This window comes from Mumia sp. zg.B21 (genome assembly GCF_019550855.1).
Lineage (GTDB): Bacteria > Actinomycetota > Actinomycetes > Propionibacteriales > Nocardioidaceae > Mumia.
In genome coordinates this window covers 337226-789957 of record NZ_JAHWCJ010000002.1, presented here as the reverse complement: position 1 = coordinate 789957, position 452732 = coordinate 337226, and the positions used below count along the sequence as shown (strand labels likewise).

The window sequence follows — 452732 nt, the reverse complement described above, 5'->3', positions numbered from 1 at the left end:
GCGCGGCATCCACCGCCACGTCGTGCGCTTCGTCCGCGTCGACGGCGCCGTGCTCGTCGTGAAGGAGACGACCGAGCACTACGCGCGCCGCGAGTACGGGCTGCTCCGTCACCTCGTACGCCTCGACCTCCCGACGGTGGAGCCGGTCGCGGTGGTGACCGGACGCACGGCCAGGGACGGTTCGCCGCTGGGCGCGGCGCTGGTGACGGCGCACCTCCCGCACTCCCTCCCGTACCGCTCGCTGTTCGAGCACCCGTTGTCCGAGAACACGCTCGACGCCGTCATCGACGCGCTGGTCGTCCTGCTCGTACGTCTGCACGTGGACGGGTTCTTCTGGGGGGACTGCTCGTTGTCCAACACGCTGTTCCGCCGCAGCGCCGGCGAGTTCGCGGCGTACCTCGTCGACGCCGAGACCGGCGCGTTGCACGACACCCTGTCCGACGGGCAGCGCGGCGAGGACCTCGACCTGGTCCGTACGAACACCTTCGGAGAGCTGCTCGACCTGCAGGCCGGCGGGCTGCTCGACCCCAGCGTCGACCCGCACGCACTGGTCGACCACATCGTCGAACGGTACGGGGAGCTCTGGGAGGCGCTGACCGGCGTGGAGGAGTTCGGCCTCGACGACATGTGGCGCATCGAGCAGCGCATCGAGCAGCTCAACCAGCTCGGATTCGACGTCGACGAGCTCGACATCGTCACCGACTGGGACGGTGACAGCGTCCGCATCCAACCCAAGGTTGTCGAGCCCGACCACCACGCCCGACGACTGCAGGGCTTGACCGGCCTCGACCTCGAGGAGGCGCAGGCCCGGCGCCTGCTCAACGACCTCGACGCCTTCACCGGTGCGCACCAGCTTCAGCAGGAGGACGCGATGGTCGTCGCGCACCGCTGGCTCACCGAGGTGTGGGAGCCGCTCACGCGGATGATCCCCGACGAGTACCGCGACGTCGTCGAGCCGGCGGAGTTCTTCCACGACGTGCTGGTCCACCGGTGGCACCTCTCGCAGCAGGCGGGGCACGAGGTCGAGATCTTCGAGGCCGCGGAGGACTACGTAGGCACCCAGCTCGCGGGCCAGGTGGCCACCATCCGCGCCGCGTCGGGAGGCGCCACCTCCCCGTGACGTCGCGCGGGGACGCCGACGCATACGTCGCACGACGGCGGGTACCTGTGCGGCCGTCCCCCCGTCATGAAGGAGCAGCGATGACACGTCCCGACAGCCCTGACCGAGAGAGCCACCGCCCCACGGTCGACGACGTCGACCCGTCGGTCCTCGCGGTGAACTCCACCCCCGACACCGTCCGTACGCACGGCAACATGGACGAGACCGAGGTCGTCCAGCGCGGTGACGGAGCGGTCGGCCCTGTCGACGACCTCGCCGACGTCCCCGAGGACGCCGAGCCGACCGACGTCACCCCTGCGGGTGAGGTCGACCCGGAGAACCTCTCCGGAGACGTCGACCCCGACACGGGCGATCAGCCCACCGCCTGAGCGGCAGCACGGCCGGCCGTACGCCCGGAGAAGAGGCACCCTCCGAGGAAGGTGCCCTCGAGCGCGCGGTAGCCGTGCACGCCACCTCCGCCGAACCCGGCGACCTCGCCGGCGGCGTACAGGCCCTCCAGCACGGAGCCGTCCTCACGCAGGACGCGCGCCTCGAGGTCGGTCTCCAGACCGCCCAGCGTCTTGCGCGTGATGACCCGCAGCCGGACCGCGATCAGCGGTCCGGCTGCGGGGTCGAGGATGCGGTGCGGCGCCGCCGTACGGATCAGCCTGTCGCCGCGGTACGCCCGAGCTCCGCGCAGCGCGACGACCTGCATGTCCTTGCCGAACGGGTTGTCGATCTCGCGGTCGCGCGCCTCGATCTGCCGCCGCATCGCCGCCGGCTCGAGCAACGGCTCGGGCGTCAACTTGTTCATCCCGTCGACGAGGTCCTCGAGCGTGTCGGCGACGACGAAGTCCTCGCCCCGCTGCTTGAACGCCTCCACCGGCGCAGGAGCGCCGGGCCGCACCCGTGACAGCACCGCACGGACGTCGCGTCCGGTGAGGTCGGGGTTCTGCTCCGACCCCGACAGCGCGAACTCCTTCTCGATGATCTTCTGCGTCAGCACGAACCAGCTGTGGTCGTAGCCGGTGGTCCGCAGGTGCTCCAGCGTGCCCAGGGTGTCGAACCCCGGATAGAGAGGCACAGGGAGGCGGTTGCCGCGCGCGTCGAACCACAGCGACGACGGGCCGGGCAGGATGCGGATGCCGTGACCGGGCCAGATCGGGTCCCAGTTCTTGATGCCCTCGACGTAGTGCCAGCCGCGGTCGGGGTTGATCATGTGCGCACCGGACTCGATCGCGATCTGCTGCATGCGCCCGTCGACGTAGGCGGGGACACCGGTGAGCATGTCCTCCGGCGGGTTGCCCAGCCGTTCGGTCGGCCACGTCCTGCGGACCAGCTCGTGGTTGCCGCCGATCCCGCCGGAGGTCACCACCACGGCCTGGGCGGACAGTGCGAAGTCACCGTCCACGGTGCGGTTGCTGGCCACGCCACGAGGGGCTCCGTCGGGGGCGAGGACGGCACCGGTGATCCCGGTGACGGCACCGTCGGTGATGGTCAGACCGTCGACGCGGTGACGGAACCGGAAGGTGACCAGACCCTTGGCCACTCCGTCCCGGACCCGTCGCTCGAACGGCTCCACCACTCCAGGACCGGTGCCCCAGGTGATGTGGAAGCGCGGCACCGAGTTGCCGGGGCCCACCGCGCCATAGCCACCTCGCTCCGCCCAGCCGACGACGGGGAAGATCTTGAGGCCCTGCGCGCGAAGCCACGCCCGCTTCTCGCCCGCGGCGAAGTCGACGTACGCCTCCGCCCACCGTCGCGGCCAGGTGTCCTCGGGCCGGTCGAAGCCGGCGTTGCCCATCCAGTCCTGGAGCGCCAGCTCGTGAGAGTCCTTGATGCCCATGCGGCGCTGCTCAGGGGTGTCGACGAAGAAGAGTCCGCCGAACGACCAGAACGCCTGGCCGCCGAGGTTGGCCTCGGACTCTTGGTCGACGAGGATCACCCGCTTCCCCGCGTCGACCAGCTCCGCGGTGGCGGCGAGCCCGGCCAGACCCGCCCCGACGACGATCACATCAGCATCCATGCTGCTCATCGTACGGTCGAGATATGGGTCGGCGGGACGTCGCTGACGATCACGCGACCGCCGCTAGCGACCGCTCAGGCGCGACCGTCGGTGGCGACCAGCTTGGGTCGCCGGTCCTGGTCGGGATCGAGCACGGCCGCCATCCGGTGGTAGGTCGCTCCTTCGCGGTGCCGCGACTGACGGTCCAGGGTCAGACCGAGCGCCACGTGCGCCCATCCGCTCGCGGGCTCGAGCTCGATGAGGCGACGGAACGCGTCCTCGGCCGGCCGGAGCAGCGCCGCGGCGAAGTAGGCACGCCCCAACAGCTCCCAGGCGGCCGCGCTGTCGGGGGCTTCGTCGACGACACCGGTCAGCATCTTGATCGCTTCGCGCGGATGGCGGTTGGCCACCATCTCCTCCGCGTGGCGGAAGCGGTCGTACAGCGGCATCTCGGCGATCATCGCATCGTTGAAGATCGGCTTGATGGTCAGGGGACGGAAGTCCTCGGTCATGCTGGCGCACCTCCTCGAGGCGTCGGTGTCACCCCTCCCAACGGCGCGACACGCGGCGTCATTCCCGAGGCTACGCCGAGCTCCTGGTCCCTCAGGTGATGTCGCGCCGGAGCGTCGTCCATCGACCGATCGCGGCGAGCACGACGCCGTACGCGAGGAACACCAGAGCGCCCGCCCAGCGGTCGAGCAGCTCCGACATGCCCAACGACGCGTAGGTGCTCGCTCCCACCAAGGCCTCCGACGCCGCGCCCGGGAGGAACTTCGCCACACCCTCGAGCGCGTCGACAGCACTGAACCCGACGCGGAGGATCGGCTCTACGAACTGGGTGAACGCGAGCACGACCACGATGGCCGCGACCTGGTTGGTGATGAGGCTCCCGACCCCGACACCGACGAATGCCCAGATCGCCAGTGCCACGACCGACAGGGCGATCGGAGCGAGGACGTCCCCCTCCGTCAGGAACGCGCCGTCACCGCGCAGGGAGAGGATCGGTGCGCCGCCCGCCACGCTGGCCGCCGTGCCGACCACACCGAACGCGAGTCCGATGACGGCGGCCGACACGAGCTTGGCGCCGAGGAAGACACCGCGGCGAGGATCGCCGAGCAGCGATGGCGTGATCGTCTGGTAGCGGAACTCCGACGTCATCGACATGGCCCCGGCGAGCAGGGGGAAGACGTATCCGAGCCCGTTGCCGAGCGTATAGACGGTCAGCGCCGCGTCCACACCCCCGACAGGCGCCGTCCCTCCTGTCGGCGCGAGCGTGAGCGAGAACGCCATCACCACCGCGAGGAAGGCCATGTAGGCGGCCATGATCACGAGCAGCACCCACCAGAGGCGGGTGGTCGTCCACTTCCGGAGCTCGGAGGTGAGCGCGGCCCTCATGCGGCCACCTCCGCAGCCGCGGGAGCGCCGGTCGAGGTGGGCGTGCCGTCCTGGCCGGTGAGCGACAGGAACACGTCCTCCAGCTCGACCTCGCGCTGTGTCAGCGTGTGCAGCTCGACGCCGGCGCCGAACGCGGCCGCACCGACCTCCGCCGCGCTCACCTGGGAGACATTGAAGCCGCGAACGCCTTCGCGTGACGCCGGGGCGTACGACCACCCTCGGTCGTCGAGGACCGCACGCAGCGCCTCGGCATCAGGGGAGACGACCTCGACGTGCCGCACCGCCATCGCCGCCAGCTCGGCCAGCGGGGAGGCGTGCACGAGCCTGCCCTGCGCGATGATCACCACGTCGTCGACGGTCTGCTGGACCTCCGACAGCACGTGGCTCGAGACGAGAACCGTACGGCCCTCTCCGGCGAAGAACCGCAACAGCTCGCGGAGCCACCGGATGCCGCCGGGGTCGAGGCCGTTGGCCGGCTCGTCGAGGATGAGAACGGGAGGGTCGCCCAGCAGTGTGGTCGCGAGCGCGAGCCGCTGGCGCATGCCGAGGGAGAACCCGCCGACGCGGCGGTCGGCCGCGTCCGCGAGGCCGACCATGGCGAGCAGCTCGCGGCACCGGGCGTCGGACACACCCATCGACGGTGCGAACACCCGCAGGTGGTCGAGCGCCGTCCGGCCCGGATGGAAGCTCGCGGCCTCCAGCGCGGCCCCGACAACCCGGCCGGGACGCTCGAGGTCGGCGTAGCGCCGACCGTCGATCGTCGCGCTTCCGGACGTGGGCGCCACGAGGCCGAGGAGCATCCGCAGCGTGGTGGTCTTGCCGGCTCCGTTGGGTCCGAGGAACCCGGTGACCGCGCCTGGCCGGACCTCGAAGGTGAGGTCGTCCACAGCGCGAACGGTGCCGAAGGTCTTGGTGAGACGGTCGACGGAGATCATCGCCGACCACGGTATCCGACGTCGGTGGTCGGCCGACCACCCCCTCGGGGTCTAGGCTCGCCGGTCATGAGCCAACCGGTCGATCGCCCCCAAGCGAGCCCTACGAAGCCGATCCCCACCTCCGACTCACGTTCCTACGACGCCGACCCCTACGGCCCGTCCTCCTCCGGATCCTCGTCCACCGACGGGGACGACACCCCCCGCCGCGGCGGTGCAGCCCGCCACGTCGTGAGCCTCCTGGCGGGACTCCTCCTGCCCCCGGTCGCGATCGTGGGCTTCGACTGGGCGTTCGGCCGCTACTGGTTCGATGCGACCAACTTCCGCTCCTTCAGCGACGGGGAGACGTGGCCGTTAGCGGTCGCGGCCGTCTCCGGCCTCCTCCTGCTCCTGACCGCCGCGGCGGGACGGCTGTCACCGGTCGGACCGATGATCGCCGCTGTCCTGTACGGCGCCGTCCCCGCCGCTGTGATCGTCCTGGCGCGCGAGGAGATCTTCCGTGCCGCCGCTGAGATCCGTGACTGGGACTGGCTCTATTCGCAGCCGCTGGTCAACCTGCCGCTCTACGGCTTCGTGCTCTTCCCCACGATCGCCGCACTGCTCCTGGGCACCGCGATCGCCTCTGCCGGTCGCCGGCGCTGACCGCCCGCACCACCCCGTACGCCCGACGCACGCGAGGCCCCGACCACCAGGTGGTCGGGGCCTCGCGTCGTGACGGCGGGTGTCGGGTCAGTCCTGGATGATCCAGGTGTCCTTGGCGCTGCCGCCCTGCGAGCTGTTGACGATGAGGCTGCCGGGGCCGGCGACGCGGGTCAGCGCGACCGGGACGGCCTTGACCTGACCCGGCTCGGTGCCGGTCACGTGCACGAACACGCGCAGATCGACGTGGCGCGGCTCCAGCCGGCCGTGGTCGAGCGTCGGGTGCGAGCTGAGCGCGACCGTCTCCTGCGCGACCCAGCCCTCGGTGTCACGGGCGATCTCCTTGCGCCGCCGCACGATCTCGCCCTGCGAGGCGAGCGGACCGACGAGCACGCCGTGACCGCCGTAGCCGTCGACGGGCTTGGTGACCAGCTCGTCGACCCGCTCGAGGACGATCTGCCGCTCGTCGTCGTCATCGGTGCGGTACGTCGGCACCGACTCGATGAGCGGACGCTCGTCGAGGTAGTAGCCGATGAGCTCGGGGACCACGCGGTAGGTCGCCTTGTCGTCGGCAACCCCGTTGCCCGGAGCGTTCGCGAGCACCACGGCTCCCGCCGCGGCCACGTCGATGATCTCGGCACCGAGCGCCCGACCGTCCTCCGTCGTCAATTCGCCGAGCTCCTCGTCCAGCCGGACGTAGATCCCGTCGACCGCGCGGTCACCGTCGACGAGGCGTACGCGGCCTTCACGGACGACGAGGTCCTCGCTCGTCGCCAGGATGAGACCGCCCTCCTTGGCGAGACGCTGGTGCTCGTACCACGAGACGCTGGACGGTCCGGTCGCGAGCAGGACGAGGGCGCCCTCGTCCCCCGCGCCGACACCGGCACGCTCGACGCAGGCCCGCAACGTCTGGCCGACCATCGGCAGCGACGCACGAGGATCGATGAGACCGGCCGGTCGCGGCATGTCCGGGACCACCGTGTCGAGCATCTCCCGCGCCGCGGCCGCATAGGCCAGGCCGCTGGGGTTGCGCAGGTTGTCCTCGAGCACCTGCCATTCGCCGCGGTCGTTGCGCACCAGGTCGAAGCCCATGATCGGCGCCCGCACCACCGCCTGCGGCAACCGGGTCCCGTCCTCGCGCCACCCCGGGCAGGAGTGGAGATCGGCTTCGGCCACGACGCCGTGAGCGAGCGCCCGACCCGGGCCGTACACGTCCTGGAGGAACATCTCCAGTGCGCGAGCGCGCTGCTCGAGGCCCTCGCTGAGCATCTCCCACTCGTGGGCGTTGATGATCCGCGGCACCAGGTCGACCTCGAACCGGTTGGTCTCGCCGTCGAGGACGACCGTGAGGCCCTCGTCGTCCGACCAGGTGTCGCGCTGGTGCTGGAGCTTCTCGAGGTCCTCGCGGCTCCGGTCGCGGATGTAGGCCATCACGTCGCTGTAGACGGGCCGCGGACGCGACCCGAGCCCGATCACCTCGTCACCGGCACGGGCCGGGTAGGACCGCAGTGCCGGAACCTCCGGCGGCAGCCCCGACGGCGGACCGTGCGTCTCGGCGACGACCTGGTCCATGACGTCGTCCAGCGACCCGCTCTCGGCGAAGGCGGCACGCTGACGGTCCGCCGAGGTGCCCTGCGCCAGGGTCCGCGCGGCGAGCTCGGAGACCTCGTCGTAGTCGCCGAGCTCCTCCAGCGCCGGGCGCAGTCGCTCGATCAGCGACCGGACCACGCCCGGGGCGGGGACCCGCTCGGCGTGCGTGCTCGGATCGAGCAGGCTGCCCGCCAGGCCCGCGCGGGCAGCCTGCCAGGTTGCCGCGCGCTGCAACGGCGCTGGCACCGGCGTGTACGGAACACCGTGCTCGATGTCGAGCTCGGCGGCCCGCACCATCGCGCGGAAGAGACCGGCGATCAAGATCGCGTCGTCCACCACCGGGCACGCGTCGGCCACCCGCAGCTCGAGCGTCGGCGCGTGCGACGACGGACGGACGTCGAAGTAGGCCATCTTGGCGTCGGCGATCACGCCGCTCGCGACCAGGTCGTCGAGGAGCGCCTCGTACTCCTTCGCCGACCCGAGCGGTGGCAGGGCCCCGGTGGTGGGCCAGCGCCCCCAGAGGATCGTGCGCATGCTCGCGTAGCCGGTGTCCTGCTCGTTCCAGTAGGGCGAGCTGGCCGAGAGCGCGAGCAGGGTCGGCAGGTCGCGGCCGATCCGCTGCGCGATGTCGATGGCGACGTCACGGTCGGAGACGCCGACGTGGATCTGCGTCCCGCAGATGAGCTGCTCGTTGACGAGCAACCGGTACTCCTGCTGCATCCGGCCGAACCGGCCGGTGGCGGTCAGCCCGAAGTCCTCGTCGTAGGAGGACCGCGGGGCCGTGCCGACGGCGGCGACGCCGATTCCCTCTGACTCGGCGACCGTGATCAGCTGCTTGCGCAAGGAGATGAGCTCCTCGCGAAGCCCCGCGAGACCCGTCACCACGTTGGTGTTGGTCTCGATCGTCGACCGCTGGAGCTCGGCCGAGAAGTTCTCACCCGGCAGCCGGGACAGCAGCCGCGGCGCGGATGGCGACAGCGTCCGGCTCTCGCGGTCGATCAGATGAAGCTCTTCTTCGGCCCCTAGTGTCAGCTCAGCAGTCATCCCTTAAACGTACGGGTTCCAGACGAGCGATAACGATTGCCGTTGCCCGAGCGGACCGTCGCTAAACCTGCCGACGCTGGTCGATCGCGTACAACGCGATGCCGGCTGCGACGCCCGCGTTCAGCGACTCCAGCGACGACGCCATCGGGATCGACACGAGCACGTCGCACGTCTCCGACACCAAGCGGGAGAGGCCCTTGCCCTCGCTCCCGACCACCAGGACGAGCGGGCCGTCGGCGAGGTCGAGATCGGGCAGGGAGACGTCGCCGTCGGCCGAGAGACCGGCGATCATCAGGCCTTGCTCGGCGTACGCCTTGAGCTGCCGTGTGAGATTGGTCGCCCGGGCCACCGGCACCCTTGCCGCGGCACCGGCGGACGTCTTCCATGCCGAGGCCGTCATGGATGCTGTGCGCCGCTCCGGGATCACCACCCCGTGTGCGCCGAAGCCGGCGGCGCTGCGGATCACCGCTCCCAGGTTGCGCGGGTCGGTGATGCCGTCGACGACGATGATCAGCGGCACCTCACCTGCCTCCTCGGCGGCGGCGAGCAGGTCGTCGGGGTGCGCGTACTCGTAGGGCGGGAGCTTGGCCGCGACGCCCTGGTGCACCGCGCCTTCGGTGAACCGGTCGAGCTCGGCCTTGGTCGCGTCCAGGATCGACAGGCGCTTGTCGACGGCGAGCGCGAGGATCTCGGTGATGCGGTCGTCGCGGTCGATGCCCTCGGCGACATAGAGCGTGCTCACCGGCACGTCGGCGCGCAGCAGCTCGACCACGGAGTTGCGTCCGGCTGCCCACTCGCTGGAGTCCCCGCGCTTGCGGGGTGCGGGCTGACGGCGCTTGTCGGCGGCGCGCGCCATCTTGTACTTCTTGTGGTTGGGTCGCTCCTCGGCCTTTGGGGTCGGCCCCTTGCCCTCAAGACCCCGGCGGCGGTGGCCGCCGGTCCCGACCGACGCACCCTTCTTGCCCTTGTTGATCGCGCCCCGGCGCTGGCTGTTCCCGGCCATCAGCTCACTGGTCCCTTGTTCGTCGCGTGGTCCCCGCCGACGGACCAGCGTGGTCCTGCGGGGGTGTCCTCGACCTCGACCCCAGCTGCCTTCAGCTGGTCGCGGACACGGTCCGCGGTGACGAAGTCCTTCTCTGTCCGGGCGGTCGCCCGCTGCTCCAGCAGCGCCTCGACGAGCGTCCCGAGTGCGGCGTGAGCCGCACCGGCGCCGTCTCCGCCGTCGTCCCACTGCGACGCGTACGGGTCGAGCCCCAGCACGTCAAGCATGCGCCGTACCGCCGAGAGCGTGCTCACCAGGGCATAGCGCTGCTCGTCGCCGGCCGCGAGCTGCTTGTTGCCGTCGCGGACCAGCTCCTGGACCTGGGCGAGCGCTGCGGGCACCGCCAGGTCGTCGTCCATCGCCTCCGCGAAGCCCGGCGTGACCGCACCGCCGAGCTCGCGCAGGTCGGTGCTGGCCCCTGTCGCCTCGGTCGCCCGGCGGACGAAACCCTCGATGCGCTGGTAGGTCGTCGCAGCGTCGGCGAGCGACTCCTCGGTGTAGTCGATCTCGGAGCGGTAGTGCGCGGCCACCAGGTAGTAGCGCACGTCGACCGGCCGGAAGCGCTTGACCACCTCGCTCACCAGCAGGGAGTTGCCGACCGACTTGCTCATCTTCTCGCCCCCGATGCGGACGAGCTGGTTGTGCATCCAGGACCGGGAGAACGGCATGCCGGCCGCTCGGGCCTGAGCGAGCTCGTTCTCGTGGTGCGGGAAGCGCAGGTCGATGCCGCCGCCGTGGATGTCGAACTCGGGGCCGAGGTACTTCGTCGCCATCGCCGAGCACTCGATGTGCCAGCCGGGGCGGCCACGACCCCACGGCGAGGGCCACGACGCCGTCTCCGGCTCCCCCTCCTTGTGCCCCTTCCAGAGCGCGAAGTCGCGCGGGTCGCGCTTGCCGCGCGGGTCGGCGTCCTCGGCGTCGCGCATGTCGTCGAGCTTCTGGTGCGACAGCTCGCCGTAGTCGGGCCACGAGCGCACGTCGAAGTAGACGTCGCCCGAGCCGTCTGGCGCGGCGTAGGCGTGGCCGCGGTCGATCAGGGTCTCCACGAGCTCGATGATCTCGGGGACGTGCCCGGTCGCGCGGGGCTCGTACGTCGGCGGGAGGCAGCCCAGCACGTCGTAGGCGGCGTGCAGGGCGCGCTCGTTCTCGTAGGCGACGGCCCACCACGGCCGGTCCTGCTCGGCGCCCTTGACGAGGATCTTGTCGTCGATGTCGGTGACGTTGGCGACCAGCGTGACCTCGAGGCCCTCGTGGGTCAGCCAGCGCCGCAGCACGTCGAAGGCCACCTCCTTGCGGATGTGGCCGAGGTGTGGCGGGCCCTGGACCGTGAGCCCACAGTGATAGATGCCGACCCGTCCGGGGACGAGGGGCTCGAGGGCGTGGGTCTGCATGGTCGCAGAGTCGTAGAGGCGCACGGTCACGCTGACCAGAGTAGTGGCTTGCCCTGATCCGACTTAGCATCGATCAATGCGCAACCGTACGGTTCGTACCTCGCTCGTCCTCGCCAGCGCCCTGACCAGTGCCGGCCTGGTGGCGGGCACCATGACCGCCCCGGCGCAGGCCGCGGCCCCGCGCATCGCCTCGCAGCGGTGGACGACCTCGGGGCAGCTGTCGACCGGGAGCACCGCCGGCACGAGCGTCAGCGGTGGCGCAGTGCGGTTCTCGCGTGCAACCGGCCGCACCAGGCTCGCCGGGCGCACCTACGAGAAGGCCCGCTGGACCTCGGCCTGGTCGTCGACCGGTTTCGGTGCCGACGAGGTGGTGCCGTCCTGGAACGCGCGCACCCCCGGCAGGTCCGCCCTGATCGTCTCCGTGCGGGTGCGGACGACGAACGGGCGCACCGGGAGCTGGGACACCCTCGGACGGTGGGCAGAGAAGGAGAGCACGGTCCGCCGCACGTCGGGGCCGGCCCAGTCCGACGACGTCGCCCGTGTCGTGACCGATGCCGTCCGGGCGAACGGGAGCGCGCGCGTCGCGGCCTGGCAGGTGCGCGTCACCCTGCTCCGCCCGGTGAGGTCGAGGGCGAAGCCTCGCCTGCTCTCGGTCGGCGCCGTCGCGTCGGCCGCGGCGAGGTCGGCGAGACCGGTGTCGGCGACCACGATGAGGCGGACGGTCGAGCTCGCCGTCCCGCGGTACTCGCAGATGGTGCACCGCGGTCAGTACCGCCAGTACGACGGAGGCGGAGCCGCGTGGTGCTCCCCCACCTCGACCACGATGGTCCTGCGCAGTCTGGGCAGAGGGCCGACGAAGGCGCAGTACGCGTGGGTCCGACGCGGGATCAGGCAACGCTTCGTCGTGCACGGCGCCCGCCGGACGTACGACGTCCGCTACGGGGGCACGGGCAACTGGGGCTTCAACACCGCTTATGCCGGCACCCGGGGTGCCGACGCGTTCGTCGCGCGACTGTCCTCGCTGCGCGACGCCGAGGCGTTCGTGAGGGCGGGGATCCCGTTGGTGGTGTCGGTCGCCTTCGGCCGTGGCGGTCTGACCGGTGCGCCGATCCGCTCCACCGCCGGCCACCTCTTCGTGATCCGCGGGTTCACCGCCACGGGTGACGTCATCGTCAACGACCCTGCCGCTCCCCGGGTCTCGAGCGTCCGGCGCGTGTATCGCCGGGCCCAGCTCGAGCGGGCGTGGCTGCGCGGCAGCGGCGGCACGGCGTACGTGATCCGGACGGGCAGGGCGCTGCCGACGATCACCGGTCACCGCTGGTGAGGACGAGCCGGTACGACGCGACGGGCATGGCGCCGGCCAGCGTGGGTAACGATCGGCCATGACTGAACAGGACAGGATCACCGCCATCCAGGCCGTCGTCGACCGCGTGACCTCGTGGCAGGACGGCGCGACCGAGGGCACGGTCGAGGACGAGCTGCGCCGCGGCGTCGAGGAGGTCGGCGTCGAGATCAGCGACGACGAGATCCGGCGTCTCGCCGACGTCATCCAGGACCGTCACGGGGCGGTCTCGGCGGCCGAGGTCCTCTCGGCCGGCTGACCCGAGGGGCGCGCGGCCCGCCGGTCGCCCGCTCGACCGGACGGCGCGCGATGATGGCCCCATGGCGCACTCCCCGATCCCCCGCGTCGGCACCGGCACCGACGTCCACGCGTACGAGGCCGGACGACCCATGTGGTGCGCCGGACTGCTGTGGCCCGACGAACCGGCAGGACTCGCGGGGCACTCCGACGCCGACGTGGTCGCTCACGCCGTGTGCGACGCCTTGCTCGCAGCGTCGGGACTCGGCGACCTCGGGAGCAACTACGGGACGTCCGATCCGGAGTGGGCCGGCGCCTCCGGCGTCGCGTTCGTCACCGAGACCGCCCGCAGGGTCGTCGACGCCGGGTTCACGATCGGCAACGTGAGCGTCCAGCTCGTCGGCAACCGACCCAAGGTCGGGACGCGGCGCGACGAGGCGCAGCGGGTGCTCTCGGACGCCGTCGGAGCGCCGGTGAGCGTGTCCGGGACGACGACCGACGGGCTCGGTCTCACCGGGCGCGGAGAGGGTGCCGCGGCGATCGCCACGGCGATCGTCATCCCCGTACGGTGATGCACACCTCGGCAAATCCATTGACGAGACGCACCGGATAGAGCGCGAGTCTGGTCATCGGGTCGTCGATGCAGACGCCGGTCTCGAGGTCGAACAGCTCTCGACCCGCCGGTGCGGCCAGGAGGGTCCGCCCGTCTCGCTCGACGACCAGGCCCCGGGCCATCGTCTGGGTCCCGGAGTAGGGATCGCGGTTGCCGACGGCACGAAGCTCTCGCTCACCGGTCTTGAACAGCGCCACCTGCTTGCCGCGGACGAGTGCGGAGACACCGATGCCCACGACGAGCTCTCCCGCGTCGCACACCTTGACCCAGGTCGCCACTCCGCCCGACGTCGCCATGCCGCGACGCTAGGCAGCGCGGGTTTCGTACCGGTTACGGCACGCAACAGCCGGAATAAGAAACGCCGTCGCACGACGAAGCCGCTGCCATAGTCACGGCAGCGGCTTCGTCACGAGTGGTCGAGGACCACGATCAGGTCAGGACGCAAGCACCTCGTCGAGCAGCGTCTCGGCCTTGTCCTCGTTGGTGTTCTCGGCGAGCGCGAGCTCGGAGACGAGGATCTGACGCGCCTTGGCCAGCATCCGCTTCTCGCCTGCCGAGAGACCCCGGTCGCGTTCGCGGCGCCACAGGTCACGCACGACCTCGGCGACCTTCATCACGTCACCGGAGTGCAGCTTCTCGAGATTGGCCTTGTAACGACGGGACCAGTTGGTCGGCTCCTCCGCGTGCTCCGCCCGAAGCACACCGAAGACCCGGTCCAGCCCCTCCTTGTCCACCACGTCGCGCACCCCGACCAGGTCGAGATTGCACGCCGGCACCCGTACGACGAGATCGTTCTGGGCGACGATGCGCAGCACGAGGTACTGACGCTCTTCGCCCTTGATCGTGCGGACTTCGATGTCCTCGATGACCGCCGCACCGTGATTGGGGTAGACAACCGTTTCGCCAACAGTGAAAGTCATATGTCCATAGCCCTTTCTTAGGTGACTAGGGTAACACGGGGAACCACAGCCCTCCGGATCGTTTCTGCAGGTCAGGAGCCTCATCGGGACTTGACAAAGTCTCGCCGGAGTGGCAGTCGAGGGTGTCCGCACGACCTCGTCGCACGGCCCGGGCGGCCCGCGGATACGCTGGGTGCGTCGCCGCGCACCACCTGGTCGCGCTCGTAGGAATGAAGAAAGGGTCGGGCTGTGCTCACTCGCTCCCGCCGTGCTCTCGCCACCGCCGTCGTCGGCGGACTCGCTGTCCTCCTCGCAGGATGTGGCACCGGCTTCGAGGCACAGACCAACTCCGTCTACGAGGCCAGCGTCGGCACCGACGACCGCTCGAGCGACGTCCAGGTGCTCAACGCGCTCTTCGTGAAGAACGAGGACGGCTCCGGGACGCTGTCAGCCGGCCTGGTCAACCAGGCGCTGAAGGCCGACCGGCTTGTCGAGGTCGAGGTCAGCACGCTCGACGGCACACCGGTCGACGTCACCTTCGACGGTCCCGTGCCGGTCCCGGCCCGCCGTCTGGAGACGCTCGGCACCAAGCCTCAGGTGGTCATCGAGGGCTCGGAGCTCTTCGCCGGCCAGTTCCTCGTGATCACCTACACGTTCGCCAACGCCGGTGACGTCGACATGCAGCTCCCCATCGTGACCCGGATCCCGATGTATGACTCGGTGGCCGAGCCGGGCGCGAGCACCCCCACCAGCCCCGCCACGCCGAAGGCGTCCTCGGCCGTCGACCAGGACACCCCCGGCGAAGAGGACGAGGGCGCCGGCACCGACTGAGGTCGGGTCGCTACTGCGCGACCTGGTCGCGGAGCCACGCGATGTCGTCGCCGGTCTGGTCGTCGGCGTGGGTCTCGATGATGACCGGCGCACCAGCCGAGCGGACCACGTCCACGAGCAGCTCCGGCGGGATCGTCCCTGCCGTCAGGTGAGCGTGGCGGTCGGCTCCTGAGTCGAAGGCGTCGCGGCTGTTGTTGCAGTGCACGAGGTCGATCCTGCCCGTCACCGCCGTGATCCGGTCGACGATGCCCTCGAGCTCGATGCCGCCCGCCCAGGCGTGGCAGGTGTCGAGGCAGAAGCCCCACGAGTCTCCGGCACCGCCGGCCTGGATCGCCTCCCACGTCCGCTCGATCCGCTCGAACCGTCGCGCCATCGAGTAGTCGCCTCCCGCGGTGTTCTCGAGAAGCACCGGCACCTTGGCGTCGATCGCCTCGACGGCCTTGCGCCAGTTGTCGAACCCCTTGTCGAGGTCGTCCTCGGACTCGACGTAGCCACCGTGGAGGATCACCCCCGCGGCACCGATCGCGGCGGCACCGTCGACGGCGTTCTGGACGAGCTTGCGGCTGGGGATGCGCACGCGGTTGTTGAGGCTCGCCACGTTGAGCAGGTAGGGAGCGTGGACGTAGAGCGGGACGTCTCGCGCCGCCGCGTCGTCACGGAGCCCGTCGGCGCCGCCGGCGTACTCGTACTTCGGCCACTTCCAGCTCTGCGGGTCGCCCAAGAACATCTGGGCGACGTCGGCGCCGACCCGGTCGACGTCGTCGAAGGGGTGGGCCTGGTCGACGTGGGTCCCGATCCGTGTCTTCATGCGATCAGCCTAGGGGCCACCACGGACGTCGCGCCTCGTGCGGCAGAGCAGCCGGCCGCCGGCCATCGGCGTCCTAGACGTCGTACTTGTATCCCAGCCCTCGCACCGTCACCAGCGTCGAGGGGCGTGACGGATCGGGCTCGATCTTGGCGCGGAGCCGCTTGACGTGGACGTCGAGCGTCTTGGTGTCGCCGACGTAGTCCGAGCCCCAGACGCGGTCGATGAGCTGACCCCGCGTGAGCACCCGCCCGACGTTGCGGAGAAAGAGCTCCAGCAGCTCGAACTCCTTCAGGGGCAGCCGGACCTCGTCGCCGTCGACGGTGACCACGTGCCGGTCGACGTCCATCCTGACCCGGCCCACCTCGAGGGCGGTGTCATCGGCGGCACCCTGGTCGGCGCCGCGGCGGAGGACCGCCCGGATCCGGGCGACCAGCTCGCGAGGGCTGTACGGCTTGGTGACGTAGTCGTCGGCGCCGAGCTCGAGACCGACCACCTTGTCGACCTCGGAGTCCTTGGCGCTCACCATGATCACCGGCACCGACGACGACGCACGGAGCTTGCGGCACACCTCGGTCCCGCTGATGCCGGGGAGCATGAGGTCGAGGAGGACGATGTCGGCTCCGGTGCGGTCGAACTCCTCGAGCGCCGCGTAGCCGTCGGTCGCGACGGCCACCTCGAAGCCCTCCTTGCGCAGCACGTACGACAGCGCGTCGATGTAGCTCTCCTCGTCCTCGACGACGAGCACTCGGGTCATGGGCGTGCCTCCTGGGCGGACGGGCGTACCGGGGTCTGGGCGTCGGACGAGGCGGATGCGTCGTCGTCGAGGTCGCGCGTGCGGGCCGCGGCCGGCAGCACCAGCGTGAACGACGAGCCGTGGCCGGGCTCGCTCCACACCTCGACGGCACCGGCGTGGCTGGCGGCGACGTGCTTGACGATCGAGAGGCCGAGCCCCGTGCCACCCGTGCTGCGCGCCCGTGCCGGATCCACGCGATAGAAGCGCTCGAAGATCCGCTCGATCTCCGCCTGGGCGATGCCGACGCCCTGGTCTCGCACGGCGATGCGGACCTCGTCGTCGACGCGAGCGGCGTCCACGGTCACGCTCGTGCCCTCCTCGGAGTACGCGATGGCGTTCTCGACCAGGTTGTTGACCGCCTGGAGCAGCTGCTCGCCGTCACCGTGGACGTACAGGTCGTCGGCACTGCGGACGGCGACGTCGATCCCCCGGGCCTCCGCGTCGACCGCGTTGCGCTCCACCGCCGCGGCGACCAGCGTCGCGACGTCGACCTCGTGCGGGTCTTCGACCAGGGCGTCGCCCTGAAGGCGGGAGAGCTCGATGATCTGCTGGACGAGGCGGGTGAGGCGAGCGCCCTCGCGCTTCATCCGTCCGCTGAACCGGACGACCGCCTCCGGGTCGTCGCGAGCCTCGCCGACGGCCTCGGCCAGCAGGTTGAGCGCCCCGACCGGGGTCTTGAGCTCGTGACTCACGTTGGCCACGAAGTCGCGGCGGATCATCTCCACGCGCCGCTCGGAGGTCCGGTCCTCGACGAGCACGAGCACCAGGCGCGAGGTGAGCGGAGCGACCCGGACGAGCACGTGCCGCTGACCGCCGCGTCCCAGCCCGAGGGCGAGCTCCTCCGTACGGACCTGACCGTCGCGCCGGACGAGCCGGACCATGTCGCGGAGTGTCTCGTGCTCGAGGCGGGTGTCCTGGAGCAGACCCATGGCGTGCGCCGGGGCGGAGGCCCTCACCACCCTGTCGGCGGCGTCGACGATGACCGCCGACGAGCGCAGGACGGCAAGGACGGCCTCGGCGCCGGCCGGGACCTCGGGCTCGGGCCGGGCCGGGATGTGCTCCTGCTGCCGCTCGCTGTAGCGCCACGCCCACAACACCCCGGCCCCCATCAGAAGGCCTACGGCGGCGCCGAACGCGAACGCGATGTCCGGTTCCACACCTCGATCGTACGCAGGGGCCCTGATCCTTGATGAACGTGCGGGGCGACCGACGGGGTCGTTCGTCCAGAGTTCACCGCTCGTTCATCGCAGGTCGGTGACGGTTCACCTGGACTCCCTAGGGTCCGAGCATGCGCGACTTCTATGACGACCGGCTGGATGCGCTCGACGCCGACCTCGTGGCGATGACCACGGCGGTGCGCTTCTCGCTCGCTCGGGCGAGCGCGGCCCTCCTCGACGGGGACCTCGGCGCGGCCGAGCTGGTCATCAGCGGAGACGCGGTGATCGACGCCGCCCGTGAGTCGTGCGAGAGCGATGCGATCTCCCTGCTCGCGACTCAACAGCCGGTGGCCACAGACCTCCGTCGCGTGGTGGCCGGGTTGCGGATCGCCGGTGACCTCGAGCGCATCGGTGACCTCGCCGTCCACGTCGCGGAGCTCGCCCGCATGCGCATGCCGGAGCTGGCGGTCCCTGCGGAGGCCCGACCGACGGTGGCGGAGATGGCCCGGGTCGCCGGCGGCATGCTCGAGTCCGTCGCGATCGTGCTCGGAACCCACGACCTCGACGCCGCGGCCGCGCTGCTCTCGGCCGACGACGAGATGGACAGTCTCTATCGGACGATGTTCCACCGGCTGCTCGGCGACGGCTGGACCGGTGGGGTGGAGTCGGCGGTCGACGTCGCGCTCCTCGCGCGCTACTACGAGCGGACCGGCGACCACGCGGTCTCGATCGCGCGCCGCGTTGTCTACCAGGTGACCGGCGAGGTGCCTCAGGTCTGAGCGTCGGGTCCTCCGCAACCGTCGGCGGTCAGCGCATGCCGATGATGGTGTAGAGCGCGACCAGGCCGAGCACCACGATGCAGGCTCGGAGCAGCAGCGACGGGAGACGCCGCCCGATGCGGGCGCCGAGGTACCCGCCCACCAGCGAACCCGCGGCGACCAGTCCGACGGCGGTCCAGTCGATCGGGTGCGTCCCACCGCCCCAGGTGGCGACCACCACGTACGTCGTCGCCGAGACCACGTTGACCCCCAGCACGAGCACGTTCTTGAGCGCGTTCATGCGCTGCAGCGCCAACGGCACCAGCATCCCCAGGAGCCCGATCAGGAGGATCCCCTGGGCAGCGGCGAAGTAGCCCCCGTAGATCCCGCACGCGAACACCGTGACCAGCGCGGCAAGACTGCGCGGCCGGCTCATCGCGTCGAGCGCGACCTCGTCGACGCCGCTGGCCTCGCGCCGCGCCTTGAGCCACCTCTGGAGCGGCGGCTGCGCGACGACCATGACCAGCGCCACCACGAGCAGCACCGGCACCACCGCGATGAACGTGTCCTCGGGAAGGTTCAGCAGCAGGTACGCCCCGACGAGCGAGCCGAGGAGGGAGGCGGGCAGGAACCTTCTGACGAGGAAGCCCTGCCCGGCGAGCTCTCGCCGGTAGCCGAACGAGCCGGTGATGTTGCCGGGCACCAGGCCCACCGCGTTGCTCATCGTCGCCGTCACCGGCGGCACCCCGAACGCCACGAGCGTCGGGAAGGTGATCAGGGTCCCCGAGCCGACGATCGTGTTGATGACACCCGCGCCGACCCCCGCGAGGAGGACCAGCGCCATCTCGACGCCGGACAGGTGTCAGCGCCCCTGGTTGGCGACCGCCTCGGCCGCGGCGCGAGCCGCCTCCGGGTCGAGGTAGCGGCCGCCCTTGGTGAGCGGCCGCATGTCCTCGTCCAGCTCGTACAGCAGCGGCATCCCGGTCGGGATGTTGAGGCCGACGACGGCCTCCTCGGACATGTCGTCGAGGTGCTTCACGAGCGCCCGCAGCGAGTTGCCGTGCGCCGCCACCAGGACCGTCCGCCCCAGCCGCAGGTCGGGGACGATCGCGTCGTACCAGTACGGGAGGAACCGGTGGAGCACGTTGGCGAGCGCCTCCGTACGCGGCCGGACCTCCGGAGGGAGATCGGCGTAGCGGACGTCGTGGAACTGGCTGAACTCGGCGTCCGCGTCCAACGGCGGCGGCGGCACGTCGTACGAGCGCCGCCACTTCATGAACTGCTCCTCGCCGAACTCCTCCAGCGTCGCCTTCTTGTCCTTGCCCTGGAGCGCCCCGTAGTGGCGCTCGTTCAGCCGCCACGACCGCCGCACCGGGATCCAGTGGCGGTCGATGCCGTCGAGGGCGATCTGGCCGGTGCGGATCGCGCGGCGCAGCAGCGACGTGTGCATCACGTCGGGGAACAGACCGGCCTCGGCCATCAGGAGTGCCGCGGCGCGGGCCTCGGCCTCACCCTTCTCGGTGAGGTCGACGTCGACCCAGCCGGTGAAGAGGTTCTTCTTGTTCCACTGGCTCTCGCCGTGGCGCAGCAGGACGAGGGTGTAGGCACTCATGCGCTCACCCTAGCGACGACGGCTCCGCCCTGAGCGGAAGACCTTGCCGCCCGGGCGCGCGATCGGCCAGGCTCGAGACATGCGCCTGCTCATCCTCGGAGGGACCCACCACGTCGGCCGCGCCGCCGTCGAGGCCGCGCTGGCCCGTGGCCACGACGTCACCACCGTGACCCGGGGCACCAGCGGATCGCCCGCGCGGGGTGCCGACGCCCGGTACGCCGACCGCCGCGACGCCCGAGCCTTCGCCGACGCGCTCGCCGGTGAGACGTGGGACGCCGTCCTCGACACCTGGTCGGACGAGCCGAGCGTGGTGCGTGACTCCGCACGGCTGTTGGCCGATCGCGTGTCGCACTACGGCTACGTCTCCAGCCGGTCGGTCTACGCCTGGCCGCTCGTGCCGGGGGCCGACGAGAGTGCTCCTGTCGTCGACGGCGATCCCGACGCCACCACCGCCGACGACTACGGGGCGGCGAAGCGAGGCGCCGAGCTTGCGGTCCTCGACGCGTTCGGCGACCGTGCGCTGCTGGCGCGGGCGGGGCTGGTGATCGGCCCGTACGAGGTCGTCGGCCGCCTTCCCTGGTGGCTGCGGCGAGTCGCTGCGGGCGGGGACGTGCTCGCTCCCGGCCCGGGCGAGCGACCGCTCCAGTACGTGGACGGACGGGACCTCGCGGGGTGGATGCTCGACCGCGCCGAGACAGCCGGCCGGGGCGGCGAGGGTGGAGGCACGTACAACGTGGTCAGCCCTCCCGGGCACACCACGACGCGTGAGCTGCTCGAGTCGTGCCTGGCCGTGACGGTGGCGGACGCGACCCTCGTCTGGGTGCCGGCCGAGGTGCTCCTGGAGGAGGGTGTCACCGGATGGGTGGACCTACCGATCTGGGTGCCCCCGACCGGGGAGCTGGCCGGGCTGCACGACGGTGACATTTCGGCTGCCCACGCGGCCGGGCTGCGGTGCCGGCCGGTCGAGGAGACGGTCGCGGACACCTGGACGTGGTTGCGAGCCGAGGGTCCGACGGCGTCGCCTCACCCCGAGCGCCAGCCTGCGGGGATCGACGCGGAGACCGAGGCGCGGATCCTCGCGCGGGTGCGGGGCTGAGCGGGCCTGAACGGGCCGCACGGCACCGTCAGCCCTGGGCCGAGTCCTTCTCGAGCAGATGACGGAACGCCTCCAGGTTGCGCGTCGACTCGCCGCGCGAGAGCCGCCACTCCCACTCCTTGCGGATCGAGCTGGCGAACCCGAGCTCGAGGATCATGTTGAACGAGTCGTCGGCGTAGGTGAGCACCGATCCGAGGACGCGGTCGACCTCGTCCTCGGTGATGGCGTGCAGCGGGAGGCGGCCGTCGAGATAGATGTCGCCCGCGCTGTCGACGGCGAACGCCACGGCGTACATCCGCAGGTTGCGCTCGAGGAGCCAGCGGTAGACGGCCTCGTGGTTCTCGTCGGGGCGACGCGCGACGAAGGCGTGGATGCCGAGTGCGTGGTCACCGACCTCGAGACGGCAGGTGGTCTGGAGCTTGCGGACGCCGGGCAGCGTGACCTCGAAGACACCCGGCCGGAACTCCGTGTGCTCGAGCTCGGCTGCTGCCAGAGCGCTCCTGATCGTCGCGGCGACCGCCCATGGCGCGCCGTGCTCGTCCGGCTCCGTACGACCGTCCACGGCGTCCCCTTTCGCTGCGTTACTGACCGACGGCGGTCGGCAACGGCAGAGGCTGGCCGACCGCGTCCTCGTAGACCGCGAGCGTACGCTCGGCCGTCACGTCCCAGCCGAAGCGCCGCGCGTGGTGCACGGCGGCCTCCCGCATCGAGGCGTGCAGTCCCGACTGGTCGAGGACCTGGGCGAACGCCGCCGCGTAGTCGACCGGCTCGTGCCCGTCGACCAGCAGCCCGGTCACACCGTCGTGGACGGCGGTCGTCAGACCACCGACCTTGGCCGCCACCACCGGGGTGCCGCACGCCTGCGCCTCGATCGCGACCAGGCCGAAGGACTCGTTGTGCGAGGGGACGCAGACGATCGACGCCGCGGCGTACCAGAGCGCGAGCCGGTCCTGCGCGACCGGCGGGACGAACCGGACGCGGTCGGAGATGCCGAGTGCGGCAGCGAGCTCGAGGAGGACGGTCGGCCGGTCGATCCCGCTGCCGGAGGGCCCTCCCACCACCGCGACGACGGTGCGGTCGCGACGAGCGCCCGCCATCAGGTGCGCGGCGGCCTCGAGCACGACGTCGGGGGCCTTGAGCGGCTGGATACGGCCGGCGAACAGGATGACGTCGGCGTCCTGCGGCAGGCCCAGGGCCACCCGTGCCGCGACCCTGTCGGTCGGCCGGAAGCGGTCGAGGTCGACGCCGGGATGGACGACCGAGACCCGCTGCGGGTCGGCGGCGTACCGCGTGACCAGCTGGTCGCGCTCGTCGGCGGTGTTGGCGATCAGCCGGTCGGCGGAGGCGACGAGCTGCTCCTCCCCTGCCACCCGACCGGCCGGCTCGACGAGGTCGCCGACCGCGAGGTTGGCGTTCTTGACCTTGGCCATCGTGTGCATCGAGTGGACCAGCGGGACACCCCACCGGTCGGCGGCGACCTGCCCCACCTGGCCGGACAGCCAGTAGTGCGAGTGCACGACGTCGAACCACCCGGCCGGCCGCGTGGCCTCGGCGCGCAGGACGTCGCGGGCGAACGTGCACAGCTGGGCCGGGAGGTCCTCCTTGGGAAGCCCTTCGAACGGACCCGCCGGCACGTGGCGGACCGTGACGCCCGGGAGCGCCTCTGTGACCGGAGGCTGCTCGGAGGACGTCGCCCGGGTGAAGATCTCCACCTCCACCGAGCGGGCAGCCAGCTGACGCGCCAGCTCCATCACGTACACGTTCATGCCGCCGGCATCGCCGTTGCCGGGCTGCTCGAGCGGCGACGTGTGCGCCGACACCATGGCGACACGACGGACGTGGAGGGCTGTCACGCCTCCATCCTAGGCAGGCGTTCCAGGCCCCGAGCGGGACTCCCCGCACCGTCGGAAGCCCCCCGTGGCAGCATCTGAGGCATGCAGGAGAGCACCGCCGAGAACCGGCGCACCGCGGTCGTGACCGGAGCGAGCAGTGGGATCGGAGCCGCCACCGCTCGGCGTCTGGCCGCCGACGGCTTCCACGTGCTCTGCGCGGCCCGCCGCGCCGACCGGGTCGAGGCGCTGGCCAATGAGATCGGCGGCACCGCAGTCGTGTGCGACGTCACCGACCAGGCGTCGGTCGACGCGCTGGCCGCAGCGGTCGGTCCCGAGCTGGCCGTCCTGGTCAACAACGCCGGTGGCGCCGTCGGCCAGGAGCCGATCGAACGGACCAGCCCCGAGGCGTGGCAGCAGATGTACGACTCCAACGTCATCGGCACGCTGCGGGTGACCAAGGCCCTCCTCCCCGCACTGCGCGCCAGCGGCGCGGGCACCGTCCTCAATGTCGGATCGATCGCCGGCCACCTCGCGTACGAAGGGGGCGCCGGATACACGGCGGCCAAGCACGGTGTCGCGATGATCACCGAGACGCTGCGCCTCGAGCTCAACGGCGAGCCGGTCCGGGTCACGGAGATCGCGCCGGGGATGGTGCACACCGACGAGTTCTCTCTCGTCCGCTTCGGCGGCGACCAGGCGCGGGCCGAGGCCGTCTACGAGGGGGTCGCGGAGCCCTTGACCGCCGACGACGTGGCCGACGCGATCAGCTGGATGGTCACGCGCCCGCAGCACGTCAACATCGACCTCATGGTCATCAAGCCGATCGCGCAGGCGGCGCCGTGGAAGGTCTCACGCACCTGAGCCGGTGACGCGAGGAGCCCCTCGTAGGCTTCTCGTACGCGCCAACGCCGTCGCGACCCCGAGAGAGGTGCCATGCCCGTCGAGCGACTGATGCCGAGCGAGGAGTCCGAGGACCTCATCGCTCTGACCCGAGCGATCGTCGACAAGGAGCTCCGTCCCCGGGTGGACCAGGCCGAGCGCACCGCGACCTTCCCCCGCGAGGTCTTCCGGACGCTCGGACAGGCCGGCCTGCTGGGCCTGCCGTACCCCGAGGAGTACGGCGGCAGCGGGCAGCCGTACGAGGTCTACCTGCAGGTGGTCGAGGAGATCGCCACCGCGTGGGCGTCGGTCGGTGTCGGGACCAGCGTGCACGCACTCTCGTGCTTCGGGCTGTTCACCGCGGGCACCGACGAGCAGAAGGCACGGTGGCTCCCGGACATGCTCGGCGGCGACCTGCTCGGCGCCTACTGCCTCTCAGAGGCGCACGCCGGCTCGGACCCGGCAGCGATGCGCACCCGCGCGGTGCGCCACGGCGACGAGTACGTCATCGACGGCGCGAAGGCGTGGACCACCCACGGGGGCGAGGCCGACTTCTACAAGGTCATGGCCCGGACCTCCGAGGGCGGTCGCGGGATCTCCTGCTTCCTCGTGCCCGCAGACACGCCAGGGCTGTCGGTCGACAACCCCGAGGACAAGATGGGCCTCATGGGCTCGACCACCGCGACGATGCTCTTCGACGGAGTCCGCGTCCCGGTCGAGCGCCGCCTCGGCGCCGAGGGTCAGGGACTTCCGATCGCGCTGGCCGGGCTGGACTCGGGCCGCCTCGGGATCGCCGCGGTGGCGACCGGCGTTGCGCAGGGCGCGCTCGACGTCGCGCTGGCGTACGCGCGAGAGCGCGAGACCTTCGGCAAGCCGATCATCGAGCACCAGGGCCTGGCCTTCCTCCTCGCCGACATGGCGGCCGCCGTCGAGTCGGCCCGCGCGACGTACCTCGCCGCAGCGAGGCTCAAGGACGCTGGGCGCCCGTTCCGCACGCAGGCGTCGATCGCGAAGCTCGTCGCCACCGACAACGCGATGAAGGTGACCACCGACGCCGTCCAGGTGCTCGGCGGCGCCGGCTACACCAAGGACTTCCCCGTCGAGCGCTACATGCGCGAGGTCAAAGTCATGCAGATCTTCGAGGGGACCAACCAGATCCAGCGGCTCGTCATCGGCCGCGACCTCGCACGCTAGGAGAGACATGGACCTCGTCAACACCGCCGCCGTCGTCACCGGTGGAGCCTCGGGCCTCGGTGCCGCCACCGTGGCTGCCCTCGCTGAGCGCGGCGCCACGGTCTTTGCCCTGGACCTCGCGGGCTCGATCGAGAACGCCCCTGCGGTGGAGGGCGTCACGTACGTCGAGACCGACGTCACCGACCCCGCCTCGGTACGCAACGCGGTGACCGCCGCGACCTCCGGCGGCGCCCCGCTGCGGACGGTCGTGAGCTGCGCAGGGATCGGCCCCTCGGCGCGGATCCTCTCCAAGCGCGGCCCGCACGACCTCGACCTCTTTGCCAAGGTCGTCCAGGTCAACCTCGTCGGTTCCTTCAACGTGATGACCGTCGCCGCCGAGGCGATCGCGGCCACGGAGGCCGACGAGGACGGCCAGCGCGGGGTCATCGTCAACACCGCGTCGATCGCCGCGTACGACGGTCAGATCGGCCAGGCGGCGTACGCGGCGTCCAAGGGCGGCATCGTCGGGCTGACGTTGCCCGCCGCGCGTGACCTGGCGCAGTACGGGATCCGGGTCTGCACCGTCGCCCCGGGCATCGTCGACACCCCGATGCTCGCGACCGTGTCGGACGAGTTCCGCGCCGGTCTCGCCGCCGGCGTGCCGTTCCCGCAGCGGCTCGCGAGGCCGTCGGAGTTCGCCGACCTGGTGACGATGATCGTGGAGCACGACTATCTGAACGGCGAGGTCATTCGGATGGACGGAGCCCTGCGGATGGCTCCTCGCTGACCGCCGCCGAGTCCGCGGGGGTCTCCGCGCCCTCTGGGCCCACCGGGGTCTCCGCGGGACGACGCCGTGGCAGGAACGCCACCGGGATCAGCGCGAGCAGCAAGAGCACCCAGGCGACCCAGAAGGTCTGCGCGAACGCCTCACCGGCGTCGGCGAGGACCGCGTCCACGGCGGCCTGACCACCCAGCTGCGGGATGATCTCCGGGTTCTGCCAGGAGCCCACCACGGCGTACCAGATGCGCTGTGTCGGCAGCCAGGCCGTCAGCAGGACCGACATCACGGCGACGCCGACCGAGCTCGCGATCTGCTGGTTGATGTTGATGAGTGTCGTCCCGCGCGCGACCTCCTGGTGGGAGAGCGTCTTGAGGGCCGAGGTGAACACCGGCATCATCGTCGCGCCCATGCCGAGACCCATCACGAACAGCGCGGCGATGATCTTCCAGTAGGCGGTCTCCGAGGTGATCTGAGTCAAGGGGAACAACCCCACGAGGATCCCCAGGAACCCGAACGGGACGATCCGCCCCACCGGGATCCGGTCGACGAGCCGGCCGGCGATCGGCATCGTGAGCATCGCGCCGATGCCCTGCGGCGCGACCAGGAGACCGGCGTCGAGCGTCGACTCCCCGCGGACCTGCTGGAAGTAGGTCGGGACCAGCAGCAGGCTCCCGAAGAACGCCGCCACGAACAGGAACATCACGATCACCGAGATGGTGAGGTTGCGGTGTCTGAACAGCCGGAGGTCGAGCAGCGGGTGCTTCGGGCGGAACGAGTGCCGGACGAAGGCCAGCATGAGGGCCGCGCCGACGACCATCGGGATCCAGACCCGCGTATCGGCGACCGTCCCCTTCTCCGGGATCGAGGAGACGCCGAACAGGAACAGCGCGAGCCCGGGCGACAGCAGCAGCATGCCGAGGAAGTCGAACGACTCCGACGGCTCCGGCCGGTCTCCCGGCAGGGCGAACCACGCGTAGACGAGCGTCGCCGCTCCGATCGGGAGGTTGATCAAGAAGATCCAGTGCCAGCTCGCGTGCTCGATGAGCCAGCCGCCGACGATGGGGCCGAGGATCGGACCCAGGAGCATCGGGATGCCGAGGATCGCCATCAACCGACCCATGCGGTGCGGGCCGGCGGCACGGGTCAGGATCGTCATCCCGAGGGGCATGATCATGCCGCCGCCGAGGCCCTGGAGGACCCGGAAGGCGATCAGGGTGTTGATGTCCTGAGCAGCCGCGCAGAGCACCGAGCCCGCGGTGAAGAGGGCGATGGCGGCGATGAAGAGCCTCTTGGTGCCGAACCGGTCGGCCGCCCACCCGGTCAGCGGGATCACGGTCGCCAGAGCGAGGGTGTAGGCAGTGACGGTCCACGCGACGTGCGAGTACGCGAGCGGGTCGGCCGCCGAGCCGAACTCTTGCTGGAACGTCGGCAGGGCGACGTTGACCACCGTGATGTCGAGGATCGACATGATCACCCCGAGGATCACCACTCCGGCGATCTTGAGGACCGCGGCGTCGATGTTCTCCGGGTAGTCGGGCGTCTGCGAGGTCGAGCGCTGCGTGTCGGTCATGTGGTCTGCCTTCCGTGACAGGTCGGCACCCCCCGGTGTCGCACCGTCCACAGTGACCCCTGGCACCGACAGATGTCATCGGAATTTGCGGAGAGCGAACACGAGAGCCACGTCACACCGGGCCGGATGGAGCGACCGTTGTGCCCCTCTCGGTAAGATGGACGATGCTCCGCGCCGTGCGTACTGTCCGGCGCCTCTCCCACGCAAGGACCGAACGCCAGCGCATGCCCATTCGCTCTGACCTCCGCAACGTCGCCATCGTCGCGCACGTCGACCATGGCAAGACCACTCTCGTCGACGCGATGCTCCAGCAGCAGGGCACCTTCGACGAGCACCACCAGCTGGCAGAGCGCGCGATGGACTCCGGTGACCTCGAGCGCGAGAAGGGCATCACGATCCTCGCCAAGAACACCGCGGTGGAGTACGCCGGCCCGGGCGCGCCCGAGGGTGGCGTCACCATCAACATCATCGACACCCCGGGGCACGCCGACTTCGGTGGCGAGGTCGAGCGCGGGCTCTCCATGGTCGACGGCGTGGTCCTCCTCGTCGACGCCTCCGAGGGTCCGCTGCCGCAGACCCGCTTCGTGCTCCGCAAGGCGCTGCACGCCAAGATGCCGGTCGTCCTCGTCGTCAACAAGGTCGACCGTCCCGACGCCCGCATCAGCGAGGTCGTCGAGGAGGCGTACGAGCTGTTCATGGACCTGCTCGACGACTCCACCGATACCGAGGCGCTCGACTTCCCCGTCGTGTACGCGTCGGCGAAGGCCGGACGCGCCTCGCTCACCCAGCCCTCGGACGGCGGTCTGCCCGACAGCGAGGATCTTGCCCCGCTGTTCCAGACGATCCTCGACACCGTCCCCGCCCCGACCTACACCGAGGGCGCCCCTCTCCAGGCGCACGTCACCAACCTGGACGCCTCGCCGTTCCTCGGCCGTCTCGCGCTGATCCGCGTCCACGAGGGCACGCTGCGCAAGGGCACTCAGGTCGCGTGGTGCAAGCGCGACGGCTCCGTCGACCGGGTGAAGATCACCGAGCTGCTCCGGACCCAGGAGCTCGAGCGTGTCCCCGCCGAGGAGGCGAACCCCGGTGACATCGTCGCCGTCGCCGGTATCCCGGAGATCATGATCGGTGAGACGCTCGCCGATCCGGACGACCCGAAGCCGCTCCCCCTCATCCAGATCGACGAGCCGGCGATCTCGATGACGATCGGCACGAACACCTCGCCGCTCGCCGGTCGCGAGAAGGGCACCAAGGTCACCGCTCGCCTCGTCAAGGACCGCCTCGAGCGTGAGCTGGTCGGCAACGTGTCGATCAAGGTGCTCCCGACCGAGCGCCCGGATGCCTGGGAGGTCCAGGGCCGTGGCGAGCTGGCGCTGGCGATCCTCGTGGAGCAGATGCGCCGCGAGGGTTTCGAGCTCACCGTGGGCAAGCCCGAGGTCGTCACCCGCATCGTGGACGGCAAGGTCCACGAGCCCGTCGAGCGGCTGACGATCGACTGCCCTGAGGAGTACCTCGGCACCGTCACGCAGCTCCTCGCCGTCCGCAAGGGCCGCATGGAGCAGATGACGAACCACGGCACCGGCTGGGTCCGCATGGAGTTCCTGGTCCCGGCGCGCGGCCTGATCGGCTTCCGTACGGAGTTCCTCACCGACACCCGCGGCACCGGCATCGCGCACCACGTCTTCGAGGGGTACGAGCCGTGGCTCGGCGAGATCTCGACGCGCCCGAGCGGATCGCTCGTCGCGGACCGCGCCGGTGCGGCTTCGGCGTACGCGATGACGAGCCTGCAGGAGCGCGGCGTGATGTTCGTCGACCCGACGACCGAGGTCTACGAGGGCATGATCGTCGGCGAGAACAGCCGCGAAGACGACATGGACGTGAACATCACCAAGGAGAAGAAGCAGACCAACGTCCGCTCCGCCACCTCCGACAACTTCGAGAAGCTGATCCCGCCGCGCAAGCTGTCGCTGGAGCAGAGCCTGGAGTTCTGCCGTGAGGACGAGTGCGTCGAGGTCACGCCGTCGAACGTCCGGATCCGCAAGGTGATCCTGGACGCCGGCGAGCGCGCCCGGTCGAAGCGCCGCGGCCCCAAGGGCTGAGGCTCTGACGCTCCACGTCAACGGGTGGTGAATGCACCCCCGTTGACGTGGACCGTCTGGCCCGTGATGTGGCGAGCGCCGGCCGAGGCGAGGAAGAGCACGGTCTCCGCGACGTCGGCGGGCAGCCCCGCACGCTTGTCGTGCGTGGCGTTGACGAGCGCCGCGTGGCGCTGCGGTGTGAGCCGACCTTTGAAGTAGCCCGTGTCCTCGATGTAGCCCGGGGACACGCAGTTGACGGTGATGCCCCGCGGGCCCACCTCCCGTGAAAGGCCTGCCGTCCATGCCTGGACAGCCGCCTTCGCGACCCCGTACGAGGTGCTGGCGTACTCCGCGCCGATCGACCCGACGTTGACGACCGCACCGCCTGGACGCATCTCGCCGAGGACGGCGGTCGTCACGAGCACGGTGCTCCGCAGATTGGTGTCGAGGTTCGTCCGCCAGGCGTCGGCGACGTCGTCGAGCCTGGGGTGATCCACACCCTGCCGGTCGAAGTCGGCGTTGCCACCCGACATGTTCACCAGCACGTCGACCGAGCCGCCGACGTCACGGACGAGCGTCTCGACCTCCTCCGGCCGCGTGGGGTCGCAGACGACCGGACGAGCGCCTGACCTCTCGACCGACGCGACGAGCCGCCCTTCGTCCCGCCCTGTGACGACGACCCGGTCACCGATCTCGACGCAGCGTCGCGCCAGCTCCTGTCCGATCCCTCCAGATCCCCCGGTGATCAGCACGTCTCGTGGCATCCGCTGTCCTTCCTCGCTATGTTTAGACCTAAACATAGCGAGGAGCAGCCATGAGCGAAACCGGGGAATCGCCCCTGGACGATGTGGGTCCACTGTCGGCGGAGGAGATCGCCCGAGCATGGGAGCGCGAGCTCCCTGGCGTCGCCACCTCGTCGATCCTCCTGCTCACCCCGCTCTGGCGGGTGGCCAAGCTGCTGGCCGACCAACGTCGACGGACGCTCCGAACCCTCGGCATGGACGCCGGCACCCTGGACCTCGTGAGCACGCTGCGACGGTCAGGGCCGCCGTACTCGCTCACGACGCGACAGCTCGGCGAGCAGTCCCTCGTCACGGCAGGGGCGATCTCGCAGCGAGTCGCACGCGCCGAGGAGGACGGACTCGTCATCCGCGAGCCGTCGGCCGCGGCACGGCGGGCCGTCGCCGTCACACTCACGTCGGCCGGGCACGCCGAGGTGGAGCGCGTCGTCGCCTCGCTGCTGGCACACGAGGAACGCATCCTCGAACGTCTCACGCCCGCTCAGCGCGCAGCCCTGGAGGACGGTCTCGCCTCCCTGCTCGACGACCTGCTCGGCGACGACCCCACCGAGCCCGCCTAACCGACGCCCCGTGGCCTGAGCTGGACGCTGATGCGCGGCCCGACGGGCTTCGACGTCTTGGGGATCGCGTGCTCCCAGGTGCGCTGACACGACCCACCCATCACCAGCAGGTCGCCCGACCCGAGGGTGAAGGACAAGGAGCTGCCGCCACCACGCGGTCGCAGCGCGAGCCTCCGGGGCGACCCGAGGGACAAGATCGCCACCATCGTGTCCTGCGTACGACTGCGACCGATGCGATCGCCATGCCAGGCGACGGAGTCGCGGCCGTCGCGATAGAGGCACAGCCCGGCCGTCGCGAAACGCCCCCCGAGCTCCGTCTCGTAGTGGTCGCCGAGCCGCTCACGGGCCTCGTCGAGGGCCGGGTGCGGCCAGGCGCTGCGCTCACCGAACCACGCCAGGAGCCGAGGCACCGCGACGACGCGTTCGTACATCTCACGCTCGTCAGCACGCCACGAGACGGTGTCGTGGAGATGCGCGAAGAGGTCGTCGGCGCCGTCCACCCAGTGAGGGCGGACGTCGACCCAGGCGCCGTCCGCCAGGTCGTGGCGCACAACCTGACCCTTGAGCGGACCCAGCGTGGGCTCGTCGGCGGAGTCGAAGAGCGAGCCCTGGAACTGCACGGACATGGCCCCAGCGTACGCCAACCGTCGAACACGTGTTCGACGGTGGCGTCGTACGGCGGGTCTCGCCGCCCCTCAGCGTCCGCTGACCTGCTGGAGCGCGGGACGCGCGTCGGCCAGATAGACGAGAGCCGCCACGATCCCGGCGAGGTTGAGGATGCCGATGGGCTGCCAGATCAGCAGGTTCGCCACGAGGGCCAGCGCGAGCAGGATGACCCAGAACGGCTTGGTCTGCTTGTCGGCCGCAACGAAGGCCTGCGGCGAGCGCGAGACCGCGTCGACAACGGCGAACCCCTTGGCCGCGATCATCAGCACGGTGATGATCAGCTCGACGAGGCTCTGGACGGCGAAGAGATCGAACACCCCCCGAGCGTAGCCCGTCGGAGCGCGTTGCCGTCAGCCGTGGACGCGCTCCGACGACACGTCAGCGACCGTCGCCGGCCGTCCCCGGGCCGGCCGGAGTCGACGGCGCCGCCCTCTTGACCGGCGTCTTCGTGGCAGCCGACGGCGTCGACGGCGCCTTCTTCGCCGTGGAGGACTTCTTGGCGGGGACCTTCTTCGTCGGGGAGGCCGTCGCGGGCGCGGCCGGCGCCGTCTCGGCTGCCGCCTTCTTGGCGGAGGCGGACTTCTTGGCCGTCGGTGCCTTCTTGACCGCCGGGGACTTCTTTGCCGCGGCCTTCGCGGCCGTCGTCGCGGTCGGCGTCGACGAGGCCTTCTTCGCGGTCGGCGTCGTCTTCTTCGCCGGGGACTTCTTTGCCGTGGGCGTCGTCTTCTTCGCCGCGGGCTTCTTCGCCACCGGCGTCTTCTTCGCCGTCGACGTCTTCTTGGTTGTCGACGTCTTCTTGGTTGTCGACGTCTTCTTGGCCGCGGGAGCCTTCTTGGCCGCGGGAGCCTTCTTGACGGCCGGCGCCTTCGTGGCCGACGCCGCCGCAGCGGCGGCGGTCGGGGCGTCACTCGCCTTCGTGGCCATCGGCGTCTCGCTGGTCACCGTGGCCTTGGACGCACGCTCGGGCGCACCGTCGGTCTGCGCGCCCTTCTTGCCCAAGGGCGAGCCGGAGGCGACGTCGGCAGCCGCGTTGCGGGCCACAGCGGCCAGCATGACGACGAGCTCCTTGACGTCGTCGGCGATGTCCTCGAGCTTGTGCTCGATCCGGTCCTCGAGGTCGTCGAAGATCTCCTCGACGTCGACGTCCTTCAGGCGGCCCATCGTGTCGAAGTAGAGCGCGCCGGCCTGGCCCGGGAGGGCCCTGGCATCGGCCTCGATCCTCTTCTGCACGTCATCGAGGTCGAGCTCGCCGAGCTGCGCGAGGAGCGACGCCGCTGCGGACTGCGCCTGCCCGACGAAGGCCAGCGCCTGGAGGGGAAGGCCCATGACGGTCTTGGTGATGGTGTCCTGGATGCTCATGATGGGGTCTCCTGGGTCTTGGTTCGGTCGGTCCCGTCGTCTGGCGCGGCCGACGTCGTCGGCGAGTCGCCGACGAACGAGCGGTAGATCTCGAGCAGCGCTCGGCGCTGAGGCTCCTCGAGCCGAGGATCGGTCGCGATCGCCGCCTCGACACCTCCGCCGCTCACGGAGTCGTCGGGGTCGAGCAGCCCTGCCTGCACGTAGACCGACTCGGCCGAGATGGCGAGGGCCTTCGCGATCTGCTGGAGCACCTCGGCCGAGGGCCTGCGCAGTCCACGCTCGATCTGGCTCAGATACGGGTTCGAGACGCCGGTGAGGTCCGCGAGCTGCCGCAGCGACAGCTGCGCCTGGCGACGCTGCTCACGCAGGTAGCCGCCCAGGTCCTCCACGGTCTTGCCGACACTGATCCTTGCCACCCTTCCATCGTGCTTGCAAGAGCAAGCAGATGCAAATGCCCGGCGTCGATGATGGGTCCCGATGCCGCGTGAAACAATCGCCGTCGTGAGTGACGCGCAGTGGACCCCCGACGCACGGGAGCTCGCCGATCTCGAGCTCGTTCTGCTCGGTGCGTGGCCTGCCGACCGCCGGCTCGACGTCGCGGTCCCGGACGAGGTCCACGGACCCGTCGAGCTTCTCGATCCCGAAGGCCTTCCCCTGGCGACCTACGACCGGGAGTCGCGCACCGTTCGAGCCCTGGCCCGTCCGACCTACGGCGCCTTCCGCCGGCTGCACCTCGCTCCCGCCGACGTCCGTGCCGAGCACCCGCACGCGATCGCCGTCCTCGTCGAGCAGCCTCTGACCGTCGACGACGTCGAGGCGGTCGTCGACGCCGAGGAGCGGACCGGACGCCGCGCCGTGCTGATCGTCCGCACCGGCCCCGACCCGCGCCGTACGCTCACGGCACCCGCACTGGTGAGAGCCGCACTCGCCGCCCTCCCGGACCGTCCGGTCGTGGCGGTGGCGCTGGCCCGTCGGCCCGAGCCGACCGACGACGCCGACCTCACCGCCGCCGTCCTCCGCGCCTACGCCGACGAGGTGCTCGCCGTCACGGGCACAGGTCGGCTGACCGACCGGGTCGCTGCCATCGTCTCCGCCGACCAGCCGCCGTTGGACGAGCGAGGCCTCGTCGTCTTCTTCACCGGCCTCTCGGGCTCAGGCAAGTCGACGATCGCCCGGGCCCTGTACGACCTGGTTCTCGAGGACGGTCGTCGTACCGTCACCAGCCTCGACGGGGACGTCGTGCGCCACCACCTCAGCAAGGGTCTCGGCTTCTCCAAGCAGGACCGCGAGACCAACATCGCGCGCATCGGCTGGGTGGCTGCCGAGATCGCGCGCCACCGCGGCGTCGCGATCTGCTCACCGATCGCTCCGTTCGACGCCACGCGCAAGCAGGTACGTGCCATGGTCGAGGAGGCCGGTGGCTCGTTCGCGCTCGTCCACGTCGCGACACCGCTCGAGGAGTGCGAGCGTCGCGACCGCAAGGGCCTGTACGCCAAGGCCCGTGCCGGAGCCATCCCGGAGTTCACCGGCATCTCCTCCCCGTACGAGGTGCCGGACGACGCGCTCGTCTCGGTCGACACCACCGGCCGGACCGTCCCCGACGTCCTCGACGAGGTGGTGGGCGCACTCGTCGCCGCCGGTCTGTGGGACGGCCGCGCATGACCGACATCGTCACCTACGGCGCGCTGTCGATCCTCGCTGTGAGCTTCGGGGTCGGCATCGTCGTCGGCCTCACCGGGATGGGCGGCGGAGCCCTGATGACGCCCGCGCTCATCTTCCTCGGGATCAACCCCACGGCGGCGGTCGCGAACGATCTCGTCGCCGCCTCCGTCAACAAGTCGGTCGGAGCCGCCGTGCACGCGCGCGAAGGCTCGCCCAACTGGAGGCTGGCCGGCTGGCTCATGCTCGGCTCGGTCCCCACGGCCGCCGCGGGCGCCTTCATCATCGAGGCGGTCGGGGGCGCGGGCGACCAGACGGCGTTCGTCAAGACGGCGATCGGCGCCGCGCTCGTCCTCACCGCGGCGACCTACACGCTGCGCTCCTTCCTCAACGTCCGGGCCGTCCGTCAGGGCCGCCCGGCGTCCACCGACGACCCCACGCTGCGGCCGGTCCCGACGGTGCTCGTCGGCGCCGTGGGCGGGCTCCTGGTCGGCGTGACCTCCGTCGGCTCCGGCTCGTTGATCATGGTCTCGCTGCTGCTGCTCTATCCGGCACTCACCGCCGTACGCCTCGTCGGGACCGACCTGGTCCAGGCCGTGCCGCTGGTCCTCTCCGCCGCGATCACGCACGTCCTGATCACCGGGGTCGACCTCGAGGTGCTGGTGCCGCTGATCCTCGGAGGAACGCCCGGCACCTATGTCGGCGCGCGCATCGCCAACCGCGTCCCCCAGGGCATCGTCCGCCGCGGCATCGTCGTCGTGCTGACACTGACGGGCCTGACCCTGCTCGGTGTCGACCCGGTCGCGGTCGGTCTCATCGCGGCGGGGATGGTGATCCTCGGGCCGATCGCCTGGGCGCTGCTCCGTGACCGCATCGGCGTGCCCGAGGGCGTCGACCTCTTCGCCGAGAAGCGCGACGTCGACCGGGCTCGCCGTACGAACGAGGAGACTCGATGATCCTGTACCTGGCGCTGGGCGCCGTCCATCTCGCCCTGGTGGCGGTCGACGACGGTCTGGCCACCTCGGTGACCAAGGCCCTGCTGATGCCCGCGCTCGCCCTGTGGGTCTACCGTGCCGGCGGTCCGCGGCTGCTCCTCGCGGCGCTCGCGTTCTCCTGGGTCGGCGATGTCGCGCTCGAGGTCGACGGGCTGTTCGTCCTCGGGATGGCGGGCTTCGGCGCCGCTCACGTCTGCTACGTGACCTGGTTCGTCCGCCAGGGCGCCCTGCGCGGCCTGCGACGGCGCTGGTGGGTCCCCATCGCGGGTCTCGCCGCCTGGGCGGCGGCGATCGGAGTGCTGTGGGGCCCGCTCGGCGAGGAGGAGCCGGCGCTACGGATCCCGATCGTGGTCTACTCGCTGCTCCTCACCGCCACCGCCGTCACAGCGTTCGGCATCAGCCGCGCGGCCGGCGTCGGTGGTGCGCTGTTCCTTCTCTCGGACACCCTGATCGCCATGGGTCTCGCCGACGTCGCGCGGCCCGAGCCCGCCGGCGTCTGGATCATGCTGACCTACCTCGCGGGCCAGCTCTTGCTCGCCGTCGGTATCGTCCGTCACGACCGCCCGAAGGGCGTCCGCGGCCAGGATGCGGCGCCGTTCTCGGTGAGGGAGGAGCGGTCGGTAGGATGATTTCTTCGCTCCGCGATCGAAACCCCCAGGAACGACGGGAGAACCCCTGGTGACCCCCATGCATGACTACCGGCTGAGCCAGCTCGACCAGCTGGAGGCCGAGTCGATCCACATCTTCCGCGAGGTCGCGGCGGAGTTCGAGAAGCCCGTGCTGCTGTTCTCCGGCGGCAAGGACTCCATCGTGATGCTCCGTCTCGCCGAGAAGGCCTTCTACCCGGCCCGGATCCCGTTCCCCGTGATGCAGGTCGACACCGGGTTCGACTTCCCCGAGGTCCTGGAGACCCGTGACCACTGGGTCGAGCGGTTGTCCCTGCGGATGATCGTCGCCTCGGTCGATCAGGCCATCGCCGACGGCGTCGTCGTGGAGGACGGCAAGACCAGCCGCAACCGCCTCCAGATCGGCACGCTGCTCCACGCCATCGAGGAGAACGGCTTCACGGCCGCGTTCGGCGGTGGCCGCCGCGACGAGGAGAAGGCCCGCGCCAAGGAGCGCGTCTACTCCCACCGCGACGAGTTCGGCCAGTGGGACCCCAAGAACCAGCGTCCCGAGCTCTGGAGCCTCTACAACGGGCGCATCTCCGAGGGCGAGCACATGCGGATCTTCCCGCTGTCCAACTGGACCGAGCTCGACGTCTGGCACTACATCCACCGCGAGAAGATCGAGATCCCGTCGATCTACTTCTCGCACAAGCGCGAGGTCGTCGAGCGCGACGGCATGCTGCTGTCGGCCGGCGACCACCTCACGCTCAAGGGCAGCGAGGCCGCCGAGGAGCGCCTCGTACGCTTCCGCACGGTCGGCGACATGACGCTCACGGGCTGCGTGGAGTCGGCGGCCGCGACCACCGCCGAGATCATCGACGAGATCGCCATCGCCCGTGTGACCGAGCGCGGCGCGACGCGCGGCGACGACCGCTTCAGCGAGGCAGCCATGGAAGACCGCAAGAAGGAGGGCTACTTCTGATGGCCGCCACCGTCACCGAGACCCCCGAGACTTCCCTCCCCCGCATGGACCTCCTGCGTTTCGCCACCGCAGGCTCCGTCGACGACGGCAAGTCGACGCTGATCGGGCGCCTCCTTCTCGACTCCAAGGCGATCTTCGAGGACCAGCTCGAGGCGGTCGAGCGCACCTCGCAGGACAAGGGCTACGACTACACCGACCTCGCGCTGCTCACCGACGGCCTGCGCTCCGAGCGCGAGCAGGGCATCACGATCGACGTGGCCTACCGCTACTTCGCGACCCCGCGGCGCAAGTTCATCATCGCCGACACCCCGGGCCACGTTCAGTACACCCGCAACATGGTCACCGGCGCCTCGACCGCCGACCTCGGCCTGGTGCTCGTCGACGCCCGCACCGGCCTGACCGAGCAGAGCCGTCGTCACGCGGTCATCCTCTCGCTGCTTCGCGTCCCCCACCTGGTCCTCGCGGTCAACAAGATGGACCTCGTCGACTACGACCAGACCGTGTACGAGAAGATCCGCGACGAGTTCGACACGTTCGCGGCCAAGCTCGCGATCCCCGACCTGACGGTGATCCCGATCTCGGCGCTCCAGGGCGACAACGTCGTCAAGCGTAGCGACAAGATGCCCTGGTACCAGGGGACGTCGCTTCTCCACCACCTCGAGAACGTGCACGTGTCCTCCGACCGTGACCTCGTCGACACCCGGTTCCCCGTGCAGTACGTCGTGCGTCCCAAGTCCGACGAGTTCCACGACTACCGGGGCTACGCCGGCCAGGTCGCCGGCGGTGTGCTCAAGCCGGGCGACCAGGTCCAGGTGCTCCCGAGCGGGTTCACGACGACCATCGAGGCGATCGACCTCTTCGACCAGCCGGTCGCCGAGGCTTTCCCCCCGATGTCGGTGACGGTCCGTCTCTCCGACGACCTCGACGTGTCGCGAGGCGACATGATCTGCCGCCCGCAGAACGCTCCGACGCCCACGCAGGACATCGACGCGATGATCTGCTGGATGACCAACACCCCGCTGCGCCCGCGTCAGAAGCTCGCGATCAAGCACACGACCCGCAGCGCACGCGCCATGGTCAAGGAGGTCCAGTACCGCCTCGACATCAACACGCTGCACCGTGACCTGGAGACCGGAGAGCTCGGTCTCAACGAGATCGGCCGCGTCAAGCTGCGCACCACGGCACCGCTGTTCGCCGACCCGTACGAGAAGAACCGCACGACCGGTTCGTTCATCCTGATCGACGAGGCCACGGGCATCACCGTCGGTGCGGGGATGATCAACGGCTGACGGCGACCGCCGCACGGGCGAAGGCCCGGCCAGGAGAGATCCTGGCCGGGCCTTCGTCGTGTCGCGGGGTGTCGTCCGATCAACTCACGGGGCGTAGGCCTGGACGACGGTGCCCGTCCCCCGGACGTGCACGGCACCGGCGTCGTCCGGCACGAACGCCGACCGAGCGGGCGTCAGCGTCAGGGAACCGCTGGTGGCCTCCGCGGTCACGGTGCCGTCGACGCACAGGACGATGCGCGGACCCGTCCCCGGGAGCAGCGTCTCTGCCGTGCCGTCGACCGTCGCCACGGCGAGGGCGAACTCGTCGACCTCGGGGGCGAAGAGGCGAACGCCCGCCTCCTCCTTGGGGGTGAGGACGTGGGCCTCGGCCATGCCCATCCGGACGCAGTCGACGAGCGCCTGCGGCTCGATGTGCTTGGTCGTCAGCCCGGCACGGAGGACGTTGTCGGAGCCGGCCATCACCTCGACGCACGTCCCGCTGAGATAGGCGTGCAGCACGCCGACCTCGACGAACGCTGCCTCCCCGGGCGCCAGGCGGACCCGGTTGAGCAGCGCGGCGACGACGAGGCCGGGATCACCAGGGTGGTGCTGGGCGAGCTCGGAGACGGTCTCGTAGGCACGTCGACGGTCGAGACCTGCGGCGTACTTCTCCTGACACTCCGCGACGAAGACGTCGAGCTCCTCGGCCGCCGGGCCCATCCAGGGGGACAGCAACCGCCCCACCATGCGGACCAGACCCGGGAAGCCGGGGTCGGCGCCGAGCTCGTCGTTGAGGCGGCGGGCGAGGGGCGACTCGAGCCCTTCGAGCACGTGCCAGACCTCGGCGGTCGGGCGGAACGCGATCAAACCCTCGAACGGGGTCAGCGCATAGACCATCTCGGGCTTGTGGTACGGGTCCTTGAAGACGCGGTGCGGAGCATCCAGCGCGACACCGCGCTCGTTCTCGCGGGCGAAACCTCGCTCGGCCATGACGGCCTCGGGATGGACCTGCAACGAGAGGGGCTTGTCGATCGCCAGGATCTTCAAGAGGTACGGGAGGGGCCGCCCGACGACCTCGCTGAGCGGGACGGCGGCGCCGCCCTCGACGGCGACCGTCGACTGGCCGAGGGGATGGGTGCCCATCCAGAGCTCGGCCCACGGGCTGCCGTCAGGCTCTTCGCCCAGCATCCTCGGGAGGACGGTGGGCGATCCCCAGTCGTAGTGCTGGACGACGGTGCCAAGAGCGTGCATCGCCTACCCCTTGCGTCGTGGCGTCCTGGCCGAGCGTACTGGTCCCTTGCCCGCGCTGTCCCAGGATCGACCACCACCGCTGCGACGGCCCCCGCCGCTGCCACCGGCGTGGCCGCGTGCGCCTCGGTCGCGCTCGAGGTTGATCAGCTCTCCGCCGATCCGCGTCCGGCTCAGTGCGCTCTCGGCGCCGCTGGGCAGCGGGTCGGGCAGCTCCACCAACGAGTGGTCGAAGCGGATCGAGATGTTGCCGAAGTCGGACCGGCCGAGCCCGCCCTCGTTGGCCAGCGCGCCCATGATCGACTTCGGGGTAGCGCGCTGACGCTTGCCGACGGCGAGCCGGTAGACGGCCATGCCGTCCGGCGTCGGCCGCTGGGGCCGCTCCGGGCGCTCGCTGCGGTCAGCTCGGTCGCGTCCTCGGTCGCGTTCGCTCAGGACGATGTCGTCCTTGGCGTCGAGCAGGAACGACCGTCCCTCGTGGGCGCGGACGGCGAGTGCCGCCGCGACGTCGAGCGGGTCCACTCCGGTGGACGCGGCGTACTTGCCCACGAGCCCGCGGAAGAGGTGCACGTCCTTGGTCGCGAGGGCGTCGGTGATCGCCTCCTCGAACTGCTCGACCCGGCGGGCGTTGACCTGCTCGGCGGTCGGGATGTCCATCGGCGTCACCGGCTGACCGGTGGTGCGCTCGATGACACCCAGGAGGCGACGCTCGCGCGGGGTGACGAAGAGGACGGCGTCACCGCTGCGGCCAGCACGACCCGTACGACCGATCCGGTGCACGTACGCCTCGGGGTCGTGCGGGATGTCGTAGTTGATGACGTGGCTCACGCGGTCGACGTCGAGGCCGCGGGCCGCGACGTCGGTCGCCACGAGGATGTCGAGCGAGCCGTTCTTGAGCGCGTTGACGGCACGTTCACGCTGCGCCTGCACCAGGTCGCCGTTGATGGCCTGCGCCGTGTGGCCGTACGCCCGCAGCTGCTCGGCGAGCTCCTCGGTCACCTGCTTGGTCCGGACGAAGACGATGACGCCCTCGTGCGGCTCGACCTCGAGGAAGCGGGCGAGAGCGTCCAGCTTGCGGAAGTGCGGGACCAGCAGCCAGCGCTGGCGCACGTTCTTGGCGGTGACCGTCTTGGCCTTGACCCTCACCTCGATGGGATCCTTGAGGTACTGGTTGGCCAGACGGCGGATCGTCGACGGCATCGTGGCCGAGAACAGCGCCACCTGCTTCGTCGTGGGCGTGTCGCGCAGGATCCGCTCGACGTCCTCGGCGAAGCCCATCTTGAGCATCTCGTCGGCCTCGTCGAGGACGAGGTAGGAGATGGTCGTCAGGTCGAGGCGGCCGCGCTCGAGGTGGTCGATCACGCGACCGGGCGTGCCGACGACGACGTGCGCGCCCTTGCGGAGCGCGGCGAGCTGCTCGGTGTAGCCCGCCCCACCGTAGACGGGGACGACGTTGAGGCCGGGCAGGTGCTTGGCGTACGACGCGAACGCCTCGGAGACCTGGAGCGCCAGCTCACGGGTCGGGGCCAGCACGAGTGCCTGCGTGTCGCGTCGGGACACGTCGATGCCGGACAGGATCGGCAGCGCGAAGGCAGCGGTCTTGCCGGTGCCGGTCTGCGCCATGCCGATGATGTCGCGGCCGGCGAGCAGCGGGGGGATCGCCTCGGCCTGGATGGGGGACGGCGATTCGTAGCCGACGTCAGCAAGGGCGCGGACCAGCCGCTCGTCGTCGAGAAGGTCAGCAAAAGAAGGGTGCGCATCGAGTGGCGCGGATTCAGTCATAGCCAATCAAGTCTATGGGCCGGGCACGCCGGACCACGAATCGGGCGGGTGTGATATCGGACGTGCGTCGGGGCGCGGCTGACTACGGCCGGCCGAGACCCCGGTAGGTCCAGCCGGCCTCGCGCCACTGGATCGGGTCGAGCACGTTGCGTCCGTCGACCACGACGGCACTGCGGACCTGCTTGGCCAGGGCTGCCGGGTCGAGCGCGACGTACTCGCGCCACTCGGTGAGCAGGAGGACGAGGTCGGCGCCGTCCACGGCCTCGTCGACCGACGGCACATAGGTCAGCTCGGGGTGCAGGCGCCGCGCGTTGTCGATCGCGTGGGGGTCGGTGACACGCACCTCGGCGCCGTGGACGTGCAGGCGCGCTGCCACGTCCAGCGCGGGCGAGTCGCGGACGTCGTCGCTGTTGGGCTTGAAGGCGGCACCGAGCACGGCGATCGTACGGCCGGTGACGGCGCCGTCGAGGACCTGGCGCGCGATCTCGACCACCCTGTCGCGGCGACGCAGGTTGATCGTGTCGACCTCGCGGAGGAAGGTCAGTGCCTCGTCGGCACCGAGCTCGCCAGCGCGTGCCATGAACGCGCGGATGTCCTTCGGCAGGCAGCCGCCGCCGAACCCGATCCCGGCGTTGAGGAACTTGCGTCCGATGCGGTCGTCGTGGCCGATCGCGTCGGCCAGTGCGGTCACGTCGGCTCCGGCGACCTCGCACAGCTCGGCCATCGCGTTGATGAAGGAGATCTTGGTGGCCAGGAACGAGTTGGCGGCCACCTTCACCAGCTCGGCGGTCGGGTAGTCGGTGACGACCAGCGGCGCACCCTCGGCGAGCGGCGCGGCGTACACCTCGTCGAGGACGGCCCGCGCCCGCGCGCCGGCGGCGCCCTCCGGCAACCCGTAGACGATCCGGTCGGGGTGCAGCGTGTCCTCGACGGCGAAGCCCTCACGCAGGAACTCCGGGTTCCAGACGAGCGTGGCCTCGGGCTGCACCTGCGCGATCCGGGCGGCGATCCGGGCCGCCGTGCCCACCGGCACCGTGGACTTGCCGACGACCACGTCACCCGGTGCAAGGTGCGGCAGCAGGCCCTCGATCGCACTGTCGACCTGGCTGAGGTCGGCCGCGTTCTCGCCCGCGCTCTGGGGCGTACCGACGCACACGAAGTGCACCCTGCTCCCGGCGACGGCCGCGGGGTCGGTCGTGTAGCGGAGCCGGCCGGTGTCGCGCTGCTCGCTCAGGAGGTCCTGGAGTCCGGGCTCGAAGAACGGCGCACGCCCGGCCGAGAGGTCCTCGACGATACGGGTGGCGATGTCGACTCCGGTGACGTCATGACCCATCCGCGCCAGGCACGACGAGGTGACGGCGCCCAGGTAGGAGCAGCCGATGACCGAGATACGCATGCGGGGACCCTAGCAAGCGGTCTCAGAGCGCCGGACGCACGTGCAGGCCGATCTCGGGGTCGACCAGCGCCTCCTGCGCGGCGGGGACACCGTCGACGAGGAGCGTCTCCTCGACGGGCACGTTGCGCTTCACGACGGCGAGGGCGATCGGCCCGAGCTCGTGGTGACGCGCCGTCGACCCGACGAATCCGACCCGTCGCCCGTCCAGCTGGACCTCGGCGCCATGGGAGGGCAGGTGCTCGGCCGAGCCGTCGAGGTGCAGCAGGACCGCACGGCGGGGCGGGCGACCGAGGTTGTGGATCCGGGCGACCGTCTCCTGTCCGCGGTAGCAGCCCTTGTCGAGGTGCACCGCCTGCATGAGATCCGACGTGCCGGTGGCGGCGTCGTACTGCCACCCGTACTCGTTGGGGATCGACTTGTCGTCGGTGTCGAGCCCGGGACGCGGCACACCGGCGGCGATCCGCAACGCCTCCCAGGCCCAGGTGCCGGCAGGTGTCCCGTACGTGTCAGGCGCCGACGCCAGCTCGGCCCGCGGGATCACGGCGTACCGGAGGCCGGACAGCCCGAGGACCGCGTGGGTGCCGGTGGCGAGCGTGACATCGACCCGCATCATGAACCGCATCGAGTCGAGGTACGCCGCCAGCGCGGCGCCGCGACCGGGCTCGGTGTGCGCCACGAAGGTCTCACCGTCGTCCACGCCGTGGAAGGCGTGCTCCACCCGGCCCTGGGGTGACAGCACGAGCGCCTGCGTGGGCGTGCCGGGCGACAGCCGGTCGAAGGCCTGGGTGGTCAGCGAGTGCAGCCAGCCGAGCCGGTCAGCGCCGGTGATCGTGAGGACGTCGCGGTGGGACAGGTCGACGAACGCCTGTCCGGCCTCGAGGGCTCGCTGCTCGGGGCTGATCGCTCCGTAGTGGGCTGCGACGCCTCGGTCGACGCCGTCGCCCTCGACCGCGCCAGGCAGATCGAGGAGGGGACTGCGATAGGTCGGTGCGTCGACGTCAGACACGCTTGAGCTGCCCCCAGAGGTGGGACTGCATGGGTTGCCCCTGTGCCGCCATGTCGTAGGCATACATGAGGTCGCCCTCGACGAGCCCGTACATCCGCTGGCCGGCGGTGTACTCCTTGGCCGTCGGCGTACGGACGACCGCGTCGGTCTGCAGAGTCAGGCGAGGACCGTCCAGCTCGCCGAAGTAGATCTCGACGAAGCCCGTCGGGTGCGCGAGGAGCAGCTCGACCGGCCCCTTGGCCTTCTCGATCGGCCCCCCGGGACGGAGGAAGCCCGTCTCGAGCGCCCCCGGCCGGACGCGCTCGCCCGACTCGTCGGTGATCCACGTCTGGCTGAAGTAGTGGAGGAACGGACGGCCGTCGTGCGCGAACGCGACGTCCTGCTCGAAGGAGAACGACTCGATCGTCGGATAGTCACCCCGGCCGTTGCCGTGCCACTGCCCGAGCAACCAGGCCAATCCGAGGATGTCGGGGTGCAGGTCCTCGGGAATCTCGAACGGCATGCCGCCAGTCTACGTGCGACCGGCAGCCCCTCCGTCACACTGTGCGGATGCGTGCGGTGATCCAGCGAGTCAGCTCTGCGTCGGTCCGGGTCGAGGGGAAGGTCGTGGGCGCGATCGAGCGCCCGGGGCTGGTCGTCCTCCTCGGTGTCACGCACGTCGACAGCCCCGACGACGCCGTCGCGCTGGCCGCCAAGACGTGGGGCCTGCGGATCCTCCGCGGGGAGCGCTCGGCCTCCGACCTCGCCGCTCCCCTCCTGGTCATCAGTCAGTTCACGCTGTACGCCGACGTCCGCAAGGGCCGGCGACCGTCGTGGGGAGATGCGGCGCCGGCGCCGGTCTCCGAGCCGCTCTACGAGGAATACTGCCGCGCGCTGCAGGAACTCGGGGCGCACGTCGAACGTGGAGTGTTCGGAGCGGACATGGCGGTGGAGATGATCAACGACGGCCCGGTGACGTTGATCCTCGACAGCGCCGAGATGCGCCGAAGATGAGACATCGCCTGGGCTGATGACCTTTCATGGGGCACAATGAGCGAGACCGCAGCCCCGGCCGTCCGCTTGGGCTGCGCTGTGCTGGACAGGGAGAGGGATGAGCGACTACGACGGCGCCGGGAAGCGACGCGGCGAGAAGCCGCGCGGTTGGCTGCGCCGGCACTGGATCGGCGCGTCCGTCGCCGCAGTGCTCTCCGTGGTGCTCGTCGGCGGCGCCACGTACGCGTACGGGTTGATGACCAACCTCGACAACATCGACACCGTCAAAGGGCAGGCCTCCATCAAGGAGAAGAACCGCCCCGACCCCGCCCCCGGCGAAGCCCTCAACATCCTCGTGCTGGGCGCCGACGCCGAGGCCGACGGCAACAAGAACAAGTCGTCGATCAAGGCCGACCTCGGCGCGGACGGGCGGTGGAAGGACGGCAGGATCCACCGCAGCGACACGATCATGGTCGCCCACATCTCCGCCGACCGTAAGAAGGTCTCGGTCATCTCGATCCCCCGCGACTCCTGGGTCACGATCTACGACGAGGAGGGTGAGCCACGCGGCGAGAACAAGATCAACGCCGCGTTCGCCGACTACGGCCCGTCGGGCGCGATCGCGACGGTCGAGAACTTCACCGACCTGCGTCTGGACCACATGGTGATCATGGACTGGGACGGCTTCCAGGACATGACGGCAGCTGTCGGCGGGGTTCGGGTCTACATCCCCGAGACGTTCTACGACTCCTCCCAGAAGGTGGAGTGGAAGAAGGGCTGGCACAACCTCAAGGGCAAGCGGGCCCTCCAGTACGTGCGCACCCGCTACGGGCTCACCGACGGCGACTTCGGCCGCATCAAGCGCCAGCAGAACTTCATCCGTCTCCTCCTCAAGGAGATGATGAGCGGGACCAACGTCAGCAACCCGATCTCGCTCCAGAAGACGGTCGAGTCCGTCGCCGCGAACCTCACGATCGACGAGAACTTCACGACCTCCGACATCACCGGTCTTGCTTTGGCGCTGCGCGGCGTCAGCGTGGACGACGTCGACTTCCTCACCGTCCCCCTCGGATCGCCGTCGACACGCAACCTCGACAACGGCATGAACGTGGTCAACCTCGACGAGGAGAAGGGCGAGGAGCTCTGGCGCATGGTCCGCAACGACAAGGTCAAGAAATATCTTCGCCTCAACCCCGACGCCGCCAAGCTCGGCAGCGAGACCGAGGTCAGCTGAGCCAGCCGCCCTTGCGAGGCAGCTCCCGACGTACGACGAAGCCCCCGCCCGAGATCCGGTGCGGGGGCTTCGTTGTGCCGTACTGTCAGGCCGCCTCGATCGTCACCTCGATGTCGACGGCGCTCCCACGCTGGGCCTTGACCTGGCGGTCGACCGAGCGCGCGCGCGGCGCGAGAGTGCGCAGCGTCCACTCGCCGGGAGCGGCGAAGAACCGGAACTGGCCGGTCTCCGACGTCGGGACCTCGGCGGTGAACTCGCCGGTGGCGTCGAGCAGCCGTACGTAGGCGTTGCCGACCGGCTCGCCGGACCTGGTGACGATGCCCTGGATCACGGACTCCTTCGCGAGGTCGACCCCCTCCAGGCTGGGGCCGCCGCGGGTCGCGCCGCACACGGGCTCAGGCCTCGCCGGGCTCGTCGCCGAGCGCGACGGGCACGCCGATCAGCGAGCCGTACTCGGTCCAGGAGCCGTCGTAGTTCTTCACGTTCGGGATCTCGAGGAGCTCCTGGAGCACGAACCACGTGTGCGACGAGCGCTCGCCGATGCGGCAGTAGGCGATGGTGTCCTTGCTGCGGTCGAGGCCGGCCTCGGCGTAGAGCGCCTCCAGCTCCTCGTTGCTCTTGAAGGTGCCGTCGTCGTTGGCTGCCTTGCTCCACGGGACGTTGCCGGCCGTGGGGATGTGGCCGCCGCGCTGGGCCTGCTCCTGCGGGAGGTGGGCAGGAGCGAGCAGGCGCCCGGCGAACTCGTCGGGGCTGCGCACGTCGATGAGGTTCTGGACGCCGATCGCGGCGACGACCTCGTCACGGAAGGCGCGGATGGAGGTGTCCTGCTCCGAGGCGGTGTAGGACGTCTTCTCGCGGGTCGGGATCTCCTTGACGAGCTCGCGGCTGTCGAGCTCCCACTTCTTGCGGCCCCCGTCGAGCAGCTTGACGTCCTGGTGGCCGTACAGCTTGAAGTACCAGTAGGCGTAGGCCGCGAACCAGTTGTTGTTGCCGCCGTAGAGCACGACAGTGTCGTCGTTGCTCACGCCACGCTCGGACAGGAGCGCCTCGAACTGCTCCTTGCTGACGAAGTCCCGACGGACCGGGTCCTGCAGGTCGGTCTTCCAGTCGAGCTTGATCGCTCCGGCGATGTGGCCCTTCTCGTAGGCCGTCGTGTCCTCGTCGACCTCGACGAGCACGACGTTCGGGTCGGACAGGTGCTCCTCGACCCAGTCGGCGGTGACGAGCGCGGTGTCGCGGCTCATGGGATACCTCCACGGTTGGTGTGACGCTGGATGGGTGGTGCTGATGAGTCGTGCAGTCAGGCCCGCTGCGGCGAGACCCGTCGGACGATGAGGTACATCTCGCAGCCGAGGCAGAAGCCGGTGACGGCGTTGAGCAGCGCTGCTGCCAGCGCAAAGCCGACGGCGACCGCGGCGACCGGTGCGGCACCGACGAGCGAGGCGACGAGGGCGATCAGGGTGAAGACGAGCCCCACCGACTGGGCGAAGCGCGGCGGGCGGGCGTCCTCGGTCTCCGTCGGAGCGCCGATGCGGGGCCGTACGAGCCGCGCGAACAGCTGGGCGTACGGCGTGCCCGCCGGTCCCACGAGCACCCCGAGGGCGAAGACGAGGGCCTGGAACGCGATCAGCACCGTCGCGAGCGACGAGCCGATCGTCACGAGAGCGACCGCGAGGACGGCCGCGGTGATCGCGGCGGAGAAGCGTTGACCCCGCGGGTCGACCACTCCGTGAAGACCGGCATCGGGGCCGGCGGTGGGAGCAGCTCGACGCGGGGTGGTCGACGAGGTGTGAGACATGGAGACTCCAGGCGCAGAACGGTGCCGCACGGGCGGCGGACAGGTGGGTTCGTTCAGCGCATGCGACACAGCGCCGAGCGCACGCGGCAGTTGTCGACTGCCCGTCGCCTGGTCAGGTGTGTCGTGGGAGGCATGCCGCAAGAGTAGGCGGCGATCCCCCACCGGTCACTTTCCCGTCCAACAAATGAGACGGCTATCCATCATCCGAGACACGCGTCTTTGTGACGCTGTCGAGAACCGCCTCGATCTCAGTGACCCGTGGGACGCCGGAGGCGCGACCGACGACCGCGCCGTCACGGTCGAGGACGAGCACCGTCGGAGTACGCAGGATGCCGAGGCGGCGTACGAGGTCGAGGTGAGACTCGGCGTCGACGTCGACGTAGGCCACGTCGTCGCGCCCGTCGGCCACCCGAGTCAGGAGCACCCGCGCCGCACGGCACGGAGCACAGAAGGCACTCGAGACCTGGACCAGCGTGGCAGCCTCTCCCAGTCCGGAACCGATGTCGGCAGCGGTGAGCACGGCAGGCTCGGCCGGGGCGGGAGCACCATCGACCGGAGGCGTCGGTGCCACCGGCCCGGCGGCACGGACACGCCCGTCGCGGCGGTGGCGGAACAGCGCGAAGGCGCCGGTGACGATGAGCACGACGACGAGGACGGAGACTCCGAGGGGCACGTTCCAAGAGTACGGACCTCCCGTTGAACCCGTCCTCCCTCGGGCGCCGGACCGGCCGTCCGATCAGATACCCGCCCAGACCAACGACGCGACGAACACGACCGGACCGGCCAGCGCGATCGGCGCGGTCACCTCCATCGCCCACCGCGCAGGAGGCAGCGGGCGCCACCGGCGACCCACCGCACCTCCGGCGAGCACCGCACCGGCGATCGCCAGCGCGGCGATCCCGCCCACCAGGGCGTGGGCACCCTCGAGAGAAGCGAGCACGATGCCGCTCAACGCACTCAGCGCGAGCGCCCAGACCTGGGTCACCGGTCGCATCCGAACCGACCGGTCGGCGAGGACCATGATCACGGTCACGACCGCCGCGACGACGATCGCCGGACGACCGACCGGTGACAGCGCCGCCGCCAGCCAGCCCGTCGCCATCAGAGCGATCGTGCCTGTGACGACGACCTCTCCGAGTGCAGTGACGACATCGGGTCGCGGAGGCGGACGACGGAGCTGACCGAGGAGGGCCGCCAGCACCAGCACGGGGAAGGCGATCCCGACACCCGCGAGGGAGCCCCCAGCGACGGACGCGCTCGCGGTCGCCACCGTTCCCGCCGCACCCGAGATCGTCGTGGGTGCGAGGGTGACGACCGCCGCGGCCAGACCCGCCAAGGCGATCGGCGCCACCTTCGGCGACCGCGCGGGGGCGCGGGTGACGCCGGCCGGCGGAGGGGACGCGGCCAGCACCAGCTGCACCAGGAGCACCGCACCCGCCACCACGACGGGTCCGGCGAAGTCGGCGAGCACCAGCAGAGCGACCAGCGCGCACGTGACCACCCAAGGCGCGAAAGCGGTCAGCCCGAGGGGCGAGCGTGCTTCCTCGCGAACGCGACTCACGTGCGGTCGGTCTCGGGCCGACCCGCGCCGCCGGCGAAGGGCGGGAGCAGCTCGAGTCGTCCGCCGGGCCCCACCGTGACGGTGGCCGGATCGGCACTCCCGAGGGGCTCTTCGCCGACCAGGACCGAGCAGATCTCCAGCACGCGCATGAAGCGCTCGTTGCCGGCGTGCAACGCCCTCACGGCGTCGAGGACCTCGGCCACGGTGCCGGGATCGACCTCGTCCACCTCGCGGCCAGCAGCGGCACGCGCAGCGGCCCAATAGCGGACGGTGACGCTCGAACTGCTCGCGGCGCCGCGGTTACCGGCTGTTGATGCATCCGACACGTCGTCTATTGTGAGGCAAGCAATGAAGCCCTGGGCAGAGCCCTGGGCTTTCTTTGTATCCGCAGAAGGGTTACGCGATGTCCACCTTGCTCCTGCTGACACCGAGTACGCAGTCCTCCATCGAAGTACTGCCTGCGCTGGCGCTCCTGCCCCACCACGTCAAGATCCTCCCGCCCGAAGCCAGCGCGCTGCTGGATGCGCCGTCGTGCGACGCCGTCCTCATCGACGGGCGCACCGACCTGGCCCAGGCCCGCGGGCTCACCCGTCTCCTCCGCACCACCGGCATGGACGCCCCGCTGGTGCTCATCGTCACCGAGGGTGGGCTCGCCGTCGTGGCCGCCGACTGGCGCATGGACGACGTCGTCCTCACCACCGCCGGCCCGGCCGAGGTCGAGGCCCGTCTGCGACTGGCGATCGGGCGGGTCGCAGCCGAGGCGGGCGGCGAGCCCGACTCGCACGTCATCCGCTCCGGCGGGCTGACCGTCGACGACGTGACCTACACCGCGCGTCTCGACGGCCGCTCGCTCGACCTCACGTTCAAGGAGTTCGAGCTCCTCAAGTTCCTCGCTCAGCACCCCGGTCGCGTCTTCACCCGGCAGCAGCTGCTCCAGGAGGTGTGGGGGTACGACTACTTCGGAGGGACCCGGACCGTCGACGTGCACGTGCGCCGGCTGCGCGCCAAGCTCGGCCCCGACAACGAGACACTGATCGGGACCGTGCGCAACGTCGGCTACCGCTTCGTGGCGCAGTCGCGCGACCGTCGCGACGCCGGCACGACCGCGAGCTCCGACGCCGGCTCGGGCGACGACGCCGAACGTCCACGAGCGGGAGCACGGCACACCACCGCCCGTTGACCGGAAAGGACGGAGCATGAGCGCACGCCGTACGGCGTCGGACCTGGTCGAGCTCGTCCTCGACGCCGACTCGTTCGCGTCGTGGGACTCTCCGATCGACATCGGCCGCTGGCCGGATGCCTATCAGCGTGAGCTCCTGCGGGCCGCCGAGCGCTCCGGGCGCGACGAGTCGGTGATCACCGGCCGGGCCACCGTGAGGGGTCGACCGGTCGCCGTCGTCGCGAGCGAGTTCCGCTTCCTCGCGGGCTCCATCGGCGAGGACGCGGCCCGCCGCATCGTCCACGCCGTGCGCCGGGCGACCGAGGAACGCATCCCCGTCCTGGCCACCACCGCCTCGGGCGGCACGCGCATGCAGGAGGGGACGCCGGCCTTCCTCCACATGATCGACATCTCCCGCGCGATCATGGACCACAAGGCAGCGGGGCTCCCGTACCTCGTCCATCTCGGGCATCCCACGACCGGTGGCGTCTTCGCCTCGTGGGGCTCGCTGGGCCACGTCACCGTCGCCGAGCCCGGCGCTCTGGTCGGCTTCCTCGGCCCGAAGGTGTACGAGGTGCTCCACCACCGCCCGTTCCCCGAAGGCGTCCAGACCGCCGAGAACCTCGCGCACCACGGCATCCTCGACGCCGTCGTGACCGCGGAGGATCTCCCCGCACTGGTCGACCGCACGCTCGGGATCCTCGTCGACCCGCCACGACCGGCCGGCCTCCCGCGGAGGGAGCCGGTCGCGACCGGGAGCGGCGACACCTGGGCGGCCATCGAGCGCACCCGGGCACCGGGACGCCTCGGTGTCCGCGAGGTGCTGCGCGTCGGTGGTGAGGACACCATCCGCCTCCAGGGCACCGACGAGGGCGAGCGCGACAGCGCGATGATCGTCGCCCTGACCCGACTCGACGGAGAGCCGTGCGTGGTCGTCGGTCAGGACCGCCAGGCGCAGGCGCGGGCGCCGATGGGTCCCGGCGCGCTCCGCGAGGCCAGACGCGGGATGCGGCTGGCCGAGGAGCTCGGTCTCCCGCTCGTCTCGTTCATCGACACCCCAGGCGCTGACCTGTCCAAGGCCGCCGAGGAGGGTGCGATCGCCGGCGAGATCGCGCGCTGCATCGCGACGATGGCGACGATGGCGGTGCCCACGGTCGCCGTCCTGCTGGGCGAGGGCTGCGGGGGCGGGGCGCTCGCACTCTTCCCCGCCGACGTCGTGGTCGCCACCCAGAGTGCGTGGCTCTCGCCGCTGCCACCAGAGGGCGCGTCCGCGATCGTCCACGGCGACGCCGACCACGCCGCGGAGATGGCGACGGCTCAGCGTGTGTCCGCCGCCGACCTCTTCACCGCAGGAAAGGTGCAGGTTCTCGTGCCCGAGCTCGATTCCGACAGCGGGGACGCCAAGAGCCTCGCCATCGCCGTCGCCGCCGAGGCGGCCACCCAGCTCCGGGTGCTCCGTGCAGGCTCCGGCACAGGACCACGCCGATGACCGCCGCGGTCGACCCCCGTGTCGCGCTCGCTGAGAGGGTGGCTGCCGCGGACGGCGTGTCCCCGCTCAACGAGGCGAGCCGGATAGCGATCGCCACCGGCGAGCCACCGCGCGTCGACCATGCGACCCGTGACGGTGACGACCTCGTCGGTGTCGCGTACGCCGCCGGGGACGCGCCCGTCGAGGTGTTCGTGGATCCCCACCACCGTCGGCACGGCGTCGGTGGCGCGCTCCTCGACCGTCTTCTGAACGAGGGCGAGAGCCGCTTCTGGGCTCACGGAGACCTCCCACCAGCGCAGGCCCTCGCTCGCAGCCGCGGCCTGGGGGTCGTACGCACGCTCGTCGTCCTCGAGCGGACCACCGCCGATCCGCTGCCCGAGGAGCGCGGCATCGACGGGGTGACGATCCGGCCCTGGCGAGACGAGGACACCGCAGGACTGGTCGCCGTCAACGCTCGCGCCTTCGCGATGCACCCGGAGCAGGGTGCGATGGACGAGGCCGACTTCCGAGCGCGGGCCACCCTGCCGTGGTTCGACCCGGCCGGGCTGTTCGTCGCCGAGCGTGACGGACGGGTCGTCGGCTTCCACTGGACCAAGGTGGACCCGCCGGCCATCGAGGGCGGCGAGGTCGGTGAGGTGTACGTCGTCGGCGTCGACCCGTCCGAGCAGGGGCACGGGCTCGGCAAGGCACTGACGCTCCGAGGACTCCACCACCTCACCGGGCTCGGACTGGCACGGATCGACCTCTACGTCGAGGGCGACAACACCCCTGCGCTCGCCACGTACCACGGGCTGGGCTTCACCGAGAGCGCTCGCGACGTCCTCTACGGTCGCAGCCTCTGATCCGCGTCGTGCGGCCGCACCGCTTGGGGGCGAGTGCCAGGGTGGATGAATGACCGCGTCGCTGGAGCCCAGCGCCTCCTACCTCGTCCGCCGCGCCGGGCTGGTCGACGTGACCCATGCGGCCAGGCTCCTCGAAGTCTCCGCTCCCGCGCTGGACATCGACGGCGACGGCACCGTCGACGGGCCTCCCGACCCCCAGGTCGCGGCGGTCGTCACCCGGCTCGCCCTCAGCCATCTCGTGCTTCAGCAGGGCAAGCTGTGGGTGGCCGAGCGCGACGGCGTCCTCCAGGCCGCGACAGTCTGGATGCCGCGCCACGAGGTCCGTCTCGGAGCGGTCGGGCTCTCCGAGGGCCTTCGCGAGACCGTTCGGCTCGAGCTCGACGCCGCCACCGTCCACGCGGCGCTCGATCCCGGAGAGGACGTCCGCGAGGCGCTGGGCGCGGCGGAGACCACCGTCGCCGACATGCTGAGCCGAGTCGCGCCGGACGTCGTGCTCACCACGCTGGCCGTCGTCCCCGACCTCGGTCCGCACGAGCGTGCCGACATCCTTCAGGCCTGCATCACGGCCGCGTTGGAGGAGACCGACGGCGTCGCCGCCGCGATGACGCTGCTCACCGAGCACGTCGCCGTCCTCGAGGCGTCGGGGTTCGTCCGCGTCGCCGAGGTGACGGTCGGCGCCGGTCACCGGCTGTGGGTCGGCACCAGCCGCTGATCCGCGTCACCCGCTCGTCGCTGGTGCGTGGCACGATGCGGGAATGGCCGAAGTCCTTCCCCCACCCGCCATCGTCGAGGAGCACCCGAGCTCGCCGGACTCGTTCGACGTGGACCCGCCGTTCGTCGACCACGGACCGGACCTGCCCGACGACCGGCTCAGCGATCGGGAGCTGTCGTGGCTGGCCTTCAACCAGCGGGTGCTCGAGCTGGCCGAGGACACGTCGGTGCCGCTGCTTGAGCGCGTACGCTTCACTGCGATCTTCTCGGGCAACCTCGACGAGTTCTTCATGGTCCGCATCGCCGGCCTCAAGCGACGGCTCGCGGCGGGCCTGGCATCACGGCGCGCCAGCGGCATGCAGCCCCGCGAGGTGTGGTCCGCGAGCCTGCAGCGCAGCCGCGAGCTGATGTCTCGGCAGGGCGCCCTCCTGACGGAGGAGCTCACGGAGCGGCTCGACGAGCGAGGGATCGCGCTCCTGCACTGGGACGACCTCGAGCCGGACGAGCGCGACGACGCCTCGCGCGTCTTCCGGGCCCGGGTCTTCCCGGTGCTGACCCCGTTGGCGGTCGATCCCGCCCATCCCTTCCCCTACATCTCGGGTCTCTCCCTCAACCTGGCCGTCGTCATGCGCAACCCGGTCACCGGCAAGTCGCACTTCGCCCGGGTCAAGGTGCCTCCGATCTTCGACCGCTGGGTGACGGTCGGTCCTGCCCGGTTCGTGGCGCTCGAGGAGGTCATCGCGGCACACCTCGACGCGCTGTTCCCCGGGATGGAGATCACCGGGCACCACGCGTTCCGCGTGACCCGCAACGAGGACCTCGAGGTGGAGGAGGACGACGCCGAGAACCTCCTCAAGGCGCTGGAGCAGGAGCTGCTTCGCCGGAAGTTCGGTCCGCCCGTGCGCCTCGAGGTCGAGGACACGATGGACGACCACGTGCTCGAGCTGCTCGTGACCGAGCTCGACATCAGCCCGGACGAGGTCTTCCGGCTCCCGGCTCCGCTCGACCTGGCCAGCCTGCACCAGATCGCCGACCTCGACCGGCCCGAGCTGCAGTTCGAGCCCTTCGTGCCCGCGACGCACCCCGATCTCGCCGAGGTCGAGACGTCCAGTCCCGTCGACATGTTCGCGGCGCTGCGCCAGCACGACGTGCTGATCCACCACCCGTACGACTCGTTCGCGACGAGCGTCCAGCGCTTCGTCGAGCAGGCCGCGGCGGACCCGCGCGTGCTCGCGATCAAGCAGACCCTCTATCGGACCTCCGGCGACTCCCCCATCATCGACTCGCTCATCGACGCCGCCCGGGCGGGCAAGCAGGTGCTGGTCCTCATCGAGATCAAGGCGCGCTTCGACGAGCAGGCCAACATCCGCTGGGCACGCAAGCTGGAGCGTGCCGGATGCCACGTCGTCTACGGCCTGCTGGGGCTCAAGACCCACTGCAAGCTGTGCCTGGTGGTGCGCGACGAGCCGGACGGGCTGCGCCGCTACGCGCACATCGGCACCGGCAACTACAACCCCAAGACGGCCCGCCTGTACGAGGACTACGGCCTGCTCACGACCGACACCGACATCGCCGACGATCTCACCGACCTCTTCAACAACCTGTCGGGCTACTCCCGGCGGGAGTCCTACCGCGAGCTGATGGTGGCTCCTGCCGGCGTGCGTTCCGGCATCGTGGACAGCATCGAGCGCGAGATCGAGCACCACCGGGCCGGACGCCCTGCCGGGATCAGGATCAAGGTCAACTCGATCGTCGACGAGGAGGTCATCGACGCGCTCTACCGGGCGTCGCGTGCGGGCGTCGGGGTGGAGATGGTCGTCCGGGGCATCTGTGCCCTGCGGCCCGGTGTCCCGGGGATGAGCGACAACATCGTCGTGCGGAGCATCCTCGGGCGCTTCCTCGAGCACAGCCGGCTGTTGTGGTTCACCAACGGCGGCGACCCGCAGGTCTGGATCGGCTCGTCCGACCTGATGCACCGCAACCTCGACCGCCGTGTCGAGGTGCTCGTACGACTCGACCGGCCCGAGCACATCGCCGAGATCGGCAACGTCCTCGACCTGTCCATGGACCCGGGGACCGACGCGTGGAACCTCGGCCCCGACGGCACCTGGAGCCGCGCCACCTCGCCTGACGGTCCGCTGCGTGACCTGCAGCAGACGCTGATCGAGCGCACTCGCGCCCGCCGAGCCCGAGCGCGTGCGGAGGCGAAGGCCAGGGCTACGGCCGGCGGTCTGGTGTGAGCCGCCCCGTGCGCATGTCCGCCGGCGCCGTCGTGTGGCGGCCGGCCGGCTCCCGTCCCAAGGACGGGCTCGAGATCCTCCTCGTCCACCGCGCGCGCCACGACGACTGGAGCATCCCCAAGGGGACCGTCGAGCGCGGCGAGCTCCGACCCACGACGGCGGTCCGCGAGGTCGAGGAGGAGACCGGCGTCCTGGCGCGGTTGGGTGTGCCGTTGATGGAGCTCGAGTACGAGTTCGCCAAGGGCCGGCTCAAGAACGTCGCCTACTGGTCGGCGACTCCGGTCAGCGGAGACGCCGACACTTACGTGCCCAACAAGGAGATCGACGGCGTCGCCTGGGTCACGCTCGACAAGGCGCCGAAGCGGCTCTCGTACGACACCGACCGGGCGGTGCTCGAGGCCTTCGGTGAGCGCGTCGGGTCCGACGCCCACCGGACGCGGACGCTGGTGGTGGTCCGCCACGCGCAGGCCCGCTCGCGCAGCCGCTGGCGCAAGGAGCCCCTCGTCCGCCCGTTGACCGCGGCAGGCAGGCGTGAGGCCGGACGGCTCCGGCCCGTCCTGTCGGCGTACGGCGTGCACCACCTGCACTCGAGCGGTGCCCTTCGCTGTGTGCAGACGCTCGAGCCCTACGCCGACGCCACTCACCGTCCCATCACCGTCGACCACCGACTCGACGAACCGCGCGACGGCGGCCCGGCGAAGCAGCGGCCGGTGACGGAAGCGATGGCCGAGGACGTCGAGCACGGGCGCCCTGTCGCGGCCTGCGGCCACCGGACGGTGATCCCGCGCATGCTCAAGGCGGTCGGGGTCGACGCCGACGCGCTCAGCGCGGGGCCTCTGCCTCTTGCGGGGCTGGTGGTCGTCCACCATCGCCGCGGCGAGGTGCTGGCGACCGAGCGCCACGTGCTGCGCTGATCACGAGGCCGGTGGCGGCGACGCCGACGGCGAGGGCCGCGACCGGGGCGAGGGCGTCGACCCCGCGGTTCTCCAGCAGCCACGCTCCGGAGGCAGCACCGGCGGCGATCCCGAGGTTGAGCGCGGTGACGACGACCGCCCCCGCGGCGCCGCGTGCCGCCGGTGAGGCGATCCGCATCACGGTCGACTGGAAGACCGGCGGGAACAGCCCGATCATCGTTCCCCAGACCCCGACGACCACCAGGGCGACCGCGGTGCTCGTGTCGAGCGCCGTGATCGCGAGCACGGTGATCGCGAAGGCGATCGCGGTCCCCGGGAGAGCCGCCGTCGGGAACCGGTCCGACAGCGGCCCGGCGATCGCGAGCCCCAGCGCCCCTGTGGCGCCGAACAGCGCGAGCACGCCGCCGAGGGCCGCGGAGTCCATGCCCGCGACGCGCGTCACGAGGGGACCGACGTAGGTGAACACCTGGAAGTGACCGACGAGCACCAGCGCGCCCAAGGTCGCGGTGACGGTCACGCGGACGAGCGAGCGGTCGCGACCTGCGGGCACGGCGCCTGCGGGCACGGGTATCTTGCCCGGGGCGGCACCTGGAGAAAGCACCGTCACGAGAGCGAGCGAAGCGACGACGAGGAGGACACCCGCGCCCACGAGCACCGCCCGCCAGCCGACGAGCTCGGCGGCCGCCGTACCGAGCGGCACGCCGACGACGCCCGCTGCGGTCGGTCCGACGAGGACGACCGACACCGCCTTCCCGATGTGCCGCTCGTCGACGAGCGACGCGGCGTACGGCACGAGCAGAGCCCACAGCAGGCCGTGCGCACCCGCGGCCACGACCCGGGCGACGACCAGCGGCCCGTACGCGGGAGCCGTCGCCGCAAGGAGAGCCGCGCCGGCACTGACCAGCACCGCGCCGAGCATCACCCCGCGGCGAGGGAGCCTGCGGGTGAGTCGCTCGAGGGGGAGGCTGAGGGCCGCGACGGTGAGAGCCCAGGCCGTGACGAGCAGTCCGATCCGGCCCCGCGAGACCCCGAGGTCATGAGCCATCGAGGGCAGCAGTCCGGCAGGGAGCAGCTCGATGGTGACGGTCGCAAAGCCCGCGCCGGCGAGGGTGAGCAGCGCCGCCCAGGTCTTGCGGGTCATGTCCGGAACATGTGTCGTCGTCTGTGTCATGCTCGGACCGTAAACCTTGACATTTATGTCAAGGTCAAGCCCGACGATGAAGGGAATCACGATGCGCGTGGGAGAGCTCGCCGAGCTGACAGGGGTGGCCCCCCGGATGCTGCGCTACTACGAGGAGCAGGGCCTCCTCGTCCCGCCGCGCCAGGACAACGGATACCGGTCGTATGGAGAGGAGCACGTCGAACGCGTCAGGTCCATCCGCAGCCTGATCGCCTCCGGCCTCCCCACCCGGCTCGTGCGGGTCGTCCTCGACGTCGAGGCGCTCGCCGACGACGAGCTCTCGCCTTCCTGCACCCGACAGGTCGCCGAGATGCTCCATGCCGAGATGCGCTCGCTGGAGGACAAGATCGCCTGCCTGACCAAGAGCCGGGACACCGTGGAGCGCTATCTGCAGCGCACGCGGCACGGCGACCTCGCGGGCGTCGCAGAACCCGCCTGACGCCGACGGCCGCCGGACGGCGCCCGAACTCGTCAGGCAGCGTTCACCTGCGGTTCACCTCCGTCCGCCTGCCGCTTCACCTCTGCTGCCTAACGTCACCAGCGACACCACAAGTCTGGACATGACGTTTCCCAGAGAGGGAAGAACACCGTGAACCGCACCAAGCTCCGCGCCGCTGCGCCCCTGGCGCTCGCCGCGACCGTGGCCCTGGGCCTCTCCGCCTGCGGGGCGGGCAACGAGGCCGGGGCCGACGACTCCACCACCACCAGCGAGCTCAGCGGCACGCTCAACGGTGCCGGCGCCAGCTCGCAGGAAGCGGCCGTCGCCTCGTGGAAGCAGGGCTTCCAGACCGCGAACCCCGACGTGACCGTCAACTACGACCCCGCGGGTTCAGGGGCCGGCCGGGAGCAGTTCCTCGCCGGCGGAACCGACTTCGCCGGGTCCGACGCGTACCTCGACGACGAGGAGCTCGCGGCCGCGGAGAAGCGCTGCAGCTCCGACGTGGTCGAGGTCCCGACCTACGTCAGCCCGATCGCGGTCATCTACAACCTGCCGGGCGTCGACGGCCTCAAGCTCTCACCCGACACGCTCGGCAAGATCTTCGCGGGCACCGTCACCACGTGGGACGACGCGGCCATCAAGGCCGACAACCCCGATGCCGACCTGCCCTCGTCGACGATCACGCCGGTCCACCGCTCCGACGACTCGGGCACCACCGAGAACTTCACCGCCTACCTGGCGGCGGCGGGCCCTCAGGGTTGGACCGCAGGCGAGGTCGAGACCTGGCCGCTCAAGGGCGGAGAGGGTGCGCAGGGCACCTCCGGAGTCGTGGCCGCCGTCCAGGGCGGCGAGGGCACGATCGGCTACGCCGACGCGAGCCAGGCCGGTGACCTCGGCGTCGCCTCGCTGAAGGTGGGCGAGGAGTACGTCGGTCCCAGCCCGGAGGCCGCCGCCAAGGTCCTGGAGGCCTCGAAGCAGAAGGAGGGCCGCGGCGACACGCACATCGTGATGGACATCGACCACACCACCACCGAGTCCGGGGTCTATCCGGCGGTCCTGCTGTCGTACCAGATCGCGTGCCTCGAGTACGACGACGAGGCCAAGGCCGACCTCGTCAAGGGCTGGCTGTCGTACGTGGCGAGCTCCGACGGCCAGAAGGCCGCCGCCGAGGGCGCCGGCTCAGCGCCGCTCACGAGCGCGCTCGAGCAGCGCATCACCGGCATCGTCGACGGAATCTCGGCGAAGTGACTCTCCTGCGGGTGGCCGCCCGAGCCGGGGGGTCGGGCGGCCACCCGCAGGACGCTCGCCATCGTGACCACCAGAGGACCAGTCCGTGAGCGAAACCTCCACCCCGTCCCCGTCGCGGGACACCACCGACACCGGGCCGGCTTCCGACCGGGTCGGCGACCGCGTGTTCCTCGGGATCTCCCGTGGCGCCGCCCTGACGATCCTGGCCATCCTCGCCGGCGTCGCGATCTTCCTGACCGCCGAGGGGATCCCGGGGATCACCGCATCGCCCGACGAGGTCAAGAGTGGCGAGTCGTTCCCGTCGTTCGTGCTCCCCCTGGTCTTCGGAACCCTGTGGAGCGCAGCGCTCGCGCTGGTCATCGCAGTCCCCCTCGCCGTCGCGGTCGCGCTGTTCGTCACCTACTACGTCCCTCGTCGGCTCGGGCAGACCCTCGGGTACGTCATCGACCTGCTCGCCGCCGTACCCTCCGTCGTCTTCGGCCTGTGGGGCATGCGGGTCCTCGCCGGACAGCTCGTCGGCCCGTACGAGTGGCTCGAGAGGACCCTGGGTTTCCTGCCCTTCTTCGCCGGGCCGGCATCGGCCACGGGGCGGACGATCCTCACCGCGGCGGTCGTCCTGGCCGTGATGATCCTGCCGATCGTGACCGCGATCGCCCGGGAGGTCTTCCGCCAGACACCGGTCCTCCTGGAGGAGGCGGCGCTCGCGCTCGGCGCGACCCGCTGGGAGATGATCCGTACCGTCGTCCTGCCTCACGGCCGCTCCGGCATGATCGGCGGCGCGATGCTCGGACTCGGCCGCGCTCTGGGCGAGACGATGGCGGTCGCGATGGTCCTCTCGGCCTCCGGTGTCATCACCCTCGACCTCATCAGCTCGACGAACCCGAGCACGATCCCCGCCAACATCGCGCTCCAGTTCAACGAGGCCTCCGGTCTGACGGTGAACGCGCTGATCGCCTCCGGCCTGGTGCTGTTCGTCATCACCTTCGCCGTCAACTTCGCCGCCCGCGCCGTCGTGAACCGGCGCAAGGAGTTCTCGGGAGCACACGCATGAGCACGAGGAACCGCAGCGGAGACACGCTCGCACCTCCACCCTCACCGCAGCGGGACGAGGCAGCCCTCGCGCTGCGCGGCTGGCACCAGCCACGGCTCCCGCGCGGAGCCGGTTGGTACGCCGCGGCGCTGGCGGTCGTCGTCGCCTCCGCCCTGCAGGCCGGCCTCGGCCTCCCGCTCCTCCCCTCGCTGCTGACCGGCTGGGCGGTGCTCGGGATCGGGCTGCCCTCGCTCTCTCGTGCGGTCGAGGGTCGCCGCAAGGCGGTCGACCGGCTGGTGTCCATCATGGTCTCGAGCGCGTTCGTGCTGGCCATGGTGCCCCTGGTCTCGATCCTGTGGACCGTCGTGAAGAACGGGCTGCCGGTCCTGTCCTCGGAGTTCTTCACCTACTCGATGCGCAACGTCGTCGGCGAGGGCGGCGGCATCTACCACGCCGTCTGGGGCACGGTGCTCATCACCGCCGCCGCAGCGGTGATGTCGGTCCCGCTCGGGCTGCTGACCGCGATCTTCCTCGTCGAGTACGGCGGTGACGGTCGGCTCGCGAAGGTGGTCCGCTTCCTCGTGGACGTGATGACCGGCATCCCGTCGATCGTCGCGGGACTGTTCGCCTATGCATTGTTCGTGGTGTTCTTCGGACCCGGCGTCCGGATGGGGATCGCCGGCGCCGTGGCGCTCACCGTGCTGATGACCCCGGTCGTCGTCAGGTCGTCGGAGGAGATGCTCCAGCTCGTCCCGCACGAGCTCCGGGAGGCGGCCTACGCGCTCGGAGTGCCGAGATGGCGCACGATCGTCAAGGTCGTCCTGCCGACCTCAATGGCCGGCCTCGTCACCGGGGTCACGCTGGCCGTCGCCCGCGTGATCGGCGAGACGGCACCGCTCCTCATCACCGTCGGCATCACCGACTCGTCGAACTTCACCCTGTTCGACGGGCGCATGGCGACGCTCCCGGTGTTCACCTACAGCTCCATCATGAGCCCCGGCGTCCCGCCGGAGCCCTCCATCGCTCGGGCCTGGGGTGCCGCACTCGTGCTGATGCTGATCGTGATGGTGCTCAACCTCGTGGCCCGACTCGTGACCTACTTCTTCTCCCCGAAGGGCAAGCGATGAGCATGCGATCAGTACTCCGTGACTCCGTCCCGACTCCGGTTCCGACTCCGGCCGTCACCGCCGTGGGCGGTGGATCCCGTCGGCCGGCGATCGGCATCGACGTCGAGGACCTCGACATCTACTACGGCGACGTCCAGGCGGTGCGCGGGGTGACACTGGCGATCCCGGCCCAGTCGGTGACCGCCGTGATCGGCCCGTCGGGCTGCGGCAAGTCGACGTTCCTGCGGTCGTTGAACCGCATGCACGAGGTCGCACCCGGCGCCCGGGTCGACGGCACCGTCCGCGTGGACGGGCGCGACCTGTACGCCGCCGGCGTCGACCCGGTGCTCGTGCGCCGGGAGATCGGGATGGTCTTCCAGCGACCGAACCCGTTCCCGACGATGTCGATCCGTGACAACGTGCTGGCCGGCGTACGCCTCAACGGCGGACGGCTCAAGAAGGACGCCGCCGAGGCGGTCGTCGAGCGGTCGCTGCGCGGCGCGAACCTCTGGGACGAGGTCAAGGACCGGCTCAACCGCCCCGGCGCCGGGCTCTCCGGCGGACAGCAGCAGCGGCTCTGCATCGCCCGCGCGATCGCGGTCGAGCCGCAGGTGCTCCTCATGGACGAGCCGTGCTCCGCCCTCGACCCGATCTCCACCAGCGCCATCGAGGACCTGATCGGGCAGCTCAAGAGCGAGTACACGATCGTCATCGTCACGCACAACATGCAGCAGGCGGCGCGGGTGTCGGACGAGACCGCCTTCTTCAACCTCGCGGGGGTGGGTGAGCCGGGTCAGCTCGTCGAGTCAGGAGCGACGACGAAGATCTTCTCCAACCCCGACAACCCGTCGACCGAGGCCTACATCACGGGGCGCTTCGGCTGACGGATGGCGTACACGCGACAGCGCCCCTCCGACGTGACGTCGGAGGGGCGCTGTCGTTGGACGGCGGTGCTGGGAGGCCGCTAGGGCAGGAACAGGCTACCGACGCCGTACGTCGCGGCCGCGACGGCGGCGGCCGCCGGGATCGTGACGATCCAGGCCAGCACGATGCCGCGGGCGACGCCCCACCGGACGGCGCTGAACCGCTTGGTCGCGCCGGCACCCATGATCGACGACGTGATCGTGTGGGTGGTCGAGACCGGCGCGTGCAGGCCGATCGCCATCACGTAGAGCACCGCTGCGGCGGTGGCCTCCGCCGCGAAACCGCGAGCGGGGTCGAGGTGGATGATGCGGCGCCCGAGCGTACGCATGATCCGCCAGCCACCGGAGTAGGTACCGAGCGAGATCGCCGTGGCAGCCCCGACCTTGACCCACAGCGGGATCCCGTCGTCGGCAGCCGCGTAGCCGCCGGCCAGCAGCGCGAGGAACATGACGCCCATCGTCTTCTGCGCGTCCTGCAGCCCGTGCCCGAGCGCCATCGCCGCCGCGGAGACGGTCTGGGCGAACCGGAAGCCCCGCATGGTGCGGTGCGGGTTGCGGTTCCGGAAGATCCACATGATCGACAGCATCAGCAGGAAGGCGCCGGTGAAGCCGACCACAGGTGAGATCACCATCGGGATCGCGACCTTGTCGACCACCGTGGCCCACTCGACCGTGCTCGCCGAGGCGATGCCCGCCCCGACGAGACCACCGATCAGCGCGTGCGACGAGGACGACGGGAGCCCGAAGTACCAGGTGATGAGGTTCCAGACGATCGCGCCGACGAGCGCGGACAGGACGACGGTGAGGCCGTGGTTGCCCTGCCCCTCCACGCCGTCGGCGATGATGCTGCCGACCGTGTCGGCGACCTCGGTCCCGAGGAACGCTCCGATGAAGTTCATGATGGCGGCCATCACCAGGGCGACACGCGGCGTCAGTGCCCGGGTGGAGACCGATGTCGCGATGGCGTTGGCCGCGTCGTGGAAGCCGTTGGTGTAGTCGAAGATCAGCGCGACGCTGATCACGAGGATCACCATGACCAGGGTGAGGTCCACCCTCAGGACTCCTTGACGGCGATCTGCTCGACCGTGTTGGCCACGGACTCCAGGGCGTCGACGGCGTCCTCGAGGGACTCGACCACGTCCTTGAGCTTGAGGACCTCGAGCGCCTTGTACTCGCCGGAGAAGAGCTTGGCGAGGATGCGGCGGTAGTCGCGGTCCGCCTGGTTCTCGAGTCGGTTGATCTCGATCCAGTACTCGGACAAGTCCGTCATGGTCCGCAGTCGCGGCATCGCCTCGGCGGTCAGCTCGCACCCGCGCTGGATGACCTCGACCATCGACGCCATCCGGGACGGGAGGGAGTCGAGCTCGTAGAGGACCACGAGGTCGCCCGCCTCTTCGATGAAGTCCATGACGTCGTCGAGGCTGCTCGCGAGCTTGTAGATGTCCTCGCGGTCGAAGGGAGTGACGAACGTCTGGTTGACGCGGTTGATGATCGCGTGGGTGGTGTCATCCGCGGCGTGCTCGACGTCGCCGAGCTGCTTGGCGACCGCATCACGGTCTGCCGTGACGTCCAACATCTGCGCCAGCAGGTTGCTGCCGTCCACGAGGTGGCCGGCAAGCTCAGTGAAGAGGTCGTAAAACGACGTTTCGGTCGGTCGGATTCGCAACCGCACGACAATGCTCCCGTCAGGGGGTGGGTGGGCCGGATCAATGGTAGAACCTTGCCCCTACTCCCGCGCACCTCGCCCCGCGTCCTCATCCATCTCCCGGTCAGCAGCAGACCCGGGCCGAGCAGGTCGATCAGGCGCAGCGGCGGCGGGGCCGGACCCCGAGGATCTCGTCGACCGCCTGCTGGCTCAACGGCCCCGCGGCCTCCGACGCGGCAATCATCAGATTGCTCGTCATCTCGATCTCGTCGAGCACATCCTGGTCGCGAAGCCGGACGTCCAACGGCTCAGGTGTAGCCACTACGGCCTCCTCGCAGAACTAGAACGGCAGTACGACTTAGGCTAAGGGCATCCCGACGGGTTCGTCGAATGATCGCCAAATCCACAGAAAGTCTACGGACCGCGTACGCGCGAGACGAGGAATCGAAACGGTGCCGGTCAGGCATCGAGCACCGCGGCCACGAGGTCGACGTTCTCTGGCGCACCTCCGCCGCCGCCCGCGAGGAACCGACGGCGGGTGTAGCTGTAAGCGATACCGCGTCGGGGGTCGGCGAACGCCTGAGCGCCGACGGCCCCGCTGTGTCCGAAGCTGTCTCGCCCGAGGCGGGGGTACCGCACGGCCTGCGCTTCGAACCCGAGCAGAAAGTGGTCCTGCTCGCCGGTGACGAGATCGACGCCGGCACTGTGCGGCTTGGTGAACTCGCCCAAGGTCTCCGGCCTCAGCAGCGGCGGACGATCGTCGACCTCGCTGATGGCTGCCGCGTACATCCGGGCGAGCCCGCGGGCGTTGCCGACGCTGCCTGCTGAGGACGGGCCGAGGGCGCGCACGGCACGGGTGTTGGCGAGCTCGACGAGATCGGTGGGGGTGTTGAAAGCGATGCCGGTGAGGCTGTGCGGGTCAGGCAACGGCTGCTGCTCGATCGCCGGCAGCACCGGCAGGTAGCGCGACTCGAGCTCGAGCGGCAGGCCGAGGAAGAAGTCCAGTCCGTACGGCTCGCGGACGCGTTCCCGGTACAGCTCTTGGATCGACTGTCCAGTTGCCCGACGCACGACCTCGCCGACGAGCGCGCCGAGGACGAACGCGTGGTAGCCGTATGCCGTCCCAGGTTTCCAGTACGGCGCTTGGCCGGCCAGCCGCTCAGCGAGGAGGCGGTCGTCGGCCAGCTCCTCGCTGGTGAGTCCTCCGTCGACACCGATGAGACCAGCGCGATGGGTCAGCAGCTCGCGAAGGGTGATGTCGACCCCCAGCTCGGGCCAGTAGTCGCCCACGCGACGGTCCAGCTCGAGGACGGCGTCCTGCACGAGCATCGCGACGACGAGATGCACCGCACCCTTGCCCGAGGAGAACAAAGCCAGCAACGAGTCCCCAGACAGCCCTGTCCACAGATCGACGACCTGCCGCCCGTCCTTGTAGACCGCGAGCTGAGCCTCCAGGCCGGGCTCGCGGACGGCGACGATCTCGAACGCATCCCGCACTTGGCCGAAGCCCGGAGCCGCCGTCCCTTCGATCACCGGCACGACGGTATAGTCACCGAAACGAACAGTCAAGATAGGTGACTACCTGAGGTGAGGCGGCGTGACACGACGGAGTGAGCTCAAGGAAGCCAGCCCGGACCTGGGCATCTTGTCCAGCCGCCTGCTGTTCGCGGTCCAGGACGAGCTCTTCGAGAACCTCGCGGTTCAAGGCCACCCCGAGCTACGCCCCCGCCACGGCGCCGTCCTCGCCTACCTCGACGAGGAAGGCAGTCGCGCGACCGAGCTGGCGCACCGTTCCGGCCAGCACAAGCAGGTCGTAGGAAAGCTCGTCGACGAGCTCGAGGCCCTCGGCTATGTCGAGCGTCGGCCAGACCCGACAGATCGTCGCGCCAAGCTCGTCGTGCCGACAGCACGGGGCCTCGACGAGATGACCCGCTCGGACGCGATCCTCGCGTCCATCGATGCGCGGCTTGCGGCGACGGTCGGAGCCGACGCGTACGAGACGTTCAAGCACACCTTCGAGCAGCTGACCACCGACCAACGTGCTCGATCGCGTCTTCGTGGAGAGTAGGTGGAGAGACCCACCTCAGCGGCGCCTACCATCCACGACATGACGTCGCACAGCTCGCCCCAGCCCGTGGATCGCGTGCTCGAGCTGGAGCGAGAGCTCCAGACGCCGGCCTGCCGAGCCGAGGAGGCTCGACTCAGGGAGCTCCTTGCCGCCGACTTCCTGGAGATCGGGGCATCCGGTCGTCGTTGGGATCTCCACAGCACCCTGGCCATGCTGCGCGACGAGAGTGTCGAGGGCGATCGTGCCGACATCAGGCTCACCGGTCTCACCGCCCGGACACTGGCCCCCGGCATCATCCAGGTCTTCTGGGAGTCCGAGAGGGGCGGGCAACGCGCGCGCCGTACGTCGATCTGGTGCGAGCGTGCGGGCAGATGGCAGCAGGTCTATCACCAGGGCACCCCCGTCAGGCACCAGGTCTGATCTGCAGGGGTGCAGATCAGACCCGGTTCTGGGTGGGCCCCCAGGGGATCGAACCCTGAACCCGCGGATTAAAAGTCCGCTGCTCTGCCGATTGAGCTAGAGGCCCGAAGGATCAGAAGGGCCCGCGCGCTGCCACTCGCCAGGGCTGATCCTTGGGGCAAGTATGGCCCACTCACGTTGTCCCGGCGGCCGTGGTCTGGCAGGAAGGGCGGCACCGGCTGCCCGGTGGCAGACTCGGGACATGCCCACCGTCCTCGTCTCCGGCGCCGGCGGTCCGGCAGGGTCCTCGCTCGGCCAGCAGCTCGCCGGTCGTCTCGTCCGCGGCGAGGAGACGGTCTCCGTCGGTGTCGACCTGACGGCCCTCGACGGTACGGCGTTCTCGCGTACGGCGGCCGTGGCGCGCGCCGACGATCCCGCGTACGCACCGACCATGCGCTCGATCGTCGAGCAGGTCCGTCCCGACCTCGTGATCCCGACCGTGCAGGACGAGCTCCCGCAGGTCTCGGTGCTGCGCGACGTCCTCGTCGCCGCTGCGGCGCCCGGCGCCTCGGTGGTGGTCGCCGGAGCGCTCGCGTCCGCGCTGGCCGCGGACAAGCTCCTCACGATGTGGACCCTTGCGGCCGCCGGGGTTCCGGTCCCCGCCCACGCCGCCGCCTCGGAGCTCGACGACGCCGCGGCAGCCGTCGCCTGGGCGGGCGGGCCGGTCGTGGTCAAGCCCCGCGTGTCGCGGGGCGGGCGCGGGGTCACCGTCGTCGAGAACCCGTCCGACCTGGACTGGTCCGACGCCGGCGCGGGCTGGATCGTCCAGTGCTTCGTCGACGGCCCCGAGTACGCGCCACAGGTCTACCGGTCGCCGCTGACCGGACGGTCGACCGTCGTCGTGCTCGAGAAGACCCTCCTCAAGGAAGGGCGGGTGGGCAACGCCGCCGGTGCGATCCGCGCCCCAGACGGTCAGGCGGCCGAGGTCGCCGCGGTCGCCGTCGCCGCGGTCGAGGCTCTTGACCTCGTCGGGCCCGTGGACATGGACGTACGTCTGGACTCGACCGGCTCGCCGTACGTCCTCGAGGTGAACGGGAGGTTCGGGGCACTCTCCGCCCACGCCCCCGAGCTGCTCGACCTCGTCCTCGACGAGTGGCTCCGTCCGCCGTGACCGCCGTTCTCGAGGGGATCGCCGTTGTCGTGGCCCTGACGGTCCTCGCAACCGGGGCCGTCCGCCTCGCCCTCGTCCCCTTCGCCGTGGTGTTCGAGCTGCGCCGCCCCGGACACGACGACACCGTGCCGCTCGTGGGGACGACGATCTTCGAGGAGCCGCCGTTCGTCAGCGTGATCGTGCCGGCCTACAACGAGGGGGTCGTCCTCGACAACTGCCTGCGCTCGATCGCACGCAGCACCTACGACCGCTACGAGATCATCTGCGTCGACGACGGGTCGACCGACGACACGTTCACGAGGGCCACGGCCGTCGCGGCCGACGTCCCGCAGCTGACCGCGCTGACCCAGGCCAACCGGGGCAAAGGGGCCGCCCTCAACACCGGGATCGCGCACTCGAAGGGATCCGTGCTCCTTCTGGTGGACGCCGACGGCCTCTTCCAGCCGCACACCATCGACCGGATGCTCAAGGGATTCCGAGACGACCGCGTCGGCGCCGTCTGCGGCAACGACCGGCCCGTGAACCTCGACCGGGTTCAGACCAGGTTCCTCGCGCTCATCAGCCACCTCGGGACGGGCCTCATGCGTCGCAGTCTCGACGAGCTGCACTGCCTCCCGATCGTCTCGGGCAACATCGGGGCGTACCGACGAGAGGTGCTCGACATGGTCGGGGCCGTCCGTGAGGACACCGTCGGCGAGGACCTCGAGCTGACGTGGCGGGTGTACGGCGCCGGCTACCGCGTCGCCTTCGCCCCCCACGCCCTCCTCTACGCAGAGTCGCCGTCGACACCCCGCGCCCTGTGGCGACAACGGGTCCGGTGGGCGCGCGGCCTCCTGCAGGTCACTCGGCTGCACTGGCGCATGATCGCCAACCTTCGATTCGGGGCGTTCGGGGCCTACCTGCTGTTCAACACCGTCACGCAGATCGTCGTGCCGTTCCTGCAGGTCCTCGGTGTTCTCGTCATCGCTGCACCGGCGCTGACCGGCGAGATCGCCACCCCGCCGACGGAGCTGTGGGACCTGTTGATCCTCGTCGGCCTGCCCGGCTCCGTCGCGCTGCTGATCCTCGCTGTCGCTCTCGACCGCACACCGCGTGATCTCGAGTACGGGTGGACACTCCTGGCCTGGCCTCTCTACTCCAGCGTGATGACGCTGGTGATGATCCGCGCTGTCTGGCTCGAGCTGAAGGGGGCCGAAAACCGATGGAACAAGCTCGAACGCACGGGGACGGTGTCGGTGGCCGGCCTCGTCGACGACCCTCCTTGGACCTCCTCCTGACCAGCCTCGTCGTGATCGGCACAGTGGTCGCGCTGTTCGTCACACGCCCCTGGTCCGATGACGACTCCTCACCCCGGTCGCCGCTGCGGGCGGCCAGCGCCCCTGAGGAGACCCGCTCGATCAGCATCGACTTCGGCATCGTCACTGATCCGGACACCGACTGGGACGAGGTCTCGGAGCGGCTGGCCTCGGTCGACGCGACGACGGTGGAGGTCAACGCCGGTCGGGTCGAGTTCACGGCGTTCGACTGGGCTGCTCACCCGGAGGCAGCGGCCGAAGCGGGGACCGACCACGTCGCCGTCGCCGCGCGCGGACTGCGCGAGTCCCCCGAAGGAGGAACGCGTCAGCTGAACCTCATCGTCGACGCGTTCGTCCCGAAGTGGATCCAGGAGGACCCCTCGATCGCGGGAGTCGGTGCGGACGGGAAGCGGTCACGCTATGCGGCCTCGGCCTGGCAGCTGGCCAGGGGTGAGGTCGGCGACCGCCTGGTGGACTACGTCGAGGCGCTCGCCGAGCGGTACGACCCGCCGTTGATCGAGATCACGGAGCTGCTGATCTTCGACACGTTCGGCGCCGACGATCTCGCGCTCTACCGTGAGATGACCGGCCAGGCGGACTGGCCCCGTACGTCGACCGGTGCCCTCGACACCTCGGCGCCCGAGCTGGGGCGCTGGCGGTCCCAGGTCCTTGCCGGCCTGTTGAGCCGGATGCGAACGGCGCTCGACCGCGTCCAGGAGGACGGCGCTCCCATCGAGCTCGGCCTGGACGTACGGGTCAACTGGGACGACCCCGCTGCCGGCCGGCCCGACAGCGGACAGGACTACGAGATCCTGATCGCCGAGGTTCCTGAGCTGCGCCTCCAGCTGTGGACCTACATCGGCAGGCCCGCGCGACCCGCCGGCGACATCGAGACCCTGACCGCGGCGTTGCGGGCCGCGGGCTACGACATGTCGCGGCTCATGCCCTCCATCGGGTTGTGGACCGCGGGGCCGCAGGTGCCCCTTCCCCAGACCATCAGCGCCGACAGGCTCGGTGAGGCGGTGCGGTCGGCCGTGACCAACGGGATCACGGCGGTGAACGTCACTCCCTACTCTCTGATCACTCCTGAGCAGTGGGAGGCCCTGGCGCAGGCGTGGGCGGGGGGCTGACGTCCGGCAGGTCGACCGTGATCGACGTCCCCACGCCCGGTGCACTCTCGATCGACATCGTCCCGCCGTGGGCGTCGACGATCGCCTTCACGATCGACAGGCCGAGACCGAGACCGCGGACACGCAGACGTCGTGCGGTGTCGGCGCGGTAGAAGCGCTCCGTCACGTGAGCGACGTCGCCAGCGCTCATGCCCGGACCCTCGTCGGCAACCGTGAGCCGCACCCCCGTCTCACCGGAGCCCGTCCTGAGCGGGCGGAGCGTCACCCGGACCGTCGCGCCGCGCTCGGAGGCCTTGACGGCGTTGCTGACGAGGTTCTCGACGACCTGGCCGAGCCGCTCGGCATCGGACAGGACGGGGACTGCGGCCGGTGCGTCGACCGTGAGGACGACACCTGCCGCGTCCGCGGCAGGAAGGAGGTTCGCGACCGAGCGCTGAACGACCTGTACGGCATCTGTCGGCCCGGCGTCGAGCGCGAAGGTCCCGGCGACCATGCGCACGCTGACCAGCAGGTCCTCGACGAGCCGCAGGAGACGCTGCGCGTTCCGCTCGATCACGGCGACGGATCGGCTCTGGTCGGGCGTGAGCTCGCCTTCGTCGGACCGCAGGATCTCGACGTAGCCCATGATCGACGCGAGCGGGGTGCGGAGCTCGTGGCTGACCAGCCCGATGAACTCGTCCTGAAGCCGCTCGGCCTCCCGGCGCTGGGTGAGATCCGTCGCGATGATCAGGTAGCCGTACGGTCGACCCTCGTCGGAATGCGGGCGTCGCGTCACCGTGACGTCTGCTGGCACGGTCGTGCCGTCGGGGCGGGCCAGGACCCAGTCACGGTGCTCCGGGCGTCCTTCTGCCGCGTCTCCGAGGACCACATGCAGCAGGTCGGCAGAGGTCGTACCGTACCCGCGCTCGACCGCCGCGGAGCGCAGCTCGTCGGCCTGGAAGATCTCCGTCACCGGGGCCCCGAGGAGAGTGGCCTCAGCGCTGCCGAACAGGCGTCGCGCTCCCGGGTTGGCGAAGACGATCGTGCCGTGCTCGTCCAGGGCGATGATCGCCTGCTCCGTGGCGGCCTCGATCACGCTCGCGAGGAGCGCACGGGACTCCTCGAGTCGCTGGGTGAGGGCCTCGAGACGGTCGCGGTTCGCCTCGAGGCGACTCAACGTCACGTCCTGCTCGCGTCGCAGCGCTTCCAGGGCGGCGGTCCGCTCTCGGAGCTGCCGTGTGGTGGACGACAACCAGGCGGCCACCACGAACGTGCACCCTGTCACGACGAGGACATGGAGCCCCGGCGAAGCCCCGCGATAGGCCACGAGGCCGGTGAACGCCCCGAACGCCGTCAGTCCCATGGCAGCCACGATGGCGATGACGACTCCGCGCGACCCAGGCTGGATCGCCAGGTTGGCGACCGGCACGAAGTAGAGCACGACCGTGACCAGCTCAAGACTCTGAGTCACCCCGTACTGGAACAGGGTCAACGAGACGAGCTGCACGAGGGGGAAGACGTAGTTCCACGGGCTCGGCCAGTGGTGCCGCCGACCGTAACCCGCGACGAGCTGCGTCGACAGGACCAGCGTCGCCGAGATGACGACGAGGAGGGGGGCGTCGAACGGGCGACGCTGCAGCGCGGCGTCCAGCAGCACGGCAAGGTAGAGCAGGGTGAACGGCAGCTCGCGGGATGCGACCGTCACCGGCTCGAGCCCGAGGCGCCCGAACCACTTCCGGCTGCTCGCGGACGGGCTCACCCGTGCTCCTGACCGTGTTCGGAGGTGACGAACTCGGCGGCACGCACGGTCTCCAGCGGCTCCACCTCACGGGCAGGGCTGAAGCGCGACCAGTAACGAGCGGTCGCACGCACGAGGTCCGGCGCCATGTAGTCGCGGTGGCTCTGCGACGCGTACGCCGCCAGCATGCGCAGCTTGGTCTCGACGAAGCCCTCGACGTCGATGAAGCGATTCGGTCTGAAGTCGACGGTGCTCGACGGGCTCTCGAAGCACCAGAGGCCGGGCACCGACCGCGCCGCCACCTCGACGGCCTGGAACACCGCGCGGTGGTCGAGATGCCGGTCGTGGGGGCCGTGGGTGTAGACACGCTGCGGCTCCACGTCCGCCACGACCTCCTCGATCGCGGCGGTCACCCCGCTGGCCGGCTCGATGCGGGTGTCCGCGAACGGGAGGTGGACGAGGCGCGCACCGATCACGGCGGCGGCGTCGGCGGCCTCCCTGCGACGGACGGCGGTGTCCCCGCCCACCCCACCGCGAGACAACGTGAGGATGACGACCTGGTCCCCGGCGGCCGCGTGTGCGGCGAGCGTGGCCCCGACCCCGATCTCGACGTCGTCGGGATGGGCGCCGACGGCGAGCACGGTGATGTGTGACCGAGTGCGGGCCACTCTGCTCTCGGAGGCGAGCTCCTGGGCTCGTGAGGCGAGGTCCGCGGGCGCGATCGGCTTGACCAGGAACTCGTCCGCGTCGTTGCGCAGCGCCTCGACGGCGTAGGAGACGACGCCGTGCGCGGTGAGGATGATGACGGGGACGCCAGGGGCGAGCTCACGCACCATGGGCAGGATGTCGAGACCCGAGCGACCGGGGAGCTCGATGTCGCTCACCACCACGTCGAACGATCCCACCTGGAGCGCGGCGAGCGCCTCGTCCGCGTCGCCCGCGACCACCACCTCCATGCCGGCGAACCGCTGAAGCGCGATGCGAGCAAACTCGGCCGCATCGGGCTCGTCCTCGATCACCAGTGCGCGCAGCGGGTTGTCGACGTCCACGAGGCCCCCTCGATGGTCCCGGTCTGTCAGCAAACCTAGACCGAGGGCAACGCCTGCGCGAGCGGCGGCGAGGCCCCTGAGCGCCTAGGCTGCCTCCGTTGTCCGGCAGAGGGAGACCACGTCATGTCCATGCTCCGCAGAGCCGTCGTCGTGCCGCTCGTCGCGGCCCTCTCCGTCGCCGGCCTCGCTGCGGTCGGGTCGCCGGCCGAGGCCGCTGACCCTGCCCCCACCTACTACGTCTCGCTCGGTGACTCGCTGGCCACCGGATACCAGCCCGACACCGGGACGGACGAGCCGGCGGTCGCGTACACGAGCCGCCTCTACGAGGTCCTCGCAGCTCGCGAGCCCGGTCTCGTGCACATCAGACTCGGATGCAGCGGCGAGACGACGAAGTCGTTCGTCGACGGCCTCCCAGACCTGCGCAGCACACCCTGCGACTACTCCGGGTACGACGCCACCAGCCAGCTCGAGGCGGCGACGAGCTTCCTCGCCGCGCACCGCGGGAAGGTGACGTACGTGTCGCTCGGGATCGGAGCCAACGACATCCATCCGTGCGTGCCCTCCAGCGGCGCGATCGACGCCGGCGCCCTCGAGTGCCTCACCACGGGGATCACGCGGGTCGGGACGAACGTCGCGCTCATCGATGCCGCGCTCCGCGAGGCCGGGGGCAGCACGCCGCGCTACGTCGGCATGACCTACTACAACCCGTTCCTCGCGGCCTACGTCAACGGCAACAAGCCCCTCGCGACGATCTCCGTGTCCGTCGCGAGCCAGCTCAACGCGGCGATCAGCGGCGCCAACGCCGCCCACGGGTTCGTGACCGCCGACGTCGCGGGGGCGTTCTCCTCCGCCGAGGGCAGGACGATCACGTTGCCGCCGCCCTTCGGAGACGTGCCACTCAACGTCGCCCGTGTCTGCCAGTGGACCTGGATGTGCACCCCGTACACCGACATCCACGCCAACGACACCGGTCACCAGGTGATCGCCCGGGCCTTCGTCGCGGCGCTGGCTCCCTCGACCGCTCCGCCGCGGCCGCCCGTCGTCCGGCCGCCGGCGAAGGTCACCACCCGCACGCAGGCGCGGGTGATCGGCAAGCACCGCATCTCTCGCACCAAGCGCGCCCGGATTCGGGTCCGCGTGGTGACTGCTGACGGCCGCAGGCTGGGCGGCCGACTCGTCGTACGAGACGGGAAGCGCAGGCTCAAGGTCGTCAGGATCGGTGCGAGCGGCCGGCGCGTCGTCCGCCTTCCTCGGCTGAAGAGGGCCGGCAAGCACCGCATCACCGTCACCTACAAGGGCTCGTCGACGACGCGGGCCAGCCGCTCGAAGCCGGTACGGATCACCGTACGGCGCTGACCCGGCGCCGACGTGCGGACGACACCGCGTTCAGTCCCGAGTGCTGAACGCGGCGTCGAACGCGGCCTCGGGGGCGTCGAAGAGGTTGCGCTTGACGAACGCGAGCGCCTCCGGAGCCCCCAGGAGCCGATCCATGCCCGCGTCCTCCCACTCGATCGAGACCGGGCCGTCGTAGCCGATCGTGTTGAGCATCCGGAAGCACGCCTCCCACGGGACGTCGCCGCGACCGGTCGACACGAAGTCCCAGCCGCGCCGCGGATCGGCCCACGGGAGGTGCGATCCGAGACGGCCGTTGCGTCCGTTGCCGACCTGCTTCTTCGCGTCCTTGCAGTCGACGTGATAGATCCGGTCCTTGAAGTCCCACAGGAACCCGAGCGGGTCGAGGTCCTGCCAGACGAAGTGCGACGGGTCCCAGTTGAGTCCGAACGCCTCCCGGTGTCCGATCGCCTCGAGCGTGCGGACGGTGGTCCAGTAGTCGTACGCGATCTCGCTCGGGTGCACCTCGTGGGCGAAGCGGACACCCTCGGCGTCGAACACGTCGAGGATCGGGGTCCACCGGTTCGCGAAGTCGTCGTACCCGGCGTCGACGAGCGCCGCCGAGGCAGGCGGGAACATCGCGACGTACTTCCAGATCGACGACCCGGTGAACCCGACGACCGTGTCGACACCGAGCATCCGCGCAGCGCGAGCGGTGTTCTTCATCTCCTCGGCCGCACGCTGACGTACCCCTTCGGCATCGCCGTCGCCCCAGATCCGGTCGGGCAGCATGTCCCGGTGCCGCTGGTCGATCGGGTCGTCGCAGACCGCCTGGCCCTTGAGGTGGTTGGAGATCGCGTAGACCTTCAGCCCGTACTTGTCGAGGAGGTCGAGCTTGGCCTGGACGTAGCCGTCCTCCTCCACCGCCGCCCACGGGTCGAAGTGATCGCCCCAGCAGGCGATCTCGAGGCCGTCGTAGCCCCACCCCGACGCCAGCCTGGCGACCTCCTCGAACGGCAGGTCGGCCCACTGGCCGGTGAAGAGCGTGATCGGTCGCGTCATGGTGCCTCTCCTTCGTGCGGAACCTTCTGCTGACGAGAGTCGTCCTCGGAGCTGGCCTCCACGGCAGCCAGCACACGCTGCACCGCGAGCCCGTCGGCGAACGAGGGCCGCGGCTGCTCACCGGCGGCGATGGCCTTGACGAGGTCGACGACCTGATGGGTGAAGCCGTGCTCGTAGCCGAGCCCGTGACCTGCCGGCCACCAGGCGGCGACGTACGGGTGGGTGGGTTCGGTGACGACGATCCTCCGGAAGCCGGCTGTCTCGGCGGAGTCGGAGGCGTCGTACAGGTGGAGGACGTTCATCTCCTCGAAGTCGAACGCGAGCGCTCCACCGGACCCGCTGACCTCGATCCGGAGCGCGTTCTTGCGGCCGGTGGCGAAGCGGGTCGCCTCGAAGACGCCGAGCGCACCGTTGTCGAAGCGGGCGGTGAACGCGGTCGCGTCGTCGACGGTGACGGGGCCGCGTTCGGCCGCGGCGCTCCCGGTGCCTCCCAGCGTGCCGTGGTCACCCGCGACCGGACGCGTGTCCACGAAGGTCTGAAGGACCCCGCTGACGGCGCTGATCCGTGCCCCGGTCACGAACTGGGCCGCGTCGACGATGTGCGCACCGATGTCGCCGAGCGCGCCCGAGCCGGCGAGCGACTTGTCGAGCCGCCAGGTGAGCGGGCTGTCGGGGTCGACCAGCCAGTCCTGGAGGTACTGCGCGCGGATGTGGCGGATGGTGCCCAGGCGCCCCTCCTCGACGAGCCGCCGGGCGAGCGACAACGCCGGCGTACGGCGATAGGTGAAGCCGACCATCGCGAACACCCCGTCCTGCGCGGCCTCCGCGGCGACGCCCGCCATCAGCTCGGCCTCGTCGACGGTGTTGGCCAGCGGCTTCTCGCACAGCACGTGCTTGCCGGCGCGGAGCGCCGCGACGGCAATCTCGGCGTGCGTGCTGCCGGGTGTGCAGATGTCGACGACGTCGATGTCGTCGCGCTCGACCAGCGCGTGCCAGTCGGTCTCGACCGACTCCCATCCGAAGCGGTCGGCGACCGCCCGGGCGGCTGCCGCGTCACGCCCGCACAGGGCGCGCAGACGCGGCGTGAGCGGGAGGTCGAAGAAGGCCGGAGCGGTGCGCCAGGCCTGCGAGTGCGCGGCGCCCATGAAGGCGTAGCCGACCTGGCCGACGCGAAGCTCACGGGGCGTTTCTGTCATGGGGTTCCTTCGTCCGAGGGGTGGTGCGAGGAGCTGTGGTGCGCCCTGGCGAGGGCACAGGGCGCACCACCGTCGGTCAGGACTCGAACGCCGAGTCCATGTAGTCGTCGACGTTGTCCTTCGTCACGATCGGGGCCGCCAGCTGGATGACGCGCGGCACCTCCACCTCGGCGAGGTCCGACATCGAGCGGCCCTGCGCGATGAGTCGTGCCAGCTTGATGCCGTCGGCACCCTGGGTCGACGGATAGATGACGGTCGCCTTGAGGACCGTATCGTCAGCCTCGATCGACCGCATCACGTTCGCCGAGCCGGCCCCGCCGACCATGACGAACTCGTCCCGCCCGGCGTTGTCGATCGCCGCCAGCACGCCGACGCCCTGGTCGTCGTCGTGGTTCCACAGGAAGTCGATCTTGGGTGCGGCCTGGAGCAGGTTCGCGGCGGCGCGCTCACCGGACTCGACGGTGAACTCCGCCGCGACCCGGTTGGAGACCTTCAGACCGCAGTCCTTCAACGCGTCAGCGAACCCGCGCGAACGGTCCTGGGTCAACGGCAGGGAGTCGATGCCGGCGATCTCTGCGACCACCGCGCCCTTCTTGCCGCCGGCCTCCTCGCAGATGTAGCGACCAGCCGAGACCCCCATGCCGTAGTTGTCGCCGAGAACGGTCGAACGCGCTGCGTTCGGCGAGTCGAACTCGCGGTCGACGTTGACCACCGGGATCCCCGCCTCCATCGCCCGCGTGGCAACGTCGGTCATCGCCGCACCGTCGAACGGGAGGAGGACGATCGCGTCGACCTTGTCGTTGATGAAGGTCTCGACCTGGGAGATCTGCAGGTTGACGTCGTTGGTGCCCTCGGCGTTGATCAGCTCGACGTCGTCGAACGCCTCCGCCTGCTTCACGGCTGCGGAGGTGATCGCCCCCATCCAACCGTGGTCGGCCGCGGGGGCCGAGAAACCGATGCGCACGGTGTCGCCGGTCTCGGCGTTGTCGCCGGCTCCGGCGTTGGCGACGCTCTCGGTGTCGTCGTCGCCGGAGCTGTTGGTGCAAGCGGTCAAGGTCAGCGACGTTGCGGCGAACACGCCGGCGATCGCCAGCAGCCGTCGGCGCGGGGTGGTGGTGGACATGCCGTCTCCTCGGTGGGGTTAGGTGCTGCGGTTCGCCAGCCGCTGCTGGAGCAGCACAGCGACGACGATGATCACGCCCTTGGCGACGGCCTGGACGGACGTCGACAGGTTGTTGAGCGTGAAGACGTTGGTGAGCGTGGTGAAGATGAGGACGCCGAGCAGCGTGCCGACCACCGTGCCGCGGCCGCCGCTGAGGAGCGTCCCTCCGATGACGACCGCCGCGATGGCGTCGAGCTCCCACATGAGTCCGTGGGTGGAGGACCCGGTCTGCGTCCGTGACATGAGCATCACGGCGGACACGCCACAGGTGGCGCCGAGCAGGGCGTAGAGATAGACGGTGTGCCTCTGGACCTTGATACCGGCCAGGCGTGCGGCCTCGACGTTGCCGCCCACGGCGAACGTGCGGCGCCCGAACGTCGTGCGGTTGAGGAGGAACCAGCCGAGCACCACGATCACCGCGAAGACGTAGACGATCACCGGCACACCCAGCGGCCGGGCTCCGAGCGCGTCGCGGAACGCCTCGTCGCGGACGATCTGGGTCTTGCGGTCGGCGATGATCTCGGCGAGCCCTCGAGCGCTCGCCAGCATCGCGAGGGTGGCGATGAACGGCACGATCTTGCCGTAGGCGATGAGCACTCCGTTGATGACGCCGCACGCGATGCCCACGCCGACCGCCGTCGTGACGATGACGATCCAGCCGACGTCCTCGGCCATCGCCTGGGTGCCGGTGGTCGACGCCCACACCGAGGCCAGGGCGACGATCGCACCCACGGAGAGGTCGATGCCTCCGCCGGTGATGACGAAGGTCATCCCGATCGCGACCACGCCGATCGCGGAGGCGAGGCTGAGGACGGTGATGATGTTGTTGGTGCTCGCGAAGCGGTCGCCCGCCGTGACGAGGCCGACGACGCAGAGCGCGACCAGGGCGACCACGAGGCCGAGGTTGCGGGCGATCCCGAGGGACCGCGTCCGCGTCTCGGGAGCAGCCGCGGCCTCCTGCGTGCTCCCGGTCACCGATGAGGTACTCACGCGGCGTCACCTTTCGATTCGTTGCCGGTCGGTTCGTTGCCGGTCGGTTCGTTGCCGGAGAGGATGCGGTCGAGCACGGCGTGGGCGTCGAGATCGTCCGCCGGACCGGCGTGCACGATGCGGCCGTCGGCCACGACCATGACCCTGTCCGAGAGCCCGAGGACCTCGTCGATGTCGCTGGAGACGACGATCACGGCGACCCCGTCGTCGGCGAGCCGGCGGATCAAGCCGTAGATCTCGCTGCGTGCGCCGACGTCCACACCCCTGGTCGGCTCGTCCAGCAGGAGGACTCGGCACGATCGCAGCAGCCACCGGGCGAGGACGACCTTCTGCTGGTTGCCGCCCGAGAGCGTCCTGGTGACGCGGTCCGGGTCGTCGGGGCGCAGGTCGACCGAACGCGCGGCAGCGTGCGCCGCCGTACGCTCCGCGGACTCACGCGTGACCCCCAGCCGGGAGAAGCGCGGGAGGGTGCCAAGGGAGATGTTGCGGTAGACCGCCTCGTCGAGCACCAGCCCCTGCGACTTGCGCTCCTCGGGACAGAGCCCGAGACCCGCACCGACCGCGACATCGACCGACCCGGGACGCAGGCGGCGTCCGTCGACGGTGACCGAGCCACGCTGAGCTCGCCGTGCGCCGTACACGGTCTCGACGATCTCGCTGCGCCCCGCACCGACGAGCCCGGCGAAGCCGAGGATCTCGCCGGGCCGGACCTCGAACGAGACGTCCTCGAACTCACCCTCGCGACCGAGCCCTTCGACGACGAGCAGCGGGTCGGCGTCGGGCAACGGCGTCGTACGGCGGGGGAACTCGGCCGAGACGTCGCGGCCGGTCATCAGGGTGATCAGCTCGGCGGTCGGGGTCTCGCCTGCCGGCAGGTCGGAGGCGACCGTACGTCCGTCCTTCAGCACGGTGAGCCGGTCGCCGATGCGGCGGATCTCCTCGAGGCGGTGGGAGATGTAGATGATGGCCTGGCCGGACGCACGGAGCTCCTCGATGACCCGGAACAGCCCGTCGACCTCGTCGGGGTCGAGGACAGCGGACGGCTCGTCCATGACGATCACCCGCGCCCGACGTGAGAGCGCGCGTGCCATCGACACGATCTGCTTGCCTGCTGCCGACAGGCTGCCTGTCTCGCGGGACGGCCGGATCTCGGGGTGACCGAGCGAGGTCAGCAGGTCGCGTGCGGCCCGGTGCGAGTCACCGACGCGGGAGAAGCCGAGACGCGTCTTCTCGTGGCCGAGGAAGATGTTGTCGGCCACGCTCAGGCCGTCGACAAGGTCGAGCTCCTGATAGATCGTCGCGATGCCGGCCGCGAGCGCGGCTTGCGGGTCCCCGAAGGTGACGGCGTCCCCGTCCATCACGATCTCGCCCTCGTCGGGCGTGTAAGCACCCGCCAGGACCTTGATCAGCGTGGACTTGCCCGCGCCGTTCTGCCCGAGGAGGCAGTGGACCTCTCCCGCACGCACCACCAGGTCGACGCCGTCCAACGCGCGAACGCCAGGGAACTCCTTGACGATCCCGGTCAGCTGGAGCAGGGGCTGCGACATGCGCGTGATGCTAGTCACACCTAATGACGGCCGTCAACCAAAAGTCAGGGTTTTGCCGACAGGCTTCTGTCGGGCTTGACTACATAAGTCGACGTGGGAGACTACGGCCCATGGATTCGTTCGCGCCTCAGACGGGCTCGGCGTCTGCCGCCAGCGCGGTCTTCCAGCTCATGCGCGACGGGCAGGCACGGACGAAGGCCGAGATCGCGGAGGCCACCTCGTTGGCGCGCTCCACCGTCTCGGCGCGGCTCGACCTCCTCCTCGCGGCTGGGCTCCTGATGCCCGTCGGGGAGGCAGCCTCCACCGGAGGGCGTCCGCCAGCGCGCTTCGCCATGAACACCGACTCGTACGCCGTGCTGGCGGTCGATCTCGGCGCCAGCCACGCGACGGTCGCGCTGTCGGACCTCGCGGGCACGGTGCTGGGTGAGGCCACCGTCACCAGCGACATCACCGAAGGCCCCGCGGTCGTGCTCGACAGGGTCGTCGAGCTCGCGAACGAGCTGCTCTCGACGCTCGGCATGAGGTCGTCCGCCCTCGCGGGCATCGGGGTCGGCGTCCCCGGCCCTGTCGAGCACTCGACCGGCCGACCCGCGAACCCGCCGATCATGCCGGGCTGGCACGGCTTCGACATCCCCGGCTACCTGGCCGCGGCCTTCCCCGTCCGTGTCCGGGTGGACAACGACGTCAACGTGATGGCGCTCGGCGAGCACACCGCTCACTGGCCGGAGACCGACGACCTCCTCTACGTCAAGGTCGCCACCGGCATCGGATCGGGCATCATCTCCAACCGTCGACTCGTCCGCGGCGCCCTGGGCACCGCGGGCGACCTGGGGCACGTCCAGGTCAGCGGCAGGGGTGAGGACGTCAGCTGCCGCTGCGGCAACCTCGGATGTCTCGAGGCAGTCGCCGCCGGCCCTGCGATCGCCAAGCACCTCGCCGAGCTCGACATCGGGGTCGAGACCCCCCGTGACGTGGTCGCGGCCGTCGAGCGCGGCGAGATGGAGGCGGTGCGAGCCGTCCGCGAGGCCGGGCGCGCGATCGGCAGCGTCCTCGCCACCTGCGTGAGCCTGCTCAATCCCGCCGTGGTCGTGGTAGGCGGTTCCCTGTCGGCGACCGGGGAGTATCTCCTCGCCGGGATCCGCGAGGTCGTCTACCAGCGCTCCCTGCCGCTGGCCACGCACCAGCTGCGCATCGTCAGCTCCTCGCTGCACGGGCGGGAGGCCGTGCTGGGCGCAGCCGCCATGGTGCTCGAGGACGTGCTGTCACCGCAGTCGGTCGACGGGCTTGTCGAGCAGCGCAGCCGAGCCAGCGCCTGACCCGGCACCCGCCCGCGGGTGCCGGGGTCAGAGCGCGGTCGCGCCGCTGAAGACACCGGTGAGCGCATCCTCCGCGGCGCCGGTCGCGGCGGCACGCAGCCCCAACGCGCTCAGCAGAAGGTCGAGAGACGCGTGCGGCGCTGCCGTCACGCGCTCCTCGACCTCGCGCACCGCAGCAGGGAGCAGGTACGGCGCGAGCGGGACGAAGTAGCCACCGAGCACCACAGCATCGGGGTCGAGGATGTTCGCCACGGCGGCCACGCCCCTGCCGAGGACCGCACCCACGCCTTCGAGCGCCGCGGCCGTCCCCACGTCCGACTCGGCACGCCGCGAGATCAGCTCCGCCACCTGGAGCGGTGTCCCCTCGAAGGCGAGGCCGGTGGCCGACAGCACGGCGCGCAGCCCGACCGAGGCCTCCCAGCACCCCCGACGGCCACAGCCACAGCGTGCCGCCGGGTCGCCGAGCGGGATGTGGCCGACCTCGCCCGCGAACCCCGACGTCCCCCGTACGATCGCGCCGTCCCTGATCACGCCCGCGCCGATGCCGACGGTGCCGGTGACGTACACCGACTGCCCCAGCCCGACCGTCGCCCCGCGTCGCGCCTCGGCGAGGGCAGCACAGTTCGCGTCGTTCTCGACCACCACGGGAAGCCCGGTCACCGCCGCCATGTCGGCCGCGACCGAGCGGCCGCGCCACCCGAGGTTGGGCGCCATCGCGACGACGCCGGCGCGCCGGTCGACCAGACCGGGCACGGCGACCGTCGCGCCGACGACCCGAGCCCCAGAGCCGCCGAGCTCCGACGCTGCCTCGCGGGCGAGCGCGACAACGACGTCGTAGGGGTCGCTCGTGCCGACGGGGACGGTGCGCTCGAGACGGACGGCGCCGCCGAGGTCGATGGCGACGGCGGACACGTAGTCGACGTTCGCCTCGAGGCCGAGCCCGACGATCGTGGAACCGGTCAGCGCGACCGGTCGACCGGGTCTCCCTCGGGAGACCGAGACGGCCTCGGACTCGCTGACGTAGCCGCCGTCGACGAGCCCGCCCACGATCGCCCCGACCGTCGCCTTGGCCAGCCCGGTCCTGCGCGCCAGCTCGGTCCGCGTCGCGGCACCGTCGTGCCGCAGCGAGCGGAGCACGGCCGCGGTGTTCTGCCTCCGCAGATCCTCGGTCGCGACGAGGGTCACCCGCGGATCCCGTAGAGGTGCTCGAGGGCGAGCTGGTCGAGGTGCTCGAACGCTGCTCCACGCACGGCGAGCGCATCCGGGTCGGCCAGCTCGGCCTGCTCGAGCTCGCGCCAGCCCTCGCCCTCCTCCAAGGTCGGGACCGCCAGCTCGGGCAGCCGCGCGGCCGCCAGGGCCTCCTGTACGTCGGGGTCGGCGCGGAAGGCGCGGACCTTGTCACGCAGCACGAGGTAGTTCGTCATGCATGCGGCCGCGGCGACCCAGACTCCGTCCTCGTCCTCGGTCCGTGGCGTCTTGAAGTCGAAGTGCACCGGCCCGTCGTACCCGCCGGTCTCCAGCGCGTCGACGACCCAGAACGCCCCGCGGGCGTTCCCCGCGCCGAAACGCAGGTCCTGGTCGTAGCGCGGCCCGTGCTGACCGTTGAGGTCGATGTGAAAGAGCTTGCCGTGCCACATCGCCTGGGCGTAGCCGTGGGCGGCGTTCATGCCCGCCATCTCCTCGTGGCCCACCTCCGGGTTCACACCGACGTTCTCGGACCGGTCGAGCGTCTCGATGAACGCGAGCGCGTGCCCGATGGTCGGGAGGAGGATGTCGCCGCGCGGCTCATTCGGCTTGGGCTCGATCGCGAAGCGCAGGTCGTACCCGCGGTCGTGCACGAACTCGCCGAGCAGGTTGAACGCCTCGCGATAACGATCGAGCGCTGCGGCGACGTCCTTGGAGGCGCCCGACTCGGCACCCTCGCGGCCGCCCCAGCAGACGTAGACCTCGGCTCCGAGCTCGGCCGCGAGATCGATGTTGCGCATCACCTTGCGGATCGCGAAGCGACGGACGTCGCGGTCGTTGGAAGTGAAGGCGCCGTCCTTGAAGACCGGGTGGGAGAAGAGGTTGGTGGTGGCGGTGGTGACGGCCAGCCCTGTGTCGGCCAGGCCCTTCTTCCAGCGCTCGACGATGCGTGACCGGGTGTCGTCGTCGGACCCGAACGGGATCAGGTCGTCGTCGTGGAAGTTCACGCCGTACGCACCGAGTCCGGCCAGCTTCTCGAGGGCGTGCACCGGGTCCATCTCGGCTCGGGTGGGATCGCCGAACGGGTCGCGGCCCGGATAGGCGACGGTCCACAGGCCGAAGGAGAACTTGTCCGCTGGGGTGGGTGTCGGGATCGTCATGATGGCCTCTCGGGTCGGTCGGGATCGGTCAGGTCCACGCGGCCGTTCGGTCGCGCAGGAGGGCATACGTCTCGCGGACATGGGGGGTCGGGTCTGCTTCGAGCACGGCGGTCGTCCCGGGCTTCCAGTCCGGCGGCTGCGCGGCACCGCTGAGGGCCCAGGCCGCCTGTCGTGCGGCTCCGAGGGCGACGTACTCCGCGGGAGCGAGGACGTGCACCGGCCTGCCGAGGATCGCGGGGGCGAGCGCCTGGACCGCGGGGTTGCGCGCCGCGCCTCCGACGAGCAGGAGCCGACCGTCACCGCCACCCACGCGGGCGCAGAGGAGGTCGACGGCGTCGGCGAGCGAGCACAGCAGCGCCTCGACCGCCGCGCGTGCCAGGTCCTCGCGGGTCGTGTCCGGGCGCAGCCCGGCCCAGAGCCCTGTCGCGCGCGGGCGGTCGGGCGTGCGTTCTCCGCCGTAGTACGGCGACAGCGTGACGCCGTGCGCGCCGGACGGCGCAGCGAGCGCGAGCCGGGCGAGCTCGGCGTGGTCGACGGCAAGGAGCTGCGTCTGAAGGTCGAGGATCCCGGCCGCGTTCATCGTGGTCGCCATCGGGAGGTAGCGGCCCGTCGCGTCCGCGAACCCGGTCACCGCACCGGTGCCGTCAGCGACCGGAGTCTCGGTGACCGCCGACGCCACGCCGGACGTGCCGATCGAGACGACGACGTCTCCGGGCAGGAGACCGAGACCGAGCGCGGCACCCATGTTGTCGCCCGTCCCCCCGGCCACCACGGTCCCGTCCTCGTACGCCGCCGTTCCGTCGGGGACGACTGTCGGCAGGGCCACGTCGTGCCCGAGCGCCGCCGCCGCGAGGTCATGACGCCACCTGCTCGTCCGCGCGTCGAAGTAGCCCGTGCCCGAGGCGTCACCGCGGTCGGTGAAAGGTTCCGTACGCCGCCCGGTGAGGTGCCAGGAGACGTAGTCGTGCGGCAGCAGCACCGACTCGACCCCCGCAGCGTCGTCCGGCCGCTCGTCACGGAGCCAGCGCAGCTTGGTGGCGGTGAACGACGCGACGAGCACGCTGCCGACGGCGTCCGCGCACGCCTGCGCGCCGCCCATCTCCGCCACGAGCTCCGTCGCAGCGTCGGCGGACCGGGTGTCGTTCCACAGGAGGGCGTCATGGACGGGTGCACCCTCGGCGTCGAGCGCGACCATGCCGTGCTGCTGGCCGGCGACCGCCACCGCGGCAGCCGTTCCGAGCCAGTCCCCGACCGCGTCGTCGCACGCCTCAAGCCAGCGGCGCGGGTCGACGGCGGTCCCGGCCGGGTGCGGCACGGAACGTTCCGCGAGGACCGCGCCGTCGTGGGCGTCGACGAGGACGGCCTTGGTGGACTGGGTCGAGGAGTCGACGCCGACGACGGTGCTGTGAGCCACGTCACCCTGTTTAATATGAGTCGTGAACTAATGTCAAGGATCGCGTCCCCGGCTCGTTGTCGCGGGCGGAGACCAGGCCGGTCGGGCGTCGGTGAGAATGGAGCCATGACTGACTCGACCCCCACCGTCTGGAACGCAGCCGGCGACTACACCGACATCCGGTACGAGACCACCGACGACGGCATCGCCAAGATCACGATCAACCGGCCCGAGGTCCACAACGCCTTCCGGCCGCAGACGATCATCGAGATCTCGGACGCCCTGACGGTGGCCCGCGAGGACGAGTCGGTCGGCGTCATCATCCTCACCGGCGCGGGCGACAAGGCGTTCTGCTCCGGAGGTGACCAGCGCGTCCGCGGCGACTCCGGCTACAAGTCCGACGCCGGCGCGACCGGCCGCTTCCACGTCACCGACCTGCACGTGCAGATGCGCCGGTGCCCCAAGCCGATCGTCGCGATGGTGGCCGGGTGGGCCATCGGTGGCGGACACGTGCTCCACGTCGTCGCCGACCTCACCATCGCCGCCGACAACGCCCGCTTCGGCCAGGTCGGCCCGAAGGTCGGCTCGTTCGACGGCGGCTTCGGCGCGAGCTCGCTCTCGCAGCTGGTCGGCATGAAGAAGGCCAAGGAGATCTGGTTCCTGTGCCGCCAGTACGACGCCCAGCAGGCCCTCGAGATGGGCATGATCAACACGGTCGTGCCGCTCGCCGACCTCGAGGCCGAGACCGTCCGCTGGTGCCGCGAGATGCTCGCACTCTCGCCGTACGCGCTGCGGCTGATGAAGGCCAGCTTCCACGCGGCCGAGGACGGCTACGCCGGCATCCAGCAGCTCGCCCACGACACCAACCTGCTCTTCTACGGCAACGACGAGGCCAAGGAGGGCCGCGAGGCGTACAAGGAGAAGCGCACGCCCGACTTCACCCAGTTCCCCCGCCGCGCATGAGCCCCTCAGTGCGCGTCGAGGACATGGCCGGTATCGAGCCCGCCCTCGCCCTCACCGTCCCGCCGGAGTTCGAGGACGAGAACGGGCACGTCAACATCCGCCACTACTTCGACCTGCACGTACGGGCTGCCGATCGCACGTTCGCGGCGCTCGGTGTCGACGACGGCTATCGGGCCGCGCGCGGCATGAGCGTGTTCAGCATCGACCACCGCGTCCGCTACCTGGACGAGGTGCTCGTGGGCCAGGACGTCGCGGTGTACGTCCTGTTCCTCGCACGCGCAGCCAAGACCGTGCATGGAGTCCAGGCGCTCTTCAACGCCGGCACGGGCGCGCTGGCCAACACCTTCGAGTTCGTCGAGGGACATGTCGACCTCGCGCAGCGCCGTACCGCGCCGTGGCCCGCCGACGTGGCCGCGCGCATCGACGCCGCGATCGCCGACGGCAAGGCGTGGCCGGCGCTCCCACACGAGCCGGGGCTCGGTCTGCGCTGAGGTCGGCGCGGAACCGCTCAGTCCGCGGTCTGCACAGCCGCCACGCGCACAGCCTCGGCGACCCGGGTGTGGACCTCGGGATGGAACACGCTCGGGATGATGTAGTTGGCGTTGAGCTCGTCGTCGGAGACGGTCGCGGCGATCGCCTCCGAGGCCGCGAGCAGCACGTCGGTGCCGATGCCATGGCTCTGCGCGTCGAGGAGCCCGCGGAACACCCCGGGGAACGCCAGCACGTTGTTGATCTGGTTGGGGTAGTCGGACCGACCGGTGGCGACGACCGTCGCGTGCGCCCGCGCGAGGGCCGGGTCGATCTCCGGCCTCGGGTTGGCCAGCGCGAACACGATCGCGCCGTCGGCCATCGACTCGACGTCGTGCACGGAGAGGACGTCGGCCGCCGAGACACCGATGAAGACGTCGGCGCCACCGACGACGTCGCAGAGGGAGCCCGTCACCCCGCGAGGGTTCGTGTGAGAGCTGATCCAGCCCAGCTGTCCCGCGAGCCCGGGGCGCCCGCGGTGCACGACGCCGTCGATGTCGCACACCACCACGTCCTCGGCACCGGCCTCCAGGACGAGCTTGAGGATCGCCGTCCCTGCGGCACCCGCCCCCGACATGACGATGCGGACCTGCGAGAGGTCCTTGTCGACCACGCGCAGCGCGTTGCGCAGCGCCGCCAGCACGACGATCGCCGTCCCGTGCTGGTCGTCGTGGAAGACGGGGATGTCGAGCCGCGCCCGCAGACGGTTCTCGATCTCGAAGCACTTCGGCGCGGCGATGTCCTCGAGATTGATTCCCGCAAACCCGGGCGCGATCGCGGCGACAGTCTCGACGATCGAGTCCACGTCGTGGGTGTCGAGGCACAACGGCCAGGCGTCGATGTCGGCGAACGTCTTGAAGAGCGCCGCCTTGCCCTCCATCACCGGCAGCGCGGCGTACGGGCCGATGTCGCCGAGGCCGAGCACCGCGGACCCGTCGGTCACGACCGCGACCGCGTTGCGCTTGACCGTGAGCCGCCGTGCGTCCTCCTTGTCGCGGGCGATCGCCTCGCTGATCCGCGCGACGCCGGGCGTGTAGATCATCGAGAGGTCGTCGCGGGTCCGCAGCGGGTGCTTCGTGGCGACCTCGATGACTCCGCCGAGGTGCATCAGGAACGTGCGGTCGGAGACCTTCTTGACATCGGCGTCACCGATCGACTCGAGGGCGGCGACGACCCGGTCGGCATGGTCGGTGTCCGACGTCGCGATCGTGAGATCGATGCGGAGGACCTCGGTATGGGAGCCCGTGACGTCCAGTGCTGTGACGACGCCGCCCGCCTTCTCGACGACGGTGGTGAGGTCACTGACCGCGGATCCCCCGGCCGGGACCTCGAGACGGACGGTGATCGAGTAGGAGACGCTCGGTGTGGATGCCACAGATCAAGATTCGCACACCGCCTCAGGAACCTGAGGAGCACCTCATGTTCGAGGCGGCTCGCCCGACGCTCAACCCACGCGACGACCCGTCATCTCCTCGATCGCCAGCCCTAACAGCACCGACTGGTGGATGCCGACCCACGGGTCCAGCTCCATCTCCGGCGGCATCGAGGCCTCGTCGACGCGCCACAGCGGCCCCCGCACCTTCACGCTCCAGCCCGTCTGCGACAGGCGGTCGAGGTACGTCACGAGGAACGCGACTCCCTGCGACCCGACCCCTCCCTCGGCCAGCGTGCCCTCCTCGCCCGTGCGGATGAAGATGGTGTCGCCGAGCAGCCGGTAGTTCACGGGAGTCATGTCGAGGCTGCCACGCGAGTGGTACGCGATGTGGCCAACCCGTGCCGTCCCGAGCAGCTCCCGCGTCTCTTCGGCGCCGAGCGTCGTGAGCGGTCCGTTGGTCATCAGGCCACCTCCTGGGAGTTGCCTCAGTCTACATCCGCGGGCGCGTCCAGAGGCCGGGCCGTACGCCGACCACCGACGCGACGGAAGGGGTCGGTCAGGCCGGAGTCGTGCGCATCGACATGGCGTCCAGCAGCGGCGCGGAGGCGTAGCCGTCACCTTCCACCACCGGCGCCGCGTCGGTAGTGTGCGAGACATGAGCGACCTGTGGGCAGAGCGGCGCCCGGTCGAGGTCGGCGGACTGACCTTCGACGTCGCGTTGACAGGCCCCGAAGACGGTGTGCCGGTGGTGCTCCTCCACGGCTTCCCGCAGACGGCCGACTCGTGGCGCTCGGTCGCTCCACGGCTCGCCCGGGCCGGCCTGCGCCTGATCGCCCCCGACCAGCGGGGATACTCCCCTGGCGCGAGGCCCTCAGAGGTCGCGGCGTACGCCGTCCCTCACCTCGTCGACGACGTCATCGGCCTGATGGGCGAGCTTGGGTACGACTCCGCGCACGTGGTCGGCCACGACTGGGGAGCAGCGGTGGCGTGGTCGCTCACCGCGCACCATCCGGAGCGGGTGCGGAGCCTCGTCGCCCTGTCGGTCCCTCACCTCGCCGCCTACGGGTGGGCGCTGGTGAACGACGACGACCAGCGGGAGCGCGCGTCCTACATCGGGCTCTTCCGGCAGCCCGGCAAGGCCGAGGACCTGCTGCTGGAAGACGACGGGCGACGGTTGCGTGCGATGTTCGGCGACGCCATGCCGGAGGAGCACATCGCGACGTACGTCGGCGTGCTGAGCGAGCCGGCGGCCCTCACGGCCGCGCTCTCGTGGTACCGCGCGATGGGGCGCGATCTCGGCGCGACGCCTCCGGTCACGGTGCCCACCACCTACGTGTGGGGCGACGACGACTGGGCCCTCGGAGCGGCAGGGGCCCGGCGGTGCGGGGAGCACATCCACGCGGAGTACCGCTTCGTCCCGGTCGCGGGCGCCTCGCACTGGCTGCCCGAGGAGCAGCCCGAGCTGGTCGCCGACGAGATCGTGGCGCGCGTGCGGGCCTGACGCTCCGGATCAGGTCCGCTCGTCGCGGGCACGCTCGGCCGCGTCACGGTGGTCGATCTCGGACTTGAGGTCGCGGACGCGCCGGCCACGCGTTCGGTTCTCGCGCGTCAACCAGGCCAGGCCGACGAACACGAGTGCGGCGATGATGGCGCCCCACAACGACGCCGCGCGGAACCCGGGACCGTCCACGTCCAGGATGCGTTCGCCGGCGTGGGCACCGCTGCTGGTGCCCAGCACGATCGAGAGCGTCATGAGGTTGGGAAGCGCGAGCACGAGGGCGACCGCGATCACGACGGCCTTCCAGTAGCCCTTGATCCACCTCCGCGTGATCGCCTGCCAGGCGACGAGCAGGGGCACCAACGTGAACACGATCCCGAGGAAGAGGCCCCAGACCGTGCCGGCGGTCAGGCTGCCGTCGACCCGCCGTCCGATCCACTGCGCCCACCACCGCGGCACGAAGGCGGCGAGACCGTAGCCGACCGCGACCGCCAGCACCGCGACCGCGAGCACCAGGAGGACGTTGCGCAGGGTCTGCTGGCCGTACGACTTCCAGCCGTCGGCGCCCGTGCCTCGGCGGTCGGCCGATGCCTGAGTCGCCGAGGTCTCTCCGTCTCGCGAGGTCGCCACGTCTCCAGGATGGCACCGATCGACCCGGTCGGCCGGACGCTCGAACCAACCCGCGAGTAACATGACGTCACACGTGTGACGTACGGCACATCCTCGGCCGAGGTGCGTCACCGGGAAGGACACGATGAGCGCGCACGACACCGTCCCGGCCGCTCAGGTGGTCCCGCTGGGACGGGACGGCCTCACGGTGGTCGAGAAGCCGCGCCGCAGCAAGCGCGCACTCTTGCTCTCGAGTGCCCTGCGGGTCACCGTCAAGCCGGCGCTCTCGGTGTGGGCCCACGCGCCGGGTGCGCCGTGGCCGACGGGCCTTCTCGAGAGAGCCGCAGCGTTCCTGCCGAGCCCGCGGCACACGACGGTGGAGGACGTACGGCTGACGCGGTGCGACGCGGAGCTGATCCGGGCGGACGGCGCCGAGGACGACGAGCACGCGATCCTCTACCTCCACGGCGGCGCCTTCCTGGTGGGCGGACTCAACACCCACCGCGGACTGGCGGCCCGCCTCGCCGCCACGAGCGGCGGCGCCGTGCTCAACGTGGGCTACCGGATGATGCCGAAGCACCCAGTCAGCCACGCCGTGGAGGACGGGCTCGCCGGCTACACCTGGCTGCTCGACCAGGGCTACGCGCCCGAGCGGATCGTGATCGCCGGGGACTCGGCCGGCGGATACCTCGCCTTCGCCGTGGCGCTGGCCATCCTCGAGTCGGGCCTGGAGTCCCCCGCCGGCCTGGTCGCGATGTCACCCGTGACCGATCTCGATCCCGAACGCACGCTCGACCAGCCCGGCCGCCCGTCGTGCGCGCTGTTCTCGCAGTCGACGTGGCGGGGGTTCCTCCGGCTGGTCGACATGGTCGAGAACGCGCTGGTGTCGGACCTGCTGAAGCCGGCATCCTCCTTGGTCGACGCCGACCTGCGTGGACTCCCGCGCACTCTCATCCAGGTCGGGTCGGACGAGCTCGTGCTCCCCGACGCCCAGCTGATGGCGATCCGGCTCGCCGACTCCGACGTGGAGGTGGAGCTGCAGCTGTGGGAGGAGCAGGTCCACGTCTTCCAGGTCGCCGTGGGGCTGGTGCCTGAGGCCCGCGACGCCACCCGCGAGGTCGGTCGGTTCGTGCGGTCGGCCTGTCGGCAGGCTGAGGCCGCCACCACACCGGGGCGGCCGTCCGCACGGCGAAGCGGCGGCACCGCCGCAGGGCGGGCCGCCGCTGAACGCCAGCCGTCAGGCGCCTGAGTCGGCCGGCCCCGGAGTGGCGTCGTCGCCACCAGGAGCGGTCGGGCCACCCTCCGGAGCAGTGCCGCGGGGCGCGCCCCGGTCACCACGGGAGCCGCCGCCGTCGCGGTCCCCGTCGAGGCAGCCTCCCTTCCCCGGGCCGTCCTCTCCATCAGGACGGGCTCCGTCAGGAGCCGTGCCGTCAGGGCGGGCTCCGTCAGGAGCGGTGCCGTCAGGAGCGGTGCCGTCAGGAGCGGTGCCGTCCTGACCGTGGCCCTGGGGGCCGCCGTCACCGCGGAAGTCACCACGGTCCTGGTGCATCCCGTAGCCGTTGGCGACGCCCGGGTCGGCCTGGCCCCCGTCGTCGGCGGACGCGCTCCCGATGGCCATCCCGCCGAGGAATCCGAAGCCGCACAGCGCAACCCCGGCGATCACCGCACCGATGCGCGTGCGGTTGTCCAGCTTCTTCCACCCGGCGGGCTTCGAGGTCGGGGTCGCGGCGGCCGTGGATCCCTCCTGGGGCTCCTCGGGGCCGAGTCGACGCGTGTCGTCGTTCATCGTTCTTCTCTCCTTCGTTCTCTATGAGGCCTGGACCGACTCGTTCAGTCCTGGCCGGTGGTGAGGTCGTAGACGGTCGTCCCGTCCACGCTCTGGGCGGCGAAGTTCTCGCTCACCCACGTCTTGATCTCCGTGTTCGCGCCACCGCCGTGGCCGGTGCCTGCGACGTAGTAGTGGATCTGTCCGTCGGCGACCCACTCCTGGAACTGGGCGAGCGTCGGGAAGCTGTCGGTCCCGTTGAACCCGCCGATCGCGAGCACCGGTTCGCCGGAGGCGAGCTGGAGCGGCGCGGCGCCGTTGGCGGTCTGCGCCGCGGCGGCCCACCGGTAGTCGCCGTCCTGCAGGAGCTCGACCAGCTCGTCGCTGACACCGGAGGTGCCCCCGCCACCCAGGAAGCTCGCGCCGCCCCCGCCGGGTCCACCGGGTGCACCGCCCGGTGGTGCACCGCCCGGTGGTGCACCGCCCGGTGGTGCACCGCCCGGTGGTGCACCGCCCGGCGCACCACCAGGTCCTCCACCAGGTCCTCCACCAGTCGACGGCCCCGCTGCCACGATCGAGCCGGTGTGCGCGCTGCCGATGGTGGCGGCAGCCGACGCGGCGGGTGCCGCGAGAGAGGCCACCGCGACGAGGACCGCCGTGGTGAGGGCGAGCCGCCGCGTGGCGTCACGGGTGAGTGTGAGCTCGTACCCGACGAGGAGCAGCGTCGCGCCGAGCACCGCGGCTCCGACGACGACCCACCGCAGCCACGGCAGGAACGTCGGGGTGTCGACGAGCAGACGCCACTGCCAGAGACCGGTGAGGAGGACAGTCCCGGCGAGAACCGTGCGCGGCAGCAGCTCGGTACGGCGCCGCCACAGCAGGACGGTCCCGGCACCGACCAGCGCGGCGACGGCGGGCGCGAGCGCCACGGTGTAGTAGCTGTGGATGATGCCCTGCATGAGGCTGAACGTCAGCCCCGTGACGAGGAGCCAGCCGCCCCACACGGTGGCGAAGGCGCGGGTCCGATCGGTCCGGGCCGCCCGCCACGACACCGCCAGCAGGACGACCAGCGCCACGAGCGCAGCCGGAAGCAGCCAGCTCGCCTGGGTCTGCATCTCGGGGCTGAACAGCCGCCCGAGGCCAGGCGTGCCCCACATGGAGCCGACCGAGCCGGCTTCGTCACCGCTGAGCCGGCCGAGGCCGTTGTAGCCCAGCGTCAGCTCGAGGATGCTGTTGGTGGTCGACCCGCCGATGTACGGGCGTGCGGCCGCGGGCCAGAGCTCGACGGCGAGCACCCACCACCCGGCACCCACGACGACCGAGCCTGCTGCGGCGACGAGGTGGAGCAGCCGGGTGCGCAGCTGCGCCGACCCCGCGACGCCGTACGCGAGCGCGAGCCCCGGCAGGACGAGGAACGCCTGCAGCATCTTGGTCAAGAAGGCGAAGCCGATCAGCAGACCGGCGAGCACCAGCCAGCGCAGCGCCTTGTCGGCGTCGATCGCCCGCGTCACCGCCCAGGCGGCGGCGACCATCAGGAAGACGAGCAGGGCGTCGGGGTTGTTGAACCGGAACATCAGCGCCGCCACCGGCGTCGTCGCCAGCACGGCACCGGCGAGCAGGGCCGCCGAGGCACCGAACCAGCGCTTCACCGACGCGTACAGGACGGCGACGCTCGCAACGCCCAGCAGCGCCTGCGGGAGCAGCATGCTGAACGAGCTGAACCCGAGGAGGCGCACCGAGAGCCCCATCAACCACAGCGAGGCCGGCGTCTTGTCGACGGTGATGCCACCGGCGGCGTCGAGCGCGCCGAAGAACCACGCCTTCCAGCTCTCGGAGGCCGCCTGCACCGCCATCGAGTAGTACTCGTTGGCGTAGCCGTTGACCGAGAGGTTCCAGCAGTACGCCACCGCGGTCGCGACGAGCAGCAGGACCAGCAGCGCTCGGTCGCGGGTCCACCAGCGGCCCGGTCGGACGACCGTGCTCATGCGACGCTCCTCTCGTTCGTGAGGACGGCGCTCCCCGGACGCACCGGGGTGGGAGCCGGGTCGGGGTGAAGGTCGGACAGGTGCGTCGCCTCGGCCCGGCGACCGGTGCCGAAGACCCAGCGGTCCAGGAGGACGAAGCGCAGCACGGTCGCGCAGACGTTCGCGAGCGTGAGCACGCAGACCTCCATCAGCGGGGTGTGTGCCAGCCCCGCGGTCAGCGCGAGGGCCGACGCCGTGAGCGCCCATCCGCACGCGAAGGCGACCAGACCTTGGAGGTGGTGGCGAGCGAGCCCCACCGCGCCGACCACCTCGTACGTGAAGCGACGGTTGAGCGCCGTGTTGCCGATCGCCGTGGTGACGAGGGCGACGAGGTTCGCGACCTGCGCGGTGGTGATCTCGCGTGCCAGCAGGAAGAGGACCGCGTAGGCGATCGTGCTGATCACGCCCACGATGCCGAACCGGATCATGCGGATCCCGACCGGCGTGCCGACAGGCGGACGGGCGAAGCGGCGGCGGACCGGTTCGAGATCGAGCGCACCGGTCGTCAGGCCGCGGACCATGCGTCCGACGCCGAGGAGGTCGTCGCGGACGGTCGAACCGATCGCGACCCTGCTGTCGGAGTCGTCGACCCAGTCGACCGGCACCTCGGCGATCCGGAGACCGGCGCGCTCGGCGAGGACCAGCAGCTCGGTGTCGAAGAACCAGCCGGTGTCCTCGACGTACGGGAGCAGCGCCTGCGCCACGTCGGTGCGCACGGCCTTGAAGCCGCACTGCGCGTCGCTGAAACGGGCGCCGAGAACCGTCCGGAGGATCACGTTGTAGCCGCGCGAGAGCACCTCGCGCTTGACTCCGCGGACGACCCTCGCGCCGCGCCTGAGCCTCGTCCCGATGGCCACGTCGGAGTGGCCGGACAGCAGCGGCGCGACCAGCGGCATGAGCGCACCGAGATCGGTGGACAGGTCCACGTCCATGTACGCGACCACCGTCGCGCGGCTCTGCGACCAGACCGTGGCCAGTGCCCGTCCACGACCCCGCTCGGGGATCCGGACGAGTTCGACGTCGTGGACCGTCGCCGCGAGGCGCTCGGCAACCTCCGCCGTACCGTCGGTGCTGCCGTTGTCGGCGATCACGACCCGGCTGGCGTACGGCACCTCCGCGTCGAGGTAGTTGCGCAGCCTGCGGACGCTCCGCTCGAGGACGTGGGCCTCGTTCAGCACCGGGACGACGATGTCGATCACGGGAGAGGTCTCGTTCATGTCTTCGACGATCGCGCCGCGACCTCACGATCGGCTGCGACCAGCCTGGGAGGTTCCTGTGAGACGAACGCTGAGCGGACGAGCGCTCAGCCAGCGAGCGGGATGCGGACGGTGAACGTCGCGCCCTCGCCCGGCGCGGTGTCGAGGCTGACCGTTCCGCCGTGCCCCGCGACCAGGGCGGAGACGATGGCGAGGCCGAGCCCTGAGCCGCCGGCTGCGCGACTGCGCGTCTCGTCGGCACGGTAGAAGCGGTCGAAGACGTGCGCCGCCTGGTCGGCGGTCAGTCCGGGCCCGTCGTCGGACACCGTGACGACGCCGTCGTCACCGTCCACCGCCGCGCCCAGGCGGAGGCCGGCCTCGGGAGGCGTGTGGACGAGCACGTTGCTGACGAGGTTGCCGACGACCTGACGGAGCCTGGCCTCGTCGCCCTCGACCACCACCGGCGGGCCGGGAGCGGGACCGGCGACGGCCCGGTCGGGCTGCACGGCCCGGGCGTCGACGGCCGCGTCGCGCACCAGCTCGCGCAGGTCGACCGGGTCGTGCCGCAACGGCCGTTCCTGGTCGAGCCTCGCCAGCAGCAGCAGGTCCTCGACGAGCACGCCCATCCGGTCCGCCTCCTGACGGATCCGGCTCATGAACCGGTCGGTCGTGGCCTGGTCGGCCGCCGCGCCCTGGCCGTACAGCTCGGCGAACCCGCGGATCGAGGTGAGCGGCGTCCGCAGCTCGTGGCTCGCATCGGCGACGAAGCGTCGCATGCGTCGCTCGGACTCCTCGGCCCGCCGTGCCTCCTCCTCGCGGCTGCGTACGGCTGCCTCGATGTGGCCCAGCATGGTGTCCAGCGACGCCGAAAGAGCGCCCACCTCGGTGCGTGGGTCGAGTCCCGTGTCGACCCGGGCGGCCAGGTCTCCCGCGGCGATGGCCTGCGCGGTCGCCTCGACCTCGGCGAGCGGCCTCAGGCTGCGGCGTACGACCCACGAGCTGACGACGGCGAGCGCGAGGAGCACGACCCCTGCGATCGCGGCCTCGATCCAACGCAGCTCCCTCAACGTCGCCGTGACCTCGTCCAGCCCCATCGCCACGGCCACGTAGCCGCCGTCGTCGGTGTCCTCGTACAGCACCCGCCACCGGTCCTTGCTCCCCCGCGACCCGACCGTCGTGGGCTCACCGGTCGTCACGTCACCGGGATCGGCGAGGTCCGGATAGTCGTCGGTGTCGAGACGCGGGTCGGCCAGGACCGTCACCGTTCCGTCGGCGTCCCACCGAGCCACGAAGAACTGCGACGGGAGGTTCCGTTCGACGCCGCCCTGAGGTGGCCGTCCGCCGGGGTCGCGGACATCGCTCATCCGCCGCGCCTCGCTCGTCAGCTGTTGGTCGACGCGGTCGGTGAGGGAGCGCTCGAGCACCAGGTTCGTCGCGAGCGCGCTGAGCGCCAGTGCCAGCAGCACCATCACGACCACCACGGCGACGAGCTGGACGCGCAGAGGCTGGTCGCGCCAGCGGAACGGGTTACGCGCGCGGCGCTCGCGGGCCGAGACGGCCGTCATCTCGGGCGCCGCAGGACGTACCCCACCCCGCGGACCGTGTGGATCAGATGGGGCTCGGTGGTGTCGAGCTTGCGTCGCAGGTACGAGATGTAGGTCTCGACCACGTTGCCGTCACCACCGAAGTCGTAGTTCCAGACGTGGTCGAGGATCTGCTGCTTGCTGAGCACACGCCCCGGGTTCATGAGCAGGTAGCGCAGCAGCTTGAACTCGGTCGGGGACAGCTCGACGAGCTCCCCACCCTTGCGGACCTCGTGGCTGTCGGTGTCCATCTCGAGGTCGGCCATCCGGAGCAGGGAGTCCGGCGTCTGCCGACGGCGCGTACGGCGCAGCACCGCGCGGACCCGCGCCACGAGCTCGTCGAGGCTGAACGGCTTGGCGAGGTAGTCGTCGCCGCCTGCGGTCAGGCCGTTGACGCGGTCAGCGGGCGTGTCCCGTGCGGTGAGGAAGATCACCGGGACGTCGCGCCGGTCGGCCCGCAGCCGCCTGATGACCTCGAAACCGTCGACGTGCGGCATCATCACGTCGAGCACCACGAGGTCGATCGTCGGGTCGGCGGCCACCATCTCGAGCGCCTTCTGGCCGTCGGTCGCGGTGTCCACCGTGAAGCCGGCGAACCGCAGGCTGGAGGCGAGCAGGTCCAGGATGCTCTCGTCGTCATCGACGACGAGGAGCCGCGCCGGGGTCTCGTCTGGGGTCATCCCTCCCGAGTGTGACCCGACTCTCTTGGGCGTGCCTGGTGAGCCGCTGTGAGATCTCTGTGAGCGGCGCGCCGAGCCGGGACCTGGGACCGACCCTTAGAATTGGCCCCGAGGCGAAAGGAGGCGGGTCGGATGGGATTCATCGTGAGCATCATCGGGTTCTTGGTGATCGGCCTGGTCGCAGGCTTCCTGGCCCGGGCCATCGTCCCCGGCAAAGACTCCATGTCTCTCCTCCAGACGCTCCTGCTCGGCGTGGTCGGTTCCGTCGTGTTCGGCGTCATCCTCGGGCTCATCCCTCTCTGGGACCGCGACAAGGGCTTCGGCCCCGCCGGGTGGATCGGGTCGATCATCGGCGCCGTCCTGACGCTCATGGTCTACAACCGCGTCGTCAAGAAGAACGCGGCGAGCTGATCTCGTCCTGATGCTCGTCGTTCTCCTGGTCCACCTGGTCGCCGCGGCGTTGGCGCCTGCCCTCGTCCAGAGGATGGACCGCTACGCCTTCCCGGTTCTCGCCCTCGCGCCCGGGGGGACGTTCGTCTGGCTCCTCTTCCAGGCCCCCGAGGTCACCGGACCCGACCCGACGACGCTCACCGAGACCTACGAGTGGGTTCCGACGATGGGGCTCGAGATCGCCCTGCGCCTCGACACCCTCAGCTGGACCCTCGCCCTGCTGGTCACCGGCATCGGCGCGCTCGTCCTCGTCTACTGCACGTGGTACTTCAAGGCGTACGACCCGGCGCTGTGGCGGTTCTCCGGCGCGTTCACCGCCTTCGCCGGCTCGATGCTCGGCCTGGTGCTCTCCCGGGACGTCCTGCTCCTCTACGTGTTCTGGGAGCTCACGACCGTCTTCTCCTACATCCTCATCGGGCACAACCCCGAGCGCGTGGCCAACCGGCGTGCCGCGATGACCGCGTTGCTGGTCACGACCTTCGGCGGCCTGGCGATGCTCGTCGGCTTCATCATGCTCGGCCAGAGCGCCGACTCCTACCGCATCGACGAGATCATGACGCTCGCTCCCTCGGGAGCAGCCACGACGACCGCAATCGGGCTCGTTCTCGCCGGCGCCCTCAGCAAGTCCGCGCTCATCCCGTTCCACTTCTGGCTCCCCGGCGCGATGGCGGCCCCCACCCCGGTGAGCGCCTATCTGCACGCGGCCGCGATGGTCAAGGCCGGCGTCTTCCTGGTGGCCGTGATGGCACCGACCTTCGCCGACACGTCGTTGTGGCGGCCGACCCTTCTCGCCCTCGGCGTGCTGACGATGATCGTCGGCGGTGTCCGGGCGCTCGGGCAGCACGACGTCAAGCTGCTCCTCGCCTACGGCACCGTCAGTCAGCTGGGCTTCCTGGTCGCCGTCGTCGGACTCGGCACCCGCGCCGCGGCGCTCGCCGGAATCGCGATGGTCGTCGCCCACGCCCTCTTCAAGGCAGCGTTGTTCATGGTCGTCGGCATCGTCGACCACTCCGCGCACACCCGCGACCTGCGCAAGCTCTCTCAGCTGCGCTCGGCGATGCCGTGGCTCTTCGGCTTCACCGTGATCGCTGCGGCATCGATGGCGGGCATTCCGCCCATGCTCGGCTTCGTCGCCAAGGAGTCGATCTACGCGGCGTTCGTCGACGTGGTCGCGACCGGGGACGGCACCGGCATCGGGCCGTTCGCCGGCTCGGTCGTGCTCGCCGGACTCGTCGGCGGCTCCCTCCTGACGATGGCCTACTCCCTGCGGTTCGTCTGGGGCGTCTTCGGCGACAAGCCGGGCGTGGACCGGCCGGCCGACCTCGTACGCGTCCCAGTGGGCTTCGCGGCGCCGACCGCCCTGCTGGCCGTCGCCTCCGTCGTCCTCGCGTTCTTCGGACACCGCCTCACCGAGCTCTGGTCGGGCTACGACCACCTCTTTCCCGCCGGCGAGCACCACGCCGAGCTCGCACTGTGGCACGGCCTCAACCCCGCGCTCGGGCTCTCGGCAGTCGCCGTGCTCGGAGGTATCGCGCTCTTCGTGTGGCAGCAGCGCACCAGCGTCGTCCCCCGCGCGGCCTGGATGCCGTCGGCCGAACGCGCGTACGAGGCCGTCATGCGCGGCACCGACCGGCTGGCGGTCGAGGTCACGGGCCGTACGCAGCGAGGCTCGCTGCCGTTCTACCTGGGCTCCATCCTGGTGATCGTGCTTCTCGTGCCTGGGAGCCAGCTCCTCCTCAACCGCACCTGGACCGACGATCTCGTCTGGTTCGACTCCGCGGCCCAGGCGGTCGCCGCGGTCCTGATGGCCACGGCAGCGGTGCTCACGGTCCGGTCTCGCCGTCGGCTCAAGGCGGTCCTCCTCGCCGGGGTCTCCGGCTACTGCACGGCGATGCTCTTCCTTCTGCACGGCGCCCCGGACCTCGCTCTGACGCAGGTGCTCGTCGAGACGGTCACGCTCGTGGTGTTCGTCCTGGTGCTGCGGCGGATGGCGCCGTACTTCTCCGACCGTCCCTTCACACGCGCGCGCTGGCTGCGTGTCAGCATCGGCGCTCTCTCCGGGATCTTCGCCTCCGCGATCGCGCTCGCGGCGGCGGGAGTGCGGGTCGGCGAACCGGTCTCGGTGACGTTCCCGGAGGAGGCGGTGACCTACGGAGGCGGCAAGAACATCGTCAACGTCACCCTCGTCGACATCCGCGCCTGGGACACGATGGGCGAGCTGTCGGTCCTCGTGGTCGCCGCGACCGGCGTAGCGTCGCTGATCTTCCTCATCACCGGTCGCGGTGGCGCACAGAGCCCCGCCAACCCGCTGCCGTCGGACGAGTCCACCGGACGGTGGCTGCGCGCCGGCAAGACCCTGTCGGACGAGCGCCGCTCGGTCATCTTCGAGATCGTCACCCGGCTGGTGTTCCACACGATCATCCTGTTCTCGATCTGGCTCGTGTTCGCCGGCCACAACGGCCCTGGTGGTGGGTTCGCCGGTGGACTCATGGCCGGGCTGGCGCTGATGGTCCGCTACCTCGCCGGCGGCCGCTTCGAGCTCGACGAGGCGGCGCCCGTCGACGCCGGACGCGTCCTCGGGCTCGGACTCTCGACCGCGACCGCCGCCGCGCTCGCTCCCCTCCTCTTCGGTGGCCAGGTGCTCCAGAGCGCGATCGTCAAGTTCCACGTCTTCGCGATCGGCGACATCAAGCTGGTGACGTCCCTCTTCTTCGACATCGGCGTCTACCTCGTCGTGTTCGGTCTGATGCTCGACGTCCTGCGCAGCCTCGGCGGCGGCGTCGACGCGGACGCGGAGGACGACCTCCCCGAGCTGCCCGGTTCGTACGCCGACAACGAGACCGCTCCGATGACGGGAGGTGTCCGATGACCGTCAACATCGTCCTCATCGTGGTCATCGGAGTGACCTTCGCGTGCGGTGTCACCCTGCTCCTCGAGCGGAGCCTCACCCGGATCGTCGTCGGCACGCTGCTCGTCGGCAACGCCGTCAACCTGATCTTCATCGTCGCCTCCGGGGCGCCCGGGCGGGCCCCGATCGTCGACGAGAGCGACCCCTCTCCGATGAGCGACCCGCTCCCGCAGGCCATGGTGCTGACGGCGATCGTGATCACGCTCGGAGTGGCGGCATTCCTGCTCGCGATGGCCTACAGGTCGTGGCAGCTCGAGGGCCACGACGAGGTGCAGGACGACGTGGAGGACCGCCTCATCATGCGGTTGGCCGACCTCGACGAGGCGTCGCAGTCGTACGAGGAAGGCACCGGTGACCCGGACGAGGAAGGCGCCGACACCGAGGGGGCGCAGCGATGACCGCCGACTCCGCGATGTCCTTCCTCATCCCGCTGCCCGTCGTGCTGGCGCTCTTCGGCGCCGGCCTCTGCCTCGCCCTCGGCCAGAACGCCCGCGCGCAGCGGGTGATCAGCTTCGTCGTCCTCTCGGCGATCGTCGTGATCGCCGCGACGCTGCTGTGGGCGGCCGACCGTGACGGCCCGCAGGTCGTGTACGTCGGGGGCTGGCCGGCACGGATGGGCATCGTCCTCGTCGCGGACCGGTTGTCGGCGCTGCTCCTGCTCGTCTCGGCGATCGTGACGCTGTCGGTCCTCGCGTACTCCGTCGGTCAGGGCATCATCGAGTTCGGGCGCGAAACCCCGCTCTCCGTCTTCTACCCCACCTACCTGGTCCTCGTCGCAGGGGTCTCCAACGCGTTCCTCTCCGGCGACCTCTTCAACCTCTACGTCGGCTTCGAGGTGCTGCTGGCGGCCAGCTACGTGCTCATCACGCTCGGGGGCACGGGTCCACGAGTGCGCGCCGGGACCACGTACGTCGTCGTGTCCGTGCTGTCGTCGATGCTCTTCCTCATCGCCATCGCCGGGGTCTACGCGGCGACGGGCACCGTCAACATGGCCGACCTCGCCGTCAAGCTCCAGCAGGTCCCGGAGGGTGTGCGGATCGTGCTGCAGCTGATGCTGCTCACGGCGTTCGCGATCAAGGCGGCGGTCTTCCCGCTGTCGGCGTGGCTTCCCGACTCCTACCCGACCGCTCCCGCTCCCGTCACGGCGGTGTTCGCCGGCCTGCTGACCAAGGTGGGCGTGTACGCGATCATGCGCGTGCAGACGCTGCTCTTCCCTGACAGCCCGCTGTCGGACCTGCTGCTGTGGGCGGCCCTGCTCACGATGCTGATCGGCATCCTCGGCGCGATCGCCCAGTCCGACATCAAACGTATGCTCTCGTTCACCTTGGTCAGCCACATCGGCTACATGGTGTTCGGAGTCGCGATCGCCTCCGACCTCGGGCTCGCCGGCGCGATCTTCTACATCGTCCACCACATCACCATCCAGACGACGCTCTTCCTCGTCACCGGTCTCATCGAGATCCGCGGAGGCTCGACGTCCCTCGAGCATCTCGGCGGGCTGGCCAAGGCGGCGCCGGTGCTCGCGCTGATGTTCTTCCTGCCCGCGATGAACCTCTCGGGGATACCGCCGTTCTCCGGGTTCCTCGGCAAGGTCGCACTCGTGCAGGCAGGCGTCGACCGCGCCGGCTGGCTGGCCTACCTGGTGGTCGCCGCGTCCATCGTGACGAGCCTGCTCACGCTGTACGCGATCGCCAAGACCTGGAACCGCGCCTTCTGGCGACCCCGCGCCGAGGAGCCCGACGACGTCGGCGAGTGGGTTCCCAGCACGGGCACGAAGTCGGGCGAGCCGTGGGGTGACACCGTCACCGTCACCTCCGTACGCTCCCTCCCGCGCGCCATGGTCGCGCCCACCCTGACGCTCGTCGCACTCGGGACGGCGCTGACGCTGGTCGCCGGACCACTCTTCGGGATCACCGAGCGCGCGGCCTCCGAGCTGCGGGACCGGACGCCGTACATCCAGACGGTCCTCGACGACGGCAGCACCCCCGACGACGCGGCGGCGGTGACGCCGTGAGTCCTGACACCTCCCGTCGTCGGCAGGCCCGGATGGCGCTCGAGTGGCCGGTCATCTCGTGGTTGACCCTCGTCTGGGTCCTGCTGTGGGGCGAGTTCAGCGTCGGCAACATCCTCGCCGGGCTCGCGATCTCCGTGGCGATCATCCGGGTGTTCCCGCTGCCGCCCATCGACTTCGCCGGCCGGGTGCATCCCTGGCGTCTCGCCGTGCTGATCTATGCGTTCTTCCGAGATCTCGTGCTGTCGAGCATCCAGGTCGCGAGGGTCGTGCTGCGGTTCGGCCACCAACCGGTCAACTCCGTCCTCGTCGTGCCGATGCGTACCCGCAGCGAGCTCGCGCTCATGCTCACGTCCGAGATCGTGTCGCTGGTCCCCGGAAGCCTTCTCATCGAGATCGCCCGCGAGGACTGGACGATCCAGATCCACGTCCTCGAGACCCTGAGCCTCGACGACGTCGAGGCCGCACGCCAGCGGGTGTGGGCCGAGGAGGAGCGTGTCGTCCGGGCGCTGGGCAGCGCCGAGGACATCGCCCGCATCGAGCAGCCGCCGCCGGCTCTGCCCGCCCACATTCGCCGTGCCACGACTAACGGAGCTGAGCCGACATGACGTGGATGACCGTGGTCGCCTGGATCGCCGGCGGCATGCTCGGGCTCGCCGCGCTGCTCTGCGTCGTCCGCGCCGCACTCGGGCCGTCGATGCCCAACCGTGCGGTCGCGATCGACGTGCTCGTGGCCGTCCTCGTCGGAGGGCTCGGCGTGGAGGCTGCCTACAACCGTCACACCGACACGCTGCCGATCCTGGTCGTTCTCTCGCTCGTCGGCATGGTCGGCTCCGTGAGCATCGCGCGATTCGCCACCGGCGACGAGCCCGACGAATCTGACGACTCCGAGCGTTCGGACGGCACCGGCGGCGGAAGCGGCGGCGGTTTCGCCGGAGGGATGCCGGTGTCGCGATGAACCTCGATCTGATCCGCGACATTGCCTCGGCGTTCTGCCTGCTCGTCGGCGCCTTCATGGCACTCATCGCCGCGATCGGCATCATCCGCTTCAACAACCTGTTCAGCCGGATGCACGCCGCCACCAAGCCGCAGGTGCTCGGCCTGCTCCTCATCCTGATCGGCATCGCGCTGCGGATGGAGCACTGGAGCGACCTCGGCCTGCTCGTCCTCGTCGCGGCCTTCCAGCTGCTCACCGCCCCCGTCGCCGCGCACATGCTCGGCCGAGCCGTGTATCGCACCGGTGACAAGGAGCCCGACGAGCGGCTCGTCGACGAGCGCCTCTCCGAGGACTAGCCCGCGGCCAAGGGCTGAGGCGAGTCGTCAGCCCTCCGAGCGCGCGACGTCGAAGTAGTTGCCGTCCGGATCGGCCATCGTCACCCAGCCGAAGTCACCCATCGTGTGGGTGTCGACCTTCTCCGCACCGGCGGCCTCCAGTCGCGCCACCTCGGCGTCGACATCGTCGGCGACCAGGTCGAGGTGAAGCTTGTTCTGGCCGGGTGTCGGGCGCTCGACCTTCTGGAAGCCGAGCCGGGAGGGGTTGCCGGGCGCCGCCACGACCACGAACGAGCCGTCGTTGTCGGCTTCGATCTCTCCCCCGAGCTGCTCTGCCCACCAGCCTCCGAGGGCGAGGGCATCGGTCGTGTCGACGGTGATCATGGCCAGGTTCAGTGTCATGCACCCACGCTAGTGGGCGGCAGGGACATCGGCCGACGGTCAGGACGCGCGGACGCAGCGAGCGACGTACCGTCCGTCGACGATCTCGATCCCGTGCGTCTCGTGCTCGAACCCGGGGAAGCGGCGGTCGAACTCCTCCAGCGCGCGCAGGTACGCGAGGAACGGACTGTCGTCGTGGCCCGCAGACTCACCCGGCATCACCAACGGGATCCCGGGCGGGTACGGGACGAGCCCGATGGCCAGCGTCCGTCCGGCCAGCTGGTCGAGCGGGACGGCGTCCACCGTCCCGCGGACCACGTGGGCGTACGCCTGCGCGGGCGTCATCACCGGATCCGGGTGGGTGCCGAAGGCCTCGGACTGCACCGACAGCATCCCCGTCTGGACGATCGTGGCGTGCTGCTCCCTGGCCAGGTCGCTCAATCCCATGCCGGCGTAGCGGCGCGGGTCCTGGGCGTACGTCGCGGGCAGCACCTGCTCCAGCGGCCGGTTCGCGTCGAGATCCCGTTTGAAGGACATCAGCGTCGTGACGAGGGAGCCCCACTTGCCGCGCGTCACTCCGATCGAGAACAGCAGGAGGATCGAGTAGGACTGGGTCTTCTCGACCACGATCGACGCCTGCTGCTCGAGGTAGGCCGCCAGGATCGGCGCCGGGACCCCGAAGTCCGCCATGGTCCCGTCGGGTCGGACACCGGGCGTCACCACGGTGACCTTGATCGGGTCGAGCATCGCGTAGCGGTCGGGGAGGTCGAAGCCGTGCCAGTCCTCGCCCGCACGCAGCAGCCACGGCTCCGCCGATCCGCACAGCCACTCCTCGTCGGCGTCCTCGAAGCGGACCTTCGACCCGTCCGACAACGTCACCGTCTCGGGCTGCCACGGCACCAGCGCCCAGTCGTCCTCCGGCGTCTCGGCGGCGACGCGCGCGAGCGTACGCCGGAACGAGACCGCCTCCTGGATCGAGATCCCGGTCAGCAACGGGCCGCCACGACCCGACATCATCGCTGCGGACACGTCGTTCGACGCGATGATCGCGTACAGCGGCGACGTGGAGGCGTGCATCATGTAGGCCTCGTTGAAGAGGTCGTGGTCCACCGGGTTGCGGCCGTTGCGGACGTGCAGGTACGACGCCTGCGACAGTGCGGCCAGGAGCTTGTGCGTGGACTGCGTTGCGAAGGTCGTCGGCGCGTCCGCGGCACGCTCCCCGGTGTGCATCGCGAAGCGCTCGGCATAGATCGGGTGGAACGCCGCGTAGCCGTACCACGCCTCGTCGAAGTGGAGCCGGTCGATGTGCTCGCCGAGCGTCTGCTCGACGGTCGGCACGTGGTAGAGCAGGCCGTCGTACGTCGAGTTGGTGATCATCGCGATCGCCGGCCGCACCGACGCGTCCGCGACCAAGGGCGACTCCGCCAGCTTGGCGGCGACCGCCTCGCGGGTGAGCTCGCTCGGCGGAACGGGCCCGATGATGCCGAGGTGGTTGCGGGTGGTCGTGAGATAGACCGGCACGCCGTGGGTGAGCGTCGCGGCCTGCTCGATCGACTTGTGCGCGTTGCGGTCGAGGACCATCACGTCGCCAGCCACGACCGACGCCTGGTGCAGGACCCGGTTGGAGGTGGAGGTGCCGTTGGTGACGAAGTAGGTCATGTCCGCGCCGAAGATCGTGGCGGCCCGGCGCTCGGCCTCGCCGATCGGACCGGTGTGGTGGAGCAGCGACCCCAGCTCGTGGACGGACACCGAGAGGTCGGAACGGAACGTCTGCTCGCCGAAGAACTCCCAGAACGCCCGGCCCGCGGGCGAGCGGAGGAACGCGGCGCCGCCCTCGTGCCCCGGGGTGTGCCAGGAGTACTCGTGCTTGCGCGAGAACGCGACGAGCGCACCGAACATCGGAGGAAGGACGTCCTGCCGGTAGCGCTCGGCGGCGTTGCGGATGCGCCCGGCGATCCACGAGGGGGTGTCGTCGAGGAGATAGATCAGCTGGTCGACCTCGCGCAGGACGGCGGTGTCGAGCGAGTCGGCGCCGCGGGTCCCTGTCATCACGAACACGGGAAGGTCGCTGTTGCGTGCCCGGACCCCGGCCAGGAACGAGGTCAGGTGGTCGGGGTCGACGTGGGCCTCGTGCTGGTCGGAGTCACCGCCGGCGTCGGCGATCACCGCGCAGAGCGAGGCATCAGAGGCGATGCGGAGGACGGCGTCGTCGGGGCTCGGCGCGAACTCGGTCCGTACGTCGATCCGCTCGAGCTCCTGCACCACGCGGCGGAGCATCTCCTCGTGGGCGGTGGAGGTCTGGGGGCGTTCGTCCACGATGAGGACCTTCAGGGTCCGCGCGGTCATCGACCCCTCAGCCAGTTCCCTCACCGAAAATCCTCCCGCTCTGTGCCGTACCTCCGCAAAATACTACGTTCCGACCACGACAAATCGAACGACAGGGTCTCATATCCGTACGCATGCAGAGCGGGGCTCCGCCGTCGGCCTGTCCTCGCCGCCGGGTACGGTCGTCCTCATGCGGATCGCCACGTGGAACGTCAACTCCATCCGTTCGCGCATCGACCGCGTCACTGCGTGGCTCGAGCGCAGCGACGTGGACGTGCTGGCGATCCAGGAGACCAAGTGCCGTGACGACCAGTTCCCCGAGCTGCCGCTGCTGGCGGCCGGCTACGAGGTCGCGCACCACGGCCTGTCGCAGTGGAACGGCGTCGCGATCATCTCGCGCGTCGGCCTCGAGGACGTGCAGACCGGCTTCGCCGACATGCCGACGTGGGGTGACCCCGCTGCCGCCGAGGCGCGTGCGATCTCCGCGGTCTGCGGCGGCGTACGCGTGTGGTCGCTCTATGTGCCCAACGGTCGCAAGCTCGATGATCCCCACTACGTCTACAAGCTCGAGTGGCTCCGCCAGCTCCGCGACGACGCCGCCGGCTGGCTCGCGGACGATCCGCAGGCGCAGATCGCCCTGACCGGCGACTGGAACATCGCCCCCCACGACGACGACGTGTGGGACATGGCCAAGTTCGAGGGCAGCACGCACGTCTCCAAGCTCGAGCGAGAGGCGTTCGCCGCGATCGAGGACGCGGGCTACTCCGACGTCGTCCGCCCGCACACGCCCGGGCCTGGCGTCTACACCTACTGGGACTACACCCAGCTGCGCTTCCCCCGACGCGAAGGCATGCGGATCGACTTCGCCCTGTGCTCCCCGGCGCTCGCGGCTCGGGTCACCGGCGCGTCGATCGATCGGCAGGAGCGCAAGGGCAAGGGCGCGTCCGACCACGCCCCCGTGGTCGTCGACCTCGCCTGACCCGCCCACGGGTCACTCTCTTGCGCTCGCGGGTCACCCTCTTGCGCCCGCGGGTCACCCTCTTGCGCCCGCGGGTCACTATCTTGCGCCCGCGGGTCAGTGTCCGAGCAGGTCGGGCCGCGCACCTTCGTACGGAGCACGCCAGACATCCTTGCCACCCAGGGTCCCGACCTCCTCCCAGCCAGCCGCACGGAGCAGGTCGTCTTCGACCACGTCGGGGAAGCGACGGGGGTCGATGACATAGCGGTAGCGCGGCGGATCCACGCGATGGTGCAGCACCAGGCGTACGGCGCTCAAGAATCCGAGGTGCTCGGCGACCCAACCGCGACTGGCCTGGTCCTCGAACCAGACCTCCAGCCGCTCAGTCCCGCGTACACGGAGTGGGACGAGCCACCATGCTCGCGTGTCACCAGTCATGGCTCCATGGTGACCCGCGAGCGCCAGACAGTGACCCGCGAGCGCCAGGGAGTGACCCGGGAGCGCCAGGGAGTGACCCGCGGCCGCCCGAGGGGTCGGTCAGTCCTGCAGGTAGGCGAGGACGGCGAGGATGCGGCGGTTGTCGTCGGCGGAGACCGGGAGGTCGAGCTTGGCGAAGATGCTGTTGGTGTGCTTCGCGATCGCCTTCTCGGTCACGAACAGGCGCGCCGCGATCGCCGCGTTGGAGCGGCCCTCCGCCATCAGGCCCAGCACCTCGCGCTCCCGGTCGGTCAGACGGTCCACCGGCCGGTTGGCGGCGGCCTTGGACAGCAGGGTCGACACGACCTCCGGGTCGAGCACCGTGCCGCCGCCGGCCACCTGATGGACGGCGTCGACGAACCGATCGACATCGGCGATCCGGTCCTTCAGCAGATAACCCACGGCCCCCTCGCCCGACGACAGGAGCTCACGCGCGTACAGCTGCTCGACGTACTGCGACAGCACGAGCACCGGCAGCCCCGGCCGCGCCGCGCGCGCCTCGATCGCCGTCCGCAGCCCCTCGTCGGTGAACGTCGGAGGCATCCGTACGTCCACGACCGCGACGTCCACGTCGACCTCGCGCAGCGCCTTCGCCAGCGACGGGGCGTTGTCGACCGCGGCGACGACCGTGAAGTCGTTGGCCTCGAGCAGGCGCGTCAGGCCGTCCCTGAGGAGGGCGAGGTCTTCGGCGATGACAACGCGCACGGCAGCTCCATGGTGACGACGGTGGGTCCCCCGGCGGGGCTCTCGACCACCATGGTGCCGTCGAAGGCGGCCAAACGGCGAGCGATTCCGTCAAGCCCCGTGCCGCCGGCCGGGTCAGCACCGCCTCGGCCGTTGTCGGCCACGACCGTCCGCAGCCGCTCGCCGTCGTGCGCCAGGTCCACCGAAGCCGCGGTGGCACCGGAGTGCTTGACGACGTTGGCGAGCGCCTCGGCGATCGCGAAGTACATCGCCGACTCCACCGGCTCGGGCGCCCTTCCGGGCACCACCGCGGAGAACGACGTCGGGACCGCCAGATCGAGCATCAGCGCCTGCGCCGCTCCGACGAGCCCGCGGTCGGCCAGCACCGGCGGGTGGATCCCGCGGACGACCGAGCGCAGGTCACCGAGAGCCGACGTCGTGGTCAGCCGCGCCTCCTCGATCAGCCGGGAAGCCGCCTCCGGGTCGGTACGCATCAGCTGCTCGGCCAGCCCCAGGCTCATCCCGAGCGACACCAGCCGCGCCTGTGCACCGTCGTGCAGGTCGCGCTCGATGCGCCGCAGCTCGGCAGCGGAGTGGTCGATCGTCTCCGTACGAGACGCCGACACCTCGGCCAGCCTCTTCTCGAGCTCGGCGCGCGTCGGCGACAGAAGCGCGAGGTCCATCCGCGCACGCAGGCGGCTCACCGGCGGCGTGACGAACCACCAGGCCAGGACGCACAGCGCAGCGGGCACCCACATCGCGAAGGACGACGCCACGTCGTGGACCTGCACGAGACGCCAGTCCATGTCGAAGACGCCAGCGGGAGTCACCGCGTAGATGAAGGGGAAGATCAGGAACCACACCACACCCAGCAGCAGCACCACCGGGACCCACGAGAGGACCCATCCCACCGTCACCGAGGCGTACGACCAGCCGAGGTCACGCCATCGCGCGGGGTCTCGCGCCCAGTCCTTCACGACGACGTTGACGCCGTGCGACTCGCGCTGGTGGTACGGGCTGAGCACCGAGGTCCGGAGGACCTGGGTCGCGAAGTAGCGGTGCACGTTGGCGAGCTGTCGCAGGAACGGTACGAACGCGGCGAGCGCCGCGAGCCCGATGCCCAGCACGCCGAGCGGGATCGCGACCGTGACCACGATCAGCGTGATCAGCGTCGGGATCCCGAGCACCAGGTAGACGAGGGCGAGCCCGGTCAGCGCGAACCGTGACGTGCGCCGCGATCCGGCGTACGACTCGGGTGCACCCGTGGGCAAGCTCATCATGACTCCTGGGTCCGCTGTCGTGGCCATGCTCCCACTGTCGGTCAGAGGGGCGCCGCAGACAGTGGACCTAGCACCACCACGGTCCGGGGTCTCGCACCCGTGATCGGGAGCACGCGAGGCGGAATCGTCGTCGACGAACGATCCGGACGATCCGAGAGGCCATCATGACGACCACCGCACCTCTTCCGCACAGGCGAGCAAGCAGCCCCACACGCCGCTCGCCGGTCGTGCGGGTCGCCCGTTGGAGCGCGACCCACCCGTGGCGCGCGCTCACCCTCTGGTTGACGCTGGTCGTCGGCGCGATGGCGCTGATGGCCGTCGTGCCGACGCAGAGCATGTCCGACGACGACTACGGCGTCGGCGAGTCGGGGCGCGCGGCGGAGATGATCCGCGACGCGAACCTGGAGAGCGCCCCGGGCGAGGTCGTCCTGGTCACCGCCGAGAGCGGGGCGCTGGAGCGTACGGCCGCCGATCAGGCGTACGAGTCGCTGCGCGCCGGCGCCGAGGGCGTCGCGCACGTCGACGCCGTCGGGCCACCGACGTGGTCCGAGGACCGCTCCGCGATGCTCGTGCCGCTGACGTTGGAGAAGGGTGTCGACGACCTCGACGCGACGGTGGAGTCGTTGCAGGCCTCCACCGCCGAGGTCGCGGAAGCCAACCCCGGGCTCGACATCGCCCAGACCGGTGGGGAGTCGATCGGCACCCAGGTCGACGAGCGCGTCGGCGAGGATCTCGGGTCGGGCGAGGCACGCAGCCTCCCGATCACGCTGCTGATCATGATCGTGGCCTTCGGCGCCCTGACCGCTGCCCTGATCCCCGTGGCACTCGCGTTCTCGTGCGTGCTGACCGCGATGGGCCTGTACGCCGTAGCCTCCGCCCTGATCCCCGACTCGGGGACCGTCGCCAGCGTGATCCTCATGATCGGGATGGCGGTCGGCGTGGACTACTCGTTGTTCTACCTCAAGCGCGAGCGTGAGGAGCGTCGCAAGGGTGCGGGCACGATCGACGCGATCGAGATCGCTGCTGTGACCTCGGGTCGTGCCGTCGTGGTTGCCGGAGTCGCGGTGATCGTCGCGATGTCGGGTCTCTTCCTGACCCGTGACACCGTCTTCGCTGGACTCGCGGTCGGGGCCATCCTCGTGGTGGCTGTCGCGATGGTCGGCTCGGTGACGGTCCTGCCGGCGTTGCTGGCCAAGCTCGGCCGGTGGGTCGACCGGCCACGGATCCCCCTGCTGTGGCGGCTGAACCGCCGTATCGGCGAAGGCGGGATCAGCAAGCGCCTCATCCGTCCCGTCCTCGCCCGCCCCAAGACCTCCCTGCTGGTCTCGGTCGGTCTGCTGCTCGCGCTGTCCGCGCCGGCGCTGGGGATGAAGCTGCACGAGGGGACGATCGACACCCTGCCGCAGGACCTGCCGGCCGTGGCGACGTTCCAGACGGTGCAGGAGCACTTCCCGGCGGAGCGCCCCTCCGTCGAGATCGTCGCGCGCTCCGACGCGGACGCCACGGAGGTCGGCCGGGCACTCGACGATCTCGCGACTCGCGCCCAGGCGGAGGGGCTCGCCTCGGACGCCGAGCCGGTGGCGGTGTCCGCGGACGGACGGACCTCGGTCCTCCGACTGACCGCCGCCGGGGCCGACGGAGAGCAGGCGAACGAGGACGCGGTCTCTGAGCTCCGCGACACGGCCGGTCCCGCAGCCTTCGACGACCTCGGCCGGGTGGAGTGGGCGCTCGGGGGTGACGTGGCCGCCACGATGGACAGCCAGGACAACCAGCGTGGCGCCTTGCCGCTCGTGGTCGGGTTCGTGCTCCTGCTGACGCTGGTGATGATGGCTGTCGTGTTCCGCAGCGGGGCGGTCGCACTGCTCACGACGGGGCTCAACCTGTTGTCGGTGGGCGCTGCCTTCGGCGTGATGACGCTCGTCTTCCAGAACACGTGGGCCGAGGGTCTGCTCGACTTCACGTCACCGGGCTTCGTGGTGGACTGGGTGCCGCTCTTCTGCTTCGTGGTCCTGATCGGACTCTCGATGGACTACCACGTGTTCGTGATGAGCCGGGTCCGTGAAGGGATGCGGCGGGGACTGTCGACACGGCTCGCCGTCGAGTACGGCGTGCGCGAGACCGCGAGCGTCGTCACGAGTGCGGCGGCCGTGATGGTGTCGGTCTTCGCGGTGTTCGCGACGCTGTCGATGCTGGAGATGAAGCAGATGGGCGTCGGGCTCTCGGTGGCGATCCTGGTCGACGCCACGATCGTCCGGCTGGTCCTGCTCCCTGCGGCGCTCGTGCTGCTGGACAAGCGCCTGGGCTCGCTGCGCCGCCCTGAGCGGACGCGGGAGGTGGTGCCCGCTGCATGACCCGATCGGCTGACACGCATCGACATCGCGACCATCGGGGGTCGCGATGTCGTTGCGTACGGCGTGGGTGCCGGTCAGCTCCCCCAGGTCGGCCGGAGCGGGAAGTCGATCTGCCCGGTCGGGGAGGTCTTGGTCGCGAGCACGTGGTGCAGCTGGATCGAGTTGCGGTCGAACCCGAGCCGGGATCCGGCCATGTAGAGACCCCACACCTTGGCGGTCGCGACACCGACCTCGGCGACCGCCTCGTCCCAGTTGTCGCGGAGGTTGTGGTTCCACTCGCGCAGGGTCATCGCGTAGTGCAGCCGGAGGTTCTCCTCGTGCTGGACCTCGAGCCCGGCATCTTGCACCTCGGTGATGATGCGGCCGGACCCCGTCAGCTCGCCGTCGGGGAAGACGTAGCGGTCGATGAACTGCCCCGCCGTCGCTCGTGTGCGGTTGTCCGGTCGCGTGATGCAGTGGTTGAGCATCCGCCCGCCGACCTTGAGGTGGTCGCGGATGAAGCCGAAGTAGGAGGCGTAGTTGTGGACGCCGATGTGCTCGGTGAGACCGATCGAGCTGATCGCGTCGAAGCCGCCCTCGGGCACGTCGCGATAGTCGGAGAACCGCACCTCCGCGAGGTCGGAGAGGCCTTCACGGGCGATGGCCTGCTGCGCCCAGATCGCCTGCTGCTCCGACAGGGTCGCGCCGATGACCTTCACGCCGTAGTGCTTCGCCGCATGGCGCACCATGCCGCCCCACCCGCAGCCGATGTCGAGCAGACGCTGGCCCGGCCGGAGGTCGAGCTTGCGGCAGACCAGGTCGTACTTCTCGAACTGAGCCTCCTCGAGCGTCGAGTCGGGCTTGGGGAACACCGCGCACGTGTAGGTCATCGACGGGCCGAGCACCAGCTCGTAGAACCGGTTGGACACGTCGTAGTGGTGGTGGATCGCCGCCGCGTCGCGGCTCTTGGTGTGCCGCAGGCCCTCGACCGCTCGGCGCCACCGGGGCAGGTGCTCCTGGGGCGGCGCCGGCGGCGGGACCAGGTGCGAGAGGCCGAGCGCCTTGACGACGCGGAACGTCTCCGCGGCCGACGGTGCCCGCAGGCGCGTCTTGTTCTGCAGGTGGACCAGGGCGTCGTACGGGTCACCCGGGTGCACACCGTCGAGCTCGAGGTCACCGCTGACGTAGGCGCGCGCGAAGCCGAGGTCGCCGGGCGCGCTCATGATGTAGGACAGGCCCCGCTCGTTGACGATGCGGACGGTGATCGGCGCGTCTGCCGGGCCCGCGTTGCTGTCGTCGTAGCCTTCGAACCGGAACGAGAGCTCGCCGGGCACGAGGCGCTCCACGGCCTCGCCCAGTGTGATCGAGGACTTGGCAAGAGTGGTCATCGACGTTTCACCGCTTTCTCGTACAGGCCGGTCAACCGGTCCTTGGGGTCGTACACCGCCTTCACCTCGGTGAGATGGGGCACGTTGTAGAGGTCTGCGAAGGTCTCGGCGTCGTAGAACGCCTCCGAGTAGAGCGACTTGTGACCGCCGAGCGCGTGGACCTTCTCCTCGACGCGACGGTTGACCATGCCCGCCGGCGCGTCCGCGGGCACGGCGACGGTGCCCCAGAACCCGACGTTGACGTAGGTCGTGCCGGGCTCGAGCGGATAGAGCGGCCAGCGGGTCGCGCTGCCCGGGCCGTCTGGCTCACGGAGCCGCAGCGGGCACAACCAGACCGGGCGCATCCCCACCTCGGCGTCGAACCACGCGAGGAACTCCGCCAGCCGGTCCACGGGGACCTCGATGTCCTGGATGACCCGCTCTCGCTTCTCGACGCCGTTGCGCTTGAGACGGTCGAGCCGGTGCGCGAGGCCGTAGCGCGTGTCGAGACCGACCATCTTCTGGTAGACGTCGCTGCGCCGGCGATTGCGGGGCCACAGGCGCCGCAGCGTCGGGTTCTGGGCACCGAACGCGCCGCTGCACCAGAACCAGTCGGTGTCCCACCGCCACAGGTAGTCGTGGGCCGTGAGCGCGTCGCTGCTGCGCTCACGCACCGAGCGGTAGTAGATCTGCTGCCCGGTGTAGTCGCTGACCGCCTGCGGCTCGTCGGTCATCTCGGCCAGCGTCAGATAGATCTCGCCAGGGCTGAACGCGGTGCCGTCTATCGCGTCGACACGCACGCCGTCGTGGCTGCGCTCGCCGACGATGCGGCTGATCGCGGCCGCGGCCGACGTCGGGTCGTCGAAGCGGAGGTGCCGGAGCCGGACCCAGCCCGGGACCTTCTCCAGCGGGATGCGGATGCGGGTGGCGTAGCCGAGCGTGCCGTAGGAGTTGGGGAAGGCGAGGAACAGGTCGCTGTGCTCCTCGCGGCTGCACGTGACGACCTCCCCCGCCCCGGTGAAGACGTCCATCTCCAGCACGGACTCGTGCGGGAGTCCGTGGCGGAACGACGTCGCCTCGATCCCGAGTCCGGTGACGGCACCGCCGAGGGTGATCGTGCGCAGCTGCGGCACGACGTACGGCATGAAGCCGCGCGCGAGCGTCACCGCGACGAGGTCCTCGTAGGTGCACATGCCCTGTACGTCGGCGGTTGCGACTCCCGTGGCGGCGTCGATGTCGACGCTGATCACCCCGCCGAGCCCGCTGACGTCGAGCCCGGGTGCGTCGGAGGCGTCACGAGGTCGGAAGAGGTTGGTCGTGCGCTTGGCCAGCCGGACGGGCGAACCGTCGGGGATGGAGCCGTATGAGGCCCTGAGCCTGCGCACCGCGTCGTCGTGGGCATGTTGTCCGACCAGATCGCTCACGGTGATCACCCTAGGCACGACCACGGACGGTCGCCACGTAAATGTCCGTAACGTCCGACCGGTGACACCGGCGGCGCCGTGCGCCTACGCGAGGAACCGCAGCGCGGCGACGTACCCCTCGAACCCGAGCCCGACGATGACGCCCGTCGCGACCGCGGAGAGGTACGAGTGGTGCCGGAACTCCTCGCGGGCGTGCACGTTCGTGATGTGCACCTCGACCATCGGGGCTGTGAGCATCGCCGCCGCGTCGCGGATCGCGACCGACGTGTGCGTCCAGGCGCCGGCGTTGATCACGACGGGGTGGCCGGCGTCGGCAGCGTCGTGCAACCACCCGATCATCTCGGCCTCGCTGGCGGTCTGGCGTACGTCGACGGTGAGGTCGAGCTCGGCCCCCGCCGCGTGGCACAGCGCGACGAGGTCGTCGTACGTGCGGTCGCCGTAGACGGCGGGCTCCCGCGTCCCGAGCCGGTCGAGGTTGGGGCCGTTGAGTACGAGGACGGTGGCCATCACGCTGCTCCTGGGTCGGTGCTGGGACGGAGGTGCCACGCCAGTATCTCCGACGGCGTGACCCCCTTCACACGCAGCGGCCCCTCGCCCGTCGCCCGGAGCACGTCACCGTGCTCCAACGTCTCGCCGGCCGCCTCGACCCGGCCACGGGTCACGTGCAGGTGGACGAGGCCGTCCTCGGGCAGGTCGACGACGTCACCGGCGTCCAGCAGCGCCGCGTGCAGCATCACGCCGTCACGCACCCAGAGCACGTCGAGGAGATACCCTCGCGCCCCCTGGAGGTCCCACTGCCGGTACGCCGGCGGTCCCGGACGAGGGTCGGCGAGCTCGGCGTCGGACGGGGCGAGCATCATCTGGAGGAAGTGCAGCGGCTCGGTCGTCGAGTGGTTGCGCTCGGTGTGCTCGACCCCGGCACGAGCGCTGATGTGCTGGACCTCGCCCGGTCGCAGCACGCCGCGGGCACCCATGGAGTCCTCGTGGGCGAGGGCGCCGGCCAGGACCCAGGTCACGATCTCGACGTCGCTGTGGCGGTGGCTGTCGTAGCCGGCCCCGGGCTCGAGCCACTCCTCGTTCACCGCACGCAGCGGTCCGAACGCGACGTTGTCGGCGTCGTAGTGGTCTCCGTACGAGAAGCTGTGGCGTGTCGTGATGCCGTCGCGACGCGACGTGTAGCGCTCGTCGCAGCGGATCACACGCACGTCCCGTCCCGCCGCGCCACGGCGGCCGCGGCGGCGGAACATCCTCACGCGTACCCCAGCTCGTGCAGCCGGTCGTCGTCGATCCCGAAGTAGTGCGCGATCTCGTGCGCGACCGTGATGCCGACCTCCTCGACGACGTCCTGCTCGGTGTCGCAGATCGCGAGCGTCGGGTTCCGGTAGATCGTGATGCGGTCGGGCAGGACACCGCCGTATGCGCTGGTCCGCTCGGTGACCGGGATGCCGTCGTAGAGGCCGAGCAAGGTCGGGTCGTCGTCGGGCGCGTCGTCCTCGATGAGGAGCACGACGTTCTCGAGGAGCCCGGTGAGGTCCGGTGGCAGCTCGTCGAACGCCCGCTCGACGAGCTCGGCGAAGCGGTCCGGCGACATGTCGATCACGGGTCCAGTCTGCCTGAGGGCCCCAGGTCGACGTCACCGGCTTTGGCGGCCGGAGGACGCTGCCCGTACGATGAACCGTCCGCGCCGTCGTGCGCGTACGCCCTCATCGTCTAGTGGCCTAGGACGTCGCCCTTTCAAGGCGGTAGCACGGGTTCGAATCCCGTTGGGGGCACCATCGCTCGGAGTTCAGGCGGTGCGTGCGGGGAGTCCGACCCCGGTTTTGGAGTCGTCCGAACCGTCCGCTAAAGTGGTGCTCGCACCGCTGAGCGGTGACAACTGAAGATGGCCCTGTAGCGCAGTTGGTTAGCGCGCCGCCCTGTCACGGCGGAGGTCGCGAGTTCGAGTCTCGTCAGGGTCGCCAGCACGAAGGGTCCGAGCCGTCAGGTTCGGGCCCTTCGTCGTTATTCCGCGAGCGTACGGACCGTGATCGGCATGCGGCGGCTGCGGCGCAGGTTGCCCCGCAGCACAGAACGCAGCCCTCGGCCGAGGATCGTCGGGACCGTCAGGTCGACGTGGTCGTCGCGGTCCCCGACCACCAACGGCACGATCGGCGCCGCCGCCAGCTCCGGCACCTGCCCCCACAGGCCCACGACCCAGGGCAGTGCGGCGACTCGCTGTTCCATGCCCGGGGTGACGGTCACCTCGCTCAGCATCTCCGTCCTCACCAGACCGGGGTCGAACCCGTGCACCCGCACCCCGGCGCCCGCGATCTCCGAGCGCACCGTCCGGGTGTACTGACGGTTCCACGCCTTCGACGTGGCGTAGGCGTTCTGCCACGGCACCGGCTTGGTCGAGCCTTTGCCCCACACGTTGACCACGTGGCCGCGGCCCTGTTCGAGCATCGTGGTCACGGCCGTCCGGGTGCCGTGGTGGACCGCACGGATGTTGACGTCGACGATCCGGTCGAAGACGTCGACCGGCGTCAGGTGGGTCGGACCGTAGATCCCTGAGACACCTGCGTTGTTGACCCAGACGTCCAGGCCACCCCACTCCAGCGCTCGGTCGCGGATGCCCTCGACCGCGGCGAGATCGGTGACGTCGGCCTCGACGCCGACGGCCTCGACGCCGCTCTGTGCCAGACGGCTCACGGCTTCGGGGACACCGCTGCCCGGCAGGGACGCCACGACGACGCGAGCACCCGCCCGACCGAGGGCGTCGGCGAACCCGAACCCGAGACCGCGCGAACCGCCGGTCACGACCGCCACCTGACCACTGAGCGGCCGACCTGCGGACGCGCCCACGCTCTCCGTACGACGTCGTGGCATCTGACCTTCCTCACGCTTCAGCCGATGGTGGCACGAACCACACTGGTTTGAGGATGAAACTGAAAATGCCACTCGTTTCACGACACATGACCGTGACCCTCCCCGAGCTCGCGCTGCCCCGAGCCGCGCAGGACCTCCTCTTCCGCGAGGCCCGCACTGCCAACGCCTTCACCGACGAACCCGTCACCGTCGACGAGATCCGCGCCGTGTACGACCTGGTGAAGTTCGGGCCGACGGCGATGAACTGCCAGCCGCTGCGGATCACTCTGGTGACCGACGGCGAGGCCCGCCAGCGCCTGCTGCCGCACATGTCGGAGGGCAACCGAGCCAAGACCGGCGCCGCGCCTCTGGTCGCGATCCTCGCGGCCGACGTCGACTTCCACGAGACCCTTCCCGAGGTCTTCCCGCACGCGCCCGGCATGCGCGACGCGCTCGAGCCGGTCGCCGACCAGCGGGAGTCGATGGCCAGGCTGAGCGCCGGCCTCCAGATCGGCTACTTCATCGTGGGCGTGCGCGCCGCCGGCCTCTATGCCGGCCCGATGACAGGCTTCGACGCCGCGGGGGTCGACAAGGAGTTCTTCGACGGCACCGGTCTCAGGTCGCTCGTGATCGTCAACATCGGTCATCCCGCCGAGGACGCCTACCGCGATCGCCTGCCCCGCCTCGACGCGGCCAGCGTGGTCACTGTCGCGTGACCTGACCGGGTGATCCGGACCGCGCCTCGCCTTGTATAGTGGTGCGCGCCCGGGTCACGCCGGGCTGCTTCTTGAGGCGAGAGCCCCGAGGAGACAGACGGCCAGGTAGCTCAGTTGGTACGAGCGTCCGCCTGAAAAGCGGAAGGTCGCCGGTTCGACCCCGGCCCTGGCCACCCACGACCGCAGATCTCGCCCAGCGAGCTGCGGTCTTCTGTTTATCCGGGTGCGCGCACCGCTGCCTCGACGAGGATCCGCGCAGTGGCCTTCGCGTCGTCGGCCGTGGCTGGGGAGCCCGTGATGGGTGCCATCACCATCGCGCCGTTCGCGACGAGGGCGAGAAGGACCAGGCTCGTCTCGACCGCCCCGGGATCGACCAGATCCCGAGATCCATCTGCTCGACGCCGGCCACTTCGCGCTCGAGACGCATCTCGAGGAGATCGTGATGTTGACCCGTCCGTTCCTGCAGGAGGCGGCCGCGCGCGAGCGCTGAGCGTTCGTGGCGGTGGCAGGGCAGTCCTTCCGGGCGGACGATGGCGTCATCGGTGACATCCGCGCCGGTGCCGACCTTCGGGAGGACGAGACGATGACCACCACCACAGCGCCTGTCGTCGTAGGCGTCGCTGCGAGCACCATGGACGACGACGTGCTCCGCTTCGCCGTCGACGCCGCCGAGCGACGGGGCGTGCCGATCCTCCTCGTCCACGCGTACAACCCGGACTACCACGCCGCCAGCCCGGTGATCCCGGAGAACGATCGGCGCGAGGTCGCCAACCAGCTTCTCGCCGAGACCTTCGACCGGTTCAGCAAGATCGCCGGCGACCGGGTGGAGATCCTCACCCTGCTCGCCGAGGGCGGGACCGTGGGCGTGCTGCTGAGGGCGTCGTCGGAGGCCTCGCTCCTCGTCCTCCGACGACGTGACATATCGGCGCTCGGCCGGGTCTTCACCGGCTCGATCATCAGCGGGGTCGCTGCCCGAGCCGCATGTCCCGTCGCGATGGTGCCGGCGGGCTGGCACGCGGGCGAGGCGCGCGGCCGGATCGTGGTCGGGATCGACGAGACCGCCATCTCCGCGGAGGCCCTCGACCTCGGGTTCGATCTTGCGCACGTGCGCGGCGCGAGGCTCACCGTGCTGCACGCCTGGCGGGCGCCGACGTTCTACGACGACGTGATCTTCGCCCGGACCAGCGAGCAGTCGTGGCGCGAGGCGGCACGGCTCCGACTGGAGGAGACGGTGGCGCCCTGGGTCCAACGCCACGGCGACGTCACGGTCGACGTGGTGGTCGAGTACGAGCGGCCCGCGACGGCACTGGCACGGGCGAGCGCCGAGAGCGACGTGCTCGTCGTCGGACGCCGGACCCGGCCTCTGCCTCGGGGGGTCGCCCTCGGATCGGTGACGGGCGCGCTGATCCGTACCACCGCATGCCCGCTCGTCGTGGCACCGCTCGCGGGAGACGCCGAGCCGACTGCCGCCGAGGGGACGTCCTGATCCCCGGCCCTGTGACGGCCTCGCGATCAGGAACGAGAGACGACGCCGGACGCGGCGTACGCCAGCCCGATCGACGTCGCGTCCTCGGCGAGCGCCGCCGGCAGGTCCGGCTTGCCGGTCCGCGCCCAGGCCTGGCGCCAGGCGTTGCCCGCGTACGACCCGGCGAGCGCCGCCGCGGCACCGGCCACAGTGGACGGGACGACCGGGCCCTTGCCCGTGCGTGCGATCTGGAAGCCGGCGAGTCCGCCCGCCGCGACTCGGCCGGCCAACGGAGCGAGCCGGAGCCTGCTCGGTGTCTGCGGCAGCTTGTCGACGACCAGCTCGCTGGCGATGCCCGCCAGGACCAACCCGCGTGACCATGCCGAGTGCTTGCTCGACAGGCGTGTCACGGCAGGGCCGAGCGTCGATCGCCCTCCGCTGGCCAATCCGGCGATACCGCTCGCGAGCAGCAGTGCACGGGAACTGGGTTGCTGAGACACGTCGGTTCTCCTCGCTCCTGCGGCAGCGGGTCCCCCGACCCCTCTGCCGCAACGGTGTGGCGCGGCTCTCCGGCCGCCCCGGCTAGCTGGCTTGGCTCTCGTCGTCGGGACCGAACCCCTCGGCGAGGAGGCGCCGAACCTCCGCCTCGCGGAAGCGGCGGTGTCCGCCTAGGGTACGGATTGAACTGATCTTGCCTGCTTGTGCCCAGCGGGTCACGGTCTTCGGGACCACGCGGAACAGCGCGGCAACTTCGGACGGCGTGAGAAGGCGTTCCGCATCGGGGGAGTGCGAATCCATGGCTGAATGATGCCAAAATGCACCCATCCATGCCGAGGGGTGTCGCCGAATCCGTACCGAGGTGTAACCGAACGGGCAACATCGGGACGTTTCGCACCCGCCCGGACGTCAACTCCGCGCCCTCCTACAGTGGAGAGCACAGCACGAGGAGGTTGGCGTGGACGGTCCACAGGTGATGTCCCCCTTCGGCGGTGGCCACGAGCAGGTCGTGTTCTGCCAGGACGAGGCGAGCGGGCTCCGCGCGATCGTGGCGCTGTCCTCGACCGCGCTCGGACCCGGACTCGGTGGCACCCGCTTCTACCCGTATGCCGATGAGCAGGCGGCGCTCGCCGACGTGCTCGCGCTCTCCAAGGCGATGGCGTACAAGGCCTCGTTGGCCGGGCTCGACCTCGGCGGCGGCAAGGCCGTGATCATCGGCGACCCGCACCGTGACAAGTCCGAGGAGCGACTCCGGGCGTACGGCCGGTTCGTCGAGTCGCTCAACGGCCGCTACTACACCGCCTGCGACGTGGGCACCTACCCCGAGGACATGGACGTCATCGCCCGCGAGACGTCGTACGTGACCGGACGGACCACCGAGCACGGCGGAGCGGGCGACTCGTCCGTGCTGACCGCCTTCGGCGTCTTCCAAGGCATGCGCGCGGGTGCCGAGTTCGTGTGGGACACGCCGTCGTTGTCGGGTCGCCGCGTCGGCGTCGCCGGTGTGGGCAAGGTCGGCCGACACCTCGTCGCTCACCTCGTCGAGGACGGCGCAGACGTCGTCGTCACCGACGTCGATCCGGCCGCCATCGAGGCCGTACGGTCGGCGCACCCGTCCGTGCGGGTGGCGGCGGACACCGCAGCGCTGGTCCGCGAGCCGCTCGACGTCTATGCCCCGTGCGCGCTCGGAGGAGCCCTCGACGACGAGACGGTCGCGACGCTCAGTGCGCGGCTCGTCTGCGGCGGCGCCAACAACCAGCTGGCCCACGCCGGGACCGAGGAGCTGCTCGCGCAGCGCGACATCGTGTACGCGCCGGACTACCTCGTCAACGCCGGCGGGCTGATCCAGGTCGCCGACGAGCTCGAGGGCTTCTCGTTCAACCGGGCCAGGGCACGAGCGGCCCGGATCTACGCGACCACGCTCGACGTCCTGCACCGGGCGAAGGCCGAGAGCGTCGCGCCGTCCACAGCGGCCGACCGCATCGCGGAGCAACGCATGCGCGAGATCTCCCGCCTGCGGGGCGTCTGGCTGCCCTGACGCCCCGCAGTCTCAGGCGTCGTCGTCGATGCGCAGGGCGTGCTTCACGCGGTGGGCCAGCCTCCGGCGGGGCGTGACCGCGTTGGAGCGACCGCGCTTCCAGTAGCCCGAGATGTCGGCCGTGGAGCCGTTGACCAACCCGTGCTCCTTCGCCCAGCGGCGTACCGGCTTGAGCAGTCCGGCCTCGCCTCCGGCCCACAACGTCCAGGGCTCGTCGGCGGGAAGGTCCAGCCCGGCGAGGAACGGCTCGAACCCCCGGTCGGCCACCTCCGGGTCGTCCTCGTGCAGCCAGGTGACCTCGACGCCCTCACGGACAACGAGGTCCTGCTCCTCGGCGGCGTCGGGGACGAGGAGCGCCACCCGTGCGCGGACACCGTGCGGAAGCTCCTCCACGATGCGGGCCGCGGCCGGCAGCGCCGTGTGGTCGGCCAGCACGACTCGGTAGGCGAAGGCGGGCGGCGCCACGTAGCCGGCTCGCGGTCCGGCGACCCACAACCGGTCGCCGGGCTGGACGGACTCAGCCCAGTCGGAGGCGAGTCCGCCGGGGTGGACGACGAAGTCCATCCAGACCTCGCCGCGCTCGCGATCGAAGCGGCGGACGGTGTACTCGCGCGTCGGCGGGAAGGGCTTCGGCCAGTGCAGGTGGTCGCCGTCGGCCACGGGTGCACGGGTCATCCCGGTCTCGGGGTCGGGGAACACGAGCTTCACGTGCTCGTCGGGTGCCCGGGCCTCCCACCGCGCGAGATCGCCGCCGAGAACCAGGCGCACCATCCGTGGCGTGAGCTGGTCACGTCGAAGGACCTCGAGCTCCTGGATCCCGATCGGGTGGTCCAGCAGCGTCAGGGTCGGGCCGGCGAGCGTCGGGGTGTCACCGTGCCGCGGCATAGGCCTTAGCCGCCTTCTCGATGTCCTCGGCCTGACGCTGGGCCGCCTCGAACGTGTAGATGGTGCCCGAGGTCAGCGGGTACGCGTGCCCTGCGCGGGCAGCCGGCAACCGGGTGAACGAGGGCATCGCGATCAGCTTCTGGTTCTCCGGGTTCACCGAGCCGTCGAGGTTCGCGTCGTAGAGCAGGACCTTGGACTCGGCAAGACTCGGCAGGTTCTCGGTCGCGAGCTCGGTGACGTAGCGGTCGGGGTTCTCGGTGTAGTCGGCGTTGTAGCCGAACCCGGCGGCCTGGAGACGTTCGTACGTCAGCGACTTGCTGGTCTCGACGAAGAGGACACCCTCGGAGAAGCCGAGCGACGTCGCGTTCGCGTCGGCGAGCGCGTCACCGTACTGCGTCTTCACGTCGGCGAGCGTGGCGTCGAGCTCCTTCTCACGCGCGTCATAGTCGGACGACTTCCCGACGAGGTCGGCGACGGTGGGGTAGTTGTCCCAGACGTCGGTCGGCTCCGCGATCTCGAGGATCACCGTCGGTGCGATCTCCTCGAGGTCGCCGTAGTCGACGCCGAGTCCCCCGTTGTCCATGCCGATGATCAGGTCGGGATCGGCTTCGATGACCTTCTCGATGTCGATCCCGTCGAAGCTGCCGACGGCCGGGGTGTCCTTGACCTCGGCGAACTGCTCGGCCGGGATCTCCTCGGCCACCAGCTCGCCCTCCAGCTGTCCGACGGGCTTCACGCCGAGCTCGGCGAGCATCGCGCCGGTGCGCCACAGCGCGACGACCCTCTTGGGCTCGACCGGGATCTCGACCTTCTTGCCGGTGAAGGTCGACTCGACCGTCCGGGTCTCGCCCTCGTCCCCGCTGGCTTCCTCGTCGCTGCCACCACAGCCCGAGACGGTCAGGGCGGTAGCCGCCACCATCGCAGCTGCTGTCCTGAGGGAAGACCTGACGCGCATGTTGCTCCTTCTGTCGACCAGCACGGCCCCGCCTCCTGACGAGGTGTTGGTGAGGCTAACCTAAGCATGTGGTCGTGCTCACTCCCGGGTCGGACGTCGGACGGCGTACGGCAGTGATGCTGGCGCTGGTCGCGGCGACCGTCGCGGTGGCGGCCCTCAGCCTCGCGGTCGGCAGTCGCAGCATCGGGATCGGCGAGGTCCTGGGGGCGCTCCTCGGCCGCATGGACTCCGACAACGCCACCGTCATCACCTCCCAGCGACTGCCCCGTACCCTGCTCGCCCTGGTGGCCGGAGCCGCCCTCGGCGTGGCCGGCGCACTGATGCAGGGCCACACCCGCAACCCGCTCGCCGAGCCCGGGCTCTTCGGGGTGAACGCCGGCGCGACGTTCGGTGTGGCCGTGCTCGTCTTCGCGCTGGGCGTCCAGTCCTCGGTGGCCACGGTCGTCGCGGCGTTGGTCGGCGCGGGCGCGGTGTCCACGATCGTCTTCCTGCTGGGGCTCGGCAGCCTCCGCAGGGGCGCGATGGTGATGCTCGCGGTGCTGGGGACCACGATGGCCGCACTGCTGAGCGCGCTGACTGCAGCGCTCATCCTGCTCGACAGACAGACGCTCGACGTCCTGCGCTTCTGGGAGGTGGGCGCCGTCTCGAACCGCGACCTCGAGCTCGCCGGTCCACTGCTCGTGGTGGTCTGTGCCGGGTTCGTGCTGGCGACGGCGAACGCCTTCTCGCTCAACGCCCTCACGCTCGGCGAGGACGTCGCGCAGGCGCTCGGCACGCGGGTACGGCGGAGCCGCGTGGTCGGCATCGTGGCGGTGACGCTCCTGGCCGGGGCTGCGACGGCGGTGTGCGGTCCCCTCGCGTTCGTCGGGCTCGTCGCGCCGCACGCCGCGCGGTTCCTCAGCGGCCACGACTACCGCTGGCTCGTCCCGTACGCGGGGCTGGTCGGGGCCGTCGTGCTGACTGCCGCCGACACCGTGGGCCGCGTCGCGGCGCCGCCCGGTGAGCTGCAGGCGGGTGTCGTCGTGGTCCTCGTGGGGGCGCCGTTGTTGATCGCGATCACGCGGCGTCGAAGGTTGGTCGCGCTGTGAGCGCGCGTCGGGACAGCGCTGTGAGCGCGCGTCAGGACAGCACTGTGAGCGCGCGTCGGGGTGTGGGTGTCCGGATCGGGCCGTTCGGCGTCCTGGTCCGCCGACGTGCCGTCGTCTGGACCGCGATCGTCACCATCACCCTTCTCGCGGTCACCGTCCTGGCGGTCCTCACCGGCACGCTCGACCTGCCTGCGTCCCGGGTCTGGGCGGCGCTGACGGGACGCGGATCGTCGGTCGATCACCTCGTCGTGGTCGACCGGCGGCTGGTCCGCGCCGTCACCGCGATCCTGGTGGGCTTCGTGCTCGGCCTGAGCGGTGCCCTCACGCAGTCGGTCACACGCAACCCGATCGCGACGCCGGACCTGCTCGGGGTCACGGCCGGGGCGAGTGCGGCCGCCGTCCTGCTGATCACACAACCCTGGCTGGTCACGAGCGTCACGGGCACCGCCTCCGCGACGCTGGTCGCGCCGGCCGCGGTCGTCGGCGGCCTGCTCACCACGGCGATGATCGTGGCGCTCGCCTGGAGGGGCGGGTTCGACGGGATGCGGCTGATCCTCGTCGGGCTCGGCGTCAACGCGATCGCGCTGGCGATCGTCTCGTGGGCGTTGATGCGTGCCGATCTGCACAGCGCGGCCGTCGCGTCGCGCTGGCTCACCGGGTCGCTGGCAGGCGTCCGGGTCGAGGACGTCTGGATGCTGCTCGCCGTGGTCGCGGTGGCGACGGCCTGCAGCACCGTGCTCTCCCAGGACCTGTCCGCGCTGCGCCTCGGCCGCGACGTCGCTGCGTCGCTCGGCACCCGCACCGCCCGGTCCGAGGCGTACGCGATCGCGTTGGCGGTCGTCGCGGTCTCGGCGGCCACCGCGGTCGCCGGCCCGATCGGGTTCGTCGCGTTCGTCGCCCCCCAGGCGGCGCTGCGCGTGTTCGGGACGGCAGGCCCGACGCCGTTGACGAGCGGGATGGTCGGCGCTCTCGTCGTCCTGGTGGCCGACCAGACGGCCCAGCGCCTCCCCGTCGAGCTTCCCGTCGGCGTCCTCACCGCGGTGATCGGGGCGCCGGCGCTCATGTTCCTGCTCGTCCGCTATGTACGGAGATCCAGTGTCTAACCCCCTGCGCGCCGAGGGCGTGGTCGCCGGGTACGGCAGCCGTGACGTCCTCCACGGGATCACCTTCGACGTGCCCCAGGGGCAGGTGACGACGGTGATCGGGCCGAACGGGTGCGGCAAGTCGACCTTGCTGCGCACCCTCGCCGGCCTGCTTCGCCCGACGCGCGGCCGGGTCCTGCTCGATGGCGCACCGGTCTCGTCGATCCGTCCTCGCCACCTGGCGCGTCGGTTGGCGGTGCTCCCCCAGAGCCCGACCGCCCCCGAAGGCATGACGGTGGCCGACCTGGTCGCGCGAGGACGACAGCCGCACCAGCCGTGGTACAGGCAGTGGTCGGCCGAGGACGACAGCATCGTGGCGGCGGCGATGTCCGCCACGGGCGTCGACGACCTCGGCGACCGTCCGCTCGACGAGCTGTCGGGAGGCCAGCGCCAGCGCGCGTGGATCGCGATGGCGCTGGCTCAGGACACCGACGTGCTCCTGCTGGACGAACCGACCACCCACCTCGACCTCGCGCACGCCGTGGAGGTGCTCGACCTCGTGGTGCGGCTGCGCCGAGACACCGGGCGAACGATCGTCGTCGTCCTGCACGACCTCAACCTCGCGGCTCGCTACAGCGACCACCTCGTCGTCGTCGACGATGGGCGCATCGTCGCCCAGGGTCCCCCGTCCGACGTCGTCGACCCGGCGCTGCTCGCCAAGGTCTTCGGCCTGGAGGCGCACGTCTTCTCCGACCCGTACGACGCCCTCCCTACCGTCGTCCCGGTCCGGCGTGGCTAGCCCGGGGGTGCCGCCGACCGGTGCTCGGCTGATCCGACGGATGCTGCGGCGCCACCGTGGCCGCCTCGTCCTCTCCTACACGCTGCTCAGCATCTGGCAGGTCTGCGAGGCCCTGGTCCCCGTCGCGATCGGCCTCATCATCGACCGAGCGATCGCCCCGGGGGACCTGACCGCGTTCGTCGTCGGAGCGATCGCGCTCACCGTGCTGATGGGTGTGCTGAGCCTGTCGTACCGATTCGGTGCGCGACTCGGGTTCGGAGCGGTGCAGCGCGAGCAGCACGCGCTGCGGCTGGAGATCTTCGACCACGTCCTCGATCCCGACGGCGCCCGCACGGGCCTGCTGGCCGGCGAGACGGTGTCCGTCGCGACCGGCGATGCGTTGGCTGTGTCGACCGTCGTACGCCAGCTCGGGTATGCGGTGTCGGCGCTCGTCGCCACCGCTGCGTCGGCGATCTATCTCCTGTGGCTGGACGTGGCGCTCGGGCTGCTGGTCCTCGTCGGCGTGCCGCTGATCGTCGCGGCGTCCCAGCTGCTCAGCCCGGTGATCGCGCGACGCTTCGGTGCCGAGCAGGCCGCCGTCGCCGGCGCGTCCGGGATGGCGACCGACCTGATCCAGGGGATGCGACCACTGAAGGGCGTCGGCGCCGAACGGGTCGCAGCGGAGCGTTATCGACGGTCCAGCCGGTCCGCGGAGCGGGCCGCGCTGCGGACCGTCCGCGGCTGGGGCGCCCTGTCGGCTGCGACCACCGGACTGAGCGGTCTGCTGCTCGCGGCCGTCGCGCTGCTGGCCGGCAGCCGCGCTCTCTCAGGAGAGCTGTCGCTCGGTGAGTTCGTGGCGATCGTCGGCCTGACACAGTTCCTCGCCGAGCCGGTCTCCCAGCTGGGATGGCTCGGCGCCGACGCGGCACGTTCGTACGCCTCAGCACGACGCATCGCCGACGTCCTCGCGACACCTCGGCTCGTCGGCGAGGGCGGCAACGCTCCCGAGCCGCCGTACGCCCTGGAGCTCAACCACGTCTCCGCCGGCCCGTTGCGCGACCTCGTGCTCAAGGCGGCACCCGGAGATCTTGTGGGAGTCGTGGTGGACGACCCCGGCGCCTCTGACGCGATGGTGTCGGTGCTCACCGGCGAGCGCGTGCCGGACTCGGGGGCGGCCCTGCTCGGCGGAACGCCGGTCTCCAGCCTGGGGACCCGTGAGCGCCGGTCGGTGCTGCTCGTCGCCGCCCACCGCGTCGACCTCTTCGACGGCTCCGTACGGTTCAACGTCGACCCGCACGGGCGCCACGACGACGACGCCCTCACGAGGATCTTCACCGCCTCGGCCGCCGAGGACCTCGTGACCGCCCACCCGGACGGGCTCGAGCGACGGGTCCGGGCCAGCGGCTCACTCTCGGGTGGGCAACGGCAACGCATCGCCTTCGCGCGTGCCCTCGCCCACGACACACCGGTCCTGCTCCTCCAGGACCCGACGAGCGCGGTCGACTCGGTCACCGAGGAGGCCATCGCGCGCGGCCTGCGCGCCACTCGCCACGGCAGCAGTGCACCCCGGACGACGGTGGTCATCACGTCGAGTCCGTCGTTGCTGGCACAGGCCGACCACGTCGTCCTCGTCCTCGACGGGCGCACCGTCGCCACCGGCCCCCACACCCAGCTGCTCGAGCGCGCTGACTACGTCGAGGCGGTGCTGCGATGACCTCACCACGTCGAGGCGGTGCTGCGACTCGGCACCTGCTCCCCGTCGCCGACCGCGCCGACACCGCACGGCTCGCGTGGAGCCTGCTGCGACGACGACGGCTGCCTCTGACCGCGGCCGCAGCAGGCTTCGCACTCGCAGGGCTGCTGGGTCTCGCGGCCCCGTGGGTGCTCGGCGACCTCGTCGACGTGATCCGCAACGGCGGCGAGGTGACGGACGTGGTGCGCGCGGCCGTTGTCGTCGCGGGCGCGGCAGTGCTCGGCGGGGCGGCGTCCGGGCTGGCGATCATCGGTCTCGGGCACGCGGCCGTGCCGGCGTTGGCGCGGCTGCGTGAAGACGTGGTCGCGCGCGCTCTCGAGCTCGACCCGGAGCACGTGGAGGAGGCCGGCGCCGGGGACCTCCTCGCGCGGGTCAACGACGACGTCCGCTCGGTGACCCAGTCCTTGGACGAGGCGCTGCCCATCACGATCGAGTCCGCCGTCGCGATCGGCTTCACCACGGTCGGTCTCGCCGCGCTGGACTGGCGCCTCGGGCTCGCCGGCCTCTGTGCGATGCCGTTCTACGTGATGGGCCTGCGCTGGTACCTCCCGCGCTCCGCGCCGCGCTACGCCGAGGAGCGGGTGGCCCAGAGCGAGCGCGCCGAGGCGCTGCTGTCGGGCCTGCACGGCTCGCGCACGCTCCGGGAGATCGGGTACGAGCGGGCCTGGGCAGGTCACGTCGCCGACCGCTCTCAGCGCGCGATGAGTGTGTCGATCGGCGTCTTCGGGATGCTCACACGGTTCTTCGGGCGGACCAATCGCGCCGAGCTCGTCGGCCTGCTCCTCGTCCTCGGGACCTCGTTCGTGCTGGTCCGGTCCGGTCAGGTCACCGTGGGCGCGGCGACCACGGCAGCGTTGTTCTTCCACCGACTCTTCAATCCGATCGGCGGGCTCCTCCTGACCTTCGACCAGGTGCAGGCCGCGGGGGCGTCGCTCGCCCGCCTGGCCGGGCTGGCGCGGCTCGCCCCGGCCCCGACCGCGGACGTTGCCCCGAGCACGACGCTGCCCGGTCTGCGGCTCGAGGCGATCCGTCACCGATACCCAGACGGTGACGACGTCCTCCACGACGTCGACCTCCGCGTCGAGCCGGGCGAACGCGTCGCCCTCGTCGGAGCGACCGGGGCGGGCAAGAGCACCCTCGCACTCATCGCCGCAGGACATCTGGCCCCGACCTCGGGCTCACGTGCGCTCGGCGGCACGGCGTACGAGGAGCTGGGATCCGACGGCGTCCGTGCTCGCGCCGCGCTCGTGACCCAGCAGGTGCACGTGTTCGCCGGCACCTTGCGGGACAACCTCAGCCTCGCCGCACCGGATGCCGACGACGACCGCCTCCGCGACGCGCTGACGCGCACCGGCGACTCGGGCTGGGTCGACGCACTCGAGGACGGGCTCGACACGGCCGTGGGCGGCGACGGCCACGCCCTCACCCCGTCACAGGCTCAGCAGGTCGCGCTCGCGCGCGTCGTGCTCGCCGACCGACCCGTGGTCGTCCTCGACGAGGCGACCGCCGAGGCCGGGTCGTCAGGCGCACGACTCCTGGACCGCGCGGCCGACGTTGCCCTCGCGGGACGGACGGCGCTCGTCGTGGCGCACCGCCTCAGCCAGGCCGCGGCCGCCGACCGGATCGTGGTCCTCGACCGCGGGAAGGTGGCCGAGGAGGGAACCCACGCCGAGCTGCTCGCCCGCGAAGGGACCTACGCGGCGCTGTGGGCGTCGTGGTCGCAGTCTTGACACAGACGACGCAGCCCACGGAACTGGCCGCGGGCTGCGTCGACGACGATCAGGTCGTGGGGCGAGGCTCGCTGTCTGCGAAGTCGGCGTACTTCTCGAGAAGCTCGGGGTCCGGCTCTTCGGTGGGCCCGTCCGGCTCGCCGTGGAGCTCGCGCTGCAGCTGGTCGAAGTCGGTTTCGAGCGTCTGATACTTCAGGTTGCGTGCAACCTTCGTCTGCTTGGCTTTTGCACGGCCGCGCCCCATAGGGTCCGACCCCCTCGCGAAGTCTCGGAATGTGGTCTCTCGTAGCGCTAAGGCTACCTGTTCAGGACAAGGATGCGCGAACCGACCCGGCGGCTCGGCACCGGCATTCCGGGTGCGACGAGTCGAGGGTGATGTAGATCACACTACGCGGTAGTCACCGACCAGCTCGACCTCTCCGCCGGCTTCGTCCAGCACCTCTCCGCACTGCCAGGCCTCGACCCCCTGCTCGGCCAGGACCTCGAGGGCGCGCTCTGCCACGTCCTGCGCGACCAGGGCCACCATCCCGACGCCCATGTTGAGCGCCGACTCGAGGTCGGGGCGCGTGACGTCGCCCAATCGACCGACCAGGTCGAAGATCGGCGCCGGGCTCCAGGTCCCCCGGTCGACCCGTACGGAGAGATCTTCGGGCACCACCCGGGCCAGGTTGGCCGCGAAGCCGCCGCCGGTGATGTGCGACATCGCGTGCACCTCCACCGACGCCGCCAGCTCCAGGCACGGCTTGGCGTACAGGCGCGTCGGCGTCAGCAGCGTCTCGCCGAGCGTCCCGCCGAGCTCGGGCACCTCGCGCTCGAGGTCCCAGCCGGCGACGTCGAAGAAGACCTTGCGCACCAGCGAGTAGCCGTTGGAGTGCAGCCCCGACGAGGCCATCGCGATCACGGCGTCTCCTGCCGCGACCTTGTGAGCGCCGAGCAGCGACTCGGCCTCGACCACGCCGGTCGTCGAGCCCGCGACGTCGTACTCGTCAGGCCCCAGGAGCCCGGGGTGCTCGGCAGTCTCGCCACCGAGGAGCGCGCAGCCTGCCTCCTCGCACGCCTGGGCGATGCCCTTCACGATGGCGGCCACCCGCTCCGGCACCACCTTGCCGGTGGCGATGTAGTCGGTGAGGAACAGCGGCTCCGCGCCGCAGACGACGAGGTCGTCGACGAGCATGCCGACGAGGTCGTACCCGATCGTGTCGTGGACGTCCATGCGCTGAGCGATGACCACCTTGGTGCCGACGCCGTCGGCGGAGGTCGCCAGCAGCGGGCGGTCGTAGCGCTTGAGCTGCGAGGCGTCGAAGAGCCCGGCGAACCCGCCGATGCCTCCGAGCACCTCAGGGCGGCGGGCCTTCTCGACCCACTCCTTCATCAGCTCGACCGCGCGGTCGCCGGCCTCGATCGAGACTCCGGCGCTGGCGTACGACGTCACGTGCGACCCTCCGTCGCTAGGGGTTGACCATGGTGACGGAGACGCGGTCGTCCGCGCGCTCCGGCTCGAGCAGGTTCTTGCCGACCAGGCTGCCCTCGGGCAGCGGCACGGGGTACTCGCCGTCGAAGCACGCGCGGCACAGGTCGTTCTTGGGCACGTTGGTCGCGTCGACCATCGCCTCGAGCGAGATGTAGGAGAGCGAGTCGGCGCCGATCGAGCGCCGGATCTCCTCCACCGAGATGCCGTTCGCGATCAGCTCGGCACGCGTGGCGAAGTCGATGCCGTAGAAGCACGGCCACTTGACCGGCGGGCTCGAGATGCGGACGTGGACCTCGGCGGCACCGGCCTCGCGCAGCATCCGCACCAGCTGACGCTGCGTGTTGCCGCGAACGATCGAGTCGTCGACCACCACGAGCCGCTTGCCCGCGATCACGTCGCGCAGCGGGTTGAGCTTGAGGCGGATGCCGAGCTGGCGCAGGCTCTGGCTCGGCTGGATGAAGGTGCGCCCCACGTAGGAGTTCTTGACGAGCCCGTGCCCGAACGGGATGCCGGAGGCCTCCGCGTAGCCGATCGCCGCCGGCGTGCCGGACTCCGGCACCGGGATGACCAGGTCGGCCTCGACCGGTGACTCCGCAGCGAGGCGGCGGCCGATCTCCGCGCGCACCGAGAACACCCGCTGCTCGGAGATCTGGGTGTCGGGTCGGGCGAGGTAGACGAACTCGAAGACGCAGCCCTTGGGCTTGGCCTCGGCGAAGCGGTGCACCCGCAGACCGTCGGCGTCGATCGCGACGAACTCGCCCGGCTCGATCTCCCGGACGAACGACGCGCCGACGATGTCGAGCGCGGCGGTCTCCGACGCGGCCACCCAGCCCCGGTCGAGCCGGCCGAGGACCAGCGGCCGGATCCCCTGGGGATCCCGCGCGGCGTACAAGGCGTCGTTGTCCATGAAGACCATCGAGAACGCGCCCCGCAGCATCGGCAGCACCTCGAGTGCCGCCTGCTCGAGCGAGAGGTCCTCGTACGAGGCGAGCAGCGAGGCCATCACGGCGGTGTCGCTGCTCGCAAACTCACGGACGCGTCCGACGAGCTCGCTGCCGGACTCCGCCGTGCGCTTCTCGAGGAGGTCGGCGAGCTCGGCGGTGTTGGTGAGGTTGCCGTTGTGCGCGAGGGCGACCGAGCCGTGCGCGGTGGGCCGGAACGTCGGCTGGGCGTTCTGCCAGACGCTCGCACCCGTCGTCGAGTAGCGGGTGTGGCCGACGGCGAGGCTGCCCTGCAGCGACTCGAGCGTCGCCTCGTCGAAGACCTGGGACACCAGCCCCATGTCCTTGTAGACGAGGATCTGCGAGCCGTTGCTGACCGCGATGCCCGCCGACTCCTGCCCTCGGTGCTGGAGGGCGTAGAGCCCGAAGTAGGACAGCTTGGCGACTTCTTCACCTGGAGCCCAGACTCCGAAGACACCGCAGGCGTCCTGGGGGCCGACGTCGTGGGGGTCCAGGTCGTGGGTCAGACGACCGTCTCCGCGAGGCACGGCACCAGTGTAGGCGCCAGCCGCCAATGCGCCGCATCCGCGACCCCGGCATTCTCGTGGCATGAACTCAGACCGCGTCCACGCCGTACGCACCATCGATGCCTCAGCCGCACGGATCTTCGCCCTTCTCGCCGACCCGCACTCCCACCCGTCGCTGGCCGGCGCCGAGGACGTGGTGGAGGTCGTCGACGTCACCGACGTCCCGCTGCGCCTCGGGTCGGAGTTCCAGATGCGCATGCGCCGCGGCGGCGTGCCGTACACGACCACCAGCGTGGTCGTCGCCTACGTGGAGAACCAGACCATCGCCTGGCGGACGACCATGCTCGGAGGCCTGCTCGGCGGGCGGGTCTGGCGCTACGACCTCGAGGTCGTCCCGGCCGGGACGATCGTCACCGAGACGTGGGACGTGTCCGAGGACCGGCAGAGGTGGCTCCTGCGCCGGGGCAGCCTCGCGGAGACGACCCAGCGCCAGATGACGCGGTCCCTCGACCGCCTGGCCGGGCTGCTGGCCCGAGACTGAGGGCCGTCAGCGCTTCTTCGGGCGGTCCCAGTAGACGAAGAACAGCGCGATGATCAGGAGGGGGATGCCGACGGCGATCGCTCCCACGAGCGGCTGGGGGAGCATTCCGGCGGCAGAGATCTGGGCGAGGGACACGTCTTCCAGGGTACGAGGCGCCAACGAAGCCCTGTCAGGTGGGCCTTGCCCTCGCCTGTGACCCGTGTCACAGTCATGCCACTGTCCGCCGACGCGCACTGCGCCGCACCGAGGAGTCAGCCATGACTGCGTCCCCTCCGCCCCCGACCTTCTTGGACGACCGGGTCGCCTACTGGGCTGAGACCACACCGGACGCCGACTGCATGGCGTACGGGGAGCGCTCGTGGACCTTTGCCGAGTTCGACGAGCGCATCCGCCGTGCCGCCGGCGGCCTGCGCGACCTCGGCCTCGGACGCGGGGACGTGGTGGCCTTCCTCGACAAGAACCACCCGGCGTGCGTCGAGGTCACCCTCGCGGCGGCGTCTCGCGGCATGGCGACCGCGGTCGTCAACTGGCGGCTGGCCGGCGACGAGCTCGACTACACGATCAACGACTCCGGCGCCCGGGTGCTCTTCGTCGGGACGGAGCTGGTGCCGACGATCGAGCTGATCCGAGACAGGCTCCCGATGGTCGAGCAGATCATCCAGGTCACTCCCGACGGCGCGGAGGCGGACGAGTACGAGGGGTGGTTGGCCGCGTCGCAGCCGGCTGGCCCCGCCCCCGACCGCGGTCCGGAGGACACCTCTCTGATCATGTACAGCTCGGGCACGACCGGCCGACCCAAGGGCGTCATGCTCAGCCACCGCGCGATGGTGGCCCACACGATCAACTCCCACGACGGCTGGGAGCTGGACCCGGGCGACATCAGCCTCGTCGCGATGCCGCTCTTCCACGTCGGCGGCACCTCGTACGTGCAGTTCGCACTGCACGACGGCTTCCCGAGCATCATGACCCGTGAGCCCGACCCTGTGTCGCTGGCGACCGCCATCATGAAGGGCGCCAACTCCGCCTTCCTCGTCCCCGCCCTCGCGCAGATGGCGCTGGCGGGCGGGCCCGAGGCGATCGCGCTGTTCGGCAAGCTCAAGTTCTTCACGTACGGCGCCGCGCCGATGCCGTTGCCGCTCCTGCGGCGAGCGATGGAGGCGTGGCCGGACACGAAGTTCATGCAGGTGTACGGCCTCACCGAGGTGTGCGGCGTGATCACGCACCTGCTCCCGGAGGCGCACCTCGATGCCGAGCACCCGGAGCGGCTGCTTTCGGCCGGTGTCCCGATCCCCGAGGTCGAGACGCGGGTGGTCGACCCGTTCACGCTCGAGGACGTCCCGGAGGGCGAGCCGGGTGAGCTGTGGTTCAGGACCCCGCAGCTGATGAAGGGGTTCCACAACCAGCCGGAGGCCACGGCCGAGGTGATCACGGAGGACGGATGGTTCCGGACCGGTGACGTGGGCCGCTTCGTCGACGGCTACGTCTATGTCGAGGACCGGATCAAGGACATGATCGTGAGCGGCGGCGAGAACGTCTACTCCCCGGAGGTCGAGCGGGTCCTGACCGCGCACCCGGCCGTGGCCGAGGTGGCGGTGATCGGCGTCCCGGACGAGCGGTGGGGCGAGACGGTGAAGGCGGTCGTCGCGTTCCGCGAAGGCGAGTCGGTGACGCCAGACGAGCTGATCGCGTTCACCCGCGAACAGCTCGCAGGCTTCAAGTGCCCGACCTCGATCGATGTCGTGGACGTGCTGCCGCGCAACCCCTCGGGCAAGATCCTCAAGCGCGACCTGCGCAAGTCGTACTGGCCGGAGGCGGGCCGCCAGATCTGATGGAGCGCGAGGCGGGCGCACCTCCCGACAGAAGGATCCGACGTTTCACCCCAAGGAGGGCGAAACGTCGGATCCTTTGTGAGGTCGAGCGGGGGCCGAGAACGCAAAAGGTCCCGACATCGCGGTGCGGGGGCAACCGCGATGCCGGGACCTGGTCAGGCGGAGACTACTTCTTGACCTTGACGGCCTTCGTCTTCTGCGTGACCGTCTTGTAGCCCACCTTGGTGTAGGTGACCTTCACCGAGATCTTCTTGCCCTTGAAGGACTTCTTGAGCTTGAGGGTCTTGCCCTTCGCGCCCTTGATCCTCTTGCCGTTCTTGAGCCACTGGTACTTGACCCGCGCTCCGGCAGCCTTGCCCGGCTTGACCTTGAGCTTCTTGCCGACCTTGGCCTTGCCGGTGATCTTGGCCTTGCCCTTGACGGCGAGGGTGCCCGCGGCGACCTTGCCGACGTTGACGGTCGTCACGCGAGTGACGTAGCCCGCCCTCTTCGCCGTCGCCCGGACGGCGACAGCCTTGCCGAGGTCAGCAGGCTTCACGACGTACGCGGAGCCCGCGCCGGCGGCCCTGCCACCGACCAGCCACTGGTACGAGACGCTGCTCGCCGGGTTGGTGGTGCCACCGCTGGCGGTCAGACGCTGTCCGACGGCGACCTTGCCGGCGGCCTTCAGCGCCGCGACGGGCGCGAGCGTGCCGGGCGGGGTGACGTCGACCGATGCGATCGTCGGAGCAGCGCCGCTCACCGCGCAAGGAATCGCGGCATCGGTCGGCTTATGTCCGCTGTAAACAAGGGACACGTTCATCGCGAAGTCGGCCTTGCCGAGCTTGACCTCGACATCACCACCGGAGGTTGTCGGAATGGCGGGGAGGGTGATCGTGCCCGGCCAAACGAGGGGCCCTGTAGCCGGCACGACGAGGCTCGCAGCAGGGAAGGTGATCTTCGCCGGCGTTGCGAGCGGGACGCCGTTGACCAAGACCGGAGCGGTAGCACTCGCGGTGTGGAACTTCACAGCCGCAGGGCCTCGGACGAAGTTTGTCCAGGTGTCCCCCCAGGCCACCTCCACCGGACCGTTGAGGCTAAGCGGAATCCCGGTGTTGATGGTCGCAGGTGCGGTGATGTCGACGGCCAGCTTCGCGTCCATCGACTGCCCATAGGCGGTGCACATGTAGTTGGTCGTGCTCGGAGCAGCGTGTGCCGCGGTCGCGGGAAGCGCAGCGAGCGCCCCTGCGACAAGTGCACCTGCCGCGATCATGCCCGCCCCTCGGCGAGCCGGAGTCGTCTTCATGTCTTCTCCTTCCGCGGCCACCTCTTGCAGCGACCGTTAAGAAGAACGTAGAGCGAAAACGGCGAAAGATATATAGTTACGGATATATCTTCTCAAAGGGTGGGCGGGCGTCGAGCCTCCGCAAGCTTCCCCAGCAGCAGCGTCTCCGCCACGCAGACCCGCGTGAACTCGCCCAGGTGCAGGCCTTCGTCGATGCCGTGCGCGCGGGTGTCGGGGTCCTCGACCCCGGTGACGAGCACCGCCGCCCCGGGGTAGCGCTCGGCGAACTCCGCGATGAACGGGATCGATCCCCCGACGCCCATGTCGATCGGCTCCACGCCGTCCCACGCCTCGCGGAACGCCTCCCGAGCCGCGTCATAGGCGGGTCCGGTCGCGTCGACCTCGTACGCGTCGCCGCGGTCGTTCGGCGTCACGGTGACCCGAGCACCCCACGGCGCGTGCGACTCGAGATGCGCGACGAGCGCGTCCATCGAGGCGTCGGGGTCCGAGCCGGGAGCGATGCGCATCGACACCTTCGCCCGGGCTCGCGGCACGAGCGTGTTCGACGAGTCCGCCACGGTCGGCGCATCGATGCCGATCACGCTGATCGCCGGCTTCGCCCAGAGCCGGTCCACCACCGATCCCGTGCCGATCTGCTCCACCCCGGGCAGCACGCCCGACTCGGCAGCGAGCCGGTCTGCCGGATACTCCACCTCGGCCGCGGTGGTCGCGTGCAGTCCCGCGACGGCGACCTCGCCGGAGTCGTCGTGCAGCGTGGACAGCAGCTGCGTCAGCACCATCAGCGCGTCCGGGAAGACGCCGCCCCACATCCCCGAGTGGACGGAGTGCTTCAGCGTCTCCACCTCGACGACGCAGTCGACCAGGCCACGCAGCGTCGTCGTGAGCGCCGGCGTACCGATGTCCCAGTTGCTGGAGTCGGCGATGACGATGACGTCCGCGGCGAGGCGGTCGCGGTACGTGTCGAGCAGCGCGCCGAGGCTCGCAGACCCGGACTCCTCCTCGCCCTCGACGAACACGGTGGCCCCGACGGGCGGCTTGCCGTCCCAGGCCCGGAAGGCCGCCAGGTGCGCAGCGATCCCCGCCTTGTCGTCGGCCGCGCCCCGGCCGTACAGGCGCTCGCCACGCTCGGTCGGCTCGAACGGCGGTGACGTCCACGCGTCGGGGTCGCCGGTGGGCTGGACGTCGTGGTGCGCATAGAGGAGCACCGTCGGAGCGCCCTCAGGGGCGGGATGGTTGGCGATGACCGCCGGCCCGCCACCCGCCTCCACGACGTCGACCTCCGCGAACCCCGCGTCGCGCAGCAGTGCCGCCACGGCGTCGGCGCTGCGCCGTACGTCCCCCGCCCGCGCCGGATCGGCGCCGACCGAAGGAATCCGCACGAGATCCCCCAGATGCGCGAGGACCGAAGGCATGATGCTGTGAAGTCGTTGCACCGCTGCAGGGCTCATGCCCGCACCATACGGGGGATCATGTCTACACTCGCCAGCCGTCTCCGTGGCGCCTCCACGCGCCGGATCGGCGTTGCCGCCACAGGTCTCGCTCTCGCCGCAGGACTGCTCGCGCCGGCCCTCGCTGCCGCCCCAGCCTCAGCGGTCGAGGCTCCAGGAAGCTTCACCGGATTCGCGTTCGACGCCTGCACGGCGCCGACGCAGGCCCAGATGGACGCGTGGTGGGTCTCGTCCCCGTACGCCGCCGTCGGCGTCTACATCTCCGGCTCGTCACGTGCCTGCGCCCAACCCGCGCTGACCCGCAGCTGGGTCACGACGCAGGCCCGCCGGGGCTGGCGCCTTCTCCCGCTCCACGTCGGGAGGCAGGCTCCCTGCTACAGCGGCAGGAAGCAGAAGATGTCGATCAACCCGACGACCGCGCGGGCCCAGGGCGTCGCGGCCGCCAACGAGAGCGTGGCGTCGGCCAAGGCACTCGGCATCGGACGGAAGCGGGTCCTCTACCTCGACATCGAGGCGTACTCCATCGCGAACTCCGCGTGCAACACCGCCGTCGTCAGCTTCGTCGACGGGTGGGGCTCACGACTCGCTCAGCACGGCTACCGCTCGGGCCTCTACTCGAGCGCCTCGGCGGCCATCGCCGCGATGAACCGGCTCCGCGTGGCCCAGGTCGACAACTACCACTACCCCAATCACCTGTGGTTCGGCTGGTACAACGGCAAGGCCAACCTGGCCGCGGAGCCGTACCTCGACGACCGCTACTGGGCCAGGGGCAAGCGGATCCACCAGTACGTCGGCAACCGGGTGAGTCGCTACAACGGTGTCGCCATCAACATCGACCGCAACTACCTCGACGTCGGCGCGGGGTCGCGGGCGACCAAGCCCCGGGCACAGTGCGGCACGCACAAGATCCAGAGGTACCGGGCACTGCGGCCCCAGCAGCGCCGCCCCACCCTGACGCCTGCCGCGAAGTGCCTGCTCCGTCAGAACGGCTACTTCAAGGGATCCACACGCGGACCGGTCCACGGCGCCAAGTCGCAGCGTGCCGTCAAACGGTTCCAGGCCGCCCGGGGATGGAAGCAGACCGGCGTGGTGTCGCGTCGGACGTGGGTCGCGCTGCTGTCGAACGGGAAGGCCGCGCCGGTCCTCAAGCGCGGCTCGAACGGCAAGCACGTCTATCGGCTGCAGCGCTCGCTGACAGCGGCCCTCGGACGTCCCGTCCCCCGCAACGGACTGTTCGACGCGACCACCCAGCGGGCCGTCGTCGCCTACCGCACGAAGGTCAAGCTCCCGAGGTGGGCGACCGCGGAGCCCCGGCTGTGGGCCTCCCTGCGCGCCGGCAGACGCTAGCGCTCAGACCAGCGGGAGGTAGGGCGAGAGGTTGCTGCGCTCGCCCGAGGCGCGGACCTTGCCCGCGGAGACCGCCTCCGCCCACGTCGTACGCCCGGTGGCGAGGGCGATCCACGTCGGCGCGTCGGTCTCCACGACCGCCGGAGGCGTGCCGCGGGTGTGCCGAGCGCCCGGGATCACCTGCACGGCGGCGTACGGAGGGACCCGCACCTCGACGCTGTTGCCGGGCGCCCGCTGGTCCAGGACGGCGAGCAGGTGCTTCGTCGCCGCGCGTAGGTCGTCCGGCGACACCTGCTGGCTGCCGGTGGTCGCGAGGTCCAGCCGCGCCGCCACGGCGTCCCAGGCCGCCGGGTCGAGGGGCTTCAGTCGTCGCGCCACCCCGTCAGCCCCAGACCTCGGAGACGGCGCGGGCGATGGTCGCGGCCTGGTCGCGTCCTGCCCGCGCGGTGCGGGCCCGGGACGCGGGGTCGAGGACGTTGCGCCCGATCGCCCGACGCGAGGCGAGGTCCGGCGCGATGATCGTGTGGACGGCGTCCGATCCGGAGAGCTGCGACGCCGCTCGCCTCCAGGTCGGGAGCTCGACCGCGACCGGTGTCAGCGCCACCACGCGGTCGTAGTGAGCGGCCAGGTCGGCGTTCGACGACGACCTCGTGCCTCCGTCGATGTAGCGGTGGCCGTCGATCGTCACCGGCGCGAAGACACCGGGGACGGCACAGCTCGCCGCGATCGCGCGGGCCAGCGGGACCCCGTCCTCGCGGCTGAACGTCCGGAAGGCGCCGGTGTCGGCGTCCACCGCGGTCACCCGCAGCTCGCGCGCCGGCCACTCCTGCGACACGAGCCGGTCGCGGATCACGGCGACGCGCTCCTCCTCCGTCGCGACGCGACCGGCAGCGGCCTCGCTCACCGCGTACGCGCCGAGGCGCCGACCGAGCGCCTCGGCATCGCGTCCGCTGCGCAGTCCGAGGACCACCCACCGTGCGGTCACGTTCCAGCCGATCGACGACGCGGGCTCGGGGCCGTACGTGCCGAGCGGGGAGAGCTGGCGTTCGTACATCGCCTCGGTCGTCGCACCGTTGGTCACCTGCGCCCCGACCACCGATCCCGCCGAGGTGCCGAGGACGAGGTCGGCGCCGGTGAGGTCGACACCGGCCTCGATGAGGCCGTGCAGCAGTCCGATCTCCCAGGCGATGCCGGTGATCCCGCCGCCACCGAGAACGAGCGCGCGTGTGGTCACCGCGCCATTGTGCAGGAGAGAGCCTCGACGCGCTGCGCTCGCTGAACCTGCAGGGCGGATCTAGCGTGAACAGATGCGAGCACTCCAGTACGTCGAGATCGGCAGTCCTCCTCGGGTCGTCGAGGTGGAGACCCCTGAGCCAGGGCCCGGCGAGATCCGGCTGAAGGTGTCGGCCGCCGGGGTCTGCCACTCCGACGAGTTCGTGATGAGCCTGCCGGCGGAGGCCTACACCTTCGGGCTGCCGCTCACGCTCGGCCACGAGGGGGCCGGCACCGTCGACGCGCTCGGGGAGGGAGTGACGAACGTGGCGCTCGGCGACTCGGTCGCGGTCTACGGCCCCTGGGGCTGCGGACGCTGCCACGCCTGCTCGCGCGGTGCGGAGAACTCCTGCCCGTACGCCGTCGAGCTCGGCATCGCGCCGCCGGGGCTCGGAGCGCCCGGCGCGATCGCGGAGTACATGATCGTCGACGACGTACGACACCTCGTCCCTCTGGGCGACCTCGACCCTGTGCGCAACGTGTCGCTGACCGACGCGGGCCTGACGCCGTACCACGCGATCCGCACCGCCATGCCGAAGCTCGTCGGGGGCAGCACGGCCGTGGTGATCGGCGCCGGCGGCCTCGGACACGTCGCGATCCAGATCCTGCGTGCGCTCACCGGCGCCCGCGTGATCGCGCTCGACGTCAACGACGAGAAGCTCGCCCTCGCCAAGGAGGTCGGGGCCCACGAGGCGGTCCTCTCGAACGATGAGGCACCGGAGGCGATCAAGCGGCTCACCGGCGGTCTCGGCGCCGAGGCCGTCTTCGACTTCGTCGGCGCTCCGGCCACCGGCGCGATCGCGGCGGCGTCGGTCGCACTCGAGGGCGACGTGCAGCTCGTCGGTATCGGTGGAGGCGCCGTGCCCGTCGGATTCGGGGTCACCCCGTACGACGCCGCGTTCCGGGCGCCGTACTGGGGCACCCGGTCCGAGCTCATCGAGGTCTTCGAGATGGCACGCCGCGACCAGCTCCACGTCGAGATCGAGACCTACTCGCTCGACGAAGCACCCCAGGCGTACGAGCGTCTGCACGCCGGAGAGATCCGAGGGCGTGCCGTGGTCCTGCCGAACGGCTGAGGCCGCTATGCCAGCAGGGCCGCGATCGCCAGGATCGTGAGGAACGAGAGCACGGTGGTCGCGAACACGACGTCGCGCACGACCGCCACCGACCGGTCGTAGCGCACCGCGGTGACGAACACGTTCTGCGCCGTGGGAAGACCCGCGACCACCACCACGGCGAGCAGGGCGCTGCCGTCGAGACCGAGGGCGAAGCGCGCGACGAGGTAGGCGACGAGCGGCTGGACGGCCAGCTTGAGGACCGTCAGGATCGCCACCTGGGCGCCGGCGCCGCTCGCGCCGGGTTTCGGCCCCAGCCGCAGCGAGATGCCGAACGCGATCAGCATCCCGGGGATGGCGAGCCCGGCAAGCAGGTCGATCGGGTCGGCCACCCACCTCGGGACCGGCACGCCGGTGAGCGCGACCACCACCCCGACGACCGCGCCGACCGTGAGCGGGTTGCGGAAGGGACGCGACAGCACCGTCAGCACCGTCGGTCGCTCCATCGACTCCGACTGGTCGAGGACGACGAACGCCAGCGGCGCGAGGACGAGCAGCTGGAGGAGCAGCGCACCGGCGACCGCGGACGCGTCACCCAGCACGTAGATCGCGATCGGGAGGCCGAGGTTGCCGGCGTTGACGTAGCCCGCACAGAGGGCGGCCAGCGTGGTGTCGGCCCACCCGCGACGCCACCGCCACCGCGCGAGCACGAGAGCGACCAGCGCCACCGCCGCGACGCTCGCCGCATTCGCGACCAGCGCCTTCGACAGCGCACCGCCGACGTCGGTGTCGGCGAGGACCGAGAACAGCAGCGCGGGGCTGCCGACGAAGAACACCAGGCGCGAGAGCATCCACTGGTAGTCCAGCGTCACCACCCCGAGGTGCGCGAGGACGAAGCCGACCGCGATCACGACGGTGATGACGCCGAACCCCTCGAGCACTCCCGTCACGGGTCCATCCTCACCGACGCGACCCTGGCGGACGCACGAATCCCCCGCTCTGCCGCCAGGGGAGCGTCAGAGCGGGGGAATCGTGTGTCTCGTGGTTGGTCAGGGTTGGTCGGTCAGCCCGTCACTCGGCGCCCGCGCCGGTCATCGACCGGACCTCGAGCTCCTCGTACTTCACGGGGTCGGCCTTCTCCTTGGTCGTGACCGTGCCCAGCCACCCGAGGAAGAACCCGATCGGGATCGAGACCAGGCCGGGGTTCTCCAGCGGGAACCAGCTGAAGTCCACGCCGGTCCCGAACAGCGACAGGCTCTCCCCCGTCTCCGGGTCGACCTTGCCCGAGACCACCGGCGAGAAGAACACCAGGCCGACGGCCGAGATCAGACCGCCGTAGATGCTCCACACCGCCCCGCGCGTGTTGAAGTCCTTCCAGAACAGGTTGTAGAGGAGGGCCGGGAGGTTCGCCGACGCCGCCACGGCGAACGCCAGGGCGACCAGGAACGCGACGTTCAGCGACTGCCCGGGGATCGCCAGCGCGATCGCCACGCCGCCGATCACGAACGCCGCGATCCGCGCGACCTTGACCTCGTCCTTGCCGGAGACCTCACCCTTCTTGAACACGTTGGCGTAGAGGTCGTGCGCGACCGACGACGCCGACGCGAGCGTGAGGCCCGCGACCACGGCGAGGATGGTGGCGAACGCCACCGCCGCGATCAGTGCGAGCAGGATCGCGCCTCCGGTCGAGCCCGCGCCGCCACCGACGGCTTCGGCGAGCAACGGTGAGGCCAGGTTGCCGCCGGACTCGGCGACCTTGGCGTACTGGTCGTCGCTGAGCAGAGCCGCGGCACCGAACCCGAGGATCAGCGTCATCAGGTAGAACGTGCCGATCAGACCGATCGCCCAGTTCACCGACACGCGCGCCTGACGGGCCGTCGGCACCGTGTAGAAGCGGATGAGGATGTGCGGCAGACCCGCGGTGCCGAGCACCAGGGCGATGCCGAGCGACAGGAAGTCGAGCTTGCTGGTGAAGTCGGCGCCGTACTTGAGCCCGGGCTCGAGGAACGCCTGCCCCTTGCCGGAGTTCGAGGCGGCCGTGCCGAGCAGCTCGGACAGGTTGAAGTTGAACTTCGCCAGCACCAGGATGCTGATCAGCAGCGTGCCGGCCATGAGCAGCACCGCCTTGACAATCTGCACCCAGGTCGTCCCCTTCATGCCGCCGACGACGACATAGAAGATCATCAGCACACCGACGGCGACGATCGTCAGGTTCTTCAGCGTGTCGCCCTCGACGCCGAGCAGCAGCGACACGAGCGCGCCGGCACCGACCATCTGCGCGAGGAGATAGAAGATCGACACGACGACGGTGGAGACGGACGCAGCGGTACGGACAGGACGCTGCCGCATCCGGTACGCCAGCTGGTCGGCCATCGTGAAGCGGCCGGAGTTGCGCAGCAGCTCGGCGACGAGGAGCAGCGCGACCAGCCAGGCGACGAGGAACCCGATGGAGTAGAGGAAACCGTCGTAGCCGGACAGCGCGATGGCGCCGGAGATGCCGAGGAACGACGCCGCCGACATGTAGTCGCCGCCGATCGCGAGGCCGTTCTGGAAGCCGGTGAACGACCGGCCGCCGGCGTAGTAGTCGGCCGCCGTCTTGTTGTTGCGGCTCGCCCAGAACGTGATGGCGACCGTGAGCAGCACGACGCCGACGAAGAGGACGGTGGTCAGCGTCTGGTGGTCACCCTCGGCACTGGCTGCGAGGACCACGTCGCGTCCGCTCATCGGGTGATCTCCTCGTCGTACTCGGCGCGCAGTGAGTCAGCGAGCGGGTCGAGGTTCTTGACGGAGAACTTCGAGTACCAGATCGCGATGGCGAAGGTGGAGACGAACTGGAGCAGTCCGAAGATCAGGGCGACGTTGATGTTGCCGACGACCTTGGCGTTCATCAGGTCGGGCGCCCAGTTGGAGCAGATGACGTACAGCAGGTACCAGGCCATGAAGCCGATCGTCACGGGGACGACGAAGCCTATGTACTTGCGTTTGAGGGTGTGGAACTCCTCGGTGGAGCGGATGCGTGCGTAGGCCGCATCCTCCGCCGCTGTGGTTCTCTCGATCACGGCTTCGCCTCTCGGGACGCACGGGCATGGGTGTTCTCGCGTGAGGCTAGGGGCGGCCGCCGGGTGTGTGCCAGGTCACACCCGAGAGGTTCGGTGGACGTGCGCGACCGGTCGCCGTACGGCATCGCGCGCACGCCGAGCGGTCGTGCTCACGCGACGAACGGCGGGCGTCAGTCCAGGTGCCGCAGGTCGTCCCAGAGCTCGGCCCACGGCCGCAGCGGACCGCGACACACGGCCACGGGGACGCCCTCCTCCTCGTTGTCGACACCGACCCCGTTGCGGAGCACGTCCACGGCCTCGCACTCCTCGAAGATCGTGACCGCGAACCCGTACTGGTCGCCGACGACGACGACCGTCTCGGTTCCGTCGGGCGGCCGGGCCTGGTCGTGGAGGGCGTTCTGCCCGCTGTACGGCGTGGGCAGGCCGAGCGCGGGACCGTACCGATCGATCGCCCCGGCCTCGCCGTAGTTGCTGGTGATGATCGCTGCCTCGGCCCGCTCCTCCGCCGACAACCCGTCCCACACGGCGGCGATCTGACGGACGTACGTCGGCCACCCGACCTGGTCGGCGGCAGCCTGGTTGATCCCCGGGACAGGGGTGCTCCCGAGCGTGCCGACGCCGATCACCGGCAGCGACACGACGACGGACACCGCGGCGTACAGCACCAGCAGCGCCCCGACCCCTGCGCGCACGGCGTTCGACGAGCGGGTGAGCCACGACGCCGTCGGGACCCAGCCGGCGGCAAACAGCACGGCGAGCACACCGACCGGGTAGTAGAACTGCGCTCCCCCCACGAAGGTCAGCACAAGGACGACCACGAAGGCGACGTCGAAGGCACGGAGGGCTCGCCACTGCGGCCGTCGCCACAGCGCGACCGCACCCACGACCCACACGGCGGGCAGCATGATGAAGAGGAACGGCCACATCATCACCCGAACCTCGTCGGCGTTGTTGTCAGCCAGCGCCGCGCCCATGTCGAGCTGCGGGAAGCCGTTCACGACCTGGTAGGCGAGGTTCGGGAGGGCGACGACCGCGGCGAGCGCGCCGCCGGACCAGAACCAGCCCGACCGCAGCACCCGCCGGGGACCGACCAGCACCACGCCGACGAGCAGGCCGAGGATCAACCACGGGATCAGCAGGCGGCCGTAGGTCGCGAGACCCACCACGAGACCGACGGCGAGCCACCACCGGCCGTCGTCGCGGAGCAGGGCGCGGATCACGAACCACGACGCCAGCACCCACGCCAGGAGATCCGGCGAGGTCGTGATCAGCACGTGCCCGGCCACGAGCGGGAACGTCGCGAACGCGAACGTCCAGGCGCACAACCCTTGGGCGAGAGCGCCGCCTCCGAGCTCGCGGACGATCGCGGCGACCACCAGCGTGGAGGCCACCACTGCCGCGATCGCCGGCAGCCGCAGCGCCCACGGCTCATCGGCGACCAGGTCGGTCATCGCGCGGGCGATCAGCGGGATCAGCGGCGGCTGGTCGACGTAGCCCCACGACGGGTCCAGCATCCGGAAGTAGAGCTCGTCGCGATGGAAGCCGTAGCGGCCGGCCGTCGCGAGCAGCACGACCGCGAGCGCCGCGGCGGCAGAGAGCACGGGCACCCGTGCGTACGCAGGCACGGGCGACGTCTCACGTTGGTGTCCACCGACCATCGGGGCCGTGGTGCCCATCCCCGCAATGTAGGGGTCCCCAGGGTCAGGACGTGTGTGATCAGCACCACTCGATTCGTCGTCACGGCCGCATCCCGGGTACTGTCGGCGAAGGACGCATCCGGCGTCCGCGGTCGTCTGCTCGAGCGGCGCGCACCCCGCGCCCTCCCGTCCTCATTCGTGAGTGGCTGCAATCACGGCCACCCCCACGACTTGAAGGACACCCCTGTGCCCACCTTCGCCGATCTCGGCGTACCTGCACCTCTCGTCGCCTCCCTCGCGGAGCGCGGCATCACCACCCCCTTCCCCATCCAGGCGGCCTCCCTGCCCGACTCGCTCGCGGGTCGTGACGTGCTCGGTCGAGGCCGTACCGGTTCCGGCAAGACCGTCGCCTTCAGCCTGCCGACACTCGCCGTCCTCGCCGCCAGCGGACGCCGCCGGCGCGCCAAGAACCCCCGCGCCCTGGTCCTCGTCCCGACGCGCGAGCTCGCGACCCAGGTCCACGAGACGCTCCAGCCGCTCGCGCAGGCGATGCAGATGCGCACCATGACGATCTTCGGCGGCGTCGGCCAGAACCCGCAGGTGACCAAGCTCCGCAACGGTGTCGACGTCGTCGTCGCCACCCCGGGTCGGCTCGAGGACCTGATGGCTCAGGGTCACTGCGACCTGAGCGACATCGAGGTCACCGTGCTCGACGAGGCCGACCACATGGCCGACCTCGGGTTCCTCCCCGGCGTCAAGCGGATCCTCGACCGGACCCCGCGGGACGCGCAGCGCCTGCTCTTCTCGGCGACGCTCGACAACGGGATCGACACCCTCGTCAAGCGCTACCTCCACAACCCGGTCACCCACTCGGTGGACGAGGCGACGTCGCACGTCCCGGACATGGAGCACCACGTGCTCTCCGTGACCCACGACGGCAAGCAGTCGCTCATCAACCAGCTGGTCGGCGGCGAGGGCAAGACGCTCGCCTTCACCCGTACCAAGCACGCGGCCAAGAAGCTCGCGAAGAAGCTCACGGACTCCGGGATCCCGGCCGTCGACCTTCACGGCAACCTGAGCCAGAATGCACGCCAGCGCAATCTCTCGGCGTTCTCCGACGGCACCGTCCGAGTCCTGGTCGCCACCGACATCGCGGCCCGCGGCATCCACGTCGACGACGTCTCGCTCGTCGTGCACGTCGACCCGCCGACCGAGCACAAGGCGTACCTCCACCGCTCGGGCCGTACGGCACGTGCCGGCGCCTCGGGCGTCGTCGTCACCATCGCGACACCCGAGCAGCGCCGCGACGTCCGTACGCTGATGCGCGCGGCCTCGATCAAGCCGACCGACCACGAGGTCGCCGCCGGTTCCGAGATCATCGGCTCGCTCGTCGGCCCGCAGGCCGAGCGCGTCTCGCCGCCCCCGGCGCTCGTCGCTGCCGCGGCGGCCAGCGCTCGCGGCAACGGTGGCCGTAGCGGCGGTCGCGGGAGTGGTGGCCGGGGCAACAACGGCGGGGGCCAGCGCTCCGGCGAGGGCGCCCGCAGCAGCAGCAGCGGTTCGCGTCGACGTCGCTCCGGTGGCGGGACGGCCACACGAAGCGGCAGCGGCTCGGCCTCGAGCTCGAGCTCCTCGCGCTCCGGTGGGGCTGCCTCGTTCTCGTCCCAGGCCGGGCGCCGCGGTCGCTGACGCGACTCCTCACGACCTCTCGGCCAGCAGCCGCGGCCGTCCTCGGCACCCCTCGGTGCCGGGTACGCGTCCGCGGCTGCTGCTTGCCCGCGCCGCATCGTCCGGCTCTTCCTACAGTGGACGGATGGCGGGAACTCACACGGACCGCGGCCTGGACCGGCTCGTCAACTTCACCGACGCCGCGGTCGCGATCGCGATCACCCTCCTCGTGCTTCCCCTCATGGACCTCGTCACGGACGGGCGGTCCCACTCGGTCGCGTCCGTGCTGGCCGACGAACGCTGGACGTTCGTCGCGTTCGCGCTCAGCTTCGCGGTCATCGCGCACTTCTGGGTCGGTCACCACCGACTGTTCGAGCATCTGCGCGACTACTCCAACGCCATCCTCTGGACCAACTTCGTCTGGTTGGCCAGCATCGTCTTCATCCCCTTCACGACCCAGCTCCTCGGTGAGCTGAGCAGCGACACCAGAGGGGGAAACTCGCTCTACATCGGCGTGCTGATCGTCGCGAGCGCGTGCCTGGCCGTCATCCAGTGGCTCACCGTGCGCCACCCCGATCTCCAACGGAGCGATGTACGGGGACAGCTCGACGTCCGCGGAGGGCTCGTCGCCCTGGGCCTGCTGCTGCTCGCGTTCCTCCTCGACCTGGTGGCGCCGAGCGTCGGGATGTTCTGGCTTCTTCTGCTCTTCCTCGCCGGGCCGGTGGCGCGGCTGGTGGGTGTCCGCAAGCTGCCCCGCGACCGCGACATCATCGAGCGGCCGAGCTAGGGACCGTCCGCCCGATCCAGCAGCAGCCGCTCGGGGGTGTGCAGCCGGACCATGGTCCGCGCGACGTTGGAGGGTCGCCGGTTCTGGGTCGCCAGCGAGACGGCCACCATGGTGGCGAAGGCGATCGGCACCGACCAGGCGGCGGGTCGCGACAAGAGAAGGTCGAGCCAGCCGTCGTCACTCCCGCGCACGATCGTCGCGACGACCGCACCTCCGGCACCGATCCCGCCGGCGAGCATCCCCGCGACGGCGCCCGCTGCGGTCAGGCGTCGCCACCAGATGCCCAGGACGAGGAGCGGGCAGAACGTGGACGCGGCTACCGCGAAGGCGAAGCCGACCGAGCTCGCGACCGCGATCTGGTCCGAGGCCAGCGCGAGCGCGAGCGGGAACACCGTGCCCACCACGGCGCCGGCGCGCAGTCCGGCGACCGGTCCGAGGACGCGCCGACCCACCGATCCCTGGGCGAGCACCCCGGCGACCGACATCGTCAGGCCGGAGGACGTCGACAAGAAGGCGGCGAACGCACCCGCGGTGAGCAGCGCGCCCAGCAGGTCACCGAGCGACCCGCCAATCATCCGCATCGGCAGCTCCAGCACCACGATGTCGGTGTTGCCGGTGGCGACCAGGTCGGCGGCGTAGACCCTGCCGATGACGCCGTACGCCGTCGGAAGGAGGTAGAAGACGCCGAGCAGCGCCAGCACGAGCAGGGTCGTCCGGCGTGCCGCGCGCCCGTCAGGATTGGTGTAGAACCGCACCACGACGTGCGGAAGGCCCATGGTTCCGAGGAACGTCGCCACGATCAGCGAGTACGTCGCATAGAGCGCCAGACCGGGCGCGTCCGCGGCCATCGGCGACAACCAGGCTGCCGAGGCCCCGGCGTCGGCAGGGGTCGGCCTCCCGTCGTCGGTCCAGGCGTGCAGCAGGAACACCAGCGGCACCAGCAGCGCGGTGAGCTTGAGCCAGTACTGGAAGGCCTGCACGAAGGTGATGCTGCGCATGCCGCCGGAGATCACGTTGACGACGACGATCACGGCGACCATCACCGACCCGACCCACGTCGGTGCTCCCGTCACGGTGTGCAGGACGAGCCCGGCGCCTTGGAACTGCGGCATGAGATAGAGCCAGCCGATGACCACCACCAGCATCGACGCGACCGCGCGCGCGGTCGTCGACTGCACACGCATCTGCGTGAAGTCGGGAAGCGTGTAGGCGCCCGACCGCCGCAGCGGGGCGGCGACGAACGCGAGGAGGACCAGATAACCGGCCGTCCACCCGACCGGGAACCACACCATGTCCGCGCCGTAGGTCAGGATCAATCCGGCGATGCCCAGGTACGACGCCGCAGAGAGATATTCGCCGCCGATCGCCGACGAGTTCCAGAGCGGGCTCACCGATCTCGACGCGACGTAGAAGTCGGAGGTGGTCCTGCTGAACCGCAGCCCGAACAGGCCGATGCCGAGGGTCGCGAGCGCGACCACCGCCACGGCGACCGCGGCGTACGTGCTGCTCACGGGGGATGCTCCTTGCCCCGGTCAGGGGCGTTCGACGAGATCGCTGAACGCACGCTCGTTGCGCTCCGAGGCCACCACGAACGCCCAGCCGATCAGGAACAGCACCGGATATACCCCGACGCCGAGGACCCACCACGGCAACGGGAGGGGTCCGACCTGGACGGCCTCGAGATCGGCGACCATGAAAAGGATCGGCAGTCCCCCGATCGCGGCAGCGACCACGGCCGCGACGACCAGCGCAAGGCGCAGCTGCGAGCGCACCAGCGACCGCACGTAGACCTCGCCGATGGCCGTCTCCTCGTCGATCTCCTGCACGACCGTGCGGCGCCGGCGAGGACGAGCGGTCGTGTGAGGGCTGGTGATGCGGACCCGGTCGACCGCCGGGTCGGTGCCCGTCACGACACCCCACCACCGGAGCGGGACCGCTGCTGGACGAGCTCCCGCAGGTCGCGTGTGTGGCGGCGAGCGACCTGCAACTCGGTGTACGGCGGGCCCCCGGCGTCGACGAGGACGGAGCATCGGCCGGCGATCATCCGCACCTCCCGCACCCGCGACGACGCCACCAGCAGACTGCGGTGGATCCGGACGAACCCGGCGGACGCCCACTCGTGCTCCAAGGTCACCAACGCCGTACGGAGCAGGTGGCTGTCGCCCTCGACGGTGTGGAGCCGGACGTAGTCGCCCTGCGCCTCCACGTAGGCCACGCTGCTGCGCGCGACGAAGCGTGTGACGCCGGCTAGCTCGACCGCGACGACGTCGTCGTCCGCCGTCACCGACGACGTCAGCGGTGACCGGGCACCGCAGATCCGGCGCACGGACTCGCGGAGACGATCCTCCGCGACCGGCTTGAGCACATAGTCGACCGCGTCGAGGTCCCAGGCGTCGACGGCGTGGTCCTCGTGCGCGGTCACGAACACGACCTTGGGCTGGCTGCGGAAGCGGGCGAGGACCCGCGCCACCTCCAGGCCCGACAGGGCCGGCATCGCGATGTCGAGGAAGACGGCGTCGACAGGGTCGGCCTCCAGCGCTCGCAGGACGTCGGCGCCGGAGCCGACGGCCCGGACGTGGTCGATCCGCTCGTCGCGCTCGAGGAGATAGACGAGCTCGTCGAGGACCGGCTGCTCGTCGTCGGCGACGAGAACGTTCAGACCCATGGCGCACGAGTGTAGGTGTGCGGTGTGGCCTGCGTCACGTCTGGTGCGGCCGGACCCTCATCTCTCGGCGCCCGGCGCGTACTTGGGCACCCGGACGGTGACCTTCGTGCCGGCGCTCGGTGCGGTCTCGATGACGATCCCGTACGCGTTGCCGTAGACGGTGCGCATCCGCTCGTCGACGTTGCCCAGGCCCACCGAGTCCCCCGCGCTGTCGCCGGCGAGGGCACGGCGTACGCGGTCCGGGTCCTCCCCGACCCCGTCGTCCTCGACGGTGATCACCGCCTCGTTGCCCGCGTCGCGGGCGATCACGACGACCGTGCCGCCGTCGGCCTTGCGTTCCAGCCCGTGACGTACGGCGTTCTCGACCAGCGGCTGGATCGAGAGGAAGGGGAGCCGGACGGAGAGGACCTCGGGAGCCACCTGCACGGTGACGTGGAGGCGGTCGCCGAAGCGGGCCTTCTCGAGCACGAGGTAGCGCTCGATCGACTGCAGCTCGTCGGCCAGGGTGGTGAACTCCCCGTGGCGCCGGAACGAGTAGCGGGTGAAGTCGGCGAACTCGAGCAGCAGCTCGCGCGCCCGCTCGGGGTCGGTCCGGACGAACGACGCGATCGCGCCGAGGGAGTTGTAGACGAAGTGCGGTGAGATCTGGGCTCTCAGCGCCCGCAGCTCGGCCTCCATCAGCGCGGTACGGGACTTGTCGAGCTCGGCCAGCTCGAGCTGGCTGGACATCCAGCGCGCGACCTCCGTCGTCGCGCGGGCCAGACCGGCCGAGCTGGTCGGTGACCTCACCACGAGGGCACCGACGACGGTGTCCTCGACGGTCAGCGGTGCCACGATCGCGTGCGGGTAGTGCGCGTGCGGGGTGCTGAACGCCTGCGTGGCGCCAGCCGCGATCGCCTGTCTCGCGAGCTCCATCGCGTCCGAGCGCCGCTCGCGGGAGCCCTCGACCGCGAGGACCTGCTCGGTGTCGGTGAGCGCGACCGACGGTGCGCCGAGGAGCGTCCGCAGGTGCTTGAGCGAGGCGGAGGCGCTGTCCTCGTCGAGGCCCCGGCGCAGCGCCGGCGCGGCCAGCGAGGCCGTGTGCAGCGTCTCGTACGTCGCCCGGTCCTCGGCCGACCCGAGCGAGCGACGGGACCACGGTGTCCACATGGGTGGAGAGTGTGCCACGCGTCGGCAGTGGAGCGCTGTCCGTCGGCCGCTCTACGGTGGACTGATGGAGCCGTCACACCCACGCGCCTTCGCCGACCAGTGGTGCGCCGCCTGGAACGCCCACGACGTCGAGGCCGTTCTCGCCCACTTCGCCGACGACGTCGTCTTCAGCTCCCCCGTCGCCGCTGCGCTCCTCCCCGACAGCGCCGGTGTGCTGCGCGGCAAGGGGGCCCTGCGGCACTACTGGACCGAAGGCCTCCGTCACGTGCCGGACCTGCGGTTCGAGGTGCTCGGCGCGTACGCCGGGCTGGACACCCTCGTCATCCACTACCGCAACCAGAAGGGCGGGCTCGTGTGCGAGGTGCTGCGGCTCCGCGACGGGCTGGTCGTCGAGGGACACGGGACCTACCTCGCGTCAGAGAGCGACACCGACCTCGCCGGCACCGGGCGCTGAGGGGTCAGCCAACCGGCTTCTCGAACCGTGCCAGGGTCTTGCACCGCCCTGGGAACTCACGATCGCCGCGCTCGACGAACCCGAGGTCGGCGTAGTACGCACGAAGCCCGGCGTTGGCCGCCGCGCAGTCGAGCCGAACGCTGGTACGCCCCGCGTCGCGGGCGCGACCGGCCACCCAGTCCAGCAGCGCTCCACCGAGCCCGCGTCCACGGTGGGCCCTCCGCACCATCAGCCCGTGCACGTACAGCGCGTCGTCGGCCGCAGGATCGACGAGATCGTCCCAGATGGCGGGGTCGGCCTCGAGCACCCGGACCGTCGCGCTGATCGCTCCATCGTCGCGGACGACCCACCACTGCTGCCGGGCGATCTGGTCGCGCACCTCGTCCGCCGTAATCTCACCGGGCTGCCACTGGGTGATGCCCGACCCGAGCTGCCACCGTGCGAGGTCGTCGCGCAGCGACACGACCGCCTCGGCGTCCGCCCGGTAGGCGCGGGTGGGGAACACCGGCGCTCAGGCCCCCATGGCGGCCGGGATGGTGGTCGACCAGCGGTCTCGAAGCTCCGCCACCGGGACGGAGAACGCCCCCTCGACCGTCAGCGCCTCTCCTCCGGTCTCACCGATCCGCGTGACCGGGACGCCGTACGACGCGGCAAGGTCGGTGAACCCCTCGACGTGGTCGGGCGCGACCGCCACCAGGGCCCGGGCCGTGGACTCGGAGAACAGCGGCACGAAGTCGTCCCCACCGAAGGGCCCGCCGTCGAGCGACACCGTCGCGCCGACACCGTGGCGGATCACCGCCTCGGCGAGGGCGATGGCCAGGCCGCCGTCGGAGAGGTCGTGCGCGGCGGTGGCGAGCTCACGCCGCGCCACCTCCACCATCAGGTCCGCGAGCGCCTTCTCGGCCGCGAGGTCGACCTGGGGCGGACGTCCACCCAGGTGGCCGTGCGCCACCTGCGACCACGCCGAACCGTCGAGCTCCTCGCGCGTGGTGCCGAGCAGGAGGACCACGTCACCCTCGGCGGCGAAGCCCTGCCTCACCCGCTTGGTGACGTCGGTCATCACGCCGAGCACACCCACGACCGGGGTGGGCAGGATCGCCGTCTCGCCGGTCTGGTTGTAGAACGACACGTTGCCGCCGGTGACCGGGATGCCGAGCGCGGCGCAGGCGTCCTTGAGACCCGACGTGGCCTGCTCGAACTGCCACATCACGGCCGGGTCCTCCGGAGAGCCGAAGTTGAGGCAGTCGGTCACCGCCAGCGGCAGGGCACCCGCGACCCCGACGTTGCGGTACGACTCCGCGAGGGCGAGCTGCGCGCCGGCGTACGGGTCGAGCTTGGCGAAGCGTCCGTTGCAGTCGGTCGAGAGCGCGACGCCGAGGTTGGTCTCCTCGTCGATCCGGACCACACCGGCGTCCTCGGGCTGCGCCAGGACGGTGTTGCCCCGGACGTAGCGGTCGTACTGGTCGGTGACCCACGACTTGTCGGCCTGGTTCGGAGAGCCGAGGACGTCGAGGAGTGCGGCCCGCAGCTCGTCGCCGCTCGACGGACGTGCCAGCGTGGCGGCGGTGTCGGCCTGCAGCGCGTCCTGCCAGGCGGGCCGGGCGTACGGGCGCTCGTAGGTCGGGCCGTCGTGCGCGACCGAGCGCGGCGGCACGTCGACGACGGTCTCGCCGTGCCAGTCGATGACCAGGCGCCCTGTCGTGGTGACCTCACCGACGACGGTGGCCTCGACGTCCCACTTCGCGCAGATCTCCATGAAGGCGTCGAGGTGGTCGGGCTCCACGACCGCCATCATCCGCTCCTGCGACTCGCTCATGAGGATCTCCTCCGGAGAGAGCGTGGAGTCGCGCAGCGGGACCGTGTCGAGCTCGACGTGCATCCCGCCGTCACCGGCACTGGCGAGCTCGCTCGTCGCGCACGACAGACCGGCGCCGCCGAGGTCCTGGATGCCGGCCACCACGCCGGCGTCGAAGAGCTCGAGCGTGCACTCGATGAGCAGCTTCTCCATGAAGGGGTCGCCGACCTGGACGCTCGGGCGCTTCGTCGGCCCTGAGTCGCTGAAGGTCTCCGACGCGAGCACCGAGACACCGCCGATGCCGTCACCGCCGGTGCGAGCGCCGTACAGGACGACCTTGTTGCCCTCGCCCGACGCGTGAGCGGTGTGCAGCTGCTCGTGGCGCAGGACGCCGACGCAGAGGGCGTTGACGAGCGGGTTGCCCAGATAGGTCTCGTCGAAGACGACCTCGCCCCCGATGTTCGGCAGACCGAGGCAGTTGCCGTAGCCCCCGACGCCGGCGACGATCCCCGGCATCACACGCCTGGTGTCCGGGGCGTCGAGGGGGCCGAAGCGCAGGGGATCCATCACCGCAACTGGGCGGGCGCCCATCGCGAGGATGTCGCGGACGATGCCGCCGACACCGGTGGCGGCGCCCTGGTACGGCTCGACGTAGCTGGGGTGGTTGTGGGACTCGACCTTGAAGGTGACCGCGTAGCCCTGGCCGACGTCGATCACGCCGGCGTTCTCACCGATCCCGGCGAGCGTCTTGCCGAGCGGCGTCTCCTGGGGGAGCTCGCCGAACTTCTTGAGGTGCACCTTGCTCGACTTGTAGGAGCAGTGCTCGCTCCACATCACGGAGTACATCGCGAGCTCGGCGCCGGTCGGGCGGCGCCCCAGGATCTCGACGATCTGCTCGTACTCATCGGGCTTCAGTCCCAGCTCCGCCCACGGCAGCTCCCGGTCTGGGGTGGCGGCGGCGTTCTCGACGGTGTCGAGGCGGGGCTTCGCGGAGGGAATGGTGGCGGCAGGCGCGTCGGTCACGGCACCAGCGTAGTCGTCGCTGCCAGGCGCCTACTCCAGCCAGTCCGTCACGAAGGTGTCGTTGGCGTGGATGTGTGTCGCGCGGTAGCCGCCCGGCAGGACGCGGAACTTGTGCGGGGTGTCGGGCGGGACGACGATCACGTGGCCTGCACGCCCCACGAGCTCCTCACCGTCGACGGTGAACAGTGCGCTCCCGGCATGGATCAGGAACGTCTCGGCGTACGGATGGGTGTGCAGCCGCGGGCCGCTGCCCTCGACCTGGGAGTCCGACTGGATGATCGAGACGCCCGCCCCGTACGCCGCTCCCTCGATGTTGTCGGTCGTGCCGACCTCGATGATGTGCATGCCACGACGCTAACCACCGGCAGCCTCCCGGACCTCGCGTATTTCCATCGCTCGCGGCTCAGGCAGCCACTACGGTCGTGCGGTGGAGATTCGTGATCTCGGCCTCGACTACCTCGACGCCGCGCTCGACGTCCGTTCGCGGTCCTTCGGTCCCCTCTCGTCGACCGACGTCGACCAGTGGAAGGGCATGGTCGCGCGAGCCGTCGACGTCGGTCGACAGCTGGCGGCCTACGACGGCAGCACGGTCGTCGCGACAGCGCGCATCAACGCCTTCGGGCAGTGGTGGGGAGGGCGTCGCCTGCCGATGGCGGGGATCGGCGGCGTCGTGGTGGCGCCCGAGCACCGTGGGAGCGGCGTCGGCTCAGCGCTCATGCGCGCGGTGCTCGAGCGCTCCCGCGAGCTCGGGTTCCTGGTCTCTGCGCTCTATCCGGCGACGACTGCTCCGTACCGCGCGGTCGGTTACGAGATAACCGGCACCCGGCGGGTCGTCGACGTCTCGACCGAGGCGCTGAGGCGGTTGTCCGGAGAGCCGGTCCGGCTCCGCCGCGGCGGGCCTGAGGACGCCGCCGAGCTGACCCGCCTCCTCGCGGCCGGATACCAGGCGCGTCGCCAGAGCGGCCCCTTCGACTGGGATCCCGTCGAGGTGGCCGTCGACCTGGCCGACGACGAGATCCTGACCTACCTCGCCGACGACGGGGTCGTCTCGTACGCCTTCGCCGGTGACCACCTGGAAGTCCAGACTCTGGGTGCCGCATCGACCTCGACGCTGCGGGCGTTGTGGCGGCTCGTCGGGTCCGGGTCGTCCACGCGGTCCTCGGTACGGGTCGCCCTGGGGCCGCACGACCCGCTGTTCTGGATGCTGCCCGACAACGAGGTGGCCGTGCACCAGACACAGTGGTGGATGCTGCGGCTGGTCGACGCCCCTGCGGCCGTCGCCGCGCGCGGCTTCCCCGCCGCGATCGACGTCGAGGTGCCCCTGATCCTGACCGACCCGCTCCACGAAGGCTCGTCGGGTCGACACCTGCTCGTGGTGTCCGGTGGTCAGGGGGTGCTGCGCCGTACCGAGGGGGCGGGCGGCGTGGCGCTCGGGCCGCGCGGGGCCGCGGCGCTCTTCGGTGGGACGCCGCTCGCCACCCTGCGCGCTTCGGGGCTCGCCGACGGAGGCGACCCGGAGGACGACCCGCTGCTCGATGCGGCCTTCGCGGCGACGCCGTACATGACCGACTACTTCTGAGCCGCGGCACGGCCCAGGCGCCGTGTCAGACCTTGGGCTGGGCGCTCTTCCAGGCCCGAAAGCCCTCCTCGGTCTCGCCGCAGCGCCAGTAGCCCGACAGCGAGAGTCGCTCGCGCGGCACGCCCCGCTCATGGAGAAGGTAGGAGCGGAGCTGCTTGAGAAGACCGCACTCGCCGTGCACGAACACGTGCGGCTCACCGGCCGCCCAGTCGTGGGCGCGGACGGCGTCGGCAAGGAGCGTGGTGGTGCCGGCGGGCGCTCCGTCACGGTGCAACCACGTCAGCGTCACGTCGGCCTCGGAGACCACCGGCTGCTCGTCCTCGGGACCGTCGACCTCGACGTAGGCGTGGACCCGGGCGCCGGCAGGCATCGCCTCGAGCGCGGCCTGGATCGCGGGCAGCGCCGCCTCGTCACCCGCAAGCAGGTGCCACGCGGCGGACGGGTCCGGGGCGTACGCGCCTCCAGGGCCCGTCAGGTGCAGCACGTCGCCAGGCACGGCTCGGACTGCCCAGGGGCCGGCGACACCGGAGTCACCGTGGACGACGAAGTCGATGGTGATGCGGCCGTGCTCGACGTCGATCCTGCGGAGGGTGTAGGTCCGGACGACGGGCTGGGCTTCGGGCGGGTAGGAGCCACGGACGACGTCGAGGTCGAGCGGATCGGGGTAGTCCACACCGTCGACGAGGAACACGAGCTTGACGTAGGAGTCGGTGAATCCACCGAACCTGCGGGCGAACTCGCCGAACTGACGGCTGCCGAGCACGACACGCTGGATGTGCCGGGTGAGCCGGTCGCTGGAGACGACCTCGAACGCGAGAGGGGCGCGCCGGCCCGTGGTGGCGGACGACTCCGGCTGCGCCACGATGCTCATGTCAGGCACCCTAACTGCGGGGCCAAGAGACCGTCTCAGGGCAGGAGGTCGCGCCCGATCTCGCCCGGGTTGTAGGCGACCTCCCACGCGTAGCCGTCAGGGTCGAGGAAGTATCCGCTGTAGCCGCCCCACTCCCGCCGGGTGCCGGGCGAGCGGAGAGCTGCTCCGGCGGCGACGGCCTCCTCCAGGACCTCGTCGACCTCGGCGGGGGTGGCGACGTTGTGCGCGAGCGTCATCGGCGCGAAGCCGCCGCCTGTCGCGATCGGCCCGACCTCCTCCTCGAACGCACGGCGGTCCCACAGTGACAGGACGACCCGGTCGGCGACCTTGATCATCAGCACCTCCCCGGGGACGAAGAGGCTCGCCGTCCAGCCCAGACCGTCGACGAAGAACGTGCGGCTCGCAGCGACGTCGGCCACGGCCAGAGTGAGGAAGCTGACCCGTTGATCCATGGCGGGGAGCCTAGTGCGGACCGCCGACAACCGGTGCTGTCTCCCCGACGCCGGTGTCGGTCTCAGGCGAAGGTCAGCACCAGGAGCGCCACGTTGAGCACGATCACCAACGTCGCGACCAGGGCAGCGAGCGCCGTCGTGATCCGCCGGTTGACCGCCTCTCCCATCACCGCGGGTCGTGCGGTGAGCCACAGCAAGGGCACCAGCGCGAACGGGATGCCCATCGAGAGCACGACCTGTGAGCCCACCAGCGCCCACGACGGCTCGACCCCGAGCACGAGGATCACCAGCGCGGGGATCACCGTGACGATCCTCCGGGCGACCACCGGCACGCGGATGCGGAGCAGCCCGTGCATCACCTCCGCGCCCGCCGCACACCCCACCGAGGTCGAGGCGAGGCCAGAACCCAGGAGCGCCACGGCGAAGAGCAGCGCGACACCCGACCCGAGCTCGGAGGTCATCAGGGCGTGCACCCCCTCGAGCGTGTCCGTCCCCTCCAGGCCGGACAGGCTCGACGCGGCCATCAGGAGCAACGCGAGATTCAGCGAGCCGGCGATGACGAGGGCGACCACCACGTCGATCCGCGTCACAGCGAGCAGCTCGGAGACCGTCCGGCGCTCGCCACGCCGCCCGAGCCGCCCGGCGGTGAGTCCGGAGTGCAGATAGATCACGTGCGGCATCACCGTGGCCCCGATGATCGCGGACGCGAGCAGCACGCTCTCCGTCCCGGCGAAGGTGGGCACGAGCCCTTCGGCGACGGCGGCGGGCTCCGGCGGGGCGACCACGAGACCGGCGGTGAACCCGACCGCGATGAGCAGCAGGAACGCCATCACGACGCGTTCGAGCGCGCTCTGCCCGAACCGGTCGCCGACCCGCAGGACCACCATCGAGACAGCGACGGTCACGAGGGCGCCGGAGACCAGCGGGAGGTCGAAGAGAAGGTAGAGCGCGAGCGCGCCGCCGACCACCTCCGCGACGTCGGTGGCGATCGCGACGGCCTCCGCCTGCAGCCAGTAGGCGATCCGCGCCGGGCGCGGGAGCGTCTCACCCATGTGCGTCGCGAGAGACCGCCCGGTGACCAGGCCCAGCTTGGCGGACAGGTACTGGACCACGACCGCCATCGCGTTCGCGAGGACGACCACCCACACCAGCGTGTAGCCGAACGTCGCCCCCGCGGTGACGTTCGTGGCCACGTTGCCCGGATCGACGTACGCGACCGCGGCGACGAACGCCGGCCCGAGGAGCGCGACGTTCTTCGGGAGGCGGGGAGTGCGGAGGAACATCCTTTCAGGATGGCCCATGTTGCCGCCCCTCATGCCGCCGATCCCGATCGACGGACCACCGCCTCAGACGATCACGTACCAGACCCCGCCGGCCTCGACGAGGGCGAACACCGCGTTGCCCATGCTGACCGGGGCACCGGCGATCTGGCGCGGGTGCACCGTCGCGCTGTTGCCGTCCACGCGCGCGCCCCGCACCTCGATCCCGCGGTATGCCGCGAGGAGGCGACGATCGAGGTCGTCGAGCTGGTCGCGCAGCTGACCTTCGCACCGTGCGAGCGCCTCCCGCGACCTGATCGGGAAGCCGTCCGGCGCCGCGACCTCGCACGCCGCACGCACGTCCTCGCGGCCCAACGCTGTGAGCATCTGCTCGAGGGCGGCCGTCGGTGACCTCGGCGGAGGGGCCACCGACGCGGAAGCCGCACCGTGCCCGTCGACTCCGACCGAGCCGAGCCCGATAGCGAGCGTGATCAGGGCGACCCCGGTCGCCGCGAAGACGAGCGCGGCCAGGACCACCAGGGGTCCCGGGACGGAGCGCTCGGGGGAAGCTCGCACGTCAGCCCGCCACCACGTACCACTTGTCCTCGACACGGACCAGCTCGTAGACGTCCTCGCTGAAGGGAGCCGGAGCACCGACGATATCGGCGCCGGGGATCTCGACCCGCGAGCCGTGAGCCGGGACCTCCGACACCTCCACGTCGCGCAGCCGGCGTACGGCGCCGGGCCTGATCCCCTCGGCGTAGACCCGCATCGTCTCGGCGCACTCGGAACGAGCATCGTCGGTGAGCGGGCCCTGACGGTGGGCCATCATCTCGCACGCGGCCTCGTAGTCAGCGCTGCCCATCGCGACGAGCATGCGCTCCAGGCTCTCCGCAGGATCACCGGTCGGCCCCTTCCCTGCACCTCCCACGAGGCTCAGCGTGGCGACCACCGATGCGGTGACCGTCCACAGGACGAGCTTCGTGATCATGGACAAGACCCCCGAGTGCGGCTCTTCGACGTCGTTCGGGGGCTCTCCGATCCTCACCCGATCGGGGACGCTCCGCGAATCGAACGCCGGGATCCACGTCCGGGACGGGTCAGCGGGGTTCGACCAGGTCCTCGTACTCGGGGTGCTTGCCGACGTAGGAGGCGATGTAGGGGCAGGTCGCGACGACCTTCCAGCCCTTGGCGCGGATGTCGTCGAGAGCGGCCTTCGCGACCACCGCGGCGAGGCCACGCCCGCTCAGCTCGGGCTTCACCTCGGTGTGCACGAGCTGGCGCACACCGCGACGCGGGTCCCGGTAGACGATGGTCCCGCCGAGCTCGCCGTCGACCAGGAGGTCGTACCGGCTGTCGTCGGCGTTGTCCCCGACCTCGACGTTGCCTTCTGCCTGCACCATGATGCTCCTTCGTACGACGCCGGCCGCCCGGCTACCTGACGAGCGCGGTCAGCACCGACGTGAAGAAGCCCAGCCCGTCGGTGCCCGGGCCGCACAGGTCTTCGACCGCGTGCTCGGGGTGCGGCATGAGGCCCACCACGTTGCCGCGCTCGTTGGTGATCCCGGCGATGCCTCGCATCGAGCCGTTGGGGTTGTCGCCGACGTAGCGCGCGACGACCCGCCCCTCGCCCTCCAGGACGTCGAGCACCAGGTCGTCGGCGACGAAGCCGCCCTCACCGTTCTTGAGCGGGATGACGACCTCGTCGCCCGCCTCGTACGCGCTGGTCCAGGCAGTGGCGGCGTTGTCGATGCGGAGCCGCTGGTCGCGGCAGACGAACTTGCGGTGGTCGTTGCGGATCAGGGCTCCGGGGAGGAGGTGCGACTCGCACAGGATCTGGAAGCCGTTGCAGATGCCGAGAACCGGCATGCCCTCGTGCGCCGCCGCGACGACCTCGGTCATCACCGGCGCGAAGCGGGCGATGGCGCCGCAGCGGAGGTAGTCGCCGTACGAGAACCCGCCGGGGAGCACGACCGCGTCGACGGACCGGAGGTCGTGGTCGCCGTGCCAGAGCGCGACAGGCTCGGCACCGGCGAGGCGTACGGCACGCTGGGCGTCGATGTCGTCCAGCGAGCCGGGGAAGGTGACGACGCCGACTCTCATGCGGCCGGGCCCTCGGGCACGATCGACTCCTCGATCCGGACCGCGAAGTCCTCGATCACGGGGTTGGACAGGAGAGTCTCGGCGATGTTGCGGATCTCCGCGAGGCGTTCCTCGGTGATCTCGCCCTCCACCTCCAGCTCGAACCGCTTGCCCTGACGGACGTCGGCGACCCCGGCGAATCCGAGGCGGTCGAGCGCACCGTGCACCGCCTTGCCCTGGGGGTCGAGGATCTCGGGCTTGGGCATGACGTCGACGACGACACGAGCCACGGTGGCACTCCTTGGGAGGCGGTACGGGTTTCCGGCCCCGAGTCTAGCGGGGCCACCGTCGCCGCCCCGTCCCCGTTGTGATGGGTTGCGGTCGGTTTCTCACCGGGAGAGCGACCGGAACCCATCGAAACGCGGACGGGGCGTACGAGGACGGGCGTACGGGTCAGAGCTCGCGCTTGAGGATCTTGCCGGTGCTCGTCATCGGGAGCTGGTCACGGAACTCGACGATGCGGGGGTACTTGTAGGCCGCCATCTGCTCCTTGGCCCACGCGATCAGCTCCTCCTCGGTCGTTTCGTCGCCGGGGTTCTTGATGACGACGGCCTTGACCTCCTCGCCGTGGCTGTCGTGCGGCACACCGACGACCGCGACCAGCGAGACCGACGGGTGCGACATCAGCACCTCCTCCAGCTCGCGCGGGTACACGTTGAAGCCGCCGCGGATGATCATGTCCTTGGCGCGGTCGACGATGTAGTAGTAGCCGTCCTCGTCCTTCTTCGCGAGGTCGCCCGACCGGAACCACCCGTCCTTGATCACCTCGGCGGTCGCCTCGGGGCGGTTGTAGTAGCCCTTCATGACGTTCGGGCCCTTGATCGCGATCTCACCGATCTCGCCGACCTCGGTGATCTCCTTCCACTCCGGGTCGATGAGCTTCATCTCGACGTCGGGGATCGGGGTGCCGATCGACCCGGCACGCGGGGGCTGGCCCAGCGGGGCGAAGCTGGCGACCGGAGAGGTCTCGGAGAGGCCGTACCCCTCCAGGATGTCGATGCCGAAGCGTGCCGTGAACTCCTTGATGATCTCCACCGGGAGCGACGACCCACCGGCGGCCGCCGTCTTCAACGTACGGGCGACCTGCTCGGCGGTGACGTCGCTCCCCTCGAGTGCGCCGAGGAGCCCCCAGTACATCGTGGGGACGCCGGCGAAGAATGTCACGCCCTCCCTGACCATGAGCTGGAGCGCCGCCTCCGCCTCGAAGCGCGGGAGCATCACGATGGTGCCGCCATAGGCGAAGCCCGAGTTCTGGATCACCGTCTGCCCGAACGAGTGGAACAGCGGGAGCACGCAGAGGTAGACGTGCGGGTCGTCCGCGTCGGCCCCGAAGAGCCGGTCACCGATGAGGGCGTTGCTGATCATGTTGGAGTGCGAGAGCTCCGCACCCTTGGGCTGACCGGTCGTCCCGCTGGTGTAGAGGATCACCGCGGTGTCGGAGTCGGCGGTCTCGACCGTGTCGAACGTCGGCGGCTGGTTGCCGACCGCGGCACCGAAGGTCTCCGCGCCCTCGATCGGCGACGGGGCGGTCGGGTCGGCCGTGATCAGGAAGAAGTGCTCGCACCCCTCGGTCGCGTTGAAGCCGTCCCACGCCTCCTGACCGATCGGCAGCTCGGGCGTCCCCTGGAAGGCGAAGTACGCCCGCGCGTCGGAGTCGCCGAGGTGGTACGCGACCTCGCGCCCCTTGAGCAGGACGTTGAGAGGCACGACCGTCGCACCGGCCTTGAGGATGCCGTAGTAGACGACCGAGAAGTACGGGAGGTTCGGGCAGGACAGCGCGACCTTGTCGCCGCGGCCGATGCCACGCGACGCCAGGAGGTTGGCGACCTGGTTCGCGGCCGCGTCGACCTGGGGGTAGGTCAGGCGCATGTCACCGAAGACGATCGCGGCCCGCTCGGGGTACGACGTCGCCGAGCGTTCGAGAAGGGAGGCCAGGTTGCTCACCGCAGTGCTCCTGTTCGTGGTGTCCGTCAGGGGTTGCACCGGGGAGCCGCGGGGCTACCGGCCGGTGCGGGTGCCCCAAGAGTGACATGGAACACGTCGAGCCGGTCCGAGAGGGCGGCAGACGTGACGGGAACGCAACTAGAAGGTCTCGCCCGTGAGGGTCTCGTACGCCTCGACGTAGCGGGCGCGCGTCTTCTCGACGACGTCGTCGGGGAGCCGCGGCGGGGCCGAGTCTCCCGCGCGGTCCCACCCCGACTCGGACGAGGTCAGCCAGTCGCGGACGAACTGCTTGTCGTACGACGGCTGGACGTGGCCGGGCTCCCACCGGTCGGCCGGCCAGAACCGGGAGGAGTCCGGGGTGAGGAGCTCGTCGGCGAGGACCAGCGTGCCGTCGGACCGCAAGCCGATCTCGATCTTGGTGTCGGCGACGATGATCCCGCGCTCACGGGCGATCGCCTCACCGCGGCGGTAGACCTCGAGCGTGAGGTCACGCAGCTGCGCCGCGAGGTCCTCCCCGACGAGACCGGCAACCTGCTCGTACGAGATGGGCTCGTCGTGGCCGCCGTAGGCCGCCTTCGTGCTGGGCGTGAAGATCGGCTCGGGCAGCGGGGAGCCGTCGGTGAGCCCGTCGGGCAGCACGATGCCCGACACGACACCCGTGGCGCGGTAGTCGCTGAGCCCCGAGCCCGTCAGATAGCCCCGGGCGATGCACTCGACCTGCACCATGTCGAGCCGCTCGACCTCGATCGCGCGGCCGGCGACGACGTCGGGCACGTCGGTCGAGATGACGTGGTTGGGCGCGACGTCGCGGAGCTGGTCGAACCACCACAGCGACATCCGCGTGAGGATCTCGCCCTTGTCGGGAATCGGCGGGTCGAGCGCGTGGTCGTACGCCGAGATCCGGTCGCTGGCGACCATGAGCAGGCTGCCGTTGTCGAGCTCGTAGAGGTCGCGGACCTTGCCGGAGTAGACGTGCGTGGCTCCGGGGACGGCGTACGGGGCGGTCACGGTGCCAGCCTAGGGCTCGCTCGACCTCAGGCCGCGGGCAACCGGTTGTTGAGCGACCAGACCGGTGTCGCGCTCATGCGTGTGAGCCGCCAGCCCCGGTCGCCGCGCTGTGCCTCCATGTCGTAGACCTCCCCGAGCAGGAACGGCGCCGGGTCTGCGACGCCCTCGGCGAAGGCGACCAGCAGGTTCGCCCGGATCGTCGCAGTGTCGCCGTCGAGGTCGATCACGTGCCCGGTCACGCTGTGCCAGACGTTGCCCTGCGAGTGCTTCCGCGCAGCCTGCGCCACGAGGGCGTCGTGCCCCTCCGCGGTGCCGCCGAGCGTGACGACGCGCCCGTCCGGTGCGAAGACGTCTCGCAGGCCGTCGAAGTCACGCGTGTCGAGACACCGGCCGAGGCGCGAGACGAGGTCGACGAGATCAACGCGGTCGGTGTGGGAGTCACGGGCGGTCGGAGTGGTGGTCATGAGCGGCCTCCGTCATTCGTTGGGATATCCAACGATAGGTCATACCCATGATTCGTTCAACCCATGACTCCGAGTACCCTGCTGCCATGGATCTCGCCCATGCCCCTCGACGGATGACCGCACTCCCGAGCTGGCTCCTCGCACAGGCGGCGTCGGCGAGCGGCCGCATCGTCGCTGCAGCACTCGGCGAAGCCGGCGCGCACCGCACCCACTACGCCGTTCTCGTCGCTCTCGACGAGCGCGGTCCGATGAGCCAGTCGGCGCTCAGCGACAGCATCGGGGTCGACCGCAGCGACATGGTGCGACTGCTGGACGTCCTCGGCGACGACGGCCTGGTCGTGCGCGAGCCGGACTCGGAGGACCGGCGTCGCAACCTCATCGTGCTGACCCCGGCCGGCCGCGCGCGGCTGCGAGCGCTGGACCGGGTGCTGGCCACGGCGCAGGACGACGCGACGGCACGCCTCACCAGCGACGAGCGAGACCGCCTGGTCGACCTGCTCCGCAAGCTCCTCGGCGCGTGACCGTCACGCGTCCAGGCAGGCGTACACCGCGCGGAGGTAGCCCTCGCCACGGCGCGACCCGAGCAGGCCGTTGCTCATCCGGTTCATCGCGTACGTCGCCGTGACCCGGCGGTCGAGATCGTTCACGACGTACGAGCCGCCCCACCCTCCCCAGTGGCAGATCCGACCGTCAGGAAGGTACGGCTGTGTCGCCCGGTCCACGAGGGCATAGCCGATGCCCCATCGGAGCGGCGCGCCCAGCACGAGGTCGCGACCCTCGACCTGCTCGTCGAAGACCAGCTCGATCGTCTCCGGACCGAGGAGCTTGTGCCCGCCGACGGCGATGCCGTCGTGGCTCACCGCCGACTGGATCGTCGCGAGGGACCGAGCGTTGCCGTGGCCGTTCGCCCCACCGATGTCGGCACTGCGCCAGGCATCGGTGAGCGCGACGTTCGCGTGCAGCGGCGGGCCGCCGAGCGTCTGCATCGCGAGCGGACCGGGCTGCACGCCGGGAGGCAACTCCACACCTGTCGGGGCGATGATGTCGCTCACGCGGTCGTACGCGTCGCGCGGCAACCCGATGGTGAAGTCGGCACCGAGCGGGCCGGCGATCTCCGCGGCGACGAACTCCTTGAGCGTCTGGCCGGTGACCCGGCGTACGACCTCACCGACGAGGTGGCCGTAGTTCATCGCGTGGTAGCCGGACGCCGTCCCCGGCTCCCACCAGGGCGCCTGTGCGGCGAACCTCTCCGCCGCGCGCCGAGAGTCGAAGAGGTCCTCGACGACGCACGGCGGGTCCATGGCCGCGACGCCGGAGGTGTGGGCGAGCAGGTGACGCACCTCGACGTCGGCCTTGCCGTTCGCAGCGAACTCCGGCCAGTACGTCGCCACCTTCTCGTGCACGTCGAGCAGCCCGCGGTCGTGCAGCACGAGGGCGGCGAGCGCGGTCACCGTCTTGGTGCACGACCAGACGTTGGTGACGGTGTCCTCGACCCACGGCGTGGTCCGTCCGGCGTCGGCATGGCCTCCCCAGACGTCGACCACCAGGCGGCCGTCCTGCACGACGGCGAGAGAGGCTCCCACCTCCTCGCCGGCGCCCACGCGTCGGGCGAGCTCATCGACCAGCGGCTGGAAACGGTCGTCGTACGTGCCGTGGATCTCGGCCATGCGGGCTCCTGGAGCAGGGGGCGTGAGCGACTGAGCGCCCGCTCACCTTCCCATTCTGGCCGACGGCTGTCGAGCGTCGACGGCGTCGCCGGGCGCCTCGGAAGCCGGTGGCAGACTGACGCGGTGAGCCGCAAGTCGAAGAAGACACCTCCCCCGCTGGTCTCGGTCGACGATCTCCAGCACGCCTACGGGCACCGCGTCGTCTTCGACCACGTGACGTTCCACGTCCGGGCCGGTCGTTGCCTGGTGCTGCGTGGCCCGAACGGGTCGGGCAAGACCACGCTCCTGCGCTGCCTCGTCGGCGACCCGCCGACGTCGGGCACGGTGTCGTACGACGGCCGCCGCGTGGACGAGTCCGACCCGCGGTTCCGTGCGGACGTGGCCACCGTCCTCGGTGACCTGGACTTCTTCCCCGACCTCACCGTCCTCGAACATCTCGACCTCCTTGCTCGCGCCCACGGCCAGCCGCCGGATCGGGCGGAGGCGGTGCTGGAGGCGGTCGGCATCGCCGCCGTGCGCGACCAGTTCCCCGGCACGCTGTCGTCCGGCCAGCGGCAGCGCCTCGCCCTGGCGACGGCCTTCGTCCGGCCGTACCGGCTGCTGGTGCTCGACGAGCCGGAGCAGCGCCTCGACACCGACGGCCAGGAGTGGTTGGCCAACCGCCTGCTCGACGACAAGCGCGGGGGTGCCGCGATCGTGATGGCGACCCACGACCCGGACCTCGCCGCAGCCGTGGGAGACGACGTGCTCGAGCTCGGCGCGTGACCACCTCGGTCGCCCCGGCGCAGCCCGTCCCGTCGCCGCGCGCGATGCGTCGGCGGCTGACGCGTGTGCGCCGAGCCCACGCCAACCGCACGTGGTTGCAGGTCGCGGAGGACGCGTACGTCGCGATCTTCTCGCTCCTCATGCTCGGGGTCGTCGTCGGTGCGGCGATCGCCCAGGTCCACCACGAGCTGCTCGGCTGCCCCACCGCGGGGTGCGGGGTCGTCCGCGAGGAGCTGCCGGTGGTGGCCGCCGTCGGCACGGTCGGCGTCGTCCTCCGGGCGCTCGCCTCGATCGGTCCGGTGGTGAGCGACGCCGCGTTCGGCCAGTGGGTGCTCGCGACCCCGGTGGCCCGTGGCGGCCTCCTCCGCCGCGCGTTCGCCGCCGCCGTGGGCGTGGCGGTCGTGACGACCGTGGCGCTGCCAGGCCTCGCGATGACGGGGACGACCGCCTCGGCGGCGACGGTCGTGACGGTCCTGGTCGGGGCAGCGGGGGTGGGCCTGCTCGCCACCGCCGCCGCGACCGCCGCTCAGCCGCACCCCGGCGCCCGTCGCACGGTCGCGGTGGTGGGTGACCTGCTGCTCGCCGTGGCCGTCGTGCTCGCGGCGGCAGTGGCGCTCGGGTGGTCCTGGCAGGTGTCGGTCGAGCGGTCGTCCGCCAGCCTGGTCGCCGGCGGCCTGGTGGTCCTGGGCCTGGTGGCCGTCGTGCTCGCATCGACGCGGGTGAGCCGGCTGACTCGCGCGGACGTCCAGCCCGGTGGTGCGCTGGTCGCCGGGCTGTCCGGTGCGGCGTACGGGCTCGATCCGTCGTTGGTGGGAGAGGTGCTCACCGCGCGCCGCTACCGTCTGCTCGGCGCGCGCCGCTCGTGGCGCGGGATCGGTCGAGGCTTCGGCGCCGTCGTCGCGCGCGAGGCGATGCGGCTCGGCCGCTCGCCCCGGCGGGTTCTCGCGTTGGCGGCAGGCGCGGTCGTCGTGGAGCTCGGGGCGGCGACCGGTCTTGGTTCGGTGACGACCCTGCTGGCGGTTGTCGTCGGCTATGCGGCGACCCGGTGGACCACCGCGTCCCTGCGGATCGTCTGGCGCTCGCCCGGCCTGCGGCGGGCCCTCGGGATCGACGACATGGCGCTCCTGGTCGGGCTCGCCGTGCCGGGCGTCGTCGTGTGCGCCCTGTGGGCAGCGGGCGTCACCGCACTCCTCCCTGACGCCTCCGTGGTGACGGGGATCGTGCTGACGGTGGCGATCGGCAGCGGCATCGTCCGTTCGGCCGCGTCGGCGCCACCGCGCTTCGACGGGCCGTTGGTGACCAGCCCGATGGGCGCCTTGCCTCCCGGGGCGGTCGGGGCGGTCGTCCGTGGACCCGACGCCACCGTCCTCGCGGCCATCGCTCCGACGCTCGGCGCACCGACCGGATGGTCCCTCGCCCTGGCGGCGCTCGTCGCGGCGTGGGTCCTGTGGCGGGCGCTCGCGGCGGTCGGAGACACCCGCCCGTACAGCGAGCGCGTGCTCGAGGCCGCCCGCGAGAAGCGGGAGTCCTGACCCGACCTGACGACGGTCAGCGGGAGCCGGCGAGCATCTCCCCCGTACGGCGCAGGTGCTCGGCGAGAGCGGCGGGCTCGGCCTGCTCGTACGGGGCACCCACCGCCGCGAGCACGAACACCACCCAGTCCAGGGTGTCCACGCTCATCGTGACGCGGCACCGCTCGTCGCCGTCGGGCTCGACCGTGCCCCACCAGCGGACGACGTCGGCCACCTTCTCGGCCGGCGCGCGCACCACGAACGAGACGTCCGTGGTCGGCCGGAGTGCAGCGATCTTCTCGCTCACGAACGTCGCCGCATCGGGAGCCGGCAGCTCGCGCTGACGGAACCGGACACCCGTCGCACGCGGCTCGGACATCCGGTCGACCCGGAAGGTGCGCCAGTCGCCACGCTGGAGGTCGTACGCGACCAGATACCAACGGCGACCACGAGAGACCAGGCGGTGCGGCTCGACCGTACGGCGGCTCCGCTCACCGTCGGCGCGGTGGTAGACGATCTCGAGACGCTCGTCGTCGCGGCACGTCTGCGCGAGGACGGAGAGGAGCACCGCATCGGTCGACGGGCCGTACATCGGGCCCCGGTCGGTGTAGTCCTGCAGAGCCTTCACCCGCCGGCGCAGCCGCGGTGGCATGACCTGCACGATCTTGCTCAGCGCGCGGACGGCAGCGTCGTCGAACGCGCTCGTCCCCGTGCCGGCCGACGCCTGCAGCCCCACCGCGATCGCGACCGCCTCGTCGTCGGCGACCAGCAGCGGTGGGAGCGACGCGCCGGCCTGCAGCTGGTAGCCCCCGGCGGCGCCACGCGTGGCGTCCACCGGGTAGCCGAGCCCGCGCAACCGCTCGACGTCGCGTCGCAGCGTGCGCTCGCTGACGTCGAGCCGACCTGCGAGCTCGGGGCCCGTCCAGTAGCGATGGGTCTGCAGCAGAGACAGCAGCCGCAGCATGCGTTCACTCGATCCCGCCATGTTTCTCAGCCTAGAGGCTGAATCAGGACAAAACCTGTCCGGAAGCCACGAGACGGTAGGTCCATGGACACGATGATCGACACCCGGGGACTCACCAAGGAGTTCCGTTCCGGCAAGAAGACCGTCACCGCGGTCAAGGACCTCGACCTCCACATCGCCGACGGCGAGATGGTCGCGCTGCTCGGACCGAACGGCGCGGGCAAGTCGACGACGCTTCGGATGCTGACCACGTTGCTCGCACCGACGTCCGGCTCGGCCCGCGTGGCCGGGCTCGACGTGACGACGGACCAGCACGCCGTCCGCCGTGCGATCGGCTACATCGGCCAGGGCAACAGCGCCGGCCACTCGCAGCGCGTGATCGACGAGCTCGTCGTCAGCGGCAGGGCGTACGGGATGTCGCGGGGCGAGGCGCGCAGCCGCGCCGGCGAGCTGCTCGAGTCACTGGCCCTGAGCGAGCAGGCGACAAGGAAGGTCATGACACTGTCAGGCGGACAGCGGCGCAGGCTCGACATCGCGATGGGCCTCATCCACTCGCCCGGACTCCTGTTCCTCGACGAGCCGTCGACCGGGCTCGACCCGCAGAACCGTGCGAACCTCCAGCAGCACGTCGTCGACCTGCGACGCAAGCACGGGGCGACGGTCGTCCTCACGACGCACTACCTCGACGAGGCTGACGCCCTGGCCGAGCGGATCGTCGTGATCGACCACGGGCAGGTCGTCGCGGACGACACGCCCGACTCTCTCAAGGCCGAGCACGCCGGGGACCGGATCGCCATGACGTTCCCCCGCGTGGAGGACGCGGTTCGCGCGTCCGAGCGGGCGGCGGCGGCGTTCCCGGGAGCGCAGCTCGCCCACGACGGCACCGCGGTCGACCTCCAGGTCGCCGGGGGCGCCGGCCACGTCAGCGCGTTGATCACCGACCTCACGGGCGCAGGCATCGCGCCGGCAACCGTCGAGGTGGCGCGACCGACGCTCGACGACGTGTTCCTCGCCCTCACCGGCCGCAGCCTGCGCGAGGGCCGCACCGACCTCCGTACCGACCCGATCACCCAGACCACCGAGGAGGTGGCGGCATGACCGCCCTCGACACCCACCCCCGTACGACGTCCGCCCCGGCGGCGACCAGCCGGCCGACCAGCCAGCTCCACAACATCGGGCTCGTCTTCGGCCGCGAGCTGCGTCCCGTCGCCCACGACCCGTTCTCGATCGTCTTCGGGATCATCCAGCCGCTGTTCTTCCTCGGGCTGTTCACACCGCTGCTCGTGGCCTCGTCGGGGCAGTCGACGGCCGACACCCTCCAGTGGTTCGTGCCGGGCGTGATCGTGATGCTGGCGTTGTTCGGCACCTCCACGACCGGCTCCAACCTTCAGGTCGAGATGCAGACCGGTTCGCACGAGCGCACTCTCGTCAGCCCGCTGTCCCGCTCGTCGCTCATGATCGGACGCGCCCTGAAGGAGATCGTCCCGACGATCGTGCAGGCGCTGGTCATCGTCGGCGTCGCGGTGCCGTTCGGTTTCCGTCCCGACGTCGCCGGACTCGTCGTCGGGCTCGCGGTGCTGTCGGTGTTCTGCGTCGGGCTCGGCGCGCTGTCGTACGCGTTGGCGCTCGCGGTCAAGGAGAACCAGTGGGCGTTCTGGGGCGTCCAGCAGACACTGCTGTTCCCGCTGATGCTGCTCGCCGGGATCCTGCTCCCGCTCACCGGCGCACCGGGATGGCTCGAGGTCGCCTCCAAGGTCAACCCGTTGACGTACGTCGTCGACGCGGAGCGTGCCCTGATCGCGGGCACCTGGGACGGCGACGCGGTCGCCGGCGCAGTCGCTGCGACGATCACGTGCGCGTTTGGCCTGGTCGTCGGCGCGAAGGCGATGCGCGCCAGCAGCTGACCGCGACGAGAGAATCGGCGAAAGGATGAGGCATCGCGACCACCGGGTGGTCGCGATGCCTCAGCCTTTCGCCTCAGTTCACGTTCGCCGCAGGTCAGAGGATGTCACCGGGGGCGTACGAGGCAGCGTCGGGATAGCGCTCCACGAGCTGCGCCACCTGCGCGACGACCGACTCCACCTGCGGAACGGCCGCGCCGGTGAAGGACAGCGGCTCGGCGACGAGGGCGCGGAGGTCGGACTCGGTGAGTCCGAGCCGGGGGTCCGCAGCGAGCCGGCCGAACAGGTCGTTCTCGCTCGCACCCTTCTCCCGCATCTCCAGCGCGACGGCCACCGCGTGCTCCTTGATCGCCTCGTGCGCCACCTCGCGCCCGACGCCGTGCCGGACCGCGGCCATCAGCACCTTGGTGGTCGCGAGGAACGGGAGATAGCGGTCGAGCTCGCGCTGCACCACCGCCGGGAACGCTCCGAACTCGTCGAGCACGGTCAGGAACGTCTCGAACAACCCGTCCGCGGCATAGAACGCATCCGGCAGCGCGACGCGGCGTACGACCGAGTCCGAGACGTCGCCCTCGTTCCACTGGTCACCGGCGAGCTCACCGATCATCGACAGGTGGCCGCGGAGGACCACGGCGAGACCGTTGACCCGCTCGCACGAGCGGGAGTTCATCTTGTGCGGCATCGCCGAGGAGCCGACCTGACCCGGCTTGAACCCCTCGGTGACGAGCTCGTTGCCGGCCATCAGTCGCACGGTGGTGGCGAGGTTCGACGGGCCTGCGACGAGCTGGACGAGGGCGCTGACCGCGTCGAAGTCGAGCGAGCGCGGATAGACCTGCCCGACGCTGGTCAGGACGTTCTCGAAGCCCAGGTGGTCGGCGACCCGCTGCTCGAGGGCGGCCAGCGCGTCACGGTCGCCGCCGAGGAGGTCGAGCTGGTCCTGGGCGGTGCCGACGGGGCCCTTGATCCCACGCATCGGATAGCGCGCGATCAGCTCCTCGATCCGGCGGGTGCCGACGAGCATCTCGTCGGCGACGGTCGCGAAGCGCTTGCCGAGGGTCGTGGTCTGCGCGGGGACGTTGTGGCTGCGTCCCGCCATCACGAGCGCCTCGTACTCCGCGGCTCGCTCGGCGAGCCGCGCGAGGACGGCCACGGCGCGGTCGCGGACGAGCGCGAGCGATGAGCGGACCTGGAGCTGCTCGACGTTCTCGGTGAGGTCGCGCGAGGTCATGCCCTTGTGGATGTGCTCGTGGCCGGCGAGGGCGTTGAACTCCTCGATCCGCGCCTTGACGTCATGCCGGGTCACCCGCTCGCGGGCAGCGATCGACGCGAGGTCGACCTGGTCGACGACGGCCTCGTACGCCTCGATCACGCCGTCGGGCGTCTCGATGCCGAGGTCGCGCTGCGCCTCGAGGACCGCGATCCAGAGTCGGCGCTCGAGCACGATCTTGTGCTCGGGCGACCAGAGGCGAACCATCTCGGGCGAGGCGTAGCGCAGGGCAAGCACGTTGGGAGTCGTCACGCCTCCCAGTGTCCCAGGTAGGCCGTGCGAGTCCGAACCGCTCCGAGAGAGACTGCCTCCCTTGCTTTCTAGTTGCACAAGTGGAAAGTAACCTGATAGGTTTCCGATATGGAAAGTGACGACGAGATCCGCGCCCAGCTCCGGACCCTCGAGCGCGCCGAGGCCGCGCCCTACACCGACTTCCGACCGACCCCTCGGTGGTTCCTCCCCGCAGCCGCCCTCTGGGGCGGTTCCCTCGCGGCGTTGGTCCGCCTGGGCCGGAGCGACAGCCGGCCCGCCGAGATCGTGGCCGTCGTCGGCATCATCGGGCTCTCGGCACTCCTCGGTGTCTACGTCGCCTGGTACCAGAGCTACCACGGCGCGACGCCCTCGCTGTTCCGCAAGAAGCCGCCCGAGATCCGGCGCGTCATGGGGTTCTATGCCGTGGGTGCGGCGGTCGTGCTGGCCCTCAACGCACTCACGGTCGCTGTCGCGCCCTGGTGGGTGTGCGCGGTGGTCGGGTTCGTCACCACAGCCGCCGGCCTGTGGTGGTACGAGCGCGCCTACGTGGCAGCCGCAGCGGCGACCAAGAAGCGTCTCGCGTGAGCCTCGCCGACCTCGACCCCGTCATCCACGCCCCCAAGCGACTGGCGGCGATGGCCGTCCTCACCGCGTCCGACCAGGTGACGTTCCGGTTCCTCGTCGAGCACCTCACGATCGCGGAGTCGGACCTGTCGAAGCAGATGTCCGCGCTCGAGGGGGCCGGCTACATCAAGGTGCACAAGAGTGGGCGCGGGCGAGGCTCAGGGACGTCCTACTCGCTCACCTCGAGCGGACGGTCGGCCTACCGTCGCTACCGTACGGCCCTCCAGGAGCTGCTCGGCGAATGAGCGGGGCGGACCGCTAACGAGCGACGGGCTCGGCCAGCAGGACCGGGATCTCGCGATCGGTCTTGCGCTGGTAGTCCGCGTACGGCGGGTACGCCTCCACCGCCCGCTCCCACCACTGCGCGCGCTCGTCGCCGTGGAGCTCGCGCACCCGCATCGCGTACTTCTCCGTGCCGTCCTGCAGGTCGAGGTCGGGATGCAGCGTCAGCGCGTGGTACCACTGCGGGTGCTGAGGAGCACCGCCCTTCGACGCCACGAGCGCGTACGACCCGTCGTGCTCGACCTTCATCACCGCCGTCTTGTGGACCTTGTGGGACCGGCGGCTCTGGAACGTCATCACGACGATGGGGAGACCCAGCGGCGTTTCCGTGGGCCGTCCCGTCGTCTCCATCTCCTCGACGTGCTTGCGGACACGCGCGGAAGGGCTGGGTTCATACTCTCCGGTGACTGACATCTCCCCAGTCAAGCACCGACCGCGGCCCCTGGCACGGCACCCGAAGTCAGGCTCCGGCGGCCCTCGCGGCGATGTCGCGGCGGGAGAAAGCGCCGTCGATCGTGATCAGGTCGACGGCCTCGTACGCCCGTCGCCGCGCCGCGTCCAGATCGGGGCCGGAGGCGGTGACGGCGAGCACGCGCCCGCCCGCGGTCACCAGCTGCCCGGCGGCGTCCAGCGCCGTACCCGCGTGGATGACGTCGACTCCCTCGAGCGCGTCGGCCTCCTCGACCCCGCGGATCCTGTCGCCCTTGCGCGGCGACACGGGATAGCCCTCGGCGGCCACGACGACCGTGACCGCCGCACCGTCACGCCACCGTGGCGCCGGGACCTCGTCGAGGGTGCCCGTCGCGGCGGCGTGGAGCAGCGGACCGATCGGCGACACGAGCAGTGCCATCAGGGCCTGGGTCTCAGGATCACCGAAGCGCGCGTTGAACTCGACGACCTTCAGTCCGCGAGAGGTCAGCGCCAGTCCTGCGTACAGGAGCCCGGAGAAGGGGGTGCCGCGCCGCGCCATCTCGTCCACCGTGGGCTGGAGGACGCGACGGGTGACCTCGTCCACCAGCCCGGCAGGCGCCCACGGGAGCGGCGTGTAGGCCCCCATGCCCCCGGTGTTGGGGCCGGCGTCGTCGTCGTAGGCGCGCTTGAAGTCCTGCGCCGGCTGGAGCGGCACAACCGTGGCGCCTTCGGCCTCGCTGTAGCCGCACAGCGCGAAGAGCGAGACCTCCGGCCCGTCGAGGTACTCCTCGACGACCACCCGCCCGCACCCGGCCGCGTGCTCGACCGCCTCCTGCCGGTCGTCGGTGACCACGACGCCCTTGCCCGCGGCCAGGCCGTCGTCCTTCACCACGTACGGCGGACCGAACGCGTCCAGCGCCGCGGCGACCTGGTCGGCGTCGGTGCACACGTGCGCGACCGCGGTCGGGACCTCGGCAGCGGCCATCACCTGCTTCGCGAACGCCTTCGATCCCTCGAGCTGCGCAGCCTCCCCCGACGGACCGAACACCGCGATGCCCCGCGCGCGGACGGCGTCGGCGACGCCGGCCACCAACGGAGCCTCCGGGCCGACGACGACGAGGTCCGCGCCGACCGAGACCGCGAGCTCGGCGACCGCCTCGCCGTCCATCGGGTCGACGTCGTGCAGCGTCGCGATCCGCGCGATGCCGGGGTTGCCCGGCGCGGCGTGCACCTCGGCGACCGATGGATCACGGGAGAGTGCGAGGGCGAGGGCGTGCTCACGGCCGCCGGTCCCGATCACGAGGGTCTTCACGGGCCCCCACCCTAGTGGCCGCCGGCCCGGAACCAGGCGGCGCCTGACTCAGATCAGGTCGTGGCAGACGATGGCCTGGTCGCGACCGGGACCGACGCCGATCACCGACATCCGGGCTCCCGAGAGCTCCTCCACACGGCGGACGTACGCCTGCGCGGTGGGCGGAAGGTCCTCGAACGAGCGCGCGCCGGAGATGTCCTCGCTCCAGCCGGGCAGCTCCTCGTACACCGGGACGGCGTGGTGGAAGTCAGTCTGGTTGACCGGCATCTCCTCGTGCCGCACTCCATCGACGTCGTAGGCGACGCACACAGGGATCGTCTCCAGGCCGGTCAGGACGTCGAGCTTGGTGAGGACGAAGTCGGTCACCCCGTTGATGCGCGCCGCATAACGCGCGATCACCGCGTCGTACCAGCCGCAACGACGCGGGCGTCCCGTCGTCGTGCCGAACTCGGCACCCTGCTCCCGGAGGAACTCGCCGGACTCGTCGAAGAGCTCGGTCGGGAACGGCCCCTCGCCGACACGCGTCGTGTAGGCCTTGACGATCCCGATCACGCGCTCGATCCTGGTCGGCGCGATCCCGGACCCGGTCGCCGCACCTCCGGACGTGGCCGAGGAGGACGTGACGAACGGGTACGTCCCGTGGTCGACGTCGAGCATCGTCGCCTGGCCCGCCTCGAGCAGGACGATCTTGCCGTCGACGATGGCCGAGTCGAGGAGCAGCGTGGTGTCGGCGACGTACGGCGCGAGCCGGTCGGCGTACGAGCGAAGGTCTTCGACAACCTCCTCGACGGTGACGGCGCGACGGTTGTAGACCTTGGTGAGGATCTGGTTCTTGAGCTCGAGCGCGCCCTCGACCTTCTGGGTGAGGATCTTCTCGTCGAAGATGTCCTGGACGCGGATGCCCTGGCGGTTCATCTTGTCGGCGTAGGTGGGGCCGATGCCCCGCCCGGTGGTGCCGATCTTGCGGGAGCCGAGGAATCGCTCGGTGACCTTGTCGAGCACCTTGTTGTATTCGGGGATGACGTGCGCGCTCGCGCTGACCTTGAGCTGCGACGTGTCCACGCCGCGGGCCTCGAGCCCGTCGATCTCCTCGAACAGGACACCGATGTCCACCACGACGCCGTTGCCGATCACGGGGATGCAGCCGGGGGTGAGGATGCCACTGGGGAGGAGGTGGAGCGCGTACTTCTCGTCGCCGATCACGACCGTGTGCCCGGCGTTGTTGCCACCGTTGAACTTCACGACGTAGTCGACGCGGCTGCCGAGCAGGTCGGTCGCCTTGCCCTTCCCTTCGTCACCCCACTGGGCTCCGACGATCACGACTGCGGGCATGGGAGGCGCACCACCTGACAACATACGACAAGCCCCACGGGAGGGGCTCTTACGGTGGGAGTCTATCGGCCTCGCCCTCGGACGGAGTTTCCCCACGGTGATAGACCTCGTTCCATGACCGCCGCACTGCTGATCGCGAACGCCGACGCCGGGAGTTCCGACGACGAGGTGCTCGAGCGCATCCTGGAGACGCTCCGCCGTTCCTGGACCGTCGAGGTGGCCCGCACCAGCGACGCCGAGGACCTGGCGGAGGCGCTCGTCTCGCACCCCGACGTCGATGTCGTGGTGGTCGCCGGTGGTGACGGGTCGCTCCACGCGACGGTCCAGGGGTTGTGGACGCTCGACCGGCTCTCGACCGCCACGCTGGCGCTGGTCCCGATGGGAACCGGCAACGACTTCGCCCGCACGGTCGGTCTCGACGAGGACCCCGAGAAGGTGGCTCAGGGCCTCCTCGGGGCGACGCCGACTCCGCACGACATCGCCATCGACGACGACGACCACGTGGTCGTCAACGCCGTCCACGTGGGCGTCGGCGCTCAGGCGGGCAAGGACGCCGAGCCCTGGAAGCGACGGCTGGGCCCCGCGGGATACGTGGTCGGCGCACTCAAGGCCGGGCTCCTCGGCTCTCCGGCGCGGCTGAGCGTCGTCGTCGACGGCAGGTCGTTGGTGCGCCATGACGACGTGGTGCAGGTCGCGGTCGGGGTGGGCCGATACGTCGGAGGCGGGGCGCCGCTGCTCCCCGAGGCCGACCCCACGGACGGGATCTTGGACGTGACCGTGTCGCGGGCCAACCCCATGCACCGCCGGATCGCCTACGGCGTGAGGCTCCTGAGGGGCTCGCACACCGACCGCGACGACGTCGTGACCACGCGGGGAAGGTCGGTCACCATCTCGGGCAAGGCGATGTCGTGGAATGCCGACGGGGAGACGGGTGACGGGCTGCGGGAGCGCACCTGGACGGTCGTCCCGGGCGCCTACCGGATGTTGCTCCCAGCCGGGATCAAGCGGGGCGCTGAGACCGACTAGAACTGTCCGAATCAGACATATTGCGGTGTGACCCCTTGAGGGTGACAATGGTCGGGTAGCAGTGGCCGCGACGGAGTCTACCGGGGGATGGCTCTAGTCCGCGGCCACTGTTGCCTCGTCCGGGGTCTCCTACTCCGCGCCGGCGCGCCCGCCGAGCACGAGCACGTCGTACGCCTCCTGGCTCGACTCCCGGAGGAACTCCCGGCACCGGTGGGCCTCGTCGAGGTCGCCGATCCGCTCGGAGGCCTCCGCGAGGTCGGCGAGCGCCCGGAGGAAGCCCTGGTTGCCCGGGTGTCCCCACGGGATGGGGCCGTGGCCCTTCCAACCGTTGCGTCGCAGCGCGTCCAGGCCCCGGTGGTAGCCGGTGCGCGCGAACGCGTACGCCGTCACGTCCTCGCCGTCGGCGAGGGCCTCCTCCGCACAGAGCGCCCAGGCGAGGCTCGACGACGGGTTGTCGCGGGCCAGCTCCTGGGGGGTCCCGTCGGCGTCGGCCACCGGGTCGGCGGGCAGCAGGGTCTCCGGCGGCTCTCCCAAGAGGTTCGTCATGGGCTCACCGTAGCGCTGCGCCCGCCGCCGGCTCCGGTCGGTCAGGCGATCCTGGTGCCCGTCGACGACAGGTGCTGGCACGCCTCGACGACCCGGGCAGCCATGCCGGCCTCGCCGGCCTTGCCCCAGGCACGCGGGTCGTACTGCTTCTTGCTGCCGACCTCGCCGTCGACCTTGAGGACGCCGTCGTAGTTGCGGAACATGTGGTCGGCGACGGGACGCGTGAACGCGTACTGGGTGTCGGTGTCGATGTTCATCTTGACGACGCCGTACGAGACCGCCTCCGCGATCTCCTCGGCGGTCGAGCCGGAGCCTCCGTGGAAGACGAAGTCGAATGCGCGCTCGATGCCGTACTTCTCCTGGACGGCCTTCTGAGCGGCGTCGAGGACCTCCGGGCGGAGCTTGACGTTGCCGGGCTTGTAGACGCCGTGCACGTTGCCGAACGTCAGGGCGGTGAGGTAGCGGCCCTTCTCGCCGGTGCCGAGCGCCTCGACGGTGGCGAGCGCGTCGGACGGCGTGGTGTAGAGCTTGTCGTCGATCGCGCCGACGACGCCGTCCTCCTCGCCGCCCACGACACCCACCTCGATCTCCAGGATCACGTGGGCTGCGGCGCACGCCGCGAGCAGCTCCTCCGCGATCTGGAGGTTCTCGTCGAGCAGCACCGCCGAGCCGTCCCACATGTGCGACTGGAAATAGGGAAGGCCGCCCTGCTGGACCCGCTCGGTCGACGCCGCCAGCAGCGGGCGGACGAACCCGTCGAGCTTGTCCTTCGGGCAGTGGTCGGTGTGGAGGGCGACGTTGACGGGATAGTTCTTGGCGACCTCCTGCGCATACGCGGCGAAGGCCAGCGAGCCGGCAACCATGTCCTTGACGGTCGGTCCCGAGAGGTAGTCGGCGCCGCCGGTCGAGATCTGGATGATGCCGTCGCTCTCGGCCTCCGCGAACCCGGCGAGAGCCGCGTTGAGGGTCTGGGACGAGCTGACGTTGATCGCCGGGTAGGCGAACGACTCACGCTTCGCCTTGTCGAGCATCTCGGCGTAGACGTCGGGGGTTGCGACAGGCATGCTGACTCCTCATCGACCAGTGCTGGTTTGCCACACATCAGGCGGTGTGGTCATTATCGCCCACCACCCGCCCGCCGTGTCAGGCCCGTGGCCCGAGCCGGGTGGCTGCCGCGCGCGCGGCCTGCTGGACCGGGTCCCAGACCGACGCGAACGGGGGCGCGTAGCCGAGGTCGGTCATCATCAGCTCGTCGACGGTCATCTCGTTCCACAGCGCGAGCGCGAAGGAGTCGATCCGGAGTGCCGCCCCCTCCCTCCCGACGATCTGGGCGCCGAGGAGCCGGTGGGTGGAGCGCTCGGCGACGACCTTGATCGTCATCGAGCGCGCGTTGGGCATGTATCCCGCACTCGTCGTCGCGTCGATCCGGACGACCAGCGCGTCGAACCCGGCGTCTGCGGCCTCCTGCTCACCCAGGCCCGTCCGCGCGATCTCCAGCGTCACGACCTTGGTCATCGCCGTCCCGAGCACACCGGGGAAGGCGACGTCGACGCCGGCCAGGTTGCGTCCGACGACCCACCCCTGCTTGTTGGCATGGGTGCCGAGGGGGACGTACGCCGCGCGGCCGCTGACCCGGTTGCGGGTCTCGACGCAGTCACCGGCCGCCCAGACGTGGCGTTCGGCGTCGACGCGGCCGCGCGGGTCGACCGGGAGAGCACCCTTGATCCCTGTCGGGAGCCCAGCCCCGGCCGCGAGCTCGGTGCGCGCGCGCACGCCGGTGCCGAGGATCACGAGGTCGGTCGGGATCGCACCCTGGTCGGTGACGACAGCGCGCACCCGCCCCTCGGCGTCGTCCTCGAAGCCGGTCACGGTGACGGAGGTGCGTACGTCGATCCCGTCGGCGCGCATCTCCGCGGCGATGAGCTCGCCCAGGTCGTCGTCGATCGTCGGCATCGGTGTCGGGTGCTTGCCGACGACCACCGTCTCCAGGCCGCGGCGCATGCATGCCTCGGCCATCTCCACCCCGATGTAGCCCGCCCCGACGATGACGACGTGCTTGGGGTCGGTCTCGAGCGCGTCGAGCACCCGGCGCCCGTCGGTCAGGGTCTGGACCCCGTGGATCCCTCGCGACTCGACGCCGGGCACGTCGGGACGGATCGGCTCCGCGCCGGTGGCGATCAGGAGCTCGTCGTAGCCGAAGGACTGCGTGCCGTCCGGCGTGAGGGCGACGACCTTGCCGGCATCGAGGTCGAGCTCGGTGACCGTCGAGCCGGTGCGCACATCGATGCCGTTGGCGCGGTGCTCCTCGGGGGTTCGGGCCACCAGGTCGTCGGCCGTCGCGACGTCGCCGGCCACCCAGTAGGGGATGCCGCACGCCGAGTACGACGTCCACCGCTGCCGCTCGAGGACGAGCACGTCGATCGCGTCGCCGAGCGCGCGCTTTGCGGTGGACGCCGCGGACATGCCCGCAGCGTCCCCTCCGACCACGACCAGTCTGCGGGGCATGGGCCCGAGCCTAGGACCCGTCGAGGACGCCCGCCGACGCCCGAGCGGTCAATCGCCGATCTCGGCGTGCTGGAGGATCCAGGCGTGCATCGCGACCGCGGCAGCCGCGCCGACGTTGATGGAGCGCGTCGAGCCGAACTGCGAGATGGCGAGGACAGCCTCGGCAGCGGCGAGAAGGTCCGGCGACAGCCCCGGCCCCTCCTGGCCGAACACCAGCGCGCACTCCCGTGGCAGCAGCGCCCGCTCGATGGGCCGCGATCCCTCCACGTTGTCGATCGCGATCAGCGGCACGCCCGCACCCTGCGACCACGCGACCAGGTCGTCGACGTCGGGGTGGTGGCGTACGTGCTGGTAGCGATCGGTGACCATCGCGCCGCGCCGGTTCCACCGCCTCCGCCCGACCACATGCACCTCTGCGGCCCCGAAGGCGTTGGCCGTCCGCACGATCGAGCCGATGTTGTGGTCGTGCTGCCAGTTCTCGACGACGACATGGAACGGGTGCCGGCGGGTGTCCAGGTCGGCGACGATCGCCTCCACCGTCCAGTAGCGGTAGCCGTCGACCACGTTGCGCCGGTCGCCCTCGCGCAGCAGGTCAGGGTCGAGCCGCGGGTCGTCGGGCCACGGGCCTTCCCAGGGCCCCACGCCGACCACCGGTGCCTGCTCGTCCTCCGGGTCCACGCGCCGAGCGTACGGTGTCACGCCGCCGACGTCGTACGGCGCGGCTCTCCTGCGAGGCTTGACCCGACCGCCTACGATCGGCCGGGATGCCCGACGTACCCACGCCGATCGTCATCGCACACCGCGGTGCCTGCGGATATCGGCCGGAGCACACCCTCGCCGCCTACCGGCTGGCCGTGGGGCTCGGCGCCGACGCCATCGAGCCCGACCTCGTCAGCACGTCCGACGGTGTCCTCGTCGCTCGGCACGAGAACGAGATCGGCGGCACGACCGACGTGTCGGAGCATCCGGAGTTCGCGGCGCGCAGGACGACGAAGGTGGTCGACGCCCGCCGGGTGACCGGGTGGTTCACGGAGGACTTCACCCTCGACGAGCTCAAGACGCTGCGGGCCAAGGAGCGGATCTCGCACCTGCGCCCGGGCTGCACCGCCTACGACGGCTGGTACGAGGTGCCGACCCTCGACGAGATCCTCGACCTCGCGGAAGTCGCCGCCACCCAGTACGGGCGACGCGTCGATGTCTACCCCGAGCTCAAGAGCTCGACGTACTTCCGCGATCGCGGTCTGCCGCTCGAGGAGCCGTTGCTCCGGACGCTGAGGGAGCGCGGCCTCGACGACCCGCCGTCAGGGCTGCTGGTCCAGTCGCTCGAGGTGTCCAACCTGAAGGCTCTCGCCGCCGGGTCACAGCTCTGCCTGCTCCAGCTGGTCCTGCCCAACGGGGCGCCGTACGACCGCAGCCAGGCCGGTGACCCGCTGACGTACGCCGACATGGTCACCCCTGAAGGCCTCGGCGCCGTCGCCGAGTACGCGCAGGTCCTCGGAGTCCCGAAGGACCTGCTCTTGCCCCGCTCCGCCGACGGGTCGCGGGGCGTCCCGAGCACGCTGACGGCGCAGGCGCACGCGGCCGGGCTGCAGGTGTACGCGTGGACGGTGCGGCAGGAGAACGCGTTCCTCGCGTGCGACCTGCGCAGCAGCGATCTCGAGCAGGAGGGCGGCGACGTGGGCGCGGAGCTGGCCGCGCTCTTCGACCTGGGCGTCGACGGCGTGTTCGCCGACCAGCCGGACGTCGCCGTCGCGGCCCGGGAGGCCTACAGGCCCAGGTCGCTCTTGGACACCGCGAAGCGGTAGTCGAGCCCTTCGCCGCGGACCCGATCGGCGGCGTCGGTCTCCCGGTCGACGATGACCGCGACGGCGACCACCTCAGCACCGGCCTCCCGCAGGGCCTGGACCGCTGTGAGAACCGAGCCACCGGTGGTCGAGGTGTCCTCGACCGCCACCACGCGACGCCCGGCGACGTCCGGCCCCTCGATCCGCCGCTGGAGGCCGTGCGCCTTCTCGGCCTTTCGCACGACGAACGCGTCGAGGGCTCGGCCCTGCGCGGCGGCCTGGTGCAGCATCGCCGCCGCCACCGGGTCGGCCCCCATCGTCAGCCCCCCGACGGCGTCGTAGTCGAGGTCGTCGAGGAGGTCGAGCATGACGCGCCCCACCAGCGGCGCCGCCTCGTGGTCGAGAGTGACCCGCCGGAGGTCGACGTAGTAGTCGGCCTCCTTGCCGGAGGACAGTGTCACCGTGCCGTGGATGACGGACTTGTCCTTGATCTGGTCGATGAGGGCGTCGCGATCGCTCATGGCGTCAGCGTATCGGCGGGCTGCTTCTCCACCGACGAGACCAGCTCTCCGAAGACGACCGACCGCTTGTCGGTGTGGAACAGCTCGGAGCAGGTCACCATCGTGAGGAGCCGCTCGGTCGGCTTCGAACCCGGACGTTCAGGCACCGGGTCGAGGACCCAGCTCTCCGAGAAGTCGAGCTCGCGGTCGGTCCCGTCGTCGCGCAGCCGGTAGGTGAAGATGTGCGTCCGCGTCTCGATCTCGACCTTGTCGCCCTTCCTCAGCTCGAGGAAGTCGCGGAACGGCTCACCGTGGGTGACCCGGTGCCCGGCGATCGCGACGTTGCCGATCTCTCCCGGGCGCGCCGAGTCGGGGAACCATCCGACGCCCCGAGCCAGCGAGCGGTCGTCCACGCCCCTCACGATGGGCACCTCGTCGTCGCCGAAGCGCGGGACCCGCAGGAGGCCGATCGCGCGCCCCGGGATGTCCGCCTCCTCGGCGTCCGGAGACGCCCACGACTTGACGAGGTCGTCGCGGATCTCGGCCTGCTGCTGCTTGGAGACGATGTTGGTCCCGAAGTACTGCCATCCGACGTAGCCCAGCATGCCGACGCCGACGAGCACCAGCACGACCCCCAACGCGGTCAGCGCCCGCCCCAGCGGCGTACGGCGCCGGCTCGGGCGTCGCGGTGGCGACACGGTCACGGTTGACACCCGTCCAGTCTCGCACCGGGAGACCGACGGCACCGTCGACACCTAGAGTCAGGGCGATGAAGACCAGCAGCATGCGCGTCGCCGGCCTCGGGACCACGATCTTCGCCGAGATGTCGGCGCTCGCCGTACGCACCGGAGCGGTGAACCTCGGGCAGGGGTTCCCCGACACCGACGGCCCGCAGGACGTGATCGACGTGGCGGTCGAGGCGATGCGGTCAGGGGCGAACCAGTACGCGCCCGGGATCGGCGTCCCGGCGCTCCGGCAGGCGGTCGCCGACCACCAGCACCGCTGGTACGGGATCGAGCTCGACCCGAACACCGAGGTCGCCGCGACCACCGGCGCCACGGAGGCGATCGCCGCGGCGATCCTCGGTCTGGTCGATCCCGGCGACGAGGTCGTCGTCCTTGAGCCGTACTACGACTCCTACGTGGCGGTGCTCGAGTTCGCCGGCGGCGTGCGCAGGCCGGTGACGCTGCGTGCGCCGGACTTCCGCCTGGACCTCGACGCGCTGAGGGCGGCGGTCGGACCGAGGACCACGATGATGCTGATCAACAGCCCGCACAACCCCACCGGGATGGTGCTGAACCCCGAGGAGCGCGAGGCGATCCGCGACCTGGCCGTCGAGCACGACCTCGTCGTGGTGACCGACGAGGTGTACGAGCACCTCGTCTTCGACGGCCATGCGCACGTGCCCCTCGCGACCCTCCCCGGGATGCGGGAGAGGACGCTCACCATCTCCAGCGGCGGGAAGTCGTTCTCGTTCACCGGCTGGAAGGTGGGCTGGTTGAGCGGTCCGCCCGAGCTCGTCCGCGCGGCCGTGGGCGCCAAGCAGTTCCTCACCTACACCTCCGGCGCTCCGCTCCAGCCGGCGATCGCTCACGCGCTCGGGCACGACGCGGCGTACTTCGAGGGATTCGCCGCGACGCTGCAGGCGCGTCGCGACCAGCTCTGCGCGGGCCTCGACGAGGTCGGCTTCACCACGTACGTGCCCGAGGGCACCTACTTCGCGACGACCGACATCCGACCCCTCGGCTATGAGGACGGCATCGAGTTCTGCCGAGCGCTGCCGGAGATCGCGGGGGTCGTCGCCGTCCCGACGCAGGTGTTCTACGACGACGAGGATGCCGGGCGACCGCTCGTACGCTGGGCGTTCTGCAAGCAGGAGCCGGTGATCGCGGAGGCCCTGCGGCGCCTGCGCGTGGTGTCGGGCTCCCGGCAGTGAGCGGAGTCGCGGTCCCGGGGGCCATCGCGCGCCGAGCAAGCCTGGTCTGGATGTGTTCGGCCGCCGTACTCCTTGGCACGGGCTGCTCGTCGAGCGATGACGGGCCTACCGCGCGCGACGTCCAGCTCTCCGGCGTCGAAGAAATCGCGTGCTCTCGATACATCTTCGAGGGCGTCCTGACCGAGGTGGGCGCTACTAACAAGGACCACCTCGCGCCGATGACGTTCACCGTGACGAGATGGCTCAAACCCCGCACCAACCAGACGGCAACCGTCACCGTGCTCGCCACCGCTCCCGAGTATCTCGGATTCAAACTCGAGGGCACCATCTTCGTGAACAGCTACCTACGCGACGACGTCGCTGCGGGGATCCTTCCTGTGTCCCAGATGTCCGCAGCTGGGCGCCGACAGCGAGATGTCGAAGTCGCCAAATCTGAGGACATCTCCTGTCCAGCTGTCTGGCTCAACGCTGATTTCGACACGATCGAGTGGCGCGACGACTGGTGACCCGCGACCACGAGCGACAGCGTCATTCACCTTCGGGAGCTCGCGGGCGTGGCAGCAGGGGCGCGGCCCGGGTACGAGGACGGCATCACGTTCTGCCGACCGCTGCCAGAGACCGCCAGAGTTCACTGGGCCGCTGCTACCAGCGGCATCCCGAAAGCGGTCTACGGGAAGTTTCGGGTCGTTTGGTTTCGGTCCAGCGTTCTGGGACCGCCTGCCCGAGCGTGTCGTCGACATCGAGGAGGCCGGCGCTCATCGTTCAGAAACGATCAGTTTCGGTCCGTTGTGGATTCCTACAAGAGGGGCAAACCCCGGCACACCCGCCCAAGAAGGGGGCGCGCTGTCGCCGGCAGCGAGTGGGAGACTTGGTGGAGTTCGGCATCGAGGGGGATGCTCACCGCAACCCTCCTCACGAAAGAAGCTTGCATGGTCTCGCTGTCCGCCGCCGTCGGTATCGCGCTCATCGAGCTCGGGCTCGCCCTCACCCCGGGGCCGAACATGATGTATCTCGTCTCCCGCAGCATCAGTCAGGGATGGCGCGCCGGAATGATGTCACTGTCCGGGACGGCCGTGGGGTTCGTCGTGTACATGGCGATGGCAAACCTCGGGTTGGCGGCAGTGTTTCTCGTCGTCCCGTGGTTGTTCATCGCCCTGAAGGTCGCGGGTGCCGTCTACCTTCTCTGGCTCGCCTACAAGACGCTCCGCCCGGGCGGGAAATCGCTGTTCGAAACCAACGATCTTCCGCGGGACTCGTTCGGCAAGCTTTTTCGCATGGGGCTCCTGACGAACCTCCTCAACCCGAAGGTCGCGATCCTCTACCTCGCGCTTATCCCGCAGTTCATCGACCCCGCAGCCGGCAGCATCGTGGCCCAAGGATTTCAGCTCGGCGCGATCCAGATCCTCGTCGGCGTTGCCGTGAACGGCGCGATCATCCTCGCCGCCGGATCAGTCGCCACGTTCCTACAACGCAAGCCGGCCTGGATGCGGTGGCAGAAGTGGGTCACTGGCACGCTCCTCGGTGCAATCGGCGTGAAGCTCGCGATCGACGCCCCCGCCCCCGCCGTCGCGCCATAGCCGACAGGAGCACTTCGCGTCGCGTTGCCGGAAACTCAGCCGCACCGAAAATCAGGACCGAAACTCCGAGGACCCATAACTGGTTTCGATCCGGGAGGGGTTTACGGCACCCCATTCTCGGGGAATCCCCTTTCTGTCCGGAAACGGTCGTTTCCGGGCTTAATATCGTGACGCTCGAACTCCTGCGGAGACGCGCTGGCGCACCCGCAGTGAAGAACTCGCGACGCTCACCGCTCGCCGAACCAGTCCGGCTGGCCAAGCGAGTGATCGCGCTCAACGAGGAGTGCCCGCATGCGTCACCGGGTCGTGGGCCTGGCGGCGTAGCCGGGAACCGCTGGGCTCCGCCTCGGCGACACCCCCGAGTGTCAGGGGCGGGCTCGGGCGACGCCCTCGATCTCGCGCTCCGGCGCGAAGGTCCGCGCCACGAGCAGGATCAGCGGGACGAGGACCAGCGGTACGACGTAGATCCACCGCAGCTGACCACCGGTCGCCAACGCGCCGATCAGCGCCGCGCCGACGATGTTGCCGACGTAGTTGAAGAGGTTGAGACGCGCGATGGCAACGTCGGCATCGGTGCCGGGGATGCTGCCCGCGGCAGCGAACGCGAGCGGGATGACGATCGGCAGCCCCAACCCCATCAGGCCGAAGGCGGCGATCGCCATCCACGGCACCGGCGCGGCCACGACCAGGAAGAGCGCGACCAGCCCCACCACGGTGCCGGCGCGGACGACCGGCACGGCGCCGTACCGGCTGACGAACCGGTCGCCGGCGAGCCGCGAGATCACGGCACCAAGTTGGTAGGCCGCATATCCGAGCGGGGCGACGGTCTCGCTCGAGTCGAGCGCCTTGTGCAGATAGAGCGAGCTCCAGCTCATCACCGACGTGTCGGCGAGATAGAAGACGATCACCACGAGTCCCAGGGCCAGCAGAGGCCGCCACGGGACGTGAAGGGACGCGGCGGAGCCCTCGGAGTCGTGGGTGACCTCCTGCTCGACGCCCGGGCCCACGAGGGACGGCGAGACGACGACGGTGACCACGATCCCGACCAGGCCCAGCGCGACCAGCGAGGGCATGAGTCCGATCCCGAGCTCGGCGCTGCCGGCGGCGTACAAGGCGCCGACGATCGCGCCGATGCTCCACATGGCGTGGAACCGGGTCATGATGCTACGGCCGTAGAGCCGTTGGACGGTCACGCCCTGCATGTTCGTCGCCGCGTCGGCCGCCCCGACGCCGATCCCGTAGACGGCGAAGGCGACGTACATGCCCGGCAGCGACTCCACCAGGCCGACCACGACGACCATCGCGCTGATGATCAGCAGGGCCAGCCGGAGAGCCAGCGCGCTCGAGTGCCGCACCGCGATCCGCTCGGCGAGCAAGGAGCCCGCCCCCGCGATGACCGACGTGAGGAGCAGCATGATCGTGACGTCGGCCTCGGTCACGCCCCGCTCGTCCTCGAACGTCGGCAGCCGCGACAAGATGGTGACCAGGATCGCGGCCTGGAGGAAGAACCCGACCGACGTCGCCAACCGTGCGCGACGCAGCGCGGCCGAAGGCGCTTGCGTGATCTTGGACACGCGCACAGTATGTGCCCATGGCAGCTGGCGTGACCAGGGTCGCGAGTCACTCGTCGTTCTGGTGGGGCGCGGCAACCGCGGCGTACCAGATCGAGGGCGCCGCCGACGAGGACGGACGTGGCCCGAGCATCTGGGACACCTTCTGCGCCGAGCCCGGCCGGGTCACCGACGGCTCGTCCGGTGCGGTCGCGTGCGACTCCTACCACCGGTGGCCCGAGGACCTCGACCTCCTGGCCGGTCTCGGCGCGAACGCGTACCGGTTCTCCCTCGCATGGCCACGGGTGCAGCCCCGCGGCCAGGGACCCGTGAACCAGGCAGGGATCGGCTATTACGACCGACTCCTCGACGGCCTCCTGGAGCGGGGGATCGCGCCGGTCCCGACCCTCTTCCACTGGGACCTTCCCCAAGCCCTGCAGGACGCCGGTGGCTGGATGGCGCGCGCGACCGCCGAGAGGTTCGCCGAGTACGCCGCGGTGGTCGCCGAGGTGCTCGGCGACCGGGTCGCGGCCTGGGGCACCCTCAACGAGCCGTTCGTGCACATGGCGTTGGGATACGCCTTCGGCACCCACGCACCGGGAGAGACTCTGCTCCTCGACGCCTTCGCGGCGGGGCACCACCAGCTGCTCGCGCACGGGCTCGCGACGCAGGCGCTACGAGCAGGGCCGGGTGACGCGCCGGTGATGCTCGTCAACAACCTGACACCCGTACGCGCGGCGTCGACCTCGGCGACGGACACCGCCGCGGCGCGCGCGTACGACGCCTTCCACAACAGGATGTTCCTCGACAGCGTGCTCCGTGGCGCCTACCCCGACGAGCTCGGTGCCGCCGTGGCCGGTGCCGGCGCGGTGGTGCGAGACGGCGACCTGTCGGTGATCGGGCAGCCACTGGACCTGCTGGGCGTCAACTACTACAACCCCACGCAGGTGAAGGCGCCCGGTCCGGGCAGTCCGCTCCCGTTCGAGCTTGTGCCGATCGAGGGTCCGGCGCAGACCGGCTTCGGCTGGCCGGTCGTCCCCGACGGGCTCACCGAGCTCCTGGTCGGGTTGCGCGACACCTACGGGGCCGGGCTCCCGCCGATCGTGGTCACCGAGAACGGCTGCTCGTACCCCGACGAGCTCTCGCCCGACGGGACGGTCGACGACTCCGACCGCATCGCCTTCCTCGACGCCCACATCGGTGCGGTCGGCGAGGCGCGCGCGGCCGGCGTCGACGTCCGCGGCTACCTCGTGTGGTCGCTGCTCGACAACTTCGAGTGGGCCGAGGGCTACACCCAGCGGTTCGGGCTCACCTACGTCGACTTCTCGACAGGCCGGCGCACCCCGAAGGCCTCGTACGGGTGGCTCCGTGACCGGATCGCCCGGGGCTGGTGAGGACGGGTCACAGCCAGCCGTTGTCGCGGGCCAGCAGCGCCGCCTCGGTCTTGTTGCGGGTGCCGGTCTTGCTGATCGCGACCGAGAGGTAGTTGCGGACGGTGGCCGGCGAGAGGTGGACGCGGCCGGCGATGTCGACGATCGACGAGCCGTCCTCGGCTGCCGCGAGGACCTCCTTCTCGCGCGGCGTCAACGGGTTCGCGGGTGCCCGCAGCGCCGCACCGGCGAGCTCGGGGTCGACGACGGTGCCGCCGGCGGCGACCCGCCGGATGGCATCGGCGAGGCCCTCCACGGGCGCGTCCTTGACCAGATAGCCCCGAGCGCCGGCGGCCATCGCCCGCTGGAGGTACCCGGTGCGCGCGAAGGTGGTGACGATGACGACACGGCACTCCGGAAGCACGGTCGCGAGCTGCTCTGCCGCCTCCAGACCGCTCACATGCGGCAGCTCGATGTCGAGGAGTGCCACGTCCGGCCGCTCGCGGAGAGCAGTCGGCACGATGTCGTCGCCGTCGTCGACCTGGGCGACCACCTCGAGGTCGTCCTCGAGGTCGAGGAGCACCGCGAGCGCGCCCCGCATCATCGCCTGGTCCTCGGCGAGAAGGAGCCGGATCACGTCACCGGCACCCGCGCGACCAGACGGAAACCCTCGTCCGCCGGCTCGTACGTCAGCAGACCCCCCACCGCCGCGACCCGCCGACGAAGCCCTTCGAGCCCACCGTCACGTCTGCTCACCTCGAGAGGCCCCCCGACCCCGTCGTCGGCGACGGTCAGCTCCACCTCTCCGTCGACGCCGGTCAGCGCAAACGTCGCCTGCGTCGCGCCAGAGTGCCGGATGACGTTCGTCGCGCCCTCGCGCACCACCCAGGCGAGCGTCTCGTCGACCGGTTCGGGGAGCTCACCACCGAAGGGAACCACCTCGCTCCGGATCCCCGCCGCGTACAAGGCGTGACGTGCGCCCTCGAGCTCCTCCGACAGCCGCGGCGCCCGCATCGCGTCCACCGCGCGCCGTACGTCGACGAGCGCGTCGCGGCCGATCCGCTCGATGTCGGCGGCGTGCACGGCCGCAGCCGCCGGGTCGCGCTCCGCGAGCCTCCGTACCGCCTGCGCCTTGACCACCATCACGCTCAGGGTGTGTCCCAGGAGGTCGTGGAGGTCGCGTGAGAACCGCTCACGCTCCTCCGCCACGGCCACCCGGGCGAGCTCGGCGCGCGTGCACCGCAACGCCGCGTTCGCCTCGAGCAGCCGAAGGTAGGCCGTCGTCGCTCCGCCAGCGAGCAGCACCCCCGCGACGCCGATCCAGAACGTTTCGCCGACGTCGTCGACCCTCCACATCGCCGTCGCCGAACCGGCAGCCGCGGCGACGACGGTCACCGCCAACGGCCACCCCCTCAAGACGACGGGCGCGGTGATCGCGAGCAGGGTCCACGGAGTCATCCAGCCTTCGCCCTGCGTGGACGCGACGACCGTCGCCACACCGAGGACGACCAGTGCCGCGACGCGTCCGGTCAGCACGGTGGCGACCGAGGCTGCCGCCACCGTTGACAGGATCGCGATCTGACCGAGGACCTGCGCCGACCCGCCGTGCAGGGCGAACAACGGGACACCCGCGAGCAACGGGACCCAGACGAGGACAGCGGCGTACCGTCGCGCCTGGCAGCCCCACGTCTCGGCCATGAGGTTCAACCTACTGCTCGTCCGCGTGCGGCGACGCGCTCGCGTGGACCGTCGACGGGCCGGTGAACATGCCGCAACCACAGGATGGCCACCGCCGCGACGACCACGTGAATGCTCACCAGCGCGACCACCGCACGCGCCGACAGCGCCGAGGTCGGCGACATCAGCGAGACGACCGCGAAAGCCGTCGCGATCCAGGTCCACCACCGCAGCCCCGCCTCCGAGCGCCGCTGCATCCATCTCAACAACGCCGCACCGACCAGGACGAAGGCGACCGTGCTGAGCACGACCGACACCACGCCCACCTCCTGGACGCCGCCGCCGAACCCCTTCACCTCGAGCTCCACGCCGATGACCTGGCTCCACAGCAACCAGACGAACGCAGCGGCTGCAGCGCTCACCACCGCCGCTGCCAGGTCGTCGAGGAAGGTGCCCCGCCGGTCCGCGGTCTCCGACGTACCGTCCCGGCTCAGCTGCTCTGTCATGTCGCTCCTCCGTCCAGGGCCCGACCTGGGCCGTACGGACGACGCTACGGAGCGACGTGGGGCGGCTCCCAGAGCGAAAAGTGGGCAGTCGGGGATGACATCTGTCCTCCCGCAGGCCCGTCCCCTCAGGAGGCGAAGAGGCGCTCAGGCCCGAACTGGAACCAGATCGCCGAGACGACGGCGACGTACCAGAGGAGGACGATCAGCAGCGTCCAGTTGGAGACGAAGCGGGTCACCGCCGACGTCGGGGCCCAGGATCGCAGGTTGCGCGCGGTCACGGCCACGAACAGCGGGATCGTCACCGTCCACACCACCATGCAGTAGGGGCACAGCTTCACGAGGTTGTAGATGCTCGTGTACTGCAGGAAGGTGATCAGGGCGACCGCGAGGACCGCGCCGACCTGGAGCCCCACCCAGAACCACTCAGGCAGCCGTGTGCCCGAGAGCAGCAGCACGCCGAGCGTGGTCACCACGGAGAAGCCGGCGAGGCCCAGGAACGTGTTGGGGAAGCCGAAGAGTGAGGCCTGCCAGCTCGAGACGACGCCGCCGCAGTCGACCCAGGGGTTGATCGAGCAGGCGAGGCTGGCGCCAGGGGTCTCGAGGAGCTTGATCTTGTCGTAGGTGAGCATCGCCGAGGCGACCAGTCCGATCACGCCGCCGATCGCCATCAGCCAGGCCAGAGGGCTCGCTGTCCCGGTGGCGTCCACGGCACCGTCGCGCGCCGTCACCTCGTCCTCGATGTCGATCACCTGCCCATCCTAGACAGTGCGGCCGCCGGCGCGCCGAGCAGCCGGGTGACACGTCTCACCGCGTACGAGGAACTTGGAGTGGTCGAGACCACGTTGTCCTGTTGGACTGATTACGTATCCCCGGAGGGGCGTCAAGGGAGGAGAGCATGGACTCGGGACGTACTCGAACACCGCGGCGGATGTGGATCGGGCTGGTCACGACGACGGCCGCTGCCGCACTGACGCTGCTGCTCTGCGTCACGGGGTTGCCGGACGCTCTCGTGGTGCCGGTCCTGGTCGTGCTGCTGTCCGTGATGACCGGTGGCCTGGTCGCCGACGTGCTCGTACGGCGCGACTGGCGCCGGACCGTCCGGGCCCAGCGCCGATGGCTCAACGGGCTGCCGACGGACCTCCCCGACTATCGCGGCTCGGTCGAAGAGCGTGAGCGCGTGCTGTTCGGCTGGGAGAGCCGATGGTGGCGCCCGCTCGGGACCCTGTTCCTGGTGGCCCTCAGCGCTGCACTCGTCCCCTTCAACCTCCTGCTCCCCCTCGCGCCCGACGCCCCGGTCGATCAGCTGGTGGCCGGGTGGGTCACCGCGACGCTGGTGCTCACGGCGGTCCTCGTCGTCCGTACGGTCCACGCGGCCCGACTGGACAGCACCGGCCTCGTCTTCCCCACGCCTCGCCCGGCCTCGGTCGAGAGCTCGGCCGCCGAGCCGACCCGCAGCGCCGCCGCGATCGCACGCGAGGAGAGCATCGCGAAGTACCTCGTCGTCGAGGAGGAGGTCGCCCCGGAGATCCAGCTCGCCCGCGAGCTGGACCGGCTGACGTCGCTGCTCAACGACCCCGGAGTGCCTCGGCCGTATCTGCCGGTGCCGGCGGGGTGGATGCCGACCGCGGAGGCCGATGCCACCCCGGAGGAGCCGGTGGCCGAGGCTGGGCCTGAGGATGAGGCCGGTCCTGAGGCCGAGGCAGGCCCTGAGGCTGAGGAGCCCACGGCCGAGGAGCCCACGGTCGAGCGGCCGGTGGTCGAAGATCGCGCAGCGGACGAGCCCGCGGACGCTGACGAGTCCGGCGAGTCCGACCGCCCCAGCTCCGAGGGCGAGCTCGACAAGCTCGCCAAGTGGTTCCGCGCCGCCTGAGGCCGTCAGCCCTTGGGCTCTTCGGAGTCCTCCGCCCCCTGCTCCTGCTCGTAGTCACGCTCCCACTCCGACCGGGCCTCGGCGGCGGCGGCGTCCCGCTCGTCCTGGGCGGCACGGAGTGCGACGAGCGCCGAGGCGACGGCTCCGGACTCGGCCACCTCGTACGGGGTCCCTCCGATCGTGACCACGGGGACCACCGGCTCGAGGCGTCGGGCGCAGTCGGCGAGCGCGTCTCCGAGCCCGGCACCGCCCTGCCCGAGGTGGAACGAGCCGACGGCGAGGACGGTGCCCCCAGGGAGGGACTCGACGCGCTTGTCGAGCACGTCGTGGCCGATGTCGTGCTCGTCGAGGGCCGCGAGGAGCTCAGCGGTCCCCTTCTCCGAGACCGCCACCTCCACGGTCTGCGTCCCCGCGAGACCCTCGCCGATGTGAATCTCCACGTCGCTGCTGCTGCCCGTCATCAGGCGCCCCCTCTGGTGGTGGTGATCCCGGCCATCATGGCGTCCGGGACGATGGTCCGCATCCGTCGTGCGGTCAGCTCGTCGGGCCGAAGCGCTCGGTGCGGATCCGGCGCGCGTCGTGACCGAGGGCGAGAAGCATGTCCGCGGCACTCTCGACGAAGCCCGTCGGCCCGCAGATGTAGGCGGTCGGCGCGAAGTCGGGCGGCCACCCGCCCGTGTTCACGTCGGCGACGGTGAGCCGTCCGGCCGGACGGCGAGACCCCTCGGGCGCCTCTCGGGTGTAGACCTCGGTGACGTCGACACCCGGATCGGGCATGCGCAGCTCCGAGCGGTAGAACATCTCCTCGCGCGAGCGGACGGAGTAGACGAGCCGGAAGGGGGCCTTGCTGCCGGCCTCCCTGCGCGCACGAACCATCGCCATGAGCGGGACGATGCCCGAGCCGCCGGCGACCAGGAGCACGGGCTCGGTCTGGTCCGGCCGCCACACGAACCATCCACCGATCGGTCCGCGCACCTGCAGCTCGGAGCCGATCTCGAGCTCGTCGACCAGGAACGGCGACACCTCACCGCCGTCGATCGCCTGGACCGTGATCTCGGCCCGGTCCGGCTCTCCTGCCCGCGCGAGCGAGTATTCGCGGTCGGCGGTGTATCCGTCCTCGGCGGTGAGGCGGATCTCCACCCGCTGCCCGGCGGTCGCCGCCGGCTGCCCCTCGACGTGCAGGAGAAGCGTCGCGGCAGTCGCCGTCTCGGTGCGACGGGCGAGCACCACGGCTCGCCTCCACGGCATCCCGGTCACGTGCCGGGGCCTCAGTCGCCCGCGTAGCGCTGCTCGCGCCAGGGGTCGCCGTAGTCGTGGTAGCCCGCGCGTTCCCAGAACCCTTGCCGGTCCGTGGTCATCAGCTCGAGCCCGGTGACCCACTTTGCGGACTTCCAGAAGTAGAGGTGGGGCACGAGGAGCCGTGCCGGTCCGCCGTGCTCGGGACGGAGCGGCTGCCCGTCGTAGCCGTACGCGACCCACGCCTGTCCGTCGCGCAGGTCCGCGAGCGGGAGGTTGGTGGTGTAGCCGCCGTAGGAGTGCGCCATCGCGTACGAAGCGCCGGTGTCGATGCCCGACAGCAGGACGTCGAGGCTGACTCCTGTCCACCGGGTGCCGAGCTTGCTCCACTTGGTGACGCAGTGGATGTCGACGGTGATGTCCTCGCGCGGGAGCGCCTGCAGCTCCATCCAGCTCCAGTGGTGCTTCTCGCCGCCCTCGGTGGTGATCGTGAAGGACCAGGCCCCCGGGGCGACCTGCGGGGTGGGTCCGGCCGACAGCACCGGGAAGCCACGCTCGAGGTACTGCCCCGGGGGAAGGGTGACGTCGTCGTCACCGCGCCGGCCGCGGAACCCTCGCGTGATGATGTTCATCGCGTCCTCCGTCGGGTGGGCAGAGCACGAGCGTAGAGGGTCCGACCGCCTGCCCGCACGGCTCGTGCACGACACACTGGTGTGCGTGACGATCGTCGTGGACGACCTCGACCGGGCTGCCGACCGCGCTCACCGACTCGTACGAGACGGTGGACGCCTCCTCGGGATCACCGGCGCACCGGGGGTGGGCAAGTCGTGGCTCGTCGGGGAGCTCCTTGCGAGGGCGACCAATCTGGACGTCGCGCACCTCCCGATGGACGGGTTCCACCTGGCCGACGTCACTCTGGACCGGCTGGGGCTGCGCGACGTGAAGGGGGCGCCCACGACCTTCGACGTCGGCGGGTACGCCGCCACGCTCCGCCGGATCGCCCGCCGCGAGGAGGAGGTCGTCTACGGCCCGGCGTTCGAGCGCGAGCTGGAGCAGCCCGTGGCCGGGGCGATCGCGGTTCCGCGTGCCGCCGAGCTCGTGCTCACCGAGGGCAACTACCTCCTGCTCGAGGAGCCCGGCTGGCAGGCGGTGAGAGCGCTGCTCGACGAGGTGTGGTTCCTCGCCGAGGACAAGGAGCTCCGCGTACGCCGGCTCGTGGCGCGGCACGTCGCCTTCGGGAAGTCACCGGCCGAGGCCGAGGCGTGGGTGGCGCGCAGCGACCAGGCCAACGCGCGGCTGGTCGAGGCCACGCGAGCACGGGCCGACGTCGTCGTCCGGCTGACCTGATCAGGCGTTGCGGCGCTGTTCCCGCAGGAGGTTCGAGCCGATGATCAGGCGCTGGATCTCGCTCGTGCCTTCATAGAGGCGGAGGAGTCGGACGTCGCGATAGATGCGCTCGACGGTCGAGTCCCTCATGTAGCCGGAGCCGCCGTGGACCTGGACCGCGAGGTCGGCGACGCGGCCGGCCATCTCCGTGCAGTACAGCTTCGCCGCGGACGGGCCGATCCGGCGGTCCTCTCCGCTGACGAAGCGGCGGGCGGTGTCGCGGACGAGGCTGCGGCCGGCGAGGACACCGACCTGCTGGTCGGCCAGCATCGCCTGGACGAGCTGGAAGTCACCGATGGGCGTGCCTCCCTGGGTGGCCGTCGCTGCGTACGCGACCGACTCGTCGAGGGCCCGCTGCGCCTGGCCCACCGCGAGCGCGGCGATGTGGACGCGGCCTTTGGCCAGCGACGTCATCGCGGCGCGGTAGCCGACGTCGACCGCGCCGCCGACCAGCGCGTCGTCCGGGACGCGGACGTCGTCGAGGTGCACGTCGGCCGTCCAGGCGCCTTCCTGGCCCATCTTGCGGTCGTGCGGTCCGACGGTGACCCCCGCCGTGCCGCCCGGCACGAGGAAGACCGCGATCGGGTCGCCCTCCTCGACGTCGACGCGGGCGAACACCATGGAGAGGTCGGCGAGCGGAGCGTTGGTGATGAACCGCTTCTCCCCGGTGATCGACCACCCGTCGTCGACGCGCACCGCCCTGGTGCGCAGCCCCGCGGGGTTGGACCCCGCACCCGACTCGGTGAGGGCGAACGACGCCACGACGTCACCGCTGGCGATCCGTTCGAGCCAGGTCGCCTTCTGGACGTCGGTGCCGAAGTTCACCAGCACCTGCCCGGCGATGCCGTTGTTGGTGCCGAACATCGACCGGAACGCGAGCGACGTGTATCCCAGCTCCATCGCCAGCTCGACCTCCTGGACGAGGTCGAGCCCGAGCCCGCCCCACTCCTGGTCGATGGCGTACCCGAACAGGCCCATCGCCTTCGCCTTGGCGAGCAGGTCGGCGGGGATCGCGTCCGCGTCGGCGATCTCTCGCTCGCGCGGCACGACGTCTCGGCGGACGAGCTGGCGCACCTGCTCGAGCATGTCCGCGAGCTCGTCTGGGCTCACCGTCGGGTTCATGGCGCGATCATGCCGGGTGGGCCGCACCGTGTCTCGTGAGGGTCAGCTCCAGGCGATCCGACGCCCGCTGACCGCGGTGGGCGTGAGCGAGATCCAGAGCACCCGGGCACCGTCCGCCCACGGCGACGCACGGTTCGGCCCCCACAGGTCGTTGAGGACCTTGGGGTCGGTCTCGTGCTGACCGATGCCGGTGAGCAGGACCGACCACCCGGTCTGGTTGGCGCCGTCGATCGTGTCGACCTCGAAGGCGATCGGCGTGTCGGTGACGGCCTGGGCGACCGCGCCGTACGGCGTGGTGCGGAACAGGATCCGGTGCTCGTGGACCATGAAGTTCACCGGGAAGATCTGCGGCGACCCCTCGGCCACGAACCCGATCCGGCCGACCTCCTGGGTGCCGACGAGCTCCCAGCACTCGCTCTCCGACAGCTGCATGAGACGGCGGTTCGGCCCTGTCTCCCCCAACGTGCTCATCGTGTCCCTCTCCGTCAGCTCGGGCGCGTGTCAGGCGCGTTGCGTGCGGTCATCGCCGGATCGCGCACGACGACGTCACCGAGGACCTCGTCGATCGTCTTGAGCACCTCGGCATCGAGGCGCACACCGCTCGCCTTGACGTTGTCGGTGACCTGCTCCGGTCGCGAGGCGCCGATGATCGCCGCGGCGACGTTCGGGTTCTGCAGGACCCACGCGACCGCGAGCTGCGCCATCGACAGTCCGAGGTCGTCGGCGATCGGCTCGAGCCGCGCGACGCGCTCGAGCACATCGTCCTGGAGGAAGCGAGCGACCATGTCGGCCCCGCCCTTGGTGTCGGTGGCGCGCGAGCCCTCGGGCGCCGGCTGACCGGGCTTGTACTTGCCGGTGAGCACGCCCTGCGCGATGGGGGACCACACGATCTGGCTGATCCCGAGCTCCTCGCTCGTCGGCACGACCTCGCCCTCGATGACCCGCCACAGCATCGAGTACTGCGGCTGGCTCGAGATCAGCTGGACGCCCAGGTCCTGCGCGAGCGCGTGCCCGGCGCGGATCTGGTCGGCCGTCCACTCGGAGACACCGATGTAGAGCGCCTTGCCGGAGCGTACGACGTCGGCGAAGGCCTGCATCGTCTCCTCGAGCGGCGTCTCCACGTCGTAGCGGTGCGCCTGGTAGAGGTCGACGTAGTCGGTCTGCAGACGGCGCAGCGACGCGTCGATCGACTCGCGGATGTGCTTGCGGGACAAGCCCGAGTCGTTGTGCCCCCGCGGACCGGTCGGCCAGTAGACCTTCGTGAAGATCTCCAGCGACTCGCGCCGCTCGCCCTTGAGCGCGTCGCCGAGCACCTCCTCCGCGACGGTGTTGGCGTAGACGTCGGCGGTGTCGAAGGTCGTGATGCCCTCGTCGAGGGCCTGGCGCACGCATGCCTGCGCGACGTCGGCCTCCACCTGGGAGCCGTGGGTGAGCCAGTTGCCGTACGCGATCTCGCTGATCTTGAGGCCGCTGTTGCCGAGGTAACGGAAGTCCATGTCACCCACGTTAGTGCGAGGTGCCCGACAGGGTCGGTCAGCGACCGCTGAGCAGGGCAGGATGACCCCGTGACGACGACGTACGAGGACGTGCCCGAGGACACGACGACCGGCACGGCCCGGTGGACGACGCGGGTCGTCCTCATCGCCCTGTTCCTCGTCGTCGTCGCGGGTGCGGCGGGTCTGCTCGGTGTCCGCAACCTCACCGCGACCGCCGAGGACGGTGGATTCACGCTCTCGGTGAACTATCCGCGACTCGCGCGCGCCGGACTCGACACCCCGCTCTCGATCACCGTGTCGAACCCCGACGGCGTCGGTGAGGAGGTCGTGGTGGGGATCTCCCAGGAGTACCTCGAGATCTTCGAGACCCAGGGCATCTTCCCGGAGCCGACCGACAGCAGCACCGACGGCACGTACCTCTATCTCACGATCGCCGCTGAGCCCGGGGTGACCACGGTCCGGCTCGACTTCGACATCTACGTCCAGCCGTCGAGCCAGGAGGGCGAGCAGGCGACGGTCTTCGTCGCCGACGGCAGCACCCGGCTCGCCGAGACCACCATCCGGACGACGCTCCTGCCCTGACCTGGAGCAGGACGACTCGACTACCGCAGAACGGAGGCCGGCGATGGAGATCGTCGTCCGCGCCATCATCATCTTCGCCTTCCTGTGGCTCATCACCCGAGCCGTCGGACGCTCGACCCTGGGGGAGCTCAGCACGTTCGAGCTGATCCTGTTCATCGTGATGGGCGATCTCGTCCAGGGCGCCGTCACGCAGCAGGACAGCTCGATCACCGGCGCCGTGCTGGCCGTCGGCACCTTCACGCTCCTGACCGTGTCGCTGTCGTGGCTGGCGTGGCGCTTCCCCGACCGGCTGCGCTTCATCAAGGGCTCGCCGGTCGTGGTGATGCGCGACGGGGAGCCACGCATGAAGGTGCTGCGGGACCAGCGGCTCGCGCTGGAGGACCTCATCACCTCCGCCCGCGAGCAGGGCGTACGTCGCCTGTCCGACGTGGAGATCGCCGTCCTCGAGATCGACGGTCGGATCTCGTTCTTCACCTACGAGCCCGAGACGACCGCCTGATACACCTCAGTCCTGCGCTCGCGACGCCCTCAGAGCAGCGCCGATGATGCCGGCGGAATTGCCGAGCCGTGCGGCCACGATGGGCGCGCGCAGGTGCAGGAGGGGGAGGAACTTGTCGGCGTGCTTCGCGACTCCTCCCCCGACGATGAACAGGTCGGGCCAGAGCAGGTCCTCGAGCCGGGCGTAGTAGCGCTGGAGACGCTCGGCCCACTCCTCCCACGAGAGGTCCTCGTTCTCACGCGCGGCAGACGAGGTGGACTTCTCGGCGTCCTCGCCGTCGATGCGCAGGTGGCCGAGCTCGCTGTTGGGGACGAGGTGTCCCTCGTTGAGAATCGCCGTCCCGATGCCGGTGCCGAGGGTGGTCATGATGACGAGACCGGACGTGTCGCGCCCCGCGCCGTACTCACGCTCGCCGATCCCGGCGGCGTCGGCGTCGTTCAGGACGACCACCTGCCGCCCGAGCCGCTCGGTGAGCAGGCGGACGGCGTCGGTGCCGATCCAGCTGCGGTCGATGTTGGCGGCCGTACGGACCAGGCCGCGCGTCACGACGGCCGGCACAGCGATGCCGACCGGGGCCTTGCGGTCACGGTCGCCGAAGTGGTCGACGATCTCGGCGATGACGTCGACGACCGCGTCCGGTGTCGACTCCTTCGGGGTCTCGATCCGGAGCCGCTCAGCGGCGAACTCGCCCTTCTTCAGGTCGACCGGCGCGCCCTTGATGCCGCTGCCGCCGACGTCGATCCCGATCGGACGGGTCTCTTTTGCCATGGTCACCAACGTGCCACTCCGACCGGCGTCGCGCAGGCTCAGGCGGAGAAGAGGCCCTGCCCGATGTACTCGCCGCGCCGGACGCCCGGAGGGATTGCGAACAGCCCGGAGCCGGTGTGCTGGACGTACTCCTGCATGTCGTCGAGGGTGGACAGCCGCATCTGCACCGGCACGAAGTGCGTCGTGGGGTCGACGATGTAGGCGAGGAAGAAGAGACCGGCATCCATCCGGCCGATGTCGGAGCTGCCGTCGACGAAGTTGTAGCCACGGCGCAGCATCTGCACGCCGCCGTTGTGGTCGGGGTGCGCGATGCGGACGTGGGCGGCGGGGTCGACCAAGGGCTTCCCCTCGCGGCCGGCCCGCTCGAAGTCGGGCTGGTCGCGCTCGACGCCACCGGACAGCGGCGCCCCCTCCGACTTGGTCCGGCCGACCACGCGCTCCTGCTCACGCAGCGACTGCCGGTCCCAGGTCTCGATCGTCATCGTGATGCGCCGCGCGACCAGGTAGCTGCCCCCGGCCATCCACGGCTGGTCGGCGTCCTCGCCGACCCACACGTGGTCGGCCAGAGCGTCACGGTCGTCGGACTTGACGTTCATCGTCCCGTCCTTGAAGCCGAACAGGTTGCGAGGCGTCGCCTCGTCTCGGGTCGTGGTCGACGTCTTGCCGAACCCGAGCTGTGACCACCGCATGCCGACGGTGCCGAAGCCGATCCGGGCAAGGTTGCGGATCGCGTGCACGGCGACCTGCGGGTCGTCGGCGCACGCCTGCACGCAGAGGTCACCCTCGCTGCGCTCGGGGCGCAGGTTGTCACCGGGGAAGTGCGGAAGGGGATCGAGCGCGGCCGGCCGCTTGCCGGACAGGCCGAACCGGTCGTCGAAGAGCGAGGCCCCGAAGCCGAACGTCAGCGTGAGCCGCGACGGAGGAAGGTCGATCGCCTCGCCGGTGTCGTCCGGCGGGGCGTCGTAGTCTCCGGACGTCGGCCCGGAGGGTCCTGCGCCGTCACCATGCATCATGCGGGCGGCGGCGTCGGTCCATGCGCGCAGCATGTCGACCAGTGCCGCGCGCGAGTCGGTGGTGACGTCGAACGTCGCGAAGTGGAGGCGATCCTGCACGGGCGTGACGATGCCTGGCTGGTGCGCGCCGTAGAGGGAGTACGCCGCCGCGGCACCGGCGCGCTCGGTCTCGACGGCCGTCCCCCGCCCCGCACCGAACCCGACCGCAGCCGCGCCGACCCCGAGAGCGGCCCCACCGCCGATCAGGCCGCGCCTGCTGATCCCTCGTCGCTCCTCGCCCATGTCCTCACCTCCGATGCCTGATGCCCATGCCTCAGACCGTCGCGGCGGCGAGCCGGGACAGCGGCTCGCTCAGCGCGTTGACGGCGTCGGACAGCGCCTTGACCTGCTCGGTCGTCAACTGGTCGTAGGCGACGAAGCCGTCACCGTCCTTGTGCTCGTCGAGGAGCGTCTGGAGCGCGTCGAAGCGCTCTGCGATCTGCGTGGCGAGCGCCTCGTCGTTCTTCTCGACGATCGGCTGCACGCCCTCGAACGCGACGCGCGCGCCGTCGACGTTGGCCTGGAAGTCCCAGAGGTCGGTCCGCGACCAGTACTCCTCCTCGCCGGTCACCTTGCCTGTGGCGACCTCGTCGAGCAGGCCGCGGGAGCCGTTCGCGATCTGGTCGACGGAGTACGTGAGGTCCTGGACCCGGTCGTCGAGGGTCTGGGTGTTGGCCAGCAGGTCGTCGGCGTACGTCGACCGCTCCGCGCGGGTCAGCGGCTCGTAGCCCTTGGCCCGCTGCGGCCAGAGGTCCTTCTCGATCAGGTGCCACCCGGTCCAGCGCTGGCCCGGCTCGAGGTCGGCCTCGCGCGCGTCCATCTTGGGGTCGAGGTCACCGAACGACTCGGCCACCGTCTCGATGCGCTCCCAGTGCTGGCGCGCGACCGGATAGAGCTCGCGGGCCTCGTCGTCCTTGCCGGCCGTGTAGAGCGCGACGAACCGCGTCGTCTGGTCGAGCAGCTGGGCGCTCTGGTCCTGCACGTACGCGGCGTAGTTCTTGTTGGCCTGGTCGACCAGCACCTTGTCGTCCCCGCTGGCCGTGACGTCCTCGTCGGAGGGAGTCACCGCGAAGTCGTCGCGGATGCCCTCCCCCTTCATGCCCGGCTTGCAGGCGGTCACGTAGTCGCCCTCGGGCGCCGTCACCACGAGGTCACGAGTCAGGCCCGGGCCGATGTTCTCGATCTCGGCGACGATCCGCAGGCCGTCGGAGGCCAGCAGGTAGAACTCGGTGACCTCCGAGCCGTCGTTGCGGACGCTGAACCTCAGGTTGCCCGCGGGAGCCTTGGTGGCCGACAGCTCACAGCCGTCGGCGGTCGAGACCACGTCGAGGCTGCGGGCGTCACCTGCGTCGGCGGGTCGGTTGTCGGTGCACCCGGCGAGGACGCCGACCGACAGGGTGACGAGCCCGACGACGGCGGGGAGGGAGGTACGACGCATGTGAGCGGATCCTTCGTGGGGTGATGCGGTGTGGCGGTCGGTCAGGCGGAGACGCGCTGCTCGACCGGTCGGTCGGACCGGTCGCGGCGTCGCATCGTGAGGAGGAAGAGCGTCATCGTCGGGACGAGGTACAGCAGCCAGGCGAGGCCCTCGAGGACGGTGGTGGCGGGCGAGAAGTTGAAGACACCCTTGAGAAGGGTGGCGTACCAGGTGGCCGGGTCGATGACGTCGGAGACGTCGAAGAGCACGTTGCCCAGCCCGGGGAGGATCCCCGCCTCCTGGAGGTCGTGCACCCCGTACGAGAGCACTCCCGCGGCCACGACGACGAGGAACGCTCCGGTCCAGAGGAAGAAACGCGAGAGGTTGATCCGGATCGCGCCCCGGTAGAAGAGGTAGCCGAGCACGACGGCGGTCGCGAGCCCGAGGGCGGCGCCGAGCAGCGGCTCCCACGTCGCGGTCTGGCCGTCGGCGGTGGCGGTCTGGGTCGCTGCCCAGAGGAACAGCGCCGTCTCGAGTCCCTCGCGGCCGACGGCGAGGAGGGCGACGACCACCAGGGACCAGCGTCCGGCGTCGGCGGCGACGTCGATCTTGCCGCGGAGCTCGCCGCTGATCGTGCGGGCCGCGCCGGCCATCCAGAAGACCATCCAGGTCACGAATGCCACGGCGATGATGCTCAGCGTGCCGCCGATCGCCTCCTGCGCCTCGAACGTCAGCCCGCGCGGACCGAAGGTCAGCAGGGCGCCGAAGGCCGCGCTGATCCCGACGGCGAGTGCCACTCCTGCCCAGATCCGCGGCAGGAGGTGGCGTCGCTCGGTCTTCACGAGGTAGGCGACGAGGATGCTGATGACCAGCGCCGCCTCGAGCCCCTCGCGCAGACCGATGAGATAGTTCGCGAACACGCTTCCCCCTTGGCTTCTGTAAGCCTTGCCTAACTTAACCACGTTCGGCCGGGAGTCGCGCAAGGGCCGGCCCGTACGGCCGGCCCCTCCGCACTGATCAGAAGTTGCCGCGCCGCTCCTGCTCGCGCTCGATCGCCTCGAAGAGCGCCTTGAAGTTGCCCTTGCCGAAGCCGAGCGAGCCGTGGCGCTCGATCAGCTCGAAGAAGACGGTCGGCCGGTCACCGACCGGCTTGGTGAAGATCTGGAGGAGATAGCCGTCCTCGTCGCGGTCGACGAGGATCCCTCGGGCCTGGAGCTCCTCGATCGGCACCCGGACCTCGCCGATCCTCGCCCGCAGCTCGGGGTCGGTGTAGTAGGAGTCGGGCGTCGCGAGGAACTCCACTCCCTCCGAACGCAGGACGTCGACGGCGTTGACGATGTCGTTGGTCGCCAGGGCGAGGTGCTGAGCGCCCGGACCGCCGTAGAACTCGAGGTACTCGTCGATCTGCGACTTCTTCTTGCCCGCCGCCGGCTCGTTGAGGGGGAACTTGACCCGGTGGTTGCCGCTGGCCACGACCTTGCTCATCAGCGCCGAGTAGTCGGTCGCGATGTCGTCGCCGATGAACTCGGCCATGTTCGTGAACCCCATCACGCGGTGGTAGAAGTCCACCCAGGCGTCCATGCGGCCGAGCTCGACGTTGCCGACGACGTGGTCGAGCGCCTGGAAGATGCGCTTCGGCGCTCCCGCCCGCTTCTCGTACGCGCTGGTGCGCTCGACGAAGCCGGGCAGGTACGGACCGGAGTACGCCGACCGGTCGACGAGGGTGTGCCGGGTCTCGCCGTAGGTGGCGATGGCCCCGGTGCGGATGGTGCCGTGCTCGTCGGTGACGTCGTGCGGCTCCTCGAGCACCGTCGCGCCCTGCTCACGCGCGTGGGCGATGCAGCGGTCGACGTCGGGCACCTCGAGCGCGATGTCGACGATGCCGTCTCCGTGCGCCGCGTGGTGGGCGATCAGAGGACTGTCCGGTGCGACGGCGCCCTTGAGGACGAAGCGCACGCCGCCGCTGCGCAGGACGTACGCGCAGTGGTCACGGTTGCCGGTCTCCGGGCCGGAGTAGGCGACGAGCTCCATGCCGTACGCCGACTGGTAGTAGTGCGCGGCCTGCGTCGCGTTGCCGACCACCCACACCACGGCGTCCCAGCCGGTGACCGGGAAGGGGTCGTTGGCCTCGTCGTACTCCACCAGTCCGACGAGCTTCTTGAGCTGGTCGACGTCGAGTCCGGCGAGAGCCTCCTCGCTGGTCAGCGTGTGCTCGATGGTCATCGTGTCCTCCGGTTTGTTGCGCGAGCGAGCGGGTCGAGCCTCGTGTCCCAGATCACATCGCGCGGACGATCGACTGTGCAACCGGCACCTCCTCACCTGGCCGCAACGTGCAGATCGCCCACCGGAAGGCAGGTTTGACTGGACGGATCGTCTACTTCGTACGAGAGTGGCGTCGTGATGCTCGACCAGCTTGACCTCGCCCTGATCGCGGTGATGCACGACCACCCCCGCGCGGGGGTGCTGGAGCTCTCGCGCACCACCTCCGTCGCCCGCGGCACCGTCCAGGCCCGTCTGCGGCGGCTGGAGGAGGCAGGCGTGATCACCGGGTACGGCCCTGACGTCGACCTGCGGGCGGCCGGCTTCCCCGTCCAGGCCTACGTCACGCTCGAGATCGCGCAGGGCGCCCTGGACGAGGTCCGGGAGGCGCTCGACGCGATCCCGCAGGTGGTGGAGGCCGTCGTGACGACGGGGTCGTTCGACGTCCTGTGCCTGGTCGCAACGGCCTCGCACGAAGAGCTCCAGGGCACCCTGCTGCGGCTCGACCAGTCGCCGAGCATCGTCCGGTCCACGAGCATCGTCGTGCTGTCGGTGCTGATCCCGCGTCGCGTCCAGCCGCTGCTGGAGTCGGCTCCTCGCCCTGGGACCACCCGCGCCCCGGCATACCGCTCGCACGGCAGCTGATGAGCAGACTGCGCAGCAGAGCCAGCGTTTCTCGGCACGAAGTGATCAGGACACTGAGTTCGAGCACGTGATGTTGACCACATCCGTGGGCGCTCCGAGCATGGGTGCCGACCCCTGGCGCCGACCGCGCCCCTCGGACTCGGAAGGACGCGCATGACCACCACCGCACGCGACACCGTCGACGGCATCTTCGACGGACTCGAGGGGCTGACGATCGACTCCCACGAGCGCGTCCACTTCCACCACGACGAGGCCACCGGGCTGAGCGCGATCATCGCCGTGCACGACACCCGGCTCGGTCCGGCACTCGGCGGCACGCGGTTCTACCCGTACGCGTCCGGGAGCGATGCCCTCACCGATGTGCTCCGTCTCTCGGAGGGCATGACGTACAAGGCAGCGGCCGCGGGGCTCGACCTCGGCGGCGGCAAGGCCGTGATCGTCGGGGACCCGGCGACCCTCAGGTCGCGGGCGCTGCTCCGCGCGTACGGTCGGTTCGTCGGGTCGCTGGGGGGCCGATACATCACCGCGGGTGACGTGGGCGTCACGGCGGAGGACCTCGACGTGGTCGGCGAGGAGACCCCGTACGTCGTCGGTCGCACGGTCGCGGCGGGCGGCTCGGGTGACAGCGGGTTCGCGACGGCGTTGGGCGTGTTCTCCGCGATGCGCGCGGCCGCCGCGCACACGTTCGGGAGCGCCGACCTCGGCGCTCTGACCGTCGGCGTCGAGGGGGCGGGCAAGGTCGGTCTCCGGCTGATCGGACTGCTGCGCGACCAGGGAGCGCGTGTGGTGCTCGCCGAGCCCGACGCCGGCGCACGTCGCCGGGCCGGGGAGACCCATCTCGGGCTGGAGCTCGTGGACTCGGTGGTCGACGCCGAGGTGGACGTCTATGCCCCGTGCGCCCTCGGCGGCACGCTCACGCCGGCCTCGGTCGGGACGGTGCGCGCCGGTCTGGTCTGCGGCGCCGCCAACAATCAGCTCTCGACTCCGGACGTCGAGGAGATGCTCGTCGAGCGTGGGACGGTCTGGGTGCCGGACTACGTCGCGAACGCAGGAGGCCTCGTCCAGGTCGGCGGCGAGCGCGACGGCAGCACGCCCGACCAGGTCCGGGTGAGGGTCGCCGCGCTGGAGGACCGCGTCCGCGACATCTTCGCGACGGCGAGCGCGGAGAGGACGACGGCCGGTGCCGCAGCCCGTGCTCTGGCCCGCCGGCGTCTGGACGCCGCCGAGGCGCCGCCCGGCAGGTGACGGCGAGACCTCCACGTGCGCGAGGATCGTCGGCATGACCCACCACGACCTCGCCGGCGATCCTCAGCACCTCTGGACGACGACCCACGAGCCCCGGCTGGAGGTCGCGTCCGGCGACACGGTGTCGTTCGACTGCGAGGATGCCGTGAACGGGCGGTACGACGAGGTGCCGACGGGCGGAGCGCTGCCTGCGTCCGACCCGACACGGCCGATGTACCCGCTCGCCGGCCCCGTCGTGGTCGCCGGCGCAAGGCCCGGTGATGTGCTCGAGGTGGAGATCCTCGAGGCGGAAGGGACCAAGGGATTCGGCTGGACCGTGCTGGGGCCGGACGAAGGACTGCTCGCCGCCGACTTCAGCGAGAGGTACCTGTTCCGCTGGGAGATCGACGGCGACCACACCGACATGGGCGACGTGGCGCGCGTGCCGGTCCGTCCGTTCTTCGGCGTCGTCGGCGTTTGCCCGGACACCGTCGAGCCGCTGCCGGTCATGCCGCCAGGCACGTTCGGCGGCAACCTCGACTGCCGCGACCTCGTCGTCGGCTCGTCGGTGTTCCTGCCGGTCCAGGTGCCGGGCGCTCGGCTCGCGATCGGCGACCCGCACGCGGCGCAGGGTGACGGCGAGGTGTGCGTGAGCGCGGTCGAATGGGCGGCCCGCGGTTCCGTACGCGTTCGCCTGCACCAGGGGCGATCGATCCCCGGGCCGCAGTTCCGGACTCCCGGTGCGCTGCGCACGGGGCTCGAGGATGCCGGCTGGTATGCGACGACCGGGGTGGCGCCGTCCTTGATGCGGGCCGCTCAGGACGCCGTGCGGGCGATGATCGACCACCTCGGCCACACCTACGGGCTCGACCCGCGCGACGCCTACGTGCTGTGCAGCGTCGTGGTCGACCTCAAGATCAGCGAGGTGGTCGACGCACCGAACTGGGTGGTCAGCGCGTACCTGCCGTTGAGCGTCATGCGCTGACGCGCACGCCGCGGTCGGGGAGGTTTGGAGATGTTACCGCCGGGTACCTGAGTTTGATCGCGTTTTCGCGGCCCGGGAGAGGCCGAGCCGATCCGGCTAGAGCCTCCTGATCTCACACAAGGAATTCACAATGTCGACCACGCATGCCACCCACCAGAACCACGACCGCTCGACCGCCCGACTGAGCACCGAGACCAAGGCGTCCTTCAAGACGAGCGAGCTCATCGCCTACGTCGTCGTCGCGCTCGGCGTCCTGATCGCCTCGGCCTTCGTCGACGGCAGCGACTTCGGTCCTCAGGAGGCATGGTTCTACGTGACCCTCCTGACGATCGGCTACATGGTCAGCCGCGGCCTGGCGAAGTCCGGAAGCCGTGACTTCTACGACGCCGGCGACCGGGCTGAGTCCGACCGCCACTGATCTCGTACCGAGACACCGAACCGCCTCAGCGTCTGACGCTGGGGCGGTTCGTGCGTGGTGACGGCGCCAACGCTGCCGGGGTCAGTCGGAGCCGAGGGCCCTGGCGGCGGCGGTGCCGTACGCGTGGTCGTCGGTCGCGGTGCCACCCTCGCCGAGCTCCAGCGGCCGGAAGGTGTCGACCATGACCGCGACCTCGTCGAACTCCTGGGCCCCGAGCGAGGCTTCGACCGCGCCCGGCTGCGGCCCGTGCGCGATGCCTCCCGGGTGCAGCGAGATGGAGCCGACGCCGATGCCGGTGCCCTTGCGCGCCTCGTAGTCGCCGGCGACGTAGAACATGACCTCGTCGGAGTCCACGTTGGAGTGGTAGTACGGCACGGGGATCGACAGCGGGTGGTAGTCGACCTTGCGGGGCAGGAAGTTGCAGACCACGAAATTGTGCCCCTCGAAGACCTGGTGCACCGGCGGCGGCTGGTGCACCTTGCCGGTGATGGGCATGTAGTCCTCGATGTTGAACGTGTAGGGATAGAGGCAGCCGTCCCAGCCCACGACGTCGAACGGGTGCGTGGCGTACGTCAGCCGTGTCCCCACCACTCCCGACGGACCCGATCCGCGGTGCTTGACCAGCACCTCGACGTCCGTGCCGTCCACGACGAAGGGCTCGTCCGGGCCGTGGAGGTCACGCTCGCAGTACGGCGCGTGCTCGAGCAGCTGGCCGTACCGCGACAGGTAGCGCTTCGGCGGCGCGACGTGACTGTTGCTCTCGATCGCATAGAGGCGGCTCAGCTCCGCGGGCACCCACCGGTGCGTCGTCGCCCGCGGGATGACGACGTAGTCGCCCGGCCGGTACGGCACGACGCCGAACACCGTCTCGACGACACCGGTCCCCGCCTCGACGAAGACGCACTCGTCCCCCACCGCGTTGCGGTAGTACGGCGAGGTCTCGCCCGCCACGACGTACGAGATCCGCACGTCACCGTTGCCCAGGACGAGTCGTCGTCCGGTCACGGGGTCGAGCGCCTTCGCCTCGGCCTCGTCGAACAGCTCGTGCAACCTCAGGTGGACCAGCCGGATGGGGTGGTTCGCGGTCGTGGCCAGATCGGGCAGGTCCCAGACCTCGCTCGCGCTGATCGCGTGGGGCACGCCGCGGTGGTAGAGCAGCGACGAGTCCGACGAGAAGCCCTCCTCGCCCATGAGCTCCTCGTAGCGGAGCGCACCGCCCTCGTCGCGCAGCTGCGTGTGGCGCTGGCGCGGGACGTCACCGACCTTGCGGTAGTAGACCACCGTGGGCTCCCCCTCGCGTGCCGCCCGCCGGACCTTTCCGATAATCGGTCCGCGCGGTTCCCTTTCAGAACATCCTGGGTTTAGGGTTCCGGTATGTCAACCGTCCCCCCGATGCTCCGCGCCCTGATCGACGACGCGGCCGTCTTCCCTCCCGGCAACGCGGCGCTGGCCGACGCCGTACGCGCCCACCGTGGTCACCGGTCGTCGCCCTTGACCGACCTCGTCGGGCCGCTGGTGGTCCCCGCCGCGTCGCTCGACGACCTTGTCTCCATCGCCGCGACCGACGCGGCCGCCGCTCCGCTCGACGTCGCCCTGGTCGGGACCGCCGAGGAGCTCGCGGTCGCGGCTCCCCAGGCTGCGGCCACGTCGACTCTGCTGCTCGAGTCGCTCGAGACCCGCCTCCCTGCCGCGACGCCCGAGGCCGTCGACCTCGCCGTCGAGACGCTGCGGACGACCAGCGAGAACGCGACGCCGACCGCGCTGGAGCTGGCGCTCCCGAGCCACCCCCTCGACGCGGCATGGCTCGCCGCCGCGGACGCTGCCGCCGCCCGCGGCGTGCGGGTCAAGCTGCGCACCGGCGGCGCGACCGCCGAGGCGTTCCCGACGCCCGACACCCTGGCGACGGCGATCGTCGCGCTGGTCGAGCGAGGGATCGCCTTCAAGTGCACGGCCGGCCTGCACCACGCCGTACGCGCCGAGGATCCCGCGACCGGACTCGTGCATCACGGCTTCCTCAACGTGCTGCTGGCGACCCGCGCGAGCCTGGACCGTGCTGACCTGCGCACCGTTGCCGTCGTCCTGGAGGAGCAGTCGGCGGAGGTGCTCATGGAGGACGCGGGGGCGGTCGGCCCGGAGGCGCTCGCCGAGGCCCGCACGTGGTTCACGTCCTTCGGGTCCTGCAGCATCGACGAACCGGTGCAGGACCTGCGCTCGCTGGGTCTCCTGTGACGGCCGCGACGACGTGGGTCCCGGGCGGCGCCGGGTCCGGGTACGACGTCGACCACCTGCCGTACGGCGTGTTCGGGCTCCGCTCGGAGGGACCGTCGAGCCAGCACCGGATCGGCGTACGGATCGGCGACCACGTGCTCGACCTCGCGGGCGCCGCGGGCGGTGAAGGCGGTGAAGGGTTCGGCCGGCACCTGGGCGGCCCGACGCTCAACACGCTCATGGCCGCAGGGCGGACCACGTGGGACGAGATCAGGCGATGGCTCCAGGCCACGCTCCTCGACCACGACGCCGGGCCCGAGCGCCTGTCCGGGCATCTGCACCGTCTCAGCGAGGTGACGTTGCACCTGCCGTTCGAGGTGGCCGACTACATCGACTTCTACTGCTCGCTGGACCACGCGACCAACGTGGGGCGGATCTTCCGCCCCGACGCCGAGCCGCTGCTGCCCAACTGGCGCCACCTGCCGGTCGGCTACCACGGGCGCGCCGGCACGGTCGTCGTCTCGGGCACCGACGTCGTACGCCCGCTGGGCCAGCGCAAGGGTCCAGATGCGGCAGAGCCCGACTTCGGCCCGAGCGCGCGTCTCGACATCGAGGCCGAGGTCGGTTTTGTCGTCGGGACCCCGAGCCGCCTCGGTGACTCCGTCCCGACGAGCGGCTTCGCCGAGCACGTCTTCGGGGTGGTCCTCCTCAACGACTGGTCGGCCCGCGACATCCAGGCGTGGGAGTACGTGCCGCTCGGGCCCTTCCTCGGCAAGTCCTTCGCGACCTCGGTCTCACCGTGGGTGACACCGCTGGCCGCGCTCGAGCCGTCCCGCGTTCCCCTGCCGAGCCAGGATCCGCCGCCGCTGCCGTACCTCCAGGTCGCGGAGCCGGCCGGGTACGACCTCGCGCTCGAGGTCGAGCTCAACGGTGAGGTCGTGAGCCGCCCGCCGTACCGGACGATGTACTGGAGCCCCGCCCAGATGCTCGCGCACCTGACGAGCAACGGCGCGTCGCTGCGGACCGGCGACCTCTTCGCCTCCGGCACCGTGTCGGGTCCGGAGCGCGGGGAGCGCGGATCGTTCCTCGAGCTCTCGTGGGGCGGACGCGAGCCGTGGACCGCCGGCGGGGAGGAGCGTACGTTCCTGCGCGACGGCGACGAGGTGGTGCTGCGCGCGAGTGCCGGCACCGTGACCCTCGGCGAGGTCCGCGGCCGCATCCTCCCCGCCCCCTCCCGTCCCTCCCGTCCCTCCCGCCCGTCCCGTCCGCGATTTGTGCAGTTGGACAAGGAATCATGACGGTGAGACCTGGACGAACCGCACAAACCGGGGACGGGGGCGGGTCCCAGACGCTCGAGCGCGGGCTGCTCGTGCTCGAGGTGGTGGCCGACGCTCCGGGTGCGACGGGCTCGGAGGTCGCCGTGCGCGCTGGCCTGCACCGGTCGATCGTCCATCGCCTGCTGGTGAGCCTGGAACGGAGCGGGTACGTCGAGCGCGACGCGGGCGGTCGCTATCAGGTGGGCAGGACGCTCACGACCCTCGCCGACCGCACCCGCCCACGCCTCCACACTGCGGCGGAGCCCGTGCTCCAGGATCTGGCCACGGAGCTCGATGCCACCGCCAGCCTCGTCGAGGTGGTTGCCGGTGCCGCCGTGAGCACCGTCGTCGCCGAGCCGCCCACCGACGGACCGCGGTTCTCCTACCGCCTCGGCAACCGCGACCCGCTCGACCGTGGCGCCGGCGGGTTGGCCGCGCTCGCCTCGGGCCCACCCGCACCGGACGAGCCCGCCCGCGTCGCCGACGCCCGGTCGGCGGGCGTCGTCACCACGCACGCCGAGCTGAACCCGGGTGCGTACGGCATCGCCGCGCCCGTGCCCGGCCTGCGCGGCGGACGCGCGGCGGTCGCGGTGATCACCAGCCGACCGGAGGTCGCCGAACGCGCTGAACAGCTGGTCCGAGACGCCGCCCGTCGGATCGGCTCGGCCGCCTACAGGTGACGGTTGCCCGGACCGCAGCGCGGGTGTTCGATGGGGTGATGAGCACACCGAGCATCGACCCGAACGGCCCCGGCGACCCGGTGGACCCGGTGGACCCGGACACGATCGAGCCGGACGTCGTCCCCAGCCTGGACCCCGACCCGGGTGACCCCACTCCCGTCGCGCCGCCGCCTCAGACGGAGCCGCGCATCCCGGAGTGACCGGTCAGAGTGACCGGTCGCGGTCACTCGTACGTGTAGAACCCGCGCCCGGTCTTGCGTCCGAGGAGACCGGCATCGACCATCCGCGCGAGCAGCGGCGGGGGCGCGTACAGGGGCTCCTTGAACTCCTCGTACAGCGACTCCGCCACGGCCTTCGTCGTGTCGAGACCGATGAGGTCGGCGAGAGCGAGGGGTCCCTGGGGGTGCGCCGCACCGCGGACGAGACCCTCGTCGATGTCCTCGGCCGTGGCGAAGCCGGACTCCAGCATCCGGATCGCGGACAGCACGAACGGGATCAGGAGTGCGTTGACGACGAAGCCCGCGCGGTCCTGGCTGAGGATCGCGTGCTTGCCGAGCTGGCCCTCGACGAACGAGCGGGCCCGGAGCGTGGTCTTCTCGTCGGTCAGCAGGCTCGGCACCAGCTCGACGAGCGAGAGCACCGGTACCGGGTTGAAGAAGTGGATCCCGAGGACCTGGCCCGGGCGGGACGTCACGACGGCGAGCTTCATGATCGGGATGGACGACGTGTTCGACGCCAGGATCGCCTCGGGAGACTCGACGATCGCGTCGAGCTTCTTGAAGAGCGCGACCTTGGTCGCCTCGTCCTCGACGATCGCCTCGATGACGAGGTCACGGTCACGCAGCGCCTCGAGGTCCTCCACGACGGTGATCCTCGCGAGCACGTCGGCGGCACTGTCGATGCGTCCGCGTGACTCGGCGCGCTCCAGCGACTTCGTGATCCTCGCGCGACCGGCCGCGGCAGCCTCAGGGCTCGACTCGACGGCCACCACCTGGGCGCCGGCCCGCGCGCACACCTCGGCGATGCCCGCACCCATCAGGCCGCACCCGACCACACCGATCTTGTCCATCTGAAATGACACTCCTCGTCCGTGGCGCGCGGTCACGCGCCACGGACGACCGTACGCAGTACCGTCCGGTAACCCCAAAAGGCCACCCGGCCTGAAGGAGTCGCTCAGCTCCGCTCGACGACGACGTGCTCGTTGGGGACGCAGTGCGTCATCGTGTGGCCCTCGACGTCGCGGGGGCCGTTCTTGCCAAGGTTCTCCAGGCGACGCCGCTCCTCCTCGTTGAGCGTCTGCGTCTCGAGCGGCGCGAGACCACGAACATCGTCGACCGTGATGCCCAGGCCTTCACCGACCCGCTCGCCGAGCTCGTCCTCGCAGAGGAAGAAGTGCCACACCATCCGCTCCTGCACCTCGCGGGTGGCCTCGGAGATGTTCGCGACGAAGTTCTTCACCAGGTCGTCACGCTCCCAGTCCTCCATCAGCCGGAACCGTTCGCCCGCCTGCGCGTAGTCGTTCGTACGAGGGATCCGCTCGCGGGTGAGCCGACCGACGATCTCAGGACCGTATGCCTGGCTCGAGGCCGGCTTGGCCGCCTCGTGCAGCCCGCCCATGGTGGACGGCTCGTAGTTGACGTGCGGGTTCTGGCCGTCGGCGAGGTCGATGTGATAACTCATCTCACCGCCGCGCTGGTTCGTCTGCGGACGCGCGTGCTTCGGCGAGTTCACCGGGAGCTGCAGGTAGTTCGGACCGACGCGGTAGCGCTGCGTGTCGCTGTAGGAGAACGTCCGCCCGACGAGCATCTTGTCGTCGGAGAAGTCGAGCCCGTCGACGAGGACCCCGGTGCCGAACGCGATCTGCTCGTTCTGGTTGTGGTGGTCGTCGACGTTGCGGTTGAGCGTCATCGTCCCGACGTGCTTGGGCTCGAAGACCTCCTCCGGCCAGACCTTCGTGTCGTCGAGCGGGTCGAAGTCGAGCTCAGGGTGGTCGTGGTCGTCCATCATCTGGACGTAGAGGTCCCACTTGGGGTAGTCGCCGCTCTCGATCGCGTCGTAGAGGTCCTTCGAGGCGTGCCCGAGGTCGCCCGCCTGGATGTTGGCCGCGTCCTCCTCGGTCATCGACTTCACACCCTGCTGGGGCAGCCAGTGGTACTTGACGAGCTTGGTCTCGCCCTCGGAGTTGACCCACTTGTACGTGTTCACCCCGAAGCCCTGCATGTGCCGGTAGTCCGCGGGGATCCCGCGTGGGCTGAACAGGTTGACCAGCATGTGCATCGACTCGGGCGTCTGCGACATGAAGTCGAAGATCCGTGCCGGCTCCTGCCGGAAGGTGACCGGGTCGGGCTTGAGCGAGTGGATGACGTCGGGGAACTTGATCGCGTCCCGGATGAAGAAGATGCCGAGGTTGTTGCCGACCAGGTCCCAGTTGCCGTCCTCGGTGTAGAACTTCACGGCGAAGCCGCGCGGGTCGCGCGCCGTCTCGCTGGAGTCGCGACCGCCGATGACGGTCGAGAGGCGGATCGCCAGGTCAGTGACCTTGCCGGTCTTGAAGACCTTGGCCCGCGTGAATCGCTCGATCGGCTCGTCGCCCCATCGCCCCGTCGCCTCGAAGGTGCCGAACGCCACGGCGCCTCGGGCGTGGACGACACGCTCCGGGATGCGCTCGCGGTCGAAGTGGCTGACCTTCTCGAGGAAGTGGTAGTTCTCCAGGGTCGCCGGACCCCGTGCTCCCACGGTCCTCTGGTTCTGGTTGTCGTAGACCGGGTGGCCCTGTCGGGTGGTGAGCCTGCGCTCGTCGGTCATAGGAGACGTCCTCTCCGATCGTTCGTTCGGTGGCAGGGGATCAACACCCAGTGCCCTGAACCGCTCCGATCATTCTCGTCCAGTGGACTCAGGCGCGCCCGGCAAGCGACGGCACACCGAGCCGTACGTTTCTCACGCCGTCAGAGAAGTGGACCGTGCAGGTTCGGCCAGGTCCCCGAGCCCGGCTGCACGGGTGAGGTCCTGGTCGAGTCGCCGGACCTGTGCCGCCCGCAGCGGCCAGGGCTCGTGCTCCACCGGCGTGACCACGATCTGTCCCAGATGGCGGGTGTAGGCGCGCCACCGGCTGGTCAGCCAAATCTCGAGATCGGCGGGTTCGGCGGGGGCACCTGCCTCGACCTCGAGCCGGTACGACGGCCCGCCACCGTGCCGGGATCCGGTCGAGACCACCGTGTCGCTGCGGCGCTCGACCCTGAGGTCGGCACCGTGGTACGGCGCCCCGACAGCTGTCCTCAGGAGGGCAGCGAGCACCCGGGTGCCGATGTCGAGGGACAGGAACCAGAGCCCGTCCCGGCCGTCCGGTCCGCGCACGTACGTCCGGAGGTTGGTCTCCGGACTGGTGCGCGCGGTGCCCGGCATGGCGGGCAGTCCGAGCGGTCGCATGTCGGCCATCCGAAACGGGGTCAGACCGACCCACGCCGCGCCGTCGTACTCGTCGACGGTAAGGGATGGCGGCAGCACCGCCTGGACGCACTCCGGCGGGACGCGCCAGTGGACGAAAGTGAGGTCCAGCCACGAGGTGCACAGCGCGGGAACGCGTACTCGCTGCTCTGCGGTGCGGCTTGCCACGCCCCTCGGGTTCCCCGGGCTTTGCTCGGCAAACCGGTACGGCGCAACCGCCGCTGCCCACCGCCTGACCACCGGCCGAGCACCTTGACAGTGCGCGGGCGCTGGGTGGAGCGTCGTGGGACGAGCATTCGGAACAACTCACGGATGAGGTGGGGAAGATGCCCGATTGGATGAACCGACGCCGGTTGGCCGTGGCGGGGACGACGGCTCTCGTGGTGGCGACCGGCGCGCTCGCCGTCAACGCCACCACCGCGAGCGCGGACCGCGGCCACGCACGGGCCAAGATCGCCCGGGCAACCCTGCACAGCGCCGACGGCAGCACGGTCGGCCGGGTGACGCTGAGACAGACTCGCGGCAAGGTCGTGGTGAAGGCCACCGCTCGAGGCCTGGCGCCCGGCTTCCACGGGTTCCACATCCACGCGGTCGGCCGGTGTGATGCGAACGCACCGGACGGACCGTTCACCTCGGCGGGCGGGCACTACACCGGCGGTCGACCGAACCACGGCGACCACGCCGGCGACCTGCCGTCGCTGCTGGTCACCGACAACGGCCGCGCACGCCTGAAGTTCGTCACCGACCGGTTCACCCTGCGGGAGCTGCGTGATGCAGACGGCTCGGCCGTGATGGTCCACGCCGGGCGCGACAACTTCGCGAACATCCCCGACCGCTATTCGGCCGCGGGCCAGGGTGGCCCGGACGCGACGACGCTGGCCACCGGTGACGCCGGCGCGCGGGCAGCGTGCGGGGTGCTCCGCTAGATGGGAGGTCGAGCCGGGTGGGTCGCCGACCTGTCCCGACGCCCCCTACGTCGCTTCATTGCCGCGCGGACCGCGATGGCGCTGTCAACAAGACTCCACGCCAACAGCGCTGTCGCCATCGCGGCGAGGGCCAGCAGAAACGCTCTATTTCCTCCGTCGCTCTCGTCGCGCGACCATAGCAACGGAATAGCTGCCAGAAGGCCGAAGAGGAAAATATGAAGACAGGCTCGTGCCAACTCAAACCTTATCGTCGTCTCACGCTCCCCGGGCTTTCCAGCATTCATCGTGACGGTCCTTCCCGGAAGCATTGAAACTCACGTGTAGAAACGACCAGGTCTGTCCGCGCAGGCGCGAGTTTCAACCGAGGTATGGCGCGAGTTGCGGAGTCTCCAATCATGACGGATCTTCGCGAATGGCGCAGGGTCAAGTGGATGAATGTGCGGTCATACTCGGGCGTCAAAGAGCGGGTCGAGCCAGATCGCGAAAGCATGAGACATTTCGCCTTCGTCGAGTTCATACTCAGCACAAGCTCGCTCGAGCCAGCGATACTCCTCGTCACCAAAAGAATACGGCAGTTCAGTCACTGGGAGACTCCAGTATTGCGAGTCTTGACCAAGCAACTCGACGTCGGACGGCTCCTTCATCCAGCGCGGCTCTCGCGGGCTCCAGCGCAAAGCCTGAAGGTCTGCCCAACCACATCGCGCAGCGACCGAAGGCCCGCTCGGCGTAGTTCCTTCGCCAGCTTCGAAGGAGGAACTCGTTTCTCCCAAAGTGCAGAATAGAGCTTCCACTCCTCCTCGTCGACACGTTCCCGGCTACCGACTTCAGACTGAAACAACTCCAAGGAGTTGACGTCGGCCTCCGTGCGCCGTCTCCACGCGCGCCTATAGGCGTCGATGATGTGCTCGCTTTCCCGAGCTCCGCCACTCACGTCACTGCCTCCCATAACGACGGTCGCATAGAGGGAATAATTTCGAACTTGAGACGGAACTTTCAGAACTTCAGACCACAAGTTCTCATGCCGATCTGACCCTGATTTGATTCAAGCATTGCCTCCGCGTCGGGGCTGTGCGGCCCAGACGATATTAAGTTCGACATCCCACGCGCCTGGATATTCGCACACAATCGCCAAACAACCCCGAGCAGACGATCGCTGATGAGCGGATCGATCCGTGAAAGTTCCGCGCGACATTCTTCAATGCGCCAGCGTATCGTGGGTCACGCGAAATCACCTAGGGAGCGACGTGGAACTGACAGCCGAGCAGTCGTCAACTGAGCACTTCGACGTAGTGGTCCTTCTCTTTCCCGGCGTCACGCAACTGGACTATGTCGGGCCTGTGGAAGTCTTCGGTCGCTGTCCCGGAGCGAGGATCCATCTGGCTGCGCGAGAGCCCCAGGTTGTCACTGACCTGGGCGCGGTCGTGGTGCCTTCCTGCAATCTGGCCGAGGCGCCGTCGGCGTCTGTTTTGTTGATCCCGGGCGGGCCCGGCATCGTCGATGCCATGGCCGACTCAGAATTGCTCGCTTTCGTCGAGGCGCAAGCTGCGGGTGCCTCGTGGGTCTGCTCGGTCTGCACGGGGTCGTTCGTTCTTGGTGCGGCTGGTCTGCTGAAAGGTCGCCGCGCCACCACACACTGGGCCTCTCATCCGATGCTGGCCGAACTCGGGTGCATTCCTGTGGAGGAACGGGTCGTGGTCGACCGCCCCTTCGCGACTGCGGCGGGCGTGAGCGCGGGCATTGACCTGGCTCTGTGGGTAGCGGGCGAGGTCTTCGGTGCCCGTAAGGGATCGTGGATCGAGATGTCTCTCGAGTACGCACCGCAACCTCCCTTCGGCACGGGTGCCGCCGTCACGGCTCCCCCTCATTGGGTGGCGAAGGGACGCGAGGCCTTGAGGGCAGAGCGTCTCAACGCCGTACAGGATGCGGCCCGCCGGATCCACGAAAGCTAGCGGCATCGAAGATTTCTCGAACAACTTTGTTTGTTCGGACAAACTTGCTTGTCGTTCACCCGACGCCCTCCACATGCTGACACTGCCCTTTCCAGGCTCATCACAATCCAGGGTGTAGCAGTCGAGGTCTGAAGCCTCCGGTCTCGAGCAGGCTTCTGGCGATGTAGTTGGTGAGGTTGCGGAAGCCGAGGGCTGATCCGCGGAGGTGCTCGAGCCTGCCGTTGATGGCCTCCGTGGGTCCGTTGCTGGTGCCGGGCGGTCGAAGTAGGCGAGCACATCGACGGCGCGTCTGGTCAGGGTCTTGCCCAGCGTGGTGACCTCGATGAGCGCTTTCGGGACACCGGTGCTGATCGAGGCGATCAACTTCTCCATCAGTTCGCGACCCAGGACGCGGTCGGGCTCGCGGTACGCGGCGATCATGCGCTGGTAGATCCCCCAAGTCGCCTCGACCTCGACGTGGACATCGGCCACGAACAGGTCGACCAGCCGTTGACGCTGTCTGTCGGTCAGCAGGTCGGCGCCGGTATGCAGGGTCCGCCGTGCGCGGTAGAGCGGTTCGTCCCTGCGACCGCGGTGGCCGTGCAGATCTTGTTGGACCCGACGCCGGCACCGGTCCAGTGCGTCACCAGCCAGCCGGACGACGTGGAAGGGATCCATCACCGTCACCGCGTCGGCCAGTTCTTCGGTGGTGGCGGTCTTGAAGCCGGTTAACCCGTCCATCGCGACCACCTCCACCCCGTCGCGCGCCGCCGGGGGACGGTTCGCGAGCCAGGTCATGAACGCCTGCTTCGAGGGGCCCTCGACCATGTCCAGCAGGCATGCCGGACCTGTCTTGTCGCGGATCGGGGTCGGGTCGATGATCACCGTCACGTACTTGTCGCCGCGCCTGGTATGGCGCCACACGTGCTCATCGACGCCGCGGACCGCCACGCTGTCGAAGCGGTGCTCGTCGTTGATCAGGATCCGTCGACCTTCGGCCAGGACGGCGTCGTTGGCGGTGTTCCACGCGACGCCGAGCCCTTCGGCGACCCGGGCCACGGTCAGGTGCTGAACCACGATCGCTTCGAGTGCCCACCGCAGCCCACGACGCGACAACTTCGCCCGGGGTTCGGCTGCGGCGGTGGTGTCTTGGCGCCACACGTGCCCACAGCCCGAGCACCGGGGCGGCGGATCGTCACGACCAGGGTGGTCGGGCCAGCCGAGTGGTTCGTGGGCCAGTTGGCGGGTGACGGTGTCACGAACGGTGCCTTCGCAGCCGCAGCGTCGGCACCACTGATCGGGATCGAGAACCCTGCATGCAAGGACCGCACGGTCGGGTTCAAGGCGTTGGCCGGTGGCAACGAGACCGAGCTCGTCGAGGCGGCAGAACTTGGTCAGGTCAGGGCACGCGAAGGTAGCGTCTGGCATGTCGAGGTCTTCCGGATGAGGCGTGTAGGAACCTTCATCCTTGGGAGACCTCGACCCCTATCCAGTCACCGACGCGCCGCCAGGTCGATCGGCTGCCTCCACACCCTCAACTGTGATGAGCCGAATTACCGTAAGCGAACGATGACGTACTCGATGTCCTCCGGTCGGGCTTGGGGTGTTTCGCTCTCCTGCCACCCAAGCAGGTCGCCACTTCCTTCGATTCCGTAGAGACCGAGTGTGTTTCCGATGGAATTAAGCTTCTTGGACTCGAGGTCGTACAGGTATCCCCCCAGTTCACCTGGAGCGTTGCCGGAAGTCTCGGCCCACGCGACGAACCGATCGGTCATCACGGGATAGCCGAACCCACCGTTGGCGCTCGAACCGAATGTGGTCTCGTTACCGTCTTCGGTAACGGTGAGATACATGCGTTGCTCTTCGGGACTCTTCTTGCGGCCGACGATCCATGCGAGCCCAGCGTCACTCGCGGCGAATCCTGTGAAGGTGTCCTGTTCTCCGAGTGGGACTTGCTTCACGGCGGCCGGCTCACCGCCGCCGAAACGAACCTTGGATATCGTGGCAGAGGTGATCCGCCTGGAGTCCCTGACTCCCTCGTACCGCGCCGACCTGACCCCGTAGAGTTCCGTCGAGGTGACCGCGGGAAATGCTGCGCCGCGCATCACGACCTTGGGGAGGCAGTTCCCGATTTCGCATCCCCATATGTCAACTGCCTCCGCACCGAACTTCCCGCCGACCTGAGCCCAGAAGACCCTCCCACCGGCGACGACCGGCCCGGTGTAACCGGGAGGTGGAGGAGGGGTTCTGCCGTCGACCTTTGGCGCTTCCGTGAGCTTTCGTGTCATGCCGGTCTTTCGGTCGTAAGCGAAGAGGACCCAAGGAGAGACTCCGAGGTCAACCGATTCGACCTCCGTCCACACCACGTAACGGGTATTCAAATCCGACCCGTTGATCTGCCTTGGCCTACGACCGGGCGGTGAGGCAATCTTCTCCACGGATCCCTTCACGCCGATCGGGCGCACCTCGATCCTGCCCTGCTTGATGGCTGCCTCGCCGTCGAAAGACGTCGCATCAGCTTTCACGATCAGAATCGTTGCGGGAGTTTCAAGCGCATCAACGCCGACCGCCTCACCACCCTGACGAATCCATACGCCGGCCAAACGCGTGTAACTTGCCCGAGGAAGCGGATCTACCTCTTCGAGGCTGATGGGAATCGCCGGGGCGGACGCAGAGTGCGCGGCCACCGACGGATCGTTGCTAGGCGAGCGAGCTGCCGAGCATCCGCCGACAAGGATCGCAATCAACCCGATGGCGACCGCGCAGCGCATGCCCGTTCTTACCACGTGATCTCGTTGCTCTGCAGGATGTACTTGCGAAGCTCGCGGTGCCTAGGGAGACGACGGGTGACTCGGGCGGCTGCTCGGGGCTCGACTCGCCCTCTGGAAAACGGTGAGAGGCGGCCCGAAGACCGCCTCTGACCTGCAAGAACTAGTGGAGCCGCTTGTCGGAATCGAACCGACGACCTTCTCATTACGAGTGAGACGCTCTGCCGACTGAGCTAAAGCGGCGATGGCCTCGCGAGGATCGCCCGCTGGCCGAGGATGAGTCTAGCCGAGACGGTCAGGGCGACCCAAAAGGGGGGGCCGTAGACTCAGGTCGCGTGAGCGAACCCCGTGACCTGAGCGCCGACAAGGCCGGACTTCCCGTCGTCATCGCGGAGCTGGAGGAGATGCGCGCGAGCATCGACAACATCGATGCGGCGCTGATCCACATCCTCGCTGAGCGGTTCAAGTGCACCAAGCGCGTGGGGCGGCTCAAGGCCGATCACAACCTGCCGGCTGCCGATCCCGCACGTGAGGCGCGTCAGATCGCGCGGCTTCGCGCCCTCGCCGTCGATGCCGACCTCGACCCCGCGTTTGCGGAGAAGTTTTTGAACTTCATCATCTCCGAGGTCATCCGCCACCACGAAGCGTTCCGCGACTGATGCCCCGCATCGCGTTCGACGACCCCTCGCTCATCGCGTTCATGAGCGACTACCACCTCGCCACGCTGACCACGTTGCGTCCCGACGGGACGCCACACGTCGTCCCCGTCGGCGTGACGTACGACGCCGCGACCAGGACCGCCCGCTCCATCACCCGCGAGGGGTCGGTGAAGGTGCGCAACATCGAGGCCGCCGACGGAGCCGCTCGGGTCGCGTTCGGCCACATCGACGGTGGGCACTGGCTCACGCTCGAAGGCGTCGCGCGTGTCACGCGTGACCCCGACGAGGTCGCCGAGGCCGTGCGGCGTTATGCGCTGCGATACCGGCAACCGAGCGTGAACCCCGAGCGCGTCGCGATCATCGTCGACGTCGATCGGATCATGGGCCGTCTCCCCTCAGCCTGAGGCTCAGCCTGACCCCGAGCAAGAACGAGCCAGGCCGGGTGCGGACGGGGGAATCGCACACCCGGCCTGGCGATCGGGGGTTGAGCTCGCTCCGCCCTCACACAGCGGGGTGGACGGACCCTCAGCACTTCACGCCATCCTTGGGCGCCGTGCCGGTAAGGAGGAAGTTGTTGACCGCGTCGTCGACGCACTCGTTGCCCATCGAGTAGCCGGTGTGACCGTCGCCCTCGCGACTGACCAGCACACCGGACTCGAGCTGCTCGGCCATCGCCACCGACCAGCGATAGGGAGTGGCCGGATCACGTGTCGTGCCGACGACGACGATCGGCGGCGCCCCTGCTCCGTCGATCGTGGGAGCAGGCTGGGCCGGCTTGATCGGCCACGCCGTGCAGGTGACCGGCGACCACGCGAAGCTCTGGCCGAAGACGGGTGACACCTTCTCGAAGTCGGGCACCGTCTCCCGAGCCTGCTCGAGGGTGAGCGTCGACGGGTCGTCGAGGCAGTTGACGGCGTTGAGCGCGACGACGGAGTTGTCGGTGTAGCCCTTCTCGTCGCGCGAGAGGTATTGGTCGGCGAGGAACAGCAGCTGGGTCCCGTTGCCCTTGAGAGCCTGGCGCAGCGCGCGGGTCAAGAGCTCCCAGTAGTCCTCGTTGTAGAGCGTGACCGCGATGCCGTAGAACCCGAGCGCCTCGGTCAGCGGACGGCCGGCGGTCGACGTGCGGAGCGGGTCCTGGTCGAGGTCGGAGAGGAAGCCGGACAGGCGCCGCTCGGCCGCGTCGGGATTGTCGCCCAGCGGGCAGTCGCTCTCCTTGGCACAGGCCTCGAGGTAGGCACGGAGCGCCGTCTGGAAACCCTCGGCCTGTCCTCGGTTGAGCCCCTCGGAGTCGATCGAGGGGTCGATCGCTCCGTCGAGGACGAGACGGCCGGCTCGCTTGGGGAACAGCTCGGCATAGGTCGCGCCGATCATCGTGCCGTACGAGGCGCCGAGGTAGGTCAACGACGGATCGCCGACCGCGGCGCGGAGGATGTCGAGGTCCTTGGCGACCTCCACGGTCGACATGTGAGCGGCGAGGGGCCCGGAGTCGGTCTCGCAGCGCTTGCCGAGCGTCTGGGCCGCGTCGTAGAACGCCTTCTCCTCCGCGGCGTCGTCGGGCGTCGGGTCGGTGTTGACATAGGCGTCGAGCTGCGCGGTGGTGGCACACTCCAGCGGCGTGCTCGTCCCGACGCCGCGCGGATCGAACCCCACGACGTCGTAGGCGTCGAGGATGTCGTCGCTGGCCATGGACGTGAAGGCGGCGACGTAGTCGACACCAGACCCACCCGGTCCGCCCGGGTTGATGAACAACGATCCGCGTCGTGCGCTCGGGTCACCGGCCGGCAGCCGGCGGAGCTTCAGCGTGATCCGCTCACCGTCAGGGTCGTCGTAGTCGAGCGGCACCTGGGCGCTGGTGCACTCGTAGCGCCCGCACGAGGCCCAGTCGAGTCGCTGCTCGTAGAACGGTGCGAGCTCCGGATCGATCGTGTCGTCGGCGCTCGGCGACGCCGTGGCCGAAGGACCGTCGGTGCGGTCGGTGCCGCGCGAGTCCTCGGCGCTGCCGCACGCGCTGAGTGCGAGAAGACCCGCGACGACGACGGCGGCGATCCTGCGACGACGCACTGGTGGTCTCCCTCGGACGGCGTGGAATCGGGCGTGCAGCCACCGTACGTGACGACCCCCCGAGCCCGCTGACGTCGTCCACAGCGCCCGCGCTCCCCGTGCGCGGGACAGGTCAGCTCACAGGCGCAGCTGGAGGAGGAGGTTCTCCAACGCCAGCTGTGGCGCCGCGTTGGCCTCGAGTGCCTCCCGGCAGGCGAGGATCGCCTCGATCCGCGCGAGGGTCTGCTCGGGGGTGCCCGCACCGGCGAGACGACGGACCGTGCCGGTCACGTCGGCGTTGACGAGCTCCGCGCCGGGGGCGGTCTGGGCGGCGAGGACGTCGCGGTAGAACGACAGCAGGTCGATGAGGACACCGTCGATCGAGTCACGCGCGATGCGGGTACGGCGACGCTTCTGGTCCTTCTCCAGCGCCGCGAGCCGACCCGCGTAGCCTGCGGGGCGACGGCCGCGGTCCTCGACACCGAACTCCATCTTGAGCCCGTCACGCTCGGCGTCCTCCAGCCGCTCGGCGACCTCGTCGGCCTGAGCCTGCGCGGTCCGCGTGATGGTCGCGGCAGCATCGAGGCACGCCCCCAGCGACGTCAGCGAACCTGGGATGGCGAGCACAGCGCGGCGACGCTCGCGCACGGCTTCCTTGGTCGCCAGTGCACGGGCCCGTCCGACGTGACCCTGCGAGGCACGGGCTGCCTGCAGCGCGAGCTCCGGGGCGACCTGCTCCCGTGCGGCCAGCATCGCAGCGACCGCGGCCACCGGCGGCGTACGGAGCACCACCTGCCGCGACCGGGACCGGATCGTCACGATCACGTCCTCGGCCGTCGGCGCGCACAGCATCCACACCGTGCGCGGCGGAGGCTCCTCGAGACTCTTGAGGAGGGCGTCGGCCGCCTTCTCGGTCAGGCGGTCGGCGTCCTCGACCACCACGACCTGCCAACGACCGTCCGACGGACGCATCGCGGCGAGGCGGACCTGCTCCCGCACCTCGGCGACGTCGATGCTCAGCCCGTCGGTGCTCACCAGCGAGACGTCCGGGTGCGCCCCGGCCAGCGCCGTCCGGCACGCCCGGCAGTGGCCGCAGCCACCGTCCTCGCACTGCAGCGCGGCGGCGAACGCGCGCGCCGCGTTGGAGCGACCGGAGCCCGGTGGTCCGGTGAACAGCCAGGCGTGGGTCATCGCGGGGCCGGGGCCGCCGGCGAGGCGCTCCTGCGCCGACGCGGTCGCGGCCTTCAGCATCACCACCACGTCGTCCTGCCCGACCAGGTCGTCCCAGACGCTCACCGCTGACCGCCGCGGTCGTCGGCCCGGATCTCGTCGGCGTCGGCGTACGACGGGTCACCGCCCTCGGAGACCGTGTCGTATGGAGTGAACGCCTCGTCGATCGTCTCGACGCGCTCCTCGAGGTCGACGGGGTCCACCGGGTCGACGCGTGACGCCTCAGCGGCGCTGTCGGCGCCGTCGGTCTGAGCACGGCTCTCGAACGGTGACCCGTGCGGCGGTGGCCGCATCGGAGCGATCGCCCGCTCGACGTGGCCGAGCAACGGCTGCACCCGCTCGAGGACCACGTCGGCGATGTCGACAATGTCCCGGTCGGCCCGCAGGACCATGTAGTGGTCGCGGTTCTTGGAGGCCAGCTGGAGGAACGTCTCCCGCACGCGGACATGGAACTCCGTCGGCTCCGCCTCGAGCCGGTCGGCCTGGTCGAAACGCGATCGACCGAGCTCTGGGTCGACGTCGAGCAGAACCGTGAGGTGCGGGCGCAGGCGCGAGGTCGCCCAGCGGGCCACGGACTCCACCTCGTGGAGGTCGAGCCCGCGACCTCCAGCCTGATAGGCCAGGGTCGAGTCGACGTACCGGTCGGTGATGACGATGTCACCCCTCGCCAGCGCCGGGTTGACGACCTGCTCGAGGTGCTCGGCCTTGTCGGCGGCGTAGAGCAGCATCTCGGTCCGTGGGGAGAGCTCTCCGGTCGCCGGGTCGAGCAGGATCTGCCGTACGGTCTGGCCGACCGGGGTCGCTCCGGGCTCGCGGGTCAGCAGCACGCGGTAGCCGTCGGCCCGCAGCGCCTCGGCCAGCATCCACGCCTGCGTCGACTTGCCGGCGCCCTCGCCGCCCTCGAAGGCGATGAAGAGCCCGCTCGTGGAGTACGAGGGGGCGGTCGACGGGTCCTGCTTGAGCTCGGAGATGAGCGAGAGGCCGTGCCGGTCGTTCATCTGGCGGAAGGAGATCAGCCCGAACCCCGTCGCGAGGACCGCCGCCACCAGGATCGCGATCTGCGTGCCGGTGTAGGTGTAGTCGCCGAGGTCGCGCAGCGCGATCGTGTGGGTGCCGATCAGACCGGCGACCAGCGGGGCGATCGCGAGCACCGCCGACAGCACCAGACGGACGAGCGACTGGACGAAGGCGAACGTCCGGCCGCGCATCTCCTCGTCGACCTCGAGGCCGAGCAACGTATAGCCGGTGATCCAGGCGATGCCGGCGCAGAAGCCGACCAGCATGACCAGGATCGCCACGAGGGCCATGTTGTGGACGATGGCGACGACGAGCAGCCCGACTCCCGCACCGACCAGCGCGACACCGAACATGCGGCGCCGGCTGACCTGCGGCAGGACCTTGGGTCCACGCCACATGCCGAGGCCGAGACCGAGGAAGACCGCGCCGAACAGGGTGCCGTAGCCCGGGTCGCCGGCTCCGAGGTCTGCGACGAACACGCGACCCAGGCCGATCACCACGCCGCCGCAGCCGAACGCGCCCACGATGCCGAGCACCAGGCCGCGCACCAGCGGGGTGCGGAAGACGTACGCCCAGCCGTCGGCGATCGTGCGCCAGACACCGACCTGCTGGTCGACGGCGGCGCCCTCGGGGATGTCGCGCGCGCCGAGGAAGACCAGGCCGCCGAGCGCGAACAGCACCGCGACGAGATAGAGCGCCGGGTCGACATCGGGGACCGAGATGGCGAACAGCCCGTCGACCGCCTTGGTGATGCCGGTGACGACGATGAACAGGACCGCCGCGGGCAGGGCGGAGCCGTACGTGGTCGCGAGGTTGAGGCGGTTGGCGTCCTCGAGGTGCTCACGCGGCACGAGGGTCGGGACCGTCGCGTCCTTGGTCGGCATCCAGACCGCGTTGACCGCCTCGATCAGCACGGTCGCGACGATCAACCACCACAGCGTGCCGACGAGCGGGATGCTCGCGAAGATGCCCGCCCGCAGGAAGAGGCCGGTCGTGAGCGTGATGCGGCGATCCATGCGGTCGGCGACGTAACCGCCGAAGGGACCGATCACCAGCGCTGGGGCCAGGCGGGCGAAGAGGACCGCGGCGATCGCGAAGTTCTTGCCGGCGTAACCCTCGCCGATCGAGTTGGCGAACGCCGTGATGGCCAGCAGCCCGATCCAGTCGGCGAGCGAGGCGAGCCCGAGGGCAGCCCAGAAGCGCCGGAAGACCGGGATCCGCATCACCAGGCGGATGCCGTTCGCGTCGTCGTCGGCTGCTGTGCCTGCCGGATCGTATGCCACCGACTCAGGGTATCCACCAGCACAGTCATTCCGGCTCCGGCGCAGCCCTGACCCGACCCCGAGGTGACCCGGCGTACAGCTCGGTGACGAGCAGGATGACGCAGACGAGGCCCACTCCGACCTCCGGGAGCGGGGCGAGGACGAGCAGCAGGACCGCGGTGATCGCCGCACCCCACCGCGCCGCCGTGCCCGCAGAACGGTCCTCCGGGCGGACCTTGACGACCCAGCACGCCGCGAGAAGAACGGCCACGGACCCGCAGAGCAGCGCGGCGCTCGGCCAGGACTCGACGACGTGCCCGTGCACCACGTCGTGCTGCCAGAAGTCCACGCGCGCGGCCAGCGCAGCCCCGATCGCGGCCGCCGATGCGAACACCGCGTAGTGGCCGAACCCCCACACGTACTCCGCCCCGGTGCCCCGCGCACGCTCCAGCGCCGCGGCCGAGTCACGAGCGAAGTAGATCCACCACACCGAGAACACGATCAGCACCCCACCCACGGAGACGTACGCCAGCCCGCGCTGGACGTCATGGGCATCGACCGACTCCTGGATGGCGAGGGTGACCGACAGGATGGTCTCGCCCAGCACGATGATGAAGAACAGGCCGTACCGCTCGGCGATGTGGTGCGCGTGCCAGCTGGTCTGGTTCGGCCGCTCGGCCCACACCGGCACCGCGAGCTCGCAGACGACGAACACCGCGAACTCCGGGATCGCGATGTCGCGTGGGCTGACGAGGTAGACGACCCAGAGCAGCTGTACGGCGGTGATCCCGGCCGCGAAGCGGAGGCAGCTGGCTCGGTGCTGCGGGTCGCCCGCCGCTGCGCGGAGCCACTGGACGACCAGGCCGACCCGCATGATGACGTAGCCGACGACGATGAGGCCGAGGTCGCCGTCGAACATCCGTGGGATGCCGGCGGCCAGGACCAGCGCTCCGACGATCTGCAGGATGGTGAGCAACCGGTACGCGACGCCGTCGTCGTCGTACGCGGAGGCGAACCACGCGAAGTTGAGCCACGTCCACCAGATCGCGAAGAAGACCATCGCGAACCGGAGCAGCCCGTGGGCCAGGTCGCCGTCGGTCGTGGCGTGGTGCAGCTGCGTCGCCCCCTGAGCCACCGCGACCACGAAGCACAGGTCGGTGAGGAGCTCGAGCGGTGTGGCGGCCCGGTGCGGCTCGCTGGGGTCGCGGGCGCGGAGCCCGAGGACGCGACTCGAGATGGTCGGCACCCGCTACAGCGTAGGCACCACCGGCCGCTCCGGCGCGACGTTGTGGTTGCGCCGGAACAGGTTGCCGGGGTCGTAGACCCGCTTGACCGCAGCCAGACGGGCGTACCGTGCGACGGCGTCCCAGTCGTCGCTCGGGCCGTCGAGCGACGGCGTGGGCGCTCCGGGAGGCGCCATCCGGGCGACCACGACCATCGCCTCCGCGGCGCGGTGCGCGAACGCCGTCGCCTCCGAGTACGTGTTCGACGCCCTGCGCGCCGGCGCGAGCGGGTTCCTCGTCAAGGACACCGAGCCTGCCGAGATCGTGCAGGCGCTGCGCGTGGTCGCCGACGGGGACGCGCTCCTGTCACCGGCGATCACCCGACGGCTGATCAGCGAGTTCGTCGCGCGTCCTCCGGAGGTCGTCTCCGTCTCGACGCTCGAGGCCCTGACCGCACGGGAGCGCGAGGTCGTCGCACTGGTCGGCTACGGCCTGAGCAACGACGAGATCGCCGAGCGGCTCGTGGTCAGCCCGACCACGGCCAAAACCCACGTGAGCCGGGCGATGACCAAGACCGGCGTCCGCGACCGCGCGCAGCTGGTGGTGTTCGCGTACGAGACCGGGCTCGTCCAGCCTCGCGAGCGCGAGTCCTGACCGGCGCGACGCGACGATCAGCGCGGCCGGACACGAGAGCGGCCGCGCCTGCATAGGATCGTCGCGTGGCGAACGTGGATGTGATCGTGGTCGGGGCCGGCGTGTCCGGTCTGGTGACGGCCGACCGCGTCCGCGCGGCCGGTCGCAGCGTCGTGGTGCTCGAGGCGAGGGGCCGGGTCGGTGGCCGTACGCTCACCGAACCCGTGCCGGCCAGGGACGGCAGCGACTCGCTCGACGGTCTCGTCGTCGACTCCGGTGCCGGCTGGGTGGCTCCGGACCAGAAGCTCCTGCAGGCAGAGCTCGCACGGTTCGGCCTCGACACCACCCCCCAGGCTCGTCCGGGTGACGCTCTCGTCTCGTTGCGCGGACGCGCGCGCCGCGCCTCCGGGCACGACCGGGTGTTCGACGCGGTCACGACCGCCGACATCGCCCAGGCGATGCTGCGCTTCTCAGCCGCGGCCGACAAGGTCGACCTGTCCGCGCCGTGGCGCAGCGACAACGCCACGCGCTACGACGCGCAGACCTTCGAGAGCTGGATCCGCCGTACGTGCCTGACCAGCAAGGGACGCGACTACTTCCGCGTCGTCTGCGAGGGCGTGCTCGCGACCGAGCCGCAGAACGTGTCGCTGCTGCACGTCCTCTTCTACGCCAAGTCGGGCGGAGGGTTGCTGACGCTCCTCGCGACCGGCGGCGGCGCTCAGGACGCTCGGGTCGACGGCGGGATGCAGCAGGTGGCCGAGCGACTCGCCGACGGCCTCGGCCCGTGGGTCCGGCTGCACGAGCCGGTGACGACGATCATGCACGATGCCGACGGGGTCTCCGTCCACAGCGAGTCCGGAGCGACGACCGCGCACCGCGTCGTCGTGACCGTCCCTCCGGCGCTGGCGTCGGGCATCGAGTACCTCCCCGGCCTCCCGCAGGACCGGACGTTGCTCACCCAACGGATGCCGCACGGGAGCGTCGTCAAGTGTCACGCCGTCTATCGACGCCCGTTCTGGCGCGACGAGGCGCTGTCGGGTGAGATCTTCTCCGACCAGGGACCGGCGAAGGTCGTGTTCGACACCAGTCCGTCCGACGGCGCGTACGGCGTCCTGACCGTGCTCGTCGAGGGCGAGGACGCCGTCCGCCTCGGCACGATGGACCCTGCCCGGGCCCGCGACGCGGTGCTGCGAGGGCTTGCGGGCCACATCGGGCCCAAGGCCATGGACATCGTCGGCTACCTCGCGAAGGACTGGACGGCGGCGGAGTGGACGCGCGGGTGCTACGGCGCGCACCTCCCGCCCGGCGCCTGGACACAGGTCGGCCGGGCGCTGCGTACGCCGGTGGGCCGCATCCACTGGGCCGGCACGGAGACGGCGGAGCGATGGTGCGGCTACGTCGACGGCGCGATCTCCTCCGGCGAGCGTGCCGCGAGCGAGGTGCTCGGCGCGCTGCCCTAGAGCCGCGCCGCGCCGCAGGTCGGCTCGCTCAGCCGAGAGCCATCAGGCGCTGGGCGAGCATCCCGAACTGCTCCTCGGCCGGCAGCTCGCCGATCTCGGGCCAGATCTCGGCGCGAGAGTAGGGGTCGGCGTTGACCAGCTCGCCGCTCGGTGTCTCGAGGACGACACCCTGTGGCTCTCCCCACAGGACGCTGTCGGGGTCGACGTCGCCGCCGGGCTCGATCCTCGCATCGGCCTCGCCGAAGACTCCGAACGTCGCGTCCGCACCGCCGAGGAACGCCACGTTCGACCCCGGCGGAGCGAGCTCGGCGGGGTCGGGCTCGCCCTCGTCGACACGCACCGGGACCGCGATCTGGTCGCCGGTCACGAGCTTCGTGGTGTCCTTCACGACCTGGTCGACGTCGACCAGCACCACGTCGTACGGGATGCGGTCCTTCTCCTCCCCACCCTCGGAGAGCACCAGCGTCGGGCCGTCCTCCCAGGAGGCGACGGTCCCCAGCACGACCACCGGAGACTCCTTCGCCAGCTCCTCTGGAGAGGCGTAGCCCAGGCGCTGACGGTCGCCCCCGGCCAGCGGAGGGGTCGAGGACGACACCGTCGGGTCGACCGAGCCCGCGGCCTCCTCCGGCGCTTCGCCACCACACCCGGCGAGGGCGAGCAGAGCCGCGGCGAGCAGCGCCGCCGTACGACGCACCGCTCAGGCCTTCTTGGTCGCCGCGGTCTTCGTGGCCGGCGCCTTCTTGGCGGTCGCCTTCTTGGCTGCCGTCTTCTTGGCCGGCGCCTTCTTGGCTGCCGTCTTCTTGGCCGGCGCCTTGCGTGCCGTCTTCTTGACCGGGCCCTTCGCGCGCTTCTCGGCGAGCAGCTCGGCGGCCCGCTCGAGCGTGATCGTCTCGACCTCGTCGCCCTTGCGCAGCGTCGCGTTGACCTGGCCGTCGGTGACGTACGGCCCGAAGCGACCGTCCTTCACCACGACCGGCTGCTTGGACTCCGGGTCGTCACCGAGCTCCTTCAGCGGGGCAGCGGCCGCCCGGCGTCCGCGCTGCTTCGGCTGGGCGTAGATCGCCAGCGCCTCGGGCAGCGTGATCGAGAAGATCTGGTCCTCGGTCTCGAGCGAGCGGGAGTCGGTGCCCTTCTTGAGGTACGGGCCGTAGCGACCGTTCTGGGCGGTGATCTCGTCGCCGCTCTCGGGGTCGGCGCCGACCACGCGCGGCAGGGACAGCAGCTTGAGCGCGTCCTCGAGCGTCACCGAGTCCAGGTCCATCGACTTGAAGAGCGAGCCGGTGCGCGCCTTCTCCTTCTTGGGCGCGTCCTCGGGGAGCACCTCGGTCACGTACGGCCCGAAGCGACCGTTCTTCGCGACGACGACCCGCCCGGTGGACGGATCCGTGCCGAGCTCACGGTCCTGCCCGGCGGGGTTGGCGAGCAGCTCCTTGGCCTTGTCGAGCGTCAGCTCGTCGGGCGGCAGGTCGTCCGGGACGTTCGCGCGCTGCATGACGCCGTCGACGTCGGGTCCCTCGAGGTACGGGCCGTAGCGTCCGACGCGTAGCGCGATCCCGTCGCCGAGCTCGAACGTCGACAGCTCCCGTGCGTCGATCTCGCCGAGCCCGTCGACGAGGCGCTTCAGGCCGGTGTTGCCGTCGTCGTCGCCGTAGTAGAAGCCGTGCAGCACGTGCGGGCGCTGCTCGCGACCGGCCGCGACGTCGTCGAGCACATCCTCCATGGTGGCGGTGAACGCGTAGTCGACCAGACGCCCGAAGTGACGCTCCATGAGCCGCACGGTCGAGAAGGCGATCCACGACGGCACCAGCGCGGTGCCCTTCTTGTAGACGTAGCCACGGTTGAGGATCGTCTGGATGATCGAGGCGTACGTCGACGGGCGGCCGATCTCGCGCTTCTCGAGCTCACCGATCAGCGTCTGCTCGGTGTAGCGGGACGGCGGCTTGGTGGTGTGCCCCGCTGCGTCGAGCGACTCGACGGTGACGGTGTCCCCCTCGGCGACGTCGGGCAGCCGGGTCTGCTTGTCGTCGGACTCGGCCTCCGGGTCGTCGGCGCCCTCGACGTAGGCCTTGAGGAAGCCGTAGAAGGTGATCGTGCGGCCGGAGGAGGTGAACACGCACTCCTCGCCGGACGCCGAGGTCGCCCCGGTGCGCACGGTCAGGGTGCTGCCCTTGGCGTCCTTCATCTGCGACGCGATCGTGCGCATCCAGATCAGCTCGTAGAGCCGGAACTCGTCGCCGGTGAGGCCGGTCTCGGCGGGGGTGCGGAAGGTCTCTCCGGCCGGACGGATCGCCTCGTGCGCCTCCTGGGCGTTCTTGACCTTCGACGCGTAGGTCCGCGGCGCCTCCGGGAGGTAGTCGGGGCCGTACAGCTCGCGCACCTGGGCCCTCGCCGCGTTCAGCGCGGTCTGCGAGAGGGTCGTGGAGTCCGTACGCATGTAGGTGATGTAGCCGCCCTCGTACAACCGCTGGGCGACCTGCATCGCGCGCTGCGCACCCCACGAGAGCTTGCGGCCGGCCTCCTGCTGCATGGTCACGGTGCGGAAGGGGGCGTACGGACGGCGCGTGTACGGCTTGGACTCGACGGACTGCACGGTGAAGACGCGGTCCTGGAGCCCCTCGGCGAGCGCTGCGGCGCGGGACTCGTCGAGGTGCACGATCGCGGGGCTGGTCAGCTCGCCCTCGGAGCTGAAGTCGCGACCCTGCGCCACGCGGGCACCGCCGACCGACAGCAGGCGCGCCGGGAACGAGCGCGGGTCCTTGTCCTGGCCGGCGTCGAAGCGGGCGTCGAGGTCCCAGTACGAGGCTGCGCGGAAGGCGATGCGCTCGCGCTCCCGCTCGACGACCATCCGCGTCGCGACCGACTGCACACGGCCGGCGGAGAGGCCGGACATGACCTTCTTCCACAGGACCGGGCTGACCTCGTAGCCATAGAGGCGGTCGAGGATCCGTCGGGTCTCCTGCGCGTCGACGAGGTCCTCGTTGATGGTCCGGGTGTTGGCGATCGCGTTCTGGATCGCCTGAGGGGTGATCTCGTTGAAGGTCATGCGACGCACGGGGACCTTCGGCTTGAGCTCCTCCACGAGGTGCCAGGCGATCGCCTCGCCCTCGCGGTCCTCATCGGTCGCGAGGATGAGCTCGTCGGACTCCTTGAGGAGCTTCTTGAGCTTGGTGATCTGCGCCTTCTTGTCCGCGGGCACCACGTAGACCGGCTCGAAGTCGCCGTCGACGTCGACGCCGAGGCGCGCCCAGGGCTGTCCCTTGTACTTCGCCGGGACCTCGGCCGCGCCGTTGGGCAGGTCGCGGATGTGGCCGTACGAGGCCTCGACGACGTAGCCCTTGCCGAGGTAGCCAGCGATCTGGGCGATCTTCTTCGGCGACTCGACGATGACGAGAGAGGTCACGGTGCTGGGTGCTCCTGGTCCTGTGCTGTCGGGACGCTGCCCCCGAGGGGCAGCCCGCAGTGCGTCACAAAGGCGTGACGCGGCCCAAGGTAGCGCGTGTCGGCAAGATGGCGGGTACGGGACTCCCCACCGGCGAGCCGCCCGGCTCAGTGCAGGTAGCCGTCGGCGACCAGCTCGCGCACCGTCGGCAGCGTCGCCCGGCGGAGCGCGGCGGGCTCCTCGCCGAGGATCTGGGCGAGCGCGTCGATGATCTGCCCGACAGACAGTTCACCGTCGCAGGCACCGACCAGACCGGCCTCGGCCGTGTCGAGCTGCCTGGCTCTGCGTACCCCTCGCTGCAGGCGGACCAGGATGACCTCGGGGTCCGCGGCGCCGGCGGGACCGACACTCTCCTGGACGAGGTCCTCGGCCTGGACGAGATGGGCGGCGAGCAGCGCGTCGTCGGACGCGCCGGCGTACGCGTCGGTGCGCTCCGCCCAGGCTGCGACGTGCGGGCCGATGGGCTGCTCGATCTCGTACGGCCACTCCTCCAGGCGCAGCACCGGCTCGTCACGCCCGATGTTGCGCAGGCTCAGCCAGCCGAACCCGATCGCCTCGATCCGCTGCTCCTCGAACCACGCGAGCCACGTGTCGTAGCGCTGCACGTAGTCCGGCGCTCCCTGGAGACCGGCGTCGGCGAGCCACATCTCGACGTAGGTCGGGAGGTCCGCCACCTCGCGCTGCAGCACCCAGGCGTCGCACCCGGTGCCCTCGAGCCACCCGGAGATCCGCTCGGTCCACGGCTGTCCCTCGACGTGCACCCAGTTGGCGAGGACCTGGCACCAGCCGCCGGGGTTGAGGTACGAGGAGGCCTCGGACACGATCCGCCGGACGACCTCGTCGCCCGGGAGGCCGGAGTCGCGGTAGACCAGCCGCTCGCCGGTCGCCGGCGACACCACGAACGGCGGGTTGGTCGCGATCAGGTCGAACCGCTCGCCGTGGACGGGTGCGAAGAGACTGCCGTCTCGCACCTCGTACGCCGGTGTCGCGGGGTCCTCGGCGTTGATCGCCGCGGTCGCCCGTGCCATCGCCAGGGCGCGCGGGTTCACGTCGGTGCCGACGACGCGGTCGGCGTGGGTCGCCAGGTGGAGCGACTGGACGCCACAACCGGTGCCCAGGTCCAGCGCGCTGCCGACAGGGGTACGGACGGTCAGCTGCGCCAGCGAGGACGAGGCCTCGCTGATGCCCAGGACGTGCTCCGGCCCGACCGTGCGCGGGCTCCCGTCGAGCCCGGGAGTCAGATCGCAGACCACCCACCAGTCGTGGTCCTCGTCCCCGTACGCCCTCAGGTCGACCCGCGCAGCGACCTCACCGACGGAACGCTCGAGGATCCCGGCGACGGCGAGCGGGTCGACGAGCCCTGGGAGAGCGCGTTCGGCGTCGTCGAGCGTGACCGGCATCTGGAGGGCGAACAGCCGCGTGAGCGTCGACAGCGGGGAGCCGTCGGTGGTCGCGCGCCGGCCCGGTGTCGTCTCGTTGCGCATGAGCGCACGGTGGGCGTCGGCTCCGAGGAGACCAGCGACACCGTCGACCGTGTAGGGGGCGGCACGCAGGGCGTCGCGCAGGGCAGCAGCGTCGGAGTCGCGGAGCATGGCCTCACCCTAGGCGCGACCCCCGGACGTGCCGGAGGGCCGCACCCCCGTGGGGTACGGCCCTCCGGGCAGCGGGCACTAGACCGGTCGCGGGTCCTGGTAGCCGGACTGGTCCCACTCGGGCGCGTCGGGCACCGGACCACGGCGTGGCTCGCGGTCCTCGTCGCTCGACGGGTCGTAGTCGACGCCGGGGGGCGTGACCTCGTCGGGCTCGCCGCCGTGCCCGCCGCCGTGGGACCCGTCGTCACCCGCACCCGGGTCGTCGGTGATCGCCGTGGTGCGGTTCCGAGCCACGACCACGGCCACCACGATGATCGCCAGGGAGACGCCGGCGATCGTGAAGCGCAGCGGATCGCTGGCGTCATCGCCGTACGACATCGTGACGATCGCCGGGGCGATGAGCAGCGCGACGAGGTTCATCACCTTGAGGAGCGGGTTGATCGACGGACCGGAGGTGTCCTTGAACGGGTCACCGACGGTGTCACCGATCACGGTGGCCTCGTGCGCCGCGGACCCCTTGCCGCCGTAGTGGCCGTCCTCGACGAGCTTCTTGGCGTTGTCCCACGAGCCGCCGGCGTTGGCGAGCATGACGGCCATCAGGGTGCCCGCCGCGATAGCGCCGGCGAGGTAGGACCCGAGCGCGGTGATCCCGAGACCGAATCCGACCGTGATGGGGGCGAAGATCGCGAGGACGCCGGGTGTCGCCAGCTCACGCAGGGAGTCGCGGGTGCAGATGTCGACCACGCGGCCGTACTCCGGGCGACCCGTGCCCTCCATGATGCCGGGGATCTCGCGGAACTGACGGCGCACCTCGTAGACGACCGCCCCGGCGGCGCGGCCGACGGCGGCGATCGAGAGTCCGGAGAAGAGGAACACCACGGACGCACCGATGATGAGTCCGACCAGGTTGTTCGGCTCGGCGATGTTGAGCACCCCGAGCAGACCGAGCAGCTCGCTGGCTCCCTCGTCGGTGACCCCGGCGAGGTCGTTCGCCTCACGCGTGACGATGTCGGCGAACGACCCGAACAGCGCCGTCGCCGCCAGCACAGCGGTCGCGATCGCGATGCCCTTGGTGATCGCCTTGGTGGTGTTGCCGACCGCGTCCAGCTCGGTGAGGATCTGGGCGCCCTTCTCGTCGACGTCGCCCGACATCTCTGCGATGCCCTGCGCGTTGTCGCTGACCGGCCCGAAGGTGTCCATGGCGACGATGACGCCGACCGTGGTCAGCAGGCCACAGCCGGCGAGCGCCACCGCGAACAACGACACCAGGACGACGCCGCCGCCGAGCAGGAACGCGCCGTAGACGGCGGCGGCGATCACGAGCGCGGTGTAGACGGCCGACTCGAGGCCGAGCGAGAACCCGGACAGGATGACCGTCGCCGGGCCGGTGAGCGCCGTCTTGGCGACGTCCTTGACGGGGCGGTGGTCCGTGCCGGTGAAGTAGCCGGTGAGCGCCAGGATGACCGAGGCGAGCACGATGCCGATCAGGACGGCGACGATCGCGACGACCTGCGGGTTGAAGTTGCCCGGATCCTCGACGAGACCGAGCTGTCCGAAGAAGCCCTCGATCGCCGTGCCGCCGCCGGCGCCGGTGAGATCGGCGGAGCTGGACGGCAGGTAGAGGAACGCTGCGATGGTGCAGCCGATGGCCGAGACGATCGCCGACAGGTAGAAGGAGCGGTTGATCGTGGTGAGGCCGCCCTCGCCCTCGCGGGGACGGGTGAGGAAGACGCCGAGGATCGCGGTCAGCGCACCGATCGCCGGGACGATCAGCGGATAGACGAGGCCCTCCTCGCCGAAGGTCACCGAGCCGAGGATGAGTGCGGCGACCAGCGTCACCGCATACGACTCGAAGAGGTCCGCGGCCATGCCGGCGCAGTCTCCCACGTTGTCGCCGACGTTGTCGGCGATGGTGGCGGCGTTGCGCGGGTCGTCCTCAGGGATGCCCTGCTCGACCTTGCCGACGAGGTCGGCGCCGACGTCGGCGGCCTTGGTGAAGATGCCGCCGCCGACTCGCATGAACATCGCGAGGAGCGCGGCACCGAAGCCGAAGCCCTCGAGCACCGACGGGGCGTCGCCCTTGTAGATGAGCACGACGACCGAGGCGCCGAGCAGGCCGAGTCCGACGGTGGACATGCCCACGAAGCCGCCGGTACGGAACGCGATGCGCATCGCCGGGTCGCGGCCCTCGTTCTGCGCCGCGGCCGCAACGCGGATGTTGGCCCGCACGGCGAGCCACATGCCCAGATAGCCGATGGTCGCGGAGAAGAGAGCGCCGACGAGGAAGAAGATGGAGCGTCCGACCCGGATCTCGGCGTCGCCGGGGAGGATGAAGAGGAGGAGGAACGCCAGGACGACGAAGACCCCGAGGGTCTTGAACTGTCGCGCAAGGTAGGCCGACGCGCCCTCTTGCACCGCGCGGCCGATCTCTTGCATCCGCGGAGTGCCTTCTGAGGCGTCGAGAACCTGCTTGCGGAACAGGGCAGCCATCACCAGAGACACGACCGCAATCGCGGCGACAGCCGCGACGAGGGTGAGATTTGTCCCGGTCAGGGACAGATCTGTGGATGCTGCCAGCGGAACGTACGTCATACGGATCCTTCCTCGGCACGGCGCACGGGTGCGCTGACTCGGACGTGCCCGAACAGACAACCAGCAACGTGACCTAGGACACAACCATTTGGGTAGCGCCACATCGATTTGTGACCAGAAGTCTGCGGGGTCCGCAGCGACGCCGCATCCGGAGCCCCGGGAGGGTCAGGACCCGTTGCGGTGGGCGTCGATCGCGTCGTCGACGCTGGTGTAGATCCCGAACACCTTGGCGAGCCCGGTGATCTCGAAGATCTTGAGCAGACGCTCGCGGGTGCAGACGACATCGAGGCTGCCGTCGTGGGCGCGGACCCGCTTGAGCCCCCCGACGAGGACACCGAGGCCGGTCGAGTCGAGGAAGTCGACCTGCTCGACGTTGACGATGACACGGTGGTGGCCGCCCTCGATGAGGTCGGCCAGGGCCTCCCGCAGCCGCGGTGCCGTGTAGACGTCGATCTCGCCCGCGACGTCGACGACACGGAAGCCGTCGAGCGCTCGGGTCTCCAGCGACAGGTCCACGACGGCTGCTCCTGCACATCGGCGGGTGGGACAGACGACATTCAATCACGCGACCGGCGGCGCAAACGGCCTGCCGCGGGAACGCTGCGGGCCCGATGAGACCGGATCCGCTTGCCGTCCTTGGGAGACTTTGGATGTGCCCGATCCGATCGAGACCCTGCTGCGACTGCCGGGTGCCACGGACGGTCGTCTGCTGCACCTCGCTCGCGAGGATGCGCGCGACGCCGTCTATGCGCCGTGGCCGTCGTGGGTGAGCGACGCGCTGCGCGCGCGCTATCGCGCCGTAGGCGTCGAGACGCTGTGGGCACACCAGGCGGAGGCCGCCGAGCTGGCTCACGCCGGGCATCACGTGGTGGTCGCGACGGGGACCGCGTCGGGGAAGTCGGCGGCCTACCAGCTGCCGGCGCTGGCTGCTCTCGAGGCCGGGCGAGCGGCCGACCTCCGTCGGGGCAGGGGTCCGACTGTCCTGTATCTGGCGCCGACGAAGGCGTTGGCGCACGACCAGCTCCAGGGGCTGTGCCGCATCACCTCGGGGTGGGAGGAGGTCCGCGCCGCCGCGGTGGACGGAGACAACACCCGCGAGGAGCGGAAGTGGGCGCGGGACCACGCGAACTATGTCGTCACGAACCCCGACCTCCTGCACCGCACGCTGCTGCCCTCGCACGCGCGGTGGGCACGGTTCTTGTCCGGCCTCCAGTACGTCGTGGTCGACGAGTGCCACCACTATCGCGGCGTCTTCGGCTCGCACGTGTCGCACGTGCTGCGGCGGCTCCGCCGGATCGCGGCGCACTACGGCGCAAATCCCGTCGTCGTGCTGGCCTCGGCGACGGTGGCCGACCCGGCACGGTCGGCGTCGCGGCTTGCCGGGGCGCCGGTGCGGGCGGTGACCGACGACTCCGCCCCGCGCGGCGAGGTCGCGTACGCCCTGTGGGAGCCGCCGCTCGTGGAGTCTGCCGGCGGCGAGAACGGCGCGCCGGTGCGACGCCCCGCGACGGTCGAGGCGGCGGGGCTGCTCGCGGACCTCGTGGCCGCGGGCGTGCGCACCCTGGCCTTCGTCAGGTCGCGACGCGGCGCGGAGGCGGTCGCGATGTCGACGCGTCGGATGCTCGCCGAGGCGGATGCCGAGCTCGCCGAACGGGTCGCCACCTATCGCGGCGGCTACCTGCCTGAGGAGCGGAGGGCGATCGAGCGGGATCTCCGCAGCGGCGCCCTGCTGGGGCTCGCGAGCACCAACGCGCTCGAGCTGGGGATCGACATCGCGGGCTTGGACGCCGTGGTGACGACCGGCTTCCCCGGGACCCGAGCGGCGTTGCGGCAGCAGTTCGGGCGGGCGGGTCGTGACGGGTCTCGGGCAGCGGGCGTGTTCATCGCGAGGGACGACCCGCTCGACACGTATCTCGTGCACCACCCGGAGGCGCTGCTCGGGGCGCCGGTCGAAGGCACCGTCTTTGATCCGTCCAATCCGCACGTCATCGGCCCACACCTGGCTGCGGCCGCCCAGGAGCTGCCGCTGACGGTCGCCGACCTCGAGCTCTTCGGTGAGGGGGCAGCCGAAGGTGTCGACGCGCTCGCCGAGGCCGGGTGGCTCCGGCGTCGGCCGCAGGGGTGGTTCTGGACGCGCCGGGAGCGGGCCGCCGACCTCGTCGACATCAGATCGGTCGGTGGCCCCGCCGTCCAGATCGCCGACGACGCGACAGGGCGTGTGCTCGGCACGGTCGACGGTGGACGGGCCGACTCCACCGTCCACGAGGGCGCGGTCTACGTGCACCGGGGCGAGACCTACGTCGTCGAGCACTACGAGCCCGCCGACCAGATCGCTCTCGTCCGCCCGGACCGTCCCGACCACACCACCACGGCACGGTCGGTGACCGACATCGCGATCGTCGCCGAGCGGGCGGCGGTGCCGTGGGAGCGTGCCACGGTCGCCTTCGGTGACGTCGACGTCACCAGCCGAGTCGTCTCGTACGTGAAACGCCGGTCGGGATCGGCCCAGATCCTCGCCGAGATCCCCCTCGACCTCCCGGAGCACACGCTGCGGACGACCGCGGTCTGGTGGACGTTGCCCGGCCGCGTCGTCGAGAGCCTCGACCTCGACGCAGCCGACGTCCCCGGGGCGGCCCACGCCGCCGAGCATGCGTCGATCGGCCTGCTGCCGCTCCTCGCGACGTGCGACCGGTGGGACATCGGCGGCGTGTCGACCGCCCTGCACCCCGACACCGGCATGCTCACGGTCTTCGTCCACGACGGGATCCCGGGCGGGGCCGGCTTCGCCCGTCGCGGGTACGACATGGCTCGCACGTGGCTCGCGACGACACGTGACGCGATCGCCTCGTGCGCCTGCGACACAGGGTGCCCGTCGTGCGTGCAGTCGCCGAAGTGCGGGAACGGCAACAACCCCCTCTCCAAGCGGGGCGCCGTCGTGCTTCTCGACGCGCTTCTCGCCGGCGCACCCGGGCACGACGACGCGGCCCAGCCGGTCGGAGGCACACGCTCCGGGTGACCGGACGGCGCGGGATCCGGGTCGAACCCCCCGGATGCGGTTATCGTGGCGACACGATCGGAAGGTGGGGGACCGATGATCGCTGTCGGAGTGCTGCTGCTCGCGCTCGCCGTCTTGGTGGGCGTCGTCGTGACCATCGAGGCGACCGACCCCGTGAGGATGGACGTCCTCGGCTGGGACGTCGCGACGGACGGGATGGGCGTGTTCTGGGCCGGTGCGGCGACGATGCTCGTCGCGGTCGTCGGGCTCGCGCTGGTCGTCCGGGGAGCCCGCCGTGGCTACCGCGTGCGCAAGGAGAACCGGCAGCTCCGCAAGGAGCAGCGCAGCCGGGAGAAGGAACAGGCGCAGGGAAGCCCGCAGGGTCCCGCCGGAGTGCCTGGAGATCGCCCTGACGACAGCGCTGCCGCCCCACGGGATCAGGCGTACGACCCCGAGAGCGAGCGGGCCTACGACCCCGCGTACGACGCTCCAGCGGATCCGACGATGGCGGACCCGTACGAGACCCCGACGGCCGACGAAGGTCGCGTCGAGGCGCCGCACGAGAGCACTACCCAGGAGGGGTATCCGCCCGAGGACCCCCGTCACGGCCCTTCCGCTCCCCCGGGGCGGTAGTCCGACGGCGCGGCACGAGCGGTCCGGTGGACGGAGATCGACCGTCCCCACAGACGCGCCGACCGCTCGACGACGACGGTGGCCACCGCCTCCTCGACGGTGCAGCGGTGCAGGACCGTCAGATTGGCGGACGCGACGCGGCGCGCCGCCTCGCAGCCGTCGTCGCCACGGAGCACCGCCTGGCTCGCGGCCAGCGCGGCGAGGTCGGCGCTCGCGGTGACGTGGTGCTGCAGGCGCGCGACGGCGGCAACGTGGAGCGTCACGGCGCATGCCGTGGTGGCCACGACGGCGAGGACGGCGGCGTACACCGTCGCGGCCCCCCGCTCGGCCGGCTGCCGGTCCATCACGAGCCGTCCTCGTCGGCGCTCACCGCGGTCGCCTGCAGCGACAGCGCGAATCCCCTCACGATCGGGAGGTCGACCCGCGCCTCGTGAGCCACCGTCACCACGGTGGTCGACTCGCGGCCCTCGTCGATCTCGACGACCGATCCCTGAGGTGCCATGGCTCGGACACCCTCCCGGACGGCGTCCGAGTCGTCGCCTCGCGCCGCCATCCGTGCGCCCTCTCGCGCGGCATCGACCAGCCGCACCTGGGTGATCCCCATCGTCGTCGCCCACACCAGCGCGAACGCCAGGGCCACGAGGAAGGGCAGGATCATCGCCGTCTCCGCGGTGACCATCCCCTGGTCCTCGGTGTCTGCTCTGCCCAGCCGCACTCGTCGTCCTCCCTCTGTCGGCCAGGTGCGGGCCTGCGCCAGTCGCAGGCCCACACCTGGCTGCCTCACATGAACGGCAGGAGCTCGATGCCCTTCTCGAAGACGTTCTTGATGAAGTCGTTGAACCAGTCCGAGGTCGCGATGCTGTAGATGGCGCCGCCCACGGTGCATGCGCCGACCGTGCCGACGGCGTACTCCGAGGTGGTCATGCCCCGCTCGTCGGCACGGGCACGCAAGGTCTTCAGGAATGTCATGGGATCTCCTCAGTGGGTGTGTCACGGACGCGGACGCGATCTGGCCGCATCTTCAAGGTGGGTCCGCGACCTCTGCCAGGCCCGTGGCGGTGACCGGGGGACGCCGCCCGGCTGTGGACGCGGCATCGTGCAGCGGGGTCACAGCTGCAACGACGTGAAGGTCGACACGATCGTCGGCACGACCCCGAGGAGCAGGAACGCAGGCAGGAAGCACGCCCCCAGCGGCGCGGCCGTCCGGACGCCGACCGACCGCGCTCTCTCCAGCGCCTGGGCGGCGGCGGAGGCCCGGAGGTCGTCGGCGCTGCGGACGAGCGAGCGCCCGACCGGCGTGCCGCTGCGTGAGGCTCGGGCGAAGGCGCGGGCGAGCGGTGCCAGGACCGGATCGTCGACGAGCTCGCGCCAGACGGTCACCGGATCGGAGCCGATCTCGAGCCGTACCGCGACGCCCGCCAGCCGCTCGCCCAGTGGACCTCCGACCGCGCCGCCGACCAGCTCGAGCGCGTGGTTCGAGGGCCGTCCCGACTCGATGGCGGCAACCACGAGGTCCAGCGCCACGGGCAGCGCCGCGATCTCCGCCTCGCGTCGCCGGCGGACGGCCGCGGGCTCCAGCCGCCGGATCCACCAGGTGACGCCACCCCCTGTCACCGCCCCGGCGACGAGACCGAGCGTGCCCCCGACCACCAGGAGAACCGCGGCGGTCGCGAGCATCCCGGCGAACCAGGGAGCCGTCACCCATCCCGGGCGGACACGCGCGGAGGAACCGGCGTCGGTCTGAAGAGGCAACGCGCGCAGTCGCCCGGTCCGTGGGGTGTCGCAGGCCAGTGAGACCGCCCACCAGGCGAGGAGACCGGCGACCACGCTCATCGCGCGACACCGTCGGTGATCCGCTCGACCCACAGGACCCCGAGGGCTGCGAGTGCGACACCAGCCACGAGGCACCACGAGCCTGCGCCACCGCCGAGCAGGAAGGCCACCGGGTTGCCACCCAGGGCAGCGCCGAGCGCGAGGGCGAGCACTGGGAGGACGGCGAGGAGTCGAGCGGTCGCCCTGGGCGGCCCGAGCGTCGCGTCGACCTCCCTCACCAGGTCGTCGCGCGCGCGGAGGTCGTCGACGACACGATCGAGGACCGACGCCAGGCCACCGCCGGCGCGGGCGCTCACCGTCCACGCCGCCGCCACGTCGGCGAGGCCCTCGGCGCCGGGACGCTCCGCCGCCGTTCGGAACGCCGCGCCCGCGTCGCCACCCAGCCGCACGTGGGCGGCGACCGCCCGGAGAACCGGGTAGTCGCCGGCGACCCGTTCGATCGCCATTGCCGCCGGAAGTCCGGCGGCGAGCTCGGCTCCCAGAGCCTCACAGGCCGCGGTTGTCTCCGTATGGGTGGCCCGGCGATCGCGACGGGCTCGCGACCGGGCACGCAGACCCGCGACCAGCCACGCGATGCATCCGGCCACGACAACGACGGCAGGCGTGACACCGGTCGTCGCGAGGACGGCGACGGTCGCCGCCGCGACGAGGGCAGGTCGCGTCGCGGCAGCTCTCGCCGATGGCCGCTCAGGTGCGGAGACGGGCTGACGCCTGCTCGAGGTGACGGCTGCGGAGACGCGGCGGCTGCTCGCGGGCCCCCAGCCCAGCAGGACCGTCGCCGCCCCGAGGCACGCCGCCCCTGCGACGTCCCATCCCGCCACGGCCGTCACTCGATGCCCTCGAGACCGTCCGTCCGGAGCTCGCCGAGGTTGGGGAGGAGCTCCCTCAACCGGTCACGGCCGGGACCCTCCTCGACCCGCCCGTGACCGATCACGGTCAGTGCGGCCGTGCACTCGACCGTGCGGTCGGCCGTCGGCCGGAAGACGGCCACCTCGGCGACCCGTCGTCGACCGCCGCTGTCCCTGACGAGATGGACGACGAGGTCGAGCGCCGCCGCGAGCTGACTGTGGAGCGCGGCGCGAGGAAGCCCTGCCGCCATCGCCAACGCCTCGAGCCGTGCCGGCACGTCCCGCGACGTGTTGGCGTGGAGCGTCCCGCAGCCTCCCTCGTGACCGGTGTTGAGCGCGCCGAGGAGGTCGACCACCTCGGCGCCTCGCACCTCCCCGACGACGAGACGGTCCGGGCGCATCCGCAGTGCCTGGCGGACGAGGTCTCGGAGGACGACGCTCCCCGCGCCCTCGACGTTGGCCGGCCGTGATTCGAGCGCAACCACGTGGGGGTGGTCCGGCCGGAGCTCGCTCGCATCCTCCACGAGCACGAGGCGTTCGAGCGGGTCGACCGCACCGAGCATGGCCGACAGGAGCGTCGTCTTGCCCGTGCCGGTGCCGCCGGTGACGAGGAAGGCGGTCCGATGACGGACGACCGCGCGGAGCACCCGGCCCACGGCGGAGGCGAAGGCGCCCAGCTCGGCCAGCTCGTCGAGGGAGTAGGCGACGCGCGCGGGCACACGCAGCGACAGCGCGGTGCCTGGTCTGGCGAGGGGAGCGAGCACGGCGTGCAGACGCGTCCCGTCCGGGAGCCGTACGTCGACGAACGGCGAGGCGTCGTCCAGCCGACGCCCTGCGGCAGCAGCGAGCCGCTGGGCCAGCCGCCGCACCGCGTCGTCGTCCTCGAAGACGACGTCGGTGCGCTCGAGGCCCGCACCACGATCGACGTACACCGCCTCGGGGCCGTTCACGAGGACGTCGGTCACCCCGACGGTGCGCAAGAGGCCCTCGAGAGGTCCGGCACCCACCGTCTCCCGGTGAAGCGCGTCGACCACAGCGAGGACCGTCGTGTCACCGTGGACATGCCCTCCGACGCGCAGTGCCTCGGCCACGCGCTCCGGCGTAGGCCGCACACCGGCGGCGGCGATGCGGTCCCGCACCTCGACGACGAGACCTCGCTCCGGGGCCGTGGGCCCGATGTGCTCGCCCCCTGCCCGCGTCGGCCTCACGCGGCGATCTCCGGGCCGAGCGACGCCCAGACCGAACGGGCGGTGGCGCGGACCGATGAGTGGCGAGCGACCGGCCCCACTCCCTCCTCGACCGCCCGCCGGAAGCGGGGGTCCTCGCCGACTGTCGCGAGGAGGGGAAGATCGAGCGCGTCGGCGACGACGTCGGAGGGCAGTGCTCCACGGCGCCGTCGCACCACGACCCGGACGTCGGTCGCCCATGCCGACACGCGGCGCACGACGCCGGTCGCCGCACCGACCGCGCGAACATCGGCGGGGACGACGACCACCAGCACGGCAGCACGGGTCACGATCTCGGCAGCAGCGTCATCGAGGTGGCGGGGCAGGTCGACGACCACGAGGTCGTGCACCCGCCGCACCGCCGTGAGCACCGACCGGACGACCTCGTCGCGCGCCGGGTCGGTGAGTCCGCGCTCCCACGACAGGACGGCGAGCCCGCCCGAGCGGGGCAACGATCGACGCAAGGCCGCGCCGCTGAGCCGACCGTGGGTCGAGGCGAGGTCGCCCCACCGAAGGCCGGCGGCGTCCTCGTCACCGAGCAGCAGGTCGAGACCGCCTCCGAAGGGGTCACCGTCGACCAGGAGCACCTCCCCACCGTCGCCCCTGCGGTCAGCAGCGGCACACAGCGCGACGGCGGCCGCGAGCGACGAGGCACCTGCGCCACCGCACCCGCCGACGAACGCGAGCACGGGCGCATCACCGGCACCGCCGTCTGCCCGGTCGACGAGCACCTCGGCCAGCGTGTCGTCGTCGCGCGGGAGCACGAGCACCGCCTCGGCACCCACGGCGAGAGCGGTGCTCCAGGTGGCCGGCAGCGGATCGGCGACGGCGACCACCCAGACGTCCGGGCGTCGCTCGGGCGCCGGCGCCGCCCGGGGGCCGAGGACGTCGTCGCCGAGCACGACCACCGAGGCCGTGCTCCACAGCGACCGCGCGGCACCGAGCTCCCTGCAGACGACCGGCTCCACACCGGCTCCGGCGCACAGCCGGAGGACGGCGTCGAGGATCTGCTCGGAAGCGGTGACCAGCAGGGGTCGTGACGGCGCGGTGGCGTACGAGGCAGGCATGCCCCAAGGGTGTGTCCCGCCACCCGGTCACGGACGCACCGCTCGTCGGCCTGTGGACACCGCCGCCCTGGGGACGGGCGTTCTCGCCGCACCTTGTCTGGAGTTATTCGTCGGTGCTCGTCCCAACGGCTGTCTATGCTGATCGGGTGACCACGTCCGAGGCGACGCCCGTGCCCCGTGCGCGCACGCGCTCAGCGGCGTTCTTCGACCTCGACAAGACGATCATCGCCCGGTCGAGCACGCTCGCGTTCTCCAAGCACTTCTACGACTCCGGGCTCATCAACCGGCGATCGGCGCTACGCAGCGCCTACGCGCAGTTCGTCTTCGCACTCCAGGGGGCCGACCAGGCCCAGATGGAGAAGATGCGCGCCTATCTCACCCAGCTCGTCAAGGGGTGGGACGTCGAGACCGTGCGTCAGGTGGTCGCCGAGACGTTGCACACCGTCGTCGACCCGCTGGTCTACGCGGAGGCGGTCGAGCTGATCGGTGCTCACCACCAGGCGGGGCGCGACGTCGTGATCGTGTCCGCGTCCGGCTCGGAGGTGGTCGAGCCGATCGGCGCCCTGCTCGGTGCGGACCGCGTGATCGCGACCCGGCTGGTCGAGGAGGAAGGGCTCTACACCGGCGAGATCCGGATGTACGCCTACGGCGAGAACAAGGCCGTCGCCATCCGTGAGCTGGCCGAGGCCGAGGGCTACGACCTCAGCGACTCCTACGCCTACTCCGACTCCGAGACGGACATCCCCATGCTCGTCGAGGTCGGCCATCCCTCGGCGGTCAATCCCGACAAGGGTTTGCGCCGCGTCGCCGTCGAGGAGGGTTGGCCGATCCTCGAGTTCGCCGAGCCGGTGGCGCTGAAGACCCGTATCTCGCTCGACTCGACCGGCAGCAAGGTCGCTGCGGCCGGTCTGGCTGCCGCGGCCGTCTCCGCCGCGGCAGGAGTCGCTCTGCATCAGATCAAGAGGCGCCGGACCGACTGACGACCCGACCTGGTCGGATTCTGTCGCCCCGGAGGGGTAGCCGTAACCCGCTGAAGCGGGTACAAAGGAGACAGGAAAGCGGCAGACCGGATACTCGGTACCCACGCGGCGATCATCCCGTCCTAGAGGGAGACCGCTCACGGGAGAACCCATCGAGGCCCCGGAGTGGTGCTACGGAGTTCAGGACGCTTGGTAGCCGAGGTCAAGGCCAGCCGAAGACGCGCCATCTCAAGCAGATGGCGCGTCTGCTGTCTGCTGTCTGCTCCGGCCGTACGGCGCCGCGACGGGTCATCCCCGCCGTCGCGGACCCTTCGGGGGCTCGACCGGGGCAGCCTCCGCCCCGTCGGCGTAGGCCTGCGCGGCGTACAGCAGCCACCGGTGGACGCCGGCCGTGCCGCCTTCCTCGTACTCGCCCAGAAGCTTCGCGTATCCCGCTCCGGCCAGCCTGTGCCCCGCCTCCGGCACCGTCAGGCTGGCAGGGTCGACGCCCTTCGCAACGAGGACCAGCCGCTCCGCCGCCCGCGCGACGATCCTGTTGTCGGAGACGAAGGCACCGGCGGTCGCGATCTCGGCGTGGACCACCGCGGCGACGAGCAGCCCGGGCGCCTGGGTCGGCGCCACGACGGCCTGTGCGAGGGTCCCCAGACGGCGCGCGCCCTCGGGCGAGACCGGTCGACCCAGCTCGTCGTCGGCGACCCGGCCGCGGGCTACCAGCGCGTGCAGACGCGCGATCGCCTGCAGGGGCGCGGTGTTCCAGGTGGGCACCAGACCGAGAAGCTCGGTCGTCATCCGCGCCACCGCCAGAGCGAGCGGGTCCGCCTCGCCGGCCCGCAGCCCGTCGGGATCGTACGGCGCGCCCTCGATGGCGGCGCTCGACGCGGCACCGAGCAGGAGCGAGTCGGCCGTCATCTCGGGAGTGCTGCGGCGAAGGCCGCGGTCACGGAGCAGGGAGTCGATGCCGTCGCGGGTAGCGGCGAAGGCAGACGGCACACCGTCCATCGCGACCAGCGAGGAAAAGGGGTCAGGCACGCCCTGCAGAGTACCCGGACCGGCAGGAGCCACTTGGTAGCCTCGGCCTGTGGACAGGTCCTGGGAGCGCACGCGCGGGTTCGACGCGTACGCCAGCGACTACGCGCTCGCCCGGCCCTCCTATCCCGAGCGGGCGGTCCGGTGGCTCGTCGGAGAAACACCCGTACGCGTGCTCGAGGTCGGCGCCGGCTCCGGGCAGATGACGGGAGCACTTCTCCAGGCGGGTCACGAGGTGGTCGCGCTCGACCGCTCGTCGGAGATCCTGGGGCAGCTCGCCTCGCGCCTGGACGTGCCGGTGGTGCGCGGCGTCGCCGAACGGCTGCCCTTCCACGCCGGGGCGTTCGACGTCGTGGTCGCCGCCGAGTCGTTCCACTGGTTCGATCCGCTGCGCACCCTCCCGGAGCTCGCCCGCGTGCTGCGGACAGGCGGCCGGCTGTCGCTGGTCTGGAACACCCGGGACGAGTCCGTCCCGTGGGTCCGCCGACTCACCTCGATCATCGACGCCGAGCCCGACGACCTCGAGGAGATCACCGCGTCGCTGCCCCTGTCGGGCCTGTTCGGGCTGCCTGAGTCGTCCGAGTACGGCTTCTGGCAACAGCTCGACCTCGACGCGCTCCTGGCCCTCGTCGCGTCACGCTCGTCGATCGCCGCGCGCCGGGCGGCCGAGCGCGATCACATCCTCGCGCAGGTGGCCGGGCTGTACGAGAGCCACGCGAGCGGTCACAACGGCCTGCGGATGCGCTACGCGACGCGATGCTTCCGCGCCGAGGTCCACAAGGACGCGCTCAACCCCGGCACCGTGGCCCGCGAGCTCCGCGTCGACCTCGGCTGAGGGCCGCCGACACGTCTGCTGAGAGCGAACGCGGTCGATTCCGATGGCGCCGACTTGGGTCACCGGCCTAGCGTGAAGGGGTGACCACGTCGCTCGTCCCCGTCCAGCCCGCACCGGAGCCCACGCCGCTGCTGCGCCACGCGCTGGGTGACGCGCTGCGAGACGAGCGCCAGGCGCGGGGACGGACGCTCCGCGACGTGGCGAAGTCGTCGCAGGTCTCGCTGGCCTATCTCTCTGAGATCGAGCGTGGTCAGAAGGAAGCATCCTCGGAGATCATCGCCGCCGTGTCCACGGCTCTCGGGATCACCATGCTCGACCTGGTCGCCTCGGTGGCCCGCACGTACGCGGTGCACGAGGGCCACGGCGCGATGCGTGCCGCCGGCGGGCCGTGCCCGGTCGCGATCGCTGCCTGACCGGTGCACGCGGCGGGCTCAGGGGGGCGTGCCGCCGTCACGCCTGCCTCGCCCGGCTCGCGGGTACGGCAGGTGACCACGAAGTACGGCGGACACCCGCACTGGGAGTTCGACACGGTCCTCACCGTGACCGACGACCTGGGCAGCTGGTTGTTCATGCCCGCGGGCTCGCAGATGGTGCGTCCCGGACGGGTGATCGCGACCAGGGTCGCGAGCATCACCCTCGTGCCTCACACCGATCCGTACGTGGCGACGTTCCACGCCGTCGAGGACGACCCGACTCAGCTCCTCCGATGGAGGCTCTATGTCGACATGACGACGCCGGCCGTCTGGGAGCGCCCTGATCTGGTCACGATGCTCGACCTCGACCTGGACGTCGTGCAGACGGTCGACGGGACCGTCGAGCTGCTCGACGAGGACGAGCTCGCGGAGCACCGCGTGACCCTCGGCTATCCCGACGACGTGGTGGCCCTCGCCGAGCGGTCGGCCGCTGACGTCGTGCGGGCGGTGAGCGCCGGCACGGAGCCGTTCGGGACCCTCGGCCGGCGCCGACTGCGCGATGCCGTCCGCGCGTACGGGTAGGCGCTCAGGCCTGCGACCAGGCCCCGAGCTCGTTGCCGCTCGGGTCGAGGAAGTGGAACCGGCGGCCACCCGGGAACCCGTACGGCCCCTGGACGACACGCCCACCCGCGGCGGTGACGGCCTCGGCGCACGCCTCCAGGTCGTCGGCGTACAGCTGGACCAGCGTGCTGCCGCGCACCACCTCGTCAGCGAGCCGGAGACCACCCGCCTCGTGCCCCTCCGGCTCGGCGGGCGTGCGGAATCCGGCGTACTCGTCGCCGTACGGGACGATCTCCCACCCGAAGGCCTCGCGATAGAACGCGGAGGCCGCGGGCAGGTCGGTGACGGCGATCTCGACGTAGTCGACCGACAGCGGGATGAGGTGCTCATGAACAGGCATGGCGCCACGGTGCCATCGGGGTCGGACAAGTTCGTGTGACGCGAGCGGCGTGACGGCAGCGATCAGTACGCTGGAATGGTGCGCTTCCTCAACGATCTGCAGCCGACCGGCGATCTGACCTACAGCGACGTGTTCATGGTGCCGTCGCGCTCCGACGTGACCTCACGGTTCGACGTCGACCTCACGACTCCCGACGGCGTCGGCACGACGATCCCGATCGTCGCCTCCAACATGACGGCGGTCTCCGGTCGCCGAATGGCCGAGACCCTGGCGCGGCGGGGCGGGCTCGCCGTCATCCCGCAGGACATCCCGCTCGACGTCGTCGGGCGGTCGGTCGCCCAGGTCAAGGCCGCGCACCCCGTCTACGACACCCCGGTGTCGGTCTCGCCGGACACGACCGTCGGGGAGGCCCTCAGCCTCCTGAGCAAGCGGGCGCACGGCGCCGTCCTGGTGGTCGACGGCGACAAGCCTCTCGGCGTGGTCACCCACCACGACGGGGCGGAGGTCGACCGCTTCGCCCAGGTGCACGAGGTGATGAGCACCGACGTCCTCACGGTCCAGGCGTCCGACGAGCCGCGCGCGATCTTCGACGCTCTCAGCGAGCGCCACGTGTCGTACGCGCCGGTGCTCGACGGTGGCGACCTCGTCGGCGTGACGACCAAGAAGAGCGCGCTCCGCTCCACCCTCTACACCCCGGCGCTCGACCCGGAGGGCCGTCTCGAGGTCGGTGCCGCGATCGGGATCAACGGCGACGTCCGGAGCAAGGCCGCGGCGCTGCTGGCGATGGGCGTCGACGTGCTGGTCGTCGACACCGCCCACGGCCACCAGGACAAGATGCTGCGCGCCCTGCCGGAGGTCGTCGCCGAGCGGGACGCGTACGCCGACCAGACAGGGCGTCGCATCCCTGTCGTCGCCGGCAACGTGGTCTCCGCAGAGGGCACCCGTGACCTCGTCGCCGCCGGAGCCGACATCGTCAAGGTCGGGGTCGGTCCGGGCGCGATGTGCACGACGCGCATGATGACCGGAGTCGGCCGGCCGCAGTTCTCGGCGGTGCTGGAGTGCGCAGCCGCGGCCGCCGAGCTGGGCGCGCACGTCTGGGCCGACGGTGGCGTCCGCTACCCGCGCGACGTCGCCCTCGCCCTCGCCGCAGGCGGCTCGAGCGTGATGATCGGCTCCTGGCTCGCCGCCACGTACGAGAGCCCCGGCGACCTCCGCACCGGTTCCGACGGTCGCGACTACAAGGAGTCGTTCGGCATGGCGTCGGCCCGCGCCGTCTCCAACCGGACCCGCGACGCCGCCGGCTTCGAGCGGGCCCGCATGGCGTTGTTCGAGGAGGGCATCAGCACCTCGCGGATGTACGTCGACCCGGAGCGCCCAGGCGTCGAGGACCTCGTCGACGAGATCATCGCCGGTGTCCGCTCGTCGGCCACCTACGCCGGCGCCCGCACCATCGGGGAGTTCGCGGAGCGCGCCGTCGTGGGGCTGCAGAGCACCGCCGGGTACGAGGAGGGTCGCCCGCTGCACGTGAGCTGGTGACGCTCAGTCATCGCCGAGGCCTCGGGCCGCGAGCGCGTCACCGGTCTCCTGAGCACGGGCGACGACGCGGATGACGAACGGTGACAGGTACGCGCGCGGTCGACGCTCGAGCCCGCGCGCACGCGCGGCGTCGCGGGTCTCGACGGCGATCGCGATCGTCCCCGGGAGCGCCTGGATCGCGAGTCCCAGGGTCAGGGCGACGCGCTCGGGATCGGCTCCGAACCGCCGGAACGGCCGGATCCAGCCCACGACGGCGTCGAGCATCGCGTTGACGGGCGTCGTGGTCGTGAGCACGACCGCGGCGAGGGCGAGCGCGACGAGGTCCACCACCGTCTCGATCGCCCGGTCCGGTCCCTTCAGCCACCACTGGAACCCGGCGACGACGACCGCGATCAGCAGCACGCTGCGCGCCGCCCGCAGCACCGACCCGAGCGCGACCTGGGCGAGCACGGCCGCGGCCACCGCCAGCGCGAGGAACACCCACGACGCCGGCATGCTGCGTACGGCGACGACCGCGATGCTGAACGCCGCGAGCGCGCTCACCTTGGCTCCCACCGGCATCCGGTGCACGACGGAGTCGCCGGGCTGGTGAAGGCCGACGAGGACCTGAGTGCTCACCTCACCGCTCCCGACCGCGCCTCCACCGACGCGACGTAGTCGTCCACCGCGGCGTCGGCCGCACCGTCGTAGCGGAGGCGACCGTCCTCGATCACGAGCACGCGGTCACAACGCCGGGCGAGCGCGAGGTCGTGGGTGACCAGGAGCAGCTGCTGGTCGAGCCCCAGGAGGACATCGCCCACGGTGCGGGTGTTGGCGAGGTCGAGCAGCGTCGTCGGCTCGTCGGCGACGACGACCGCGGGCTGCACCGCCAGCACTCCCGCGAGGGCGAGCATCTGGCGCTGGCCGCCCGACAGCGCGTGCACGCTCGTGTCAGCGAGATCGGCCAGGCCGAAGGAGTCGAGGACCTCCAGCGCGCGGGCACGCCGTGCGGCAGCCCTCTTGACGTGCCTGCGCAGCGACAGCTCGACGTCCTCGACGCACGTCGGCATCACGACCTGTGCCGCCGGGTCGGTGAACACGAACCCGACGCGGCGGCGTACGCGGGAGGCGTCCCGCGCGACGTCCACCCCGTCGACCAGGACCCGACCGGTCGTGGCCGTCACCAGACCGTTCACGAGACGCGCAAGGGTGGACTTGCCGGACCCGTTGGCTCCGACGACGCCGATGCGGCGCTCGGTGAGCTCGAGCGTGATGGGCTCGAGCACGACCTTGGGGCCGTGCGGGGTGTCGACCGTGACGCCGGCGGCATCGAAGCTGAGCGTGGGCACGGTCAGGGGTGGAGCAGCTTGGGGAAGGCGCGGTGCACCTCGGCGGCGATGATGGCGACCAACGTCGTCTTGAGCAGGTCGCCGACCCAGAAGGGCGCGTCCCACGTGGCCGCGGTCCACAGCGAGACGTCCTGGTGGATCGCCATGCCGACGATGCCCATCGGGTGGATGACGAGGATGCTCGCAGCCATCGAGCAGCAGAACACCCACGCCGCGCGAGGCTTGCGTCGCGGGCCGGCGACGTAGGCCACCAGGAACCCGCCCAGTGCGGCGGCGAACGGGAAGCTGATCAGGTAGCCCGCGCTGACGCTGGTGAAGGCCCCGAGGCCGGCGCTGTGCTCGGCGAAGACGGGGAGCCCGATGGCACCGAGGGTGAGGTAGAGGGCCACGGCAGCGAACCCTCGGACGGGCCCGAGCAGACAACCCGTGAGCATCACGGCGAAGGTCTGGAGCGTGATCGGGACGCCGGCCGAGCCGACCGGGATCGCACCGATGTAGGCGCAGGCGGAGATGAGTGCGGCGAACGCCGCGATCAGGGCGAGGTCGGTGGTCGAGAACCTGCGGGAGCTCGCCCGCGCAGTCGGCGTGGCGTCGGGCGTGGTGTCTGGGGTGGCGTCGAGCGACATGAGCATCTCCTGAACGGTGTTCACCTGAACAGTGTTCAGGCTAGTCGATAGGGTGGGCTCATGGCCAACAGCCTCCAAGACGTCGTGGACGCGGCACTCACCGTGCTCGACACCCACGGTCTCGAGTTCCTCTCGATGCGACGGGTCGCGGCCGCCCTCGACGTCCAGCCCAGCGCGCTCTACCACCACGTCCCCAACAAGCAGACGCTGTTGGCGTTGATGGCGGACGAGATCCTCGCCCGAGGCCGGCGAGACGAGCCGGCGGGCAGCTGGGACGAGCGGGCGAAGGCGCTCTGCCACGAGTTCCGCAGCGCGATGCTGGCGGTCCGCGACGGCGCCGAGGTGGTCGCGACAGCGTCAGCGTTCGGCCTCGGTGCGCGCGAGCCCGAGGAGAGGCTCGTCGCGGCGCTCGAGGACTTCGACGACGACGTCGCCGTCTCGGGCGCGAGGACGATCATGCTCTTCGTGCTCGGGCATGCGTCAGCACGTCAGATGCACGAGCAGGCGAGCGCCACCGGGGCGATCGCGCGCGATGACTCGATCGGGTCGGCGGCGTCCTTCGACCTCGGGCTGGGACTGATCCTGTCCGGGCTCCGAAACGTGTCGCCCGTGGCGGCGCGAGCGCCCCGCCTCAGCGCATCATCTCGCTGAACGAGGACGTCGGCGTCGACACTCCCTGCGGGCCGACGACGATCTGGCTCGCCAGCCGGAACACCTCGATCAGAAGCCGGTCGAGGGTGTCCACGAGCGCCGCCTCGTTGGGCGTGCTGCTCCGGAACAGCTGGGTGTCGACGTTGCGGTGCGCCTCCACCCAACCGATCGAGGACCACGACTCTGCGACGGTCGTCGCGACGTCGCCGCGATAGTCGCTGGTGAGCCGCAGCCGAGACCCTGCTCGGTGACTGAAGATCACGATGCGCCGCATGGACGACGGGCCCTTGGTGGTGGCTTCATGAATGATCTGCCAACCGGGATACGCGGTCACTTTGCTCTCTTCTTCGTTTCTTGCGGTCGCCGAACCAACCGTCCTGTACCGCCCCCGTGCGCGTCATCCTAGCCCCTCCGAGCACGCGTACACACCCACTCCCCGCAGAATGATCTCCACCACAGTGGATTCGGCGAATCGTTGGTATTTCAGCCATGTGTCGACCGGCGACGACCTGCCGGCCCGTGAGACCGGTCACGCGCTGGGCCGGCCGGCAGCGAGTCCGATCCGCAGGTCGTACGGCGCCTGCCGCCGACCGCACGGACCACGCCGTTGATCGATCCGGCGCGGTCCCGCACCCCGTACAGCATGTGACCGGGGGCACAATGGTCGGCGGAACGTGCCGCCGAGACCTGAGGAAGTGCCGTGGGAGAGTCGCTGTCCAACCTGATGCAGGAGAACCGCCGTTTCGAGCCCCCCGCCGAGCTGGCAGCCGACGCCAACGTCACGGCCCAGACGTACGACCTCGCCGCCGAGGATCGCCTGGCGTTCTGGGCCGACGCGGCACGACGCCTGGACTGGGAGAAGCCGTTCACCGAGGTTCTCGACTGGTCCAACCCCCCGTTCGCGAAGTGGTTCGCCGACGGCACGCTCAACGCGTCGTACAACTGCGTCGACCGGCACGTCGAGGCCGGCCGCGGGGACAAGGTCGCCTTCCACTGGGTCGGCGAGCCCGAGGGTGACACGCGCACCCTCACGTACGCGGACCTCAAGGACGAGGTGAGCAAGGCCGCGAACGCGATCGAGGAGCTGGGCGTGGAGGCCGGCGACCGGGTCGCCATCTACATGCCGATGATCCCCGAGGCGGTCGTCGCCATGCTCGCCTGCGCGCGCATCGGCGCGGTGCACACGGTCGTGTTCGGCGGCTTCTCCGCCGACGCCCTCGCCAGCCGCGTGGTGGACTGCGGCGCCAAGCTCGTCATCACCGCGGACGGCGGCTACCGCCGTGGCGCCCCCTCCGCTCTCAAGCCGGCCGTCGACGAGGCGGTGGCCAAGGTGTCGGCGGAGCAGCCGGGACTCGTCGAGAACGTCCTCGTCGTCCGCCGCACCGGTCAGGACGTCGCATGGAACGGCGATCTCGACGTCTGGTGGCACGAGGCCGTCGACGCGTCGTCGACCGAGCACCGCCCCAAGGCCTTCCCCGCCGAGCACCCGCTCTACGTCATGTACACGTCGGGCACGACCGGCAAGCCGAAGGGCATCCTGCACACCACCGGGGGCTACCTCGCCCAGGCCGCATGGACGCACTGGGCGGTCTTCGACCTGAAGACCGAGACCGACGTCTACTGGTGCACCGCCGACATCGGCTGGGTCACCGGGCACAGCTACATCGTGTACGGCCCACTGGCCAACGGCGCGACGCAGGTGCTGTACGAGGGCACGCCGGAGACCCCGCACAAGGGCCGGTGGTGGGAGATCATCCAGGAGTACGGCGTCACCATCCTCTACACCGCCCCGACGGCGATCCGCACCTTCATGAAGTGGGGCGCCGAGATCCCTGCGGAGTTCGACCTCTCCTCGCTGCGCGTGCTCGGGTCGGTGGGCGAGCCGATCAACCCCGAGGCGTACGTCTGGTACCGCGAGACCATCGGAGGCGGCCGGACGCCCGTCGTCGACACGTGGTGGCAGACCGAGACCGGCGCGATCATGATCTCGCCGCTCCCGGGCGTCACCGCGGCGAAGCCCGGCTCGGCGATGCGACCGATCCCCGGCATCGCCGCCGACGTGGTGAACGACGACGCCGAGTCGGTCCCCAACGGCTCCGGCGGATACCTCGTGCTCACCGAGCCGTGGCCGTCGATGCTGCGCACCCTGTGGGGCGACGACCAGCGGTTCATCGACACGTACTGGTCGCGCTTCGCGAACCTGTACTTCGCCGGTGACGGGGCCAAGAAGGACGACGACGGAGACCTCTGGCTCCTCGGCCGGGTCGACGACGTGATGAACGTGTCCGGCCACCGGTTGTCGACCACCGAGATCGAGTCCGCGCTGGTGTCGCACCCGAAGGTCGCCGAGGCCGCCGTCGTCGGCGCCACGGACGACACCACGGGGCAGTCGGTCGTCGCGTTCGTGATCCTGCGCGAGTCCGCCGGAGACGGCGGCACCGAGATCGTCGCGGACCTGCGCGCCCACGTCGCGAAGGAGATCGGCGCGATCGCGAAGCCGAAGTCGATCATGGTCGTCGCCGAGCTGCCCAAGACGCGCTCGGGCAAGATCATGCGCCGACTCCTCCGCGACGTCGCGGAGAACCGTCAGGTCGGGGACGTCACCACCCTGGCCGACTCCGGCGTGATGGATCAGATCAAGACCGGGATGTCGTCGTCCTCGGAGGACTGAGCACACCGGCAGCACCGGGCGTCGTACGGGTCGGGCCGCTCCCGACCCGTACGACGTCGGTCGGGGAGCGGCGGGGCAATGCCCCGAAAACGCGCTGATCCCCTAGGCTCGACTCGACCGAACTGCCTACGAGGAGTCGTGATGTCTCAGCCTGGAGCCCCCGGATCCGTGGACGACGCCGAGCCCACCATCGGGAGGCTCGTCTCGGACATCAGCAGCGACCTCTCCACGTTGGTGCGGGGAGAGATCGCGCTGGCGAAGTCTGAGCTCCGGGTCAGCGCCAAGGCGGGCGGGGTCGGCGCAGGCCTCCTCGTCGCGGTCGGCGTCCTGCTGCTCTTCGTGATCACGATGCTCTCGATGGCAGGCGGGTTCTTCTTCGCATGGCTCTTCGACCGCGACATCCCGCTCGGCTTCACGTGGGGCTTCCTCGTGATGACCGGTGTGTGGCTCCTCGTCGTGCTCATCTTCGCGCTGGTCGGCATCCGGTTCCTCAAGAAGGTCAAGGCGCCCAAGCGCACGATCGCGACCGTGCAGGAGATCCCCTCCGCCCTCAAGGGAAAGACCGATCCCCGCATCACCATCGATCTCCCGGCGGCCACGCCGTCCCCCGCGGGGGCCGACGCCGCTGCGGCTGCTGCGGAGCGCTCGAGGTCCGGCAAGCGCGCTCGCTGACCCCGCGTGCACCTAGGGGCGCGCCTCAGGTCTCGAACGCACCACGAGACCGCTGACCACCGAGACCGCACCGGCGATCGCGAGCGCGGCCATCCAGACGGCGTACGAGCGCACCGCCTCGTCGTGGACCTGCTCCATCAGGGAGCGCCCGAACCCTGCGCCGGCGGCCACCTCGTCGACCACGCGGTCGCCCCCGGCGACGGCCAGGATCATCTCCACGGCGGCGATCGCGACGAGCCCTAACCCGAGCAGCACGAGCGCGCTGCCGCGACGCCGGGCAGCCGCGACCGCGCCCGCGAAGAGCAGGACCGCGGCGCCGCCCAGCGCCCACGACCACGGTGCCAGCTCGCGGAGGCGGTCGACGAGGTCACGCTGCTCAGGAGTGCCGACGGCGACCACGAGGTCGCTCGGTCCCTGCAGCTGGGTGCCGAGCCGTCGGTTCGCCGCGTCGACGACGAGGTCCACCATCGGGGAGAGATCGACACCGAGCCGACCCTCGAGCTCCGCCGGAGGCATGTCGGTCACGTTGAGGCGGTGCGACAGCGTGTTGACCTCGGTCCAGGCGGCGTCGAATCCGCTGAGCTCCGTCATGCCGTCCGCAACCCTGCGCACGACCCCGTCGGCGGCGCGACCCGCGACACCGTCGAGACCGGTGTCGCTGACCACGGCGTCGGCGACGGTGTCGGCCAGCGCCGTACGAAACTCCGGGTCGTCGCCCAGCGGGGCGACGAGGGACACGTAGCCGGACTCGTCGACGATGGTGCGCTCGAACCACAGACCCGGCGCGGCTCCCGCGACGGCGACCAGCGCGAGCAGACCCAGCAGGAACGACGCCACGGTGCGCATAGCCGCAGCCTAGAGCGCCCGGGGAGCGCCCGGCAGCGTCATGACGGGCGGCCCCCCGCCCTCAGGGAGAGTCGACGCGGTCGACGAGCCAGTTGGTCCCGTCGGTGTCTCGGCTCATCGTCACGCGGTAGGGCCCGGCCGTGGTCGGCACCTCGACCCTCACCCGCGTCTTCGACCCGGCCATTATACGAGGCTTGCCCTCCGGCTTGGCGGGATCGAGCGACGCCGGGTCCGTGAAGGACAGGACGGACATCGCCACAGCGGAGAGCTGAGGCCGGAGCTCGGAGGTCCACTGCGCGATCGGGACGTCAGGGCGGGCCCAGAGCGTGACGACGCGGGTGGCCGACTCCATGGCGAGCTCGTCGGCCTCCTTCGACCCGAGGCTGCCGGTCTCGACAGAGTGGGAAGGACCCCCGCCGGTGTCTGCACCGGCAGACTCGTCATCACCACTGCAGGCCGAGACGGTCAACATCGTGAGCACGGCTACTGCCGCCAGTCGGGTCTTCACAGATCTCCTTCGATTGCGGACAACGCCGAACATCTTCCACGCACCCACCCCCTGAAGCGAATACGTGACGCGCAGGGAGTGCTCAAGAGTGACGGACGCCACATCATCACGCACACGGTCCTGTGTCCAGTCCTCGGGTCGCGCGCACGCCCTTGCGGGCGGCCTCGCCGACCTGACCCGCCGTGAGAGCGTAGCCGGTCGACGAGTCCGAGATCGACGCGGCAAAGATCACGCCCAGCACGCGACCGTCCTCGGAGATCATCGGGCCCCCGGAGTTGCCTGACCGGACCAGGCCGCGCAGGGAGTAGACCTCTCGCACGACCTGCGCGGACCCGTAGATGTCGGGACTGCGCAACCGCTGCTCGGACCGGATCCGCGCCGCGCGAGCGTCGAACGGACCGTTCTCGGGGAAGCCGAGGACCGCGGCGCTCTGTCCCTGCCGCGCGTCCTCGTCGAACGGGATCGCCGGCGCTCTCAGCCCTCGTGCGCGAAGCACGGCGACGTCGAGGCTCGGGTCGTAGTAGACGACGTCGGCGTCGTAGGTCTTGTCGCCCACCGTGACCGCGGGATCGTCGACCCCGGCGACCACGTGGGCGTTGGTCATCACGCGCTCCTTGGCGTACACGAACCCGGAGCCCTCGAGCCCGCGGTTGCACTCCGCACGACCGGTGACCCGGGCGACGCTGCGACGAGCGGACTGGACCTCCGGACGCTGCAGGACCGCGGGGTCAGGGGCTGCCGCGGGCTTGATCGTCTCCGGGGCGAACGGCTCGAGATAGCGCGGGAACAGCGTGGCGTCGACGACGCTGTCGAAGGAGTGCAGCGCCGTACGGACGCCCTGCGGCATCACGGAGTCCACCTTGCCGAGCACCTGCGACCCGCGGACCGCAGTTGAGGCCCCCGGGATCTGCGAGCCCGAGACCGCGTAGCCGAGGGCCCAGCACACGACCAGGCACGCGACCGCACTCAGTGCCACGCCGCCGGCCGCGTCCAGCGCCCGGGCCGGAGGATGCGTCATGCGGCCGCGCAGGCGCGTGCCGACCTGCGAGCCGATCGCCTGGCCGGCGGAGGCCAGGACCAGCACGAGGATCACGGCCACGAGTGAACGCACAGTCCCGTGCTCCAGCCGGGTCAGCAGCAGCGGCGACACCACCAGCCCGACCACACCACCGGCGATGAGACCCACCATCGCGACGGCACCGGCGACGAATCCACGAAGGTAGCCGAGGACGGCGTACGAGACGACGATCAGCAGGACGACGGCGTCGACGGGATTCATCGACGCCGTCCACGTGCCGCGTCGGTCTCGATCTCCTCGACCAACGGGTCGCGGGCTGTGCCGGGATAGGGGACGACGCGGCCGGCGTCCCACGGGCGCTCCCAGCCGACGGCGCCGAACAGCCGCGAGACGATCCCTGCGGTGAATCCCCAGAGCGTGAGCCCGCCGTTGACCGCGAACCCGGGACCCACCCAACCGGAGGGGTGGGAGACGGAGAAGCGGTTGACCGGGTCGGTCAGCTCGGCGACAGGGCTCCGGAAGACGGACTCGACCTCCACCGGGTCGACAGGCCGCACGGGACACGGGCGACGCCACCAGCCCAGCACGGGCGTGACGGCGAAGTTGCTCGGCGGCAGCCACAGGCGCGGCAGGGTCGCGAAGACGTCGACGCCGTCGGGGTCGAGCCCGACCTCCTCCTCGGCCTCGCGGAGAGCGGTGGCGACCGGACCGGCGTCCTCGGGGTCGGTTGCGCCGCCCGGGAACGCGATCTGGCCGGCGTGCGACCGCATCGAGTGCGCGCGCTCGGTGAGCAGCAGGTCGGGACCGGACTCTCCCTCACCGAAGAGCACGAGCACGGCCGCCGGACGGGCCTTCGGCGGCGCCTCCGGCATCGAGGGCGACAGGAAGCGCGGGCTGTCGATGCTCCGCCCGACCTCGGCGAGGGGCCGCAGCCAGTCGGGCAGGGCGTCGTCGTCGACCAGCTCACGGGCGTACGTCATGGGTTCTCCTCATGCCACGTCGACGCCGAGGTGCTCCCGGACGAGCGATCGCAGCTGATCGTACGACGTGATCGGCGTCCGTTCGGTGGCGACGACGACTCCGGCGGCGTCGACGAAGACCGTCTGCGGCAGGCCGACGACACCGAGGCCCTTCGCGACCGACTGGTCGGGGTCGGAGACGAGCGGATAGGTGACCCCTGAATCCTTGGCGAGGCGCAGGGCGGCCTCCGGATCAGGGTCGCGGTAGTCGATGCCGAGCACGGCCACGGAGCCGTCCGCCTCGTCGTGAAGCCGCGCCAGGTAGGGCAGCTCCTCGCGACAGGGGCCGCACCAGGTCGCCCAGACGTTGACGACGGTCGGTCGTGCCGGCAGGCCGGGGAGGCTCACAGGCGCGCCGCCGCCCAGACAGTCGAGAATTACACCCGGCAGACCGCCCTCGACGGCCCCTCGGCGACTCGTACGGGGACACGCCTCGATCCCTGCGTCGGCCTTCAGCGCACGCAGGGTGGGGGTGTCGACCACGCTCGCCCCGATGTCGTCGGAGGTCTGGGCGCCGTCGTCGGCAGGTCGGAGGTCGTCTCCGCCGCAGGCTGTCAGGGCGAGCAGCGCCGCCACCGTCGCGAGCGCCGCCGCCGACCGCGGGGAGCGTACGCACGCGGAGCGCACGCGACGACGCCGCGCCACGGTCGTACCCCTCATGCACGCCCCTCGGTCCGGAGAAGCTTGGCAGCCACCTCCGGGTCGGTCGGCCCCTCGCCGAACGACGGGCACCAGCGCGCGATCGAGCAGGCACCGCACGCCGGCTTGGCGGCATGGCAGCAGCGCCGCCCGTGCCAGATCAGTCGCTGACTCGCCATCGTCCAGTCCTTCTTGGCGATCAGCCGGTCGAGGACCATCTCGGCGCGGACGGGATCCTTGAGCGCGGCCGCGTCGAGGAGCCCCAGCCGGCGCCCGACGCGCTGGACGTGCGTGTCGACCGGGAATCCGGGGATGCCGAAGCCGTTGCCGAGGACGACGTTGGCCGTCTTGCGACCGACACCGGGCAACGTCGTGAGGTCGTCCATCCGTGGCGGCACCTCGCCGCCGAAGCGGTCGACCAGCGCAGTCGCGAGGGCGATGATGCGCTCGGACTTGGCGCGGAAGAAGCCGGTCGGCTTGATGATCTCCTCGACGTCGGCGCGATCGGCCTCGGCGAGGGCCCGCGCGTCGGGATAACGACCGAACAGCGCAGGGCGTACGGAGTTGACGCGCCGGTCGGTCGTCTGCGCCGAGAGCACCGTGACGACGAGGAGCTGGAAGGGGTCGTCGAAGTCGAGCTCGATGTCGGCGTCGGGATAGGTCTCGGCGAGCACGCGGTCGATCTTGCGTGCGCGGCGGACGTCGGACGTCGCGGGCGCAGGAACCTCGGGGAGCTTGGCCTTGGCGCTGCGGCGGGCCGCGGCAGGCCCTGCGGTGGTCTTCGGCACGGTGCCAGCGTACGGTGCGAGGGCGACACGTATGACCGTGTCGGTGGCGCCGAGTTGTCCGAATGAGGGACACTGAGAAGTGCGTGACAATTTCTTCGGTCAAGGAGAACCCGTGGACAACGACGTACTTCGACAGGCACCTCTCTTCTCGGGCCTCGACGACGAAGCCGCCGAGTCGCTCGGCTCTCAGATGTCGTCGGCACGCCTGCGTCGCGGCGAGGTGCTCTTCCACGAAGGCGACGAGGGCGACCGGCTCTACATCGTCACCGACGGCAAGATCAAGCTCGGGCGCAGCTCGGCGGACGGCCGCGAGAACCTCCTCGCGATCCTCGGCCCCGGGCAGATGTTCGGAGAGCTCTCCCTGTTCGACCCGGGTCCGCGCTCGGCGACGGCGACCGCGGTGACCGACTCCGAGCTCACCAGCCTGAGCCACGACGAGCTCACCAAGTGGCTCAACGACCACCCCAACGTCGCCCGTGCCCTCCTCGGCCAGCTCGCCTCGCGTCTGCGCCGGACCAACGACGTCGTGGCAGACCTGGTGTTCTCCGACGTCCCGGGCCGTGTCGCCAAGGCGCTCATCGACCTCTCGCAGCGCTTCGGACGCAAGGCCGACGACGGCATCCACGTCCACCACGACCTCACGCAGGAGGAGCTCGCCCAGCTCGTCGGCGCCTCCCGCGAGACGGTCAACAAGGCGCTGGCCGACTTCGCGATGCGCGGATGGCTGCGGCTCGAGCCGCGCTCGGTCGTGATCATCGACCCCGAGCGGCTGTCGAAGCGCGCCCGCTGACCCCTGGCGCTCGCGGGTCACCCTCTTGCCGCTCGCGGGTCACTCTCTGCCGCTCGCGGGTCAGTCTCTGCGGTCCGCGGGTCACCCCTGTGGATAGCAGCAGCGAGCGACGGTGTGACCGCTGTTCGATGTGGCGATGCGCAACCTCATCAACGACGGGCTGCCGTTTCGTGGTCGTGACCATGCCGCCGCGGGCCTCGCGAGCGAGTCGGACCTCCGCCGATCGATCGCTCAGAAGCAGATCCGCGGCGTCTTCAAGTCGGTCTACGTGGATGCATGGGTGCCGGACACGAGACTGCTCCGCGTCCGAGCCACTCGCCTCGTCACCCCGCCGCACGCGATCCTCAGCGACTGCTTCGCGGCGTGGTTGTTCGGGGTCGACACCTTCCGGCCGAGCGAGCGCCACCTCCTGACACCGACCTTGGTGACGCCGCACGGTGTGGGCAGGGTCCGCGCCGACGGGGTGACGTGCCGACAGGCGTTCCTTGCCGATCCCGACGTCACCGAGGTCGACGGCATCCGTGTGACCAGCCCGCTACGGACCACGTCCGATCTTCTTCGGCGGCAACGACGGCCGTACGCCCTCGCCTCCGCCGACGGGATGGCTCGCGCCGAGCTCGTCGACATCGAGCAGCTCGTGGACTACGTCGACGAGCTCAAGGGCTATCGCGGAGGCCCGCAGGCGCGCGAGCTCGCGCGCCTCGTCGATCCAGGCGCGGAGTCCCCCGGGGAGTCGTGGCAGCGGCTCCGCATGCTCGACGCCGGCTTCCCGCGCCCGCAGACGCAGATCCTCGTGACCGACGCGTGGGGCCGGGACAGGCGGTTCGACATGGGCTATCTGCACCTCCTCCTTGCCGCCGAGTACGACGGCCGCGAGTTCCACACGGGCGCGGACTCAGCTCGGCACGACGAGGAGCGCCGAACCTACTTCGAGCGCCGGTACGGGTGGCGGTTCGTGATCGGAACGCGGGAGACGATCTTCGGCACAGACCCCGCGTTCGAGCTCGCGATCGGAGAGCTGCTCGGGATCACTCCGCTCGCGCGCCGCTGGTAATGACCCGCGAGCGCAAGAGGGTGGCCCGCGAGCGCCAGACAGTGACCCGCGAGCGCCAGACAGTGACCCGCGAGCGCAAGAGGGTGACCCGCGAGCGAAAGGGGGTGTCAGGGGCGGGCGCGGAGATAGTCCAGCTGCGCCCGCACCGAGAGGGTCGCCGCGGGCCAGAGGACGGGGTCCACGTCCGCGTACACCGTACGGACGACGTCGTCGGCTGTCTCCGACCCGGCCTCCAGCGCTGCGCGGACCTGCTCGAGACGCTCCTCGCGGTGGGCACGGTATGCGTCGATCACCGCGCCGGCGTCCGGCAGGACGGGGCCGTGCCCCGGATAGAGCCGGACCGCACCGTCGACCGAGTCGACCGAGTCCACCGCCCGGCGCAGCGTCCACAGGGAGTCGAGATAGGGGCCCAGCGCCCCGTCGGGGTGGGCGACGACCGTCGTGCCGCGTCCGAGGACCGTGTCGCCCGACAGCAGTGCGGCATCGTCGCGCAGCAGGAACGACACGGAGTCGGTGGTGTGTCCAGGAGTGGCGACGACCTCGAGCCGTACACCGTCGACCTCGACGACCTCCCCGTCGACCAGCGGGTCGGCGGCCAGGCACAGCGTCGGGTCGATCGCACGTACCGGAGCCCCCGACAGGTCGGCGAACCGCGCCGCACCCTCGGTGTGGTCGTGGTGGCGGTGCGTCAGCAGCACGACACCGACCGGCGCGGCGACCTCCAGCACGCGGCGCAGGTGCGGCTCGTCCAGCTCGCCCGGGTCGATGACGACCGACCGCGTCTCCGCGGTCGCCTCCGGGGACCGCAGCACCCAGGTGTTGGTGCCGTCCAGCGTCATGTGCCCCGGGTTGTCCTCACGGACGCAGGTCGCCCACGCGCTCACGACTCCGCCGTCGAACCTCTCGCTCACGGCAGCTCCGTCTCCAGATAGAGGTCGCCGTCGACCTCCACGAGGCGCGGCAGCACCGGGACGATCCGACGGTGTGCCGCCACATCGAGGGCATCGGTCGCCGCCGACAGCTCCGACAGCTCGCGGCACGTGATGGCGGTCGGCGGCAGCATCGCCATGTCACCGGCGTCGACCGAGGCGAGGGCCGCGCCCAGCGGCATCCACGAGGCGTGGTCAGCCTCCCCGGTGAGGGTGCCGACCCGCTGCCCCTGCGGCATGACCGCGACGAAGAAGCGTGTGTCGAACCGCTTCGGCTCGAAGTCGGGGGTGATCCAGTGCGTCCAGGCAGCGAGCAGATCGGTCCGCAGGACCAGGGCGCGGCGCTCCAGGAAGTCGGAGAACGCCAGCGTGTGGGCCTCCAGCGCCTCGCGGTCGGCCTGCCAGTCGGCAGCGCTCGTGTCGTCCACGACCGTGTCCGCGTCGGGGCCCGCGAGCAGGACGCCCGCTTCCTCGTACGTCTCGCGCACCGCCGCGCACACCAGCGCACGCGCCAGCTCGGTCGAGCACCCGAGACGCTCGGCCCAGGCCTCCGGCTCCGGACCGGCCCAGGCCACATCGGTGTCGGAGTCGCGCGGGTCGACGCCGCCACCGGGGAACACGTACATCCCCGCGGCGAAGGACATCGACCGCTGCCGGCGCATGAGGTACGCCTCGACACCGTCAGCACCGTCGCGCAGCAGCACGACGGTGGCGGCGTCACGCGGCACCGCGGGGTCAGCAGACCCGCGGTGCGCGTGCTCGGCGATGGACGAGGGCAGCGGCACGCGCATCGTCATGCCGACAGCTCGACGACGAGCTCGACCTCCACCGGCGCGTCGAGGGGCAGGACAGAGACGCCGACGGCGCTGCGCGCATGCACGCCGGCGTCGCCGAACACGGCACCGAAGAGCTCGCTGGCACCGTTGGCCACGACCGGCTGGCCGATGAAGTCAGGCGTGCTCGCGACGAACACGACCGTCTTGACGACCCGCTTCACGCGCGACAGGTCGCCACCGGCCACGGCGGCGATCGCGGCCAGCGCGTTGAGCGCGCACTGCCGTGCGCAGTCGTACGCCTCGTCGGCCGTGACGTCGGCGCCGACCTTGCCGGTCGTCAGGAGGGAGCCGTCGCGCATCGGCAGCTGACCCGAAGTGTAGACGTAGGATCCCGTCACGACCGCAGGCACGTACGCCGCGAGCGGCGGGACGACCTCGGGCAGCCTCAGGCCCAGCTCGGCGAGACGCTCCTCGGGAGACGTCATCACGCGCCCTCGACCGGTCGCTTGAAGTAGGCCACGAGGTTCTCCGGGTTCATGCCCGGCACGATCTGCACGAGCTCCCAGCCGTCGCGACCGAAGTTGTCGAGGATGGCCTTCGTCGAGTGCACGAGGACGGGCGCTGTCATGTACTCCCACTGCGTCATGCGTCGACTGTATCCGTACCCGGCTTCGGGCCACCCTTTACGCTCGACACCGTGGCAGGCGAGAAGCGACTTCACGTCGTGACAGGCAAGGGCGGGACGGGCAAGAGCACCGTCGCCGCCGCTCTCGCGCTGGGTCTGGCGGCAGAGGGCAAGACCGTGCTGCTGTGCGAGGTCGAGGGTCGTCAGGGGATCGCGCAGCTCTTCGACGTGCCCCCGCTGCCGTACGAGGAGCGCCAGGTCGCCGCCACCGACGACGGCGCCGTGTACGCCCTCGCGATCGACGCCGAGTCGGCGCTCCTGGAGTACCTCGCGATGTTCTACCGGCTCGGCCGTGCCGGCAAGGCGCTCGACCGGTTCGGGGTCATCGACTTCGCGACCACCATCGCGCCCGGCGTCCGCGACGTGCTGCTCACCGGCAAGGTGTACGAGGCGGTCCGCCGTCGCGAGGACGACGACTCCTACACCTACGACGCGGTCGTGCTGGACGCTCCGCCGACCGGGCGGATCACGCGCTTCCTCAACGTGAACGAGGAGGTCGCAGGGCTCGCCAAGGCCGGCCCCGTCCGACGGCAGGCCGACTCGATCATGACGATGATGCGGTCCCGCCGCACAGCCGTGCATCTCGTCACGCTGCTGGAGGAGATGCCGGTGCAGGAGACGATGGACGCGATCAACGAGCTCACGGACGCAGGCCTCGGGGCCGGGCACGTCGTCGTCAACCAGGTGCTGCCCTCCCCGCTGTCCGACGCGGCTGCCGAGCGGATCGCCTCCGGTGCGCTGACGTCCACGGCGGTGGCGAAGAGCCTGGCCCGCGTCGACGTGGAGGTCGAGCCACAGGCCGCCGAGGCCCTCCTCAGCGAAGGCCGTGAGCACGTCGCCCGTCAGCGGCTGCAGGCCCACCAGCGGGCGGTGCTGCTGGAGGCCGGCAGCCCTGTGGTGGAGCTCCCGCACCTCGAGGACGGGGTCGACCTCGGCGGCCTCTACGCACTGGGGCGGCGCCTGGTCGAAGGAGGTGTCCGGTGAGTCCGAGCACGTCGAGGGGAGGCTCGCGTACGGGTGCCCGCACCGCCTCGCGGTCCCGTCCCGCGGCCCGCAGCCGGACACTCGATGCCGGACGCGGCCCCGCATCGGCGACCGCGCTCGACATGGACGCGATCATCGACGACCCGACGATCGAGATCGTGGTGTGCTGCGGCTCGGGCGGGGTGGGCAAGACGACGACGTCGGCCGCTCTCGCCCTCCGCGCCGCCGAGCGCGGTCGCCGCGTCTGCGTGCTCACCATCGATCCCGCACGACGGCTCGCACAGTCGCTCGGCCTGACCGCGCTCGACAACGTTCCTCGCCCCGTCACGGGCGCCGGTGCCCAGGGCGGATCGCTCGACGCCATGATGCTGGACATGAAGCGGACCTTCGACGAGGTCGTCGAAGCCCACGCGTCGCCGGAGAAGGCGCAGCAGATCCTCGCGAACCCCTTCTATGCGGCGCTGTCGAGCTCGTTCGCGGGCACGCAGGAGTACATGGCGATGGAGAAGCTCGGCCAGCTCCACGCCGAGGCAGTGGCCCAGCGCGAGGAGACCGACGCCGCCGAGGGCGACCGGCGCCGCTGGGACCTGATCGTCGTCGACACCCCGCCGTCACGATCTGCGCTCGACTTCCTCGACGCCCCGGAGCGGCTGTCGTCGCTGCTCGACGGCCGGCTGATCCGTCTCCTGCTGGCCCCCGCGCGTGGTCCCGCCCGCATCTTCTCGGCGGGGTTCGGGATGGTGACGTCAGCGCTCAACAAGGTCCTCGGCGCGCAGGTCCTCACCGACGTGCAGACCTTCGTCGCCGCCTTCGACACGCTCTTCGGCGGGTTCCGTCAGCGCGCGGAGGCGACGTACGCGCTCCTCCAGGACCGTGGCACCGCCTTCCTCGTCGTGGCGTCGCCCGAGCCGGACGCGATGCGCGAGGCGTCCTACTTCGTCGAGCGCCTCAGCCAGGAGGACATGCCGCTGGCCGGTCTGATCGTGAACCGCATGACGGTGCCGCTCTTCTCGCTCGACGGCGACGACCCCCACGCCGCCGCGCGGCGGCTCGACGGTCGCTCACGGCCGACGGTCGACGACAAGGTGGTCGCCGGGCTGCTGGCGGTGCACGCACGCGGCGAGCGGGTGGCGGCACGCGAGCGGCGCGTGGTCACGGGATTCGCTGCGGCGCACCCGCGCGTGCCCCGCGTGGAGGTCGCCGGTCTCGCGACCGACGTCCACGACGTGGAGGGGCTGACGACGATCGGCGAGCTGCTCGCGGGTCGCCGCCTCTCGGCGACGGACCAGGACGACGCAGACGCGGCCCAGGCGGACTGAGCCAGACGGACCAGACCCGGAGGGGCCGGCGTCAGACGGCGACGGCCGGGCCGGCCGGCTTGCTGGCGCGGGCGGCCTCGAGAAGCGTGCGCCACGACGTCACGTTGGGACGACGGCGCAGCAGGGCGCGGCGCTCACGCTCGGTCATGCCACCCCAGATCCCCCACTCGATGTCGTTGTCGAGGGCCTCGGCGAGACACTCGAGCTTGACCGGACACGACCGGCACATCTGCTTGGCGCGGTTCTGCTCGGCGCCCCGGACGAACAGCGCGTCCTGCGACTCCTTGCACGCTGCCACCGTGGCCCAAGACTCGTTCCAGCTCATGATCCGACACCTTCCCCGAGAGGATCACCGAGAAGTAGTTCTGTGGTGATACACACAGGCTCGCAGTGTCGCAGGCCACATAACAGACACCCCGGGATGGTTTGCCATAGTCCTTTCGGGCCATTAGTTGGTGACTGACCTGGGCTCCCGTAACCTAGGCCCATGAATCTGGGCCCCAGTCGACACGGCGACGAAGGCGTGGGGGCGGCTCGTGTGATCGGCTCCATGGCGCTTCTCAGCCTCTTTGCCGGAGTACTCGTCGCCGGACTTGCGATCCCTGTCGCCGCGTTCGTCGGGGTGACCTCCAACAGCATGGCGCGCGGCTTCGAGGAGCTGCCGCTGGAGCTGCGCGAGACCCCCATCCCGCAGCGCTCGAAGGTCCTCGCGGCCGACGGGTCCCTCCTCACCTACTTCTACTCCCAGAACCGGCAGGACATCCCGCTGTCGAAGATCGCGCCGGTGATGCAGCAGGCCGTGGTCTCCATCGAGGACGCGCGGTTCTTCGAGCACGGTGCCCTCGACTTCAAGGGCACGCTGCGCGCGCTGGTCAACAACGCCACCGACGGCCAGACCCAGGGCGGCTCGTCCCTGACCCAGCAGCTGGTCAAGAACATCCTGGTGCAGCAGGCCACGACGCCGGAGGAGCGTCGCGCCGCCACCGAGGTGTCGCCGGCCCGCAAGGTCCGTGAGCTCAAGTACGCGATGTCGTACGAGGAGAAGCACAGCAAGCAGCAGATCCTCGAGAACTACCTCAACATCTCCTACTTCGGTGACGGCGCGTACGGCGTGAGCGCCGCCGCCAAGCACTACTTCTCGGTCGACGCCGCCGACCTCAGCCTGACTCAGGCGGCGACGCTCGCCGGACTGGTCAAGAACCCGGTCGAGTACGACCCGGTGACCTACCCCGAGAACGCCCTGCGTCGGCGCAACATCGTGCTGTCGGCGATGGAGGCCCAGGGGCTCCTGACGCGTTCCGTCGTCCAGAAGGCCATCGCGCAGCCGCTCGGGCTCAAGATCACCCGCTTCTCCAACGGTTGCGTGAGCACCAAGGCGCCGTTCTTCTGCGACTACGTCCGTCGCTATCTCCTCCAGGACGAGTCGCTGGGCAAGAACGAGGACGAGCGCGTGCACACGCTCGAGACCGGCGGTCTCGTGATCAAAACGACGCTCGAGCCCAAGTTCCAGCGCGCGGCCGACGAGTCGGTCCAGAAGCGTGTCGCCCCGACCGACGACGCGATCGGCGCGCAGGCGCTGGTGGTCCCCGGGACCGGGGCGGTGCGTGCGCTCGCGCAGTCACGCCCGATGGGCAACAACAAGAAGGCCGGCGAGACCTACATCAACTACACGGTCCCCAAGTCGCTCGGTGGCGCGAACGGCTTCCAGGCCGGGTCGACGTTCAAGGCGTTCACTGCCGCGGCGGCTCTCGACAAGGGCTACCCGCCCAGCACGTTCTTCAACTCGCCCCAGTCGATGAACATCAGCGGGTTCTCGCAGTGCGACAAAGAGGGCGCCGGCTCGTGGAAGGTCAGCAACTCGACCGGTGCCGGCGGGTTCGACATGACCCGCGGACTTCGTCAGTCGATTAACACCTACTTCGCGCAGCTCGAGCGTCTGGTCGGGCTCTGCGCGACGACCAAGATGGCCGCCAAGATGGGCATCCCGGTGCCTGACGTCAACGACACCTACCCGTCGTTTACCCTCGGCGTCATCGACGTCAGCGCCCTCGACATGTCGGCGGCGTACGCGACGTTCCCCGCTCGCGGCAAGTACTGCGAGCCGATGCCCGTCACGCTGATCACGAACAACAAGGGCACGACCATCAAGGACTACCAGCCCACCTGCCGGCGGGTCCTGTCGACCGCGGCGGCCGACTCGATGAACCAGATCCTGCGCGGCGTCCAGGAGGGTGGCTTCGGCAACGCCCTCCAGCTCAACAAGCCGTCCGCTGCCAAGACCGGCACCACGCAGGACAACAAGGCCGTCTGGTACATGGGCTACACCCCCAAGCTGGTGACGTCGTCCATGATCGCGGGCGCAAACCGTGACGGTCACTGGAAGACGCTCGCCAACCAGCAGCTCAACGGTGAGTACATCTCCTTCAGCGCCGTCGGTGGCTCCTCGCTCGCCGGCCCGATGTGGGCCGACACCATGCGCGCGATCCAGGACGACCTGCCGTACGCCAACTTCGAGTCGCCGGGCAGCCTCGGCGCAGCGCCCTCGGACACCCCGCGGGCCCCGGCCAAGCCCGACAAGAAGGACAAGAAGGGCGACCGTGGCGGCGGCGGTGGCGGCGGCGACGACCGCCCGGGGCGCGGCAACGGCGGCGGCGGAGGCCGCGGGAACGACGACTGACCAAGCGCGACGAGCGGCGGCCGGCTCCTCAGCCGGCCGCCGTTCGCGCGCTCAGGCGCCCAGCTGCCTCCGGACCTCCGCGGCCAGCGCGGCGCCGTCGACCCGGCCCTCCGTACGGGGCTTGAGCAGCCCCATCACCTTGCCCATGCCCCGCATGCCCTCGCCCGCGACGCCGGCCTCGGTGATCGCCTCGGAGACGAGGGCGGTCACCTCGTCGGCGCCGAGCGGCTCGGGCAGGTAGTCGGCGAGGATCGCGGCCTCGTCCTGCTCCTTCTGCGCCAGCTCGGGCCGGTTCCCCGACTCGTACGCCTCGGCGGCCTCTCGCCGCTTCTTCGACTCCGACGTGATCACGGACTGGACCTCGGCGTCGGAGAGCTCCTTGGCCTGCTTGCCGGCGGTCTCGGCCCGACTGATGGCCGACAGCACCATGCGCAGTGTCGACGCCCGGAGCGAGTCACGCTCCTTCATCGCCGCGGTCAGGTCGGTGCGCAGTCGGTCCTTGAGATCGCTCATGAGGTCATCATCGCTCAGGGCTTCACACCCCGGCACGCCGATTCCCCAGCCGTCCCTGTGGCACGCTTGCAGGCGTGCATCCCCTGACGAAGACCCTCCTGGCCACGACCGCCGCGGGCACGGGCGCGCTGGCGTACGCGTCCCTCTACGAGCGCAACGCCTTCGTGGTCCGCGAGATCGACCTGCCCGTCCTGCCAGCCGAGGCGCGTCCGCTCACGGTGCTCCAGATCTCCGACGTCCACATGACCCCAGGACAGTCGCGCAAGCAGCGGTGGCTGCGCAGCCTGGTCGAGTACGAGCCCGACCTCGTCGTCAACACCGGCGACAACCTCGCACACCTCGAGGCGCTGCCCGCCGTCCTCCAGGCCTACAACGACCTGCTCGGTGTCCCAGGAGTGTTCGTCTTCGGCTCCAACGACTACTACTCGCCGACGCTCAAGAACCCGGCGGGCTATCTCATGGGGCCGTCAGGCGTACGCCGCCGCACCGCCGACCTCCCGTACGAGGAGATGCGGACCGCCTTCAGCGAGGCCGGTTGGATCGACCTCAACAACGCGACCGGCAAGCTCGACGTCCGCGGGCTCTCGCTGTCGTTCGCGGGGCTCGACGACCCCCACGTCGACCGTGACGACCTCGAGGCGATCCCGACGACGGCCGACCCGTCGGCGGACCTCGCGATCGCCGTCGTCCACGCCCCGTACCTGCGGGCCATCGACGCGTTCAACGTCCAGGGATACCCGCTGATCCTCGCCGGGCACACCCACGGCGGCCAGCTCCGTGTGCCCGGCTTCGGCGCGCTCGTGACCAACTGCGACATCGACCGTCGGCGTGCCCGCGGCCTCCACCAGCACCGGACCGCAGGCCACGACTCCTCGTGGCTCCACGTCTCGGCCGGCTGCGGCACATCGCCGTACGCGCCCGTCCGCTTCGCGTGCCGACCCGAGGCGACGGTGCTCCGGATGCGTCCGGTAGACTCTCCGAGGAACTGAGCGCGGGCCCACTCGCGGAGAGGTTCTGCTCGTACCACGTACGAGGAGCCACGGGGTGTGGCGCAGCTTGGTAGCGCGCGTCGTTCGGGACGACGAGGCCGCAGGTTCAAATCCTGTCACCCCGACAGCATGAGCCCCAGATCCCCGCCGGATCTGGGGTTTCGTCGTCTCCCGGCCCGCTGGCCGGGAGATGCGCACGTCCAGGGCACCGACGATGGTGGAGAGGTCGCTGACCGCGCCACCAGACGGAGACTCCCATGGCCGTGTCGTACTCCGAGGACCACCCAGACTTCGCCAACGCCGACCGGGGATTCGTCGGAACGATCTCGCCGGCGACGATCACCTCCGCCACCGGGACGGTCGTCTTCGACGCCGACGCGCTGGCGTTCGTGTCCGGAAGCGCTCCGGAGGAGGTCCACCCGAGCCTGTGGCGCCAGGCGAAGCTGACGTCGCGCCACGGCCTGTACGAGGTCGCGCCCGGGTTCTACCAGGTCCGCGGGTTCGACATCTCGAACATGACGCTGGTCGAGGGAACCTCGGGCGTCATCGTCATCGACCCGCTCGTGAGTGCCGAGACCGCCGCCGCTGCGCTCGCCCTCTATCGCGAGCACCGAGGTGACCGCCCGGTCAGCGCGGTGATCTACACGCATGCGCACATCGACCACTTCGGGGGCGTGCTCGGCGTCGTCGACGCGTCCACCGACGTGCCGATCCTCGCGCCGGAGCACTTCCTCGAGCACGCGGTGTCGGAGAACGTGTACGCCGGCGTGGCCATGCTGCGGCGTGGCTACTACTACGACGGACACCCGCTCGACGCCTCGGTGACCGGGGCCGTCGGCATCGGTCTCGGCCCGCGCACCTCGGCGGGGACGGTCGGGCTCCTTCCGCCGACGGTCGACATCACGCACACCGGCCAGGAGGAGACCCTCGACGGTGTGCGGATCGTCTTCCAGCTGACGCCGGGGACGGAGTCGCCGGCAGAGATGAACTTCTCCTTCCCCGACGAGCGGGTGCTCTGCATGGCGGAGAACGCGTGCCACACGATGCACAACCTGCTCACGCTGCGCGGCGCCCAGGTCCGCGACTCGCGAATCTGGTCGCGCTACCTCGCGGAGTCGATCGAGCTGTTCGCACACGACTCCGACGTGGTGTTCTCGTCGCACCACTGGCCGACGTGGGGGACCGACGAGGTCATCGCCTTCCTGACCGAGCAGCGGGACCTCTACGCGTACATGCACGACCAGACGCTGCGCCTCATGAACCAGGGCTACGTCGGCAGCGAGATCGCCGAGATGCTCGACCTTCCCGACTCCCTGGCACAGCGGTGGAGCACGCGCGGCTACTACGGGTCGCTGAGCCACAACGTCAAGGCGGTCTTCCAGCGCTACCTCGGGTGGTACGACGGCAACCCCGCCCACCTGTGGGAGCACACGCCGGAGAACCGGGCCGACCGCTACGTCGAGCTCCTCGGCGGTGTCGACGCCGTGGTGCAGGCGGTCCGACGCTACGCCGACGCGGGAGACCTCCGCTTCGCTGCCGAGCTGGGCAGTCACGCCGTGTTCGCCGATCCGGACAACCCGCAGGCCCGCGAGGCGTTGGCGGAGGTCCTCGAGTCGCTCGGTCTCGGTGCCGAGAACGCGACGTGGCGCAACTGCTTCCTCACCGGCGCGCACGAGCTCCGTGGAGGTAGTCCGACCGCCTCCTTCACCGCCGCGGGGATGGTGAGCGCGTTGACGACCACCCAGCTGTTCGACACCATCGCCATCCGGCTCGACGGGGCGAAGGCCGCGGGCGTGACCGGAAGCATCGCGTGGCACTTCACCGACTCGGGCGAGGCGTACCGGATGGAGCTCTCGAACGGTGCGCTCGTCCACTTCCCGACCACGCGCGGCGACGCCGCGGACCTGACCCTCCGCCTCACCCGTCCGCAGCTGCTCGGCCTGCTGGGGTCGGGCACGCTCGACGGCATCGATGTGGACGGTGATACGTCGGTGCTCACCACGATCGTCGGGCTGACCGACGAGCCCGACCCGAGGTTCGCCGTCGTCGAGCCGTGACACGCGTGGGAGGCCGTGCTCCACGCCGTCTAGGGTGTCGCCATGTTCACACCGCAGGTGACGCACGAGGTCCTCTGGGAGCCCGCGCCCGACGCACGCCGTACGACGCGCATCGGCGCCTTCATGGACTGGGCCGAGTCCCACGGAGGTCCGCCGCTCGCCGACGCCCGCGCCCTGCACGCCTGGTCGGTCGACGACCAGGACGCGTTCTGGCGTTCGATCTGGACGTACTTCGCGGTCCCCGGGACGGTCGACGGCGCGGAGAGTGACCCGGCCGTCGCGCTCGTGCCCGCCGCCGACGGCGCGCCGCCGGTGCCTGGCCGTACGTGGTTCCCCGGCGTCGCGCTGAACTACGCCGAGGCCATGCTGCAGATGCCCGGACGGGCCGACGACGATGTCGTCGTGGTCGCACGGTCGCAGTCGCGCGACGACGTGACGTACACGGCGGCCGAGCTGAGAGACGCGGTCGCTCGGGCACGAGCGGGCCTCGTACGCCTCGGGATCACCCGCGGCGACAGGGTGGTGGCGTACGCCCCCAACGTGCCCGAGACGCTCGTCCTGCTGCTCGCCGCAGCGAGCCTCGGCGCGATCTTCTCGTCCTGCGCACCCGAGTTCGGGACGCGGAGCGTGATCGACCGCTGGGGGCAGATCGAACCGACCGTGATGCTCGCGGTCGACGGCTACCGCTACGGCACGAAGGCGGTCGACCGGTGCGACGAGGTCGCCGCGATCCGGGCGGCGCTGCCGTCGTTGCGCGCGACGGTGTGGCTGCCGTACCTCGACCCGGAGGCGGCGGCACCCGCCGACTCCGTGACGTGGGCGGACCTGGTGGCGGAGCCGGCCGAGCTCGCGTTCGACCGCGTGCCGTTCGACCACCCGCTCTATCTGCTGTTCTCGTCCGGCACCACCGGGCTACCCAAGCCGATCGTCCACGGCCACGGCGGCATCACCGTCGAGCACACGAAGTCCGTGGCGCTCGAGCTCGGTCTCGGCCCGGACGACGTCTTCTTCTGGTTCTCCACCACCGGCTGGATGATGTGGAACCTGCTCGTCTCGGGGCTGCTGTCGGGCGCGACCGTCGTGATGTACGACGGCAACCTCGCGCACCCCGACCTCGGGTCGTTGTGGCGGATGAGCGACGAGCTCGGCATCACCTACTTCGGGACGAGCGCGCCGTTCCTGCTCCAGTGCCGCAAGGAGGGGCTGGTGCCGAAGGACGTCGCCGACCTGTCGCGGCTGCGCGGTGTCGGGTCGACGGGCGCGCCGCTGCCGGTCGAGGGGTTTCGGTGGGTGTACGAGGCGGTCGGGGACGACGTCCACCTCGGCTCGCTCTCCGGCGGCACGGACGTGTGCACCGGGTTCGTGGGCGCCAACCCGATGCTCCCCGTGTACGCCGGTGAGATCTCCGGGCCGAACCTCGGCGTCGCCATCGCCGCGTACGACATCGACGGCCGTCCGGTTGTCGACGAGCTCGGGGAGCTCGTGATCACCGAGCCGATGCCGTCCATGCCCCTCGGGTTCTGGGGTGACGACGACGGGTCGCGCTACCACGCCGCGTACTTCGAGGACTTCCCCGGCGTCTGGCGTCACGGTGACTGGATCACGATCCGCGCCGACGGCTCGTGCACGATCACGGGGCGCAGCGACGCGACCCTCAACCGCGGCGGGGTGCGCCTCGGTACGGCCGAGTTCTACTCCGTGGTCGAGGGCTTGGACGAGGTCACCGACAGTCTCGTCGTACACCTGGAGGACGCCGAGGGTGGTGCCGGGGAGCTGCTGCTCTTCGTCGTACTGGCCGAGGGATTGGAGCTGGACGAGGCGATGCAGCGCACCATCGCCGGCGCCCTGCGTTCGCAGCTGTCGCCGCGGCACGTGCCGGACGTGATCCACCAGGTGCCCGGGGTGCCGCGCACGCTGTCGGGCAAGAAGCTCGAGGTGCCGGTGAAGAAGATCCTGCGCGGGACGGCGATCGACGACGCGGCCGCCCGCGGTGCCCTGCAGAACCCGGAGACCCTCGAGGCGTACGAAGGCCTGCGCGGCGAAGCCTGACCCCGCCCCTTCCCTTCCGCTCGCGGGTCACTCTCTGGCGCCCGCGGGTCAGTCCCTGGTGCTCGCGGGTCAGTCCCTGGCGCCCGCGGGTCAGTCCCTGGCGCCCGCGGGTCGATCCCTGGCGGTCGCGGGTCAGTCCCGGTGACCCGCGAGCGCACGACGGTGACCCGCGAGCGCACGACGGTGACCCGGGAACACCCGACGGTGACCCGCGAGCGCATGAGAGTGACCCGCGAGCGGAAGAAGGTGACCCGCGAGCGGAGGACGAGGCGGTCAGTCGGGGAGGGTCGGCATCGCGAGGCCTTCGCCGCGCCGTACGAGCGAGCCCCGCAGGACCGCCGACGAGCCGTACCGCTCCCGCACGTCGTCGAGCGCCAGATCGAGCGTCGCCGTGTCGGGGTCCCCGAACGGCAGCTCGAGCTGGACGCCCGTGTCGGCATCGAACCCGCTCACGGCCACGCCGACCAGCGTGCACCCACGCTCGGCGATCATCGGCGCAGCCACGTCGAGCAGCGACCGCGCCACGAGCAGCACCCGCTCGGTCCGCGCGGTCGGTCGAGGAAGCGTGTGCGAGCGGGTCGCGCGCGTGAAGTCGTCGAAGCGAAGCCGCAACGTGACCGTCCGCCCCTCTCGCTCCGCCTTGCGCATCCGTCGCGCTACGCGGTCGACGAGACCCGCGAGCGCCGCGTCGATGTCGGACATGGACTTCGGCCGCCGTCCCAGCGCACGCTGCGCCCCGACTGATCGTCGTCGTCTCCCTGTCTCGACGGGACGCGGGTCCTGCCCGTTGGCGAGGGCGTGCAGATGGTACGCCGCCGCCCGACCGACGTACGCCGACAGCGCGTGCGGCGGCACTGCCGCGAGCTCTCCGATCCGCTCGATGCCGCGGGCCCGCAGCTTCGCGCCGGTCTTGGCCCCGACCCCCCACATCCGCTCGACCGGCAGCGGATGCAGGAACGCCTGCTCACCGTCGACCGGCACGACGAGCAAGCCGTCGGGCTTGGCGTGGGCGCTGGCGATCTTGGCGAGGAACTTGGTGCGCGCGACTCCGACCGTGATCGGCAGCCCGACCTCGTCGCGGACCCGTGCGCGCAGCCGAGCCCCGATCGACTCCGGTGACCCGACGAGCCGCGCCAGCCCACCGACCTCGAGGAACGCCTCGTCGATCGAGATCGGGTCGACCAGCGGGGTGGTGTCGCGGAACAGCTCGAAGACGGCCTTGCTGGCGGCCGAGTACGCCTCGAAGCGTGGCGACGCCACGATCGCGCCCGGGCACAGGGACTTGGCCTCGACGATGCCCATCGGTGTCCGCACGCCGTACGCCTTGGCCTCGTAGCTCGCGGCGACCACCACACCCCCGCCGACGAGGACCGGCCGGCCGCGGAGGGAAGGGTCGTCGCGCTGCTCGACCGACGCGAAGAACGAGTCGAGGTCGGCGTGGAGGATGGTGGCGTCGCCGTTCACCGCCCTCCCACCACAGCATCGATCGAACGCATGTTCGTATCCTACGCCGCCAACTCGGACAACACCTCAGCGTCCGTTCACCCCGTGTCCACCTCGTTCTCGCCCGCGCTCCATCGGTCCGGACGACGCTCGCAGCATGAACGAGCAGATCACCACGATGCGCCGCCCGCGCGTGGTCGCCCACCGGGGCGCCCACGCCGTCGCGCCGGAGAACACGCTCGCCGCTGTCGCCGCAGCAGTGGCGATCGGCGTCGACGCGGTCGAGATCGACGTCCAGTCCACCCGGGACGGCACGCCCGTCGTCGTCCACGACCCGACGCTCGCGCGCACCACCGACGTCGCTCGGCGCCACCCCGGTCGCGCCCACGACCCCGTCTGGACCTTCACCGACGACGAGGTACGGCGCCTCGACGCCGGCTCCGGGCGTGGTGCCGCGTTCGCAGGAGAGCCGGTCCCGACGCTGGAGCAGATGCTCGACGCGCTCCGCGCCACCGGCGTCGCGCTCCTCGTCGAGATCAAGAACCCCGAGACGCAACCCCGGCTCGTCGGCGCGGTCGCGGAGGTCCTGCGCTGCTTCTCGCCCGGGGTGTCGGTGACGGCGCAGAGCTTCCACGCACCAGCGCTCCGGGAGTTCGGGCGTCTGCTTCCGGAGGTCCCGCGCGGTCTCCTGGTCCACTCCACGCCCCGTCAGCCCAGGCTCGAGGCCTGGGCTGACGCGGTCAACCCCTGGCACGGAGCGGTCACCTCGGCGTACGTCCGTCGTGCCCAGCTCGCGGGGCTCGAGACCAACGTCTGGACGGCCAACGCGCCGGCGGCGATCCTGCGGGCGGCCGATGCCGGGGTCGAGGGCATCATCACCGACCGTCCGCAGCGGGCACTGGACCTGCTCCGTACGCGGGTCGACGCGTCAGCGTCGGTGTGAGGCACAGGCACCCGATCAGGAGCCCGGAAGCTCCTTGCGCTCCTGCTTGCGCGCCTTGCGCTCGAGCTTCGCGCGTTCCTTCTCGATGTATTTCTCCCGGCTCGCCGTCGTCTCGATGGAGTCGGCGAACGCGATCACCGCGACGATGATCGGCCACGGGAAGTGAGGGTCGAACCCGCCGCCGGCGAGGCTGATCGCCAGCCAGATGCCGGTGCAGATCAGGGTGATCGTCACGGCCTCGACCCACGAGTCACGACGCTTGCGCTCGTACGCCTTCACCGCGGCACGCTGGAGGTCCGGGCTGTCGCCGCGCCGCACCGGTGGTGCCGCCGCTCCGCTGGTGGGAACGAGGTCCTGCATCAGCGGGAGGAAGTCACCGTACGTACGCGCCCGGACTGCCTCGTCCGCACGCTCGTCGTACTCCTCACGGGTGAGCCGTCCGTCGGAGAAGGCCTCGCCGAGGACGTCGGTCAGGACGGCACGGTCGACGTCACCGGTGCGCAAGGTCGAGACCGCAGGGTCACGCGGATCCCGGGAGAAGCGGGTCCAGGGATCACCGGTGGGACTGATCTCGCTCACGTGCCTGATCGTTCCACATCGCCGGGCCGCGGTGCGCCCACAGTCGGAAGGACGAACCGGTGGGCCTCGAATGCCGGCCCGTCGTCGCCGAACCAGCGGGCCGCGTACGGCCCGAGAGGGGTCCAGCCCCGGCCGGCGTAGAGCGTCCGCGCCGCCTCGTTGTGCGCGACGACCTCGAGGGCCAGCGGTCGCCCTGCCTCCCGGGCGTACGACTCCACGGCGTCCAGCAGCGAGCGAGCAGCGCCGGTGCCTCTCGCGGCGGGGGCGACGAAGAACCGGGCGAGCGTCAGCGCCTCGGCCCGAGCGACCCCGAGCGCCTCGGCCGCGACCGGGTCGGCGCCGGACTGCAGGGCCGCCTGACCGACCACCGCTCCGTCGAGCTCGGCCACCCAGGCAGGGCCGTCGGGCTCGAGGATCCACCCGGCCTCGACGTGCGCTCCGACGATGGGATAGCGGTCGTGCTCGTGCACGACCGCCAGCACCGCCACGAGCGCGTCGACGTCCCTGGGGTCGCGAGGCCGGACGACGACCGGCACGTCAGCGTGCCGCGATCAGCTCAGCGATCTGGATGGTGTTGAGCGCCGCACCCTTGCGCAGGTTGTCGTTGCTGACGAAGAGCACGAGACCGCGCTCGCCGTCGACGCTGGAGTCCTGGCGGATCCGTCCGACGAGGCTCGGGTCGGCACCGGCTGCCTGCAGCGGTGTCGGCACGTCGACGAGCTGAACCCCAGGCGCCTCGGCGAGAAGTGCCCGCGCACGGTCGGGGGTGATCGCGTCGGCGAACTCCACGTTGAGCGACAGGGAGTGCCCGGTGAAGACCGGCACGCGCACGCACGTGCCGGACACGCGCAGGTCGGGGAGGCCGAGGATCTTGCGCGACTCGTTGCGCAGCTTCTGCTCCTCGTCTGTCTCCTCGCTGCCGTCGTCCACGACCGAGCCGGCCATCGGCAGCACGTTGAACGCGATCGGAGCGACGTACTTCTGCGGCTCGGGGAAGTCCAGCGCCGAGCCGTCGTAGGTCAGCGCGCGAGCACCGGCGACGACCTTCTCGGCCTGCGTCGCGAGCTCCTCGACGCCACCGAGCCCTGAGCCTGACACGGCCTGGTAGGTGCTGGCCACGAGGCGCACCAGTCCCGCCTCGTCGTGCAGCGGCTTCAGCACCGGCATCGCGGCCATCGTGGTGCAGTTGGGGTTGGCGATGATGCCCTTGACCGCCTGGTCGATGGCCTCCGGGTTGACCTCGGAGACGACCAGCGGCACCTCGGGGTCCTTGCGCCAGGCCGACGAGTTGTCGATGACCGTCACCCCGGCCGCGGCGAAGCGCGGGGCCTGGACCCGCGACATGGTGGCACCGGCCGAGAACACGGCCACATCGAGGCCCGTCGGGTCGGCGGTCGCGGTGTCCTCGACGACGACGTCGCGTCCGGCGAAGGACAGCGTCGTGCCCGCCGAGCGCGCCGAGGCGAAGAAGCGGATCTCGTCGATCGGGAACGCGCGCTCCTGGAGCAGCGTGCGCATCACGCCGCCGACCTGGCCGGTCGCGCCGACGACGCCGATCTTCAGTCCGTGGGCCATGGTGGTGTGCTCCTCGTGCCTAGCGACCGGTGCCGCCGTAGACGACGGCCTCGACCTCGTGGGAGTCCAGGTCGAACGCGCGGTGCGCGGCGGTGACCGCGTCGTCGATCTGCTGCTCGTTGACGACGACCGAGATCCGGATCTCGGAGGTCGAGATCATCTCGATGTTGACGCCGGCATCGGCGATCGCCTTGAAGAACCGCGCCGAGATGCCGGGGTTGGTGCGCATCCCCGCGCCGACGAGCGAGATCTTGCCGACCCCGTCGTCGTACTGCAGCTGGGCGTAGCCGACCTCGTCCTTGAGCCGTGCCAGCGCCGTCATCGCGGTCTGACCGTCGGCGCGCGGCAGCGTGAAGGAGATGTCGGTCAGGCCCGTCGAGGCGGCGGAGACGTTCTGGACGATCATGTCCAGGTTGATCTGCGCCTCCGCGAGCACCTCGAAGATGCGCGCCGCCTCGCCCACCTTGTCGGGGACCCCGACGACGGTGATCTTGGCCTCGCTGCGATCGTGCGCAACGCCGGAGATGATCGCTTGCTCCATCACGGGAGCCTCCCCATCGACTTCGTTCGTGAGTTCCGTGGACAACAGCTCCGCCATCCGCTCCGCGCTGACCACCCAGGTCCCCTGCTTGGTGGAGAAGGACGAGCGGACGTGGATGGGCATGTTGTTGCGGCGCGCGTACTCGACGCAGCGCAGGTGCAGGATCTTGGCGCCGTTGGCCGTCATCTCCAGCGTCTCCTCGTACGAGATGACCGGGATGCGGCGGGCGGCGGGGACGATGCGCGGGTCGGCGGTGAAGATGCCGTCGACGTCGGTGTAGATCTCGCAGACGTCGGCCTCGAGCGCGGCGGCGAGGGCGACCGCGGTGGTGTCGGACCCGCCGCGGCCGAGGGTCGTGATGTTCTTGCTGTCGTGCGAGACGCCCTGGAAGCCCGCGACGATCGCGACGGCGTCCTCCTCGATCGCGCGGCGGATCCTTCCGGGCGTGACGTCGATGATCTTGGCCCTGCCGTGCGCCGAGTCGGTGATCACGCCGGCCTGGGACCCCGTGAAGGACTGCGCCTGCTGACCGAGGTTGCCGATCGCCATCGCGAGCAGCGCCATCGAGATCCGCTCGCCCGCGGTGAGCAGCATGTCGAGCTCGCGGCCGTCGGGCAGGGGCGAGACCTCGTGGGCGAGGTCGAGGAGCTCGTCGGTCGTGTCGCCCATCGCGGAGACGACCACGACGACGTCGTTGCCCGCCTTCTTGGTGGCGACGATGCGCTGCGCGACGCGCTTGATGCTGGCGGCGTCGGACACCGACGAGCCGCCGTACTTCTGGACGACAATGCCCACGGACGTTCCTCGTCTGCCTCGGAGTCTGGTGGTTGGACGCCACGCTGCGTCCTCGTCAGTCTAACCGGGCACGTCACCGGGTTTTCCCGCGTCTCGGGGACGGGGCGACTCACGGCGCGGGGCGCTGACCTTCGCGGCGCTCGATGAGGGCGGCGATCCCGTCGAGGAGGAGGTCGAGACCGAAGCCGAAGCTCGCCTCGCCGTACTCCTCATAGCCGGCCTCGCCGACGGCAGGCATCGGCGAGAGGGTCGCGGCGAGACGGGCGAGGTTCGGGAAGGTCTCCGGGTCGGCGAGGACGGCGATCACGTTCTCGAACGCCACGACGGGCTTGCCTGCGGCGCGTCGACGGGCCGCCGCGGCCGCCTCCTCGTACGCCATCCGCGCCTCGGCGAGGGAGTAGGCGCTGATCGCCCCGACCGCCTGCAGCTTCTCCCCGTCGGACAGCGGGGTGCCGGACAGCGCGTCGAGGCCGCGCTCGAGCCACGCGAAGGCGCTCGGCCCCATCGGCGGGTTGCTCATCGGCATCTGCGCGAGCCACGGGTGGTCTGCCAGCATCTGCTGCTGGAGGGTGGCCCACGACTGCATGCGCTCCCGCCACCCGTCACCGGTCAGCTCGACCCGCTGCGCCACGGACGCGCTCTCGTTCCACATGAGCGAGAGCAGCTCGTCCTTGTTGGCGACGTGGCGATAGAGCGCCATCGTCGAGAATCCGAGCTGCTTGGCGACGCGCGCCATCGACACGGCGTTGAGGCCGTCGGTGTCGGCGATCTCGACGGCCGCGGCGACGATCGCGCTCGCGTCGAGCTCCGGACGTGGTCCTCGACGACCGCCGGAGCGCCTGCCCCAGAGCAGGGCGAGCTCGTCCGGGAGCTGCATCTCGTCCTGGGCCATCCGACCTCCTCGTCGGCCTTACGATAAGGCCTTGCTCCTTCTGTGTATCACGTATACGGTTTTGCGTATGACATACACAGTGGAGGTCGAAGGCCTCACCAAGAGCTACGGCTCCACCGACGTCCTGCGCGGTGTCGACCTGGCTGTCGAGACCGGGACGGTGCTCGCCCTGCTCGGCACGAACGGCGCCGGGAAGACCACGCTGGTGCGGGTCCTTGCGACGCTCATCGGGTACGACGGCGGCAGCGCCCGCGTCGCCGGCCACGACGTCGCGCGCGACGCGCACGCCGTCCGCAACGCCATCAGCCTCACGGGCCAGTACGCCGCCGTGGACGAGGTCCTCACCGCCCGGGAGAACCTCACGATGGTGGCGCGCCTGCGGCGCTTGCCCCGTCCAGACAGCGCCGCGCGCGTCGACGACGTGGTCGAGCGCTTCGACCTCACCGCGATCGCCGACCGCCGCGCGTCGACCTACTCCGGCGGCCAGCGGCGTCGGCTCGACCTCGCGATGAGCATGGTCGTGCCCCCGACGCTGCTCTTCCTCGACGAGCCGACGACCGGGCTCGACCCGCGCAGCCGCGACCAGGTCTGGGCGACGGTGCGGGAGCTGGCCGACACGGGTGTGACGGTCCTGCTCACCACGCAGCACCTCGAGGAAGCCGACCGGCTCGCTGACCGCGTCGCCGTCCTGGACGGTGGTCGGGTCGTGGCCGACGGCACACCGGAGGAGCTGAAGGCCCAGGTCTCCGGCGAGATCCTGCGACTCTCCTACGGCGATGCCCGGACCTACGAGACCGCGCTCGCCAGTGTGCGTACGCCCGAGGTCACCGCCGACCCCGTCCTCCTCACCGTCGACGTCCCCACCGACGCCGCCCCAGAGTCGGTGTGCCGGGTGCTCGCCGAGCTCGCGGCCGCGGGCGCACCCCCACGCCGGGTCGACATGCACGCACCGAGCCTCGACGACGTCTTCCGTACCCTCACCGCACCGAGCCTGGAGGCCCGCCCATGAGCACCGCCACGACCCCCCGCGCCAGCCTCGTTCTCGACTCGCAGGTGATGGTCCGCCGAAGCCTGGTGACGACCCTGCGCAACCCCGAGGCGTTCTCCACCGCACTGGCTCTGCCGGTTGCGCTGATGCTGCTGTTCGTCTACGTGTTCGGGGGCGCCCTGTCGACCGACGGTGCGTACGTCGACTACGTCGTGCCCGGGATCATCCTGCTCTGCGCCGGGTTCGGGGCGGGAACGACGGCCGCTGCGGTCGCGCACGACATGACCAACGGCATCATCGACCGGTTCCGTTCGATGCCGATCGCCGCCGGGTCGGTGATCGTGGGTCACGTCGTCGCCAGCGTGGCCCGCAACGCCGTCGCGACCACCCTCGTCATCGGGGTCGCGCTGCTCGTCGGGTGGCGGCCGAGTGGCGGACCCGTCGCATGGCTGGCAGCGATCGGCGCTCTCACGGTCTTCGTCCTCGCGATCTCGTGGCTCGCCGCGACAGTCGGGCTGATCGCGCGGACTCCAGAGTCCGCGAACGCTTTCACGATGGTCCTCGCGTTCCTGCCCTACGTCAGCACGGCGTTCGTGCCCGCGGACACGCTGCCGCCCGCGCTGCGCGGGTTTGCCGAGAACCAGCCGATGACGCCGATGATCGAGACGCTGCGTGGGCTGTGGATGGGAACGCCGATCGGCGACCACGGCTGGTGGGCTCTCGGGTGGTGCGGCGTGATCCTCGTCGGGGCGGCGGTGTGCTCCGCGCGCCTGTTCCGACGCCGTACGGCGTGACGCGGACGTGCGCGGCAGCCTCAGTCCACGGGTGGGGACGGGACTCCGAGGACGCCCTGCACGGCGCGTTCAACCAACTCGACGTCGTGCGGCGCGCTCCTGGCGAGCTCGATGCCGACCGACTCCAAGATCGCCAGGAAGGCCCGGGCCGTCAGCCGGGGTGGGGGTCCGGCCGGGATCGAGCCGTCTCGGCGCCCTGCCCGCACCAGATCGGCGCACTCGGCCTCGAGCCGGTCGTAGGTCGTCTCCATCGCGCGCCCGACGGGGTGGTCCTGACCGGTGAGCTCGACTCGCAGCGTGAGCATGACTCGTGCACGGTCGTGACCGCGACAGTACGCGGCGTGGCGCCGGGCCATCGTGAGCAGAACCGCGAGGGGGTCGCCCTCGTCGAGACTCGGTCGTCGCACCTCCGCGTCCCACGTCTCGGCGACCCACTCCACAACGGCGAGGGCGAGCTCCTCCTTGTTGGCGAAGAGGTGGTAGAGCGCGCCGCGGGTGTAGCCCGCGTCCTTGGCCACCTGCTCCAGGACCAGGTTGGCGTAGCCGTACGTGGACAGGCCCCGCGCCGCCGCGACGAGCAGGGACCACCGAGTCCGCTCACGACGGTCGGCCTGCGTACGCCGCGCGACGGACCCGCTCACGACGCCGCAGGAGTCGGGCCGACGAGGCGCTCCCGCTCCAGCCACGCGCGCTCCCACTTGCGGGTCAGGGCGGGATAGACGATCAGGTAGCGGAACGGCTTGATCGCCACCATGTAGATCCGCCCGAAGACACCGTTGGGCTTGACGAGGGCTGCCATCCTCAGCTCGTACTCGCCGTCGCCGTTCGGCACCCAGCCAAGGTGACACAGGTCGTGGACGGTCTTGTTGGCCAGCTCGATGACGCACTCGTCGGGGAGCTCGTAGACCATCGTGAACGGCGTGTTGGGGACCGGGTCGCCGGCCGCCTCCTGGATCAGGTCCGACGGGAGCCGGTCACGGAGCGTGTCGACCCGAGAGGCGAGTCCCTGGTCGGACGAGTCCCAACCGAGCATCGCGCCGAGCCGCCAGCGGACCGCGAAGAGGAAGCGGACGAGCGGAGGGTTCTCGTTGAGCCCGCCGGCGGCACGCAAGGCGGCGAGCATGACCGGAAAGTCGTCTGGTCCGGCGCCGGGAGTGCGGTAGGACCAGACGTCCTCGAGCCGGAAGTCGGGCGCGATGTCGTGGATCCTCCACGGCCGCCCGGCGTGCTCGACGTCGGCGACCCTGCCGTTGCGTATCCCCATGCGCGCAACATACATACACGTACGTATGTTAGTCAACCGTCGACCGGTCCTCCGAGAGGAGCTCCTCCGTCAGCTGGTCGACCAGCTGATCGATCTCCGGCTCCCGGTCCCATCCCTTGATGTAGTGCTGCAGACGCTCCCGCTCGTTGGCCCGGATCGCCTCTGCCGCGGCGTCGCCTGCGGCGGTCGAGGTGACCGTGCCGGCGTCGACGGTCACGAACCCGCGTCGCGCGAGGGAGTCGGCGACCCGTTGCACCGCTTCGGGAGCACGCCCGGACCGCTCGGCCATGGTCGCGATGGATCGAGGCCCCTTGAGCGACGCACGCGTCACCATCCAGCACTCCTCCGGCGTGAGCCCGAGATCGAGGTCGCCGACGAGCGCCTGGTAGATCCGCAGCGGGTCCTGGCGACCGACGCGCCGCCAGAGGTGAAGCCGGAGCTCTTCGAGCGAGGTCCGGCTCGACGGCAGCGCGAACGACTGACCTGCGGAGCCGCCCACGTCCTGGGCCCCGGTCGTGCGCCGCAGTGGGAGCTCGGGGATCAGCCAGGCGAGGAGGAACGCGAGCAGCGCCACCGGTACGGCGGCGAGGAAGACGACGTGGATCGCGTCCGCGTAGCCGTCGAGGAACCAGTTCTGCACCTGCGGTGGGCACTCCCTGAGCCCGAGCGCCGACTCCTTGAGCACGTCGCCCGAGCAGCGTCCGGTGGCGTCGGCAGGGGTGTCGCGCCCGAGGGCGTCGGCCAGGGAGCGGGTGAGGACCGCACCGAACGCGGCGACACCCACGGAGCTGCCGATCGTACGGAAGAACGTGGCTCCCGAGGTCGCGGTCCCGAGGTCGCGGTAAGCGACGGCGTTCTGCACCGCGAGCACCAGCACCTGGGTGACCATGCCGAGACCGAGACCCAGGACGAACATGCTGCCCGAGGACTCGAGCGTGGTCGTGTCCCGGCCCATCAGAGAGAGCAGGAACAGTCCCAGCGCGGTGATCGCCGTCCCGAGGATGGGGAACACCTTGTAGCGACCCGTCTTGGTGATGAGGTGGCCGCTGCCGATCGAGGTCAGGAGGAGCCCGACCATCATCGGCAGCATCTCCAGCCCGGACTCGGTCGGTGACGAGCCCTTGATCTGCTGCAGGTAGAGCGGAAGGTAGGTGATCGCTCCGAACATCGCGAAGCCGATGACGAACCCGACCAGCGACGTCGTCGTGAACGTGCGGTTCGCGAAGAGCCGCAGCGGCAGGACCGGCTCCGGCGCTCGACGCTCCACGAGCACGAATGCCCCCAGGGCCACGACGCCGATCACCCCCGTGGTCCACACCTCCACCGAGCTCCAGGCCCAGGTCGACCCGCCGAGGCTGGTGATCAGCACGATCGCCGTGGCCACCGTCCCCAGCAGGACCACCCCGGCATAGTCGACGCTCGCGGCGCGATCTGGGCGGATGCGCGGCAGGACGGCCGTCACGACCACCAGCGCGACGGCGCCGAGCGGAAGGTTGATGTAGAAGACCCACTCCCAGGAGAGGTTGTCGACGAAGAACCCACCGAGCAGCGGACCAGCCACGCTGGCCACCCCGAACACCGCCCCGAACGCGCCCTGGTAGCGGCCGCGCTCCCGCGGTGGCACGACGTCGCCGATGATCGCCTGCGACAGCACCATCAGCCCGCCGCCGCCCGCACCCTGCACGGCCCGCCACGCGACGAGCTGTCCCATCGTCTGCGACGTCCCGGCGAGGGCCGACCCGACCAGGAAGATCACGATGCAGGTGATGAAGAGGCTCTTGCGGCCGTACAGGTCCCCGAGCTTGCCCCACAGCATCGTGGTCACCGTCGACGCGAGCATGTACGCCGTCACGACCCAGGACAGGTGCTCGGCACCACCGAGATCCTGGACGATCGTGGGGAGCGCGGTCGACACGATCGTCTGGTCCAGGGCGGCGAGCAACATCGCGAGCATCAGCCCGCCGAAGATCGCCCAGACCTTGCCCCGGGCCAGCGGCTCGGCCTCGTGGGTTTCCTCCGCGTGAGTCGCCATCGTCCCCCCTGTCCTGCGGCGATTCTCAACCAGGGGCGGGGGGTCCGCACCTCCTGAGGTGTCCGGCGTCTAGGAGAGGCGGCTCCAGAGGAACCGGTACGCCAGCGCCGACATGTGCGCGGCCTGCGCGTTGTTGGCGGCGCCGCCGTGGCCGCCCTCGATGTTCTCGTAGTAAGTGACGTCTTTGCCGGCCTCCAGCATCTTCGCGGCCATCTTGCGCGCGTGGCCGGGATGGACCCGGTCGTCACGCGTGGAGGTCGTGAAGAGCACCGGCGGATAGGCCCGGTCGGCGTCGAAGAGGTGGTAGGGCGAGAACGTGGCGAGGAACTCCCAGTCGGCGGAGTCGGGGTCGCCGTACTCCGCGATCCACGACGCCCCCGCGAGCAGCAGGTGGTAGCGCTGCATGTCCAGCAGCGGCACCTGGATGACGACCGCGCCGAACAGCTCGGGGTACTGCGTGAGCATGTTGCCGGCGAGCAGACCGCCGTTGGATCCGCCCATCGCGCCGAGGTGCTGCGGCGAGGTGATCCTCCGCTCCACCAGGTCTCGCGCCACCGCAGCGAAGTCCTCGTACGCGCGGTGGCGCTGGTCGCGGAGCGCCGCCTGGTGCCACGTCGGGCCGTACTCCCCGCCGCCGCGGATGTTCGCCACGACATACACGCCGCCGTGCTCGAGCCACGCGCGGCCGAGACCACCGGAGTACGAGGGAGTCAGCGAGATCTCGAAGCCGCCGTAGCCGTAGAGCAGCGTCGGGGCGGAGCCGTCGTCCGGGAGGTCGTGCGGGCGGACCACGAAGTAGGGCACACGCGTGCCGTCGACGGACTCGGCGAAGTGCTGCTCGACGACGAGGCCGTCGGCGTCGAAGAACGATGGCATCGCTTTCAGCGGGACCGGGCGGGCGTTGACGCCCCGTGGGCCGAGGTCGAGCAGCGAGAGCGTGGTAGGCGTCAGATAGTCGGTCGTGTAGAGCCACACCGCGTCGTCCTCGTCGGCATCGACCGGTGCGACCTGCAGGGTGCCGAGCTCGGGGACGTGCCGCGCGGCGACCCGGTCCCACTCACCGCCTGGCTCGGCGGGCGGGGTGAGGATCTCGAGGCGGCTTCGTACGTCGGTCATCAGCTCGAGCACCAGCCGGTGGGCGGTGAACACATAACCCGCGAGTGCACTGTCGCCGGTCGGCTCATAGAGGACCGTGAAGTCGCGTGCTCCGTCGAGGAAGCTGCTGAAACCCAGGGCGAGCAGCGATCCAGCGACGTACGTGCGTCCGTCGACGGTCCAGTCGTCGCGGAGCTCGACGAGCATCTGGTCGCGCTTCACGCTGGTCTCGGCGGAGTCGGGCACGTCGAGCTTGGTCAGCACGACCTCACCGTCATCTTCGGTGAGCAGGTAGCGCTCGGCGGTGTAGAACGACGTCGCGCGGACGACCCAGTCGCGCTCGAAGCCCGGCGTGCGGTCATGGAAGGCGCCGATCGACAGATCCTCGTGGGCGCCCTCGAAGACCACCTCGGACTCGGCGAGCGGCTCTCCGCGACGCCAGCGCCGCGCGATCCGCGGATAGCCTGACTCCGTCATCGAGCCCGGCCCGGTGTCGGTCTCGACGAAGACCGTGTCCTCGTCGATCCAGCTCACGTCCCCCTTGGCCTCGGGGCGCACGAAGCCGTCGGTGACCCACGTACGCGACGCGAGGTCGTACTCCCGCGTCACGTCGGCGTCGGAGCCGCCGCGCGACAGCGAGACCAGCGCGCGCATGAAGGCGAGCGGCCCGGTCCGCAGGACGGCGGCGCCGTGCCAGACCCAGTTCTCGTCCTCGACGTCGGCGAGCGCGTCGAGGTCGAGGACGACATCCCACTCCGGGTCGTCGGTGCGGTACGACGCGAGGGTCGTACGACGCCAGACACCGCGGACGTGCTGGGCGTCGCGCCAGAAGTTGTAGTACCAGTCGCCCGCCTTCGCGATCGGCGGGATCTTGGCGTCGGAGTCGAGGACCTCGAGGATCTGCTTCTCCGTCGTACGGAAGTCGTCACTGGTCTCGAGGCGCTCGGCGGTCTCGGCGTTGCGGGCGCGGACCCAGTCGAGCGCCTTCTCGCCGTCGACGTCCTCGAGCCACAGGTACGGGTCGGTCTGCTTCATGGTTTCGAGCCTAGGCGGACGGCGAAGCGCTACCTTGCGGCCCCCATCGGTGCGAGAGTGTGCCGAGCCAGGGACGTGGGGTGCCGGGACGGAGAAGAGGGCTCGATGAACGGACCGACCTTGAGGTGCCACGAAGTCTCCGTGGCACTGCGGGGCTCGACGGTGCTTCGCGACGTCTCGCTCGGCGTGGCCGCCGGTGAGGTCGTCGCCGTAAGCGGCGCGAGCGGCTCCGGCAAGTCGACACTCCTCAATGTCCTCTCGGGTCTGCTTGTTCCGGACGCGGGTGAGGTCACGGTGAACGGCGTGCGGATCGACACGCTGAGCGACCGCCGGCGCGCCGCGATCCGCCTGAGGTCGTTCGGTATCGCGTTCCAGGCCGGCGACCTCATCCCGGAGCTGTCCGTCGGCGAGAACGTCGCCCTGCCCCTTCGCCTCCTGGGGACCAGGCGTTCGGAGGCACGTGCCCGCGCGATCGCCCAGCTGGACAACCTCGGGATCGCCGACCTCTACGACAGCGATCTGGGTGCAGTCTCGGGTGGCCAGGCCCAACGTGCCGCGCTCGCTCGAGCACTCGTGCACCGGCCGATCATCCTTCTTGCCGACGAGCCTACGGGAGCCCTGGACGACGCCAACGCAGGCCGCGCTGTCGAGCAGGTCATCGACGTCGCACGAGATGGTGGCCTCGCGGCTGTCGTCGTCACGCACGACGCGCGGGTCGCCGAGCGGTGCGACCGCGTGCTGCACCTGCGCGCTGGTGTTCTCACGGACGCGACGCTCGCGTCGTGATCGGGGCGCTCGCCGGCCTGGGGGTCCGACTCGCTGCTCCTCGCCGCTACGATGCCGCCGCTCGGCTGACGTTGCTCACCCTCGGCCTCGTCGTCTGCACGTTCGTCATTCTCTGCGGGCTCGCGGCGCCAGGCGCCCTCGACCGCCAGGCCGAGCGGAGAGCCGACCTCGCGCTGGCGTTCGCCGCCGACGAGGACCAGGCCGCACACCGTCTCTGGGCGCTCGACACTGAGCCGCTCTCCGACCGACGGTGGGACGGACATCGCGTCACCCGGGTTGCCGTCGCAGAGCGTGGCATGGGAGCGCCAGAAGCTCTACCGGGCGTCGAGCGACTGCCCGCTCCCGACGAGGTCGTTCTCTCACCCCGGCTCCGCGAGCTCATCACCGACATCCCGGCCGTCCGAGCACTGTTCTCCGCGTACGAGCCCATCGGCACCATCAGCGCAGCCGGGCTGACACAGCCGCACGAGCTGCGAGCTGTGATCGGGGTCTCACCCACCACGGACGGCCTGCGCCCCGTCAGCGGCGTCGGAGTGCCCGAGAGCGGTGACGACCGCGCGAGCACCGCCGCCCTCAACACCGTGGTCGGCGCAGTCATCGCCGTCCTCGTCCTGGTCCCCGCCGGAGGCATGGTGGTGCTGTGCTCCCGGCTCGGGAGTCGACAGCGTAGGGGACGGATCCACGCCCTGCGCCGGCTCGGGCTCGGCAGGCACGCCGTACGCATCGTCCTCGCCACCGAGATCGGCGTCTTCGCCCTTCCCGCCGTCGTCATAGGGGCCGTCGCGTACGGGATCTTCGCCGGCACTTGTGACCATGTCCCGTTCACGACCTTCGGGTTCTCTCCCGGCGACCTGAGACTGCCGTTCCCGAGAGTCGGCGCGGCGATGCTTGCCGTCTTCGCGCTCAGCGTGCTGGCCGCTGCAGCCGGGGTGCGAGTCGATGAGCTCGGTCATGCCACTCCGACGACCCGGCGGGGACGCGGGGGACGCCGAGTGGGCTACCTCGTCCTCGCCGTCGGCGTGCTCCTGTTCGCCTCGTTCGAGCTCCTCCCGTACGGGGCCGCGAAGGCGGTGAGTCTGTGGGTCGCGTACGGCCTCATCGCCGTCGGGCTCGCCATGTCGGTGAACGGCATCGTGGTGGCCGTCTCCCGAGCCGCTGCCCGACGCGTCGCCGACCCTGGAGCTCTCGTCGGTCTGCGAGTGGGAGCCGCGGAACCCGGATCGACCGCTCGGATGGCGAGCGTGGTCGCTGCCCTGGTCGTGTGCCTGTCTGCGTCGTTCAACCTGCTCACCGTCCTGGCGAACAGCTCTCAAGGTGACAGCACAGACGACGCCACCGGGCACATCACACTGACGGTCCTCGACTTCGGCGGGGCCCTGACCCTTGACGAGCTGCGTGAGATCCCAGGCGTGACCGGTGCCGTTCCCGTCGTATTCGCCAAGGGTGACCGCGACGACCTGTCGACGATCGTCAGCAGCTGCGCGCAGCTCGAGGCGCTCGTCGGCGGCCCTGTCTCCGACTGCGACGGTTCTCCGTCCTGGCTGGTGACCACCCCCGCGTCTTCGGCAGGGGCGATCCACGCCGAGAGCAGCCACCTCAGGGTGGGCGGCAACGCGTGGCGACTCCCTGGGCACGCAGACCACCTCGTGCTCCCCCACGGGGCCGGCGCTCTCGCGCGCCATCTCCTCCTCCCACCCGGGTTCGTCGTCGAACAAGCCAGCGCCATACCGACGTTCGTGGTCAGGATCCCGGTGGCCGACCGCAGCGAGGTGCTCGCCCGGATCAGCAGCAGGTCACCGTCGACTGGGTTCGACTTCGGGGACAACGCATCCCTCGACACCGATTCCCGGGAGTACTCGACGCAGATCTCGTGGCTGCTGGCAGGGGCGTTCGTGAGCCTCGTCCTGACGCTCCTCGCCCTGTGCATCGGTGTTCTGGGAGAGGCGGAGGCGCGCCGGAACCGGCTCCGTGGGCTCTATGTCCTCGGAGCGAGAACCCGTCACCTGGCGACCTCCCACATCGCCTCCGTGCTGGTCCCGCTCGCGGTCGTCGCGATCGTGGCCGGCCTCGCGACAACCCTCACCAGCATCGGGATGTCCCTGGTCGACGAACGGGCTCAACCGTCGGTCGCCTTCCTGCTGTCGGTGAGCGTGGGCGGGCTCGCCGTCGCTGTCATCGCCACCGCGGTCACACTTCCTTCGGCGTTGCGCGCCTGGTCGCCCGACGAGACCACGGCCGGCGACTGAACAGCACGACGGCTCAGAGCAGGTCGAGCGGGGGCTCCTCGGGCGACATCGCGGGGGTCGCGCCGACGATCCGGTCGCGGGCGACGACCGACTGCAGTGCCCGCAGCGCCGAGGTCGTCTCGCCGCCCCACGAGGTGAAGAACGAGAACTGCCACCACCACAGCGCCTCGACCAGACGGCCCGCGCGGGCGTGCTGCATCCCGTGCGCGAGCGCGGCGACCAGGGAGATCACGTCGTCGGAGATCCGGTACGCCGAGGGTTCGGCGGGATCGTCGTAGGGGTCGAAGACCTCGACGTAGGTGTCGAAGCCGTCGAGCACCGTGGCCAGCTCCACCCGGACGTCGTCGAGATCGATATCGGGGCCGCTGTCGGGCTCGTAGCGGTCCGGCGGAACCATCCTCGGCATCGCGGCCATCCGGGCACCGACGGTGAGCGCCCGGCTCAGCTCGACGAGCAGACCGGCCACCATCTCGTCGCCGTCGGTGATGCCGATCAGGCTGCGAAAGCCCTCCAGCACCACATCGACGTCCTCGGCGAACCCGTGAGCCACCGCGGCCAGCTCGTCGTCTCTCGTCGTGCTCACGTCGCCCCCTCCGGTGCCGGTGTCAGTCGACCGAGCGACGCCCTTCGAAGGCACGCCCGAGCGTGACCTCGTCGGCGTACTCGAGGTCACCGCCTACGGGTAGTCCACTGGCCAGACGCGTCACCCGCAACCCCAGGGGCTTGAGGAGCCGCGTGAGGTAGGTCGCGGTCGCCTCGCCCTCGAGGTTGGGGTCGGTCGCCAGGATGATCTCCTGGATCGCGCCGTCGGACAGCCGCTGCATGAGCTCCTTGAGGCGCAGGTCGTCCGGACCGACGCCCTCGATCGGGGAGATCGCACCGCCGAGGACGTGGTAGCGGCCGCGGAACTCGCGGGTGCGCTCGATCGCGACGACGTCCTTGGACTCCTCCACGACGCACAGGATGGCGGGATCGCGACGTGGGTCGGCGCAGATCCGGCAGGTCTCGGACTCGGCGACGTTGCCGCACGTCGTGCAGAACCGCACCTTGTCCTTGACCTCGGTGAGCACCTCGGCGAAGCGACGGACGTCGACCGGATCGGCGTCGAGCAGATAGAACGCGATGCGCTGCGCGCTCTTGGGCCCGATGCCAGGGAGCCGGCCCAGCTCGTCGATCAGATCCTGGACGACGCCTTCGTACATCGCGTCAGAACCCGAGGGCGCCCGCTGCGCCCCCACCGGGCTCGCCGCCGAGCCCGCCCGCGAACGGGCCGAGCTTCTCGGCCGCGAGCTGCTCGGCCTGGCCGTTGGCGTCACGGACGGCAGCGACGACCATGTCGCCGAGCATCTCGGTGTCCGAGGGATCGACGGCCTCGGGCTTGATCTCCACCGACACGAGCTCGCCGGTGCCGGTCACCGTGGCCTTGACCAGACCGTTGGCGGCCTGGCCGGTGACCTGCAGCCGGCTCAGCTCGTCCTTGGCGGCGAGCAGGTGCTCCTGCATCTGCTGGGCCTGCTGCAGGAGGGCCGACATGTCGGGCATGCCGCCTCCGGGCTGGTTGGGTCCACCGAAATCATCACCGATCACCGGGACGTCCTCACGTTGGTACGACCGCGGCGTCTCCGCCGCGAAGTGCACTGGCCAGCCTACCGGCGAGAGCGTGCGGACCGGCCGAGGCGGCGCAGCCCGGTCGCGACCAGGCCCGAGACGAGCCCGACCACGGCGCCGGTGACGACGCTGCTCCCCACGGTGACGATTCGCATGATCACCTCCTCGGCCTGTCGCGGAAGCCGTCCCTCCCACGACCCGCCGAGCCGTGGGTCCTCGGCGAGAAGCGAGTCCCACATCAGGTTGTGGCCGATGCCCAGCCCGATCCCGTACACCGTGCCGACGACGAGAAGCGTCGTGACGGGGGACGGGACGCGGGTCCAGAGGGCCACGCCCACCCACGCCAGCATCGGTCCGATCGCGAGGAGCGCCGGCCCCCACGCCCCCGTGTCCACGTCGAGGTCGTGCACGACGACCCGTGGGAGCGAGAGCGCCGCGAGCAGGAGGATCGCCCACCACGGCAACCCGAACCGATATCTCGTCATCGGACGCCCCGCGGCCCTCGGGAGGTCTCGATCGTCAGGTGCGGCAAAGCACGGTCCAACCAGCGCGGCAGCCACCAGTTGCGGTCGCCGAGCAGCTCCATGACCGCAGGCACCAGCACGAGCCGCACCAGCGTCGCGTCGATGAAGATCGCGAACGCGAGACCGAACCCGAACAGCTGGAGCTCCCGGCTCGACCCGAGGACGAAGCTCCCGAAGACGCACACCATGATCGCGGCGGCCGCCGAGATGACCCGTGCGGTGCGCGCGAGGCCCTCGGCCACGGCCGTGGCGTTGTCGCCCGTACGGTCGTACTCCTCGCGGACCCGGGACAGGAGGAACACCTCGTAGTCCATCGACAGACCGAAGACGATCGCGATCATCATCATCGGCACCCACGCCTCGACGGGCGCGCTCGCGCCGAGGTCGAGCAGCTCCACGCCCCAGCCCCACTGAAAAACCGCCACCACCGCCCCGAATGCGGCGCCGAGCGACAGCAGGTTGACCAGCACCGCCTTGACGGCGACGGCCAACCCACGGAAGACGAGGACGAGGAGCACCAGCGCGGCACCGAGGACGACGGCGAGGAAGAGCGGAAGACGTTCCGCGGTGTAGTCGGCGAAGTCGACCGCCGCCGCCGTCGCTCCGCCGATCGCGACCTCGAGCCCGCTGTTGTCCACCGCCTGCGGGACCACCTCCTCGCGGAGCGTGTGCACGAGGTCGGTCGTGGCCTCGTCCTGCGGTCCGGTCGTCGGGATCACCTCGAAGAAGGCGACGTCGCCGTCGTCGGAGAGCACCGGCGGTGTGGTGGCCGCGACGCCCGGTGTCGTCTCGAGGGCGTCGGCGAGCGCCTCCACGGCAGCGTCGCCGGCGGGGCCGTCGGCTGCCTGCACCGCGACGAAGAGGGGGCCGTTGGCGCCAGGGCCGAAGCCTTCCGCCACCAGGTCGTACGCCCGCCGTCCGGTGTCGGTCGTCGGGCGCGTGCCGGCATCGGAGAACCCGAGCCGGAGATCGAGAACCGGGAGGGCGAGCAGGACCAGCACGGCGGTCGCCGCGAGGGCCGCCGGCCACGGCCGCCGCTGCACCACACGGCTCCAGCGGCGGGCGAGCCGTCCACCGTCCGACCTCGTACGCCGCCGGTGGACCGAGAGCCGGTCGATCCTCCGTCCGGTGATCGTGAGCATCGCCGGCAGCAGCGTCACGGCGGCCAGCATGGTGACGAGCACCGCTCCGGCGATCCCCAGCGCGACACCCGTGATCACCTTGAGGTCCATGAGGACCAGTCCGAGCGAGGCGATGACCACGGTGACTCCGGCGAAGAGCACGGACCTCCCGGCGGTCGTCTGCGCGATCGTCACGGCCTGCGCCGGATGGGCCCCCGCCGCGAGCGCCTCGCGGTAGCGTGTGACGACGAGCAGGGCGTAGTCGATGCCGACGCCGATGGCGATCATCGCCGCGACGGGTGCGGCGAAGCTCGGCATGTCGACCCACCGGGCACCGAGACCGACGAGAGCCACCCCGCTGGCGGCGCCGATGACTCCGACAAGGATCGGCAGGACCATCGCGATCACCGACCCGAAGGCGAAGAGCAGGATGGCGATCGCCGCCAGCACGCCGATCAGCTCGCTCGGCGGCCCACTCCGATGCCCCTCCTCGGCGCCGAGGCCACCGACCTCCACGGTCAGGCCGTCCGTGGCAGACGAGCCGCGTACCTCGTCCAGGTCGTCCTGGAGCTCGGCGACGGCCTCGGCGTCCTGGGTCGGGAGCCCCACCGTGACGTAGCCGATCGTGCCGTCGGGGGAGAGCTGGTGTGCTCCGTCGGCGGCGAACGGGCTGCCGACCCTCGCGTCGGGCGCCAGCGCCGTGACCTCGTCGACCAGCGACGCCACCTGCTCGCGCCCGGCCGGTGTGTCCAGGCTGTCCTCGCGCTGCAGGACGAGCTGCGCCTGGGTGCCCGCGTCCGACGAGAAGCCGCCGTCCTCGAGGATCTGGACGGCACGGTCGCTCGGCGAGCCAGGAAGGTCGTAGTCGTCGCTGGTCTCACCGCTGAACGCCCCCGACAGGGCCGACAGCGCCACCACGACGACGATCCATCCGGCAACGACGAACCACCGCCCTCGCTGGCAGGCTCGAGCAAGTCTCTCCATGGTGTCCACGTCCTCCGCTGATGTCCGACAGGTTCGTCGGCGCACCACGCTAGGAGCGCGCGAAGCGCGACTCAGTCCCTCAGGAGCGGCAGTCGCGTCGCGTCTGGGCGTACGGGTCTCGGGGTCCCCGTCAGTCGACGAGACCGGCACGGTGCGCCAGCACGACCAGCTGGGAGCGGTCGCGGGCGTCGAGCTTCGTCAGGAGGCGGCTGACATAGGTGCGCGCTGTCTCCGGGCTCAGGAACAGCGCCGTCCCGATCTCCTCGTTCGTCTGCCCGAGCCCCACCTGGGTGAGCACCTCGACCTCGCGCTCGGTGAGGCCCGCGAGCCTCTCCTCGCGGGCACGGCGGGTGGGCATCCGCGCGACGCGGTCCATGAGCTGGCGGAGCACCCCGGGCGCGATCTGGGCCTGCCCGCCCGCGGCGCTGCGCACCGCACGCCGCAGCTCGTCGGCGTCGATGTCCTTGAGCAGATAGCCGTTGGCACCCGCCGCGATCGCCTCCACGACGTCGTCCTCGTCGTCGAACGTGGTGAGGACGAGCACCGGCGTCGTGCCGAGGAGCGGGTCGGCGCGCATCGCGCGGATCGCCTCGGTGCCCGACATCACCGGCATCTGCAGGTCCATGAGGACGACGTCGGGCCGCAGCTCACGCGCCTCGCGCACGGCCTCCCTGCCGTCACTGGCCTCACCGACCACCGTGACGTCGTCGGTGTTCTCCATGATCGCGCGCAGGCCGTGGCGGAGAAGGACCTGGTCGTCGACGAGCAGCAGCCGGATCACGACGAACCACCGCTCATCACCGGGACCGTCGGGATGGACGCCTCGACCGCCCATCCCTGCGGGCCCGCGTCGACGTCGAGGGTTCCACCGAGTGCGCTGACCCGCTCACGCATCCCGCTGAGGCCGTGCCCGTCCTGGATCTGCGGGCCTGCGGCGGCCGTCCCGTCGTCGACGACGCGGACCCCGAGCAGTCCGGGCTCCTGCATGCCGATCCGAACGCTGATGCTGCGCCCGTTCGAGTGACGCAGCGTGTTCGTGATCGCCTCCTGCACAAGACGGAACGCCGCGGCACCGACCTCGGGCGCCACGTCGATCTGATCGACCTGCACGTCGACGGCGTACCCCGCCGCGGTCGGCGCGACGCCCAGGCTGACGACCTCGTCGAGCCCCGCAGCGGGATCGAACTGTCCCCGACCGCGGAGGACGGCGACCGTCTGACGCAGGTGCGCGGACGCGTCGGTGATCGAGGATCGGACGAGGTCGAGCGCATCTCGACGCGCGTCCTCGGCGAGCGCCTCGCGAGCGATGTCGGAGTAGAGGGCGGCGACCGAGAGCGAGTGCCCGATCGAGTCGTGCAGCTCGCGCGCGAGCCTCATCCGGTCCTCGCGCACCTGGGCGACGTCGTCGAGCTCGCCCTGGCGGGTGAGCAGCCGCGTGACCTGATCGGTCCTCTGCCGGAGGCGGCGACCCACCCGGACGCTGTGCCCCAGCGCGATGGTCGCGACGATCAGGGCAGCATCGCCGCTGAGCTCGTAGCCGAGGACGAACGACGGGCTCTGGCCCTCCAGCAGCCGGTAGCCGGTGGCGGTGACGACGAGGAGCACGCTCGTGACGATCGCCGCACGCAGGTGACCCATCTCGGCGGCCGAGTAGAGCGCCGCGGCGATCGGTACGGCGAGACCGATCGCGGGGAAGCCGGCCGCGTAGTAGCTGAAGAACCCGAGCGACGTGAGTGCCAGCACCAGCAGCGGGTGGCTGCGTCGTACGAGCATGAGCAGGCCCAGACCGAGAGCCCACAGATAGACGAGCGGGTTGACCGCACCCCCACGGCCCTCGTGGGAGTTCGCGACGACGGCGAGCACGACCGTGACACCGACGCACAGCAGCACGTCGGTCCTCCGTGGGGTCAGGCTCATCACCGTCCCGTCCTCCTCTCACCCCGATGCTAGGGCCGGGCGAGCGATCTCGGTGTCGCCCACGAGCGACGCCTGCGTCTCCTGGGAGCGATTCGTTCGCACCCGCGGTACGTGACCGTTGACATGTGACATCGCCGATGTCACACTCCGTCGCATGGCCGATCTCGGACCGTTCGCCTCCCTTGTCGCCGTTGAGCAGCCACCCGCGGGCGGTGCTGCACTGGACCAGGTCATCGGCATGTCCGTCGCCGCCGTCGTCGTCTCGGCGGCCCTGCTGTGGATCGCGTGGGCGCACCGCACCCGCCGCATCACCTGGCTGCAGCGCTTCGGCGACCGTGCCGAGCAGCGTCTCGGCCGGCCAGGCTGGGTCGCCGTCCCGGGAGCGATGCTCGCCATCGCCCTCGTCACCGCGTTCCTCGGCTTCATCTGGGACGTCAGCCTGCACGCGGGAGTCGGACGCGACGAGGGCCCGCTGGCCAACCCGGCGCACTACCTCATCCTCGTCGGCCTCTTCCTGACCTTCGTCGCCGGCGCGACTGCGATGGTGCTGCCCCTCGACGAGGTGCCTGGCCCCGCCGCCGTGAAGATCACCCGCGCCTGGCACGTCCCGGTCGGCGGGCTCCTGGTGGCCGGCGCCGGACTGTACGCCCTGATCGGCTTCCCGCTCGACGACATCTGGCACCGAATCTTCGGTCAGGACGTGACGCTCTGGGGTCCGACCCACATCATGCTCATCGGGGGTGCCGGCCTGTCGTTGATCGGCATCATCATCCTGCTCCGCGAGGGCGACCTCGCGCAGGGCAAGGTCACTGCGCCGCTGCGGGAGCTCCGGGTGCGCATCTCGTACACCGCCGCGTTCGGCGGGCTCCTGATCGGCCTGTCGGTCTTCCAGGTCGAGTACGACTTCGGCATCCAGCAGTTCCGCCAGCCGCTGCACCCCATGATGATCGCGGCGGCCGCCGGGCTCGCCCTCGTCGCGGCACGGCGCGTCCTCGGCAGGGGCGGCGCCGTCCTCGCCGTGCTCTTCTACCTCGCCGTGCGCATCGGCACCGCGGTGATCGTCGGGCCTGTCCTCGGCGAGGCGTACAACGTCTTCCCGCTCTACCTGGGCACCGCGGTCGTCATCGAGGTGCTCGCTCTTGTCGCGCCGCTCTACCGGCGTCGCCTGCTGTTCGGCGCGGTCGCCGGTCTCGCGCTCTCCACCGTGGGTCTCGCGCTCGAGGGTCTCTGGGTGGAGGCTGCGTTCGTCCTTCCGTGGACGAGCGACATGTGGCTCGAAGGACTCCTCATGTCGGTCCCGGTGGGCGTGCTCGCCGGGATGGCCGGGGCACTGTTCGGGACCGCGCTCACCACCGGCGAGATCCCTGGCAAGGCCGTGTGCCGCACCATCATCGTGGCCGGCATCGTCGCGGTCGCGGTGTCACTGGGCAACGGGCTGTACGCGACCGTCCCCGACGCGACCGCGAGCGTCGAGCTCACCGACGTCGACGCAGACCCGGCGAGCCGTACGGTCGAGGCGCGTGTCACGTTCGACCCGGCCGACCTCCCCAGCGACGACCCGACCTGGGTCCAGATCACGGCGTGGCAGGGCGGTGGCGACGGCGTCGTCGTCGACCGGCTCCGTGAGACCTCGCCCGGAGTCTGGGAGACGACCAGGCCGATCCCGGTCCACGGCACCTGGAAGACGCTGATCCGCGTCTCCGACGACCGCATCCTCGCCGCGGTCCCGATCTGGCTGCCCGCCGACGCGGCGATCGATGCGGAGGAGCTCGCGGCGCCGTCCGCGTTCACGCGCGCGTTCGTCCCGGAGAGCTCGATCCTCCAGCGCGAGAAGAGCGCCGACCACCCGACGTGGCTCTGGAACGCCGCCTGCACCGTCGTCGCGATCTGCTCGCTGCTGCTGCTGTGGGCACTGGCGTGGGGTGCGGCCCGCGTCGCACGAGCCACCCCGCGCGGCACGACCGCCGACCGGCACGCCGACGACCGCCCGCCCGCCCGCGTCTGACATGCCTCCCGACGCCGTCCTGCTCGCCCACCACCCCCTGTTGCTCACGATCCCGGCCTTCGTCCCGGCGATCGCGATCACGGTGGTCGTGCTCGTAGTCGCCCGGCGCGACCGCGTCGCTGAGGCGCGCGAGCGCGCCCAGCAGGAGGAGGCCGCGCGCGACAGCGCCGATCCGACCGTCACCACCGACCAGGAAGACGACGACCGATGACCCCACCCCGTACGCTCATCGCGCTCGCCCTCGCCGGCCTGCTCACGCTCACCGGGTGTGCCCAGGACCCGCCGGTCGTGGACGGGGACGCCGACGCGCCGATCTCGATCCAGGTGCGCATCGCGGACGGCAAGGTCAGCCCGCTCGGCACCTCGTACGCGGCGGAGGTCGGTCAGTCGATCGTCCTCGACGTCACCTCCGACACCGACGACGAGCTGCACCTGCACGCCGAGCCCGAGGAGACCTTCGCCGTCACGCCCGGCACGCACCGGTTCGAGTTCGCGGTCGAGGTCCCGGGCAGCGTCTCGCTGGAGTCCCACCACGTCGGAGGGACGATCGCCACCATCGACGTCAGTCCATGATCCTCGCCCACGGGGTCGGAGGATCGACCGATCTCCCCGTACCCCTGGAGTACGCGATGGTCGGCGCCGCGTGGGCGCTGACCATCTCCTTCGCCGTCCTCGCGCTCGCGTGGCGACGTCCCCGCCTCGACCCGAGCTCGCCCGGGGTTGCCCTCCCGCAGTGGATGACCCGGGCGGTCGACAGCAGTGTCACTCGTGCCGTCCTCGGCCTGGTCGGCGTCGGCTTCACCGCCTGGGTCGCCCTCGCAGCGTTCGGAGGCGACCCCGGTCCCACCAACGGCGCACCCGGTGTCTTCTACGTGCTGCTGTGGGTCGGCATCGTCCCGCTGTCGTTGTTGTGCGGCCACGTCTGGGCGTTCCTCTCGCCCGTGCGCGCGCTGCACGGCGCCGTCTGCTGGGCGCTGCGGCGCGACCCGGCCACCGGTGTGTGGACCTACCCGGCGCGCCTCGGCTACTGGCCGGCGGCGCTCGGCCTGCTCGCGTTCGTCTGGACCGAACTGGCCTCGCCGGACCCCGGCGCGCTGGCGACCGTACGGGTGTGGCTGGTCGGCTACGTCGCGTACGGGGTGCTCGGCGGGATTGCCTTCGGGCGGCGGTGGTTCGAGCGGGCGGACCCGTTCGACGTGTACGCCGCGTTCGTCGCCGCCCTGTCTCCGTTCGGACGGCACTCGCCCGACGACCGTCGGGTCGTGGCCCGCAACCCGCTGTCCAACCTCGCCGGCCTCCCCGTCGACCGCGGGATCGTGGCCGTCGTCGCAGTGCTGCTCGGCTCGACCGCGTTCGACTCCGCGACCGGGACGCCGTGGTGGATGACAGAGGTCCAGACCTGGTACGCGGGCTCGGCAGCGCTCGCGGTGGCGTACAAGACGCTCGGGCTCCTCACGGCGGTGCTGCTCGTCGCGCTCGTCTTCGTGCTGGCCACCCGCGCCGCCCGTGGGCTGACCCCGCTGCAGCGGCGCGCGATGCCGGGAGAGCTCGCGCACTCGCTGGTCCCGATCGTGGTCGGATACGTCGGCGCGCACTACCTGTCGTACCTCGTCGAGAAGGGGCAGCGCACCGTCATCGCCCTCGCCGACCCGCTCGACCGCGGGTGGGACCTGCTCGGTCTCGGCGGCCTGCAGCCCTCGTACTGGCTGTCCGAGCACCCGCACCTGCTCGCCGTCCTCAAGGTCGGGCTCGTCCTGACCGGCCACGTCCTCGGCGTGGTCGCCGCGCACGACCGCTGCCTCCGTCTCCTGCCGCGTGCCCACCAGCTCACGGGCCAGCTCGCGCTGATGCTGGTGATGGTCGGCTACACGTTCCTCGGGCTGTTCCTGCTGTTCGCGGGGTGAGGGCGGCTGAGGAGGGAGGTGCCGCGATTCCTAGGCTGGGGCCGTGGACCGCCCCGAAGGACCCGCCCTCTCCGTGTGGTTGTTCTTCTTCGTCGTCGTCTTCCTCCGCGCCCAGGCGACGTACTGGATCGCGCGCGTGGCCACCGTCCAGGTGCTCACCCGTACCCATCCGGCCGGGGGCTGGCGCGCCCGCACCCACGACTGGCTCGAGGGTGGCTCGGCCCAGCGCGGCGCCGACGTCGTACGGCGGTGGGGCGCGCTCGCCGTGCCAGTCTCGTTCCTGACGGTCGGGGCGCAGACCGTCATCAATGCGGGCGCGGGTGTCGTGCGGATGCCGTTCCCGCTCTATCTGGTCGCGATGGTCCCCGGCTGCATGGCGTGGGCGCTGGTGTGGACGACGATCGGGATGTCGGCGTTCTATGCGGCGGTGGGTGCCGGGCTGACGACAGGGTGGGGCGTGGCCCTCGCCGTGGTCACCGTCGTGGGTGTGGTCGGAGCGGTGGTCGCCGTCCGCCGACGCTCGCGGGCGCGCACCTAGGCGCCAGTCGTCGGCGCCAGTCGTCGGCGTCAGCCTCGGGACAGGAAGTTCGCCAGCAGGTCGTGCCCACGCGGCGTGAGGATCGACTCGGGGTGGATCTGCACGCCCTCGACCGGGTGCTCACGGTGGCGTACGCCCATGAGCACACCCTCGGCGTTACGGGCGGTCGGGATCAATGCCTCCGGGAGATCCTCGACGACGAGCGAGTGATAACGCGCCGCGACCAGCGGTCCGTCCAACCCGGCATAGACGCCCTGCCCGTCGTGGTGGATCAGGGACGGCACCCCGTGGACCGGCCTCGGCGCCCGCACGACCTGCGCCCCGTACGCCTCGGCGATCGCCTGGTGCCCGAGGCAGACGCCGAGGATCGGCGTGGTCGGGCCGAGGACGCGGACGGCGTCGATGCTCGCCCCCGCGCTCGAGGGTGCCCCGGGGCCGGGCGAGATGACGACGTGGGTGAATCCACCCGTACGGCGCAGGCGCGCCAGCCCTTCCACGTCGAAGGCGTCGTTGCGCACCACCGTGGCGTCGGCGCCGAGCTCGCGGACGTACTGGGCGAGGTTGTGCACGAACGAGTCGTAGTTGTCGATCAGCAGGACGCGCGTCCCGCCGACCGCTGAGGCAGAACGGCCAGGCGTCTCGGCCACGGAGCGGTCACCCGGGCTCGACGCTCCGTCTCGGCCCCGGTCGTCCCTGTCTTGGTCGTCTCTGTCTTGGTCGTCTCTGTCTTGGTCGAGGCGGCGGATCCAGTCCGTCGTACGACCGGGGGCTCGTCGTACGACGCCGCTCACCTCAGCGACCGGACGGACCCGGCTGATCGCGCTCGTCACGAACACCTCGCTCGCGCCGGCGAGCTCCGCCAGCGCGATCCTGCGCTCGACCACGGGCACCGCCCGCCCGCGCAGCAGACCGAGGACGGCCTCCCGGGTGACGCCGGGCAGGATGCGCCCGTCGAGCGAGGGGGTGTGGACACCGTCGTCGAAGACCGCGAAGACGCTGCCCCGGCCCGTCTCGAGGACCGTGCCGTCCTCGTCCACGAGCAGCGGGTCCCGCGCCGGCGTCCACGGGGCGCCGGGCAGTGTGTCGAGCACCGCTCGGTCCGTCCACTTCGCGTCACCGAGCCCACCGGGCAGGACGACCGGACACAGCGTCCAAGGAACGGACGGCACAGCGCCGGTCGGCACCGCGGTGACGGCGACGTCTCCCGTCCGTGGCTCGAGCGTGAGCCGGAGGCGGTGCGACCCCCTGAGCGGACCTGCGGCGGCCCGGGCTCGTACGGCGAGGGCCTCGCGTTCGAGACCGACGCCGTAGACCGACCGCGCCGACCGCACGAACCGCGCGAGGTGCTGGTCGAGATCGACCGGGAGCCCGTCGCGGACCAGCAGCGTGTCGAAGATGCCTGCCGCCGAGTCAGGCCGGCCCGGACCCGGACGACTAGGTCCCGCGAGGCGGGTCGGGACCACAAGCCCGCCGATCGGCGGGCGCGGCGCATGAACGGCGCCGCCGGGCGCAGGCGTCTGCAGCGTGGCACCGACCGCCCGGAGCAGTGGCGCGGCCTTCGTGAAGCACTCTTGCAGCTCGGCGTCAGGATCGGAGTCGGCGACGACCCCGCCCCCCACGCCCAGCCAGACGCGGTCCCCCCGGATCTCGAACGTCCGGATCACGACGCTCGCCTCCAGCCCGCGCGGCCCGGCGTGACCGATCGAGCCGGTGTACACCTCGCGCCCCGTCGCCTCCTGCTCGCCGATGATCTGCATCGCCCGCACCTTCGGGGCCCCCGTCACCGACCCGGGCGGGAAGGTCGCCCGAAGCAGGTCGGCGTCCGTCGCGTCGGCCGCGAGCGTCGCCTCGACGTCGGACACGAGGTGCCAGACCCCGGCACGACGGCGTGGTTCGGTGGTCGCGGTGACGCGGACGGTGCCCGTCTCCGCGACGCGTCCGAGGTCGTTGCGCACGAGGTCGACGATCATGACGTTCTCGGCGTGGTCCTTCACCGAGGCGACGAGGTCGGCGGGATCTGCCTCAGCAGGCGCGGTGCCCTTGATCGGCGACGACACGACGTGACGCCCGGTCCGGCGCAGATAGAGCTCCGGCGAGAGGCTGACGATCGTCCCCGACCGCCCGGCGACGTACGCCGCGTACGCCGGAGCGAGGGCGGCGACTCCGCTGAGGAACATCTCCAGCCCGGCGGCCGATCCCCCCGCGCCGTCGATCCGCGACTCCAGACGCAGGCAGACGTTGGCCTGGAACACGTCCCCGGCGTGGATGTGGGCGATCGTGCGGCGCACCGCCTCGCGGTGCGCGTCGATCCCGGGCACGGCGACGAACGGCGCGAGCCCGTACGCCGCGGGCTGCGGCTCGTCACCCGCGAGCAGGCCGCACAGGCGGGCCCACCGCTCCTCGGTCTGCTCCGGCGAGGCGACCGACTCGAACCACCACACACCGTCGATCCGACGCAGGACCGTCTCGTAGAGGGCGAGGTCGGCGTCGGGCAGCGGGTCCGTCCGAGGCGGCACGGGACCGACGTCCTCCAGCCGAGCGCCGAGCTGGTAGCCCCACCACCCGATCCAGGTGCCCATCTCCCGGGCACCGTCCGGACCGGTGCCGACGTCGAACGGGTCGTCGCCGTCGGCGAGCACTCGCACCGGGTCGTACGCGACGAGAGCGCGGCCCGAGTCCCATGCCCCGACGAGCGCGACGAGCCGGTCTCGACCGCCCAACCGGCGCAGCAGCGGTCCCAGGTCCAGCGGGCCGATCCGGCGCCGGTCGGCGGCCGGCGTGGTCATCCCCCGGCGAGCTCCCGCTGGCCCGGCAGCAGGGCCGCGTCGTGCCGCAGCCACGCGTCGACCGCGTCGTACGCCCTGCTGCGCGGCTCCTCGCGCGACAGGAAGACGTCGTGACGGGCACCCTCGATCGGGACCACCCGGGTGTCGCCGCCCAGGCACCCGGACCACCGCGCGATCTGGCGGACGTCGAGGACGGCATCGGCGGAGTCGACGTCCTCGGAGTATCGCGAGGTGAAGTGCGAGCGCGTCGACCGCAGGACCAGCGCCGGGACGCCGATGTCGAGCCCACGGTGCAGCCGCGCGTGACCGACGCGGACGGCGCGGAGCCACCCGAACGTGACCGGGAAGCCGTTGAGCGGCTTCCAGGCCGTGTCGAAGTCCCACTCACCGTGGTGCGAGGCCGCGAGGCTGGTCCCGTACGCGTCGCTGGGCGCCAGCTTGACCGGCGCCGTCGGCTTGACTCGACCGACGGCCCTGATCGCCTGGGTGCCGACCGAGCGCAGGTAGGCCGCACCCTGAAGGTCGAACCACGGGCTGTTGAGGACGAGACCGGACACGCCGCCGGCTCGCCCGGCGCTCACCCGACGCCGACGGTCGAGCCACAGCGGAAGGATCAGGCCGCCCGTCGAGTGCGCCGCCAGGAGGACGTCGGCACCGGTCTCCTCACGCACGACGGCGAGCGCCCGCTCGAGCTCCTCGTCGTAGAGCGCGAGGTCGGAGACGAAGTGGGCGGTGTGGCTGGGCTGCAGCGAGCGGCCGCACTTGCGCAGGTCGAGGGCGTAGAACGCGAACCCGCGCTCGGCGAAGAAGTCGGCCAGCTCGGTCTGGAAGAAGTAGTCGCTGAAGCCGTGGACGTACAGCACCGCACCCCTCGCGTCCTCACCGTCGCGCGGGACACGTCGGACGAGCGTGGCGTCGATGGCCCCCTCACCGTCAGGGTCGGGCCCGAGGTCGATCCGCCGTTGCTCGTAGCCGTCACCAAGGATGTCGGGCCGCCAGCTGCTCATCGTGCTCCTCTGTCAGTCGTGCGGGATCTCGCTGATGACCTGGGCCCCGAGCGTTCTGCTGAGGAGCTCCTCGTGGGAGAGGCCGTCGTTCTCCATCGCGGGGTCGTCGACCTTGGCATGGAGGTCGGGGTCGTAGGCCTCGGGGCGCGTCGAGTCGTCACGCAGGCTGGCTCGCGCGGCCGCGATGGCGTCCACGCTCGCGCGCTCACGAGGCGGCGGAGCCGTCGGCGGGGCGGGTGAGGGCTCCGGCATCGCCGGTGCCGCGGCAGCCTGAGGAGCGGAGCCGGTCGAGCCCGTCGGGGGCGCCGCGGACTCGTCAGGGCCGCGCGGCGTCGACCCGGCTCGCGCCGGAGCGTCCCCGCCTCCGGCGCTGGGGTCGACGATCGCCTCGACGCGCCACGTGCCTCCGAGCACGTCGACGAGCGCCTGGACGAGGATCGCGTCGGAGCCGCTGCGGGCGAACGAGTCCCGTGCGCCGCTGTTGACGAGCCCGATGGTGAGCGTGGTGCCCTCGAGCGAGTGGACCTGGGCGTTCTGGCTGAGCATCACCCAGGTGAAGCGCCGAATGACGCGCACCTTGTCGAGGATGTCGGGCCACAGGCGGCGTACGTCGGCCACTCCGGGCGTGCCGGGCGGTGCGGGCTCGGTGTGCTCGGCGTCCGCGGGAGGTGCCTCCTCGACCGCCGGCGCGGGAGCCGCCGGCCTCGCGGCCTCGGTGGGTGCAGGCGCCGGCGCCGGAGTCCTTGTCGGAGTCGGAGTGGGCGCGGGAGTCGGAGTGGACGCGGGAGTCGGAGTGGACGCGGGAGCCTGCGCGGCACGCTCGACCGGTGGCGGACCGTCTCCCACGATCGACAGGCGCCGCTCGATCCGGTCGAGGCGGGCCTGCACGCCGTCAGGTGTGGCGTCAGCGCCCGGCAGGAGGATGCGGGCGCACATCAGCTCGAGCAGGAGACGCGGGGCGGTCGCACCCCGCAGCTCGGTCAGGCCGGCGCTGACGACGTCGGCGGCACGGGTCAGGTCGGCGCGGCCGAACCGCGCGGCCTGGTTCTCGATGCGCTCGCCACGGTCGCCTGCGATGTCGATGAGGCCCATGCCGATGGCGTCGGGCACGTTGGCCACGATCACCAGGTCACGCAGCCGTTGGAGGAGGTCCTCGGCGAACCGGCGCGGGTCCTGCCCGGTCTCCACGACCTTGTCGACGGCCGCGAACACCGCGCCGCCGTCGCCCGCCGCGAACGCGTCGATGACCTCGTCGAGGAGCGAGTCGGGCGTGTAGCCGAGCAGCGACGCGGCGAGGTCGTACGTGACCCCGTCGTCGGACGCCCCGGCGATGAGCTGGTCGAGCACGCTGAGGGTGTCGCGGACGGATCCGCCGCCGGCGCGCACGATCAGCGGAAGCGCCGTCGCCTCGAGCGGAACGCCCTCCGTACGGCCGAGCTCCTCGAGGTAGGAGGTGAGGGTCTTGGGCGGCACCAGCCGGAACGGGTAGTGGTGGGTCCGGGACCTGATCGTGCCGATGACCTTCTCGGGCTCGGTCGTCGCGAAGATGAACTTCAGGTGCGGAGGTGGCTCCTCGACGAGCTTGAGCAGGGCGTTGAAGCCCTGGCTCGAGACCATGTGGGCCTCGTCGATGATGTAGACCTTGTAGCGGCTGTTGACGGGAGCGAAGAACGCCCGCTCGCGCAGGTCGCGGGCGTCGTCGACGCCACCGTGGCTGGCGGCGTCGATCTCGATGACGTCGAGGCTCCCCGGGCCTCCGCGCGCGAGGTCGCGGCAGCTCTGGCACTCGCCGCACGGGTCGGCGACCGGGGCCTTCTCGCAGTTGAGCGCGCGGGCGAGGATGCGCGCACTCGTCGTCTTGCCGCAGCCGCGGGGGCCGGAGAAGAGGTAGGCGTGGTTGACGCGGTTGTTGGCGAGCGCGTGCCGCAGCGGGTCGGTCACGTGCGACTGGCCGATCACCTCGGCGAACGTCTCCGGGCGATAGCGCCGGTACAAGGCCATGGGTTCGTCCACGCGTCAACCCTAACGATCGTCCCTGACGTCCGAACCGCCCTGTCGTGTGCACCGTGATCGCCGTGCGATGCGCAAGGCCCCGCGACACGCGCATCGGCGTCGCGGGGCCTTCCGGGGGTTTGCATCTACGCATGGCGCCCGAGGCGCACCTGCACTGTCCTACCGTGCGATCCGGACACCGTGCAAGGGTCCAGAGAAGAGAACTTCGACCTTTTCGCGTCGTCCAGAGGGTCGTACACAGAACGTGCTTCACCATCCACAGATCGCGGCCGTTATCCACATTTTCCCCACAGGCGGCAAGGGGCTTGGACGGGCTACTCGGCGGCGACCGGCCGTCCGTACGCGACCGCAGCGACGACCTCCTCGGGCGCACCGACGACGAGCTGTCGGTCAGGCTCCGCACCCAGCGCGTCGTTGACGGTCGAGAAGGCGAGCCGTTGTGCGACGAAGGCCGTCGCCTCGAAGATCTCGCGGTCGCCCAGCCCGACGGCGCGCAACCGCGCGACGTCCTCCGCGGTCGTCGCGTTCGGGTCCTGGACCACGACAGTGGCCCATGCCGCGAGGGCACGGGTCCGCGGTGCGAGTGCGTCGACGGCGCCACTGAGCACGCCGGCCGCCGTCGCCGTACCGGCCAGGCTCGCCAGCCGACGGCCCCAGGCGAGGGCACAGTACGAGTCGTGGCGCGCCGCCGCGGTCGCCGCGACGAGCACGGCGCGGTCCTCGTCGGTCAAGGCACTGTCGCGGCTGACGGCCGCGCGTGCTGCCGTGGCCGCGTCGTTCACGTCGGGCCGCCACGCCCACAGACGGGTCAGGTTGTTGACGTACCCGTCGGACTCGAGGTCGGCGTCGTAGAGGGCGCGCACCGGGTCGTCGTGCGGAGGCTCGTCGAGGAACATCAGCCCAGCATGCCCTCCGTGCCGAGCACCGAGCACCGGCTTGCACGTCCCGCGCGGTTCCCTCCCGAGCTCCTGCGTCCGGACATGAAAAGGTCCCTCGCGCACCCGATAGAGCTCACTTACCCTTGCTGCCTTCCGGCCCTGGGGGAGTTGGGCGAGATACCGCCGCGCGAGGGACTTCAGTCATCGTACCGAGACCGCTCAAGCACGCGGAAGCGGGGCATCCCCTCCCCCTGATTTCGGCCCGGCCCGACCCAACAGGTAACCTGCTCGCGGAGGATTCGCATAGTGGCCTAGTGCGCACGCTTGGAAAGCGTGTTGGGTTAACGCCCTCAGGGGTTCGAATCCCCTATCCTCCGCCACACCGACGAAGGCCCGGACCGCGCTGCGGCCCGGGCCTTCGTGCACGTCGGCCTCAGAACCTCTGCCACGGACGAGCCGCCGGGGCCCAGCCGCGAGACTTCTTGGTGTAGTCGCACACGCCGTCGGGGAAGGCTGCCCGCATCCGCGACCGCTGCGCGGACGTGAACGCGACGCCGTAGTCCGACCAGCGGATCGGCCGCAGCGCGCAGGCCACGATGTCCTGGGTCATGGGCTGCCCGGCAACCTGACGCGGGTTGGAGCCGATCCGGTAGACGGAGCTGCACGCATCGCCACCCGCCTCCCAGTCGGTCGGCACGAGGCGACCGTCGGGCAGCCAGCAGGAGTCGGTGAGGGCGGCGGGCTTGTTGCGCACGACCTTGGCAGCCTTCGACCCCCGACGGTCGTCGCCACCGATCGCCGTCAGCCAGTTCTCCATCGACTGCAGCGCCTGCGCCGAGGCCGCCGCGGCCAGCTCCGGCACCGGCAGGTACGCCACGATCACCTGGTTGTCCGCGTCACCGTTGGCCTTGCGCAACCGCTCGCGCATCACGAAGGACCACTCGGCGGTGTGGAAGTTGGCAGGGACGCCCGCCACGTCGGCGTACGTGCGGAGATCGATGATCGGCGTCTCCGCGAGACCGCGGGACGCCGTGTTGAGCATGCCGTACCGGTACGACGCCCGGACCGCCCGCAGGTCGGCGCGGCTGCGTTCGGGGACCACGGCGCCGGCCGGGTCGTAGCCGCCGATGCGCTCGTTGAGCGTGACGAACTGCTCCGCATCGATCGCGCCGGACCTCAGCGCCTCGAGCCCGTACTGCTGGCCGATGTTGTCGAGCGGGCTGCGCGCGAAGCCGGTGCGCGGGTCCCGTCCGACCTGGTTGACGAACTGCTCCATGGCCGCACACCGGATGCCGTCGGGGTTGGTGACGGGATCCCAGCGAGCCTCGACCGGGATGATCGGCGGGCACGAGTCCGTGGCGGTGAGCCGGTTCCCGAACGCCACGTCCCACGACTGGCAGCTGCTCGCGTTGAGGAACCCGGTCACGGCACGCTTCTGCTCCGGGGTCCACGACGCGCCCTCGCCGGCGTAGAAGCGCTGCAGGAGGCGGCAGTCGGCGTTGACGCCGTTGGTGCTGACGACGTCGGGGAAGCTGATGCTCGGGATGATGCCGTCGACGATCCCGGGGTAGGTCTCCGCGATCGTGTACTGCTGGATCGCCCCGCCCGAGCCACCCCACCCGATCGTGTGCACCGGGACGCCGTACGTCTCGACGACGTGCTCCTTGACCATCATCGCCGTCTCGGCCGAGATGATCGGGCTGCAGTTGTTGTCGAGGACGTTGAGGGACGACGACGCGACCACGTAGCCCTTGGCCAGCATCGTGGCATCGAGGACGCCGCCGGTGGCCGCACCCTGGTGGTAGCCGCCGTTGCAGCCGCCCCCGAAGGTGTAGACGATCCGGTCGTTCCAGGTCGACTCGGGTGCCGTCGGCGACGGGTCGGTGCCGTCGTAGATTCCGGCGACCTGGTAGACCGCCCGGTTGATCGTGCCGGTCTCGAGCCGCACCACGAACGGGACGGTCCTGCCGCCGACGGTCACGGTTGCCGCGTCGGCGGGGACCTGGCTCGGGTCGGCGAGCGGCTTGAAGCTGCTCCCGGACCGGTACTGGTAGGTGACCTTGGTCGGAGCCTCGCAGTCGGGCTGCTGCGCCGGCGCGAGGCCGTACGCCTCGGTCTCGCAGTAGAACGGCTTCTGCTGCGGCCCCGACAGGAGGGGACCCGTGAGGTCGTGGTTGGTGACGACCTCGGCGGCCATCGACCAGCCGCGGTGGACGGTGACGACGTTGCGTCCCTTGCGCAGCCCGGTCACGAGACCGGTGCGGCTGCCGTCGGCTTGCGCGACGAGCGAGGTCTTCGTACGCCGGCCGTTCACCAGCAGCGTCACCCGCGCGTCGGCGGCGGCTCCGGTGACCCGGACGAGGACGTCGCCACCGCTGACGAGGTCGGCTCGCGGGTTGGAGACCGTCTCGACCGCGAGGCGGCCCTTGCCCCCGCCGTGGGAACCGGGAGAGCCGTGCGCCTCCAGGGATCCGCTGGCCGGCGACGGGGCCGTCAGCACGAGTCCCGAGACCAGCAACCCGAGCGTCGGAGCCATGAACGTCGAACGCCTCAACCTCATGAGCAACGCCTCTCACCACAGGGAACCGGCGCCTGCCGGAGCGGGCGTCGGCATCCCGCGGGACGACGCTAGTGTGTGACGTCCGTCACGTCCAGATCGCCTGACTACACTGCAGGGGTGATCTTCAGAGGAGTGGGCGAGGGGCGGCCGTACCCTGACCACGGACTGACCCAGAGCCAGTGGGCAAAACTGCCGCCCCAGCAGGTCCGGCTCGACACGCTCACGACGGTCAAGCGCCAGCTCGACCTCGCCAGCCTCCTCGACGACGACTCCACGTTCTTCGGCGACCTGTTCCCGCACGTCGTCAGCTGGCAGGGCGAGCTCTACCTCGAGGACGGGCTGCACCGTGCCCTCCGCGCGGCGCTGCAGCAACGCCAGGTCATGCATGCCCGTATCTACGCGATGGACCGGTGACCATGACCCGCGGGCTGCGCACGTTCCTCACGATGTCGGTGCTGAGCGCCATCCTGATCGGCGGCACCTACACCGGTGTCCAGCTCCTGTTTGCCAAGGCGCCCGAGCTGCCAGACGCCGACGCGACGACCGCCTGCCGCAACCGCGTGCTGGAGCCCGGCGAGCAGATCGCGCCCAACCAGGTCCTGGTCAACGTGCTCAACGCCGGCGGCCTCTCCGGCATGGCGAACCGCACGGCGCTCAACCTCCAGGGCATCGGCTTCCTCCCCGGGACTGTCGGCAACGCACCGGAGGGCACGAGCATCGCCAACGTCCGGGTCGTCGCCCCAGAGCCCAAGCGGGTCGACGCCCGCCTGGTCGGAGCGCAGTTCAAGGGCAAGGTGCAGTACACGAAGGGCACCCCTGAGGACGACGCCACCGTCGAGGTCTACATCGGCAAGAAGTTCAAGGGACTGAAAAAGAACCCGGTCATGGCGCTCAAGGCCAAGAACCGCGTGACCATCTGCGTGCCCACGCTGGCCGTCGACCCTGGCGCCTGACCGGGCTCTCCCCTGTCGGGTCAGCTCGTGACCGCGATCACCCCGAGGTGGTTCGAGATCGAGTTGTAGCGCTCGGCGTACATCCGGACCCCGCTCATGTCGTACGCGACCACCATCGCCCGGATGGAGGCCCGCGACTGCGTCGTGTTGCGCTGGTAGACCGGACCGCCGCTGTCTCCCAGACGGGCGATGACCCGGTCGTCGCTCCGTCGGCCCCGCATCAGGTAGGTGCTGCACGTGGCCGGCTTGGCCGGATCGTCGCAGTACGAGGCGGACAGGCTCTTGATCTCGATCCCACACACCGACTTCGTCACCGCACCCGACGCACACACGTTGTCGCCGACCGCGCCGTCATTGGCCCCCGTGACCGTACGGACGTTGAAGTTGTCGAGCCCGTCTGTGTAGATCGAGTTCGTGTACGTGGAGCCGGCCAGGCGAGCCTGGTCGTAGGCGGGGTAGTTGCTCCGCCCGGCGATCTGCCCGAAGTAGTACGACCCGGAGTACCACGAGGTCCCGTTCGCGCCGCAGTGTCCGGCGGTGACCGAGTAGCGCGTGCTCGAGGACTTGCTGCGCACGGTGAAACCCGACGAGCAGACCTTGGAGGGGCTGGTGATGCGAGCGCCTCCCCAGTGCGGCGAGGTGTCGGAGGTGCGCGACGCTCGGGCCGCACTGCCGGTGTAGCGGACCACCACCGCTCCCGCGCCGACTCCTTCGACCGGCGCTGCCTGCCGATCGAGCCGTGCGGCCTCTCGTGGCGGCGCGGCGGCAACGTCGACGACGACCGCTTCGAGCTCGGGATCGAGATCCATGGAGTAGCCCGCGGTCGGCGCGGCGTCGGCCGTGCGCCACTGCTGCGCCGTGACGCCGACCCAGGCGTCGCGCAGCTCCTGCGCCGTGCGCTCCGACGTCCGCACGGTGAGGAGACGGCGTGCGGTGGCCGAGAGACCAGAGGTGAGGCGGTTCACCAGTGCCGCGCCGTCGGTGCCCCGCGTCACGACGAGGGTGTAGCCGGCCGTCGGGCTCCCCGTCACGCCGATCACTCCGGCATCGAGGCTCACGGGGACTCCGTCGGCAGGCTTGTCACCCTGCGGGGTGAGCAGCTCCGTCACGCGGTCGGCGACGGCGCGCTGCAGCGAGGTCGCGATGGGACCGTCGTAGGCCAGAGCAGGCGGCTGGTCAGATGCTGCGGCTGCGTCTTCGACTGCTTCGGCCTCGGCGACGAGGGCCCGCTTGTCAGGGGTGAGTGCAGCGTCGTCGCCCTGAGCGGCACCCCCTGCGGCAGTGAGGAGCCCGATCGCGAGGACCAGGGCTGCGATGGCGGTGATGGGCTGGCGTGGAGTCGGCATGATGGGCTCCTTCGTCGCATGGCTCGTACCAGGAGGCTAGTGGCTCTTCGTCTGGACCGCTTCAAGGTTCTTTGGTTAGCCTTACCTCTAAGCCACTCAGGAGGAGCCACGGTGACCATCACCATCGAGAAGGCCGTCCAGCCTTGGCGGTTCTTCGACGTCACCGTGGCTCGCACGGTCCGCCTCTCGCGCTCGTTCGTCCGCATCACCTTCCGGGGGGACGACCTCGACGCGATGTCGGCGAACGGTTTCGACCAGCGCATTAAGCTGCTGCTCCCGGATACGACCGGCGGCTACGAGCACGTCCCGTCCGCACCTGACTGGTACGACCGGTGGCGGAGCCTCCCCGACGAGCACCGCAACCCGATCCGTACGTACACCGTCCGCGCGTCGCGTCCCGCGCTCCGCGAGGTCGACGTCGACGTGGTGCTGCACGGCGCGACCGGACCGGCCGGCCGCTTCGCCGCGACGTGCCGACCGGGCACGCCCGCCGTGCTGATGGGCCCGAACGCCGCCCACCCCGGTCCGCACGGCGGACTGGAGTTCGCCGTCCCGAGCGCCGACCGACCCGTGCTGATCGTGGGCGACGAGACGGCGGTCCCCGCGATCTCCCGGATCCTGGAGGACCTGCCGAGCGACCGTCGCGGCCACGTCATCCTCGAGGTTCCGTACGCGGACGACATCACCGACCTCGCCCGACCCGCAGGCGTCTCGCTGACCTGGATCGCGCGCGAGGGGGGCCGCCACGGCCAACGGCTCGTCCCCGCGGTCCGACGGTGCGCCTCGGCGATGCTGGGGATCCCCGCACCGGCCGAGGGCGAGGCCGGTGACGGCGAGGCGGGTGACGTCGCCCTCGACGAGGTGGTCGGCGACGAGCTCGTGTGGGAGGTCGCGCTCGACGACCAGGGCATGCCCCTGCCCCCGACCGGCGATCTCTACGCCTGGCTGGCCGGCGAGGCGTCGGTGATCAAGACGCTTCGACGGTTCCTGGTGAGCGAGCGCGGCGTGGACCGCCGGTCGGTGGCATTCATGGGCTACTGGCGCGACGGTCGCCCGGAGATGTGACCGTGAGGATCACAGCGCCGCGCTGATCCGCGGATCGGTCGACGGCACCGGCGCCTCCGCTCCCACCCACGGGTCGCCGTCGAAGTACGTGGCAAAGATCTGCTCGGCCGTGCGCGTCCCGATCGCCTGCGTGGTCAAGGTGGGGTTCGGTCCGCCGAGGGAGTTCGCCAGCACCGAGTTGTCGGCGACGAAGAGGCGCTCCACCGCCCTGGCCTCACCCGTCGGCCCGACGACCGACGTGGCCGGGTCGGCGCCCATCCTCATCGACGACTGCGTGTGGAGGATGAGCGGCGCCCAGTCGATCCGGTAGACCTTGCGTGCCCCCGCTGCGCGCAGGACCTCGGCCGCCCGGTTGGCGAGGAAGTTGCGCCGCCGCACGGTGTCGGCGGAGCGTCTCGTGAAGTCCATCTCCACCCGGGCGGGCGCGCCGTGCTCGTCGCGCGGATACAGCGGCGAGAGCCGTACGCGGTTGTCCGGCTCCACGTCGTCGGCGGTGATGACGAGGACGCTGAGAAGACGGTCGATGCCGTTGAGCATCACGTCCTTCAGCTCCGAGCCCTGGAGCCGTCCGGAGACGCCGTCCCACGCTCCGCGCTTGCCTCGGCCGAGGTCGTACATCTCGCGGATCCCGCTCCCGCTGTGGCTCATGCTGAACGCCTGGAGCGCCGGCGGAAGCCCACCCTGCTCGAGGCAGCCGTACCCGGGGAACTCCGCCCGTGCCGCCGAGGCCGGACCGCGCGACGCGCCGGTGTCGCGGTCGAACGTCCCGACCACCCAGTCGAGGTAGTGGTCGGTCAGACCCCGACCCACCCAGCCGTTCGGGTTCGGCAGTCCTGACCCCAGCCAGAGCCGCGGCGTCTCGACACACCCCCCGGCGAGGACGACCACGGCGGCGTCCTCCCGGACGGTCTCCGTGTCGTTGTCGGTCCGGTATGTCACGCCCGTAGCGACGGTGCGCCCGCCGCGCTCCTCGGTGTGGACCTGGGTGACGAAGGCGTCGGTGACGAGCTCGGCGTCACGGCCCGCCGCAGCCCACGCCGAGGCCGTCACCGCCATCGGGACATAGCTGTTGTCGGTGGAGCGCTTCGCGAACTGGTTGCGCGGGGCCTTGAGCGGTGACCGGCACCCCTGCGCGCAGAACCCGCAGAAGGTGCAGCCCTGCGCCTGCGGATAGACGAGCAACGAGGAGTCCGAGGTCCGGCCTGCCGTCCCCTGCGGCTGGAGGATGGCGTTCTCCTGGGGTCGGAACGCGATGCCGTGGGTGTCCTTCGTCGTCTGGACGGGCAGCCCGAGGGCCTCGCACCCGTCGAAGAACACCCGCTCCTTGCGGCCCATCGGCGCCGTCTGGACGGGAAGCGTCGCCTCGACCCACTCGTAGTAGGGCACCAGCTCCTCGTACGGGAAGGGGAACAGGTGATCGGTGTCGTACGCGTCGCGGTCCGCGCCGTCGTACCCGGCGAAGGCGCCACGGTAGGCCCGAGGGCTGTTGCCGTAGTAGTGCAGCGTCGTCCCACCGACGCCGGTGACGTTCCAGAGGTAGGAGTTCTGAGGTTGGTCGCGGATCCAGGCAGGCCGGTCGCGGTCTGCGGGTCCGACGCGGAAGTAGCCGTCCTTGGGGTTGAAGGCGTCGTTCTCGAAGTGGGTCCACTCCCGCTCAGGTTGCGCGTGCGAGGAGCCGCCCTCGAGGAGCAGCACGTCGAGCCCGCGTGCGGCGAGCTCGGCGGCCACGACCGGTCCGCCGCCTCCGGCGCCGACCACGATGACGTCGCGCATCAGCCCTCCACCTCCGTCCGGCCCTGGTAGTAGCCGAGGAGCTCGGCGTGCCCGTCGGGCGGTGTGGTCCTGCCTGGCAGGTAGTTCGTCTGGTCCCACCCGATCGGGCGGCGGACGAGCCGCTTGGTGGCGCGGTCGTACGCCGACTGCTCGCTGTACATGCCGTCGGACGGCAGCGCGAGGAGCGCCATCGCGAGGTAGTGGACCAGGCCCCGCAGCTCGTCGGCGAGGAAGTCGCCCACGATCGGGCGGAGCACCTTCACCACCGTCGGCTCGTCGCTCTCCAGGTCGGCGAAGACGCGGGCCTTCTCGGCGTACCGCAACCGCGCGAACGGCGAGTTGAAGCCCAACCGCAGCAGCGACGCCGGGACCAGGACGGCCGCGGTGACGTTGAGCAGCAACGCCACCACGATGGAGGCGGGCAGGTGCTCGTCGTTCTCGAGCACGATCGTGAGCGCCTCGTCGAGGCGCTGGGCCCGCCTCAGCCCTGCCCGGGTGACCACGTACGGCAGGGGCCTCGGCAGGGCGCCGAGCTGCCGCGTCCCGTCGGTGAGCAGCGGGACGACGATCGAGTCGGGGAGCGGGATGTAGCCGTCGAGGGTGTCCATCAGGAACTGCGGCGTGCGGGTGGCGATGCCCCCGGCCTCGCGACGGACCTCGAGCTGACGGAGCGAGAAGGCGTCGGGGCCGGGATAGCAGAACGCCGCGACCCCTCCGAAGGTGTCGGCCGACAGGCGCTGGAGCTGCGGGCGCAGCCAGGCCAGGAGGGCTTCGAGGGCGTCGTCGGTGGTGGCGGCACGGGCCGGTGCGGCGAAGAGTGCGGGTGGAGCCGCGGCGGCGAGGCCGAGCACGCCGGCTCTGGCCAGGAACGCACGGCGGCCCCAGTCGGTCTCGATGGGTCGGGGGTGGTTGTCGAAAGTCGGTGCGGGCACGGGGGTCTCCTCTCGAGGACTGGCCGCACGTTTCCCACCTGCCACGAGATGTAACACAGATAGCAACTCCGAGTTGCGCCGCGGTACGCACCCTGGCGCCTCCCCCCCAGCCACCCCACCCGGCGATTCGGTGAGGAGATCGGGGAAGTTCGCGGTCGGAACCCGATCTCCTCACCGAATCGGCCGCAGGTGCAGGAGAGGGCGTACGACAAGCGAGCGCGAGCAGCCCTGCGCCCTTACTGCTGCAGCGAAGCAGCGATTCCGTCGAGCACGATCTCCAGGCCCGAGTCGAACTCCTTGCCGTAGTCATAACCCGGCTGCAGGACGTGCTCGCGGGTCAGCTCGAAGAGGTAAGGGAACTCTGAGGCGGGAAACTCCTCCATGATGGCCCCGGTCATGGCTGCCAGCTGAGACTCGTCATGGAAAGGCAAGTTGACCTCTTCGAGCACGAACCCGTGCACGTAGCTGTCCACTGTCGAAATCGCATGCGCCGCCAAGACCACCGAGAACCCGCCCTCGCGGAAGCACCGGATGCCGGTCTCGAGCACGCGCAGCGTGGCTGGGCCCGGGCTCGTCCGCGAAGCCATCATGCTCACCGCCCACGGGTGCTCCCTCAGGGTCGCGCGGGTCTGGTGGGCGCGCTGTCTGATGGACCGGCGCCAGTCCGCGGTCGGCTGCGGAAGCTCGATCTTGCTAGAGATCGCCTCGACCAGTCCGTCGAGTATCTCCTCCTTGCCGTGCACGTGGTGGTAGAGCGAGGCCGCCTCGATCCCCAGCTCACGGGCAAGTCGGCGCATGGTGACCGCTTCGATCCCTTCGGAGTCCGCCACGGCGAGCGCGGCGCTCAGCGCGCGCTCGCGGTTCACGGGGGCCCTGTTCGCCACCTCGGCTGGCCTGCGACCCACTGTGTCCACCTCTCGCGGCGATCCGGTACGTCGTCGCGCACCCGACCATAGACAATCTAACAGCGTCAGGTTAGCGTAAAGACTCAATCTAACGCCGTTAGGTTCTCGGACTCCTTCGGCCCGACGAAAGGCCACACGATGAGCACGATGAGCACAACAACAACCGCCAGGCCGGCACCGACCGGGCGGCATGCCGGATCCAGGAGGAGGATCGCAACCACGGTCGGCATCCTCTTCGTCGCCCAGATGGTCATGGCCATGGTCGGCACCTCGTTGACAGAGGCATTCGTCGACGGCGCCGTGGACCGAGATCAGATGACCCTCGGGGTGCTCCTGATGATGGGTTCTGGCCTCGCGGTGATCGCGATCGGCCTGCTCATGTATCCGGTCCTGAAGGACGTGAACCCGCACCTGGCTGTGTGGTATCCCGTCCTCAGAATCGCCGAGTTCTCGGTGTCCGCTGCCTGTGGCATCTATCTTCTGGCCCAGTCGGAGGTGGTGCCCAACCACATGCTGTGGATCTACGTCCCCACTGGTCTCGGCGGCATCGTCCTCACGTACCTGCTGCTCGTTTCCGGGCTGGTTCCGCGAGCCATCGCGCTCCTCGGGCTCGTGGGCTACGTCGCACTGACGGTCGGCGTGCCCCTCGACCTCCTCGGGGTGCTCGATATGGGTGCAGGGCCGGGCCTTCTCCTCGTCGTTCCCGGCGGCCTGTTCGAGCTGGTCTTCCTACCGGCCTGGCTGCTGATCAAGGGATTCCGTACGGTGCACGCGCCACAATCCCGCCCCACCGGCGCGATCCACCCCGCGATTCGGTGAGGAGATCGGGGGTTTCCGCGATCGGAACCCGATCTCCTCACCGAATCGGCCGCAGGGAGAGAGGGCGTACGACAGCGAGCCCCGCCCGGGGATCCCGGACGGGGCTCGTCATGGCGGTGGCGGTGGGATTTGAACCCACGGTAGGTTGCCCTACACAACATTTCGAGTGTTGCACCTTCGGCCGCTCGGACACGCCACCGCAGAAGAGATTACCGGACCTGCCGCCCGCCTCCGGAACCGGGTCAGGGCTCAGCGGTGCCCAGCAAAGAAGGCCAGCAACTGGGCCCGCGCCTCCTCGGCACGCACCCCTCCGCGGACCTCAGGGCGATGGTTGAGCCGCCGGTCCCGGACGACGTCCCACAACGAACCGACCGCGCCCGCCTTGTCGTCGTACGCCCCGAACACGAGGCGGGCGACGCGAGCGAGGACGAGCGCACCCGCGCACATCGTGCAGGGTTCGAGCGTGACGACGAGGGTGCAGCCGTCGAGTCGCCACTCGCCCCGCGCGGCCGCCGCGGCCCGTAGCGCGATCACCTCGGCGTGCGCCGTCGGGTCGCCGTCGCGCTCCCGCGCGTTCCAGCCCTCGCCCAGGACGGCTCCGTCAGCGTCGACGACGAGCGCCCCGACCGGGACGTCGGCGGTCTCGAGAGCGCGTGACGCCAGGTCGAGCGCCCTGCCCATCAGGGCGTCGTCGTGGACGAGCGGGGACGACACGTCAGCCGGCGAGCGCCTGGTAGGCGTCGCCGAACCCGAGCCGTTCGGCGATGTCGCCGAGCACCTCGTCCGGGTACGCGTCCGGATCGTCGAGCATCACGGCGAGATCGATCGCGCTCACACCCAGGTCGGCCAGGATCTCCATGTCACCGGCAGGCTGCGGCTCGTCGTCGTCCTCCGGGTCGGGGAGGTCGAGCTCGTCGGCGACGGAGCTGGCGAGCGGCCACTCGTCGACGGCGGTGATGTCGGACAGGAGAAGGAGCGTGCTGCGGCCCCAGACGCGCACGAGCACGAAGAAGTCCTCGTCGACGGCGACCATGCCGATCACACCGCACTCCGAAGGGAACGGGCGCAGCGCCCGCTCGACCTCCTCGATGTCTCCGGTGACACCGGCGGGGAGGCGGGTCAGCTGCCAGCCGCCCTCGTCACGGTAGGCGGCGACCGCGACATCGACCTCGCCCTGCAGATCGTCCTCCACGGCCACACCCCCTTGACGCTCGTCGTCGTGCACGTACCCGCAGGATGGCAGACGATCACACCCTCGTGTAGGGGAGTCGCCGGCAGATCGTCGCTCGGTAAGGTTCGCCGCATGGACATCCACGTCGTCGACCACCCGCTGGTGGCCCACAAGCTCACCACGCTCCGCGACTCGAGGACCGACTCCCCGACCTTCCGGCGGTTGACCGACGAGCTCGTCACGCTTCTGACGTACGAGGCCACCCGCGACGTCCGGGTCGAGCCGGTCCTCGTGCAGACCCCGGTGTCGCCGGCCGAGGGCGTACGCCTCGCGCCGCCGAAGCCGCTCATCGTGCCGATCCTGCGCGCCGGCCTCGGCATGCTCGACGGCATGCAGCGCCTGCTCCCGACGGCCGAGGTCGGCTTCCTCGGGATGATCCGCAACGAGACGACCCTCGAGCCCGCGACGTACGCCGAGCGGTTGCCCGACGACCTGACCGGCCGCCAGGCGTACGTGCTGGACCCGATGCTCGCCACCGGCGGCACCCTCTCGGCGGCGATCGCGTTCCTCGTCGGTCGAGGGTGCACGGCGATCACCGCGATCTGCCTGCTGGCCGTGCCCGAGGGCATTGCCCGTGTCGAGAACGACCTCGCCGACGTCGAGGTGCCGGTGTCGCTGGTGGTCGCCGCGGTGGACGAGAAGCTCAACGACGTGGGATACATCGTGCCGGGTCTCGGGGACGCCGGTGACCGGCTGTACGGCGTCGCGTGAGGCGTTAACCTCCGCGCAATGAGACGCACGTCTCACCCTCTGGTCGGCGCCAGTCGCTGCCGATAACGTCTCCCGAATGAAGATCGGCGTGGTCAAAGAGACCTCGCCGGGCGAGACCCGTGTCGCCGGGACCCCGGCGACCGTGACGCAGCTGATCAAGCTGGGTTATGACGTCGTGGTCGAGTCCGGCGCAGGCGAGGCGTCCAGCTTTTCCGACGAGGCCTACGTCGAGGCCGGCGCCTCGGTCGTGCCCCGCGACGAGGCGTGGCGGTCCGACCTCGTGCTCAAGATCAACGCCCCCTCGCCGGACGAGATCGGCCTCCTTGCCGACCACGCGACCCTCATCAGCCTGCTGTCCCCGGCGCTGAACGAGAGCCTCGTCGACGAGCTGACACAGCGTCACCTGACCGTGCTGGCGATGGACGCGGTGCCGCGCATCTCCCGCGCCCAGTCGATGGACGTCCTGTCGTCGATGGCCAACATCGCCGGCTACCGGGCCGTCGTCGAGGCGGCGCACGAGTTCGGGCGGTTCTTCACCGGCCAGGTCACGGCCGCCGGCAAGGTCCCCCCGGCCAAGGTGCTGGTCGCAGGCGCCGGGGTCGCGGGACTGGCAGCGATCGGCGCGGCGAGCAGTCTCGGCGCGATCGTCCGCGCCACGGACCCGCGCCCTGAGGTCGCCGACCAGGTCAGGTCGATCGGCGGCGAGTACCTCCCGGTCGACGTCGAGCAGCAGGAGGCGTCCACCGACGGCTACGCCAAGGCGACCAGCGAGGACTACGACCGCCGCGCCGCCGAGATCTACTCCGAGCAGGTCCTCGACGTCGACATCGTCATCACGACCGCGCTGATCCCCGGGCGTGCCGCACCGCGGCTGCTGACCGAGGCCGACGTGGCGAGCATGAAGCCGGGCAGCGTCATCGTCGACATGGCCGCCGGCCAGGGCGGCAACGTGGCCGGCTCCGTCGCGGGGGAGAAGGTCGTCACCGACAACGGGGTGACGATCCTCGGCTACACCGACCTCGCCGGGCGCCTCCCGACGCAGGCCTCCCAGCTGTACGGCACCAACCTCGTCAACCTGCTCAAGCTGCTCACGCCGGCCAAGGACGGAGAGCTCGTCCTCGACTTCGACGACGTCGTCCAGCGCACGGTCACCGTGGTCCGAGACGGCGAGAAGACGTGGCCGCCACCCCCGGTCGCCGTCTCGGCGGCGCCCCCGGCAGCCGCTGCACCCGTTCCCGTACCCGCGACCAAGGCCAAGGCGCCGGCCAAGCCTGCCGTCACGTGGGGCCTCATCGGCACCGGGATCCTCGCGCTCTTCCTCGTCAACGCCTTCGCGCCCGCGCCGCTGCCGGAGCACATCACGGTGCTCACGCTCGCGGTCGTCGTCGGCTACTACGTGATCGGCAAGGTGCACCACGCCCTGCACACGCCGCTGATGTCGGTGACCAACGCGATCAGCGGCATCATCGTCGTCGGCGCGATGCTGCAGATCTCGGTCGACGACGGGGCCGACAACGCCACGGTGATCCGTGTCCTCTCGTTCATCGCGATCCTCCTGGCCTCCATCAACGTCTTCGGCGGCTTCGCCGTGACCCGTCGCATGCTCAGCATGTTCTCGAAGGACTGACGCCGCCATGACCGCACAGAGTGCTGCCACCGCGGCGTACATCGTCGCGTCGCTGCTGTTCATCCTGTCCCTGGCCGGGCTGTCCAAGCACGAGACGTCACGCAACGGTGTCTGGTACGGGATCGCCGGCATGGGGATCGCGCTCGTGGCGACGTTCGTGCTCGTCGCCGACGTCGCCGACGCCGACGCGATCGCGCTGTTGCTCGTGGCCGTCGCGATCGGCGCCGCGCTGGGACTGTGGCGGGCGCGGAGCGTCGCGATGACGCAGATGCCCGAGCTGATCGCGCTCCTGCACTCCTTCGTCGGCCTCGCCGCGGTGCTGGTGGGCTGGAACGGCTACCTGGCGCCGAACCACCTGACCGGCTCGCTGGCCGACATCCACCACGCCGAGATCTTCATCGGCATCTTCATCGGCGCCGTGACCTTCACCGGCTCGATCGTCGCCAACCTCAAGCTGTCGGCGAAGATGCGGTCGGCGCCGCTGATGCTGCCGGGCAAGAACCTCATCAACATCGGCGCGCTCGTCGTCTTCGTGATCCTGACGGTCTGGTTCGTCATCTCCCCGAACCTCACGCTGCTGATCCTCGTCACCGTCGTCGCGCTGGCGCTCGGCTGGCACCTCGTGGCCTCGATCGGCGGTGGCGACATGCCCGTCGTCGTGTCGATGCTCAACAGCTACTCGGGCTGGGCCGCGGCAGCGTCAGGCTTCCTGCTCAACAACGACCTGCTGATCGTGACCGGCGCGCTCGTCGGGTCGTCGGGTGCCTACCTGTCCTACATCATGTGCCAGGCGATGAACCGCTCGTTCCTCTCCGTCATCGCCGGCGGTTTCGGCATCGAGGCCGCGACCAGTGACGCGACCGACTACGGCGATCACCGCGAGATCACCGCCGCCGATGCTGCCGAGCTCCTCAAGAACGCGCGGTCGGTCGTCATCACCCCCGGGTACGGGATGGCGGTGGCTCAGGCGCAGTACCCGGTCGCCGACCTCGTCCGCAGGCTGCGCGACCGCGGCATCGAGGTCCGCTTCGGCGTGCACCCGGTCGCCGGCCGCCTCCCCGGGCACATGAACGTGCTGCTCGCCGAGGCCAAGGTCCCGTACGACATCGTGCTCGAGATGGACGAGATCAACGACGACTTCGCCGAGACGTCGGTGGTGCTGGTGATCGGCGCCAACGACACGGTGAACCCCGCCGCAGCCGAGGACCCCACGAGCCCGCTCGCCGGGATGCCGGTGCTGCGGGTGTGGGAGGTCGAGAACGTCATCGTGTTCAAGCGGTCGATGGCGGCGGGCTACGCGGGCGTCCAGAACCCGCTGTTCTTCCGCGACAACACCCAGATGCTGTTCGGGGACGCCAAGGAGCGGGTCGAGGACATCCTCCGGGCACTCGCCACCTGACCTGACCTCCACCATGTGACATCGAGGGTGGCGAATGGCGGGATACCGACGGTATCTTGACGGCCATGCCCTCATCCTTCACCGGCAAGGTTGCCGTCGTCACCGGTGCCGCACGCGGCATCGGCGCAGGTGTCGCCCGCGAGTACGTCCGTCGTGGAGGTCGCGTCGCGCTCCTCGGCCTCGAGCCGGACGAGCTGAAGTCCCTCGCCGCCGAGCTGGGTGACGCCGCCGACTGGTGGGAGGCCGACGTCCGTGACACGGACGCGGTCCAGTCCGCCGTCGATGCCGCCGCGGACCGCTTCGGCCGCATCGACCACGTGGTCGCCAACGCCGGCATCGCCGCGTACGGCACGGTGCGCCAGATCGATCCCGGCGCGTTCGAGCGGGTGGTGGACGTGAACCTCAACGGCGTCTTCCGGACGCTCCGCGCGGCAGCTCCGCACGTGATCGCCACGAAGGGATACGTCCTCGTCGTCTCCTCGCTGGCGGCATTCACACCGCTCGCGGGCCTGGCGCCGTACAACGCGAGCAAGGCGGGCGTCGAGGCCCTCGCCCTCGCGTACCGCCAGGAGATGTGGGTCCACGGCGTGAAGGTCGGCGTCTGCCACCCCTCGTGGATCGACACCGACATCGTCCGCGGGGCGGAGGACGACCTCCCGTCGTTCAAGGCGATCCGCGGACGGCTCCCGTGGCCGGCCAACGGCACGACGTCGCTGGAGGAGTGCGTCGAGGCGGTCACGCACGGGCTGGAGAAGAAGAAGCGCCGGGTCTACGTCCCCAAGGGGGTCCTGGTCGCCAACCTCACCAAGCCCCTCTTCTCCTCAGCGGTCGCCGAGCCGATCGCCAAGCGCCTCGTCAAGAGGACGGTGCCGCAGATGGAGCGCGAGGTCGCGGCGCTCGGCCGCAGCCACTCGGCGCACGTCCCGGTGACCGATGCGAAGTAGGACGCCGTGCGCCGTCACCGCCTGCTCTCTCCTGCCCTCGCTGCTGCACTCCTGATGCTGGCTTGCACCGCATGCGGTCAGGACCTCGTAACCGGGACGTACGAAGGACCGCTCGCTGTCGAAGGGCGGCAGGGTGCTGCGCACCAGGTCGTGGAGTGCGACGGGACCGCGGAGGGCGGCAACGGCTATCCGGACGAGCACGACGACGGCGCGCTCAGCGACGATGCGGAGGAGGCGCTGCGTACGGCCTTCGACGAGCGGCAGCTCGACGGGGTCCGCGACGGCTACCGGGTGGTTCGAGCGGACGGTCCCCGCACGCTGTTCACCTTCACTGCCGACGGCCGCGTACGCCAGGCCGTGATCGCCCGCGACGGCGAGGCCTCCGGCGAGAAGGGGTGGTACGTCGAGTCCTGGGCGCGCTGCGACTACGCCGAGCTTCCCGAGGATGTGGCCGAGGCGGCGGGGGTCCAGGTGTGGTCCGACGCCACCGGCCGGGTGTCGACCCGCCGGATCACCTCGTACGCGGGAGCGGAGCATTGCGCCTGGGAGCACATGACCTTCCTCAAGCTCGGCAAGGCCGAGTACGTCCGGGAGCCCGATGCCAGCCTCGCCGACTTCTTCGCAGGGCCCTACGCCTCATCGGTCGCGCTCCCTCCCGACGCCAGGGACACCGGCTTCCGTCGTGGAAGCGACCACCTGTGGCTCTCCGCCGACGGCGCCTGGGCCTACGTCGGGAGCGGTGAACGGGTCGAGCGCTGGCCCCGGGTCGTCGAGCGGCTCGGCTGCGTCTGACGTCGGCGCCCGGCTCGAGCTGGCGGTCAGAGCGCGGCGGCCACGGACGCCGCGAGGGCCACGATGTGCCCGAGCCGGGCCAGCTCGGAGTCGAGCACGGGCGGACCACCGTGGCGGCCGAAGACGACCACCGCGTCGCGCTGAGGCACCGGGGCGCCGGCGAGCACCATCGAGCCCCAGTCGGGGACGTGGGCGAGCCGCTGGGCCTGCTCGAGCGTGAACCACTTCTCGACGTCGGGGACCCGCTCAGGTGCGGTCGCGGTCGCGTGGATGACCTGCTGGCCGTCCGGACCGAGGGCGAGCAGCAGAGCCCAGTCCGAGCGGAAGGTCTCGGGCACCCGGTCGACCAGGCTCTCCAGGGCACGCGCCGGCTCGGCGGTGAACGCCTCGACAGCCTCGAGGTCCATCGAGAGGTTGGCCCCGGCGTTGTAGCGCGAGATCCACTGGACGCGTACGCCGTCGAGCCGGTGGCACGCGGTGATGAGCTGGTCGGGCATCGTCGTCACCGGCAGCTCCAAGAGCACGTCGTCGACGGCCTTGCCGTCGCCGCGGTGCTCCACGATCTCGATCGCGTGGATGTCGGCTCCCGCCTCGCCGAGTGCGCTGGCGACGGCACCGAGCGACCCGGGGACGTCAGGAAGTTCGATGCGCAGCAGAAACGCCATGGGTCGAATCCTCCGTTCAGCCGATCGCGCCGGGACCGGACGCGTACGCGGTCGACGGTGACCACGGCAGGTGCTCCGGGCCGAGCATACCGACTCAGAACGGCCGCCTGGAGCCCTCGACCTGATTCGACCGAAATGTCAGCAGGAGATGAGATACCTCAGCGCAGAGGGTCGAGGTGACGCGCGTACGCAGGCGCCTGGCGGCCCGTCATCGCGTCCGCCACCATCCGCCCGGTGAGCGGCCCGAGGGCGATGCCCCACATTCCGTGGCCCCCGGCGACGTGGACACGCGGCGAGCGCGTCGCTCCGACCAGCGGCAGCCCGTCGGTCGTGCACGGGCGCGAGCCGACCCACTCCTCCTGCCGTGCGTCCCAGTCGACGCCGGTGAACATCGGCCGCGCCGACGCCACGATCGCCTCGATCCGCGCCGGCTCCAACGGGGCGTCGGGGTCGCGGAACTCCATCGTCCCCGCCACGCGCAGGCGATCACCGAGCGATGTGCACGCGACGCGCTCGACCGGGAAGTAGATCGGGTTCTTGGGCATCTGCTCGGGGACGACGGTGAAGCTGTAGCCACGACCGGCCTGGACGACGCGCTTCACCCCGTACGCCCGGGCGAGGTCGCCGAGCCAGGTCCCGGTCGCCAGGACGACGGCGTCGGCGCGCAGCCGCTCACCGGTGCGCGCGAGCACCTCCACCCCGCGCGGTCCGAGGTCGAGCACGTCCTTCACGTCGAACCCGGCGCGGATCTCGCCGCCGCGGGCCACCACCGACTCCGCCAGGGACGCGACGTACGCCGGCGGGTTGACGTATCGCTGCCCCAGCATCCGGACACCGGCGCGTACGCCGTCGCCGAGGGTCGGCTCGAGCGAGCGGATCTCCTCACCGCTCAGCAGGTCGTAGTCCACCGAGCCGCCCGAGGAGACGACATGGGCCAGCTCCTCGACGAGCGTCGTGCGGTTCTCCACGGAGCTGAACCCCGCGAGGAACGGGTCGGCGTCCTGGATCGGCTCGTCCACCGCGTGGCCGGCGACACCGCCGTCGCCCAGCACGTCGTAGGCGCCGAGCGCGTCGCGGTTGAGGGCCGCGAAGACCGCCATCGCCGAGCGCCACCGCTTCGGGGTGCAGTTGCGCGCGAAGCCGACGAGGAAGCGCAGCAGCTTGGGGTCGGCCGTCAGCGGCACGTAGACCGGAGAGGACGGGCTGAGCATCGCCTTCAGACCGTACGAGAGGACCGCGGGCTCGGGCAGCGGCAGCGTGAGCGCGGGGGAGATCCACCCGGCATTCCCCCACGACGAGCCGGCCGCGACGCCCGCCCGGTCGACGACGGTGACCTGGACGCCGCGCTCCTGGAGGAACCACGCCGTCGACAGACCGACCATGCCTGCCCCGGCGACGACGACGTGCTGCGGGGTGCTCGACGCGCTCGCGGCGCTGCCCGGTGTGCTCATCCCCTCATGGTCGGACGGTATGGCGTCCCGCGGGCTGTGCGTTCGGCCACGATCGGCGAGGCACCGGTGTGCGATCGCACACCCGTCACGCCCGCGACCGCGCGGCCTCAGGCGTCGAGCTCGCGCAGCTTGACGTGGAGTGCCAGCAGGAGCCGGGTGTCGGGGTCGTCGACGTCGACACCGACCGCCTGGGAGGCGCGGCGGAGCCGGTTGCGGAGGGTGTTGGGATGCACGTGCAGCGACGCCGCTGCCGCACCGACGTCGCCGCCGTGGGCGAGGTAGGCGCGCGCGCTCGACAACAGGTCGGCGTGTTGCTCGGCGTCGAAGCGCTCCAGGGCCGTGAGAGGACTGAAGTCCTCGTAGCCGGCGAAGGCGTCCGCGGCACGCATCGCGACGACGTCGGTGAGGGTGCTCCGTACGGTCTCGACGGCGCCCGTACGACCGCGGCGACGTAGGACGCGGACGACGCCGTCGGCGTCACGGGCCGAGAGGTCGATCGCCTCGGGGGACCCCACCGTACGCCCGACGCCGACCACGAGAGGGCCGTGAGAGCGGGCGAGGAAGTCGCGGGCCAGCCGCGCGGCCGCTGCTTCGTCGCCGGCGACCACGGCGTAGACCACACCGTCCACCTGGGCGGCAGCGGCGCTCGGCGCCACGGCGGCGAGGTGGAGGACGAACGCTCCCGCCCGGTGGGCGGGGACCACGTCGTCGGGCCGGTCCGACGCGAGCACGACCACGGTGCAGGGCGAGCGGAGCCCGGCCGAGTCCGCCGCACGCGCGGCGTCGTCGCCCCCGCGCAGCAGCGCCTCGACGACCTCGACGGTGCGGCGGCGGGAGGAGTCGGCGCGCTCCCGCTGGCGGACCAGCCCGCGCGCGACGACCGGCGCGCCGTCGAGCAGCGCCTGCCGCTGCACCTTGGTCAGCCCGGCGGGTACGGCCGCCCAGACCGACCCGAGCAGCGTGCCCGTCTCGTCACGCACGGCCACGATCGCCCGCTGCGTCATGCCGGAGCCGGGAAGGTCCACGGTGACGACGTCCTGGGACCGCGAGATCTGGCTGTAGACGCCTGCCTCGTCGAGCAGCGTGCGGTAGTGCGGGGGCACCTGGCGGCCGAGGATCGTGGTGATGCGGGCGTCGTCGACGGCCTGCGAGCGGTCGGCGTCCAGGCTCTGGGAGTAGGCCAGGACGTTCGCCTGGGGGTCCTCGATCGTGATCGGTGCTCCGACGAGCTCGGCCAGCGAGTTCGCCAGCGACGTCAGATCGTCGTCACGCAGGTCCATGCGGGAAATGTACGGGGTCTCGCCGGATACCGGCTCGAGATGACTTCCGGGCGACCCCCCGGTCTGCAACTATGGCTGGCCTATGCCTTTCCCCCGCAGCATCGCCCCGCGCCGCCGTACGCCCGTGGTTCGCCGACTCACCGGCGTCGCCGTCGCCGCGGCGCTGAGCGTCTCCGGCGTCGTCGCCGTCCAAGCCGTCGCCGCGCCGAGCCCAGCGGCCGCCGCCGCGGGCTACGACGGGGTGTGCGAGAACATGCACACGCTCGGCTCCCTGACGCGCGCCGACCTCGACCGCGCGCGAGCGATCATGAACGGCCGCGTCGACATGGGCCAGTACGGCACCATGACCCTCGCCGCCAACCCCTCGTGGAAGCCGCAGGCCGGGCTCGACCTGGCCGGCGACCGCTACATCCACTCGCTGCACTGGGCGTTGCCGCTGCTCAAGACCGGCCTGGGCCTCGGCGACGCCGAGGGTGCGGCGATGCAGGCCCGGTTCACTGCACTGATGGTCGACTGGGTCCGCGACAACCCGGTCAAGAAGCGCACCTACTGGCAGAACCACCCGCAATACCTCGGCTTCCGCATCGGCACCTTCGTCTGCATGAGCAGACTCGCGGCGTCGGCGACGCACCGCGCCTGGGCGGGCAAGCAGCTGAAGGCCGAGCTGCCGAAGGCACTCGCCTACGGCACCTCTGGCAACAACACGATGATGAACCTCAAGCTCGCGGCCTACGCCGGGGCTCGACAGGCCGGCACCGAGGCGCAGCGCGTCAGGCTGCGCGACCAGACGGTCAACGTCGCCCAGCGCCTCGCGCACGCTGATGGCTCCGACCTCGAGGGCGCGCCGGGCTACGGCCTCTATCTCGGCACGATCATGCACCGCGCCGTCAACGTCTTCACGCTGTACGGCGCGACGTCGTCGGCGTCGAAGGTCGCGACGATGCTCAACGCCCGCGGCTCGTTCTATGCGCAGGCGAGCCGGCCCGACCGCTACCTCGAGACCATCGGCGACACCCACCTCCAGAAGATCCCGTCGGGTGTCTTCAGCGGGACGTCCGAGGCCGAGTGGGTCCGCACCTCGGGCAAGGCGGGCCGCAAGCCGAGCGCCACCTATCGCCGCTACGCCGGCGGCTACGCGTTCGGCCGGTCCGGCTGGGTCCCGGGCGTCGACACCTCCTCGACGTTCTACTCCGTCCGTACGGCCGACCGCTACGCCCTCCCGTCGCACCGTCACGCCGACACGACCGCGATGACGATGTACGCCGACGGGGTCTCGTGGATCGCCGACCCCGGCCCGTACGCGTACAACGGCTCGGGGCTGCGCTCGGCGATCATCCGGCGCACGGCCCACAGTGCGCTCGTCGCTCCGGGCACTCCCAACCGTGCGGTGTACGGCCGGGTGCAGGCGTCGGCGACATCGGCCTCGACCGACCGCACCTGTGTCTACGACCCGGGCTACCTCTCCAGCAGCGGCTTCGAGCTGGCCCGGTGCGTCTACTACCTGCGCGGCATCGACGCGGTCGTCGTGGAGGACCTCGTCCGCGCGACGAAGACGTCCGGCACCGTGCAGCAGCAGTGGGTTCTCCCGTCGGGCGTCGGTGCCCGGGTCGGTGGACGCGCCGTCGCGCTCACCGGGACGGACTCCACGGGCGCCGTCCGCAACGCGCGCTTCCTGACGACGGGGGCACCCCGCGTCTCCGGGGCCACCACGACCGCCGGCACGCTCGGTCAGTCGTACGGCCGCTCGACCCGCGGGTCGGTCGTCCGGGTGCCGGTGAGCGTGGCGACGGGTCGGACGGCACGCGTCGTCACCGTCCTCACCGCCAGCGGCAACCCGGGTCTCGCCCGGACCTCCGTGGGCGGCCGTACGGCACTCAAGGTCTCCGTCAACGGTCGCGCCGCCACCGTCGTCACGTCGGTCAACGAGTTCGCGCGGTTGGCCGCCAAGGTCAGCTTCTCCCGCTCGAAGGCCAAGGTGCGGGTCGGGCAGAAGGTCCGCTTCAAGGCCCGCGTCACCTCGGTCGGTCTGCCCGCCAAGCGCGCGAAGGTCGTGCTGCAGCAGTGGCGCAAGGGCAAGTGGCGCAAGGTCAAGACGCTGCGCACCTCCAAGACCGGCCGGGTGTCCACCAAGGTCCGCATGACTTCCAAGGGCACCAAGCGCTACCGCGTGGTCGTGCGGGCCAAGAGCGGCAGCAAGGGCTGGAAGTCGACGGTGTCGACCACGCAGACGGTCAAGGTCCTGAAGAAGAAGAAAAAGAAGAAGCGCTAGCCTCGGGCGCGCCCGGGCGCCGTCACATCACCCGTGCCGTCGGCCTCGGCGCCGTCTGCGCGAGCAGCGAACGCCAGACACGGTTGCCGACGACCGAGCTCGACCCCATACGGCGGGCGCTCTTGTAGGAGCGCATCACCCCACGAGACCGTGCGTCCCAGACGCCGCTGACCCGGATGCGCAACGCCTGCTGGACCGCACGGACGGCCGGGCCGCGCGTGCCCGAGCTGATCCGAAGCCCGGAGTAGGCGACGAGCGTCCGGTGCAGCGTCGACGAGCCGGCGCGTGCGGTCACCCGCGGATAGCGAGGGCACGGGGTCGCCCGGCGCTTGGTGTAGCGCGCGGCCCAGTTGAGGTCGGCCGGGCGGCAGGGCCCGTAGTTGACCCGGGCCACGGTCTTGTCCCAGTACGAGGTGTAGCCGCGCGCGCCGGGCCACGACAGCGAGAGGTGCACGTGGTTGCGGTGGCAGGTGGTGTCGTACGCCGTCCCGGCCCTGCTCTTGGCGGTGCAGCCGTTGTAGACGCGCCAGCCGGGGCGGTAGGACGACCAGATCTTGTTGTTCCAGATGATGTACATGACGCCCAGACGGCGGACGTTCGCGTAGCGGTTGCCCCGGGCGTCCGAGCGCAGCAGCCACGCTGCCAGGTCGGTGCCACGCTTCTTGCCGCGGACGGTCCGTGCGTTGGTCGTCCAGTCGATCGCCCGCCCGTCGTGGTGCTCGCTGGTCGCCGTCGAGCAGTCGCGAGCTCCCGACCACCTGGTCGCGGGCCAGGTCCGGACGAGGAGCGCGCCCAGGCGGGACGTCCCCTTGTGCGGCTTCGCGCAGCTGATCGGTCCCACGTACGGCGCGCCCGCCTCGATCGCGGCCGGCAGGCCGGACGGAGTCGGTGGCGCCTTCGCGGAGGCCGGTGCGATCAGGGCGAGAGCGAGGACGGACGGCACCACCAGCAAGGTCGCTGCGCGCCCGAGTTGCGTACGAGACATGACTTCCCCCAGGTGTCCACCCGACGCATCGGCAGGCTCGCCGACTTCCCCACGCCCGGTGGCACCGTGCCCACGCTACGTATCTCGGCAGAGGATGCATCTCGAACGTGGAGGCGCTCGATCTAGGCCGCTGGAGCGAGATCGCAAACGAGAGCACCTACGGCGTTAGTATCACTTAGTGGAATATGTGATACTAAGTGCCATGGAGGTCTCAGATCGCGGGTGGCCGTCGGTTTCTCTCGAACGGCGACGGTGGCGAACAAATCCCGATCTTCGCAGCACCGACGGCCGCCGTCCCAGCCGAGCGGATCGGATGCTCGATCACGTCGAGACCGAGATTCCAGCACGGATCGGCGCGCTGTCCCCACCGCTCACGGCGGACACGGCCGCCCTGTGCGAGGCCGCTGGCCAAGGAGTCGTGTCACTCGACGCTGGGCCGGGCCGTTACCTCTCGTCCCTCGCGGAGTTCCTCACGCGGACGGAGTCGGTGGCCTCGTCGCGGATCGAGCGTGTGTACGCCGACCTCGACGATCTCGCGCGCGCCAGCCTCGGCGAGGAGTCGACGAGGAGCGCGACGAGTACGCTCGCCGCCACCCTGGCGCTGCGTGAGCTCACGGAGTCGTGCGATGACGGCGCCCCGCTGTCCGAAGGTGCGATCCTGTCCGCGCATGCGGCGCTGCTTGCCGATGATCTCCTCGAACACCGCGCGGCCGGAAGCTATCGTACGCAGCAGAACTGGATCGGCGGCAGCGACTTCACCCCCCGCAACGCTGCGCACGTACCGCCCCCTCCGGAGGTTGTCCAGGACCTGATGTCCGACCTGGTCGACTTCGCCAACCGCGACGACCTCAGCCCCGTCGCCCAGGCCGCGGTCGCGCATGGACAGTTCGAGGCGATCCATCCGTTCAACGACGGCAACGGCCGAATCGGCCGCGGTCTCATCAGCGCCGTGTTCCGCCGTCGCGGGACGACGCGTCGCACGGTCGTGCCGATCGCCGCGGTGATGCTCGCGGACGTGGACACGTACTTCGACAGGTTGGCGGACTATCGCGCGGGTGACGTGGAACCGCTCGTCCGGTACGTCGCCTCGGCTGCCATGACGGCAACCGAGGCCGCGGAAGCATCCGCAGAGCGGTTGGCGGCACTGCCCTCTCTCTGGGAGGAGCGCGTCGGAACCCGACGCGGCTCCGCCGCACAGGCACTCGTCGGAACGCTGCTCGAGCATCCGATCGTCGACATCGCAGCCGTCGAGGCGATCACGGGGGCGTCACGTGCGAGGTCGTACGACGCGATCGACGCCGTGGAGGACGCAGGCATCCTGCACGAGATCACCGGCCGGTCCCGCAACCGGATCTGGGTCGCTGCCGATGTGATGGACGAGATCGCTGCCCTCGAGGAACGGATCGGGGCTCGCACGCGGCCGTCGGCGCGCTGGCGTTGAACCGAGGACCTACGGTTCCGCGGGTACTGCGCACGAGGGGTGCACCGTCGCCGTCCGTGTCGAGACCGGTCCTGTCCTCGATCACGCGTGGGTGCCGAAGCCGCGGCGCCAGTAGGTGAGCGAGCGGGGGTGCGTCGTGCCGGTCTCGGCCGCAGAGACGTGCCCCAGGGACGAGGACGTTGCCGCCCAGGCGCGATCCCAGCCGTACGCGGGTCAGCAGCGACGAACGCGCGTCGAGCGAGACCAGCATCATCGGCGGCTCCATCGACAACGACATGAAAGCGCTGACGGTCGTGCCGTGGGGGACGCCGTCCTCGAGCACCGTCACGACGGACACCGCGGCCGCGACGTATCTCGGCAGAGGATGCATCTCGAACGTGGAGGCGCTCGATCGAGGACGCTCCGGGCAGTCCTGTCCGCACAACTGGGCGTGACGGGGTGGTGGCCGCTGCGCCGCGATGCCGGTGATCGTGACGCGGATCTCAGCACAGGCAGGAGTGCGGGCATGCACTCTCGCTAAAATCGAATGCGTACAAAGAGGACATACGGCTGGCGACTTCGACCCGTTTGGCTGGAGATCGCCGTGCCCGAACTCCACCGACCTCGGGAGGTCTCCATCGGGTACAACAGCCGAATCTCGGACCGGTCGTCCGGATCCGCTCACCTGTCCAGACTCCGCCTCGCGGAGCGGCCCGCAGACCTTGCCGACCTCGCTCGTGGTCGCGACACCACCGTCTGTCTCACCCTGTGCTTCTGACACGGGAGCGACCACGAGACTCCACCCCATCGCGCTGACGCCCCGCGCGGGCAGCTGCGCGTCTCCAGATGTCCGACGGGCACACGGCCCCCGGCTGATCAAGGAAGGATCACATGTCGAAGCTGAAGCAGCACTCCAAGGCCATCGCCATCGGCGCGGCCTCCGTCCTCGCCATCGGTGCCCTGTCCTCGGGGAGTGCCGTCGCAGCGGCCAAGATCGGCGCCAACGACATCCGTTCCGACGCCGTCCGCTCCAAGCACATCAAGACCGGGCACGTCAAGTCCAGCGAGATCAAGGACGGAAGCGTCAAGGAGCGCGACCTCTCGCCGTGGGTTCAGGGCAGGCTCAACGAGACCGGCAAGCCCGGCGCCCAGGGCGCCAAGGGCGAGAAGGGCGATCCCGGCGCCCAAGGGCCCCAGGGCGCTGAGGGCGCCAAGGGCGAGAAGGGCGATCCCGGCGCCCAAGGGCCCCAGGGCGCTGAGGGCGCCAAGGGCGAGAAGGGTGAGAAGGGCGACCCGGCGACCGATGTCAAGGGCGGTTTCGCCGGGAAGATCGAGGACGGCGCCGTGATCAAGAACATCGGCGGCAAGTTCAGCGAGGGAAAGACCCAGGTCGGCAACAGCATGACGCTCGAACCCGGGACGTACCTGATCAACGGGTACGCGGGCTTCGACCGGATCGACGACAAGAAGGCCTCGAGCCCCGTCCTCCAGCTCGCGATCCGTTCGGAGTCGGGACAGGAGATGGGAACCGCGTTCACCGGTGAGTTCCCGACCGGCAACATCGAGCAGAGCACCTCGGTGACCCGTGTCGTCACCATCGACGAGACGACCAAGGTGAACGCCTTCGTGTTCGGCTACAACGCCGACGGCAGCTCGACGGGCAGCGGCAACTACGTCGCCGGCGTCTCGGTCACCGCGGTCCGCGTGGGCTGACGACGACATCGCGCAAGGGACCTCGCCGAATCTCGTGGTGATTCGGCGAGGTTCTTCGTCGCACCGCTCGGCGCGTGCCCCGCGAGTCGGCAGGTCAGGAGTGCGTGCCGAACACTCGGCGCCAGTAGGTGAGCGGGCGGGGGTGCATCGTGCCGGTCTCGGCCGCGCGGACGTGCCCGAGGACGAGCACGTGGTCGCCCGCCGGGACGAGCCGGTCCACGTCGAGGGCGACCCACGCGTGGCGTTCGCGCAGGGCCGGCGCGCCGTCCTCGACCTGCCAGGCGAGCTCGGCGAACCGGTCGCCGCCCTTGGTCGCGAAGCGCGTCGCGACCGGGCTCTGACCGTCGGCGAGAACGTTGACACCCACGCGCGATCCCAGCCGTACGCGGGTCAGCAGCGACGAACGCGCGTCGAGCGAGACCAGCATCATCGGCGGCTCCATCGACAACGACATGAACGCGCTGACGGTCGTGCCGTGGGGGACGCCGTCCTCGAGCACCGTCACGACGGACACCGCGGCCGCGACGTGGGACATCGCGGCGCGAAAGGCGTTCTGGACGTCATCGACGGCTGGTGCCGCGAGATGGTCCGCTGGTGCCATCGTCACGCCAGCAGTCCCCGCTGACGCAGGATCGGCGTCACGCCCTCGGCGAACCAGTACGCCTCCTCGACGTGCGGGTAGCCCGACAGCACGAACTCGTCGATCCCCAGGGCGGCGTACTCCCCGATCAGGTCGGCGACCTCCTCGTGGCTGCCGACGAGTGCCGTGCCCGCGCCGGACCGGACGAGCCCGACGCCGGACCACAGGCCGGGATAGACCTCGAGGCTGCGGGCGTCGCGCGGCGCAGAGCCGCCGTGGAGCTCGCGCATCCGCTTCTGCCCTTCGGACTCGCTCGCGGCCAGGACCGCCTGCGCCTTCGCGACGTCTGCCGGGTCGAGATCGGCGAGCAGCCGGTCGGCGACCTCCCACGCGTCCTCGGTGCGGTCGCGGGAGATGGTGTGCAGACGGATACCGAACCGGACCTCGCGCCCCTCCTCCTCCGCAAGCTTGCGGATCCACGCGATCTTGTCGGCGACCTGCGCCGGCGGCTCACCCCACGTCAGATACACGTCGACCTGCCGCGCCGTCACAGGACCGGCCGCCGCGGAGGAGCCCCCGAGGTAGATCGGCGGGACGGTCGCCGGCTTGCGGGTCCGGGCGTCGGTCACGTCGTAGTACGCGCCCTGCCGGTCGTACCCGTCGCCGGTGAACGCGCCGCGGAAGATCTCGAGGAACTCCTCGGCGCGGGCATAGCGGTCGTCCTTGGTCACGTGGTCACCGAAGCGCCGCTGCTCCGAGGGATCGCCGCCGACCACGACGTTGATCGCCAGGCGGTCGCCGGAGACGCGCTGGAACGTCGAGGCCATCTGCGCCAGCAGGGTCGGGCTGACCAGCCCTGGCCGCGCGGCGATGAGGAACTTCAGCCGGGTGGTCTGCGACAGCAGCGCGGAGGCGATCACCCAGGCGTCCTCGCACGGGGTGCCGGTCGGGGTCAGCACCGACTCGAAGCCGAGGCGCTCCGCAGTCCGCGCGACGTCGACGAGGTAGTCGAGGTCCGGCTCCCGGTATCGACCGGCCGTGTGGGCGGCGCCGCCGGCCCGGGCGAGCTCGGTGGGGACGCTGTGCCCGCCCCCGACGAGGCTTCGACTGTCGCCGGTCGTGGGCAGGAACCAGTGGATCTTCATGCGACTCCTCGGTGACGGCGGCAGACCGAGCCAACCCTCCCTCGTAGACGCTCTCCGGGCACGGGTATCGCTCACCCCGGGTGAAACGAGACCGGTTCGAGCCGCCCGGCGAGAATCGGGCCGAGGCGGCGGCGCGGCGCCGTACGGTCCCGGTCATGCTCCGACGACCGCGCCGCCTCGGCTGGCTCCCGCCGCTGGTGACCGCTGCCGCCGTGCTGCTCACCTGGTCGCTGGTGGCGGCCTCCGGCTGGGTCCAGCCGGCGTACCTCGCTCCGAGCCCTCTCGAGGTGTGGGATGCGTTCGTCCGGGCCAACACCTACCACCCGATCGGCGGCGGCATCGACCGCGTGGTCCGCGGGGAGGAGAACTACTTCCTCTGGGAGCACCTCGTCGTCAGCCTGCGCCGCATCGGTATCGGTCTGACCCTCGCGGTGGTGGTCGGCGTCCCGCTCGGCCTGGTGATGGGCACCGTCCCGTCCGTACGGCGGGTCGCCGGGCCCTATCTCGACGTCCTGCGGTCGATCCCGCCGCTGGCCTACATGGGCTTCCTCGTCGCGTGGTTCGGCATCTACGACACGTCGAAGATCTGGTTGCTGTTCCTCGCTGCGTTCCCGCCGATCGCCCTGGCGACGATCAACGGGGTCCGCGGCGTGCGCGAGGACCAGGTCAACGCCGTCCTCTCGCTCGGCGCCTCCCGGCGTCAGGCCGTCACCTCCGTCGTCCTGCCCGCGACGCTGCCCGACATCCTCAGCGGTCTGCGGGTCGCCGTCGGGTTCGCGTGGACCACCGTCGTGGCCGCGGAGCTGGTCAACGGCCTGCCCGGCATCGGCGGGCTCGCCTACCTCTCGGGCACGCAGAACAAGATCGCGCTGTCGGTGGCCTGCATCCTCGTCATCGGTCTCACCGCCATCGCGCTCGACGCCGTCATCCGTCTCATCGAACGAACGCTCGTCCCCTGGCGAGGAAAGGCCTGACATGAAGCCCGAACCGATCAAGAACGTCCGCTCCAAGGCTGCTGCGGCCGCCGCCCTGTCCGCGCTCGCGCTCCTGACCTCCGGCTGCGTCGGGGGTGACGAGAAGGCCGCTGCGGGGGGAGGCTCGGGTTGCCCGTGGGACGCCGACGAGTCGATCACCTCGACCGTACGGATCGGCTACCAGAAGATCCCGAACGGCGACGTCGTCGTGAAGGACCAGAAGATCCTCGAGAGCTGCGCGCCCAACGCCACGATCACCTGGAGCAGCTTCGCCTCCGGCGGCGACGTCGTCCAGGCCTTCGGCGGCAAGAGCCTCGACCTCGGCCTCATGGGGTCGTCCCCGGCCACCAAGGCCCTGTCGGCGCCGCTGAGCCTGCCGGTGTCGGTCGTCTGGATCCACGACGTCATCGGTGCGGCCGAGTCGCTCGTGGTCCGTGACGGTGCCGCGACCGACATCACCGGCCTGAAGGGCAAGACGATCGCGACGCCGTTCGGCTCGACCGCGCACTTCTCGCTGCTCCAGGCGATCAGCGACGCGGGGCAGAAGGCGACCGACTACACGCTCGTGAACGCCGACCCCGAGCAGATCGCACCGGCCTGGTCGCGTGGTGACGTCGACGCCTCCTGGGTGTGGGACCCGACCCTGAGCGAGCTCAAGAAGGACAAGGGCACGGTCATCCTCACCAGCGAGGACACCGCGAAGGCGGGCAAGCCGACGTACGACGTGGGTGTCGCGGCCGACGACTTCATCGCCGAGAACGCCGACTTCCTCGCCCTGTGGGCCAAGGCTCAGGACTACGCGGTCGCACAGATCGCCGACGACCCGGACAAGGCGGCCGAGAGCGTGGCGGTCGAGGTCGGGGTGACGACCGACGAGGCCAGGGCGCAGTTCGACGGGTTCGTCTACCTGTCCGCCGCGGAGCAGGCCACGCCGGACTACCTCGCTGGCAAGCTCGGCGCCGACCTCTTCGCGACCGCGCAGTTCCTGCACAGCCAGGACGGCATCGCGGCCGTCGGCCCGGAGTCCGCGTACGCCGATGGCGTGGACGCGAGCGCGGCGGAGGCGGCGGCGAAGGCGAGCTCGGCGAAGTGACCGTCCAGTCGGTCCGGACGCACGCCGGCGCGATCCGCGTCACCGAGGTCGAGCACGTCTTCGCCTCCCGCGCCACGGAGGTGCCGGCGCTGGACCGGATCGATCTCACGATCGAGCCCGGCGAGCTGGTCACGCTCGCCGGGCCGTCGGGGTGCGGGAAGACCACGCTGCTGCGTCTGGTCGCCGGATTCATGGCGCCGTCGTCGGGTCGCATCGCGGTCGGCGAGCGCGAGGTGCGGGGTCCTGGGGCCGAGCGGGGCGTCGTGTTCCAGCAGCCGACGCTCTATCCGTGGCTCGACGTCCGCGGCAACGTCGTGCTGGGGCCCCGACTGCGCGGGGTCGCGAAGGGCGAGCGGCGGGCGCGCGCTGACACGTACCTCGCGATGGTCGGGCTCACCGACGTCGCCGAGCGACGGCCGTACGAGCTGTCGGGCGGGATGCAGCAGCGCGTCCAGATCGCCCGCGTCCTCGCGAACGATCCCGACATCGTCCTCATGGACGAGCCGTTCGGTGCCCTGGACGCGCTGACTCGTGAGCGGTTGCAGGGCGAGCTCCTAACTCTGTGGCGCGCGACCGGCAAGACCGTCCTGTTCATCACCCACAGCGTCGACGAGGCGGTGTTGCTCGGCTCGCGGGTCCTGGTGATGAGCCCGCGACCGGGGCGGATCGTGCTGGACGAGACGGCGCCGTTCGCCAGGGCGTCGGCAGACGTCGACCCCGCCGAGCTGCGAACATCGCCGGAGTTCGCCTCGATGACCCGCCGCGTGCGGGAGGCGATCGCGTGACGGTGCGATGACTTCTCCGGGCACGACCGGTCTGACCGGATGAGCACGCGCTGACCTTCCCCACAAGGAGAACGACCATGTCCTTCCAGGCCTACCTCGACGCGATCGAGAAGAAGACCGGCAAGACTCCCCGCGAGCTGGTCGAGGAGGCGCGCGGACGTGGCTTCGCGGAGCCGGGTGCGAAGGCGGGGCAGGTCGCCGCGTGGCTCGACGAGGAGTACGGCGTGGGGCGCGGTCATGCGATGGCGCTGTGGCACGTCATCCGCAACGGCCCCCAGATCAGCTCCAAGCACGTCGGGACGGAGGGTTCGCACAGCGACCCCTCCGACACGCTCTGGTTGGACGGCGCGGCGACCAAGCCCGCCGGGTGAGGTAGCACCCGCGGACGGTCCCGGGGCACGATCGAGGCATGCGAAGCGACACGATCGAGATCCGGACCGGCAACCGCCCGGTCGTCCACGACCTCACCCGCGACTGCGAGCGGTTCGTCGCCGACGAGGGCGACGGACTGCTCAACGTGTACGTCCCCCATGCCACCGCGGGCATCACAGTCATCGAGACGGGCGCCGGGTCCGACGACGACCTGCTGAACTCCCTCGACGACCTCCTGCCTCGCGACGACCGGTGGCAGCACCGGCACGGCGCCCCCGGCCACGGACGCGACCACGTCCTGCCGGCGTTCATCGGGCCCTCGGTCACCGTGCCGGTCCTCGCCGGGGCGATCGCTCTCGGGACCTGGCAGAGCGTCGTCCTGGTGGACACCAACGTCGACAACCCTGTCCGCCAGGTACGGCTCAGCTTTCTCGCAGGGTGAGCGGGCAAGGTCGAACACTTCCCTTCACGATCGCGTAGACTTGTGTTGTGGCCCTGATCGGCGTACGCGAGGCAGCAGAGCGCCTCGCCATCACCCCTCGACGCGTGCACCAGCGCATCGAGGACGGCACGCTGCCCGCCGTCCGCATCGGCAACCAGTGGGCGATCGACCCCGGCCGTCTGCCGCTGGCGGCCGCTCGACCTTCGCGGCCGCTCTCGCCTCGGATGGCGTGGGCGCTGCTCGATCTCCTGGCGGGAGGGTCGCCCACGGTCGCGTCGACCGAGCGCGCCCGCCTCCACGCGTACGCCGAGCGCCTGCGGGCGTCCGACGACCCCGCCGCGCTGCTGCGGGCCTGGATGGCGCGGCGAGCCGATCGCCAGGAGTTCCGTGTTGCCCCCGGCGATCTCGACGACCTGCGCGACGACGAGCGCGTGCACCTCTCAGGAGTCAGTGCCGAGGGGAGCTTCATCGTGAGCCCCACGCTCGAGGCGTACGCGGCGACGACGGACCTGGACGGCCTCGTCGATGACTACTTCCTCGTGCCCGCCCCCCGCCAGGAGGGCAACGTGGTCCTCCACGTCACCGACGTGGTTCCCGACACGAGGGGGTGGCCGGTGCTGGCGGCGGACCTGGCCGAGCACCTCGGGTCTCGCGAGAGCGCCCGTGCGTCCGAGCTCGTCCGGGCCGGGTCGACCTGAGGTCAGCGCTCACGCTGACGAACGGCGTAGGTCAGGTGCGTCACCCGCGGGGAGGACTCGGCGCGGACCTGCTCCAGGGCGACGCGGTCGGCGTCCACGCCCTCGAAGAGGCGGACTCCCTTGCCGAAGAGCACGGGCGACAGCGCGATCGAGAACTCGTCGACCAGGCCCGCGTTCAGGTGTTCGAGGATCGTCGCGCCGCCGCCCGAGATGCGGACGTCACGCTCCCCGGCGGCCTGGCGGGCCTGGTCGAGGGCGGACTCGATGCCGTCGTTGACGAAGTGGAAGGTCGTACCGCCGGGCCGCTCCCACGGGTCACGCTTCTCGTGCGTCACGACGAAGACCGGCGTGTGGAACGGCGCCTCCTCTGGCCACGCCTCCTCGCCGGCGTCGAACATGCGCTTGCCCATGACACTCGCGCCCGTGCGCTCGAAGGTCGCTCGGACGATGTCGTTGTCGCGCCCCTCCTCGCCGCCCCCGCCGAGCTTGAGGTTCTCCCGGAAGAACCGCTGCGGGAAGACCCACCGTTGCAGCTCCATCCACTGTCGACCCATCAGCTCGTCGGTGGACTCGGGCGCGATGAACCCGTCCAACGACATCGACACGCTGAAGAACACCGTGCCGGCCATCAGTCGTCCGCCCCCTGCTCAGCCATCTCGGCGACGTACGCGGCCAGGTTGCCCAGCGTCTGCTGACCACCCTCGATCGCGTGGTATTTCTCGGCCGCCTCGTCACGCAGCTCCTTGGTGGGGAACACCGTGCGCATCTCGATGCGGGTCGCCGTCCCGTCGCGCTCGAACGTGAGGACCGACTCGAAGGCGTTCGGGTCGCCGCGGGACTCGCCGTGAAGCATCGCGATCCGCTCCGGCCGGGTGATCTCCGTCCAGGTGATCCACTCGGAGTAGTCCGTCCCGTCGGGACCGTGCATCACGAAGTCCCACTCCCCGCCGGCGCGGAACTCGAGCGACGTCGTCGTCGTGGTGAACCCGTCCGGCCCCCACCACCGCGACAGGTGCCGCACGTCGGTGAACGCCTCGAACACCAGCTCCGGCGGGGCGTCGATGACCCGGGAGATCACGATCTCCCGGTCGGCCGTCGCGGACTGCACCGGCGCTCCTGATCCTGTGGTTGCCATCGCTACTCCTCCTGTCGTGCCTGCTTGAGGTCCTGCACGTACGCGTCCAGCCGGTCGAAGCTCTCGTTCCAGAACTGCTCGAACCCGCCGGTCCACTCGTGGACCGGTCGCAGCCCGCCGGCGTCAAGGCCGTACAACCGCTGCTTGCCCACCTTGCGGTCCTGCACCAGGCCGACCTCGCGGAGCACACGCAGATGCTTGGAGGCTCCCGGCTGGGTCATGCCCAGCTCCTCGGCCACCTCGGTCACGGGCCGCTCGCCCGCGCGCAGCAGCACCAGGATCTCCCGGCGCTGCGGCTCGGCGATCGCGTTGAAGACGTCCGACGTCGTCGCTGCGCGTGCCATAGGGACGATCATATGCCTATATGGGAATACGTCAAGAGGGAGCGCGTAGGCGTGGCGAGCAGAACGAAGGACGGCGATGTGGCCGTTGCTCCACACCGCCGCCCCGGACCACCCTGGACTCCAGGACGAGTGACCGGCAAGGGATTTCGATCCTGATCGAAAGGCTCCCGACACGACGGTGGGGCCGGTGCTGGCAACGGACCTGGCCGAGCACCTAGGATCCCGCGAGAGCGTCGGCGCGGCCGAGAGCCGGTCCCGCCGAGGTCGTCCAGAGGTCAGGAGGTACGGCGTGAGCATCGCGCTCCCCGTCATGAGCGCCGAGCAGGAGGCGTCCTGGTTCGGCCTCTTCCACCTCGCCGAGACCGTCCCCGAGGGCTGGACGCTCGTCGGCGGGCAGATGGTCCACCTGCACTGCGCCGAGCGCGGCGTCGATCCGTACCGCTCGACGCCCGACGTCGACGCCGTACTGGACGTCCGTGGCCACCCGCAGATCCTCATGACCGTCACCTCCGCGCTGTCCGAGGCGGAGTTCGAGCCGCGCGGACTCACCGCCAGCGGCAAGCAGCACCGCTGGGTCCGCGGCGCGGCGACCATCGACGTCCTGATCCCCGCCTTCACCGGTCAGCCTGGGCGCGGGGTCGGAGCCAGCGGGTTCCCCGCTCTCGCCACTCCGGGCGCCATCTATGCGCTGCGCCGCTCGGAGCCGGTCGAGGTGACCGTCGGGGACACTACCGGCACGATTCAGCGCCCGACGCTCCTCGGCGCGCTCGTCATCAAGTCGGCCGCCTACTCGATCACCGTCGACCCCCACCGCGGGCGCCACCTCGACGACCTCGCGCTGCTCGCGTCGATGCTCACCGCACGCGACCTGCGGGGCGCCGAGCTGTCCAAGGGTGAGGCGAAGTACGTCCGCGAGGCCGTCCCGGTCGCCCAGAGCCACCTCGCCACCACGATCATCGAGGGCGCGCCGGACGGGCTCGCCCGCTTGGCGCGACTCTTGGAGCGCTCACCCGCCTGAGCCGTGCCACCCCACGATCAGCCGCGGTTCCACTCCTCGGCGAGGATCCCGTACTGGCAGCCGTCGATCCAGCCGAGCTCGGCGTGCCACGAGTCGCGGACGCCGTACTGCTCGCGCCGCATGCCCAGCTTCTCCATCACCCGGGCAGAGGCGGTGTTGGCGGCGAAGCAGCCGGCCGTGATCCGGTGCAGCCCGAGCTCGGTGAAGCCCAGCTCCAGCAGCGCCCCGGCCACCTCGGTCGCGAACCCGCGCCCTGCGTACGCGGGGTCGAACGAGTAGCCGAGCGTGCCTTCTGCCGCTCGCCACGGCTCCCCGTCCTCGCGTTGCCCCAGCCCGTCCTGCACCCCCAACGATGCGAGCCCGACCACGACGTCACCGAGGTGGACGAAGACTCCGTGGTCGAGCGGATCGTCGGCGCTGGCCATCCAGGCCTTGCGGAAGGAGTCCGGATCGACGGTCGTCCGCAGCAGCCACCGCGTCACGTCGGGGTGGTTGCGCCATCCGAGCACCTCGTCGACGGCCTCGTCGGTGGGCAGCCGCAGCTCGAGCCGCTCGGTTCTCCTCGGCCAGCCGAGCTCAGGAATCGTCACCCGGTGAGACAACCAGACGGCCGGGAGGCGTTCAACGCAGTTTCGTCGTGCGCGACCGAGTGCCAGACTCCCCCGATGACCTCCACGACGATCACTGCCGACAGCGCCGGAAGGTGGCAGCTGGGTGACCTCACCGTCAACCGGATCGGGCTCGGCGCGATGCGGCTGACCGGGAGCGCCGCGTTCGACCTCGGCGAGCCGAGCGACCGCACGAGGTCGCTCCGGGTGCTGCGGCGCGCGGTCGAGCTCGGCGTCGACCACATCGACACGGCCGCGTTCTACTTCTCCTCGCTCCGCTCGGCCAACGAGCTGATCTGCTCCGCACTCGCGCCGTACGGGGACGACCTCGTCATCGCCACCAAGGTCGGGCCCGGCAGGGACGCCTCGGGGGCGTGGCTGCCACCGGCCCGCCCCGACCAGCTGCGCGGTCAGGTCGAGGAGAACCTCCGCCAGCTCGGCCGTGACCACCTCGATCTCGTGTACTTCCGGAAGATGCCCTCCGTGACGTCGATCAGCGAGCACGTCGGGGCGTTGTCAGACCTGCGCGACGCCGGTCTGATCCGCCACATCGGCGTCTCCGGCGTCGATCGTGGGCACCTCGACGAGGCGTTGTCGGTCACTCCGGTGGTCTGTGTGCAGAACCGGTACGGGATCGGGTCGAGCGGCGACGCCCGGGACGTCCTCGAGGCCTGCCGCGCACGCGGCATCGCCTTCGTCCCGTTCTTCGCCGTCGCCGGGCAGGGCGCCGAGCGAGGTCGGTCCGCAGCTCGTGAGGACGCCGAGGTCCTCGACATCGCGGCGGCGCACGGCACCACTCCGGCACAGGTCCGGATCGCCTGGACCCTCCAGCAGGGCCCGCACGTCCTGGCGATCCCGGGGACCGGCGACCCCGCCCACGTCGACGAGAACGTCGCAGCCGGCGCTCTCCGACTTACCGCCGACGAGCTCGACCGACTGGCGTCTTCATGATGCGGAGCGCATCTCGACGGCGAATCACAACGAGCAAGGCGTAGGTCAGCGTCGAGCCGTGGTTTACGTAACAAATATTCGTCCCAGGTGTTGATACGTCTCGTGGTGCAACCAGCGTGGGGTGCGCTTGCATGCAGGGATCACCTGAATCCGATCAGGTGTCGAAGGGAGCCCTCGCGTGCGATCCTCACTCCTCCGGGTCGGCGTCGTCGCCGGCGCGTCAGCACTGGTGCTGGCGACGATGCCCGCCTCGCTCGTCTCCGCGTCACCCGTCACCGACCCCCCGGCCGTCGACTGCCAGTCAGTCCTCGCGGCTCCCACCCTCGACGCGGCGTTCGACGCCGCGGCCGAGGCCGCCGACGTCCCGTCGGATCTCCTCAGAGCCGTCTCCTACATGCAGTCTCGCTGGGAGGGCCACGACGGCCGGGTCAGCAACGACGGCGGGTACGGCATGTTCAACCTCAAGTCGACGACGACGGCCGTCCCCGACGGGGCGGGCAAGGGCTCGACCGACCGCTCCCCACGACGTACGGCCAGCCAGCTCGAGCGCGCCGCCGAGCTCACCGGGATCCCCGCCTCGACGGTCCGCAGCGACGACCGCGCCAACGTCTGCGCGGCCGCGGCACTGACCGCGTCGTACGCGCCCGACCTCAACGCGTCCACGCAACCGCAGAGGTGGACCGCGGCGATCGCCCGCTTCGGGTCCGCCGACACGTTCGAGCGTCAGGTCCTGACCACGCTCCGTGAAGGACGCGCTCGTACGACCTCCGGCGGCGAGACGGTGACCCTCGATGGCGACCCGACGGTCGACGTCGCCCCGCCGTCCGCCAGCGATCCCGAGACCGACTGTCCGCCCGACCTCGGGTGCGAGTGGATCCCGGCCGGCTACGAGAAGCTGGTCCCCTCCGACCCCGACAGCACCGGCAACTACGGCAACCACGACAAGGCCGACCGCACCGGGCCTGGCGGGCCGAAGCTCAAGTACATCGTCATCCATGACACCGAGACCGCGTACGACCCGACCATCGGACTCGTGACAGACCCGGGCTACCTCGCCTGGAACTACACGATCCGGTCGTCGGACGGCCACATCGCCAACCACCTCGACCCGAAGGACGTGGGCTGGCACGCGGGCAACTGGTATGTCAACGCCCACTCCATCGGTATCGAGCACGAGGGCTGGGCGGGGTCGGCGGGCTGGTTCACCGAGGCGATGTACGAGCAGTCGGCGAAGCTGGTGCGCCACCTCGCGCACGAGCACGACATCCCGCTCGACCGAGCCCACATCATCGGGCACGACCAGGTCCCGGGCGTCACCTCCGGCGCCACGAGGAACGTGCACTGGGACCCGGGGCCGTACTGGGACTGGGAGCACTACTTCGACCTCGTCCAGGCGCCGATCGGCCAGTCGGCCAAGAACACCTCGTCGGTGAAGGCCGGCGACGTCGTCGAGGTCCGTGGCGGCTACGCCGACAACGTCAACACGATCACCGGCTGCCAGCAGGCCTCTCCGGGGTCCGGCGACTGCGTCCCTGGCCAGGGCACGAACTTCGTCCTCGCCTACCAGTCGCCCTCGCTCGAGGCCCCGCTGGCGAACGACCCGGGCTGGAAGCCCAACGGCGCCGCGGGGACGACGTACGCCAGCGACATCAGCGCACGCATCCAGTCGGGGCACAAGCTGGTCGTGGCCGAGGTGCGCGACGAGTGGCTCGGCGTCTGGTGGGCGGGCTCGTTGGTGTGGGTCCACAACCCGGCGACGAGGCCCGTCGTGCTCCGGACGACCGCCAAGACGGTGACGACGACATCGACGACCGCGGCACCGATCTTCGGTCGCGCCTATCCCGAGCCGGAGGCGTACGCGCCGTACGAGATCCCGGTGCAGTCGATCGCGCCGCTGGAGTACACGCTCGGCGCCGGTCAGACGTACGCCGTCAGCGACGACGACGTGGTGACCGACTACTACTACGCGCAGTCCTTCGACGGCTCGATCCCCGACGACCGTACGGACGTCAAGGGCGAGCTGCGGTACTACCAGCTCTGGTACGCGCACAAGCAGGTGTTCGTGAAGGCCGACGACGTGACGCTGCTCGATCCCGGCAAGCGAGCGGTGGTCCCGACCAGGCTGCCGAAGATCACCGGCGAGGCGAAGGTGGGCTCGGCGCTCACCGTGAGCAACGGACGGTGGTCGCGTGAGGTGACCGACTTCCGCTACACCTGGCTCGTCGGGGGTCGTCCGGTCGCCGGCGCGACGGGCTACACCTTCACCCCGCGGCCCGCGGACGCCGGCGAGCGCGTCGTCGCGGTGGTGTCCGTCGACGACCCGGCGCTCCACCCGATGCTCGCTCCGTCGCTGCCGACGGCGAAGATCCAGCGCTAGACACAGCGTGAGACACAGCGATGAGGCGTTTCGACCACCATCTGGTCGAAACGCCTCATCGTCGTCAGCGGACTGTCAGGCCTCGTCCTCGAGCGCGGCCGCGACGCGGCGGTGCGCCTCCCAGATCTCCTCAGGCATCCGGTCGAACTGCGCGAGGTGCTCCTCACGGAAGCCCATCTCCTGACGCCAGCGCTCCACGTCGATCGACAGGATCGTCTCGAGGTCGTCCTTGGCGATGTCGACGCCGTCGAGCATCAGCTCGTCCTCGGTGGGGATGATGCCGACCGGGGTCTGACGCCCGGTGACCTCACCCTTCTTGAGCTGGATCAGCCACAGCAGCGGGCGCAGGTTCTCGCGGTATCCCGGCCACAGGAAGTGGCCGTCCTCCGGGTCGCGCTGGAACCAGTTGACGTGCGCGAAGATCGGGAGCTCCTTCGCGGCCCCGACCACGTCGAGGTAGTGCCGCGCGTAGTCGCCCTCGCCGTAGGCCATGAACGGCCGGTTGGACATCGGGTCGTAGCGCAGCTGCCCGTCGACGCCCTCGGCGGCGAAGGTCGCCTCCGCGCCCAGGGTCAGCCCGTCGTACACGCCCTCGGCGAGATCGCTGATCGCGCGGATCAGCGGCTCGCGGTCGCGCGTACGGCCGCCGAAGATGATCGCGTCGATCGGCACGCCCGAAGCGGCGTTGTAGTCGGGCGCGATGTTGGGGACGTGGTCGAGCGTCGTCGTGAAACGGCTGTTGGGGTGCGCCCACGGCGAGTCGTCGCCCGGCTCGCGGTCGGCGATCGGGCTGCCCATCCAGTCCAGCCAGCCGGTGACGTCGGCCGGCGGCTGGGGCGTGCGCCCCTCCCACCAGACCTCCTGCGTCTGGGGGTTGTAGGCGACGTTGGTGAAGATCGCGCCCGTGCCCTCCGCGATGGACTGCAGCGCCGTCGGGTTGGTCGTCTCGTTCGTGTCCTTCGCGACGCCGAAGACGCCGTACTCCGGGTTCATGCCGTACAGGCGGCCCGACTTCTCGTCGACCCACAGCCACGCGATGTCGTCACCGTAGAACGACACGTGGTAGCGGTCGCCGAGGGCGTCCGGCGGCAGCATCATCGCGAGGTTGGTCTTGCCCGAGGCGCTCGGGAACCCGCCGCAGATGTGGTAGGTCTCGCCGGTCTCCTTGTCGTGGATGCCGATGAGCATGTACTGCTCGGCGAGGAACTTGCGCGAGTCCCAGCCGTCGTACGCGCCCTGGCGCAGGCCGTGCGCGATCTTCCCGAGCAGCGCGTTGCCGCCGTACGACGAGCCGAAGTGCAGGATCGTGCGCTCGTCGGCGACCGTGCAGAAGTAGCGCTGGTCGTCGGGCGTCCCGTGCCCCAGCGACTCCAGCTCACCGGTGACGTGGACCGCGCGCACGAAGCCGTCGGGGTCCTCCAGGTCGTTGACGAATTCCGCGCCGACGCGAGCCATGCGGATCATGTGCAGGACGACCGTGCGGGTGTCGGTGAGTTCGACGCCTGCGGCCCACGGCGCGAGCGCGTTGCCGGGAGGTGCCATCAGGTACGGGATGACGTACATCGTCTTGCCGATGAGGGCGCCGCGCATCTTGCTCTCGAGCAGCGGCTTCATCTCCGACGCTGGGCGCCAGTTGTTGTAGACGCCGGCGTCGGACGGGTTGCTGGTCGCGACGATCGTGCGCTCCTCCGAGCGCGCCGTGTCCTTGTGATAGCTGCGCGAGTAGTAGCGCCCCTCGCCCGCAGGCAGGAGCTCACCGGCGGCGAGCGCCTCGTCGATGAGGCGGGCGTCGTCGTCCGCACTGACGACCTCGATCCGATCGGCCCCTGTGACCTCGGCCCAGTGGCGCACGTACTCGCGGACACGCGGGTTCGTGAGGCCGGCCTCGTCCATCGCCTTCTCGGGATCTGCCATCAGGTGGGTCCTTTCGTTGTACGGGGTGCGAAGAAGGGTTCCACGACTTGAAGAAGTCTGCAACGATCCCTAGTTTGTTGCCCCGTGCACCATACGGTCGGAGCCCGAACAGAGGTCTTGATGACGCGCCACGTGCCGCAGCACCAGTCGGAGGCAGAGCTCTTCCGCACTCTCGGGCACCCCGTTCGGATCCGTGTCCTGGAGATCCTCCAGGACGGGCCCACCCCTGTCCGATCGCTGCTCGCCGAGCTCGGGATCGAGCCGTCGAACCTCTCGCAGCAGCTCGCGGTGCTCCGCCGAGCAGGCCTGGTGCAGTCCGCGCGGGAGGGGACGACCGTGACGTACGAGCTGTCGACGCCGGATCTCGAGCACCTCTTGCTGGCCGGTCGCCGCATCGTCGCCCGCCCCGCCGCGGCAAGCGCACCCGTCGTCGTCGGAGGCTGAGCGAGGCAGCATGTCGACATCGCGCCCTCGGCTCCGACGTTCCCCTCAGACGGCGCGTGATGCCGTCGTCCCGACGATCGAGGAGCTCGCATGAAGTACGTGATCATGATCCACTCCAACCCGCAGCCGTGGGGTCACCCCACAGGTGACTACCTCCCGGAGTTCCAGGCGCTGCCCGCCGAGGAGCGCGAGCGCCTGACCGGCGACTTCGAGCGCACGCTGACCGAGATGCAGGAACGCGGCGAGCTGGTGATGGGCGAGGCTCTGGGCGACCCGACCACCGCACGCCTCTATCGCTGGGAGGACGGGCGGCCGCTCGCGACGGACGGGCCTTACTCGGAGTCGAAGGAGCACCTGGCGGGCTTCTTCGTCATCGACGTCGAGAGCCTCGAGCGTGCGGAGGAGATCGGCGCGGTGTTCGCCGGGCCGGGCGAGACCGTCGAGCTGCGCCCCATGATGTGGCCGGGCGGCGACGACCAGTGACGCCGTCCTCACCGTGAGGCGCGGAGGCTGAGACGTGCTGGACGCACGGGTGCTCGAGGACGTGTGGCGGCGCGAGTCCGCGCACGTCCTCGCGGCGCTGCTGCGACGGCACGGCGACCTGGCGGACTGCGAGGATGCCGCACAGGAGGCGGCCCTCGCGGCCTCCGTGCAGTGGGAGCGCGACGGACTCCCGCAGAATCCTCGGGCCTGGCTGATCCGGGTGGCCTCGCGCCGCCTGGTCGACACGGTCCGCTCGGGCCGGGCGCGGGAGGAGCGCGAGGCGACGCACACCGACCGTATGGACATGCCGGCCAACGCCGACGGTGACGCCCGCGGTACGGATGCCGACGACACTCTCCGTCTGCTCGTGCTCTGCTGCCATCCCGCCCTCAGCCGCGCCTCCCAGGTCGCCTTGACGCTTCGCTCGGTCGCCGGCCTGTCCACGAGCCAGATCGCGGCCGCCTACCTGGTGCCCGAGAGGACGATGGCTCAACGCCTGAGCCGTGCGCGCGCGACGCTCCGTGCCGCAGGAGCGCGGTTCGAGCTGCCGCCACCAGGGGAGGCAGCCTCACGCCTCGCCGCTGCGCTGGACGTCTGCCACCTGATGTTCAACGAGGGCTACGTGCGGAGCTCGGGCGAGCACCTCGTGGACGCCGACCTCGCCGGCGAGGCGATCCGCCTCACCCGACAGCTCCACCGCGCCGTCCCCGAGCACGACGAGGTCACCGGTGCGCTCGCGCTGATGCTCCTCACCCACGCGCGGGCACCGGCGCGCACCACTCCCACCGGCGACCTCGTCCCGCTGCCCGAGCAGGACCGTCGCACGTGGGACGCGACGCAGATCGCGGAAGGCGTACGGCTCCTCGAGGAGGTCCTTCCGCGCGGCCACGTCGGGCGCTTCCAGCTCCAGGCGGCGATCGCCGCCGTGCACGCGGAGTCACCGACGTGGGAGGAGACCGACTGGGCACAGATCAGCGTGCTCTACGCGATGCTCGACGCCGTCGCCCCCAGTCCCGCGGTCACGCTCAACCGTGCGGTCGCCGTCGGCATGGCGGTCGGGCCCACGGAGGGCTTGGCGCTCGTCGACGACCTGCTGACCGATCCGGCGATGCAGCGGCATCACCGGACCCACGCCGTCCGAGCTCATCTGCTCGAGAGCGCAGGTGAGCTCGCCGGGGCCCGCGCCGCCTACCAGCGGGCCGCGGCCCTCACCGCGAGCCTGCCCGAGCAGCGTTACCTCAACCGACGCGCGGCACGGCTCCCGCGCTCGTAGCGCCGTACGGTGTCGAGATGCACCTCGACCTCGTCACGCTCCTGGTCCCCGACGACGACCAGGCCGTGGCGTTCTTCGTCGACACCCTGTGCACGCGACTGAGCGCCGCCGGCGTCGAGGTCACGTCCCCGCCGCGCGACGAGCCGTACGGGCGGGTCGCGGGGTTCGTCGACCCGATGGGCAACCGCTGGGACCTGCTCTCCGCGGCGTGACTGCTGGGTGGCCGCACGGCGTGTCGCGGGGACAACGCAAGAGGCCCGGCACCTAGGACGGTGCCGGGCCTCTCACTCCTGCGCGCTCGAAGGGATTCGAACCCCTAACCTTCTGATCCGTAGTCAGATGCTCTATCCGTTGAGCTACGAGCGCCCGCCTCGCACACCGGCGAAGCGACCCCTACTCTAGCGGGTCGCTCGCGGAGACCGAAATCGGGTTCCCCCGCCCGAACATTCTCGCCCCGGTGACCCCCGCGGGGCACTAGGTTTCAGTCCGGCGGCACAGCCCTCTCTCGGGTCGATCTGCCGTCCTCCCCCGTGAAACCGAGGTAAACATGACCGCACACGCGCGCGCCCGCAGGCGTACGCTCACGATCGTCGCGGCGGCCGCGACGGCCGTCACCGCGACCGCGCTGGCCGCGACCGGCCCGGCGATGGCCGAGCCCGTCGCCCCGACCGCCGCTGTCGGGTCCGCCTGTCCGGCGGCGTTCCCGCCGGCCGAGCTCGTCCGGGCGACCACGACAACGCCCGGCACAGCCGTCGAGGGCCTGACGGTGTCGGCCGGCACCGAGGCCGACACGGTCGCCGGTGAGTTCGTCGGGACCATCGAGGACGGCATCGCACCGGGCGTCGACATGCTGGTGTTCAAGATGCGCGGCTCGCGGATCACCGACTCCGCCGGCAACGTCGACCGCGGCATCTGGGCCGGCATGTCGGGCACCCCGCTCTACGCCCCCGACGGGCGTCTGGTCGGCGCGGTGGCGTACGGCCAGTCGTGGTCACCGAGCGAGTACGCCGGTGTGACGCCGGCTGCCGACCTCTACCGCTCGGGGTCGTACTCCTCGGCCGCCGCCTCGGTCCGGATCACCTCCAAGGTCGCGGACTCGATGCGTGCCACCGGTGCCTCCAAGGCTGCCGGCTCGCTGCGCCGCCTCCCGACACCGATCACCATCCCCGCCGGCGTCCCGTCGTCGAAGGCGGCGGCGATCGCGAAGAAGGCGAAGCTCAAGAACGTCACCTTCCGCAACGGCGGCGCGAGCAGCCGGACCGGGACGAAGGCGATCCCGGTCTCGGCCGGCTCCAACGTCGCCGCCTCCTACTCGTACGGGTCGCTCCCGCTCGCCGGCGTCGGCACGACCACGGCCGTCTGCGGCTCGACGGTCTACGCGTTCGGGCACCCGATGGACTGGCTCGGCAAGACGCGGATGTCTCTGCACGGCGCCGACGCCGTCTACGTCGAGCGCGACCAGATGGAGGGGTCGTTCAAGATCGCCAACCTCGGCGCGCCGATCGGAACGTTCACGCAGGACCGTCTGACCGCGATCGTGGGCACCCTCGGCAAGGCGCCGACCGGCCCGACCGTGCGGACCACCAACCGCTTCGAGAACCGCAGCCGCTACTCCGCGACCACGGTCATGTCGCAGGACTGGCTGTCGACGGTCGGAGCGACGCAGTCGAGCTACGACGGATGGACCGTGACCGACGGGACCTTCGGTGGCGAGGCCCGCGCGTACCGGTCCATCAAGGTGCGCCGCGCCAACGGCCAGATCCTGACCTACACGCGCAGCGACGTCTATGCCGACAGGTACGACATCACCGCCGGTGCCGCCGACCAGTTCGCGGGTGACATCGACTCGATCCTCTCCAACGACTACGAGGACGTCACGATCGTCGACGCCGCGCAGACGACGACGATCAGCGAGGGCTACAAGGCGTACCGGATCTCGCGTGTCGACGCGAAGCAGTTCGGGCGGTGGACGAAGGTGACCGACGAGGGGTTGATGGCTCGTCGCGGCGGCTTCCTGCGTCTGCGTGTCACGCTCGCGCGCGAGCGGGGCTCGATCGGCCCCGCCAAGAAGATCGTGAACCTCAAGGTCGCCGTCCCGCGCAGGAAGTTCAAGCGGCCGATCGGGATCCTCAACGTCTCGGGAGGCACCAGCCTCGGCTACGAGGATGACGAGTATTACGAGGAGTACGCCGAGGACGAGTACTCGACGGCCAGCGATGCGTCGTCGCTGCCCGGACTCCTCAAGGCGATGACGCGGGCGGAGCGCGGCAACGAGGTCACCGCACTCCTCAGCATGGGCGCCGGACGACGCGCGGTCGACAAGATGCACCGGCGCGCGACCGCGACGATCGTCACCGGCCAGCTCATGGTCCCGGTGATGCAGTACGGCAAGCCGCCGAAGAAGCGCTGACACCACGGCGTACGACAGAGGGCCCGCACTCCCGCAAGGGGGTGCGGGCCCTCCGCCTTTTCCGCTCGCGGGTCACTCCCTGGCGCTCGCGGGTCACTCCCTGGCGCTCGCGGGTCACTCCCTGGCGCTCGCGGGTCACCTTTGGTCCTGAGAGTGACCCGCGGACCGAAGAGAGTGACCCGCGAGCCGAAGAAAGTGACCCGCGGACCGAAGAGAGTGACCCGAGCCGAAGAAAGTGACCCGCGGACCGAAAAGAGTGACCCGCGGGCCGAAGAAAGTGACCCGCGGACCGAAAAGAGTGACCCGCGGGTGGAGAGGGTCGTGGGAGGTTGCGACCCTGTCCGGAGATTGTGAAAAGCCAACTACTTGGACGACTGTCCTGGTTCGACCCTTTTGAACTCGATTTGTGGGCCGGATCAACTTAAAACCGCAGGCCAGAGGCCCTTGTGAGAATGTTCACTATCTCGAGGCCCGTGTGAGGCGGGGGCGCGAACGGGGCATACATTGGCGACACGGCTCTCGTCCTTCGGGACCGCGCACCGGTCCCGCAGCGTGAGCCTCGCCCACCTATCCACATCAGCTGACCGGTCACGGGATTGGCCTGGCCAGTGCGAATCAACACGCTTGAATCGCGATGCGAGAAGGACACAGATCATCATGGCCGCAGACATCACCACCGACGCCCCGACGAGCACCTACAGGTCGAGCCACGCCGAGCTCCAGACCTGGGTCGACGAGGTCGCCGCACTCACCAAGCCCGACTCGATCACCTGGATCGAGGGGACTCCCGAGGAGTGGACCCGCCTCACCGATGAGCTGGTCGCCGCCGGCACGTTCGTGCGGCTCGACGAGAGCAAGAAGCCCAACTCCTTCTGGTGCGCCTCCGACCCGACCGACGTCGCGCGCGTCGAGGACCGTACCTACATCTGCAGCGTCGACAAGGCCGACGCCGGACCCACCAACAACTGGATGGCTCCGACCGAGATGAAGCGCATCATGATCGAGCTGTACGACGGCTCGATGCGTGGTCGCACGATGTACGTGATCCCGTTCGTGATGGGCCACATCGACTCCGCTCACCCGATGTTCGGCGTCGAGATCACCGACTCCGCCTACGTCGTCGCGTCCATGTCGGTGATGGCGCGTGTCGGCCGTGAGGTCCTCGACCGCATCGAGAGCACCCACGCGTCCTTCGTCCCCGCGCTGCACTCCGTCGGCGCGCCGCTCGAGCCGGGCCAGGACGACGTGCCGTGGCCGTGCAGCGACACCAAGTACATCGTGCAGTTCCCCGAGGAGCGCATGATCTGGTCGTACGGCTCGGGCTACGGCGGCAACGCCCTCCTCGGCAAGAAGTGCTACTCGCTGCGCATCGCCTCCGCGATGGGCCGCGACGAGGGCTGGATGGCCGAGCACATGCTGATCCTCAAGCTCACCTCGCCCGAGGGCGTCGTCAAGTACGTCGCCGCGGCGTTCCCAAGCGCCTGCGGCAAGACCAACCTCGCGATGGTCGAGCCGACCATCGAGGGCTGGAAGGTCGAGACCCTCGGCGACGACATCGCCTGGATGCGCGTCGGAGCCGACGGCCGCCTGTACGCCGTCAACCCGGAGTTCGGCCTGTTCGGCGTCGCGCCGGGCACCGGCTGGGACACCAACGCCAACGCGATGCGCACCATCGCCAAGGGCAACTCGGTGTTCACGAACGTCGCGCTGACCGACGACGGCGACGTGTGGTGGGAGGGCATGACGAAGGACGCGCCCGCGCACCTCACCGACTGGAAGGGTCGCGACTGGACCCCGGAGTCCGACGAGCTCTCGTCGCACCCCAACAGCCGCTTCTGCACCCCCATCCGTCAGTGCCCGATCCTCGCACCGGAGTACGACGACCCCAACGGCGTCCCGATCGACGCGATCCTCTTCGGCGGTCGCCGCAAGACGACCATCCCGTTGGTGACCGAGGCCCGCGACTGGACCCACGGCACGTTCATGGGCGCCACGCTCTCCTCGGAGACCACGGCCGCGGCGACCGGTGCGGTCGGCGTCGTCCGTCGCGACCCGATGGCGATGCTGCCGTTCATCGGCTACGACGCCGGTGACTACTTCAGCCACTGGATCTCGATGGCCAAGAACAACGACGAGTCGAAGTTCCCCAAGATCTTCTACGTCAACTGGTTCCGTCGTGACGACGACGGCTCGTTCCTGTGGCCGGGCTTCGGCGAGAACAGCCGCGTCCTCAAGTACGTCGTCGATCGCATCGAGGGCAACGTCGACGCTGTCGAGACCCCGATCGGTCTCGTGCCGGCGCCCGGCGCCCTCGACACCGACGGGCTCGACGTCACCGAGGAGCAGCTTGCGAAGGCCCTCGCCGTCGACGCCGACGAGTGGAAGACCGAGATCCCGCAGATCAACGAGTGGTTCGAGACGTTCGGCGACAAGCTGCCGGCCGTGCTCTGGACCGAGCTCGACGGTCTGAAGGCCCGCCTCGAGGCCTAAGCTCTGGCGCGGCGCCCCGTACCCTCACGCAGGGTGCGGGGCGTCGTGCTGTCCGGGGCGCGTACGACTGGGGTCTGACCCGCCGCCCGCAGCACAGGCCCGAGGGCTGACGGGTCACGGCGCGCGCCGCCGTACGGTCACGGAGTGCTGATCTCCGACCCGCTCTCACGCCTGATCGCCGAGGCCGCCACCGGCCTCCCCTCCCCGCTCGCGACAGCGGTGGAGCTGCTCCCCGACATCGGGCTCGTCGTGCTCGCGCTGGTCCTGGTGGCCGCCTCGTACGGGCGTGGGCCTCGCACGCTCGCCATCGGGCTCGCGGCCGGAGCCGGCGTCGTGCTGGCGTACGGCGCCAGCGAGGTGCTGAAGGTCCTCGTCCGTGACGAGCGGCCGTGCCGCGCTGTCGACGTGCTCGCGACCTGCCCCGCGGAAGGCGACTGGGCGTGGCCGAGCAACCACGCGACGATCGCCGCCGCCCTCGCGACGGCGGTGGTGCTGGTGGCACCGCAGTGGTGGCGGTACGCGGTGCCTGTCGCCGTCGTCGTGGCGGTCGGACGGGTCGTCGTCGGGGTCCACGACATCGCCGACGTCGCCGCGGGGACCGCGCTCGGGATCGCCGTCACCGTCGTCGTCGCGCGGCTGCTGGCCGCGCGGGTCGCAGCGCTGCTCGTGCAACCGCCCCGGGTGGGGTGAGCGGCGTCAGGCCGACCGGGGCGACCAGCCGATCGCCGGCAGGACCTCCTCGGTCAGGGCGGCGAGGTGCTCGACGTTGTAGGCGACGCCGAGCATGTTCGGCACCGTGATCAGCAGCGTGTCGGCATCCCGTACCGCGGCGTCCGCGGCGAGCTCCTCCGCCAGCGCGGCGGGCTCACCGACGTACGACTTCCCGAACCGCGACACCAGCCCGTCGATGACCCCGACCTGGTCTGCGTCCGAGCGCTCGCCGAAGTAGGCGCGGTCGGTGTCGTCGAGCAGCGGCACGATGCTGCGGCTGACGGAGACCCGCGGCTCGCGCTCCCAGCCCTGCTCAGCCCACGTGTCGCGATAGCGGGCGATCTGCTCGGCCTGGAGCTGGTCGAACGGCACGCCGGTGTCCTCGGTCAGCAGCGTGGACGACATGAGGTTCATCCCCTGCTTCGCGACCCACTCGCCGGTCGCCCGGGTCCCCGAGCCCCACCAGATGCGGTCGCGGAGCCCGTCGGACTGCGGCTGGATCGAGAGCGGCACCTGCTGGCCGGTCATCGCGGGGTCGGACAGCGCCACGCCCGCACCCCTGATCGCGGCGAGGAAGATCTCGGCATGCGTCCGCGCCATGTCGGCGTCGGTCCCACCCTCCGGCGGCACGAACCCGAACGACTCGTACCCGCGCTGCGCGTTCTCCGGTGATCCGCGGCTGATGCCGAGCTGGAGCCGGCCCGCGCTGATCAGGTCGGCGGCGGCCGCCTGCTCCGCCATCGCGAAGGGGTTCTCGTAGCGCATGTCGATCACGCCGGTCCCGATCTCGATCCGCGCCGTGCGCGCTGCGATCGCGGCCAGCAGGGGGAACGGCGACGCGAGCTGGCGCGCGAAGTGGTGCACACGCACGTACGCTCCGTCGAGACCGAGCTTTTCGACCTCGACGGCGAGATCGATCGTCTGGAGCAGCGCGTCCTGTGCCGTACGGACCTGCGAGCCCGGGACGGCCTGCCAGTGGCCGAAGGAGAGGAAGCCGACGTTCTTCATCTCCCCATGGTAGATGAAGTGTCAACTACCTCCGCGCTCCGGGGCCTTGGGCGACAATGACGACATGGCCGACCTCGCAGCCCCCTCCCTCATGCCCGCCGCGTTCATCGGCCACGGCAACCCGATGAACGCGCTCGAGCGCAACCGCTACACCGAGGCATGGCGTGCGCTGGGCGAGTCTCTGCCGAAGCCGCGCGCGATCCTCGTCGTGTCGGCGCACTGGTACATCAACGCCACGGCGGTCACCGCGATGCGCGCCCCGAGGACGATCCACGACTTCTACGGCTTCCCACGCGAGCTGTTCGAGGTGCAGTATCCGGCGCCCGGGATGCCCGAGCTGTACGAGGAGGTCTCCGACGCCGTGCACCCGACGTGGTGCGGCGAGGACCAGGACTCCTGGGGCATCGACCACGGCACCTGGTCGGTCCTGACCCACGTCTTCCCCGACGCCGACATCCCGGTCGTCCAGCTGAGCATCAACGCCGACAAGGGCCTCGACTACCACCTCGACCTGGGCCAGAAGCTCAACGCCCTGCGCGCCGACGGAGTGCTCGTCCTCGGCAGCGGCAACGTCGTCCACAACCTCGGCGGGATGGACTGGGGACTCGCGGACGAGGGGTACGACTGGGCGCACCGCTTCGACGAGTCGGCCAGGGAGCTGATGGCCGAGGACCCGACCAACATCGCGACGATGGACGCGCACGCCGACTACCGGCACGCGGTGCCCACGCCGGACCACTTCCTGCCGTTGCTCTATCTCGCCGGGATGGCCGACCAGTCAGGCCGTGGAGCGGACGTGCTCGTCGACGGCTACACGTACGGGTCGCTGTCGATGACGGCGTTCACGCTCGACCTGGACTGCCCGGACGCCGGTGCGGGAGCTCCCACGGGCGATCCCGGCACCCCTGCCTCGCCCCCGGACGGCTCCAACATCTGACCCGCCCGGCCCCGGCCCGTCCCTCCCGTCCCCGATTTGTGCACTTCGTCGAGGAATCCCCGGCCCGATTCCTTGAGGAGGTGCACAAATCGGGGACGGAGCGGGCAGGGAGTCAGTCGGCGAGCGCGGGTTCCGGCTCGCGGTCGACGTCGAGCCCGCCCTCCAGCTCGCGCGGACTCATCTTCGGGATCAGCAGCGCGACCAGCGCCGCGACCAGCAGCGCCGCCGACAAGAACAGGAACCCCGCGACGTACGACGATTCTCGCGGCTCCCCGCCGCGTCCGAGCTGGCCCGTCACGATCGTCGCCATCACCGCCGAGCCGACCGCGCCGCCGATCGTACGGATGTTGGCGTTCATGCCGCTCGCCACGCCGGTCTGCTCCGGCGGCACTGCGGCGACGACGAGGCTCGCCAGGCAGGCGAAGACGGCGCCGAGGCCGATCCCGAACAGGCCGCTGGCGATCGCCGTCTGCCACGGCTCGTGATGGACGAGGCCCATCGCCCCGAGCCCGATCGCGCTCAGGAGGCAGCCGATCACCACGACCGGCTTGGGGCCACGGATGCGGGTGAGCGGCGCGGTGACGAGTCCCATCACGAACGTGCCGACCGCCGAGGGCAGCATCAGCAGGCCCGACTGGGTGATGGACGCGCCGAACCCGTAGCCGGCGACGCTCGGGTCGGTCTGCAGCAACCGTGGCGTGAACGCGAACGACGCATACATGCCGACGCCCATCAGGAACGCGACGAGGTTGGCGGTCCACACCGCGGGGAGGCGCATCATGCGCAGGTCGATGAACGGTACGGCGGCCCGCTGCTCGACGTACACCCATCCGAGGAGCAGGACGACCGCCGCGACGAGGAGGCCGACGACCAGCGGCGCACCCCACCCGACGCGCGACCCCTCGCTGATGCCGATCAGCAGCGCCGTCAGCCACCCGGCGAAGAGCAGCGTCGGGAGCAACGGGATGCGGCCCGGCGTGCGTACGGGGGACGCGGGGACGAGGACCCACGCCGCGACGGCCGCGGCGCCGGTGACGATCGCCGGCAGCCAGAACAGCCACACGTAGCCCAGCCCGTCCACCATCGGCCCCGCCACCACCGTGCCGAAACCGCCGCCCGCTCCCATCAGGGCCGACGTGAAGCTGATCGCGCCGGAGATCTTGGGCTCGGGGAACTCGTCGCGGATGATCCCGAACGCCAGGGGTACGACGCCGCCGCCGACGCCCTGGATGACCCGCGCCGCGATCATCACGCCGACGTTCGGGGCGAGCGCGGCGACCACGGACCCGACCGCGAGCAACCCGAGCGCGTACACCAGCACGCGCTCCTTGCCCGTCGCGTCACCGAGTCGGCCGGCCAGCGGCGTGAAGACCGAGGCGGAGACGAGGTAGGCAGTGACGACCCAGGTCACGGTCGTCGCGTTGGTCCCGAGCTCCTCCTGGATGCGCGGTAGCACCGGGATCGTGAGCGACTGGACCAGGGCGAACGACGCGACTCCGACGCACAGCACCGCGAGCGTGACGCGATAGTGCGTACGACGCGCGGTCGAGATCACCCTGGCCCCCTGTCACGGCGGCCGCGTGGGTGCGACCAGTCCTGCTATGCAACCAACCACAGGCCGTACGGGTTCATTCCGGCCGGGCGGCGTTTCGGGTGCTCACACCTCAGACGCCACGATCCCACCCCGAATACGAGGTGGGATCGTCGGACTTCCGGTGCGAGCACCTCAAACGCCGGGCACCACCGGGTCGCGCGCGATCGGGCACGACATGCAGCGGGGACCGCCGCGCCCGGTGCCGAGCTCCGAGCCCTGGATCCGGATCACCTCGATGCCCGCCGACTCGAGCCGCGCGTTGGTCTCGATGTTGCGCTCGTACGCCACGGCGAGCCGCGGCGCGATCGCGAGCGTGTTGTTGCCGTCGTCCCACTGCTCACGCTCGGCGGTGACGGCGTCGAGCCCGGTGTCGATGACGCGCAGCCGGTCGATCTGCAACGCCTTCGCGGCCGCCTCGAGGAACGGAGCCGGCTCGTCGATCGACAGCGCGGTCCCGGAGCCCTCGGTGACCGGGTAGGCGCGGAGCGTGTCGGCGACCGCCGGATACATGACCACCGCGTCGACGTCGACCATCGTCACGACCGTGTCGAGGTGCATCGTGGCGCGGTCCTGCGCGATGGGCACCGCGAGCACGGTGGTCGCGAGGTCGTGCGCGAAGCACTGCCGCGCCAGCCGCTCGAACCCGGCCGGCGTCGTACGCTCTCCGACTCCGACCGCGATCACGCCGTCTCCGAGCAGCAGCACGTCACCGCCCTCAAGATGCTCGAGACGCGGCCCGTGGACGCGGGGAACGTGGGCGAACCGCGGGTGGTGCTCGTACACGATCTGCGTCAGGTGCGACTCGCGGGAGCGCGCGGGCATCGCAAAGCTCGTCAGCGCGACCTCGTCGCGCAGCCACACCGACGAGTCGCGGGTGAAGAGGAGGTTGGGGAGCGGGTCGATGAGGAAGTCCTCGGGCTGCAGCAGCACGGTGACGACGCTGCGGATGCCGTCGAGCTCGTCGTTGCGCAGGCCCGCGGTGAGGATCGCGGCGAGGTGCTCGGGGTCGTACGTCGTGAGCGCTCCGACGAGGTACTCCGCCACCGAGTCGCCGAGCCGCAGGTCAGCGGTGACGTCGGAGATCGCGGTCGCGCGGGCGGCGGGGTTCTCCAGCGTCTCCACGAGGAGGTCACGCAGATAGAGGACCTCGACCCCGTGCGACTCCAGGGCTCCCGCGAACGCGTCGTGCTCCTCCTGCGCGCGCCCCACCCAGGGCAGCCCGTCGAAGAGCAGGGAGTCGTTGTTGCGCGGGGTGAGCCGCTTGAGCTCGGGACCTGGCCGGTGGAGCATCACCGTGCGAAGGCGTCCGACCTCGTTCACCACGCCCGGCGGGTTGACTTCGGCATCCATCCGTTCACCTTAGGCTGGACCCCGTGGCCCTCGCAGTCTCGCTCCTCGCCCTGGTGGTCGCGGCCCTCGCTCTGGGCCTCGTCACCGCGAGTGCCCGCAAGGCGCGACCCGACACTCGGCCGGTCGACCACCTGCCGCGAGACACCGCAGCGCTGCGGCGGGAGGTCGCCGCGCTGGCCGACGTCCAGCGGCACACGTTCCGGCACATGGCGGTCGTCCGCTACGACGCGTTCGGCGACACCGGCGGCGCGCTGTCGTGGTCGCTGGCGCTGGCCGACGACTCCGGCGGCGGCGTCGTCCTGACCTCGATCCACGGGCGCAACGAGACCCGGACGTACGCCAAGAGCGTCGCCGGCTGGAGCAGCGAGCAGACGCTGACGCCGGAGGAGGAGCGGGCCCTGTCCGAGGCCCGCGGGACGGGCTAGGCCGAGCCCGCCGAGGTGGAGCCCGCCGAGGTGGAGCCAGCCGAGGTGGAGCTCGGCCCCTTGACGCTGCTGTAGCGCGTGCGTTCGCCGCGCCGGCGCTCCCAGGCGTCGCAGCCGATCATGACCGCGAGGGCGAGAGCGAAGCCGCCGATGATGTCGATCACGTAGTGCTCGGCGTAGTAGACGAGAGTGAACGACATCACGAGCGGATAGAGCAGCAGCACCCAACGCCAGCTCGTCCGCAGGCGCTGGACCCCGTAGAACGCGATCAGCGCCGCGAGCCCCGCGTGCAGCGACGGCATCGCCGCGACGGGGTTGCCGACGTTGGCGAGGACCAGGTGGAACCCGCCGAGGCCCATGTCAGACCAGCCGCGGCCGGTGAGGCGTACGACCTCGTCGGCGAGGTAGCCGTCCTGCGAGGCCATCCACGGCGGGGCCATCGGATAGAGGATGTAGATCACGAGCGCGCCGAAGCTGATCGCGAGATAGCGACGCATCCAGCGCACCCACTCGGTCCGGGTCATCAGCCAAAGGACGACGGCGATCGAGAGACCCGCGATGAAGTGCGTGAAGTAGACGGTGGTGAAGACCACGTCGTACCACTGCGGCGGAGAGTCCAGCGAGCACGGCTGCTCGCAGAGCCAGTCCTGCAGGTGGCGGGTCGGGGTAGTGCCTCCGCCGAGCCACTCGTCGAAGACGATCGGCTCGGTGACGTGCACGGGCAACGGGATCAGCTCGTCGGCGAGCCCGCGGCTGTAGAGATAGACGAGCAGGAACGCGACCGGTCCCCACCAGTCGCGGAGGAACTGCATGTGCGTACGCCAGCCGGCGCCGAAGTTCCACGCGATCGTGAGGACCCACAGCCACGCGACGATCTGGACGACGTCGGTAGGCAGGCCGATGAAGGCGAGCCACAGCCCGAACCCGCCGACGAAGACGACCATCGCGGCGATGCGCCCGCGTCTCGAGGTCAGCGGGTTGTTGTCGGGCACAGCGCTCTCGGGCATGCCGTTCTCGTCCAGCACGCCGTCGTCCAGCAAGCCCTCGTCGAGGACGTCAGAACGCGCCGGGTCGCGGGTCGACTCGTCCACTCAGGCCCCCTACGATCTCGCGCGCTCGAACCCAACGTTAGGACGCCACGGTGTCATACGCGATGTGATTAGCCGCCTACGGGTCGGCGAGTCACGCGGGCTTGGGCGCGTCCACGGCGAGCTTGACGCCGACCATGCCGAGGAGGCTGCCGCTGATCCGGCGCTGCCACGCCATCCACGACGGCCGACTCGCGAGGAACGCGGCGATCCCGCCGGCCACGATGATCAGCGTCGCGTTGACCACGGCGCTGACGGTGATCTGGATGCTGCCGAGCACGAACCCTTGCAGCACCACGTCGCCGCGCGAGAGGTCGACGAACTGCGGGATCAGCGAGACGTACATGATCGCGGCCTTGGGGTTGAGCAGGTTGGTCGTGAGACCCATCGTGAACAGCCGCCGATGGGAGTCGCGCGGGAGGTCGCGTGCCTCGAACGCGGAGAGGCCGCCGGGCCGGAGGGTCTTCCAGGCGAGCCAGAAGAGGTAGGCGGCGCCGGCGATCTTGAGCGCCACGTACAGCCACGGCACCACGACGAAGACCGCGGCGAGACCGACGTTGGCCATCACCATGTAGACCCCGAAGCCGACCATCGTGCCGAGGAGCGACACGAGGCCGGCGAGCGGGCCTTGACTGATGCTGCGGGAGACGAGGTAGACCATGTTGGGCCCGGGTGTGAGCACCATCCCGAGGGCGACGAGCGCGATGCCGACAGCGGCGGCGGTCTCGATCACGCGCGGCTCCTCGGCTCGACCAGGCACTCTGCCTCCGAGGGTGCCACGCGCCTCTCGGGCGCAGCACGCGCTTTATGCCGTGGCGATCTTGCGGTGGTAGGCGCCCATGGCGAGGACGTACGCGACGACGAGGATGCCGAGGCACCAGGCCAGGGCGACCCAGAGGTCGTTGCCGACGGGCTGCTCGGCGAACAGCGCGCGGATCGAGTTGACGATCGGCGTGACGGGCTGGTTCTCGGCGAACCACCGCACCGGGGCGGGCATGCTGTCGGTCGGGACGAACGCCGAGCTGATGAACGGCAGGAAGATCAGCGGGTACGAGAATCCGCTCGCGCCGTCGATCGTCTTTGCGGTCAGGCCCGGGAGCACCGCCAGCCAGGTCAGGGCGAGGGTGAACAGGGCGAGGATGCCGAAGACCGCGAGCCAGTCGAGCACGGTGGCGCTCGTCCTGAATCCCATGACGAACGCGACCGCGATGACGACCACGACGGAGACCAGGGTGGCGACGAGCGAGGTCAGCACGTGCGCCCACAGCACGGACGATCGGGCGATCGGCATCGACTGGAAGCGCTCGAAGATGCCGGCCTGCTGGTCGGTGAAGAGCCGGTAGGCGGTGTAGGCGATGCCGGAGGCGATCGTCATGAGCAGGATGCCGGGCAGCAGGTAGTTCACGTACGAGCCGGTGTCCTGACCGGTGTCGATCGCACCCCCGAACACGTAGACGAACAGCAGCATCATCGCGATCGGGGTGACGACCGTGGTGATGATCGTGTCGGGGCTGCGGGAGATGTGGCGCAGCGACCGTCCGGTCAGCGTGGTGGTGTCGGGCAGGAAGTGCGTGGTCATCTGGACTCCTTGCGGTCGGCTCCGACGATGGAGAGGAAGATCTGCTCGAGGGTCGGCTGCTTCTCGACGTACTCGACCTCGGCAGGCGGCAGCAGCCGCTTGAGCTCGGCGAGGGTGCCGTCGGCGATGATGCGACCCTCGTGGAGGATCGCGATCCGGTCGGCGAGCTGCTCGGCCTCGCCGAGATACTGGGTGGTGAGCAGCACGGTTGTCCCCTGACCGGCGAGCTCCTTGACGGTGTCCCAGACCTCGAGGCGTGCCTGCGGGTCGAGCCCGGTGGTGGGTTCGTCCAGGAAGATCACCGGCGGGTCACCGATCAGGCTCATCGCGATGTCGAGGCGGCGCCGCATGCCTCCGGAGTACGTCGACGCCTTGCGACCACCGGCGTCGGTGAGGGAGAAGCGGGCAAGCAGGTCGTCCGCGATCGCGCCCGGGGCCGCGAGGTGGCGGAGCTTGGCGACCAGGACCAGATTCTCCCGGCCGCTGAGGATCTCGTCGACCGCGGCGAACTGGCCCGTGAGGCTGAACGACTCCCGTACCTGCGCGGGCTGCGTCGCGACGTCGAAGCCGTTGACCGTCGCCGCCCCCGCATCGGCCCTGAGCAGCGTCGCCAGGATCCGGATGACCGTGGTCTTGCCGGCGCCGTTGGAGCCGAGCAGGGCGACGATGCTGCCCGGCGCCACGTCGAGGTCGACGCCGCGCAGGACCTGAACCTCGCCGTACGCCTTCTCCAGGCCACGCAGCTGGATCGCGGGGGTCTGTGTGGTGGTCACGCGTCCGCCGCCTCGTCGATCGCCTTGATGAGGCGGGCGCGCTCCTTGTCGATCCAGTGCTTGCCCGAGTAGGCCGCGGCGAAGGTCTCGGCGAACTCGACCGGGTCGTCGCCGACGATCGCGCGCACCGGGGTCTCGTCGGCGGCGGCTCGCTCCCACAGGTCGGCGAAGTCGTCGAACATCCTCATGAAGGTCTCGCCGTCGGTGATCCCGGAGCAGTACATGAGGTAGCGCTCGAGCGCCTTCGCGGCCGTCTCGTACGGCTCGGGGAGGGCCCCGATGCGGGCCCGGTAGCGCCGGAACTGCTTCTTCTGCTCGAGCGACCCGATCACGGTCTCTATCCACTTGGCGGCCATCTCAGCCTTCTCCTTCTGCGTTGTCTGTCTGTGCGTGGTGGAGCTGTTCGATGCGCTCGACGAGGAAGCCCCACGTCTTCCAGAACTCGTCGAGGTGTGCCTGGCCCTGGGCGTTCAGGGAGTAGACCTTGCGTGGCGGCCCCTTCTCGGACGGGACCTTCTCCACGTCCACGAGGCCGCGCTGCTCGATCCGTACGAGCAGTGCGTAGACCGTGCCCTCGGCGATCTCCGTGAAGCCCTGGTCACGCAGCCACGCTGTGATCTCGTACCCGTACGCGGGTCGTCGGGTGAGGATCGCGAGGACGATCCCCTCCAACGTGCCCTTGAGCATCTCGGTCATCTGCTTGCCCATGGAGGTCACCTCCTCTCGCTACTCAGCGTTGCTGACTACTGGTACATAGTAACGCTGAATAGTGCGCGCACAAGGGGTCTTTATCGACTGAGACATTGCACCTTTCGGTTCACTGTCATACGGTGAACCTTATGGTTCAGCAATCGCTCGACAAGGCCTTCGCGGCGGTGGCCGATCCGACACGACGGAAGGTCCTCGTGCGGCTCGCCGAGGGCCCGGCCGCCGTGAGTGAGCTGGCCGCTCCGTTCGGGATGACGGTGACCGGGATGGCCAAGCACGTCCGCGTTCTCGAGGACGCGCGGCTCGTCACCACCGCGAAGGTCGGCCGTACGCGGGTGTGCCGGCTCGGCGAGGAGCGGCTGGAGGACGCGATGGCCTGGATCGGGTTCTACCAACGGCTGTGGGAACGCCGCCTCGACGGCATGGAGGCCTACTTCACGTTGGGCCTCGACAAACGCGACACCAAGGAGGACGAGGCATGACCGAGAACGAGAGTACCACTGAGGACCTGGCACTGAGGCTGTCGCGCTGGCTGCCTGCGACGCCGGACGAGGCGTTCGACGCCTACACCGACGCCGAGAAGCAGAAGACGTGGTTCAGCATCCTCGACGACGAGCCCGGCATCGTCGAGATCGACGTCGACCTCCGCGTCGGCGGCACGCAGACCGCGGTGTGGGGGCCGAGCCGCGACCAGCTGTTCCGCGAGGTGCAGACCTTCGTCGAGATCGACCGCCCGCACCGGCTGGTCACCGACTCGACCGGCTCGGACCCGTCGGGCGCGGAGATGACCACGCACGTCGAGGTGACGTTCGAGGCCGATGGCGACGGCACGTTGATGACCGTCGTGCAGAGCGGGTTCCCCGTGCCGGAGGTTCGCGACTTCTTCACCAGCGAGGTGTGGGTCGGCGCGTTCGACCGGGTCGAGGCCTTTCTGCGTACGCCGGCGGCGCGACTGCCGTGACCGGGCCCGCCGACGGGACTATCCTCACGAGGATGAGCCGCGTCTTCACCATCAGCGTCGCGTCGGTCTATCCCCACTACGTGGCGAAGGTCGAGAAGAAGGGCCGTACGAAAGCTGAGCTCGACCAGGTGATCGAGTGGTTGACCGGCTTCGACGAGGCTGCGCTGAGCAACCACCTGGCGAAGGAGACGACCTTCGAGGACTTCTTCGCCGGCGCGCAGCTGAACCCGCACGTCTCCGAGATCACCGGCGTGGTCTGCGGGGTACGGGTCCAGGACATCGAGGATCCCCTGATGCAGAAGATCCGCTACCTCGACAAGCTCGTCGACGAGCTCGCCAAGGGCAAGGCGATGGAGAAGGTGCTGCGGAGCTAGGCGCCGCGCGCCTCCGCAGCGATCGCCTGGGCTAGTCCCTCGAACTGGTGCCCGCCTGCGGGGTGCTCCACCACGCGCGCCGACGGCATCCGTACGGCGCCCAGCGCCAGGTGCTCGAACGGCACGACCTCGTCGTCGCGGCAGTGGTGCAGCGAGGCGTCCATGTCCGGCTCCGCCCCGTCGTACACGTACTGGGCGACGTCCCAGCCGTCCGGGCTCCAGTCCGGCATCGCGAGCAGCAGCGCCCTCCGCGGCGCCCATCCGCGCTCCGGCAGCACCCACTGCAGGATGGTCGCGCCGAACGAGTGACCGACGACGATGTCGTCGGGGCCGAGAGCTGCCAGCCGCTCACGCACCGGGCCGGCCCATGCCTCGACCGACATGTCTTCGTCAGGAACCTGAGGGTAGTCCACGGAGGCATCGAGGGCGTCGCTCAGCCCGTCGGCCATGACCTGGTCCTCCAGGTAGCCGCCCGCACCGTGGACGAACAACACGCGCATCGCTTCACAGTAGAGGAGCGTGATGTCGAGAATCCGCCCTCGGCTTCGTTCTCCCCATGAACGCACCCGCAACGAAGGGATGAAGCAGATGAGTGAACTGATCGGCATCGCGCGGTTCGACTTCCGCGACGGCGACGTCGAGGAGTTCAAGCGCCTGTCGGAGCAGGCGATGGAGATCGTCCGGGCCAAGGAGCCGGGCACCCTCGAGTACAGCGTCTCCTTCAACGCCGACGAGACCGAGGCGATCGTGATCGAGCGCTACCGCGACTCCGACGCGCTGATCGCGCACGGGCGGAATCTCGCCCACCTCATGGAGCCGGTGATCGCGACCGGCTCGGTGCACGGTGAGCTGCTCGGGGACCCCAGCCCCGACCTGCGCGCCAACTTCGCCGACGACGGCCCGGTTCAGCTCTTCGCACCCTGGATCTCGCTGTAGGCGCGGCCCGAGCGATCCGTCGCTTGCCGACGAGCACGTCCACCGTGCGCAACCCCTGCACCGCGTGTCGCGGTTTGTCCGCATCTCGCTTACGTTGCGCAGAGGCCACCGCAGGAGGGTACGTGTCGGACACCTCGTCACCGGATCAGCGTCCCTGGTACAAGAAGAAGCGATTCCTCTTCGCGCTTCTGCTTGTCGTGATCGTCCTCGTCGTCTGGCTCGCCGTCATCGGCGGCGACGAAGAGGAGCAGAAGAAGGAGGACGCCGAGACCGCCGCGACTGCGTCACCCACGGCGTCACCGGAGACCACCAGATCGGATGCCACGGCGAGCCCTTCCCTCACGCCGGGGCAGCGGGAGGCGATCGACGCCGCCGAGGACTATCTCGCCCTGACAGCCGTCTCCAGGACCGGACTCATCCGCCACCTCGCCACATTGAAGGGCGACAGCTTCAGCGAGGCGGACGCGATGTACGCGGTGGACCACGTCGATGCCGACTGGAACGCCGAGGCAGTCCAGGCCGCGGAGGGATACATGGAGCAGGGCGGCCTCGACCGCGAGAGCTTGATCGATCAGCTCACGGCGCCGAGCGGCGACGCCTTCACAAAAGCACAGGCCGAGTACGCCGCCGACAAGGTCGGCATCTGACGTGACGCGCTGCCGGACGAGGCGGCGACATCGCGTTGACTGCCAGTCCATCGCCTGATGGTGCAGACGTCATGATCCGACCCGAGCTCCCCACCCATCACGCGGCGAATCCGCCGTCGATGTCGAGGCTGGCACCGGTGATGAAGGCGGCCTCAGGGCCGGCGAGGTACGACACGAACGCGCCGACTTCGGCCGCCGTACCGAACCGGTCGCTCGCCATGACCTCGAGCATGCTCCCCGCGAGGGGACCATCTGCCGGGTTGGCGTCGGTGTCGATCGGGCCGGGCTGAAGGTTGTTGATCGTGATGGCGCGGGGCGCGAGCTCGCGGGCGAGGCCGCGCGTCAGGCTCGCCATCGCGCCCTTCGTGAGGGCGTAGACCGACTGGCCCGGGAACGGCGTGCGGTCGGCGTTGATGCTGCCGACGTTGATGATGCGCCCGCCGCTGCCCATGTGCGCGAGCGACTCACGGATGGCGACGACCGCGGACCGGACGTTGATGGTGAGCATCGCGTCGATGTCGGCCATCGCCAGATCCGTGATCGGGCCGAAGCTGCCGACCGCGGCGTTGTTGACCAGGATGTCGACGCCACCGAAGCGATCGATGGTCTGTGCGACGGCGGACACGACGTCCTGCTCGTGCAGGCTGTCGGCACGGATCGCGAGAGCGGTGCCGCCGGCTTCGACCGCGGCGTCGACGACCGCCTCGGCGCGCTCCTTCGAGCTCGCGTACGTGAACGCCACCTGGGCGCCGTCGGCCGCGAGGCGCGCCACGATCCCGGCGCCCACACCTCGCGATCCTCCGGTCACCAGCGCGGTTCTGCCCTCAAGCGGTCGTGGCGTCACAGGGGGGTCCTTCCGGTTATTGAGTGGATGATCAAGAAACCAGGCACCCAGCACGAATGTCAAATTTGAGTGGTCACTCAAGAACCGCTAGCCTCGCGGCATGGCAAGGCCCAGGAAGTTCGACGAGCACGAGGCTCTGACCGCCGCGAGGGACGCGTTCTGGCGCGACGGCTTCACCGCGACGTCCGTGCAGGACCTGACCGAGGCGACCGGGTTGGGGACGCAAAGCCTGTACGGAGCGTTCGGCAGCAAGCACGACCTGTTCCTGCGGATCCTCGACGAGTACGGCGCCCGCCAGGCGACCGGGCTCGAGTCCGCCGTGACCGCTGATCCCAGCCCCTGGCACGGACTCAAGGCGGCGGTCACCTTCGAGGACGGGGGCCGTCTCGATCTGCCGGAGCAGGGGTGCCTGATGGCCAACAGTGCTGCGACCCTGAGCGCCCAGGACGACGAGGTACGCGCCCGCGCCTGCGCTGCGTACACCCGGACACTCGCACTCTTCACACAACAGACCACCGAGGCGCAGGAGCGCGGCGAGGTCGACCGCGATCTCGACCCGGAGCAGACCGCCCGAGCGCTCATCGCCGTCATGCAGGGCATCGAGTTCCTCCACAAGTCCGGCATCGGCGACGACGAGTTCGGGCGTACGAAGGACGCCGTCCTGCAGATGCTCGAACGCGCTGTCGCGCGGCCGGACGGTCGCTGATGACGGCAGCCATCAAGACCATCGGCATCATCGGCGCCGGTGAGGTCGGCGGCCAGCTCGCCCGGGCGGCCCTCACGAGCGGGTACGGCGTCGTCATCGCCAACTCACGAGCACCCGAGACGCTGACGGACCTGATCGAGGACCTCGGCCCGGGGGCTCGTGCCGCGACCGCCTCGGACGCAGCGGCTGCGGGCGACATCGTCATCGTCGCAGCGCCGCTCAGCCTGACGAACACCCTGCCGGTCGACGAGCTCGCCGGCAAGGTGGTGCTCGACACGAACAACTACATGGCGTGGCGCGACGGGCACTTCCCGATGGTCGACTCCGGCGAGAAGACCGAGCACGAGCTCCGCCAGGAGCACCTCCCGCGTTCGAAGGTGGCCAAGGCCTTCACGCACATCCAGGCACCGCGGCTCTTCCTCTCGGCCAGCCCGCCCGGCACCCCGCGGCGGCACGCGCTGTCGGTCTCGAGCGACTTCCCCGAGGCGGTCGAGGTGGTGACGCGGTTGTACGACGAGTTCGGCTTCGACACTGTCGACAACAGCCCGCTGCGCGAGTCGTGGCGGAGCGGGCCCGGCCAGCCGGCGTGGAACGCGCACGCCCACCAGACCCGCGAGGAGCTGGCCGCCAACCTCGCCGCAGCCAAGCGCGGCATCCCCCGGCCTTAGCGCTGGGGCTCCGCCAACGCCACGCCGTGCCGCTGGGTGACGGACATGATCGCCGCCATCGACTCCTCCACCGGCTGGCCCGCCGGCACCGACTGCGAGAAGTCCGCGAAGAACTTCCCCGCCCCGTCACCCGACGTGATCGCCACGAACCGAGCGGACTCCCCGACCACACCGAACGTGCTCGGCGTCCCCGCCGGGAAGACGACCACGCCGCCAGGCTCCACCTCGTACGAGGTGCCGTCGACCATCGCGCTGACACGCCCCTCGAGCAGGAACAGCACGCCCGTCCACGGCGAGACGTGCGGCGGCGCCATCGGTGCGGCGGGGGCGACGACCTCGAACACCTCAAAAGCTCCGCTGTCGTCCTGGATGCCGACCTTCGCGACGTGGTCGCCGTCGATCATCGGAAAGTGCCGCCCCTCTCCGGGCGGGATGTGCACCGTACTCATGACCCCTCCTCCGGTTCCGTACCCCCAGCGTCGGGCTGGGCAGCGCCAGCGGAGCGAGTAGCCGGCTACTCGTCTCCGAGGATGTCGGCCATCGCTGCCCGGTCCGAGACGCCGAGCTTCTGCCCGGCGCGATAGAGGTGACCCTCCACCGTCCGTACGGACAGGGTCAGCCGCTCGGCGATCTCCTTGTTCGACAGGCCGCGGGCAGCCAGCGCGGCGATCTCGCGCTCGCGTGCGCTGAGCGGGAGGGGGCGGCCGGCGATCGCGAGGGCAGGGGTACGGGCGCCGGAGCGGGCGGCCAGCTTTTCGGCGAGGGCGGCGGCGCTGAGGGCAGATCCCTGCCGTCCGTGCTGGCGATGTTGGTCGGAGGCCTGGGCCGCCGCGTCCCCGGCGGCGACGAGATCGCCGAGCCGGGCCCACGCGTCGGCGGCCTCGAGCAGCGCCGCGCTGTCCCCCTTGGCGAGGGCTTGGGCATGGGCGCATGCCGACTCCGCCCGGAGACTGAGTCCGGCCAGCGCGGCGAGGCGGGGCGCCGCCCCCGTCGCGTCGCCGAGCTGGACCACGGTCTGCCACGCCAGCGCCTCGTACGCGGGCTCACCCGCCTCCCGGGCGAGCTCGGCAGCGGCGACGGCGTGACCGACCGCCTCGGTCGTTGCCCCCGCGGCCGCCGCTCCCCAGGCGCGCGCCAGGAGGTCGTCGGGGAGGAGGAGCTGGTACGCGGGGTGCTGCCCGGCGGCGATCTCGGCGCAGAGCGGCGCCGCTTCGTCGGCGAGGCCAGCCTGGCCGAGTGCGGCGGACAGCAACGTACGACACCGGAACCGGAACTCGTGCCCCGACTCCGCCAGCCCCGCCCACGCCTCCCGCAACGCGATCAGCGCGTCACCGACGCGGCCGGCGGCGAGGCCAGCGTGCCCCACGACGACCAGCCCCATCAGCCTCGCGGGTCCGGGTAGGTCCGCCGAGGCCGCCTGCATACGGCGCGCCTGGTCCTCAGCCACGTCGGGCGTCCCGGCGAGGCGGTGCCCGAGGACCTGCAGATCGGCCAGCCCGAATCCGGGGATGCCCGTGGGCACGCGGTCGGCCGTGAGCCCGCCGACCGCTGCGGCCTCGTCGAGCAGCGCGCGGTCGCCGGTGACGGCCGCCGCCGCGGACACGGCGGACCCGACGAGGATGCGGGCCAGGTCGTCGAGCAGCTCCTCGCGCAGCATCTCGGGACCGCGCGCGAGGACCGGCTCGATCTCGCCGACCGCAGCCGCGAGCGCTAGGGACATCGCATCGACGTAGAGCGGAGCCGCGCCGGTCGCTTCGGCTGCGGCCAGCGCCTCGCGCGCCTTGTCGGGACTCGCCATGGTCCACAGCAGGTTGCCTGTGCGGTGCAGCTGCGCCATGGTGCGCGTCCCCTTGTCCGGCGCGCTTGCCGCGAGGTCGGTGAGGATCGCTTCGGCCTCGTCGCCGCGGCTGAGCCAGGACAGCGCCCCGGCGTGGACGAGGCGGGCGAGCGGGTCACCGGTCGCGGCCGCTTCGCGAGCCAACCGCTCGGCCAGCGGCAGGTCGTACATCCGGGTCGCCGCCTCTGCGGCTTGCAGGAACAGCGCCGGGTCCGGCGGCAGGTCGGAGTCGAGAGTGAGGACGGCGCGCGGGATCGGATCGGGCGACGCGTCGAGCGTTTGCGCGACCTGGCCGCGGAGGCGGCGCGCGCGCAGCGTCCCCATCGTCGCCCGGCGGACCTCCCCGTACAGGGGGTGCGCGAGCCTGGCGACCTGCCCGTCCGTCCGTACGAGGCCGCGCCCTTCGGCCTGCTCGACGTCCGCGGGCGAGGTCAGCGCCGCCAGTGTGGAGACTGCGACCGGCTCGGCCAGCGCGACGAGGTCGACGACGTCCTGGATCCCCGCGGGTAGGGCGCCGATCTCGCGCTCGAGGAGGTCAGTCAGCTCCGGGGAGATCACCACCTCGCTGGTCCACCGCCAGAGTCCGGACGTCGCGGCGAACCTGCCCGCCGACACCTCACCGGCCAGCAGGTGCCGCAGGAAGAGCGGGCTGCCCTCGGTCAACCTCCACAGCCGGTGCGCGGAGGCGGACTCGACCGGTCCGCCGAGGACCCGCGCGACCAGGCCGGTGGTCTCGGCTGCGTCCAGCGGGGTCAGATCGAGGCGCGGGAGGTGGTCGTCCTTCCACAGGGCGGTCACGGTGTCGGGGGCGGGCTCGCCCGTACGGACGGTGACGACGACCGGCGCCAGGCGTCGTACGACCAGGCGGTGGAGCACGATCGCGGAGTGCTCGTCGAGCAGGTGGGCGTCGTCGACCGCGAGGACGAGCGAGTCGTGCTGCGCGAGCGCGTCGAGGGCGCGGCCGATGGTCGCGGCGGCGTCGCCGGTCGGGAGGTCGAGGAGCCCGGCGAACGCGCCGAGCGGGAGGGCGCGCGCCGCCGCAGTGCCCTGGGTCCATAGGGGCGTTCGTCGGCGGTGGCGCGGATCGGCCAGCGCCTCGCGGGCGAGCCGGGTCTTGCCGACCCCCGCCGGGCCCGCCACCACGATCCCCGCCGCACCGGGCCGGAGCGCCGCCGCGACCCTGCGCAGCTCGTCGTCCCGGCCGGTGAGCGGCCACGGCCGCTCCATGGCGTCAGGCTAGCGGCGGGTGATTCGAGTACCGCGCTACTTGCACCGCGGCCGCTCGCGCGCGCGAAGGTCGGTGGCATGAGCACTCGTACCGTCCTCGTCACCGGCGCCGGGCGTCGCGCCGACAGTTCGGATGCTCCCACGCGCGTCCGCAGATGGCGCCGTCATCGGAGACCGTTCTCACCACGTATCAGAAGATGACCCTCACAACCCGCCCCGGCATGGCAGGCTTCCCCCTGTGGACGCACAACTGACGACCCCCCAATCCTTCTTCTTCGCATATGCGAGCGTACCCAATCTGCGAGCTGAGGCGATGCGCGAAGCAGCGGACGAATGTGTACGCGGGGGAATTGAGGTGCACACCTGGGAGGATCTTCAGATAGAGGGCCGCCTGATTATCGACTCGGTTCTGGAGATGATTGACAGGTGCGATGGTTGCGTAGCAGAGATCAGCGCTAGCAATCCCAATGTACTCTTCGAGGCAGGCTACGCTCTAGCGCGCGGAAAGAAGCTCTTCTTTGCGATTGACGAATCCGACGAGGACGCAACCCGAGCGTGGTCTGGCTTGCAGATAATTGACACTATTGGGCGCATCAATTACGAAGGAAACGCGCACATTCTGGCGCGCAGAACCGCCGAACTTGCAACCACTATAACCCCCCCGCTAATCGAGACACTTCTCACCAACGCTCGACCCCGAGAGGCGAACGCGGTCTTTGCCCCCGGTGTTCCACACAAATTCAACTCGGCAGAACGCCTGGAGCGACTCCTTGAGCGAAAGACCGACCTGAAACTCCTGGCCGCACAGGATGAGCTCGGGCTAGCACAGTTGTCATACTATGTGGAGGAGATCTATCGGTCGTCGGCTGCAATCCTTCATTTCATGAAGCCAACACGCATAAGGGGAGAGGTCTACAACGGTAGGCTGGCGTTCCTTGCGGGAATCGTGCGGGGCCTGGACCTTCCGCTACTGATGGTCGCAGAGGAGGGCTACCACCCACCCCTGGACTACAAGGACCTAATGTTCGTATACTCAACCTCAGCGAAACTCACGGACCATGTTTCCAACTGGCTGGCCAATCTGCCATCACCCAAGGGCTCCAACAAACGGCTTGGACGTCTAAAGTTGGATATCGAGTTGCCAGTCCGAACATTTGGGCAATTCGTCGCAGAGTCCGAGGAAGACTCGCTCACCAACTACTTTGTACACACAAATGAATTCGAAGCTGTCCTCACCGGCCGGGCAACCGTATTTACCGGCCGCAAAGGTACAGGAAAAACTGCGACAATGCAGCAGGCTGTCGAAGAATTGCGGACAGACCGTCGCATCCTCGTGGTTCCGATCAAGCCAAGTTCGTATGATCTTTCGGGCCTCCTCGCCGTGTTGGGTCGGTTTGAGGACCCGTCAACGCGCGACTACTTCCTACTGAATCTCTGGAGTTTCTTACTCACCTCCGAGGTTGCGCTTCGCGCTTTGCTGCACGCTGAGGACCTGCCAGCCGGTTTAGGGGGGGACGACAGCATCGCCGATCTCGCAGCCACCGTAGAGCGACTCGCAATTGACCGCGACAGCGACCTCAGTTCCCGTCTGGATGACGCTGTTGCTCACGCCATGGAGGCATCGACTGCCGCGCCTGGCAATCTCATGGCAGTTTCCGAGTCGCTGCGCGTAGAATGGAACGTTCAGATTCTTCCTCCGCTGAAGCGAGCGCTCCATCGATACGATCGTGTCGCGGTGTTGGTCGACAATCTGGATAAGACCTGGGAGCGCGGCGTGGATTTCGGAACCCTTTCTCAGTTCTTACTCTCGCTTCTCGTCACCTCTGGGCGGTTTCAAAGCGAGTTGCGCAAGTCCAAGGGAGGGCAACCTAGCGTAAACCTAACTTTGACGGCCTTCTTGCGAACAGACATCTATGATGTCATGGCAGCGCACGCCCGAGAGCCCGACAAGATTAACCCGCAGTCGATTCAATGGCACGACGAGGAACTCCTGATCCGCGTTTTGGAGGAGCGCTTTCTCGCTAATCAATCCTCCCGCACTCAGAATGCCGAACTGCTTTGGTCGAAGGTGTTCGCTGCTGAGGTACACAGCCAGGCGACGAGAGATTACTTTTTGTGGCGAGCACTTCCGCGCCCACGAGACATAATCTTTCTCGGGAACGCTGCGCTTACAACTGCCATCAATCGGCGCCACAGTGAAGTACTTGCGCAGGATTTTGCGCACGCAGAGGGCCTGTACTCTCGCTTCGCCGTAGAGGCTCTCCTGGTTGAGAGCGAAGCCCAAGGATTTGATCTCGAAGGCTTACTGTTCGAGTTTGCCGGGCTAGAGTCGACTCTGACCGAGGAGGAACTCCGTCGGACGCTGGCGACCGTGAAAGATGCAGACGCCGTTAGAAACTGGCTAATCCGAACCAGTTTCCTGGGGCTCGAGACGCGCGATGGGAGCTTTGTCCACGTCGAGGGAGAGTCGGAGGCGCGTAAGAAGTTGAAGGCGGCTCAGCGCCTTGCTCAGCGCCTCGATCGACCGCTCCGCTATCGGGTTCACCCAGCTTTCAGACCCTACCTTGACGTACGTGATGATGACGTCCATACGGCGACTGGATCGGGATCGCTCGAGGACGAGAATGTGTGAATGGCTCGCCCCCCGGCGGTGGCAGTGACGAGTTCCGCCGAGGTGCCCCTCGACACGAGCCTCGTGTCTGGCCAGGCGGGGGCAGTTGGCAACGATCGTGACTTCCGCCGCTGCCTCTGGTTCTCGTCAGAGTCGCCAGGTGTCGAGGGATTCGGCGGCACGTCCGGCGCTTAGCCGTGTTGTCGGCCACCCATTCTCGTCGATAGCAGTTCATATTACGGGTATTCAATGTGCTGGATTGACTAGTCCCGAGCTACGGCGACCTCGAAGTCCGGCTCGAGCACATTCGCTGTCGACGGTCCGCGGAACCAACCACCCCTTACAGAACCTGGTGATCGCCAACTTCCCCGCGCCGCCCTACCGGAACCATGGCGGCAGCTATTGTGTGCTCGTGTTCTAGAATGATTACGGGCCCTACCGAGTATCCGGATCGACATGGCCTGGAAGTTGCGACCGCCGACCGAACAAGCCGAAGGTGCGTCCTCATGACCGCCCCCGTCCCCGCCACTCTGGACTACCCGCCGCTGTGGCATGCAGCGGATGAGAAAGCGACAGAGCAGCAACGCCTTTTCTACTGGGCGACAGCCGCACAACTGGGCGCCTTGGCACTTGCCGCGTTGACGGCGCTAATTCCCGCGAGTGCAGAAGTCCGCATGGGCCCCGCCATCACCTTGCTGCTCTTCCTAGTTGCGATGGTGATCCAGGTGACCGGTGTGGCCAGCCGCGCGGAGCAGACGTGGTACGACGCTCGCGCCGCTGCCGAATCCATTAAATCGGCCGCTTGGCAGTTCGCCGTGGGTGGCGAATCCTTCCGTCTTGACGACAGTCGCGCCTCGTCACGATTCACGGACCTCCTTCGCGATGTACTCAAGTCGCTAAAGTCACTTGACATTGGAGACGGGAGCGGCGCGGCCGCCGGCGTAACCGAGAGCATGAAAAACCTCCGGCGTGCGCCCTTGAATGTACGGCGCAGTACGTATCGGCGCGATCGAGTCGGTGATCAAGTCGCCTGGTACTCGTCGAAGGCTCAGTGGAATAAGAGGCGAGCTCGGCAGTTTGGGACTGCCGTCGTCGTGATTGAGGCTTTAGCGGTGGTGCTCGGCCTGTTGAGAGTCATGGACGTCTTCGATTCCGACCTACTCGGCGCGGTCGCCGCGTGCGCCGCAGGGCTAATAGGTTGGTCGCAAGCGAAGAAGTACTCCTCACTGGCAGAGTCGTACGGTGTTACAAGCCACGAGGTCGTACTCGTGTCGACATCGTTGGACTCGTCGGGGGATGAGGCGGCATGGGCCCAGAGCGTCCACGACGCTGAGTCGGCGTTTAGCCGTGAACACACCCTGTGGCGGGCACGACGTCAAGGTCCACACTAACTAGCTCGACCCAAATGCGCCCGTTTGTTTGTCATGCCGCTACCTCCGGAAACCGCCGCCGCCGCGGATACCGTCCGGCGCCAATCAGTAAGCCGCTAGGCGTCGCCCACGACGCGGTCGAGAAATGCCGCCCTCCTCAAACCGGAGGGCCCGCGTATCGCTGCGAACCTCACCAGAGGCGGGATGACGGCCAATTCAACTCGACACCAATACGAGTCCGCACTCGCCGCGCGACGCTGCCGCCGTAACAATGGCTGTACGCATGAATTAGTACTGCGGACCACCGCTAGTTGCGACGGACTGACCAGCACCTCCGACACCACCTTCGTTTGTCTCGGGCGGTAGAAGTCCTTCGAGACCTCGCATTCCCGCGACCTCGGCGGCGAACGCCTCGTTGGCGTCAAAGCCAGGCTGTTGGAGTGCCAGTTTGAAGGCGAGTTCCGAGTATGGGCCTTTTTCCGTTACTCCCCCAGACGCGTTGTACACCTGATCGTTGTCTCTGATTGCGGTCAGAAGGCCTGCGACCTGTTTCTCCGTCATGTCTCGGGCCGAATAAAGGCTCGCCCAGATGTTGTCGGTTTGACTGAAGTTTATTGAACCCTTCAGGGCATCGATGAGCGATCGATTAAGATTCCCCGCAAGCGCTGGTTTCATCCTCAACCACGCGATGATCTCATCAGCAAGTTTCTGCGCGGTCGTCCCGTCTTGCACCACGAGGGCTTGCTTCCTGCCCAGTGGCCCATATGGACTCTGCCCCTGGAACTTCAGTGCCAAACAGGGCACCCCGCGGCCGAGTAGCCATCCGACCTCTTGGTCGCACCACTGGCTTGCTGAGAATCCGGGCGCAATGAAAGCAACGCCAGCGTGGCAGGTCTGAAGCACCCTCTCGATCTCAGATGCCCACTCTGAATCCGGTGCGATTGAATCATGCGCGACGAACAGCTTCACTCCCCGTTGAGCAAGTTCCTTTCCGACTGCGCCGACTACCGCGGCTTGATTGGCGAGGTGGGAGGCAAACACGCACAACGGATCCGGCTCGTGCCGCTCGGGTACCTCGACGGGCATCTGAAATAGACGATGAACGGCGTCGGCGAGATCGAATACCTCCGCCCGTCCTAGGTCGCGAGTTGCCATCAGAACCGTGTGCGCCCGGTCCGCGTCCGTGGGTTCCCAGTCCTCGTCGCCGTACCACACACTTCCATAGAGATCATCGAGCCCGATCTCGTGGAGAAGAAGGTTGACATCGCCGAGCTCGCGTCCGGCCAGAGCCGTCGAGATAGACGTGAGGAGCGCCAGCTTGTCTACATCGATCGCCATGTATCGTTTGTACACGTTTATCGAGCGCTGTCGCAAAGCACTCCTCGCCACGATCCCGACTTCGCTCGCCTCCCATCTGGGAAGGTGCGCTGGCAACTGGACGGCAATCAAAACCTCCAGAACCAACTGCCGTCATCAGACGTGCCGCGCGCCGAGCGCTCACATCGTGAGGCGCGGGCGCATTTCCAGAGTGGAATCAGACGATATGATCAAGATGGGCGAGACCCTGAAGAGCGCTCCCACCTTGTGGTTTTCGACCTTGGGACTATCGCAGGTGACCCCTGCACGCAATCGATGACGCCGGTCCGGGTGCTTCTGCACGTTCGGAATCGGAACGGGCGAGCTCACCTGTGCTTCTCAGCAACTCCATGATGAAGTGCGCTGATCTCCAGCGCGTCGGCGCAGTCGTCGATGGGGTCGCCCATGCCGTGTTCGCCAGAACGGAACGGGCGAATGGGACGGTCGATCCACGTCGGCCGTCCCAGCTCAAATCTCCCCGAAGCCACCCGCGCGATCGCGTCGGTTCACAACGGCCATCGAGCCTTCCCTCAGCTCCGCGAGCGATTCTGCCCCCGAGCGCACTGCGCCATTCGACGCGGACAATGCTCGGCCTTCTGGATGGTCTCAATGCGCCCTCCGCTGGCGCTCCGGGCGCTCGACCAGCGGGGAGTCAGCTCAGCCGTCGGGCCAGGCCAGAGGACCTTCGGGCGGTTGCGTGGACGGCGTGGCGTACGGAATCACGGCCGCCGACGATCGTCAGGTGGCCTGCGGCGCGAGTGACGGCGGTGTAGAGCATCTCGCGGGTGAGCAGCCGTGAACGGGGCGGCGGGACGATGACGACGACGTGTTCGGCCTGGCTCCCTTGCGCCTTGTGCACGGTCATCGCGTGCATGGTCTCGATGTCGGACAGTCGCCATGGCGAGAGCCGCAGAGGACCGGAGGCTGTCTGAATGACCGCCACCGGGCCGTCCTCGGCACGCATGATGACGCCGGCATCGCCGTTGCGGACGCCAAGCCCGTAGTCGTTGCGCGTCACCAGGATCGGCCGGCCGACATACATCGCCTGCAGCGCCACCTCGGGAGCGCACTCGGCGAGTGCCCGTTCGACGATCTGGTTCCAGTGCCGGGTGCCGAAGGGCCCCGTACGGTGTGCGCACAGCACCCGAAGCGTGTCCAGATGGGCGAGCGCAGCGTCCGAGTCGCCGCTCAGCGCGAGGTCCCGGAGCCGTACGGCGTGGTCGACGACCTGCGGGAGCAGGTCGAGCGAAGGCGCGTCGGTTTCGACGAACGCGACGTCCGTGCCGGCAACGTCGACCGCGCTGAGCACGCCGTCGGCGTCGCCGGCCTGCAACGCCACGGCGAGGTCGGCACGAACGCCGCCCACACGATGGTTCGTCGTCAGCCGCACGACACTGCCGTCAGGCTCAAGACCACGCACGAGGTCGGCGAGGACCGAGCCGGCCTCGACGGACGCCAGCTGGTCGGGGTCGCCCACCAGCAGGAGCCGAGTCGCCGGCCCCAACGCCTCGATCAGCCGCGCCATCATGCTCAGCGAGACCATCGAGGCCTCATCGACGATGACGAGGTCATGGGGCAGCGGGTTACGGGCGTCGTGCCGGAACCGCTGGCTGGTGCCCGGGATGCTGCCGAGCAGGCGATGCAGGGTCACCGCCGAGCTGACCGACGACGCGCGAGTCGGGTCGGCGTCGATCATCTCGTTCATCCGGGCTGCGGCCTTGCCGGTGGGCGCGGCCAGCCCGATGCGGAGAGCCTGCCCGTGACCAGCGCCCAACGCACGGAGGACGCGATCGATCGTGTGCGTCTTCCCCATGCCAGGCCCGCCGGTCAGGACCGTGGTGGCGCGCTCGGCAACGCCGCGCACGGCGTCCTTCTGCGCCTCGTCCAGGCCGGGCTCGCGCATGACCTCCTCAACCGCTGCCGGATCGACCGGGCGCACGGAAGCCGCCCGCCTCGCCCGCAACGCGTCGGCGATGAGCCGCTCGTCCGCGTGATAGCGGTCGAGATACACGAGGCCAAGATCGACGCGCACCACACCGGCGGCGACCAGGGCACTAGAACGTACGGTCTCCAACCACGTGCCGGGCTCCGGCAACCCCACGACGTCGCCCACGGTCGGCGGCTCGCTGTCAACGTCGTCCTCGTCCTCCAGATCTGCGGTCAGGGCGGCAACGGAGCCGAGCGACAACGCAGTCGACCCGTCACGCACCGCCCGGACGGCGAACGCCAGCGCGAGCGCAGCATCGCTGCCGACCTCCTCGCCGACCTGGCGGCAGATCCGCGTGGCGACGACGCAGTCGCTGCCGTCGAGGAAGCCCGCCTCGTTCAGCGTCCGCAGCCGTCCCTCGGCGACGACGCTGACAGCCGGATCGCCGGTCGTCGCCGTCATCGCGTCTCCTCCCGCGTACGACCATCGAGCACGGCCGACAGGTCCTCGAGCAACGCCGACGGCGGACGCCACGAGAACACCCCGCACGGGTGCCCGTCGACCAGTGGGGTGTCGGGGCCGGCCATGCCGCGCAGGTACAGGTACATCACGCCGCCCAGGTGCTTGTCGGGGTCGTACGCCGGGAGCCGCCACCGCAAGTAGCGGTGGAGCACGACCGAGTAGAGGATCGCCTGCAGCGGATACGTCGAGTGCGTCATCGCCTCGGCCAGCCGCGCGGGTGCGTACTCGGCGAGGGTCAGCGCGGCGTCGCGCGGTCCGAGCCAGTTGGTCTTGTAGTCGACGACGTAGAACTTGCCGTCGTGCCGGAAAGTCAGGTCGATCGAGCCGGTCAGATAGCCCAGCAGCGCCTGGCCGCCGAGCTCCTCGCCGTCGAGGGCGTCGGCGTACGCGCGCAGCGGATCGCCGGCCGGGAGGTGCTCGCGCAGGATCGGCGCCATCGCGCCCAAGCGCGCGTTCGCGTGCGGGCGGTCGCCCCCGGCCAGCGGCAACTCGAAGTCCATCTCCGCGAACCGGTCGGTACGAGGCAGGTCAACCAAGGTCACGCCGCCGGCGAGCGGCCCGAGCGGCGTCGTACAGACGGCTTCGAGCGCGGTGGCCAGCGCGTCCGGGTCCACGTCGACCGGCCACCACGCCGAGTGTTCGCGGATCCGGGCGAGGAGATCCTGGTGCAGGTCGTCGGCCTGGAAGTCGGCGTCCTCCAGCACCGCGTGCACCAACGAGCCGAACGTGGTGCCCACGGGCATCTGCGCCATCGGCGACGGGACGTCAGCGCCGGCATCAGCCTCGACACCGACGGCGTTCGCAGCGACGGTGAGCGGTTCCTCGTCGTCACGTCCCACCGCATCGGACTCGGGTTCGGAGGTGGCCGCGCCCGCGTCGTGCGAGGCCGCGGTCAGCGACGAGTACGACGTCCGCCGCCACAGCTGGTCGACCCACGCGCGGTCGAACCGTCGTACGGTCAGCGGTGCCGTCACCCGCTCGGCCAGCACCTCGGGGGCGCTGCGGTCGCCGTCGACCGGCGTGAGGCTGAACGCGCCGTGCGCGGCCCACGTCTGAAGGAGGTGCTCGGAAACGGCGGCGTCCTCCAGTGGCACCCGTTCCGCGGGGACGACCACCTCCCCGCCACCCTCGACGCGCGCCGCGAGCAGCGCCGAGAGCTCGTCACCAGAGCCGGCCTGCCCGAACAGGAGCCGGTGCAGGGCCGAGTTGGCGGTGTTCCAGGTGGGAGCCCACCAGACGACGACCTGCGACTGGGCGCGCGTCATCGCGACGTACGCGAGGCGCATGTTCTCCCCGAGCGCCTCCGACCGGTGCTCCGGCTGGTTCACCTCGTCGGCGTCGAACGAGAGCACCCGGCGCCCGTCGCGGTGGATGATCGCGGGCGTTGGGTCGTCCTTCATCCAGTGGTCGAAGAGGAACGGCGCGTAGACGATCGGATATTGCAGGCCCTTGCTGCCGTGGATCGTCGACAAGGTGACGGCCAGGGCGTCGGAGTCGAGCCGCATGATCCGCGACGCCGCGGTGGTCGCCGTACCGTCGGCACTCTGCTGCCTCAGCCAGGCGACCAGGCTCGGCAGCGCACGCGTGCCCTCGAGGACGTGCTCCTGCAGGAGCTGGGCGCAGTGCTCGATGTCGGTCAAGTCGCGCTCGCCACCGACCTGCGACAGCACGCGCGCGTCGAGCCCCTGACTGCGCGCGACATCCAGGACGGCGGCGATCGCGCCGCGGTGGAACGCCGCGACCAGCGACCGTACCCGCGCAGAGATCGCCTCCGTCGCCTGCTCGCCGCGGGCATCGAGCTCGTCGGCCGTCCAGCCGAGGAACGGCGTGAGCGCCGCCAGCCGGAGGCGGTCGGCGCGGTACGGCTGCTCGAGCGCCATCATCAGGTGCAGCCACCACTCGGCGGCGGTCGTACGAAGGACCGACTCGCTCGAGACCAGGACGGACGGGATCCCGTGCGTACGCAGGGCCGCGCGGATGCCGTGCAGGTCACGGTTGGCGTACGCGAGCACGGCGATGTGCTGCGGCCGTACGGGCGCGCCCTCAAACGTGGCACCGGAGGTGAGCAGGCGCGCGATGTCGGCGGCAGCGTCGGCGTAGACGTTCTCTCGTACCGACCCGATCGCCAGCTTCTTGTCGCTCAGCATCGCGCGCAGCCGTACCGGGCTGTTGTCGGGCGCTCCCTGCAGGCGGTGCGCCGTCCGCTGGGCGGTGATCGGGTGGGCGACGATGTCCGGCGAGAGCTGGACGTTCGCCATCAGCAGCTGCAGCGCGTCCACCAGCGGCGCGTCGCTGCGGTAGTTCGTCGGCAGCGACGTCCGCGTCGCCGCGGTCTTGGCGGCGAGCAGGTACGTGGCGACGTCGCCGCCGCGGAAGGCGTAGATCGCCTGCTTGGGATCGCCGATCAACACGAGGGTCTTGTCCTCGGTGGCGAACGCGCGCGAGAACACCTGCCATTGCACCGGATCGGTGTCCTGGAACTCGTCGACCAGCACCACCGACCAGCGCTCACGCATCCGCCGCCGCGCCGGGCTGTCGTCGGCCTCCAACGCGTCGGCGAGCTCGGTGAGGAGGTCGTCGTACCCGAGGAGCGCCGCCCGGCGCTTGCGTCGCGTGACCTCGGCGCGGACCTTCTCGATGAACGCGAGCCGCACCCCGACCGGGCCGGTCGCGTTCGCGGGTGACAGCACCGCGCTCGGGTTGTCGAGCGCAATCTGCGCGTCGGCCTTCGCCTGCGCGTAGTCGAGGGTCGAGCCCGCGACGTGCTCGGCCAGATAGAGGTCGTCGACGACGTCGGTCCGCAGGTCGGTGAGGTCGTCGGCCAGCGTGGCGTACGAGTCGGAGTCGCCGGCGACGCCCAGACCCTTGAGCACGTAGTGGCAGAACTGGTGGATGGTCGCGATCGTCGCTGTGTCGAAGTCGGCCACGGCGGTGGCGAGCCGGTCGATGCGCGCGGCGAGCTCGTCGGCGGAGCAGTCGCGCAGGTGGTCAACCAGGACGTCGGTGGCGGCGCCGCCGCGTTGCAGGGCGGTGAGCGTCTCGGCCATGCGCGCACGGACGCGTTCGCGCAGCTCCTGGCTGGCGGCGCGGCTGAAGGTGACGATCAGCAGCTCGGAGAGCGGCCGCCCTTGCTCCGCAACGTACCGGACCACGAGCGCCGACAGCGTCCACGTCTTGCCCGTGCCGGCGCTCGCCTCGATGAGCGTCGTCCCCGACGGGAGCGGCGCGGTGATGTCGAAACTGGTCATCCCAGGGGCGTTCGTCGGGCTCATGCCTCGCCCCCGTGCTCGTGGATCGGGTTCCAGATGCGCGGTGCGAAGTATTCGAGGCTGCGGAGCCGGTTCAGCGCCTCGACGCGCGACTGCGGTCCGACGACGAATCGCCACCACGGGTCGTCGTTCTCACCGGAGAACCTGCCGCCTTCCCAGACGGGACGGGCGCGGTCGAGCGCCTGCTGCAGGCCGTACGGGTCGCCCGGGCGGGTCTTGCGGTACGCGGCGGCGAACGCGCTCGCGGTCTTCGGTGGGACGCCCATCGGAAACCGCATCCCGGACTGCCGCACCCGTACGAGGTCGGCGAGCCGTACGAGGGCCTCCGTCGGGTCGGGTGACGAGAGCCGGAGGCCGCCCCGCTTGCCGAGCAGCTCGGCGCGGTGCTCGCGCTCGGGCTCGGCCGCCGCGAGCGCCAGGAGGCGCACCCACGCGGCCGCGACGTGCTTCGCGCTGATCGTGGAGTACGTCCGTACCCACACGGTGTCGTGAGCGATGTCGTCATGGATGGCGCTCACCACGCCGGTCAGCCGTACGGTGCCGCCGCCCTCGGAGGCGGGGAGGTCGAGCCGGATGTCGGCGGACCTGGGCTGGCCGGTGCCGCGGTCGGCGGCGATTGCCCTCACGTTGCCCGCGATCTCCTCGCGGACCTTCCGACCCCGCGCGCCCGGCGGGAAGCTTCCACGTACGACCTCCCGGTCGAGGGCGTCCTCGAGCGCCATCCCGTCGAGCACCTCGTGCAGCACGCGTTCGCCAACGCCCCACATCTCCAACGGCTCGAGGGCGATCGGCAGCGCGTCGTTCGCCTCGTCCATCTGCCACGGGACGGTCACATCGAGGCGGGTCTTGAGAAACTCCTTCGCCGGGTTCTTCAGGAAGTCCACCAGCTCGTCAACCGTGACGGCGGAGATGGGTTGGAGCGGCAGCGGCTGGTCGAGGAAGTTCTTCTTGGCAGGCGGGTCCGCCCGGAAGGTGCGCAGCGCCTCGGCTCCCGCGAGGGCGGCGGTGTCGAACGTGCCGCCGGGGACGGGGCCGTCGGGCTGGAAGTTGCGTTCGTCGAACGCCTGCAGCGGGTGGTGCCGTACGAAGCTTGGGTGGGTGTCGCCGTCCGCCGTGTCCCCGGGCGCCGTCGCCGTACGGGCGGCCGCGGCGATCAGCTCTTGCAGCGGTACGGCCGGCGGGCGGCGCTGGCCGTTGTGCTCGTCGAAGCCGGAGTAGATCGCCACGAAGCGCTCGCTCGCCGCCATCACGGCGTCGAGCAGCAGCTGGCGATCCTCGCTGCGTGCGTCCCGCTCGCCGACCTGCGGACAGCGGGCGAGGACGTCGTCGCCGTCGACCACGGGCGAGCGCGGGTAGTCACCGTCATCGACCCCGAGCACCACCACGGCTTTGTGCGGGATCGAACGCATCGGCACCATGGTGCACACCGTGATGGCGCCGGTCCGGAAGTTCGCGCGGGTGGGTCGTGCCCCCCACCGCTGGTCGAGGAGCACCCGGATGTCGTTGAGCCGCAGCGTCGTCCCCTCGCTGGCCGTCTCGCCGATCGCGGCAAGGTCGCGGTCGAGCTGGGCGAACTGCCACCGCTCGTCCGGAGGCGTGTCGGCGAGCGCCTCGATCGTGTCACGCAACCACTGCATCCACTCACGCGCCGAGAGGGTGCCTCGTACGGTGTCGGCGGCGCGCTTGAGCCGCTCCATCAGCTCCAGGAACCGGCCGACGACCTCGATGTCGCGGCTGCCGATGTCGTCGACGGGTACGCGCGCGGCTGACGGGCCGTCGGTGTCGGCGGCGACCGCGACGCCGAGGGCGATGCGGCCCATGCCGCGGGTCCAGGTGTTCGCGTCGAGGCCGGCCAGCTGGTACTCGCCTCGGTGACCCGCGTCGTACCCCCACCGCACGCCCGCGTCGGTCACCCACTGGCCGACCCGCTCGAGGTCCTCCTCGTCGAACCCGAACCTTGCCCGTACGGCCTCGTGGCTCGCGAGGTCGAGCACCTCGGAGACGGTCATCCGCCCGGCGACGAGGGCGACGACGCGGTGGGCCAGGTCGATGAGCGCGTTGGTCGCGCCGAGGGCGCGGTCGGCGAGCTGGAGGCGGAGCTGCTGGCCGGGGTGGTACGAGTCGTGGCCCGTGTCGGGTGTGCGGACGAGGCTGAGGCCGAACGTGGCCTGGATGAGCGGCGCGAACGTCTCGATGTGCGGGCACATCACGAGGATGTCGCGTGGCTGCAGCGCGCCTTCGCCGTCGGCGAGGAGGGAAGTCAGGACCTCGCGGAGCACCTCCACCTGACGCGCCGGCCCGTGGCAGGCGTGCACCTGGATCGAGAAGTCGTCGGCCGTCGTGGTCCGCGTCTCGTCGGGTGCGCGGTTGGCGCGGATGTCGGCCTGGAGCAGCGCGAGGCGGTCTGTCCGTTGCGTCGCGGTCTCCGGCTTGAGGGGGTCGTGGACGGTGACGCCGTCGGTGCTGAGGACCGCCTGCAGCTCGCGGACGTCGCGGCCGAGGGTGGCGAGGAGCGGGTGCTTGGCGTGGCGGGCCGTACGGTCGTCGGTGCGCGCTCCCTTGGAGGTGTGGCCGTCGAGGTCCGCCCACAGCTGCGGCGATGGGTGCGGCAGCCAGAGGTGAAGATCGCGGCAGGCGCCCAGGGCGACGACCAGCTCGCGCTCGGCTGCGGCGAGGCGGGTGTAGCCGAAGAACGACAGGCGTTGCGGGAGGTCGAGGTCTGTATGGCTCGACGACAGCTGGTCGACGACGCGGCGGTGGCGTTCGGTCACCGACTCGGTGAGGTTGTGCCGTTCGCGGACGAGCTCGACCGTGCGCCGCCACAGGATCGGCTGCCAGAGGAAGTCGTCGGGCAGCGTGCCGCCCACGCCGTCGGAAGGGGTGTTGTTCTCCCAGTCGGCAAGCATGTGGGGGCGCTCGCGCGCGTACGAGGCGAACAGCCCAGCGATCCGGCGCGCGACGGCGTACCGGCGCGACTGACGCGCCTTGCGCTCCCACTCGGCGCGCGGGTTGTCGGTGATCTCGGGGCCGGCGCCGAGGTGGTGGGTGAGCGCGTCAAAGTGCGGGGTTCCGGTGAGCTCGTCAATCGCCTCGAGGGTGGGCCAGACGAGGCGGTCCGCTTGCCAGGGGTCGACGCGGTCGCGGCCGAGCAGCATGCTGATGAGCGACTGCGGCGCCATGATCTCCAGGCCCGCCGCCACGCCGTCGTCGCCGGCTGTGGTGCCGAGCGCGTGGGAGAGCTGCTGCGCCAGCCACCGCTCAACGCCGCGCGCGGGTACGACCACGACTTCTGGTGTGAAGACGTCGGACGGGTCATCGCGCAGCATCGTGGCGAACTCGCGCACGAGCGTCTCCGGCTGGTCACCCCGGTGCACGTTGATCCCCACGCCCGTGACTCTAGTCAGCCGGCGTGGCGATTGACCCCCGCGCTTCGCCGGCGCTGTCCAGTTCATGTATCGCCGTCTGCTGGCAATGGCCGCGCCGAACGGTGCGCCCTTGACCACGCAGGTGAGGTCTCTCGCGACCAAGCTTCCGGTTTGTCCCGGAGGCCACGCGCCGAAGCCAGCCTTCAAGGGAGAGGGCTGTGGTTGTCGGGTTGTGGCCCGCGACCACAGTTCGTGACTCGGACGCTGCGACCGCCTATCTGCGCAAGACGCCGTCACGACGATCACGACGGCAACATGCCGTCCAAGGTTGGGGCGGAAGTATCCGGTTTGTAGGCGGGGACCGCTAGCCTGACGCACGAACGCTAACTTCGCGGGGACAACGGGAACCATCTCGTCGCGCTGTGATCGCCGATCGTAGTCGGGGGACGGAGAATGTCAGTGAATGCTGGCGCATTAGCAACGGTCGTGCTAGTTGACGCGGGCGACGATCGTTTATGGGTTCGATTCGCGAACGGCAATGCCGGGTTCCTCGATCCGGATCACGGTCCAGCAGTTGAGGTCGGGTCCGTCGTATTGGTCTCGCTAGACGACGGTTTGTTCGCAGAAGCCCCATTGGAGGTCTTTCCGAAGGAGGCACAAACGGGTTCTATAGCGACCGTGTTGCTCGCAGACGACGACCCCCACGTCTGGGTCCGCTATGCAGGCGGCGGCTATGGACCGCTGCACCGGGACGGAGGCCCCGAAGTATCAGTCGGCTCCGTTGTGCTTGTCTCGGGAACGACGTTCACGGCGGCGCCTGAAGGGCTCCTGCCACCGCCCAGGCCTGGGATCGGTGTCGTGCGCCGCGTCGAAGAGGCGCGGTCATTGGTGGAAACCGATCACTCAATTACGTGGCTTCCCCATGATGGTGAGGTCGACTGGACGGAATGGTCGACGGTTGAGCTCAGTGACAACGGGGTCGTGAAGGAACTCGATAAGCGCCCGCTTAGATACCGCGACGATCCCCCCGCCTCAACGGTCGTCCATTCTCGATTTCGGGTCGACCCGAAGAACCTCACTGAAACCTTTGACGGAATCGAGGGACTCGACAGCCAGGTTACCGAACTTCGTCAGATCATCGCGATGATGGATCGCACCGACACGCTGGAGAAGAACGGCATGCGTCCGATTCGCGGCCTTCTGCTCGCGGGCGAATCTGGCACCGGAAAGACCATGCTTGCACGAGCCCTCGCAAACGAGGCGGACGCTGTCTATTTCCACGTCCGTGGCCCTGAGATCGCCAGCAAGTGGATGAATGAGAGCGAGGAGATGTTGCGCGCGCTGATGGACGAGGCCGATGGCCTGGAGCGCGCGATCGTCTTTTTCGACGAGATCGACAGTCTTGGCAGCATGCGCTCGTCCGAGGCTCACGAGATGTCGAACAAGTTCGTAACTCAGTTTCTCGCGCTCCTCGATGGCTTCGACGAGAAGCCGGGGCGCGCGCTAATCGTCGGCGCGACGAACCGCCCCGAGGCTCTAGATCCCACAATGCTGCGATCAGGACGGTTCGACCGGCGGATCAACTTCGAGCTTCCTGATCTCAGTGCGCGTGAGGCAATCCTTGGCGTGACGAAGCCAGCCGATGCGTCCGAGGACATCGACGTCCATCGGCTCGCTGTTCTGACTAACAACTGGTGCAGTGCAGACCTGCGAGCTCTGTGGGCACGAGCCTTCCAGTTCGCACAGAGCGAGCATCGCAAGTGGATTCTCGAGCTCGACTGCGAAGTGGCAATCGAGCGACTCTCCCCGCAGGTACAAGCACGGCGCGCACAGATCGCGAGGACGAAGTGAAGCTCTTCAAGTCGAAGCGGTCGAACGCTGTCGTGCCACCCGCGCCGATCGTGGGGACGGCCGGGTCCCTGCGCGAGTTCGTCTACCTAGATGAGGTGAGCGTCTACAGCCTGACCTCCGCGCCGGACATGCCCCCTCCGGTCACTATGTCCGAGTCGGCCGACACTATGTCCGGAGAGGCACTGACCGGCCAGATCGAGGGTGGCACCCCTATAGTCGCGAAAGGAACCATCAGTGGCGCGTTGAATTCGAGCCGCTCCAGGGGCCTCCAAGTGCAGCGGCATTTCAACATTCAGAGCCAGTTCGCTCGACTCCACGGTATGTACCGCCCGATCTTCCTGTTGGCAGCGAACACACCTCACTTGAATGCGAAGAAGTCGACAGAACTCGGCGAAGCCCTAACACAGCTCAAAGTCGATCAACGTGCCGTTCGCGCCGTCGACCTTACTCGCGGCGCGCTCACTGAGACCAGAGTTTCGCTTCGCGCGCATCACACGTTCGACATGACCGTCTTCATCCAAATCATGAGCAGCCTTTTCAAGAAGTATCCCGACCTCCTTTCCGTTGACTCCACCTCACTCCAGACGACAGTGGATGCTGGTGAATTTCTAGCAGAACTCATGGAGAACTTGGTTCCAATTGAAGGTCGATCCACTACTCATGGGATCGTCACCGCGCCCGACGGCGAAGTCTGGATCGTCGAGATTGACGCGCTTCGGGGGATATACGACGGACGGGTGACAGCCGAACCGCTGCGTGTGGTCGGAGTTGCGGAGTCGAGCTTGTTCTGGAAAGACACGCGGCGCATCCTCCATGCGGAAGCGGACTTCGACGTGCTTGGACGCATCAGCAGAACGGGACTCCAGAACGAGTGGACTCCCGTGAAGATGATCGACACATTCAAGCGCGTAGTTCCTTCAGCCGCGAGCGAGCTCCTAGAAGCCGTCGACAGGTTGAAGGACGTCGGGGTCGAAAGCGGGCCGGAGCAAGAACCCATCTCTACCCTTGTTCTCGCCGGAACAAGGTTTGACTTGGAGCTTGCAAATGCCCATCGTGTGAGTGCCACCGGGCCGACTGCCGACACCTTGACCTCGTTGCTAGCTAACGACGGCACGCTGACGGGCAGGCTTGCGGCATTAAACCAAGTCGCTGACGCGTTCTACGCGAGTCATCCTGGGCTGGTCCGCGACGAGGACGTCGTTGGCCACCTGCGGCAGACAGCTTGGCAGAGCACGAAACTCATCGTCGACCCACCGGACGGTGAGCGTCCGATGGTACCGACCAAACCGACTGCGCCTGTCCTTGAACTTGAGTTCATCGCGATGTACTGGTGAAGCGGTTTGCCAGGAAGGGCCAGCGTCCGTCGGAAGCGCACCCAGGAACATCTGCGTTATTTGAATTCCGAACCCTTCCTGCCTCGTAGACTGACCAAGGCGCAGATCCTATGGGAATCAGACGAAAAAGGTTTGAACCGTCAAGCGAACATCGGCGTCTGCTAGCCGTTGTGGAGCTGCCCGCAGAGCACGCAGGGGGCACCGTTGAAGTTGCTAGCCGCACGTGCAGGTCATGCCCGGCGAGGGCGAGCTCGGCCCGCCGCCCACGCCGTACGCGCCGCGTACGATCCGCGTCACGCCGTCATCGCTGAGCACCTCGTACAACAACACACTGACCGTGGGAGTCACGTGAAGGACCTCGTCCCTCTCCGCCTCGGGCGCCAAGTGTTCCTGGTATCGCTTGGCAATCGCTTCGATGGCCGCGAGCTGTTCTCCGGTCGGGCCGTCGCCCTCGAGTACGCGGAGCACGGTGTTGATCGCATTTGAGAGTTTTTGTTTCGACACAACCGCGGCGGCAGCTCTTGACGCTCGCTCTTCGGCGCGCTGCAGCATCAGCTGGACCTGCAGGGAACGCTTCCTGACCGACTTCGATTTGCGAAAATTGCACGGTGAACACGCTGGAAGCCAGTTCGCGAAGCTGTTCGCGTCAAAGTCATCGGGAATTCCCAACTCCTCAATCGCGGCAGCGAGCGCGGTCGGCTCGTCACCGAGGTGCACTGGGATGACATGGTCAACGTGCATCGACATCAGATCCACCGGCCGGGTGCAGATGTAGCAGCGCGCACCGTGGGTCTCGTATACCGCGTAACGCTCGGCGTTGGTGAACTGGTGTTTGCCCACGGCAACGACCCTAGTGCCGGATGCAGTTGAGCGCGTGGACCGGCGAACTCCCGACGCAAGCCGGCCCGAATCGCCCCGGGTCTTGTGGCTCGATTTAGTTGGAACCAGACCCGGTTGGGACGGGTGTCTGAGGATGATGCTCACGGCTGAGGCTGGGTCAGCGGTTGGTCTCGAACTCGGTCGATGGGACAAAGCCGCCCGCGCCCTGAAGGCACTGCGGTTGAACCAGTCGACGTACTCGGCGACGGCCAGATCGATGTCGCTCGCGTTCTTGGATCGTCCGGCCCTCGAGCTCAACCGCCCGGGGCCCATGATCAGGTTGCCGATCCCCTCGGCCTTGAGCGGCGAGTTGAGCGCCTTTGGCCATGGCCCTCCATACGAATCGTTTTCTACGGACGCGACAAGCTCGGCCACGGCGAGCCGCCGCCCGACGGGAGTAAGCGACCGGGACGCCCTGGCAGTTGAGCTCGGCACGGAACTTCGTCGCGCCGTAGCGGAGTTGGCCGCGGACTCCCTGCTCATCGCGTTGGTCGAGGCGTTCATCAGCCCGGAGTGCGCTCTTACCGAAGACATTCGAGTCCAAGACGATGGCGCGGATCTGTGTCACCCATCAATTATCAGGCCCTCGGAGGCGTCCCGCGGAGTTTCTCGTCAAGCGCAGGTTCAGGGCCTTGCTGCCGTCAGGCGGCGGAAGGGCAAGACGTTCCATGAGTGTCGATGAACGCTCGGAAGGAACTGCACGAGGAGGTGGTAGGACCCCTCCGAGCCCGTCACCGTCGAGCACCTTCTCGCCATTCACCGGGCCCTGCTGATCGGCACCCACGATGAACCCTGGGCTAGCGTCGTACGTAACGAGCAAAACTGGATCGGCGGCATCCACCCGTTGCACGGCAGCCTTCCTCCCGCCGGGACCCGAGTGCTGAACGACCTGATGGAGTACGTGTCGGGCGATGAGCACCGACACTTCTTCAGGGTGCGCTCGCCCATGCGCAGTTCGAGACAATCCACCCTGCGCGGACGGCAACGGGCGGACGGCCGCGCACTCACCAGCTGGTGCTGCGGAGGCGTGGCGTCGCGACCGCATCGTTCCGCCGGTCTCGCTCGTCCTCGTGACGCAGGGCCGACACAGGATGGCGCCGCCCGAACGCGCCGTCCCTTTCGCCCAAGGCAGTTGGTACCCCCACTCATCCATGACACACGTAACCACCGGGCACGCGCTACTCATAAGACCACGCATGCGTGAGGGACCGACGGCGATGAGTTCCCGTGCGGGGTCGAGTCGGTTCTTCCATGCACCCGATCTCCCGTCCTGGGGAAGCCGTGAGCGCGACGTACAGGCACGCGTGAAACTCCTCCTCACCTCCGCAGGCGTCACCAACCCGAGCATCCGCGACGTGTTGGTCGATCTGCTGGGCAAGCCAATCGCCGATTCCCACGCCCTCTGCATCCCCACGGCGATATATGGCAACCCCGCGTCCGGGCCAGCCTCGGTCTGGCGCTTCATCACCGGTCAGACGCCGTTGCCCATGTGCAGCCTGGGCTGGAAGTCGCTGGGCGTCCTCGAGCTGCCGCGTTGCCCAGCATTTGGCGAGGAGCAGTGGGTCCCGTGGGTCCAGGAGGCGGACGTCATCCTCGTGGCCGGCGGCGACACGACGTACCTGTCCCACTGGATGCGGCAATCCGGGCTCGTGGACGTCCTGCCGTCGCTGCGGGACACCGTCTGGGTGGGCCTGAGCGCGGGGAGCATGGTGCTGACCCCGCGGGTCGGTGCGGAGTTCGTCATGTGGCCGTCCGCGCGCGACGACCGCACCCTGGGATTCCTCGACTTCTCGATCTTCCCGCACCTGGGCATCGAGCCAGACAACACCATCGCGTGTGCTGAGAGATGGGCGGCCGAGATCGCGGGTCCCGCGTACGCGATCGACGACCATCCCGCCATCAAGATGAACGACGGCACCGTCGAGGTCGTCTCCGAAGGCCACTGGAAGCGATTCCCCTCGTAGGGGCCAACGGTTCACGGCGGGGTCAGAAGGTCATTCCGGTTCCGGGCCTAGCTCGTCCAGGACATTGCCCGCGGTGTCGGTCGCGATCCAGCGCCCGAAGCCCTCAGGGTGTTGGCGCTAGCTCTTCCATGCCGAGCAGCGCGCCACCGGGATCACCACTGGTGCCGCCGCTCGACCAGCGACCACCCGCGTCGCGCGCCACGAGAGACCCACACCCGCCAGCCCGAGCGATGCCGCTCACGCGAGCTGGACGACACACGGTCAGCGGTTATCGAAGATGACGGCGACATTGTGCGGGACGATGCTTCGCGTGACCACGCGATATCTGCACCGGTACGAGTTCATAAAGCTGGTCAGTCATAGCCATGACCCACTGGCGGAGCGAGCACGTGTCGCACTCGGCTCGGCGGAGGAGGAGCCGGTGCCCGTCTCCTCTGGCGACTTGGACGTGGCGGCATACGAAGTCCGTGCGGCGCGGGCCGCTGCCGGGGAGGGCCCAAGGACGGCCGGTCTGAGCGACTTCCTCAATGCCCTGCAACGTGCCCGAACACATCCTGAGACCGCTTCGTTCCGAGCGCCGGACGGCACTCGCTTCATCCTTTTGCTGGAGCGCGGCCAAGTGGCTGCCATTACCACCATCGGATCGTCGTAGGCCCCCCGGTGAGACATTTGGGTTTCGGCGTCACGGATCAGTCGAGATCATCTATCGACACGCAGGCGGCTCTACGCCTAGAGACGCAGAATCGCGAGGCCGTCGCCAAGCACATCTACGCCGCCATGCCGGCCGTGACTGTCGCCGTCTGGCTGCCACGACGAGCGGGGGGTCCGGCGTACGCAATCGACGATCAGACGGCCATCACGGTGACCGACGGCGCGGTGGAGGTCGTCTCCGAAGGGCAGTGGAAGCAGCTCTCCCAGTAGCCGCGCCGAAAGAGATCGGCATGGCGTCAGACCGTCAGTCCGGTTCGGGTCCCAGCTCGTCCAGGACGTTGCCTGCACCGTCGGTCACGACCCAGCGCCCGAAGCCCTCGGGGTGCTGGCGCGCCAGCTCATCCATCTCCAGATCGTCGGGGTCGATCGGGAGCTCTGACGTCGCTGACGGCACAAGCTCGTACGTCCCGTAGACGCGAAAAGGCATGTCGGCCGGCGCCTCCACGATCATCCGGTGGACATCATGGGCGGCGGCGTCGAAGTTGCCCCAGATGCTGCTTGCGAAGTCTTCCCACTCGTCGGGACGCATGACGATCTCGACACGCCGCGCAACGCCGTCGACCTCGTACGACATCTGGATCCGTCCAGGAGCGGTCTCGACTGCGGTTCCCCAGGTGTTGAGGTACTCGAGGAGACGTTCCCAGAGGCGCTCGTATGTCATCCGCACATGATGGCGGCGGATGCACGTGTGTGCGAGAGGTTAAGGGCGTCTCGATACCCCCGCCCATCACGATGGGGCTGGTGACTGCCATGGGAGTCGAGCCTGGTGAACGTCGACCACGGCAACGATGTCGGCCCTCTGGGTGTCGACATATCGGAGCTTCGAGCCGACCATCGGCGCACACCGGAAGGACTACGTGGGTAATGCCTCCATCGCCATGACGCTGTCCTCGTCGAGCTTGCGGACTCTCAGCGAGCCGTCGTTGGCTGCACCCATCACAGCCACGACCCGGGTGCCACGGTTCACCATACGTCCGGATCTTTCGTGAGGACGGCGGTGCGGCCACGCCGTATCGCCGTCTCAATCCGTTCTCGGGTTGTTAGCCGACCGAGAAGGTATAGACGTACACCTGGGAGGAAGGCACGTATCGTCCACTCGAAGTACTCGACTTCACCCTTCGGGCATGCCTTGTTGCTGTAGTACGTTTTGTCATTGGCAATGGCCTTGACCTGGATGCATTTGCCGTCGGCCTTGGTGTCCTTCAGCCACCCGGCCACGGTGACGTAGCCGTACGTGTCGCAGCTGAGGTGTAGTGCGACTGGCCGCCGCCGATGGATACGTCCCGGGTGTTCCAGCAGGTGTCTGCAGCACTCGGTGAGGCCCCGACCACACCCGCCGCTGCCACGAGCCCTGCTGTCGCCAGACCGGCCTTCAATCGCTTCTTCATGGATCCCCCTGCATTGCTGTCCACGTTGAATTGCTCCACAGCGTGCGCGGCGCCACGTATTGGCACAAGACCATTTGAGTAGGGTCGAAGACCCAGACCGGCGACACCGACGAACTCGTCGTGCGAGCCTGTCAGCCCCGCGTGCGAGCATCGACCGCATGTTCGACGAGCGACGCATGCCAACCAGCACGCCTGCGTCCCGCGCCTTCGCCGAGCGCGTCCAGGTCGTCATGGAGCTCACCTCGCGACTCAACGTCCTCCCCCACAACGACGTCGACACCCGAAACGCCCTGCTCGGCGAGATCTTCGGGCGGCCGCTGCCCGCCTCCGTCGCGATCTACCCGCCGTTCTTCTGCGACTACGGCCTGGGCGCGACGTTCGGCGAGCGTGTCTTCATCAACCAGGGCTGCCACTTCCTCGACCTCGGTGGGATCACGCTCGGCGACCGCGTCCTCGTCGGACCGAACGTCACCCTCACCACCGGCGGGCACCCCGTCGAGGTCACCGAGCGGTTCGACTTCCTCACCCACGCGCCGATCGTCGTCGAGGACGACGTGTGGATCGGGGCGTCCGCGACCATCGCTCCCGGCGTGACGATCGGGCGCGGCTCCGTCGTCGGCGCCGGCACGGTCGTCGCCAAGGACGTGCCTGCGATGACTGTCGTGACCAGCGCCGGTCACGTCGTACGCCGGAGCCTCAGGTCCCCGACTCAAGGTATCGACGACGCAGCGATCCGGGCCCGCCGACCGATCGAGGAGAAAACCCCATGAGCCCGCTGCCCAGTAGCGGACCACTCGGCGGTCGATGACCTGTCCCGCGACGCGGCTGGTGATTCCGCGCCTGCGTGACGGCGGACGCGGTCAGGGACCGCCTCGCCAGTGCTCGATGCGGCGCTTGTCGGGCAGGAACCCGTGGTCCACGCCCCAGAGAACTGCTTGGGTCCGGCTCTCGACGTCGATCTTGCGATAGAGCCCGCGGATGTAGGACTTGACGGTGTTGGGACTGAGGTAGGTCAGTGCTGCGATCTCGGCATTGTTCTTGCCCTGGGTGATGAGGGCGAGGATCTCCGCCTCACGATCGGTCAGGCCTTCGCCGCGCCCGGGCCAGTCACCACCCTGGGTGCGGGCCTTGGCCGCTGGAGGGCTGACCACGATCTCGCCCGCGTGCACGGACTCGAGGGCGGCGACGAGCTCTCGGGCCGTGAGTGCCTTGGACAGATAGCCGTGCACTCCAAGATCCTGGGCTGACGCGAGGAGGTCTGGGTGGAAGCTCCAGGTATAGACCACGACTCGTCGGGCGCGCGGGTTGTCGATGAGGGCCTTGATCTCCGCGCGATCGGACTCCGGCTGGGCGAAAGAGTCGTACAGCGCGATGTCGACGCCGTCCTCGACGGGCATGTTCGTGTCCAGCTCGGCGACCACGACGCGGTCGCGGTAGGGCTCAAGCATGTTGGCGACCCCCATGACGACGACGTCGTAGTCGTCCACGAGGGCGACCTGGATGGGGCGGCCTCGATTGCTCATGACCACACGCTAACCCACCTAGGGGTGTGCCACACCCCTCCTAGGGGTGGTTGCGTAGTGGGCAGAGGGCGCAACAGTCGGCCTCTCGAAGAAAGGGAGACTCATGCTCGGACTCATCATCACCATCCTCATCGTCGGCGCCATCGCCGGCTTCGTTGCCCGACTCCTCGTGCCCGGTCGTCAAGACCTCTCCATCGTCGCGACCATCGTGCTCGGCATCATCGGCTCGTTCATCGGCGGCATGCTCGGCTACCTGTTGTTCCACAAGGACGCAGACGACGGCTTCTTCCAGCCGGCGGGCATCATCGGCTCGATCATCGGCGCAGTCATCGCTCTGCTGATCTGGCAGTGGTCGAAGCGCCGCAACTCCTCCCACGCCTGATCGACCGATCAGCCCGGCGCCGGGGCCATCGCGAGGTGGCCCCGCCCGGGTGTCCGAAGCGTCCCGAGCATGTCAACCAGCGGAGGATTCAGACAGTCCGGCGGCTCTTGTGCAGCAGCCAGAAGAAGTACGGCGCACCCACCAGCGCGGCCAGCAACCCCGCCGGCAGCTGCGTCGGTGCCGCGACCGTCCGTCCGAGCAGGTCCGCCAGCACCAGTAGGATCGCGCCCAGCAGCGCCGCCACCGGGATCACCCGCAGGTGCCGCCGCCCGACCAGCGACCGCGCCGCGTGCGGAGCCACCAGCCCCACGAACGCCACCAACCCGATCGCCGCGACCGCCGTCGCCGTCAGCAGCACCGCGCACGTCAGCAGCGCAAACCGCGCCGGCCCAGGCCGTACGCCCAGGACCCGAGGCGTGTCTTCGTCGATCGACAGCAGGTCCAGATAGCGGTAGCCCACCATCACCGCAGGCACCAGCACCACGATCGCGATCATCAAAGGCACCAGGTGCTCGTACGACCGCCCGTACGTCGAGCCGCCCAGCCACGTCAGCGCCTTCGACGCGTTCCACGGATCGGTCGTCACGATCAGCAACGAGACGATCGCCTTCGCCGCGAACGACACCCCGACGCCGACCAGCACCAGCCGGTCCGTCGCAAAGCCGCCGCGCGCCGCCAACCCGAACACGATCGCCGCTGCCACGAGCGCACCCACGCCCGAAGCGCCCGCGAGGGCCCAGAACGACGCCAGCGGCACCAGGGTCACCACGATGACCGCACCCACCGACGCACCACCGGCGACGCCGATGATCGTCGGGTCGGCCAGCGGGTTGCGCGTCACGCCCTGGATCGCCGTGCCGGCCACCGCCAGGGCGACACCGGCCAGCAGCGCCGCGACGACACGCGGCACCCGCGCGCCCATCACGTTCGTGACGATCGGCCCGGCCTGACCGGTCGCCCAGTTGACGAGGTCGCCGAGCAGGAACGTCCGGTCGCCGATCAGCACCGCGGCGACGCTCAGCGCGAACAGCACCACCGAGAGCACGACGACCAGCACCCACGGATGCTTCGCCCCGAGCCCGCGGACGTCGAGCGCGTTGGATGCGTCGTCGAGGCGCGACGCGCGCAGCCGGTACGCGAACCACACGAGCACCAGCGCACCCAGCAGCGACGTCACGACACCGGTCGGAACCTCGACCGCCCGCTGCGCGCCGACCACCGCCCGGATCAGCACGTCCGCGGCGAGCACGATCACCACACCCGCCAGCCCGGAGACCAGCACGAGCACCCGGTGCCGGTGCAGGCCCGGCACCACCGGCGCGGCCAACCGTACGAGGGCAGGTGCCGCGAGCCCGACGAAGCCGATCGGCCCCGTCAGCGTCACCGCCGCCGCGGACAGCACGACCGCGAGGACGAGGACGACGAGCTGCGTCTGCCGTACGGGGACGCCCAGCGACCGTGCCGCGTCGTCACCGAGCACCATCACGTCGAGACGCCGCGCATAGAACATGAGCACCGCCAGGCACGCGAGCACCACCGGAGCCATCAGCCGCACGGCGTCGAAGCCGTTCTGACTCACGACCCCCGACTCCCACGCCTGGATGCCGCGAGCCTCCATCGGGTTGAGGATGATCAGCGTCGTCGCGAGCGACATCAGCACCATCGCGACCACGGTGCCGGCGAGCACCAGGCGTACGGTCCCGTAGTCGGTGCCCGCCAGCCCGAACACGACCGCCGCCGCGGCCATCCCACCGAGGAACGCAAGCACCAGGTCGCCGAGCAGGATCCCGGGCAGGCCCACCGTCGCCGCGGCCGTCAACGCGAGGTAGGCGCCGGCGTTGACGGCGAGCGTGTCGGGTGAGGCGAGCATGTTGCGTGAGATCGACTGCATGACGCAGCCAGCCGCGCCGAGCGCGACGCCGACCACCGCCCCCGCCGCGACGCGTGGCAGCCGGGAGTCGACGATCACCGCCGACGCCTGCTCCGAGGCGCCGCCGGTCACCCACGCCCACAGATCGCCGAACCCGACCGTCGCGGTCCCCTGGACGACGTGCACGGCCGCGAGTGCGACGGCGAGCACGAGCAGACCGACGACCACGAGGACGAGCCTCAGGGACGCCTTCGGCTCGGCGTCGAGCGTCGGGAGGTCAGGGGAGTCCGCGGCGGCGGGCTCGGCGGTGAGCGTCATGTCGAGGGGTGGGTACGGGAGGTCAGGAGCCCTGGACCGTCTTGACGACGGAGTCGAGGAAGTCGCTCATCGACGCGGGTCCGCCGAACATCCAGATGGCGTCCGGGAGACGCGTCACGTTGCCGGCCTTGACGAACGGCAGACCGGTCCAGACCTTGTTCTCTCCGAGCGCCTCCGTGTACGGGTCGGCCTCGCCCTCGTTGCCGATGTACCAGTAGAGCGTGTCGGCCGGGAGCTTCGTCAGACCCTCGACGTCGGTGGTCCCGAGGCCGTAGGCAGGGTCACCCTCGATGCCCGGGATCTTGGTCCACGGGTTGGCGAAGCCGAGCTCCTTGAGGAGTGCGCCGAGCTGCGAGCCGTCGAGGTACGGACGGACCGAGACCGCGCCGCCGGCCTCGTACGCATCGCTGAACGCGACCGGCTTGCCCGCGAGACCGGCCTCGTCGACCGCCTTCTTGGTCTCGTCGAGCTTCTTGTCGAAGTCTTCCTTGAGCTTCTTCGCCTCATCCTCGGTGCCGGTGGCCTGCGCGACGAGGTCGACGTTCTTCCACATCTGGCCGAGCGGATCCTTCGCGTCGCCGCCCGGGACGACGATGACGGGGGTCGTCTTCTCGATCTGCTCGATCGCGTCGCCGACGAGCTGGTCGGTGACGAAGACGGCGTCGAGGTCGAGGCTGGCGAGGGTGTCGAGGCTCGGCTCGCCCCGCGTGCCGATGTCGGTCGCGTCGTCATCGAGCTCGACGGACTTGTCCCAGGTCTTGAAGCCCTTGATGTCGGACACCGCGGTCGGCTGGACGCCCAGCGAGATGAGGTACTCGACGGTGTTCCACTCGGTGGAGGCCACCTTCTTGGCGGGACCGTCGAGCGTGACCTTCTTGCCGCGCGAGTCGGTGATGGTGATCTTCTCGCCGCCGTCCGACGAGGCGTCGGCGTCGTCCTCGGTGGTGCCGCAGGCGCCGAGCGCGAGGGTGAGGGCTGCCGCGGACGCGACGAGCAGGGTACGGGTGGGCTTCACGGCCTGGGTTCTCCTTCGATGGGGGTACTCCGTCAGAGGGTGACGGCGAGGGTGGGACGAGCGTGGTGGCGCGCACGGGCGCGGGTACGGAGGTGGCCGTCGTGAGGGTCGACGTGCACGTCGACGGTGACCCCGTACGCGGGTGAGAGCAGCTCGGTCGTGAGCACCTCCTGCGGGGTGCCGACCGCGGTGACCCTGCCCTCGACGAGCAGGACGACCTCGTCGGCGACCGCGGCCGCCTGGTCGAGGTCGTGCAGGACGATGCCGACGGCGATGCCGTGCTCGTCGGCGAGGTCGCGGACGATGTCGAGGAGCTCGACCTGATAGCGGAGGTCGAGGTACGTCGTGGGCTCGTCGAGCAGCAGCACCGGAGTGTCCTGCGCGAGGCAGCTCGCGAGCCAGACGCGCTGCGCCTGTCCGCCCGAGAGGGTGTCGACCCCGCGCTCAGCGAGCTCGGTAACGCCGGTCATCTCCATCGCGCGCTCGACGATCGCGTGTCCGTCGGGATCACCGCCGCCCCACCGCGAGCGGTGCGGGTGACGGCCGTACGCGACGACCTCCCGGACGGTCACGCCGCCGGGAGCCGAGCGCGACTGCGAGAGGAGCGTGAGGCGGGTGGCGAGCTCCTTGGCCTTGAGGTCCGTGACGGACTCGCCCTCGCACAGCGTGATCTGGCCGGCGGACGCCTTGTTCAGGTGGGCGAGCGTCCGCAGGAGCGTCGACTTGCCGCTGCCGTTCGGACCGATCAGCGCGGTCACGCGGCCTGGGACGAGCGCGATGCTCACGTCGTCGACCACAACGGCCGAGCCGTACGCCGCGCAGACGCCGTCAGCGGTCAGCTCGGGTGCGCGCGGGTTGGTGTCCACCTAACAAAGGTAAGGCATACCTATGTAACAAGGGAATCCCAGGCTGTGATTTCAGTCCGGCGAGTCTCTAAGCCGGGCCCACCGCGATCCAGGTCGGCGCCGGGGTCGCGAGCCGGCCCGTGGGTGCACCGAGCTGCCCTGAGACCCCGAACTCGTACGAGGCGATCGCAGCGGAGCGCTCTCCGGCGACGAGGACGTAGCCGCCGACCACGGCGAAGTGGCGTGGCCAGCTGACCCCTGCAGGCGTCTCGGCGACACGAACGAGCGATGCGGATCCGGTGTCGAACACCGCCAGCGAGTCCGGCCCGCGATTGGAGACGACGACGTGGGCGCCCTCACCGGTCGTGGCGATCTGTGCGGGATAGGTGGTCTCGTGACTGGCCGTCGTCCGGACCTCGGAGATCACCTCGGCGACGGTCTCGTCGGCGACCCCATCGGAGTCGCCTCGCTTCTCGAGGTTCAGGTGCAGCAGCGTCGCCGACAGCTCCCCGATCACGAGCACCCCGGCCCGGCCCGGGTGGGAGACGACCTGGCGGGGGCCGGTTCCCGGAGGCAGCACCCAGGCGTGTCGTCGCTCCAACCGGCCGTCGCGGGTGATCGCCAGCGAGGTGAGCCGGTCCGTACCGAGGTCGACACAGAGCACGTTCTCACCGGCGACGTCCACAGCGACCATGTGCGGGTGCGGGGCATCCTGCCGTTCGGGGTGTGGACCCGAACCAGTCATCTGCACGCGGTCGACCGTCGCCTGCGGCCGTCCGTCCGGCGCGAGCGCGACGAGGGAGACGGTGCCGCCGAGGTAGTCGGCCGTCAGCAGCCATCGGCCGTCGCGGGTTACGGCGGCATGACACGGCGTTGCGCCGGTCGGGGCCGTCCCGATGACCTCCATCGCGCCGGACTCCGCCACGGTCACGGCGGTGATACCGCCCGCGAGCGTCTCGTTCGTGGCGTAGGCGACCGGCAGTCTCGGGTGCCAGACGACACACGAGGGCGACTCCATCGCGAGCGCTCCGCATGGCTCGATTGCCCCGTCACCGTGAACCCGCGCGGAGCGGATCCCCGGCTCCCCGTCCGTGGTGGAGCACCCGATAAGGGCAAGCATCGTCGTCACGCGGGGACCTTACAGTCAGCTCCGCCGACTGACGAGAAAACTTCGGGCCACGGTGTCGAAAAGGTGCTGCCCCGTTCGGCGTAGAGGTGCGAACCACCTCGGCACTAGGGTCGTGGCGGTCGCAACCGAGTCACTGGAGGACACCATGCGCACCCTCATCGTCACCGCTTTCGTCTCCGCCGACGGCGTCATGGAGGGCCCGGGCGGCGAGCCCGACTACCGCAACTCCGGCTGGACGTTCAAGGACGTCGAGTTCGACGAGGCCGCGTACGAGATCAAGGATCGCGAGCAGAAGGAGGCGACCGCGCTGCTGCTTGGTCGCACGTCGTACGAGGCCTTCGCGCCGGTGTGGCCGACGATGGAGGAGTTCAAGGAATACAACGAGATGCCGCGCTACGTCGTCTCGACCACCCTCGAGTCCGACGACGACCGCTGGCCCGCGACGATCCTGCGCTCGCTCGACGACGTCGCCGCGCTCAAGGAGACCGAGGGCGGACCGATCCTCGTCCACGGCAGTGCGGAGCTCGGCCACAACCTTGCCGACGCAGGGCTGGTCGACCGATACCACCTGCTGGTGTTCCCGCTGCTGCTCGGCGCCGGCAAGCGCCTGTGGAGCGAGGCCGACAAGGACACGACCAAGCTCACGCTCGTCGAGCACGAGGCGTACCCGAACGGCATCCAGAAGCAGGTCTTCGATGTCGTGAGGTGACCTCCGCGGTCACGTCTCGTCGAGCACCTCGCGCAGCCGTACGGCAAACGCCTCCGGGTCGCCCTGCTGGCCGAACTCCCCTCCGAGGAACCCGCCGTGGCCGCCAGGGAAGACCACCGGCTCCTGACCGAAGGCCCCGGCCACGGCGGCGGTCGTACGGTCGGTGAGCAGTCCCGCCGAGTCGGCGCCGACCGCCAGCACGATGCGGGTCGGCGCCGCGAGGACGGCGTCGACGTCGGGCTCGTACGCGGTGATCGCGTCCGAGACGCCGGACAGCAGCGGATCGTCGCGCGACCCGTCGTCCTCCGACGGCAGGCCGAAGGCCGCTGGGTCGGGCGGCGGGGCAGCGGCGAACTCGTCGGTGAGCTCCCCCTTCCACGAGGAGAGGGCGATGAACGACGCCATGCCGTGCCCCCATCCCTTCTCGTGATAGATCGCGTGCGTCGCCTTCTCGGCGGCGAAGGCACGGTCGGCGTCGGGGAGCAGGGCCAGCATCGGCGGCTCGTGCGCCACCAGGGTCGCGACGTCGTCGGGGTAGGCGGCCACGAGCGCCAGGGCGCTCACGGCGCCGCCGCTGCTCGCGAAGACGTCGACCGGGGCGATGCCGAGCTCGGCGATGATCCGGTGCATGTCCTCGGCGTTCTGCTCCGGCGTGTGCGCGGTGGAGTGGTCGTGCCGGGTGCTGCGGCCGAGGCCACGAGGGTCGTACGTGATGACCGTGCGGTCGTCGAAGCCGGCCGCGAGCGACGTGAACCCTTCGGCGGTCATCGGGGCCGCCACGAGCATCAGCGCTGGCGGATCGGTGGGCGGAAGGGGCCCGCGTACGTCGTAGGCGAGCGTGGCAGCGGGTGTGGTCAGGCTTCTGGTGTCGGTCATGGTGGGCAGACCTGGACGGCCACCCGGAACTCATCGGGCGGGTCAGAGCCCGCCCGCCGCGAGGAAGTCACCGAGGACGCGGTTGAAGCGCTCCGGCCGCTCGAGGTTGGGATAGTGCGCGACGTCCTCGATCATCACCAGCTCCCCGTGCGGCACCGACGCGACGAGGCGCTCGGCCATCCGGCGGTGATCGTCAGCGTCCTCGGCGCCGGCGATCGCGAGCACCGGTACGGAGATGCCCGACAGCCGTGACCACGTGTCGGTCACGCCGGTCGGCCTCGCGGGCGGGACCGGGACGCCGTGCTCGTCGACGACGACCTGCTCGGCGAGGGTGTGGCTCGCCATCGCCTCGACCGCGTCCCACACCGCGGGGTCGACGTCCGCGCGGGTACGGCGCGGGCCGGGCACGAACGCCATGAACGCCGCCAGCCAGGCCTCCGCGTCACCGGCGGCAGCGGCACGCTCCCACTGCGCGAAGACGTCGAGCGCCCAGGCGTCCTCGAACACGGGCTCGCTCGTCCCGACGCCGCCGGCGACGACTCCGGCGACGCGGTCGGGGTGCTCGAGTGCGGTGTCGACGGCGGTCGCACCCCCCATGGAGATCCCGGCGAGGACAGCACGCTCGATCCCGAGCGCATCGAGGAGAGCGACCACGTCGTCGCAGAGCCTCGCCTCGGTCGCGTTCGAGGACCAGCCGTGACCGCGGGCGTCGGGCGCGAGGACGCGCCGCTCGGGGAACGCGTCGAGCTGTGGTCCCCACATCCGGTGGTCGACCGCCCCTCCGTGGAGCAGGACGAGCGGCGTGGCGCCCGTACGAGGGTCCCGGTCGATGAACGCGACGTGCTGGTCGACGAGGGTGAGGTGCTGAAGGTCTTCCGTACGAGCCAACATGACAACCAAGGTGTCATACGCCTGCAGCATTGACAACCCAGGTGTCATCATGGGGAACGTGACCGCCACCCCGTTGGACCCCGACCGTCTCGCAGGCCGACTCGCGGAGGTCTACCTCGTCGTCGGCCCCCTCTCTCGCAAGGTCCTCCGGATCGTCGAGCAGAGCCAGCCCGTGATGGGCATGTCCGTCGGAGTCCGCGCCGTCCTCGACCAGCTCCACCGAGAGGGCGCCCGCACCGTGCCGCAGATGGCGCGCACGCAGGACCTCAGCCGCCAGTTCGTGCAGCGCATGGTCAACGACGCCTCCACGCTCGGATGGGTCGAGGCCGTCGACAACCCGGCCCACCGGCGCTCCTCCCTCATCCGGATCACTCCCGACGGCGAACGCGCGATCGCCGCCGTCGTCGCCCGCGAGCACGAGCTCATGGGCCGCGTCCCCGGCGACCTCACCGACACCGACGTCGACACCACGCTGCGGGTGCTCCGCGCGATGCTCGCTGGGCTGGAGGACGTCGAGGCACAGTCTTAACCCTCGCTTTCTGTCCGGACGTCGGCGCACACTGGCCTCATGTCGTACGACGACGAGCTGGCCGAGCGCATCCGCGACGTGTCGCTGGCGATCGCCTCGGGCGAGGACTTACTCCGCGAGCAGCGGATGTTCGGTGGGCTGGCGTTCCTCGTCGCCGGCAAGATGGCGGTCGCGGCGAGCGGGCGCGGCGGTCTGATGGTGCGGGTCGACCCCGAGGACGTCGGCGCGCTGCAGGCTGCCGACGGCGTCGAGCCGATGATGATGCGGGGACGCGAGCTGCGCGGGTGGCTCCACGTCAGCAGCGACGCCGTCCGCGACGACGCCGCGCTGGCGGAGTGGGTGACGCGCGGCGTCTCATACGCGCGGTCGCTCCCCGCGACGTAGTCTGCAACCCACCAGCACGACCGCACCGCGGGCCGCTGGTCCCGCGACGGGGGGATCATGGCGATCTCGCGCACCGGCTTCTCGCGCCACCGGGTCCCGGCCGAGCACCGGCTCCTCGGGCTCGACCGGAGGACCTTCGTGTACGCCGTCCCGGCGGTCGTCGTCTATCTGCTCTGGGCGTGGCTCGTCCCGTGGATCGACAACCAGGTCCCGTCGGACGACCCGATCCGTGCCGGTGACGTCCTCCAGGTCACCGACCGCGTCACCATGACCCCGTCACCGGGTTGGGGCCTCGTCAGCGGTCTCCGCACGAGCGACAAGCCGCGCGACGGCACGGTGGCGATGGACCAGACCATCCTCACCAAGGACGGCATCTCCTTCGAGGTGACGCAGGGTCCGTTCAAGGGCTCGACCCGCAGACTGCTGCGGCAGATCGACCGGATCAGCACCACGACCGGCGACCCCGCCGGGTTCTCGGTCACCGGCAGCCCTCGACCGCTCACGACCGACTCGGGGCTGCGCGGCCTCGTCGAGGGCTTCGAGTCCCAGCGCAACGTCGGGGTCAGTGCCGCCTTCGTCGTCGACGACACCGGGATCGAGGTCCAGGTCGTCGGCGCCCCTGAGGCGATGAAGCAGAGGAGCTCCGACATCGAAGACATGCTCCGGAGCTTCACCGACACCCGGCGGGACGACTCGTGACCGCGACCGCGATGCCCGTCCCCGCGCCCGATGCGGACGAGGTGCTCGCCCGCCGCCGCGACGCGATCATGGTGTCCGGCTGGGGCGCGCCGTACCGGTTCGTCCAGCCGCACAACGCCTGCTTCTGGGTCTATCTCCTCCTCGTCGGCCTCGGGCTCTGGAAGTTCGTGACCCTGTCCCTGCCGACGGCCGAGATCTTCGCCGACGCCAACACCGTCGCGATCGTCAGCTCCGGCCTGTTCGCCATCGTCTTCCTGCTGTTCCTGCACTCGTTCGACCGGTACGAGAAGACGCCCGGCCGGCTGGCCCTCACGGCGTTCGTCGCGGGCGGCTTCGCCGCGCCCTGGGCGTTCGCGCTGCCCGGCAACGCAGCCCTCATGGACCTGTACGGCAAGCTCTTCGGCCAGACCTTCGCCGAGGACTGGCAGGCAGGTCTGACGGCCCCCTTCGTCGAGGAGACGTCCAAGGCGGTCTTCTTCGTGCTGCTCCTTGGGCTCGCGCCGGTGGTGATCCGCACGGTGTACGACGGGTTGATGGTCGGCGCGTACATCGGTCTCGGCTTCCAGATCCTGGAAGACGTGCTGTACGGCCAGAACGCGGCGATGTCGCACTTCGGCACGGATCAGACGTCGACCGTGCTGGAGACGTTCGTGGTCCGCGCGATCACCGGCATCCCGTCGCACGCCCTCTACACCGCGCTCTTCAGTGCCGGGCTGATCTACGTCATCGGCACGGTCGCCCAGCCGCGGCGCGTGGGGCGCGGGTTGGCCCTCATCGCGACCGCGATGCTGCTGCACGGCCTCTGGGACTCGATGGCAGCGCTCGTGGGCCCGTTCGGGGCTGCCGCGGCCGGCGCGATGATGCTCGGCCTGACCGTTGCCGCCCTGGTCGCGCTGGCGGTCGCGATCCACCTCGGTGGGACACGCGAGCGCGGATACCTCCGGGCGCTCCTCCAGCCCGAGGTCGCCGACGGCACGATCACCCCGGCTGAGCTCGATGCGGTGGCGGGCGGTCGCAGGCAACGCCGCCGCGCTCGACGCGCCGCACTCCGGTCACGGCCGAAGGGTGTGAGCCGGCGGCGGGAGAAGCACGTCATGAACGCGACCCTCGACCTCGCGCACGACCTCGCGTCCTCCAGCGGTGGCGAGAGTCGCGCCGTCGCGCACTCGCGGCGCGAGATCGCCCGGCTGAGAACGCCTCGGCGAGCTCCACGCGCTCTAGCCTGACCAGATGAGCCAGATCGACCTCTTCGCCGGGATCTGCGTCAGAGACCTCGACGCGGCGAAGGACTGGTACGCCCGTCTGCTCGGCACGGACGAGGTGTTCCGACCCAACGACACCGAGGTCGTCTGGGAGCTCGGCGAGCACCGCTTCCTCTACGTCGAGCTCAAGCCCGAGCACGCCGGGCACGCCATGCAGACGCTGTTCTTCGACGACTTCGACACGTTCGTCGCCGGGGTGGGCGCACGCGGCATCGAGCCGGCCACTCGCGAGACATACGAGAACGGGGTCCGCAAGCACACCTACCGCGACCCCGACGGCAACGAGATCGGGATCGGTGGCGCGCCGTCAGAGGCGGCCTAGCAATCCGGGACTAGCTCGTCCGCCGTCGTGGTTGTGCCCCGTCATGACGACGCCCGCGCCCGCCGAGGTCCAGCACGACACCTTCACCGTGACGCTCGAGCTCGCAGTCCCACCGGAGCTCGTGTACGAAGCCTTCGCCGACCCCGCCGTACGAAGGCGATGGTTCCGGCTCCCGGGGCGCGACGCCTCGTACGAGCACGACTTCCGGGTCGGAGGCGGCGAGTCCGCGCGGAGCACGTTCCGTGCCGTCGACGGCACGACCGAGCGCCTCGCATACGACTCCCGGTTCGTCGACCTCGTGCCCGCGCAGCGGATCGTCCTCACCTACGAGACGCACGTGAACGACGTGCTGCGCTGGACCGCCCTGGTCACCGTCGCGCTCGACCCGACCGACGACGGCACGCGCCTGCGCTGGACCGAGCAGGTCGCGTTCGTGACGCCGACCGGTGACGGCACCCACGACCTTCCCCACGTCCGCGGCGGGGTCCGGCTTCAGCTCAACGGCCTGGCGGGCGCGCTCGGACTCCCACGCTGACGGGTCCGGCGCGCCCAGTCGCCTACTCGTCCGTCTCCTGCCCGCCGGCGTCCTCGTTGCACTCGATCTGCGGCGGCTCCTCCCCGGGGAAGGCCAGGACGTTGAGGCGGGGCAGCCGGTGCCCGCGCATGTCGAACGACAGCACCTGACGGCGCGTGACCCGACCACGCGCGCCCTTGTGGAGGTAGCCGCTGGTCTGCCGCATTCCCACCGTGTAGGCGCACTCGTCGAAGCGGACGATGTCGCCCACCGGCTCGACGAGGTCCTCGACGTCCTCGCGCAACGACCGGAGGTCCTGCCGGATGTCGGCCCGCGAGTCGGCGTCCGAGCGACGCGGTGCGAGGCGGTCAGCGGACTCGCCCGGGCCGCGACCGCATCCGCGGTTCTTCGGCCGCACCGTGAGGAGCTGGTAGTCCGGGTCGTCCCAGCGCCCGCGATCGACGTCGACCCCCGGCGAGTACGACCGGCGGCCAGGCGCAGAGCGCGGGTCGACCCGATAGCCGAGCCGCTGGTCCGCATCACCCTGCTCGGTGACCGGCAACCACTCCAGGCACGACTCCCACGCGTCGAAGCGCTCCGTACGGTCCTCGACCCGCTCCTCGATGCGTTCGAGCCTGCGGAACGCCTTGCGGAGCGCCCGGACGCCTCGCGGACCGCGCCGAGGAGCGACCCGTGCGTCCGCACCCGAGCCGTTGGGGTCAGGCGCGGCGCTGGCGCAGCGCCGTGACGGTGACAGTCTCAGCAGGTTCCATCGCGGACCCGACCGTGTGCGCACCAGCGCGCGCCGGAGGTCCACGCCCGTGCCGTCACGCTCGTCGTACAGGAACCCCTGCCCGCCCCCGCCGGCGCGGACGATCCCGACCTTCCTCGTGCAGCGGAGCAGCCGGTCGAAGCGAGCCGCGCCCCGATCGAGCCCCCGGAGCCGTTTCTCCATCCGCCGCAGGGACGCCCGCAGCGACCCGGGCGCCCTCGCCGCCCTCGCCGCCCTCACTGTCGGGCGGCCGGATGTCCCCGCGCGCCGGGCGCGAGGTGGGGCCGCGATTCCCGCGCTCACTGTGGGCGCGGGAGGCATCGCCGTGGGGACGCGTGCGGCGGCTGCCCTCTCCGCCCCCGGCTCGGCGGCGGCGGCGGACTGCACCGCCCCGATGTCGCACGGGTGACCGGCGACGCCCTTGGGTGTACCGACCGCGTCGTGACGCAGGACGGCGCTCCAACTCACCCAGCGCTCGAGGAGCTGCCCGGCCGGCAGCGGTGACGGTAGACGCCCGGGGCAGGCGGCGGCCGGGATCTTGCCGCGTACGGGGCTGGTGGGCCGGGGGACGAGGACGAAGCCGGCGGGGTCGTCCTCGAGCTGGGCGAGGTCCGGGTCGTCAGCGGAGAGGTCCTTCGCCGTGTCGAGCCCGCAGGAGGGGTCGGCGGTGAGGTTGTAGCCGAGCGAGTGGATCTGATAGACGCGGCAGCTGCGTCGCGTCGGGATCGTGTCACCGGTGACTCCCTCCCAGGCAGCGGGACCGATGATCGACGACGCGCTGGCGAAGGGGCCCGCCGCGCCGACGTTCGCGGCCACCGAGCCGATGTTGCGCGTGATCGTCGAGGAGACCAGCGTCGTCGCACCGGCCGACATCACGCCACCCCCTGCCCCCTCGGCGTAGTTGTTGGTGACGGTCGCGTTGACGAGTACCAGGTCGCCGCGTGCCCAGATGCCTCCACCGACATGGGCCACGGCGAGGTTGCGGGCGATGGTGGAGTTCACGACCAGCACGTCGGCCTCGCCGGAGATCGCGCCGCCCCGATCGTCCGCGCGGTTGCCGACGAGTGTCGACCCGTACACCGCGACGTCACCGTCGAGCGTGAAGATCGCTCCACCGGGCCCGTCCGCGTCGCTGCCGTCGACCAGCGAGTCGATCACCGTCACGTCGCCGTCCTCGTCGGCGTACAGCGCGCCTCCGTCGCCGTCGGTGGTGTTGGCGTCGATGCGCGAGCGCACCACGAGGATGTCGCCGGTCGAGGCGATCGCGCCGCCCGATCCGTCGACGAGGTTCGCGCTGAGCACCGAGTCGTAGACCTGGACACCGCCTCGACGCGCATAGATGCCGCCGCCGTCGTCGTTCGCGAGGTTGCCGTTGATGTGACAGCGGTGCGCAGTGACCCGGCGCATCGAGAAGATCCCGCCACCCGGCTCCTCGGCGAGGTTCTGCTTGATCGAGCAGTCCGAGAGCGTGATCTCGCCGCGCGACGTCATCGCCGCCCCCGGCCCGTCCGAGCCTCCGCGCAGCAACGTCACCCGCCGGAGGTCGAGGTATCCGGTGCCGTCCTGGCGCAGCACGCGGTTCTCGAAGCAGGACTGCCGGATCGCGTGCCCGTGCCCGTCGAGGACCAGCGGGTACGGCGACTCCCGGACGGGATCGCCGCGGCGGCAGTCGCGGAGGACGATGTCGGCCCCGAGGTCGATCCTCCGTCGCATCGGGTCCGCCCAGGCGGCCCGGAGCCGCGCCTCGGTCCGGATCGCACCGGCAGGAGCGCGCGACGGGCGGGGTGTCCCCGCTCGCACGCCGGGGTTGGGGGCGGCCGCACGGGCGGCCGTCGAGGACGCGGCCGCTGCCGTGCCCTCGACGGCGCCCTCGGTGACGCCCGCGACGGAGAACGCGAGGACGACGGTCAGCACCGTCCCCACTGCTCGTTTCCAGGGACCTGCGTGACCTGCCATGGTGGTGCCTTACGTGTGGCCCGAGAGGTCAGCTGCGGAAGAACGCGAAGAGATCTTTGTCGAGCTCTTCCTGGTACGCCCCGGCGATGCCGTGCGGCGATCCGGGATAGACCTTCAGCGTCGCGCCCTTGACGAGGTCGACCGACTTCAGCGCGGCATCCGCGATGGGCACGATCTGGTCCTCCTCACCGTGGGCGATGAACATCGGGACGTCGATCGCCTTGAGGTCCTCGGTGAAGTCCGTCTCCGAGAACACCGCCACGCACTCGTACGCCTGGTGCAGGCCGGCGAGCATCGACTGACGCCAGAAGTCGTCGCGCTGGCCCTGCGAGATCGTCGAGCCCTCGCGGTTGGCCCCGTAGAACGGCGCGGACAGATCCTTGTAGAACTGCGACCGGTCGTGCAGCACCCCGGCTCTGATCTCGTCGAAGGCCTCGATCGGCGTGCCGTCGGGGTTCGACTCGGACTTGACCATGACCGGAGGGATGGCCCCGGCGGTCGCGACCTTCACCACGCGCCCCTGGCCGTGCTGGGCCGTGAACCGTACGGCCTCGCCGCCTCCCGTCGAGTGCCCGACCACGATGATGTCGTCCAGCCCGAGCTCGTCGGCCAGCGTCGCGACGTCGGCGGCGTAGGTGTCCATGTCGTTGCCGTCCCACGTCTGCGACGAGCGGCCGTGGCCGCGACGGTCGTGCGCGATCGCCCGGTAGCCCGCCTCGGCGGCGAGCTTGAGCTCGAGGTCCCACGCGTCCGAGCACAACGGCCACCCGTGGCTGAAGATGATCGGCTGTCCGCTTCCGAAGTCCTTGTAGAAGATCTGTGCCCCGTCCGAGGCAGTGATGTACGGCATGCTGCGGCTCCTTCGCAGTCGGGTCCGACCAGGTCGGTCCTGCTCGCGCCCCCTCACGATTCGACTGCCGGGGCATGCTGCGTGACCACGAAGAAGACACGCAGTTCGGCACCGGGATCACCCGAGGCGGACCTCGCCGCGTGCCTCGTCGCGGCCCGCGAACTGCTGCCACTCGCGCGCACGGGCGGCCACGCGGGCGCCCTCGCCGAGCGCACGGCCCTCGTCCGCGTGCAGGGTGCTGGCGTACAGCTTCACCAGACCGTGCACCTCGAACGCACCTCCGCCCCCCGGGCCCGCGAACCCGACCTCCACGAGCTCGTCGACCGCGTCCTCGGCGATCCAGAGGTCCGTGTCCAGGAGCACCGCCGCGAGACTCGCGCAGAAGGTCGTCCCCTCGATCGCCCCCAGACGACGCAGGAGAATCCTCGCGGTCGGCGACAGCTGTGCGTACGACGGCTCCAGCACTGCTGCGGGCTTCAGGTCTCCGGCAGTCAGGACGGCGAGGCGGCGGTCGCGCGACTGCAACCGGCGGTTGAGGTCGACCACGCTCGCTCCGCGCCTGGCGGCGATGCGGCTGCCTGCGGCACGCAGAGCGAGGGGCGTGTGCTCGCACAGTCGTGCCAGCGTCACCAGGTCACTGGCGCGGACGCCCAAGGCCTGACCCGGGCCGACGTCCTCGACGAGGCGGCGCAGCAGCGCGACGGACTCCCGCTCGGCGAGCGCGGGCAGGTCGAGTCGGTGCGCTCCCTCGAGCCCGGCGAGCGGGCGACGGCTGGTGATGAGCAACGCACCCCGCCCCGCGTCCGGCAGCAGGGGCCTGACCTGAGGCTCGTCTCGCGCGTCGTCGAGCACGACCAGGATCCGCCGCTGGACGAACGTCTCGTTCCACAGCGCCCGGAGGTCGGCGAGAGGGGCAGGCAGCCGGTCCACGTCCGGACGGGCGGCTCGGACCAGGTGCCGCAGGGCCGGGCGCGGATCGCGCGGGCGAAGCGTGAGCGCCCGCAGGTCGAGGAAGAACGTGTCGTCGTACGCACGCGCCAGCCCGGTCGCGCTGGCGACCGCCAACGCGGTCTTGCCGATCCCGGGGGCTCCGGTCACGACCGTGAGCGACGGCGGGCCGGCACGCTCGGCGTCGAGCTGCCCGGCAAGGTAGGCCGTCTCGGCGCGCCGGCCGACGAAGTGGCGGACGACAGCCGGGAGCGGCAGAAGCCGTGGACCGGGACGGGAGCGGCCCGATCGGCCGTCACGCGCGGCCCGCAGCAGTGCCGTCCTGTCCTCCCCGCGGAGGCCGAGCGCGTCGCTCAGCAGCTGGACCGTGCTCTTGCGGGGTCCGCGGCTCACCCCGCGTTCGATGTCGCTGATCGCTCGGTCGCTGATCCCCGAACGGGCGGCCAGGTTCTCGAGCGTGAGGTCCTGGCGGACACGGTGGTCGCGAAGGAGGTCTCCGACCGATGTCCGCGCGTCACGCTCGCTCGGGGAGCGTGTCCAAGGGCGGGACATGAGGACCAGTCTCGGGGAGCACCGCTGCTCGCGCGCGTCGGAAGGCTTGACGCACGGTACGCCGACGCACCGGCCGTCAGCGCTCGCGCGCCAGGAGCCCGAGCAGCAGGGCGACCCGGTCCTCCGCGACGTCGAGCCTCGCGCCGGTCAGCTCCTCCACCCGCGTCATCCGGTGGCGCAGCGTGTGCCGGTGCACGCCGAGCGCACGCGATGCCGTCTCCCACGAGCCGTTGTGCCGCAGGAACACCTCGAGCGACTCCAGCAGGACGCGCTCACGCTCCGTGCGGCTGTCGAGCAGCGGGGCCAGGGGCGATGCGGCCAGGGTCGCGACCCGTGCTCGTACGAGGTCGTCGGCCAGGATCGCCTCCAGCGTCAGCGTGCCGTACCAGCCGACCGGCTCGTGCGACGCCCGCGCCGACGCCGCGGCGTGCGCCGCCGCCGCCCGGCCAGCCGCGGCCCGCTCGGTCGGCAGCGCACCGCTGACGCCGACGACCACGTCGTGGCGGCCCGCACGGCCGAGCGCGTCCACGACAGCGTCGGCACCCGCTGCCGCGTCCCGGTCGTGGAGCAAGACCAGCACGCCGTCGGCGGAGTCGGTCTCGACGTGCGCCAGCGCCGCCGCGTCGAGAGCGTGGGCGACCAGGTCGCGCGGCGACGTGCGGCCAGTGCCCGCACTCGCGACCAGCATCCGTACGGGCTCGCCCGGCTCGAAGCCGAAGTGCCGGAGGTGCCGGACGATCGACGGAGCGACCACCTCGTCGTCGAGCAGCAGCTCGAGCACGGTCGCGCCGAGCCGGTGCCGCGCGTCCACGAGCTCGCGGGGTCGCTCACGCTGGAGGGTGAGCAGGGAGACCGCCTGGTTGAGAAGCAGCCGGTCGCCGACCGACAGGGCACCCGGGACCTCCACCGCGAGCCATCCGCTCGGGCGCTCGAGGCCGCCGAGCCGCTGGATCACGAGCGTGCCGGTGTCGGACACCACGGTGATGCTCGCGCGTCCGGGACGCGCGACGAGCGCGACCAGCTCGGTCGCGACGCGCTCACCCAGCTCCGGCGTCTCGCCGGCGGAGGCGACCGGGTGCTCCAGCTCGTCCAGCACGACGACCGCCGCGCTCAGCTCCCGAGCGACGGCCGTGACCAGACCGGCGACACCCTCGTCGAGCGTCGCGCGCGTCATCTGCCGCTGGAACGCGACCGCGCGGTGCATCACGGCGTTCTGCTGCTCCGCCCGGTGCGCGGCGACCGCCTGGGTGATCGCCACGAATGGTGTCGGCAGCGGGACCTCGATCAGCGGCATCGCCGAGCGTCGGCACGCCTGGCGCAGCCCGGGAGGGATCGTGTCGAAACGGACGCCGATCCCGAACGCGACCCCCACCACACCGGCCGCCGCCAGCCGCTCGACGTACGCCTCCTGGCCAGCGTGGTCGCGTGGCATCCGCAGGCCGGTGGTGAGGACGAGCTCGCCGCCGCCCAGGAACGGCGTCGGGTCGACGAGCTCGATCGCGTGCGCCCATCGGAGCGAGACCGTCGGGACGGCTTCGGGCTCGACCAGGCGGAGCCCCAGGGCCTCCTGGGCGAGCAGCCACGCCAGCGTGACGCCGTACGGGTCCTCGGGCTGCGGGGTTGCCATGGACATAGTGTCCACGGCTCATCGCCAAGGCACGCCACTTCGTCAGGATCCCTGCTGGACTCGTCGCTCCTAGCCTGCTTGACACCACCCCCGCCCGTTCCCAGGGAGACTCCCGTGACGACCTCGCCGCTCGACTCGGACGACTCGCACCTCGCGTCGCTCGGATACACCTCCGACTTCAAGCGCGACATGAACCTGTGGGGCAACTTCGCCCTCGGCTTCACCTATCTCTCCCCGGTCGTCGGCGTCTATTCCCTCTTCGGGACCTCGCTCGCCAGCGGCGGACCGCCGATGATCTGGGCGATCGTGCTCGCCGCCCTCGGCCAGCTGCTGGTCGCCCTCGTCTTCAGCGAGGTGGTCGCGCAGTATCCCGTGGCCGGCGGTGTCTATCCGTGGGCCCGCCGCCTCTGGGGCCGTAAGTGGGCCTGGATGACCGGCTGGGTCTACATGATCGCGCTGACCGTGACCATCGCCGGCGTCTCGTACGGGGCGGGGCCGTTCGTCGCGATCGTCCTGGGGATCGACGAGACCACCACCGTCGTCGTGTGCTGCGCGATCGGCCTGATCCTGCTCACGACACTCCTGAACCTCGGCGGCACGAAGCTGCTCGCCAGGATCGCGTTCTTCGGCTTCGCCGCCGAGCTCGTGGGCGCTCTCGTCGTCGGCATCTGGGTCCTGCTCACCGAACGCCACCACAGCGTCGCCGCGTTGTTCGACACCTACGACGTGCAGGGCGACGGGTCGTACCTGCCGGCGTTCTTCGGCGCCGCGCTCATCGGCCTCTACCTCTTCTACGGCTTCGAGGCCTGCGGCGACGTCGCCGAGGAGGTGCGCGACCCGGGCCGCCAGATCCCCAAGGCGATGCGGATGACGATCTATATCGGTGGCGCCGCGGCGTTCTTCATCACCTTCGCGCTCGTGCTCGGGGTGCCGAGCTTCGCCGCCGTGTTCACCGAGCAGGACAAAGACCCGGTGTCCACCGTGCTCGAGAACGCGTTCGGCTCCGTCGGCTTCCGTGTCGTGCTCGTGATCGTGCTGATCTCGTTCCTGTCCTGCGTGCTCAGCCTCCAGGCCGCGGCGAGCCGGATGATCTACGCCTACGCCCGCGACGACATGGTCCCCGGCAGCGGGCTGCTCAAGCGGTTCTGGCAGGCACGCCACGTCCCGCCGTTCGCCCTGATGCTCGCCGCACTGATCCCGGTCGTCATCATCCTCGGCTCGCAGGTCTCCGACGACGCGCTGGTGCGGATCATCTCGTTTGCGTCGTTCGGCATCTACCTCGCGTTCATGATGGTCGTCGCCGCCGCGCTGCGCGCCCGCCTGCGCGGGTGGAAGCCGTCCGGCGCGTTCACGCTCGGTGGCTGGGGGCTCCTGGTCACCGTCGCGGCGCTCGCCTATCAGCTGGGCGCGTCGCTCATCATGATCTGGCCCGGGGACGACCCCGACGTCCCGTGGTACGACACCTGGATCGTCGCGCTCGGTGCCGCGATCGTCCTCGGCGTCGGCCTCGTCTACATGCTCGTCGCCCGGCCGTACCGCCACTCCGACGCCGCCCACGGCGACGCCATCAACATCGTCACGCCCTACCCTGGCGACTCCAAGCCAGGGACCACCTCCACAGGAGCCCACTGATGACCGACACCGTCCACGTCCAGAACTTCGTCGACGGCCAGCTCGTCGACACCCGCGACGGCCGCCGTACCGACCTGGTCGACCCGAGCACCGGGGAGACGTACGGGGACGCGCCGCTGTCAGGGGAGGCCGACGTCGACCTGGCCTACGAGTCGGCGGCCAAGGCGTTCGACACCTGGCGTCGCACGACGCCCTCGGACCGCCAGCAGGCGCTCCTCAAGATCGCCGACGCCATCGAGTCGCGGGCTGAGGAGCTCGTCGAGGCGGAGAGCCGCAACACCGGCAAGGTCGTGCCGGTGACCATGGCGGAGGAGATCCCGCCGATGGTCGACCAGATCCGGTTCTTCGCCGGGGCCGCGCGCGTCCTCGAGGGGCGGGCCACCGCCGAGTACATGGCCGGCCACACGTCGTGGATCCGCCGTGAGCCCGTCGGGGTCATCGGCCAGGTGGCGCCGTGGAACTACCCGATGATGATGGCCGTCTGGAAGTTCGCGCCGGCGCTCGCCGCGGGCAACACGGTCGTCCTCAAGCCGAGCGACACCACGCCTGTGTCGACGGTGATGATGGCCGAGATCGCGGCCGAGTTCCTGCCGCCGGGCACGCTCAACGTCGTCTGCGGCGACCGTACGACCGGGGCCGCGGTCGTCTCGCACCCGACGCCCGCGATGGTGTCGATCACCGGGTCGGTCGCCGCAGGCAAGCAGGTGGCCGAGGCAGCCGCGCACGACATCAAGCGCGTCCACCTCGAGCTCGGCGGCAAGGCGCCCGTCGTCGTCTTCGACGACGCCGACATCGAGGCCGCGGCCGAGGGGATCGCCACGGCCGGCTACTTCAACGCCGGCCAGGACTGCACCGCCGCCACCCGTGTGCTCGTGCACCCGCGGGTCCACGACGACTTCGTGGCCGCGCTCACCGAGCAGGCGAAGGCGGCCGCGACCTCGTACGAGAAGGGCCGTCACGACGAGGACGTCTGGGTGCCGCCGGTCAACAACGTCCACCAGCTCGAGCGCGTCCTCGGCTTCCTCTCGCGCGTCCCCGACCATGCGACCGTCACCGCGGGCGGGGGACGGCAGGGCGACCGCGGCTTCTTCGTCGAGCCCACCGTCATCGACGGGCTGCAGCAGGAGGACGAGCTGATCCAGCAGGAGATCTTCGGCCCCGTCATCACCGTCCAGACCTTCGAGCACGAGGACGAGGCGATCGCCAAGGCCAACGGCGTGCCGTACGCCCTCGCATCGTCGGTGTGGACCAAGGACCTCGGACGCGGCCTGCGGATGTCCAACGCGCTCGACTTCGGCTGCGTCTGGATCAACACCCACATCCCGCTCGTCGCCGAGATGCCGCATGGTGGGTTCAAGCACTCCGGATACGGCAAGGACCTGTCGATGTACGGCCTCGAGGACTACACGCGGGTCAAGCACGTGATGGCCAACCTCGAAGGATGACACCCATGACCGACCAGGCACGACTCCTCAAGACCGCGGTGCCGGGCCCGCGCTCGATCGCGCTGCACGAGAGGCGCGCCCAGCACGTCGCGCGCGGGTTCGGGATCACCCTCCCGGTGTTCGTCGACCACGCCGACGGTGCGCTCCTCGTCGACGTCGACGGCAACCGGCTGATCGACCTGGGGTCGGGCATCGCGGTGACGAGTGTCGGGGCGGCGGCGCCCAAGGTCGTCGAGCGGATCGCCGAGCAGGCGGCGAAGTTCACCCACACCTGCTTCATGGTGACCGAGTACGAGGGCTTCACCGAGGTGGCCGAGGCCCTCAACCGGCTCACGCCCGGCGACCACGACAAGCGCACGGCGCTGTTCTCGACGGGCGCCGAGGCGGTCGAGAACGCGGTGAAGATCGCGCGTGCGGCCACGGGTCGTCCGGCCGTCGTCGTGCTCGACCACGCCTACCACGGCCGCACCCTCATGACGATGACGATGACGGCGAAGAACGTCCCGTACAAGGAGGGCTTCGGGCCGTACGCGCCGGAGGTCTACCGCGCGCCGATGGCGTACCCGTACCGCTACGACGGTGACGAGAAGGCGTGCGCGGCCGATGCGCTGGCGCGGCTCAAGGACCTCGTCCTGACGCAGATCGGTGCCCACAACGTGGCGGCGATCGTGGCGGAGCCGATCCAGGGGGAGGGCGGCTTCATCGTCCCGGCCGAGGGGTTCCTGCCGGCGGTGGTGGAGTTCGCGCGCGAGCACGGCATCCTGTTCGTCGCCGACGAGGTGCAGACCGGCTTCGCACGGACGGGGCGCATGTTCGCGAGCGAGCACGAGGGGATCGTCCCGGACCTGATCACGACCGCGAAGGCGCTTGCCGGGGGCATGCCGCTGGCGGCCGTCACCGGTCGCGCCGAGGTGATGGACGCGGTCGCGCCCGGCGGACTGGGCGGCACGTACGCCGGCAACCCGGTCGCGTGCGCCGCGGCGCTGGGGGCGATCGAGACCATCGAGAGCGAGGGCCTGGTCGCCCGGGCCGCGGAGATCGAGCAGATCGTCAAGCCGCGGCTCGAGGCGCTGCGGGCGGACTCCGGCGGGCGGATCGGCGACGTACGCGGCCGCGGGGCGATGCTCGCGATCGAGCTGGTGGAGCCCGGCACCAAGGATCCGGCACCGCGGTTCGCCCAGGCGCTCGCCGCACACTGCCACGCCGAGGGAGTGCTCGTGCTGGTGTGCGGGACGTACGGCAACGTGATCCGGCTGCTGCCGCCCCTGGTGATCAGCGACGCGCTGCTCGACGACGCCCTCGGGGTCCTCGAGGCCGGCGTCCGGGCGCTGCCGTGACGGGCACGCGTACGCCCCGTCCCCGATGTGTGCAGTTCCTCAAGGAATCGGGGGCGCACTTCCCTGACCAAGTGCACACATCGCGGACGGAGCGGCCATGACTGACGTCTCGTACGACCCGCGCACCGGACGCGTGAACGGCGAGGTGGAGGCGACCCCGCTGGACCAGGTCGACGCGATCGTAGCGGCTGCGGCGGCGTGCGCGATCGAGGTGGCCGCGACGCCGCCCGCCGAGCGTGTCCGGTGGTCCGCGGCGATCGCGGACGCCCTCGAGGCGGCGCGGGACGAGCTCGTGGACCTGGCCGACGCGGAGACGGCGCTCGGGCGACCGCGTCTGGAGGGTGAGGTCGCTCGGACGGCGGGGCAGCTGCGCTTCTATGCCGACGTCGCGGTGGAGGGCTCCTATCTCGGCGCCACCATCGACCACGCCGCCGGCGCCAACCCGCCGCTCGCCCGGGTCAACGTGCCACTGGGGCCGGTCGCGGTGTTCGGCGCCAGCAACTTCCCGTTCGCGTTCAGCGTCCTCGGCAACGACACCGCGTCGGCCCTCGCGGCGGGGTGCCCCGTCGTCGTCAAGGGACACCCCGCGCATCCCCTCCTGAGCCAGCGGCTCGGTGCTCTCGCGACGGAGGCGTTGCGCGACGCCGGAGCGCCCGACGGCGTGCTCGGGATCGTCCATGGCTTCGACGCGGGCGTGCACCTGGTCGCGGCCCCTCAGATCGCGGCCGTCGCGTTCACGGGCTCGCAACGCGCGGGCATGGCGCTCCGCGAGGCGGCGCAGCAGCGCGACGTCCCGATCCCCGTCTTCGCCGAGATGGGCACCGTCAACCCGGTCGTGGTGACCCCCGCGGCCGCGGAGGCCCGCCTCGGCGAGATCGCCTCCGGGTTCGTCGGCTCCTTCACCCTCGGTACGGGGCAGTTCTGCACCAAGCCCGGCCTGCTGCTCGCGCCGCGCGGCTCGCGGGCCGCCGAGGCCGTCGCCTCCGCCCTCCGCGAGACCGCACCGCGAGGGTGGGCGCTGACCCAGGGCATCGCCGACGCGGCACGGACCGGCGTCGGCGAGCTGGTGGACGCCGGCGCGGAGGTGGTCGCGGAGATCGCCGGCCCCGACGACGGCTGGTCGGTCTCCTCCACCGTCCTGTCCGTTCCGCTCGACGCGCTCCAGCCGGGCAGCCGTCTGCTCGAGGAGTGCTTCGGACCGGTGGCCCTCGTCGCGGAGTACGACGACGAGACCGCCCTGACCCGGACCGTCGGCGCTCTCCAGGGGACGCTCGCCGCGACCGTGGTCGCCGACGGTGACTCCGACCCGGACCTCCCCGGCGTCCTCGCCGAGCTCACCTCCAAGGCGGGGCGCGTCACGGTCGGGGACTTCCCGACCGGCGTCGCGTACACGTGGGCGCAGCACCACGGCGGTCCGTGGCCCGCGACCTCCGACCCGACGGCGACCTCGGTGGGGGCCGGCGCGCTCAGCAGGTTCACACGGCCGGTCACCTACCAGTCGGTGCCGGACGCCGCACTGCCCGCGCCGCTGCGTGAGCGCAACCCGTGGGGCATCCCGCGGCGGGTCGACGGGCGGCTGATGACGCCGTGACCGCGCCGCTGGAGGGGATCCTCGTGGCGGACTTCAGTCGCGTCCTCGCCGGACCGATGGCCACGTCGATGCTCGCCGACCTGGGCGCCACGGTCGTCAAGGTCGAGCGCCCCGGCGTCGGGGACGACACCCGGCACTGGGGACCGCCGTGGACGGCGGCCGGCACCGCGTCCTACTTCGAGAGCGCCAACCGCACCAAGCGCAGCGTCACCCTCGACCTCCGCGACGAGGGCGACCTCGCCCTCGCCCGTCGCCTCGTACGCCGTGCTGACGTGCTGGTGGAGAACTTTCGCGCCGGCACGCTCGACCGGCTGGGTCTGGGGTACGACGCGGTGACCGCCGACAACCCCCGACTCGTCTACTGCTCGATCACGGGCTTCGGCAGCGGGGCAGGGGCCGCACTGCCGGGCTACGACTTCGTCGTGCAGGCCGTCGGCGGACTCATGAGCATCACGGGCGACCCCGACGGCGAGCCGACCAAGGCAGGCGTGGCGCTGGTCGACGTCCTGACCGGCAAGGACGCCGTCATCGGCATCCTGGCGGCCCTCGCCGAGCGTGAGCGCAGCGGACGCGGCCAGCGGGTGGAGGTGGCCCTGCTGTCGAGCCTGCTCGGGTCGCTCGTCAACCAGGCCACGAGCTGTCTGACGACCGGCGAGGCCCCCCGGCGGATGGGCAACCAGCACCCGTCGATCGCGCCGTACGAGACGCTGCGGTGCGCCGACGGCATGCTGGCCGTCGCCTGCGGCAACGACGGACAGTTCGCGCGGCTCTGCACGGGCGTCGGTCGTCCCGAGCTCGCCGAGGACCCGCGCTTCGCCACCAACGCGAACCGTGTCGCTCACCGCGCCGACCTCGTCACCGCCCTCGAGGACGCGCTGTCCGCCGACACCGCGGCGGCGTGGCAGGAGCGGTTGTCCGACGCCGACGTGCCGGTGGGCGAGGTCGGCGACATCGGTACGGCGATCGCCCGGGCCCGCGCACTGGGGCTCGAGCCGACGGTCGACGTCGGTGGTGGCCACCCGCCGCAGGTTCGCCACCCCGTCACGTACTCCGTGACCACACCGGTGCCGCCCGCCGCGCCTCCTGCCCTCGGAGAGCACGACGACGAGATCCGCCGCTGGCTCGCCGAGGACACGTGACCCCTGGTTCGGTGGAGGGAGAAACCAGGGGCCACGGGTCGCGCTACCGGCGCCTGACCGAGACCTTCACCGTCTTGGTCGCCGCACCGGTGGTCGCGTTGCCGAGGTAGCGGACCCGGAGGGTGACCCTCCCCGCCTTCGGCAGCTTCTTCAGCCGGACGATCGCCTGGCCGTTCTTGCGCAGCGTCGCCGTACCGACCTTCTTGCCGCGGTAGTAGACCGCGACCTTGCCCGACGGCGTGATCCCGCGGGCCTTCACCGTCACCCGGACCTTGGCGCGCGTCTTGCCGGCGACGACCTTCTTCGTCGTCACCTTCGCGGTGACCGACGCCTTGGCCTTGCGGATCGTGAGACGGACCGTCGTCGACGACGGCTTCGTCTTCGTGTCACCGAGATAGCGCACCGACAGGGTGTGCGTGCCCGGCTTGAGCGCCGTACGGGGCAGCACCACCGTGGCGCGCCCCTTCGTCACCGTGGACCGCGCCAGCAGGGTGCCACCCTTGCGCACCTCCACCCGGCCGCCCGCCGTCGACGGCGAGACGGAGACCGACACCCGCGGCGAGACGCCGTACCGGGTCGAAGCTGCCGACGCCTTCACCGACGACGGCGCTGGCGCCGGCGTGCCCGGCTCGTCCACGACCGGCACGGTCCCGATCGTGAGCTCCTCGCCGTCCATCGCGGTGCAGTCGAGACCGACGTCGGTGATGACGCCGAGGGCACCCGGCGTGAGGACCGCGTTGATGAACATCCTCTCCGGCATCGCCACGGTCAGGGCGCCCGACTGCGGCGCCGTCAGCTCGGGCAGCCCTCCCTTCACCGGGATGGTGATGCCCTCGGCGGGCATTGGGAGCGACAGCGGCACGGTCGCCGACTTCAGGCCCGTCATGGGCACCTCGTATGTCCGTCCTGTGGCCGTCTCGGTGAAGACCGCCGAGGCGGTGGCCTGACCGGCCACCGCGGTCTGACCGAAACCGGCCTCCTCCATCGGCGGCACCGGGGCGGCGCTGAAGTCGGGCCCGGCCAGCAGCTCAGCCATCGGACGCGCCATCTTGAGCGAGACTTCCGTGTCCGGCACGGTGAACTTCTCACCGGGCGCGAGCTTTGCCGGCATGTGGGCCCGCGCGTCGACGCGGAATGTCACGTCGCCGCCCATCACCGCCGCCACCGGGTCGGTCGTGCCCGGGTCGCCGAGGTCGTACGCGCACCGGTAGCGCACGTCACGGATGACACCGGTCTGCGGGGCGGCCGGCTCCTCCACCTTGATGGTGACCGTCCCGGTCGTCGACACGCCGTCGGCATCGGTCATCGTCACCGTGAACCGGTCGGTCCCGACGAAGCCCGGGTCGGGGACGTAGGTGTACTTGTGCTGGACCTTCGCGAAGATCGACGCGGGGCTTGCCGGATCGTCGTCGGCCACGAAGAACGCCTCGATCGCGCCGTGCTCGGGCTCGCCGTACGTGAAGCGCGCCGCGCCCGAGGTCCAGACGAAGGGTCCGGTCATGTCGAGGTCGCGCGCCCAGGGCCAGCCGTCGAACGGCTTGCCCCTCGTCGTCGTGAAGGTCTGGTCACGCACGACGGGGGCAGCGTTCACGATGGTGAAACGGACGGTCGAGGTGCTCGCCTGACCGTTGGTGTCGGTCGCGGTGTACGTGAAGGAGTAGCTTCCCGGCGCCGCGTCCTCCCAGGGCTGGATCATGGCCTTGTCGCCGTCGACCGTGAGATCGATGTTTCGGCCCTCGTTCGGTCCCGAGAGCGGGCCCGCCGTGTAGGTCAGTGCACCCTGGCCGCCGGTGCCCTTCAGCGTGACCGCGGTCGGTCCGGCGAAGATGCCGCGGTACGCCGGGTCTGCCACCGTGATGTCCTCGGTCGCGACCGGTTCTGCACTGCCTGCGACCTCCACCTGGACCGACGCGGTGGTCTCGTGGGTGCCGTCGCTGACGGTGTAGGTGAAGGAGTCGGAGCCGACGTAACCCGCGGCCGGGGTGTACGTCAGGGTCGGGGCCGTGCCGCTCAGCGCGCCGTGAGCGGGCGCCGTGGTCGTGTAGGTGAGGTCGGCGCCCTCGGGGTCGGTCGCCTCGAGCGTGACGGCCACCGGGGTGCCCGCGTCGGTCCTCACCGAGACGTCGTTGGCGACCGGGGGCTGGTTCACGGGGACCCTGATCGGGATCGCCCCGAAGACTCCGTCACCGTTCGGACCGGCGGGGTCGAGGTCGCACGCCAGCTTGACCGCTCCCTCGCCGCCGACCACCGTTCCGTCGGCCGTCAGCAGCGTCGCCGCGACGGTGAAGCGCGCCGGCATCCGGAGCGTCGCCGCCTCCGAGGCACCGGCCGGCACGGTGATCGCCGGGACATCACCCTCGGTCGGGATGATCCACGGCACGTTCGGCGACGTCGGGACATCGGTCTGTGGAGACACGAGGTTGCCGATCGGGACGACCAGAGGCTCGCTGACCCCCGGTGCCGTGATCGTGATGGCCGCATCTGTCGACTTGCCGCCCGCGGTCTTCGCCCGGAGCAGGCCGACGGTTTGGATGCGAAGTTCCTCCGGCATCGTCAGCGTGATCTGGGTCTTGCGCGGCGGGATGGTCTCGCCGGCCACGACGGAGTCGGGCACCTCAACGGCAGCACGGACCCCGACGTCCCACACACCGAGCGGCAGTCCGGCGGCGTCGACGTTGCACTTGTAGTTGTAGTCCTTCACCAGGTCGGTGTCCGCGGCGGCAGGACCTGCGGCCGCCAGCCCGAAGGCGCTGAGCGTGCCGGCGACGAGCGCGCCGGCCGTGAGCGATCCGACGACGCGGCGACCGCGTGCCGTGAGTCCGGTGGGTGGATCATCCTGCTTCATCGTTCTCCCTCTCCAGACGCAGCACGATCCCGTGCCGCAGACGCAACTCAGTGTGACAGGGAGAGATACATCACACACCTTTTTTCAACGGCCTCGCCGCCGCGGCCGCCGCGCCGAGGTTTTCTCCTGCCACGTGACGCGACCGCAACCTCGACCGAATACCCTCGAAGAGTGACCGAGTCCGCACTGGTCCAGTGGGCCGACTATGACGCTGCCCTCTTCGATCTCGACGGGGTTCTGACCCCGACCGCCGAGGTCCACATGCGCGCCTGGGCAGCGCTGTTCAACGGCTACTTCGCCGAGCACGGGGTCACCCCGGCCTACACGGACGCGGACTACTTCGCCTACGTCGACGGCAAGCCGCGCTACGACGGGGTCCGTTCTCTCCTCGCCTCGCGCGGGGTGACCATCCCCGAGGGCGACCCGACCGACCCGCCAACGGCGGAGACTGTTTGCGGTCTCGGCAACCGCAAGAACGTCGAGCTCGAGCACGAGCTGGAGCGCGACGGCGTCCGCCCGTACCCCGGCTCCGTCGCCCTGCTCGACCACCTCGCCACGGTGCCGATCGGCCTGGCGGTCGTGTCCAGCTCGGCCAACGCTCCCAAGGTCCTGGCCGCCGCCGGGCTCGCCGACCGCTTCCCGGTGGTGGTCGACGGGGCCGTCGCCCGCGCACAGCAGCTGCCCGGCAAGCCCTCCGCCGACACGTTCGTCTACGCAGCCAAGGAGCTCGGGACCGACGCGAGCCGCTCGATCGTGATCGAGGATGCGGTCTCCGGGGTGCGTGCAGGTGCCGCCGGCGGCTTCGCACTCGTCATCGGCGTCGACCGCGGCGCCGGGCGCCAGGTTCTGACTGACGCCGGCGCCGACGTCGTCGTCGCCGACCTCGCCGAGCTCGTCCCAGGAGGTGCGGCATGAGTCCTGTGCCTCGCGACACGCCCCGCCCCGTCGTCGACTATCTCGACCGCCACCGGTGGCCCGTCCACGGGTGGCGCCTCGTCGAGCGGTTCTTCACCGGCGAGGACCTGGGCCGTACGGAGACGCTCTTCGCGCTCGGCAACGGCTACCTCGGCATGCGCGGCAACGTCGAGGAGGGGCGCGAGTCGCACACGCAGGGCACGTTCATCAACGGCTTCCACGAGACGTGGAAGATCAACCACGCCGAGGAGGCGTTCGGCTTTGCACGCGTCGGGCAGACGATCGTCAACGCCCCCGACGTGAAGGTCATCCGGCTCTACGTCGACGACGAGCCGCTCCTGCTGCCGGTCGCCGACCTCATCGACTACGAGCGCTCGCTCGACTTCCGTACCGGGGTGCTGTGCCGCGAGATCGTGTGGCGCACCCCGGCCGGCAAGCGCGTCCGGATCAAGTCCCAGCGCATGGTGTCGTTCACCCAGCGCCACCTCGCGGTGATGACGTTCGAGGTCACGATGCTGGACGCGGCCGCTCCTGTGACGCTGTCGTCGCAGATCCTCAACCGGCAGGACGGTGGCGACGAGTACCACGTCCGCTCCGCCGCCATGGGTGAGGGCACCGACCCCCGCAAGGCCGAGCGCTTCGGCCGTCGGGTGCTGATCCCCGAGCTCCAGGACGCCGGCGACGACGACGCCCGCGTGATGCTCGGCTACCGCACCGCCGAGTCCGGCATGACCATCGCCGTCGCCACCGACCACACCATCGAGACGCGGGACCCGGTCGAACGCACGGTCCAGGTCACCGACGACATGGCCAAGGTGGTCTATCAGATCGATGCGCAGCCGGGCCGAACGATCCGGCTGACGAAGGTGGCGGCGTACCACACGTCACGCGGTGTCCCCGCCCGCGAGCTGGCCGACCGCTGCCGGCGGACCCTCGACCGGGTCGCCTCCGAGGGCGTGGGGAGGCAGTTCGCCGACCAGAAGTCGTGGCTCGACGACTACTGGTCGCGCGCCGACGCCACCATCGGAGGTCAGCCGTCGCTCCAGCAGGCGCTGCGGTGGAACCTCTTCCAGGTCGCGCAGGCCGCCGCCCGGGCCGAGGGTGCCGGCATCCCCGCCAAGGGGGTGACGGGCTCGGGCTACGGCGGCCACTACTTCTGGGACACCGAGGTCTATGTCCTCCCGTTCCTCACCTACGCCTATCCCCAGCTCGCGAGGGCGGCGCTGCGCTTCCGCTACAACATGCTCCCGGCCGCGCGCCGACGCGCCCGCGACCTGTCGCAACGAGGCGCGCTGTTCCCGTGGCGGACGATCAACGGCGAGGAGGCGTCGGCGTACTACGCAGCCGGCACCGCGCAGTACCACATCGACGCCGACATCTCGCACGCCCTGAGCCGCTACGTCGACGCCACCGGCGACACCGACTTCCTCATGCGCGAGGGGATCGACGTCCTGGTCGAGACCGCTCGTATGTGGGCCGACCTCGGCTTCTGGCGCAGTGAGGGACGCGGGTCGTTCCACATCCACGGCGTCACCGGTCCCGACGAGTACACGACCGTCGTCAACGACAACCTCTTCACCAACGTCATGGCGCGCCACAACCTCCGGCGGGCCGCGCGAGCCGCACGCGAGCTGGAGAGCGCGTGGCCGCAGGCGTACTCGCGGATGGTGAAGCGCCTCAACCTCGACACCGACGAGGTCGAGGAGTGGGAGCGCGCCGGCGAGGCGATGGTGATCCCGTACGACGAGCACCTCGGCATCCACCCCCAGGACTCGCACTTCCTCGAGCGCGAGGTGTGGGACCTCCCGCACACGCCGGCCAACAAGCGACCGCTCCTGCTGCACTACCACCCGCTGGTGATCTACCGGTTCCAGGTGCTCAAGCAGGCCGACGTCGTGCTGGCTCTGTATCTCCAGGGCGACCAGTTCACGACGGAGCAGAAGCGCCGGAACTTCGAGTACTACGACCCGATCACCACCGGTGACTCAACGCTGTCGGCCGTCGTGCAGGCGCTGATCGCGGCGGAGGTCGGCTACTCCGACCTCGCGCTCCGCTACTTCACCGAGGCGCTGTACGTCGATCTCGCCGACCTCCACGGCAACGCCTCCGACGGCGTCCACGTCGCGTCGACGGGCGGCGTGTGGAGTGCGCTCGCGACCGGCTTCGGCGGGTTCCGCGACTACAACGGCGAGTTCTCGATCGACCCGCGGCTCCCGTCGAGCTGGGACAGCCTCAGCTACCGGGTCACGATCCACGGCAGCCGCATCCGCGTCGACGTGCGAGAGGACCAGGTCGAGCTGACCGTCGAACGAGGGCCCGGCGCGAAGTTCTCCGTACGCGGCAGCGTCGTGCACGTCACGGCCGAGGAGCCGGTCGTCGTCCCGCTCGACGGCCAAGGCCCGTTGCTGGAGGGCGGCCCGGGGCCTGGCCCGCTGGACGGCGTACGCCGCGCCGACGGCTCGATCATCACGGCCACCGTCCCCCACCCCTAGCGCCGTTTGGGGTGCTCACACCCGACAGTGGGGGATCCCACCTCGAATACGGGGTGCGGTCCGCGCGTTTCGGGTGCGAGCACCTCAAACGGAGGGGTGGTGCCGGAACGAGCGAGTGCCCCGGATCCGCGCAGGATCCGGGGCACTCGTCCCCTCGGAGGGTCAGGACGGCTCACGCCGTGCCGCAGCCCGAGATGTCGTGTACTCGTTCTATCGGCGGACCTTCACCTTGACGGTCTTGGTCGAGCCGTTGGCGTACGCGGAGCCGCCGTAGGTCAGCTTGACGCGGTAGGTGCCCTTCTTCTTGAACTTCTTGAGCTTGATCGTCACCTTGCCGTTGCGGACGGTGCCCTTGCCGACGGTCTTCTTGCCGACCTTGGCGGTGACCCTGCCGGTCGCCTTGAAGCCCGAGGTCCGGACGGTGACGGACACCTTGGCCTTGGTCCGCTTGGCGCGGATCTTCTTCGGCGACACCTTCGCCGCCAGCGACGAGCCGGCCTTGCGGACCGTCAGTCGGGTGTTCACCGCGGCGACGGGATTGACGCGCGCGGCACCCGAGTGACGCAGCGTCACCGTGTAGGCACCGGGCCGGAGCGCCGTCCCGGAGACGGGGATCGAGGCCGTGGTGCCACTGACGTTGGCGGCACCGATGCGGCGCGTACCCACGTAGGCGTCGACGCGACCGCCGACGGCGGCGCTCAGGCGAGCGGTGATCCGCGACGCGCGACCGTACGTCGCGGTCGTGGCCGCAGCAGTCAGCCTGGCGTCGCGGTACGCGGTGCCGCTGATCGCGATCGTGCCGAGCGTCTTGTCGGTGCTCGTGATCGAGCAGTCGAGGGAGACGTCGAGCTTGCTGTTGTCGGCCTTGTAGATCTGCGCCAGGACGGTGAAGCGCGCCGGCATGGTCAGCGTGCCGGTGCCGGTTGCCGTGCTCGGGAGCTTGATGGCGGGAACGTCACCCTGCGTCGGGATGGTCCACGATGCACCCACCGCGCTCGGCACCGTGACCGGCGGCGACGCGAGGTTCCTGATCGGGACGGTGAGTGACGCCGAGCCGGAGTCGGCGATCGTGATCGAGGCGTCGTTCGAACGGCCGCCGGCCTTGCGGCCCCCAAGCAGGCCGTACGTCGCCTTTCGCAGGTCCTCCGGCATCGTGAGCGTGATCTGGGTCTTGCGGGCACCGATCAGCTGGTTCGGGGCGACCGACGTCGGGACGACCACCCTCGCGTTGACGCCGACCGCGTTGTTCGGAACGAGCGGCGTGCCGGTCGGAGTTGCGGAGTCGTACAGGTCACAGCTGTACGCGAAGCTCTTGTTGAGGTTCTGGTCGGCGGCGTTCGCAGCCGGTGCACCGGCGATGACGAGGCCGCCGACTCCGGCTACCAGGGCGGCGCCCGTGGCCGCGGCCGCGAGCCGTGTGCGGCCCTTCGGCGCGGGGTGGGTCTGAGGCATGGTGAACTCCCTCCGAGGACGATGCGATCTGCATCACATGCGAAGTTGAGTTCAACAGTGAGTTACAGCGTGCGGAACCCATCGGTACCATCCGTTACCGGATCGTAATCTTTGGTCAACTGACCGGATTCCGACTCAGCGCGGCACGCGGACCAGCAGGACGCCGGGCTCCACGGTCGCGCACAGCTCGGTGTGCTCACCGATGGGATCGCCGTCGAGCTGCATGGCCGCGGGCCTGTCCGTACGGATGGTGACGGTGCGCCCCGTCATGCGGTCGAGGCGTTCGTCAGTGCGCTTGCCGCGGGCGAACAGGCGCAGCCCGACGGAGAGGAACGCGAACTTGTGTGGTGGCGAGATCGCCACCACATCGAGCACCCCGTCGTCGATCTGCGCGTCCGGCAGCAGGGGAAGGCCCCCTTGCAGGAAGCCGACGTTGCCGACGATCACGGTCAGGGCTCGGCGCCGTACGAACGCCCCGCCATCGACCGCGATCTGCACCCGTGTGGTGGGGAAGCGGAGCACCTGCGTGGCGCCCGATACGACGTAGGCCAACCAGCCGACCTTCTTCTTCAGCTGCTCGTTCGTGCCGGTCATGACCGCGGCGTCGAAGCCGACCCCCGCCATCACGAGGAAGGTGGTGCTGTCCTCCGACCCGTCGATCTGCAGGCGGACGACGTCGACCGCGCGGTCCTGACCGGTGAAGGCGTTGTCGATGGCGTCGACCAGGTGCAGGGGCAGCGAGAGGTTGCGTGCGAGAAGGTTGCCGGTGCCGAGCGGCACGATGCCCACGCCGATCCCGCTGCGCGCCAGCTCTCCGCAGGCCTCGCGGACCGTCCCGTCGCCCCCCGCGACGATCACCAGGTCCGCCTCGCCCTCGAGCGCCTCGACCGCCTGGGCGGCGCCAGGGTCGTCCACCGTCGTCTCGAAGAACACCGGCTCGGCCCAGCCGTGACGTGCAGCCGCCTCCGCCACCCGCTCGCGGAACGCCGCGACGTCGCCGACCTTGACCGGGTTGAGCACCACGCCGACCTGGCGTCGTCCGGTGCCCGAGACGCCGGGGTGCGACGGCTCCTCCACGGCGAACACGGGCCGCATCAGCAGCCACCACAGCGCGAGCGGGATCGCGGTCCCGAGGGCGAAGCCGGCCACCACGTCGGACAGGTAGTGGACACCCAGGAAGATGCGGTCCAGGCCGGCGGCGAGGCCGAGGAGGATCCAGACCGTGATGACGGCCTTGCGCAGCAGACCGCGACGCATCAGGAGCAGCGTCACGATCACCATGACCGTCGAGAACGTCGCGCCTGCGGTGGCGTGACCGCTGGGGAACGAGTACGAGGTGAGCGTCTGGAAGGGGTCGTCGAAGGCCGGCCTCGACCGGTCCACGGTCCGCTTGATGACGTACACGGCGGTGAACTGGACCGCGATCGTCAGCGCGATCCACACCGCGAGGCGATAGGCCCTGCGCCACACCGCGACCAGGACGGTCAGCCCCATCACGATGCGCAGCGTCCACGGCCCGAGACCGTCGGCGACCCACAGCAGGGTGTCGATCAGCATCTCCCGGCCCGCGACCGCGTCGTGCGCGGCGTCGGCGACGGCCTGGTCGAGATCCAGCAGAGGAGCCCACTCCCACCAGACGGCGGCGGTGAGCCCGACGAAGACGGCGACCAGGAGGCCGACCAGCGCGGGCACGAGGACTGGGCGCGCCGGACGGGCGCGGCGGAGGTCGATCGGCACCCGATCAGGGTAGTCGTGTCCGGCCCGCCGATAGGCTTGGGGAATGATCGACGTTCGTACGCTCCGTGACAACCCTGACGAGATCCGCGCCGCCCAGCGCCGCCGTGGCGAGTCTGAGGCTGTCGTCGACGAGCTCATCGCGGCCGACGAGGCCCGTCGATCGGCGATCGGCCGGTACGAGGCGCTCCGTGCCGAGCAGAAGCAGCTCGGCAAGCAGGTTGCCCGCGCCACCGGTGACGAGAAGGCCGAGATCCTCGCTCGCACCCGGGAGCTCTCCGCCCAGGTCAAGGAGGCCGACGCCGCGTCCGGTGAGGCCGGTCGCCTCTTCGACACGCTGCTCGCGACGCTCCCCAACCTCGCCGCGCCGGAGTCGCCCCCCGGCGGCGAGGACGACTTCGTGGTCCGCGAGACCGTCGGGAAGCCGCGCGACTTCGCCGCCGAGGGCTTCACGCCGCTCGACCACATCGAGATCGGCAAGCGCCTCGGCGCCTTCGACATCGAGCGGGGCGCCAAGGTGAGCGGTGCCCGCTTCTACTTCCTCACCGGCATCGGCGCCCAGCTCGAGCTGGCTCTGGTCCAGATGGCGATGGACCGCGCGACGGCGTGGGGCTTCACTCCGATGATCCCGCCGGCGCTGGTGAAGCCGTCCGCCATGGAGGGGACCGGATTCCTCGGGCAGGCCGCCGACGACGTCTACCACCTCGAGAAGGACGACCTCTACCTCGTCGGCACGTCGGAGGTGCCGCTCGCGGCGTACCACTCCGACGAGATCCTCGACGCCGAGTCTTTGCCGCGCCGTTACGCCGGGTTCAGCCCGTGCTACCGCCGCGAGGCAGGCTCGTACGGCAAGGACACCCGGGGCATCTTCCGGGTGCACTGGTTCGACAAGGTGGAGATGTTCGTCTACGCGACACCCGAGGACTCCTACGCGGTCCACGAGGAGCTGCTGGCCCACGAGCAGGACTGGCTCAACGCGCTCGAGCTCCCGTACCGCGTGATCGACGTGGCGGCCGGCGACCTCGGTCTCTCGGCGATCCGCAAGTTCGACTGCGAGGCGTGGATCCCCACCCAGGGCAAGTACCGCGAGCTGACCTCCGCCTCCAACTGCACCAGCTTCCAGGCGCGCCGTCTCGGCATCCGCATGCGTGACGGCGAGCAGGTCACCCCGCTGGCGACTCTCAACGGCACGTTGATGGCGTCGACCCGGACGATCATCGCCCTCCTCGAAAACCACCAGCAGGCCGACGGGTCAGTCCGGGTCCCCGTGGCGCTGCAGCCCTACCTCGCAGGCCGAGAGATCTTGGAGCCGCTGTCTTGACGTTGACCTCGCACACCACCGACGGCGCCGCCACGACCTGGCGGCCACGCATCGTGGCCCTGGACGTGGACGGCACGATCGTCGACTACGACAACGAGATGACCGACGCCGTACGCCAGGCGGTCCGCGCGACCGCCGAGGCCGGGATGCACTGCGTGATCTCGACCGGCCGCTCCGTCTCCGGCGTTATGGACGCGGTCCAGAAGCTCGGGTTCACCGAGGGCCTCGCGGTCGCCAGCAACGGCTCCGTGGTGTTCTCCTACGATCCGATCACGATCCTCCACACCGTCACCTTCGACGCCGGCCCGGCCGTGCGCGCTCTGATGGCGGAGGTGCCGGAGGCCGCCGTGGCCGTGGAGAACGTGGGCGTCGGCTTCCGCATGAACAAGCCGTTCCCCGACGGGGAGCTGGGTGGCGGGATCGCTCACGAGCCGATCGAGGACCTCATCGCCGAGCCGGTCACCCGCGTGATCGTCCGCAGCCCCGACTCCTCGGCGGAGGAGTTCGCCGAGCTCGCGCACTCGTTGGGCCTGGAGGGTACGAACTACTACGTCGGCTACACGGCCTGGCTCGACCTGGCGCCGGAGGGTGTCTCCAAGGCGGCCGGTCTGGAGCACGTGTGCGCCGAGCTGGGTGTCGACCGCGCCGACGTGCTGGCGATCGGCGACGGCTCCAACGACGTCGAGATGCTCGAGTGGGCCGGCCGAGGCGTCGCGATGGGGCACGCTCCGCTGCACGTCCAGGCGGTGGCCGACGACGTCACCGAGACGGTCGAGAACGACGGCGTCGTGCGGGAGCTCGAGAAGTACCTCTGAGGTCCCGCTGGGCCGGCCGCCCCCGTGCGCGGCCGGCCACCGGGAATCAGGCGGTCAACGCACAGATCGGTGCGTGGCCGACGACCTCGTCGAACACGTCGAGCACCTCGTCGACACTGGGCGGTGCCGTGCGAGCGTGGCGCGCACCCGCTTGACGGGGCCGGCTCGAGGCCTGCCGAAGGTGCCGCTTGACGGTGGACAGCGAGCACCCGAGGCGCTCGGCGAGCTGGGCGAACGTGTCGCTCGGGTTGGCCCGCCGCGCCGCCAGGACCGCCTCGTGATCGACCGGTGAGCCCGCCGTACGGACGCCCGCGATGCGGTCGATGTCGGGATTGCCCACCGTGATGCCGAGACGGTTGCGGATCTCGTGGCGCTCCTGTGGCGAGGTGCAGGCCACGTACCCGGCAACCTCTCCGTCGACCACGGCCCGATAGAGGCACTGGACGAGGAGGGGGCAGGAGGCACAGGCCTCGGCCGCCTTGTCATGAGCCGCCTGCCAGGCGTCCCACGACTCACCGGAGCTCGAGACGTCCTCGAGCGGGACGGAGAGCGTGTCGTAGACGTCGGCCATCGTCGCGCAGGGCGGGACGACGTCGAGCGATGCGTCGACCTGACGGCGGGTGGACGGGTTCTGAGTGGAGCCGGTGCGCATGATCTTTGCATCCCCTTCGAGCTACGAGATGCAAGGAGTCAAACAGGTGCGACAAAGCACGAATCAGCGCGCAAATACTCAACCAGCAGATGGGCGTTACTCAGCGGGAACCAGGTACGTGTTGCCTGCGTCACACCGTATCTGACGCGGGTGTCACCGTCGACCGGTGCGGCGACGGTGCCGAGTACCACTCACAGGCACCCCGCCGGGGCCGTCCCTGCCCGCTGGAGACGTGGCGCCTCCGCACGCGGCTCGCCACGACATGGGTGGGCGCGTTGCCGACGACCTCGTCGAAGACGTCGAGAACCGCGTCGACGCTCGGAACGGCCGTGCGAGACGGCCGGGCGCCCTCACTCGATGCCTCGCGCACGCGGCGCTTGACGGTGGAGACCGAGCAGCCGAGACGATCGGCGAGCTGGGCGAAGGTGTCGCTCGGGTACGCGCGCCGTGCCGCGAGGACGTCGTGGGGACCCGGCACCGAGTCTGTCGGACGCAGTCCGGCGAGCCGGTCGGTGTCCACAGCGCTCACCGTGATGCCGAGACGGCTGCGGATCTCGTGCCGCTCCTGCGGCAACGTGCAGGCGACGTAGCCCTCGACGTCCCCCTCGACGACCGCCCGATAGAGGCACGTGGCGAGCAGCGGGCAGGAGGCACAGGCCTCGGCCGCCTGGTCCCGAGCCCCATTCCAGGCGTGCCTCGACTCGCACGGGTCCGCGAGCGTGTCGTAGACGTCTCGCATCGACACGCAGGGCGGCACGACATCGAGCGACGCGTCGAGTCGACCGCTGGTCCGGCTGTGACTGAAGCTGGTGCGCATGATCTGGCCTCCCCTTCGCGCGACGAAGAGGACAGTGAATCACCTGCTACAAGGTCTGGGCCAGCGAATAGATTCTCAGAGGTACATCCCCGGGCGGGGCTGCTGGCCCTCCTCGGGCTGCTGATAGCCCGGCATCCCGGGGCGCAGGCCCTGTGGCGAGGCGCCCGGAGCCCCCGGCAGCGCTCGTCGCATCTGCTGGAGCTGCGACTGAGCGGCGATCTGCTGGGCGTAGATCGCGGTCTGGATCCCGTGGAACAGCCCTTCGAGCCAGCCGACCAGCTGCGCCTGGGCGATCCGGAGCTCGTCTTCGGACGGCGTCTCCTTGTCGAACGGGAGACTCAGGCGCTCCAGCTCCTCCACCAGCTCCGGCGCGAGCCCGTCCTCGAGCTCCTTGATGGAGGTCTGGTGGATGTCCCGGAGCCGGACCCGACTGGCCACGTCCAGCGGCGCAGACTTCACCTCTTCGAGGAGCTGTCGGATCATGCTCCCGATCCGCATGACCTTCGCGGGTTGCTCGACGAGGTCGGTGACCGGGCGGTGACCGCCCTCGTCCTCGCTCTCGACGGGCTCGACCTCCTGGCCGTCGGGTCCGACGACACGGTGCTGGTCAGAGATTTCGGCGCGCTCGAACGGGTCTCCTGACATGCCGTCCACTGTAGTCACGGTCGGCGGATCGTCCAGGTGAGCACGTGTCTGCTCCCCGGCTGGAGGACGACGAGGTCGTGCCCGCTCCGGAAGGCGTTGGCGGGGCTGGAGCAGGGCTCGACCGCGAGCGATCCGCGGCCCTCGGGCGTGTAGGCCTGCAACCAGAGCACCCCGGGTCCGCACCGCACCTCCGTCCCGCCGACGCGGACCACGACCTCGCCGGTCTCGTCACGGCGCAGGTCGGTGTAGGCGTAGTCGAGAACCGTGCTCCCCAGCGGGCGGGTCGACCCGAAGTCGTACGGGCTGCCGGCCACCTCCTTCCGCCGCAGCGGCAGGTGGCGTACAGGGGTGGTCTCGAGATAGCTCTCGGCGGGGATCCACAGCGGCGTCTCGTCGCCCTCGTCCAGCACGAGGTACGGATGGAAGCCGCACCCGTACGGCGCCGCCGCGTCACCGGCGTTGGTCGCGGTCAACGCGACGTTGAGACCGCCCGACGACAGCACGTAGTCGAGGTCGAGGCGCACAGTGAAGGGGAATCCCGCAGAGCGTGGCACCTCGACGGTGAGCCGCACGCTCTCTGGCGTCGCGGCGGCGACCGTCCACGCGATGTCGTGCACCAGCCCGTGCAGCGCGGTCGCAGCCTCGGGCTCGTTGATCGGGACCTCGTACGTGACGCCCTCAAACGTGTAGACCCCGTCCTCGAGGCGGTTCGGCCAGGGCGCCAGCACGGCGCCGCTGTACGCCGGGTGGCTGCCGTCCCCGTCCTGAGGCACCACGACGTCTCGGCCGTGCTGGCGCAGCGCCACCAGTCCACCCCCGTGCGTGGCCACCGTCGCCGACCACGCGCCGCACTCGAGCTCGATCACGGGGTGAGCACGACCTTGCCGATGTTGCCGGAGTCGTCGAGGACCCGGTGGGCGTCCTGGACGCGCTCCAGCGGGAGGACGTCGTGGATCACGGGACGGACGCTCTGGTCGACGAAGAGCGGCCACACGTTGTCGACCAGGCTCTGGACGATCTCGCCCTTCTGGGAGACCGGGCGTGCACGCAGCCCGTACGCACCGACCGTGGCGCGCTTGGCCAGGAGCGCACCGAGGTTGAGCTCGCCCTTGACCCCGCCCTGGAGTCCGATGACGACGAGCCGGCCGTCGCGGGCCAGCGCGGAGACGTTGCGGGGGAGATAGGCGGCACCCATGTTGTCGAGGATGACGTCGGCGCCGTGGCCCTCGGTGGCGGCACGGATGCCCTCCACGAAGTCGGCCTCCCGGTAGTTGATCGCGAGGTCGGCGCCGAGCTCGCGGCAGGCGGCGAGCTTGTCCTCAGAGCCGGCCGTGACGGCGATCCACGCCCCGAAGGCCTTGGCGAGCTGGATCGCCATCGTGCCGATCCCGGAGGCGCCACCGTGGACGAGCAGACGCTCGCCGGGCTGCAGGTCGGCCGTCATGAAGACGTTGGACCAGACGGTCGCCGCGACCTCCATGATCCCGCCGGCCTGGACCGGGTCCATGCCCTCGGGCAGGGGCGCGACCTGCTCCTGCGGGACGGCGACCTTCTCGGCGTACCCGCCTGCGGCGAGCAGGGCGACCACAGGATCACCGGTCCGCCAGCGGGTGACCCCGTCGCCGACGGAGTGCACGATGCCGGAGACCTCGAGCCCGAGCACGTCGCTGGCTCCCGGGGGCGGCGCGTAGTTCCCCTGCCGCTGGAGGACGTCGGCGCGGTTGACACCAGCCGCGACCACCTCCACCACGACCTCGCCAGGCCCCGCGACGGGATCCTCACGGTCGACCACGACCAACGCCTCGGGCCCTCCGGGCTCCTTCACGACCACGGCACGCATGACGTCACCGTACCGGTGGCTACTCCTCCCAGCGGGTCGCCAGGGCGGTCACCTGGTCCAGCGCGCGGTCGAGGTCCTCGGGGGTGCCCCCCGACGTGGCCGCGGCGTATCCGACCAGGAAGGCCGTCACCGGAGCGGCGCGACGCTCCACGCCGTGGGCCACGTCGCGGGCGGTCTCGAGGATGGCGTCCAGGTCGTAGTCCGGCTCGATCCCGAGCTCGACACAGACGGCGTCGGTCCAGTCCTGCAGGCTCATGGGTCCGACGTTATGTCCTCAGGGCGGTCGATGTCTCGCGCCTCCCGCCCCGACGACGCGATCTGACTCACCCGGAGCGGCTCGACGAGGGTCCGCATCGACACGTCGACCCAGTCCGGGCGGCGGGCGGACGCGCCCTCCAGGGCGTCACGGTGCCAGGCGCTGCACAGCTGCTGGGTGCGTCCGTCGTCGTCGACGAGCATCGCTCCCGCAAAGTCCCGGTCGGCAGCGATCGCGCCGAGGAGACGGTCGACGGTGCCGGCAGCGACGTAGGGAAGGTCGCCCGCGAGGAGCACGACGTACGGCGCCGCGCACCGACGGAGCCCGGCGGCGACGGCGTTCGCCGGCCCCGAGCCGGGAGGCTCCTCGCGCACCCACTCGACGTCGACCGCAGTGACCCGACGGGGACCGACGACGACCCGCCGCTCGGCCTCCGACACCGCGAGCAGCGCACGGTCGAGCAGAGGGACGCCCTCGACGAGGACGCCGAGCTTGTCGGAGCCGAAGCGCCTGGACGCGCCGCCCGCCAGCACGATCGCGTCGTACGGCACGTCGTGTGGCGACCGCTCGGGCGAGCTCCTCGCGTCGGTCACGCACCTCACCCTGCCGGAGCCTGGGGGTCGGCTGCAAAGATGGACGTATGCAGGTCGCCCTCGTCCAGCTGAGCGCGACGACCGACGCCGCGACGAACCGCACGTTGGTCGACGACGTCCTCGGCACGCTCGGTCCGCACGACGGACTCGACCTCGTCGTCCTCCCCGAGGCGACGATGCACGACTTCGGTGACGGGTCCCTCGACCTGAGCGCGGTCGCGGAGCCGGTGGACGGGCCGTTCGCGGAGCTCCTGGCAGCGCACGCGCGCCGGCTGGGCGCGTACGTGGTCGGCGGAGGGTTCGAGGCGCGTCCAGCATCGGCGGGCGGCCCGGGTCTGCCGTACAACGTGCTCCTGGCCTTCGCCCCCGACGGCAGCCTCGCTGCCTCGTACCGCAAGATCCACCTCTACGACTCGTTCGGGTACGCCGAGTCCGAGCGCCTCGCCGCGGGCGAGATCGCGCCGGCCGTCCTCGAGGTCGCGGGTCGACGGGTCGGGTTGATGACCTGCTACGACCTCCGGTTCCCCGAGATGGCGCGGATGCTGGTCGACGCCGGCGCCGACGTGCTCTGCGTCCCCGCCGCCTGGGTGCGAGGTCCTCTCAAGGAGGACCACTGGACCACCCTGCTGCGCGCGCGGGCGATCGAGAACACCATCGACGTCGTGGCCGCCGACCAGTGCGGGAAGTACGTCGGCCTCAGCATGGTCGTCGACCCGCTCGGCGTCGTCGTCGCGTCCGCGGGCGAGGAGCCCACAGTCGTACGCGCGTCCCTCTCGACCGAGCGCCTCGAGGGCGCCCGCGCGACCAACCCGTCGCTCGCCAACCGCCGCATCGCCGCGCCGGTCTCGCCGACGGCCACCGACGGCCACCAGGGAGCGACGCCGTGAGCACCGCAGGAGGACGCCGCGCCGCACCGCGCCGCAGCGCCGACACCATCAGCTACATCCCGCCCGTGCGAGAGCCGCGCTTCAGCATGAAGGCCTTGCGCGCGGCGGGGGTCAGCGGACTCTTCCTCGCCTGGCTCGCGGGCTTCGCCGTCGCTCTCACCTCGGTGGCGGCCGTCGGGTTTCCCGACGGTTATGCCCGCTACGGGGCTGCGCTCCTCGCCGTCGTCTTCACGGCCGGGGTCGCCCGCCGCAGCGGGGGCCGCAGCGCTCTCTGGGCCACGCTCGTCGCTATCCTCAGCGCGATCGCCCTCCTCACCGAGTGGTCGTGGGCGATGGCGGCCGCCTCCGTCCTGACCGCGACCTTCGGCGCCGTGCTCGCCGTCCTGATGACCCGTCCGGCCGAGTCGGTGTCGGCGGTCGTCCGGGAGTACACGATCGCGCTGGTGGTCGCGACGAGCGCCGCGGTCGCCGTCGCCGCCTGGAACGCCCCGCTGGTCTACCAGCGCTACTACCTCCTGGTCCTCGGTGCCGCGCTCGCCGCCACGTTCGGCATCGTCTGGAGCCTCGGGGCCGGGCTCCACGGTCTGGGGCGCCGAGGCGTCGCGCTCATCGTCGGTGGCGCCGGACTGGTCGCGGTGCTGCTCGTCTACGGGACGATCGTCCGCTCGTACGGCTCTCCCGGGGTCGTCGAGGCGATCGACGACGCGGTGGTCTGGCTGCGCGAGACGATCGGCGGCGTGCCCCGGCCGACCGAGGTGCTGATCGGGTTCCCTGCCCTCGTCTGGGGGGTCAGCACCCGGTCCAACCGGCGCCAGGGCTGGTGGATGTGCGCGTTCGGCGTCGTCGGCACGGCCGTGATGGCGACGGCGCTCGGGTCCCCGAACGCCGACACGACCTACGTCGCGCTCTCCACGCTGTACTCCGCGATCCTCGGCCTCGGCCTCGGCCTCGCGATCCGCGCACTCGATCCCGGGTCGACGTCCCGCTCGGGCCGCCGGGCCGCACGCCGCGACGGCGACACCTTCGTCCGTCCCGAGCCACCTCGCTTCGCGGCGCTCAAGTAGGGATCCGCCGGTCGAGCCCGCCGCGCGCGGGTGCGACAATCGACTCGGCGTCGTGCGCGCACGGCGTCGAGGAGGGGTGCCGGAGTGGCCGATCGGAACCGCCTTGAAAGCGGTCGCTGGCAGCGATGTCAGCCGCGGGTTCGAATCCCGCCCCCTCTGCTCCATGAATGAGACGACGAGATCTTCCACGTACCGCCTCACGCTGTTCCTGGCGCTGAGGCTCTTCGGCATCCGCATGATGGTCGCCGCGGTCGGCGCCGTCGTCGCGGCCGTGCTCCTCACGATCGGCGGTGACGCCGCGATCTGGGGAGTCGTCGCCTCCGTCCTCGTCGGGCTGCTGGTCGTCGCGTCGCTGGCGGCGCTGCGGTGGCCGCCGCGCCTGCTCACGCTGACCCCCACGGGTTATCAGGTCCACCGTGTCCGCGGAGTCGGCGTGCGTCAGGCGCTGTGGAGCCAGGTCGAGCGTGTTGACGACAAGCCGTCGGCCGAGGGCACCCCGACGTTGGTCATCGGCCTCGAGCACGCGCGTACGACCGAGCTGCCGCTGATGCTGTTCGGTGCCCGCGCGCTGGAGGTCCAGCGTGAGATCAGGGCGCGGCTGGACAGCTCGCACGGATACCGCCCGCTGCCGCCCGCCGAGTGAGGCCCGCCCCCGACTGGTTCGGCCGACGCGTGACCTAGTAGCCTTGAGCGGCACCCTCGGAGGTGTCGCATAGTGGCCTAGTGCGCCCGCCTGCTAAGCGGGTTGAGGATAAAACCTCTCGCGGGTTCAAATCCCGCCACCTCCGCCGTCCGAAGCCGTGACCGGTCCCCGACCGGTCACGGCTTCGTCGTTGCCGGGCGCACCGACCGGGGCACCGACGACCGTCCCACCGCGCAGCGTGAGAACCCGGTCGGCGCGCTCGACGAGCAGCGGGTCGTGGGTCGCGACGACCGCCGCGATCCCTCGCCGGTGCACCAGCTCGACGATCAGGTCCATGACGGAGGCAGCGGTACGGCTGTCGAGCTGGCCGGTGGGTTCGTCCGCGATGAGCAGAGCCGGCTCGGCGACCAGCGCCCGGGCGACCGCGACCCGCTGCTGCTGGCCTCCCGACAGCTCGTCCGGCCGCTGTCGGCCGTGGTCGGCCAGTCCGACGGCAGCCAGCGTCTCCTCGACGCGTCGTCCTCGCTCCGCCGCGTCGACCCTACGGATCCGCAGCGGGACCTCCACGTTCTCCACGGCGGTCAGGACGGGGAGCAGGCCGAAGGACTGGAAGACGAACCCCACCGCGTCCCTGCGCAGGCGAAGCAGCTCGTCCTCCGTCGCGGTCGCTGTGTCGGTGCCGACGAGCTCGACGCGCCCGGAGGTGGGACGGTCCAGGCCACCCAGCAGGTTGAGCAGGGTCGTCTTGCCGGAGCCCGAGGGACCGCGGACGACGACGAGCTCGCCGGGGCGCGCCTCGAGCGTCACGCCCTTGCAGGCGTGCACCTCGCCGGCAGGGGTCCAGAAGACCCGGCCGGCCGCGTCCGCGCGGACCGCGGGCTGCGCACTCATCGGGCACCCCCGTCGCCGTTCGTACGCGGTCCGCGGTCGTCGGCGCCCTCGGTGCCGTGACGCTCGCCCGGCCAGACACCCACGTGGTCGCTCTCGAGCGCGAGGCGGACCCGGTGCCGCAGGTCGAGCGCACGGGTGAACTCGTCGGGCAGCTGCAGACGCCCGACACGGTCGAGAACGGCGTACTCCTCAGCGATCACGGTGTCCTCCCCGCTCTCGTCGACGGATGCGCGTCGAAGGACCTCTGTCGACGTACGTCCGTCGCGGATCTGCACCGTCCGGCTCACGTGCTCGGTCACCGTCGCGTCGTGGGTGACGATCAGGACCGTCGTCCCTCGCTCCCGGCTCACGTCGTTCATTGCCCCGAGGACCTCCGCGCTCGCCGCGTCGTCGAGCTCGCCGGTCGGCTCGTCGGCCAGCAGGACCCGAGGGGCGTTCGCCATCGCGACCGCGATGGCGACCCGCTGCTGCTGGCCGCCCGAGAGAGCGGGGGGCCGGCGGTCGCGGCAGTCGGCGACGCCGAGGAGCTCGAGCAGCTCGTCGGCGAGCACCGCCCGCCGTCGTGAGGACTGACGCCCCACGGCTCCCACGAGCGAGACATTCTCGCCCGCGGTGAGGTACGGGAGGAGGTTGCGTGCGGTCTGCTGCCACACGAACCCGACACTGTTCCGTCGGAACCGGACGCGTTCGCTCCGCCCCATCGACAGCAGGTCGTGGTCCGCGACCACGGCGCGGCCCGCGGTGGGGACGTCGAGTCCGGAGAGGATCCCCAGCAGCGTGGACTTCCCGGAACCCGACGCACCGACCACGGCCACGACCGACCCGGCGTCGACGTGCAGGCTCAACCCTTGCAACGCCTGCACCTCGACGCCACGCGTGCTGAAGACGCGGACGAGGTCGGAGCAC

The 452732-nt window shown here is 70.4% G+C and carries 442 protein-coding genes, 11 tRNA genes, 1 other RNA gene and 2 pseudogenes (2 of these 456 running past the window's edge); 198 read left to right on the top strand and 258 right to left on the bottom strand.

Translation table 11 applies throughout. From position 1 onward, the window contains the following. Positions 1-1120, top strand: the 3' portion of a protein-coding gene (locus KV100_RS12600; RefSeq protein WP_220343384.1) for a DUF4032 domain-containing protein. Its footprint begins 104 nt before the window's first position; 1120 of the gene's 1224 nt are visible here — the last part of the coding sequence; the start codon falls outside the window, past its left edge; it ends in the stop codon at positions 1118-1120. A gap of 80 nt (positions 1121-1200) precedes the next feature. Next, on the top strand, positions 1201-1488 hold the full coding sequence (locus KV100_RS12595) for a hypothetical protein (RefSeq protein WP_220343383.1): 288 nt from the start codon (positions 1201-1203) through the stop codon (positions 1486-1488). Here the strand turns inward: KV100_RS12595 and KV100_RS12590 are convergent. The 4 genes from KV100_RS12590 to KV100_RS12575 all read right to left on the bottom strand — a co-directional run bounded on the left by KV100_RS12590 (position 1473) and on the right by KV100_RS12575 (position 5434). Continuing rightward, complete coding sequence (locus tag KV100_RS12590) at positions 1473-3125, bottom strand: FAD-binding dehydrogenase (RefSeq protein WP_220343382.1); 1653 nt, start codon at positions 3123-3125, stop codon at positions 1473-1475. The genes KV100_RS12595 and KV100_RS12590 overlap by 16 nt on opposite strands. A gap of 74 nt (positions 3126-3199) precedes the next feature. Continuing rightward, the gene (locus tag KV100_RS12585) at positions 3200-3616 is read right to left on the bottom strand and encodes a tetratricopeptide repeat protein (RefSeq protein ID WP_220343381.1); all 417 of its coding nucleotides are present in this window, start codon (positions 3614-3616) and stop codon (positions 3200-3202) included. Between the two features lie 91 nt (positions 3617-3707). Next, positions 3708-4499, bottom strand: coding sequence for an ABC transporter permease (locus KV100_RS12580; protein WP_220343380.1), 792 nt, complete (start codon positions 4497-4499; stop codon positions 3708-3710). Beyond that, a complete protein-coding gene (locus KV100_RS12575) occupies positions 4496-5434 on the bottom strand; it encodes an ABC transporter ATP-binding protein (protein WP_220343379.1) in 939 nt (312 codons plus the stop codon). The genes KV100_RS12580 and KV100_RS12575 overlap by 4 nt, the downstream gene beginning before the upstream one ends. 66 nt (positions 5435-5500) lie before the next feature. Here KV100_RS12575 and KV100_RS12570 point away from each other — a divergent pair, with 66 nt between their 5' ends. Beyond that, on the top strand, positions 5501-6073 hold the full coding sequence (locus KV100_RS12570; protein ID WP_220343378.1) for a hypothetical protein: 573 nt from the start codon (positions 5501-5503) through the stop codon (positions 6071-6073). Between the two features lie 87 nt (positions 6074-6160). Here the strand turns inward: KV100_RS12570 and KV100_RS12565 are convergent, their stop codons facing one another. The 3 genes from KV100_RS12565 to cysS form a co-directional block, all read right to left on the bottom strand. Next, the gene (locus KV100_RS12565) at positions 6161-8704 is read right to left on the bottom strand and encodes a carboxylate--amine ligase/circularly permuted type 2 ATP-grasp protein (protein ID WP_220343377.1); all 2544 of its coding nucleotides are present in this window, start codon (positions 8702-8704) and stop codon (positions 6161-6163) included. Positions 8705-8765: 61 nt separating this feature from the next. After that, complete coding sequence (rlmB, locus tag KV100_RS12560; protein WP_220343376.1) at positions 8766-9707, bottom strand: 23S rRNA (guanosine(2251)-2'-O)-methyltransferase RlmB; 942 nt, start codon at positions 9705-9707, stop codon at positions 8766-8768. After that, entirely contained in the window at positions 9707-11167 is a 1461-nt protein-coding gene (cysS, locus tag KV100_RS12555; protein WP_220343375.1) for a cysteine--tRNA ligase, read from the bottom strand. Before cysS ends, rlmB begins: the two co-directional genes overlap by 1 nt. Before the next feature lie 46 nt (positions 11168-11213). On the opposite strand from cysS, the gene KV100_RS12550 reads away from it, so the two are divergent. From KV100_RS12550 to ispF, 3 genes are all read left to right on the top strand, one after another. After that, complete coding sequence (locus KV100_RS12550) at positions 11214-12461, top strand: C39 family peptidase (RefSeq protein ID WP_220343374.1); 1248 nt, start codon at positions 11214-11216, stop codon at positions 12459-12461. A gap of 58 nt (positions 12462-12519) precedes the next feature. Continuing rightward, positions 12520-12738, top strand: coding sequence for a hypothetical protein (locus KV100_RS12545; protein WP_220343373.1), 219 nt, complete (start codon positions 12520-12522; stop codon positions 12736-12738). Positions 12739-12799: 61 nt separating this feature from the next. Beyond that, complete coding sequence (ispF, locus tag KV100_RS12540) at positions 12800-13288, top strand: 2-C-methyl-D-erythritol 2,4-cyclodiphosphate synthase (protein ID WP_220343372.1); 489 nt, start codon at positions 12800-12802, stop codon at positions 13286-13288. Here ispF and KV100_RS12535 read toward each other — a convergent pair. Further along, positions 13272-13625: a nitrite reductase (NAD(P)H) small subunit gene (locus tag KV100_RS12535; RefSeq protein ID WP_220343371.1), complete on the bottom strand. Its 354-nt coding sequence runs from the start codon at positions 13623-13625 to the stop codon at positions 13272-13274. The two genes, ispF and KV100_RS12535, sit on opposite strands and share 17 nt — an antisense overlap. Before the next feature lie 138 nt (positions 13626-13763). Then, a complete protein-coding gene (locus KV100_RS12530; RefSeq protein WP_220343370.1) occupies positions 13764-14249 on the bottom strand; it encodes a CarD family transcriptional regulator in 486 nt (161 codons plus the stop codon). A gap of 228 nt (positions 14250-14477) precedes the next feature. On the opposite strand from KV100_RS12530, the gene KV100_RS12525 reads away from it, so the two are divergent. Further along, positions 14478-15059 (top strand): hypothetical protein, encoded by a 582-nt coding sequence (locus tag KV100_RS12525; RefSeq protein ID WP_220343369.1) that lies wholly within the window; start codon positions 14478-14480, stop codon positions 15057-15059. 10 nt (positions 15060-15069) lie between these two features. On the opposite strand, the gene KV100_RS12520 is transcribed toward KV100_RS12525, so the two are convergent. The 3 genes from KV100_RS12520 to KV100_RS12510 form a co-directional block, all read right to left on the bottom strand. Next, the gene (locus tag KV100_RS12520; protein WP_220343368.1) at positions 15070-15867 is read right to left on the bottom strand and encodes a deoxyribonuclease IV; all 798 of its coding nucleotides are present in this window, start codon (positions 15865-15867) and stop codon (positions 15070-15072) included. A 73-nt stretch (positions 15868-15940) separates the two neighbouring features. Next, entirely contained in the window at positions 15941-16621 is a 681-nt protein-coding gene (locus tag KV100_RS12515; protein ID WP_220343367.1) for a response regulator transcription factor, read from the bottom strand. Next, the gene (locus KV100_RS12510) at positions 16618-17817 is read right to left on the bottom strand and encodes a cell wall metabolism sensor histidine kinase WalK (RefSeq protein WP_301021613.1); all 1200 of its coding nucleotides are present in this window, start codon (positions 17815-17817) and stop codon (positions 16618-16620) included. Before KV100_RS12510 ends, KV100_RS12515 begins: the two co-directional genes overlap by 4 nt. 131 nt (positions 17818-17948) lie before the next feature. Between KV100_RS12510 and phoU the strand changes: the two genes are divergently transcribed. Further along, positions 17949-18596 carry a phosphate signaling complex protein PhoU gene (phoU, locus tag KV100_RS12505; RefSeq protein WP_220343366.1) on the top strand — a complete coding sequence of 216 codons (648 nt, stop codon included), beginning with the start codon at positions 17949-17951 and terminating at the stop codon, positions 18594-18596. A gap of 28 nt (positions 18597-18624) precedes the next feature. On the opposite strand, the gene KV100_RS12500 is transcribed toward phoU, so the two are convergent. Beyond that, positions 18625-19434 (bottom strand): sulfite exporter TauE/SafE family protein, encoded by an 810-nt coding sequence (locus KV100_RS12500; RefSeq protein ID WP_374197355.1) that lies wholly within the window; start codon positions 19432-19434, stop codon positions 18625-18627. Between the two features lie 3 nt (positions 19435-19437). Beyond that, positions 19438-20187, bottom strand: coding sequence for a phosphoglyceromutase (locus tag KV100_RS12495; protein ID WP_220343364.1), 750 nt, complete (start codon positions 20185-20187; stop codon positions 19438-19440). Between the two features lie 79 nt (positions 20188-20266). Between KV100_RS12495 and KV100_RS12490 the strand changes: the two genes are divergently transcribed. Beyond that, complete coding sequence (locus KV100_RS12490; protein ID WP_220343363.1) at positions 20267-21283, top strand: NAD-dependent epimerase/dehydratase family protein; 1017 nt, start codon at positions 20267-20269, stop codon at positions 21281-21283. A gap of 28 nt (positions 21284-21311) precedes the next feature. On the opposite strand, the gene KV100_RS12485 is transcribed toward KV100_RS12490, so the two are convergent. Both KV100_RS12485 and mshA read right to left on the bottom strand, forming a co-directional pair. Further along, positions 21312-21845, bottom strand: coding sequence for a YbjN domain-containing protein (locus KV100_RS12485; protein WP_374226663.1), 534 nt, complete (start codon positions 21843-21845; stop codon positions 21312-21314). A gap of 19 nt (positions 21846-21864) precedes the next feature. After that, entirely contained in the window at positions 21865-23106 is a 1242-nt protein-coding gene (gene mshA / locus KV100_RS12480; protein WP_220343741.1) for a D-inositol-3-phosphate glycosyltransferase, read from the bottom strand. Between the two features lie 111 nt (positions 23107-23217). On the opposite strand from mshA, the gene KV100_RS12475 reads away from it, so the two are divergent. The 3 genes from KV100_RS12475 to KV100_RS12465 all read left to right on the top strand — a co-directional run bounded on the left by KV100_RS12475 (position 23218) and on the right by KV100_RS12465 (position 25954). Further along, positions 23218-23976, top strand: a complete 759-nt coding sequence (locus KV100_RS12475) for an SDR family NAD(P)-dependent oxidoreductase (RefSeq protein WP_220343362.1) — start codon at positions 23218-23220, stop codon at positions 23974-23976. A 72-nt stretch (positions 23977-24048) separates the two neighbouring features. Further along, on the top strand, positions 24049-25188 hold the full coding sequence (locus KV100_RS12470; protein ID WP_220343361.1) for an acyl-CoA dehydrogenase family protein: 1140 nt from the start codon (positions 24049-24051) through the stop codon (positions 25186-25188). 7 nt (positions 25189-25195) lie between these two features. Next, positions 25196-25954: an SDR family NAD(P)-dependent oxidoreductase gene (locus KV100_RS12465; RefSeq protein WP_220343360.1), complete on the top strand. Its 759-nt coding sequence runs from the start codon at positions 25196-25198 to the stop codon at positions 25952-25954. Here KV100_RS12465 and KV100_RS12460 read toward each other — a convergent pair. Continuing rightward, positions 25914-27518 (bottom strand): DHA2 family efflux MFS transporter permease subunit, encoded by a 1605-nt coding sequence (locus KV100_RS12460; RefSeq protein WP_220343359.1) that lies wholly within the window; start codon positions 27516-27518, stop codon positions 25914-25916. The genes KV100_RS12465 and KV100_RS12460 overlap by 41 nt on opposite strands. A 224-nt stretch (positions 27519-27742) precedes the next feature. Between KV100_RS12460 and typA the strand changes: the two genes are divergently transcribed. Then, positions 27743-29617, top strand: a complete 1875-nt coding sequence (typA, locus tag KV100_RS12455; protein ID WP_220343358.1) for a translational GTPase TypA — start codon at positions 27743-27745, stop codon at positions 29615-29617. A gap of 17 nt (positions 29618-29634) precedes the next feature. On the opposite strand, the gene KV100_RS12450 is transcribed toward typA, so the two are convergent. Further along, positions 29635-30360, bottom strand: coding sequence for an SDR family NAD(P)-dependent oxidoreductase (locus tag KV100_RS12450; protein WP_220343357.1), 726 nt, complete (start codon positions 30358-30360; stop codon positions 29635-29637). Positions 30361-30410: 50 nt separating this feature from the next. On the opposite strand from KV100_RS12450, the gene KV100_RS12445 reads away from it, so the two are divergent. Next, positions 30411-30956, top strand: coding sequence for a MarR family winged helix-turn-helix transcriptional regulator (locus tag KV100_RS12445; RefSeq protein ID WP_220343356.1), 546 nt, complete (start codon positions 30411-30413; stop codon positions 30954-30956). On the opposite strand, the gene KV100_RS12440 is transcribed toward KV100_RS12445, so the two are convergent. From KV100_RS12440 to KV100_RS12425, 4 genes are all read right to left on the bottom strand, one after another. Continuing rightward, complete coding sequence (locus KV100_RS12440; RefSeq protein ID WP_220343355.1) at positions 30953-31582, bottom strand: alpha-ketoglutarate-dependent dioxygenase AlkB; 630 nt, start codon at positions 31580-31582, stop codon at positions 30953-30955. The genes KV100_RS12445 and KV100_RS12440 overlap by 4 nt on opposite strands. Positions 31583-31651: 69 nt before the next feature. After that, positions 31652-31939, bottom strand: coding sequence for a DUF2516 family protein (locus KV100_RS12435; RefSeq protein ID WP_220343354.1), 288 nt, complete (start codon positions 31937-31939; stop codon positions 31652-31654). 61 nt (positions 31940-32000) lie between these two features. Continuing rightward, positions 32001-32981: a hypothetical protein gene (locus KV100_RS12430; RefSeq protein ID WP_220343353.1), complete on the bottom strand. Its 981-nt coding sequence runs from the start codon at positions 32979-32981 to the stop codon at positions 32001-32003. Beyond that, on the bottom strand, positions 32978-33397 hold the full coding sequence (locus tag KV100_RS12425) for a helix-turn-helix domain-containing protein (RefSeq protein ID WP_220343352.1): 420 nt from the start codon (positions 33395-33397) through the stop codon (positions 32978-32980). Before KV100_RS12425 ends, KV100_RS12430 begins: the two co-directional genes overlap by 4 nt. An 85-nt stretch (positions 33398-33482) precedes the next feature. Between KV100_RS12425 and cysC the strand changes: the two genes are divergently transcribed. The 5 genes from cysC to KV100_RS12400 are packed head-to-tail and all read left to right on the top strand — an operon-like array spanning position 33483 to position 38514. Further along, complete coding sequence (gene cysC, locus KV100_RS12420; protein WP_220343351.1) at positions 33483-34643, top strand: adenylyl-sulfate kinase; 1161 nt, start codon at positions 33483-33485, stop codon at positions 34641-34643. Then, positions 34640-35596 (top strand): sulfite exporter TauE/SafE family protein, encoded by a 957-nt coding sequence (locus KV100_RS12415; RefSeq protein ID WP_220343350.1) that lies wholly within the window; start codon positions 34640-34642, stop codon positions 35594-35596. Before cysC ends, KV100_RS12415 begins: the two co-directional genes overlap by 4 nt. Continuing rightward, complete coding sequence (locus KV100_RS12410) at positions 35593-36264, top strand: lysoplasmalogenase (protein WP_220343349.1); 672 nt, start codon at positions 35593-35595, stop codon at positions 36262-36264. Before KV100_RS12415 ends, KV100_RS12410 begins: the two co-directional genes overlap by 4 nt. Before the next feature lie 49 nt (positions 36265-36313). Continuing rightward, complete coding sequence (gene cysD, locus KV100_RS12405) at positions 36314-37225, top strand: sulfate adenylyltransferase subunit CysD (protein ID WP_220343348.1); 912 nt, start codon at positions 36314-36316, stop codon at positions 37223-37225. Then, entirely contained in the window at positions 37225-38514 is a 1290-nt protein-coding gene (locus tag KV100_RS12400) for a sulfate adenylyltransferase subunit 1 (RefSeq protein WP_255559655.1), read from the top strand. The genes cysD and KV100_RS12400 overlap by 1 nt, the downstream gene beginning before the upstream one ends. Before the next feature lie 84 nt (positions 38515-38598). Here the strand turns inward: KV100_RS12400 and manA are convergent, their stop codons facing one another. The 5 genes from manA to KV100_RS12375 all read right to left on the bottom strand — a co-directional run bounded on the left by manA (position 38599) and on the right by KV100_RS12375 (position 44427). After that, complete coding sequence (manA, locus tag KV100_RS12395; RefSeq protein WP_220343347.1) at positions 38599-39744, bottom strand: mannose-6-phosphate isomerase, class I; 1146 nt, start codon at positions 39742-39744, stop codon at positions 38599-38601. Between the two features lie 3 nt (positions 39745-39747). After that, positions 39748-41523: a DEAD/DEAH box helicase gene (locus KV100_RS12390; RefSeq protein WP_220343346.1), complete on the bottom strand. Its 1776-nt coding sequence runs from the start codon at positions 41521-41523 to the stop codon at positions 39748-39750. An 82-nt stretch (positions 41524-41605) separates the two neighbouring features. Continuing rightward, a complete protein-coding gene (locus tag KV100_RS12385; protein WP_220343345.1) occupies positions 41606-42919 on the bottom strand; it encodes a UDP-glucose/GDP-mannose dehydrogenase family protein in 1314 nt (437 codons plus the stop codon). 22 nt (positions 42920-42941) lie between these two features. Next, a complete protein-coding gene (locus KV100_RS12380; RefSeq protein ID WP_308291428.1) occupies positions 42942-43925 on the bottom strand; it encodes a folate-binding protein in 984 nt (327 codons plus the stop codon). After that, positions 43918-44427: an FABP family protein gene (locus KV100_RS12375; protein WP_220343343.1), complete on the bottom strand. Its 510-nt coding sequence runs from the start codon at positions 44425-44427 to the stop codon at positions 43918-43920. The genes KV100_RS12380 and KV100_RS12375 overlap by 8 nt, the downstream gene beginning before the upstream one ends. Positions 44428-44474: 47 nt before the next feature. On the opposite strand from KV100_RS12375, the gene dtd reads away from it, so the two are divergent. Further along, the gene (dtd, locus tag KV100_RS12370) at positions 44475-44918 is read left to right on the top strand and encodes a D-aminoacyl-tRNA deacylase (protein ID WP_220343342.1); all 444 of its coding nucleotides are present in this window, start codon (positions 44475-44477) and stop codon (positions 44916-44918) included. Between the two features lie 97 nt (positions 44919-45015). Then, positions 45016-46131 (top strand): LCP family protein, encoded by a 1116-nt coding sequence (locus tag KV100_RS12365; RefSeq protein WP_220343341.1) that lies wholly within the window; start codon positions 45016-45018, stop codon positions 46129-46131. A gap of 85 nt (positions 46132-46216) precedes the next feature. On the opposite strand, the gene KV100_RS12360 is transcribed toward KV100_RS12365, so the two are convergent. From KV100_RS12360 to KV100_RS12335, 6 genes are all read right to left on the bottom strand, one after another. Further along, a complete protein-coding gene (locus KV100_RS12360) occupies positions 46217-46522 on the bottom strand; it encodes a DUF1416 domain-containing protein (protein WP_220343340.1) in 306 nt (101 codons plus the stop codon). 4 nt (positions 46523-46526) lie between these two features. Then, positions 46527-47375: a sulfurtransferase gene (locus KV100_RS12355; protein ID WP_220343339.1), complete on the bottom strand. Its 849-nt coding sequence runs from the start codon at positions 47373-47375 to the stop codon at positions 46527-46529. A 56-nt stretch (positions 47376-47431) separates the two neighbouring features. Next, positions 47432-47929 carry a DUF4395 domain-containing protein gene (locus tag KV100_RS12350; RefSeq protein WP_220343338.1) on the bottom strand — a complete coding sequence of 166 codons (498 nt, stop codon included), beginning with the start codon at positions 47927-47929 and terminating at the stop codon, positions 47432-47434. A gap of 193 nt (positions 47930-48122) precedes the next feature. Continuing rightward, complete coding sequence (locus KV100_RS12345) at positions 48123-48602, bottom strand: thioredoxin family protein (RefSeq protein WP_220343337.1); 480 nt, start codon at positions 48600-48602, stop codon at positions 48123-48125. 63 nt (positions 48603-48665) lie between these two features. Continuing rightward, positions 48666-49490 carry a hypothetical protein gene (locus KV100_RS12340; protein ID WP_220343336.1) on the bottom strand — a complete coding sequence of 275 codons (825 nt, stop codon included), beginning with the start codon at positions 49488-49490 and terminating at the stop codon, positions 48666-48668. Next, positions 49487-49816: a MoaD/ThiS family protein gene (locus KV100_RS12335; RefSeq protein ID WP_220343335.1), complete on the bottom strand. Its 330-nt coding sequence runs from the start codon at positions 49814-49816 to the stop codon at positions 49487-49489. The genes KV100_RS12340 and KV100_RS12335 overlap by 4 nt, the downstream gene beginning before the upstream one ends. Positions 49817-49893: 77 nt before the next feature. Between KV100_RS12335 and KV100_RS12330 the strand changes: the two genes are divergently transcribed. Genes KV100_RS12330 through KV100_RS12305 form a run of 6 tightly spaced genes read left to right on the top strand, consistent with a single transcriptional unit; the run spans position 49894 to position 56845 of the window. Beyond that, complete coding sequence (locus tag KV100_RS12330; protein WP_220343334.1) at positions 49894-50670, top strand: response regulator transcription factor; 777 nt, start codon at positions 49894-49896, stop codon at positions 50668-50670. 16 nt (positions 50671-50686) lie between these two features. Continuing rightward, positions 50687-52138: a carboxyl transferase domain-containing protein gene (locus tag KV100_RS12325; protein WP_220343333.1), complete on the top strand. Its 1452-nt coding sequence runs from the start codon at positions 50687-50689 to the stop codon at positions 52136-52138. After that, positions 52135-52980, top strand: a complete 846-nt coding sequence (mshD, locus tag KV100_RS12320; protein WP_220343332.1) for a mycothiol synthase — start codon at positions 52135-52137, stop codon at positions 52978-52980. The genes KV100_RS12325 and mshD overlap by 4 nt, the downstream gene beginning before the upstream one ends. 49 nt (positions 52981-53029) lie before the next feature. Further along, positions 53030-53692, top strand: coding sequence for a hypothetical protein (locus KV100_RS12315; RefSeq protein WP_220343331.1), 663 nt, complete (start codon positions 53030-53032; stop codon positions 53690-53692). Between the two features lie 43 nt (positions 53693-53735). Continuing rightward, positions 53736-55931 carry an RNA degradosome polyphosphate kinase gene (locus KV100_RS12310; RefSeq protein WP_220343330.1) on the top strand — a complete coding sequence of 732 codons (2196 nt, stop codon included), beginning with the start codon at positions 53736-53738 and terminating at the stop codon, positions 55929-55931. Then, positions 55928-56845: an NUDIX hydrolase gene (locus KV100_RS12305; protein WP_220343329.1), complete on the top strand. Its 918-nt coding sequence runs from the start codon at positions 55928-55930 to the stop codon at positions 56843-56845. Before KV100_RS12310 ends, KV100_RS12305 begins: the two co-directional genes overlap by 4 nt. Here KV100_RS12305 and KV100_RS12300 read toward each other — a convergent pair. Next, on the bottom strand, positions 56754-58016 hold the full coding sequence (locus KV100_RS12300) for an MFS transporter (protein WP_220343328.1): 1263 nt from the start codon (positions 58014-58016) through the stop codon (positions 56754-56756). The two genes, KV100_RS12305 and KV100_RS12300, sit on opposite strands and share 92 nt — an antisense overlap. 61 nt (positions 58017-58077) lie before the next feature. Between KV100_RS12300 and KV100_RS12295 the strand changes: the two genes are divergently transcribed. From KV100_RS12295 to pstB, 5 genes are all read left to right on the top strand, one after another. After that, positions 58078-58464: a MerR family transcriptional regulator gene (locus KV100_RS12295; protein ID WP_220343327.1), complete on the top strand. Its 387-nt coding sequence runs from the start codon at positions 58078-58080 to the stop codon at positions 58462-58464. 150 nt (positions 58465-58614) lie between these two features. Further along, positions 58615-59712: a phosphate ABC transporter substrate-binding protein PstS gene (gene pstS, locus KV100_RS12290; RefSeq protein ID WP_220343326.1), complete on the top strand. Its 1098-nt coding sequence runs from the start codon at positions 58615-58617 to the stop codon at positions 59710-59712. Positions 59713-59797: 85 nt separating this feature from the next. Further along, on the top strand, positions 59798-60763 hold the full coding sequence (gene pstC, locus KV100_RS12285; RefSeq protein WP_220343325.1) for a phosphate ABC transporter permease subunit PstC: 966 nt from the start codon (positions 59798-59800) through the stop codon (positions 60761-60763). Next, a complete protein-coding gene (gene pstA / locus KV100_RS12280; RefSeq protein WP_220343324.1) occupies positions 60760-61869 on the top strand; it encodes a phosphate ABC transporter permease PstA in 1110 nt (369 codons plus the stop codon). Before pstC ends, pstA begins: the two co-directional genes overlap by 4 nt. Then, entirely contained in the window at positions 61866-62732 is an 867-nt protein-coding gene (pstB, locus tag KV100_RS12275; RefSeq protein ID WP_255560595.1) for a phosphate ABC transporter ATP-binding protein PstB, read from the top strand. The genes pstA and pstB overlap by 4 nt, the downstream gene beginning before the upstream one ends. An 80-nt stretch (positions 62733-62812) precedes the next feature. On the opposite strand, the gene KV100_RS12270 is transcribed toward pstB, so the two are convergent. The 4 genes from KV100_RS12270 to KV100_RS12255 all read right to left on the bottom strand — a co-directional run bounded on the left by KV100_RS12270 (position 62813) and on the right by KV100_RS12255 (position 65949). Beyond that, positions 62813-63823: an inorganic phosphate transporter gene (locus KV100_RS12270; protein WP_301021729.1), complete on the bottom strand. Its 1011-nt coding sequence runs from the start codon at positions 63821-63823 to the stop codon at positions 62813-62815. Positions 63824-63825: 2 nt separating this feature from the next. After that, positions 63826-64443 (bottom strand): DUF47 domain-containing protein, encoded by a 618-nt coding sequence (locus tag KV100_RS12265; protein WP_220343323.1) that lies wholly within the window; start codon positions 64441-64443, stop codon positions 63826-63828. A gap of 127 nt (positions 64444-64570) precedes the next feature. Then, positions 64571-64738 carry a hypothetical protein gene (locus KV100_RS12260; protein ID WP_220343771.1) on the bottom strand — a complete coding sequence of 56 codons (168 nt, stop codon included), beginning with the start codon at positions 64736-64738 and terminating at the stop codon, positions 64571-64573. 137 nt (positions 64739-64875) lie between these two features. Further along, on the bottom strand, positions 64876-65949 hold the full coding sequence (locus tag KV100_RS12255) for a serine hydrolase (RefSeq protein ID WP_220343322.1): 1074 nt from the start codon (positions 65947-65949) through the stop codon (positions 64876-64878). Positions 65950-66013: 64 nt separating this feature from the next. Here KV100_RS12255 and KV100_RS12250 point away from each other — a divergent pair, with 64 nt between their 5' ends. Together KV100_RS12250 and KV100_RS12245 are read left to right on the top strand one after the other, a co-directional pair. Continuing rightward, positions 66014-66484: a MarR family winged helix-turn-helix transcriptional regulator gene (locus KV100_RS12250; RefSeq protein ID WP_308290283.1), complete on the top strand. Its 471-nt coding sequence runs from the start codon at positions 66014-66016 to the stop codon at positions 66482-66484. 39 nt (positions 66485-66523) lie between these two features. After that, positions 66524-66904 (top strand): DUF4440 domain-containing protein, encoded by a 381-nt coding sequence (locus KV100_RS12245; protein ID WP_220343321.1) that lies wholly within the window; start codon positions 66524-66526, stop codon positions 66902-66904. 33 nt (positions 66905-66937) lie between these two features. Here KV100_RS12245 and KV100_RS12240 read toward each other — a convergent pair. Continuing rightward, a tRNA-Lys gene (locus KV100_RS12240) sits at positions 66938-67010 on the bottom strand. A gap of 135 nt (positions 67011-67145) precedes the next feature. On the opposite strand from KV100_RS12240, the gene KV100_RS12235 reads away from it, so the two are divergent. Genes KV100_RS12235 through KV100_RS12225 form a run of 3 tightly spaced genes read left to right on the top strand, consistent with a single transcriptional unit; the run spans position 67146 to position 70479 of the window. Further along, entirely contained in the window at positions 67146-68054 is a 909-nt protein-coding gene (locus KV100_RS12235; protein ID WP_220343320.1) for an ATP-grasp domain-containing protein, read from the top strand. Then, positions 68051-69331 carry a glycosyltransferase family 2 protein gene (locus tag KV100_RS12230; RefSeq protein WP_220343319.1) on the top strand — a complete coding sequence of 427 codons (1281 nt, stop codon included), beginning with the start codon at positions 68051-68053 and terminating at the stop codon, positions 69329-69331. The genes KV100_RS12235 and KV100_RS12230 overlap by 4 nt, the downstream gene beginning before the upstream one ends. After that, complete coding sequence (locus KV100_RS12225; protein WP_220343318.1) at positions 69316-70479, top strand: hypothetical protein; 1164 nt, start codon at positions 69316-69318, stop codon at positions 70477-70479. Before KV100_RS12230 ends, KV100_RS12225 begins: the two co-directional genes overlap by 16 nt. Here the strand turns inward: KV100_RS12225 and KV100_RS12220 are convergent. Next, on the bottom strand, positions 70430-72217 hold the full coding sequence (locus KV100_RS12220) for a cell wall metabolism sensor histidine kinase WalK (protein ID WP_220343317.1): 1788 nt from the start codon (positions 72215-72217) through the stop codon (positions 70430-70432). The two genes, KV100_RS12225 and KV100_RS12220, sit on opposite strands and share 50 nt — an antisense overlap. After that, positions 72214-73245, bottom strand: coding sequence for a response regulator (locus KV100_RS12215; protein ID WP_308291427.1), 1032 nt, complete (start codon positions 73243-73245; stop codon positions 72214-72216). The genes KV100_RS12220 and KV100_RS12215 overlap by 4 nt, the downstream gene beginning before the upstream one ends. A gap of 123 nt (positions 73246-73368) precedes the next feature. Between KV100_RS12215 and KV100_RS12210 the strand changes: the two genes are divergently transcribed. Beyond that, positions 73369-74601: an SGNH/GDSL hydrolase family protein gene (locus KV100_RS12210; protein WP_220343316.1), complete on the top strand. Its 1233-nt coding sequence runs from the start codon at positions 73369-73371 to the stop codon at positions 74599-74601. A gap of 30 nt (positions 74602-74631) precedes the next feature. Here the strand turns inward: KV100_RS12210 and KV100_RS12205 are convergent, their stop codons facing one another. The 5 genes from KV100_RS12205 to KV100_RS12185 all read right to left on the bottom strand — a co-directional run bounded on the left by KV100_RS12205 (position 74632) and on the right by KV100_RS12185 (position 80534). After that, positions 74632-75639 carry a sugar phosphate isomerase/epimerase gene (locus tag KV100_RS12205; protein WP_220343315.1) on the bottom strand — a complete coding sequence of 336 codons (1008 nt, stop codon included), beginning with the start codon at positions 75637-75639 and terminating at the stop codon, positions 74632-74634. Then, entirely contained in the window at positions 75636-76835 is a 1200-nt protein-coding gene (locus KV100_RS12200) for a Gfo/Idh/MocA family protein (RefSeq protein WP_220343314.1), read from the bottom strand. The genes KV100_RS12205 and KV100_RS12200 overlap by 4 nt, the downstream gene beginning before the upstream one ends. Positions 76836-76911: 76 nt before the next feature. Beyond that, positions 76912-77958 carry a substrate-binding domain-containing protein gene (locus KV100_RS12195; protein WP_220343313.1) on the bottom strand — a complete coding sequence of 349 codons (1047 nt, stop codon included), beginning with the start codon at positions 77956-77958 and terminating at the stop codon, positions 76912-76914. A gap of 18 nt (positions 77959-77976) precedes the next feature. Further along, the gene (locus KV100_RS12190; RefSeq protein WP_220343312.1) at positions 77977-78987 is read right to left on the bottom strand and encodes an ABC transporter permease; all 1011 of its coding nucleotides are present in this window, start codon (positions 78985-78987) and stop codon (positions 77977-77979) included. Next, positions 78984-80534 (bottom strand): sugar ABC transporter ATP-binding protein, encoded by a 1551-nt coding sequence (locus KV100_RS12185; RefSeq protein ID WP_220343311.1) that lies wholly within the window; start codon positions 80532-80534, stop codon positions 78984-78986. The genes KV100_RS12190 and KV100_RS12185 overlap by 4 nt, the downstream gene beginning before the upstream one ends. Before the next feature lie 110 nt (positions 80535-80644). On the opposite strand from KV100_RS12185, the gene KV100_RS12180 reads away from it, so the two are divergent. Continuing rightward, positions 80645-81850, top strand: a complete 1206-nt coding sequence (locus KV100_RS12180) for an ROK family protein (RefSeq protein WP_220343310.1) — start codon at positions 80645-80647, stop codon at positions 81848-81850. 27 nt (positions 81851-81877) lie between these two features. On the opposite strand, the gene KV100_RS12175 is transcribed toward KV100_RS12180, so the two are convergent. From KV100_RS12175 to xylB, 3 genes are read right to left on the bottom strand one after another with little or no spacing between them, the layout of a single operon-like run. Then, a complete protein-coding gene (locus KV100_RS12175) occupies positions 81878-83035 on the bottom strand; it encodes an ROK family transcriptional regulator (protein ID WP_220343309.1) in 1158 nt (385 codons plus the stop codon). Next, positions 83032-84195, bottom strand: a complete 1164-nt coding sequence (gene xylA / locus KV100_RS12170; protein WP_220343308.1) for a xylose isomerase — start codon at positions 84193-84195, stop codon at positions 83032-83034. Before xylA ends, KV100_RS12175 begins: the two co-directional genes overlap by 4 nt. Before the next feature lie 28 nt (positions 84196-84223). Beyond that, a complete protein-coding gene (gene xylB, locus KV100_RS12165; RefSeq protein WP_220343307.1) occupies positions 84224-85609 on the bottom strand; it encodes a xylulokinase in 1386 nt (461 codons plus the stop codon). A gap of 105 nt (positions 85610-85714) precedes the next feature. Between xylB and menB the strand changes: the two genes are divergently transcribed. Together menB and KV100_RS12155 are read left to right on the top strand one after the other, a co-directional pair. After that, entirely contained in the window at positions 85715-86551 is an 837-nt protein-coding gene (gene menB, locus KV100_RS12160; protein WP_220343306.1) for a 1,4-dihydroxy-2-naphthoyl-CoA synthase, read from the top strand. After that, positions 86548-87042 carry a thioesterase family protein gene (locus KV100_RS12155; protein ID WP_220343305.1) on the top strand — a complete coding sequence of 165 codons (495 nt, stop codon included), beginning with the start codon at positions 86548-86550 and terminating at the stop codon, positions 87040-87042. Before menB ends, KV100_RS12155 begins: the two co-directional genes overlap by 4 nt. 17 nt (positions 87043-87059) lie before the next feature. On the opposite strand, the gene KV100_RS12150 is transcribed toward KV100_RS12155, so the two are convergent. Then, entirely contained in the window at positions 87060-88454 is a 1395-nt protein-coding gene (locus KV100_RS12150) for an NAD-dependent malic enzyme (protein ID WP_220343304.1), read from the bottom strand. A gap of 69 nt (positions 88455-88523) precedes the next feature. After that, positions 88524-88916, bottom strand: a complete 393-nt coding sequence (locus KV100_RS12145; protein ID WP_220343303.1) for a pyridoxamine 5'-phosphate oxidase family protein — start codon at positions 88914-88916, stop codon at positions 88524-88526. A 193-nt stretch (positions 88917-89109) separates the two neighbouring features. Here KV100_RS12145 and KV100_RS12140 point away from each other — a divergent pair, with 193 nt between their 5' ends. Then, positions 89110-89955, top strand: coding sequence for an alpha/beta fold hydrolase (locus KV100_RS12140; RefSeq protein WP_220343302.1), 846 nt, complete (start codon positions 89110-89112; stop codon positions 89953-89955). A 9-nt stretch (positions 89956-89964) separates the two neighbouring features. Here the strand turns inward: KV100_RS12140 and KV100_RS12135 are convergent, their stop codons facing one another. Beyond that, positions 89965-90582, bottom strand: a complete 618-nt coding sequence (locus KV100_RS12135) for a hypothetical protein (protein WP_220343301.1) — start codon at positions 90580-90582, stop codon at positions 89965-89967. 124 nt (positions 90583-90706) lie between these two features. On the opposite strand from KV100_RS12135, the gene KV100_RS12130 reads away from it, so the two are divergent. Next, positions 90707-91810 carry an alpha/beta hydrolase gene (locus KV100_RS12130; RefSeq protein ID WP_220343300.1) on the top strand — a complete coding sequence of 368 codons (1104 nt, stop codon included), beginning with the start codon at positions 90707-90709 and terminating at the stop codon, positions 91808-91810. On the opposite strand, the gene KV100_RS12125 is transcribed toward KV100_RS12130, so the two are convergent. The 5 genes from KV100_RS12125 to KV100_RS12105 all read right to left on the bottom strand — a co-directional run bounded on the left by KV100_RS12125 (position 91799) and on the right by KV100_RS12105 (position 97809). After that, a complete protein-coding gene (locus tag KV100_RS12125; RefSeq protein WP_220343299.1) occupies positions 91799-92347 on the bottom strand; it encodes a hypothetical protein in 549 nt (182 codons plus the stop codon). The two genes, KV100_RS12130 and KV100_RS12125, sit on opposite strands and share 12 nt — an antisense overlap. Positions 92348-92391: 44 nt before the next feature. Further along, positions 92392-94311, bottom strand: coding sequence for a glycosyltransferase family 39 protein (locus KV100_RS19925; RefSeq protein WP_220343298.1), 1920 nt, complete (start codon positions 94309-94311; stop codon positions 92392-92394). After that, positions 94308-95567, bottom strand: coding sequence for a bifunctional glycosyltransferase family 2/GtrA family protein (locus KV100_RS12115; protein ID WP_220343297.1), 1260 nt, complete (start codon positions 95565-95567; stop codon positions 94308-94310). The genes KV100_RS19925 and KV100_RS12115 overlap by 4 nt, the downstream gene beginning before the upstream one ends. A gap of 86 nt (positions 95568-95653) precedes the next feature. Continuing rightward, a complete protein-coding gene (locus KV100_RS12110) occupies positions 95654-97111 on the bottom strand; it encodes a HAMP domain-containing sensor histidine kinase (RefSeq protein ID WP_220343296.1) in 1458 nt (485 codons plus the stop codon). Then, positions 97108-97809, bottom strand: coding sequence for a response regulator transcription factor (locus KV100_RS12105; protein WP_220343295.1), 702 nt, complete (start codon positions 97807-97809; stop codon positions 97108-97110). The genes KV100_RS12110 and KV100_RS12105 overlap by 4 nt, the downstream gene beginning before the upstream one ends. 132 nt (positions 97810-97941) lie before the next feature. Here KV100_RS12105 and KV100_RS12100 point away from each other — a divergent pair, with 132 nt between their 5' ends. Genes KV100_RS12100 through mnhG form a run of 7 tightly spaced genes read left to right on the top strand, consistent with a single transcriptional unit; the run spans position 97942 to position 104471 of the window. After that, entirely contained in the window at positions 97942-98220 is a 279-nt protein-coding gene (locus KV100_RS12100) for a GlsB/YeaQ/YmgE family stress response membrane protein (protein ID WP_220343294.1), read from the top strand. A gap of 10 nt (positions 98221-98230) precedes the next feature. Then, a complete protein-coding gene (locus KV100_RS12095) occupies positions 98231-101128 on the top strand; it encodes a Na+/H+ antiporter subunit A (protein WP_220343293.1) in 2898 nt (965 codons plus the stop codon). Next, positions 101125-101565 (top strand): Na(+)/H(+) antiporter subunit C, encoded by a 441-nt coding sequence (locus tag KV100_RS12090; protein WP_220343292.1) that lies wholly within the window; start codon positions 101125-101127, stop codon positions 101563-101565. Before KV100_RS12095 ends, KV100_RS12090 begins: the two co-directional genes overlap by 4 nt. Further along, entirely contained in the window at positions 101562-103181 is a 1620-nt protein-coding gene (locus KV100_RS12085) for a Na+/H+ antiporter subunit D (protein ID WP_255560593.1), read from the top strand. Before KV100_RS12090 ends, KV100_RS12085 begins: the two co-directional genes overlap by 4 nt. Then, on the top strand, positions 103178-103786 hold the full coding sequence (locus KV100_RS12080) for a Na+/H+ antiporter subunit E (protein ID WP_220343291.1): 609 nt from the start codon (positions 103178-103180) through the stop codon (positions 103784-103786). The genes KV100_RS12085 and KV100_RS12080 overlap by 4 nt, the downstream gene beginning before the upstream one ends. Next, positions 103783-104136: a monovalent cation/H+ antiporter complex subunit F gene (locus tag KV100_RS12075; protein ID WP_220343290.1), complete on the top strand. Its 354-nt coding sequence runs from the start codon at positions 103783-103785 to the stop codon at positions 104134-104136. The genes KV100_RS12080 and KV100_RS12075 overlap by 4 nt, the downstream gene beginning before the upstream one ends. Further along, positions 104133-104471 (top strand): monovalent cation/H(+) antiporter subunit G, encoded by a 339-nt coding sequence (mnhG, locus tag KV100_RS12070; RefSeq protein ID WP_220343289.1) that lies wholly within the window; start codon positions 104133-104135, stop codon positions 104469-104471. The genes KV100_RS12075 and mnhG overlap by 4 nt, the downstream gene beginning before the upstream one ends. A 27-nt stretch (positions 104472-104498) precedes the next feature. On the opposite strand, the gene KV100_RS12065 is transcribed toward mnhG, so the two are convergent. Further along, the gene (locus KV100_RS12065; protein ID WP_220343288.1) at positions 104499-104852 is read right to left on the bottom strand and encodes a VOC family protein; all 354 of its coding nucleotides are present in this window, start codon (positions 104850-104852) and stop codon (positions 104499-104501) included. Between the two features lie 39 nt (positions 104853-104891). Continuing rightward, positions 104892-107201 carry an Orn/Lys/Arg decarboxylase N-terminal domain-containing protein gene (locus tag KV100_RS12060; protein ID WP_220343287.1) on the bottom strand — a complete coding sequence of 770 codons (2310 nt, stop codon included), beginning with the start codon at positions 107199-107201 and terminating at the stop codon, positions 104892-104894. Between the two features lie 145 nt (positions 107202-107346). On the opposite strand from KV100_RS12060, the gene KV100_RS12055 reads away from it, so the two are divergent. Then, on the top strand, positions 107347-108135 hold the full coding sequence (locus KV100_RS12055; protein WP_220343286.1) for an exodeoxyribonuclease III: 789 nt from the start codon (positions 107347-107349) through the stop codon (positions 108133-108135). Positions 108136-108231: 96 nt separating this feature from the next. On the opposite strand, the gene KV100_RS12050 is transcribed toward KV100_RS12055, so the two are convergent. The 3 genes from KV100_RS12050 to KV100_RS12040 form a co-directional block, all read right to left on the bottom strand. Next, the gene (locus tag KV100_RS12050; protein ID WP_220343285.1) at positions 108232-108552 is read right to left on the bottom strand and encodes a DUF2812 domain-containing protein; all 321 of its coding nucleotides are present in this window, start codon (positions 108550-108552) and stop codon (positions 108232-108234) included. Positions 108553-108651: 99 nt separating this feature from the next. Then, complete coding sequence (locus KV100_RS12045; RefSeq protein WP_220343284.1) at positions 108652-109296, bottom strand: response regulator transcription factor; 645 nt, start codon at positions 109294-109296, stop codon at positions 108652-108654. Further along, the gene (locus KV100_RS12040) at positions 109248-110552 is read right to left on the bottom strand and encodes a sensor histidine kinase (protein WP_220343283.1); all 1305 of its coding nucleotides are present in this window, start codon (positions 110550-110552) and stop codon (positions 109248-109250) included. The genes KV100_RS12045 and KV100_RS12040 overlap by 49 nt, the downstream gene beginning before the upstream one ends. Positions 110553-110719: 167 nt before the next feature. Between KV100_RS12040 and KV100_RS12035 the strand changes: the two genes are divergently transcribed. Further along, positions 110720-112906, top strand: coding sequence for an MMPL family transporter (locus tag KV100_RS12035; RefSeq protein WP_220343282.1), 2187 nt, complete (start codon positions 110720-110722; stop codon positions 112904-112906). Positions 112907-112980: 74 nt separating this feature from the next. Here the strand turns inward: KV100_RS12035 and KV100_RS12030 are convergent, their stop codons facing one another. From KV100_RS12030 to KV100_RS12010, 5 genes are all read right to left on the bottom strand, one after another. Then, the gene (locus tag KV100_RS12030) at positions 112981-114273 is read right to left on the bottom strand and encodes a cyclopropane-fatty-acyl-phospholipid synthase family protein (RefSeq protein ID WP_220343281.1); all 1293 of its coding nucleotides are present in this window, start codon (positions 114271-114273) and stop codon (positions 112981-112983) included. Then, positions 114270-115676, bottom strand: a complete 1407-nt coding sequence (locus KV100_RS12025; RefSeq protein ID WP_308290280.1) for an FAD-binding oxidoreductase — start codon at positions 115674-115676, stop codon at positions 114270-114272. Before KV100_RS12025 ends, KV100_RS12030 begins: the two co-directional genes overlap by 4 nt. Positions 115677-115760: 84 nt before the next feature. After that, on the bottom strand, positions 115761-116183 hold the full coding sequence (aroQ, locus tag KV100_RS12020) for a type II 3-dehydroquinate dehydratase (protein ID WP_255559660.1): 423 nt from the start codon (positions 116181-116183) through the stop codon (positions 115761-115763). Further along, positions 116183-116923, bottom strand: coding sequence for a pirin family protein (locus KV100_RS12015; protein WP_220343279.1), 741 nt, complete (start codon positions 116921-116923; stop codon positions 116183-116185). Before KV100_RS12015 ends, aroQ begins: the two co-directional genes overlap by 1 nt. Positions 116924-116925: 2 nt before the next feature. Next, positions 116926-117267 carry a metallopeptidase family protein gene (locus tag KV100_RS12010; RefSeq protein ID WP_255559746.1) on the bottom strand — a complete coding sequence of 114 codons (342 nt, stop codon included), beginning with the start codon at positions 117265-117267 and terminating at the stop codon, positions 116926-116928. A 108-nt stretch (positions 117268-117375) separates the two neighbouring features. On the opposite strand from KV100_RS12010, the gene KV100_RS12005 reads away from it, so the two are divergent. Both KV100_RS12005 and KV100_RS12000 read left to right on the top strand, forming a co-directional pair. Beyond that, positions 117376-117451 (top strand) — tRNA-Glu (locus KV100_RS12005). A 109-nt stretch (positions 117452-117560) separates the two neighbouring features. Further along, a tRNA-Asp gene (locus tag KV100_RS12000) sits at positions 117561-117637 on the top strand. 40 nt (positions 117638-117677) lie between these two features. On the opposite strand, the gene KV100_RS11995 is transcribed toward KV100_RS12000, so the two are convergent. Continuing rightward, on the bottom strand, positions 117678-118541 hold the full coding sequence (locus KV100_RS11995) for an SDR family NAD(P)-dependent oxidoreductase (protein ID WP_220343277.1): 864 nt from the start codon (positions 118539-118541) through the stop codon (positions 117678-117680). Between the two features lie 86 nt (positions 118542-118627). Between KV100_RS11995 and KV100_RS11990 the strand changes: the two genes are divergently transcribed. From KV100_RS11990 to KV100_RS11980, 3 genes are all read left to right on the top strand, one after another. Then, positions 118628-119236, top strand: a complete 609-nt coding sequence (locus tag KV100_RS11990; protein WP_220343276.1) for a malonic semialdehyde reductase — start codon at positions 118628-118630, stop codon at positions 119234-119236. Positions 119237-119335: 99 nt separating this feature from the next. Next, positions 119336-119409 (top strand) — tRNA-Phe (locus tag KV100_RS11985). 410 nt (positions 119410-119819) lie between these two features. Next, positions 119820-120722 carry a universal stress protein gene (locus KV100_RS11980; RefSeq protein ID WP_220343275.1) on the top strand — a complete coding sequence of 301 codons (903 nt, stop codon included), beginning with the start codon at positions 119820-119822 and terminating at the stop codon, positions 120720-120722. A gap of 26 nt (positions 120723-120748) precedes the next feature. Here KV100_RS11980 and KV100_RS11975 read toward each other — a convergent pair whose 3' ends face one another. Both KV100_RS11975 and KV100_RS11970 read right to left on the bottom strand, forming a co-directional pair. Continuing rightward, positions 120749-121201, bottom strand: a complete 453-nt coding sequence (locus KV100_RS11975; RefSeq protein WP_220343274.1) for a hypothetical protein — start codon at positions 121199-121201, stop codon at positions 120749-120751. 82 nt (positions 121202-121283) lie between these two features. Next, a complete protein-coding gene (locus KV100_RS11970) occupies positions 121284-121499 on the bottom strand; it encodes a BldC family transcriptional regulator (RefSeq protein WP_220343273.1) in 216 nt (71 codons plus the stop codon). Positions 121500-121656: 157 nt separating this feature from the next. Between KV100_RS11970 and KV100_RS11965 the strand changes: the two genes are divergently transcribed. After that, complete coding sequence (locus KV100_RS11965; RefSeq protein ID WP_308291426.1) at positions 121657-122736, top strand: Glu/Leu/Phe/Val dehydrogenase dimerization domain-containing protein; 1080 nt, start codon at positions 121657-121659, stop codon at positions 122734-122736. A gap of 12 nt (positions 122737-122748) precedes the next feature. Here KV100_RS11965 and KV100_RS11960 read toward each other — a convergent pair whose 3' ends face one another. Both KV100_RS11960 and KV100_RS11955 read right to left on the bottom strand, forming a co-directional pair. Then, the gene (locus tag KV100_RS11960; RefSeq protein ID WP_220343272.1) at positions 122749-123621 is read right to left on the bottom strand and encodes a siderophore-interacting protein; all 873 of its coding nucleotides are present in this window, start codon (positions 123619-123621) and stop codon (positions 122749-122751) included. Continuing rightward, on the bottom strand, positions 123605-124540 hold the full coding sequence (locus tag KV100_RS11955) for an ABC transporter substrate-binding protein (RefSeq protein ID WP_220343271.1): 936 nt from the start codon (positions 124538-124540) through the stop codon (positions 123605-123607). The genes KV100_RS11960 and KV100_RS11955 overlap by 17 nt, the downstream gene beginning before the upstream one ends. Before the next feature lie 110 nt (positions 124541-124650). Between KV100_RS11955 and KV100_RS11950 the strand changes: the two genes are divergently transcribed. The 5 genes from KV100_RS11950 to KV100_RS11930 are packed head-to-tail and all read left to right on the top strand — an operon-like array spanning position 124651 to position 131007. Further along, on the top strand, positions 124651-125664 hold the full coding sequence (locus KV100_RS11950; protein WP_308291425.1) for an iron ABC transporter permease: 1014 nt from the start codon (positions 124651-124653) through the stop codon (positions 125662-125664). A gap of 44 nt (positions 125665-125708) precedes the next feature. Beyond that, on the top strand, positions 125709-126767 hold the full coding sequence (locus tag KV100_RS11945) for an iron chelate uptake ABC transporter family permease subunit (RefSeq protein WP_220343270.1): 1059 nt from the start codon (positions 125709-125711) through the stop codon (positions 126765-126767). Further along, positions 126760-127545, top strand: coding sequence for an ABC transporter ATP-binding protein (locus KV100_RS11940; protein WP_220366335.1), 786 nt, complete (start codon positions 126760-126762; stop codon positions 127543-127545). The genes KV100_RS11945 and KV100_RS11940 overlap by 8 nt, the downstream gene beginning before the upstream one ends. After that, on the top strand, positions 127538-129238 hold the full coding sequence (locus KV100_RS11935; protein WP_220343268.1) for an ABC transporter ATP-binding protein: 1701 nt from the start codon (positions 127538-127540) through the stop codon (positions 129236-129238). Before KV100_RS11940 ends, KV100_RS11935 begins: the two co-directional genes overlap by 8 nt. Further along, positions 129235-131007, top strand: a complete 1773-nt coding sequence (locus KV100_RS11930; RefSeq protein ID WP_220343267.1) for an ABC transporter ATP-binding protein — start codon at positions 129235-129237, stop codon at positions 131005-131007. The genes KV100_RS11935 and KV100_RS11930 overlap by 4 nt, the downstream gene beginning before the upstream one ends. A 49-nt stretch (positions 131008-131056) precedes the next feature. Here KV100_RS11930 and KV100_RS11925 read toward each other — a convergent pair whose 3' ends face one another. The 3 genes from KV100_RS11925 to purF form a co-directional block, all read right to left on the bottom strand. Continuing rightward, on the bottom strand, positions 131057-131251 hold the full coding sequence (locus KV100_RS11925) for a DUF3073 domain-containing protein (RefSeq protein ID WP_220343266.1): 195 nt from the start codon (positions 131249-131251) through the stop codon (positions 131057-131059). A 138-nt stretch (positions 131252-131389) separates the two neighbouring features. Continuing rightward, positions 131390-132439, bottom strand: coding sequence for a phosphoribosylformylglycinamidine cyclo-ligase (purM, locus tag KV100_RS11920; protein WP_220343265.1), 1050 nt, complete (start codon positions 132437-132439; stop codon positions 131390-131392). Between the two features lie 16 nt (positions 132440-132455). Continuing rightward, positions 132456-133967, bottom strand: a complete 1512-nt coding sequence (purF, locus tag KV100_RS11915; RefSeq protein ID WP_220343264.1) for an amidophosphoribosyltransferase — start codon at positions 133965-133967, stop codon at positions 132456-132458. Positions 133968-134028: 61 nt separating this feature from the next. Between purF and KV100_RS11910 the strand changes: the two genes are divergently transcribed. Further along, on the top strand, positions 134029-134487 hold the full coding sequence (locus tag KV100_RS11910) for an SRPBCC family protein (RefSeq protein WP_220343263.1): 459 nt from the start codon (positions 134029-134031) through the stop codon (positions 134485-134487). 6 nt (positions 134488-134493) lie between these two features. On the opposite strand, the gene KV100_RS19615 is transcribed toward KV100_RS11910, so the two are convergent. After that, positions 134494-134622 carry a hypothetical protein gene (locus tag KV100_RS19615; protein ID WP_255559662.1) on the bottom strand — a complete coding sequence of 43 codons (129 nt, stop codon included), beginning with the start codon at positions 134620-134622 and terminating at the stop codon, positions 134494-134496. A 122-nt stretch (positions 134623-134744) separates the two neighbouring features. Here KV100_RS19615 and KV100_RS11905 point away from each other — a divergent pair, with 122 nt between their 5' ends. Continuing rightward, entirely contained in the window at positions 134745-136316 is a 1572-nt protein-coding gene (locus tag KV100_RS11905) for a long-chain-fatty-acid--CoA ligase (RefSeq protein WP_220343262.1), read from the top strand. A 166-nt stretch (positions 136317-136482) separates the two neighbouring features. Here KV100_RS11905 and KV100_RS11900 read toward each other — a convergent pair whose 3' ends face one another. Together KV100_RS11900 and KV100_RS11895 are read right to left on the bottom strand one after the other, a co-directional pair. Further along, positions 136483-137601 (bottom strand): hypothetical protein, encoded by a 1119-nt coding sequence (locus tag KV100_RS11900; RefSeq protein ID WP_220343261.1) that lies wholly within the window; start codon positions 137599-137601, stop codon positions 136483-136485. 92 nt (positions 137602-137693) lie between these two features. After that, on the bottom strand, positions 137694-139049 hold the full coding sequence (locus KV100_RS11895; protein ID WP_220343260.1) for a dipeptidase: 1356 nt from the start codon (positions 139047-139049) through the stop codon (positions 137694-137696). A 21-nt stretch (positions 139050-139070) separates the two neighbouring features. Here KV100_RS11895 and KV100_RS11890 point away from each other — a divergent pair, with 21 nt between their 5' ends. Continuing rightward, a complete protein-coding gene (locus KV100_RS11890) occupies positions 139071-140396 on the top strand; it encodes a glycoside hydrolase domain-containing protein (RefSeq protein ID WP_220343259.1) in 1326 nt (441 codons plus the stop codon). A 3-nt stretch (positions 140397-140399) separates the two neighbouring features. On the opposite strand, the gene KV100_RS11885 is transcribed toward KV100_RS11890, so the two are convergent. Together KV100_RS11885 and KV100_RS11880 are read right to left on the bottom strand one after the other, a co-directional pair. Beyond that, positions 140400-140774: a sterol carrier family protein gene (locus tag KV100_RS11885; protein ID WP_220343258.1), complete on the bottom strand. Its 375-nt coding sequence runs from the start codon at positions 140772-140774 to the stop codon at positions 140400-140402. A gap of 4 nt (positions 140775-140778) precedes the next feature. Next, on the bottom strand, positions 140779-141630 hold the full coding sequence (locus KV100_RS11880; protein WP_220343257.1) for a patatin-like phospholipase family protein: 852 nt from the start codon (positions 141628-141630) through the stop codon (positions 140779-140781). Positions 141631-141703: 73 nt separating this feature from the next. Here KV100_RS11880 and KV100_RS11875 point away from each other — a divergent pair, with 73 nt between their 5' ends. After that, positions 141704-142744, top strand: coding sequence for an NAD(P)-dependent alcohol dehydrogenase (locus KV100_RS11875; protein ID WP_220343256.1), 1041 nt, complete (start codon positions 141704-141706; stop codon positions 142742-142744). Positions 142745-142749: 5 nt separating this feature from the next. Here the strand turns inward: KV100_RS11875 and KV100_RS20185 are convergent, their stop codons facing one another. The 4 genes from KV100_RS20185 to KV100_RS11855 form a co-directional block, all read right to left on the bottom strand. Beyond that, complete coding sequence (locus KV100_RS20185; RefSeq protein WP_220343255.1) at positions 142750-143673, bottom strand: AEC family transporter; 924 nt, start codon at positions 143671-143673, stop codon at positions 142750-142752. A gap of 121 nt (positions 143674-143794) precedes the next feature. Continuing rightward, the gene (locus tag KV100_RS11865; RefSeq protein WP_220343254.1) at positions 143795-145447 is read right to left on the bottom strand and encodes a cation acetate symporter; all 1653 of its coding nucleotides are present in this window, start codon (positions 145445-145447) and stop codon (positions 143795-143797) included. Next, positions 145444-145782, bottom strand: a complete 339-nt coding sequence (locus KV100_RS11860) for a DUF485 domain-containing protein (protein WP_220343253.1) — start codon at positions 145780-145782, stop codon at positions 145444-145446. Before KV100_RS11860 ends, KV100_RS11865 begins: the two co-directional genes overlap by 4 nt. Positions 145783-145952: 170 nt before the next feature. Beyond that, positions 145953-147458: a glycosyltransferase family 39 protein gene (locus KV100_RS11855; protein ID WP_255566131.1), complete on the bottom strand. Its 1506-nt coding sequence runs from the start codon at positions 147456-147458 to the stop codon at positions 145953-145955. 207 nt (positions 147459-147665) lie between these two features. Here KV100_RS11855 and KV100_RS11850 point away from each other — a divergent pair, with 207 nt between their 5' ends. Both KV100_RS11850 and KV100_RS11845 read left to right on the top strand, forming a co-directional pair. Next, a complete protein-coding gene (locus KV100_RS11850; protein ID WP_308291424.1) occupies positions 147666-149105 on the top strand; it encodes a DEAD/DEAH box helicase in 1440 nt (479 codons plus the stop codon). A gap of 124 nt (positions 149106-149229) precedes the next feature. Then, entirely contained in the window at positions 149230-149871 is a 642-nt protein-coding gene (locus KV100_RS11845; RefSeq protein ID WP_220343250.1) for a TMEM175 family protein, read from the top strand. Here KV100_RS11845 and KV100_RS11840 read toward each other — a convergent pair. The 4 genes from KV100_RS11840 to KV100_RS11825 are packed head-to-tail and all read right to left on the bottom strand — an operon-like array spanning position 149868 to position 153685. Beyond that, complete coding sequence (locus tag KV100_RS11840; protein WP_220343249.1) at positions 149868-151382, bottom strand: cation acetate symporter; 1515 nt, start codon at positions 151380-151382, stop codon at positions 149868-149870. The two genes, KV100_RS11845 and KV100_RS11840, sit on opposite strands and share 4 nt — an antisense overlap. Before the next feature lie 21 nt (positions 151383-151403). Beyond that, positions 151404-151781 carry a hypothetical protein gene (locus tag KV100_RS11835; RefSeq protein WP_220343248.1) on the bottom strand — a complete coding sequence of 126 codons (378 nt, stop codon included), beginning with the start codon at positions 151779-151781 and terminating at the stop codon, positions 151404-151406. After that, positions 151778-152536, bottom strand: a complete 759-nt coding sequence (locus tag KV100_RS11830; protein ID WP_220343247.1) for a LytTR family DNA-binding domain-containing protein — start codon at positions 152534-152536, stop codon at positions 151778-151780. Before KV100_RS11830 ends, KV100_RS11835 begins: the two co-directional genes overlap by 4 nt. A 57-nt stretch (positions 152537-152593) precedes the next feature. Continuing rightward, positions 152594-153685 carry a sensor histidine kinase gene (locus KV100_RS11825; RefSeq protein ID WP_220343246.1) on the bottom strand — a complete coding sequence of 364 codons (1092 nt, stop codon included), beginning with the start codon at positions 153683-153685 and terminating at the stop codon, positions 152594-152596. Positions 153686-153749: 64 nt separating this feature from the next. Here KV100_RS11825 and KV100_RS11820 point away from each other — a divergent pair, with 64 nt between their 5' ends. Further along, positions 153750-154139: a nuclear transport factor 2 family protein gene (locus tag KV100_RS11820; protein ID WP_220343245.1), complete on the top strand. Its 390-nt coding sequence runs from the start codon at positions 153750-153752 to the stop codon at positions 154137-154139. Positions 154140-154143: 4 nt separating this feature from the next. On the opposite strand, the gene KV100_RS11815 is transcribed toward KV100_RS11820, so the two are convergent. The 3 genes from KV100_RS11815 to KV100_RS11805 are packed head-to-tail and all read right to left on the bottom strand — an operon-like array spanning position 154144 to position 157302. Continuing rightward, positions 154144-154644, bottom strand: a complete 501-nt coding sequence (locus tag KV100_RS11815) for a GNAT family N-acetyltransferase (protein WP_220343244.1) — start codon at positions 154642-154644, stop codon at positions 154144-154146. A 6-nt stretch (positions 154645-154650) separates the two neighbouring features. Continuing rightward, complete coding sequence (gene purL, locus KV100_RS11810; protein ID WP_220343243.1) at positions 154651-156957, bottom strand: phosphoribosylformylglycinamidine synthase subunit PurL; 2307 nt, start codon at positions 156955-156957, stop codon at positions 154651-154653. A gap of 30 nt (positions 156958-156987) precedes the next feature. Continuing rightward, a complete protein-coding gene (locus KV100_RS11805; protein ID WP_220343242.1) occupies positions 156988-157302 on the bottom strand; it encodes a cupin domain-containing protein in 315 nt (104 codons plus the stop codon). Between the two features lie 82 nt (positions 157303-157384). Here KV100_RS11805 and eis point away from each other — a divergent pair, with 82 nt between their 5' ends. Beyond that, on the top strand, positions 157385-158536 hold the full coding sequence (gene eis / locus KV100_RS11800; protein WP_220343241.1) for an enhanced intracellular survival protein Eis: 1152 nt from the start codon (positions 157385-157387) through the stop codon (positions 158534-158536). Between the two features lie 25 nt (positions 158537-158561). Here eis and KV100_RS11795 read toward each other — a convergent pair whose 3' ends face one another. The 11 genes from KV100_RS11795 to KV100_RS11745 all read right to left on the bottom strand — a co-directional run bounded on the left by KV100_RS11795 (position 158562) and on the right by KV100_RS11745 (position 166676). Beyond that, a complete protein-coding gene (locus KV100_RS11795) occupies positions 158562-159407 on the bottom strand; it encodes a siderophore-interacting protein (protein WP_220343240.1) in 846 nt (281 codons plus the stop codon). A 35-nt stretch (positions 159408-159442) separates the two neighbouring features. After that, positions 159443-159859, bottom strand: coding sequence for a VOC family protein (locus tag KV100_RS11790; RefSeq protein WP_220343239.1), 417 nt, complete (start codon positions 159857-159859; stop codon positions 159443-159445). A 62-nt stretch (positions 159860-159921) separates the two neighbouring features. Next, a complete protein-coding gene (locus tag KV100_RS11785; RefSeq protein WP_220343238.1) occupies positions 159922-161142 on the bottom strand; it encodes an Nramp family divalent metal transporter in 1221 nt (406 codons plus the stop codon). Positions 161143-161205: 63 nt separating this feature from the next. Further along, positions 161206-161694, bottom strand: a complete 489-nt coding sequence (locus KV100_RS11780; protein ID WP_220343237.1) for a hypothetical protein — start codon at positions 161692-161694, stop codon at positions 161206-161208. A 1-nt stretch (position 161695) separates the two neighbouring features. Further along, a complete protein-coding gene (locus KV100_RS11775) occupies positions 161696-162109 on the bottom strand; it encodes a hypothetical protein (protein WP_220343236.1) in 414 nt (137 codons plus the stop codon). A gap of 109 nt (positions 162110-162218) precedes the next feature. Then, a complete protein-coding gene (locus KV100_RS11770; RefSeq protein WP_220343235.1) occupies positions 162219-162521 on the bottom strand; it encodes a GNAT family N-acetyltransferase in 303 nt (100 codons plus the stop codon). Between the two features lie 31 nt (positions 162522-162552). Next, on the bottom strand, positions 162553-163221 hold the full coding sequence (gene purQ / locus KV100_RS11765) for a phosphoribosylformylglycinamidine synthase subunit PurQ (protein ID WP_220343234.1): 669 nt from the start codon (positions 163219-163221) through the stop codon (positions 162553-162555). Continuing rightward, on the bottom strand, positions 163218-163490 hold the full coding sequence (gene purS, locus KV100_RS11760; RefSeq protein ID WP_220343233.1) for a phosphoribosylformylglycinamidine synthase subunit PurS: 273 nt from the start codon (positions 163488-163490) through the stop codon (positions 163218-163220). Before purS ends, purQ begins: the two co-directional genes overlap by 4 nt. Positions 163491-163653: 163 nt before the next feature. Next, a complete protein-coding gene (locus KV100_RS11755; protein ID WP_220343232.1) occupies positions 163654-165204 on the bottom strand; it encodes a long-chain fatty acid--CoA ligase in 1551 nt (516 codons plus the stop codon). A 138-nt stretch (positions 165205-165342) separates the two neighbouring features. Then, positions 165343-166212, bottom strand: coding sequence for a phosphoribosylaminoimidazolesuccinocarboxamide synthase (locus KV100_RS11750; RefSeq protein ID WP_220343231.1), 870 nt, complete (start codon positions 166210-166212; stop codon positions 165343-165345). Positions 166213-166238: 26 nt separating this feature from the next. Continuing rightward, positions 166239-166676: a nuclear transport factor 2 family protein gene (locus KV100_RS11745; RefSeq protein WP_220343230.1), complete on the bottom strand. Its 438-nt coding sequence runs from the start codon at positions 166674-166676 to the stop codon at positions 166239-166241. Between the two features lie 86 nt (positions 166677-166762). On the opposite strand from KV100_RS11745, the gene KV100_RS11740 reads away from it, so the two are divergent. Next, entirely contained in the window at positions 166763-167197 is a 435-nt protein-coding gene (locus tag KV100_RS11740) for a MarR family winged helix-turn-helix transcriptional regulator (protein ID WP_220343229.1), read from the top strand. A 3-nt stretch (positions 167198-167200) separates the two neighbouring features. Here the strand turns inward: KV100_RS11740 and KV100_RS11735 are convergent, their stop codons facing one another. After that, positions 167201-168343 (bottom strand): serine hydrolase, encoded by a 1143-nt coding sequence (locus KV100_RS11735; RefSeq protein ID WP_255566129.1) that lies wholly within the window; start codon positions 168341-168343, stop codon positions 167201-167203. A gap of 123 nt (positions 168344-168466) precedes the next feature. On the opposite strand from KV100_RS11735, the gene KV100_RS11730 reads away from it, so the two are divergent. Both KV100_RS11730 and KV100_RS11725 read left to right on the top strand, forming a co-directional pair. Continuing rightward, positions 168467-169108, top strand: coding sequence for an ABC transporter ATP-binding protein (locus tag KV100_RS11730; protein ID WP_301021499.1), 642 nt, complete (start codon positions 168467-168469; stop codon positions 169106-169108). Then, on the top strand, positions 169105-170640 hold the full coding sequence (locus KV100_RS11725; RefSeq protein ID WP_220343226.1) for a DUF6297 family protein: 1536 nt from the start codon (positions 169105-169107) through the stop codon (positions 170638-170640). Before KV100_RS11730 ends, KV100_RS11725 begins: the two co-directional genes overlap by 4 nt. Positions 170641-170656: 16 nt before the next feature. Here the strand turns inward: KV100_RS11725 and KV100_RS11720 are convergent, their stop codons facing one another. Next, a complete protein-coding gene (locus KV100_RS11720) occupies positions 170657-171604 on the bottom strand; it encodes a YafY family protein (protein ID WP_220343225.1) in 948 nt (315 codons plus the stop codon). A 63-nt stretch (positions 171605-171667) separates the two neighbouring features. Here KV100_RS11720 and KV100_RS11715 point away from each other — a divergent pair, with 63 nt between their 5' ends. Further along, entirely contained in the window at positions 171668-172681 is a 1014-nt protein-coding gene (locus KV100_RS11715) for an ABC transporter ATP-binding protein (protein WP_308290277.1), read from the top strand. Beyond that, positions 172678-173487: an ABC transporter permease gene (locus KV100_RS11710; protein ID WP_220343224.1), complete on the top strand. Its 810-nt coding sequence runs from the start codon at positions 172678-172680 to the stop codon at positions 173485-173487. Before KV100_RS11715 ends, KV100_RS11710 begins: the two co-directional genes overlap by 4 nt. Positions 173488-173581: 94 nt before the next feature. Here the strand turns inward: KV100_RS11710 and purB are convergent, their stop codons facing one another. Beyond that, positions 173582-175003 (bottom strand): adenylosuccinate lyase, encoded by a 1422-nt coding sequence (purB, locus tag KV100_RS11705; protein WP_220343223.1) that lies wholly within the window; start codon positions 175001-175003, stop codon positions 173582-173584. 108 nt (positions 175004-175111) lie between these two features. On the opposite strand from purB, the gene KV100_RS11700 reads away from it, so the two are divergent. Both KV100_RS11700 and KV100_RS11695 read left to right on the top strand, forming a co-directional pair. Beyond that, positions 175112-175588: a hypothetical protein gene (locus KV100_RS11700; RefSeq protein WP_220343222.1), complete on the top strand. Its 477-nt coding sequence runs from the start codon at positions 175112-175114 to the stop codon at positions 175586-175588. Beyond that, entirely contained in the window at positions 175585-175872 is a 288-nt protein-coding gene (locus KV100_RS11695; protein ID WP_301021503.1) for a transcriptional regulator, read from the top strand. The genes KV100_RS11700 and KV100_RS11695 overlap by 4 nt, the downstream gene beginning before the upstream one ends. A 13-nt stretch (positions 175873-175885) precedes the next feature. On the opposite strand, the gene KV100_RS11690 is transcribed toward KV100_RS11695, so the two are convergent. From KV100_RS11690 to KV100_RS11680, 3 genes are read right to left on the bottom strand one after another with little or no spacing between them, the layout of a single operon-like run. After that, complete coding sequence (locus KV100_RS11690; RefSeq protein WP_220343221.1) at positions 175886-176323, bottom strand: nitroreductase family deazaflavin-dependent oxidoreductase; 438 nt, start codon at positions 176321-176323, stop codon at positions 175886-175888. Positions 176324-176369: 46 nt separating this feature from the next. Continuing rightward, positions 176370-177632: a phosphoribosylamine--glycine ligase gene (gene purD, locus KV100_RS11685; protein WP_220343220.1), complete on the bottom strand. Its 1263-nt coding sequence runs from the start codon at positions 177630-177632 to the stop codon at positions 176370-176372. Positions 177633-177680: 48 nt separating this feature from the next. After that, positions 177681-178964, bottom strand: coding sequence for an adenylosuccinate synthase (locus tag KV100_RS11680; protein ID WP_220343219.1), 1284 nt, complete (start codon positions 178962-178964; stop codon positions 177681-177683). 114 nt (positions 178965-179078) lie between these two features. On the opposite strand from KV100_RS11680, the gene KV100_RS11675 reads away from it, so the two are divergent. Next, on the top strand, positions 179079-179990 hold the full coding sequence (locus KV100_RS11675) for a diacylglycerol kinase family protein (protein ID WP_220343218.1): 912 nt from the start codon (positions 179079-179081) through the stop codon (positions 179988-179990). A gap of 129 nt (positions 179991-180119) precedes the next feature. Here the strand turns inward: KV100_RS11675 and KV100_RS11670 are convergent, their stop codons facing one another. The 4 genes from KV100_RS11670 to KV100_RS11655 all read right to left on the bottom strand — a co-directional run bounded on the left by KV100_RS11670 (position 180120) and on the right by KV100_RS11655 (position 183719). Continuing rightward, positions 180120-180536 (bottom strand): DUF3151 domain-containing protein, encoded by a 417-nt coding sequence (locus KV100_RS11670; RefSeq protein ID WP_220343217.1) that lies wholly within the window; start codon positions 180534-180536, stop codon positions 180120-180122. A gap of 41 nt (positions 180537-180577) precedes the next feature. Then, complete coding sequence (fbaA, locus tag KV100_RS11665) at positions 180578-181600, bottom strand: class II fructose-bisphosphate aldolase (RefSeq protein WP_220343216.1); 1023 nt, start codon at positions 181598-181600, stop codon at positions 180578-180580. Positions 181601-181679: 79 nt separating this feature from the next. After that, on the bottom strand, positions 181680-183041 hold the full coding sequence (locus tag KV100_RS11660; protein ID WP_220343215.1) for an FAD-dependent oxidoreductase: 1362 nt from the start codon (positions 183039-183041) through the stop codon (positions 181680-181682). Between the two features lie 48 nt (positions 183042-183089). After that, a complete protein-coding gene (locus KV100_RS11655) occupies positions 183090-183719 on the bottom strand; it encodes a TrmH family RNA methyltransferase (RefSeq protein ID WP_301021505.1) in 630 nt (209 codons plus the stop codon). An 86-nt stretch (positions 183720-183805) separates the two neighbouring features. On the opposite strand from KV100_RS11655, the gene KV100_RS11650 reads away from it, so the two are divergent. After that, positions 183806-184846, top strand: a complete 1041-nt coding sequence (locus KV100_RS11650; RefSeq protein WP_220343213.1) for a glycerophosphodiester phosphodiesterase — start codon at positions 183806-183808, stop codon at positions 184844-184846. Here the strand turns inward: KV100_RS11650 and pyrE are convergent. Both pyrE and KV100_RS11640 read right to left on the bottom strand, forming a co-directional pair. Next, positions 184807-185346 (bottom strand): orotate phosphoribosyltransferase, encoded by a 540-nt coding sequence (gene pyrE, locus KV100_RS11645; protein ID WP_220343212.1) that lies wholly within the window; start codon positions 185344-185346, stop codon positions 184807-184809. The genes KV100_RS11650 and pyrE overlap by 40 nt on opposite strands. Beyond that, complete coding sequence (locus KV100_RS11640) at positions 185343-186038, bottom strand: class E sortase (RefSeq protein ID WP_308291423.1); 696 nt, start codon at positions 186036-186038, stop codon at positions 185343-185345. Before KV100_RS11640 ends, pyrE begins: the two co-directional genes overlap by 4 nt. Positions 186039-186094: 56 nt before the next feature. On the opposite strand from KV100_RS11640, the gene KV100_RS11635 reads away from it, so the two are divergent. The 3 genes from KV100_RS11635 (at position 186095) to KV100_RS11625 (ending at position 188838) form a co-directional block, all read left to right on the top strand. Continuing rightward, the gene (locus KV100_RS11635; RefSeq protein WP_220343211.1) at positions 186095-187261 is read left to right on the top strand and encodes a pyridoxal phosphate-dependent aminotransferase; all 1167 of its coding nucleotides are present in this window, start codon (positions 186095-186097) and stop codon (positions 187259-187261) included. 50 nt (positions 187262-187311) lie between these two features. Then, on the top strand, positions 187312-187767 hold the full coding sequence (locus KV100_RS11630) for a hypothetical protein (RefSeq protein WP_220343210.1): 456 nt from the start codon (positions 187312-187314) through the stop codon (positions 187765-187767). A gap of 423 nt (positions 187768-188190) precedes the next feature. Continuing rightward, positions 188191-188838 (top strand): LysE family translocator, encoded by a 648-nt coding sequence (locus tag KV100_RS11625; protein WP_220343209.1) that lies wholly within the window; start codon positions 188191-188193, stop codon positions 188836-188838. A 365-nt stretch (positions 188839-189203) separates the two neighbouring features. Here the strand turns inward: KV100_RS11625 and KV100_RS20180 are convergent, their stop codons facing one another. After that, positions 189204-190412, bottom strand: a complete 1209-nt coding sequence (locus KV100_RS20180) for an MFS transporter (RefSeq protein ID WP_220343208.1) — start codon at positions 190410-190412, stop codon at positions 189204-189206. A 17-nt stretch (positions 190413-190429) separates the two neighbouring features. Between KV100_RS20180 and KV100_RS11615 the strand changes: the two genes are divergently transcribed. Beyond that, positions 190430-191782, top strand: coding sequence for a GH1 family beta-glucosidase (locus tag KV100_RS11615; RefSeq protein WP_220343207.1), 1353 nt, complete (start codon positions 190430-190432; stop codon positions 191780-191782). A gap of 7 nt (positions 191783-191789) precedes the next feature. Here the strand turns inward: KV100_RS11615 and KV100_RS11610 are convergent, their stop codons facing one another. From KV100_RS11610 to KV100_RS11595, 4 genes are all read right to left on the bottom strand, one after another. Further along, complete coding sequence (locus KV100_RS11610; protein WP_220343206.1) at positions 191790-192395, bottom strand: response regulator transcription factor; 606 nt, start codon at positions 192393-192395, stop codon at positions 191790-191792. Continuing rightward, positions 192392-193456, bottom strand: a complete 1065-nt coding sequence (locus KV100_RS11605) for a sensor histidine kinase (RefSeq protein ID WP_220343205.1) — start codon at positions 193454-193456, stop codon at positions 192392-192394. Before KV100_RS11605 ends, KV100_RS11610 begins: the two co-directional genes overlap by 4 nt. Positions 193457-193461: 5 nt before the next feature. Beyond that, entirely contained in the window at positions 193462-193941 is a 480-nt protein-coding gene (locus tag KV100_RS11600; RefSeq protein WP_220343204.1) for a DUF6069 family protein, read from the bottom strand. Between the two features lie 125 nt (positions 193942-194066). Beyond that, positions 194067-194690 carry a vitamin K epoxide reductase family protein gene (locus KV100_RS11595; protein WP_220343203.1) on the bottom strand — a complete coding sequence of 208 codons (624 nt, stop codon included), beginning with the start codon at positions 194688-194690 and terminating at the stop codon, positions 194067-194069. Between the two features lie 146 nt (positions 194691-194836). On the opposite strand from KV100_RS11595, the gene KV100_RS11590 reads away from it, so the two are divergent. Beyond that, positions 194837-195811 (top strand): hypothetical protein, encoded by a 975-nt coding sequence (locus KV100_RS11590; RefSeq protein ID WP_220343202.1) that lies wholly within the window; start codon positions 194837-194839, stop codon positions 195809-195811. 5 nt (positions 195812-195816) lie between these two features. Here KV100_RS11590 and KV100_RS11585 read toward each other — a convergent pair whose 3' ends face one another. The 3 genes from KV100_RS11585 to KV100_RS11575 form a co-directional block, all read right to left on the bottom strand. After that, a complete protein-coding gene (locus KV100_RS11585) occupies positions 195817-196272 on the bottom strand; it encodes a hypothetical protein (RefSeq protein ID WP_220343201.1) in 456 nt (151 codons plus the stop codon). A gap of 73 nt (positions 196273-196345) precedes the next feature. Then, positions 196346-197041, bottom strand: a complete 696-nt coding sequence (locus tag KV100_RS11580; protein ID WP_301022249.1) for a ferredoxin reductase — start codon at positions 197039-197041, stop codon at positions 196346-196348. A gap of 38 nt (positions 197042-197079) precedes the next feature. Continuing rightward, positions 197080-197679 carry a sulfite oxidase-like oxidoreductase gene (locus KV100_RS11575; protein WP_220343200.1) on the bottom strand — a complete coding sequence of 200 codons (600 nt, stop codon included), beginning with the start codon at positions 197677-197679 and terminating at the stop codon, positions 197080-197082. Between the two features lie 85 nt (positions 197680-197764). On the opposite strand from KV100_RS11575, the gene KV100_RS11570 reads away from it, so the two are divergent. Continuing rightward, a complete protein-coding gene (locus KV100_RS11570; RefSeq protein WP_308291422.1) occupies positions 197765-198394 on the top strand; it encodes a nucleoside/nucleotide kinase family protein in 630 nt (209 codons plus the stop codon). On the opposite strand, the gene KV100_RS11565 is transcribed toward KV100_RS11570, so the two are convergent. Genes KV100_RS11565 through KV100_RS11555 form a run of 3 tightly spaced genes read right to left on the bottom strand, consistent with a single transcriptional unit; the run spans position 198395 to position 201051 of the window. Next, positions 198395-199555: an acyl-CoA dehydrogenase family protein gene (locus KV100_RS11565; RefSeq protein WP_220343199.1), complete on the bottom strand. Its 1161-nt coding sequence runs from the start codon at positions 199553-199555 to the stop codon at positions 198395-198397. It abuts the gene before it with no gap. Positions 199556-199597: 42 nt separating this feature from the next. Further along, positions 199598-200026 carry a pyridoxamine 5'-phosphate oxidase family protein gene (locus KV100_RS11560; protein WP_220343198.1) on the bottom strand — a complete coding sequence of 143 codons (429 nt, stop codon included), beginning with the start codon at positions 200024-200026 and terminating at the stop codon, positions 199598-199600. A gap of 14 nt (positions 200027-200040) precedes the next feature. Then, on the bottom strand, positions 200041-201051 hold the full coding sequence (locus tag KV100_RS11555; protein ID WP_220343197.1) for an aldo/keto reductase family protein: 1011 nt from the start codon (positions 201049-201051) through the stop codon (positions 200041-200043). Positions 201052-201120: 69 nt separating this feature from the next. On the opposite strand from KV100_RS11555, the gene KV100_RS11550 reads away from it, so the two are divergent. Together KV100_RS11550 and KV100_RS11545 are read left to right on the top strand one after the other, a co-directional pair. Then, on the top strand, positions 201121-201633 hold the full coding sequence (locus tag KV100_RS11550; protein ID WP_220343196.1) for a hypothetical protein: 513 nt from the start codon (positions 201121-201123) through the stop codon (positions 201631-201633). A gap of 43 nt (positions 201634-201676) precedes the next feature. Then, the gene (locus KV100_RS11545; protein WP_220343195.1) at positions 201677-202132 is read left to right on the top strand and encodes a DUF421 domain-containing protein; all 456 of its coding nucleotides are present in this window, start codon (positions 201677-201679) and stop codon (positions 202130-202132) included. Between the two features lie 6 nt (positions 202133-202138). On the opposite strand, the gene ppgK is transcribed toward KV100_RS11545, so the two are convergent. The 5 genes from ppgK to hppD form a co-directional block, all read right to left on the bottom strand. Continuing rightward, positions 202139-202900: a polyphosphate--glucose phosphotransferase gene (gene ppgK / locus KV100_RS11540; RefSeq protein WP_220343194.1), complete on the bottom strand. Its 762-nt coding sequence runs from the start codon at positions 202898-202900 to the stop codon at positions 202139-202141. 38 nt (positions 202901-202938) lie between these two features. Next, positions 202939-204195: an iron uptake transporter deferrochelatase/peroxidase subunit gene (gene efeB, locus KV100_RS11535; protein ID WP_220343193.1), complete on the bottom strand. Its 1257-nt coding sequence runs from the start codon at positions 204193-204195 to the stop codon at positions 202939-202941. Between the two features lie 31 nt (positions 204196-204226). Continuing rightward, the gene (efeO, locus tag KV100_RS11530; RefSeq protein ID WP_220343192.1) at positions 204227-205390 is read right to left on the bottom strand and encodes an iron uptake system protein EfeO; all 1164 of its coding nucleotides are present in this window, start codon (positions 205388-205390) and stop codon (positions 204227-204229) included. Between the two features lie 41 nt (positions 205391-205431). Continuing rightward, positions 205432-206289, bottom strand: coding sequence for an iron uptake transporter permease EfeU (efeU, locus tag KV100_RS11525; RefSeq protein WP_220343191.1), 858 nt, complete (start codon positions 206287-206289; stop codon positions 205432-205434). A gap of 97 nt (positions 206290-206386) precedes the next feature. Further along, a complete protein-coding gene (gene hppD, locus KV100_RS11520; protein WP_220343190.1) occupies positions 206387-207592 on the bottom strand; it encodes a 4-hydroxyphenylpyruvate dioxygenase in 1206 nt (401 codons plus the stop codon). A 177-nt stretch (positions 207593-207769) separates the two neighbouring features. Between hppD and KV100_RS11515 the strand changes: the two genes are divergently transcribed. From KV100_RS11515 to KV100_RS11500, 4 genes are all read left to right on the top strand, one after another. Beyond that, positions 207770-208273, top strand: a complete 504-nt coding sequence (locus KV100_RS11515) for an Lrp/AsnC family transcriptional regulator (protein ID WP_255559667.1) — start codon at positions 207770-207772, stop codon at positions 208271-208273. Between the two features lie 153 nt (positions 208274-208426). Next, positions 208427-209518: a Glu/Leu/Phe/Val dehydrogenase gene (locus KV100_RS11510; RefSeq protein ID WP_220343188.1), complete on the top strand. Its 1092-nt coding sequence runs from the start codon at positions 208427-208429 to the stop codon at positions 209516-209518. 34 nt (positions 209519-209552) lie between these two features. Continuing rightward, positions 209553-210482, top strand: coding sequence for an acetamidase/formamidase family protein (locus KV100_RS11505; RefSeq protein WP_220343187.1), 930 nt, complete (start codon positions 209553-209555; stop codon positions 210480-210482). A gap of 130 nt (positions 210483-210612) precedes the next feature. Continuing rightward, positions 210613-210900, top strand: coding sequence for a hypothetical protein (locus KV100_RS11500; protein ID WP_220343186.1), 288 nt, complete (start codon positions 210613-210615; stop codon positions 210898-210900). A gap of 81 nt (positions 210901-210981) precedes the next feature. Here the strand turns inward: KV100_RS11500 and KV100_RS11495 are convergent, their stop codons facing one another. Then, positions 210982-212181, bottom strand: coding sequence for a homogentisate 1,2-dioxygenase domain-containing protein (locus KV100_RS11495; protein ID WP_220343185.1), 1200 nt, complete (start codon positions 212179-212181; stop codon positions 210982-210984). Positions 212182-212274: 93 nt separating this feature from the next. Between KV100_RS11495 and KV100_RS11490 the strand changes: the two genes are divergently transcribed. The 4 genes from KV100_RS11490 to KV100_RS11475 are packed head-to-tail and all read left to right on the top strand — an operon-like array spanning position 212275 to position 215304. Beyond that, entirely contained in the window at positions 212275-213129 is an 855-nt protein-coding gene (locus tag KV100_RS11490; RefSeq protein WP_220343184.1) for a hypothetical protein, read from the top strand. Continuing rightward, positions 213126-214406, top strand: a complete 1281-nt coding sequence (fahA, locus tag KV100_RS11485) for a fumarylacetoacetase (protein ID WP_220343183.1) — start codon at positions 213126-213128, stop codon at positions 214404-214406. Before KV100_RS11490 ends, fahA begins: the two co-directional genes overlap by 4 nt. Further along, on the top strand, positions 214403-215104 hold the full coding sequence (locus KV100_RS11480) for an IclR family transcriptional regulator (protein WP_220343182.1): 702 nt from the start codon (positions 214403-214405) through the stop codon (positions 215102-215104). The genes fahA and KV100_RS11480 overlap by 4 nt, the downstream gene beginning before the upstream one ends. A 38-nt stretch (positions 215105-215142) precedes the next feature. Then, positions 215143-215304: a hypothetical protein gene (locus KV100_RS11475; RefSeq protein WP_220343181.1), complete on the top strand. Its 162-nt coding sequence runs from the start codon at positions 215143-215145 to the stop codon at positions 215302-215304. Between the two features lie 23 nt (positions 215305-215327). Here KV100_RS11475 and KV100_RS11470 read toward each other — a convergent pair whose 3' ends face one another. From KV100_RS11470 to KV100_RS11460, 3 genes are all read right to left on the bottom strand, one after another. Then, entirely contained in the window at positions 215328-216173 is an 846-nt protein-coding gene (locus KV100_RS11470) for a 3-hydroxybutyryl-CoA dehydrogenase (RefSeq protein WP_255566128.1), read from the bottom strand. Positions 216174-216277: 104 nt separating this feature from the next. After that, the gene (locus tag KV100_RS11465; RefSeq protein ID WP_220343179.1) at positions 216278-217909 is read right to left on the bottom strand and encodes a catalase; all 1632 of its coding nucleotides are present in this window, start codon (positions 217907-217909) and stop codon (positions 216278-216280) included. A 132-nt stretch (positions 217910-218041) separates the two neighbouring features. Then, positions 218042-218716, bottom strand: a complete 675-nt coding sequence (locus KV100_RS11460; protein WP_220343178.1) for a YqjF family protein — start codon at positions 218714-218716, stop codon at positions 218042-218044. 158 nt (positions 218717-218874) lie between these two features. Here KV100_RS11460 and KV100_RS11455 point away from each other — a divergent pair, with 158 nt between their 5' ends. Continuing rightward, complete coding sequence (locus tag KV100_RS11455) at positions 218875-219474, top strand: superoxide dismutase family protein (protein WP_220343177.1); 600 nt, start codon at positions 218875-218877, stop codon at positions 219472-219474. 1172 nt (positions 219475-220646) lie between these two features. Further along, positions 220647-221423, top strand: coding sequence for a DJ-1/PfpI family protein (locus KV100_RS11450; protein WP_374226662.1), 777 nt, complete (start codon positions 220647-220649; stop codon positions 221421-221423). 100 nt (positions 221424-221523) lie between these two features. Here KV100_RS11450 and KV100_RS20375 read toward each other — a convergent pair whose 3' ends face one another. The 4 genes and pseudogenes from KV100_RS20375 to KV100_RS11435 all read right to left on the bottom strand — a co-directional run bounded on the left by KV100_RS20375 (position 221524) and on the right by KV100_RS11435 (position 224413). Next, complete coding sequence (locus KV100_RS20375; RefSeq protein ID WP_374226667.1) at positions 221524-221649, bottom strand: hypothetical protein; 126 nt, start codon at positions 221647-221649, stop codon at positions 221524-221526. Between the two features lie 86 nt (positions 221650-221735). Beyond that, positions 221736-222830, bottom strand: a pseudogene (locus KV100_RS11445) (ISL3 family transposase); the annotation flags it as partial. Between the two features lie 125 nt (positions 222831-222955). After that, on the bottom strand, positions 222956-224089 hold the full coding sequence (locus KV100_RS11440) for a hypothetical protein (RefSeq protein WP_220343175.1): 1134 nt from the start codon (positions 224087-224089) through the stop codon (positions 222956-222958). 248 nt (positions 224090-224337) lie between these two features. Then, a tRNA-Thr gene (locus tag KV100_RS11435) sits at positions 224338-224413 on the bottom strand. A 143-nt stretch (positions 224414-224556) separates the two neighbouring features. Here KV100_RS11435 and KV100_RS11430 point away from each other — a divergent pair. Beyond that, positions 224557-224829: a chorismate mutase gene (locus KV100_RS11430; protein ID WP_308289477.1), complete on the top strand. Its 273-nt coding sequence runs from the start codon at positions 224557-224559 to the stop codon at positions 224827-224829. After that, positions 224829-225233: a pyridoxamine 5'-phosphate oxidase family protein gene (locus tag KV100_RS11425; RefSeq protein ID WP_220343174.1), complete on the top strand. Its 405-nt coding sequence runs from the start codon at positions 224829-224831 to the stop codon at positions 225231-225233. The genes KV100_RS11430 and KV100_RS11425 overlap by 1 nt, the downstream gene beginning before the upstream one ends. A 121-nt stretch (positions 225234-225354) precedes the next feature. Here the strand turns inward: KV100_RS11425 and KV100_RS11420 are convergent, their stop codons facing one another. From KV100_RS11420 to KV100_RS19590, 5 genes are all read right to left on the bottom strand, one after another. Further along, complete coding sequence (locus KV100_RS11420) at positions 225355-226890, bottom strand: alpha/beta hydrolase (RefSeq protein ID WP_220343173.1); 1536 nt, start codon at positions 226888-226890, stop codon at positions 225355-225357. Between the two features lie 117 nt (positions 226891-227007). Continuing rightward, complete coding sequence (locus tag KV100_RS11415; RefSeq protein WP_255566205.1) at positions 227008-228120, bottom strand: DNA polymerase III subunit delta'; 1113 nt, start codon at positions 228118-228120, stop codon at positions 227008-227010. A 41-nt stretch (positions 228121-228161) separates the two neighbouring features. Continuing rightward, the gene (gene tmk / locus KV100_RS11410; protein WP_308291421.1) at positions 228162-230399 is read right to left on the bottom strand and encodes a dTMP kinase; all 2238 of its coding nucleotides are present in this window, start codon (positions 230397-230399) and stop codon (positions 228162-228164) included. Between the two features lie 25 nt (positions 230400-230424). Further along, positions 230425-231624 (bottom strand): low temperature requirement protein A, encoded by a 1200-nt coding sequence (locus KV100_RS11405; RefSeq protein WP_308291420.1) that lies wholly within the window; start codon positions 231622-231624, stop codon positions 230425-230427. Positions 231625-231627: 3 nt separating this feature from the next. After that, entirely contained in the window at positions 231628-231798 is a 171-nt protein-coding gene (locus KV100_RS19590) for a BBE domain-containing protein (RefSeq protein WP_255566127.1), read from the bottom strand. A gap of 55 nt (positions 231799-231853) precedes the next feature. Here KV100_RS19590 and KV100_RS11400 point away from each other — a divergent pair. Together KV100_RS11400 and KV100_RS11395 are read left to right on the top strand one after the other, a co-directional pair. Then, positions 231854-232255 (top strand): annotated as a pseudogene (locus tag KV100_RS11400) (DNA-binding response regulator); the annotation flags it as partial. A 65-nt stretch (positions 232256-232320) separates the two neighbouring features. Continuing rightward, positions 232321-233694 (top strand): FAD-dependent oxidoreductase, encoded by a 1374-nt coding sequence (locus KV100_RS11395; RefSeq protein ID WP_220343170.1) that lies wholly within the window; start codon positions 232321-232323, stop codon positions 233692-233694. Between the two features lie 28 nt (positions 233695-233722). Here the strand turns inward: KV100_RS11395 and KV100_RS11390 are convergent, their stop codons facing one another. From KV100_RS11390 to KV100_RS11370, 5 genes are all read right to left on the bottom strand, one after another. Further along, positions 233723-234388, bottom strand: a complete 666-nt coding sequence (locus KV100_RS11390; RefSeq protein WP_220343169.1) for a hypothetical protein — start codon at positions 234386-234388, stop codon at positions 233723-233725. A gap of 3 nt (positions 234389-234391) precedes the next feature. After that, positions 234392-237094: a type I DNA topoisomerase gene (gene topA, locus KV100_RS11385; protein WP_220343168.1), complete on the bottom strand. Its 2703-nt coding sequence runs from the start codon at positions 237092-237094 to the stop codon at positions 234392-234394. Positions 237095-237240: 146 nt separating this feature from the next. Next, the gene (locus KV100_RS11380; RefSeq protein WP_220343167.1) at positions 237241-238725 is read right to left on the bottom strand and encodes a methyltransferase; all 1485 of its coding nucleotides are present in this window, start codon (positions 238723-238725) and stop codon (positions 237241-237243) included. Positions 238726-238803: 78 nt separating this feature from the next. After that, on the bottom strand, positions 238804-241317 hold the full coding sequence (locus tag KV100_RS11375) for a sodium-translocating pyrophosphatase (RefSeq protein ID WP_220343166.1): 2514 nt from the start codon (positions 241315-241317) through the stop codon (positions 238804-238806). Positions 241318-241482: 165 nt separating this feature from the next. Next, positions 241483-241833, bottom strand: coding sequence for an STAS domain-containing protein (locus KV100_RS11370; protein ID WP_220343165.1), 351 nt, complete (start codon positions 241831-241833; stop codon positions 241483-241485). 136 nt (positions 241834-241969) lie between these two features. On the opposite strand from KV100_RS11370, the gene KV100_RS11365 reads away from it, so the two are divergent. Then, complete coding sequence (locus KV100_RS11365) at positions 241970-244333, top strand: DEAD/DEAH box helicase (RefSeq protein WP_301021794.1); 2364 nt, start codon at positions 241970-241972, stop codon at positions 244331-244333. A gap of 75 nt (positions 244334-244408) precedes the next feature. After that, positions 244409-244945 (top strand): hypothetical protein, encoded by a 537-nt coding sequence (locus KV100_RS11360; protein ID WP_220343163.1) that lies wholly within the window; start codon positions 244409-244411, stop codon positions 244943-244945. On the opposite strand, the gene KV100_RS11355 is transcribed toward KV100_RS11360, so the two are convergent. The 7 genes from KV100_RS11355 to ssd all read right to left on the bottom strand — a co-directional run bounded on the left by KV100_RS11355 (position 244915) and on the right by ssd (position 249919). Then, a complete protein-coding gene (locus tag KV100_RS11355) occupies positions 244915-245289 on the bottom strand; it encodes an Rv3654c family TadE-like protein (protein WP_220343162.1) in 375 nt (124 codons plus the stop codon). The genes KV100_RS11360 and KV100_RS11355 overlap by 31 nt on opposite strands. Further along, positions 245289-245624: a TadE/TadG family type IV pilus assembly protein gene (locus tag KV100_RS11350; protein WP_220343161.1), complete on the bottom strand. Its 336-nt coding sequence runs from the start codon at positions 245622-245624 to the stop codon at positions 245289-245291. Before KV100_RS11350 ends, KV100_RS11355 begins: the two co-directional genes overlap by 1 nt. Before the next feature lie 101 nt (positions 245625-245725). Next, positions 245726-245914, bottom strand: a complete 189-nt coding sequence (locus KV100_RS11345) for a DUF4244 domain-containing protein (protein ID WP_220343160.1) — start codon at positions 245912-245914, stop codon at positions 245726-245728. A gap of 138 nt (positions 245915-246052) precedes the next feature. After that, complete coding sequence (locus KV100_RS11340) at positions 246053-246778, bottom strand: type II secretion system F family protein (protein ID WP_220343159.1); 726 nt, start codon at positions 246776-246778, stop codon at positions 246053-246055. Next, entirely contained in the window at positions 246775-247599 is an 825-nt protein-coding gene (locus KV100_RS20175; protein ID WP_220343158.1) for a type II secretion system F family protein, read from the bottom strand. The genes KV100_RS11340 and KV100_RS20175 overlap by 4 nt, the downstream gene beginning before the upstream one ends. Before the next feature lie 5 nt (positions 247600-247604). After that, positions 247605-248804 (bottom strand): TadA family conjugal transfer-associated ATPase, encoded by a 1200-nt coding sequence (locus KV100_RS11330; RefSeq protein ID WP_220343724.1) that lies wholly within the window; start codon positions 248802-248804, stop codon positions 247605-247607. 26 nt (positions 248805-248830) lie between these two features. Then, complete coding sequence (ssd, locus tag KV100_RS11325; protein WP_220343157.1) at positions 248831-249919, bottom strand: septum site-determining protein Ssd; 1089 nt, start codon at positions 249917-249919, stop codon at positions 248831-248833. A gap of 146 nt (positions 249920-250065) precedes the next feature. Here ssd and KV100_RS11320 point away from each other — a divergent pair, with 146 nt between their 5' ends. Further along, positions 250066-250899 carry an HAD family phosphatase gene (locus KV100_RS11320; RefSeq protein ID WP_301021798.1) on the top strand — a complete coding sequence of 278 codons (834 nt, stop codon included), beginning with the start codon at positions 250066-250068 and terminating at the stop codon, positions 250897-250899. Between the two features lie 288 nt (positions 250900-251187). On the opposite strand, the gene KV100_RS11315 is transcribed toward KV100_RS11320, so the two are convergent. Continuing rightward, positions 251188-251928, bottom strand: a complete 741-nt coding sequence (locus KV100_RS11315; RefSeq protein WP_301021799.1) for an oxidoreductase — start codon at positions 251926-251928, stop codon at positions 251188-251190. Between the two features lie 49 nt (positions 251929-251977). Between KV100_RS11315 and KV100_RS11310 the strand changes: the two genes are divergently transcribed. From KV100_RS11310 to KV100_RS11300, 3 genes are all read left to right on the top strand, one after another. Continuing rightward, positions 251978-252760 (top strand): class I SAM-dependent methyltransferase, encoded by a 783-nt coding sequence (locus tag KV100_RS11310; RefSeq protein ID WP_220343155.1) that lies wholly within the window; start codon positions 251978-251980, stop codon positions 252758-252760. A gap of 80 nt (positions 252761-252840) precedes the next feature. Then, positions 252841-253173, top strand: a complete 333-nt coding sequence (locus KV100_RS11305) for a helix-turn-helix domain-containing protein (protein WP_374106995.1) — start codon at positions 252841-252843, stop codon at positions 253171-253173. A 72-nt stretch (positions 253174-253245) separates the two neighbouring features. Continuing rightward, positions 253246-253755 carry a DUF402 domain-containing protein gene (locus tag KV100_RS11300; RefSeq protein ID WP_220343154.1) on the top strand — a complete coding sequence of 170 codons (510 nt, stop codon included), beginning with the start codon at positions 253246-253248 and terminating at the stop codon, positions 253753-253755. 4 nt (positions 253756-253759) lie between these two features. Here KV100_RS11300 and KV100_RS11295 read toward each other — a convergent pair whose 3' ends face one another. Next, on the bottom strand, positions 253760-254134 hold the full coding sequence (locus KV100_RS11295) for a VOC family protein (protein ID WP_220343153.1): 375 nt from the start codon (positions 254132-254134) through the stop codon (positions 253760-253762). Between the two features lie 75 nt (positions 254135-254209). Here KV100_RS11295 and KV100_RS11290 point away from each other — a divergent pair, with 75 nt between their 5' ends. Then, positions 254210-255670, top strand: a complete 1461-nt coding sequence (locus tag KV100_RS11290; protein ID WP_220343152.1) for a GuaB1 family IMP dehydrogenase-related protein — start codon at positions 254210-254212, stop codon at positions 255668-255670. 3 nt (positions 255671-255673) lie between these two features. On the opposite strand, the gene KV100_RS11285 is transcribed toward KV100_RS11290, so the two are convergent. Genes KV100_RS11285 through KV100_RS11275 form a run of 3 tightly spaced genes read right to left on the bottom strand, consistent with a single transcriptional unit; the run spans position 255674 to position 257648 of the window. Further along, positions 255674-256288, bottom strand: a complete 615-nt coding sequence (locus KV100_RS11285) for a CbiQ family ECF transporter T component (RefSeq protein ID WP_308291418.1) — start codon at positions 256286-256288, stop codon at positions 255674-255676. After that, the gene (locus tag KV100_RS11280; RefSeq protein WP_220343151.1) at positions 256285-256998 is read right to left on the bottom strand and encodes an energy-coupling factor ABC transporter ATP-binding protein; all 714 of its coding nucleotides are present in this window, start codon (positions 256996-256998) and stop codon (positions 256285-256287) included. Before KV100_RS11280 ends, KV100_RS11285 begins: the two co-directional genes overlap by 4 nt. Before the next feature lie 2 nt (positions 256999-257000). Continuing rightward, a complete protein-coding gene (locus tag KV100_RS11275) occupies positions 257001-257648 on the bottom strand; it encodes a biotin transporter BioY (RefSeq protein WP_308291417.1) in 648 nt (215 codons plus the stop codon). Positions 257649-257684: 36 nt separating this feature from the next. Here KV100_RS11275 and KV100_RS11270 point away from each other — a divergent pair, with 36 nt between their 5' ends. Then, positions 257685-258275 carry a TetR/AcrR family transcriptional regulator C-terminal domain-containing protein gene (locus KV100_RS11270; RefSeq protein WP_220343150.1) on the top strand — a complete coding sequence of 197 codons (591 nt, stop codon included), beginning with the start codon at positions 257685-257687 and terminating at the stop codon, positions 258273-258275. On the opposite strand, the gene KV100_RS11265 is transcribed toward KV100_RS11270, so the two are convergent. Beyond that, complete coding sequence (locus KV100_RS11265; protein WP_220343149.1) at positions 258256-258609, bottom strand: hypothetical protein; 354 nt, start codon at positions 258607-258609, stop codon at positions 258256-258258. The two genes, KV100_RS11270 and KV100_RS11265, sit on opposite strands and share 20 nt — an antisense overlap. A 390-nt stretch (positions 258610-258999) precedes the next feature. Here KV100_RS11265 and acs point away from each other — a divergent pair, with 390 nt between their 5' ends. Both acs and KV100_RS11255 read left to right on the top strand, forming a co-directional pair. Beyond that, a complete protein-coding gene (gene acs, locus KV100_RS11260; RefSeq protein ID WP_220343719.1) occupies positions 259000-260946 on the top strand; it encodes an acetate--CoA ligase in 1947 nt (648 codons plus the stop codon). A 141-nt stretch (positions 260947-261087) separates the two neighbouring features. Then, the gene (locus KV100_RS11255; RefSeq protein WP_220343148.1) at positions 261088-261618 is read left to right on the top strand and encodes a phage holin family protein; all 531 of its coding nucleotides are present in this window, start codon (positions 261088-261090) and stop codon (positions 261616-261618) included. 12 nt (positions 261619-261630) lie between these two features. Here KV100_RS11255 and KV100_RS11250 read toward each other — a convergent pair whose 3' ends face one another. The 6 genes from KV100_RS11250 to nth form a co-directional block, all read right to left on the bottom strand. Then, positions 261631-262464, bottom strand: coding sequence for a hypothetical protein (locus KV100_RS11250; RefSeq protein WP_220343147.1), 834 nt, complete (start codon positions 262462-262464; stop codon positions 261631-261633). A gap of 61 nt (positions 262465-262525) precedes the next feature. Continuing rightward, entirely contained in the window at positions 262526-262972 is a 447-nt protein-coding gene (locus KV100_RS11245) for a hypothetical protein (RefSeq protein WP_220343146.1), read from the bottom strand. Between the two features lie 106 nt (positions 262973-263078). Continuing rightward, positions 263079-264251, bottom strand: a complete 1173-nt coding sequence (locus KV100_RS11240; RefSeq protein WP_220343145.1) for a MarP family serine protease — start codon at positions 264249-264251, stop codon at positions 263079-263081. Continuing rightward, the gene (locus tag KV100_RS11235) at positions 264248-264970 is read right to left on the bottom strand and encodes a CoA pyrophosphatase (protein WP_220343144.1); all 723 of its coding nucleotides are present in this window, start codon (positions 264968-264970) and stop codon (positions 264248-264250) included. The genes KV100_RS11240 and KV100_RS11235 overlap by 4 nt, the downstream gene beginning before the upstream one ends. Before the next feature lie 9 nt (positions 264971-264979). Then, positions 264980-265669, bottom strand: a complete 690-nt coding sequence (locus tag KV100_RS11230; protein WP_220343143.1) for a TlpA disulfide reductase family protein — start codon at positions 265667-265669, stop codon at positions 264980-264982. After that, positions 265666-266436, bottom strand: a complete 771-nt coding sequence (gene nth, locus KV100_RS11225) for an endonuclease III (protein ID WP_220343142.1) — start codon at positions 266434-266436, stop codon at positions 265666-265668. The genes KV100_RS11230 and nth overlap by 4 nt, the downstream gene beginning before the upstream one ends. Before the next feature lie 112 nt (positions 266437-266548). Here nth and KV100_RS11220 point away from each other — a divergent pair, with 112 nt between their 5' ends. Together KV100_RS11220 and KV100_RS11215 are read left to right on the top strand one after the other, a co-directional pair. Then, positions 266549-267226 (top strand): Crp/Fnr family transcriptional regulator, encoded by a 678-nt coding sequence (locus tag KV100_RS11220; protein ID WP_301022906.1) that lies wholly within the window; start codon positions 266549-266551, stop codon positions 267224-267226. Between the two features lie 136 nt (positions 267227-267362). Further along, on the top strand, positions 267363-268280 hold the full coding sequence (locus KV100_RS11215) for a hypothetical protein (RefSeq protein WP_220343141.1): 918 nt from the start codon (positions 267363-267365) through the stop codon (positions 268278-268280). A 107-nt stretch (positions 268281-268387) separates the two neighbouring features. Here the strand turns inward: KV100_RS11215 and KV100_RS11210 are convergent, their stop codons facing one another. Genes KV100_RS11210 through KV100_RS11195 form a run of 4 tightly spaced genes read right to left on the bottom strand, consistent with a single transcriptional unit; the run spans position 268388 to position 270631 of the window. Next, positions 268388-269191, bottom strand: a complete 804-nt coding sequence (locus KV100_RS11210; RefSeq protein ID WP_308289463.1) for an MBL fold metallo-hydrolase — start codon at positions 269189-269191, stop codon at positions 268388-268390. After that, complete coding sequence (locus KV100_RS11205; RefSeq protein WP_220343140.1) at positions 269188-270006, bottom strand: NUDIX domain-containing protein; 819 nt, start codon at positions 270004-270006, stop codon at positions 269188-269190. The genes KV100_RS11210 and KV100_RS11205 overlap by 4 nt, the downstream gene beginning before the upstream one ends. Then, entirely contained in the window at positions 270003-270470 is a 468-nt protein-coding gene (locus tag KV100_RS11200; protein WP_220343139.1) for a RidA family protein, read from the bottom strand. The genes KV100_RS11205 and KV100_RS11200 overlap by 4 nt, the downstream gene beginning before the upstream one ends. Next, positions 270470-270631: a DUF4177 domain-containing protein gene (locus tag KV100_RS11195; protein WP_220343138.1), complete on the bottom strand. Its 162-nt coding sequence runs from the start codon at positions 270629-270631 to the stop codon at positions 270470-270472. The genes KV100_RS11200 and KV100_RS11195 overlap by 1 nt, the downstream gene beginning before the upstream one ends. A 51-nt stretch (positions 270632-270682) precedes the next feature. Between KV100_RS11195 and KV100_RS11190 the strand changes: the two genes are divergently transcribed. Further along, entirely contained in the window at positions 270683-271654 is a 972-nt protein-coding gene (locus tag KV100_RS11190; protein ID WP_220343137.1) for an ArsA-related P-loop ATPase, read from the top strand. Between the two features lie 122 nt (positions 271655-271776). Next, positions 271777-272973, top strand: a complete 1197-nt coding sequence (locus KV100_RS11185) for an ArsA-related P-loop ATPase (RefSeq protein WP_220343716.1) — start codon at positions 271777-271779, stop codon at positions 272971-272973. 31 nt (positions 272974-273004) lie between these two features. Here KV100_RS11185 and KV100_RS11180 read toward each other — a convergent pair whose 3' ends face one another. Continuing rightward, the gene (locus KV100_RS11180) at positions 273005-273298 is read right to left on the bottom strand and encodes a WhiB family transcriptional regulator (RefSeq protein WP_220343136.1); all 294 of its coding nucleotides are present in this window, start codon (positions 273296-273298) and stop codon (positions 273005-273007) included. Between the two features lie 225 nt (positions 273299-273523). Between KV100_RS11180 and KV100_RS11175 the strand changes: the two genes are divergently transcribed. Next, positions 273524-275650, top strand: a complete 2127-nt coding sequence (locus KV100_RS11175) for a transglycosylase domain-containing protein (protein WP_220343135.1) — start codon at positions 273524-273526, stop codon at positions 275648-275650. Positions 275651-275701: 51 nt separating this feature from the next. Here the strand turns inward: KV100_RS11175 and KV100_RS11170 are convergent, their stop codons facing one another. Then, the gene (locus tag KV100_RS11170) at positions 275702-276163 is read right to left on the bottom strand and encodes a GatB/YqeY domain-containing protein (RefSeq protein WP_220343134.1); all 462 of its coding nucleotides are present in this window, start codon (positions 276161-276163) and stop codon (positions 275702-275704) included. A gap of 74 nt (positions 276164-276237) precedes the next feature. Here KV100_RS11170 and KV100_RS11165 point away from each other — a divergent pair, with 74 nt between their 5' ends. The 4 genes from KV100_RS11165 (at position 276238) to KV100_RS11150 (ending at position 281258) form a co-directional block, all read left to right on the top strand. Next, positions 276238-277152: a metallophosphoesterase gene (locus KV100_RS11165; RefSeq protein ID WP_220343133.1), complete on the top strand. Its 915-nt coding sequence runs from the start codon at positions 276238-276240 to the stop codon at positions 277150-277152. Positions 277153-277203: 51 nt separating this feature from the next. Further along, positions 277204-277277 (top strand) — tRNA-Pro (locus tag KV100_RS11160). A gap of 132 nt (positions 277278-277409) precedes the next feature. After that, entirely contained in the window at positions 277410-279209 is a 1800-nt protein-coding gene (locus KV100_RS11155; RefSeq protein ID WP_220343132.1) for an alkyl/aryl-sulfatase, read from the top strand. Positions 279210-279251: 42 nt separating this feature from the next. Then, positions 279252-281258 carry an acetoacetate--CoA ligase gene (locus KV100_RS11150; RefSeq protein ID WP_220343131.1) on the top strand — a complete coding sequence of 669 codons (2007 nt, stop codon included), beginning with the start codon at positions 279252-279254 and terminating at the stop codon, positions 281256-281258. Positions 281259-281531: 273 nt separating this feature from the next. On the opposite strand, the gene dinB is transcribed toward KV100_RS11150, so the two are convergent. After that, the gene (dinB, locus tag KV100_RS11145; protein WP_220343130.1) at positions 281532-282722 is read right to left on the bottom strand and encodes a DNA polymerase IV; all 1191 of its coding nucleotides are present in this window, start codon (positions 282720-282722) and stop codon (positions 281532-281534) included. A 136-nt stretch (positions 282723-282858) separates the two neighbouring features. On the opposite strand from dinB, the gene KV100_RS11140 reads away from it, so the two are divergent. Beyond that, positions 282859-283644 (top strand): glycerophosphodiester phosphodiesterase family protein, encoded by a 786-nt coding sequence (locus KV100_RS11140; RefSeq protein WP_220343129.1) that lies wholly within the window; start codon positions 282859-282861, stop codon positions 283642-283644. Between the two features lie 15 nt (positions 283645-283659). On the opposite strand, the gene KV100_RS11135 is transcribed toward KV100_RS11140, so the two are convergent. From KV100_RS11135 to KV100_RS11115, 5 genes are all read right to left on the bottom strand, one after another. Continuing rightward, positions 283660-284223: a DUF1707 domain-containing protein gene (locus tag KV100_RS11135; protein WP_220343128.1), complete on the bottom strand. Its 564-nt coding sequence runs from the start codon at positions 284221-284223 to the stop codon at positions 283660-283662. Beyond that, entirely contained in the window at positions 284220-284759 is a 540-nt protein-coding gene (locus KV100_RS11130; protein ID WP_220343127.1) for a GNAT family N-acetyltransferase, read from the bottom strand. Before KV100_RS11130 ends, KV100_RS11135 begins: the two co-directional genes overlap by 4 nt. Position 284760: 1 nt before the next feature. Beyond that, complete coding sequence (locus KV100_RS11125) at positions 284761-285798, bottom strand: aspartate-semialdehyde dehydrogenase (protein ID WP_220343126.1); 1038 nt, start codon at positions 285796-285798, stop codon at positions 284761-284763. A gap of 19 nt (positions 285799-285817) precedes the next feature. Beyond that, positions 285818-287134 carry an aspartate kinase gene (locus KV100_RS11120; protein ID WP_220343125.1) on the bottom strand — a complete coding sequence of 439 codons (1317 nt, stop codon included), beginning with the start codon at positions 287132-287134 and terminating at the stop codon, positions 285818-285820. A 109-nt stretch (positions 287135-287243) separates the two neighbouring features. Further along, positions 287244-288026: a TetR/AcrR family transcriptional regulator gene (locus tag KV100_RS11115; RefSeq protein WP_220343124.1), complete on the bottom strand. Its 783-nt coding sequence runs from the start codon at positions 288024-288026 to the stop codon at positions 287244-287246. Positions 288027-288093: 67 nt separating this feature from the next. Between KV100_RS11115 and KV100_RS11110 the strand changes: the two genes are divergently transcribed. Both KV100_RS11110 and KV100_RS11105 read left to right on the top strand, forming a co-directional pair. Further along, complete coding sequence (locus KV100_RS11110) at positions 288094-289035, top strand: ATP-binding cassette domain-containing protein (RefSeq protein ID WP_220343123.1); 942 nt, start codon at positions 288094-288096, stop codon at positions 289033-289035. After that, entirely contained in the window at positions 289032-289808 is a 777-nt protein-coding gene (locus KV100_RS11105; protein WP_220343122.1) for an ABC transporter permease, read from the top strand. The genes KV100_RS11110 and KV100_RS11105 overlap by 4 nt, the downstream gene beginning before the upstream one ends. 20 nt (positions 289809-289828) lie before the next feature. On the opposite strand, the gene KV100_RS11100 is transcribed toward KV100_RS11105, so the two are convergent. From KV100_RS11100 to KV100_RS11085, 4 genes are all read right to left on the bottom strand, one after another. After that, positions 289829-290449: a TetR/AcrR family transcriptional regulator gene (locus tag KV100_RS11100; protein WP_220343121.1), complete on the bottom strand. Its 621-nt coding sequence runs from the start codon at positions 290447-290449 to the stop codon at positions 289829-289831. Beyond that, positions 290446-291072, bottom strand: coding sequence for a DUF2867 domain-containing protein (locus tag KV100_RS11095; RefSeq protein ID WP_220343120.1), 627 nt, complete (start codon positions 291070-291072; stop codon positions 290446-290448). The genes KV100_RS11100 and KV100_RS11095 overlap by 4 nt, the downstream gene beginning before the upstream one ends. Positions 291073-291100: 28 nt before the next feature. Further along, positions 291101-293104: an MDR family MFS transporter gene (locus KV100_RS11090; protein WP_220343119.1), complete on the bottom strand. Its 2004-nt coding sequence runs from the start codon at positions 293102-293104 to the stop codon at positions 291101-291103. A gap of 69 nt (positions 293105-293173) precedes the next feature. Next, entirely contained in the window at positions 293174-295234 is a 2061-nt protein-coding gene (locus KV100_RS11085; RefSeq protein ID WP_220343118.1) for a prolyl oligopeptidase family protein, read from the bottom strand. 141 nt (positions 295235-295375) lie between these two features. On the opposite strand from KV100_RS11085, the gene KV100_RS11080 reads away from it, so the two are divergent. Beyond that, positions 295376-296020, top strand: coding sequence for an ABC transporter ATP-binding protein (locus KV100_RS11080; protein WP_220343117.1), 645 nt, complete (start codon positions 295376-295378; stop codon positions 296018-296020). Next, on the top strand, positions 296017-298266 hold the full coding sequence (locus tag KV100_RS11075) for an FtsX-like permease family protein (RefSeq protein ID WP_220343116.1): 2250 nt from the start codon (positions 296017-296019) through the stop codon (positions 298264-298266). Before KV100_RS11080 ends, KV100_RS11075 begins: the two co-directional genes overlap by 4 nt. Before the next feature lie 13 nt (positions 298267-298279). Here KV100_RS11075 and KV100_RS11070 read toward each other — a convergent pair whose 3' ends face one another. The 7 genes from KV100_RS11070 to KV100_RS11040 all read right to left on the bottom strand — a co-directional run bounded on the left by KV100_RS11070 (position 298280) and on the right by KV100_RS11040 (position 304420). Next, the gene (locus KV100_RS11070) at positions 298280-298849 is read right to left on the bottom strand and encodes a DUF5063 domain-containing protein (protein WP_220343115.1); all 570 of its coding nucleotides are present in this window, start codon (positions 298847-298849) and stop codon (positions 298280-298282) included. A 22-nt stretch (positions 298850-298871) separates the two neighbouring features. Next, positions 298872-299468, bottom strand: coding sequence for a recombination mediator RecR (recR, locus tag KV100_RS11065; protein WP_220343114.1), 597 nt, complete (start codon positions 299466-299468; stop codon positions 298872-298874). 4 nt (positions 299469-299472) lie between these two features. After that, positions 299473-299853 carry a YbaB/EbfC family nucleoid-associated protein gene (locus KV100_RS11060; protein WP_308291416.1) on the bottom strand — a complete coding sequence of 127 codons (381 nt, stop codon included), beginning with the start codon at positions 299851-299853 and terminating at the stop codon, positions 299473-299475. Positions 299854-299912: 59 nt separating this feature from the next. After that, positions 299913-300359, bottom strand: a complete 447-nt coding sequence (locus KV100_RS11055) for a hypothetical protein (protein WP_220343113.1) — start codon at positions 300357-300359, stop codon at positions 299913-299915. Further along, on the bottom strand, positions 300356-302503 hold the full coding sequence (locus KV100_RS11050; protein WP_220343112.1) for an MMPL family transporter: 2148 nt from the start codon (positions 302501-302503) through the stop codon (positions 300356-300358). Before KV100_RS11050 ends, KV100_RS11055 begins: the two co-directional genes overlap by 4 nt. A gap of 130 nt (positions 302504-302633) precedes the next feature. Next, on the bottom strand, positions 302634-303284 hold the full coding sequence (locus tag KV100_RS11045; protein WP_220343111.1) for a response regulator transcription factor: 651 nt from the start codon (positions 303282-303284) through the stop codon (positions 302634-302636). After that, a complete protein-coding gene (locus KV100_RS11040; RefSeq protein ID WP_220343110.1) occupies positions 303281-304420 on the bottom strand; it encodes a sensor histidine kinase in 1140 nt (379 codons plus the stop codon). Before KV100_RS11040 ends, KV100_RS11045 begins: the two co-directional genes overlap by 4 nt. A 154-nt stretch (positions 304421-304574) precedes the next feature. On the opposite strand from KV100_RS11040, the gene KV100_RS11035 reads away from it, so the two are divergent. From KV100_RS11035 to KV100_RS11015, 5 genes are read left to right on the top strand one after another with little or no spacing between them, the layout of a single operon-like run. Further along, entirely contained in the window at positions 304575-306425 is a 1851-nt protein-coding gene (locus KV100_RS11035) for a hypothetical protein (protein ID WP_220343109.1), read from the top strand. A 1-nt stretch (position 306426) separates the two neighbouring features. Beyond that, a complete protein-coding gene (locus KV100_RS11030; RefSeq protein WP_220343108.1) occupies positions 306427-306636 on the top strand; it encodes a hypothetical protein in 210 nt (69 codons plus the stop codon). After that, entirely contained in the window at positions 306633-306998 is a 366-nt protein-coding gene (locus tag KV100_RS11025) for a hypothetical protein (RefSeq protein WP_220343107.1), read from the top strand. Before KV100_RS11030 ends, KV100_RS11025 begins: the two co-directional genes overlap by 4 nt. After that, a complete protein-coding gene (locus tag KV100_RS11020; protein ID WP_220343106.1) occupies positions 306995-308329 on the top strand; it encodes a hypothetical protein in 1335 nt (444 codons plus the stop codon). Before KV100_RS11025 ends, KV100_RS11020 begins: the two co-directional genes overlap by 4 nt. 43 nt (positions 308330-308372) lie before the next feature. After that, entirely contained in the window at positions 308373-308867 is a 495-nt protein-coding gene (locus KV100_RS11015; RefSeq protein ID WP_220343105.1) for a VTT domain-containing protein, read from the top strand. 29 nt (positions 308868-308896) lie between these two features. Here the strand turns inward: KV100_RS11015 and KV100_RS11010 are convergent, their stop codons facing one another. The 5 genes from KV100_RS11010 to ffs form a co-directional block, all read right to left on the bottom strand. Further along, a complete protein-coding gene (locus KV100_RS11010; RefSeq protein WP_220343104.1) occupies positions 308897-311653 on the bottom strand; it encodes a chorismate-binding protein in 2757 nt (918 codons plus the stop codon). Beyond that, positions 311650-312660 carry an alpha/beta hydrolase gene (locus KV100_RS11005; RefSeq protein ID WP_220343103.1) on the bottom strand — a complete coding sequence of 337 codons (1011 nt, stop codon included), beginning with the start codon at positions 312658-312660 and terminating at the stop codon, positions 311650-311652. The genes KV100_RS11010 and KV100_RS11005 overlap by 4 nt, the downstream gene beginning before the upstream one ends. 12 nt (positions 312661-312672) lie before the next feature. Continuing rightward, a complete protein-coding gene (locus KV100_RS11000) occupies positions 312673-314661 on the bottom strand; it encodes a DNA polymerase III subunit gamma and tau (RefSeq protein ID WP_220343714.1) in 1989 nt (662 codons plus the stop codon). A 326-nt stretch (positions 314662-314987) separates the two neighbouring features. Continuing rightward, the gene (locus tag KV100_RS10995; protein WP_220343102.1) at positions 314988-315569 is read right to left on the bottom strand and encodes a carboxymuconolactone decarboxylase family protein; all 582 of its coding nucleotides are present in this window, start codon (positions 315567-315569) and stop codon (positions 314988-314990) included. An 85-nt stretch (positions 315570-315654) separates the two neighbouring features. Further along, an RNA gene (ffs, locus tag KV100_RS10990) (signal recognition particle sRNA small type) lies at positions 315655-315751 on the bottom strand. 92 nt (positions 315752-315843) lie between these two features. Here ffs and KV100_RS10985 point away from each other — a divergent pair. Further along, positions 315844-315931 (top strand) — tRNA-Ser (locus tag KV100_RS10985). A gap of 53 nt (positions 315932-315984) precedes the next feature. Here KV100_RS10985 and KV100_RS10980 read toward each other — a convergent pair. Further along, positions 315985-318111, bottom strand: coding sequence for a DUF6351 family protein (locus KV100_RS10980; protein WP_220343101.1), 2127 nt, complete (start codon positions 318109-318111; stop codon positions 315985-315987). Between the two features lie 117 nt (positions 318112-318228). Between KV100_RS10980 and KV100_RS10975 the strand changes: the two genes are divergently transcribed. Both KV100_RS10975 and KV100_RS10970 read left to right on the top strand, forming a co-directional pair. Then, the gene (locus KV100_RS10975; RefSeq protein ID WP_220343100.1) at positions 318229-318525 is read left to right on the top strand and encodes a type II toxin-antitoxin system VapB family antitoxin; all 297 of its coding nucleotides are present in this window, start codon (positions 318229-318231) and stop codon (positions 318523-318525) included. 2 nt (positions 318526-318527) lie between these two features. Further along, complete coding sequence (locus tag KV100_RS10970) at positions 318528-319064, top strand: LytR C-terminal domain-containing protein (protein ID WP_255559786.1); 537 nt, start codon at positions 318528-318530, stop codon at positions 319062-319064. 20 nt (positions 319065-319084) lie between these two features. On the opposite strand, the gene KV100_RS10965 is transcribed toward KV100_RS10970, so the two are convergent. Further along, positions 319085-320410: a S1 family peptidase gene (locus tag KV100_RS10965; protein ID WP_220343098.1), complete on the bottom strand. Its 1326-nt coding sequence runs from the start codon at positions 320408-320410 to the stop codon at positions 319085-319087. A gap of 111 nt (positions 320411-320521) precedes the next feature. Between KV100_RS10965 and KV100_RS10960 the strand changes: the two genes are divergently transcribed. Further along, the gene (locus tag KV100_RS10960) at positions 320522-321475 is read left to right on the top strand and encodes a siderophore-interacting protein (RefSeq protein WP_220343097.1); all 954 of its coding nucleotides are present in this window, start codon (positions 320522-320524) and stop codon (positions 321473-321475) included. A 9-nt stretch (positions 321476-321484) separates the two neighbouring features. On the opposite strand, the gene KV100_RS10955 is transcribed toward KV100_RS10960, so the two are convergent. The 3 genes from KV100_RS10955 to KV100_RS10945 all read right to left on the bottom strand — a co-directional run bounded on the left by KV100_RS10955 (position 321485) and on the right by KV100_RS10945 (position 325046). Further along, positions 321485-323248, bottom strand: a complete 1764-nt coding sequence (locus tag KV100_RS10955; RefSeq protein ID WP_220343096.1) for a GMC family oxidoreductase N-terminal domain-containing protein — start codon at positions 323246-323248, stop codon at positions 321485-321487. Then, a complete protein-coding gene (locus KV100_RS10950) occupies positions 323248-324180 on the bottom strand; it encodes a hypothetical protein (RefSeq protein WP_220343095.1) in 933 nt (310 codons plus the stop codon). The genes KV100_RS10955 and KV100_RS10950 overlap by 1 nt, the downstream gene beginning before the upstream one ends. 236 nt (positions 324181-324416) lie before the next feature. Beyond that, positions 324417-325046, bottom strand: coding sequence for a TetR/AcrR family transcriptional regulator (locus KV100_RS10945; RefSeq protein WP_220343094.1), 630 nt, complete (start codon positions 325044-325046; stop codon positions 324417-324419). Positions 325047-325232: 186 nt separating this feature from the next. Between KV100_RS10945 and KV100_RS10940 the strand changes: the two genes are divergently transcribed. Next, a complete protein-coding gene (locus tag KV100_RS10940) occupies positions 325233-325904 on the top strand; it encodes a DUF4386 domain-containing protein (RefSeq protein WP_220343093.1) in 672 nt (223 codons plus the stop codon). Positions 325905-326015: 111 nt separating this feature from the next. Here the strand turns inward: KV100_RS10940 and KV100_RS10935 are convergent. From KV100_RS10935 to KV100_RS10925, 3 genes are all read right to left on the bottom strand, one after another. Further along, positions 326016-326103 (bottom strand) — tRNA-Ser (locus tag KV100_RS10935). 50 nt (positions 326104-326153) lie between these two features. Further along, positions 326154-326618 carry a tRNA adenosine(34) deaminase TadA gene (gene tadA / locus KV100_RS10930; protein ID WP_308291415.1) on the bottom strand — a complete coding sequence of 155 codons (465 nt, stop codon included), beginning with the start codon at positions 326616-326618 and terminating at the stop codon, positions 326154-326156. A 1-nt stretch (position 326619) separates the two neighbouring features. Further along, positions 326620-327096 carry a tRNA adenosine deaminase-associated protein gene (locus KV100_RS10925; protein WP_220343092.1) on the bottom strand — a complete coding sequence of 159 codons (477 nt, stop codon included), beginning with the start codon at positions 327094-327096 and terminating at the stop codon, positions 326620-326622. A 111-nt stretch (positions 327097-327207) separates the two neighbouring features. On the opposite strand from KV100_RS10925, the gene upp reads away from it, so the two are divergent. The 5 genes from upp to KV100_RS10900 all read left to right on the top strand — a co-directional run bounded on the left by upp (position 327208) and on the right by KV100_RS10900 (position 332608). Beyond that, complete coding sequence (gene upp / locus KV100_RS10920) at positions 327208-327846, top strand: uracil phosphoribosyltransferase (protein ID WP_220343091.1); 639 nt, start codon at positions 327208-327210, stop codon at positions 327844-327846. A 76-nt stretch (positions 327847-327922) separates the two neighbouring features. Beyond that, a complete protein-coding gene (locus KV100_RS10915; protein WP_220343090.1) occupies positions 327923-329473 on the top strand; it encodes a Re/Si-specific NAD(P)(+) transhydrogenase subunit alpha in 1551 nt (516 codons plus the stop codon). Positions 329474-329480: 7 nt separating this feature from the next. Continuing rightward, complete coding sequence (gene pntB / locus KV100_RS10910; protein WP_220343089.1) at positions 329481-330872, top strand: Re/Si-specific NAD(P)(+) transhydrogenase subunit beta; 1392 nt, start codon at positions 329481-329483, stop codon at positions 330870-330872. A gap of 65 nt (positions 330873-330937) precedes the next feature. Beyond that, complete coding sequence (locus KV100_RS10905) at positions 330938-331816, top strand: SDR family oxidoreductase (RefSeq protein ID WP_220343088.1); 879 nt, start codon at positions 330938-330940, stop codon at positions 331814-331816. A gap of 6 nt (positions 331817-331822) precedes the next feature. Further along, positions 331823-332608: a hypothetical protein gene (locus tag KV100_RS10900; protein WP_220343087.1), complete on the top strand. Its 786-nt coding sequence runs from the start codon at positions 331823-331825 to the stop codon at positions 332606-332608. A 26-nt stretch (positions 332609-332634) separates the two neighbouring features. On the opposite strand, the gene KV100_RS10895 is transcribed toward KV100_RS10900, so the two are convergent. The 3 genes from KV100_RS10895 to KV100_RS10885 form a co-directional block, all read right to left on the bottom strand. After that, positions 332635-333273 carry an ACT domain-containing protein gene (locus tag KV100_RS10895; protein ID WP_220343086.1) on the bottom strand — a complete coding sequence of 213 codons (639 nt, stop codon included), beginning with the start codon at positions 333271-333273 and terminating at the stop codon, positions 332635-332637. Between the two features lie 158 nt (positions 333274-333431). Next, the gene (locus tag KV100_RS10890) at positions 333432-334724 is read right to left on the bottom strand and encodes an FAD-binding oxidoreductase (protein ID WP_220343085.1); all 1293 of its coding nucleotides are present in this window, start codon (positions 334722-334724) and stop codon (positions 333432-333434) included. A 107-nt stretch (positions 334725-334831) separates the two neighbouring features. After that, a complete protein-coding gene (locus KV100_RS10885) occupies positions 334832-336004 on the bottom strand; it encodes a CdaR family transcriptional regulator (RefSeq protein ID WP_220343084.1) in 1173 nt (390 codons plus the stop codon). A gap of 82 nt (positions 336005-336086) precedes the next feature. On the opposite strand from KV100_RS10885, the gene KV100_RS10880 reads away from it, so the two are divergent. Continuing rightward, a complete protein-coding gene (locus tag KV100_RS10880) occupies positions 336087-338273 on the top strand; it encodes a heparinase II/III family protein (RefSeq protein WP_220343083.1) in 2187 nt (728 codons plus the stop codon). 22 nt (positions 338274-338295) lie between these two features. On the opposite strand, the gene KV100_RS10875 is transcribed toward KV100_RS10880, so the two are convergent. Then, positions 338296-339258, bottom strand: a complete 963-nt coding sequence (locus KV100_RS10875) for a hypothetical protein (RefSeq protein WP_220343082.1) — start codon at positions 339256-339258, stop codon at positions 338296-338298. A gap of 418 nt (positions 339259-339676) precedes the next feature. Between KV100_RS10875 and KV100_RS10870 the strand changes: the two genes are divergently transcribed. Next, positions 339677-340699 carry a Fic family protein gene (locus KV100_RS10870; RefSeq protein ID WP_220343081.1) on the top strand — a complete coding sequence of 341 codons (1023 nt, stop codon included), beginning with the start codon at positions 339677-339679 and terminating at the stop codon, positions 340697-340699. On the opposite strand, the gene KV100_RS20370 is transcribed toward KV100_RS10870, so the two are convergent. Then, entirely contained in the window at positions 340587-341069 is a 483-nt protein-coding gene (locus KV100_RS20370; RefSeq protein ID WP_220343080.1) for a flavin reductase family protein, read from the bottom strand. The two genes, KV100_RS10870 and KV100_RS20370, sit on opposite strands and share 113 nt — an antisense overlap. A gap of 500 nt (positions 341070-341569) precedes the next feature. On the opposite strand from KV100_RS20370, the gene KV100_RS19575 reads away from it, so the two are divergent. Further along, positions 341570-342391 carry a collagen-like protein gene (locus tag KV100_RS19575; protein WP_255566121.1) on the top strand — a complete coding sequence of 274 codons (822 nt, stop codon included), beginning with the start codon at positions 341570-341572 and terminating at the stop codon, positions 342389-342391. Between the two features lie 94 nt (positions 342392-342485). On the opposite strand, the gene KV100_RS10855 is transcribed toward KV100_RS19575, so the two are convergent. Next, entirely contained in the window at positions 342486-342992 is a 507-nt protein-coding gene (locus KV100_RS10855) for a flavin reductase family protein (RefSeq protein WP_255566198.1), read from the bottom strand. Between the two features lie 2 nt (positions 342993-342994). Further along, positions 342995-344116 (bottom strand): LLM class flavin-dependent oxidoreductase, encoded by a 1122-nt coding sequence (locus KV100_RS10850; RefSeq protein ID WP_220343078.1) that lies wholly within the window; start codon positions 344114-344116, stop codon positions 342995-342997. Between the two features lie 155 nt (positions 344117-344271). Here KV100_RS10850 and KV100_RS10845 point away from each other — a divergent pair, with 155 nt between their 5' ends. The 6 genes from KV100_RS10845 (at position 344272) to KV100_RS10820 (ending at position 348480) form a co-directional block, all read left to right on the top strand. Further along, the gene (locus KV100_RS10845; RefSeq protein ID WP_220343077.1) at positions 344272-345090 is read left to right on the top strand and encodes an ABC transporter permease; all 819 of its coding nucleotides are present in this window, start codon (positions 344272-344274) and stop codon (positions 345088-345090) included. A gap of 1 nt (position 345091) precedes the next feature. Further along, positions 345092-346183 carry an ABC transporter substrate-binding protein gene (locus tag KV100_RS10840; protein ID WP_220343076.1) on the top strand — a complete coding sequence of 364 codons (1092 nt, stop codon included), beginning with the start codon at positions 345092-345094 and terminating at the stop codon, positions 346181-346183. Beyond that, positions 346180-346968, top strand: coding sequence for an ABC transporter ATP-binding protein (locus KV100_RS10835; protein ID WP_220343075.1), 789 nt, complete (start codon positions 346180-346182; stop codon positions 346966-346968). Before KV100_RS10840 ends, KV100_RS10835 begins: the two co-directional genes overlap by 4 nt. A 77-nt stretch (positions 346969-347045) precedes the next feature. Continuing rightward, a complete protein-coding gene (locus tag KV100_RS10830) occupies positions 347046-347339 on the top strand; it encodes a DUF4287 domain-containing protein (protein WP_220343074.1) in 294 nt (97 codons plus the stop codon). Positions 347340-347377: 38 nt separating this feature from the next. Continuing rightward, positions 347378-347782 (top strand): secondary thiamine-phosphate synthase enzyme YjbQ, encoded by a 405-nt coding sequence (locus KV100_RS10825; protein WP_220343073.1) that lies wholly within the window; start codon positions 347378-347380, stop codon positions 347780-347782. A 47-nt stretch (positions 347783-347829) separates the two neighbouring features. Beyond that, complete coding sequence (locus tag KV100_RS10820; protein WP_220343072.1) at positions 347830-348480, top strand: helix-turn-helix domain-containing protein; 651 nt, start codon at positions 347830-347832, stop codon at positions 348478-348480. Between the two features lie 2 nt (positions 348481-348482). On the opposite strand, the gene KV100_RS10815 is transcribed toward KV100_RS10820, so the two are convergent. The 3 genes from KV100_RS10815 to KV100_RS10805 are packed head-to-tail and all read right to left on the bottom strand — an operon-like array spanning position 348483 to position 349959. After that, positions 348483-349109: a dihydrofolate reductase family protein gene (locus KV100_RS10815; RefSeq protein WP_220343071.1), complete on the bottom strand. Its 627-nt coding sequence runs from the start codon at positions 349107-349109 to the stop codon at positions 348483-348485. Continuing rightward, positions 349109-349615, bottom strand: coding sequence for an SRPBCC family protein (locus KV100_RS10810; protein WP_220343070.1), 507 nt, complete (start codon positions 349613-349615; stop codon positions 349109-349111). Before KV100_RS10810 ends, KV100_RS10815 begins: the two co-directional genes overlap by 1 nt. Positions 349616-349617: 2 nt before the next feature. Next, positions 349618-349959, bottom strand: a complete 342-nt coding sequence (locus KV100_RS10805) for a metalloregulator ArsR/SmtB family transcription factor (RefSeq protein ID WP_220343069.1) — start codon at positions 349957-349959, stop codon at positions 349618-349620. Positions 349960-350248: 289 nt separating this feature from the next. Here KV100_RS10805 and KV100_RS10800 point away from each other — a divergent pair, with 289 nt between their 5' ends. Next, positions 350249-350977, top strand: a complete 729-nt coding sequence (locus tag KV100_RS10800) for a hypothetical protein (RefSeq protein WP_220343068.1) — start codon at positions 350249-350251, stop codon at positions 350975-350977. Between the two features lie 17 nt (positions 350978-350994). On the opposite strand, the gene KV100_RS10795 is transcribed toward KV100_RS10800, so the two are convergent. Beyond that, positions 350995-351567: a GNAT family N-acetyltransferase gene (locus KV100_RS10795; RefSeq protein WP_220343067.1), complete on the bottom strand. Its 573-nt coding sequence runs from the start codon at positions 351565-351567 to the stop codon at positions 350995-350997. Between the two features lie 75 nt (positions 351568-351642). On the opposite strand from KV100_RS10795, the gene KV100_RS10790 reads away from it, so the two are divergent. After that, complete coding sequence (locus KV100_RS10790; protein WP_220343066.1) at positions 351643-352536, top strand: aldo/keto reductase; 894 nt, start codon at positions 351643-351645, stop codon at positions 352534-352536. Positions 352537-352714: 178 nt separating this feature from the next. Further along, positions 352715-354913 carry an N-acetylmuramoyl-L-alanine amidase gene (locus KV100_RS10785; protein ID WP_220343065.1) on the top strand — a complete coding sequence of 733 codons (2199 nt, stop codon included), beginning with the start codon at positions 352715-352717 and terminating at the stop codon, positions 354911-354913. 75 nt (positions 354914-354988) lie between these two features. Here KV100_RS10785 and KV100_RS10780 read toward each other — a convergent pair whose 3' ends face one another. Further along, positions 354989-356827: a phosphoenolpyruvate carboxykinase (GTP) gene (locus tag KV100_RS10780; RefSeq protein WP_220343064.1), complete on the bottom strand. Its 1839-nt coding sequence runs from the start codon at positions 356825-356827 to the stop codon at positions 354989-354991. 120 nt (positions 356828-356947) lie between these two features. Between KV100_RS10780 and KV100_RS10775 the strand changes: the two genes are divergently transcribed. The 4 genes from KV100_RS10775 to KV100_RS10760 all read left to right on the top strand — a co-directional run bounded on the left by KV100_RS10775 (position 356948) and on the right by KV100_RS10760 (position 359239). Next, on the top strand, positions 356948-357271 hold the full coding sequence (locus KV100_RS10775; RefSeq protein ID WP_220343063.1) for a helix-turn-helix transcriptional regulator: 324 nt from the start codon (positions 356948-356950) through the stop codon (positions 357269-357271). A 90-nt stretch (positions 357272-357361) separates the two neighbouring features. Beyond that, entirely contained in the window at positions 357362-357754 is a 393-nt protein-coding gene (locus KV100_RS10770) for a YciI family protein (RefSeq protein ID WP_220343062.1), read from the top strand. A 34-nt stretch (positions 357755-357788) separates the two neighbouring features. After that, positions 357789-359027, top strand: a complete 1239-nt coding sequence (locus KV100_RS10765; RefSeq protein ID WP_308291414.1) for a sigma-70 family RNA polymerase sigma factor — start codon at positions 357789-357791, stop codon at positions 359025-359027. A gap of 17 nt (positions 359028-359044) precedes the next feature. Further along, on the top strand, positions 359045-359239 hold the full coding sequence (locus KV100_RS10760) for a VOC family protein (RefSeq protein WP_220343061.1): 195 nt from the start codon (positions 359045-359047) through the stop codon (positions 359237-359239). 81 nt (positions 359240-359320) lie between these two features. On the opposite strand, the gene KV100_RS10755 is transcribed toward KV100_RS10760, so the two are convergent. After that, positions 359321-359393 (bottom strand) — tRNA-Arg (locus KV100_RS10755). Between the two features lie 181 nt (positions 359394-359574). Here KV100_RS10755 and KV100_RS10750 point away from each other — a divergent pair. From KV100_RS10750 to KV100_RS10740, 3 genes are all read left to right on the top strand, one after another. After that, entirely contained in the window at positions 359575-361437 is a 1863-nt protein-coding gene (locus KV100_RS10750) for a hypothetical protein (RefSeq protein WP_220343060.1), read from the top strand. A gap of 657 nt (positions 361438-362094) precedes the next feature. Then, positions 362095-363927, top strand: a complete 1833-nt coding sequence (locus tag KV100_RS10745) for a phosphoenolpyruvate carboxykinase (GTP) (protein WP_220343059.1) — start codon at positions 362095-362097, stop codon at positions 363925-363927. A gap of 144 nt (positions 363928-364071) precedes the next feature. Next, positions 364072-364617 (top strand): phosphatase PAP2 family protein, encoded by a 546-nt coding sequence (locus KV100_RS10740; protein ID WP_220343058.1) that lies wholly within the window; start codon positions 364072-364074, stop codon positions 364615-364617. 6 nt (positions 364618-364623) lie between these two features. On the opposite strand, the gene KV100_RS10735 is transcribed toward KV100_RS10740, so the two are convergent. After that, the gene (locus tag KV100_RS10735; protein ID WP_220343057.1) at positions 364624-365646 is read right to left on the bottom strand and encodes an LLM class flavin-dependent oxidoreductase; all 1023 of its coding nucleotides are present in this window, start codon (positions 365644-365646) and stop codon (positions 364624-364626) included. A 64-nt stretch (positions 365647-365710) separates the two neighbouring features. On the opposite strand from KV100_RS10735, the gene ygiD reads away from it, so the two are divergent. Then, complete coding sequence (gene ygiD, locus KV100_RS10730) at positions 365711-366583, top strand: 4,5-DOPA dioxygenase extradiol (protein ID WP_220343056.1); 873 nt, start codon at positions 365711-365713, stop codon at positions 366581-366583. A gap of 112 nt (positions 366584-366695) precedes the next feature. Here the strand turns inward: ygiD and KV100_RS10725 are convergent, their stop codons facing one another. After that, a complete protein-coding gene (locus KV100_RS10725; RefSeq protein WP_220343054.1) occupies positions 366696-368138 on the bottom strand; it encodes an MFS transporter in 1443 nt (480 codons plus the stop codon). A gap of 171 nt (positions 368139-368309) precedes the next feature. Then, positions 368310-369527 (bottom strand): arginine deiminase, encoded by a 1218-nt coding sequence (locus KV100_RS10720; protein ID WP_220343052.1) that lies wholly within the window; start codon positions 369525-369527, stop codon positions 368310-368312. 23 nt (positions 369528-369550) lie between these two features. On the opposite strand from KV100_RS10720, the gene KV100_RS10715 reads away from it, so the two are divergent. Beyond that, positions 369551-369952 carry a DUF4446 family protein gene (locus tag KV100_RS10715; RefSeq protein WP_308289468.1) on the top strand — a complete coding sequence of 134 codons (402 nt, stop codon included), beginning with the start codon at positions 369551-369553 and terminating at the stop codon, positions 369950-369952. On the opposite strand, the gene KV100_RS10710 is transcribed toward KV100_RS10715, so the two are convergent. The 6 genes from KV100_RS10710 to KV100_RS10685 all read right to left on the bottom strand — a co-directional run bounded on the left by KV100_RS10710 (position 369949) and on the right by KV100_RS10685 (position 374100). Next, positions 369949-371043, bottom strand: a complete 1095-nt coding sequence (locus tag KV100_RS10710; protein WP_220343050.1) for a phosphatase PAP2 family protein — start codon at positions 371041-371043, stop codon at positions 369949-369951. The genes KV100_RS10715 and KV100_RS10710 overlap by 4 nt on opposite strands. A 91-nt stretch (positions 371044-371134) precedes the next feature. Beyond that, positions 371135-371773, bottom strand: coding sequence for a LysE family translocator (locus KV100_RS10705; protein WP_308291413.1), 639 nt, complete (start codon positions 371771-371773; stop codon positions 371135-371137). Positions 371774-371845: 72 nt separating this feature from the next. After that, positions 371846-372619 (bottom strand): ABC transporter permease, encoded by a 774-nt coding sequence (locus KV100_RS10700; RefSeq protein WP_220343048.1) that lies wholly within the window; start codon positions 372617-372619, stop codon positions 371846-371848. Then, complete coding sequence (locus tag KV100_RS10695) at positions 372616-373392, bottom strand: ATP-binding cassette domain-containing protein (protein ID WP_308291412.1); 777 nt, start codon at positions 373390-373392, stop codon at positions 372616-372618. The genes KV100_RS10700 and KV100_RS10695 overlap by 4 nt, the downstream gene beginning before the upstream one ends. Beyond that, the gene (locus KV100_RS10690) at positions 373389-373748 is read right to left on the bottom strand and encodes a DUF1048 domain-containing protein (RefSeq protein WP_220343046.1); all 360 of its coding nucleotides are present in this window, start codon (positions 373746-373748) and stop codon (positions 373389-373391) included. The genes KV100_RS10695 and KV100_RS10690 overlap by 4 nt, the downstream gene beginning before the upstream one ends. 1 nt (position 373749) lies before the next feature. Next, the gene (locus KV100_RS10685; RefSeq protein WP_220343044.1) at positions 373750-374100 is read right to left on the bottom strand and encodes a PadR family transcriptional regulator; all 351 of its coding nucleotides are present in this window, start codon (positions 374098-374100) and stop codon (positions 373750-373752) included. A 131-nt stretch (positions 374101-374231) separates the two neighbouring features. Between KV100_RS10685 and KV100_RS10680 the strand changes: the two genes are divergently transcribed. The 3 genes from KV100_RS10680 to KV100_RS10670 are packed head-to-tail and all read left to right on the top strand — an operon-like array spanning position 374232 to position 375435. Continuing rightward, positions 374232-374582, top strand: coding sequence for a helix-turn-helix transcriptional regulator (locus KV100_RS10680; RefSeq protein ID WP_220343043.1), 351 nt, complete (start codon positions 374232-374234; stop codon positions 374580-374582). After that, a complete protein-coding gene (locus KV100_RS10675; RefSeq protein ID WP_220343040.1) occupies positions 374579-375061 on the top strand; it encodes an SRPBCC domain-containing protein in 483 nt (160 codons plus the stop codon). The genes KV100_RS10680 and KV100_RS10675 overlap by 4 nt, the downstream gene beginning before the upstream one ends. A gap of 32 nt (positions 375062-375093) precedes the next feature. Next, positions 375094-375435 (top strand): DUF2200 domain-containing protein, encoded by a 342-nt coding sequence (locus KV100_RS10670; protein ID WP_220343038.1) that lies wholly within the window; start codon positions 375094-375096, stop codon positions 375433-375435. On the opposite strand, the gene KV100_RS10665 is transcribed toward KV100_RS10670, so the two are convergent. Next, positions 375432-375935 carry an alpha/beta fold hydrolase gene (locus tag KV100_RS10665; protein ID WP_220343037.1) on the bottom strand — a complete coding sequence of 168 codons (504 nt, stop codon included), beginning with the start codon at positions 375933-375935 and terminating at the stop codon, positions 375432-375434. The genes KV100_RS10670 and KV100_RS10665 overlap by 4 nt on opposite strands. A gap of 88 nt (positions 375936-376023) precedes the next feature. Here KV100_RS10665 and KV100_RS10660 point away from each other — a divergent pair, with 88 nt between their 5' ends. Next, the gene (locus KV100_RS10660; RefSeq protein WP_220343036.1) at positions 376024-376371 is read left to right on the top strand and encodes a putative quinol monooxygenase; all 348 of its coding nucleotides are present in this window, start codon (positions 376024-376026) and stop codon (positions 376369-376371) included. Between the two features lie 122 nt (positions 376372-376493). Further along, the gene (locus KV100_RS10655) at positions 376494-377018 is read left to right on the top strand and encodes an Ltp family lipoprotein (RefSeq protein ID WP_220343034.1); all 525 of its coding nucleotides are present in this window, start codon (positions 376494-376496) and stop codon (positions 377016-377018) included. Positions 377019-377115: 97 nt separating this feature from the next. Here KV100_RS10655 and KV100_RS10650 read toward each other — a convergent pair whose 3' ends face one another. After that, positions 377116-377826: an SDR family oxidoreductase gene (locus KV100_RS10650; protein ID WP_308291411.1), complete on the bottom strand. Its 711-nt coding sequence runs from the start codon at positions 377824-377826 to the stop codon at positions 377116-377118. Between the two features lie 136 nt (positions 377827-377962). On the opposite strand from KV100_RS10650, the gene KV100_RS10645 reads away from it, so the two are divergent. After that, positions 377963-378568, top strand: a complete 606-nt coding sequence (locus KV100_RS10645; RefSeq protein ID WP_220343032.1) for a TetR/AcrR family transcriptional regulator — start codon at positions 377963-377965, stop codon at positions 378566-378568. Further along, entirely contained in the window at positions 378568-379236 is a 669-nt protein-coding gene (locus KV100_RS10640) for an NADPH-dependent F420 reductase (RefSeq protein ID WP_255566118.1), read from the top strand. Before KV100_RS10645 ends, KV100_RS10640 begins: the two co-directional genes overlap by 1 nt. Here KV100_RS10640 and KV100_RS10635 read toward each other — a convergent pair. Together KV100_RS10635 and KV100_RS19920 are read right to left on the bottom strand one after the other, a co-directional pair. Then, positions 379233-379685, bottom strand: coding sequence for a cupin domain-containing protein (locus KV100_RS10635; RefSeq protein WP_220343030.1), 453 nt, complete (start codon positions 379683-379685; stop codon positions 379233-379235). The genes KV100_RS10640 and KV100_RS10635 overlap by 4 nt on opposite strands. Before the next feature lie 65 nt (positions 379686-379750). Continuing rightward, positions 379751-382300, bottom strand: a complete 2550-nt coding sequence (locus KV100_RS19920; RefSeq protein WP_304610824.1) for a LuxR family transcriptional regulator — start codon at positions 382298-382300, stop codon at positions 379751-379753. Between the two features lie 238 nt (positions 382301-382538). Between KV100_RS19920 and KV100_RS10625 the strand changes: the two genes are divergently transcribed. Both KV100_RS10625 and KV100_RS10620 read left to right on the top strand, forming a co-directional pair. Further along, positions 382539-384932, top strand: coding sequence for a P-loop ATPase, Sll1717 family (locus KV100_RS10625; RefSeq protein WP_220343028.1), 2394 nt, complete (start codon positions 382539-382541; stop codon positions 384930-384932). Positions 384933-385417: 485 nt separating this feature from the next. Continuing rightward, a complete protein-coding gene (locus tag KV100_RS10620; RefSeq protein ID WP_220343026.1) occupies positions 385418-386302 on the top strand; it encodes a DUF4231 domain-containing protein in 885 nt (294 codons plus the stop codon). 267 nt (positions 386303-386569) lie between these two features. On the opposite strand, the gene KV100_RS10615 is transcribed toward KV100_RS10620, so the two are convergent. From KV100_RS10615 to recC, 4 genes are all read right to left on the bottom strand, one after another. Beyond that, positions 386570-387619, bottom strand: a complete 1050-nt coding sequence (locus tag KV100_RS10615; protein ID WP_220343025.1) for a toll/interleukin-1 receptor domain-containing protein — start codon at positions 387617-387619, stop codon at positions 386570-386572. Between the two features lie 670 nt (positions 387620-388289). Next, a complete protein-coding gene (gene recD, locus KV100_RS10610; protein WP_220343024.1) occupies positions 388290-390026 on the bottom strand; it encodes an exodeoxyribonuclease V subunit alpha in 1737 nt (578 codons plus the stop codon). Then, a complete protein-coding gene (locus KV100_RS10605; RefSeq protein ID WP_220343022.1) occupies positions 390023-393334 on the bottom strand; it encodes a UvrD-helicase domain-containing protein in 3312 nt (1103 codons plus the stop codon). The genes recD and KV100_RS10605 overlap by 4 nt, the downstream gene beginning before the upstream one ends. A 20-nt stretch (positions 393335-393354) precedes the next feature. Beyond that, positions 393355-396741 carry an exodeoxyribonuclease V subunit gamma gene (gene recC / locus KV100_RS10600; RefSeq protein WP_220343021.1) on the bottom strand — a complete coding sequence of 1129 codons (3387 nt, stop codon included), beginning with the start codon at positions 396739-396741 and terminating at the stop codon, positions 393355-393357. Between the two features lie 438 nt (positions 396742-397179). Between recC and KV100_RS20170 the strand changes: the two genes are divergently transcribed. Beyond that, positions 397180-398571: a 26S protease regulatory subunit gene (locus tag KV100_RS20170; RefSeq protein ID WP_220343020.1), complete on the top strand. Its 1392-nt coding sequence runs from the start codon at positions 397180-397182 to the stop codon at positions 398569-398571. Beyond that, a complete protein-coding gene (locus KV100_RS10590; RefSeq protein ID WP_220343019.1) occupies positions 398568-399905 on the top strand; it encodes a hypothetical protein in 1338 nt (445 codons plus the stop codon). Before KV100_RS20170 ends, KV100_RS10590 begins: the two co-directional genes overlap by 4 nt. A 213-nt stretch (positions 399906-400118) precedes the next feature. Here the strand turns inward: KV100_RS10590 and KV100_RS10585 are convergent, their stop codons facing one another. Further along, positions 400119-400745, bottom strand: a complete 627-nt coding sequence (locus KV100_RS10585; protein WP_220343018.1) for an HNH endonuclease — start codon at positions 400743-400745, stop codon at positions 400119-400121. Between the two features lie 1343 nt (positions 400746-402088). On the opposite strand from KV100_RS10585, the gene KV100_RS10580 reads away from it, so the two are divergent. Both KV100_RS10580 and KV100_RS10575 read left to right on the top strand, forming a co-directional pair. Beyond that, positions 402089-402748, top strand: a complete 660-nt coding sequence (locus KV100_RS10580) for a Type 1 glutamine amidotransferase-like domain-containing protein (RefSeq protein WP_220343016.1) — start codon at positions 402089-402091, stop codon at positions 402746-402748. Between the two features lie 786 nt (positions 402749-403534). Then, on the top strand, positions 403535-403669 hold the full coding sequence (locus KV100_RS10575; RefSeq protein ID WP_255566116.1) for a hypothetical protein: 135 nt from the start codon (positions 403535-403537) through the stop codon (positions 403667-403669). A gap of 34 nt (positions 403670-403703) precedes the next feature. On the opposite strand, the gene KV100_RS10570 is transcribed toward KV100_RS10575, so the two are convergent. After that, complete coding sequence (locus KV100_RS10570; protein ID WP_220343013.1) at positions 403704-404120, bottom strand: hypothetical protein; 417 nt, start codon at positions 404118-404120, stop codon at positions 403704-403706. 903 nt (positions 404121-405023) lie between these two features. Between KV100_RS10570 and KV100_RS10565 the strand changes: the two genes are divergently transcribed. Beyond that, positions 405024-405617 carry a sugar O-acetyltransferase gene (locus KV100_RS10565; RefSeq protein ID WP_255566115.1) on the top strand — a complete coding sequence of 198 codons (594 nt, stop codon included), beginning with the start codon at positions 405024-405026 and terminating at the stop codon, positions 405615-405617. Between the two features lie 90 nt (positions 405618-405707). On the opposite strand, the gene KV100_RS10560 is transcribed toward KV100_RS10565, so the two are convergent. Next, positions 405708-406370 (bottom strand): response regulator transcription factor, encoded by a 663-nt coding sequence (locus KV100_RS10560; protein ID WP_139084771.1) that lies wholly within the window; start codon positions 406368-406370, stop codon positions 405708-405710. Between the two features lie 103 nt (positions 406371-406473). On the opposite strand from KV100_RS10560, the gene KV100_RS10555 reads away from it, so the two are divergent. Continuing rightward, positions 406474-406752: a GlsB/YeaQ/YmgE family stress response membrane protein gene (locus tag KV100_RS10555; protein WP_139084769.1), complete on the top strand. Its 279-nt coding sequence runs from the start codon at positions 406474-406476 to the stop codon at positions 406750-406752. A gap of 88 nt (positions 406753-406840) precedes the next feature. Here KV100_RS10555 and KV100_RS10550 read toward each other — a convergent pair whose 3' ends face one another. The 4 genes from KV100_RS10550 to KV100_RS10535 all read right to left on the bottom strand — a co-directional run bounded on the left by KV100_RS10550 (position 406841) and on the right by KV100_RS10535 (position 411920). Then, on the bottom strand, positions 406841-408940 hold the full coding sequence (locus KV100_RS10550) for an iron ABC transporter permease (protein ID WP_220343009.1): 2100 nt from the start codon (positions 408938-408940) through the stop codon (positions 406841-406843). Between the two features lie 22 nt (positions 408941-408962). Then, positions 408963-409955, bottom strand: a complete 993-nt coding sequence (locus tag KV100_RS10545; protein ID WP_220343007.1) for an iron-siderophore ABC transporter substrate-binding protein — start codon at positions 409953-409955, stop codon at positions 408963-408965. 32 nt (positions 409956-409987) lie between these two features. Continuing rightward, a complete protein-coding gene (locus KV100_RS10540; protein ID WP_220343005.1) occupies positions 409988-410821 on the bottom strand; it encodes an ABC transporter ATP-binding protein in 834 nt (277 codons plus the stop codon). A gap of 67 nt (positions 410822-410888) precedes the next feature. Next, positions 410889-411920 carry a beta-propeller fold lactonase family protein gene (locus KV100_RS10535; protein WP_255566185.1) on the bottom strand — a complete coding sequence of 344 codons (1032 nt, stop codon included), beginning with the start codon at positions 411918-411920 and terminating at the stop codon, positions 410889-410891. A gap of 154 nt (positions 411921-412074) precedes the next feature. On the opposite strand from KV100_RS10535, the gene KV100_RS10530 reads away from it, so the two are divergent. Next, positions 412075-412638: a dihydrofolate reductase family protein gene (locus tag KV100_RS10530; protein WP_220343002.1), complete on the top strand. Its 564-nt coding sequence runs from the start codon at positions 412075-412077 to the stop codon at positions 412636-412638. Positions 412639-412647: 9 nt separating this feature from the next. On the opposite strand, the gene KV100_RS10525 is transcribed toward KV100_RS10530, so the two are convergent. After that, a complete protein-coding gene (locus KV100_RS10525; RefSeq protein WP_220343000.1) occupies positions 412648-413514 on the bottom strand; it encodes an alpha/beta fold hydrolase in 867 nt (288 codons plus the stop codon). Between the two features lie 42 nt (positions 413515-413556). Beyond that, complete coding sequence (locus KV100_RS10520; RefSeq protein ID WP_220342998.1) at positions 413557-414405, bottom strand: alpha/beta fold hydrolase; 849 nt, start codon at positions 414403-414405, stop codon at positions 413557-413559. Between the two features lie 58 nt (positions 414406-414463). On the opposite strand from KV100_RS10520, the gene KV100_RS10515 reads away from it, so the two are divergent. The 6 genes from KV100_RS10515 to KV100_RS10490 are packed head-to-tail and all read left to right on the top strand — an operon-like array spanning position 414464 to position 418136. Then, positions 414464-414934 carry a MarR family winged helix-turn-helix transcriptional regulator gene (locus tag KV100_RS10515; RefSeq protein ID WP_220342996.1) on the top strand — a complete coding sequence of 157 codons (471 nt, stop codon included), beginning with the start codon at positions 414464-414466 and terminating at the stop codon, positions 414932-414934. A gap of 39 nt (positions 414935-414973) precedes the next feature. Continuing rightward, positions 414974-415318 (top strand): TfoX/Sxy family protein, encoded by a 345-nt coding sequence (locus KV100_RS10510; RefSeq protein ID WP_220342994.1) that lies wholly within the window; start codon positions 414974-414976, stop codon positions 415316-415318. Between the two features lie 57 nt (positions 415319-415375). After that, positions 415376-416017 carry a hypothetical protein gene (locus tag KV100_RS10505; protein ID WP_220342993.1) on the top strand — a complete coding sequence of 214 codons (642 nt, stop codon included), beginning with the start codon at positions 415376-415378 and terminating at the stop codon, positions 416015-416017. Beyond that, entirely contained in the window at positions 416014-417243 is a 1230-nt protein-coding gene (locus KV100_RS10500; RefSeq protein ID WP_220342992.1) for a PrsW family intramembrane metalloprotease, read from the top strand. Before KV100_RS10505 ends, KV100_RS10500 begins: the two co-directional genes overlap by 4 nt. A 4-nt stretch (positions 417244-417247) precedes the next feature. Further along, entirely contained in the window at positions 417248-417601 is a 354-nt protein-coding gene (locus tag KV100_RS10495) for a VOC family protein (RefSeq protein ID WP_220342990.1), read from the top strand. A gap of 43 nt (positions 417602-417644) precedes the next feature. Next, positions 417645-418136: an SRPBCC domain-containing protein gene (locus KV100_RS10490; RefSeq protein WP_220342987.1), complete on the top strand. Its 492-nt coding sequence runs from the start codon at positions 417645-417647 to the stop codon at positions 418134-418136. A 22-nt stretch (positions 418137-418158) separates the two neighbouring features. Here the strand turns inward: KV100_RS10490 and KV100_RS10485 are convergent, their stop codons facing one another. The 4 genes from KV100_RS10485 to KV100_RS10470 all read right to left on the bottom strand — a co-directional run bounded on the left by KV100_RS10485 (position 418159) and on the right by KV100_RS10470 (position 424820). Beyond that, positions 418159-420801 (bottom strand): right-handed parallel beta-helix repeat-containing protein, encoded by a 2643-nt coding sequence (locus KV100_RS10485; RefSeq protein WP_220342985.1) that lies wholly within the window; start codon positions 420799-420801, stop codon positions 418159-418161. Positions 420802-420871: 70 nt separating this feature from the next. Continuing rightward, complete coding sequence (locus KV100_RS10480; RefSeq protein WP_220342983.1) at positions 420872-421693, bottom strand: alpha/beta fold hydrolase; 822 nt, start codon at positions 421691-421693, stop codon at positions 420872-420874. 117 nt (positions 421694-421810) lie between these two features. Beyond that, positions 421811-423193, bottom strand: coding sequence for a helix-turn-helix domain-containing protein (locus tag KV100_RS10475; RefSeq protein WP_220342981.1), 1383 nt, complete (start codon positions 423191-423193; stop codon positions 421811-421813). A gap of 76 nt (positions 423194-423269) precedes the next feature. After that, entirely contained in the window at positions 423270-424820 is a 1551-nt protein-coding gene (locus tag KV100_RS10470) for a PucR family transcriptional regulator (protein ID WP_220342979.1), read from the bottom strand. A gap of 114 nt (positions 424821-424934) precedes the next feature. Between KV100_RS10470 and KV100_RS10465 the strand changes: the two genes are divergently transcribed. The 5 genes from KV100_RS10465 to KV100_RS10445 all read left to right on the top strand — a co-directional run bounded on the left by KV100_RS10465 (position 424935) and on the right by KV100_RS10445 (position 431964). Then, positions 424935-426452 carry an APC family permease gene (locus tag KV100_RS10465; protein ID WP_308291410.1) on the top strand — a complete coding sequence of 506 codons (1518 nt, stop codon included), beginning with the start codon at positions 424935-424937 and terminating at the stop codon, positions 426450-426452. Next, positions 426452-427897, top strand: a complete 1446-nt coding sequence (locus KV100_RS10460) for a gamma-aminobutyraldehyde dehydrogenase (RefSeq protein WP_220342977.1) — start codon at positions 426452-426454, stop codon at positions 427895-427897. Before KV100_RS10465 ends, KV100_RS10460 begins: the two co-directional genes overlap by 1 nt. A 5-nt stretch (positions 427898-427902) precedes the next feature. Continuing rightward, complete coding sequence (gene gabT, locus KV100_RS10455; protein WP_374106996.1) at positions 427903-429234, top strand: 4-aminobutyrate--2-oxoglutarate transaminase; 1332 nt, start codon at positions 427903-427905, stop codon at positions 429232-429234. A gap of 97 nt (positions 429235-429331) precedes the next feature. Then, on the top strand, positions 429332-430825 hold the full coding sequence (locus KV100_RS10450; RefSeq protein ID WP_220342972.1) for an aldehyde dehydrogenase family protein: 1494 nt from the start codon (positions 429332-429334) through the stop codon (positions 430823-430825). Continuing rightward, the gene (locus KV100_RS10445) at positions 430822-431964 is read left to right on the top strand and encodes a CoA transferase (protein WP_308291409.1); all 1143 of its coding nucleotides are present in this window, start codon (positions 430822-430824) and stop codon (positions 431962-431964) included. Before KV100_RS10450 ends, KV100_RS10445 begins: the two co-directional genes overlap by 4 nt. Before the next feature lie 43 nt (positions 431965-432007). Here KV100_RS10445 and KV100_RS10440 read toward each other — a convergent pair whose 3' ends face one another. Beyond that, positions 432008-434809: an Ig-like domain-containing protein gene (locus KV100_RS10440; protein ID WP_220342969.1), complete on the bottom strand. Its 2802-nt coding sequence runs from the start codon at positions 434807-434809 to the stop codon at positions 432008-432010. A 171-nt stretch (positions 434810-434980) separates the two neighbouring features. Between KV100_RS10440 and KV100_RS10435 the strand changes: the two genes are divergently transcribed. Further along, complete coding sequence (locus KV100_RS10435) at positions 434981-435724, top strand: HAD family phosphatase (protein ID WP_301022921.1); 744 nt, start codon at positions 434981-434983, stop codon at positions 435722-435724. Continuing rightward, positions 435721-438216, top strand: a complete 2496-nt coding sequence (locus KV100_RS10430; protein WP_220342968.1) for a glycoside hydrolase family 65 protein — start codon at positions 435721-435723, stop codon at positions 438214-438216. Before KV100_RS10435 ends, KV100_RS10430 begins: the two co-directional genes overlap by 4 nt. A gap of 210 nt (positions 438217-438426) precedes the next feature. Here the strand turns inward: KV100_RS10430 and KV100_RS10425 are convergent, their stop codons facing one another. Further along, a complete protein-coding gene (locus KV100_RS10425) occupies positions 438427-439668 on the bottom strand; it encodes a DUF6801 domain-containing protein (protein ID WP_220342966.1) in 1242 nt (413 codons plus the stop codon). 135 nt (positions 439669-439803) lie between these two features. Beyond that, complete coding sequence (locus tag KV100_RS10420) at positions 439804-441405, bottom strand: diacylglycerol kinase family protein (RefSeq protein ID WP_220342965.1); 1602 nt, start codon at positions 441403-441405, stop codon at positions 439804-439806. A 43-nt stretch (positions 441406-441448) separates the two neighbouring features. Here KV100_RS10420 and serS point away from each other — a divergent pair, with 43 nt between their 5' ends. After that, the gene (gene serS, locus KV100_RS10415; protein WP_220342964.1) at positions 441449-442723 is read left to right on the top strand and encodes a serine--tRNA ligase; all 1275 of its coding nucleotides are present in this window, start codon (positions 441449-441451) and stop codon (positions 442721-442723) included. After that, complete coding sequence (locus KV100_RS10410) at positions 442720-443538, top strand: HAD family hydrolase (protein WP_255566114.1); 819 nt, start codon at positions 442720-442722, stop codon at positions 443536-443538. Before serS ends, KV100_RS10410 begins: the two co-directional genes overlap by 4 nt. A gap of 46 nt (positions 443539-443584) precedes the next feature. Here KV100_RS10410 and KV100_RS10405 read toward each other — a convergent pair whose 3' ends face one another. From KV100_RS10405 to KV100_RS10375, 7 genes are all read right to left on the bottom strand, one after another. Next, positions 443585-444190, bottom strand: coding sequence for a winged helix-turn-helix domain-containing protein (locus KV100_RS10405; RefSeq protein ID WP_220342963.1), 606 nt, complete (start codon positions 444188-444190; stop codon positions 443585-443587). Positions 444191-444320: 130 nt separating this feature from the next. Next, positions 444321-445007, bottom strand: coding sequence for a WhiB family transcriptional regulator (locus tag KV100_RS10400; protein ID WP_220342962.1), 687 nt, complete (start codon positions 445005-445007; stop codon positions 444321-444323). Between the two features lie 75 nt (positions 445008-445082). Then, a complete protein-coding gene (locus KV100_RS10395; RefSeq protein WP_220342960.1) occupies positions 445083-445652 on the bottom strand; it encodes a bacterial proteasome activator family protein in 570 nt (189 codons plus the stop codon). Between the two features lie 14 nt (positions 445653-445666). Then, complete coding sequence (locus KV100_RS10390) at positions 445667-446518, bottom strand: galactose mutarotase (RefSeq protein ID WP_220342959.1); 852 nt, start codon at positions 446516-446518, stop codon at positions 445667-445669. Continuing rightward, a complete protein-coding gene (locus KV100_RS10385; protein WP_220342957.1) occupies positions 446515-447492 on the bottom strand; it encodes an NAD(P)H-quinone oxidoreductase in 978 nt (325 codons plus the stop codon). The genes KV100_RS10390 and KV100_RS10385 overlap by 4 nt, the downstream gene beginning before the upstream one ends. A 19-nt stretch (positions 447493-447511) precedes the next feature. Then, positions 447512-447748, bottom strand: a complete 237-nt coding sequence (locus tag KV100_RS10380) for a DUF6457 domain-containing protein (RefSeq protein ID WP_220342956.1) — start codon at positions 447746-447748, stop codon at positions 447512-447514. Next, entirely contained in the window at positions 447745-448341 is a 597-nt protein-coding gene (locus tag KV100_RS10375) for a molybdenum cofactor guanylyltransferase (RefSeq protein ID WP_220342955.1), read from the bottom strand. Before KV100_RS10375 ends, KV100_RS10380 begins: the two co-directional genes overlap by 4 nt. A 47-nt stretch (positions 448342-448388) precedes the next feature. Between KV100_RS10375 and KV100_RS10370 the strand changes: the two genes are divergently transcribed. The 5 genes from KV100_RS10370 to KV100_RS10350 all read left to right on the top strand — a co-directional run bounded on the left by KV100_RS10370 (position 448389) and on the right by KV100_RS10350 (position 451080). Continuing rightward, positions 448389-449228, top strand: a complete 840-nt coding sequence (locus KV100_RS10370; protein ID WP_220342953.1) for a carbon-nitrogen hydrolase family protein — start codon at positions 448389-448391, stop codon at positions 449226-449228. Next, entirely contained in the window at positions 449225-450292 is a 1068-nt protein-coding gene (locus KV100_RS10365) for a hypothetical protein (protein ID WP_220342950.1), read from the top strand. Before KV100_RS10370 ends, KV100_RS10365 begins: the two co-directional genes overlap by 4 nt. A gap of 70 nt (positions 450293-450362) precedes the next feature. Further along, positions 450363-450451: transfer RNA gene (locus tag KV100_RS10360), tRNA-Ser, on the top strand. A 4-nt stretch (positions 450452-450455) separates the two neighbouring features. Continuing rightward, positions 450456-450935, top strand: coding sequence for a hypothetical protein (locus KV100_RS10355; protein WP_220342948.1), 480 nt, complete (start codon positions 450456-450458; stop codon positions 450933-450935). Positions 450936-450993: 58 nt separating this feature from the next. After that, positions 450994-451080: transfer RNA gene (locus KV100_RS10350), tRNA-Ser, on the top strand. Here KV100_RS10350 and KV100_RS10345 read toward each other — a convergent pair. Together KV100_RS10345 and KV100_RS10340 are read right to left on the bottom strand one after the other, a co-directional pair. Next, a complete protein-coding gene (locus tag KV100_RS10345) occupies positions 451062-451826 on the bottom strand; it encodes an ABC transporter ATP-binding protein (RefSeq protein WP_220342946.1) in 765 nt (254 codons plus the stop codon). The genes KV100_RS10350 and KV100_RS10345 overlap by 19 nt on opposite strands. Beyond that, on the bottom strand, positions 451823-452732 hold the 3' portion of the coding sequence (locus KV100_RS10340; protein ID WP_220342944.1) for an ABC transporter ATP-binding protein. Its footprint extends 41 nt past the window's final position; 910 of the gene's 951 nt are visible here — the last part of the coding sequence; its start codon lies off the right edge, out of view; its stop codon occupies positions 451823-451825. The genes KV100_RS10345 and KV100_RS10340 overlap by 4 nt, the downstream gene beginning before the upstream one ends.

Coding starts and splice junctions, on each gene's coding strand:
- KV100_RS12595 (WP_220343383.1), top strand. CDS start 1,201: ATGACACGTCCCGACAGCCCTGACCGAGAGAGCCACCGCCCCACGGTC.
- KV100_RS12590 (WP_220343382.1), bottom strand. CDS start 3,125: ATGGATGCTGATGTGATCGTCGTCGGGGCGGGTCTGGCCGGGCTCGCC.
- KV100_RS12585 (WP_220343381.1), bottom strand. CDS start 3,616: ATGACCGAGGACTTCCGTCCCCTGACCATCAAGCCGATCTTCAACGAT.
- KV100_RS12580 (WP_220343380.1), bottom strand. CDS start 4,499: ATGAGGGCCGCGCTCACCTCCGAGCTCCGGAAGTGGACGACCACCCGC.
- KV100_RS12575 (WP_220343379.1), bottom strand. CDS start 5,434: ATGATCTCCGTCGACCGTCTCACCAAGACCTTCGGCACCGTTCGCGCT.
- KV100_RS12570 (WP_220343378.1), top strand. CDS start 5,501: ATGAGCCAACCGGTCGATCGCCCCCAAGCGAGCCCTACGAAGCCGATC.
- KV100_RS12565 (WP_220343377.1), bottom strand. CDS start 8,704: ATGACTGCTGAGCTGACACTAGGGGCCGAAGAAGAGCTTCATCTGATC.
- rlmB (WP_220343376.1), bottom strand. CDS start 9,707: ATGGCCGGGAACAGCCAGCGCCGGGGCGCGATCAACAAGGGCAAGAAG.
- KV100_RS12550 (WP_220343374.1), top strand. CDS start 11,214: ATGCGCAACCGTACGGTTCGTACCTCGCTCGTCCTCGCCAGCGCCCTG.
- KV100_RS12545 (WP_220343373.1), top strand. CDS start 12,520: ATGACTGAACAGGACAGGATCACCGCCATCCAGGCCGTCGTCGACCGC.
- ispF (WP_220343372.1), top strand. CDS start 12,800: ATGGCGCACTCCCCGATCCCCCGCGTCGGCACCGGCACCGACGTCCAC.
- KV100_RS12535 (WP_220343371.1), bottom strand. CDS start 13,625: ATGGCGACGTCGGGCGGAGTGGCGACCTGGGTCAAGGTGTGCGACGCG.
- KV100_RS12530 (WP_220343370.1), bottom strand. CDS start 14,249: ATGACTTTCACTGTTGGCGAAACGGTTGTCTACCCCAATCACGGTGCG.
- KV100_RS12520 (WP_220343368.1), bottom strand. CDS start 15,867: ATGAAGACACGGATCGGGACCCACGTCGACCAGGCCCACCCCTTCGAC.
- KV100_RS12515 (WP_220343367.1), bottom strand. CDS start 16,621: ATGACCCGAGTGCTCGTCGTCGAGGACGAGGAGAGCTACATCGACGCG.
- phoU (WP_220343366.1), top strand. CDS start 17,949: ATGCGCGACTTCTATGACGACCGGCTGGATGCGCTCGACGCCGACCTC.
- KV100_RS12495 (WP_220343364.1), bottom strand. CDS start 20,187: ATGAGTGCCTACACCCTCGTCCTGCTGCGCCACGGCGAGAGCCAGTGG.
- KV100_RS12490 (WP_220343363.1), top strand. CDS start 20,267: ATGCGCCTGCTCATCCTCGGAGGGACCCACCACGTCGGCCGCGCCGCC.
- mshA (WP_220343741.1), bottom strand. CDS start 23,106: ATGGTGTCGGCGCACACGTCGCCGCTCGAGCAGCCCGGCAACGGCGAT.
- KV100_RS12475 (WP_220343362.1), top strand. CDS start 23,218: ATGCAGGAGAGCACCGCCGAGAACCGGCGCACCGCGGTCGTGACCGGA.
- KV100_RS12470 (WP_220343361.1), top strand. CDS start 24,049: ATGCCCGTCGAGCGACTGATGCCGAGCGAGGAGTCCGAGGACCTCATC.
- KV100_RS12465 (WP_220343360.1), top strand. CDS start 25,196: ATGGACCTCGTCAACACCGCCGCCGTCGTCACCGGTGGAGCCTCGGGC.
- KV100_RS12460 (WP_220343359.1), bottom strand. CDS start 27,518: ATGACCGACACGCAGCGCTCGACCTCGCAGACGCCCGACTACCCGGAG.
- typA (WP_220343358.1), top strand. CDS start 27,743: ATGCCCATTCGCTCTGACCTCCGCAACGTCGCCATCGTCGCGCACGTC.
- KV100_RS12450 (WP_220343357.1), bottom strand. CDS start 30,360: ATGCCACGAGACGTGCTGATCACCGGGGGATCTGGAGGGATCGGACAG.
- KV100_RS12445 (WP_220343356.1), top strand. CDS start 30,411: ATGAGCGAAACCGGGGAATCGCCCCTGGACGATGTGGGTCCACTGTCG.
- KV100_RS12440 (WP_220343355.1), bottom strand. CDS start 31,582: ATGTCCGTGCAGTTCCAGGGCTCGCTCTTCGACTCCGCCGACGAGCCC.
- KV100_RS12430 (WP_220343353.1), bottom strand. CDS start 32,981: ATGAGCATCCAGGACACCATCACCAAGACCGTCATGGGCCTTCCCCTC.
- KV100_RS12415 (WP_220343350.1), top strand. CDS start 34,640: ATGACCGACATCGTCACCTACGGCGCGCTGTCGATCCTCGCTGTGAGC.
- KV100_RS12410 (WP_220343349.1), top strand. CDS start 35,593: ATGATCCTGTACCTGGCGCTGGGCGCCGTCCATCTCGCCCTGGTGGCG.
- KV100_RS12400 (WP_255559655.1), top strand. CDS start 37,225: ATGGCCGCCACCGTCACCGAGACCCCCGAGACTTCCCTCCCCCGCATG.
- manA (WP_220343347.1), bottom strand. CDS start 39,744: ATGCACGCTCTTGGCACCGTCGTCCAGCACTACGACTGGGGATCGCCC.
- KV100_RS12390 (WP_220343346.1), bottom strand. CDS start 41,523: ATGACTGAATCCGCGCCACTCGATGCGCACCCTTCTTTTGCTGACCTT.
- KV100_RS12385 (WP_220343345.1), bottom strand. CDS start 42,919: ATGCGTATCTCGGTCATCGGCTGCTCCTACCTGGGCGCCGTCACCTCG.
- KV100_RS12375 (WP_220343343.1), bottom strand. CDS start 44,427: ATGCCGTTCGAGATTCCCGAGGACCTGCACCCCGACATCCTCGGATTG.
- dtd (WP_220343342.1), top strand. CDS start 44,475: ATGCGTGCGGTGATCCAGCGAGTCAGCTCTGCGTCGGTCCGGGTCGAG.
- KV100_RS12365 (WP_220343341.1), top strand. CDS start 45,016: ATGAGCGACTACGACGGCGCCGGGAAGCGACGCGGCGAGAAGCCGCGC.
- KV100_RS12355 (WP_220343339.1), bottom strand. CDS start 47,375: ATGAGCCGCGACACCGCGCTCGTCACCGCCGACTGGGTCGAGGAGCAC.
- KV100_RS12350 (WP_220343338.1), bottom strand. CDS start 47,929: ATGTCTCACACCTCGTCGACCACCCCGCGTCGAGCTGCTCCCACCGCC.
- KV100_RS12330 (WP_220343334.1), top strand. CDS start 49,894: ATGTCCACCTTGCTCCTGCTGACACCGAGTACGCAGTCCTCCATCGAA.
- KV100_RS12325 (WP_220343333.1), top strand. CDS start 50,687: ATGAGCGCACGCCGTACGGCGTCGGACCTGGTCGAGCTCGTCCTCGAC.
- mshD (WP_220343332.1), top strand. CDS start 52,135: ATGACCGCCGCGGTCGACCCCCGTGTCGCGCTCGCTGAGAGGGTGGCT.
- KV100_RS12315 (WP_220343331.1), top strand. CDS start 53,030: ATGACCGCGTCGCTGGAGCCCAGCGCCTCCTACCTCGTCCGCCGCGCC.
- KV100_RS12310 (WP_220343330.1), top strand. CDS start 53,736: ATGGCCGAAGTCCTTCCCCCACCCGCCATCGTCGAGGAGCACCCGAGC.
- KV100_RS12300 (WP_220343328.1), bottom strand. CDS start 58,016: ATGACACAGACGACGACACATGTTCCGGACATGACCCGCAAGACCTGG.
- KV100_RS12295 (WP_220343327.1), top strand. CDS start 58,078: ATGCGCGTGGGAGAGCTCGCCGAGCTGACAGGGGTGGCCCCCCGGATG.
- pstA (WP_220343324.1), top strand. CDS start 60,760: ATGAGCACGAGGAACCGCAGCGGAGACACGCTCGCACCTCCACCCTCA.
- pstB (WP_255560595.1), top strand. CDS start 61,866: ATGAGCATGCGATCAGTACTCCGTGACTCCGTCCCGACTCCGGTTCCG.
- KV100_RS12245 (WP_220343321.1), top strand. CDS start 66,524: ATGACGTCGCACAGCTCGCCCCAGCCCGTGGATCGCGTGCTCGAGCTG.
- KV100_RS12235 (WP_220343320.1), top strand. CDS start 67,146: ATGCCCACCGTCCTCGTCTCCGGCGCCGGCGGTCCGGCAGGGTCCTCG.
- KV100_RS12210 (WP_220343316.1), top strand. CDS start 73,369: ATGTCCATGCTCCGCAGAGCCGTCGTCGTGCCGCTCGTCGCGGCCCTC.
- KV100_RS12205 (WP_220343315.1), bottom strand. CDS start 75,639: ATGACGCGACCGATCACGCTCTTCACCGGCCAGTGGGCCGACCTGCCG.
- KV100_RS12200 (WP_220343314.1), bottom strand. CDS start 76,835: ATGACAGAAACGCCCCGTGAGCTTCGCGTCGGCCAGGTCGGCTACGCC.
- KV100_RS12195 (WP_220343313.1), bottom strand. CDS start 77,958: ATGTCCACCACCACCCCGCGCCGACGGCTGCTGGCGATCGCCGGCGTG.
- KV100_RS12185 (WP_220343311.1), bottom strand. CDS start 80,534: ATGTCGCAGCCCCTGCTCCAGCTGACCGGGATCGTCAAGGAGTTCCCT.
- KV100_RS12180 (WP_220343310.1), top strand. CDS start 80,645: ATGGATTCGTTCGCGCCTCAGACGGGCTCGGCGTCTGCCGCCAGCGCG.
- xylA (WP_220343308.1), bottom strand. CDS start 84,195: ATGACGATCCCGACACCCACCCCAGCGGACAAGTTCTCCTTCGGCCTG.
- menB (WP_220343306.1), top strand. CDS start 85,715: ATGACTGACTCGACCCCCACCGTCTGGAACGCAGCCGGCGACTACACC.
- KV100_RS12155 (WP_220343305.1), top strand. CDS start 86,548: ATGAGCCCCTCAGTGCGCGTCGAGGACATGGCCGGTATCGAGCCCGCC.
- KV100_RS12145 (WP_220343303.1), bottom strand. CDS start 88,916: ATGACCAACGGACCGCTCACGACGCTCGGCGCCGAAGAGACGCGGGAG.
- KV100_RS12140 (WP_220343302.1), top strand. CDS start 89,110: ATGAGCGACCTGTGGGCAGAGCGGCGCCCGGTCGAGGTCGGCGGACTG.
- KV100_RS12130 (WP_220343300.1), top strand. CDS start 90,707: ATGAGCGCGCACGACACCGTCCCGGCCGCTCAGGTGGTCCCGCTGGGA.
- KV100_RS12125 (WP_220343299.1), bottom strand. CDS start 92,347: ATGAACGACGACACGCGTCGACTCGGCCCCGAGGAGCCCCAGGAGGGA.
- KV100_RS19925 (WP_220343298.1), bottom strand. CDS start 94,311: ATGAGCACGGTCGTCCGACCGGGCCGCTGGTGGACCCGCGACCGAGCG.
- KV100_RS12115 (WP_220343297.1), bottom strand. CDS start 95,567: ATGAACGAGACCTCTCCCGTGATCGACATCGTCGTCCCGGTGCTGAAC.
- KV100_RS12110 (WP_220343296.1), bottom strand. CDS start 97,111: ATGACGGCCGTCTCGGCCCGCGAGCGCCGCGCGCGTAACCCGTTCCGC.
- KV100_RS12105 (WP_220343295.1), bottom strand. CDS start 97,809: ATGACCCCAGACGAGACCCCGGCGCGGCTCCTCGTCGTCGATGACGAC.
- KV100_RS12100 (WP_220343294.1), top strand. CDS start 97,942: ATGGGATTCATCGTGAGCATCATCGGGTTCTTGGTGATCGGCCTGGTC.
- KV100_RS12095 (WP_220343293.1), top strand. CDS start 98,231: ATGCTCGTCGTTCTCCTGGTCCACCTGGTCGCCGCGGCGTTGGCGCCT.
- KV100_RS12090 (WP_220343292.1), top strand. CDS start 101,125: ATGACCGTCAACATCGTCCTCATCGTGGTCATCGGAGTGACCTTCGCG.
- KV100_RS12085 (WP_255560593.1), top strand. CDS start 101,562: ATGACCGCCGACTCCGCGATGTCCTTCCTCATCCCGCTGCCCGTCGTG.
- KV100_RS12075 (WP_220343290.1), top strand. CDS start 103,783: ATGACGTGGATGACCGTGGTCGCCTGGATCGCCGGCGGCATGCTCGGG.
- mnhG (WP_220343289.1), top strand. CDS start 104,133: ATGAACCTCGATCTGATCCGCGACATTGCCTCGGCGTTCTGCCTGCTC.
- KV100_RS12065 (WP_220343288.1), bottom strand. CDS start 104,852: ATGACACTGAACCTGGCCATGATCACCGTCGACACGACCGATGCCCTC.
- KV100_RS12055 (WP_220343286.1), top strand. CDS start 107,347: ATGCGGATCGCCACGTGGAACGTCAACTCCATCCGTTCGCGCATCGAC.
- KV100_RS12050 (WP_220343285.1), bottom strand. CDS start 108,552: ATGACTGGTGACACGCGAGCATGGTGGCTCGTCCCACTCCGTGTACGC.
- KV100_RS12040 (WP_220343283.1), bottom strand. CDS start 110,552: ATGAGCTTGCCCACGGGTGCACCCGAGTCGTACGCCGGATCGCGGCGC.
- KV100_RS12035 (WP_220343282.1), top strand. CDS start 110,720: ATGACGACCACCGCACCTCTTCCGCACAGGCGAGCAAGCAGCCCCACA.
- KV100_RS12030 (WP_220343281.1), bottom strand. CDS start 114,273: ATGACCACTCTTGCCAAGTCCTCGATCACACTGGGCGAGGCCGTGGAG.
- aroQ (WP_255559660.1), bottom strand. CDS start 116,183: ATGGCCACCGTCCTCGTACTCAACGGCCCCAACCTCGACCGGCTCGGG.
- KV100_RS12015 (WP_220343279.1), bottom strand. CDS start 116,923: ATGTTCCGCCGCCGCGGCCGCCGTGGCGCGGCGGGACGGGACGTGCGT.
- KV100_RS12010 (WP_255559746.1), bottom strand. CDS start 117,267: ATGTCGCCGGACCGCTTCGCCGAGCTCGTCGAGCGGGCGTTCGACGAG.
- KV100_RS11995 (WP_220343277.1), bottom strand. CDS start 118,541: ATGCCACGACGTCGTACGGAGAGCGTGGGCGCGTCCGCAGGTCGGCCG.
- KV100_RS11990 (WP_220343276.1), top strand. CDS start 118,628: ATGACCGTGACCCTCCCCGAGCTCGCGCTGCCCCGAGCCGCGCAGGAC.
- KV100_RS11980 (WP_220343275.1), top strand. CDS start 119,820: ATGACCACCACCACAGCGCCTGTCGTCGTAGGCGTCGCTGCGAGCACC.
- KV100_RS11970 (WP_220343273.1), bottom strand. CDS start 121,499: ATGGATTCGCACTCCCCCGATGCGGAACGCCTTCTCACGCCGTCCGAA.
- KV100_RS11960 (WP_220343272.1), bottom strand. CDS start 123,621: ATGCCGCGGCACGGTGACACCCCGACGCTCGCCGGCCCGACCCTGACG.
- KV100_RS11955 (WP_220343271.1), bottom strand. CDS start 124,540: ATGGTGGCGGCTACCGCCCTGACCGTCTCGGGCTGTGGTGGCAGCGAC.
- KV100_RS11930 (WP_220343267.1), top strand. CDS start 129,235: ATGACCTCACCACGTCGAGGCGGTGCTGCGACTCGGCACCTGCTCCCC.
- KV100_RS11925 (WP_220343266.1), bottom strand. CDS start 131,251: ATGGGGCGCGGCCGTGCAAAAGCCAAGCAGACGAAGGTTGCACGCAAC.
- KV100_RS11910 (WP_220343263.1), top strand. CDS start 134,029: ATGAACTCAGACCGCGTCCACGCCGTACGCACCATCGATGCCTCAGCC.
- KV100_RS11905 (WP_220343262.1), top strand. CDS start 134,745: ATGACTGCGTCCCCTCCGCCCCCGACCTTCTTGGACGACCGGGTCGCC.
- KV100_RS11900 (WP_220343261.1), bottom strand. CDS start 137,601: ATGAAGACGACTCCGGCTCGCCGAGGGGCGGGCATGATCGCGGCAGGT.
- KV100_RS11895 (WP_220343260.1), bottom strand. CDS start 139,049: ATGAGCCCTGCAGCGGTGCAACGACTTCACAGCATCATGCCTTCGGTC.
- KV100_RS11890 (WP_220343259.1), top strand. CDS start 139,071: ATGTCTACACTCGCCAGCCGTCTCCGTGGCGCCTCCACGCGCCGGATC.
- KV100_RS11875 (WP_220343256.1), top strand. CDS start 141,704: ATGCGAGCACTCCAGTACGTCGAGATCGGCAGTCCTCCTCGGGTCGTC.
- KV100_RS11865 (WP_220343254.1), bottom strand. CDS start 145,447: ATGAGCGGACGCGACGTGGTCCTCGCAGCCAGTGCCGAGGGTGACCAC.
- KV100_RS11855 (WP_255566131.1), bottom strand. CDS start 147,458: ATGGGCACCACGGCCCCGATGGTCGGTGGACACCAACGTGAGACGTCG.
- KV100_RS11845 (WP_220343250.1), top strand. CDS start 149,230: ATGGCGGGAACTCACACGGACCGCGGCCTGGACCGGCTCGTCAACTTC.
- KV100_RS11830 (WP_220343247.1), bottom strand. CDS start 152,536: ATGGGTCTGAACGTTCTCGTCGCCGACGACGAGCAGCCGGTCCTCGAC.
- KV100_RS11825 (WP_220343246.1), bottom strand. CDS start 153,685: ATGTGGACACCGTGGTCCCGTCGCTCGCTCGGGTCGGCCGAGGACCGG.
- KV100_RS11820 (WP_220343245.1), top strand. CDS start 153,750: ATGGAGCCGTCACACCCACGCGCCTTCGCCGACCAGTGGTGCGCCGCC.
- KV100_RS11805 (WP_220343242.1), bottom strand. CDS start 157,302: ATGCACATCATCGAGGTCGGCACGACCGACAACATCGAGGGAGCGGCG.
- KV100_RS11795 (WP_220343240.1), bottom strand. CDS start 159,407: ATGAGCATCGTGGCGCAGCCGGAGTCGTCCGCCACCACGGGCCGGCGC.
- KV100_RS11790 (WP_220343239.1), bottom strand. CDS start 159,859: ATGGATCAACGGGTCAGCTTCCTCACTCTGGCCGTGGCCGACGTCGCT.
- KV100_RS11785 (WP_220343238.1), bottom strand. CDS start 161,142: ATGTTCCTCCGCACTCCCCGCCTCCCGAAGAACGTCGCGCTCCTCGGG.
- KV100_RS11775 (WP_220343236.1), bottom strand. CDS start 162,109: ATGATCACGAAGCTCGTCCTGTGGACGGTCACCGCATCGGTGGTCGCC.
- KV100_RS11770 (WP_220343235.1), bottom strand. CDS start 162,521: ATGGTGCAGGCAGAAGGCAACGTCGAGGTCGGGGACAACGCCGACGAC.
- purQ (WP_220343234.1), bottom strand. CDS start 163,221: ATGAGAGTCGGCGTCGTCACCTTCCCCGGCTCGCTGGACGACATCGAC.
- KV100_RS11745 (WP_220343230.1), bottom strand. CDS start 166,676: ATGACCACCACTCCGACCGCCCGTGACTCCCACACCGACCGCGTTGAT.
- KV100_RS11740 (WP_220343229.1), top strand. CDS start 166,763: ATGGATCTCGCCCATGCCCCTCGACGGATGACCGCACTCCCGAGCTGG.
- KV100_RS11735 (WP_255566129.1), bottom strand. CDS start 168,343: ATGGCCGAGATCCACGGCACGTACGACGACCGTTTCCAGCCGCTGGTC.
- KV100_RS11720 (WP_220343225.1), bottom strand. CDS start 171,604: ATGGCGGGATCGAGTGAACGCATGCTGCGGCTGCTGTCTCTGCTGCAG.
- KV100_RS11715 (WP_308290277.1), top strand. CDS start 171,668: ATGGACACGATGATCGACACCCGGGGACTCACCAAGGAGTTCCGTTCC.
- KV100_RS11710 (WP_220343224.1), top strand. CDS start 172,678: ATGACCGCCCTCGACACCCACCCCCGTACGACGTCCGCCCCGGCGGCG.
- KV100_RS11700 (WP_220343222.1), top strand. CDS start 175,112: ATGGAAAGTGACGACGAGATCCGCGCCCAGCTCCGGACCCTCGAGCGC.
- KV100_RS11690 (WP_220343221.1), bottom strand. CDS start 176,323: ATGTCAGTCACCGGAGAGTATGAACCCAGCCCTTCCGCGCGTGTCCGC.
- KV100_RS11680 (WP_220343219.1), bottom strand. CDS start 178,964: ATGCCCGCAGTCGTGATCGTCGGAGCCCAGTGGGGTGACGAAGGGAAG.
- KV100_RS11675 (WP_220343218.1), top strand. CDS start 179,079: ATGACCGCCGCACTGCTGATCGCGAACGCCGACGCCGGGAGTTCCGAC.
- KV100_RS11670 (WP_220343217.1), bottom strand. CDS start 180,536: ATGACGAACCTCTTGGGAGAGCCGCCGGAGACCCTGCTGCCCGCCGAC.
- fbaA (WP_220343216.1), bottom strand. CDS start 181,600: ATGCCTGTCGCAACCCCCGACGTCTACGCCGAGATGCTCGACAAGGCG.
- KV100_RS11660 (WP_220343215.1), bottom strand. CDS start 183,041: ATGCCCCGCAGACTGGTCGTGGTCGGAGGGGACGCTGCGGGCATGTCC.
- KV100_RS11650 (WP_220343213.1), top strand. CDS start 183,806: ATGCCCGACGTACCCACGCCGATCGTCATCGCACACCGCGGTGCCTGC.
- pyrE (WP_220343212.1), bottom strand. CDS start 185,346: ATGAGCGATCGCGACGCCCTCATCGACCAGATCAAGGACAAGTCCGTC.
- KV100_RS11635 (WP_220343211.1), top strand. CDS start 186,095: ATGAAGACCAGCAGCATGCGCGTCGCCGGCCTCGGGACCACGATCTTC.
- KV100_RS11630 (WP_220343210.1), top strand. CDS start 187,312: ATGTGTTCGGCCGCCGTACTCCTTGGCACGGGCTGCTCGTCGAGCGAT.
- KV100_RS11625 (WP_220343209.1), top strand. CDS start 188,191: ATGGTCTCGCTGTCCGCCGCCGTCGGTATCGCGCTCATCGAGCTCGGG.
- KV100_RS11615 (WP_220343207.1), top strand. CDS start 190,430: ATGGCAGCTGGCGTGACCAGGGTCGCGAGTCACTCGTCGTTCTGGTGG.
- KV100_RS11605 (WP_220343205.1), bottom strand. CDS start 193,456: ATGGCCGAGACGTGGGGCTGCCAGGCGCGACGGTACGCCGCTGTCCTC.
- KV100_RS11600 (WP_220343204.1), bottom strand. CDS start 193,941: ATGACAGAGCAGCTGAGCCGGGACGGTACGTCGGAGACCGCGGACCGG.
- KV100_RS11590 (WP_220343202.1), top strand. CDS start 194,837: ATGGACTCGGGACGTACTCGAACACCGCGGCGGATGTGGATCGGGCTG.
- KV100_RS11585 (WP_220343201.1), bottom strand. CDS start 196,272: ATGACGGGCAGCAGCAGCGACGTGGAGATTCACATCGGCGAGGGTCTC.
- KV100_RS11575 (WP_220343200.1), bottom strand. CDS start 197,679: ATGAACATCATCACGCGAGGGTTCCGCGGCCGGCGCGGTGACGACGAC.
- KV100_RS11565 (WP_220343199.1), bottom strand. CDS start 199,555: ATGAACCCGACGGTGAGCCCAGACGAGCTCGCGGACATGCTCGAGCAG.
- KV100_RS11560 (WP_220343198.1), bottom strand. CDS start 200,026: ATGAGCACGTTGGGGGAGACAGGGCCGAACCGCCGTCTCATGCAGCTG.
- KV100_RS11555 (WP_220343197.1), bottom strand. CDS start 201,051: ATGGACTTCCGTTACCTCGGCAACAGCGGCCTCAAGATCAGCGAGATC.
- KV100_RS11545 (WP_220343195.1), top strand. CDS start 201,677: ATGGAGATCGTCGTCCGCGCCATCATCATCTTCGCCTTCCTGTGGCTC.
- ppgK (WP_220343194.1), bottom strand. CDS start 202,900: ATGGCAAAAGAGACCCGTCCGATCGGGATCGACGTCGGCGGCAGCGGC.
- efeB (WP_220343193.1), bottom strand. CDS start 204,195: ATGGGCGAGGAGCGACGAGGGATCAGCAGGCGCGGCCTGATCGGCGGT.
- efeO (WP_220343192.1), bottom strand. CDS start 205,390: ATGCGTCGTACCTCCCTCCCCGCCGTCGTCGGGCTCGTCACCCTGTCG.
- hppD (WP_220343190.1), bottom strand. CDS start 207,592: ATGACCATCGAGCACACGCTGACCAGCGAGGAGGCTCTCGCCGGACTC.
- KV100_RS11515 (WP_255559667.1), top strand. CDS start 207,770: ATGCTCGACCAGCTTGACCTCGCCCTGATCGCGGTGATGCACGACCAC.
- KV100_RS11510 (WP_220343188.1), top strand. CDS start 208,427: ATGACCACCACCGCACGCGACACCGTCGACGGCATCTTCGACGGACTC.
- KV100_RS11505 (WP_220343187.1), top strand. CDS start 209,553: ATGACCCACCACGACCTCGCCGGCGATCCTCAGCACCTCTGGACGACG.
- KV100_RS11500 (WP_220343186.1), top strand. CDS start 210,613: ATGTCGACCACGCATGCCACCCACCAGAACCACGACCGCTCGACCGCC.
- KV100_RS11490 (WP_220343184.1), top strand. CDS start 212,275: ATGTCAACCGTCCCCCCGATGCTCCGCGCCCTGATCGACGACGCGGCC.
- KV100_RS11480 (WP_220343182.1), top strand. CDS start 214,403: ATGACGGTGAGACCTGGACGAACCGCACAAACCGGGGACGGGGGCGGG.
- KV100_RS11475 (WP_220343181.1), top strand. CDS start 215,143: ATGAGCACACCGAGCATCGACCCGAACGGCCCCGGCGACCCGGTGGAC.
- KV100_RS11470 (WP_255566128.1), bottom strand. CDS start 216,173: ATGGACAAGATCGGTGTGGTCGGGTGCGGCCTGATGGGTGCGGGCATC.
- KV100_RS11465 (WP_220343179.1), bottom strand. CDS start 217,909: ATGACCGACGAGCGCAGGCTCACCACCCGACAGGGCCACCCGGTCTAC.
- KV100_RS11455 (WP_220343177.1), top strand. CDS start 218,875: ATGCCCGATTGGATGAACCGACGCCGGTTGGCCGTGGCGGGGACGACG.
- KV100_RS11425 (WP_220343174.1), top strand. CDS start 224,829: ATGCCCCGCATCGCGTTCGACGACCCCTCGCTCATCGCGTTCATGAGC.
- KV100_RS11415 (WP_255566205.1), bottom strand. CDS start 228,120: ATGCTGAAGGCCGCGACCGCGTCGGCGCAGGAGCGCCTCGCCGGCGGC.
- KV100_RS19590 (WP_255566127.1), bottom strand. CDS start 231,798: ATGGCGCCTCCCGGAGCGCCCACGCCGTCGCTCGACGGCCCGAGCGAC.
- KV100_RS11380 (WP_220343167.1), bottom strand. CDS start 238,725: ATGCTCCGCGACTCCGACGCTGCTGCCCTGCGCGACGCCCTGCGTGCC.
- KV100_RS11375 (WP_220343166.1), bottom strand. CDS start 241,317: ATGACGTACGTTCCGCTGGCAGCATCCACAGATCTGTCCCTGACCGGG.
- KV100_RS11360 (WP_220343163.1), top strand. CDS start 244,409: ATGATCGCTGTCGGAGTGCTGCTGCTCGCGCTCGCCGTCTTGGTGGGC.
- KV100_RS11355 (WP_220343162.1), bottom strand. CDS start 245,289: ATGGACCGGCAGCCGGCCGAGCGGGGGGCCGCGACGGTGTACGCCGCC.
- KV100_RS11350 (WP_220343161.1), bottom strand. CDS start 245,624: ATGGTCACCGCGGAGACGGCGATGATCCTGCCCTTCCTCGTGGCCCTG.
- KV100_RS11345 (WP_220343160.1), bottom strand. CDS start 245,914: ATGACATTCCTGAAGACCTTGCGTGCCCGTGCCGACGAGCGGGGCATG.
- KV100_RS11340 (WP_220343159.1), bottom strand. CDS start 246,778: ATGAGCGTGGTCGCCGGTCTCCTCGCCTGGTGGGCGGTCTCACTGGCC.
- ssd (WP_220343157.1), bottom strand. CDS start 249,919: ATGCCTGCCTCGTACGCCACCGCGCCGTCACGACCCCTGCTGGTCACC.
- KV100_RS11295 (WP_220343153.1), bottom strand. CDS start 254,134: ATGCCTGTTCATGAGCACCTCATCCCGCTGTCGGTCGACTACGTCGAG.
- KV100_RS11290 (WP_220343152.1), top strand. CDS start 254,210: ATGGTGCGCTTCCTCAACGATCTGCAGCCGACCGGCGATCTGACCTAC.
- KV100_RS11270 (WP_220343150.1), top strand. CDS start 257,685: ATGGCCAACAGCCTCCAAGACGTCGTGGACGCGGCACTCACCGTGCTC.
- acs (WP_220343719.1), top strand. CDS start 259,000: ATGCAGGAGAACCGCCGTTTCGAGCCCCCCGCCGAGCTGGCAGCCGAC.
- KV100_RS11255 (WP_220343148.1), top strand. CDS start 261,088: ATGTCTCAGCCTGGAGCCCCCGGATCCGTGGACGACGCCGAGCCCACC.
- KV100_RS11250 (WP_220343147.1), bottom strand. CDS start 262,464: ATGCGCACCGTGGCGTCGTTCCTGCTGGGTCTGCTCGCGCTGGTCGCC.
- KV100_RS11240 (WP_220343145.1), bottom strand. CDS start 264,251: ATGAATCCCGTCGACGCCGTCGTCCTGCTGATCGTCGTCTCGTACGCC.
- KV100_RS11235 (WP_220343144.1), bottom strand. CDS start 264,970: ATGACGTACGCCCGTGAGCTGGTCGACGACGACGCCCTGCCCGACTGG.
- KV100_RS11230 (WP_220343143.1), bottom strand. CDS start 265,669: ATGAGGGGTACGACCGTGGCGCGGCGTCGTCGCGTGCGCTCCGCGTGC.
- KV100_RS11215 (WP_220343141.1), top strand. CDS start 267,363: ATGCGCAACCTCATCAACGACGGGCTGCCGTTTCGTGGTCGTGACCAT.
- KV100_RS11205 (WP_220343140.1), bottom strand. CDS start 270,006: ATGACGATGCGCGTGCCGCTGCCCTCGTCCATCGCCGAGCACGCGCAC.
- KV100_RS11200 (WP_220343139.1), bottom strand. CDS start 270,470: ATGACGTCTCCCGAGGAGCGTCTCGCCGAGCTGGGCCTGAGGCTGCCC.
- KV100_RS11195 (WP_220343138.1), bottom strand. CDS start 270,631: ATGACGCAGTGGGAGTACATGACAGCGCCCGTCCTCGTGCACTCGACG.
- KV100_RS11185 (WP_220343716.1), top strand. CDS start 271,777: ATGGACGCGATCATCGACGACCCGACGATCGAGATCGTGGTGTGCTGC.
- KV100_RS11180 (WP_220343136.1), bottom strand. CDS start 273,298: ATGAGCTGGAACGAGTCTTGGGCCACGGTGGCAGCGTGCAAGGAGTCG.
- KV100_RS11175 (WP_220343135.1), top strand. CDS start 273,524: ATGGCGCTTCTCAGCCTCTTTGCCGGAGTACTCGTCGCCGGACTTGCG.
- KV100_RS11170 (WP_220343134.1), bottom strand. CDS start 276,163: ATGAGCGATCTCAAGGACCGACTGCGCACCGACCTGACCGCGGCGATG.
- KV100_RS11155 (WP_220343132.1), top strand. CDS start 277,410: ATGGCCGTGTCGTACTCCGAGGACCACCCAGACTTCGCCAACGCCGAC.
- KV100_RS11150 (WP_220343131.1), top strand. CDS start 279,252: ATGTTCACACCGCAGGTGACGCACGAGGTCCTCTGGGAGCCCGCGCCC.
- KV100_RS11140 (WP_220343129.1), top strand. CDS start 282,859: ATGAACGAGCAGATCACCACGATGCGCCGCCCGCGCGTGGTCGCCCAC.
- KV100_RS11125 (WP_220343126.1), bottom strand. CDS start 285,798: ATGGCCCACGGACTGAAGATCGGCGTCGTCGGCGCGACCGGCCAGGTC.
- KV100_RS11115 (WP_220343124.1), bottom strand. CDS start 288,026: ATGGCCCAGGACGAGATGCAGCTCCCGGACGAGCTCGCCCTGCTCTGG.
- KV100_RS11110 (WP_220343123.1), top strand. CDS start 288,094: ATGACATACACAGTGGAGGTCGAAGGCCTCACCAAGAGCTACGGCTCC.
- KV100_RS11105 (WP_220343122.1), top strand. CDS start 289,032: ATGAGCACCGCCACGACCCCCCGCGCCAGCCTCGTTCTCGACTCGCAG.
- KV100_RS11095 (WP_220343120.1), bottom strand. CDS start 291,072: ATGGGGATACGCAACGGCAGGGTCGCCGACGTCGAGCACGCCGGGCGG.
- KV100_RS11090 (WP_220343119.1), bottom strand. CDS start 293,104: ATGGCGACTCACGCGGAGGAAACCCACGAGGCCGAGCCGCTGGCCCGG.
- KV100_RS11085 (WP_220343118.1), bottom strand. CDS start 295,234: ATGAAGCAGACCGACCCGTACCTGTGGCTCGAGGACGTCGACGGCGAG.
- recR (WP_220343114.1), bottom strand. CDS start 299,468: ATGTACGAAGGCGTCGTCCAGGATCTGATCGACGAGCTGGGCCGGCTC.
- KV100_RS11055 (WP_220343113.1), bottom strand. CDS start 300,359: ATGACGAGATATCGGTTCGGGTTGCCGTGGTGGGCGATCCTCCTGCTC.
- KV100_RS11050 (WP_220343112.1), bottom strand. CDS start 302,503: ATGGAGAGACTTGCTCGAGCCTGCCAGCGAGGGCGGTGGTTCGTCGTT.
- KV100_RS11040 (WP_220343110.1), bottom strand. CDS start 304,420: ATGAGCCTGACCCCACGGAGGACCGACGTGCTGCTGTGCGTCGGTGTC.
- KV100_RS11035 (WP_220343109.1), top strand. CDS start 304,575: ATGGCCGATCTCGGACCGTTCGCCTCCCTTGTCGCCGTTGAGCAGCCA.
- KV100_RS11030 (WP_220343108.1), top strand. CDS start 306,427: ATGCCTCCCGACGCCGTCCTGCTCGCCCACCACCCCCTGTTGCTCACG.
- KV100_RS11025 (WP_220343107.1), top strand. CDS start 306,633: ATGACCCCACCCCGTACGCTCATCGCGCTCGCCCTCGCCGGCCTGCTC.
- KV100_RS11020 (WP_220343106.1), top strand. CDS start 306,995: ATGATCCTCGCCCACGGGGTCGGAGGATCGACCGATCTCCCCGTACCC.
- KV100_RS11010 (WP_220343104.1), bottom strand. CDS start 311,653: ATGACCACGCCGGCCGCCGACCGGCGCCGGATCGGCCCGCTGGACCTG.
- KV100_RS11005 (WP_220343103.1), bottom strand. CDS start 312,660: ATGAGCAGCTGGCGGCCCGACATCCTTGGTGACGGCTACGAGCAACGG.
- KV100_RS11000 (WP_220343714.1), bottom strand. CDS start 314,661: ATGGCCTTGTACCGGCGCTATCGCCCGGAGACGTTCGCCGAGGTGATC.
- KV100_RS10995 (WP_220343102.1), bottom strand. CDS start 315,569: ATGTTCCTCGACGAGCCTCCGCACGACGACCCGGTGCGCGCCCTCTAC.
- KV100_RS10980 (WP_220343101.1), bottom strand. CDS start 318,111: ATGAGGTTGAGGCGTTCGACGTTCATGGCTCCGACGCTCGGGTTGCTG.
- KV100_RS10970 (WP_255559786.1), top strand. CDS start 318,528: ATGACCCGCGGGCTGCGCACGTTCCTCACGATGTCGGTGCTGAGCGCC.
- KV100_RS10965 (WP_220343098.1), bottom strand. CDS start 320,410: ATGCCGACTCCACGCCAGCCCATCACCGCCATCGCAGCCCTGGTCCTC.
- KV100_RS10955 (WP_220343096.1), bottom strand. CDS start 323,248: ATGCGCGACGTCATCGTGGTCGGCGCCGGAGGCGGCGGACCGGTCGTG.
- KV100_RS10940 (WP_220343093.1), top strand. CDS start 325,233: ATGAGCACAACAACAACCGCCAGGCCGGCACCGACCGGGCGGCATGCC.
- upp (WP_220343091.1), top strand. CDS start 327,208: ATGGACATCCACGTCGTCGACCACCCGCTGGTGGCCCACAAGCTCACC.
- KV100_RS10915 (WP_220343090.1), top strand. CDS start 327,923: ATGAAGATCGGCGTGGTCAAAGAGACCTCGCCGGGCGAGACCCGTGTC.
- pntB (WP_220343089.1), top strand. CDS start 329,481: ATGACCGCACAGAGTGCTGCCACCGCGGCGTACATCGTCGCGTCGCTG.
- KV100_RS10905 (WP_220343088.1), top strand. CDS start 330,938: ATGCCCTCATCCTTCACCGGCAAGGTTGCCGTCGTCACCGGTGCCGCA.
- KV100_RS10895 (WP_220343086.1), bottom strand. CDS start 333,273: ATGGCGTTTCTGCTGCGCATCGAACTTCCTGACGTCCCCGGGTCGCTC.
- KV100_RS10890 (WP_220343085.1), bottom strand. CDS start 334,724: ATGAGCACACCGGGCAGCGCCGCGAGCGCGTCGAGCACCCCGCAGCAC.
- KV100_RS10885 (WP_220343084.1), bottom strand. CDS start 336,004: ATGGACCTGCGTGACGACGATCTGACGTCGCTGGCGAACTCGCTGGCC.
- KV100_RS10880 (WP_220343083.1), top strand. CDS start 336,087: ATGCCTTTCCCCCGCAGCATCGCCCCGCGCCGCCGTACGCCCGTGGTT.
- KV100_RS10875 (WP_220343082.1), bottom strand. CDS start 339,258: ATGTCTCGTACGCAACTCGGGCGCGCAGCGACCTTGCTGGTGGTGCCG.
- KV100_RS20370 (WP_220343080.1), bottom strand. CDS start 341,069: ATGCATCCTCTGCCGAGATACGTCGCGGCCGCGGTGTCCGTCGTGACG.
- KV100_RS19575 (WP_255566121.1), top strand. CDS start 341,570: ATGTCGAAGCTGAAGCAGCACTCCAAGGCCATCGCCATCGGCGCGGCC.
- KV100_RS10855 (WP_255566198.1), bottom strand. CDS start 342,992: ATGGCACCAGCGGACCATCTCGCGGCACCAGCCGTCGATGACGTCCAG.
- KV100_RS10850 (WP_220343078.1), bottom strand. CDS start 344,116: ATGAAGATCCACTGGTTCCTGCCCACGACCGGCGACAGTCGAAGCCTC.
- KV100_RS10845 (WP_220343077.1), top strand. CDS start 344,272: ATGCTCCGACGACCGCGCCGCCTCGGCTGGCTCCCGCCGCTGGTGACC.
- KV100_RS10840 (WP_220343076.1), top strand. CDS start 345,092: ATGAAGCCCGAACCGATCAAGAACGTCCGCTCCAAGGCTGCTGCGGCC.
- KV100_RS10830 (WP_220343074.1), top strand. CDS start 347,046: ATGTCCTTCCAGGCCTACCTCGACGCGATCGAGAAGAAGACCGGCAAG.
- KV100_RS10825 (WP_220343073.1), top strand. CDS start 347,378: ATGCGAAGCGACACGATCGAGATCCGGACCGGCAACCGCCCGGTCGTC.
- KV100_RS10815 (WP_220343071.1), bottom strand. CDS start 349,109: ATGGCCGGCACGGTGTTCTTCAGCGTGTCGATGTCGTTGGACGGGTTC.
- KV100_RS10810 (WP_220343070.1), bottom strand. CDS start 349,615: ATGGCAACCACAGGATCAGGAGCGCCGGTGCAGTCCGCGACGGCCGAC.
- KV100_RS10805 (WP_220343069.1), bottom strand. CDS start 349,959: ATGGCACGCGCAGCGACGACGTCGGACGTCTTCAACGCGATCGCCGAG.
- KV100_RS10790 (WP_220343066.1), top strand. CDS start 351,643: ATGACCTCCACGACGATCACTGCCGACAGCGCCGGAAGGTGGCAGCTG.
- KV100_RS10780 (WP_220343064.1), bottom strand. CDS start 356,827: ATGGCAGATCCCGAGAAGGCGATGGACGAGGCCGGCCTCACGAACCCG.
- KV100_RS10775 (WP_220343063.1), top strand. CDS start 356,948: ATGACGCGCCACGTGCCGCAGCACCAGTCGGAGGCAGAGCTCTTCCGC.
- KV100_RS10770 (WP_220343062.1), top strand. CDS start 357,362: ATGAAGTACGTGATCATGATCCACTCCAACCCGCAGCCGTGGGGTCAC.
- KV100_RS10760 (WP_220343061.1), top strand. CDS start 359,045: ATGCACCTCGACCTCGTCACGCTCCTGGTCCCCGACGACGACCAGGCC.
- KV100_RS10750 (WP_220343060.1), top strand. CDS start 359,575: ATGACCGCACACGCGCGCGCCCGCAGGCGTACGCTCACGATCGTCGCG.
- KV100_RS10745 (WP_220343059.1), top strand. CDS start 362,095: ATGGCCGCAGACATCACCACCGACGCCCCGACGAGCACCTACAGGTCG.
- KV100_RS10735 (WP_220343057.1), bottom strand. CDS start 365,646: ATGAAGAACGTCGGCTTCCTCTCCTTCGGCCACTGGCAGGCCGTCCCG.
- ygiD (WP_220343056.1), top strand. CDS start 365,711: ATGGCCGACCTCGCAGCCCCCTCCCTCATGCCCGCCGCGTTCATCGGC.
- KV100_RS10720 (WP_220343052.1), bottom strand. CDS start 369,527: ATGGATGCCGAAGTCAACCCGCCGGGCGTGGTGAACGAGGTCGGACGC.
- KV100_RS10700 (WP_220343048.1), bottom strand. CDS start 372,619: ATGACCACGCACTTCCTGCCCGACACCACCACGCTGACCGGACGGTCG.
- KV100_RS10690 (WP_220343046.1), bottom strand. CDS start 373,748: ATGGCCGCCAAGTGGATAGAGACCGTGATCGGGTCGCTCGAGCAGAAG.
- KV100_RS10685 (WP_220343044.1), bottom strand. CDS start 374,100: ATGGGCAAGCAGATGACCGAGATGCTCAAGGGCACGTTGGAGGGGATC.
- KV100_RS10680 (WP_220343043.1), top strand. CDS start 374,232: ATGGTTCAGCAATCGCTCGACAAGGCCTTCGCGGCGGTGGCCGATCCG.
- KV100_RS10675 (WP_220343040.1), top strand. CDS start 374,579: ATGACCGAGAACGAGAGTACCACTGAGGACCTGGCACTGAGGCTGTCG.
- KV100_RS10670 (WP_220343038.1), top strand. CDS start 375,094: ATGAGCCGCGTCTTCACCATCAGCGTCGCGTCGGTCTATCCCCACTAC.
- KV100_RS10665 (WP_220343037.1), bottom strand. CDS start 375,935: ATGCGCGTGTTGTTCGTCCACGGTGCGGGCGGCTACCTGGAGGACCAG.
- KV100_RS10660 (WP_220343036.1), top strand. CDS start 376,024: ATGAGTGAACTGATCGGCATCGCGCGGTTCGACTTCCGCGACGGCGAC.
- KV100_RS10645 (WP_220343032.1), top strand. CDS start 377,963: ATGGCAAGGCCCAGGAAGTTCGACGAGCACGAGGCTCTGACCGCCGCG.
- KV100_RS10640 (WP_255566118.1), top strand. CDS start 378,568: ATGACGGCAGCCATCAAGACCATCGGCATCATCGGCGCCGGTGAGGTC.
- KV100_RS10635 (WP_220343030.1), bottom strand. CDS start 379,685: ATGAGTACGGTGCACATCCCGCCCGGAGAGGGGCGGCACTTTCCGATG.
- KV100_RS19920 (WP_304610824.1), bottom strand. CDS start 382,300: ATGGAGCGGCCGTGGCCGCTCACCGGCCGGGACGACGAGCTGCGCAGG.
- KV100_RS10620 (WP_220343026.1), top strand. CDS start 385,418: ATGACCGCCCCCGTCCCCGCCACTCTGGACTACCCGCCGCTGTGGCAT.
- KV100_RS10615 (WP_220343025.1), bottom strand. CDS start 387,619: ATGGCGATCGATGTAGACAAGCTGGCGCTCCTCACGTCTATCTCGACG.
- recD (WP_220343024.1), bottom strand. CDS start 390,026: ATGACGGCGACGACCGGCGATCCGGCTGTCAGCGTCGTCGCCGAGGGA.
- KV100_RS10605 (WP_220343022.1), bottom strand. CDS start 393,334: ATGACCAGTTTCGACATCACCGCGCCGCTCCCGTCGGGGACGACGCTC.
- KV100_RS10570 (WP_220343013.1), bottom strand. CDS start 404,120: ATGACATACGAGCGCCTCTGGGAACGTCTCCTCGAGTACCTCAACACC.
- KV100_RS10565 (WP_255566115.1), top strand. CDS start 405,024: ATGCCAACCAGCACGCCTGCGTCCCGCGCCTTCGCCGAGCGCGTCCAG.
- KV100_RS10560 (WP_139084771.1), bottom strand. CDS start 406,370: ATGAGCAATCGAGGCCGCCCCATCCAGGTCGCCCTCGTGGACGACTAC.
- KV100_RS10555 (WP_139084769.1), top strand. CDS start 406,474: ATGCTCGGACTCATCATCACCATCCTCATCGTCGGCGCCATCGCCGGC.
- KV100_RS10550 (WP_220343009.1), bottom strand. CDS start 408,940: ATGACGCTCACCGCCGAGCCCGCCGCCGCGGACTCCCCTGACCTCCCG.
- KV100_RS10535 (WP_255566185.1), bottom strand. CDS start 411,920: ATGCTTGCCCTTATCGGGTGCTCCACCACGGACGGGGAGCCGGGGATC.
- KV100_RS10530 (WP_220343002.1), top strand. CDS start 412,075: ATGCGCACCCTCATCGTCACCGCTTTCGTCTCCGCCGACGGCGTCATG.
- KV100_RS10525 (WP_220343000.1), bottom strand. CDS start 413,514: ATGACCGACACCAGAAGCCTGACCACACCCGCTGCCACGCTCGCCTAC.
- KV100_RS10520 (WP_220342998.1), bottom strand. CDS start 414,405: ATGTTGGCTCGTACGGAAGACCTTCAGCACCTCACCCTCGTCGACCAG.
- KV100_RS10510 (WP_220342994.1), top strand. CDS start 414,974: ATGTCGTACGACGACGAGCTGGCCGAGCGCATCCGCGACGTGTCGCTG.
- KV100_RS10505 (WP_220342993.1), top strand. CDS start 415,376: ATGGCGATCTCGCGCACCGGCTTCTCGCGCCACCGGGTCCCGGCCGAG.
- KV100_RS10495 (WP_220342990.1), top strand. CDS start 417,248: ATGAGCCAGATCGACCTCTTCGCCGGGATCTGCGTCAGAGACCTCGAC.
- KV100_RS10490 (WP_220342987.1), top strand. CDS start 417,645: ATGACGACGCCCGCGCCCGCCGAGGTCCAGCACGACACCTTCACCGTG.
- KV100_RS10480 (WP_220342983.1), bottom strand. CDS start 421,693: ATGCCGTACATCACTGCCTCGGACGGGGCACAGATCTTCTACAAGGAC.
- KV100_RS10475 (WP_220342981.1), bottom strand. CDS start 423,193: ATGTCCCGCCCTTGGACACGCTCCCCGAGCGAGCGTGACGCGCGGACA.
- KV100_RS10470 (WP_220342979.1), bottom strand. CDS start 424,820: ATGGCAACCCCGCAGCCCGAGGACCCGTACGGCGTCACGCTGGCGTGG.
- KV100_RS10460 (WP_220342977.1), top strand. CDS start 426,452: ATGACCGACACCGTCCACGTCCAGAACTTCGTCGACGGCCAGCTCGTC.
- gabT (WP_374106996.1), top strand. CDS start 427,903: ATGACCGACCAGGCACGACTCCTCAAGACCGCGGTGCCGGGCCCGCGC.
- KV100_RS10450 (WP_220342972.1), top strand. CDS start 429,332: ATGACTGACGTCTCGTACGACCCGCGCACCGGACGCGTGAACGGCGAG.
- KV100_RS10440 (WP_220342969.1), bottom strand. CDS start 434,809: ATGAAGCAGGATGATCCACCCACCGGACTCACGGCACGCGGTCGCCGC.
- KV100_RS10430 (WP_220342968.1), top strand. CDS start 435,721: ATGAGTCCTGTGCCTCGCGACACGCCCCGCCCCGTCGTCGACTATCTC.
- KV100_RS10425 (WP_220342966.1), bottom strand. CDS start 439,668: ATGCCTCAGACCCACCCCGCGCCGAAGGGCCGCACACGGCTCGCGGCC.
- serS (WP_220342964.1), top strand. CDS start 441,449: ATGATCGACGTTCGTACGCTCCGTGACAACCCTGACGAGATCCGCGCC.
- KV100_RS10405 (WP_220342963.1), bottom strand. CDS start 444,190: ATGCGCACCGGCTCCACTCAGAACCCGTCCACCCGCCGTCAGGTCGAC.
- KV100_RS10400 (WP_220342962.1), bottom strand. CDS start 445,007: ATGCGCACCAGCTTCAGTCACAGCCGGACCAGCGGTCGACTCGACGCG.
- KV100_RS10395 (WP_220342960.1), bottom strand. CDS start 445,652: ATGTCAGGAGACCCGTTCGAGCGCGCCGAAATCTCTGACCAGCACCGT.
- KV100_RS10385 (WP_220342957.1), bottom strand. CDS start 447,492: ATGCGTGCCGTGGTCGTGAAGGAGCCCGGAGGGCCCGAGGCGTTGGTC.
- KV100_RS10380 (WP_220342956.1), bottom strand. CDS start 447,748: ATGAGCCTGCAGGACTGGACCGACGCCGTCTGTGTCGAGCTCGGGATC.
- KV100_RS10370 (WP_220342953.1), top strand. CDS start 448,389: ATGCAGGTCGCCCTCGTCCAGCTGAGCGCGACGACCGACGCCGCGACG.
- KV100_RS10355 (WP_220342948.1), top strand. CDS start 450,456: ATGAATGAGACGACGAGATCTTCCACGTACCGCCTCACGCTGTTCCTG.
- KV100_RS10345 (WP_220342946.1), bottom strand. CDS start 451,826: ATGAGTGCGCAGCCCGCGGTCCGCGCGGACGCGGCCGGCCGGGTCTTC.